The following is a 461,373-nucleotide window of genomic DNA, read 5'->3' as shown; positions in this document are numbered from 1 at the left end:
ATGAAGCCTCAGTCTAAAGGCATGGCGCACGGAGGGGGTCACTAATGGGTCATTATCTTAGTCTTTTTATTACCTCGGTCTTTATCGAGAATATGGCGTTGGCCTATTTCTTAGGCATGTGTACCTTCTTGGCCGTCTCTAAGAAGGTCTCTACCGCTATCGGTCTTGGCGTCGCAGTTATCGTAGTGATGGGCATTACCGTGCCACTAAACAACCTACTCTTTCAGTTCATCCTAAAAGATGGGGCACTAGCTTGGGCCGGATTCCCTGATATCGATTTAAGCTTCTTAGGCTTACTTAGCTACATTGGCCTTATCGCGGCAACCGTCCAAATCCTTGAGATGTTCTTGGATAAATTTGTACCGGCGTTGTACAACGCACTCGGGGTTTTCTTACCACTTATTACCGTAAACTGCGCCATCTTAGGTGGTGTACTATTTATGGTTGAGCGTGATTACAACTTTAGTGAATCGGTTGTCTACGGTGTCGGTGCTGGCTTTGGCTGGGCCTTGGCGATTACCACGCTGGCTGGTATCCGCGAGAAACTTAAGTACTCTGACATCCCTGCCCCACTCCGAGGTTTAGGCATTACCTTTATTACGGTAGGCCTCATGTCACTTGGCTTTATGTCGTTTGGCGGTATGTCCATATAACCCTTAAAAACTGGTTATTTAGCTATTCAACTCATTTATAAAGGTCATAACCCATAAATTTTGCAATAGACAGGTTATGACCATAGATTAAGGATCCTTCTCATGGATTATGCTACGGCAATTGGTGGCGTCGCCATGTTTACCTTGATCATCATGAGCTTGGTCGCCATTATTTTGGCTGCTCGCTCACGACTGGTCAGCTCAGGTGATGTTACCATCCATATCAATGATAATCCCGACAATGATGTGGTCACACCAGCTGGTGGTAAACTACTACAAACGCTTGCCAATGAAGGGATATTCCTCTCCTCTGCCTGCGGTGGGGGTGGTACTTGTGCACAGTGCCGCTGCCGCGTCATTGAAGGTGGCGGCTCTATTTTGCCCACTGAGGAAGGCCATTTTACTCAAGGTGAGATTCGCGATAATATGCGCTTGGCTTGCCAAGTGGCGGTCAAACAGGATATGAAAATCGAGATCGATCCTGAGTTCTTTGATGTGCAAAAGTGGGAGTGTGAAGTTATCTCTAATGATAACGTTGCGACTTTCATTAAAGAGCTGGTACTAAAGATTCCAGAAGGCGAAGAGGTGAACTTCCGCGCTGGGGGTTATGTTCAGCTAGAAGCGCCACCACATGAAGTGCGTTATGAAGACTTTGACATCAGCGATGAATACATCGAGGACTGGAAGAAATTTGGCATGTTCAAGTACGTGTCTAAAGTCGAAGAGCCTGTCATCCGTGCTTACTCGATGGCCAACTATCCTGAAGAAAAAGGTCTTATTAAGTTTAATATTCGTATCGCTAGTCCACCACCTCGTGGCCCTGAAGGTATCCCACCAGGTAAGATGTCCTCTTGGGTGTTTAGCCTAGTGCCTGGTGATAAAGTGACCGTCTCTGGTCCTTATGGTGAGTTCTTCGCCAAAGATACTAAAGCTGAAATGGTGTTTATCGGTGGTGGTGCTGGTATGGCGCCAATGCGTTCACACATCTTTGATCAGCTTAAGCGCCTAAGCTCAGATCGTAAGATTAGCTTTTGGTACGGAGCGCGCTCTGTCCGCGAAATGTTCTATGTCGAAGACTATGACCAACTCGCAGAAGAGTTTGACAACTTTGAATGGCATGTGGCCTTATCTGATCCTCTAGAAGAGGACAACTGGGAAGGTTACACTGGCTTTATCCATAACGTCTTGTACGAAGAGTACCTAAAAGACCATCCAAACCCAGAAGACTGTGAGTACTACATGTGTGGGCCACCGGTGATGAATGCCGCGGTTATCGATATGCTCCACAACCTTGGGGTTGAAGATGAAAATATCCTACTCGATGACTTTGGTGGTTAAACAATATCTCAAGTCAGTTCATTAATAAAAAGGGCATCCTAGTGATGCCCTTTTTTGTGAAGGCTATTTTTTTGGATAGCCTTTAATGGGCATGAATTTTATCAGTCATTTGTAAGTCTTTTAGGACTATGGCTGATTGACCATCCAGCATTAAAAATGAGTCGATTATTCACCGTAAAACCGCTATGCTAAGAAATCTGCCTTTTTATAATCATGTTTGTAGTCATAATTAGACATAGTAGTCACCTCTCAATAAGTAATAAGGAAGGACCCTTATGAAGATAAAGTTTAAAAAACTAACCATTTGGATAACGGGTGCCTCAAGCGGACTTGGTGAAGCACTGGCAGTAGAATTCGCCCGTCGCGGCGCTAGGATTGTCCTTAGTGGTCGTAACCATGAGCAGCTAGAAGCTGTAAAAAAACGCTGCAAAAATAGTAAAAAACACCTCGTTATTCCTTTTGATATTACTAATGAAAAAGAGACCAAAGAAGCATATCGCTTACTCAAAGCACAAACTGGACAAATAGACTGGCTGATTAATAATGCTGGTGTTAGCCAACGCTCATTGATTATGGAGACCTCTGAGGCAGTCGAGCGCAAGATTATGGAGGTCGATTACTTTGCTCAGACTAGGCTCACCCGATTGGTACTGCCAGATATGATTGCTCAAGGTGGGGGGAAGGTGGTGATGGTCTCAAGCGTGGCTGGCTTGATAGGTACTCAGTACCGCGGTGCTTATAGTGCTGCTAAAGCCGCCATTCATCTTTGGGCCAATAGCTTACGTGCCGAGCTGTATGATCAAGGCATTCAAGTAGCGACTATCTTTCCAGGATTTATCCAGACCAATGTATCGATCAATGCCTTGACAGGCGACGGCAAACCACAAGGCACTATGGACACTGCCACCGATCAAGGGATTAGTGCTCGTGATTTCGCCAAACATGTGACCAAGGCCCTTAATAAAGGTCAAGAATATATCGTAGTAGCTGGCCCTAAGGAAAAGCTAGCATTAATGATGAATAATTTATCTCCTACAAGACTATATAAATTGGTCCGGCAATCAACCGTAAAATAATCCCTGTGCTGAGTTACAAACTTCAACTTTTTATTTGGTAAACTAGCTAGAGAGTATCGATTAAGATGCTCTCTTTTTTGTGCTGTCTCTTCTGTTTTACTTGAGTCTATTGTCTCTTATTTATCTAATTGCCATTCAAAGTTTGGATTGAATTATTATGAATGCCCTGTCTAAAATCTGCACTGCGGTGTGTTTTTCTTGTTGTTATATATTCACGCTTAGCGCTTGTCAGCAGTCTCCACAATACGGTTATATTGAAGGCGAAACCATGGGTACTAGTTATCATATCCTCTATATGGAGCCTAGCAAAGCCGATGCAGACGATATCAAAGCAGCCATCGATGAGCGCCTCATCCAGATTAATGACAGCATGTCGACTTATCAAGACAACTCTACCATTTCAACTTTTAATCGCTTATCAGCCGGACAGCCATTGACTGTAGACCCCGACTTTATCAAGGTCTTGAGCGTATCGAAAGAGGTTTACACTCAGTCTGGAGGTGCCTTTGATCCTACCGTCATGCCGTTGGTCAAAGCATGGGGCTTTGGCGGTAAGATGACCGTGGATCACCTACAGAATCCCCCCACTGAGCAAGCTATAGCTGCTGCAAATGCCCTCATCGACTTTGATGGTATCAAGCTCTCTGACAATAAACTGAGTAAAGACAAAGATGGTGTCGCTCTTGACTTCTCTGCTGTTGCTAAAGGCTATGGGGTCGATGCTATTGCAGGCGTATTAGCAAATGACTACAAGATTACCAATTATATGGTCGAGATTGGGGGTGAGGTCGCAACCTCAGGGGTCAATGACCAACAGCGACCGTGGCAGATTGCTATAGATGCGCCGCTAGCTGATAGTACGGTCAGCAATCGAAAAACCATTGCTGTTATCAGGCAGCCTGATCACGCCGAGCAGCAAATGCACATAGCCACCTCCGGCAATTATCGAAACAGAGTCATCTTCAACGGTGTTAGCTATAGCCATACCATCGATCCTATTAGCGGCGCTCCTGTCAGAGGCGGCGCCCCCTCGGTAACGGTCGCTGCGGACTCTGTGGCATTAGCAGACGCATGGGCAACAGCGCTGACGGCCATGCCTTATGAGCAAGCCTTAGACGTCGCTAGCCAGCAGAATCTAGCGGCGTTGTTTGTCGTTCCTCGGGCAGGTCTCAATACTGAGACGGATAATATCGAAGATTGGCAAGTGATAGAGACTCCAGCTATGGAGGCTTTTCGTAGAAGTAATAAAGCCCATTAAAGATAATATGAGCTTTCTGACTATTTAGCCAACGGTTGGTTATGTAAGGATATTTCGAAATAAGGAGAGTTAGTAATAGAGGGGGAGCAAAATTCCTCTATTCGCTACTCTATGAGCGTTTGCATCCAACTGTTGGCTCTATACTACTCTCATACCAGAAGGATAAATTAGTAAAAAGAATAAGACGCAAAGTCACAACTATAAAAATTACGACTAGGTATATAAAACAATTATGCCACAATCGTCATCAAATACCCGATAGAATAGAAGACTAAGAATAAGCCCTAGGGACAGCTCGACTGAAAAATTAAGACCAGTTGACCAGAATAACAATAAAAAAGGACACGACATGATCTATAGTCTAATGGCCGTGGTATTTGTATTGGGTTATCTAGCAATAGCATTGGAGCATAACCTCCATATTGATAAGGCGGCCTCGGCGCTATTTACAGCCGTGGTTATCTGGACACTGCTCGTGATTGGTGCCGATACTTTGCTAGCACCTCATGTCAGTGAGGCCACTAACAGCGCTCATAGCGTCTCTGCCTTGATTAATACCGAGCTGCGCCATCACTTGGCTGAGATTGCGGAGATATTGTTCTTTTTGATGGGGGCTATGGTTATCGTCGAGTTGGTCGATGCTCACGATGGCTTTGACGCTATCACCAGTCGCATTCAGACCACCAATGCCACGACCTTGCTGTGGATCATCGGCATTTTAACCTTCTTTTTCTCCGCACTTCTGGACAATCTAACCACCACCATCGTAATGGTATCACTGCTTCGCAAGCTTATCGGTGATAAGCAGCTGCGTTGGTGGTTCGCCGGAATTGTGGTTATTTGTGCCAATGCGGGCGGTGCTTGGTCACCCATTGGTGATGTGACCACCACCATGCTGTGGATTGGCAATCAGATTACCGCTAATCGCATTATTATCGACCTTATTATACCCAGTCTGATCGCCGCCACTGTGCCGCTGGCTATCTTGACAATGATGTTCAAGGGACAAAAAGTCTACCGTCCTACTCCAGAAAAAGCTGTGCTGCAAGCCTCAAGTAGCAATTACTTAGGTCAAGGGCAACCTGTGATAGCAGCAGCAAATACTAGCTTATCGCCCAACGACTCAATGGCTTCATCGCTACCTACCAGTAATCACGCCAGTGGCAATGAAGCTATTCAAGGCAGCGAAGCCACTAATATTAACGAAAAGCCGAACGACTTGCCTATTAGTAGTCGTCAGCGCAGCGCTGTGTTAGCACTGGGTCTTGGTGCATTAGCCTTTGTGCCTGTGTTTAAGACGTTAACGCATCTACCACCCTATATGGGGATTTTATTTGGTGTGGCCATATTATGGATATTCACCGAGATTACCCACCGTCACCAAGATTGGTATGTCAAGCAGCACGTTACTGTCGTTGGGGTATTACAGCGAGTAGATATCCCCAGTATTTTGTTTTTTTTAGGGATATTACTGGCAGTCTCAGGGCTCGCTACTGCTGGTCATTTGGCCGATATGGCGCACCTACTCGATAGTACATTTGGCAACCTTTATGTCATCAATGTATTAATCGGCTTGCTATCCTCACTAGTAGACAATGTCCCTCTAGTCGCGGGCGCTATGAAGATGTATCCACTATTGGATCAAGGGGCGATGACGGGACTGAGCGGTAGTGAGCTGACACGGCAAAGCCAGTTTCTGCAAGATGGGGCTTTTTGGCACTTCTTGGCCTACTGCGCGGGGACAGGCGGCAGCTGTCTTATCATCGGCTCTGCTGCGGGCGTAGCCGCTATGGGAATGGAGAAAATCTCCTTTATTTGGTATCTTAAGCGTATCAGTGGTCTGGCGCTTGTCGGCTATCTAGCAGGGGCAGCCAGTTACGTTCTCATCCATGTCATTTAGTACGGAGTTTGCTATACTAAAGTCTGTGACTCTACTCATGCGTAGCTTTGGTTAAGTCAAATCTGTTACCAAGCCATTGCTATCCGAGTATTACATTTATTGTCATTAGGTGCTCTTATGCTAACCCAACTGCTTCCCATGCTTGCCATTACCTTTGCTGTATTTGTGCTGTTCTTTTTGTTCATGGGCATTGGCTATATGATCAAAAAAGAACCACTACGTGGCTCTTGCGGACGCGTGGCCAATCTTATGGGTGATGAGACTTGCCAGTTTTGCGGCGATGACCCCAATAAATGCGACAGTATTACTGAAGCGCAAAAAGCACAGATTAATGCTGATAAAGCCAAACAACTGGGTAGATCTGCTGTCTAAAGTAGCTCATAGCTAACAATCTGACTTTATAATCTATTAATACGCGTTCAAAATTAACGCTGCGTAGTCGAAGCGCTTCTCTATTGATGTCTCTACTAATACCGCTACTGACTTTATTGTTTGCCCTACCAGTAACTTGATAACTGTCATTATCCGATTGTCGTCCTGTCACCAAATAGTTAGCTTCACAAGACACTCCCAATCGGCTATTAAACCATCGCTATCAAGGCGATGGTTTTTTGCTGAAACTGATCCGGTCATTAAGGTGCTCTAAGCCACTTGTCCTTCCGCCTTTGCTCCGCCTTAATTGACTTCTAAAATCTTAAAAGTGGTCTGTTATTTATGTCTCAATATTCCCGCTCTGCTCAGTCTGATAAGGCAGCGACTACCGCCAAAGCCACACCGTCACCGCGACTCACCTTCTGGCTAGTACTCGTTGCTATTATGCTACTGTCATCGAATATGCGCTCGCCTATCGTTGCGCTCGGCTCCATCGCTCCTGTGGTACAAGATGCGCTACAGATCTCCGAGATTCAGATTGGATGGCTTGGTGCCATACCGATGCTAATGTTCGCCTTAGGCGCGTTGGTTTCTCCGACTATTGGCAAGCGTTTTGGCTTAGAGAATACGCTGATCGTGATGTTGACTCTACTGACAGCGGGTATTGTACTGCGATCGGTATGGGACACTTGGACAGGATTTTTGATTGGCACTATGATGTTGTCATTAGCGATCGGCTTCGCCAATACCTTAGCCGCGCCGATTATCAAGCAGCGCACCCCCAATAACATTCCTTTAATCACGGGGATATTTAGTCTGACCATGACCTTGGTCGCTGGTCTGATTGCTGGGGTTTTGTATCCACTAACGACGAAGGTCGGCTGGCAGTGGGCGCTTGGCGGCTGGGCAGGGCTAGGTATCTTAGCGATAGGTTTTTGGATACTATTACGCGTCAAGCTTGGCTCCTCACATCGTCTCCCGCAATCAATGGATACCATCGCCAGTGAAGACATTGCTATCTGGCGCTCAAAGCTGGCTTGGCAGATGGCTATGTTTATGGGTTTGCAATCGGTAATGTTTTATATCGTCGCTAGCTTTTTACCTTCAATCTTGGCAGGTAAAGGCCTTGATCAAGTTAAAGCCGGTCATATGGCCTCGGTCTTTCAGTTTATGGCCCCCATTGCTATTATCAGTATGACTTGGGTGATCAGACGCGGGATATCTATCCAAATAGTGGCAGTGGTAGCCTCTCTCTTTAATGTCATTGGTGCATTAGGAATAGCCTATTTGCCTATCTCGCTAGCAGGAGTTTGGTCTGCCTGTATGGGCATCGGCTGTGCGGGAATATTCACCTTATGTATGATGTTGTTTTCGCTGCGCACCTATACCCCCCATCAGGCGAGTAAACTGTCCGGCATGGTCCAGACCATTGGCTACCTAATCGCCTTTTTTGGCCCACTAGGTACTGGTTGGCTTCACGAACAAACGGGCAATTGGGATACGCCGCTCCTGCTCTTACTCATTCTCATGGTCCTCAATGTAGGTATGGCTTGGCTCGCCAGCAGACCCATTATGATTGATGGTAAAGCTACTGAATAAAAACAAGATATCAAGGCCTAAAACCACCGATTGAGTCAGCACTGCTGGCTAAGCCAGTAAAGACTTGTACCGAAGGTTTGTTATACTGAGGGCAATTTTCTTATTACTTAACTATCATGGCAACGCTCTTATGAAGTTTTCAAAATACGGTCAACAATTCACCAAGCCCAGTAGCCTTTCGCAGATTATGGATGACTTGGGCGATGCACTGCGTAGTGAGACGCCTGTTTATCTACTAGGTGGTGGTAATCCTGCGCGCATTGATAAGGTAAACGAAGCCTACTTAAAGGCCTATAATTCTTTAGGGGCTGGCGGAATAGGTAGCTCGGCTATTGAGTCGATTACCAATTATTCAAATCCGCAAGGCGATGCCAAATTTATCGATACCTTGGTCGATTTTTTTCATCGGCATTATGACTGGCAATTGACCCGCGACAATATCGCGCTGACCAATGGCTCGCAAAACGCTTTCTTTTATTTGTTTAACCTATTTGGTGGTCAATTTGCAGCGGACGACGGCGAGACGGTCACTAAGTCTATCTTACTACCGCTTGCCCCCGAATATGTGGGTTACAGCGATGTTCAGATAGACGGCAAGCACTTCATCGCTATTAAACCAGAGATTGAAGAGGTCACTCATGAAGGCGAGTCAGGATTTTATAAATATCGTGTCGATTTTGATGCCCTGCGTGACCTTCCTGCATTAAAAAACGGTGAAATTGGCGCGATTTGCTGCTCTCGTCCAACCAACCCGACAGGTAACGTATTGACGGATGAAGAAATCGCCACCCTAGTCGATATCGCCAAGCAGTACGATGTACCACTTATTATCGATAATGCTTACGGTGAGCCGTTTCCCAATGTCATCTACCCTAATGTAAAACTGCATTGGGATAACAATACCATCCTGTGCTTTAGCCTATCCAAAATTGGCTTGCCTGGCGTACGTACCGGCATCGTTGTCGCTCATCCTGAGGTTATTAAAGCCATCAGTAGCATGAATGCTGTGGTGAACTTAGCACCAACACGCTTTGGCGCTGCTGTTGCCACGCCGCTATTTGAAGATGACACGCTAAAGCAGCTTTGTGATGATACCATCAAGCCTTTTTATGCTAAGAATGCCAAACGAGCCGTCGACCTGATAAAAGCTGAACTTGGCGACTATCCAGTATTTATCCACAAGCCTGAAGGCGCTATATTCCTTTGGGTGTGGTTCAAAGATTTGCCCATCACTACGACTGAGCTTTATGATCGACTGAAAGCCAAAAACACGCTCATCGTACCGAGTGAATATTTCTATCCGGGACTGGATATCGAGGGCTTCCCACATGCTTATGAATGTGTCCGCATGAGTATCGCTGCCGATGAGCAAACGCTAACAGCGGGTATAAAAGTCATCGGCGAAGTGGTGCGTGAGCTGTATGATCATCGTTAGCTCGTTACCGAATACGATATTGAAGATAAAAGAAGATTGTCATGTTTTTAGACGCCTTAAAGCACATCGGCCGCCATCAAAGCAAAGCTCTTTAACGCCTATAACGAAGCGACTGATAGAGCGCTTGATAGTGATGGCGTTGAAGGAAAAGCAGAAGCTTGTAAACTGCTAGACCAGAGTATAGATTAGCGCTTTTATCTTAATTCAGGAATAAAAATGAGCGGTTAATACGCTAATTTCAATAAGCTATTGGCGTTTGCGTATTAACTCAGATCTATCAGACACTTCTAAATCAAAGCCTCACCACTACAAGTCTTCTACGCCTGCCAAAAAACTTTCTATTTTTAAGATCCCTCAGATAGTATCAATCTCAGCCAACGCGAACAGCGCCAGTCTAAGCAAAGCTAACTAACGCTCTGATTGATTGCCAATCTATCCTACTATAGAAGCGCGTTTAATCGTCTGACTTAGTATCCCTTGTTACCTCTCCCCTACTCTTATATGGCTAACTTTAACTCTCTCATGCCATAACCAATTCTAGACAGCGAACAGGCCAATAAAACGCTACTATGTAGTAGGCTTATTTTTAAAGAGTATTAACAGAATATAAGCAAAACTGGGATGAATTTTACGACGCCTATGTCTGTGAAGCTGCAGCAAGCTAATAAAACTTATACTAGTTTCACGCTAGAATTTATTCTTGACACTTTTATTTTAAGTTGACTATAAATAATGACCGTCAGTAGCGCAGTCGTTATGTTGGTATTATCTAAGCAGTTGGGACAGCGTCATGACAAGATTTAAAGGAAAGCACCCTATGCACTCGACCTCAATAAAGCATTTGAGCTTAGCCATATTTAGTAGCCTGTCACTGATGGCCTGCCAGCCTGCACCAGACACAACCACTCAGGACAGCGCGAATCAAGAGGCTATTGCTCAAGATAGCACTGCTCAGAGTACAAATAGCGCGCAAAACAATTCGCAAAGTGCGGAGCAAACGATTACCCAGCCTATTACTATCCTAGCGCTGGGCGACTCGCTTACCGAAGGGCTTGGCGTAGCAGAGCAAGACAGCTATCCTGCGCAGTTAGAGGCCGCGCTTCATGAAGCCGGTTATGTCAATGCGAAAGTCGTCAACTCAGGGCTAAGCGGTGAAACCAGCACTGGCCTGGTCAACCGTCTAGACTGGGTGATGAAGACCAAGCCCGATATTACGATTTTGACCACGGGCGCAAACGATGCTATGCGCGGTATTGAGGTAGCGATGATCGAGAAAAATATCCGCACCGCCATTGAGCGCCTGCAAGCGGGCGGCAGTACGGTCATCTTGGGCGGCATGCAAGTCTATGACAATATGGGCAATGAGTACGTTAAGTCGTTCTCAGATATCTACCCACGTATCGCTGAAGACACTGGCGTGGCCTTTATTCCGTTCTTTTTAGATGGCGTGGCCGCCGATCGTGAGCTGAACCAAGACGATGCTATCCACCCGACCAAGGACGGTTATACAATAATCGTCAATGACAACATCTTGCCTGTGCTTAAGCCCACACTGGCGCAAGTGCTTGACTCAAATCAATCGTCGCCTGACACTCAATTATCGACTGCTACCACTGCTGAGACTTCATAATGACTGCTACGCTCGACGTTAAGACAAACCCTGTCACATCAAACCATAAGCCAGACAGCCAACCATTGCTTCACGCCAACAATCTTAGTAAAAGCGTGTCGGTCGGTGACCAACGTATTGATATCATTAAAGGGATAGATATCAGTATCGCTGCTGGTGAGTTTGCAGTGATTATGGGTAAATCTGGTTCGGGTAAATCCACCCTATTAGGACTGCTCGCTGGGCTAGACTATCCTGACTCAGGAGAAGTGTGGCTGGACAATCAAAACTTAACCCAACTGAGTGAGGAGGCTTTGGCACAAAAGCGCCAGCAAGATATGGGCTTTGTCTTTCAATCTTTTCATTTACTGCCGACACTGACGGTAGCTGAAAACATCGCCTTTCCGCTGGATATTGCTCGGCGTTCTGACGCCAATCGGGTCGAGGAATTACTCGTTGCCGTTGGGCTAACGCATCGCCGTGACAGCCTGCCGCATCAGCTGTCTGGCGGGGAGCAACAACGTACTGCCCTCGCGCGCGCGTTAGTGGCAAAGCCAAAAATTATCTTTGCCGATGAGCCTACCGGAAATTTGGACGAGCAAAACGCGCAGCAAGTGATGAACTTACTGTTAGAGCTGCAACAGCAATCTGGCACGGCACTGGTGGTGGTGACCCATGACCCTGCTTTGACTGAGCATGCCAATCAGGTGATTACTATTGTGGATGGTCGGGTGGCAGGTTAGAGAATCCATCCCCAGCCCTTCCTTTGGAAAAGGAAGGGGGCAATCCTATCAGACTCCCGTCAAACATTGAATAGACCCGCCATTATGAGTAAACCTTCTGCTTCGCCGTCATCGTCCTCCAACCATTTTGCAAATCCAAGCAGCTCATCATTAGGCAGCTCTCCATTAGGCAATAAGGCTGTCCGGCGCAGTTGGCTGCAACATTGGATTTATCCGCTGTTGTTTTTGCTAGCAATGGTACTATCGCTGTCCACCTTCTTGACGCTCGACTCTATCCAGCAGTCGGTGCGCGATTACGTGGCGGACAACCAACGAGCGCTGGTCGGGGGCGATCTTATCTTGACCAGTCAACAAGCATGGCCGAGCGATGTTCTGGTGGCAGTCAAACCCTTTGAGCCGGATAATGTCGTCTACGATTATCAATTTAATGCGATGATTTCAGGGTCGTCTGATTCGTTGGCGACCGCTGATAACGAACAGGCGCTACTTGCTCGTATCAAAGCGGTATCGCCAAACTATCCCCTGTATGGTGAGGTCGAGCTGGCCTCCGGTAAGCCGCTGTGGCAACAGCTCGGGGCAAAGACAGTGGTGGTCGAGGCACAAGTCCTAACGGGGCTAAACGCACGTATCGGCGATAAGGTGAAGATTGGTGAGGCCACCTTTACCATTGCTGACGAGCTGCTCGCTGAGCCAGACCGACCGCTGACCGCCTTTGGCTTTGGTGCGCGCGTGCTAATGGCCAACGATGGCTTGGCCGCCACCCAGCTGCTCGGTCAACGCAGCCGCATTAACTACCGCATTGAGCTGGCAGGGACACCCGAGACCATCACCGCTGAGCAATCACAGCTCCAAGAGTTGCTAAAAGCTCAGGACGACATCACCTTCACGGACGCTGCCAATACGGACACTTCAGTGACTCGCGTGTCCGACAACGTGCTGATGTTCTTAAAGCTGCTGGTCATCGCCGTGTTGTTTTTATCCGCTGTGGCGCTGCTTAGCGTGGTCAAAGCCTTTGTCAGCTTACAGCAAAAGTCTAATGCTATCCGCCGCGCACTGGGCGAGTCGGTCAAATCCATCAAGCGCAGCTATTATCAGGTGTTTATCGCTATGGCATTGCTCGCTTGCTTGGGGTCGGTGCTGGTCAGTATCGTCATGCTCAAATTCGGCGCGCAATACCTCACCGCCGTGTTACCTGCCGATATTGGCTTGTCTATTAACCTGCTCAGCGTGCTTAAAATCAGCGTGGTGGCTCTGGTCATCACCTTACTTATCGTCCAGCACAGTCTCTACGCCGTCACCCATACCAAACCCTCTGCCGTCCTCCAGCAAGCGACCAATAACGCCCGGCAGCACCCGCCTTTATATTGGTATGCGCTGGTGCTGCTTGCCGCTTATGGCCTGCTCGCCTTTGAATTTAGCTCCCTCATAACTGGGCTAAAAATGCTCGGTGGTATGCTGCTATTGGCAGGCAGCTTCTGGTTACTAGCACGCGGTTGGCTCTGGTTACTCAATAAGTTGTCTAGCAAGGGCAAGCTTGGCTGGATGCCAAGAACGGCAATTCATAACTTATCGCGCAAGGGCAATCAATCGGGGCTGTTTTTCGTTACGCTGGCCTTATCCGTTGCTGTACTGACCATGATTACCCTACTCAATCACAGCTTAAACACCCAATTCGTCAATGCTTATCCAGAAAACGCGCCGAATCTATTTTTGCTTGACGTACAAAGCGAGCAGCACGAGCAGTTGAACGCCATGATTGACGCACCCATTACCTATTATCCAGTGATTCGGGCGCGTATTAGCGAAGCAGGTGGCGTCAAAGCTAGCGACATTGACTCTGGTACGGGTGATGACCCCACGCGAATCTTTAATTTAAGCTACTCTGATACGGTCATGGATACAGAATTTATCGTATCGTCGGTCGAAGCTGACCAGCTTTATGCGCCTATCGAGAATGCTACAGCTACTGAAACACCTGAAAATAGTAGCAATACAGTGCAAACGAAGAGCGCTTTAGACTCGGTCGTGCCCCTATCCATTTTAGACACGGCTGCAGAAATGCTCGGTGTCGGTCTTGGCGACCGCGTTCACTTTAATATTCAAGGGATAGAAATCACCGGGCAAATCACCAGTATCCGTCAGCGCTATGAGCGCGGTCCCAGCCCGTACTTTTACTTCCTATTTGAGCCGTCGGTATTGGCGGATGCGCCGCAAATTCAATTTGCCACCACCAAAGTCGCAGAAAGTGATATTCCACAACTCCAAACTGACCTTGCGCGCCAATTCCCCGCTATTACCAGTATTGACGGCGGTGCGATTGCTAAGCAGGTGCAAGGCTTCGTGGCGCAGATGAGCCGCCTTGTGCAAGTGTTTACCCTGCTCGCGTTGATCACCGGCATTATGGTACTCATTACATCGCTGCTCTCTACCTCCCAAGACCGTCTAAGAGACAGCGCTTCGTTCCGCCTGCTCGGTATGCAGACGCGCGACCTGTATAAGATTAATATTCTGGAGATTGGCCTACTGGGACTGAGCGCGGGCGTCATCGCTGTGCTAGGTGCTGGCGTCGCCGCTTGGGTGGTTATTACACAGTGGTTTGACTTGCGCTTTGCGGTGCCGTGGGGTAGCTTTAGTTTGGGAGCATTGATGCTAATGGCGGTGTTGCTGATTATTGCGATTAGCTATGTGCGCTTGGTGATTGGTAAAGGGATTATGGCGAGAGTGAGGGGGATGGTTTAGAAAGCTTCTAAAATTATTTAATATTTTAAAAACTTCTAGTATATTATATAAATTTAATTATACTTTAAAGCCTTATACACGATGAACTTACTAATTAAAGTCCAGAGCCAATACCTTTTATTCCTAATAATATTTTTAATAATAACTGCAGCGTCATTAATAGTGTTATCTAAAAAATACAATAGTGTAGATTTGGAAAAAAAGTTTAATACCTTCTTCAATGTTAAACCCGGTAATTTAAACTTTAGAGTTCTGACTGACCATATAGCCTGGTTAATGTTAATTCTTAGTCTTTTAGATATAGTTCCAACTCTAGCTAAAGGAGCAACTGAAGAAAATACTATTACTACTAGTCTAGGTCTGCTTCTAGTAACTTTTTTTACGTTGTTAATCTTTTTTAGAGCTTACGGTGATTTAGCGCTTAACTCAATGAACTTAAGTTCTTTTAAGTTACTTTGTCTACTGGTGACATCTTTTGCTATATTTTCGTTAGCTTTCTATGGTTATAATTATAGCTTTATCTGATGGAATATCTTACGCTATGTTTAGTTTATCGTTGAATTTAGTATGAAGTAATTAGTCGTAACTCATTGATATATGTGATGAGTAAGCGTAGGGTGAGTTAGCGATACCGTAACCCACCAAATAAAGTGCTTTCCCCTCTCCCAAAAATCCATTTCTGAATACTCATCCTATGCCCAATCTAAAGAATAACGACCGCTTTTTGCCTCATGATGAAATATTGAATAGCGCTAATCAGCAGGGCTGCCATGTGACTATGTTTCAGAATTTATAGCCAGTCTTAAATTTTGATAGACATCAATAATATTGAGATGTGACCGCTAGCCCTGATTGCAGCGGCTATCCTTGTCTACCCATGAGATTGTGGCGACTTAGCGCGTCAGAGTCTCGCGGTAGCAGGAATCTGACCCGTCTTAGTCGCCGCTCTCATGGGTGGGCAAGATAATAGCGGAAAGCAGGATTAGCTCCAACTACTCAGTAAGCTAAAATAAAACACCCTACCTTTTCGTCTGGAACAGCGTCGTCCATCGGCTCAGCGCAAATAGCGTATAGGGTAATAGGCAGGTGTTGATAATGTCGTGGACACTAGCGGCAATCTCCTTTGGGCCAACTCCATGCGCTGTGCCGATATACATGAGGTCTAGCACCTCGGCCAATAAGGCGATTGTGGTGGTAATCAGCAGCGCTAGTACACCCCTATTCACCCTAAAACGTCGAAAAACAAACAAACCCAGCAGATAGATGCCCATACCTGCATAGATGTGTAATGCATCTTTTTCAAGCCCTGTGGCATGGACCAAACCCATCTTTAGAGACTGAAAATTCAAAGCGAACCTCGCATAGTATTAAGCAAAAATTGGACACGATTGCCCTTAAGCGTGTTGACTGCCCCTGTTATTCTTTTAATGAGGCTGTTTTTTAATGAGGCTATCTTTTAGTGAAGCGACTATTTGCTAAATTACAGACTTTTGTTCCCCTACTTTAATCGTCTGGTGACAAAGGCACAAGGGTTAAAAACCCTTTAATTAAGACAGTAGTGGCGCGATAATCGTCTGAGCTTTAGCGGCTTATAGCAACAGGATAAACCTTGTCATAGGCGAGATTGTAGAAAAAGCCGTAGACCACATAAAAGGTGGCCATAGCGATGTCCATCATGAAGGCTTGCCACAGGGTGATGCTCAGATACCAAGCAATAAACGGCATAAACAATATAAGTAGACCGCCCTCGAATAAGAGAGCGTGCAGTACACGGATGGGAAGGTTTTTTTGAACGCTACCACGCAACTTGAGCAGAGCGTGGTCGAAGAGGATATTGTACAGATAGTTCCAGAGTGTGGCGGTAATCGAGCCGCCTATGGCAATGACGCCCATTGAGTGCAGCTCGTAGCCAAACACTAAGGTGGCGAGCGGCGCAAAGATCAGCAGGCCGATGATCTCAAAGCCTAGAGCATGACGGATACGGTCTTTGGGGCTTCGCATATCGCCTGATTGCCTTGTTTTAGCCCAGCTAACTCACACCTTTCTACCTCCTAAACATTCCACTCGACGAAGTTCTTTAGCAAGCGTAGGCCGTCGTCATGGCTTTTTTCGGGATGGAACTGAGTGGCGAACAGGTTGTCTTTGATGACGCTAGCGCAAAACGGCTGACCATAGTCACAAGTGGCGGCGATGACCGACTCATCTTCGGGCGCGCAGTAATAGCTGTGCACGAAGTAAAAATGGGTGTGGTCGTCGATGCCCTGCCAAAGCGGATGACTTAAATCCATGCCAGAGATGGTGTTCCAACCCATATGTGGGATTTTAATCTCGTCGCCCGCTTCGTCCACCCACAATTCATCAAATTTGATAACTTGACCTTTGATAATATCAAGGCAGGGGGTACGTACGTTTTCAAGCGACTCAGTAAAGAGCGCCTGCATACCCACACAGATGGCCATGACGGGCTTGTTAAATACCGCGTCTTTGACCACCTCGTCGATACCTTGCGCGCGCATTTCGGCCATGCAATCGCGCATAGCACCCACGCCTGGGAAGACAATCTTGTCTGCTGCTTGGATTATTTTTGGATCGTTGGTGATAGACACCTCTGCGCCGACAGCAGCTAGGGCTTTACTGGCGGAGTGTAGGTTGCCCATGCCGTAATCTAATAGTGCTATTTTAGTCATCGCTTACAACGCCTCTTTGGTCGATGGCAAGGTGTGCAGGGCGCGCATGTCATACTCGCAGGCCATGCGTAGGGCGCGAGCAAAGGCTTTGAAGGTACTTTCAATCTGATGATGGCTGTTTTTGCCCTTTAGATTGTCCAAGTGCACCGTCATCCACGCATGATTGACGAAACCAAAAAAGAACTCACTGAATAAATCAACATCAAACTTACCAACATAAGCACGGGTGAACGGAATGTCCATGTGCAGGCCTGGACGACCCGAGATATCGACCACGGCGCGCGATAATGCTTCGTCTAGTGGCGCATAAAAGTGACCATAGCGGCGGATGCCTTTTTTATCCCCTAAAGCTTTGGCAAAGGCCTGCCCTAGCGTGATGCCGGTATCTTCGACGCTATGATGGTCATCGATAAAGGTGTCGCCTTTGCAGGTGATGTCTAAATCAAACAAACCGTGACGCTTAATTTGGTCAATCATATGGTCTAAAAATGGCACGCCAGTATCAACTTTACCTTGACCAGTACCGTCTAAATTGACGGTAACGGTAATTTGGGTCTCTGCGGTGATGCGCTCGACGGTAGCGATACGGTCATGGCGACCAGAAGGGTTTGAACTAGACTCAATATTGGGGCTTGGCTGAGAACTCATGGCTGACTCGCTGTTTTAGGCTTATAGCGTTAAAAGTGGAAAAAAGGAAAAGTAAAATGGGAATAATGCTGTGATAATAACAAACGCACCGTTTTTACGCCATGCTGGCAGGTGATGTTTGGTAAAATACTGGCATTGATTCAACCAATTTGGCGCAATTTGGCATCACTAGCCTTCGCGCTGAGCATTTAATGATATTAAGACTGACATTAGGAAAATAAGATGCCTTTAGAAGCCGTTGCGATAAATACCTTTGATGCGCCGCTGATGCGTGAAATGACCCAAGATAATGAGCTACGCTCGCGAATTGCTAAGCTTTATACACAGAATCAAGACTCGTCTGAGGACGCCGTAGAAGGTGAAGCCACTGTGAAGCTGCTTGAGGCAGCGTTTAAGCGTGGGGCGATACTTTATGTGGGTATGTTTAATGATAAGCCTATTGCCGTGGTCGGCTGCTTTGATGACGAGCAGACTGACACACGCAGGCTACAATATTTAGCCGTGCATCCACAAAATGCCAATCGCGGTATCGAGGGCAAGTTTATCAAGCAAGTCTACGATGCTGAAGTCAAAAAAGGCGTTCGCCACTTTGTGCCAGTAGACACCGAAATTCATCGAATTATGACTGAGTACGAGATGCTGACGGCAAACTAATAAAGACATTTGTGGGCTTGTTTTATAGCCAGTATAGGTATAGAGTCAAAAAACTAAGGTAATAGTGCTATTAGCGAAACGCTTTATAATAAAAACCTTAAAAATAACTTGACACTGACTCCGATATCTAGTTTAATAGCGACCTCAAACGAATACGGCTCGATAGCTCAGTCGGTAGAGCAACGGATTGAAAATCCGTGTGTCGGCAGTTCGATCCTGCCTCGAGCCACCATTTGTTTGATCAGATACTAAAAAATTGGATTGGCTTATTTGCTGACCCCACCTTTTCCCCAAACTCCCCCGTTTGGGGTTTTTTTGTGTCTTAAGATTTATACTCTATGTAAGTCTGTTCTTTTATCGGCTAATTTGGCAGCTGTGGTGACTCTTATAGCATTATCAGCCAGCGCCTACTTCTGGAATACTTGCTACGGGATAACAAAGTCGTAGTGGTTGATTTTGCAGCTCAATAAACCCATACGCTTCATAAAATGACTTCGCTGTGTCATCTTTAGCATCCACAACCAGAAATGCAATGCCAAGGGTTTGGGATAACTGCTTAGTAGTGTTAAGGGCATGCAGAAGTAAGTCGCCCCCTAAGCCAAGTCCTTGATAATGCTCATCGACTGCAAGGCGACCTAGTAGGACACAGGGGATAGGCGTATGCTTGGACTGTTTCTTTAGCGTATTGGGGTCATCTGCTTGCTCTATCTGATTAGCAGATAGTGTATAAAATCCTGCGACTGTCTCACCCTCATGAGCAACATAGATGATTACCTCATGACGTTTGAGCATTTGGCTGGCAAGCTGCTTAATAAAGCGGTTGATTGGCTCATTACCACAATCAAAAGCCTTTCTATTATGAGTCTTTTCAAGCTTACTTATCTGCAACCTTATAACCTCGCTCAAACAATGCTGTCATCTTGTCATTAGGTTCTGGCGGCTTATCTAGTAAAGTGACGGCGTTTTGCCACTCCAAGTCAGATAAGAGGATGCGTTGGCTATTCTTAATAGTCTCTAGCGCTTTTTGATAGGCAACCTCCACCATAAAACTACTGACACTGACTCCCGTCAAGCTACTGGCCTTTTCTATGGCTGATTTGGCCTGCGTCGTGGTGCGTATATTAATACGTTCATTGGCTAGCATAACTTTTGTTCCCATTTAATTTGTGGGTCATTTTGACGTACATGATATCATATATCACTCACTTTTAGCTGCGTCTACTTCCTTAACCTTTGACCCCATACTCTCATTCTCCATAATAACGCCCCCGAAGCAGCACTTCACAACGCTCGCGCGCGTCCAAATCATACAGCGTGGCATAATAATCAATGCCGTGCCGACCTTCAAAAAACACTACCCTATCGCCTGTATTTAAATAACAAAATTTACGCGCATCATAGATATAGCCGTCAATTAAAAACGCCACATCACGGTCGGTCGCAGTCACTGTATAGGTCTCGCCAGCGGGTACTAATTTCTCCAGCCATGCAGCTTGGACTTCGGTAGCGCTCAGCATTGGCAATGCGGCTAGCAATACGACTGCCAGTGTAGCCATTAGAACAAGCTTGGTGGCAGCTAGCAGTTGGCTCGCCATTAATGGTAAAGCGTGACGTCTCATAAGAATCCTAGTTAGTGGTTCGGTAAATTATCCATTGCTTACACATCTGATAACTTACCCAGCTAATCTAGCCATTATACTGGGAAACTCATTTTCAATCCTCTCTCCCAATCCTTACCGATACTATAGTTAATTCACAATAATATTGGTACAAGGAATCCGAGCGCAGGCTATACAGTCAATAGTATGGCGAGTGAGGATGACACCGTAACAGTTTTATTGTGGGTCGACTATATGCGTGAATTTGATTACGATTTAGACTATAAAACCCTAAACCTGCGTGAGCACCCTGAGCTGTACCGCGTTGGTCGCGGCGAGCAGGGCGTGCTGCTGGTAGAGCCGTACAAGTCCGAGATACTGCCGCACTGGCGCTTTGCCACTCCTGACGTGGCGACCCAAAGTAGCGATATTATCTATCAGATGTTTCTAGACTATTTGGACAATGAGGACTTCGTGGGCGCTGATATGGCGCGAAAGTTCTTGCAGATGGGCTTTACCCGCGCACGCCGATACGCCAATCATAAAGGCGGCAAAAAGTATGACGGCCCCGTCCCTGACGACAAAAAAGGCCAAAGCGGCGCGCATGGCCGTGACGAATTGCCTCGGCAAGAAGAAGACCCTGTCAAAGCAGAATCCGCGCGCATCTTTAAAGAAAAGTGGGACTTGTGCCGTGAGAACAAAACCTATCTGGCGATGAAAAAGGCCCATCGAGACAAATATAAGGATGTAACTTAGGGAGGCTAAAACAGTCCCGAGTCAACTGCAAATATAATAGATTAAGCGTTATAGAAATCCACCCCTACCCTACCTTTATAAAAGGTATCAAAGGAAGGGGGCAGTTCTGCAAAACCCTAATTTTTAAAAAATAGATAGCATATACTTGGCATTGATGCCACTTTTAAAATAACTTTGAGTAACCCTATGGCTAATGACACCACTAACAAACCAAATCACCGCCAACATAAATCGCTACTGATTTTTGATTTTGATGGCACGTTGATTGATAGCGTTCCTGACTTGGCGGCTGCGATTAATGCGATGATGACCGAGCTTGGCCGTGCCGCTTATCCGATTGCAGATATTCGTAATTGGGTGGGCAATGGCTCGCGTCTGCTGGTAGAGCGCGCACTGGTTGGCGATGTCGAGGTAGGCGATAAGCTGACCACCACAGAAGCGGACGCTGCCGAAGAGCTGTTTTTTGAGTGCTATGCCAAGCAAAGCGGCAAGGAGACCGTCGCTTACGCAAACGTAGACAGTGGCCTTAAGCAGTTGGCGGAGGCTGGCTTTACCTTGGCGCTGGTGACCAACAAACCCATTCGCTTTGTGCCGAAGATACTGGCGTCATTCGGTTGGGACGGACTGTTTGCCGAAGTTTTAGGCGGTGACAGCTTACCGAGCAAAAAGCCCGACCCTGCGCCGCTATTGCACGTCTGCGAGCAGCTAACCATTGCCCCTGAGCAAGCTGTGATGATTGGCGACTCAAAGAACGATATCTTGGCAGGGCAAAACGCAGGAATGGACACTTTGGCGCTGACGTATGGCTACAACTACGGTCAAGACATTCGCGACTTTGCGCCAACCGCCGCTTTTGACAGCTTTCAAAATTTGGTCGATTTTGTCTTAGCAAACTACTCGGTCAATCGCGTCTGATAGCGCTTTTACTTACTTTGCTCCGATTGCTAGCGGGCGGAACAAAGTAAAGAAAATAGCCAAAGACAAAAAAGCAAAAGAATGGCCTTGCTATTGGGGTTCTTTAGAGAGGGATGAGAGCCTTTAAGACAAAGCACTGCACACTGCGGACGTAGCCCTTGTCTTGCGTCGGGCGAAACAGCGTTTCGCTTAATCCTCCTCAAGGTTTGCAAGAGTAAATCCTTTAAAGAGGATTTACTGATATAAGGCTCATAGGTAAGCGCTATTACCAAGCTATGGCCGTGCCTCGTCCCGAGACAACAGCAAAGCCAAAAGCCTAATTCCCGCGATAGCTTAATGCTTCGGTCAAATGGCCAGCTTGAATGACCTCACTGGACGCAAGGTCAGCGATGGTACGGGCGACGCGCAACACTCGGTGGTAACCGCGAGCCGAGAGGTTAAGACGCGACTGAGCCACTTGTAGCAGCTGCTTTTCCGCCTCACCAAGAGCCACTATAGCGTCTAATTCGCTAGGGGCCAGCTCGCTGTTGGGTTTGGATTGCCTTGCCTGCTGGCGCGCGTAAGCTTGGGTGACGCGCTCGCGCACTACCTCTGAGGCCTCGCCGCTGCTGGCATTTTGCAAATCACTAATCGGCAAGGCGGGCACGTTGACATGCAAATCGATTCGGTCGAGCAGTGGTCCTGATATTTTGTCTTGGTAGCGTTGAATCTGCTCTGGACGGCAACGACATCGCCCCGAAGGGTCACCTTGATAGCCGCAAGGGCAAGGATTCATGGCAGCGACCAACTGAAAGTTAGCAGGGAACGTCGCTTGCTGGTTGGCTCGGCTAATGGTAATCTGCTTAGACTCTAGCGGCTGGCGCAATACTTCTAATACTTTGCGGTCAAATTCGGGCATCTCATCCAAAAACAACACGCCTTTATTCGCCAAGGTGATCTCGCCGGGTTTGGGCCGCGAGCCACCGCCCACTAAAGCCACGGCCGAAATCGTATGGTGAATTTCTCGAAAGGGCCGCGTGCCATAGTGGTATTCGGTATCGGCCACAGAATAGGTACTGGCAACTTCAAGCGCCTCTTCGTCACTGAGGTCAGGCAAGATGGTCGGCAGCCGTGAGGCCATCAGCGTCTTACCAGAGCCGGGCGGTCCGGTAAACAGTAACGAGTGCCCACCCGCAGCGGCAATCTCTAACGCGCGCCTAGCATGATGCTGACCCTTGACATCAGCCAAGTCAACTTTGTAGTTGACGGTGATAGGCATAACCTTGGCCACTACCGCCTTGAGTAGATTTTCGGTCGCCTGTGCCGAGCGTGACGAGTCATGCTCGGCCTGTAAGTGCTCGCAGACTGCTTTGAGCGTTGGCGCGGCAAAGACAGTCACGCCAGCAACACGGCTGGCCTCTACCCCATTGGCGGCAGGGACGATAAGTTTTCTCGGTGCACTTTTCTTAGTCCCTTCTTTATTCTTACTTCTCGTACCCTTATCAATCTCACTGCTATCTGCGTCTTGGTTATGTTTAATGCCCTTATTATGTTGCGACTTAATAGCCCGCGCTACCGCCAAGCTACCTGCCACAGGTCGCAGGTCACCATTTAATGCTAACTCACCGACGAATTCATAATCATGCAGCCAGTCCGGCTCAATCTGACCGCTAGCCGCGAGAATACCCATAGCGATAGGTAGATCCAGCCGTGCACCGTCTTTAGGCAGGTCAGCAGGGGCTAAATTAATCGTCAGGCGGCGATTAGGAAACTGAAAGTTAGAATTGATAATTGCCGAGCGCACGCGGTCTTTGCTCTCACGAACGGCGGCTTCAGGCAATCCCACAATGGTTAAAGCAGGTAGGCCTTGCGACAGATGAACCTCGACCATGACTTCTGGTGCATGCAGCCCAACGACGGAGCGGGTATGGACTTGAGCAAATGACATAGCATACCTTAGGTTATTTTTATTTGTTATATTGATTGATTAATTTTTCTTACAAGTTATTGATAATAGAAGATTGCTAGGAGTTTGGCAAAAAAACTTTGTAGCGCTTTAATACCACTACAAAAGTCTGCTATATATCCAGACCATTTGTCATTACTCTACAATCATCGTGACTTATTGATAGAGTCATTAACTTCATCACCAATTTAGGAGATCACACATGCTTAAGAAAATACTAGGTATGAAACCAACGCCCACCGAAGATGGGGCTTATGAGCCTTCACCCACTGCGCTTAAGCTGGCTACCCAAAATAAGACAGACTATGATGACAGTGAGTACCGCCTTCGCTATCAGGGTAATAAAAAGGTATTGATGGTTTGTACCGAAGAGCAGTTTATGACCATGAAAAACGGTAAGAAATTCTCTACTGGCAATCATCCCGTAGAGATGTTTGTACCGCTGCTACATTTACAAAAAGCAGGCTTCGATGTCGATATCGCGACACCAACCGGCCAGCCAGTACAAATTGAGCAATGGGCAATGCCAGAAAAAGATGAGGCGGTTAAATCTATTTATGATGATTATCGTAGCCAGTTAGACCAGCCGCTAAGTTTGCATAATTTTGTCAGTCATAAGATGGCTAAATCGAATGATTATTTGGCAGTGTTTTTTCCCGGTGGTCATGGCGCGATGCTGGGGTTGCCGCAGAACGAAGACGTAGGTCAGCTTATTGAATGGGTAACTAAGAAAGACCTGTTCGTATTTGCCATTTGTCATGGCCCTGCGGCTCTATTAGCAGCGGATAAAACTGGCCGTAAAAAGGACTTTGTTTATAAAGGTTATAAGATGGCGGCCTTCCCTGATTCGGTTGACAGTAAAACACCGACAGTCGGCTATCTACCAGGACCTATGCCTTGGAAATTTGGTAAAAAACTCAAAAAACTAGGCGTTAAAGTGGTCAATAAAAAAGCTGACAACACTTGTCAAAAAGACCGCAAGCTCATTACAGCGGCCAGTCCATTGGCGGCAAATGACTTTGGCAAGCTTATTACCAAGGCGCTACTCAAAAATAGCCTCTAATGTGCGTGGCTTCGTAGTACCAAGATAACTAATTTAACTAAAGCAGTTTTTTCGATGTGGGTGTCTTTGTGGTTTAAGACGCCCTTTTTTATATTATTAAAAGGTCTAAGGTGCGATGACCTATTAGGATTACTTACTCTTAGGACAAGAGAGTCGAATACAACTATTCTACAAACGTCTAGAGATATCGGTAGTAAGTAGCTAGCAGGTCGTCATCGACGCTTTCTTATCAATCTTATACCTATCCATATCTTCTACCTCCAAAGGCGTAACCCCATATGATATTTATGGGATTGTCTGAATTTGCTATAATAGTCACTATTAACTGCTCAATTATCTCCTTTCTACTCTCGCCCTTCGCCATCTAATAAGACAGCTGCCATGACTATATCTTCTACCAATTTTTCTGATCAAGCCAATCTGCCGCCCACTACTGAGCGCCCCAACTTCACACCGACTAGTCCGTACGCAAAGCGTCAGTTTTCGGAGGCATCAGACACCGTGCAGCAATTGATATTTGATGAAGATTTAATCCAAAAATATAATCGCTCTGGCCCCCGTTATACCTCCTATCCCACCGCGCTAGAGTTCCAAGCAATTGAAGCAGGAATCGAAGCAGATATTCTTACCAGCCGCGATCCCAATACGCCTTTATCGCTGTATTTTCATATTCCATTTTGTCGGCATCTTTGCTACTACTGTGCCTGTAATAAAATTATTACTAAAAAGAACAGCGATGCAGGCGACTACCTAGAGTACCTATTTGCCGAGATTAGACAAAAGCGTGCCTTACTGACACCGCCTAAGTCCAAGCAACAGTCTAATCAAGTGTCTGGAAAAAAACCCTTGGTACAGCAAATACATCTAGGTGGTGGGACACCGACATTCTTTACTGATGCTGAGTTGGTGGCGCTGTGGGAGTTTTTGCAGTCACAGTTTGAGTTTGACTTGCCTTCTGAGCAAGGCGGTAGGGGCGACTATTCGATAGAGATTGACCCAAGGGAGATTCGTGAGACCACCCTTGAAACCCTACGCAAGCTTGGCTTTAACCGCGTCAGTTTCGGGGTTCAAGATTTGGACAATAAGGTGCAGATTGCTGTCAATCGTGTGCAGTCTGAACAGCTCATTCAAGGCGTTATGGACGAGGCTCGCCGTCTCAAGTTTAACTCCATCAATATCGATCTTATCTACGGTCTGCCGCATCAAACACCAGCGACATTTGCTCATACCGTCTCCCGTATCATCAAGATGAGCCCGGACCGTCTATCTATATTCAACTACGCGCATCTGCCTAGTCGCTTCAAGGCGCAACGGCAGATCAAAGACGAAGACTTACCTAGCGCCGCTGAAAAGCTCACAATGTTTAGCAATACCATTAAAGCGCTTAGCGATGCAGGTTATCAGTATATTGGTATAGACCACTTCGCCAAGCCTGATGATGAGCTAGCAATAGCCCAGCGTGAAGGCAAGCTGCATCGTAACTTTCAGGGTTACACGATATTGGGCGACTGTGATTTACTCGGCTTTGGCGTCTCAGCCATTAGTCAGATTAATAGCACCCTTTATGCCGGTAAAGGCAACAATGCGAGCCACATCTTGCAAAACGATGTGTCACTGGAGCATTATAAAGCCGCTATTAATGGTGGCCGCTTGCCTGCGGTAAAACATATCAAAACCAGTATTCAAGACCGTCTGCGTGCTTACGTCATTATGAATCTACTCTGTCATGACTATATCGATTTTAAAGATGTGAATCGGCAATTTGGCATCGATGCCATTACCTACTTTATCGATGATATTGCTCAATTGGGCGAGATGCAAAAGGACAAACTTATCGATATGGACGCCGCTGGCATTCGTATCCTACCAAAAGGCCGCTTGCTAGCACGCAACGTAGCCATGGTGTTTGACAGCTATCTTGCCAGTAAGTCCAAGGATAGATTTTCGAAAGTGATTTAAGATAATAATGTGATTTAAACATAAACAATTGTGTAACCCAAAAAAGCGCCTGAGATTAGGCGCTTTTTATTCACATTAAAGACGATTGGACAATCTATTGTCGAGCAAGCTATAAGGTAGCGGCGACCCTTGGACAAATGACATCGCTTGCTGCTGACTTTGCGCCTGAAGGCTGGCAGAGGCTATCGTAAATAAGCTGGCTACTGCGGCAGTGAAGCCCAAGAACATTCTGTTTAGCACTCTGCTCGGCTTCCTTGTACTACTATTATTGTGAATGAATGGACTATAGTGATGCAAAAGTAATGCAAAAAAATAGGCAGTTAACCATCACTAACCACCTACAATTATGTCCGGACTTTGTACGACAGCCTTAAGACAACTCAAGCTATACTGTGAGCAGCTGCCGTTAAATCTTTAACTTATCGCCGACCAGCCCCTTAACTGTACCTAAAATATCAGCAGGTAGTACCACCATTTTAGCGTTATCTGACTCTGACAGCTCACGCATTGCCTTGATATACTGCTCACCGAGTAGATAGACGATAGGCATCTCTTCCTCACCGACCACATTGGTGATAAGGCGGATGGCCTCTTCAGACCCTTTGGCTAAGACCACTTGCGCTTCAGCATCGCGGCGCGAGGCTTCTAGTCGACCATCGGCCTCCAAAATTGCGGCTTGTTTCTGACCATCAGCGCGGGTAACTGTCGCTCGGCGTTGCCGCTCGGCTGCCGCCTGTTCCTCCATCGCCATCTGCATGGTTGCTGACGGGTTGATATCTTGAATCTCTACTGTCTTTAGCGTAATGCCCCAGTCTGAGATGTCCTCTGAGATAGCTTGCTTAAGTAATGCTTTGATCTGATCTCGACTTGAGAGGGCGTTGTCCAGATCCATCTCACCGATGATCGAGCGCAGAGAGGTCTGAACTAGATTACGGATACCATACTCATAGTCCTCAATACCGTAAACTGCTTTATCCGGCCGGACGATATTAATATACGCAACCGCATTGGCAATAATCACGACGTTATCGCGGGTAATAACTTCTTGAGACGGAATATCTAGTACAATATCTTTAGTCGTTACTTTATAGGCAACATTATCCACATAAGGGATAATAATATTCAGCCCTGGCTCTAAGGTCTGGCTGTATTTACCAAGGCGCTGAACGATCCATTTATAGCCTTGCGGAACGATTCTTACCCCTTTAAACACGGTGAATACCACCAGCGCTATTAACACTAACATGACAATACTAAAACTTCCCATAATCTGCCCCTACTGATTTTTATTATTCTGAGTCAAGCTCAGCTCTGCCATAGTTTTGGCACGACTAACGACCAGCTCATTACCGACAATATCGGTCACTATAACCCGATCTCCGATATCGACCTCTTCTCCGCGGGTACGGCAACGCCACTCGTCCGCACCGACAATGGGCACATTAAAGCGTACAGTACCCACCTGATCAGGACGCGGCTTGACGACAATCATGCCAATCTCCCCGACGATCACTGCCCCGCCAAGGCCAGCTTTGGTACGGTCTACCGATAATGGCTTAATATACTTAAACCAAGCAAAAACAAACACCGCAGACAGTATGAGCCAGATAAGAATCTCGGCAAACAAAGAAAGGGGTAGCAGCCAAGCTAAAGCAGCGACAATAATCGCAGCAAGGCCAAACCATAGACTTGCAAATGTTGGAATGAACATCTCTGCGATAACCAACACCATTCCTAGTACCAACCAGTGCCATGGTTCAATGATCATTTGACTCTCCCCATTCGTGCTTTATTAGACTATAAATCAATACTAGTATAGGCAATTCCTTATGCTAATGATTGACTGGCATAATCATTATAAAAGCTAATAACTGCCTAATTAATGTAGCATAATTTGACCACAATTATTTTAACCAAAAAAAACGGCTGCAATTGCAACCGTCTTTTGTTATTCATATATAGTCATTAATAGACAATATTAGAATTTAAGATGAGCACCAAGACTGATTAGATCAGCGTCACTACCTACTTTTGAGTATTCAGCTTCGATACCAACGTTAGCGCTAGGAGCAAATCCGATACCAACGCCACCAGCAATGCCAGTTGAGCTTGAATCTACTGATGCTCTAGATACGTTTCTGTCGCCTACTTTTACTGGAGTAGTTGCTGCTTCAACATCAGTTTTGGCAACACCTAGCTTACCTTTAGCGTATAAGCCACTCATATTAGGAAGGTAATAACGGTAAGTACCATAAGCACCATACGTTTTTACATCACCTTCACCGGTGCTAGTAACACCATTTTTGGTATAAGTGTAATCTGAATCGTCAGATCCTAGATATTCAACTTCAACACCAACATTAGGATCAAAGTTGTAACCACCATAGACACCGTATGCAGTAGACTTATCTAATGAGCCTAGATCAGTATCAGCATCAATCTGACCAACTTTAACACCTACATAAGGCTGACCTGCATAACTTACAGCAGCTTGAGCGCTTACGCTTAGTAATGAACCAGTTGCTAGAGCGATTAGAGTTTTTTGTAAAGTATTCATCGTTATCTCCTTAAGTAAATTATACAAGCAGTCTGATTAAGCGATTTCTAATTAAAGCGTTCTAATAAGAAGTTACTTATAAATAACTGCTTAATTTCGTTGCTTGTTAACGATGAATTCATAGTAACAAAATATTTCGAGCACTCTGTCAGTGTTTGATAGGTTGGGCGTTAAGTTTTGCAATTGTTTATGGTTTGAATAGTTACAAAGACGGGCTTATGAAATTAAGTGTTACATTTACCGCGTTATTGTGCAATTACGCAACAATCATAGGTTAAGTCTTTATCAATCGCTGGTTAAATTGCTATCCATTGGCTAAATATAAAGAGGATCTTTATAAAGGCAGGCATTAGCAATATATAATAAGCTACTTCATTAGTGATTTTAGCTCACGGACGCGCTACTCTCTAATTTTTATTCACTTCCTTTTGATTGAGCCTCGACCATGACTGCTCTAGATGATTATCAAGACCAACTGACCGAGCTAAGCCGAGCCGACCAGCAGCGAGCTATACCGCCACTGCACCATGACGGTCGCTATATAGTCGCCAATCAACAGCGGCTTATTAACGTCTCATCCAATGACTATCTAGGTCTGGCGGCCGATAATCAATTAATAGACGAGTTTTGGCAGACTACTGACGTCAATAGCATAAGATTTAGCGCCTCGTCATCCAGATTATTAACCGGCAATAATGAGCAGACCGACGGCTTAGAGCAAGACCTTGTCCACTGGTTTCATTTAGCCGTATCAGCGAACGGCTCTATTTCTTCTTTATCCTGCCCGCGCGCAGCATTGGTCTTTAATAGTGGTTATCATGCCAATGTTGGCTTACTACCTGCCCTCACAAAGCTACCTTTAAAGACGCTTATCTTGGCGGATAAGCTGGTGCATGCCAGTATTATAGAAGGAATTCAATTAAGCCGCTGCGATTATAAGCGTTATCGCCATAACGACCATCATCATTTGCGCCAATTACTTGCTAAAGCCAATGAGGATTATGAGCGCATTATTATCGTTACCGAAAGTCTGTTTAGTATGGATGGCGACTTTGCAGACTTAAAAGACTTAGTGACTATCAAGCGTAGCGACGAGCGTATTGAGCTGTATGTGGACGAGGCTCATGCTGTCGGCGCTATCGGGCATTTTGGTCTTGGCCTAGCAGAACAAACGGCTACGCTGACAGATATCGATTATCTCATTGGCACTTTTGGTAAGGCCATGGCTTCAATGGGTGCTTATGTGCTCTGCCACCCTACCGTAAGATTGTGGCTCATCAATACCATGCGCCCGCTCATCTATAGTACGGCGCTGCCCCCAATCAACCATGCTTGGAGCCGATTTATATTGTCTAAGATGCCGCTTTACACCTACAAGCGCGCGCGACTAGCCAGACTCTCAGCAGCTCTAAAAGAGGCTATCAACCAAATTAGCTCGAATGACTGCCCATCAGACTCACACATTGTGCCTTATATCTTGGGCAGTAATGCTGCCGCAGTCAATAAAGCGACTGAGCTACGTGAAGCTGGGTTTTATGCCTTACCTATCCGGCCACCTACTGTACCCAAAGGTAGCGCACGGATTCGTCTGGTATTAAATGCAGCTATTGATGATGGCGAGCATCAAGCATTGATAGCCGCACTTTAATAGTAATACTTTACCAACCCACGCAAAAGACCATGGTACAGCGCCATGGTAAGGATACTACTCTGAAACCCGGTCTTAGCCCTCGAAAGCGTCTTATTGCCACCCGCTTTGCCCGTGCCCAGCACTATGATAAACACGCCGCTATTCAAAAAGAGATCTGTCAACGCTTGACAGCGTTAATCATGACGCCCAAGCAGCAGAGTGTCTTGGAGATTGGCGCTGGTAGTGGCCAGCTTACCCGCATGCTCGCACAATCCATCCAGTCAGAGTGCTGGATTATTAATGAGCTGTGTCAAGTTCATAGCGATATTTTGCAGCAGATAATCCCTGCTGCCACGGTCTATATCGGCGATGGTGAAGTCACAGATTATGAGTCCAGCGCCTTAGGGCGCGGCCACAGTCTAATAGTGAGTGCCAACGCTATTCAATGGTTTGATCAGCCATTAGATTTTATCACTCAAGCTGCACATCAACTACGTCGTGGCGGTCAGCTGCTATTTAGTACCTTTACCCCGCAGCACTTTCATGAGGTAAAATCATTGACAGGCCAAGGACTAGATTATCCCTGCGCTGAGCAGTGGCAAGCCGCCTTGCATCAAGCTGGCTTTCAGGTACTTCACTGCCTTCCTCATAGGCGTACGCTCAGCTTTACAGCGCCGTATGAAGTGCTACGCCACCTTAAGAATACCGGTGTTACTGCCTCGGCTGTGTCCCCTACATCCCAACAAAGAGATAAAAACTTTTGGAATAAAAGTCGACTGGCGAGATTCGATCAACAATATCGCCAACGGTTTAGTTACCCTAATGACGATAAAGCTGACAATATAGGTGGTAATACAGATAGCGTGTCTCTGACCTACGAAGCACTCATCATCAGCGCCGTAAAGCCTTAGCTAAATTTATCGTTAACTTTAGACCAAAAAAGCCGCCCCTATCTCTATAGGAGCGGCTTTATTATCACGACTTAACTTTTAACTTAGCCCAAAAGGATTTTAACCTAGGCTAGCAAGTCATTAGTTACTTGTCGTCGTCTTTTACTTCAGTAAACTCAGCATCTACCACATCATCGTCTGCGCCATTGGCAGTAGTGCCTTGATCAGCGCCTTGCTGCTGGAACTGGCTTGGATCAACACCTTCAGCGCCGCCAGCGGCACCTGCTTCAGCGTAGATCTTCTGACTGATTGGCAAGAATGCGTTGTCTAGTGCTTCAAGCTTGGCTTTGATGTCGTCATGGTCATCTTCTTTCGCTGCAGTTTCAAGCTCAGAGATGGCAGACTCTACTGTGCTCTTCTCCTCATCAGTGACCTTATCACCTGCCTCTTTAATGGCTTTTTGAATCGCATGGATTCGGCCATCAGCTTCGTTACGCACTTGCGCTAGGGCTGCGAATTTCTCGTCTTCAGCCGCATTAGCTTCAGCGTCACGGACCATTTGTTCGACTTCTTCATCTGACAAGCCAGAGTCTGCTTTGATTTGGATACTTTGTGCTTTACCAGTACCTTTATCTTTGGCAGAGATGTTCATGATACCATCAGCATTAATATCGAAGGTCACTTCGATCTGTGGTAGACCACGTGGTGCTGGTGGAATGTCCGTCAAGTCAAAACGACCAAGCAATTTGTTTTGGGAAGCAACTTTACGCTCACCTTGATAGACCTGAATGGTTACGGCAGGCTGATTGTCTTCAGCGGTTGAGAACACCTGCGACTTTTTGGTCGGGATCATGGTGTTTTTCTCAATGATCGGTGTCATTACGCCGCCCATAGTCTCAATACCTAGGGTTAGCGGAGTCACATCAAGTAGCAATACGTCAGTTTTGTCACCAGACAATACCGCACCTTGAATCGCCGCACCAACAGCTACCGCTTCATCAGGGTTCACGTCTTTACGTGGCTCTTGACCAAAGAACTCTTCAACTTTTTTCTGAACCAATGGCATACGAGTCTGACCACCGACCAAGATGACATCATCGATATCGTCTTTTTTCAGGCCAGCATCTTCAAGAGCGATTTTGCAAGGCTCCATAGTGCGCTGTACTAGCGCTTCAGTTAATGCTTCTAGCTTAGAGCGGCTGATAGTAACCACCAAATGCTTAGGACCTGAACTGTCTGCAGTGATATAAGGCAGGTTCACTTCAGTACTTTGCGCACTTGATAGCTCAATTTTGGCTTTTTCAGCAGCTTCTTTTAGACGCTGCATCGCTAGCGCGTCACCTTTTAGGTTGAAATCTTGCTCTTTTTTGAACTCGTCAACCAAGAACTCAATCAATGCTGAGTCAAAGTCTTCACCACCAAGGAAAGTATCACCGTTGGTAGACAGTACTTCGAACTGCTGCTCACCATCAACGTCAGCGATTTCGATGATTGACACGTCAAAGGTACCACCACCTAAGTCATAGACAGCAATAGTACGATCGCCTTGCTTTTTGTCCATACCATAGGCAAGGGCAGCAGCGGTTGGCTCATTGATGATACGTTTTACATTTAGACCAGCGATTTTACCTGCATCTTTAGTTGCCTGACGCTGTGAGTCATTAAAGTAAGCAGGTACGGTAACTACCGCATCAGTGACGCTCTCACCCAGATAGTCTTCAGCTGTTTTCTTCATTTTTTGTAGGATTTCAGCTGAAATCTGCGGCGGTGCCATTTTTTTGCCGTTAATTTCTACCCAAGCATCGCCATTGTCTGCTTTGACGATTTTGTACGGTACCATACCAACGTCTTTTTGAACCACTTTGTCATCGAAGCGGCGACCGATTAGACGCTTAATAGCAAATAAAGTGTTGTTAGGGTTAGTGACCGCCTGACGCTTAGCAGACTGACCGACTAGTGTCTCACCGTCTTTATAGGCGATGATAGAAGGAGTAGTGCGCGTACCTTCAGCATTTTCAATAACTTTTACGTTGTCACCTTCCATTACAGCGACACAGGAGTTGGTCGTACCAAGGTCAATACCGATTGTCTTAGCCATATATTATTACTCCAATTTTTGATTACTATTTAAATTATTAAATATTCATGCAAGGCATGAGTTGTTTCGGTAATAAAGGTATCGTCAACTTGCCGTGTTTCACAAGATGTATCCACAACATGGTTAACGCCCTCGTTTGTTATTTATTTATATCGGTTTAAAAGGTGGATTTTTCAAGACATAACCTGAGTAAATCCTGCCTTTTATGTGATTTTTTTGTTATTACCGTGCTTAAAAACTAACTACTGACCCACTCGAACCATGGCTGGGCGCAGTAAGCGGCCATTTAGAGTATAGCCTTTTTGTAAAACTTCACCGACGGTATCGGCAGCAGCGTCAGGATCAATACCTACCGCCTCATGAAAATCAGCATTAAATTTCTCACCTTCTGGATTGACGACTTCAACACCTTGTTTATTCAAGACATTTAAGAAGGTTTTGTGCGTAAGCTTGACGCCTTCCATAATAGCATCGTCCGCGTCGTCATCTTGTTGCACACTGATAATAGCGCGCTCTAGATTATCGACCACTTCTAGCAGCTCTTTGGCGAACTTTTGTAGCGCAAACTTGCGACTTTTTTCAGTCTCCTGCTCCATACGCTTTTGCGCGTTATAAGCATCCGCATTAGCGCGAGCTTGACCTTCTTTGGCTGATTTCACTTCACCTTCAAGCTCAGCAATTCGAGCTTCATAGGCGCTTAAGTCGATCTCATTATCGATCGTGGTTTTTTCGCCGTTATTTTGCGTAGGATCAAACTCTTCGAGGGTCTGCTCAAGCACTGTGCCCTCACGCTCTATATTGCTTTGTGCCGCTTTTGGGTTCTCGGTATCAAACTGATGATTGGGCTGATTTTGTGAAGGTTGTTCGCTCATGATTACTCCTGTTGAATGAATACTAATTATATAAGGCAAACTTTAGCGGTGAAAAACAACCCTACGTAAGGTAGCTACTGCTATTCACCACGTAGATTTTATAGGCGCTGTCATATATGGGTTGTGTCATAGCGTAATACAAAGCGCAACCTGTACTGCTGTACCAAGCAATGTACTGCTATTAACAATAAAAAATCTATCCAAATAATGCTAGCACTGACTTAGCATTGCTAATCTGCGCTTTTGGCTCGCTATGTACGCTTCTATCTCGTTAAATGATTGATAAAGGTCATCAGGCAATATTTCAAGCCTTGATTCAGAGTATTTGTTAGCATTTTGGTAATGTTTTGCCATTTAACATCCTATTGACCAAAGTAATCATCAATATAGATAGCCACACTATATTATTTTATTGACCCACTCCTTTAAGTTATTGATACAACTTTTATTGATATATAGCTATGTTATTCGTGGCTTCGCTAGTTGCTATTTATAATCACACGTATCGTCTTATAATCACACGTATCATCACCTCAGACAGCTTTAGCACTTAAAGCACCACCTGGACTACACTATCAACGGTGCGCCGCATGGATTTTTGCATTTTATGAGCGCTCATAGAGATAGGCAGCAAGAAGTTAGGGACATTATTGATGCCTTTTATCGCTTGGTGCAGCCGCTTCTTATTATCAACCTGTCAACCCCCCTATAAAAAGTAAAATCATTACGGGAGCGTGGTCCGAAACTACCACTGAGTAAACACAGAAAAACTCAAAAAACGATTAAATGGCTAATTTGCTGATAAAGAGACTATCGGTACGCCACTGATTTTGCTATGGTAATAAAGCTACTGCACTATTACGCTTAAAACCTTACTACATCAAGGGTTTAGTCTATATTGATGACTTATTTAAAGCTGATATTTGGGCTTGAAGCTTAGTTTGATTAGCAATTTAAGCGCTCAAATCGTCCCTAAACAAATAAAGATTTATAGCTAATAATCAGTGGTGGTGACTGATATAAATTGATTAGAGCGTTGCTCTTAATATCAATAGACATAACATCGTAAATCACTGGATGTTATTAGAAGTCACTGGATTAAGATAAATTAACTCAAGGCTAAGATATAAGCCTTTTATAACTTTAAGGATAGACCAATATGGCACAAACTAAATACGACCACGCTATTGATAGTAAAGATGCCGCTGACCAGCTGGTAGAAAAGACCAGCAATATTCAGGGGGTAAAGTGGGTAAACGTAAATGTAGGTAGCTCCATTGTCGTGACCCATGACGACAGTTATGATGAAGAGGCCTTTAAAGCAGCAGCAGGCATTTAAAGCATAAATGCACTAAGGGCTACAGAGATTTTAGAGACTGTCATCAGTCTCTAGCTCTCACTTGTACCAAACCTCAAAAAGCCGATACTTAATCGGCTTTTTGAGGTTTGGTGTTTTACTGATGTCTCTTACTGATGTTATGGCTTGACTACCAAGCAGATTAGGAGATGAGAAGGTTTCTTTAGAATAAAGCGATTTAAATCTAGAGTGGGCCACAGTTAGCTTAAAAAACTTAATTAGTCCCCCAATCGCTTCAGCCACGTTATAACGACAGCAAGTAATTATTTACCCGTCAGTGCTATCAAGTACCCGTAGACTATTAGCAACGCTGTTAATCTATCCCTTGCCTAACTGTGCATTGCGGCAGCTATAAGCATCGTGGGAGCATGGGAGCTAGCTGGCGGGTTGTAGAGTAATTAGCCAAATCTCTGAGCGTGTACCCAATCTAAAAGGGACGCTACCGATACCAAAGCCTGACGACACCACAAATTGGGTATCGTTGATTATCTTACTCCCTGAAGCTAGCGGCCGAGTCAAGCGCATAATAGTCGTTAGCGGAAATATCTGACCACCATGGGTATGCCCTGACATGTGCAAATCGATCGGCAACTTACTGATCGCTTCAATTTGTGATGGGCGGTGCTCCAAAAATATTACCGGCTTATCTGCCTCAGCCCCTTCATCCGCTTTAGTTTTGGCCAGTAATGCCTCTGCCGACAGTCTGGTTCGGTCACTATCATCGGGCCTCCCCACCAGCCATACAGCCCCATCTAATAGTAGCGCCTCATCATCTAGCACTTTAACCCCTGCCTTGGTGACTTCTCTAGCAATCTCATCTTGATACCCTAGATAATCATGATTGCCCAGTACGGCATAGACGCCAAGCGGCGCCTCAAGCTTGGAGAAGCGCGCTTGCATATTAGTCTTGTCATAATAGATTGTCGTGTCATCCATGATATCGCCTGCCAGCAGCACGACATCTGGCTGCGACTCATTAATTAGTGCCAGTAAGTTGTCTATCTGCCGATTGCCAAACCATTTGCCTAGATGGGTGTCCGACACCAAGGCTATGGTCATAGGCTTAGCCAACGGCTTATTGGTACTGACGGTAAGCCGCTTCACCACAGGAGAATATGCATTAAATACAGCGAGTCCAGCGATGCTCACGTATATGGCTAAAGCTATTAGCCGAGCAAGCTTAGGCCGTACAGGCTGTCTGAGTAGCTTGCAATAAATAAGCGCAATGATAGCAGTAAGGAGGGCTGCATAGACCATAAAGCCTTGCAAAATGCTAAATATTAGATAAATGCGGAAGCGCTCATGCCCTAAGCCATTAAAGAAATAAAATAAAACGCTATTGCTGATTATAAAAATGCTACCTACTAAGATAACTTTACTGACAGTCTTGTTTGGTTGACAAAACCACCAAAGGATGACGGTAGTGACGAGGGCGAGCAGCTGGGTAAGAAGAAATAATAACCACATGGTTTAAGGATCGTCATTAGGTAGGTAGCACCATCTTAGATCACAATCTCTCTTATTGCTGGATAGCCAAGTGAATTTCACTAATTTTTCATAAGGTTTGCATTCGAAATATTCACGCGTTTCGTATTCTTATCGCCGTTAGGTTGCCGTATCTACACAGGGCGGCCGTATCTATACAGGATACAGGAGAGCTATTGGATGACTATTCGTTGGAGATTTTGGACATTTTGGGTGGGTATAAATGCGATTACTAGCTTTATTTAGACCACTATATTGCTCCCATCGTCGCTAGCAAGTATCGGCGGCATCCTAGTTGGCGTTGCTATTTTTATCCTATTTATGGGTGGCTAGATTTAATCAATATAAAGATGCTCAGACTCCGTGACGCTATGCTCAAAGGCGTCTATATCAAATCAGCGTTACAACTGCTCATAGTGCCAGAGATTTGGGCCGGCATGGCAGCTACCTTTATAACCAAAGAATGGTTAAAGATCAGTGAATACCATGACCCTTTTTTATCTAGCTTCTTTAGCACTCTTTTTACGGGTAGTTTTTTATCTGTGCTAGTAGCACTCATTACGCTAGTTACCGTCTGTTGCTTAAAGAAAAATTCATTGAACAATCTGATGCTCATCTCCCTAAAATCAAGACGCCGCTAATCAACGCTTTGCCGGATTCACATTGCAAACGCCATCCTTACAATGCTTCATCACTGTTTGTCCGTAAATGAGCTGGGTCACCCAGTTCGGAATGCGGTAGCGATTGCGCGCGACAAAGGGATAAGCGACGTCGCCGAGTTGTTTTACCACAGGCAAATAAAGCCACTTAGCCCAAGCTACGCCGCCAGTTGTGTACAACTGCCTGACCGCATCCATATGCGTATACCAGTTGCCGTCGCCACCTCGTACGCAAAGATAAGTCATGGCCTCAGCACGGCTAAAGCCAGCCGCCGTTAGCTCATCAATACCCTCATCCACTGGCATTAAGCGAATACCACTTGGATTGCGTGCTTGCATATTTTGCGCTTCGGTACTGCACACGACGCAGGCAGCGTCAAAGTACATAGTGATAGGTGCGGTAGTACGAATAGTCATTGCTTATCTCCTAAGGTTATCATTTAAAAAGCATGGGGTTGTCGGCTTAATTTGCTGACAGGCGGTACTACAGGCTGCTGCGTCCACTGCGGCGCTTCTGCATCTAAGCGCTTGGCAAGCTCTGGCAGATGATTGGTGGGGACAGCAGGGAACAGGTGGTGTTCGATGTGATACAGCAGATTGAAGGTCAATAAGTTAATCAGTGGGTGGCGCTCACTTCTAGCATACACCACCTCGTCACAACCGTGATGCACACTCCAAACCGCAAAGAATCCGACCAGCATATTCGCCACTATCATCACTAGCACATGATAGAGGAGCACAGGATGTCGAGTACTAAGTGCTGCCAAGATCACTGTTACGATGAGCAGCATATCGACGATTACCAACAAACGACTACGCCGACTGCCATGAGTAAGACCAAACCATTGAATGGCAATAGAGAAAAAGCCACCACCTAGGATAGCTTGATACCAAGGCAAGCGCGCCCAATTGCCCTCGACATCACTATCACCAAGTGGGTCGCGGTGATGGTTGAGATGAGTTTGGCGAATCGCATGGGTACTACACAGCATGGTGACACTCAATGCAAATAGCATGAATTCAGTGACACCTTTACTCACTCCAAGCGTTCGATGATAGCAATCGTGCGCTTGCCTTAACGCCGCAGTAAAAAAGAAAAATGAAGCAATTAAAGCTATTAGCCACCAGCTTTGCAGTGCCGAATACCATGACAATAACAAAAATGGAAAGGACAGCACCACGTTATAAGTGGCTTCAACTGGCGTTAGTGCGCGTAGATCTTGCCACTGGATATTGGTGAGCGAAGGATGCTGCATGATGTGCTCCTTAATAGGTGGTAAACCCTACATAGTTAGCAAGCCGTGAAAAGAGAGCTAGAGCCCTACTTCAATACAATCAATGTTATTTTATTTCTGTCAAAACTGAAGTTTATAAAGCTATTTTTCCTATAAAACATTGCTTCTATAAAACATTGCTCCTGTGAAACTTTATCCCTATAAAATTATGTGGATCATCTATTTATGAAGGATTGATAGCCTAAAGGGGAGCGCCCTAATAACTCAGTAAATTTTTGATTACTGGCTATTGAGCCTTCTGTTAGTAAGGTCAAGCTATCTAGGCTAATCATATTGTCGGTGCAGCAACTGAGTATGGTAACGCCCACTTTAGCGACATTCATCGGCACTGATAATACCGTCAGAGTACGCTGCTGATAGATGTTTTGCCGTAGCATACGGATATATTGCGCGACCGTACATACCTCTGCTCCAGTAAAGGGAATCGTGGTCGCTGCTGCATTAAAGGCCGAGCCGAGAGCTAGATTGGTTAGACCTTGTGCCACATCATCGACATGCACGGGTTGAATGCTATAGCCGCCAGCTTTTGGCATGGCCAATACGGGTAAGCGAGCAAGCTTGATAAATAACTCACAGCTGGCACCGCCGCGACCAAATACAAGGGATGGTCGAACCACACTGACCTGAAAGTTATCATCTGCTAACTGGCCTAATGCCGCATCTCCGCGACCTTTACTGCCGACAAAGGCGACCTTGTGACTGGCCGCCGCACCCAAAGCCGATAGATTGATCCAGTGACTAACGCCAGCCTGCTTAGCGAGTGCGGCAATCTGCCGCGGTGCGTGATGATGAACCTGCTCTAGCAATGTATTATTCTGACTCATAATGCCCACCATATTGATAATCACATCGACACCTTGAAGTAATGAGGCGATACTAGACATATCTAGATTAGTGAAGTCAATTTGCTGGCGCTGTGGCAGGCGCAATAGCCCGCCTGCTGCAGCTAAGCGTAGCCTTACCTGCTGACCTATAAATCCCGAGCTGCCTAGCAATAATATCGTTTTGCTGGTTTTGCTGGTTTTGCTACTAGCAGTCACACCCATTACTCCTTCATAAATATTACATTGGCTTTATGACCATTAAGAAGAAAATCATAATCACGGCGCTAAATGCAGGGTAGCCGAGTAACTCCCAACGCCGCGCCAATTGCCAGTAGCGACTTGGTAGCTCGGAAGCCTCACTATCTAGCGTCTCGGCAGCAATATTTCGCATCTTTATTTGCCAGACCACTACGGGTAACCAACAAAGTCCAGCAAAGACAAACAAAGCAAAGGAGAGCCAAATCCAAGTGGCAGTAAGGGGCATCTGAATATAGTTGGCTAGCCATAACCCTGATAATGGCTGAAATACTACAGCAGGGGTCGTGAACCACCAATCAGCCTTGCACACCCATTTACTCACCACCGACTGGGCGGGAATACTGCCACTACGGTTGGTGACAAATAAATAGAACGCCGTTCCCAATCCCGTTCCCATAATTAAAGTGGCAGATAGAATATGTAAGGTCTTAATAATGAGATAGAGTGTCATAAACTATTGCCTCCTAGTGCTATTCGATCCGATCGAGCTATGACGCATAAACGAGTCACTCGATTTACTATTTAGTTCGCAGTATTTTTATTCATAAATTTCAGTACAAATAGAAATTAATAGTTAAAAATTAATAGTTAAATAAATGCACTTGATACAAATAAAATAGTAATGCCATGATGGGAATGTTCTTAATCAAAGGCGCAAAAGGATGTATCCAGTTCTCTGGTAATGCCACACCAACAATAATGCTATAACCTGCTACCACAAAAAACTGTAATAACCATAGCCAAGCACGGTTGGATTTCCTTGTCAAAATCAGTAGGCCCAACGTGACGTCTAATATAGCTGCTACTATAAATAGTGGCACTCTATAAGGCGTCGCTACTCCTAATCGCATCAACATCTCAAGTGAAGGTACTGGTGCGAACAATACGGGAACAATGCCACTGTATAACCATAGCGTTGCTACACTGAGGTATAAATAGTTGGGAGGTTTTGGTAATAGCATAGCGCTGCCTCGACTGTCTACATTGATAACCTGCCAGTACTGTAATAGCTATCCTAGTTAGTTATAGCCATTGCTCTATAGATTTTATTTATTTCTATCAATAATGAAGTGTTATGGTAAAAAACAAGTCAATACTTAAAAAGTGCTATGAGTCCATTGATAACGCAGCGCTTATACCATCAAGTACTGCGAAGATTATGGTGACCCTACGTGATAAATAAGGGCTACTTGATAGCGTTGTCTCGGTCTTGTGATAACCGTAATCAGTGCTGATTTAGCTGTTTTTTATCAGCCCTTATTGACTACTAACTTTTACAGTTAACCTGTATATCAAACTATACAATTACGGACACTTTATATTGTTTCACGTGGAACAAATGTGTTTATTGACTCTCACTCATAGTTGCCTGATGCTAGTTTAGATTGGTCAATCATAACTTATTAATTAGTGTTTCACATGAAACAAAGCATTCATCGATCAGTAAAATCCCTCTATTCTACTCACTGTTCCTCAAGTGCTTCTTTAATTGTTGGTTGCTCAAAGACAAACCCTGCCTTAAGAAGCGCCTGCGGAAGCACCTTTTGACCATCGATTAGCAATGTCGACATCTCACCGAACATCAGCTTTAGTACAGGACTGGGCATAGTCATAATTGTTGGCCGATGAAGCCAGCTGCCTACCGCCTTGGTAAAAGTGGCATTGGTTATCGGATTGGGTGAGGTGAGGTTATAAACTGTCGTACTCGCAGACTCATTTTCTGCACTTGCAGATGCACTGGAGAGTTGCTGCTGAATGATAAACCATGCAGCGCGAATCCAATCTGTCCGGCTAATCCAGCTCATAATTTGCTCACCGTTACCGAGCTTGCCGCCTGCACCCATTTTAAATGGGGTCAGCAGTTTGGCCAGCATCCCGCCCTCAGGGTGGATAACGACACCAGTGCGAACGATGGCGACAGGTACGCCAAAATCTGTCGCTTTCATAGCCAATTGCTCCCAAGTAGCGCAAAGCTCGTGGGCAAAATCTGTCTTAAAGCCACTGTCTTCATTAAGCGGCATTTGTCCCTGTGCTCCGTACCAGCCAATTGCAGAACCGCTCACCAATAGCTTAGGATTCACCTCTACACGAGCGATATAGTCAAGAATTGCTTGCGTAGGTTTAAGCCGACTGTCTAGTAATAGCTGCTTACGCTCATCTGACCAGCGCGAGTCTGCAATCCCAGCTCCTGCCAAGTTAACAATGACATCGAATTTAAGCGCTGTCGTTTGTAACTCGTCATAGCTCATCATCGCAACATAATCAGGATGATCTTGACTGGCATCACGGGTGAGCCAAGTAATATGAACAGGCATTCCAGTATTTGACTGCAGCCAGTCACTAAAAGCACTGCCTAAAAATCCGCTACCACCACTTATTAAGATGTTCATAAGTCATTCCTTGTTTGATTCTAGCCATTAAAATAATGTATTCCGTTATAAATATCGTGGACTCTTTTCTAGTCGTTGTCAAAGCTCGTTTTAGGCACTAGTGCCCTGCAAATATAGAGGAATCAAGCTTTAAACCCATTGCTGTGAATATTAGATCTAGCACTGACTTAAACACTTGGCGGCTATCCAGCCGAATGAATCAGTGATTTAGGTAAAGAAAATAAACCAGTAAGTAGGGCGCTTAGCGCACCCAATACTACGCTCGCAACTAATATGGCAGCATAATTTGGTCCAACATGACCCCAAATCACAAATAAGGCGGCATAAATAATAGTGATCAATGCTCCTAGAATAGCTACGCAGCCCAAACCTTTATAACTGCGCTTCAGCTTAAAATATGCTGCTCCAATTCCTGTCAGTAGCGCCGGAATCAGACCTAAACCTAGCCCATAAATTCATGGCGATGGGAATGATGATCACAGCGGCAACATTGCCAAAAAAAATCGCTATTAGCAGCCCTATTAACCCGCCGCCGATTGGCCCACCAAAAAATAGATATTTCATAATGACACTAGACGTAGGGTAACCCTTATCATTAGTACTCTGGGGGTCTTGAACCGGCTGAGTAAAGGCTAGTTCGTCCTGAAACAATTGCATACTAGCGGCATCTGTATCGCTCAACGCATTACCTACTAAGTGATGACTATCGCGGTTGATGACCTTCATCTTGTGGCTCCATGGCGGTAGTACTATATAGAGATAAGACTAACTGCCTTGCTCCAACAACTTAAGTTTATCAAAACTTTCAATATTTTTATAAATTTCTGTTAATACTGAAACATATAAGTAAATTTTTTATTTATTTAATAGGTAGTGATTACCGTAAGAACTTTTTAATACTAGCGCCAAGCTTTAAAATACGTTTTAGAGTACTGGTCGGTAGTCTTAGCATCTCTGACGACCAGCTAGTAAGCGTGTTAACAAACTCTTCGGTCTCCCGAATTCGTGATTTTACCTCTTTATTCTCTTGATCAAATTCAGGACTGTCCATCAGCTCTTGTAAGAACCTAACGGTCGGCTCTAATTCACGCTTTTGCCGCTCGACTACAATGATTCGTGCCAACTCCCAAACATCGGTATTGGTGGTAAAGTGATCACGGCGATCGCCCAAAATAGAGACTTTTTGAACCAGTCCCCAGTTCTGAAGCTCTTTGATACTGGTCGAGACATTTGAGCGAGCCACCCCTAGGGTGTCAGTAATTTGTTCAGCATTTAACGGTTTACCAATAATATATAGTAATGCATGAATCTGCGACATAGTTCGGTTCACCCCCCATTGGGTGCCCATCTCACCCCAATGTAGGATAAACTTTTCTGTCGCTGGATTTAATTTCATGACTAAGATCTTCTTATTAATGGGTCGAACTAAAGAGTAAATATTAATAATAAATACAGTTGATACCAACCATCATGCACTATTCTTTTATTTCTGTCAATAATGAAATAACTAAAATCTACTTAATTGAATTATCACAATCATACGTTACCCCTTTATCTAATAGTCTGTCCTGTTAATGCATCACGAATCCGACTGGGCTGCGTGTAGCCTAAAGTCGGTGCATCAAGGTAGCCAATTTGCTTGCCAAAATAACCATACGCCTCATTAATGGTGGTCGCAGGTGGCTGCCCTGATGGGTTGCAGCTGGTCGAAACAATAAAGCCGAAGGGGTTGCTCTCACTAATCAACTGCGCACAAAGCTGGCGGATTAGCGGATGAGTAATAACTCGGACGGCTACTGACGGGTGCTGACCCGTGATCCATTTTGGGACAGATACCGTTAGACTAGAAGGTACGGGTAGCAGCCAAGTCTGGGCTTGCTGCAAGTCCCCCCGATGATTATCTTGCCAGCTACTCACCACTTGTGAACGCTGTGACTTTGACAGTCCGGCCAGCAACGCTGTGATGCGCTCGGCGCTATCAGTGATAACAATCATGCCTTTATCCATAGGCCGCTGCTTAATGGTCAACACCTGCATAACGGCGGCCTCACAATAAGCATCACAGCCAATACCCCAGACGCTCTCAGTAGGATAAGCCAATAAAGCCCCTTGCCTCAACATCTCGGCGGCCTCAGTAGCGGACCGAGTTATCCTACTGGCAGTAGAGTGAGTCGCGTTAATATCATTTGAAGTTGGCATAGCAGGGCTTAATAGTAAAAGCAAAATGAGTAGGATTAAGAAATGCAGTAAGCACAGTACCGGCGATTATACCCGAAAATAGCGGCCACCTTGCTGAGTAACGACGCCCAAAAGCTCTAGCTCCATCAACTGACTAAGTGCACTTGGCGTATCCAGATCCGTGGCGGCAATAAGTGCATCCAAGTCTTGACCTGACCAGTCTAACTGCGCGAAAAGCTGGGTTAAGTGTGCTGGTATATCAACTTGGCTAGTAGGGGCCGACTTAGGCAAATCGTCAAATGCCCTATTTGTTGCTTGGTCAGAAGCCGACTGCGAATTTGAAGTACCCGATACTTTAGCCAGATCTTTGGTTTGCTTTTGACGAGCTACTAAGGTGGCTGCACGGGGTGATCGCCCCTCTTGGATCTGGACATCTTCAATGATTTGATCAGGGTGATAGACTAGCGTCGCTCCCTCCCGGATCAAGTGATGACAACCTTCAGCATTGGAATTATCGATATGACTGGGAATCGCGAAAACTTGCTTGCCTTGCTCTGAGGTCAGCCTAGCTGTGATCAGCGAGCCACTCTTAACAGCGGCTTCGGTGACGACAGTGGCGAGGCTCAACCCCGCTACTAAGCGATTACGCCGAGGAAAGGTATGTTTGTTCGGCGGCGTTCCTGGCAGTAACTCTGAGATTAAGCAGCCGCCTTGGTGGATAATTTGTGCAAATAAATCGTCATGGTGTTTGGGGTAACAGACATCAATCCCCGTACCCATCACCCCAACAGTCCGGCCACAGTAGCTATCGTTGTCTACTGCCAATGCCGAAGTCTCTGCTGACGCCAACGCACCTAAATGGGCTTGTCTGTCAACGCCCATAGCAAGGCCACTAGTAATGACGTAACCTGCCTGTGCTAAATACTGCGCTAAATCAAAGGTTATTTTTAGTGCTTGTGGTGTCGGCTTTCGTGTGCCAACAATAGCAATTTGTGCTTCGTGCAGTCTGAGAAGATTACCACGGTAAAATAGTATCGGCGGCGGGTCATAAAGTTGATTTAGCCTTGCGGGGTATTCAGGCTCGCCTTTGAAGAGGATATGGTACTGACCTTTATTTAATGCCTCTTCAGTCGCGGCGGTGGCTTGTTCAGCTAAGCTGCGCTTATCAAATCGGCTCAGATGTCTATGATGAAGATTTAGCGACTGCCAATCACTGCGTGATGCAGATAACGCGGCAGTCGCTGAGCCAAAAGTATCAATAAGCTTGGCATAGGCCGATAACGAAGCGTTGACTTGATGCCATAAGATCAGAATATCACGTTGAGCCGCTGTCAAAGAAGACGATGAAGAGGGTGCCGATGAAGATATCGGTAAAGACGACGCTGCAGGGGTCAATATTCGCGATATAGGTAGCTTCATTAGCACCACTTTAATAGATTAAATTGATTTGCTCACCCAGTCTCGAGGCTATTGCTAGCCGTCTATTCTTTACAAATAGTTGTACTCTCACTTTTGCGCTATATTGTCATTTGACTCACGAGATTTAACATAAGCTTTGTCGATCAAATTAGACGTTCCAAGACTCTCTTGCAAAGACTATGCACAGATGATTATGCACGGGCTACATAGCATCTAGAAACTCACAAAGTTTGATGAAAAGCTACTTTGACTTCGTTAAAGGGCAATATTGCTAAATGCGAACTTGCCTTTATGTTGTCCAATCATATCTCATAGATTAGGGTCTGTTTCAGGGCTGAACAGACCCTAGTAAAGCCGCTGCAAACTATAAATTAGGTGGGGGTAATAGCTGGTCACCTTTATTTAATGGCAGCTCTGAGCTTAAGACATAGGCATAGCTGATATTGTCAAAGCTCTTAAATACCATAACCATACCTGCAGGCTCGCTAGGTAATCGAACCGCAGCGTCATTGTCTCTGATATCACGAACCATAGGGCCTCGGCGATAGACCGTCAACACATCCCCAGGCTTAGCGCCATTATTGCTGCCAAGATTGATGGCGACCACACTACCTTTGGCAGCTGAGCCAATCGATCCCATAACCCGAACGATAAGACCACCGCGATCGACATTGGCAGGGGCAGGATAGAATACTGGTGGTACGCTATTACCCAGCTCAACGAATACTCTATCACCCTCACGGACTTCCTTACCCAAAGTCTCCGTCAACTGGATACTTGATACGCCATTAGCCGCGACTGAGGTGACTACCCCTGCCGCAACTTGAGTGACCTCTAGACCAATAACCTGCTGCGTCTTAGGATCGACATATGGGTCGCCTTCATGATAGATACCATAGCGCTGACCGACGATAAGAGGCACACCTTTGGCATAGATTTTGTCACCTTTGGCAGTAATTAAGTTACGGTTTTTAGAAGCTAACACATAAGGTGTGGTAGCAAAATCCTCAGGGTTCACAATAAGCGTATTGTCTAACCAATGCCGAATAGCCGATAGGGGAATTGGCGGGATGCTATTTGCTGACTCAGTGATGGTTACGGACTGCGTAGGCGCCGGCGCATTTAGCTGTCTTTCAATACCAGCGCAGCCTTCGCCAGTATCAACACCGACGAGAGTCTTACCTTGGATAATACACATAATAAGCGTATCACCAGGATAGATTAAATGCGGGTTTTTAATCTGTCTATTGGTCGCCCAAATCTCTTTCCAGCGCCATGGGCTATTTAGATAACGTCCAGAAATGTCCCATAACGTATCGCCTTTTTTGACTGTATAGCGATTGGGTGCGTCAGCCTTAATCGTCGGCTCAGGATTGTTAGCACTAGCGGGGACGGCTGTCAAAGCCGTCGTCAGGATAGCACCAGCGATACTGGCGGCCAATAGTCGTCTAAATAATGGCGACTTTACTGTATTGTTGCTTAGGGATTTAGTCATTTTTGATGTTTTATCCATAAAGTAGGCTGTGACCTGCTAGAGTAACCATGATTGATTAATAGACAGCGTATGATTCGATAGCTCACATTGAACAGTAGACCAATTACGCCATCATAATGATGGTCTGATGATAGCTCTACGCTAGCTTTAGCACTTAAAACAGTCCGCTATCAATAACCTTAACTGACCAACAGTTTGATCAAATTTACAATATGTCTAACAATAGCACAATGACAGTCACAATCTCGAATATTTTGGCAAAATTATCTTTAATTTCAGCGACTCTTGTTAAGAATACTCATTCTACAGAATTGACGATAAACTTGCATCGCTCGCAGCAGCACTTCGTTAAAGTTTAGTAGAATAAATGCACCAGCTATTGAAGCTATCAGCCAGTGCAATCTTAGCAGTGCTCAGCTCTAATAACACATTAACTCGTCCATTAAAGTATTGATAAGTTATCTTTGATATTGTCGCTTACAAATGCTAGTCATACTAAACTTAAGCGCTGGGAGCGACTACTTTGCGAATCTCATCGGCTACCAGACTCGGCTTATTGTCAAGCTCGACGACACGCTGCGGCAAGTCTTCAAGACCCTTAGTATGCTCAGGACGCTCAATATCTATCGGACCGACAGCCTCAAAGATAGTTTCGGCGAACTTCACTGGCAATGCAGTTTCGGCGCAAATGATAATTTCATCCTCACGTTGAAGCTCACGCGCGACCTTGACGCCATCAGCTGTATGCGGATCGATAAGGTCATTATAATTGTCATATAAGTCTTTGATCGTCGCAAGCCTATCACTATGCGCCGATTTACCTGCTGCGAAGCCATAGCGCGAACTAACCGTCTGCATCACATCAGATAAATCAAAGCCCTTACCAGACTTTACCCCATCAAATAGGCTATGGACGCGGTCTGTATCTCTCTCAAGAAGCAAATAGATAAAGCGCTCAAAGTTAGAGGCCTTGGAGATATCCATTGACGGGCTAGATGTTACATAGGTCTTATCGGCAGGACGCGGGTTGTAAGCGCCTTGATTAAAAAAGTCATTGAGCACATCGTTTTCATTGGTGGCAACGATGAGACGATCGATAGGTAATCCCATCTCACGAGCAATATGACCGGCGCAGATATTACCAAAATTACCCGAGGGCACGCAGAAGCTTACTTTTTTATCGCTATCCTGCACAGCTGAATCCATTACTGCAAAATACGCTTTAAAGTAATAAACCACCTGCGCTAGAATTCGGCCCCAATTGATTGAGTTGACGGTGCCTAGGCTGTATTTTTCTTTAAAATCAGCGTCTTGCTGTAGAGCTTTGACAATATCTTGGCAGTCATCGAACATACCTTTAATGGCGATGTTGTGAATATTGTCATCAGTTAAGCTATACATTTGCGCGCGCTGAAAGGCACTCATCTTACCTTGCGGCGACAACATAAATACTTCAATATTGTCTTTACCACGTAGCGCATATTCTGCCGCGCTGCCAGTATCACCACTGGTCGCTCCGATAATGGTCAGACGCTCGTCTTTTTTCTTCAGTACATACTCAAAAGCATTACCCAAAAACTGCATCGCCACGTCTTTAAACGCTAACGTTGGACCATTGGATAATCCCAAAATATACAGGTTATCTTCAAGCTTACGAACTGGGGTAATATCACTTGTGCCAAATACCGATTCGGTATAGGTACGCTCAACGATATCTTTTAAGTCAGCCTCGTCAATATCCGTAGCAAACAAGCGCATAATCGCAAATGCCAGCTCAGGGTAGCTCATCTGCCGCCAGTCATTTAACGTTGCGCTATCTACTTGTGGGTAAGACTCAGGCAACATTAAGCCACCGTCAGGGGCCAATCCCATTAAGAGTACGTCGCTAAAGTCCATCGGTGCTGTCTGACCACGGGTACTGATATATTTCATCGAATCATCCTATAAATTACGAATTATTTGGCTATTTTGGCTTCGGATAGGGAGGACAAACGCACTAAGTTACAACTATTCGCTCATCCTTTAGACATACGAAGTGTTACTTACTAATTATTAAATATAATAAAATCAATAACTTATCATTAATATAAAAAAACTAATCTTGCTGTTACTTCTTAAAATCGCTAACCATTTATCAAAAGCAATACCATTTACGGCAAGCATAGAATAGAAGATATCAGGTCGCCGCTTATTTTAGCACTACATAATGGTCAGCTTATTCCCATCTTTACGCACTCTTTTGCAGCAAGGCGTAATAAAAACCATCACCACCTTTATGGTCCTCATCCTGATAGACCGGCAGACATTGACGCCCAATGGCTTGCTCAATTCCCCAATTACAGTCCTCGCCAGCAAAGGGAACAACCATCGCATCGTTATGACGGCTTAAAAATGCCTGCATCTGCTCGACATTTTCGGCCTTCAAAATAGAGCAGGTGATATACAGTAAGTAACCGCCAGTATTGAGCGGCCCCCACAGATTGTCCAAAATTTGTGCTTGCAACGTGACGGTCTGCGCGACATCGGCTTCATTGCGCAGCAAAGTAATATCAGGGTGACGGCGGATGACACCTGTCGCAGTGCAAGGCGCATCTAACACGATAGCATCAAAGCCTGCCTGCTCTGCCTGCTTGACTTGCCACTGCGTCGCATCGGCACAGACAATGTCCAAGTCTAAGTCGCGCTTGGACATTGCTCTTGGTAGCTGCAGCCGTTCTAAATTCTCAAAGATACGTGTAATCCGTGCTGACTCATTGTCGATAGCGGTTAGACTTACTTGATTCACAGGTAGCTTGGCTTGTTTCACGTGAAACTTATCACTATTAATGGTGTTGTCACTAAGCGCCAAATCAAGTAATTCTAACCAGTGGGCAAGCTTGCCACCTGGTGCCGCGCAAGCATCAAGTAGCCTTAATGAGCGTGGTTGGTTATCTTCTTGACTTGTAACCTTATGATTAATCAAGCTGTGGATGATGGGGGCAGCCAGTTGGGCATGGGCATCTTGAACACTGACCATGCCTTCAGCAAAATATGGCAATCGACTTACAGCGACGCTCTCTTGCAGATGAATCACCTCTTGGCGAACAGTTAGCCCCTCAGATTGTGCAGTATCAGAGCAGTTGGCAGTTGGCTTAATGCCGGTGCAAAGCGTGAGAACCTCTGCCTTGATGTCTGCTTCATTAAGCTCTGCTAGATAGGTGGTGGCATCAGATTCGAGCAAATTAACCCGTAAAAACATCGGCGCTGCTTGGCGTAGACCTAGTGTCAAGCTACTGTACTGCTCACGCCAGTCCGTCTTCAGCCGCTGAGCCAGCCAATTGGGTAAGCTATGATTTTTATCGCATTTTTTGCGGAACTTATGGGTATTTTTAGCGACCTTGCGCAATATTGCATTGACTAGACCAGACGCGCGCGCCAGATCAAGCTGTTTTACCGCTTCTACGGTCTCGTGGATGGCCGCATGATCGGCAACCTGTAGATATAGCAGCTGGGTAAAACCGACTTGAATGGTCGTTCGTACTGCCAGCTCTTCAATGGGGTTGTCAGCTAATGAGTCGAGCAGCCTGCTGGTCGCATGCCATTGACGTAATGTAGTGAGTAGCAGCGCGTGCGCGAAGCCCTTATCGTCACCACTTAGACTATTCAGTAGCGGGTCTAATAAGCCGCTCAAAGACTGACCTTGCTGAATGGCGAGCAGTGTCTCAATCACCTTAGCCCTAACATTGACCCCTAGCTTGCTCATATCTCATCACGCCCTATTTTATGATCCGTCGCCTGCGGCATTGATGACTGAAAGCTATCACCGTCGTTTAGCTGGTTGCCATGGCATATTTGCTCAGCAGTGACAGCTTTGCTTCCAGCAAATTGTAGCTCGGTCAATCGCAAGGTAGTTGCCATGTCATCGGCTTGCTGCTGCTTGCCGCAAGCGACCAAAATAGCATTTTTTCCCACACTGATAATGCTACCAGGCTGTGCCACAGTGGTTTGACTCTGATTGACTGGCATAGCTGCCAATATCTTGACCCGCTTGAGCTTATCATCTTCTTTTAAAAAAGTATAAGTACTTGGGTAGGGATACATACCGCGAATTTGCCGCTCAATGGTATCGGCGGGTTGATGCCAGTCAATCTCACCTTCGGCTTTGCTCAGCTTTTCGGCATAGTTGGCACAGCTATCGTCTTGACGCTCAGCATTCGCTTGATAACCATCCAAATCTTTGAGCACAGTAATAATGGCTTGTGCACCAAGTTCTGCCAACTTATCATGTAAGCTTGCGGTAGTATCCTCTACTGAGATAGCACATTCAGCTTTGTAAAGCATGTCTCCAGTATCTAGCCCTTTATCCATCTGCATGATGGTAATGCCCGTCTTATCATCACCCGCTAAGATAGCGCGGTGAATAGGTGCAGCGCCTCGCCAGCGAGGTAATAGTGAGGCATGAATGTTCAAGCAGCCATAGGTCGGTATCGCCAAAACGCCCGTAGGAAGTATCAACCCATAAGCCGCGACCACCATAATATCTGGTCGATAGTTGGCTAAAGTTTCACGTGAAACTTTGCCTTCGTCTGTAGATTTCTTGAAGGTTGAAGGCTGCTCTACTGGGATATCATGGGCCAATGCTAGGGTCTTTACTGGTGAGGCAGTTAGCTTCTGGCCACGGCCTGCTTTACGATCGGGCTGGGTATATACCGCCACAATATCAAGATTCAATTCAGCTTGCTTGTCGATAAGAGCTTGCAAACTACTGGCGGCAAATTCTGGCGTTCCAGCAAATATTACTCGGCGTCTAACCGCTGATGCGTTAGCCGTAGAGGTATTGCTAAGCTTGGTGGCACTATTAGAACGGTTGGGGTGCGTCATGGTCATAGGCTAATTGATGATGATCAAGGTTGTTGAATGAATACTAATGCTTGCATTATAGGGCAGTTTGCCTTATATCGCTACGGCTCAATCTTTGCGATGCCGAGCTTATCTAGACAATGCTATACTAAGTCCATTATTACATTGCCATACACTGCGTTTGACTCACGGGTCCGATACTTTCATGAAAAAAAAACCCTCCTTACAACGCATATTTAGATTCTATATTTTGTCACTCGCGGTTATGTTGGCAATGTATTATTATTTGGCTTATATCACCGTTATAGAACAGCAGCATCAACGTAGCCAGACTCTATTTTTGCGCTTAGTTCATGAGATAAAAGACCATGATGTCAGCAATCAATCCCAGCTGAAAAGCCTATTAAAAAAGCCATTTTTAAAAGATGTTAGCTATCAGCTGATGGCAATGGCCCCTTCAGGCCAGACCTTTATTTATAACTACTACCTTTCTGATGAAGACAATCGTGAACACAGCTCACTGCCACTGCCTACCCCTCTTCATCAGGACAATCAGTACACGATCGATAATGCCAAGTTATCTGGCTGGATAGACTTAGAGAATGGTTATCAAATCCATGTCAACATATATCACCCGCCTGCTACTATCCACTGGACATCCTTACGCTATTGGCTGCCTTTATTAGTAGCTTTTACTTTATTGATGATTTATCTGGTTTTGGTATTGAAGCGGCGCTACGAGTGGGAGCAGTTGATTCAATACACCGAAGGTCTCTCCTTATACTCTAAAGAGATTTATTCGCCGCCGACGTTTACCCAGTCCAATGCCACAAAAGAGTTTTTGCGAATGGGCCATGCGCTAAGTCGAATCAACTACCATCTGCATAAAAATTACCGCCGCTCTCAGCTATTAACCCATCGCTTGGATCGACTGATTGATCACTCACCCTTACCGATGCTGACTATCAAGCGCCATGGTCAGATTAGCTTCTTCAACCAGCGTTTTGAGCAAGTTTTTGCCACTTCTTTTCAGCGCGGTGTCGCTTATACCTTAACCGACTTTATTACTGGAATCGATAAAGCCACGCACCAAACCTTAACCAAGCTCAGCGCTCAGCGAGTGACCCGAACGCTCTTAGTCAAAAGTTTAGAAGACAATCAAACCTATCAGCTGCATATTATGCCTTGGTTTGGAGAGCATGGTCAGATTCATGGATTTACTGCTTTATTGAGCAATATCAATGTGTTTACAGAGCAAATCAATGACGCTTATTCTCAGCTGCAGCGCCAACAGACCCGCTTAACTGACTTCGAGCAGCTGTGGTCAGTCATGGGTCATGAGCTTCGTACCCCACTTGCGGGCATGATAGGCATGATGGAGTTGCTCAGTTCTGACAATTTAGAGGCTGAGCAACAAGAGACTCTTGCGACGCTAAAGCAGAGCAGCCAAGCTATGCTGACCATGCTAAACAGTATGCTAGATATGGCAAAGATGGATGCGGGCAAGCTAAAAATCGAGTCAGAAATGGTCGATATTTTGAGCCTGTGTCAGCAGGTCTGTGAGCTGATGGTAGGCAATGCTCGACGAAAAGGCATTGAGCTACATTATTTCTTTGATCCGCAGTGTCCAAGATACCTAAAGACAGATACCGGAAGACTGCGACAGATACTCATGAACCTAGTGGGCAATGCCATCAAGTTTACCCAATCAGGGTATGTGGCGCTGATTATTGAGCCTATGATGGCAGATGACTCGCGCTATGTGCCGCCTAGTAAAGCCCATAAGCACTATTCTGGTGTCAATAGTGCATCCAGTAACGCTTTGCTAACCTCACAGACCTATCCTTATAACCAGTCCCACAGTCAAACCTACTTAGCTTCCAACAGCAGCGTTATTGCGCATTTGTCGTCTGCTTCTGCTCAGACTTCAGGCCCCCCTAACCCAGCGGCAAACTGTCCATTAACCAACAACGATCAGCAGTGGTTGTGCTTTAGTGTGAAAGATACAGGTATTGGCATCGAAAAAGCAGAACAAAAGAAACTATTCTCCTTTTTTAATCAGGCCAACGACTCTATCAGTCGGCAGTATGGTGGCTCAGGACTGGGATTGGCTATTTCCAATAATTTTGCGCAGTTACTCGGTGGTTATATTCATTTAGACAGCACCGCTAATGTCGGCAGCACTTTTAGCTTATGCTTGCCTAGAGTCACACCCTCTTACCAGCCTGTCTATCTCTTTAATACAGACTTATCATCTACCTTCTTGGTGGCTTTTGTTCAGCAAGAGATTAGCGCTCATTATCTAAGCCAACTCTGTAACTATTTACTCATTCCTGCTATTTTTCGCACTAGCATTGATGATTCAAGCATTCAGAGTGTCTCCCAGCAATTAACCAACGCCGCTAATGCGAACTTAACGACTATTTTACTTATCGATTACGAGCTGTATCAGCAAAGTGACACTAGCAAGCTTGAACCGCTTGCTCATTACGAAGCATTACCTAAGATACTCGTCAGTATGATGCCAGAGCGTGGTATTGCCTCTCAGACTATTGAAAAATTCGATGGCTACTTAGCCAAGCCATTAGATGTGGGCCACTTAATCTCAGAGATAAGCCGCCTCTCTCAAGCGACTTGGCAGCGCCACAGCCAAGCCAGCGCTAACGACGCTCAAGCGTCTTTAAATCAGTTCCTCGCCTCTTTAGAAGGAGAGGCTGATAACCTCAAGGATAATGGCGATATTGATAACAATGGCAATGTTAATGCCAAGCCAACGGTAACTACGCCTTCTTTACCACCTAGTGACACAGATAAATCAGATATAAAGTATGACTCTGATTCTAATGTCGTCAGCGATGACGCGGTCTCTAACGCTCACTCTACTCAGCCTGACTCTCCTTTAATCTTGGTAGCTGAGGACAATCCTATGAATCAAAAAGTCGCCTGCAAAGTACTTGAAAAGCTTGGCTACCGTAGTATCGTCGCAGAAAATGGCGCAGCAGCAATCCAGACTCTCAATCAATACCCTAACGAAGTTGGGTTAATTTTAATGGACTGCCGCATGCCTATTCTCGACGGTCTATCCGCCACCGAACAGATCCGTGCTGATAACAATAACATTCCTATCATTGCGCTAACCGCCAATGACACGGATGAGGACCGCAATGCCTGCCTGCAAGCGGGAATGAATAGCTTCCTCGCTAAGCCACTGAATAAAGACAAGCTCTCCACTGTGCTTAAGCAGTTTTTGCATAACCCTAACCCCACTAATTAGAACATGACAAATTCTAGTTATTAAAAAACCCTAGCAGTTAGCTGACAACGACTAGGGTTTTGCAAATAAGCTAAGGGCAACTAGAGACTGCTTGCCACGATTAGTCGCATTATTGCGCTTTAGTGCTAAAGATAACCTCATACGGCTCTGAGCTAGCACCGTTAACAGAGGCCTGATAGGTGACCCGATAAGTCTGATTGGGCTGTAGCGCAGTGAGTGGCATCAATATGACCTGCGTCGGCTCTAATATATGATTGGGGTCATTTTTTGCAGTGAGCGCCTGAAGGGCAATCTCATTATTCGCCGCATCAGTCATCTTGTAATTGCTCACTCTTAGACTGCCATTGGCTAGGATAAAAATTGGCTGACCAATGGGGTCTTTTGCCAAGTTTCGATTGGTATTGCTAAAGGGATTGGGAGACTCATGTTTAAGCTCATATTGAGTGCCGACTGTGCCTGTACACGGGTAGCTAATGACCTGATTGGGCGGTGTTCTAATATTATCTCTTTGTACCGCTAACACCATCTCAAGCACACTGGCCTGCCCGTCAGTATTACCACCACCCTCCAATTTAAACGGCGACTTCATTGGCGTGCGGCCATACCCTATACCGATATCAGCAAACTCTGGACTCAGTAAGCTCGCCATATGATACGGTGCTGCCAGCAAGCCATTAATACCCTTCAAGGCAAGTTGCTCATCGCCATTTTTGTCAAAGTATGTATCATTGAATCTCAAAAAGGATAGATTTTCTGCAACCGTATAATAAGGATAGTTTACGGCTACCGCTTTGGCACCTTTTCTCGAGGTAGTAGATAAGCGATCAGCCACTGCTCGCCCTGAGTAATAGGGGTTTTTAGTGCCACTAAATTCGTCAACACCCGTCTCATAGTGACCTTGAAAGGGCTGAGCACTAAACTGAGTCATATGCAGCAGGTAGTTGGTATGGTTGTTGGCCGCCATCATCAGCTTTGAGTTCGCATTTAGACCACCAAAGCCGCAAGTCTCTCGCCGCGCATTTAAGCGCTCAAATACCGCTCGCTCGCTTTGAGTCATGGTAATACCATCATAAGATGGCGTAGAAGGCGGAGGTTGATCAGTAGAGGGTTCAGCTGGTTTAGAGGGGTTGGTTGGCTTAGAGGGAGCAACTGGCGTGACAAGCACTTCATCAGGCTTCGCGACTTGACCGCCCTGAGGAGGGTTAGGTTTAGGGGTCGGCGCCGTATCGGAGGGGGCAGAGGGCGTGGTAGGGACAGGGCTTGAATCACCGCCACCGCCACCACACGCGGCTAATGAGGCTGTCAGTACCGCTAAGGGCAGTATTCGAGTGATTAAGGAATGATTAACCGTCGGCGAGAATTTCATAAAGGCGTCGTCCTGAAGGGCTGATATCAAGAAAAAGGTAAACTTATTATAAGGTTAGCTTACAACAAAGGGTATAAATAGTGACCATATAAGTGGACATAATAAGAGGTCATAATGTTAGTAAATATAGTCAAGCCACAATAAAACTAAAAAAGCCTAAATCCAAGAATACACTCAAAAAATAACCTTTATATTAACGGTCAAAGTATCAATCAAAACCTCTAGTAAGCCATAAGCCTTAGCAATAAAGAATATAGTTACGCTATCTCAAGCTAGACTATATAACTTATGCCTTAGCGTTAAATATTAACTCACAACTCTAGCGATAACATTGACATTTAGCGTAGCATAATTATGCCAAGTAAGCGCTCTATCTCAGTGTTGGAGTTAGGATCAGCAGATTGTTCGCATGACATGTGGTCAATCCGGCACCGAAGCTTACTGACAGTGTTATTGCGCCAGTCCATCAATCCACTATTACGCCTCTATCGTGGTTTTATAAAACCATTCTCTGCCAAAAAGGCTTCCGTGAGCCCAGACGACGACTGATCAGCTTTGCTTGATGCTCCGGTCCTCGGTGACTGCTGTTTTAGTAGCAAACGCTCAAGATAACGCGCGACGACATCGACCTCGATATTGACCTTACTACCAACCTGCCAATGCTGCTCGATGTTAGTCACTTTGGCGGTATGCGGAATAATGTTCAGACAGACCACATTATCTTTTACCAAATTAGTGGTTAGGCTGATACCATCTACCGTAATCGAGCCCTTAGTCGCTGTGTAATAAGCTAAAGACTCAGGCAACTCAATCTCAAAATAGATTGAGCGAGCATCTTGGCGACGCTGGCTGATAATACCGACACCATCGACATGACCAGAGACAATGTGTCCGCCAAAACGAGTGGTAGGCAGCATGGCCTTTTCTAGATTCACTTTGTCCCCTGGTTTCCACCACTGCATGGCCGTCTTAGCTAGAGTTTCACGTGAAACATCTACGGAGTAGCTTGTGTCAGATAATGCGACTACTGTCAGACATATCCCATTTGAGGCTATTGAGTCGCCAAGAGATACATCAGTTAAGTCTAAAGCAGCGGCTTCTACGGTCAGACGAATATCACCCCCTAGCGGAGAGAGGGCTTTTATCACGCCTGTACTTTCAATAATACCAGTAAACATATGCTTCCTTTATAAAGGTTTGAAATATTAATTGCTGCCGCCTTAACTGCGTTAAACCAGCATAGATTTAACCTAATTCGCTGAGCTTATAGCCGCTCTTACCCTTTACGCAAATACTGCTGATTAATTTAAGTTTAACGCTACAGCTCATAGCATCACACAATACAGAACATGGCTGTGGATAACTTTTAATTGAGAGCGAATTTTTATAGAAATTTCACGTGAAACCCGAAGTTATCCACAGCTGCACAATAATTAAGGGTTTTACCTCTAATCACAGACCATTATGTCTACACGCCTTTAAAATCAAGCTATTAAATGATAACTAACTTTAATGCTAGCCTTATAAAAGTTCCACATGAAACCCAGTTATCCCCAGTTTCACGTGAAACTAATATTTTTTAAATAAAGCTTGGTATAAGTTAGGCCAACTGTGGATATCTTATTAGCCTATTATATCGTGGCCTCATCCTTAAATCTTAGTCGCGATAAATGCAGTCAAATGTTAAGCGTACTGAGCAGGCTGAATATCAACTTAGTGGGTAGTTTTTTGATCAATCTCTCAGTATCTAGTTGAGTGTCGAAGCAATATATTAAAATACCAGTTAGATTTCACTCATGGTGACCCTATTAGGCATTTACTCTTGAAAGTGGTTCTGCAATGCTCAAATGATATTAGGCTGACCACTGTGCAAACTTACAAAACTAAGCGCAGTATTTCACAGTGGGGTAAATACTAGCTTTAAATCGTTACCAATTAAGGTATGCGAGACACACTGGAATCTCAACTGCTCGGTGAGGCTTGCAAGCTCGAATTGCATCATCGGCCGCGCAGTGCTGCCTAGCAAGCATGGAGCCTGGTAAACGATCAGCTCATCGACCAATCGGGCTTGCAAAAAGCTGCTTGCTAGTTGCGCTCCTGCCTCTACCAACACATCAAAACACTGATACTCAGCTACCAGACTTTGCAGTAGCGCTCGCAAGTCGTCCTGCCGCCAAAAAAGAGTGTCTGAGCGCTGGCAAACCTCATAGTCAGCCGTGTGACTAAGTCGTGACCTTCTATCGATCACCACTACTTTTGGTTGGGGTATTTGTTTCACATCCACCCCTAGCTCGTTTGAGCGCACGTTTAAGCTAGGATTATCCGCTATTACTGTACCACTACCGGTAATAATCGCCGCACTCCTCGCTCTAATCTTTTGTACGTCGTTTCGAGCTGCTGGACCGGTTATCCATTTGGATTCTCCTGAAGCCATGGCTGTCCGACCATCTAAGCTACTGGCTATCTTTAGGCGAACAAAAGGCAGGCCGGTACGCATGGCCTGCAAAAACCCAGGATTGAGCGCCTCAGCCTGTTTTTTCATTACCCCAACGACCACTTCGATACCTGCCGCCTCTAGCATAGCAACACCTCGGCCTGACACACTAGGATTGGGGTCTAATCCAGCAACAACAACTCTAGCAACTTGCGCTTTGATAAGCGCGGCTGCACAAGGTGGCGTTCGACCGGTGTGACTACACGGCTCTAGCGTGACATAAGCACACGCCCCAATACTATTATCCCCCGCCTCCTTTAGCGCGAAGACTTCTGCATGCGGCTGACCCGCTTGAGGATGAAAGCCTTGACCCACAATTTGCTGATTTTTTACGATGACACAGCCGACAGCAGGATTGGGCCGCGTGGTATATAAGCCCTGCTTTGCCACCTCGATAGCGAGGCTCATAAAATAGCTATCTTGCGCTGTGAGGGCAGCGGATGAAGAAAGACTCGGGTTCATAGAAGCTGACATATCGACTCACAGGTTAAAGAAAGAGTAAAAGTGACATTAACATTAGCTAAGCAGCGGTTTGCAACGACAAAGAGTTTGAGGGAGTATGAGCTAAAACCTAAAAACTATAGGCCACTAGGTTAGATCATCTGGGCGAATATTAGCCAGCTCCTTTTTAAAGGCTTCGATATCCTGAAAGTCGCGATAGACACTAGCAAAACGTACGTAGGCGACATCATCTAGATCTTTTAGCTCGCTCATCACAATCTCACCTAAAACTTTACTGCTAATCTCCCGCTCACCCATCTGCCGGACTCGTTTTTCAATGCGGCTAATCATACCTTCTTGACCATCGGTGGTGACAGGGCGCTTTTGCAGCGGCAGCTGAATAGAGCGGCGAAGTTTTTCATTATCATAAGGTTCTATCTTGCCACTAGACTTAATAATTCGCGGCATAACCACCTCTACCATCTCAAACGTGGTAAAGCGCTCTTGGCATAGACTACACTGACGCCGTCTACGCACCTGAGCACCTTCTGCTGCCAATCTTGAGTCAATAACTTTGGTTTCAGAAGCGTTGCAATAGGGACAGTGCATGACAGATCCTAACTGGTAAAGCTCTTACTGAGCATGAGTGAAAATTAATGGGCTTGAAGAAGATCTAAAGTACATAAGTACTTATTACATAGGTACTTATTACATAGGTACTTATATAGACTGTGCAACACCATGGTCATTCCATGCCATGGGTACTTATTACATAGGTACTTATATAGTAAGCTCACTCTAAAAAGTAGCCGGTGTGCCACGAGGATGAATTTTTGTAGCCTCTGACAGAGGCCAGCCTTAGCGCTTTTATTTAGCAACCTGATATTCATCCATCGGCTATTTACCAATACAAAAACTACCGAATATCTTTCCTAGTAAGTCATCTGCACTAAATTGTCCCGTAATCTCTCCTAGGCTAACTTGCGCTTGACGCAAGCTTTCCGCCACCAACTCACCAGCAGCAAACACGGTTAACTGCTCATAAGCCTGCTCTAAATGAGTGGCGGTACGTTTCAGCGCATCGATATGCCGAGTACGCGCTATCATACTATTTTCAGGTGGATGAAAGCCTACCTTAGCACATAAGCCATCAATTAACCGCTCAATTCCTTGCGATGTTTCACATGAAACATTGATTTGTTGATAGCCATTTATCTCGCTTACCGCTGCTAGCGACTGCGCTAATAGATCGCACTTATTACCGATGATTAGCAAGCGCTCAGGGGATGGTAGTTGACCAAATAACTGCTGGGCAAGTGCCAGAGGATCAGCATCTTGAGTAATGTCATAGACCAGCAGCAATAAGTCGGCTTGATCGATAGCACGGCGCGCCCGCTCAATACCCATGCGCTCTACTGTATCTGTCGTCTCTCTAAGACCGGCGGTATCAGTGAGGTGCAGAGTTAAGCCATTGAGTACTACCGTCTCTTGCAAGGTATCGCGCGTCGTACCAGCAATCTCCGTAACAATTGCCCTTTCTTGTCCGGCTAGCCGATTGAGTAAGCTTGATTTGCCCGCATTTGGCCTACCTGCGATCACCACATCAATACCATCGCGGAGCAGCTGGCCTTGCTGAGCCGTTGCTAATACCTGCCGGATTTGAGCTTGAATGTTACTAACCTTCGACTCAATCACCCCATCAGATAAGAAGTCTACGTCCTCTTCTTCTGGAAAGTCAATCGCCGCCTCGACGTGCAGCCTTACGTTGATAAGCTGCTCAAGTAAGTCATTTATCTGTGCAGAGAACTCTCCGCTAAGGGAGCGGATAGCACTACTGGCTGCTGCCACACTGGTCGCATCTATCGCATCAGCAATAGCTTCGGCTTGCAGTAAATCAAGCTTATCATTATCAAAAGCGCGATAAGAGAACTCACCAGCTGCGGCTTGTTTAGCGCCCAAATCAAACACCCGCGCCAGTAGCTGATTTTGCAAGATCATACCACCATGACCTTGCAGCTCAATCACATCTTCGCCAGTAAAGGAGTGCGGTGCTTTAAAATATAACACCAAACCTTCGTCAATTACCTGACCTTGAGCATCATAGAATCGGCAAAAACTGGCCAGCCTTGGGGTGAATTTGCTTTTGTTAGTAAGCTTACATGCGATGTCATAGGCTTTGCTGCCTGACAGACGAATGATACCGACACCGCCGCGACCTATTGGCGTGGCGATAGCAGCAATGGTAGGGGGCTGAGTTAAACTCTGCGAGGAGGCAAAAAGGGCGGCGGTCACAAGTCATCTCAATAGTAATCAAAGCTGTATTATAAACAGCTACTGCAGCCCTGACAAAATAAACTGCGCCGCACCAGCGCATTACTATCCATTAGTGCTACGCAAACAAAGCTCAAAAGTTAACTGGTTGAGTAACCTAGATAACCAGAGAGGATAAAGGGGCGATAAAAGGGGATTAGTAATAATGCAATTAAAAAGCAACGAGCTGGCGATTGATACAAAAAGACCACCGCAGTAGCGATGGTCTTTTTATGAGTAGCACCTTATTAATGTTTGCTTTAATAGCCCTTAATCTAACACCTTAACGGTTTTACGCTTTTGCTCTTCTTCTACCTTTTTATTGACGATATATTGCTGCGTCATACTAAATAGGTTGTTGACAGTCCAGTAAAGCACCAAGCCTGCTGGGAAGAACAACATAAAAGCGGTAAAGATAATAGGTAAGAACTTCATCACTTTGGCTTGCATTGGGTCTGCAGGCTGCGGGTTTAGCTGCTGCTGAATGAACATCGAGGCTCCCATGAGCAGCGGTAAGATAAACCAAGGGTCCATTGCCGATAGATCATGAATCCACAATATCCAAGGCGCGTGACGTAGCTCCACGCTCTCAACCAGCACCCAATATAGAGCTAAGAAAATAGGCATCTGTAGTAAAATCGGTAAGCAGCCCGCCATTGGGTTGACTTGCTCTTCTTTATAGATGGCCATCATCTCTTGCGACATCTTCATGCGGTCATCGCCCGCTTCTTCTTTTAGAGCCTGAAGTCTTGGCGCAATGGCACGCATCTTAGCCATTGAATAGTAGCTCTTATTTGAGAACCACATGAGGGCAATCTTCACCAGTATTGTCAAGACAATGATCGACCAGCCCCAGTTGCCAATTAGCTTATGAATACCATCAAGTAGGGCAAACAAAACCTTGGATATAGGCCATAATAAGCCGTAGTCGACCGTCTTATTCATCCCGACAGCCACGTCTTTTAGCTCTTCTTGTACCTTAGGTCCCGCATACAAGGTGGCGGTTAACGTGGTCTGATTATTCGGAGCGATGACGATAGGCTGACTGTTAAAGCCAATGAAGTAATCATTGCCTGTCTCACGGCTGAAGAAGTTGCCCGTAAAGTTATCTGGTGTCCAAGCAGAGACAAAATAGTGCTGAACAATACCCACCCAGCCTTTATCACTGGCAGTCGTTAACTTACCATCATTGAAGTTGCCAAACTTGAGCTTATTATAAGGATCATCTGGGGTTCCCCAAGCACCACCTAAGTAGGTAGCCATGCTTAGTGCGCCCTTGTCTGCCATGCCAGGGTCTTTACTGTCATCACGCTTTAACTGCGCAAATAACTGCCCCTCCCAAGGATTGCTAGACGCATTCTGGATGGTGTAGCTGACATCAATAGGATACTTGTCATGGGTAAAGGTAAAGGTCTTGGTAATAGTCACGCCATCTTTTGTATAGGTCAACGGTACCGATAGCGTCTGTTGCCCTTCCTTCATGACATAATTGGTCGCACTGTGTTGATAATTGGCACGGCCAGCCGCAGTATCTATACCATTTTTACCAATTAATCCCGACTGAGCGACATACACACGATTGCTATTATTCTCTAACAATACAAAAGGCTCAGAGCTGTCTAAAGTAGCGTTATATTGCTTTAACGCAGCGTAGACAATATCACCGCCTTCGGGGTTGATTTGGATATCATAGCGATCTGTAGTGACGGTGATCAACCCATTATCTTGAGCCGCACTAGCGCTGCTAGCTGCTGCAACATCGGCGCTCACTGCCGTCCCAGTAGGGATAGTGTGCACCGGAATATCACCCGCTGCACCGGTAGTAGAAGGAATATCTGAGCCAACTGTTACCGCCGTCTCGGGAGCCGTTGCCGCTACTGGCGCATTGGCATAATCATCGCGCCAAGCCAAGATTAGCAGATAAGCTGTGATCAACATCGCAATGATGATCATCACTCGAAATATCTTTTGCATAGAGCATTCCTAGAATTAATTAGGGCATGTAATACCAGACGTGGTTCTGACTTTATTGCATCACTACTTAACAAAATCAATCACTGCAGCGCTGTGTGACATCAGCAGCCATAGTCATCAATAAGACCAGATTAAGACAGGACAATTAGTCTAATTACATAAAATGGTGCTCATTTTACTAAAAAAACGCAGTAATTGATACTGATGCCCGTAGCCCTATAGGCAGCGGTACAATTTAGTGCCTGTTGCCGCAGCTACTTTGCAGCTGGTTATCTGTCTATAGTCAATCAACCAAAGTGAATTTTGTAGCCTCTACATCGCTCGGCCAAAGACTACGTAGCATCATAGCTGCCACTGAAAGCTTCATTGAATCAGCCCATATCTAGCAAACCTTAAAAGAGCTTTCGTTGTGAGTACTGGCTTATCAAGCACACAGGCTTAATACCTCTATGTCTTAACAGAGACAAGCGTTAAATATCAGTGCTTAACAAGGCCAGGCGCTATTATTCATAAGTTGGCTTAAGCGCGCCGCGTAACTGCTGGTCGGAAGGTAGACATAATGGCGATAGCTTAACGGCAACTGCAAAGGGGTCTGCAGGTATCGATAATGATATTGATATAAGGGCACAGGCACAAAATCCACACCATGTCCGCCCCAAGGATGACAACGACAAACTCGCTTAAAAGTTAATTTACTGCCGCGCCAAGCCCCATGCCAAGCTAAAGCCTGACGGCCATAAGCTGAGCATGTAGGATAATAACGACATCTTGCTGGGATTAATGGGCTTATAAATAATTGATAAATACCAATAATCTTATCAAATAAATAATAGAAAAATTTATTTATCTTTTCTTTTAAAAAATTCATTTATTTATTTTTATTATTTTTTTAAAAATATTATTTATTTGATTATTTAAATTTTTATCATCTAAATCATCAGTTGATTTTTTGACAATAAAAACAATATCAACGGCTTCTAATTGTGCAGCTTGCTGTCTAAATTTCTCTCTGATATGCCGCTTAATTCTATTTCTAGCTACTGCAGTAGGTACTTTTCGTTTCGTTATTGCCATACCAACTCTAGGGTGAGACAGCTCATTAGAGCGAATGAAAGCCATAAGATGGGCTTGATGCAGCTTACGTTCAGGGGCGTCAAATACGTAGCGAAATGCTGCAGGCGTAAGTAAGCGCTGCGCTTTGGTAAAAGTAAAGGTGGCATCAGGAGCAAGGTTTGTCATAGTGAACAGCTCTGGCATAAAAAGTAACTTTATCTAGAAGAAAAGAAGACAGGGCGGGAGACAATTAAGTTTCCAACCTGCGTCAAGGCACAAATAAGCAAACACACAAACTAGCTTAAACGAAGATAGCATAAATGGCTGGCGACCACTGTCATTTCTCTGCATACATGGCGCTAACCCTAACACAGGCAACAAAGTTTCGAAAAGTTTCGAGCATAAAAAAACGCCCCGAAAGGCGTCATTTTGATCGTAGCAGCTTACTAATTATTGCTACTAACTACTCAAACTTACTAAACCGTTAAACGATGACGGCCTTTTGCACGGCGGCGTGCTAAAACTTGACGGCCTTTTTTGGTGGCCATACGAGCACGGAAGCCATGAGTGCGTTTGCGTTTAAGAACGCTGGGTTGAAAAGTACGTTTCATAACTCACCTATGTAAATACGTAAACAGTTAACTAAAAATGGCAATAACGCAGAATTATATCATTGCTGTGTAACAGGGTCAATGACTGATTAGAGTTATAGCTGCACTCTAGGTTATGATTATTGAGCGCTACTGGGGGTAACAGTTCCAACTTATTATTTATATTATCTAAAAATTTAGATTAGTTACACTATTGAAACTAGCTAGGTTATACACCATAGAAAAGATATCAATAAAGTCGCGTAGGGTACGGGTATAAATTTTTTAGCTGACTGCAAGCAAGCTGATAATCGTTACAACAAATTCACTCTAGAACTGCTATTTTTTATATTGAACTCACTGCATTTAACGGCTTTGCTGATAATAGAAACCACCGCTGTTTCCTAAAATTAAGGATCGCTACTTCCCATGAACAAGACCTATGACTCTAAGAACAATATCAAACAGACAGCTAATATTGCAGTATTAACGCTTACTATCACACTGTTTTATTAGCTGATGATTGCTGTTGAAGTTTAAGTTATCCACAGTGAAGAAACGTCCCTATAATAACTAATTAATAAGTATTTATTGTTGTTGTTAGTGAGTTGTATTCCTGTGGATAACGCAAAAAATATTATATATATCATATATTTAAACTATGGATAACTCTGTGAATAACCTGGGTACAACTTCGGGATAACTCGTGATTTCAAACTATCCCCAGAGTTATCCCCAAACTTATCCACAATAAATAACTATTTTATCCACAGGCAAAATATGCTACATTGCACCCTCCCCGACTCAGAGCACTTATTGGGTCGTTATTGCTGATTGACTTGCTGAGCAGTTAGCGAGCGTTTATTCAGTATAGCGTCTTGTCATTGTGGCCTCGTTGTCATGGCATGGGTGTTAATAAAGGGTTAGTGCTGCTAACTGATTGGTCATGGGCTAAATAGACAAACTCTAAATATATTTGAAGGTGACAGGTAGTATGTTAGAAGCAGCGGTATTGTGGGATAAGTGCCTTGATGATCTTAAATATCAAGTCAAACCTACCGTGTTTACTATGTGGCTTAGGCCCTTATCGGCTCAGATTGAGGGTGAAGTATTCATCGTTCGCGCGCCCAATGATTATTTTGTTGACTATGTCCGCAAAAATCATCTGCAAGATATTGAGCAGCTGGTTACAAAACATAGCAAAGATGCGATCAAGCAAGTTATCGTGCGTGTGGATAAAGCTTCAATACCCGCTGCAGAGTCGGAGTTTGCGTTAGCGCCGCAGCAGACCACTGACGCCAGTACGGCAATGTCACAAAATCCTGTAGCGACTACAGGATTTGATGCACGATTGGGGACGAACTTAGCCTCAGGCGCTGCTGATGTGTTACCCAGCGGTCAGATATCCTCTGCCGATGCCAAGTCACTAAGTTACTTAAACTCTGACTTTACTTTTGACACTTTTGTCACTGGTAAAACCAATAACTTAGCTTATAAAGCCTGCTACGAATTAACCAAGCGTCAATCACAAAACCGTCATAATCCTTTATTTATTTATGCCCCTTCAGGTTTAGGTAAAACGCATTTAATGCATTCAGTGGCACATCGTTATTTAAAACAACAACGTAGTTTTTATTATTTCACTTCTGAAAAATTTATTAATCAATTGGTTTATTCACTTCGAAATAATAAAATTGAAGAATTTAAGAAAAAAATAAAAAAAGTTGATTTATTAATTGTTGATGATATTCATGTGCTCGCCGGAAAAGTAAAAAGCAGTAATGAGTTTTTATCTTTATTTGCAGATTTCACCACAGGCGACAAACAAATTATTTTGGCCTCTGATCGTCATCCCTCTCAACTGACAGAGTTTGATGAGCGTTTTCGTTCACGCTTTTCTTGGGGCTTGTCAGTGCCCATCGAGCCACCAGAGATTGATACCCGGATGCAGATACTCCAGAAAAAAGCGGCACTCACAGGTATCGAGCTGCCCAAAGAGTGCGCGCTATTTATCGCCCAGAATGTGGTGTCTAATGTGCGACGGCTCGAAGGCGCGCTTAATCAGGTGGTTGCCAACGCCAATCTTACCGGTGCGCCGATTACTCTTGAGATGGTGCAGTACGCGCTAAAGGATATCGTAGCGATGCGGGTACAAGCGGTGAATATGGATAATATTCGCAAAGTAGTGGCCGAGTTCTATGATGTTTCGGTCAAGGATTTAATGGGGAAAAAGCGCACGCGTAGTATCGCTCGGCCTCGGCAAATTGCCATGGCTCTAGCGCGTGAGCTGACAGGGGATAGCTTTCCAGATATCGGTCAGTCTTTTGGAGGTCGTGACCATACCACGGTGATGCATGCTTGCGATAAGGTGGCCCAGCTGCGCGCCGAGGACCCAGTATTGGATAAAGATTACAAGTCCCTAGCGATGATGCTACAAGCAGGGTAAGGGGCGTGTCTGGGTGCGTTAAAGATGCGCTAGGCTGTTGGTGATAGGGCTACGCTAGGGCAAATAGAAAAGGGAATAGGCCAAACTGATGCTTGCTGATAATTTCGTAAGTTTAGCACCGTGTTAACTGTTAGGGATTTGGTTTATACTAAGTGCAGCTATTTTTAGGTATTTTCCACAAGCTTAGCCAGTAAGCTCAGTCTGTGTTAGCGGTATCGTTAAGCGAAGATAAAAGAGATACCAATAAGCTCATGCATGGTACTGGTATTAATTTTTTAGATTGAAGCTGCTATGAGCTGCTTGTGCAGTGGCTAGCTAACATTAACATGAATGACCGAATTGAGAGGTTGCGATAACAGGCGCGCCGAATTGAGTGGACTATTGTGATTGCTATTTCAATCCTAGTTGGTGCGAAAAATAACTAAAACGTCACCAGTCAAAGAATCTTAAGATAAGAGTATTTATTATGCAGCTAACGATTAATCGTGAGTTATTACTAAAAGCTATCAACCTAATCGCTAAGGCCGCTGATAAGCGTCATAATATGGTGATACTGGGTAATATCCGTCTTGAGGTCACTCCTGAGACCTTAGTATTAACGGCCTCTGATCTTGAGGTAGAGCTGATGGCGACGCTGAAGTTACCGCAAGGTGCTTGTTTGCAGCCAGGTAGCACTACGCTGCCTGCCATGAAGCTTAAAGATATCTGTAAGCTGCTGCCGGCGCAATCGGTTATTCAATTAGCGGCTCAGGACAATGCACGCTGCCTGTTGACCAGTGGTAAAAGCCGCTTTACATTAGGCACTTTGCCGGCCAAAGATTATCCCACATTAGGCTCTCCTGAACATATCACGCCACTGACCATTAGTCGGCACAAGTTGTCTGATCTTATGCACAAGACCTTGTTTGCTATGGCCATTCAAGATGTGCGTTATTATCTGACAGGGATGCTATTTGAGCTAGATCAGCGCCAGCTGACCACGGTAGCGACAGATGGTCACCGCTTGGCCTTAGCGCGAACCGCAGTCAATGTCGATGATGAGATCAGTATGCAGGCAATCTTGCCGCGAAAAGCTGTCATTGAACTTGAGCGCTTGTCCACCGAGCTTGCCAAGCTACTGGCTGATCAAGACAATATGCTCACGCTAAGCTTTGGACGCGAATTTTTGCAAGTCACCTTACCATTTGGTGATGTTGATAGTACTGGTCAGATTAGCGACAGCCTCATGGTAACCTTCACTGCGCGGCTTATTGATGGCAAATTCCCTGACTACCGCCGTGTTATCCCCAACAGTAGTGACAAGCTGGCCTTAGTCAATCAGGAAAAATTGACTGAAGTACTACGCCGGGTGTCTATTTTAAGCAATGAGAAGTCCCGCAGTGTGGTTTTTAGCTTTGCTGCCGATGGTAATGTCCAAGTCCGCGCCAATAATGCCGAGCAAGATGAAGCGGTTGAGATGCTGCAGGTCAAATTCAATGGTGAGCCGATTGAGCTGTCCTTTAATGCCGCCTATTTACAAGACGTATTGGATGTGGTGCAAGGGGACGTCCAGATGCATATGAGTCAGTCCAATGCCTCGGTACTGGTCAATCAGCTCGGTGATGAGCTACATCAGTATGTCATTATGCCAATGCGTATCTAGTCTTTATTTTGCTTATTCAAGTTAAGCTGTTGAGTGCTTTAGCCTATTTTAAATCGTTTATTGTCTTTAGCTACTCATCAGCTGGCGACCGACTATGATACAGCGTCTGCAAGTGACTGCCTTACGCAATATTGCTCGTGCCGATATTTCATTGGCACGTTGTAATGTGTTTATTGGGGATAATGGTAGCGGCAAAACCTCCTTGCTTGAAGCGGTGTTCCTATTGTCGCGCGGCAAAAGCTTTCGCCATCATCAGCCCAAGCGCTATATTCAGCACCATCAGCCGATGGTCACCGTGCATGCAACCCTTAGTGACTATACCACCCTAGCCATTCAAAAACAGCTCGATGCCACCACTGCACTCAGACTCAATCAAAATATTGTCTACACGCAAAGCCCGCTCACCCAGCAATTGCCCACGCTGCTGATAGATCCCTCGACGATGGATATGCTAGAGCAAGGTAGTGCCAGCCGTCGACAGCTATTAGACTGGCTCGCGTTTCACATGAAACCTGGCTTTCACTCTCAGTGGCTGGCCTATCAGCGCCTACTCAAGCAGCGCAACCGACTGCTCAAGCAAAGCCGGCAGCTGTCAGCTTCGCAGCGCCAAGAGCTAACGGCTTGGGACAAAGGCTTGGCCAATCATGCCGCGCTCATTCATCATTATCGCCAGCAAGTCTTTGCTGCTTGGCAGCCTTATTTTGCGCGCTGTCTACAAGCTTTATTGCCCAGTTATGCCGGCAAGCTGACCCTAAGTTACTCTCCTGGCTATGATGCGGATCACCCTCTTGATGAGCAGCTACAAGCCCGTATGACTCAAGATTTGCAACAAGGCTTTACGCGGATTGGTAGTCACCGCGCCGATATTCAGGTGCATTGGCACTCCCATCATGCGCATGACGACAGTCAGCAGCCTTTATCCACAGCCACGATCAAAGAGCAGGCGGCCAATGTACTCTCGCGCGGTGAGAAAAAGCTGCTGATTACCGCATTGAAGCTGTCACAGTTGCCGCTTTTATTAGCAGATTATGAGCAAACTTCTGCAACTGAGCAGGACTTAACTGCCGAGAGTATCGGTAAGAATCAGCATAATAGCGCCCAAGTGCCCAGCACTACTGATAGTCCTTTTAGGTTTACCCCAATCGTGCTTCTCGATGATATTACCGCAGAGCTTGATGAGCATGCTATTCAGGTCATGTTATCGACACTATCTCAGCTACCATGCCAAGTGTTTGTTACCAGTTTAACTCGCGAGATATTGCCCATCCTAGAGCAATATTGGTCAGACTATAAGTTGTTTCACGTGAAACAAGGCACTATAGCCTGGGCTGAAACATAAGTTAATCGCTTTAGCCACTGTCTTGTCCGTCTTCTTCTCCCTCTTTTTATTTTTCGTATTATTCTTACCTTGATCCGATCGATATCAGTATAAAGTTATAAAAATAAAATTATAAAAGTATCTATAAGGCTATTTCGCTTGATCAGTCGTGGTTAAAATCGCGGCTCAAAGTCATCGCTCAATCCCCCGAAAAACTCGGATAAATATGACGTAGGGGCGAAAAAATGCTATAATCCGATATCAAAAAATTATGTTTTTGTTGGTTGAATTTCCTGATCATTTTTATCAAGCTTACCCCGAGTCTTACCCTATCAGCTATGGGTTCCTCCAGCCGCTGAGCTAACCAAATGCTGGCTTTTGCATAAAAGACTTTTGAGTGAGCAAATGAGCAGACCAGAGCAACCGCTGAATCAAAATATTGATGTCCATTGACATCCTCCTTAATAAAGGAATCCCCATGAGTGAGCAACAGCCCCCTATCGATACCGATATCTTAACCGAAGCAGAGCTTGAGCAGCTGCCAGAAGACTACAGCTCCAAAAACATTCGAGTACTGCGCGGCCTAGAGGCCGTCCGAGTTCGACCTGGCATGTATATCGGTGATACCGATGACGGGACTGGTCTGCATCATATGGTCTTTGAGGTGGTCGATAACTCTATTGACGAAGCTCTAGCCGGACATTGTGATCAGATTGACATCATTATCCATGAGGATGAGTCAGTCAGCGTCATGGATAACGGCCGCGGTATCCCTGTCGATGTGCATCCTGAGGAGGGCGTCTCAGCCGCTCAGGTCATTATGACTGTCCTGCACGCCGGTGGAAAGTTCGATGACAATAGCTACAAGGTCTCAGGTGGCTTGCATGGGGTTGGCGTGTCTGTGGTTAACGCCTTGTCCAAAAAGCTTGAGCTGCATATCTGGCGAGAAGGCTATCACTATCAGCAAACCTATAGCGATGGTGTTCCTGATGGCGATATTGAGCAGCTCGAAGCGACTGATAAGACCGGTACGCAGATTCGCTTCTATCCTAGCCCAGAGGTATTTACTGGGACGATATTCGAGTATGAGATATTAGCCAAGCGTCTGCGTGAGCTGTCGTTTCTAAACTCTGGCGTACGTATTGTACTGACCGATGAGCGTATCGATAAGCGTCATGAATTTGAGCACAAAGGCGGCTTGTCTGAGTTTGTCTCCTACATCAACGCCGGTAAAGAAACCTTAAATGAGGTCTTTCACTTTGTCAGTGAGCAAGACGATGGTATCTCGGTTGAGGCAGCGCTACAATGGTCAGATACCTATAACGAAAAGGTATTGTGCTTTACCAATAACATCCCGCAAAAAGACGGTGGTACGCATTTATCAGGCTTTCGCTCGGCACTAACGCGTTGCCTAAACAGCTATATGGATGCTGAGAAGCTGATGAAAAAGGAGAAGGTCAACACCACCGGTGATGATGCGCGTGAAGGTCTGACCGCTATCGTCTCCGTCAAGGTTCCTGATCCTAAGTTCTCCAGCCAGACTAAAGACAAGCTTGTCTCAAGCGAGGTAAAGTCTGCTGTCGAATCGGCGATGCATGATAAATTTAATGATTATCTGCTTGAGAACCCCAGCTCAGCCAAAGCGATTGCCGGTAAGATTATTGATGCTGCCCGCGCTCGTGATGCGGCGCGAAAAGCCCGTGACTTAACACGGCGTAAGACCACGCTAGATATCGCCGGACTACCGGGTAAGCTGGCAGACTGCCAAGAAAAAGACCCTTCCTTGTCTGAGCTGTACATTGTGGAGGGTGACTCTGCGGGTGGCTCTGCTAAGCAGGGACGCAGCCGTAAGACGCAAGCTATTTTGCCACTAAAAGGTAAGATTCTAAACGTTGAGCGCGCGCGTTTTGACAAGATGCTGTCCTCTGCTGAAGTTGGCACGTTGATTACCGCGCTTGGCTGCGGTATTGGTCCTGACGAGTACAACCCCGATAAAGTGCGCTATCACAAAATCATTATCATGACCGATGCCGACGTCGATGGCTCGCACATTCGCACTTTGCTACTGACGTTCTTCTTCCGGCAAACGCCTGAGCTGATTGAGCGTGGCTATATCTACATTGCTCAGCCGCCCTTATATAAGATTAAAAAAGGCCGTCAAGAGCTGTATCTAAAAGATGATGAAGCGCTTAAAGCCTACCTTTTGTCCTCGACTATTGATGATACCAAGCTGCACATTAATGAAGATGCGCCTGCGATTACAGGCCAAGCATTAGAGCGTCTGCTCAACGACTATAACCAAACCCAGCTGGTCAAGGCCCGATTGCAGATTCGCTATCCGGCTATCTTACTTGATGCCCTTACGCATGTGCCTAAGTTGACCACTGACATGACGTATGACCGCGCTGTGATGGAAGAGTGGACAGCTCAGCTGCAGACTCAGCTTGATCACTTCGGTATCGATCTGCGTCCTGAGATTGAGCTGGATAATATCCATGCAAAAGTAAAAGCTCAAGACCAAGAGGCGGTGGATCTGTTAGAGGACGATACTGAGGCTACTGACCAAAGTGCCTCAGAAGCTGAGGCAATATCGACCAAAGCGCAGTGGCTACCCCGTATCACTATCTATGTGCATCAATTAGCTCAGCATTATCTGCTCGATAGCGGCTTTATCAACTCTGGCGAATATAGTCGTTTGATGCGTTTGTCAGCGCAATGGAACACCTTATTAGAGGAGACTTCTTTTATTCGCCGTGGTGATAAAGAAACCGTCCTTCGTGACTTTGATCATCTCTGGCAGCAAGTGATGTTAGATGCACGACGTGGCCTTGCTATCCAGCGCTATAAAGGTCTGGGTGAGATGAATGCTGATCAGCTTTGGGACACGACGATGGACCCTGAGCATCGCCGTATGCTGCGTGTCACCATTGAAGATGCTATCGCTGCTGATCATCTATTTACTTGTCTCATGGGGGATAATGTCGAGCCGCGCCGCGCCTTTATTGAAGAGAACGCGCTCACGGTATCAAACCTCGATATTTAGCGCTCAGATCAGGCTGACTCACCGGTATAGCCCATAGTGAAAACACCGCTTTGATTATCAAAGCGGTGTTTTTGGTTTCACGTGAAACTTTTAGCGGTTGTCCTTACTGTTCGTCCTGATTTGGCGTCAACACTGAGATAAGTAGCCACCCCCATCCCTTATAACTATAGAGGCGGATAGGCAGCGAGTTATAAAAAATGAGTGATATTATTTGGTTAGCTATTGCTTTAGCAATGAATGCATTTGCGGTAGCGATTGGATTGGCGGCCAAGTCCTCTAGACATACTTTAAGATTGGCCATACTAGCGGCGCTATATTTTGGTATTGCTCAAGGCGTAATGCCGTTAATGGGTTACTTACTTGGGGCAGTGATGCTCGGCTGATTGGCCTCAGCAGCACCATGGATTGGCGCTATTATTCTGCTAGCTTTAGGCATAAAAATGCTCTATGAAGCGCTAAAATCAGAAGATAGCGATGAGCTTATCGACCATGCTAATGAAGAAGAGCGCGTTAATAGCGCAAGAGTCAGTCAGCAGGTCATGCTATCGCTGGCGATTGCCACCAGTATCGATGCGATGGCCGCTGGCTTTACTTTAAACTTGCTGGCTTTAAATGCTTATCTCGCTTGCCTGATTATTGCCCTCGTCACTGCCATATGTAGCTTTATTGGCGTCTATCTTGGTCGTCAGTCGGGTACTTGGTTTGAGGATAAAGCGGAGATACTGGGTGGGTTAGTACTTATTGCTATTGCAATAAAAATGGTGCTATAGAATGCTCTATAACACCAAGGATTTGTCGGTAACTGCTATGGGTATTAGCTACCATTAGCTAGGTTAAGCTTTACTACCCTTGAGTACATTTTACTGCTTTAGCGCAAAGCGCCAAGCCAATATCCGCGTCATCTTTTGGCCGTGCTTCATATTCAGCACCGTCACCTTTCGTGCACCGGTGCGCTCAGCCAACTCTATCAGCGGCTTTAAGTTCTCAGACTTCGACACCAGAGTGGTAAACCAGCCCACTTGTCCAGCAAAATTCTTACTCTCTTTAATCATCTTACTAATAAAAGCAACCTCACCGCCTTTGGTCCAAAGCTCTGATTGCTGACCGCCGAAGTTTAGGTTGTTTTTAGCAGTAGGAACCACACCTTGACCACGGCGCAGACGGTTTTTGGCAAGTTTCGCTTCTTTTGCGGCATTGGCTGCCATCGCCTCGTCAAGTGAAGCATGGAATGGCGGGTTGCAGACCGTGAGATCAAAGTAATCTTTTGGAGCAATGATACCGGCAAAAATGGACTTAGGATCGTCTTGTAGCTTGATTTTAATCAAGTCTTTAAGATTGGGATTGGCCTGACAAATTGTCTTAGCAGTATTGACCGATACGGGATCAATATCGCTGCCGGTAAAGCGCCAGCCATAGCTTTGTGAGCCGATGATCGGATAAATACAGCTGGCTCCCACCCCAATATCTAGCACATGGATACGTTGACCTGATTCGGGCAGTTCACTGACATGATCAGCAGGGTTATTCTTGAGTAAGTCTGCGACTTGGTGAATATAGTCAGCGCGGCCCGGAATAGGTGGGCACAGATAGCCTTCTGGCAGCTCCCAAAGCTTGACGCCGTAATGATGTGCGAGCAGGGCTTTATTCAAGGTCATCACCGCTTTGGCGTCTGAGAAATTCACCGTCGGCTCACCATTTGGATTGGTGATGGTGTACTTGGCTAGCTCAGGGAAAGCTTTGGTTAAGACTTCAAAATCGTAACGGCCTTGGTGCGGGTTGCGCGGGTGCAGCGTAGAGGCAGGTGCTTTGGCAGCCGATTTAGCTTTTGCTTGCGCAGCGCGGCCCTCTGCGGAATAGGCTCTCGACTGCGGCTTTGCCTTGGCTTGATGGCTATATTGGTTGCCAGACGCATTACCTTTTCTGCTTGCTGCGCTATTCGCCGCTGATTTCTGTGGTTTATCAGCATTCTTTGAAGAGCTGTTTTGTGAGTGGCTATTGTTTGAGTGGCTGTTTTTTGAGTGGTTTGGCTTTGTGGTCATGATGGGCAACTTTAATGATTAAAGAGAAATAGAGAATGGCTAGGTGGCAGTGATGGTATAAAAGGTATAAGAGTTAAGAGTGAGACCGGGTAAATAGAGGAATTCGTTACTAGGCAGCTATTATATCGCGATACCTGCTAGGGTGTGGCCTCAATTATCAAAACCGACGTTTAATGGACTTACCAGTATCGCCGCTTTCGTGATCATCAAGCGTAAGCCGCCGCTCTGATATTATGATGAGCACGCTATTTATTCGTTCTATTGGTTCTATTCTTTCATGGAGTAATTTAGCTTTGGTGTTGCTAATGCGCACTGAACCAAATAGTGACTGATAACACCAAAAATACCTAACAGATAAAAATACCAGTGAGGCAATACCAACGCCGATAATACCTCTAGATTGGACCAAGTCGTGCCAAAAGCCACGCTATGATCAAAAGCAGTGCCAATACAGGCTTGTGAATACAGCGCTATATATATCAAGATAACGCTAATTTTATAGCCAAGCTTACAAAAATACGTCGGTGAGAGCCATAAAAATATCACGCTAAGCAAAGTACCAAGCAACGTAAAGCCAAATGCCGAATCCAAATACATGCCCGTTAAGTCTGGGAGCTGTTGGCGGAACAATAAGGCAAACCCGTAGATAGGTAGCGCGTAAGATAGACTACAAATAATGACTTTAGCGCCCTGGGCTGACCAATATGCTGCGTTTTGCTTATTCATTCGTCACCTGGTGACTCCCAAAAAAGAAGAGGTTAGAAGCGTTTATTTGATGCTGCTACCAAGAGTTAGTATAACGGCTTAAAGGGGATTGATGCGATTGTGAAACGGTATAAATGGCGCTAACTTACTGCTTGCGTATCAAATGTCTACCTCTGCCTAGGTTAGTAATACGGTTTGCTTATAGTGTCAGGCAGGTAATGAGCGTGCTGCTTGCGCTAACCCTTAATGCCTACTATATTGGATAAGGACAGTTATCAATAAAATAATGACAAAGGAAGCGCATCATGAGCATCGATAATAATAATCAGCCACAACGTAGCAGCGAATACTCAAGACTGACTTATGAGATTCAAGGTTATGTCTGCCTTATTGGGCTTAACCGCGCCGACAAGCGCAACGCCTTTGACAGTCATATGATTCAGCAGCTGTCCGAGGCGCTGACCCGATACGACAATGATAGCGAGCTACGCTGTGCGCTGATATTTGCGCATGGTGATCATTTTACGGCAGGCTTGGATTTGATGGAGCTACAAGACAAGCTCGATAAAGGGGTATTTGCCTTTGATAAGACGCAGATCGACCCGTGGGGTATCAGTGGCAAGCTGCGAGCCAAGCCCGTTGTCGTCGCGGTGCAGGGTACTTGCTTTACCGCCGGGATTGAGCTGATGCTTAATAGTGATGTGGTCATTGCTAGCGAGGACTGTAACTTCGCGCAGATGGAAGTGCAGCGCGGCATCATGCCGTTTGGCGGCGCGACTGTACGATTTGTGGCGGCAGCTGGTTGGCAGAAGGCCATGCCGTATCTACTCACCGGCAAGCCCTTTGATGCCGCGACTGCGGATAGACTCAATCTGGTCAGTGAAGTAGTGGCAACAGGCGAGCAATTTAATCGAGCGTTAGAGTTGGCGCAAGAGATTAGCCAAGCCGCGCCGCTGGCGGTGCAAGCGCTGTTGTCTTCGGCGCAGGATGCCAGTCGTAATGGGGCAGCGGCGGCACTGGCGAATATTCATGGCTTTTTGCCGCCGTTGTTTCACTCCGAGGATGCCAAAGAGGGGGTTATGGCGATGGTTGAGCGGAGACAGGCTGAGTTTAAGGGGAAATAAACAATATCAATGACATTAACTATATTGAGATAAGCTAGGACTTTTAATAGTATTATCTTCAATATAGTTTTGAGTCTTTTGTACCACATCTAAGATATATTTAATTAAACCAACTTTTTCAAGTGATCGATAGAACTCGTCATTATTACTAGCACAATCAAATAACTTAACCTTGAAACAAATAACTTCTTTATTCTCATTACCTTTAGTGTAAGTATGAGACTCGCAATTAGCTACAATATAATTATATATTTCACTATGAGAGTCATCATTAATATAATCATCATCAGAAGTATATATTTCTAAAAATGGAGTAAAGTCTGGCTCCCAACTATTACCATAAAATAAATAACCTAAGATAGTAAAAACACATTTTTCTGACATTGTACTACCGTAATGAATCAATGCATTTTGTTCTTCCCACTCTAGCTCTATCTCAAATTCTATAAGCTTAATAAAGGAAAGAGCTAAGCTTTTAAGATCGCTATGATCAAGGCTGTCAATTAATCCTTTAAGATTAGGCATAAAAACTAAATTTACTAGTTTGTTAGCATCAGCTTGAAAAAGAATATCGAAGATATTGTCATAATTTTCTTGCTTTTCAATGGCTTTAATGTAATCTTCATTGTTCAGTTTTAAAAATTTATTTACTTTGAGTACAGTTTGAATATTAGGACAACTAAACCGATACCAATGCTTCTCATTAACTATAAGTGGTTCTAACTTCTCCAGATATTTAGATAAATCGATTTGAACATTTAACTTGGTTATAAGGTCGTTTATTTGCGTTCGGGTGAATCCATCGTTTGAATCGCCTAGAAGTGCCAGTTCTATCAATATCTCATGGGTGGTATCATAATCTAAGGTTTGAAGAACACATAAATAATCTAAGAATTCATAGAAAAAAGTATAGTCACTGTTAGAGTCATTCGATTGGGTACTTGACATATAATCAATATAAAGTAAAAATAAATCTTTATTAGTAGCATAGGAATGAACTATAGCCGATGCGCTATTTAACTGAGCCTTTATAGTTCCATAGCTTGGGTGATCTTTTAAGTTATCATCTAAGTAAATTCCAGCATCAAATGGTTCTACTTCATCGTCTGGTAAAAACTCATCAATAAGCACTTGATAGTCAGGTTCAATAACCTTAGTCTCGCTTACGGCATTAGGATTAACTGATGCAAGTGGCGTATGTTTTAATTCTGGAAAACCATGGATTAAATGCCCTGTGGTTTCATAGACATCTTCTACAAATTTCTTAGTTAACCGCATCCCATATTTATGAAATAACTCCTGTACACCACCTTCTACCATCAAACCAATTTCCCAGTCATCGCCATAATCATAGCATTCAAGATCATCAACAACTAAATATCTTATATTTTTTCTAATTTTTTTTATATTATTTCTCAAGTACTTCTGAAATTCTAAGGGGAATATATCGTTAAATTTATAGAAGCTATTATAGAAATCTGAAAAGGTAATACTCTGGTGGTAATAATCAATAAGCTCTATAGGTTTTATATCTAATTTTTTTCTATAAACTTCTATTAGATAAGGGAATTGGTGCATTGAAGGTACAGGAACTACACTGTTGGTTTCTTTGTTCCTAAATTTATCTATATCTTTAGAGATCTCGGTTAGTATAAAAGCTGTGATCTCTTTGTCTTTATTTATTTCATCATTGAATAGTCGATGAATAATAGTTAGCTTCCAGTACTTTTCATCTTCTGAAGTAAGGTTTTTACTAAATGACTGCCATGCTGCACTTTCAGTGTCATTACTGAACCCTAAATCATTAAATTCATTAAGTATCTTTTCTTTTGATAATAACGTTTGGCTAGATGTAAGAACAATTTTCTTACCATAGGTGGCAGATTTTTCATTGCTATCAGAGCTATAATATTCCTCTTTAGTATCAAAAATTAAGATTAATTGATTAAAAAATATAGCGTTTTTGATAATATATTTAACCCAAAAATTACCTTCCCCTCTTAGATATTCAAGTAAATAATCTTTAATGCCCGGACTTTGAAAGTAGACTAAGGTGTAAGGGCTATATGGTTCCTTTTCAGTAATGATATAGAAATCTTCTAATAATTTAAGCTCATCGAAAAAATAACGGGGTTTTGCTTCATATTCTTCTTGAACATTAGCATCTAAAGCAATTTCTCTAAAAGCCTTCTCTAAATCTTGAATTTCTATGGGGTCATCACAGGTTAGTAAAGTAATCAATATTATTTGAGCGGTATCATTTAGGTCATGAAAATTTTTATTCCAGAAGGTAGTGGGTTTGCGTAGATAGTCTAAAAAATCATCAAAGAAATCTATTGGGTGAAATGAGTACTTATTAGTATGTTGCTTAAGAAAAAACTCTATATGTCGGGGTGAGTAGTTCCGATTATGGACAATTGATTCAAGTTTACTGGACTTCCAAGAAAGCATCTGGAAATAAATTTTATTATAATCATAAAACCTTAAATGGTTTAAAAATATCCTAGCCTTATCCTCAGGGCTATAGTCATCAATACTGATAGTAAACAATTCATTATTTAGCACCCATTTAATCTGCTCATCAGCAGAATTAATGATATCTTGAATAATATACTGTCTAGACGTTAATATTAAAAAAATATTTGGACTATTTTTAACGTCTTCGATAATACGAACAAAGTTATTTAATAGTGTGTTTTTTTTATATAAGGGGCTAAAGTTTTGCCCCCAGAAATCATCTATGACTATTAACTGCTTTATATCATCATCTAGTAATGACTCTACTTCATCCATTGATTTATCGGATAGAAAATAAAAGCTTTTAATATTATGGCAATGAATCAGATAGTGACTAATAATCTGTGACACCGTTGTTTTTCCTACACCTGGATTGCCCGTGATTATTAATACTCTGTTTTTTTCGACTAGATCAATACAAGGCTTTATGTGTTTGGTTTGATGAAATAATAACTGCTTTTTTTTAATTTTATTTAAGGATGATTTTGTTTGACGGTGGTACTTTTTATTAATTATTTTTTCAAGTAGTTGGTCATGAATTAATTGATTTGGCGCAAGAAGCTTGGAATAGGTTTTAAGAATATCTTTATACTTTAGACTAGAAAGGTATTGATTAAGTTTTACCCCATCAATGATGTCTTCATCACTGTGTATATAAGCCTTAAATAAAGAACGAACCTTGTCTACCTGCGCTACATTCAGTTTTTTGCTAACACAAATAATGTATCTATCAGGTTTTAATCTTACGCAGTTTTCTAATTCAGTTTTAAGACTGCTAAATAAGCTATTAAAATTACTAGGATCATAATGTTTACATTGCCCAATGATTAAATGTGAAGAATTAGTACATTTAATATCAATGCCACCGTCGCGTCCCTCATTAAAAGTGCGAAAGGTTAAAGGGTTTTCTCTAATTTCTAATACATCTCGACATAAATTCTCGAATTCAGTCGGTGTTAATAGGTTGTAAAAATCAAAAGTCATAGCTATCCATATATATTAACTCTAAGAATATTTTTCAAATTCTAATTCTTATGATTAATATTATCACGAAGGAAAGGTGAGTTTTTAGTAGTCGTAGTAGGTTAGTAAAAGTATATTTTACTGGGTATTTAGAGTCAGATACCAGCCATCCCCATTCTCAACATAATTTTGCTAGCATGATAGCTTAATCCAATTACTTATTCGGTACGCTGTCATGAATTTGACCAACTAAACACTCCTAGATGATCAATTCGAGTCAACCATACAAAAAATCCGTATAGCGACTTCTGGTTATCTAGTGGAAGTACCGTATGTATTTAGGGTAGCGTTGCGTGATGATTTTGATGAAGATAGTGACGTGGATTTACTGATAGAAATGAGCCTAAATACCCACTTGTCCTATTTTGTCTTATTAAAACTCAAAGAAAACTTTAGGCAAATATAGAAAGGACTGGCAAATATGTAAGACAGGCTATCGACAGCACAATCCACCTGATATTTATAACTAGGTTCACTGACAACGGTGGGTTACGTTTTACCTGCACTCTTCACGAGCGCCTGAAAAACTAACGCCACCCTACCAGTCCGCCCAGCACACGCCAAAACCTCCAAACAACCGCAACAACCCCACTGGAAACCGGCGCAATCCTCCTATATTCTAAGCCAGTATTTTGCTTGATGGGTATCCCCTGTCAGGCTCTCTTAAACCCCCGTTGATAATAAGCTAAAAGGACCCACTAAGAGAATGCCTATGCTGTACAACTTTGATGAGACAATCGACCGACGCCATACCGGATCGCTGAAGTGGCACTACACCGATGACACCATTGCGCTTTGGGTGGCGGACATGGACTTTAGAGCAGCGCAGCCCATCGTCAATACCATTGAGCGAGTGCTCCAACACGGCGTACTGGGCTATACCAAGCCCACTACGGCTCTGTATCAAGCCATTATAAATTGGCATGGCAGTCGATATGGTCTGGCATTGGATAAAGCGAATATCCTGTTTTCTCATGGCGTAGTACCAAGCTTAGCACTGATGCTGAGAGTCTTTACTAAGGTAGGAGACGCCGTATTGGTCAATGACCCTATCTATGCGCCTTTTATGAGCAAGGTTCGGGATAATGGTCGGCAGCTTATCCTCTCGCCTTTAAGAGAAGCTGAAGGGCGCTATCAGCTAGATCTGGCCGATATCGAAGCCAAGATAGCCGCGCATGAGGTGAAGCTGTTTTTGCTGTGTAATCCGCACAATCCAGGTGGACGTGTGTGGACAGTGGCTGAGCTTGAGGCGTTGCTTGAAATATGCAAAAAGTATGATGTGGCGATAGTCAGCGATGAGATTCATCAAGATTTGACCTTGAGTGGTCACGAGTTCACACCCTTTTTGCGCCTAGCAAAAGGCTATGAGCACAAGGTGGCGAGCCTCACCTCAATGACCAAAACCTTCAATGTGGCGGGCGTTAAAGGCTCGATGATCTTCGCTAAAGACAAGACGCTGATTGAGCAAATTAGCCAGCAGCAGCGCTTAAGTGATGAGCATGATCTCAATTTATTTGCTTATGAGGTGATACGTAGCGCTTATGAGCAAGGCGAGGAGTGGCTGGCGCAGGCGTTAACTTATATTGAAGCCAATATCGACATGGCCTGTGACTTTTTAGAGCAGCACCTGCCCGACATTAAGATCATGCGCCCAGAGGCCTCATATCTAATATGGCTCGATTGCTCAGCGTATGCCGAGGATGATCAAGCGCTTTATGATAAGCTTCGCGCTGCGAAAGTTGAGCTGAGTGCCGGTAGTCAATACGGCGAGGAGGGACACCTTAAAATGCGCTTGAACGTGGCCTGTCCTAAAGCAGTGCTTATTGAAGGGTTAAATCGTATGTCTAAGGCTTTGCAAGGTTAATGTTGCAAGCTTGATCTTTTACATTTAGCCAGCTTAAGGGCTTTATGTTCTGATAGTTAAGGCTACTGGTGTGGCTGGCGGAGTGCCTAGGTGTGTCAATGCCAATGCTCAGCCTTGATACATTGTCTCCTAGCCACATTATCTGCTAGCTATTGAACCTCCTGAACACTGCATCTCTTAGCTACTGACCGTGTTAGCAATATATTAATTCTAGCCTTTGATGGTTAAGCTTAGCTCCTACAAATAATTGACAAAAAAAGCTGGGTTAGCTCATGCTACCCAGCTCATTGTGTTAAGAGAGACTGTTAATGACGCATAGTCTCATATCACTTCTCTTCAGAGTTAACTTGCTCCGTTTCTTCGCGCATTTGTTCCCACTCCTCATGCTGCTGCAACACAGAGCCTTCAGGTGCTTCTGAAGTCTGCCCCTGCTCCCAAGGAGACGTATCAGGCAGCTCCTCAATATGGATGGTTTTGAGGTTGTAATCTGGCTGATAGAATAAGTCATAGCGCGCGGCTTTGACCACGGACATCATCATCATCGATAGAATAATAATGAGTGGTGCACCGGCAATAATCGAGGCAGTCTGCAAGGTCTGAAGGTCGCCTAAGAACATCAAAATAGCGGGCAACAGACAGAGGGTGAAAGCCCAAAATAGGCGATTCCAGCGGTGCGGCTCATCATCGACTTCGATCTGAACCACCGAGGCCAAGATGTAAGAGATCGAGTCAAAGGTCGTTGCGGTAAAGATAGTGGCTAAGAAAGTAAATACCGCCACGACTGCATAGGACATGGGTAGGTTATTTAAGATAGCAAAGATAGCGGCGGTGGCAGACTCGTTATTTAGGATATTGACCACATCGACCGCACCGGTCAACTGTAAATACAAGCCATAGTTACCTAAGATAATCATAAACATAGCACAGCCGAGGGAGCCGTAGAACATAGAGCCAATGACCATATTACGGATCGTACGACCTCTAGATATCTTGGCAATAAACAAGCCAATAGTCGGTGCAAATACCAGCCACCAAGCCCAATAGAAGACTGTCCAGTCTTGGGGGAAGGTGGTGTGCTCAAAGCCAAAATTGCTAAAGTCTTTGAACGGCTCAATGTAGGTCATCATCCGTGGCATTTCAGTAATGGAGCGACCTAAAGCCTCCAGTCCAGTATTCAAAATAAACACGGTCGGACCGACGACCAAGATGAACAGTAGCAGCAGCATCGCCAAGTAAAAGTTAATGTTTGACAGCTTTTGGATGCCGCCTTTGAGACCTTGGTAGGCACTGTAGGCGAAGATAGCCGTGGTGACCAGTAGTACCACAATCTGCATGATGGCGGTACGGGGTAGGCCAAAGAGGTTGTATAAGCCCTCATTAATCAGCGGCGAGGCCAGACCTAGCGTGGTAGCACCGCCACCGACCATACCGAAGACAAACAACACATCGAGCATCTTAGCCCATCTGCTTTTGGCCAGTTTCTCGCCCAATAATGGCATCAGGGTCTGGCTGACCTTGAGTACCGGAGTCTGGCGCACATAATAAAAATAAGCGATAGCAATAGCAGGAACTAAATAGATGGCCCAAGCCACCGGTCCCCAATGGAATATACCGTAGGTGGTCGCCCAGCGAATAGCGTCTGGCGATTCAGCGGCGATATTGAACGGAGGACCTTGGTAATAATACGCCCACTCAATAAGGCCCCAGTAAAGAATACTGGCGCCAATACCGCCACAAAATAACATGGCTGCCCAAGAGGAGTCGCCAAATTCAGGAGTCTCTTCAGGTCGTCCCAGCTTGATTTTGCCAATGTCAGAGAAGACGATATAAGTGACAAATAAGATGGCGACGACACCAAAGGCTAAGTAGGCAAAGCCAAAGTTGTCCGTGACAAAGGCCCTAGCGAGCTCTACCCAAGCTTTGCCCTGTTCAGGAAAGAGAATCAAAGGCAGACAGATAGCCAGCAATATCGCCAATACCATGCCAAAGGTGAATTTATCAATCCTAGTATCAGGCTCGTGATCAGGCTTGCGCTGCGGTATCTGCATATCTGCATTAAACGTCCCCAAATGTGGGGGGCGGTGGTGGGTAGACTGGGATTGGGTAAAGTCTGAATGGGTCTTTTCAGAGAATATCTTAGCGCCTAGATTAGACTTTCGGTGGTCTTGCTGCTTACCAGAGTCAGCCATGTGCTTCTCCTGTATTAAAGATATAAATACATCATCATAGTAAAAATACTGATGCCAGTCGTCGAGCTTACTGCTTAAGCCGCCAGTCCGTCCGCTTTGATATTATTCTTGTTATTGAGGTGTCTGAGAGACTTGGAGCGCTGTACTCAGAGCGGTCATAGACAAGCTTAAACGTCGCGTCACAACATCAGTGCTCCTTCACAAAGGTAACGCCTTGCCAAAAGGCGTGCCTGATAGGGGGATGGTCAGTCTCATTAGTAAATATTGATGTGGCTGACCCACTCACCCCATAAATAGCAAAGCGAGATCACAAAATAGTCTCTCGCTGCTACTATTGGCAGCTATTATCTGGCTCAATCGACTTTAAATCCTGCTTTAAGCCGACTCTCGTTAGGAATAATTACGTCACCTTTGCGCTTAAGCTTACTACCGGTCTTGGGCATAAGCCCAACCAATGGCAGTAAAACCGTGGCATTATAACACCTCATTGACTCTTGACTGTCGATAACTCGGTAAAGGTAGTCTCGTTACTGTTTTTGAATATCAGAAAATCTATCGACAGTATTATGGAGATAGTGGTGTCTTTGGGCGTTGCTAGCTTGGTTGCATCAGTGTTTTTGGTATTTTTTACCGACGTTGGTACTACTGAGCAGGAAAGCCGTCAAGGGGAGGTGAGTCGGTATGGCTGTAAGCTTGATGGCTATAAAAAATAGCCTTGAGAGGGCGTCCTTAAAGGCTGTCTTCTTTGCGGCTTTATGCAGCAGGATAAGCCACGCCTTAACTAGGCTTTTTAGCCCTGACTGTAGCGGCTATCCTTGTATCAATCGTGGGCATGCTGACTTAGGCTGGCAGGGGTCTCGAGGCAACAGGAACACTGCCAGCCTGTAGGAAGCAGCCCACGGGGGGTGCAAGATAATAGCGGTGGGCAGGATTAGCTCCAGAGATAAAATAGGGAATGTGGGCGATCTTGTTTAATCCATATACTGCTGATAGTCAGGATTGCCCTCTGCGACCTCAAGGCAGTGCTCATAGCTATCACAGGGGAACTTGAACTTATTGTCGTAGAACCAGCCTTTTTCTACAAAGATATCGCCTTGCCAGACACCATTTTTGGCGCGTTTGTCATCATCAAAGGCCGCTTTTGGCACGGTAAGATGACCAAAGCCCCAAGCGTCGTAGCCGCGAAATTGCCCTTCATAGCGGATACCGTTAGCCCGAACGTTGATACCTTGGCCATTGGGCTCGTCATCTTTAAATTCTGCTTCAAGCCAAGCGCCATCAGTGTACGTCAATGTGCCGTGGCCCTCACGTTGACTATATTCAAAGTCGCCCTCATAAGTAATGCCGTTTGGGTAAGTCATCTTGCCACGACCATGTGGCGTACCGTCCATAGTTTCGCCCTCGTAACGTGCGCCATTGGGCCAAGTGCGAATGCCATAATTGGGGCTGAAGTCGTTGTTCCATATACCTTTATAGACGCTGCCATCGGTAAAGCTCACTTTCCCATAGCCGGACTTAACATGATTTTCCCAATTGCCTTCGTAGCTGGTGCCGTCGCTTGAGGTATAGGTGCCATAGCCATGATGTCGGCCTTTTCGATATTCGCCTTCATAGCGGTCACCTGCCCAATAGCTGTGCTCGCCCCAAGTGTAGACACCGTGGCCGTGAAAATTGCCATTTAAAAATTCGCCTTCATAGCGGTCGCTGTAATAGTCACTGCCGGGTCCCCAAGTAAAGATGCCGGTGGTGGTCTCACCTCGGGGGGCAAACCCGCCTTCATACTGATTGCCATCGGTAAAGCGCATAGTTCCTTGGCCGAAAGGTTGGCTGTCTTTAAGCTCGCCCTCGTAATAGTCATACTCGCAGCCGACTTCGATGTGCCAATCAATGCGGCCTTTGCCTTGGAGCTTGCCTCGGGTGTAAGTACCGGTATAAGTGCTGGCAAGGCCGTCTTTGTTGTACCATTTCGCGGTGCCTTGACCGTCTGCATAACCGTTGGGACAAGCGCCGTCCCACTCGACAATATGGCCGAAACTTAACAAGGGCTTGTAGAGATAACAGCCGTCTTTAGTTTTGGCAAAGTTATGTCTGGCCGCGTCTCTCACATCTGCGAAGTCATCGTTGGCATTACTGAGCGCGCCGTGAGCGCTGGTGGTGAGTAAAGCCGTTGGTAATAACAGGCCCAAAAGTAGCGGCAGTGAGGCAGCTTTGGCTAAGCTCTGGTTTGTTAGGGCTTTGAGCATGAAAGCCTTGTTTCTGAAGTCATCATTGATTAGGGAGGTTCGTTTGCTTTCCATAGTCTGCTACCGTTATCCAAAGTTGAGATTGGTAATTTTTAATTATTATAGCGATTCTCATAAACATAAGTTAATGATTTATCTAGGATAATAGCAAAGAATCGTCGTGATGACACTTGCCATTAGCACCTTTATCAAATCTTGCTGCCGCAAAAACGAGATTAAAAATACGATGATAAAGAATATCAAAAGTGACTTGATACTAATTATGCTGCGGTCCTTTATGATTATTACTAAACCTAATTAGTTTGTTTGGAGGCCAATGCTAACAGGCCACACCGATAAGATAGTGGCTAGCATCCGCACTTTGCTTGTCGAGGTCTGGTCGGCGTACTAGAGGTTCGGTACAGCCGCGAGGTTTAATATAGTCAATGGCGACGACTTCGGCGGCATGCTTGATAAAGGGCTTGCCGTCTTGCTTACGCACTAAAATATAGTAAGGCTGCGCGAAGGGAATCACGAAGCTGTCGAGAAGATAGGTATCAGGAGCGACAGTTAAGACGGCATGGTTGTCATCAATATGCATCAGGCCCTTTGTTAATTGAGAGTCGGCAGCGGTTAAGGAGGCTGTCTTTTTAAGCGCTATAGCTGTCGTTGCTGTATCTGTCGGCGCTGTCTGACAACCACTCAGTATCAACAAAGTGGCAAAAAGGGTAGTAGATAAGGTTTTGGTATATTTCATTGAGCGGTCTTCCTGTTGAGCAAGCTATAAAAAGTGAAGCAAGATGAGCAACATTACAAAGGCGGCGCGGTTTAGTCGAACTTTTAGCGCTCTTGTGACACAATCTGCATCATCCAATCACCATCATAGCGCAGAATCTTGTTAAAATAAGCCCCAATCAATTCCACGACTTATTACGATGTCTTGATCATGACTTGGCATCGACGGATTCTTTAATATTTTCCTCATTGATGGACACTGCCTTATGACGACAGCAACGCCTGCTACCCAAGACACCTCAAAAGCCACCCCCGCAATCAAGCAAGACCGCATCCTTATTATCGACTTTGGCTCGCAGTATAGCCAGCTGATCGCGCGCCGTGTGCGTGAGGCGGGTGTGTTCTGTGAGATGTACCCTTACGATATCGACACCGCGCGTATTCAGGACTTCGGTGCGAAGGGTGTGATCCTATCGGGTGGTCCAGAGAGCGTGCATGATGAAAACGGGCCAAAGATCAATCAGGCAATCTTTGATTTAGACGTGCCAATCTTAGGCATTTGCTACGGCATGCAAGCGATGGCGGATCACTTTGGCGGTAAGGTTCACGCCAGTGACGTGCATGAGTTCGGCGCGGCGACCATCGAGGTGACGGGTGACTGTAAGCTGCTCGAGCATATCGAAGACGAGCCAAGCAAACTGCATGTGTGGATGAGTCATGGTGATAAAGTCATTGAAGCGCCTGACGGCTTCGATATCGTCGCCAGTACGCCAAGCTGCCCTATCGCTGTGATGGCCAATGAAGATAAAAAATACTACGGCTTGCAGTTTCACCCAGAAGTGACCCATACCCTACAAGGTCAAGTATTGCTATCGCGCTTTGTACATCACGTTTGCGGCTGCGCGGGCGACTGGACACCGGATAACATCATTGATATGCGTGTCGCCCAGCTCAAAGAGCAAATCGGTGATAAGCAGGTATTGCTTGGACTCTCTGGCGGTGTAGATAGCTCAGTGGTAGCGGCGCTGCTACATAAAGCGATTGGCGATCAGCTCACTTGCGTGTTCGTCGATAATGGCTTGCTGCGCTTGCACGAAGGCGATCAGGTGATGCAAGTATTCGCAGAAAACATGGGCGTCAAAGTCGTGCGAGTCGATGCTGAAGATCGCTTTTTAGAAGCGCTAGCGGGCGAGACTGATCCAGAGAAGAAACGTAAAATCATCGGTAAGACCTTTATCGATGTCTTCGCTGATGCCGCTCGTGATGTGAGTGCGAACAGTGATGGCAAGCCAGTGGAGTTCTTAGCGCAAGGGACTATTTACCCTGACGTCATCGAGTCGGCCAAGTCGCACCAAGGTAAGGCGCATGTGATTAAGAGCCACCACAATGTGGGCGGTCTGCCCGATGATTTGGCCTTTGACTTAGTCGAGCCGCTGCGTGACTTATTTAAAGATGAAGTTCGCAAATTGGGCATTACCCTTGGCTTACCGTCAAAAATGATCAACCGTCATCCGTTCCCAGGACCAGGCCTTGGTGTGCGTATCTTGGGCGAAGTGAAAAAAGAATACGCGGATATCTTGCGTCAAGCCGATGCTATCTTTATGCAGGAGCTAGAGAAGTCGGGCTGGTATGAGAAGACCGCACAAGCCTTTGCCGTTTTCCAGCCGATCAAATCGGTCGGCGTGGTCGGTGATGGCCGTCGTTATGCTTGGGTTATCGCGCTTCGTGCGGTTGAAACTGTGGACTTTATGACCGCGCGCTTTGCCCATCTGCCGTATGAGCTGATTGAAACGGTGAGCAATCGTATCATGAATGAGATTGCCGATGTATCTCGCGTGACTTATGATGTCTCGAGCAAGCCACCTGCGACTATTGAGTGGGAATAATCTTTCTTTAAGTGTTGCCGATAATCGAAAAAGCCTACAATAGCGTAGGCTTTTTTGTGCTCTTTTTCGGGAAGTCTCAAGTGATTCACTAACACGTTTGTTTATCACTATGTGTTAAATAATTACACATGATAATATTCCATATCCGACAGAACTTAGGTCTAGAAAAAAGTGTGTTGACAACTTATCTAGTTTGGTGGAGATAGGATTATATGAGGTATAGAAAAACTCAGTAAGTAGATACAAAGCCGTCATTTATTTTCTATCAATTTTTCGTTAATTCAAATGCATTACTGTAAATCACATGATATACAATATTAGCTAATATCAATTGAGGTAACATTATGTCAGGCTATCTAACTAAAATTAAAACAAAGATTCCTTACTCTAATAAAGAAGTGGATATCGATATCAATGGTAAGACATTAATCTTAACTGGCGGAAATGGATGTGGTAAAACTCAGTTACTGAACTTTATTTACAGCAAATTAGCGGATCGAATAGTTGATAGAAAAAATTCTACTATTCAAAAACTTAAGCAACAAATTAAGGCCTTTGAGCAAGCTATATTGCCTGAGGGTTCGATAGGTAGAAATTATGAGTATTATGCGAATCAAATAGAAGACGCGAAAAGACAAATAGTAGAATTAGAGAACTCTTTAATCGAGATATCTGACCTTGAAAATTTTATTCTAAAGTATAAAGGTTTTCAGGCCGTTCTTCTCCAATTTGAGGCAGGAAGGAAGTCAGATATTCTAAAACCATCTTCTGTCGTCTCAATCAATAGTTTAAAGGATAAAGACCGAGAAACAGTCTCTAATCGACATAAAAAAACTACTACTTCTTCAGTTTTTGAAGAGTTTCTAGTAACAAGTAAAGCTAATCAAGCATTTTCCGAATCGGAAAAAATCAACAATAACCCTCAAGAAGCTTCTCGAATTGATAAATGGTTCAATAAGTTAGAGGTTGACTTACAGAATCTTTTTGAAGACGATAAACTTCAACTAATTTTTAAGTCTGATTCATTCTCTTTTGAGCTACATCAGCCAAACAAAGAACCTTATACATTCCAAACATTGTCATCTGGCTTTTCGTCCATTATGGCAGTCTATGCTGACTTGATTACTAAGGTGTCATTACGTGCTATTGATCCAGAAGAATTAACTGGTATCGTTATGATTGATGAGATAGACGCCCACCTTCATGTATCGCTACAAAAGAAGATATTATCGTTTTTAACAGGGGCATTCCCTAAAGTTCAGTTTATTGTTACTACTCATTCACCATTTGTTGTTTCATCTGTTAAAGACGCCGTTATTTATGATTTATCAAAGCTAGAGCAAGTTGAAGATCTATCTATGTACTCGTACGAAGCTGTACTTGAAGGCTTGTTTGGGGTACTTCCAATTTCTAACTTGCTTCAACAAAATATCGAAGCACTCGCTAAACTTTTGGAAAGGCATCCGATTGATATTCAGGAAGTCCAAGCACTTTTAGATAAGTTACCCCAAGATGAAGATTCTTTAGATTCTGAATCGCTCTACTTTGTTAATTCGGCAAAATTAGTAATAAACAAAGCAAAGGGGTAGTAGTATGTTTAATGTGGTAAGGAATGGAACGACCCCTGTCTCACTAGCCAGTAGACGAAAGTATGATTCTGAAGATGTATGGGAAGCTTTAAACAAAGTATTCCACAAGAAGTGCTATATTTGCGAAACTAGGGAGCCTCATGACATTAATGTTGAACACTTCGTACCACATGAAGGAAATGAAGATTTAAAATTTGATTGGAGCAATTTGAACCTCTCCTGTTCACGCTGCAATAATATAAAGCTTGTTAAGTACAATGATCTTCTAGACTGCTGTGATCCTAATACAGATGTGATTAGAGCTATTAAACGTTTACCTCCATCAACTCCATATGCAAAAAAACTTCAAATTGAAGCTCAACTCGATGACGATAAAACTAAGCTAACAGCTGAATTGTTAGATAAAGTATTTAACAGTAAACACACACCGAACAAAGCGATTACATCTGCATTTTTAAGGAAGAAAGTATTTGATCAATACAATCTGCTTTTAGAGCAGTTAAACAGATACTATGACCCAATGGCTTTACCAGAAGAAAAGACAATTGCTGTTGAGAGAATCAAACTACTTCTCAAACCGTCGTCTCCATATAGTTCATTTATAAGTTGGTGCATTATTGAAGATGAAGAGTTAGGACCTATACTGAAAGATTTTATTGGCGTAGCTGAGTAGCGTTTCTATGTAAGTTAGACAAAGTAAGGCTGATAAATAGTTTACTTCTGCTTTAGTCAAATTGTTTTCGGATAAAAGCAAGTTATGGTTTTAGTAATAAGAGTGAGTACCACTCACTCTGACTCTAAAGAAGAACCAAAAACCTAAACCTTCAACAGCACCGTACCCTGCTTACCAGCCTTCAATTTCCCATCTACCGCTTTTAGGATATCCGACAAATCAAAGACCGCTTCAACGGGTAGCTTTAATTTACTACTTATAGTACTCTCCATTAACCATCATTCCGGCGCAATCACCTCAAAATCATCCCCAGCCAACCCTGTCAATAATGGCTCGCCCTTGTCATTAACACGAAATATCCCAAACTCGGCCTCTTCATAGGCTTCGCCGTGCCCTTCTTGAAAGAAGAAAGCATTGGTGGCGAACTTCACCTGACCATTTCGCACGCGGTAATACAGCGCCAGCTCATTGTCTGCAAGTTTCTCGGCATCCGAATTATTCACTAATCTTGCGAAGTGACCTACGTCATGCCTATCTTTGCTCACGATGACTTTGCCTTCGGTATTTTCAAGGTATAAGTCATCACTTTGCTTGCCCAATGCTTCACGAATATCATCATCAATGGCGAAGCTGAGCGCCATATAATCACCCTGCATAAAGCCGCGTGGATCGACAGGGGCGAGCTCCAATAGGACAGTATCGCCGGTAGCAAGGTGCAGCTCATACTTAGCGATGGTGGTATTCATTAAAGCCAGAATAATAACGAGTCCCAGTAAGGCTATGCCAATGTTTACCGAGCGCCTTTGCCAAAAGGGGTCGGGACGGCGAGGAGGTTTGGGCGGTGCATCGACATGAGCAGCTTGTCGTTCAGTCTTCATGATGAGGTCTCCTCACGGTGGATAGGCGCGGGCGTTCGGACAGTTGTAGCGTCATTATTATTACCAATATTGAAATATTGACTCACCAATAACCAGCGCATTATGAACATGCCTACACCGATGAGCAGCATTGATCCGGCTTTAAGCAGTAGGCTAGTATCGAGCTGATAGTAATACCAAAAGACGTAGCCCACTAAGGCGAGAATACCCAGCGCCATTAGCACTCGTTGACTATTGGCCTTTGCAATAACGATCACCAGGCTCGCGGCAAGTAGCCCAGACACATAGACAGAAATCATACCTAAGACGCTGATGGCGCAGATAATGATAAGCCCTGAAGGGGAGATCAGCTTGGTGTTATAGCGCCGTAATATCAGATGCGTGGCATATAAACTCGCCAAAATAAGCAGCCCCTGCGCCAAAGGGTAATGATAGCTAAAAATAGCGCCATGACCGACAATGTCGTGACCAAATTCGGCAGCGATAAAATAGACTGAGACCATTAAGAGCATAAGCGCGCTGGCATAGCTTATAGCTCGGCTGACCTCTGATATACCGGCGCGCCAATTGACAGGGACACTGCGCAAGATAGCATAGCGATTCAGTCCAACGGCACTGGTTATTAACGCTAGAAGTCCCAAACTTACCTCAGCGGCATTATAAAAGTTAAACAGGTAGATCAAGCAGCCCAAAGTGATAAAGCTGCTTAGTAATCGGTGTAGAAAGTTGGGCATAGCGATGGTCAGCGCGGCTTGCACTAGCAAAAATAGCCAGACGCCCAGCGGCATCTCAAGATCAAAGCTAATCAGGGCCGCAGCTAAAAATCCCTGACCGGCAATACTAATGGCAAAGGCGAGGCTACTCAAAAAAGTATTGCGCCCTCGACTTACCTTAAATAGCCCAAAGCTTGCGCCGATAAGGATGACGCCAATGATAAGCTGCGCGCTAGCATCGTCTAGGATTGAGGACATGAGTAAGACAAAAAAGCCAATCAATAATAGGCCTGAGATAAGCCCGCTAAAACCGAGAAACAGCTGTAAAAACCAAGGGGTATCATCAGCCTTATCTTCAACTGTATGAGCTGATAAGACGGGATCAGATTGGGGCGAGGGCTCAATAAGGCCGACCTGCTGTAGCTTGGCGGTAGTATCATCCATTTGACGCTTATTCACAATGACCTCGCAGCTCAGTAGTGGTCGTGGTGGTCTGAAGCGCAACGCGGCGCAGCCAAATAACCGCGCCTGAGCTAAGAGCGATCAATAGCAGAGCCAATACCAGGAAGCCGCCTGAGTCCCAGCGCCTAAGCAAGGTGTTCGCCAGCCAAACCATGATAACAACGACACCTGAGCCGCAAAGGTAGGTGAGCATGAGTAAATCAATTCGAGCTTTATAAAAGCGCCAAAACATAAAGGCGCTCCAAGCGATCCAAAGGAGGATAGAGGCTATAGTCGTGAGTGAAACGCTGTGATTGACGTCAACAATAGCGAGACGGGTCGCCCAGTACGTGCTCAGCAAGCCGACAACATAGGTGCTCCAGTGGTAGCCAATTTGTACATTGAGAGCGTTGCTTGTTGCGGCACTGTTGTTAGATAAATTGTTGTTAGATAAATTGTTGTTAGATAAATTGTTGTTAGATAAATCGTTGTTAGGTAATTTGCTAGGAACTTTACTAGGAATGTTGATAAGCGCCTTGTCAGTAGTTGGCTTTTTATCCAGCCAAAGCAGCCAAAGATTAAGGGCGATAAAGTTAAGGGCGGTCAAGGTAACAAGGTAGACGAAGGCCTGGTTAAAATAATTGACCCCAAAGAAGGTCGAAACCGCGGTGTAGAGCATCAGGCTGGCATTGATAAGCCCTAGCCACAATAGCCAAAGTGCTGGCATGCGAGCGATCACTACCCACGGCACTATTAATAATGCCCAATTGGCGAACAGCTGCCACGTATCAGCCCCTGTCTGATACACCTGACCAAATAGAGCGAGCAAGCTACCGGTGATAATACTGGCGATAAAGAGTAGTAGCTGCTGGGCCAGCTGAAACTTGCGCCGATAGGCCAAAAATGTAAAAGCAGCAATAGTGAGCACTAAAGCGCCCTCAACTAAGGCAAATTTACCCGACTTGCCCAGATACAGCCAGTTATAAGCGATAAAAAATACCAGTGCTAATGCCAGTGCAACCACGCCGATAATAAGCAATGCCTTGTCAAAAAAGGCTAACCAATCTCGCTTGTTAGGGTATACCTCAAGGTAGGAGGCAGCGGTATTGGCATGCTCTGGTGGAAGGATACCTTGGGCGGTGAGCTTGTCTATAGTTCGCCGTTGCTGCGTCATAGCGGCCTCTATGGTGACGGATACCTATTGATCATTAACAATCGCTAGTTCACGGCCAATAAGTAGGGTCTGGTGGGAGTGATTGTTATTATTGTGAATAAAAAAGTAGCTTTTTATATCGCTTTTTAGCTAGCTTTCTATATGTGTACTATATAGCTACTACTCACATAGTAGCGGGTTTTATTTTTACGAGACAAGTCAATAGTGAAGTTTTGTTCGATTTATTGTTTGGTATGATGCCTATTATTACCACAAATAGGGGCTTAGATACCATATACAATTAATCCTATTTAAGACTGATACGTAAAAGAGTAGCTAATATAAATTTGCTGGCTAGACGTCATGAGATGACTGAGGCAGGCATGAATTTATTCCAGCGACTTTGTGTCAAATCTAAAATGGGTTGACTATATTTTACTAGTGTGGCCCTATAAATTCAGGCATTACAGTGCAAATATTATTATAACGCCTTGATAGACAGGCTGTTAGAAGGTAACCACAGTCTAATAAAGATGTTACTGAGTGCAGTACTGTAGTGGGCTTATTAAGTCTAAGGCAATGACCTCTGCCATATAATCTGTAAATTACGTTGGCTTTAAAACTACGAATAAGTGATTGTTAACGTTATAAAAACGGTGATAGGATACTCAAATTAGTCAAGGATAAGGAAATAGACAATGAAAACTCAAGGTATATCAGCCAGCAAAATGTTAGTTTGTAAGTCAGCTGCCGTTGCTATGATGGTGAGCCTATCAGGCTGCGCTACTAGCTCGTTGTTAGAGGGAAATCAAACTCCGAATAGCAGCGCTGTCAGTAACTCCACTGCAAAACAGGTTTTGGTTGAAGATCAACTGGTTGCTTTTGGTCGTCCTGCGCAGCCGCTGGCGAATATGCCTAGCAATAGCGTGGTTATCGTTGGTGAAAAGCACAGCTACGTACTCACCCAAGGCGGGCCGGAGATGGTCAATATTTTGACCAACCTTACCCCGCAAAATATCCAAGTCGATAACGATATGACTTTTTATTCGCCTAAAAATGATGGCTACTTTCAAGGTCAGATGAAGCTGTCTTATGCCAAGCTAAAGGATGAATTTAAACGTTCAGATTATCAGTTCTTTTTACAAAATGGCGGGACGGAGTGTACCAATAATAGCGACAGCCGTATCGGCGCGCAGCGCTTTTGCTTTACTGTACCTATCAAAGGCGGCGTCTACCCACAAGTCAGTAATCTGAGCCTAATTCAGTCCAAATACAAAGCGCTGACTAAACCTTATCCGGTGACGATTTATACCCAAGCACAAGCGGCGCAAGTGTCACAAAAGGGGCCAAACGGCGCGCAGAAGCTGGTCATGTTACCCTTTGCTTTGGCCTTTGACGTGGTGACTTTTCCCTTCCAGTTATTAGAAGGTGTGTCAAAGTAGGGTTGATTCAAATACTGAATAATTAATTCGACTTATTGATATTTAGACAGGTTTAGACAATAAAAAACCAGCCGACATCTTGGAATGTTGGCTGGTTTTTTTGTGGGTGTTGATAATGAATGGCTATAAAGGTAGCCGCTAAGCAATCATCAAGATGATAATCCCTATAGCAAGCGAGTTAAAAACTAAGCTCTTATTATTAAAATCAGTGTATTAAAATCAGTATCTTAATTTGCTTAAAAAGGCAGGTAAATAATCCACATTGCAAAGTTAGCGACGATTAAATCTTTGAGCTCTACATTAAACCTTAACAATAACGATTTAAGATGATTCACACAATCTAGATAAGGGTAGATAGGATTGCTGTTAGCGAATTGAGTGGCTTCACACAATTAATCATTGAGGATAAGTAATGTCTTGTAATCGTCGTAACTTTTTAAAGCTATCTGCGCTAGCCGGGACAGCCATAGGGTCTACTTCTGTATTTGCGATCAAACCAGATCGCCCGCTGATACCTTATGGCGTGCAATCGGGTGATGTTGTCAATGGTCGGGCAGTGATTTGGAGTCGCACCAATCGACCTGCTCGAATGATAGTCGAGTGGTCCACTACCCCGAGTTTTAAAGCCGTCCAGCGCGTGGTAGGCCCTGCCGCATTTGCGGAAAATGACTTTACCACCACGGTAGATCTACAAGGTCTACCTGCTGGCGAGCATATATTTTATCGAGTGAGTTATAGCGACCTAGCCCGAGCTAAGAATGAGAGCTATCCTGTGAAAGGCCATTTCAAAACTGCGCCAGAGCAAAAACAGGATATTAAGTTTCAGTGGTCAGGTGATACGGTAGGTCAAGGCTGGGGCATCAATGAGTCAATCGGTGGAATGAAAATTTATCACACGATGGCTGAGAGTAGACCTGATTTCTTTATTCACAGTGGTGATAATATCTATGCCGATGGCCCTCTTGAAGCGCGTGTCGAGCTGGCAGATGGTAGTATTTGGCGCAACATTGTCACTGAAGCTAAAAGTAAAGTCGCTGAAACGCTTGATGAGTTCCGTGGTAACTATATCTATAATTTAATGGATAAAAACGTTCGGCATTTTAACTCGCAAGTGCCCATAATCTCGCAGTGGGATGACCATGAAACCACCAATAACTGGTATCCCAATGAGTTCTTGACCAATGATGATCGTTATAAAGTAAAAAGTATGCCGCTGCTATCGGCGCGCTCTAAAAAGGCCTTTATGGAATATATGCCCATGCGCCTGTCAGCGGATGAAAAAGAGCGTATTTACCGCAAAATTCCTTATGGGCCGTCGCTAGATGTGTTCGTTGTTGATATGCGCAGCTATCGAGGGGATAACTCAGACAACCGTCAAGTCAAACCCAGTGAGGACACTGCCTATATGGGGCGCGAGCAAATTACTTGGCTAAAAAAAGGGCTCAAAGACTCCAAAGCGACTTGGAAAGTGATCGCAGCCGATATGCCTATTGGCTTGATGGTCAGAGATGGTGATGTGGCTGAAAACTCATCGAATGGCGATGGTCCGGTACTGGGACGTGAGCATGAAATTGCAGACTTACTAAAATTTATCAAGCATAGCGGTATCAATAATACAGTCTGGCTAACGGCCGATGTTCACTACACGGCTGCTCATTACTACAATCCCGATAAGGCGCAATTCCAAGATTTTAATGGCTTTTGGGAATTTATATCAGGGCCATTAAATGCAGGTACTTTTGGCCCAAATAAGTTCGATAATACCTTTGGTCCTGAGCTTAAATATGTTAAAGCACCCGAAGAAGGTCAATCTAATTTGCCGCCAAGCGCGGGAATGCAGTTCTTTGGTGAAGTGATGATTGATGGCAATAGTGAAGCAATGACCGTAAAGTTAAAGGACTTATACGGGCAGACCTTGTACAGTAAACAGCTTGATCCCATCGTGTAATTCAGTGATGACTTCATTAACAACGATTGCGTTATCGCTTGGGTTCTATAGCGAGTTCGTTTCGTTCTAAAAGTAGTTCAGTGACACTGGGATGGATTTTCGTAGCTTTTGTCTGTGTGCTCACAGTCAGCTAGAAAAAAAGTTACCAGTGTCAGGATTGAACTTATTCAAATCATTTTTGATGGCGACTGACTATCACATAGTCTGACAGTAGTCAGTGAAAAAGTAAGCTGGAGTTTTGTCCAAATAGCATTAAAAAAACGGACAAGCAATGTGTCCGTTTTTTGGCCTAAATAATACTAACTACCAAAGGTATAAAACCATTCATTAAAAGGGTAAATCTTTTTTAGCCACTGACACATTTTCTACTTTAAGTCTATCTAGTACAGCGGTACGATTTAAGTAAGGATCGTGAGTAAATTCTTGCTCTGCGTAACCTTTTTGATAAGCTTTACCCTGTGCAGGAACACCTTCTGAGTTTAACGCTACAGCGTATAAGAACTGGTTCCCACTAGTATTATCTGCCCGATAATTATTAGGAACATTGCTAAGATAGATTACTTTTTTATCTGCTATAGTCTTAACACCTTCAGTTAGCATTACCGGCGTTGTATCATTTTTAATGGTTGTACCACAGCCTGTAGCTAACTTATATCGAGTGGCAGTAGAATGATTTTTGTCAAATACAATACCTGCTGACCAGTCCATAGGATAAAAGCATAGCACTGACTCTTTTGAGATGTGCTTACTGCGATACTCACCTAAGGTCTTATAAACATTCCCGTCATCACTCTTATCCCAGGTACCACGCTTATTTAGACTAAGGTATTCACCTTTGATTAGGTTTATTTGAGGTACATACTTTTTGGCATCTGCTGAATAGGTTACGCCCCTTGAGTGATTATTCGCTAATGATGTGGTGGGTAGTGTCAGTAAGAATTTGGCATCGCCGATAGTATAGGCAAGTGATCCATTGTCAATAACAGCAGGGGTATTTTTCAAATCTAGCTTAGTCGTTAACCACTTTTTCCCATCACTAACCAAGCCATAAGAATCATGAAAAAACGGATTATAAAAGTTGCGGTCATCACGAATTAAGGTGATTTTTCTCCAGCTTTGCTTAGTTGGTTCATATATCCAGTTCACTGAAACGATATTTTTACTGGCTGAATCATATTTATACTGAGTAACGATTTGGCAATATATTGTTTTGCCTAGGGCATCAGTGTTTTTCCCATCACACTCATACTTACCACTGCCAAAGCCTAAAATAGTAGATGATGTGACTTTATAAATGCCCTGGTCTGCGAGTGTTTGAATAGCTGCCTTATTTTTGTTTAATGCCAATGGTTGATCATTACTGGGTAATGTGGGCAAGCTGTTCGTATCCACCAACGTTTCAGTTGGTTTTGGATTAGTTGGCTTTGGATTAGTTGGCTTTGGATTAGTCGGCTTTGGATTAGTCGGCTTTGGATTAGTCGGCTTTGGATTAGTCGGCTTTGGATTAGTCGGCTTTGGATTAGTCGGCTTTGGATTAGTCGGCTTTGGATTAGTCGGCTTTGGATTAGTCGGTTTTGGATTAGTCGGTTTTGGATTGGTTGGTTTTGATGCATCTACACTATTACTAGATGAGCTACCATTATCAGAAGAGTCGCCCCCACAAGCAGTCAATAAAAAAGGGGTAGCTAAAAGGGAAGCAGTAACAATTTTTCTAAGATCAAAAGTTTGCATGACTAAGCTCTTAAAGATTAATGAATTTATACATACTATACATTTAACATTCTTAATATAAAACAACTTACTAACTTTGAGTTCTTAATTTTTCATTTAACCACTTTAAAAACTTATCTGAAGTCATCGATATATCTAAGCGAACATGCGTGCCATGCGTACCCGTTGGGCTAAACAAATGACTGGGCGCAGCCAACCATTTGATGGGCCGCCAGTATCAACTCAGCAGTGTTCATCCCACCTCGATCCATATAAATAAGCCAGGCTGGCACTGTGAGTACGGTGATGGGTTTGGTGGTTGAATAAGTCTTGCATCAGCAGGTAAAACGGCTCAGAAACGGCATTGTTATTAGTACTATTAATGTCTGCACTTTAGCGACAGGTCAATGGCTCATAGTAGTCGGTCTCTCTACCGTCTCTTGAACCAAATTGCAAATGAGCGTATCACAAGACTGCCGAGCCTCTATGAAGTCTGGTAACGACGGAAATAATACCTACCGAATACCCTCTATCGAGGGATGGTCCGCCAATTTCTTTAAGCTATCAAACCCCTCAGGATGGCAAGGATGGGTGTTGAGCCGCGCAAGATCAAGTCAATGACCAAGGTATGGTTCATCGTTCCGAGTAGGGAGGTAAATTCCGCGCCTTTATCCTGCCACAACACTTCCTTAGGCAAGTCTGCGATGGGCCTTACAGGTTTGCTGATTCATTTGCGTGTTGTAAGTGGCTAGGTTGTTAAATAGAGATGGCACCATTGCAGGCGACTCCTGATTAACTCGATAAGGGTAAAATAAAGGTAGGCTTCTAGTGGGTAACTTACCAATAGCGGCTGTCTAATAGGGTAGCCTCCTTGTTTTGATAGTAAAAAATTTACCCAATGGCGTATTTTATAGAATGGTTAGCTTATCTACGACGGGCAGTCGCTGTTTAGAAGGAAACCTTGGAACAGTCGTTGTTCCCACAGTAACTAACATCACCGGCAGTAAGTACTCAGGCAAATCAAAAGCCTCTTGCAGTGCTGTAATATCGAAGCCACTCATTGGCCCTGTCGCAAACCCCTTACTTTCAGCAGTCAGCATCAATACCATACTTGCCAGTGAAGCACTTCGAATAGCCTCATCGCGTCTAAGTTGAGGGTTGTTAGGATGACTGTTATTTATCCCTTCAATAAAGCTGGTCGCTAGGATCTGTGGTAGTGTGCCCATATCAATACTTGGCTGTAAGGCTGCTGGCAGGCGCTTATAGCCATCCATATCCCCGCAAACGATAAAGGTGACAGCGGCAGATAGAATCTGCCTTTGCTCATAGGCAACCTGACATAACTTGTTTTTATGTTCAGGAGTGGTCACTGCAATAAAGTACCAATTTTGCAAGTGATAAGCAGACGGTGCTTTCATCGCTTCGGTTACAAGCTGCTCGATAGTTTGCCTGTCAACTGACTCATTAGCGTCATAATCGTAGTAGGCGGTTCTTTGGTTTAATAGCGCTGCTAAATTCACGGTTTACTCTCCTTGTTGACATTGATGTCAGTTGGGGTGGTTGAATCAGTTGTGTTGATTGAATGCGTTGAGTAGATGGCGTTATCTTGCTTAACAGGCTTCTTATTGGCTTTATTACCATCACGTTGGACGATAAAGACGGCTACCAGTACAATAATAAAACCGAGGCTTTGTAGTAGTGATAACCGCTGATTTAAGACCACCCAACCGATCACGGTCGCCGTAATGGGACTAAACGCACCTAGAATAGACACCGCCACAGAGGGCAGTTTTTCAATACCGCGAAACCATAAGCTGTAAGCAATAAGAGAGCCAAAGATTGCGAGATAGGCATAGCCTAGTAGGTTATCCGTCGTTAGATTGGTGGGAAAGGACTCCTGCCAAAAGGCCAATGGCAATAGCATCAGACCGCCAAATAACAATTGCCAACCGGTAAAGGTTAGATTGCTGACCGGTGGTTTCCAGCGCTTGGTCAAATAAACACCGACGGCCATAGATACGGCGCCTAGAACGGCGGCGAGCAATCCTATTGTGTCCCATTCTGCTTCAGGCGTAATTAACAACATGGCCATGCCGACGATAGCGGCCAGAGTAGCCAATAAGGCGACCGAGCGAGGCGATTGATGCTCAAAGCGCCAGATTAGCGCCATAATAATCAAGGGCTGAACCGCGCCAATAACCGCTGCAATACCGCCAGGCAGTCGATAAGCGGCGACAAATAGCAAAGCTTGAAAGCAGCTAATATTTAAGAATGACAGTATGAGTATTCGCGGCCACTGGTGAGATTTGGGCAGTTTTCGAGCCCATAGTGTCAATAAGATACCAGCGGGCAATACTCGGAATAACGCAGCAAATAACGGTCGGTCGATTGGCAAATATTCTGTAGTGACGATGTAGGTCGTTCCCCAAAATATGGGTGCTAGCATCGTTAATAAAGTGTTTAACCAATATTTTGGTTCAAGGGGATTAGGAGACAAAGTGCTTAGCGGGATGATTGGTTGCGGTAAGGAATTAGAAGACGTCTTGGGGTTTGGCGCTACCTGTGTCATAATTTATCTCTACATTAAGATAAATATATACTAGATGATTTTATCTCTATGTCAAGATAATATTAGACAGGTTTTATATCAGGAGAAAGTCATTATGGCAGTGAAACAAAACGCAGCAGTTAGCGATGATAATATCAAAGCTCCAGATGCGGTAGAGCAAATTATTGCTCAGTGGCAAGCGCAAGGTTATGGCAGTGAGCAATTGCAGGTGATGGAAACCATCGGACGTATCAAACGTCTTGAAGTCATCATAATGCGTCAGTTGGCCACCAACTATAAAGCCAAGTTTGGACTGAACCATTGGGAGTTCGATGTGTTAGCGACGCTGCGACGCTCGGGAGAGCCTTACTGCCTAAGCCCTACCGCATTATTTGACAGTATGATGGTCAGCTCGGGAACGATGACCAATCGCTTACAGCATCTTGAAAAGAAGCAATTGATTGAACGGGTGGATAACCCTGAAGACAAACGTAGCTTATTGGTCAAATTAACAAAAGATGGCAAGCACCTCATTGAAAAAGCCGTATCGTCACATATTGTTTTAGAGAATGAATTATTGAGTGGACTCAGTCAGGAAGAAGTGGTTATTGTGAATATGCTGCTCAAGAAAATGGAAGCGACACTCCCCATTAATAGTTAATTAATTATCTTTATATAGAGATAAATTGCAAATAATTATCAACTTAGCTAGCTAACGTTTAAGCGTAAGCTTGTCTTGCAGCGGGGTGGTTATAACTATGCTTGATCAATCAACACCAACAAATCCGTCTCGCTCACATCGATGTCCATTTGCTTGAGTAAAGTCGTCACTTGACCACGGTGATGGGTTTGGTGGTTGAATAGGTGCAGCAGTAGCTGTGAGAAGGGTTTGCTAAATTGAGCACTTTTGCTATTGGTATAAGTCAGAGATTGGCTCAAATCGACCTCAGCTAACTCTTTGATGAATTGAATAATTATGCTGTCTAATTCAAGACGACTATGAGTGTAATCTTCTTTGCTGTTATAGAGGGTTTGGGTTAATTGGCTCGGTAAGGTAAATTCTGACAATTGACTTAGAGCGTTAAAACCATTGGCATCGTTGGGATGACCGTTAAAGCGGGTCAACCAAATTAAATCGCCGACCATAATATGATTGAGCGTCCCCAAAATCGAAGCAAAGAACGCGCCTTTGTCTTGCCATAACGCATCATCTGATAACTCAGCAATACTGGCGCAGATTTTCTGGTTCATGCTGGCATTATAGTCGGCTAGCAGCTGGAAATGAGGTTTGAGCATTGTCTTTGATGACCCTATACTTTAGTTTTCTATAGCATGAGTTAGCCGTGTCCTACGAGCATACGCACTGTGCTATGAATATCCCAGTCTAAATCTCGCTGCTCAGTTTGTGCCGCTACCATAATCCCTTCCCCAACTATAAATAAGCGATCGGCTATTTGTCGTGGGCTGGATGAAGCCCATTAATCGTGATGATTGGCGGGGCCAGTTGGCAGTTTTTATTAACGCCAACGCTGCTAGGCTCTATAGTGCTGGTCATGGTGGCGCTGATTTACAACAATTTAGGTAGCGATGTAATAAATAGTAATGAGGACGAAAAGAGGCACTATCCGACGTATTGGTGGTGAGATAATCTTCACGCTGAGCCTAACGAGTCATTAAGCCTCCCCTTCGAGACAGGTTTTGATAGTAGGGCTAAGCTCACTCCAGTTGGCTTTATAAGCTCAATAGATTTGTACATCGACATTAACAGGCAAGTCTTCATCAAAGGTTGCAATCGCCATCTCAATCTCATCAAGTGACGCGTCTTTACTTCTAAAGCCGATGCTAGAACCACAGTGCGAGCAAAAAGTGCGGATAGTACCGTTAGGCGCGACGAAATCCTTGAGTTGCTCTAGTCCCGATAGCCAAGTTAATCCTTCCACATTGACCAAAGTGGCAAAGGCCGCACCATGAAACTTGCGGCACATGGTGCAATGGCAGTTACCGACCGTTCCCCTAAATCCGGTAATACTAAAGCGGACTTGTTGGCATAGGCATGAGCCGTGGTAACTTTTTATAGGCGTTTCTGTCATTGTTATTCCTTTATTAAAATTATAAATATAGGGGTTGAGGCAACCAGTTCTTAAACTTTATCACCAGTTTGATAGGCTTGCTGAAGTCAGTTAAATAATTGCTGATTAACATAGTAATTTTCTTTACCAATTTTTGCTTATTTAGAAAAACGTGCACAAATAATCGAAAAATTTGTGCACGTCCGACTCATTGGGCTCTAACGTGCATCGCTTTTAGCGGTTTGCTGTGCACGTTCTTCTAAATACCTCCCCAACCACGCCAAAAACTCACTCGAAGTCGTCCCCACATTCAGCCGCAAATGCGTCGACGCCCGTGCGTCCGGATAAAACAGCTGACCGGGCGCAACCAGCCAACCATCCTGATAAGCATCCAATGCCAACTGACCCGTATCTTGCCCAGTGTCTGCCCAGATAAACATACCGGGCTGCGTATGCTCTGGATACTCAATACCGATATTGGGCAGAGCCTCGCGCAACGTTTGGTGCGCCGAGTACAAATGCTGCTGTACTTTATTGAGCTGCCGTCGATATTCCCCCTGCGTCCATAGCTTATGGATGACGCGCTCGCCAAACTCCGGCGTGGTCATATTGCTGAGCGTCTTCATGCGCAGCACCCCGTCGATAAAGCGCTCTGGACTCACGAGCATACCCACGCGCCAGCCGGATGCCATCGACTTTGAAAACCCCGTCGCATAAAACACTCGCTCGAACTGATCGAGACTGGCATAGCGCAGTGCTTGACCGCCCGGTACAAATGCGGCGTATAAGTCGTCTTCAAAGATATAAGCGTCATGCTCATGGATGAGGTTGAGCACCTGATGGGCGCGGGCAGGGTGCAAGTTACAAGAGGTCGGGTTGTGCAGCACGCTATTGGTCAGATAGAGCTTGGGATGATGGCTGGCAAAGAGCTTTTGCATGTGTTCAATATCAGGACCGAGATGGTCACGCTCGACAGCCACGACGGTAAAGCCTTGCTGCTGCAAGCAACTCGATAACCAAAACCAACCGGGCGCATCCACCATCACCGTGTCGCCAGGTTGCAATAATAATTGTGAAACAACGGTGACGGCTTGCGAGACCCCAGCTGTGGTGATGATGGTCTTGGCACTGGTCTGCATACCGAGAGTGTCCAAATGCTGCGCGAGCTGCTGACGAAGCGGCAGATAGCCCTGAATCACGCCGTAATCATAGATAAAGCTGTCGGCTTGCTGGGTCACTTGGCGGATGGCCCACTCCATCTTGTCATTGCGAACCCAGTCATTAGGGAGCACGCCGACCCCTGACGCCCTATGACGGGGAATGTCGCTAAACACTTGCTGCGTCAGCCAGCGGGTGTCGATAACAGGTTTTTCTACGACAGATTCTATCGGGCTGCTGGTCATGGCTTGCGGCCGCACGTAATAGCCAGAGCTGGGTTTGGCAATGAGCACGTTGGTCGCGACCAGCTGCTCATAAGCTTGGCTAATCGTAAAGCTGGACACGTCTAATAGCTGGGCCAATTTACGCACAGAGGGAACGCGCTGATTGGGCTGATAGATGTGCCAGTCAATACGCTGGCAAATCCACTCTTGCACCGCAGCAGTCTTGGTCAAATTAGGATTTAATTGATAAACATCAGGCATAGTTAGGCCACTATCTCAAAGCAATTGTTAGGGTAAAACTAACTATACACTTTGTTAACTGTTAAGCAAACCGTATAGGGTCTGTTATGGTCGCAGGCGCTATAGTCGTTGTTAGTCCTTATTTAAAGCAATTATAAGAGGCAGTTATGATAAGTGGTTATGGAGACAGTCATGTGGACTAGTGCGATGACAGGATTTAGCGGAAGTTTGGCTGCACTGGCTATCTTTATGTTGGTCAGTTCAATCACGCCGGGGCCAAATAACTTAATGCTATTGCATGGCGACGTTCATCGTCAATCATCCCAGCATCATGCTGACCATTAAAATCCTTGGCACGTTGTATCTATTATGGCTGACCCATCAGATGGCACGAAGTGACTTTAGCACTATCGTCAACGATGCCTTAAACCGTGAAAAATTGGGGAGGGTGCGGCCAAGCAGCGCTTTGGTGAGTTGCCCTTGAGCTTTGGGCAGGCCATGCTATTTCAGTGGCTCAACCCTAAAGCGTGGACGATGACCATGGTCGCGCCCAGCTTGGCCATGATGCATAACGGGCGATTGTGGCTGGACAATTGGCCACTGCTTATGATGTGCGCCCTTATAAATATTGGCTCAATTGGTTGGTGGGCAGCAGGGGGTCATTGGCTGCGAAAGCTGGTGCATTTGCCGCGAGTGATGAAAGTGATTCACGCAGTAATTGTAGTGATGACGGGATATTGTGCGGTGTCGTTGTGGATCTAAATTATTGATAAATAAGTATCTCGTCTGAGTCTTAACCCATTAACAATTATAATAAGGATTAGGTAAAAATGACCCCACTTCACCTTTTACTGGCTGTTATTGTCACCCTTATCTGGGGTATTAATTTTACCTTTATTGCGTGGGGCCTTGAGAGCTTTCCGCCGCTAATGCTCAGTGCCATGCGCTTCTTTTTTACCGCCATTCCGCTGGTACTATTCCTTAGGCCGCCCAAGTTTAACCGCACTTTATTCGTTTATGCGATTGGCACGTTTGTCATGCAATATGCCTTTGTGTTTACCGCCATGCACCTTGGGGCTTCGGCTGGCCTGACCGCCTTACTTTTGCAATTACAGATATTTATCACCGTACTGCTCGCTTATTTTATGCTGGGCGAGCCTGTTAGCCGAATGCAGATAGTCGGCATGGTCATTGGCGTATTGGGACTAGCGGTGATTGCTGCCAACTTAGGGGGAGATATGCCGCTGCTTGGGTTTATTTGTATTCTGATTGCCGCTACAGGTTGGAGCTTTGGCAACATTGCCTCTAAACAAGCCTCCAAACAGGCCTCGCTATTGCGCGCAGAACTCGCGGGTAGCGTAGCAAATGCAGCTTCACTATCAACTTCGAGATCCGCTTCAATATCAGCGCCTTTATCGGCACTGTCATTGGTGGTGTGGGGCGGCTTGATAGCCTGCGTCATTTTGACCATTGCCTCATTGATATTTGAGACCGCTGCTTGGCAAGTCGCCTCCTTTACCGAGGCGTCAATGAAATCATGGCTGTCTCTTGGCTTTATTGTTTATATTTCTACTCTGATTGGCTTTGGATTGTGGGCATTTCTGCTTAGCGAGAATACCGCCTCAAAGGTGATGCCGTTTGCGCTGTTAGTGCCCGTATTTGGTATGGTCACCTCGGTGTTATTAACCGGAGAGGTGGTGACTTGGTGGAAGATGCTGGCGATGGGATTGATTCTATCGGGATTAGTATTGGCGAATTTAAAGCGCAGCCATTTTACGCGCAAGGCGAAGGCTACGTTAAGTTGATTGATTTAGGTAATAGCTAAAATTTAATAGTAATAAGGAAAGATTATGAACAAGGTTGCGCAGCAACAACGCACGATAGGCATCATTGGCGGCATGAGCTGGGAGAGTACGCAAACGTATTATCAATTGATTAATCAAGGAGTAAAACGGGAATTAGGCGGCCTTCATTCAGCGGACTTGCTCATTCACAGCTTAGACTTTGCCCCTATCGAAGCGTTGCAATCACAGAACGATTGGGAAGCGATGGCAGGAATTTTGGTGGAGAGCGGATTGCGCTTAAAGCGAGCAGGGGCGCAAGGGCAGCTCATTGCCACCAATACCATGCACAAGGTCGCCCATGAAGTGCAAGCGGCAACGGACTTACCCTTAATTCATATTGCAGAGGCGACAGCAAAGGCGATTCAAGAGAAGGGACTGACCAAGGTCGCGCTACTGGGGACTAACTTTACCATGACCGAGGACTTCTATAAGCAGCGTTTGGTTGAGGCCGGACTGAGCGTAATAGTACCCGAGGAGCTAGCTCGTAATGAGGTGCATCGCATTATTTATGAAGAGCTGTGCCAAGGTAAGTTTACTGAGACTGCTCGCCAGCGTTATGTCGAAATTATTGAGCAATTAGCGGAGCAGGGGGCGCAAGGGGTCATCCTAGGCTGTACCGAAATTGGACTGTTAATTAAACAATCTGATAGCCCGATACCCGTATTTGATACGACGGCGATTCATGCAAAAGCAGCGGTTGAGTTTTTATTAACAGACGCTAATTTAGGCTAAGTTTTAAGCTTGCAAGCTGCTGAGGTAGTCATCACTCATCACGATGAAACTCAATGCGGCTTAGCACGTGCTCTTGGATGAGATAAGCACAAATATACGCGCACGGCCACGCGACCATGAAGGCCAAACTCCACGAATGCAGCAAGTCGTCAATGAAGTGATCGCTCCAACCAATTTTGATCAACAGCAAGACGGTCGAGATAATAAACGACATCAATATCGCCATCATCCCCGTAAAAATTAAACGATAATATTTAGCATGAATACGCATGACAAGCGGCACCTTTATCCATTAAAACCCTTTATTTATCAAGACCCTTTTAACTCATAAATAGCAGCTAAGCCTTTGCTAAAATCAGTCACGATTAGCAAAAAGCTGAATATAATAAAAATAATATCTAATATTCGCCACAAATTATTGCTTTAGTACTAGGAAATAATGCTATTTTAAGACGCTAACGTTGGTTTTATAACGTTTTGATGATCTCCTATACTCGGTCTCAATTTAGACCATCCCTTTGCAAGGAAGCCCTATGAAAGAAGTCAGCAAGTCCATCAGGATTAATGCCCCACTCGATACTGTCTGGGGCGTCTTGATAGACTATCAAGCATATCCTCAGTGGAACCCGACCATTCGCCACTTGGGTACGAACAATAAAGTGGGCAAAAAGTTTAAACTTAAGATCACTACCCCCAAAGGCAAGACCTTGAGAGTACGTCCTAAGTTACTAGAATTTAGGGAAAAAGACACTTTTCGCTGGAAAGGCAAGTTACTGCTTAAAGCGATCTTCACAGGAGAGCATTACTTCGAAGTCAAAGACAATAAAGATGGCAGCACGACCTTTGTGCAAGGCGAGATTTTCAAGGGCGTTATTGTACCCGTTATGGGCGGGCTAATTAAAGATTTAGAGCAAAGCTATGTGCTTATGAATCAGGCACTGAAGGAGCGCTGCGAGGCATATTAGCAGAGGGAATTGAGCTGGTGGAGAGTGGCCGCTCACTGGTTCATATCCGTTGAAGGTGACCAAGCGTTAGCGTGTAGCAAGCTGCAGATATAAGCTGTAAGTTCAAACTGCAAATCTATCCCCAGCCCTTCTAGCATAGCTCTACATCTTGCGCTTCGGGCAAGTATTCACAGGATACTTGCTTATCCTCGCTCATGCTTTAAAAAGCAAGGAAGTCAGCTCTATTGAAATTTAAATAGAGTTAAAGTCGCCCTTTGCAAAGGCGGATCTAGGGGCGTTTTATATACACCGCTTACAGAAATAATGCTGTTCACTTCGAACTCGGAGTTATTATCTCGTAGGTTTCACTACGTTGTACCCACGCTAAGACTGTCTGACTTCAATGTATTCTACTCAATTGTCCTATTCTAACTTTATTTCCCTGCCAGCAGCTTCTGCAACTTGGCTAATATCACGCCATATAGCGGCAAAAAGATAAACACCCCCATCAGTAGTTTAAATGCGTAATCCATCGTGCCGATTTCGATCCAATTCGCTGCCATAAAAGGGTCGGGGCTTTTGTAGAAGGCAATAGCAAAAAAGCACAGACTGTCCACCAGATTACCAATGATCGTCGATGCCAGAGGTGCAATCCACCAGGTCTTTAGTTGGCGCAATTTGTTAAAGACTTGGATATCTAAAAGCTGCCCGACGACATAAGCGCTGAAGCTCGCTAAGACAATGCGAAAGACAAACAGGTTAAAATCGAGCAGATGCTCGTGACCGATAAACTGACCATTGGCGAATACCACAGAGAAATAATAGGAGATGGCCAGCGCTGGCAACATGGCAAAAAATATTATCCGCCTTGCCAATTGCCGACCGAATATTCGCACAGTCAGATCAGTAATGAGGAATATAAACGGAAAGGTAATCGCGCCCCAAGTGGTAATAAAGCCAAAGATTTCGAGAGGCATCTGCACCAGATAATTACTGACAGCAATGATAAAGATATGCAGACCGATAAGCCAAAATAAAGCTCGGTTATAGCCAATGGTTGGGATTTGGTGGTTTGAGGGGCTAGCAATGATGGTTGGGCGAGTGCTCATATAAGAGTCCTTTTTTTGAATCAGGGTTGAGGGAACCTGAGGGGCGCCAATTATAAAGCAAATTGCGATAGAACGAAATAGGGACGCTGGGTAGGGCTATGTTAATGACAAAGGGCAGGATCACAATGCAAGAAGCTAAAGTCGTGCTAATAGTTATCCTTGTGACAGGTTTAAGCAGCCTACTATGGCTTGGGCTTTTTAATTCTAAGCACCGTACTATTAATCCGTAATCCCGTCAGTCCTCAATACCGACCCAGCCCGCCTTTGGATATCGTGCCCCTGCAATATTGTTTGGGTCAAATAATGCGTCTAACTGTACGATTTGTACGCTAGACAAAACAATATCGGCCGCGCTGCTAGGGTTCGTGCTGTCGCAGATTGGCTGGTCAAGGTATTCAAAAAAGAGATGTGGAGAGATTAGACGAAAAAAAGCAAAAGCCAAAACAATGGCCTTAATATCTCAGATCTTTAGACAGGGAGAAATATGCGTCTCACAGGTAGACGCTCTGTCATGACTATGGCCGCGCCTCGTCCCTCGGCAACAGCAAAAGCTGACTGCGGCAAATTGACGCCAATCTGCGTCTACCAGCACTGATGTTAACTACTAAAATGTCGCCAAGCACATTAATGATCAACCAAAGACTCTTAGCATTAGACTGGTAATAAAAAAGCCAATCGGAAAAGCAATCGCGCCTGAATTAGGCATCAAGAAGTTTTTTAGTAATCAAAGCTCTAATCACGACCACTACGATATAGTAAGCTCGTTATAAAAACGCTACAGCGGTACGGGGATGAATTTTTTACAGCCTCTATCAGCACACTCGTAGCACGCTAGAAACCTTTATAGCAGTTGCGCCTCATATTTCGATGACGTTCTTTTCTTTAGACTCGATTACACCTCTCTAACCAATCGCTCCATTAACTCTGCCGCACTCTCTGAGCGTACCAAACTTACCCCTTGACCGGCCCACATCGATAGCTGCTCGACATCGCCAGCTTGGCTAGCCTCGGCTCTCAAATTTCTCGTCATTGCATTAAGCTGAGGATAGGGCGGTAGGGTCTGAGCAGCATCGTACTGCGCATACGTTGTCAAGTAGTCATTGATGAGGGCGCGCGCAGGTTTACCGGAGAACAGTCTAGTGAGCCGCGTCAATGCAGGGCGCTCGCCTTGCGCCACCTTGAGTAACGTGTCTTTATAAGCGCGGTTAATGCCGGCTTCGTGTGTCGTCAAAAACGCCGTACCCATCTGTACCATCTCCGCCCCTGCCGCTTGTGCAGCTTTAATCGCTGCCCCAGTCATGATGCCACCAGCGGCAATAAGGGGTAGCTTAGTAACTGCTCGGGCTTGGGTGATTAAGGTGAGTAGTCCTAAGGGGTCGGTGTCGCTATCTGCTAGCCAGCCACCGCGGTGGCCGCCTGCTTCTACGCCCTGAACGCAAACCGCATCTGCTCCAATATCGGCCCAAGCTTTGGCTTCCAAAGGATGGTTGGCTGTACCGATGACCTTGCTGCCTACCTTGTGTAACGCTGCGACTTGCTCCAAGTTGATAATGCCAAAGGTAAAGCTAGCGACGGGAACAGGATTGTCGAGTAGAGCTTGGAATTGTTCAGCGAAACTTTGCGCAGGACGACTAGGTAACGCTACCTCAATGTCATTATCGGCATAGTGCTGTGCCAACCATTGCGGCATGGCCGTATCGACGGTTGAAGACTCTGTTTCGCTCAGTACCATTAGATTGACCGCAAAAGCCTGAGAGGTCAGCGACTTAATGGTATTAATCTGCTGGGACAGTGTCTCAGGTGGGGTCATCCCTGCCCCTAGCGAGCCTAACCCACCGAAGTTACTGACCGCTGCGATTAGTTCGGGAGTCGTTGCTCCGCCAGCCATTGGTGCTTGCACGATAGGGCAGCTCATGCCCAATTGTTCTAACAAGCTCATCTTATTTTCTCCTTTCATTGATGCCCTGACTGCCAAACACTCAAGTTACTGTACCGAAAAATTGAGCGAAGAGATATGGTTATTATTGATTAAGGATAATAGTGTTAGGGTCGTGATAAAGGGTGATGGCGCTAACGAGTTCTCACTTCGCGCTTGTCCAGCGACTAAGAATCTGCTTTAATCGAGTCTTAATCACTAAGCAATGAGTAAATTGTGAATAGAAATCCTGTTAATAATCTCGTGCGCCTAGGTCTTACGGCCATACTATATCTATCTATAGTAGGCTGCACTACGCCCAATAGCCTTACCGTCGCCACCACCCAAAAGCTAGTTCAGCTCGAACGCCATAAGTCCGATTTAGAGACCAAAGCCTTTACGCTAGCCTCCGGCGATAAGATAACTTATTTAGAGGGCGGCAATCTAACAGGTGAGCCTTTATTATTGGTTCACGGCTTTGGCGGTAATAAAGACAACTTTACTCGTATTGCAAAGCAGTTAGGCGATTATCATCTCATCATCCCAGACCTACTAGGCTTTGGTGATTCTAGTAAGCCTGCGCAGGCAGATTACCGCAGCGATGCCCAAGCGCAGCGGTTGCATGAGTTATTACAGGCCAAAGGGTTAGATTCGGCCATTCATGTTGGTGGTAATTCGATGGGTGGGGGCATTAGTGTCGCCTATGCAGCGATGTACCCTGATAACGTCAAAAGCCTGTGGTTGCTCGACAGCGGCGGCTTTTGGTCAGTAGGTCTGCGTGAGGAGTTTCAAGACTTAGACCCAGAAGATAATCCACTATTAATTGACAATGCTAAGGATTATTTTGCGCTGTATGACTTGGTGATGTCCAAGCCGCCTTATATTCCTAAGACGGTGCAAGCGGTCTTTGCTCAAGAGAGTATCGCCAATCGCGATCTGCAAGCCAAAATCATCGATCAAGTGCTTGAAGATAATGTAGAGACGCGCGCTCAAGTCGTCGCTGAGCACGATATTCCCACGCTGATCGTTTGGGGCACAGAGGATAAGGTACTAAAACCAGAGACCGCTGAGCTGATGGTGGAGCTGATGCCGAACGCTAAGGTAATAATGATGCCAGAAGTCGGACATGTACCGATGATTGAGGCAGTAAAAGATACAGCGAGTGCGTATATAGAATTTCGCCAACAGCTAAATAATAGTATTAAAGGTCAGTAAAGCGCGCCGATAGACAAGGATGTCAGATACTAATGCAAAAGCAGTTATTTAATAATTAGTGGCGCTATAGTTTACTGCTAGGAATGGTAGTCGGTTGATCGAGTCACAAGAATGTTGGCAAGTTATGGACAGTTATCATTCGATGCATACTAAGTCGTGAGAATAGAGATTCAAAAATAGCTTTAAATCAAGCTATACTAGGTCAATTTCGCTTATAAATTCGTTTTTAGGTAATATCAATGGAACTGTCTTCTCACGCTAATTCAAGCTCAAGCTATGTCACCGTCCTAAAGCATCCGCAGCCTATCCAAGGCAGTATTCGCGTACCAGGGTCTAAGTCGCTGACCAATAGGGCGCTGGTTTTAGCGGCATTATCAAAAGGTAAAAGTACCTTACAGCATGTGCTGCTCAGTGATGATACCAAGGTCATGATTACCGCGCTTGGGTTGATGGGGGTGGAGATATCATTTAGCTCGCCGACGACCATCGAGGTAATCGCAACAGGGTCGCTCAAGGCCCCTGACCAGCCAATATTTCTCGGTAATGCAGGCACGGCGACACGGTTTTTAACCGCAATCAGCTGTCTTGTCGACGGTAGTGTCGCCATTGATGGCGATGACTATATGCGCGCGCGGCCCATTATGCCACTCGTTGACGCGCTCACCAGTCTCGGCGTTGACGTCACCTGCAAGACGGGCTGTCCGCCGCTGACTATTAACGGCCGTGGTGGCTTTGATGGTAAAGAAGTCAGTATCGATGCTAACTTATCTAGCCAATATGTCTCTGCCTTGTTGATGCTCGCCCCAAATGGCACCAATGGCCTCAAAGTCGCAATGCAAGATGACCACATTGGTGGTCGCGGTTATATTGATCTGACCTTAGACTTAATGCAGAAATTCGGCGTAACGACCAAGGCAGAAGACAATGGTTGGTCGATTGAGCCGCAGAGCTATAGCGCTACTGACTATCAGGTCGAGCCTGATGCCTCATCTGCCACTTATATCTGGGCAATGGAAGCGTTAACCGGTGGTCAAATCGATATCGGCTGTGACCCACGCGCCATGACCCAGCCCGATGCCCGAGTGTTCGACCTTATCCAGTCCTTTCCTGATTTCCCCGACGTCATTGATGGCTCGCAGTTCCAAGATGCCGTGCCGACATTGGCAGTGATGGCAGCGTTCTGCGGTAAACCAATTCGCTTTACCGGCATTGAAAATCTACGGGTGAAAGAGTGCGACCGCATTAGCGCCCTTCGAGAAGGGCTGTGCAATATCCATCCGAAACTTGCCGAAGAGCAGGGCGATGACCTTGTGGTGTATGGTGACCTAGACTTGAAGAGCTTGGCTAATGATAACGTGTTAATTGACAGCAAGGACGATCACCGTATCGCCATGTGCTTTTCGCTGGCAGGGCTGTTGCTAGATGGTATCTCAATACGTAACCCTGATTGCGTTGCCAAGACTTATCCCAATTACTGGGAGACGTTGAATGAGCTGGGGGTTGAGTTGGTATACTCGGCGTAGGGTAGCGGCTAGCTCTTAGACGTTTTAGGTGATTATTAAAAAACCACCGTCATGGATTTGGCGGTGGTTTTTTATTTATTTTATTTGGCTAGAGCGTTGTAGCTTTAAAAGGTTACTTTAATAGAGTCTTAAATTGAAAATTCACTTTACCTCTCAAGAGGTATAACTAAAGAGCTTATTTAAACCGATACTTTTAACGGGGAAAGAGTATAGTAAGAACGTAGGTATATCCACTTTAATGAAGTAGGAGGTTAGTAGAACTAACTAATATAGTATTGGATTACATGTCAGTGATGATACAGGGTATGAAAAAAGTAGACAGTTAATAAGAAAGTGGCTAAATTAAATATAGAAGCTTCGTGAGTTGCAAGTAAAAGAAAAAATATAAATTACTCTAGTTGTGTTTTAGTAAAACATTTATTTCTAATGCATAAGGTTAAAATTTATAAATATAAGGATTTATACGAAAAATAATGTTGAACTAGATAATGTGAAAGATAGTTTAATAAAAAATATACAGATAAATTTGACGGTGATGAGCGATACTGTTCTACAGATAAAGTAATAACAAAACTATTTTCCGAATTAGAAAGGAATACTGTTTTAGAAGATATTATTCTAAAAATCTGTGTAGTAAATGAACTATACGGTACAAATATCTATAGTATTCTTAAACTATTTAAACATATACTAAATTCTAATATTGATGAGAAGCTAATAGCAGGTAACCTAGATGTAGTTTCTAAAATAGCTAAAGGATATGAAATACGAACCAAAAAATAATGCTGAAATTATTTTTTATTCATTTGCTACTAAATACTGTAATTTGCATAATAAAAATGCGTATCCTATCTGTGATAGTTTTGTTGAGAAAACTTTAATCGCTCGTAGAAATAAAGATGGTTTTTCGCTATTCAAGAATAAAGGTGTGAAAAAATTTGCAAAGTTCCGGCACATTATCCACGATTTTTCCAAGTACTATAAGCTAACTGAAAGTAGTATTAAAGAAATCGATAAGTTTTTATGAGTTTATGGAGAAGAAAAATTGCTACCTCCGTATGAAAAAAGAACACAAGAAAATGAAGTTCCGATAGCTGTTTGATGTAAAATCTAACCCACCGGCGGCCAAGGTCGATGCGTATCGCTCTCAATCCACTCTTTCACATAACCCGTCGGCGCCATCTCCCAGCCAGATTTGCCTATAGCCTCTAAGATTCGCTTAGTCTCAATCACGCGTCCCTTTTCTGTCACCCCTGTTCGCAATACCGCAGAAGAGCAAGGCTTACCCTTGACCCACATCGACTGTTCAATATAGACCCAGCGCTCATCGATAGCGGCAACACGAGTCTTAATCGTGACCTTGTCGAAGGCGCGAATTCGCTTACGATACTGAATGGTGCTGCCTGCGACCACCAGACTCCAGCGCTTTTTCAGTAGCATTTTGCCAAGGCCAGTGCGAATGGCAAAGTCAGTACGGCCAAAGTCATAAAGCGTCAACGCGCGGCCATTATTCATCTCAAAGAAAGGGTCGATGTCGTTTAGGCGGCAGCGCAGGGTAATCTCAGCAGTATCGGCGATATCGACTGTCTGGCCCTTTTTAGTGGCGACGATGGCTTTAGCAATAGACGTGGTATAGCGTAAATAAGGGTACATAATGTGGCTCTAATAGTGGTAAATACAGGCAAAAGTCTAATTAAAATAGCACAGTATGGCAGCGTTATTGAATAACCTTGAGCGTATTTTATAGCACCTTGGCTGTCACACTTTTTAGTTGCCAATAGCAAAAACGAGCGCTTAATAGCACTCGTTTTTATTTTATATGGGTCTTATTGCTGAATATTAAGTCGTATAAAAGAACTGCATGACGGTCTTGGGATACCAGTCAGTATCGAACTTCTTGTCTGTCCAAGTGACAAAGCCAATATGACCACCATGTTTAGGTTCGCAAAGTACCACTTGGTTGGAGATGTCTCCATTGTCAGGCACCACGCCCAAAAACGGATCGTCTTTGGCAGTAATAATCAGCGTTGGTTTGGTGATCTTATGTAGGTAGGGCAGGGCGGAAGCTTGACGATAATACTCGTTTTTGGAGCGGTAGCCATGCCTTGGGGCGGTAAAGACCTGATCAAACTCACTGATGCGGCGGCTGGCTTTGACCCCAGCGATTTCTTCTTCACTAAGCTGATGGCCTAGTGCTTTGGCGACGATAGGATTAAGCAGGTAGGGCGTATAGACGCGGCGACCTAGCAGGCGTTCCATAGCGATGGACGAGGAGGCAAGATCAAGTGGGGCAGAGACGATAGCCGCCGCTTCACAAAGGGCCTCATCACCGTATTCGCCCATGTATTTGCCGAGTACATTACCACCGAGGGAGGTGCCGACGGCATGGACTGTCTGATAGCGTTTGGCCAAATATTGCAGCGAATGATGGACTTCAAGGCTATCGCCTGCATCATAAAATACTCTACCGCGTACCGGTACGCCGCCGCAACTACGAAAGTGCGCTACTACAAAGTGCCAGCCTTGGGCGTGGACGTAGTAGGCGAGCGTTCGTGCATAGTGACTCAGGCTGCTGCCCTCCATGCCGTGAAACAGTACGACGATTGGTGTCTGATAGCGATCGCCATCTTTAGGTGGCGCTTCGTCGACATCATAAAAATCGTAAGCGACCTCGCTTTCATTCAAGGAGTCCAAGGTCAGCTCACGGCGATAGGGCGGCGCTTCTGGCATGATGAACTTGGGCAAGATAGTCTGTAAGTGAGTGTTGGATAGCCAGAAAGGCGGCTTAAAAGCGGGCGCGGTAAAGGTCTTTTTTTGTGTCATGGATAATGTCTTCAGATAAATAAGGCAAATTTGGCATCTTATTGTGAGCATCTAGCATTTTATGGATAGGTTGGCAGTCATGCCAAACTAAGCTGGATGCAGTTTAGAATTATCATACCCTCTACGTATGACAAAACCAATAAGTTTTAGTGTACAGTTGGTCACTGAAATTACTGTTGCCTATCATGCCTTATTCTGAATCGATTCTCCAGTATTAAAACCAGCTATTTTAAGCGTTATTTTTTCGGCTCAATCACTTGTCCATCCATAGCAAGACGGTCTTTTAGCGTCTCAATTTCGCACTCAGGTAGCGTGACTGTCAAGGTGACCGCCTTATTATAAGTGACGTCGCCAACACTGCCACCTAAGTCCTCGACCACGTAGCGAACTTGCGATTCGTTGGCGAAGTCTGACGCGATTTGCACCTGCGTCATTGGCACGAACGGGGTGAGTCGCATCTCGTCAACGGCAGCTTGCGCGGATCCTGCATAAGCGCGAGTGAGACCTCCTGCACCGAGCTTAATCCCGCCAAAGTAGCGCACCACGATGATGATGATATTGCCGATACTCTTATGTTGAAGCACGTTTAGGATCGGTCTACCAGCAGTACCACCGGGTTCACCATCGTCGTCAAAGCCTGCACTGGTGGTATTATCAGGGTCACCGATGATATAGGCCCAGCAGTGATGGCGAGCGTCAGGATATTTCTCACGCAATTGTTCCACGTGAAACATAGCCTCCTCACGATTATTGACTGGGTAGGCGTAGGCGATAAACTCAGACTTTTTGATCTCAAGGCGAGCAGTTACTGGTCGAGCTAAAGTTTGATAAGTCATAGGCGCAGTAGAGAATAAAAGAGTGGGTGATAAAAGGCGATAACTTCTGAATATGGTAAACTGGCGCAAGATGCCAATACAACGATATTTATTAAGTTAAGATTAGGATAGCACAAATGCGCTTAGACAAATTTATCAGTAAAGCCACCGAGCTGTCTCGGAAAGAGGCCAAAAAGGTACTGCACGCTTCAGAGATTACTGTCAATGATCAGGTGGTCAAAGACGGTAGTCTACACGTCGATGAGTTAAATGATGAGGTCATGTGGGCGGGTGAGACACTATCTGTCGCCACGGGCAACCGCTATATCTTACTTTATAAGCCCGAAGGCTTTGAGTGTACCCTTAAGCCCAAAGAATACCCTATCGTGACCGAGCTTATCGCCGTCCCTGAACTAACCAGCTTACGCATTGCTGGTCGCCTTGATGTCGATACGACAGGCGCGCTTATCTTGAGTGATGATGGTAGTTGGTTACACCGGGTGACTAGCCCTAAGCACCAACACGAAAAGGTCTATGAATTAACGTTGGCCGATCCAATGGACGAGGCGGCGCAGGCGAATGCGGTAGAAAAGATCGCCCAAGGTATCTTGCTAGAGGGCGATCATGAAAAGACCAAGCCTGCGAGCCTAGAGTTTATTGATGAGACTCATGCGCGCCTCATATTGACTGAAGGTAAATACCATCAGGTCAAGCGTATGATGGCTTACTTTGGCAATAAAGTCATTGAGCTGCACCGCGCTAGTATTGGCGGCATTACCTTAGAAGGGTTAGACAAAGGCGACAGTCGCTTTTTGACCGAAGACGAGGTGGCGCAGTTCTAACTTGCTGCCGCTAACCCTGCTGCTAATTTGGCAATATGCTCGGTGCCGATGCCGCAGCAACCGCCGATAATATCTGCTCCTGCATCACGCCACTGCTGCGCCCATGTCAGATAGTTCTCTGGCGTGGTGTCTTGGCGGATACCACGCAGCTCGGCATTGGCCTGTTTATGCACTTGCTTTGGCGCAAAAGCATTGGCATATACCCCAAGCCGTTGTTTGCCACCTTCGCGGTCAATACTGTCTTTGGCCACTTGTAACGCCGATAACATCACTTCTGGTTGACTACAATTAAACAATATGGCGTCGACACCTAAGCCTATCATAGCAGTGACGGCTTCCGAGACTGATTCGCCAGAGCGTAGCGTGACGACTGGCATTGGCTTGGCTATAGGGTCAGTACCAACTTCAGTATTGCTTATAGCTTCCTTCAATTGCACTGTCAATTGTGCATCTAAATCACTGTCATCTAGCGTGAACGCTACCCAAAATGGCTTCTTCTTTTGTGCACCTAGGGCATTTTTATCGTTTTCGCCGTTGTCTTTACAGTTCTCTTTTTTATCCCCTTCAAACTTAGCTACCAGCTCATACCACGTGACCGCCTCTTGAATACTACTAACGGTCTCTGCCAACCAAATATCGGCAAAGGGTGCTTGAGCGTCGATTAATGGCTTTGCAATTTGCGCTGCTGCTTCACGTTTGAATAAATCAGGGCGATAAGAGCCGAATAGGGGCGGTAAGCAAGCAGCAATTTGAGCAGATGTTTGGCTTGCGTCTGGTACTGCGTTGTTACCCGACTGTACTGCTTTATAAGCGAGCTTGGCTGCCGTCGTTGCCAACGCTAGACCTTCGCTATAAAATCGCTCTCCTAGGTGAAATGGCGTGATGGCATAGCTGTTAATCGTAATGACATTGGCGCCAGCGGCAATAAAGGCTAGGTGCGCGGCAAGGACATGTTGCGGTGCTTCTATTAGCGCAAGCGCTGACCATTCAGGCTGACGAAAGGGCGCGCCGCGTCGTTCTAATTCTCGGCCCATACCGCCGTCTAGGATAGTGGTCTGTCGTGTATTGGCATTGTTGGTTGAATGGGTCATGGGTAATTGAGTCATAGCATAATAGCGAAAGTGGTGAAGATATAACGTAGCAATGAAGTCACGATACAAGTTTTTAAACACTAAAATATCGTGTCAAGCAAAGCAGTAAGTCAGTTAAGTCTTATGATTATCCATGGTTATCTTAGGATTTAAAAATACAGTTTGTAATAGATAGTATAGTCAATCCATTTTAGACTTGACACAAAGTCGCTGGAATAAATTTATGACTGCCTTAACCACCTCATGACGTCTAGCCAGCAAATTTATACCAGCTACTCTTTTACGTATCAGTCTTAAATAGGATGAACGATAGCAAAGCCTGTTTAATGAAAAGGTAATAGCAATGAAGACAAAGATCCTTTATTCAAAGAGATTTACTTATGCAAAGCCAGAGTGGGTTGGTTTGATAAAAGCTGGCACGCTAGGGGCAGCGGTTATGTTGAGCTTAGCCAGCACTGCTAGTATGGCAAGCACAGAGGCAGATTCGACCAGTACTGCGGTTACTGGGGCTAAGTCACCAGCTAACATGGCTACTAAGGCGAGAGATATGCCTGCCCAGAGTCATGTAACGTCTACCGATGTTACGGCCATTCAGGCGCATATTCGCCGCACGCTGACAGAGGCAGGGATTAAACCTGCTATTTTATCTATAGTACCCTCTGAGCTACCTTCAATGTATCAAGTTAATCTGCAGGGTATGCCGCCTTTACATATTACTGCCGATGGGCGACATGCCTTACAAGGCACACTGCAACCTAACCCTAGTCCTAAGCTGACGATAGTACCTAGCGAGCCTGCGAGTCAGAGCCAAGTGGGTATGCCGGTCAGTGATGAGCTGCGCCAATCCATGCTTAAAAATATGAGTATGCTAGAGAACATGAGCGCGCAGATACCGTTATACCATACGAGTATTCCTGGGCTGATTTGGGGCATGACGGTGGATGAGACCCCTTTTATCACCACTACCGATGCGAGCGTTTTTACGGATGGCGAGATATTCACTATTGAAGACGGTCAGATTAATGAGCTGGATGAGAACTTCGAGCGGCAAAAGAATCGTCAGATATTTGCACAATTGGATGAGCAAGAGCTGATTATCTACCCTGCAACTACAGCGCAGCGGGCTGTCGTTTATGTGGCGACGGATATTAATTGCCCGTATTGTCGCCGATTTCATAAGCTCATCCCTAAGCTTAATGCTAAGGGTATTACCATCAAGGTTATTGGCTTTCCCGTTTATGAAGAGTCGTTTGAGCCCATGCGCCAGATTTGGTGTAAGACAGAGAGCACTGCTCGTAAGCAAGCCTTAGATGCTGCAATGACAGGTCAAAAAGTAGCCAATACTTGCTCTGCTGTCCAAGGTGAAGAAGATAAAACCAATAACCTACTGGCCAATCAGCTTAAGGCCAAAGGGTTGGTGGTAATAGCCACGCCGATGATATTTCGAGAAGACGGCACTCCCTATCAGGCCAGCTTTGAGAGCGCCGAGTTCTTAGAGTTTTTACATGTTAATTAGCACAAACTGGCTCAATAAGATACTTATAGCAGGTGCTAGGGTAGTACGACATTGACTATCTTCCAGTTGATAAGCCCTTGCCGCTGCATCTCAACGGTCAATGGATAGCCTTTTATTTGACCCGAGACGGTAAAGCAATTAACACCACAGTAGCTAAGCGTGGGCTGGGCACTGTCTGACCCCTGAGCGGCTTTAGATTGTAGCTCAGCCGCCTGCTTGTCCATCATCTGCTCGATCTGACCTTTAACCACTGCATCGACATCGCCGCGGTGGACAATCATATCTTGAATTAGATTCTGTAGATCAATCTTATTACTCGCGATAGCCCATGCTGCGGCCAGCTCCTTGGTCGCTTGATTGGCTTGACCTTGAGTCTGAATCAGTCGTTCAATATTTTGTGCGGTAAGGGCCCCATCGACTGACTTATCAATAAAGGTATTGGCCGCCGTGGTTAATGCCGTGCCACCCAGCTCTGCTACCATGGGATACTGAGTTAACGTGGCGGCAAAGCCATCGGTCAGTTGCGATTTTATCCGTGGTCGAAGCGCTTGATAGTCTATGGCGGCTGCGATGGTCGCCCCATCTCTAGCCTCATAAGCGTTTTTGAGCTGATAGGCTGCGTAGTAGGGCGAACCTGCGTAGATGACTACCGCTGCAACGATCAACAGCACAATGAGGGCAGACAGTTTTTTCATAGCAGGCTATTCCTAATAAAAACAATGATAAAGATAAAGGATAAGAGGGTCACTGTGAAGTCACCTTAAGCGTCAAATATTACCATGCTTATTGTGCCGTTTGATATGGAAAATAAGCCACTTATTTTTATATTTGTTTTTATATTCGTTTTCATAGTCGAGTCTTAATAAAATATTGTCATCGTAATATGATGCACAGCTGCGAAAAATTCATCCCAGCTCCGCTATATCATTTTTATACTGAACTTACTACATGTTCGTTTTAGGCGCTTTTTTATCGTCTAAAATAATGGCATCGATAGGGGATAAGTCGCTAGTCGGCGTAGCCCTGAACGGCGGCCAATAACCTGTTACTTTTGTTCTAATTTTGACTATAAAACGACTTTGATAAAACTTTTTGCTTGATAAATAGTCAGATAGTCACCATTAATAGCGCAAACTTATATTAATTGATCAGTCAGTAACACGGCTTTCAGCAAGTGTGATTTGCACAGGCTAACAGTGGCGTATGAGCGACGTGAAATACCAACTTATTGTAAGCTGCTTATAGTGGTACTTTATAGGATAAGCACTTAATAGAGTTTGGGTTTTACCTTTAATGATTTGACTGCTCGGTACAGATAGTTTCACGTGGAACTATTTGCACCGAGCAGTTAAAGAGCTTGTTAGCGATAACTATAATCCCCGACCCACTTGAGTCAGCTGATGATGTGTTACTGCTTGGATGACAGGAGAGACAATGAGCAAGCGAGATTTTTACGAAGTACTGGGTGTCAGTAAAACGGCAGATGAGCGCGAGATCAAAAAGGCCTACCGTAAGCTGGCGATGAAGTATCACCCAGATCGCAACTCAGATGACCCTGATGCTGAAGAGAAATTCAAAGAAGCCTCCATGGCTTATGAAGTACTGAGCGACAGCGATAAGCGAGCCGCTTATGATCGAATGGGTCATGCTGCTTTTGAGAATGGTATGGGCGGCGGCTTCGGTGGCGCCGGTGCGGGTAACTTCCAAGATATCTTCGGTGATATCTTCGGTAATTTCGGTGATATCTTTGGTCAGGCACGTGGCGGCGGTGGTCGATCGCGTCGCGGCTCAGACCTACGGTATGTCATTGAGCTGACGCTAGAAGAAGCCGTTCGGGGCTGTAAAAAAGAGATCAGCTTTACAGCGCCAGCCCCTTGTAGCACCTGTGATGGTAAAGGGGCAAAAGACGCTTCGGACGTGGTCACTTGTCAGACTTGTCATGGTCAGGGTCAGATCCGTATGCAGCAAGGCTTCTTTGCCGTACAGCAGACCTGCCCCAACTGTGGTGGCTCTGGTCAGCAAATTAAGAACCCTTGTTCAGACTGTCATGGTAGCGGCGTAAAAGATAAATCGCGTACCCTAGAGGTGACTATCCCTGCGGGTGTGGATGACGGTGACCGCGTTCGCTTAGCAGGTGAGGGGGAAGCAGGCGGTGCAGGCGTACAAAATGGTGATCTGTACGTCGAGGTTCGTGTCAAAGAGCACGCCGTATTCCAGCGCCAAGGTGCTGACCTCTATATGGACGTGCCTGTGAGCATCACCGATGCCGCATTGGGTAAAGAAGTCGAAATCCCAACGCTTGATGGCAAGGTTAAAATCAAGGTAGCCGAAGGCACACAAAGCGGTAAGTTGCTTCGCGTTCGAGGTAAAGGTGTGACGCCAGTACGTACCTCTATGAAAGGGGACTTGATCTGCCGGATCATGGTCGAGACACCCGTTAACCTAAACCGTGAGCAAAAAGAGTTACTGCGTCAATTCCAAGAAACGCTCGATCACCTAGATGGTGATAGCAATCAAGGGCATCAATCTCCTAAGAAGAAGTCCTTCTTTGAAAAGCTTGGCGATCTATTTGACTAAGGGTTGCTAATAACGCGTTAAGAAGACTCTATAGTCGGCACACAATAAAACGGTTACGGTGTCATCCTCACTAGCCATACTACGATATAGGCTGCGCTCGGCTTCCTTGTATCAATATTATTGTGGATTGACTATACTGACCCGTAAGTTTCACGTGAAACTTACGGGTTTTTTTATGTTTAATACCTCTAAAATGTTTAAAATGTCTAAACGGTCTATACTGATATCGTTGGCAGATTGAGAATTGTAAAATAGGGCAGTATTTCAAATCATGATATAGTTGCTACATTATTTTATACTGATCAACATTTCACATTAATTGGATTAGATAGTACGATGACTGAAACAACCAAAATAGGCATTATTGGCGCGGGTGGACGCATGGGGCGTATGCTCATTGAAGCGGTTCACGATAATTCAGCCACTACCTTAGCCGCAGCGATTGAGCGCAGCGGCTCCACCTTGATTGGCGTCGATGCAGGAGAGCTAGCAGGTATCGGCGCGCTAGGCGTCAAGCTTACCGATAACCTCGAATCAGTATTGACTGATATTGATGTCTTAATAGACTTCAGCTTGCCAGATGCCACCGAGCAAAATGTCCAGCTGTGTGCCAAGCATAAAGTTGCGATGGTAATAGGTACTACTGGCTTAAGCGAGTCGCAGGAGCAGGCTCTAAACGATGCTTGCTTACATATCCCCGTTGTTTACGCAGGTAACTATTCGACAGGGGTGAACCTGTCGTTAAAGCTGATTGAGATGGCGGCCAAAGCTTTTGGCGAGACTGCTGATATTGAAGTGTTAGAGGCGCACCATAAGCACAAAGTCGACGCCCCATCAGGGACGGCTTATATGATGGCCGATGCCGCTGCCACAGCGCGTGGTCAAAACCTAAAAGAGGTAGCGGTTTATGGCCGTGAAGGTCAGACTGGTGAGCGTACGTCAGGTAGTATTGGTATTCATGCCATTCGTGGCGGTGAGATTATCGGTGATCATACGGTGATGTTTATCGCTGATGGTGAGGTGGTTGAGATTACCCACCGCGCAAGAGTGCGCATGACCTTCGCCGCTGGTGCAGTACGAGCCGCCGCTTGGGTGGTGGGTCAGTCAAATGGCCGCTATGACATGCAAGACGTGCTTGGATTAAAAGACTAGCGGTTTTATAGACAGTTGATGACGCAAGATGTAAGTGTAGATTTTCAGCTATAAATGCGCAGGCCAGCTACAAGGGATTTAAAATCCCTTGCTACTAAAGCCAAGTGGTCTTTTATCAACTAAATCTCGAGCACAAAAAAGCGCTTAATCCGTATAGATTAAGCGCTTTTTTTACCGATTAGCAACGGTTAATCAATATAGACAACTTCTAATGGCGGGAAGCCGTTGAACTCTACAGACGAGTAAGAGTTAGTATAAGCCCCCGTGGTTAGCCAGTAGATTTTATCGCCAATCTCTAGCTCTTGCGGCAGCTGGTAGCCTGCCTCTTCATACATAATATCCGTCGAATCACAGGTAGGGCCTGCCAATACCACCGTACCGGCTTCAGTAGAGGTTTCCATTTTGGGAGTATAGACTGGGTATTTGATGGCTTCACCCAAGGTCTCAATTAGGCCTTGAAATAGTCCAACGTCTGTATAGACCCACCGGGTCAAGTCGGTATGAGCCTTGCGTGAGATAAGAACGACCTCACTGACCAGCACTCCCGAGCCACCGACGAGCGAGCGACCAGGCTCAAGAATAATCTCAGGCATGTCCTGTTCGTCAAAGTCCTCAGACAGATAGCGCTTAATCTCGTCAGCATAGACCTGAAGTGGGTTGACCTCACTGATATAGTTGGTCGGGAAACCGCCACCCAGATTGATCATTTGTAGTTTGGTGTTTTCTTCGTTTTGCATCCAGTCAAACATGTATTTAACTTTAGCAATAGCATCATCCCAAGCCGCGACATCCCTTTGTTGACTGCCAACGTGAAAGGAGATGCCATAAGGCACTAGGCCTAACTTTTTGGCTTGCACCAGCAGGTCAATCGCCATATCAGGGTGGCAGCCAAACTTACGCGATAAGGGCCATTCAGCTGTTTCACTACCTTGCACCAATATCCGCACAAATACCTTTGAGCCAGGGGCATGTTCAGCGATATTTTTCAGATCCGCTTCGGAGTCGGTCGCAAATAGGCGCACGCCTTTGTCATACGCGTATTTGACGTGAGCGGCTTTTTTAATGGTATTACCATAAGAGATGCGCTCGCCATCGACGCCATTGTCTAACACTCTATCCAATTCATAAATTGAGGCGCAGTCAAAGTTAGAACCAAGCGAGGCCAGTAAACCAATCACTTCATTGGCTGGACTGGCCTTCATCGCATAGTGAATTTTAGCGTTTGGAAATAGCGTTACCATCTCCTCATACTTGCTTTTAATCCGGCTTAAATCTACCACCAAAAATGGCGTCTCTCGCTCTTTGGCCACTTGTGTAAATTTCTGCCAGCTGGCTTGGTCAAAATATTGATTAATTTTAATCATGGTCAAAACCTTTTAATGAGAAAACACGAGAGGGCAAAGGGGTGAGAAGTTATAGTCTCGACTAGACAAGATGAGAGTTGCTAGGCTACTTGGCGATAATGGCGCTATTATAATAAAACCTTATGCCAGTTGCTATTAATAAACAGCTGTAGAATTAAATAAAGCCTTACAAAAATAATGTAAGGCTTTTGAGTTTAACGGTACAGTTTTAGAGGTTAATAGCGAGCGTTCGGTCAGAGAGTGAGCAGTCGGGTCAGGTACTAATCAGGTAATAATAAAGAATAAAAGCAAAGCACTCATAAAGGCCACTAGCAACAGTCAATGTGCAACCTTGCTTATAAGTCGCTGAGTGGCTAACTAACCGAGCGACTAGGCTTTCACAGGTTCTAGTTGCTTTTCGCGCTGTTTGATGACTTTACGTACTTTGTCACGTGCGCGAGTTTGCTTAAGCCGCGATAGATAATCGACAAATAGGACACCGTTTAGATGATCCATTTCGTGCTGGATACAGACTGCTAATAACCCTTCAACTTCTTCACAAAAAGCATTGCCTTCGCCGTCTAAAGCTTCGATACGGACCTTGGTGGGACGCTCGACTTCATCATAGACATCCGGGACAGACAGGCAACCTTCTTCGTAAGGTTTTTTGTCCTCGACTAATGGCGTGACTTTTGGGTTAATAAATACCCGAGCGCCACTACGGTCGTCAGATAAGTCCATGACGATAAGCTGAATATGTCTATCTACCTGCGAGGCTGCTAGTCCAATACCTTTAGCATTGTACATGGTCTCAAACATATCTTTGATTAGGGTCTTGATCTCGTCATTGACTTCTTTAACAGGCTGAGCAATAGTGCGAAGCCGTGGGTCAGGATAGTTTAAAATCGGTAATAAGGCCATAAGAGCCCTCACTATTAGCTGAAAAAAAGATTAACTGACTACATGATTAACTAACTAGATATTAACTAGTAGCTTACTGAGAAAAGCTGACGATCGCCAATAAGAAATTCTAATGAAAACGTTTCGTCATGGCAGATTAGCTAGAGTGCTCGTTGAAGCACGCTATCTGAGTGAGTTAGCAGTATAAAATGGCAAGTTAAGCCAATAATGGCTTAAATCTATACTCATAAATAAAAGATGAATGATTATATTTTAGCAAATTTTAGGACTAAGTTAAATTTATTGTCCTTGCCAGTTACCATACCTATTAACAACAGCCGCCCAAAATAAAAAAGCCTTACCGATGGCAAGACCTTTATATGAAGCAAAAAGACGTGAAGCGCCGCTGGTTATATGCGGCGTTTGCCTGTAATAAGCTCATAGACAAATAGCAGAATGATAGCGCCAATAACTGAGAACACTAGCCCCATAAAGCCGCCTTCTGCGCCGATATTGAGCATACTGGCTAAAAAGCCACCCACTACCGCACCGGCGATACCTAGAACTATGGTCATAATCCAGCCCATCGCATCGTTACCCGGTTTAATAGCACGAGCCAGTAAACCAGCTACCAGACCAATAATTACCATCCAGATAATATTAAACATATTAAGACTCCTGATTAATTATTAAATTACTAGCTAAATAGTTATTTGCTAATGGTCAGCTGATAACAACACCTTACAACTGAGTAGGTTAGTGTAGCTTATCGGCTGTGGTGTTAACCATTATCCAATTATAATTGTGACCGAACGCAGTTGTGACTAAATAATATAGTTGTAACCAAAGTTCACACCACTTTCTAGTAAAAATTATAAAGCAGTAATTAACATAAAGGTAAGGCGTCTATGTTACCAGTGTAGGGTAACTGTGAGAAATAATGTCCATTGCAATTTTGCGTCATTTATAGGTTAACCAATGGTAACCATCACCAGAGCAAATCTAAAAATTACTTGAATAAAATTAATGATATAAACCAAAGAGCCGTGGGTAAAAATAACAAACTAGCTGTCTTTTAGTGCTGCTAATAATCGTTGATGGATACCTTCAAAGCCGCCATTAGACATGATAATCACCGCATCGTCTGAGCCAATATGCTTGACGATATAATCGATAATAGCCTCAGTAGAGCTGAAAACTTGCTGTTGGTTGTCAAGCGACTGCTGGGCCGAGCTGATGGCGCTGCGCAGCCCCCACTCAAGACCACTAGGCTCATACCAAAGCACTTCATCAGCCAGCGCTGCTGACTCTGCTAAGATGTCTTTATGGATGCCAAGCTTCATGGTATTGCTTCGCGGTTCAATAATGGCCCAAAGCTTTGTTCCTGGAAGTTTTTTCTTAGCCCCATCTAGGGTGGTTGAGATTGCAGTAGGGTGGTGGGCAAAGTCATCAAATACTAAGGTTTTACGCGTCTCATTCTCTACTGAGCCGATCAGCTCCATACGCCTCTTGATACCAGCAAAGGCAGATAAAGCCTCACAGGCAGTAGCAACACTCACGCCCACGTCAAAAGCTGCCGCCACTGCGACGAGCGCATTATTGACATTGTGAAGGCCACTCATACCCCAGTGAACCTCGCCGTTATGCTGGCGGTCAACTTCAGAAGGATTGAGTTGGGAGGGGTCTGAAGCACTAAAGGTGATTCGGAAGTGACTGCCATCCGCGTGAATAAGCTGAGCTTGCCAGTCGGCATTAGTTTGAGCAGTAGCAGGATGTTGATCTTGCTGCTCGTGTTTAGTGAGCGCTGTGCGCCAGACAGGGGTCCAGCAGCCTTTGGCTAGTGTGTCCTCTAGGCTAGGGGTTTGCGTGGGCATAATGATCTGCCCTGAGCTTGGAATCATCCGAATCATATGATGAAACTGGGTCTGAATGGCATTTAAGTCAGCAAATATATCGGCGTGATCAAACTCAAGATTGTTCAAGATAGCCGTTCGTGGTCGATAATGAACGAACTTAGAGCGCTTATCAAAAAATGCTGAGTCGTACTCATCGGCTTCAATCACAAAATAGCCACGCTGACCATCGATGTCATCGGCTCCAAGATAGCTGCTATGGGCAAATGCCTGCCGTAGTCGCTCATCGTCTGAATCTACTAACGGCACACCGCCAATCAAAAACCCAGTATCGATACCGGCATACTGCAGAATCCAAGCCAGCATAGTGGTGGTGGTGGTCTTACCGTGGGTGCCCGCTACTGCTAGTACGTGACGTGACTGAAGGACGTGTTCAGACAAAAACTGCGGTCCTGATGTATAAGGAAGGCCCTCATCTAGCATATATTCAACGGCTTCGATACCGCGCTTCATGGCATTGCCCACGACCACAAGATCCGGAGCAGGCTTGAGATGACTTGCTAAGTAGCCTTCTTGAATCTGCACGCCAGCGGCTGCAAGCTGGGTAGACATTGGGGGGTAGATGCCGGCATCGGACCCGGTGACAGTATGACCTAAGCTACGAGCAATCAGGGCTAGTGAGCCCATAAAGGTACCACAAATTCCAAGAATATGAATATGCATAAAGAGTCTTCTAAATCGGTGAATAGCGGATAGTATGCGCACACATTGTAATGCATCGCCCAATTGATGACCAATAAAAAACGCCCAATTATACGGCGTGTACTCACATCAGCTGAGTACTAATCTGGCTTTAGAATTATTGTTGGCTTCTCGCATAGGTCTTGCTCTATTGCGCTTAGTCTATTAAAGCTTCGCTATGAAATCTGTGCCATAGGCGCTATGTTATCGGCTTTACGCTATGGTGCTTTTACTACTAATGACGCGATAGAATATAAGGTCGATTGGCGAATGCCGATAGTTGCTCTGCAGGATTAGTGATATCACTGTGCAACAATATCAGCTGGTTATCATGAATCAAATAGCGCTCAGTATTGGCGTTATTAAATTCGATAGTGATGATGTTGTCAGCTTGTTGGTAGGGGCCGGAATGGGTGATGGGCTCTGTTGAATGTAGCGGCAGCTCTTGATGACTGGTCTTATACGCTACACCATCAGCGAATAGATTAAGCTCTACAATCGTCTCACATTCCTTGCCTTTTTGACACGGTAGCACGCCTGAGTAGTCCCCGATTAAGGTAGCACCAAGCTCATTAGTACTAGTAGCGTCAGCAATCATCGGGGAGTGCGGTTGTAATATTGCGCTACCAGATAGGTCATCTTCACTGACAGTGCTGGTATCAGATTGACTGGCTTTGAGTATTGAGCCACTAGGCGCCGAGTCGGCACTTTGACGCTGTGTTGGCAAGTTACTATCAGTAGTCAGTGAAGATGGCTCCTCTTGCTCTGATTGAGTGCAAGCACTTAATATCAAGATCAGTAGTGATGCGCCAACGCATTGACTAACTGTAGACAGGGTTAAAGAAGGTTTAGCAGCTAGATTAGATAAGTGCATCACAAGGTCCTCTATAACCTGATTGTCATCATTGATTGACCTATTTTCTTAATATTCTTAGCAAAATAACACCATGGACCAGTGTTAAGAAGACAAAAACAATCAGTGCTTGCTCAGGGATACTCAACCCCAAAAATCGCCATGCCACTACTGCACATTCGCCAGAGCCTGATAACACTTGATGTACGACCTCTTGCATAGGTAGCGCCTCAAGCCAGTAGTCCAAACCAGGACCACAAGACGGCACCTGATCTGGTGGCAGATGCTGAATCCACACATGACGCGCCGCTACAAAGGTAGACCATAATATACCGAGTAAGCTGCCTAGCCAAAGCAGTAAGCGTATGGCACCACGCTTGGGGTTAATAAGCACTGCCAATAGCGCAAACACGCCCATTACCATTAAGCCTATACGCTGAAATACGCACAACGGACAAGGAGCAAAGCCCATATAGCGCTGCAAAAATAGCAGAGCAAAAGCCATCGCTACAACCGCCATAACCACCAAAAATAAATTTAAACCACGATAAGTCATAAGATTTCGCATGAAGTTTGCCTTTGATAACCTCTGTTGGATCGCACTAGTTATGACGTCTTATAGTCTTATATTGTCTCTCAAATTGAAGTACTTATCATACTTTGATAGCAGATATGAGTATTACTGATTAGCAGCACTTCGATTAGCAGTTCTTCGATTAGCGATACTGCTGTAAAAATTGCTTAAAGTCTTCGCTGTCAGCGGCTTCAAGCTCTGCTTGTTGCATGATGGACTTCTCAGCCAACACCTCATATTTTGCTTGTGTGTTTGGACTTAGGGTTTGTTGCAATAATAGTGCCCGGTGCTGGCGGGCCAGAGTAAAGCCAAGCTGCCAAGTACTGCCAAGCTGCTTAGAGTCTGACTCTACCTGCGCGGATAGCGTTAGGTTTGGATTACGAGCTTTGCCTTGCATCAGTGCCAACGCCGTTCGATAGTCATTACCCCCGTGGTGCGCGTCGAGTAATGTGGCTAAAGGCAGCATTTTATCCAGATGGCTTTGCATCCACTGGTTAAAAGGAGTCTCGCCGCTGCTGGTTAAGATATTAAGATTAGGGTCGCGGCCACGATTGACGACGCGCTCTACATTATTAGACAGTAGCTCCTCCTCCTCCGGCATCAGCTCAGGGGACTCTGATAGCAGACAATACAGCGCCAATATCTCCAAAAAGCAAGCGCTGGACAAGCGAATACCCACATCGCTATAAGGGTCTAAATCAATAGCGCGGAACTCTACATAGGCGATACCGCGCCGCTCTAGTGCTTCGGTTGGTGACTCGCCGCTCTCAGCAATTTGCTTGGGGCGGATAGGGCTGTAGTATTCATTTTCAATCTGTAAGATATGGTTGTTAATTTGGATAGGATTGCCGTCTTCATCATCGACACCAAGCTTAGCAAACTGCTCATGCGGCGTTTGGATCGCAGCACGCAGACCCTTAATATACTCGGGCAATGTGTTGTAGCGGATATCGAGATGTTCTTGCACACTATTGGTATAGCCAAGTTTGCCCATACGCAGACAGGTGGCTTCAGGCTTATAATAAGTCTTATCATTAAGTAGGACTAAATCGTGCTCACGGCCCGTCAAAAAACAAGGGCAGACGCTAGGGCTTGCTCCCAATAGATAGAGTACCAGCCCTGTCATACGTTTGAAGTTACGAATTAGCCCTAGGTATTTGGCGTTCTTAAACGCCTCAAGAGTCGCTGAGTTCGCTGCTGAATCTGCGCCATCTGAGTCTTTAATCTGCGACTGCCAAGCAGAAAACAAATCATCGCCAAAGGATAAATTGTAATGCAGTCCTGCGATGGTCTGCATTCGTCTGCCATAGCGAACGCCAAGACCACTACGATACAGGGTCTTAAGCTTGCCGATATTTGAGCTTCCATAGTCGGCAAGAGGAATGTCTTCATCATTTGAGGCCAGCATACAAGGCATCGATAATGGCCACATCAGCTCATCATTCTCTAGCGCTTGATAGACTAAAATATGCAGCTGTCTTAGCATAGCCAGAGTCTCTTTAGGCGTCGCTTTAGGGTCGGTGATTAGCTCAAGGAGGCTCTCTGAGTAATCCGTAGTAATAAATGGGTGGGTAAGCTTAGAGCCGAGTTTGGCAGGATGGGGAGAGCTCGCCAGAAAGCCGTTAGGCTGCATACGTAGGCCTTCTTTTTCGATACCTCGCTGCATTCCTGTCAAATGATGAGGGCTTAACCAATTTGGAGCTTGGAACTCATTAATATTACTCATGGGACGCCATTACTCTTGTTTATTAAATATCATCAATTGTTCAAAATCTGGTCAGGTAACATGCGCTGTGGCCGATGAAAAATTTAGCAACTACTTATTTCCATGTAGATGAGATAGCTCTCAACTTACCGATTGTCAATAAGCTTTATTCCTATTTAGCAGCTTGCTCACTAATTTAACGCAGCTGCACTAACCTGTCCAAAATTATCGAGTCAGTTTAGCCCAATCATAAAGTAAAAACTATGAGCGATTACAAATTATGTATATTCAAAAGTTCCTTAAATTAGCTCAGCAACAAGCAGTAAGCTAATAATAAATTAAGATACTATTTTAATTTTATTAACTTGTAAGTTAATATTATCTTGTTAGTAGAGGGTGTTTGATAAGGTAAATTAGCTTTATTAAGCGCAAAAAAATACCCACCAAACGGTGGGTATAGTAATTCTAGGCTTATATGGTAATTGGCTTAGTGATCAGCAGTAGCCTAATTAGTAGTAACCTAATGAGGGTAGTCTAATCAGTACCATATCGCTTACCTATAAATTACAAGCTAAGAACTAAGAGAAGTCTAGTTCAGTTTCAAAGCTTTTTAGGTTGTGACGCGCCATAGCAAGGTTTGACTTTTGACGATCAAGTACAAGGTACAAAAATAGGTTTTCGTTACGAACTAGGGGACGTAGTAAGTGATACTGCTTGCCCAATGTGATCAAGATATCTTCAATGCTTTCGTTAAGACCCAAAGCGTCAGCAACTTTGCGCTTAGCACGGATAACTTCGGTATTACCAGCAGAAGCAAGCTCAAGGTCGATACCGGTACCTAGAGTGGCAAGCGCTAGACCTGACTCACTATCGACCAAAGCAGCAGCAATAAAACCATCAATTTCATTTAATGCGTCTAGTGATAACTTAGCCATACTTAAATCCTTAATAAAAATGTTAACTAATACTAAAATAAAAGGTTAGATTTTTTTAAATCTAATCCTGAAGTAGAAATTACTATTAATAATTTCTCATAAAAATAACTTTTAAAACTTTGTAGAAAATAATAATGTATGTAAATAGCTTTATGGTCGTCGTAGATTTTATTATTTATTAAAGCTACAAACATACTAAAACGTATTATATAAATAAAACTTTCTAAAGCGCAGTGTATTACTTACCCTGCAGATAGTATTTAACCACAATTAACTCGATTTTAAAATATCTGAATGATTAGCTGCTATGTTTAGGATATTATTGGTAATTTAATGTAAATTCAGAGTACAAGTGTAAACTGAATTTAGAAATTAAAACCATGACAGTTAATCTTTCAAGGTAATACTTGAGATAATAATGGATTAATGCAGAATTTAGCTAAGGTGTATTCTACAAGCATAAGGACGGCTTGCCAACAATCAATAACACTTTTATCACAAGATAGTTTAATAAATTAAGTTAAACTTAATAATTGATATTACTAATTAAATAGAGAAAGAAGAGCCACAACCACAAGTGGTCGTTGCATTTGGGTTTTGTACGACAAAACGCGCGCCTTCTAAGCCTTCGGTATAGTCTATTGTGGAGCCTTGTAGATACTGATAGCTTAAGGAGTCCACCACTAAGGTGACATCGCCATTTTTGAAATTGGCATCATCTTCGCCCATATCATTAGCGAAATTAAACCCATAAGAAAACCCAGAGCAGCCACCGCCAGTCACATAGACTCGCAGCATTAAACTATCGTCACCCTCTTCTTCGCGTAGACGCCGCACTTTATTAGCAGCACTATCGGTTAAGGTCATGGTTGGGATCATATTTGCCTCACTATACACATTAATTCGACTGTACCACTTTGATTATAAAAGATTTTTCCTAAGACCTCGGTTTAATAACACTTCGTTTATGGGTAACTTGGCGTCAATTATCTACATTCAACAACAAATTTACTTGTCTAAATAGAGTGCCGGGGTAGTATCAAAGGTGTGGATAAGTATATCATAATTGGGCTTTTCAAAAATTTGTCAAGGACACCCATGATTGAGTTTAAAGAGGTCAGTGTACGCCGTGATGGCCGCGTGCTATTCGAGCAAGCGAGCTTTCAGATGCACCCTGGCCAGAAAATTGGTCTTACCGGAAATAACGGCACAGGAAAATCTACCCTATTTGCCGTCCTGCTAAATCAGATGCGACCTGCGGCTAATGATTTAAGTGTCGATGCTGGTCACATTAGTATCCCTGATCGCTGGCAGGTGGCACATATGGCACAAGAAGTTGAAGCCAGTAGTCAATCGGCCATCGATTATGTATTGAGTGGTGATCAAGAGTGGTATCGTCTCAATGATAAGATCATGAATACCGATCAATTGAGTGATGATGAGATTGCGCCTTTATATCAACGATTTGATGAAATCGATGGCTACCGCATCCCCACCAAGGCCGCACAAATCATGGCAGGGCTTGGTTTTACTACTGAGCAGCATGAGCGCTCGGTAGCAGAGTTTTCAGGGGGCTGGCGTATGCGCCTTAATCTGGCCAAGACGCTGATGAGCCGCGCTGAGCTATTATTGCTCGATGAGCCTACCAACCATCTAGATTTGGATGCAATACTATGGCTTGAGAGTTGGATCGTGCAATTTGAGGGCTTGGTCTTGGTCATCTCTCATGATCAGGCTTTCTTGGATGCCACGGTTGATAATATTTTGCACATTGAGCAGCAAAAGATCACCTTATATTCTGGTAACTACAGTCAGTTTGTGCGAACACGCAGTGAGCGCTTAGCACAGCAGCAACAAGCTTTTGAAAAACAACAAGATACCCGAGCTCACCTAGAAGACTTCATTCGCCGATTCCGTGCTAAAGCCAGCAAAGCCAAGCAGGCGCAAAGCCGGATTCGTCAGTTAGAGCGAATGACTGAGCTGTCCCCTATTATGGCTGACAACCCTTTTTCCTTTAAGTTTTACGAGCCTACCCACATGAGCTCACCACTTATAGAGATAGGTACGGCTGATATTGGCTACAGTGAGACGCCGCTATTGCATCGTGTCTCAGTGCAAGTAACCCCAGATACACGGCTTGGTCTCTTGGGCATGAACGGTGCAGGTAAGTCAACGCTTATCAAGGCTTTGGTCGGAGAGTTGCCTCTACTCTCTGGTAGCTATAGGGTCTCTGATACTCTCAAGCTTGGTTATTTCAATCAGCATCAAATGGATAGTTTAGATGCCTCTGCCACGCCTCTAATGATGCTCAGACGTCTGGCAGGCAAGACCTCTGATGCGGATCTGCGCTCTTTTTTAGGGAGTTTTGACTTTCGCGGTGAGCGTATTGATACACCAAGTGAGCTGTTTTCAGGTGGAGAGCGCGCACGCTTAACGCTAGCGTTAATCGTCTGGCAGCGCCCGAATGTATTGGTGCTCGATGAGCCAACCAACCATCTGGACTTACAAATGCGCCAAGCACTGACTTTAGCGCTACAAGGCTTTGCAGGCGCGGTGGTCTTGGTCTCGCATGATAGAGAGCTAATCGCTAATGTCTGCGATGAGCTGTATCTGGTACATGATGGTATTGTTGAGGAGTTTGATGGTGACGTCAGTGACTATGGTAAATGGCTGAGTGAAAAACGCAAACAGAGTCAGTCACAAGCGCTAAAGCAAACGCCCAGTGAGCCACAGCCGGTATCTAAACCAGTCGTTGCTGCGCCCGCCATAGCTTCTGCTAAGAGCAGTGCTCAGTCGCCCAAGTCTGCTTTAGCACAGAGTACGCCGAGCCTAAGTAAAGAGGAACTGCGTAAGCTGGCGGCTCAGCAGAGAAAACTGACCGCACCTATTCGTAAGCGTATCGAAAAAGCCGAGGCCGCTTTAGAGGAAGTCGGAGGCGCGCTTAGCGATCTTGAAGGTCAGCTTGCAGACACCGGCTTGTATGAAGATAAGCGTAAAGCTGAGCTATTGGCCTTGCTTGATAAACAGGCTGAGCTTGAGCAGCAGCAGGCACAGCATGAAGAAGCACTTCTTGAGGCGATGACTGAGCTTGAAGAAGCAGAGCAGGCGCTAAGTAGCATCTAACTGAGGTCGGCAGCCTACTATTGATAGCCGTTATTAGTGCTTGGCTCATAGTTACGGCTTTTTTTATAGTAGCAATCTACCTATTAATAGTAAGCCTTTAGAATACTAAGGCAAGTGCGTATAGAGCACCTAAGATAGGTATATCGTCAATCCATTTTAGATTTGCCACAAAGTCGTTGGGATAAATTTACGCCCGCCTCAGTCATCTTATGACGTCTAGCCAGTAAAGTTATTCCAACTACTGTTTTACGTAGTAGTTTTAAATAGGATTGACTATAGTTTTGTGACTGAGCGTAATAGCAACACCGGACTGATAGTATAGAGAATGAATAGCATAGAGGATTGATAGAGTCCCCTAGAGATAGAGCAGAGCGGACAAGAGATTTTGAAATAATTTCAAGCGTCCTTATTATAATCTTAAACGTCTATACCAAATATGCTAAAGATTAGAGTTATAAATAAATTAGGGAAAAGGTTATGGCAGAAAAGAATTATTACGATATCTTGGGTGTCAAAAAAGACGCCACAGAAGCAGAAATTAAGAAGAAATACCGTAAGCTGGTCCGGAAATATCATCCTGATGTCAGCGACCTTCCGAATGCGGACGAAAAAATCGCCGAGCTAAACAATGCTTATGAGACGCTAAGAGATAAGGATAAACGCGCAGAATATGATGCGATGCAATCCAATCCCTTTGCCAATGCTGGCTCTAATGGCTTTGGCGGTTTTACTGGCGGTCGCAGTCAGTCGCAAGGTGGCGGCTTTGCTTGGGAGGATATCAAAGATCAGTTTGGTGAAGGTGCTGCATTTGGTGAAGGTACGTTCCGCTTTGATGACATCTTTTCAGCCTTTGGTCGTGGCGCTCGAGGCCGCTCAAAAAGTGCTGGGACTACAGGACGTACAGGTTTTGAGCAGTTTGGCGGCGACTTCGGTAGCTTTCAAGACGCCAAAGGTCAAGACCAACATGCAGAAATTGTGGTCGATTTGGCTTCGGTATACAGTGGCGATGAATATAGTATTAAGCTAAATGTGCCTATGCGTCAGGCCAACGGTCAGGTAGTCCAAAAAGAGAAAACACTAAAGATTAGTATTCCTAAAGGTATCGTGGAAGGTAAGCAGATTCGCCTACCCAAACAAGGGGCCGCCAGTATGGGGCAAGGAGAAAACGGCGATTTATTCTTAAAGGTAAAAATTCGCCACGATGATAATATTCGTTTGGATGGCGCTGATGTCTATCAGAGTATTAATATTACCCCTTGGGAAGCCGCTTTAGGTAGCAAAATTAACATAACAACGCCAGCAGGAACGCATGGCGTGACCATCCCTCAAGGCATCAAATCAGGCAGCAATCTGCGCCTTAAAGGCAAAGGTATTCCTGCGAAGCAGCCTGGGGACTTGTATTTAACCATCAATCTCATTAATCCTAAGATTCAGACCAAAGAGCAGCGCGCAGCCTACGAGGCCTTACAATCTGCCTTCGCTGAGGCTGAAATTACTCGATAATCATGGTCTCTAGGATATCGAACTACCAAACATATGAGATAAAGGACAATAACTATGGAACAATCCACTGAATTAAATGACGTCATCATGAGCTTGGATGAGCTGGTGACCGCTTGTGGTCAAGACCGCAGCTGGGTCATTGCCCTTATCGAAGAGAACATCATTACCCCTGATGTAGAACATGAGTCGCAGCTGCAATCTGGTCCGGCGCAAAAGTTTAGCGGACTTCAATTGACGTTAGCCCGCCGAGCATCACGATTAAGTCGTGACTTTGATGCCAGTGTCCCAGCGATTGGCCTAATATTAGAGCTGCTAGAAGAGCTTGAGCAGCTACGTCAGTTCAAACGCCAGTGGGCATCGCAGTCGAGTAGCTATGTGATAGAGATAGATATTGAATAAGCATGGGCATAAGTAGTCGGTATAAGTATCGAAGGTAATAATTGAAAAAGGCCTCACTCTAATTGAAGAGTGAGGCCTTTTATTATTCAATACAATAGATATTTAGAGCGTTATCTTACTACTGCTTTATTGGCTTAAGACTGGCGCGAAAACTTCGGATCGGCCGCTGCCGTAAATAGCACGTCAGTAGAAGAGTTGAGCGCGGTCTCTGCAGAGTCTTGAACGACGCCAATGATAAAGCCAATGGCCACCACTTGCATGGCAAGATCGTTCGGGATGCTAAACAAGCTACAAGCTAGTGGGATTAGTAACAGTGAGCCACCAGCGACCCCTGATGCACCGCAAGCACTGACTGTCGCTACAATACTAAGTAGCAGTGCCGAAGCAAAGGAGACCTCGATTCCGAGCGTATGCGCCGCGGCTAAGGTTAGGACATTGATAGTAATCGCTGCACCTGCCATATTGATGGTAGCACCTAGTGGTAAGGTGACGGAGTAGGTGTCTTCATGTAGACCAAGCCTACTAGCAAGGTTCATATTGACCGGAATATTAGCCGCCGAACTGCGGGTAAAGAAGGCAGTGATACCTGACTCACGAAGGCAGGTGAAAACCAATGGATAGGGATTCTTCCCCGTTTTTACCGCCACGATAATAGGGTTGACCACTAAAGCGATAAAGAGCATACAGCCGACCAGCACCGCTAAAATGCGTGCATAGCCAAATAGAGCCTCAAAGCCAGTCTCAGCCACAGTATTAGCGACCAAGCCTAAGATACCAAGAGGAGCAAAAGCAATCACCCATTTGACGACTTTTGAGATAGCTTCAGCAAAGTCGCTAACGATGAGGCGCGTGCCTTCACTAGCGTGACGTAAGGCGAAGCCAATGACTAAAGCCCAGGCTAAGATACCCATATAGTTGGCATTAGCAATCGCGTTCACTGGGTTGGCTACCAGATTCATAAGTAAAGTGGTCAGTACTTCTTTAAGGTTGGCTGGTGGGATTTGCTCGACAGTACTATTGACCAAGGTGAGCTCAGTGGGGAACAAGAAGCTTGCGGTAACAGCAGTTAGCGCGGCCAAAAATGTACCGAAGATATACATGATAAGTACTGGTCTAACATACACCTCACTGCCTTGACGATGTTGGCTGATAGCGGCCATAACCAGAACAAATACTAAAACCGGCGCTACCGCTTTTAGCGCACCGACAAACAAAGTACCAAGAATACCGATGGCAATACCCAAACTGGGGGCAAGCCAGCCAATTAATATACCAATAATCAGTCCGATGATAATCAAGGACACCAAACCGACTTTTTGGTAAAGAGCAATAATAGATCGCATAAATTCAGCCTATTTAAAATAACGTTGGGTTTTTTTAATAATTATTCCAAGCAGGATAGTAGCACTAATTTACAAAATGCAAAAATATAATTACTGATAGTAATCAGGTTGGCATAAAAAAACGCAGGATAACAGAAATAAGAGAAAATTATATTGGAAAGTTACAAGCAAGGCTGGCTCGCTAAAAATTAAAAAGAATAATATAGCTGTTTTAGGAGTGTTTGATACCGATTTTGGCAAGTGAGAGCATAATGACGTTAGCTATCATAAATTAACGCGTATTGATGCGTAACGTTTAGTTTACGGGGTAGTAGGTAAGCTCAAAGCCCTGATTTTTATAATGTTGATACTTGTCACGCCCTTGTTGCTTGCTTACCTCGTCAGGCGCAATAATCTCAAGCACTCGCTCAGGAGTCGCTGCCTGATGTGGCTCAGTAGTGTGACTCTGATCATCTGGAGTGTTATTAGGAGTAGTTAGTGATAAAGGCTGAGCAGCAAGATTTAATACAGCACCATCAAAGCCGATAGGTAGCTCAGAGGTTAGAATGACGGGAGCAGTCAATTCAACTAGATAATCTTTATTATGCATTAGCGCATTAGTGGAGCTGGTGGCAGCTGCTAATGTATCATGATGAGTGTCTGGGTTAGAGGATAAAGGCTCAGTAGTGAGGCTCTTAGGCTCCAAAAGCAATGCATGCGGAATAAAGCTTTCTGCACTAAAAGACCATAATTGAGCGTCAAGCTTAGCCAGTCGCTCAGCATCATCATCGACGATGACCAAACTCAGCTCACTTTTTTTGAGTACAGTTTGGGTCAGCTTACAAACAAAATCCAGCAGCGCCTCACTCGAGGCACTACTGGCGGTGTTTGTATTGTTCAACACATAAAAGCTAATTTGCATAGGGGATAAACCCAATACGATAGCTTAGTTGCCGCACCTTAACCATTGGCATCTGCCAAATTCTTTAAGTATTGCATAAATAGCGGTACTGGACGGCCTGTCGCGGCTTTATCTTTGCCTGAGTTCCAAGCAGTACCGGCGATGTCTAAATGCGCCCAAGCTTGACCTTCTTCGATGAAGCGCGATAGGAAGCAAGCGGCCGTTACAGAGCCAGCAGCGCGGCCACCAATATTTTGAATGTCGGCAATAGGCGAGTCGAGCTGCGACTGATAAGCGTCATCCATCGGCATATGCCAGATTAGGTCACCAGATTGTTCGCTAGCGTTTTCAAGCGCGAATAATACATCTTCGTCGTTGGCATAGACGGCAGAGCGAACATGGCCAAGCGCCACAACACAAGCGCCGGTTAAGGTCGCCACATCAATGATAGCTTTTGGCGCATAACGCTTAACGTAGCACAGAGTATCTGCAAGTACCAAGCGGCCTTCGGCATCGGTATTTAAGATTTCGACAGACTTGCCATTCATAGCATGAACGATATCGCCTGGACGTGTGGCTTCACCAGAGGGCATGTTTTCAGCACAAGCCAGCGCCCCGACGACGTTAATTGGTAATCGAGCTTCACATAGTGCCTTCATCGTACCAAGAACGGCTGCTGAACCGCCCATGTCGAACTTCATCTCATCCATGGCAGCGCCTGGCTTAATAGAGATACCGCCTGAGTCAAAGGTCACGCCCTTGCCAACTAAAACGATTGGCGCATCAGCATCTACAGTCGCTGAGTTGGATTTTTTCTTAGTACGTTTAGTAGGAAGCTTTTCTGCCATTGCTTTCAAACCATTGCTGACACCGGCAGTAACGACAGAGTCGCTAAAGTTTGACTTACCTTGATACTCCAGAATGACCAACTTGCCTTCTTTGACAGAGCCTTTAGCGACAGATAAAAAGCACTCCATACCTAACTTTTGCATTTGTTTTTCACCGATGACCGTCACTTTCAAGACATCAGGGTGGGCTTTTGCTAGGGCTTCAGCTTGCTCCGCCATATAGGCAGGGAAGCAGATATTGCCCGGCTCATTGGCGACGTCACGAGTGAGGCTTTGGCCTTGAAATACCGCTTGGACATAGTCAATAGTCGCTTGCTTCGATTTGTCAGCGAGTAGAGACAGTGACGCGAGCTTTGGCGTATCGCGTTCAGATTTGTATTTATCAAATCGGTAGCTGGCTGCTAGTAACTCGAGTGCAAACTGACTAAATTGTGACTCGTCTAAGCTGTTGTCTACGACCACAGTGGCGGTCTCACAGCGTTTGCTTAAGTTTTGATAAATAGCTTTAGCGGCTTTTTGTAGGTTACTTTGCGATAACTTATCTTGGCTGCCGATGCCTACCAATAATAGTGGCTGAGCGGGATACTTGGCAGACTTTTTATCGCTACCAATACTATAATCGGTTAGCGTATTACCGACCTTACCATCAAAACTCGCCGCATTAATTAATCGCTCAATACGCTCTTGTTGGTCTGAGAGTGCGTTCGCCCCTAATAACTGCTGCTTGTCATCGACTAGGACGACTAAGTAGCCAGCCTGCTGTGGTCGGGCTTTTTTAAGCAATTTTTTGGGGTGTTCTGTAGTTATGGATTGAGTTAATTGTAACTTCATATAATCATCCTTAGTTAGTATTTAGTGGGTTATAAAATAGGTTGTCAAAGTTGAATGTTAAGCTCAGCACTTGCGCCAGCTAGTACCATGACTAGCAATAAATAGCGATATCCTGGATTAGCTATACCTTTTATTAGCGATGTCAGTCACGATTATTGGTAGCATTTATATAGTAGCTAATAGGTGGTGATTATTAGTTTGCTCACAGAGTATTGGCAGATAATAAAGTAGGCCAATAAAGCAAAGACCAGCCCGCTCGTTACCAAGATTAGGGTCAAATCAGATCTAAAATCTAGCACTATCAGTGCCGATATCTAATCTAATGTCTATTCTGATATCTGATAATTGGGATACTTTTTTCCTAGGGTATGTCCTCAATTAGCTCAAGACGCTTAAAATAAGAGTGATTTTAGTCAATCAAAGGAAGTTTTGCAGAAAATATAGAGGTATTATCTAGAAATTTGCAAAGGTTGGCTCAGTTAATAAAAACTATAGCCATTTTAAGTCCATTAAACATCTGTTTTGGCAAATGCGGACACACCCTAGTATCAATATATTATAGTGTAGCATACCAAAGCTTAATGCAAGGCGCAGCAAGGGTATAGTAATCTTTACAAACACTTTCATGCGCAAGCGATGACAAAAACATGCTAGCATTAGCCCCGCTTCCTCTAGAGCCTAGCCAAGCTTTAACAAACCAATGAAACCATTAGCACCGGATTGCCCCGTTAGCCAAGAGATACTATCGTGATATTACGCCGTTACATGATGCGAGAAGTAGCCACCCATACCGCATTGGTACTTGGGTTTTTGGTCGTGCTGATGCTCGGTGGCAGGCTGATTCGCTATTTTGGTATAGCCGCTGAGGGTGGCCTTGATGTTAGCCTACTGTTTACGATTATCGGCTATAACCTACCTTACTTTTTAGAGCTCATATTACCCTTGGCCTTTTTTATTGCTTTGATGCTGGTCTTCGGTAGGCTCTATGTTGATAACGAGATGGCTGTTATCAATGGCAGCGGTATATCACGCGGTCGTCTTGCACGGCTCATGATTCCGCTTATTTTAGTATTATTCGTCGCTGAGGCCGGTTTGTCAGTATTTGGTAAGCCGTGGGGCGTCCGTGAGTCAGAAAATATCTGGCAGCAGCAAGCGCTAAGCAGCGCTTTTGATCTTATTCGCCCCAATGAGTTTATCAATAGTGGCAATTATCATTTGTATGTCGGTAGTTTGAGCGAGGATAGAAAAGAGCTGCAAGATGTCGTCTTGATTCAGACGCCAGATGTTGAAGATGACGCCAAGAGCCGTAATTCTGATCAGGATGTTACAGCCTCCTCTAGCCCGCGACCCGTCAGTAAAGACACCATTATCCTGGCCAAACGGGCCATGCAAGTTAATACCGATCCTACGAGTGGCATTACCCAGCTGGATCTCTATCAAGGCCGCCGCTATGAGATTGGCGCAGACAGCCTAAAGTACAACCAAGTTGGCTTTGAGCGCTACCGTATCAGCTTGAGTGAATCGCCAAAAGATACGGTGACCAAAGACAATATTGAGACTCAGAAAATCATACCCCTTTGGCGCGCCGCAACTGCGAAGACAAATTCGCCAGCAACGCCCGCTATACAAGCAGCGCGCGCCGAGATTGGCTATCGCTTTACCTTGCCTTGGCTGATGATTATTGCGCCAATGCTTGCCGTACCTTTGGCGCAAGTACGACCTAGACAGGGGCGTTGGCTACGACTATTCCCCGCGATTCTACTGTATGTAAGCTGCGCGTTGGCCGTTATTTCCCTGAAAAACGCGGTCAGTAAAGGCAACGTCAGCGTGTGGGCCAATGCTTGGGTAGTAATAGGTTTTATGGCCTTTGCTTTGTATCTAAACTGGGCAAGCAGGCTGCATCATCGGGTCAAATTTAGAAAAGGCGTGCAAGCTTTACCGCCGTCAGCAGCGGGGGGTGATAGTCATGTTAAGTAATGAAGGGTTAAGTAATAGAGCATCCAGTAGCAAAGCCACAAAAGCCCACCGACCCACCGACATTCCCAAGCTTGCTGCCACCATGCCAGTGCTGGCACGCTACGTCAAAACCAATGCCTTTTTGGCAATTGTTGCTGCCATCTTGGGGCTTTGGGGTCTGCAACTTGTGTTTTCCTACTTGTCTGAGCTAGATGCCTTATCAGATACCTATACGATGGGTGAGGCGCTCAAATACATTCTCTACCGCTCGCCTTATTTTTTAGAGCAGTTTATCCCAACAGGAGCCTTACTTGGCGCAGTAGTGGGATTAGGCTTACTGGCCAATAAGAGCGAGCTTATCGTTATGCGCGCTGCTGGCGTGAGCATCTTGCGCATTGTCGCTTGGGTATTACAGCCAGCTTTATTATTTGTCATTATCGCCCTCGCGATTAATCAATTTGTGTTACCCACGACCAACCAGTTGGCGCGTGAGATAAATAGTGGTGATCAGAGCAGCAGTTTGGTTACCTCAGTGAGGGGCTACTGGACGGTGCAACCCAGATACGTGCCTGCGGCTAACAGTACGGATGATGCACCGAGCTTCAATATCGATGGCAAAGATGTCCTCTATATCGACTACGCTGACACCGATGGCAACCTTGGCGAGGTCAAACGCTGGCACCTTGATAATAATGGCAACCTTGAGTCAGCCATTCGGGCTGAAGGCGGTGTCTATTCCCCGCAACCTGAACGTAAAAGCCAATTCGATCCCGCAGAGGTTTACCAATACCAGTGGTCACTACGAAATATGACCGAGCTGACCATCAATCAAAGCCGTGACGCTAGCCAATCGAAAAAGCCATCAGATATCCTACGGCTGCCTTTTGCCCCAAGTTCTGTCTACCTACTCACGCGTAAGGCCGATGACTTATCCGTAACTCAGCTCTATGAGCACCGCCAGTTTATGCGCGCTCAAGGCGGCCGTTCCCTCGAGCATGAGCTGGCTTTTTGGCAAAAGCTATTGTCGCCATTCGCTATCCTCTCGCTCGTCGTTGTGGCCTGTTCCTTTGTCTTTGGCTCGCTGCGAACGCATAGTTTGGGGCTTCGAATTGTCGTCGCTTTATTATTTGGTCTGTTATTTAGCTATGTGCAAGATTTGGTCGGCTTTGTCTCCTTAGCGACTGGCATCTCACCACTATTTATGGTGCTGCTGCCTATTATCGGCAGCGCTGCCTTTGGCTTTTATTTGATTAAGCGGCAGATGTAATAATCCCTCCCTAACCCTCCCTTTAACAAAGGGAGGGGATGTTCTTACAAGTCTGCCCCCTCCTTTTTGAGCACGCGAGCACAGCTCTTGTCTGACCTCAGGGCAAAGCAGTGCTTCGTTATCACCTGACTCAGGGCAGGGGATGGATTACTCTTTTTCTTAGTAAACGAGACAATTCTACCCAATAAAAAACCCACTCAATAAGTGGGTTTTCCGCATTCTATAACTCAAAATTCTAACTAGCCTATTCTTTTACAGCACGGGTAATCGTATAAGTCTTACCCTGCTTGACCTTATCAGCATTACCAAACACCTCGGTAAACGCCCGCTTCATAAACTGACGCAGCCCATTAATCGTCACCACATAAAAGCGCGCGCCCGGCCGCATCCGCGCATAAGCATCGAGCAAATATAGATAATGCTGCTCTTTACCCACCTTGGCAGGCAAATTCGACATTACCAAGCTAAAATCCTTGTCTTTGGCCACGTGATTGAAGCCGTTTGATAAATGCACATCGACATTACGCAGCTTATTGGCCTCGCAATTGCGCTTGGCATATTCCACCGCCATAAAGTCTTTATCAATCAGCGTGTGCATCCCTTCAGGGCACTCGCGAGCCGCGGTCATACCCAGTACGCCATAGCCACAACCCAAATCTATCGAGTCATCATCGGCCTGAAAATCCACATAATCGAGCAGCATCAAGCTACCATCATCGAGCTGCTGCGGGGAAAAAATCCCCCACGTGGTCGTAAAATCAAATGGCTTGCCCAGCACCTCTTGGCGAAAGGCAATGTCTTCGCGCCAGCGTTCGGCTTTGGCGAGCAGGTCAGCAGGGGGCGTGTGGGTCTTAAAAGTCATAATTGGCCTAAATAGCTTACAAATAGTGCGACTATTGTACCGCCAACCCGACTGCATTGCAGCCACAAGATTATCAAAAGGCGCGTAGGCTGATGCTTTAGCCCAGCGTAAAGGTGAGTATTTTGCAGCCAATCCCGCCGTTCGCTATTATCTGCCAGTCCGAGCGGGGCGGTGTCACGAGTTGAGGCATTGCTGTTGCCTCGACACTACCTCAACCTCTAGTCACCGCATCCCGCTCAGACTAGCAGGATAACCGCTACCGTCGGGGCTAAAGAGCACCACGTAAGTTGAGGGGAGAGAGCTTTTATACAGAGCCGTAGCGTGGGTGACAATCTATGATGAATTTGACTTGGGTTGCCGTGGGTTCCGCTATTGCCGTACCCACACAACCGATTCTAATCTAGCGCTAAAATAATAAACCTATAATACTTTTCAATAACAAAAGCTTATATCATTGCCCTTAGTTCGCAAATAATAAACTGATTGTCATAGTGCTATGTGATGACCTATAAAAGAGCCAAACAATATGCTGACACTTACCCTCGCAATAGCCCAAGCTCAAAGTGGCCCAATATATTTCGCTGGATTTATATTGATAATATTGTTAGCGGTGCTATTACTATATCTTTGGATTGGCGACAAGACACACAGTGGCGCCTTATTACCAAAAAATTGGGATATCAGCAATAGAGCAAAAAAGCTACTTTTACCGTATGAAGAGCGATTCGCCAAAGACATCGAAAACGGTGACGAAGTATTTGTTCAAGGCAAATTAAGCAGGAAAGTTCAGATAGGGTTAAAGACTGTATTTTGGCTGCTATACCTTGCTATCGCAGTAAAATTGATTTCGGAAATATTTAGTTCAGAGGAGCATTGGGAAAGCTCGATGATTTTGGTGTTATTAATAGGGATTCTTCAGTCTGTTAGGACAGCTTACGATTTATATCGAGCCAAACGCAAGATTATTCAATACTATCCGCCCATCCCTAAGCAGCAGCCCTTTTTTGATTATAAGGGCGAGCGTATCACTGCCAAGCAGATTAAAGATTGGCAAAACATAGTTTATACTTGGTTGCCTATAAGTCTACTGGTCTTGGCATTAATGATATTTATTACCTATAAAGACTTGGTTAATTAAGATATACGATGCTCAACCTCTTGGATGATGCGCCGCATGAAGCTGTTGCAAGCGAGCCGTCGCCACATGCGTATAAATCTGCGTGGTGGACAAGTCGCTATGACCAAGTAGTAGCTGAACGCTGCGAAGGTCTGCGCCATGATTGAGTAGATGGGTGGCAAAGGCATGGCGCAAGGTATGCGGTGACAAGTCCTTGTCAATACCAGCAATCTTGGCGTACTTTTTAATCATGTACCAAAAGTTCTGCCGCGTCATGTAGCCGCCTTGGGTAGTGAGAAACACCGCTTGGCAGTTGCCCGATTTTAAGTGCGCCACCAGCTCACCGCGAGCATGGGTAAGATAATCTTCCAGCGCCTCGTTGGCATATTCCCCAAGCGGCACCAAGCGGGTCTTATTGCCTTTACCCGTAATTTGTAGCCAACCTGCATTTAAATTGACCTGTTCAAGTGATAAGTTCATCAGCTCGCTGACCCGCAGTCCGCAGGCATACAGTACCTCTAGCATGGCTTTATCCCGCAGTCCCATTGCCGTACTGGTGTCAGGCGCGGCTAGCAGGTTATCGACATCGGCTTCAGACAAGTCTTTAGGCAGCGCACGACCAATCTTCGGCGTCTTGATGCGCTCGCAGGGATTGTCCTCGCGCAGCTCGTTGCCCACCATCCATAAGTAGAACTGGCGTAGGCTTGAGAGCATCCGCGCTATCGTTCGTGGGGTTTTACCATCGCGGCCGAGCTTGGCAAGGCATTGCATGACATCGCTGTCTTGCCACTGGGTCAATGCCTTCGTGTTCGTCGTCTCACAGTGGCGCAAATCACGAACATAAGCATTGCGCGTGCGCGTCGATAACCCACGCGCTAGCATCGCCTGACGGAACTCCGTCAAATAGACAGGCTCGTCATCGACGGCTAAAGCTTTGGGCTGGCGTGGCTGAACGGCACGGTCTCGGCTCATAGGGGACTCAATAGAAATGAGAAATTGATAAGCTTATTATAAGAATTATTTCTACTACTAGCTTTGTAGAGGGCATTCTACGCACCAGTAAATAGACTTGACCTTACTCGAATACTTTTTTTGCATGCGCTAAGAGTACTTTTTTACACCATACTGGGAGGTGATTAAAAAGTACTAGAACAAAGAAAGGCGTTTATTCGGTGTATGGAGCGCAGTCTACAGCTGAATATTTAGTCAGACATTAACGGTGAGCTATCAAGCTCGTTTCTTCCGAACCAAATAGCGATAAACCTCATCGTAGTGCGTCACTTCCTCGCTCCCTTCGGTAAGATTCCCACTAGCCTCAATCACTGACTTATCCACCGTTTCACTCAGCAGCAATTCATGACCCAAATGGCGGCAGAAATTTGGGATATCGCGGGTACTGGCAGGGTCAGTTGCCAAGATCTCAATCACCTCGCCGCCATCGGCTTTTCGAATGACCTTATGCAGCATCATTACTGGTTCAGGACAGATCAGTCCTTTGGTGTCAAGGTGATGATGGATATCGGTAGCAGAGGTATTAGTGGCATTAGTCATAATTTATTTAATATGGTTAGATAGAGTAAAGGTGGATGAAGTAGCGAGTCTTGCTCAGCGAATATAGTTTAACCTTGCTCATTAATGAACTTAAAGAAGCGCTTAAAGTTCGCACTGAATAAAAACGCTGCCCCCATCCAAGCTGCAATACCCAGCCAGAGCCAGCCGGATAGTGAAAACAGTAGGCTAACTAGCGTAATAATCAGCGCAAGACCAATACTAATGGCCACCATCGAGGGCTGATTAAGCCGATAGCGTAGGATAATAAAGGCGTTATAGAGGGTAATGGGTACGGTTAAACCAACGAGCAAATAAGGCAAATAATAAAACAGCATATAGAGCACATCGCTATCACGATAGGCCTTCATACTGGCAATGGTGCCAAAGATGATAAAGGCCACAATAGCCGCATAAATAGCGTAGATAGCGAAGCGATTTAGCGTTTGTGCGCCGCGAATCCGAGCAAGGGCGGTAGCAGGGAAACCACCTTGTGAGCCATTCTTTGATGGGCTTTGAGACATTGTTGGGTGTGCTTGCTCAGTCATAATAGGGGGCCAAACATTAATTATCGCTAGAATAGTAACGCAATTTTACCGTAATTATTAACAGATAAGTCAGGATTCAATTTCTGACTTAGGCAGATTGTCTGCATTGCCAGCATCTAATTGAAACTCACTACTGTTGCGAAAAATAAGAATCGAGCAAAATACAAGCGGCAATATCATCGATAGGATCACGTTCATGCTTGATCCAGCCATGCTCCCAAGCCATCTGCCGCGCCTCAATCGAGGTCAGTCGCTCATCGACCATGACGACGTCAGCGGCCAGATGCTCCTCTCCAAGTCTGTGAGCAAGTCGCCGAGCGAACTTGTGCGCTCGCTTAGAGAGCATGGAGTCACTACCGTCCATATTCAGCGGTAAACCGACGACGATATGCTGAATTTTCCATTTGTCGATAATACCGAGTAGATTGTCCCAATCAGGTTGACCATTATTCATGGCTAAAATTTCAAACGGGCGTGAATTACGGGTCAAAGTATTACCGAGCGCCATGCCCATTTTTTTGACGCCGTAGTCGAGTGCCAAGACTAGGTTGGTATCTTTGGGCGTAGCGTCATCTATTGATTGAGAAACTTGCGCTAAGCCTGAGGTATTTTTAGTTATAGATTCAAGCATGACCGATATCACTACTCAGGAAGTCTAGATTTACACCAATTTTATCAGCTGCCATGTGCCAACGCTCTTCAAATGGCGTCTCAAATAGTAAGCTTAAATCTGCAGGGCAAACCAACCAGTCTCCTGAATCAAGCTCGCGCTCTAGCTGAGTTTTACCCCAGCTGGCATGACCAAGGCACAGCTGATAATGACCGACGCCTTGACCGGCAGCAATGCGCTGCAAGATATCGCGGCTGGTAGTGATACAGACATTCTCTGAAATGGCAAATGAGGACGCCCAGCTTGGCTGCCCTGTATGTAGAACAAAGCCAACTTCAGGATACATTGGCCCGCCTTCTAGCGCCAGATCTTCCATCACTTGTGGGTTGGTAACTTCAATGTCCAAATCCTCTAATAGCTTACCAACTCGAGCCTCTTCGATAGGTTGATTGACACGCAGACCTAAAGCACCATACTTGTCATGGCGACAGACATAGATAAGCGCGCGCTCGAATCTGGGGTCAGGCATCTGCGGTGCGGCGATTAAGAAGTGATGGGTCAAATTATCTAAAGGCATAGGCAACTATTCTGATAAAAAATATCGGCATTATAGTGAATAAAAAAGTGGCTCACCGACTTAAAAGTACTCGATTGATAACTTGGTTGGCCAATGAACTAAAGCAGCTGATTACTGCAACAGAAGCCAGCATGCATGATGTATAAATTAATCGGAGCAGTACCTTAAAATGGGGGCTGAGACAGAATTATCAACTCTATTTCGGCGCTTTATGAGATGGTAAGTCAAGACTGGGCAAATAGTAGACCATTATCTTATTATCTAAGTTGCTATTTAAATGGTTATCTAACGGCTGCCACGAGGCTACGGGCGTGATCGCGGGTCACTTCAGTGATGGTAATACCACCTGACATACGGGCGAGTTCATCGATTTGCTCGTCGCCCGAGACGATATATAGCTCACTTTGTGACTGCTCATCATGGTGTTTTTGGACTAGAATATGTTGATGGGACTGAGCGGCGACTTGGGCTTGATGGGTAATAGCCAGTAGTTGTTGACTGCGGCCGAGCTCTCGCAGTAACTCACCGACCACTTGCGCTGTACCGCCACTGATACCGACATCCACCTCATCAAAAACAAGCATAGGTTTGGCAAGATTGTTGTCTTGACGCGTGGCGTGCAGTACTTGCATCACCAGCGCCATGCGCGACAGCTCACCACCAGAGGCAATCTTATGCAGCGGCTGCATGGGCATGCCCACATTGGCACTAAACAGTAGCTCGATATCTTCGATACCATTGCCATTATAAGCGCGCTCATTTACCTTGGGGGTAAAGACGAACTCACAGCGGGCATTGGGTAGGGCAAGCGGTTGCAGCTGCGCGACCAACTCACTACCAATATCAGGAGCTGCGCTACGGCGAGACTCACTAAGCTGTTGTGCTAGCGTCAGATATGCTTGCCACGCTTCAGAGATTTGCTCAGCCATAGCTTCACTGCTAGGCTCGTTTTCGAGCGCTGCTAATTGCGACTGCCAAACATTGGCTTCAGTGATAAGGTCGGCCACGGGCAGCCCATGCTTGCGTGAGAGCTGATGTCCTAGGCTAATCAATTTATCAAGTTCAGTAAGTCTCTCTGGGTCGGGGAGTTGCTGCTCGGCATAGGCTGATAATAGACCGACGGCTTCGCTAATTTGCTCTTGAGCAAGATAAAGATGCTCGGAAGCTTGGGAGAAGGTCTGGCTGACGCTAACTTGATGGTCACAAAGCTTGATTGCTCGGCCTAGCATCGTCATGACGTCGGGCTCATCGGTATCATTGTCAAGTAGAGCTAGCGTTTGACTGGCCTCCAACATCAGAGCCTCTATATTACTTAGCTCTTCATGCTCTGCTTCAATCTGTGCATAATTAACGGTCAATAATGGGGCGATATCGGCCAGCTGACTTTCGAGCAGCTGGATGCGATCTTGACGTTGCGACTCTTGATTAGCGATTTCCTCAGCCCGGTGTACTAACTGTTGATGCGCTGAGTAAGCTTGTGCTGTCTGCTGGGCCAATTGTTTAAGCCCTGCCATATCATCTAACCAATCGATGACAAACTGCGGCTTAAGTAGTGCCTGCTGGGCATGTTGACTATGGATATTGACGAGCAGTGAGCCAAGTGATTTTAATTCGGCCAAGCTAACGGGCGTACCATTCAACCACGCTTTTGAGCGGCCGTTACTACTTAATTGGCGGCGAATCAGTAACTCATCTTCATAGCTGCGGGCTTGCTCATCGAACCAATTTTGGACGGCACTGTTCCCTGCCACATCAAACTGGGCATAGATATCGGCATGATCCGCACCGTGGCGCACCATACTGGAGTCAGCACGTTCACCGATACATAGGGATAACGCATCTAATAGTAAGGATTTCCCTGCGCCTGTCTCTCCGGTAATAACATTGAAGCCTTCGGCAAAACTAAGCTCATTTTGGGAGATCAAAGCAAACTGGCGTAAGGTTAAGGATGTGAGCATCGGCGCATCTCATTGACTGCAATAGGATAAGATAAAAGGCAGGCGTACGTTAAACTAGCATAAGCTACTAGTCAAAAATTGTGAATAACTGCTGGTCTTAGACTAACGATAAGGCACAGGAAAAGCAACCAGTCAGTACAGTTATCAGTGTCAACTATGCCAGTATCAACTTTAGATAAATTCTCTTAAGTTTATGCAAGCAGTCATAAACTTTATAGGGATAATATGTTAGCATTAACCTACTTAACGCCAAGTAACTTTTCTAGCTTTTTTGATGGTTATAGGCTTTAACGACTAGCTTTAGTGGCAGCATTCGAAGATAAGCGCTACCAGATAACTGAAGAAATAAGCCAAGCAATTAGAATTAAATAATAGCTGAACAACAGGTAAGCAACTTAACCTACAGTGTCTTTTAATGGCTGCAGTTACCTGAGGCTGAGCTGCACATGACGGTATATGATACTTAACTCAACCAGAGTGTGGGGTTAACAGCCACTTATAGTAAAGTTGGATATTCATGCTTTAGATGTATTTTTTTATGTCTATCTTTTGGTTATTATCGCTACGTAGCTGTTATTAAGTTAATATGTGGTTAATAGCTGTTAATAAGTGGTTAACATCTTAAGCTGTTTTATCTAGTCTAGCGCAAGTTAAATACTTGCAGTACCCTTTTTATTTTATTGATTTTGTGTCTCTATTGGTTTTAGTTATCTAGATGAGCAATCCGCTCCATAGAGCAGTTTGTAGTGAGCTTGCTTTAAAACTGATAGGGTATGGTTGGGAGATAGTTCTTTTATAGCCTTTGGATGGTTTTATTATTCAGCGGCATAGAGAAGTTTCACTCGCTGTAGGATTCAATGATGAATCGATTCTATTTTGTGCTGACCATAATGTAGGGCGCAAAAGCATATCAAATTTGTCAAATTATTTTTGAATAATTTAGTTTATAACGATGAAGGAAGGCTACTATGTCAGCGGAACAATTTAACAATGTGACTGTCGATGCAAAGGCAAATATCTCTTACGACGGGCGCTGTAGTAGCCATACCGTATCATTTGATGATGGCAGTAAAAAGATGCTTGGTATTATCTTGCCGTGTGATGAAGAGGTGATGCAATATCACTTTGAGACGCATACTTCAGAGCGCATTGAGATTATTAGCGGCGAGTGCGAAGTCAAGATCAATGGTGAAGAAGACTTTAGCTATTACCGCGCTGGCCAATCGTTTATGGTAGAGGGCGAAAGTGGCTTTAACCTTCGTACTGAACAGATTGTTCAATATATTTGCCACCTTGAAGGCTAATCTTAAGAGATAGCCTGGCGGCTGCTAGTATTCTCCATGCGCTACCCAAGCCTGACAATACTAGGCAGCACAATATCTTATTCCTTTTTTACGAGCGAGTCTCGCGACGGAACTTAGCAATTATTATGGCAAAACCTACCTATTTTTACGGGATTCACGCCGTAGATGCACTACTCAAAATGCGTCCATTAGATGGTCTCAGTCTTTTTATCCAAAAAGGTCGCGAGTCTGACGACAGTATTCAAGCGCTCATATCTGAGGCTCAGGCCAATGGTATTAGTATTCAACATGCGCAAAAAGACAAATTAACTCAGTTGTGCGCTAGCCCGCAACATCAAGGGGTAGTGTTGCATGCTCGGCCTATGAGTTTTGCTGATGAAACTGAGCTTGATTCGTTAGCGGCGAAAGACGACTGCCTATTATTAGTTTTAGACCAAATTACTGATCCGCATAATTTTGGAGCCTGCTTACGCTCAGCGGTCGCTATGGGCGTAGATGCTGTTATTTGTCCTAAGCACCATGCTGCCAGTCTGACACCGACTGTGGCGAAAGTCGCTGTCGGCGCTGCCGAAATGATCCCAATTATTAGCGTTACTAATTTGGCACGAACGCTGAGTCAGCTCAAGCAAGCCGGTGTGTTTGTCTTTGGTACTGCGTTAGATGATGAAGCTAAGCCTATTCATGAGTGTGATTTGACGGGTAAAGTGGCGTTGGTGATGGGATCTGAAGGGGAGGGCATGCGTAGGCTCACTAGCGAGCACTGTGATGAGCTAGTATTTATTCCAATGCCGGGCAATGCTCAGGGTCAATTACAAAGCCTTAATGTCAGTGTGGCCACAGGTATGGCGCTCTATGAAGTCGTCCGTCAGCGGTTATAATATTATTTTTAGCAGTTAACAGTTTTAGTATGGCCGTTAGTAATGATCGCTAAATAGAGTAAAGACAATGCCCTGTATGATGAAGCAGGGCGTTTTTTTGATACTAGTGCTTTGCTATCTGCTTTAGATTAGTCTTATCAGTACGCTAGCATTAGCTTTTTTAGGCGCAAGGCCCTTTTTAAAAAGCGTTATTTTTATTAAAAGAGGCTGCAAGCTGTTGATAATGGTCATGTAGCGGCGCAAGCTGAGCGTATAGTTCTTCTAAGCTGCCGGCATTACATACCACATCGTCAGCATGATTTAAGCGCTGAGTACGGGGTAGCTGATTTTCCATGACAGCTTTAATCTTCTCCTCACTTTGCTCATCGCGCTTGCTAGCACGCGTTAATTGCAAGTGTTCAGGCAAGTCAATTACTAAGATTCGCTGGCATAAACTGGCCAGCCCTGCCTCAGCCGACTCCAGTAATAGCGGCGCAGATAAGATAACATAATCAGAGGTGGCCGATTGTAGAGCACTTTTGGCTTGTTCGCGGATTGCTGGATGAGTGATGGCTTCTAGCGTCATCAACGCTTCTGGATGAGTAAATACATGTGCCCGAACGGCGGCGCGGTCCATTTCACCTGAAGTAGTCAGTACCCAATCACCAAATTTGTCTCGGATTTTCTCGAGTGCAGGTTGACCTCTACTTACCACCTCACGAGCAATTACATCAGCATCAATAACGGCAATCCCTTGCGCCGCAAACCAATCACTAGCGGCGGTTTTGCCACTACCAATCCCTCCTGTTAATCCTACTACGAGTTTTTGAGTTTCAGATATAGAGTTGGTAAAGGCTTTAGAAGATAGATGTTGAGGCTCAATAAATTGTGTCATGAGAATACGGTCTAATAAACAAAGAATAAAATAAAGGGAGCAAATACGAAAGAGACTGGCTTACTATTAACCACTAAAGCGATCAGACGTATATGTTTAGATACCAGTTTACAATATCTGGACCAGCCAATAGCGCCACAATACCCGCTATTGCGATATAAGGACCAAAGGCAAAAGGACGACTCTCACCATAGCGTCTCATTAGTATAATACCGATAATAGCACCAATAAAAGAGGATAGTAAGATAATCAGGGGCAGCATCATTGGTCCAAGCCAAGCGCCCAAAACTGCTAATAGCTTAAAGTCACCGGCGCCCATGCCCTGCTTTTTGGTAATTAAATAAAAGACTTTAACCACAACCCATAGCGATAAGAAACCCAATAATAAGCCCCAAATCGACTCAGTAGGAGTGACGAACCAGCTTTGTGAGTTAACAGCAAGGCCTAGTCCAGCTAAAGGGAAGGTGAAGCGGTCTGGTAACAGTTGGGTGTCAAAATCAATACCCGTCAAGGCTATTAAAGTCCAGACCAGAATAAGTGCGGATATCCCTTGCAGCGTAACGCCAAATTGGTAAATTACTAGTATCGATAGTAGGGCAGTAACGATCTCTACTAAGGGATAGCGAACACTAATCGCTTGCTGACAGCTTGCACATTTGCCACGCAATAATAACCAACTAATAACTGGGATATTCTCAAACCAACGGATCTGATGACCACAGCTTGGGCACCGAGATCGCGGGACGCTGAGTGATATGGCATTATCTTGGACAACAATTGCTTGAATGGGCGTCGTATACTCAGCAGGGATGTCAGCTTGATCACTGAGCAATTGACTACATTCACGGCGCCATTCAGCAAACATCATGAGTGGCGTTCGGTGAATGACCACATTCAAAAAACTGCCAACACATAGGCCTAATAAGCCAATAATGGTAAAAAGAAGGACTGTATTTTCTGATGAAACAGTTGATAAATAACTATTTAAAGGTACGATCACCATTATCCGACCACCGATCCCATCTGAAAGATAGGCAGATACATGGCTATAACTAAGCCACCAACCAAGACGCCAAGGATTGCCATAATAAGGGGTTCCATTAAGCTGGTCAGGCCGTCAACTGCATTATCCACTTCATTTTCGTAATAGGTAGCGACTTTATCAAGCATCTCTTCTAAGCTACCAGCCTCTTCACCAATGCCTACCATTTGAATGGCCATACTAGGGAAGAGGTTGGTCGATCGCATTGAAAACTGTAGTTGCTGACCGGTGGCGACGTCATCCTTAATCTGTTGTGTGGCATTATAAAATACCACGTTATTGGTGGCTCCGGCTGTAGAGTCTAAGGCCTCAATTAAGGGTACCCCCGCAGCAAAGGTGGTGGATAAAGTACGCGAAAAACGGGCAATTATAGCTTGGTAAGCAATGTTGCCAAAGATAGGCAGCTTTAAGGTGAGCCTGTCTAAAAAATCGCGAAACTCTTTACTGCGTTTTTTAGCCTCTTTAAAGCTAATAATAGCCAGACCAATAGCAATAATTAAAATATACCACCATTTTTGCATCCACTCCGACATACCCACGACCATCTGGGTGAAAGCAGGAAGTTCAGCACCAAACGAGCTGAACAAATCAGCGAATACTGGCACCACTTTAACCAGTAGGATGATAGTGACGATAATAGCCACTACGATAACGGCAATCGGATATTTTAAAGCCTTTTTAATCTTTGCTTTGAGCAGCTCACTTTTTTCTTTATAGGTGGCGACGCGCTCCAGCATGGTTTCTAAGGCCCCGGATTGCTCACCAGATTCCACCAATGAGCAAAATAGCTCGTCAAAGTAGCGCGGATGGCGGCGCAGTGCTGAGGTAAAGGTACTTCCTGATTCGACGTCAGACTTTATACTCAATACCAGAGTTTTCATCGTCGGGTTGTCTAGAGAGTCTGCGACGATCTCAAAGGATTGGGTTAAAGGCACACCAGCTTTCATCATAGTTGCCAACTGGCGAGAAAAGATTGCGATATCGATAGCTTTAATAGGCTTTTTAAATTCGAATAAAGGCTTGGGTTTTTTCTTGATACTTTTAACCTTGATACCTTGTTTTCGCAGGGTTGCCTTCGCCAAGTCCATACTACGACTGGTGGTCTCGCCTTTTATACGCTGGCCACGGCGATTGGTTCCTTCGTAGATGAAGTCCAATAGCATCTCAGTAGTGGCTTTTGCCATTTTACTGTCCTCTTTATGCGCCTTGATGGCATATCATTTTATTGAATAAATTGTGAACTTAAAGAATTTTTAGAAAAAATTACTCTGAGGTTACCCTCAACATCTCTTGTACGCTGGTCAAGCCTTGGAGTACTTTTAAGATACCTGAGCGCCGCAAATCGCGAAAACCATTTTTGAGTGCCGCATCTTTGATATCGATAGCATTGCCATTTTCCATAATAATACGAGAAATATCTGGTGTAATTTTCATCACTTCATAGATACCCACACGCCCCTTATAACCATTTCGGCACTCAGAGCAGCCAACTGGCTCATAGATAACATTATCTGAATTGTCTAAGTCAGCCTCAGTAAAGCCGACCTCTAATAAGCTTTGTCGTGGCGGAGTTGTTGGTTTCTTACAGTTTTTACATAAACGGCGCGCAAGGCGCTGAGCGATAACGAGATTGACAGAAGTAGCAATGTTAAAGGAGGCCACACCCATATTATGAAGTCGCGTCAGTGTCTCTGGTGCCGAGTTGGTGTGCAAAGTAGAGAGAACCATGTGACCGGTTTGTGCGGCCTTGACAGCAATTTCTGCTGTCTCTAAATCACGAATCTCACCCACCATGACAATATCAGGATCTTGACGTAAGAAGGACTTCAAGGCTTGAGCAAAGGTCAACCCCACTTTAGGGTTGACGTTGACTTGATTAATACCTTCTAAGTTGATCTCTACGGGGTCTTCCGCGGTGGAGATATTAGACTCAGTCGTATTTAGGATGTTGAGACCTGTATATAAAGAAACGGTTTTACCCGATCCGGTAGGCCCCGTAATCAGTAGCATACCTTGCGGTTTATGTAGTGCCTCTAAAAACATCTCTTTCTGATCGGGATCATAGCCAAGGGCGTCAATTCCTAGCATTGCAGAAGACGGATCGAGGATACGTAAAACGATTTTCTCACCGAATAGAGTAGGAAGAGAGTTCACACGAAAATCAATGGCTTTGTTTTTAGACAGCTTCAGCTTAATGCGACCATCTTGAGGAATCCTACGCTCTGAGATATCCATTTGCGACATTACTTTGAGTCGTGCAGCAATTTTACTGGCGAGCTGTACTGGGGGGCTGGCCATCTTTTGCATTACCCCATCAATACGAAAACGCACGCGATATGTTTTCTCATAAGGTTCGAAGTGTAAATCTGAAGCCCCCATACGAATGGCATCAACCAGCATTTTATTAACGAATTTCACAACAGGTGCTTCTTCTACTCCGTCGTTTGTGTCAGCATCTAAATCAGGCTGTTCATCGATATCAACGGACAAATCACCTTCAGAAAAATTACTAAAGTTGTCCATAGAATCAGCAAAGACGCTGTCTATGCGTTGTTTTAGTTTATCTTCCTCAACGACGATTGTCTCAACAGATAACCTGGAGTTAAAGGCGATAGCATCAATCGCATCTATCCGTGAAGGATCGCTCATGGCGACAAAAAGTCGTTGCCCCCGTTTATAGATAGGAAGGGCGTTAAACTTACGTACGATCTTTTCATCAACTAAATCCTTAGGGATGCTCTCAGGATTTAGCGTACTGATATCGAATAACGGGTCACTAAATTCCTTTGAGACCGTTATCGCAATACTATTGGCGGCTGCGATTTTGTTTTCGACCAGATAAGGTATTAAGCCAAGCTGCTGCTGCTGCGACTCAGTCAGCGCCGTTTGCATCTGCTCTTGATTAACCAGACCTTCTTGAATCAACCGACGGGCTAGTCCACCAAAATTGCTGGTTGTCGTGGACATAAAAAACTCCCCAGATATAGTAATTATATAAATACCAAAAAAAGTATTGAGCTGCGAGTAGGGATTGATTCAGAAGCGATTAATATTTAGCTAAAAGTGTTATTTGAATCAATCCAACGAAATATTATTTTGCTAGATGCTACCTAGCGTCATCAAGCTAGGGTTGCCGAAGGCTACTTACGAGCATAATGTAGTATCTTACCGCTTTCTAAAGTATATTTTACAGTGAATTTCTATTAGTTGATGATATTGTTAAGCAAATTATAAGCTACCGTAGCATAATTACTTAGCATTTAGTACTTTCTATATCAATACGCGAATGACCCTATAGACGCAGATGAAAATTTGATATAATAACGCGTTTGTTAATCTGTGCTGATTGTGTTTTTATTTACAGTCCTTTAAGTATGGGCTTGTGCAAAGAGATTAGTCTACAAGACTCATTGAAAAACTGACAAAGACAAGCTCTACAAATAGGCATTTTATGAAAGAGAATTTTTTATTAAACAGACCTTTCAAAAAAGAAGTTGATCATTGGCTTAGTTGGAGCTAAAGGCTGCTTTGGATGAGTGGCAGCTGTGATTAAAAGGCGGTTTTGAATAGACTACCTTAAACTGTCCTCTAAGTGAGAAAAGCGTTACTTTATAAAGTGCTATTTTAGTCCAAGTAGGGTACTGAAAACTAGCAGATATTCATTAGCCTTTACTGGCTTACAAATCAAAATAAAGTCAGCACACGAGTCATTGGTAATAGCACACTTAGACTGTAACTGTATTTTAGACCTAAAAAAGGTCTGGCTAGCAAGTTGCTGGCTATGATAAGTCACCATTAGTTATTAAAGCTTTAATTAGGGTATGAATATTATGCAGGCTTGGGTAATTGGAAATTGGAAGCAACAGCCAGCAACATTGCAAGCCGTTGATGAATTGCTAGATAGCGTCATCAAAAGGCTACCAAATGGAGACGTGCCACTGTGCAACACCATGGTCATTCCATGCCATGTCCATTTGCCAGCAGCCAATAGCAAGCTGACGAATACCTCTGTTGCTCTTGGCGCCCAAGATATTTGCGCTTTTAGTGCAGAAACTGGAGCTTTCACTGGAGATTGCTCTGCTGCACAGGTGCGTGATGCGGGTGCGGATTGGGTGCTGGTAGGTCACTCAGAGCGTCGACAGTACTATGGTGAAGACAACGATATACTACTAAAAAAGCTACGCAATGCGCTAAGTCAGCAGCTTGGCGTCATCTTTTGTATCGGCGAAACCAAGGCGCAGTACGATAGTGAGCAAACTTTACAAGTGCTAGAAGATCAACTCAGTGTCATTCAGCGTATTATTAGTGAACATGCTAGCGAGTCAAACAATGAAGCCAATTTGGCTGAGCGATTGATTATCGCTTATGAGCCAGTTTGGGCAATCGGTACGGGTAAAGTGCCGACGGTCGAAGAGGTCACAGCAACGCACAGCCATATTAAGCAAGTGATCAAGCAATACGCTGGCGCTGCTGGTGAGCTAGATAACCTGTGTGTGCTATATGGTGGTAGTGTCAACGCAGATAATGCAGCGATATTTGCCCAGGCCGATAGTGTCGATGGCGCATTGGTTGGCGGTGCCTCATTAAACGCAGAAAGCTTTTTGGCGATTGCGGAAGCATTTTCAGCGGCTAAGGCCAGTAATGTACAGTAGCCTTGTTACTCAGTTAACTTGTTAAGCAGCTTTTTTAGGTATCTTTCGTATCAATAATTTTATATTCACCAACTTAACTTAATATTCAGTTATCTAAAAATTTGCCTAGGCGTCGTTGATCAGTTAATAAGGCGTATTGAAAGAAAATGGGTGTTGAGTGTATTCGCTTCCCTATCCTATCAAGCGTTATTGATTTATCTACGAAACTCATTGATGTTCGAATTGAAAGCACTGCTACTTTTAATTGACTTATTTGATAAGTCTTGATGGTTTATCTCTATTTATATAAATGCTCTAGTTGAGTATATGAGGACGTTATGTTTACCTTTGTATTAGCCTTACATATTATCGTGGCGATTGCTATGATAGGCTTGATTTTGATCCAGCATGGTAAAGGCGCTGACGCTGGAGCTTCTTTCGGTGCTGGAGCCTCTGGGACGGTATTTGGTGCAGCAGGTTCAGCTAACTTTATGACTCGAGCGACCGGCATATTGGCGGTTATCTTTTTTATTACCAGTCTGACCTTAGCCGTTCATGCGCGTCAGCAAGCCAATGATCAGTTTCGCTTAGATGCTCCTGTATCTGCGCCGCAAAGCCCAAGGGCACTTACTGACTCAACAGACTCCACAGAATAGTTTCATTTTATTACTGGTGGACACTTGCGAGAGCTGGTTAATTAGGTCTTGCTATTTTGTACGGTAACCAGTACAATGCCTGCCTGTTTTGACAGTGGTGCTTTTACTAGTATTTATAGCCAATGGCTAGCTAATACTAATAAATAAAAGGTATCTAGGTTGACGTGACATTACTAATATCATATCTCAATAGTTCCTCAATGAGATAGAGTAATGAAGTCAGCTGAAACGCTCATTGGCGTATGATGAGCAAAAATTTTGCGATTGTGGTGGAATTGGTAGACACGCTATCTTGAGGGGGTAGTGGCGCAAGCCGTGAGGGTTCAAGTCCCTCCAATCGCACCAAATTACTCTAAAGTTATCCTAAGTGCTGAGTAAATAGTGCTTACTTAATTAAAAGAAATTAAGTTAAGGGTTGACAAGGGTGAAGTTACCAAGTAGAATACGCAGTCTAAATTGTTGCGGGGTGGAGCAGTCTGGTAGCTCGTCGGGCTCATAACCCGAAGGTCGTTGGTTCAAATCCAGCCCCCGCTACCACTTTTTAAAGACATATAAGACATAGCTGAACTTTATAGCTTGGAATGACTAATCATTTTTTAGCTGGTATTTAAATCAAAAGTCTCAGCAAGATTAAGCCCACCATTATGTCTGTGGGTTTTTTTGTATCTAAATGTTGGTTATATCAGCAAAGCATATTTAAAGCCATAGTGCTGTGCTAAGCTTTCTTTTACGTTGGCATCTTTTTTGGATGCAGCTGTCTATTTTTTATCATTACTAGTGACAATATTTGGTTCAAGTTGGCTTAGGGCATCTTGCTTTTTGAGCATGATGACGAGAAAACATAACGTACCAAGCCGTGTGTGCTAAGTATAAGCTTAATAGTCCAACTTATTACTTATGTGGTTTATTATTAGTAGCTCATCGCGCTCGAAATAAACCGGTAGTTGGGTTAAAAATTAATAGACAAAATAATAAATTAAAGGGTTGTATGAAACTTTCTACCAAAGTCACCGAGTTAATGGATATTATTGCCCCTGCGGTTACTGCCTGTGATGTTCAGTTATGGGGTGTGGAGTTTACTGCTCAGGGCCGTAAGTCATTATTACGAATATTCATTGAGGCGCTACCAGCTGATCAGGCTGACGGTAAGCAAGTTACCATTGAAGACTGTACAGCCGTTACCCATCAAGTGAGTGGGGTGCTAGAGGTTCACGATCCTATCGCCGGTGAATACATCTTAGAGGTATCCTCCCCTGGTCTTGACCGATCTTTTTTTTCAGAAGCGCAAATGCGCCAGTATATCGGTCAGACCGTGAACTTAAGGTTGATTAATGCCATCGGTGCAGGAAAGCAGAAGCGGCGTAAGATATCAGGTCAGCTTACGGCAATGGATGACAAAACCCTAACGTTGGCTACTCCTGAGGATCAGGACGTCAAGATAGAGCTGAGTAATATTGATAAAGCAAATTTAGTTTATCAAGACAGCTAATTTACCAGTACTGTTAGTGTCGGTAGGTTATAGCTTGGATTTAGATAGTAAAAATTTATTAATAGCTTTTTATATAGTAATTTTAATGAAAAACCATTTACGTCAGTATAGGACAGGTATAGCATGAGTCGAGAGATTTTAACGGTAGTAGAAACCGTCAGTAACGAAAAGGGCTTAAATCCTGAAGACATCTTTGAAGCGATTGAGCAAGCCTTGGTCGTCTCGACCAAAAAGAAAGTCTATACTGATCAGCCAGAAGTGGCGATCCGCGTAGAGATTGACCGTGAAACTGGCGATTATGATACTTATCGTTATTGGACTGTCGTCGCTGACGAAGATCATGAAATGCCAGCGTGTCAGCTAGCCATCACTGATCTTGATCAGGACGAGTGGTCGATTGGTGATATCAAAGAAGAGCAGATTGAATCGATCGAGTTTGGCCGAATTGCTGCGACTCAAGCCAAGCAGGTTATTATTCAAAAAATCCGCGAAGCTGAGCGCGCGCTTGTGGCGGATGCGTTTGAGCCGCGCATTGGCGAGATGTTGTTTGGAGAAGTTAAAAAACAGACTCGTGATGGCTATATCATTGATTTAGGAGATAATGCTGAAGGCTATTTGTCTCGTGATCAGATGCTACCACGTGAACAGCTACGGGTTAAATCGCGAATTAATGCTATCTTATATCATGTCAATCGTGAAAATCGCGGTGCTCAGTTATTGTTATCGCGAACTCATCCTGAGATGCTATCGGCATTAATGCAAAAAGAAGTGCCAGAGATCGCTGAGCAAATCATTGAGATTCGCAATGTTGCACGTCTTCCGGGTACCCGTGCTAAAATCTCTGTAAAGACCAATGATCATCGGATAGATCCCGTCGGTGCTTGTATCGGTATGCGTGGTACACGAATCCAAGCAGTACAGCAAGAGTTGGATGGTGAGCGTATTGATGTGGTGGTTTGGTCAGATGATCCTGCGCAGTTTATTATTAGTGCGCTTGAGCCTGCTGACGTGAATAGCATTATTTTGGACGAAGATGCCCAAACTGCTGATATCGTCTTTAGTACCAATGATCAATTGGCCCGTGCCATTGGCTCACAAGGTCAAAACGTTCGTTTGGCCTCTGAGTTGACCGGCTATAAGCTAAACATGATGCTAGAGTCTGAATATCTAGAGCGTCAGCAGAATGAAACCAAAGCCTTTATTGACCTGTTCTATGAGCGTTTAGAAGTTGATGAAGATTTGGCGCAAGCCTTAGTTGATGTTGGCTTTACCAGTATTGAAGAAGTGGCGTATGTACCAGTTGAGACTTTTTACGATATTGAAGGTCTTGACGATGACGCGATTCACATGATTCAAGAGCGTGCTAAAGAAGTCGTTATCGCTGATGAGCTGGTCAAGCAGCAAAACATGAAAGAGCCGAGTGAAGAGTTGTTAGCGCTAGAAGGTATGACCACGACCTTGGCTTATAAATTGGCTCAAAAGGACATCATCACTGTGGATGATCTGGCTGAGCAAGCGGTGTTTGATTTAGAAGACATCGATGATCTTGACGAAAAAACAGCGGGTCAGCTTATTATGAAGGCACGCGAATCTTGGTTTGATGAGTAGCGTCCGTCATTCATAACGCACTCGGTATTTTGAACTAACGATAAGCCGCAGTTTGTAAAATGAACCGAACCATTACGATAAATAGGATAAAGTCTCATTTTACACCGTGTATAATCAGTACTTTGATGCCGCCGAGCTGATCAAGTTCTTTTGATACCGAATAGAAATACAGTGACAATAGTACGCAAACACATCAGCCAAACGCTGAATTAAATATATAGCACACAATAGATAGTAGGTGACAATCAATGGCAGATAAGACCGTCAAAGAACTGGCAGACATGGTAAGAAAAACCGTTAGCGCTGTAAAACAGCAGCTAGTGGACGCCGGGCTGCCTGCTCGTGGGGAGGATGACCTAGTCACCGAACTTGAGCAAGAGCAGTTGGTGGCATACTTGAAACAAAGCCATGGTCAGCAGCAAAAACGCCGCATTAGCCTAAAGTCAAAGACCACTAGTACTGCGCGGGTGACTGGCTCCTCTGGTAAGTCTAAGAGTGTCAATGTCGAAGTCCGTAAGAAAAAAGTATTTGAAAAGCCAGATCCTGCACAAGTGGCTGAAGAAATGGCAGCCCGTGAACAAGCCATGATAGAAGCCAAAGCCAAAGCTCAACAAGAAGCCATTGAGCGTGAAAAAGCCAAAAAGCAGGCTGAAGAGCGGCAAGCGGCTACCTTGGCAGCGATGCGAGCAAGCTTGGGTGGCAGCAAGAATAAAGATAGTAAAGATGAAGTAACGGCTTCTGTTGTGGTTAAAAAAGGCAGTAAAGAAGCGGTTGAAATCAAGTCAAAAGATAAGAAAAAAGCGTCAGCAGTAACGAAACCGACGAAGCCAAAAACTGAAACGGCAGCTGAGCGTAAAGCTCGTGAAGCTCGTGAGGCAGAAGAAGAGCGTCTACGTCAGCTCGAAGCAGAAACGCGTCGTAAACAAGCTGAAGAAGCGCAAAAGCGCACGCTTGAGCAGATGCGTAAAATGGCGGGTAAATACTCTGATAAAGAGCCAGTGGCCGAAGTTCGTAAGGATGAGCCATTAGCAGAAGGCTTGGTCGGTGATGCCTTAGAAGAGTCGTTTGAGAAAGAGCGTCGTGAGATTAAACGTGGCTCTAGCAGTACAGCGGCTCGAGGACGTCGTCGTAAGAACCAAGAAGAGCGCGAGATGAAGAATCGCCGTCATGGTCTACGCTCTTCACAAGCTGGTCAGCATAAGTTCGAAAAACCAGTCGAAAAGATTGTTCATGATGTCGAGATTAGTGAGAAGATTGTCGTTTCTGACTTGGCTCAGCGTATGGCGGTTAAAGCCCGCGAAGTCGTGAAGCTACTTATGAAAATGGGCGAGATGGTTAGTGAGTCTGACGAGATTGATCAAGCTACCGCCAGCTTAATCGTCGAAGAGCTGGGGCATAACCCAGTACTGGTCAGCGATACTAAAGTCGAAGATGACCTGCATGAAGCGGTCGAAGAGCGTAGCAGCAATGTGCAAACGCGACCACCAGTCGTCACTATCATGGGCCATGTTGACCATGGTAAGACTTCTCTACTAGATAAGATTCGTGAGACGAAGGTTGCCTCTGGCGAAGCTGGTGGTATTACCCAGCATATCGGTGCCTACCATGTAGAGACTGATCGCGGCGTTATTACTTTCCTAGACACACCAGGTCACGCGGCCTTTACCGCCATGCGCTCACGTGGTGCTCAAGCCACTGATATTGTTGTGCTAGTAGTAGCTGCTGATGATGGCATGATGCCCCAAACGGTTGAAGCCATCGACCATGCTCGCGCAGCTGGTACACCGCTAATCGTGGCCATTAATAAAATGGACAAAGATGGGGCAGATGTCGACCGTGTTCTTAATGACTTGACCAGTAAAGAAGTCGTCTCAGAAGATTGGGGCGGCGATACACCAATGGCGAAAGTCTCGGCCAAGACTGGCCAAGGTATTGATGAGCTTTTAGAGCTTATCAGTCTGCAAGCTGAGCTTATGGAGCTTGAAGCACCAAATGATGGTGCTGCTCAAGGTGTGGTCATCGAATCGAAACTTGAAAAAGGCCGTGGGGCAGTTGTCAGCCTGCTGGTCAAAAAAGGTACTCTTAAACAAGGCGATTTAGTCCTTGCGGGTGAGCACTACGGTAAAGTACGTGCGATGATCGATGAGCGTGGTCAGCGTATCAAGTCAGCAGGTCCTTCTATTCCTGTTGAGATTTTAGGCTTACCTGAGACACCAGCTGCTGGTAGTGAGTTCTTAGTGGTCTCTGATGAGAAAAAAGCGCGTGAAGTGGCTGAATTCCGTGCCAATCGTGAGCGCGAGCGTGAGCTTGAACGTCAGAATAAGACTCGTCTTGAAAGTATGTTCGAACAGATGGGTCAAGGCGACGTCTCTTTCTTAAATATTATTTTGAAGACAGACGTTCGCGGATCACTTGAAGCCTTACTTGCTGCACTCAATGAGTTGTCAACTGATGAAGTGAAAGTCAAGGTCATCAGCTCAGGTGTTGGGCCTATCTCTGAATCTGATGTGACACTAGCCGAATCAAGCGAAGCGGTACTATTAGGTTTCAACGTTCGTGCCGATGGCGCCGCCCGCCGTAAAGCAGATGAGGCCAATATCGATATTCGCTACTATAGCGTTATCTATGGCTTGATTGATGATGTCAAAGCGGCAATGAGTGGCATGTTGTCTCCTGAGCACCGTGAAAAAATCCTTGGTATTGCTGATGTTCGTGACGTCTTCCGCTCTAGCAAGTTTGGTGCGGCTGCAGGTTGTATGGTCGTTGAAGGGACTATCTACCGCAATAAACCAATCCGTGTACTCCGTGATGACCAAGTTATCTTTACCGGTCAGCTACAGTCATTACGTCGTTATAAAGATGACGTTAATGAAGTGCGGACTGGTATGGAGTGTGGTCTTGCTGTCCGCGGCTATGATGTCGAAGTCGGTGATAAGATTGAAGTCTTTGAAATTCAAGAGTTTGAGCGTACCATCTAGAATTATCAATTGATCTTTTATTAAAGACCTAACAGGTCAATCCTGCTAGGTCTTTTTTTATAACGATTCTCTACTGATTAACCATGAGCTGTTAAACAGTCAAATATTAGAAAACTTTGACTACAACCTCCGGTAGTTTACGAAATTTATCCGTCACTGGCGGTATAATCATTACTAATGATTTATTGCATAAAGCTTATTTGCAAGCGATAGTCACCCATTTGAACCTATAGGAAAGATAATGAATCAGCGTTTACAACGATTGGCTGATCAAGTTCAGCGTGAACTTGCCGTCCTTATTCGTGATGAGATTAATGACCCACGATTGACAGGATTTGTGACCATCTCAAGTGTCAAAGTTAGCCCTGATCTTGGTTATGCCGATATTTATGTCACTATTATGGAGCCTGAGCTTAACGACGCGATGACCAAAAGCAGCCATGAACAGAGCCTTAAAGTATTGGAAAATGCTGCTGGCTTCTTACGCACTGAGCTTAGCCACCGTCTCAAGACTCGGACCACACCGCGATTGCGCTTTCACTATGACGAAGTCACGGCCCGTGGTAACTATATGATGGATCTGATCAATAAAGCGGTCGCAAAAAGCGATGAGGATAACGTACCAAATCCTGCTGATGTTGCAGATCAATCCGCTAACGATTAAGTAGAGATTTAAAGACTAAACTATGGCTAACACGTCTTCTAAAGCAGTAAAACAGCGCGTTTCTGGGGTGATATTAATTGATAAGCCACAAGGGTTGACCTCGCAGCAGGTGGTCTCTAAGGTGAAGTATCTATTTAAGTCACCAGTACATGACAGTAAAAAAGCGGGTCATACTGGTACATTGGATCCTATGGCGACAGGATTATTACCTGTCTGTTTAGGAGAAGCCACCAAGTTTAGCCATTATCAGCTAGATGCTGATAAGTCTTATGAAGCGGTCATTAAATTAGGAGTAGGTACTGATACAGGAGATGCTGAGGGCCAGATAATCGAGACCCAAAGCATTCCTGATATTGATGATAGTGATTGCGCGCGAGTGGCTCAGCAGTTTTTAGGTGAGCAGTTGCAGACTCCGCCCATGTATTCAGCGCTCAAAAAGGGCGGCAAGAAGCTTTATGAGTATGCCCGTGCTGGCATTGAGGTGGAGCGGGAGCCGCGCTCTATTACCTTGCGCCAAGTCCAACTAGAGCGCATCTCAAACGATAAGCTGCGACTGCGAGTGACTTGCACTAAGGGGACGTATGTTCGGGTGCTGGGTGAGGATATTGCTCAGGCGCTAGGAACGGTAGGCCATCTTATCAGCTTACGTCGAACACAAGTTGGCGACTTTAGTGTCGCAGATGCGATGGAGTTAGCATTACTTGAAGCCTTAGACTTAACTCAGCGTTTTGATCACTTACTTAGCGTCGATGCGTGTATCGATGATTTACCAGTACTGGTCTTGACCGATGAGCAAGTTCAGCGTGTTCGTGTTGGTCAGCGGCTAAACATCTATGAGCAGCTGACACCTAGCGTTATTGACTATCTCTCCATTGCGGCTTCAACAAACGATTCAGATGCTGCTACTAGCTCTAATACTGACGCTCCTACAGGCGCTGATAGTACTGGCATTACTACCCAAGTAGAGCTTCCTGTCAAAGATATCCGCCTGATGGATAGTAATAATAGGTTTGTAGGATTGGCCGCGCTTAGTATTAATGGCCGATTGCAGCCAAAGAAAATTATAGCGGATACATAGTGTAAAGTGCACTTGATGCAAGCTTAGTACTTTTTGTATCAAGGCTACCGCGTACTGCCTATTTCCTCCTGACCTGATTGAGACCGATTACCGTTAGATATTTATCAACGCCTACCAACTAGGGCTTTAACGTAACCCATGCGTGGTCGATACTGGCCTCCTATACGAGTAGCAGTTACTTGGCTCTAACATAACTAACAGAGTCAAACAATTCATTTCTATACCTCTCTATACCCATTATCCTTCCCCCCTTTATACTTGTTAGTAAGTTAAGAATTTAACTATTCTCTGGTCTTTTGAGATGTATGAGAAACCGAACAGTTAAAATAAATTAGAGATTGATATGAAAAAAATAGCCTTTTTATTACATACCGACTTTGAGCAAGCAGAGTATGAAGACGTTAATAACCAATTAAAAGACAAAGGTTATGCGACGACGCTGATTACTACTAATGATGAACAACAAGTCCAAGGTATGAATCATTCAGACAAAGCCGATACCTTTACTGCCGATTTGTTCGCTAAAGATGCAGATGCAGATGATTATGACGCTGTGGTACTGCCAGGCGGTACTATTAATGCTGATGCGCTGCGTGGCAACGAGGCGGCGCAAAAGTTAATAAAAGCTTTTAATGACGCGGGTAAACCTATTGCGGCGATTTGCCATGCGCCTTGGGCGTTTATCAATATTGGCATTGCTAAAGGTAAAACTTTAACCGCTTATCAATCGCTGAAAACCGATCTTGAAAATGCCGGTGCTACCTTTGTCGATAAGGCGCTACAAAAGGATGGGAATCTAATTACTTCACGCACACCGGAAGATATTCCAGACTTTGTTAATGCTATTGATGAAGCATTGTCTTAATCAGCTTAGCACTGCACGGTTTAATCCCTTCTCTTGAGGATGAGAGAAGTGTGCTATCACATTATTAAAGGGAATTACTATGAGTCAGTCCAGTACTAACAATGACACGCTTGAGCAGGCCGCCGCTAAGCGAGAAACAGCGCATTTAGAGATCGCTGAGGTCGGTAATGCTACTGAAAACCTTAAAGAAGCTAAAGAACGTCTACAAATCGGCGAAGAGCCGGATGTTGCGTCGAAAGAGTCGGACCACTTGACTGAGACTCGCGATGCCGCAGCGCAAGTAGCCTCCTCACTGACTGAATCAGTGGGCAACGCTGGTGAAAACGCTAAAGAAGCTGCTGTACGTCTCAATGAAGATGAAAAGGGTAATAAATGATCTATGGTCTAAAGTAGCTAATCTTGCCTTCATTGATTATCTTCGCAGATTAAGAAGAATGTCTTCACTCTACCTGATATCCTATTAATAAGTTGAGCATTCATAACCAACTAAGGAGCTTATATGACTAATTCTAGTGATAAAGAGTTTGAACAGCAAAAATCAGAGACGCAAAAGTCATCTCTACAGAATCAAGTAGAAGATAACTATGATGAGAACTCTAAAGCTGCTGCTGAGCGTATTGCTGACAACGCAGAAGATGCCAAAGGTAATAACTAGCTGTCTATTTCCTTGTGATTAATGTCACTAAACAATAAAAACTGCTGTTTGCGCAGCAGTTTTTTGCTATAATCCGTCCCTTAGTTTTATATGCCTCTACCAAGAGGGGTAAGAACACTATCTTCTTATCAATAACTAGGTCGTCTCTAGTAATGCAGGGTCGTCCTGAATTATTGATTATTATCTTTTATTTGCAGTATGGCTACTTAGCCTACTACTAATAGCATTGCCGGAGAAATCTTATGCTAACCAATACTGACCGCCAACAAATCATCGCCCAATATCAGCGCGGCGAAAACGATACTGGCTCCCCAGAAGTGCAAGTTGCTCTATTAACTGCACGCATCAATGACTTGCAAGGTCACTTTAAAGAGCACAAAGGCGATCACCATAGTCGCCGTGGTCTTATTCGCATGGTTAACCAACGTCGTAAGCTACTAGATTACTTAAAAGGTAAAGATCTAGGTCGCTATACTACTTTGATCAGCGAGCTTGGCCTACGTCGTTAATACGCTATTTTTGCTAAATAGTGTAGAGAGTCGAGTATCATTGATATGAAAAAACGGTGCGATAAATATCGCGCCGTTTTTTATTGTTACAGCTTTAACAGTATGATTCTAAAATGATTATTAAGCCTATTAGTTTTTTACTATTTTTTTATTGTTACTTGCTTTAACTCAAATAAAACTACCCACCGCCGAATTAGTGAATAATTGGTCAATTGCTGCAAATCCCTGTAAAATAACTCGCAATTTAGAGTTTTGTTATTCACAGTAACCCACAAGAAATGAGCTTATATCGTCCGCTCTTTTCAATAGGTACTCCTCAAGAGACGCTTGTTAATAGGTACTGCTCAATGCATGCTTATTAATACATAGAATTACTCAGTTTGAAATTGAAGTTAAATAGTAAGCAATTAATGTATAGAGATTAACTTTAAAAACATACAGTATTTAAAAGTATTTAAAAGTTAAAGCGGCTTAAATCGCTTAATTTATCGCTTTAATATAATTTTAGTTTAAAAATCTAAAGGTAAGTCACTCATAAATTAGGAAATATATATGACAGATAAGACAATGTTTAACACTATTACCCGTGAATTTCAGTACGGCAACCAACAGGTCGTGCTAGAAACAGGCCGCATTGCCCGTCAAGCCAGCTCAGTACTCGTTCACATGGGCGGTGTTTCAGTATTAGTAGCCGCCGTGGTAAAGCCTGAAGCTAAAGAAGGTCAGAACTTCTTTCCATTAACGGTAAATTATCAAGAAAAAATGTACGCTGCAGGTAAGATTCCAGGTGCGTATGGGAAGCGTGAAGGTCGACCCACTGAGTTTGAGACCCTAACATCACGTCTCATTGATCGCCCAATCCGCCCCTTGTTCCCAGAAGGCTATGTCAATGAGGTGCAGATCACAGCGACAGTTATCTCATCAGATAAGTCTCAGTATGCAGATATCGCAGCGATGATTGGTGCATCAGCGGCACTTTCTATTTCAGATGCGCCATTTAATGGCCCTATCGGAGGGGCGCGCGTTGGTTTCATCGATGGTGAGTACGTACTTAACCCTACGATAGAGCAGCTAGACAATAGCGATCTTGATTTGGTGGTTGCAGGTACCAAGTCTGCGGTACTTATGGTTGAGTCTGAAGCGCGTGAGCTATCCGAAGATCAAATGCTAGGCGCTGTATTATATGGTCATGAACAGCAGCAGATCGTCATTGATAATATCGCCTCATTGGCAGAAGAGATCGGAACGGCTAAGCAAGAGTTCACACCACCAGAAGTGAATCAAGAGCTTGAAGACAAAATGAAATCGCAGTTTGGTGAGCAAGTTGCTAGCGCTTATACCATTACTGATAAACAAGAGCGCTACACTAAGCTTGATGAGATCAAGCAAGCAGCGATTGAAGCCTTGGCCGGTGATCCAGAGTCCGAAGACTTTGCTGATTTAGAGGGACAAGTTAAAGATATCTTTAATACGCTAAAATATCGTACCGTTCGTGACAGCATCTTGTCAGGTAAGCCGCGTATCGATGGTCGTGACCTTGATACCGTGCGCGCGCTAGACATTCAGGTCGGTGTACTACCTTACACGCATGGCTCAGCACTATTCACTCGTGGCGAGACTCAGGCGCTGGTCACAACGACGCTAGGTAATAGCCGTGATGTCAACTTGATCGACTCATTGGCAGGCACGATTCAAGACCACTTTATGCTGCACTACAATTTCCCACACTACTCAGTGGGTGAGACTGGCCGCGAAGGCGTTCCAAAGCGCCGTGAGATTGGACATGGTCGACTTGCGCGCCGCGGTGTTCAAGCGATGCTTCCAGATTCAGACCGCTTCCCATATGTCATCCGTGTAGTGTCTGAAATTACTGAGTCAAACGGCTCATCATCAATGGCCTCAGTTTGTGGTGCCAGCTTGGCACTTATGGACGCTGGCGTGCCGATGAAAGCACCAGTCGCTGGTATTGCGATGGGTCTGGTTAAAGAAGGCGACCGTTTTGCGGTGCTGTCAGACATCTTAGGTGATGAAGATCATCTTGGTGATATGGACTTTAAAGTAGCCGGATCCAAAGATGGTATCACCGCACTACAGATGGATATCAAGATTGAAGGTATTACCCCAGATATCATGGAGCAAGCGCTCAAACAAGCCCATGCAGGCCGAATTCATATCTTGAATGCTATGAATGAAGTATTGCCAACCAGCCGTACTGAAATTAACGCGCATGCACCAAACTATGCGGTTATGGAAATTAGTGCTGATAAAATCCGCGATGTCATCGGTAAAGGCGGCGCTACTATCCGTCAGCTGACTGAAGACACCGGCGCGGTTATCGATATCGATGACAATGGTACTATTCGCATCTTTGGTGAAAACAAAGCAGCGACTAAAGAAGCAATCCGTCAGATTGAAGCTATCACAGCTGAAGTTGAGGTGGGCAAGACTTACAATGGTAAAGTTGCGCGTATCGTTGACTTTGGAGCTTTTGTTACCGTATTGCCAAATACCGATGGTCTGGTTCATATCTCTCAAATCGCTGATGAGCGCGTTGAGAATGTCACCGATTACCTATCTGAAGGCCAAGAGGTTAAAGTATTGGTCCAAGACGTGGACAATCGTGGTCGCATCAAGTTGACTATGAAAGGTGTTGAGCAAGATCAGAAGTAATCTATCCTGCCCATAGCCACAAAAAAACCGCCCTAACTGGGGCGGTTTTTTTATAGTCAATTTAAATTTTTTGATTAGATAGTCCAGTAGCTAACAGCCATAGATTATTGAACTGAGCAGCTATTTTTGCGCTTCTAACTGGGCGATTTGCTGCTCAAGCAATTCAATCTGTGCTGCCTTTTTTTGGCTAATATCTTGCATCTGCTGTTTGTTTTGAAGGGCCAATTCCTCTAATTCTACTAGACGGCTATGTTCATCATCTAGTCGATCAATCTCTTCTTTAATCAAGCTATTATCTTTTGGCACTTCTCTATTTAATATAGCGCTTGGCTCAGGTAAATTCGCGGTATCTTCAACTAGAGGATTACCAGTAGTAGAATCGCTGTTAGTTGCTGATAGGGGGGTATCAAGCGCAGTTGACGTAGGGTCGTTCGTTGCAGGCGTAGTAGCTCCCTCCTCATTGGCGGTTAGTAGCGTTACGGATTGATCCTCAGGCTCAGTAGGCTTTAAACTGACTTCTTTATGAGGCAAGATAGCCACTATATCAGCTTGAGGAGATAGTACAGACGACGAGGAAAGTGACTGGGAAGGCGTCAGTGACTTAAAGATAAAATAAGCAGCAAGCAACAGGACTAATACGATGAATAAAATCGATAGTGGACTGCTAAATAGTAGTCTTAGTCTTGATTGATCTGTCTTCAACACACTGTCATCAAGCTCCAAAGAATTCTTGGATTTCGATAAATGTTGACTATGCTTGGGTGTCGATTGTTTCATATAATTATCAGTCCTAATGGTGAATAAAACGTTATTCGCACATTAAACTCGTCAATGACGTAAATCATATCCATCTGAGCTTCAAGCGCAGTCGTTAAATCCTTCATAATTAATAAAATAGCTACCGCTATTATAAATTCAACCATTGTTTAGGTAAAGAATAAGATACCTTATTTGAAGTCGTCTCTTAATAATTTACTGAGCGTAAAAATAAAATAGCAAACTAAGAGCTATCTATTGGTTTAAGGAATAAACTTCACAGCACCGCTAGTACCAGTAGCCGATGACTGCACAAGGTCCAACTGAGCATTTTTTTCTATAATTGGCTCAGGATCTGGGCGGCGCTCAATGTACTGACACTGGGTACATTCGATATATTCATCGGCTTCAGGTTCAAAAATTCGAACCTGAACGATGGCATCCATGGTCTCACATTTCGGGCACTTTACGCCGGCCAAAAACTGACGTTTTGGCCGACTAGATTGATAACGCATTAGACCTCCTCATCTATATCGTTAGCCGAATTAATCTCTGAAAAACCACTGTGCCGAAGTAGTGCCTCGATAGTGGCAGGACGACCACGAAAAGCCTCGAAATTGACCTTAGCAGGTTGACTGCCACCAATAGCAAGGATACGCTCTCTAAAAGCTTTGCCAGTATTAGGGTTAAAGATACCTTCCTCTTCGAACTTACTAAAGGCATCAGCAGACAATAGCTCTGCCCATTTGTAGGAATAGTATCCTGCCGCGTAGCCACCTGCGAAGATATGACTAAAGCCATTGGCAAAGCGGTTATAGTCGGGGGTCTGGGTAATGGCAATGTCACGACGCACGTCATCGAGAGTGGCAAGGATGCCTTGATAATCAGGTGCTGGCGTCGCTGAATGAATCAGTAAATCAAATAGCGCAAACTCTATCTGCCGTAGCGTCTGCATGCCACTTTGGAAATTCTTTGCAGCAAGTAGAGCGTCAAGCTTATCTTGTGGCAGCGGCTCGCCTGTGTCCACGTGAGCGCTAATGAGGGCAATACCCTGATTATTCCAAGCCCAGTTTTCCATAAACTGACTGGGCAACTCGACGGCATCCCATTCAACACCATTGACGCCCGCGACGTCGCCAACATTGACGGTAGTCAGTAGGTGATGCAAGCCATGACCGAATTCATGAAATAAAGTCAGCACTTCGTTATGGGTCAATAGGCTTGGCTGGTCACCATTAGGCGGCGTAAAGTTGCCCACCATAAAGCACACTGGCAATTGATTGTAACTAGCGGTGCCAGCAGGCTCATAATCATACCGCGGTTGAAAGCCACTCATCCAAGCGCCGCCGCGTTTGCCTTGTCTTGCATAAAGATCCAGATAAAACCCACCAATGAGACTGTCATCTGCATCGAAAAGCTGGTAAAAACGTACGTCATCATGCCAGCGCGATACCTCATTTGAGTGCTCTTGGGCGCGGATACCATATAGGGTATTAACTATCTTGAACAGTCCTGAGATGACCTTTGGTAGCGGAAAATAGGGACGAATCTCTTCTTGTGATAAGGCAAATTTATCCTGCTTCACTTTTTCAGCGACATAAGCATTATCCCATGCCTGTAATTCATCGATACCTAAAGCTTGTGCGGCCGATTGCAGCTGCTCAAGATCATGCTTGGCCGATGGCGTAGCCTGCTGCGCTAAATCACGCAAAAAAGTTTCGACGACTCCAGCGTTGTCCGCCATTTTGGTAGATAATGACACGTCAGCATAATTATCAAAGCCTAATAGCTTGGCCTTTTGGGTTCGCAGCGATAATATTTGCGCCATGATATCGGCATTGTTTAAAGACTCGCCCTGAGCATTGGTATGCGAGTCAAGCTCAGAGGCTCGCGTTACAAAGGCCTTATAGAGCTGCTCCCGTAAGCCGCGGTCATCGCTATGCGTCATAACTGCCAGATACACAGGAATATCTAGCGTAGCCACATAATATGGTGTCGGCAGCGCTTGGACTTGGATCGCTGATTTAAGGCCCTTTTCTATAAGCTTGGCTTTATATTGCTCACCGGCCTGCGCTAGCATCGCAAGACCACTATCGGTAATTCCCGCTAACTGAGCGTCTTCTAAAGGCAAGGCAAAGGCCTGCGTCGCGTCTAAAATATTGTCCGAAAACTTGGCAGATAAGGTGGATAACTGACTTTGGATATCAGCATACTGCGCTTGCTGCTCCTTTGGCAGGGCGACGCCAGATAGCTCAAAACTACGCAGCGCAAGCTCGGTAGCCCGTTGGCGCGCAGGATTTAAGGACGCAAAAAAATCTCTATCCTCTTTTATGGCTTGATAGCGAGAAAATAGCGGCTGATGCTGTCCTACGCGGGTACTAAAGGCAGATAGCGTTGGCAGTAGCTCGTGATGAACCTTACGAATCTCGTCATTACTGGTCACGCTATTAAGATGAGATAAAATTCCCCAACTGCGATCGATAGCGAGATTGATGTGATCAAATTCTATAATATCTGCTAAAGCTGTATCAGCAGAGATGCTGTCTGCACTGCTGGTTTCCAAGTCATCCAGATAACTATTGGCGTCATTAATGGCCTCAATAATACGTTGATTTAGCTGCGGTGGTGTTACATCAGCAAAATCAACCAGACGTAGGGCATCAGCGAAAGTAGTGGTTAAAGATGAATCAGTTGTGGTAGCCATAGTTTATTTCCAAGGTATAGGGTAGTGTCAAAATAATTTATATAATAAAAGCAATTAATTAGAATATGAGATTTATAGTTGCAGCCCTTCTGAAAGTGAAATTTCACAGTTCAAAATCTATCTATAGCCGCAATCATTATTCTTGTTAACTTGTTATCGGGCAACTATAGGGTGAGCATATTATTTATGATGGGTGTAGATACTTATAAATACAAGCCAAATGCCAATTAAGTCTACTCACATGGAAGTTTAATGAATGGCGATTAGAATCCAATTGCTTATTTTTCCGCTTTTTACTGGTTACTGATTACCATGGGTCAGCTTTGAGTCAATAAGAATGGTTATTAAAAGTCAGCCGTTAAAATAAATAACCTAAATCAGATACTCGCGACAACTAAAATTACTAATTTTTTAACATATATTACAAAGGTTCACGAATTGCTTGTAAAGAGCTTATGGTCTTTAAGGATTAAGCTTGATAAAGTAATATCAATAGGATGTATTACACATTGTAGTAGGTCTCTTTGATGTTAGATGGATATTAGATGACTGTATTAGTCATCACATTCGGAGAGCCATATTTTAGGAAAAGCATTATTTTGCAATAGCTTCTTGTATGTTAAGTATGTGATGTTTAGTCGATTGACTAGTGATTACTTTTCTCTCTAAAAACAAGACATTTGAAATCTTATTAAAATTTAAAAGGATAATTTATGAAAGCCACTCTTAAGAGTCTTCGTGCTACCACTGCCAACCCTGCTGTGAGCATTTTTGTTACCACCCACCGTGAGCATCCAGCCAATCAACAAGACCATATTGCGTTAAAGAACCAATTAAAAATTGCCGAAGAGCGCATTACTAACGAATATGACAAACGCACAGCGGCTACTATCTTAGAGAATATTCATGCTAAGACGGATGAGCTAGATCATAACTATAATCTTGATACCTTAGCAATCTTTGCCAGTGTTGATGATGCGCAAGTGATCCGTATGCCGCTCGATACCGAAGAGCGAGTGATTGTCTCTGATCGTTTCGCCACTCGTGATCTAGTCCGTGATATGGCCAGCGCAGTCCATTATTATGCCGTTGTTATTACCCGTCAGCATGCTCGCTTGATCGAAGCGTCAAATGATAGAGTGGTGATGGAGTTTGATAAGAATGACGATCAGCAAAACCATATGGACAACATCCCATTCCCAATTGAGAACACCACGCTCTATACCACTAGCGGTGCTGACCGTTCAGCAGCTTCAAATGAAGATAACTATCTAAAAGAGTTCTTAAACCGTGTTGATAAGAGTGTTCAAGAGCTATGGGGCGATCATAAGATGCCACTAGTTATCGTTGGTGATGCGCGTAACATTAGCTTCTATAAAGAAGTCTGTGACCGCCCTGAAAATATTATCGCGACTGTTGATAATGTTACAGACCTCGAAGATGGTAGTGCGCAGCATATCATTGATGGTGTACAAGAAGCCGTCGAAAGCTATCGTAAATCATTACATGAAAAAGCTTTGGGTGAGATTGATGTGGCTCGTGGTAGTGACTTGTTACGTACGGACTTACAAGAAGTCTATCAGTCGGCTTTCCAAGGTGCTGGTGAGACACTATATGTGCGTAAAGGCTATATCCAGCCTGCAACAATCGATGAAAAAGCACAAACTCTACAGATCGCCGACGATGCTACCGCTGATGGGGTGACTGACGATGCAGTAGGTGACATCATCGAGCATGTCATGCATAATGGTGGTGATGTGGTCTTCTTACCTGAAGACATTATGGGTGAGGAGCAGCCCATCGCGCTAGTCACTCGCTACTAATATTATCCTGCTAATATTTGATAGTTGATATTAGTGTAAGGAGATAATGAAGAAGCATTGGTTCAGTAGTGACCAATGCTTTTTTTATTTTTGATCAATGGCGTAAGCTGTAAAGCAGATAAGTGGTTAAGTTAAAAGACTTTTTGATTCAACCCTACGGCGATTGGTCTTTCTTTATCTAGCTAGGGTTGTTTTTATCGTCAATCATAAGTAGGTTTTTTGTTGTAGAGCTTTTATTTATCAAGCAAAACTGATGACGTTGTTTCACAGTCTGCGTCTTTATATTATCTTCAATCCTTTCAATAACGTTAATAACAAGGAGTGCTATTAATGAGATTACCAATCAGGAATCTGACACACGCTATCAAGAGTACACAAGCTTTTGCTACTACGCTGCTACGCGGCGGCTTAGGAATCATGGGTACTGCGCATCCCAAGCAACCTGAAAAAGCGCTAATCTTATATGAGCATGAAGCTTGTCCTTATTGTCGCCGTGTCAGAGAGGTCATGACTCATCTGAATCTAGACTATGTGAGCCACCCTAGCCCTCATAAGGGTCAACTTTATCGTCAGCAGTTAAAGCAGCTGACAGGCAAGACCCAAGTACCTTACTTGGTCGATGAGAATACTGGCGAACAAATAATCGAGTCACAGGATATTATTGATTATCTTTTTGCACATTACTCATCAGAGGGTCAGACGCCTGATAAGTTCCGAGTTGATAACGATGATGGCGCCACTGTCTTAGGTAAAGTTGCCAGCGCCACTTCACTGATGCGCGGGGTCAAAGCTAAGCATCCAGCTAAAAACAAGACTCGGGGCCAGCCGGAGCAGTTATTAGAGCTGTATGGCTTTGAGGCCAGTCCATTTTGCCGATTGGTTCGAGAGAAGCTTAGCGCGCTTGAGCTGGGTTATATCAATCATAATGTCGCCCGCGAGCGTCTACAAGATATCGGTATTGGCAGTAAGCATCTTACCCTTGGTGAATATCGACCTCTAAAAGGTGGTAAGCGTGAGAGAATTAAAAATGAGGTAGTTCAGGACAAGATGCAGTTTCCTTATTTTGTCGATCCTAATACGGGTACGCAAATGTACGAGTCAAAGGATATTATCGATTATCTGGATAAGACTTATGGCTAGCCTTATGAGTTAATATAGTGATTAGTCTTTCACTAAGCTAAAAGAGCACTCGATCTACAAGTGCAAGCTGTACTGCGAATAGTTGGGAGTGGCTAAAGCGCAACAGCGAAGAGTTAAATAACAAGAATCACAATATCGCTCAGTAAATAGTAATGAAATGATGCGCTGCTAAACTGAGCTATCGACATCAGGCATACACTCTCTATTTTACGGATATTAAAACGATTATGAGCCACTTGACCATCACCAGCTATAACATTCATAAAGGGATGTCACCGCTTAATCGCTATGTCATCACTCAGCAGATGGGTAGCGCCCTACAAGGCGTCAACTCAGATATATTATGCTTGCAAGAGGTGCAAGGTCAGCATCTAAAACGAGTGGTTAAATACAATGAATATCCCGACCAGTCTCAATACGAGTGGTTCGGTGAGTTTCTCAACTGTGAGCATAGCTACGGCAAAAACTGTGAATATGATAATGGCCACCATGGTAATGCGGTACTAAGCCGACACCCTTTAGACCCAAAGCATAACGTCAATATTACTGTGAATAAGCTTGAGCAGCGCGGAGTACTGCACTGTGAAGTCCACCCTGAAGGTTGGGAGCGTCCTGTCGTCGTACTCTGCGCGCATCTAAATTTGCTAGAAAATGACCGAAAGAAACAGTACAAAGCCATTACAGAGTACGTCAATGATAGTATTGATCAGCATCAACCGCTTATCCTAGCCGGTGACTTTAATGATTGGAAAAAGGTTTCATGTGAGCGGCTAGCCAATCGCCTTAATATGACAGAAGCCTTTATGAGTTGTCATGCTCGGCTGTTACCGACTTTTCCATCTCGGCTTCCTGTCTTGAGTTTGGATCGGATTTACGTGCGTAACCTACGCGTGACAAGAGCGTGGGTACATAAAGGTAAGCCTTGGTCTGAGTTATCCGATCACCTGCCTATCAGCGCCCAAGTTAGCCTAGACTGACCATAGTAGTTTAACAAATAGTAGCTTAGAAAAAGTTAAGGAAATAGTTATGACTCTTCCTCAATCTCAATCTGCCATCACCTTAACCGAATTTGGCGATCCTGATGTGCTTACTTATCAGCAAGGATTGCCAATACCGCAATTGCAAGATGGTGAAGTATTAGTAAACATTGCTTATGCAGGCATTAATCCTGTCGATTATAAGACGCGTCAAGGTCTTGGCTGGGGCGCAGACAATATCAAAAAACACCAATTCGCTCATGGTGAGCCAGCTATTTTAGGCTTTGATATGGCAGGGACCGTCGTCGCTAGTCACTCGCCGCAGTTTAGCGCCGGTGATAAAGTTGCGGCATTGACCTTTGCTGGCAGCTGCTATGCCCAATACAATGTGGTAGATGCTGAGCTGCTGACTCAAGTACCAGAAGGGGTCGATTTAAAAACGGCTGGTGCATTGCCTTGTGTCGGGACGACAGCTAAGCAGCTACTGGACTTCGCTGCTATTAAAGAAGGTGAGCATGTGGTCATGAGTGCCCCTGCGGGCGGCGTAGGTCACATAGCGCTACAACTACTAATGTCACGAGCTGCTAATAATGAGCTAAAACTTACGCTTATTTGCTCTCCTGAAAAGTACCATAAGCTTAGCAAACTGATCGATTTAGAGCCTCTTGCTGGCTGGATTGATTACACTCAAGAGCAAGCATTTCCTAACTTACAAGCTGATGTCTTGCTAGACTTGGTCGGTGGTAAGGCAGGTGAGCGCGCCTTGGCAGTGGTGAAAGAGGGTGGGCGCGTGGTCGTACTACCCTCAATTTGGGCAGATAAGCTCAAACAAGCCGGTGCGGACAAAAACCTTGGGGTAGAAGGCTTTATCGCTAAGCCTAATGCTAACGATCTGCAGGCAATACTAACCAAAGTTGCTAATAACGAGTTGACCTTAAGCATTCAATCAACTTATCCACTGGCGCAAGCGGCAAAAGCGCATCGTGAGCTAGAGCAAGGTCATGCTTTTGGTAAAATTGTACTAGAGATACCGACCGAGGGTTAAGGCTCGATAGCTTTTGCAGACAATACTTAAGATATTTGGGCTAAAGCACCAAGCTGACAAGAGGTTAATGTAAACGAAACCTTAGGATGTATTGAGATTTAATTTACAGTATTATTACCAAATTTACTCAATGCTTCTGCCAATCACACACCATAGGCGCTAGGGTATTAAGTAGGATTAGCCCTAAAATTTTATTTATACCGTCTTGGAGATGATATGAGCCAAATTGATACTGACACCAGTAACGACATTAATAAAGATGGATTCATAGATCATATCGCTTATGAAGCCGAGGTTCGTCAGCAAATCGAGGATTGGAAACATCCTAACCAGTCACTACTATCGAAAGCACTAGCGACTATTAGTCTATCTATTGAGAAAGCTGGAGATACTGTAATGAGTGCGCCGCAGTTCGGTGACACTTTGAAGGAGGCGACTGAGAAGAGCCTTACGACCTTAAGTGAGGCAGCAAGCTGGACCTTAGATGTATCAAGTGTGATTGAGAGTTATCAAAATGACAGCGATATCGCTGCTGAGGCCACGGTTAAAAAGCTAGAAGATATCCAGAACTTGCCTATCGCTATCGTCGATAAGCAGGTTAAACTATTCAAAAGTAAGTATGTGGCAATGACCAGTGCTCAAGGTGTTACGACTGGCATTATTGGCTGGGCAGGTATCCCTGCAGATATTGTTGCTCTTATTAGTACTAATCTGCGAGCTATCGGTGAATATGCGACGTATTTTGGCTTTGATATGAGTGATAAAGGCGAGCGGATGTTCGCCATCTCATTATTGGCTATTGCGACCTCTGCATCAGCTGATGAGCGCCAAGCGGCTCTGAATGACACGCTTAGCATAATTAGAGAGCCAGAAAAAATGGCCTTTAATAAGATTAATGAAGAAATAATGTCACGTGTGCTGCGGCAGACAGCGACCAAAGTGGCGACCAATCTGGTTAAGACTAAAGCGGCACAACTAATCCCTGCGGTTGGTGCGGTAGTCGCTGGTGGGGTAAATGCTAACTATACCGCCAGTGTCTGTGAAGCCGCACATCAGTGCTACCGTGAGCGTTTTTTACATCGTAAAGTGGCTTAAAACCGATAAGAATTAACCCATATTGACTGAGGCTTTAATAGGTTATATTCACTAAAATTAACGGACTAATTAATAGCTGCCGAGCAGATATATTTTTTGCTCGGTTTTTTTATTAGTGATAAAAGTGGTTCAGCATAGTCTACTATCGAGCCATTCAATTAATTTGCAGTTAACTATAGGTTTATGTTTAATAAATTATTTGTTTGTGCTACGATTTTTGTTGGGGAGTAGGGGAATATTTTGTAAATTTAGCTGAATATTTTTCTAAAGCCTCAACACCAATAAATTAATAATAACTATTTAGCATAAGAGTGGTGACTAATGAAGAACCGTAATCTGGTAGCGATAATATCTACATTGTCAGCAGCTATTTTATTATCAGCATGTGGTGGGTCTGAGGATGGAACATCGGTATCGCCGAAGTATTCAGGGACTAAGAATTCAAGCGTACCAAAAGATGTTGTAGGGTACTACGAGACGATAGTCACCGCTGATAATGGCGATGATATTCTTGTCAATCTCATGGTTAAGCCTAATGGTGAGTACATTGGGTTTTATAACAATTCGTTCGTCAATGGCAAGTATACCTATAACCAGGAAGTCTTTAGTCTTATTGCGGGTCAACTAGAATCTAAGTCTGATAAGAAACTGTACTCACAAGTTAGAGAATTTGACTCAACTGCTAAGACCATTCGCAATTATAGAGCCAGTGTCCAGTATGTTCCCTCATCGAGATTAACGCTAGATTTATCAAATAGTGATGCTTCGATAGATAAGAAGGTATACGATCTAAAGTATATTAAGCTGAACCATAAAAGCCTAGCGAACCTCACAGGGAGCTATCGTGGTAGTGTAGGTACACTGACAAAATATAATTTTGGTCAAGCAGATATCTCAAATACTAATAGAGCAGACACTAAGAGACTGACTATAAACATGGGAAAATATTGTCAATTCTCAGGGACGATTAAAGATGAGGGTTATCAGCAAGACTTCTATCCTTTTTCAGGGACTCTTAGTGGTGCTAGCTGTCCTATGACCGGAAAATTTGAAGGTATAGTCCTGCAAAGGAATAATACTGTATTTATTAACGGTGTTAATGCTGGAAGAACGCAAGTCTTCCGCTTTAATAGCTTATCAAAGATATAATGCTTGGTTATTTATAGTTGGCTAATACTGGTACTTTATTATCTAGAGGCGTACTGAGTACTTATTAGCGTTGCTCAGTGTGCGTTTGTCTAAAGGTTAGACTAATTCGCCCCTCTGATACTGCTTTGGTCTTGGTCACTGTATGTTTCCAATACTGCTGGGTATCACCGTGCATGACGATGAGCTGGCCGGAGCCAAGATAAAGTTCAACTTTGTCTTGGCTTTTTTTGTGCTTAAGGACGAACTTTCGCGTAGCGCCAAGCGATAGTGAGGCAATAATTGGCTGTGGCCCTAGCTCTTTTTCATCGTCAGCATGATAGCCCATACCGTCCATACCGGTGGGGTAGTAGTTCAAAAGGCAGGTATTGAACGCCACTACGACCCCAATATCAGCCAGCTGCTTTTCAACCATTTGTTTCACGTGGAACACCGTTTTTGACCAAGGTATTGCTTGCCGAGAGTGGCCAGAGTATTGGTAGATAGTGGCGCTTTCTCCCATCCAGACAATCTGCCGTGTGGTGACATGGGTCTTGCCAAATAGGCTGACCACATCTGAGTGCCATGGCAGGGTCGTCAATAATTCTTGGTAAAGACTATTAGGGTCATCAATGACAATGCCTAAATCATTAACTTGGCCATCGTAGGGCAATAAGTTATCGGTTGGTGCAGGCGGGAAAAGGTCAGTCATAGGGTTATTACTCTACCATCTTAGTATAGCGTGCGCTTATAATTTCGGCACACTGTTCGGGCGCTTCCATCGGTAATAGATGGCCGTAGTCAGGTAAGGTAATAATACGTTCATTCGGCACGAGACGCTGCCAGCTGGCTCGAACCTTATCACTGATAAAAATAGTAGGCTTACCGATAATCAAGGTATAGGGTAAATCAGCTTTGTTCAGTTGTTTTAGGGCGCCATTGATATAAGGCGTACCAAAGTAGCTGGCCAGCTCTTGCTCGGGAGAGAACAGCAACGAATAGTTACCATTGTTATTTTTGACTAAGCTGTTTTGCGCGAATATGAATAAATTCTGATCACTAATGCGCTTAAAAGCTCGGTGGTTGCGTAAGTATTCGTAATACTGCTGGATACTGTCCCAGTCTGTTTGTTTGCTTAGCGTACTTTTGAAGGGTTCTTGGCCCAATTTTAGACGCCGAGGCATTAAGTTATAAATCACAGTTTGTGCTTTAGTAAAAGTCACTGGCTCAATCAAATATAAGCTTGAGAATAGATCTGGACGTTTGGCCGCTGCGATAGCCGTCGCGGTAGCGCCTTGTGAATGACCAATACCGACTATTGGCTGCGAGTACCTCTTTTCCAAATAGACAATAAGCGCGTCAGCATCTTGCTCTCGAGTGAGTGTTTGAGCCGTAGGCTTGTCATACCAATAACCGCGCATGGCAAGACTGGTCAAATCAAAGTATCTGCTAAGCTCATCAAATAGTGGCTGATAGACACCAGCAGCGAAGCCATTACCCCCATAAAAATGGGCGCAGGGTAACTCAGCGCAGTGATTAGCAGCATTACTATTGGCAAAGTCATAGTAGCGAGCATTTTGATCGAAGATAAGCAGTGACTTGCTTAAGGTATTAATATCGGTCATAAAGCTCCTTTTTAAATTATTCATATTTATTGGCCTGTTTTATATTAACCATGTGCCTATTATTGACCATGCACCTATTTAATTAACTGTTTGTTTGGCTCTTTAACCATACGCTTATATCGACCCATATTAGCTAACCAACCGCCTAATAATAGTAGCGAAAGCTATACTCTAAACATCTTAAAATGCTTAAATGTTCCTGATAAGATTAAATTAAGACGGTAGAAAAGGCGAGGTATAATTTATTTAACTCGCTAAAAGTCTTTTATTGATTAACCACCTAAATTTATCATGTAGTTATTGATATATCTCAAGGAGTTATTATGCGTTTTAATTCAAAACTTTTTAATTTGTCAGCGTTGGCGGCGATAACGGCGCTGACGGTAACGGCGCAGGCAGCGCCAACGTCATCCGCTAAAGTTCCTGCCACAGTGACGCAGACGAGCATTAGTAGTGAAGCCGCGCTTCAAGTGGCTAAAAGAGCAGTGGACCAATGCAAAAGTGACGGCTACTCAGTCACCGCGACAGTTGTGGATGCTGCTGGCACGCCCCTTGTGCAGTTTCGCAATGAAAATGCAGGTCCGCATACTTTGAACAGTAGCTACCACAAAGCTTTTACTGCCGTCTCGCTAAAGCAGCCGACCACTAAATACGCGGACATGATTGAGAAAAATCCAAAGCTAGATCCACTTCGTGATATGGACTCACGATTATTGCTCTTGGGCGGCGGTCTACCTATCAAAATCGGTGATACTATTATCGGCGGTGTAGGCGTCGGTGGCGCTCCTGGTGCTCATCTTGATGAAGCGTGTGCCAATGCCGGTCTCAGTATCATTAAATAGACGCAAAAATAATAGATATATGTTTTAGGCTTGCTTGGATAAATTGCTCAAATTATGCCTGTTAAGGAGTGAGTAAGCTGAGTAAGTATGTAAAAAACATAGACTAAGAAAAACTAAGAAAACAGGTCAATCATAGACCTGTTTTCTTAACTTATATCATAAGAAATCAGAAGAGCTTACTAGGGCTTGATTCGCTTATTGCTATTGGCCAAGCGCTTATTCAAGTCCGACTTTCTAGCCGTGTTTATTTTAGGCGTCTTCTCCTAAGAAGCCACCGCTTTGACGATGCCACAAGCGTGCATAGACACCATCGTGAGCCAATAGCTCATCGTGGCTGCCTTGCTCAATAATACGGCCTTTATCCATAACCACCAGACGGTCAAGGGCGGCAATGGTAGAGAGACGATGCGCGATAGCAATAACCGTCTTGCCTGCCATCATGTCATGTAAGCTCTGAGTGATAGCGAACTCCACTTCAGAGTCAAGCGCGCTAGTGGCTTCATCCAATAGTAAGATAGGTGCATTTTTGAGCATGACACGAGCGATGGCGATACGCTGGCGTTGCCCACCCGACAGCTTAACACCGCGCTCGCCGACTTGAGTATCAAGCCCGGTATTGCCATTGGCATCGTACAAGTCCTTAATAAAGTCCCAAGCCTGAGCACGTTTCGTCGCTGCTATGATTTCCTCATCTGTGGCATTAGGCTGACCATAGGCAATATTCTCACGGACCGTGCGGTGCAGTAGTGAGGTATCCTGAGTCACCATACCTATCTGTTGACGAAGACTCTCTTGAGTAATATTGTGAATGGCTTGGCCATCGATATAGATCTGACCTTTATCCACGTCATAAAAGCGTAGCAGTAAGTTCACTAGCGTAGACTTGCCAGCACCTGAACGACCTACCAGACCTATCTTTTCACCAGACTTGATATCAAGGTAGAAGTCATCAAGCAGTTTAACTTGGTTGGTTGTCGGATCAATCGACGTATTAGGTCTCTGACTTTTTTGTGTAGGGGATGGTTTATTGACATTGATCATCGACTTTTGCTCTGAGCTCTCATAGCCAAAGTCGACATGGTCGAAGACGATTCGGCCATCAGTAACGACCAGTTTAGCGGCATCGGGCTTATCGACGATGCTCTGAGGCGCAGATAGGGTTTTGATACCATCTTGCACCGTACCGATACTCTCAAATAGACTAGCTGTCTGCCACATAATCCAGTGGGTGAGGCCATTAAGACGCAAAGCCATAGCAGTGGCAGCGGCAATAGCTCCCACGCCGACAGCCTCTTTATGCCATAAATACAGTCCAATGACTGCCGTACTGCCTATAAGAATGACGCTAATAATATGATTGACGATCTCCAGTGCTGAAACCCAGCGCATCTGGGCATGAACCGTCCCTAAGAACTGGCGCATTGCTGTTTTGGCATAACTAAGCTCACGGTATGAATGGCTAAATAGCTTAACGGTCATAATATTGGCATAGGCATCGGTAATACGGCCCGTCATCAGCGCTCTAGCATCCGCCTGTCTACTTGCCGTATGCTTAAGCTTGGGGATAAAAAATACCATTGTGGCGATAAATAATAGCAACCAAATCACAAACGGTATGAGCAATAAGCTATCAAGGCTAAATAAGATAATCCCGCTGGTAATAAAATACACACTAACGTACATCAGCATGTCCGTTATTGTCATCACGGTATCTCTGACCGCAAGCGCTGTCTGCATGACTTTGGCGGAGACCCGCCCTGAGAACTCATCTTGATAGAACTGCATCGACTGACCGAGCATGCGCTTGTGAAAGCGCCAACGCATCTGCATCGGGAACACACCTTGCAGTACTTGAAAATGTATTAATGAGGCAAGGCCTATCCAGATTGGACTAAGTATTAATACGGCTGCCATAAGCAGTAGGCTGTCCCCTTTATTCGTCCAAAGGGTCTGCGGTGAGTAAGTACCGAGCCAATCTACCAGATCACCAATCCAAGCGAATAGCATGGCTTCATAAACACCGATACCTGCGGTCAATATCATGAATAATAATAACCAACCTCGTAAGCCTGAGGTGCAGGCCCATAAGAAGGAGATTAGTCCATTCCTAGGTAGTGGAATAGACGTATCAGGGAATGGCGAGAGCCGATTTTCAAAGTAATTAAGGATTTTTTTCATAGATAACTAGCATCGCAGTCACAGCACGAGTATTAACCAGCGATAGAGAAAGCCGGCGCTAATACAGTCGATTCTAATAAAATAGAGTCATTGTATGGTGATACGGTGCTGGTATAAATTTTTCTGGCTTGCTGCGGCCACGCTAATAGAGGCTGCGAAAAATTCATCCCAGTACCGCTAACTTGTTTTTATAGTTAATCCTATCTAAAGCTGATACATAAAAGAGTGGCTGATATAAATTTACTGGCTAGAAGTCACGAGATGACTGAGGCGGGTATAAACTGCCTCCAGCGATCTTGTGTCAAATCTAAGATGGATTGACTATATAATGAACTTACTATATAAAAGCTAGGATTAAGATAATTGTGATAAAAGACAAGCTTGTCGCTTTATTAGTATCCGTAGTTTAGCAAAACCTAGTGATTAATCCTGCACTGTGATTGTAATCTCACTGCCCACAGCTGCTATTAGTTAATGTCAGTTGTTTTGGTTTATTTTAGCTTTTGATGATCAGACTTTGTTGCTAATTGAGTTAGCTGCTACCAAAGCGCTGAGCAATACGTTTTACTGCCCCAAGATAGCTGCCACCAAATAGATTCAAATGGTTTAAATAGTGGTAAAGGTTGTAGATATCCTGCCGCTCCTCAAAATCAGGCAGTAGCGGCAGCTGCTCAGTATAGGCCTTATAAAATACCGTATCAAAGCCGCCAAACAGGCGCGTCATCGCGATATCTGCCTCTGGATGGCCGACATAGACGGCTGGGTCAATAAGATAGCCTTGGTTGTTATCATCAATTAGGGCATTACCTGACCATAGGTCGCCATGTAATAAACTTGGCCGCGCAATAGCAGGCAGGTAGTCTGGTAGACGACCTTGTAGCTGCTCGATTTGTCGCAATGTCTGTCTATCAATGCGACCATTATCTAGGGCAAGTTTGGTCTGATAGCCGAGACGCTGCTCTGCGAAAAACTGGTGCCAGTCGGTCTGCCAATTATTACGTTGGGGCAAGCTACCAATAAAGTTATCTTCGAACCAACCGTACTGCCAAACTAAGCTTTTGTCTTTTGCAATGTGCTCAGAGGCATTACCACTAGGCTTACTTATGGCAGGTTGCGGCGGTGCAGCGCGGTGTAAGGTCGCCAGTTGCGCCGCTAAATCCTCCCAACCTGTTGCCTGAGTTATTGATAATCTTGAGCTTCTGATGATGGTTAGCAGTAAGAAGCTACACCCCAGCTCATGATCCAATCCGAAGGCTAAAGGTTGTGCACAGCAGGCGCCAGTACTAGCGATTGCTTGGAGTCCGATAAGTTCACTTTTTAGTAGAGGTAGGGCCGCGATGCGGTTTTGTTTGACGAACACTTGCGTGTTATTAGCAAGGCAAGCAATACTGGCGGCATTGATACTACCGCCGGATAGCGACTGCAAGGTGACTTCGTGCATGGAGCTAACAGGGCAGTGACCGACAGCAGTTAGTGCGGCAGGCAAACTGGTAAAATAGGGGATGGGTGTGTGGCTATAGTAAGCGCTCATAAGTTAGCTTAAGGCATAGATTAATTAGCAAAAATGACCCTAAAGAAGATTCATGTGTTTGAAAGGTTAAAAACTGGCGGGTGCTAGGTGATGATAGAGACATTCTACCCTTTTACCCTTGATCACAAGAGTATTGTAACCCTCTTAGTCATAGTGGTATTTTGTGGCGTTAAAGTCTTCACTTTATCAAAAAATTCATCGCAGCTGCTTTGTGTCAAATCTAAGATAGATTGATTGACTATAGACGCGCTACCAGAACGCTCCGTCTATAAAACGCTATTTCTATAAAGCGTAGGAATATAACAATTATTGTTGATAAGGCTAAGGGTATTTTAGCAAACTCAATACCCAAATTATGCAATGTCTATGGTATGTTTATACTGATAAATATAGCCGAAAACACAAGCACGAAATATAGTCACAAAATATAAAATTATCACCATCGCTGATTGACACATTAATAACATCTAAATAATCTGTTAGCCACTGCAAAATTCTAACTTTTTTAATTTAAAACTGCTCCAAGCAAATTTGTCTACTTAAATTTAACCATTGATTGAATAGGAAGTCTTTATGAGCTATCAAAAACAACTAGAAAGAATCAAAAATGATCCTGGCTTTATTGCAGCGCTTGATCAAAGCGGTGGCAGTACCCCCAAAGCGCTACGTATGTACGGCGTAGAAGATAATGAATACAGCAATGATGAAGAGATGTTTACTCGGGTTCATGAGATGCGTACTCGCATTATGACCTGTGATTGCTTTAAAGGCGACCGCGTTCTTGGTGCTATCTTGTTTGAAGACACCATGGATCGTGAAGTCAATGGCAAGCCAACCGCTAATTATCTTTGGGAAGAAAAGCGTATTGTCCCCTTCTTAAAAGTGGACAAGGGTCTAGCTGAGCAAATGGCTGGCGTGCAAGTTATGAAGCCAATCCCAAATTTAGATGCGCTATTGGATAAAGCTAAAGCCTATCCTATCTTTGGTACCAAGATGCGCTCAGTTGTTCATAAGGCAACAGCAGAGGGTATCGAAAAAGTCGTTCAGCAGCAATTTGATGTGGCCAAGCAAATCTTATCAAAAGGCTTTATGCCCATCGTTGAGCCTGAAGTGAGTATCGAGAGCGAGGACAAGGCTGAGGCTGAAGGACTTCTGAAAGCTGAAATCTTACGTAACCTTGAGCGCCTAAGTGATGACCAGCAGATAATGCTCAAGCTTACACTGCCAGAAGAAGCTGGCTTTTATAAAGAGCTCATCGACCACCCTCGCGTGCTAAAAGTTGTGGCGTTATCAGGTGGTTATAGCCGTGATGAAGCCTGCGATAGATTAGGCCGGAACCCTGGTATGATCGCCAGCTTCTCGCGTGCCTTTACCGAAGGGTTGGCAAAGTCGCAGACCGATAGCGAGTTTGCAGATACCATTAACGCTTCAATCGATAAGATTTATTCGGCTTCGAAGGTATAATCAGGCCAGCTAAAATTACTCAGATGTAATAACGGTCAGCAAAAAGCTTCGATAACTTTATCGGAGCTTTTTTTATGAGAGTAGTTTTTATATTAATAAAGCGTTAATTTAGACAACAGACTATCGGGAAGCAAGTGCCTAAAGAATATCAAATAAAGGGAAGCTTAAGGTGTAACCTTAACTACCTCAAATCTACCCGTGTCTTTATTAAACTGGTAGCTGAGGTTACCTATACCACTAGAGCAGCTTAAAGGTACATCATTTGATGGGTTGTCTACAACCTCTTTAGCAAGCTCACAGACTGTTTCTTCATAGCGATTGATCAACAGGTAAGCAAGTTGTTTCTTAATGGCTTCGTTAGTGGCTTTGATTATGCTAAAACGGGGCTACAAAAAGAGCAGTGGGTTAGAGTTGAGGGTGTAATGGTCAATATTCATGTCAAAAAGAGATGATGACTCATATAAAAGACAATTAAATTAATAGTTTATATAAAAAAGCTTGAACCTAATTACCTAGGTTCAAGCCTTTTATCAGATGATAGGCTAATAATTTAAAGTAGTGTTACACCTCTTTATAAAGCTGCCGACCCTCTTCGTGATACTTCTTCGTCATCTCTTTCATACCTCTTTGCACCTCATCAAAGCTAGCTGCACCAACTTGATTGACTAGGTCAGTATCGACTTCTTTAATCAGGTGCTTGTCATCAGTAAGTTCGCCAGAACGTGGCGTAACTGGCGGTTTGCCTTTATCATTTATTGGCAGTCCCGCAGCATACTCTCGCACATTTTGGGTAATCTTCATTGAGCAAAATTTAGGACCACACATAGAGCAGAAGTGGGCTGACTTATGAGCGTCTTTAGGAAGGGTCTCATCGTGATATTCGCGGGCGGTATCAGGGTCTAATGCAAGGTTGAACTGATCGTCCCAGCGAAACTCAAAGCGCGCTTTGGATAGGGCATTATCACGGGCCTGCGCGCCGGGATGACCTTTGGCAAGGTCAGCGGCATGGGCGGCAATTTTGTAAGTAATAATACCGTCTTTCACATCTTTTTTATTCGGTAGGCCTAAGTGCTCTTTTGGTGTGACATAGCAGAGCATCGCCGTACCAAACCAGCCAATCATCGCCGCACCAATGGCACTGGTAATATGGTCATAACCGGGAGCGATATCGGTAGTCAATGGCCCTAATGTATAAAAAGGTGCTTCGCTGCACATCTCCAGCTGCAAGTCCATATTCTCTTTAATTCGGTTCATCGCCACATGGCCGGGACCTTCAATCATCACCTGAACGTCATGCTGCCATGCCACTTGCGTAAGCTCGCCAAGGGTGCGTAGCTCACCAAACTGCGCCTCGTCATTGGCATCTTGAAGGCAGCCTGGACGCAGACCATCACCTAAGCTAAAAGCAACGTCGTATTGCTTCATAATCTCGCAAATATCTTCAAAGTGGGTGTATAAGAAGCTTTCTTTGTGATGCGCCAAGCACCACTGCGCCATGATGGAGCCACCACGTGAGACGATACCAGTCAAGCGCTTGGCAGTAAGGGGTACATAACGCAGTAGTACTCCAGCATGAATAGTGAAATAGTCCACCCCTTGTTCCGCCTGCTCAATGAGGGTATCGCGGAATATCTCCCACGTCAGGTCTTCAGCGACGCCATCAACTTTTTCTAATGCTTGATAGATCGGCACAGTACCGATTGGCACAGGGGAGTTGCGGATAATCCATTCGCGGGTCTCATGAATGTGCTTACCGGTGGACAGATCCATAATAGTGTCCGCACCCCAACGCGTTGCCCAAGTCATCTTGGCGACTTCCTCATCGATGGAGGAGCCGAGTGCTGAATTGCCGATATTGGCATTAATCTTAACTAAAAAGTTACGACCAATGATCATCGGCTCAGACTCAGGGTGATTAATATTATTAGGGATGATAGCGCGGCCAGCAGCGACCTCAGAGCGGACAAACTCAGGAGTAATAATCTTAGGGGTATTAGCGCCAAAAGTCTCGCCATCGTGTTGACGCATGTCCGTTAGCTCATGCTGCTTTTGCGTCTCCCGAATGGCAATATACTCCATTTCAGGGGTGATGATCCCTTGGCGCGCGTAATGCATTTGCGTGACGTTTTTTCCCTTTAGCGCTCGGCGCGGCTTGTCAATATGACCAAAGCGTAGATTAGCGGTCGTAATGTCACGAGCGCGCTCTTTACCATAGTTACTCGATAATCCTGATAGCTTTTCGGTATCACTCCGCTCTTCAATCCACCCTTCGCGAAGCTTGGGAAGGCCGCGGGTTAAGTCAATCTCAACGTTAGGATCGGTATAAACGCCGGAAGTGTCATAGACATAAAAGGGTGGGTTGAACTCGGCTGTTTCTCGACCAAAACCACCGATAGGGGTGTCGGTCAAGGTAATTTCACGCATTGGTACTTGAATATCTGGGCGCGAGCCTGCGATATAGACCTTCTTTGACGCAGGAAGACTTCGTGTTAAATCGCGAGCTTCTTCTTCAAAGCGCGCATCAGTAGATTTGCGATGAGCGGGAGTTTTTAGGGGATTAGGCGTGGCTGTGGTCACAGAGGAGGGGGCTTGGGTATCAGTGCTGATAGTCATGGCGAGTCCTAATTCATAAAGAATATAAAAATAAAAGACTCGGTAGACGGCTATTTTGTCCTCGCGTTATTCAGCGCTGTAATTTATCGCTAGTGGTAACTTAAGCACTGACGATAGTGAGAGCGGCGGATAACAAAGAAAAAATGGCGACTTCGACTTCCCTACGGTGGTACTAACCACATCAGGTGCAACGGGTGATGTCTCAGCAAGCTTAACTGCGATTAATATCAATTACAAAAATAATCGAACAAACGTGAGTTAGCTTGCACCCCGAGTCTTAATAATCAGAGACCCTATATTAGCAAAGTTAAGTAATTGTTGCTTGGTCTAAGTCAGTTACAAATTAAATGAATGTAACCGGTAGGATTAACTTATCCACTAATCCTACAACCCTTTTAGCACAAGGGATATTTAATAAAATAAAACAGTAGCGCTGGGTATCATATTGTTATTTAAGAACGATTCTTAGTTACAACAATTTAACAGAATTATCTCAATTTCATCAAACTGTCATATTCAGTCGTCAAAATACGCCCAGTAGCAATAAGGGCATTCTGAAAGACATGCCGCTTACGGTATGAATAGCTAAGATAGATTATTAGCGCTTAACTCTACCCACTAGAATTTAGTTCAAAATTAAATATTAATTAGGAGATACGCATGCGTTATTCATTACTAGCTGTGGCTGTGGCAAGCGCCCTTACCCTATCAGCTTGTGACAAAAAAGAACCAGCCGATACTGATGTTGCCGTAGTAGAGACTGAGGAAGGTACGGCCCCTGCTACTACTGCAGAGACATCAACGACTGCCCCAGCAGGTACGTTTAAGTCTGCTGAAAATGTCTCTATGAATATCACTGGTGCTGGCGCATCATTCCCACAACCAATCTATGCTAAATGGTCATCAGATTACAACGCAGCCACTGGCGGTCAAGTCAACTACCAGTCAATTGGTTCATCTGGTGGTATCAAGCAGATCGTCGCAAAAACTGTAGATTTCGGTGCTTCTGACGCGCCGATGACGCCAGAAGAATTAGAAGAAAATGGTCTTATTCAGTTCCCGACTGTGATTGGTGGTGTAGTACCTGTTGTCAATATCGATGGTGTTGAGCCAGGTCAATTAAAGCTTGATGGTGAGACACTAGCAAACATCTATCTCGGCAATATCAGTAACTGGAATGATCCAGCAATTGCTGCTTTAAACCCAGATCTTACCCTTCCTGATGCGCCTATTACGACTGTATTCCGCTCAGACGGCTCTGGTACGACTTTCAACTTTACTGATTATCTAGCTAAAGTTTCTAGCGACTGGAAAGACAATGTTGGCGTTGATAAAACTATCAAATGGCCGACGACTGCTACTGGTGCTGGTGGTAAAGGTAACGAAGGCGTAGCCAGCTATGTAAACCGTATGAAGAACTCAATTGGCTATGTTGAGTATGCTTATGCTAAGCAAAACAATATGTCTCATGTAGCACTAAAAAATGCTGCTGGTAATATTGTTCAGCCTTCAGCTGAAACTTTTGCCGCTGCCGGTGACATCGATTGGTCACAGCAAGAAGGTTTTTATAAAGTTATCACCAACTCTGAGACTGATCAAGCATGGCCGATTGCGGCAGCGACCTTTATCTTAGTTCATAAGCAACCAGAAAATCCTCAGCAAGTTGCTGGTGTATTGAACTTCTTCGATTGGGCTTATACCCAAGGTGACGACGATGCTATGTCACTTGATTACGTTCCATTCTCTGATAAAGCTGTAGCACTATTCAAAGATAAATGGAACGAAGTTAAAGGCAGCGATGGTCAACCTGTGTATACGCCTGCTCAGTAACTCTTGACGATACACTGTCGTTAATTTAAACGCAGTTTATCCAAGCTAGTCCATTTTTGAGCTGTTTTTACTTTATAGCTAAGTTAACAAAATCTTGTTAATTTCCAAACCTCCCAAGCAAGTAGCGAAATCGACTATCTGCTTGGGTTGGTCTTACCCCAATGAATTTGTGAGCCAAGATCAGTAATCTTTAGCTATAGCATTGCTTAGCTACTTAGTTTTAAAGCTCTGCTGTACATTCATAGCGTTTATTGCGGTAAGACGAGTAACAAATATCCCAATCCTATTAAATTGTCAGTTTTCTTGATTTAAAAATCTTCAATGATGAGGCACTTATGGCAAATCTACGCTCGCAACTTGCAAAACAAAAACGCTACGATGCCATATTTGTTAATGCAACTAAAGCTTTTGCCATTCTGGTGCTCTTATCACTAGGTGGTATCTTAGTTTCTTTGATTGTCGGCGCTTGGCCGAGTATCCAGGAGTATGGCCTTGGGTTTTATACCAGTAATAATTGGGATACAGTTGCTGATGAGTATGGGGCTTTAGCGCCTATTTACGGTACTTTAGTGACTTCCATCATTGCTATCTTAATTGCCGTTCCTGTGAGCTTTGGTATTGCTATATTTTTAACAGAGCTTTGCCCAGCTTTTTTAAAGAAGCCATTGGGCATTGCTATTGAGCTACTGGCCGGTATTCCCTCCATTATCTATGGTATGTGGGGCTTGTTCGTATTTGCCCCCTTCTTTGGTGATCATATCCAGCCTTGGTTTATCGAGCATATTGGTCCATTGCCGGTAATTGGTCGTTTGTTCCAAGGTGCCCCCATGGGTCTAGGTATGTTTACCGCCTCGCTTGTACTTGCCATCATGATTATCCCTTTTATTGCTGCCACCATGCGTGATGTATTCTCCGTCGTTCCTGACCTACTTAAAGAGTCCGCTTACGGCATGGGGGCCACCACTTGGGAAGTGATGTTCAAGATTATTCTGCCCTATACCAAAGCGGGGGTCGTCGGTGGGGTAATTTTGGGACTTGGCCGTGCCCTAGGGGAGACGATGGCGGTTACCTTCTTGATTGGTAATGCCTTTAACCTTAGCCCAAGCTTATTCACTTCAGGGGTGACCATCACCTCAGCTCTTGCCAACGAATTTGCCGAAGCGTCAAGTGAATTACACTTAGCATCATTGCTACATTTAGGCTTGATATTGTTTGTTATTACCTTCGTCGTCTTATCAATTTCTAAGCTAATGCTGATGCGGATTGATCAAAAAGCAGGTAACTAGAATAGCCATCGAATTATAGGATAATAAGTTTATGCCTACAGCAAGTACTATGCCTCATTCAGCACCACGCTTTGAAGACCGTTATAACAAAAGTCTTTATAGCAAACGGCGGCTAATTAATAAGCTAGGCCTTGGCTTTGCCATGTCTGCCATGGTCTTTGGTCTATTTTGGCTGTTTTGGATTTTAATTACGCTGTTTGTTGAAGGTTTTCAAGGCATGGTTGAGATGCCTATCTTCCTTGCTGATACACCACCACCGATGAGTGAAGGTGGTCTGCGTAACGCCATCGTTGGTTCAATTATGCTGGCCTTCTCAGGACTGTTTATTGGCGCGCCAATTGGTCTTATGGCTGGTATCTATCTGTCAGAGTTCTCTCACGGTAGTATGCTGGGCAAAGTGACTAGATTTTTGAATGATATTTTGCTTTCGGCACCTTCTATTGTTATCGGTCTATTTATTTATGCGCTGATGGTCAAAGGCAGTAGCTTTTCTGGTTGGGCGGGCGCTCTAGCATTGGCACTAATCGTCATTCCAGTCGTGGTACGTACGACAGAAAACATGCTTAATCTCGTGCCTAATACGCTGCGCGAAGCAGCTTACGCACTAGGAACGCCAAAATGGCAGCTGGTCACTAAGGTGACGATTAAGGCAGCCAAAGCAGGTCTAACGACAGGTGTGCTGTTGGCGTTTGCTCGAATCACTGGTGAGACTGCACCGTTGCTATTTACAGCATTAAACAACCAATACTTTAGTACTGATATGAGTCAGCCAATTGCTAACTTACCGAACACTATCTATCAGTTCGCTATGAGTCCCTATGAGAATTGGCATGCTTTGGCTTGGGCTGCAGCGCTATTAATTACCGTAGCCGTACTGACATTGAATATTATTGCGCGGTTTATCGGTGGTAAAGACCATAGCAAATAACCTAGCGGCTGTTGGTACAGAGCTTGCGAGATGACTGGGTTACTCTGAATTAAGTTAAATTGGATGAAATTATGAATGATGTGATAGAGAAAAACGCTACCAAAACGCCAGTTGACAATACTAGCGTTAAAGATGGCAGCTTGCTTGATAAGCCGATGTCTACAGCCACGCAAAAAGAGCAGCCAGATACCGCTAGCTTTACCAAGCAAACGCTAGATGACATGCCTCAAAACATGCCACCTGCTAAAATGGAAATTCGTGATTTGAATTTCTATTATGGGGATTTTAAAGCGCTTAAAAATATCAATATTGATATCCCTGAAAAGAATGTCACCGCCTTTATTGGTCCATCTGGCTGTGGTAAGTCCACTTTACTTCGAACCTTTAACCGTATGTATGACTTATACCCAGGCATGCGCGCCGAAGGTAAGATCATGATGGACGGTCAAAATGTCCTAGGTAAAGAAGTGGATGTCAACTTACTCCGTGCCCGGGTAGGGATGGTCTTTCAAAAGCCAACTCCGTTTCCAATGTCAATCTACGACAATGTCGCCTTCGGTGTCCGTCTTTATGAAAAGCTAAGTAAATCTGAGCTTGATGAACGTGTAGAATGGGCACTCAAAAAATCAGCGCTATGGCCAGAAGTCAAAGACAAGCTAAAAGCGTCTGGACTGTCGTTGTCTGGTGGTCAGCAGCAGCGCCTTTGTATCGCTCGCGGTGTAGCGACTAAGCCTGAGGTGCTATTATTAGATGAGCCAACCTCTGCATTAGACCCTATCTCTACTGGTTCTATCGAAGATCTTATCGAAGACTTAAAGCACGACTACACTATCGCTATCGTTACCCATAATATGCAGCAGGCCGCTCGTGTATCAGACTATACAGTTTATATGTATCTGGGTGATATGGTTGAGATGGGTGAGACGGATCAGATTTTCACTAATCCATCGCAAAAAGCGACTGAAGACTATATTACTGGTCGTTACGGTTAAGTAAGCTTCGCTGCCACTGCAGTCTGATACTGTGTTTTGATACTGTGGTTAATTAGGCAGAGGGACTGAGGGAAGCTATAGGTCGTATGGCCTGACGCTAGCCCTCTATTATCGATAAGAGTTCAGGCTAAGAAGACGATTGTGAGTAGCAGAGCGTTAGCACAGCTATATCAGCAATTAGGCATAAACCATGCTGAGCACATTTGGTCAAGTAGGCGCGTACTGTCGCCAGCATCTATACACGGAGGGTACGACCTATGACTATCCATGAAAAACATATCTCCAAAAGCTTTGATCAGGACCTTGAAGAGGCTACCAAATTATTTTTGCATATGGGCGACAGCGTTGCTACGCAAGTAGCGAAGGCTATCCATGCATTGACAGATGCCGATGAAGTACTGGCTCAAGAAGTCATCAGTACTGATCATGATATCAATAATATGGAAGTGGAGCTCGATGAACACATCCTACTATTAGTGGCCAAGCGTCAGCCTACGGCCAATGATCTGCGCTTGGTGATGGCCATTAGCAAAGGGGTGGTAGATCTGGAACGTATCGGCGATGAAGCGGTGAAGATTGCGCAGATGGCCAGTCAAATTACCTCGGAGGGCAATGCACCGCGCGGCTATGCAGAAGTCCAACATCTGGGCAATCAAGTGCGTCTGATGGTGCACAATGCCCTTGATGCGTTTACGCATTTGAATGCTGAGCAAGCGTTTGAAGTCATGCGTAACGATGGGGTAATCAACCGCGAATACCAGTCCGCCATTCGCGCATTGATGACCTATATCATGGAAGACTCACGCCATGTCTCTAAAGTCATCAACATCATGTGGGTACTGCGAGCCTTAGAGCGTATCGGTGATCATGCGCGCAATGTTGCAGAGCTTGTTATATATTCGGTTAGTGGTACGGATGTTCGTCACTCAGACTATGCCAATGTAGAAAAGGCTGTGCAAGAAGCGAATGAGCAGCAGGCCGCCCGAGAGGCTCATGCTAATAAGAATGCTGATTATAAACTAGAAAAAAATGATGACAGTGACCTATCGAATTTGGGCACTGAGAAGTAGATTTTATGAGCAGTCAGTTTTCTTAAAGCTACGCCCTAATAAGGGGTATAAAAAACGCGCTATAGTTATAGCGCGTTTTTTGGGTTACAGTAATAATTGACAATCAAACTATTATTTACTTTCAGGCGTCCAACCTTGAGGTCGTTCATAGTCTGCATTGTCTAAGAACTTATTTCGCTGTTCGGTCAAAAACTTCTTGGCTTCAGGGTCCATCATACTAAGATGGTTTTCGTTAATCAGCATGGTCTGATGCTCAAGCCATTCGTCCCAAGCTTTTTTTGAGACCGTATTTTGAATCTCTTCGCCTGCTGGGTTAGGGAATGGTGGGTGTGGCATTTTAGGCAGCTCTTGCTGATACTTGCGGCAAAATACTAAATTCGCTTTTGGGTCAAAGGTCTCAGTCATAAGTCATTTCCATTTCTTAAGTAAAGCTATGAGCTTGGTTCAATATTAAAACACCGTAATCCATAGTTTAAAACAGTTAGCAAGGTGCGGTTAATTTGACGAAGTCGCAAATCTTTTTAGGCGTTCACGACCTGTTGCGACTGCTTTGATTACCTGATTAGGCGCTGTACCACCAAGATGGTCACGGGCAGCAAGTGAGCCTTCTAAAGTTAGATAATCAAACACATCCTCACCAATAGCATCGCTAAATTGCTGCAATTGCGCTAGGCTTAAATCGCTGAGATCGACGCCTTCTTGAATCCCAAGGGCTACAGCATTACCGACCACTTCGTGCGCATCCCGAAAAGCAACGCCGCGGCGAACCAGATAATCAGCTAAGTCAGTGGCCGTGGCATAGCCTTTCATGGTCGCTGCTCGCATATTGTCTTTATTAGGGACAATATTAGGCAGCATATCAGCAAAAGCTAGCAAAGAGCCTGTCAAGGTATCGACACAATCAAATAACGGCTCTTTGTCTTCTTGGTTGTCTTTATTATAGGCCAAGGGTTGATTTTTCATTAGCGTTAATAAAGTGGTTAGCTGTCCGAACACACGAGCAGCTTTACCCCGAACCAGCTCGGGTACATCGGGGTTCTTTTTCTGCGGCATAATAGAGGAACCAGTACAAAAGCGGTCAGGGATCTGTACAAAGCCAAACTGCGCTGACATCCATAAAATAAGCTCTTCACTCATTCGCGATAAGTGCATCATCAATATAGAAGCGGCAGCAGTGAATTCAATAGCGAAGTCACGATCTGAGACAGCATCTAGAGAGTTTTGGCAAATGCCTTCAAAACCTAACAGCTCAGCAGTAATGGTACGGTCGATAGGGAAGGTGGTTCCTGCCAGAGCGGCACTACCAAGGGGCATTTGGTTGATACGGCGACGAGTGTCGATTAGACGCTCGGTATCGCGGTTGAGCATCTCAAACCATGCTAATACATGATGGCCAAAACTGACAGGCTGAGCGGTTTGTAGATGGGTAAAGCCTGGCATGATGGTGTCCGTATGCTGCTCAGCTAAATCAAGAAGGCCAGATTGCAAACGCACAAGTAGCTCAATAATATTGTCCGTCTCTTCTCGTAGCCAAAGTCTGATATCGGTGGCTACTTGATCATTGCGGCTACGGCCAGTGTGCAGTTTTTTGCCCACTGAGCCAATCAAATCGGTCAGTCGCGATTCGACATTCATATGGACATCTTCGAGAGTCACCGACCAGTTAAATTCGCCATTATCGATCTCTTGCTGCACTTGCTTGAGGCCATCGATAATAGTGGTGACATCTTTTTGATCCAAGATGCCACATTGCCCTAGCATCGTTGCATGGGCAATAGAGCCTTCTATATCATGGCGAGCAAAGCGCTGATCAAAGCCTACAGAGGCGGTAAAAGCAGCAACGAAGCTATCGGTGGCCTCGCTAAAGCGGCCGCCCCACATCTGCTGCCCCGGTGCTTTATTCGTAGCAGTGCTATCTTGTTGAGACTGCTTAGCAGACGATGTGGTAGAATCAGCGGCAGTAGTGGGCTTAGAGACGTTAGACGGGTTAGGACTGTTAAGTTGTGAAGAAGTGGTGGCATTCATATTGGTTTAAGTCAGGTCATGAGAATAAGAGCAGTATAGCAAACGATGAGGCTACCTTACTAGCTGAGCGTTTAGAGTTTTTTGTGCCCAATCTTAGACGTTTTTTAACGCCTTGGCAGGTGTTCTTATATGTGGTTGCTTGGTCAATATTTTTGACCATAATGATGCGTTACGAGTTATTCACTTGGTATCTTTTTTTGCAGCGGCTGTTAGCGGTTGCTGTTATTACTGCGGCCACAGTCTTTCCAGGCTTTATCATCGTGGACTATTTTCGCCCTACACTAAAGCGGCTGCATACGATTGATGCGGGCGCTCGAATTGTGGTTATTTTATGCCTGTGTGCGGTCTGTGCCAAAGTGTTGGTCATGTTGATTGAAAATGCGCTAGGCTGGGCTAACTATGGTGGCCGGCGGATACTTATAGACACATTAGTGAATGGGCTATTAACAGGCGGGTTTACCCTTGTCTTTTTGTTGCATTTCTCGTCTCGTTATCAACAGCTTTTGGCTTTAAAAAGAGCCTTTGATCAGCAGCTGGCAGCGCAAAATGATCTTATTAAAGCGCGTATCGCCCCCCACTTTTTTTTTAATACTATCAATACGCTTGTCTCTTTAATAGAGTCTAGCCCGGCTAAGGCAGCTGAGCTATTACAGCATGTGTCAGCGCTGTTCCGCGCCAGTTTCAATGGTCCAAAAGAGATCAGCTTTGAAGAAGAGGTCGCCCTATGTCAGCACTACCTTTCAATCGAAGCATGCCGATTGACGGATAAGCTTGAGGTAGTTTGGCGTCTCCCTGATGATGACATGATGTACGATATGGTCATCACTGCTCTTACCTTACAGAGTGTGCTAGAGCAGATATTATTGAGTGTGGTAGAGATGACTACCGAGACTATTTATATGTCTATTGAGGTAACTTGGCAATACCACCGCGTGGTGATTGAAATAAACGTACAGCTGCCTAGCAAGACTTTATTTATCAAGCGAGACCTCAGTCGACAGATAAACTTCGAGATTCAAACCAAGCGACTTCAGCTCAATTTTGGGAAAAGCGCTTATATTAAAAGTCAGATTAATCAGCAGCAAATGCAGACGACCATTAGTTATCCTTTACATGATGCGGGGCTTTAACAGAGCAACACTTTAGAGCTTAAGCGTTACACGATTAAGTTTAAAAATAAAAAGACTTAATTAAGTCAATAATAATGTGCAATAATTTGGCATAGAATTTAAAGAAACGAAGCGTTTACAATTTCACTGTGTTGACACAGAAATCATGATAATATGTTATAAATGCACAAATGTACTGCCATAAAATAGAAGGAGCTGTGAATGCGAATTGTGGTTTGTGATGACGAGCCATTGGCGCGTGAGCGCTTGGTGAGAATTGTTCAAGATGAAGATCATGAGGTAGTGGCACAGGCTATGACTGGTGTTGAGGCTGTTGTTGCGGTAAAACAGTATCAGCCTGACGTGATTTTGTTAGACATTCGTATGCCAGAGATGGATGGGGTTCGCTGTGCTCAGGCACTTAATGAACTGCAAAACCCGCCAGCGATTATTTTTGTGACTGCTTATGACCACTACGCGATTACTGCATTCAAGGCCAATGCTATCGGCTATCTGTTAAAGCCTGTCAATAAAGATGAATTGCTTGAGGCCTTATCCAAAGCGAAAAGCTTAAATGCAGCGCAGTTGAATGAGCTGCGAAAACTTGAAGACCCTACTGCCAATCCACCACGGCGTCAGCATATCGCGGCGCGGACCCATCGCGGTGTGGAGCTTATTCCTTTATCAGATATCTACTATTTTACCGCGGATCAAAAGTATGTCAAAGTCCGCCACAAAGAAGGTACGGTACTGATTGATGAGACTCTAAAAGAGCTAGAGCAAGAGTTTGCAGATGAGCTGTTCCGCGTTCATCGCAATGCTCTGATTAATTTGGACTATCTTGACCTACTGGAGACAGTAGATTCTGGCCAGTACCAAGTACGCTTTAAAGGTATTGATGAAGCGCTAGCGGTAAGCCGCCGTCATTTACCTGTGTTGCGTGATAAGATTCAGAATATGTAACCGCTCAAAAAGCGCTTATAGTTTGGGCGTGTTAAGACAGTGACTTCACGATATTCTATCTTAATTTTATAGCGCTGACTTTAACAACTGATTTATATCATCTCACCCTTATTTATGATTAAATAGGGGTGTTTTTTTGTCCTGCCATAAGGTTTATTCGTATGTAAAACAGTGTGCAGTGACAGAATTAGAATTGATGAGCTAACACGTTAAATTATCGCTAATGCTTTGGATGTAACTAATTTTTATGACTGAATCTGACTTAACACTCCCCGCAGCCACGTTGAATATCGCAACACGTCAAAGTCCTCTAGCCCTATGGCAAGCTGAGCATATCAAAGATAGGCTGATGGCATTAAACCCAGGATTGACGGTCAATTTGGTCAAGATCGTCACCAAAGGGGATAAGATATTGGACACCCCGCTGGCCAAGATTGGCGGTAAAGGCTTATTTGTTAAAGAGTTAGAACAAGCCATGTTTGATAAGCGTGCTGATATTGCGGTGCACTCTTTAAAAGATGTGCCGATGGTGTTACCAACCGGCTTAACCTTAGGTGCCTATTGTGAGCGCGCCGCGCCAACCGATGCCTTTGTCTCCAATAACTTTGACTCGCTTGAAGCTCTTCCTCAAGGGGCGGTAGTAGGTACTTCTAGTCTACGTCGCCAGTGCCAAATAAAAGCGTACCGCCCTGATTTAATCATCAAGACGCTGCGTGGTAATGTTGGGACGCGATTGGGTAAGCTAGATGCCGGTGAATATGATGCCATTATCTTGGCGACGAGTGGCTTGCAGCGTATTGGTCTTGATGAGCGCATTCGTAGTGAGCTGAACATCGATATTAGTCTACCTGCAGTCGGTCAAGGTGCCCTTGCTATTGAATGCCGTGAAGGTGATGAGCAGGTGCTGTCGTTGCTTGCCCCATTAAATGACGCTAAAGCACGAATTCGCTTGATAGCAGAGCGAGCGTTGAATCGTCATCTTGAAGGTGGCTGTCAAGTCCCTATCGCCGCTTTTGCGGTATTAGAGGATAGTAACGAGCTTTGGCTTCGTGGCCGCGTAGGTGAGCCGGACGGTTCGGTGTTATTAAAAGCTGAGCAGCGTACTAGGCTAAAGCCATTAACAACCCCTGACGCCCAAGCCCATAATGAGCAATTGGCCAATGATTTGGGTATTGCAGTCGCCCAGCAGCTGCTGGATAAAGGGGCTAAGCAGATATTACAAAATATCTATTCCGCATAAGGTGGTACAGACGATGTTAGGCTTAGGAGGTATAGTGTAGATGGCGTATCTTTCATGAGTAAGCATCAGCAAAGGGTCGTCATTAATACTCGGCCTACTGAACGCGCAGCACCCTTATCAGTGGCGCTCAAAGCCAACGGGTACGAAGAGTTGCTACTACCGTTATTGGCATTAAACCCACGTCCACTGACAGCTCATGATAAGTCGCTGATGCAGCGCTGGACAGAAGGTGATTATGCGGTGACAGTCACGGTAAGCCCAAGCGCTGCGGCACTAGGCTTGAAGTATTGGCAGAGCGCTAATGATTCAGCGGCTATTATGAAGCGCCTATCTAGTCAGACTTGGCTGCCCACTACCTTCGTCGCGGTGGGTGGAGCTACGGCTGATATCTTTCGTCGTCAAGGTATTGCTGTGCAGCAGCCTATAGAGCCTAATAACGAAGGAATGCTAGAGATGCCCCTGATCGCGGCGCTTGGCATTGGGGATCGGGTGTTAATGTGGCGTGGTCTGGGGGGGCGCAGGCTGCTGGTTGACACCTTAAGACAGCGCGGGGTACAGGTCGATAGTATTGCTTGGTATGAGCGAGTCTGGCCAAAAAAATCAAGTACGGTATATCGTAATTGGCTAACAGAGTATCTCCAAGGTAGCGCTGATACGCCGTGGGCGATAGTGCCCATAGTCATTATTAGTAGTGGTGCTGCCTTTGCGCATTGGCAGCATTTGCTCAAGCCAAGTACAGAGACCTCATATCCTACATTAGCAGATTTTGTTTATATTGTTTTAGGGCAGCGTTTGGCTGGGTTGTTTGCCGATAGGCAGCTCAGATATCAGCAGGTAGAGTCTCTGGATCCTGATGAGATTATTAAGGCTGCTGCTACGCTTTAGCTTATTTTTATCACTATCTAATTTATTGGAGTGGTAGTGGGCAGGTAGATTGAATGCAGCTTAATTGATATAACGAGCTATCTTTTATCATATTATCAGTTTTATTAACGTGTTAATGAGCAGGGAATGGTTGTATGACTCTAAAACCTCAACCAACTGAAGAGGCCAGCGTATCGACGGAGTCAGCGCCGCCTTTGACCCCAACCCAGCAGCGCCGCAAAGCTGGACAGTTGCTGCTTTGGTTACAATGGCTGCTTATCCTAATGCTAATCGCTATGATGGTCTGGATGTTTATTTTACAGCAGCGTTTTGAGCAAGAAGTGCTTACCCGACTGCAAACCAGCGAACAGGTCGGTAGTCGTCTGAACGAGATGGATGATCGGCTGTACGCTATTAGTCAGCAGACACTACCCGTCCAGAATCAGCCAACAGGTAGTCAAGCTCAGAATCAATTGAATATGCTACGAATCCAGCTTCAGGCGGCGGATAGGCTGATTACAGATAGTGATTACCCAGCTGCCGTGTCGTTGCTGCGTGGACTACTGTGGCAGATGTCTCAAGATAATAATGAGATTGCACCTGCATTGACCATCGTACTTAAGCAAAGCCTTGAGCACGATATTGACAATCTCCTCGCCCAAAGCGCTCAGCCTAGCCCGTGGCAGCTACATAACCTAGCCATCGCTGATATTCAGGGTTATTTGCGCCAGCAGGTCACCTCAGCAGAGAGCGAAAAGCAAACCAGTGATACCCGTAGACTGGCCACTTATGAGGTCATGGTTCATGAAACGATTATGACACTGAATCTGGCTATGCAGGCCAGTAATATGCGAGATAAGTCGTTATTACTTATGTATCTGCAACAAGCCAAAGAGCAGCTACTGTCTCTACAAGGTATGGAGGCTCGACGACTTCAGGGGATAACCGATTCTACAGCGCCATTAGCAAAAACCGCACCTAGGGTCAAAAGCAATAAAGCTGTAGAAGATACCAGAGCACCACACCCTGCAACGAAGGAGTCAACGTCACAGCAGCATCTAGCTGAAATGAACGATAGCCCTACCGCCAACGACTCAGATACACTGCCTGCTCAAGAAACTATTAACTTAGCCAGTATGCAAGACGCCATTAATTGGCTTAGCAAACTGATTGCTGAACCACCGACTAAGGTCACATTGACGACATCTCAAGTGCTAGATCAAGACAAAACTGCCGCCAACTGATTTAGATATTGAGTGAGTCAAAAGACGAATCGTGTAGCGAGGCAGTCATGCACGTGATAGTTAGAGTACTAACTTTTGACTCAAGTAGTGGGCTAAGAGACAGTCCAGTTTATATTATAGTCCAATTCATACCGATACCCTTCAAGTAGCTACCTATATTAATGAGATATTATGAGTGATATGACAATCAATAATGCCCCTAATCAAGTCAACCATGCAGAGCAAATCGCGTCATTACGGTCTGAGTTTGCCTTTGTTCATGAGCAAGTGGTGGCTTGGGGCGATATGGATGCACTAAATCATCTGAACAACGTGGTGTACTACCGTTATGCAGAGTCTGCACGTATTGGTTATTTAGAGGCTTTAGAGCTGTTTAATGATAACGTTCAGGTTGTCTTAGCGCAGTCTAGCTGTCAATATTTACGCCCTGTTGTCTTTCCTGATACCTTGCAAATTGGGGTGCGCTGCAAGCATCTGGGTAACACCAGTATGGTCATGAGTTATGCTTATTTTAGCCAATCACAAAATCAAATTGTCGCCACAGCTGAATCGGTATTGGTGCGCTTAGATCCACAAACGATGCAAAAGGTGGCTTGGCAAGAAGATGAGCGTCAACAGATTGTTAGCTTCGATAGCCAAGTTGGCTCTAAATAGTTATCATTAGTCTAAATAGATTAATGGCAGTATAGTCGCGTAGTTATGACTATGGCAACTATTGCATCCATTGATAGCAACTAGCGATAGGAACGCGTCAGGTAGAGCTAACATCTCTGAATACAAAAAAGCGCGGCCCTTTTAAGGCCGCGCTTTTTATCATCTTAATAACGTCGTTAGCTAGTAGGCGCAGCGACAAATTCAATAACGTTTAAATCAAAACCGGATAGCGCATAAAACTTCATCGGTGAGGACAATAAGCGCATATCACGAACACCAAGATATCTTAAAATCTGTGCACCAACGCCTATACTACGATAAGGCTGCTCGGTAATGGTGGCTACAGACTGATTACTGGCACTTTTATCCAAGACAGCGCCCATATCGATTGGGCTATGATTGCCAATCCAGACCAAGGCCCCACGCTCAGACTCACTAATCTCTTTTAGAGCCGCTTGTACACTCCAACCACTTCGCCCTGTCTCGTCACAATTGGCCGCAAACAAATCTCTTAATGGGTGGAAGCCATGGACGCGGATAGTGCTAACACCAGCACTTAAGTCACCCTTTACCAAGGCCAGATGGGTCTCATCAGCGCCGAATTCACGAAAACGATATAGAGTGAAGGTACCGAACTCAGTGTCAAACTCTCGGGTCTCCACCTCTTCTACCGTCTGCTCATTAGCAATGCGATAAGTGATTAAGTCGGCAATGGTACCCATTTTAAGGTCGTGCTCTTTAGCAAATTTCTCTAAGTCATCACGGCGAGCCATCGTACCATCGGCATTGATAATCTCGACAATAACCGCCGCTGGCTCTAAACCGGCGAGCCTTGCTAAGTCACAGCCGGCTTCTGTATGGCCGGCACGGTGTAATACACCGCCATTTTGCGCCATAATTGGAAAGATATGGCCGGGCTGCACGATATCTTCAGGCTTGGCCGCTGAGGCCACTGCTGCTTGAACCGTTCGAGCGCGATCCGCCGCTGAGATGCCGGTAGTGACACCTTCGGCGGCTTCGATAGATACCGTAAAGTTAGTACTGAATTTTGCCTCATTACGGTCTGACATAAGCGGTAGGGCCAACTGCTGACAGCGCGCTTCTGTTAAAGTCAGACATACCAAGCCACGGGCGTGGGTAATCATGAAGTTAATATCTTCAGCACGAACATGGGTAGCGGCCATGATGAGATCGCCTTCATTCTCTCGGTCTTCATCATCCATTAAGATAACCATCTTACCGGCGCGAATATCATCAATAATTTCAGGGATCGAATTTAATGCCATGGGAAGTCTCTTAGTTGGGGTATACCTTTATTTGCAAGTAATAAAAGTTAGTGTGAGTTGAATTTAGGTCGATTGTAAGGGTTTAATGTCCTGTTGCCCACTAATAATCAGTGACGATAGGGTGAGAAGTTTATTTGCGGACATTTTAATTAGTGAAATTCTACTAAGCTAGTCATTGCTAGCGGCTTGTGATTTGAGCCAATTCATAAATTGCTGACTGTGTTGCTCACGTTTGTTATCGGCATAATTGTAAAACCTAGTACCCTGAAGCTGCTCGGGCAGATACGACTGTGGGTAGTAGTGATTGGGATAATCATGCGGATAGACATAGCCTGCACCGTAGCCTTGTGACTTCATTAGTGACGTCACACCGTTACGAAGATGTAAGGGTACGGCAGAAGCGTCCGATTGAGCCAGCTTCATAGCCGCGTTAATGGCTTTATAGGTGCTGTTACTCTTAGCACTGGTTGCGAGATAGACGACGACTTGACCTAAGATAATTCGTGCCTCAGGCATACCGATGGATTGGACGCTTCTCAATGCCGCGTCAGCAAGTAGTAGGGCATTTGGGTTGGCATTACCAATGTCTTCACTGGCTAAGATGACCAAACGCCTAGCGATAAAGTCGGCTGGCTCACCGCCGACCAGCATTCTTGCCATCCAGTACAGCGCAGCATCAGGATCTGAGCCGCGAACAGATTTTATCATGGCTGAGACCATGTCATAGTGTTGCTCGCCATCCTTATCATAGCGAGCCAGTGCACTTTGGGCGACACTCGCAACCAAGTCTTGATCGATGATAATAGGCGATTGGTTAGGATCGGCGGTCTGAACAGCAAGCTCTAATAGGTTAAGCGCTTTTCGGGCGTCACCATGCGCCAACTGACTGATAAAGTCTTGAGCTACCAGCTCGATATCATACTCTTTAAGGACGATATCATGGTCTATAGCTCGGCGCAGTACGGTCTCGATGTGTGATTCGCTGAGCGGCTCTAAACGATAGACCTGACAACGAGAGAGTAAGGCGTTATTGACACTGAACGAAGGGTTTTCGGTGGTGGCACCGATTAAGGTAACGTCGCCAGACTCTACCGCACCGAGCAAGGCGTCTTGTTGGGCTTTATTAAAGCGATGAATCTCATCAATGAAAACTACGGGGGATTCAAGCGCCAACCCCCCTGAGCCACCACCAGCTTCCAAAACCTCACGCAGCTGCTTGACGCCGGTGTTGAGCGCCGACAAGGCGTGAAATGGTCGACCGACTGCATCAGCAAGTAGCATGGCGATGGTGGTCTTACCGATTCCGGCCTCACCATGAAGGATTAAAGAGGGGAGATGACCTTGTTCAACCAGCCGTCTAAGCGGCGCGCCTGGTGCTAAGAGGTGCGACTGACCGATGACCTCGTCAAGCGACGTGGGGCGCATGCGTCCAGCTAAGGGCATATCAGGGGAAGGGTGAGCCATAGTTCACTCGATGGGGTTCGCAAATTTAATCAGCACCTAGCTTAAGTAACCGCAGCGATATTTGCAATTTAGGTTATGTTACTAGCAAAAACCCAAGGCAAAACCATGAGTTATGAGCGCTAACCGTATCAATTATAATGCACAGCTGCGCTATTGTGAGGGCGCTAGAAGGGTTAGATGATAGATCAGATGTCTTGACGGAGATCTTGGCAGAATGGTGTAGTACTGATATAGACTCTTTTATATATTTATTTATTCGCTTATCAGCTAAAGGGCAGTAAAATTGGCTTAAGATTAACCCAGTACAATGAACTTAATCTCTTAAGAATGCCATTTATTAAACCTGTTGAGCCGACCTGTAAAGTTGGGTGGAGAGATTGTGATGACTAAGATGCCATTTTTAAATTTGACATCAAAGGTTAAGCCAAAAAAAATTATAACTACGGTGATTAATGAGTGTCGGCTGAAGTTTGCACCGCGTAAATCTCGAGCATTAACAGTAGGAGAGGTAGCACTGGCTCGGTCAGTTTTTAGCGACCATATTTGTCTAGATGATGTACGGCTAAAGACGACATGGTGGGTGCTCAAAAACTATGCGGTTAGCCCTAATGGCAATATATACTTTCATCCGGCTGACTGGACAGAAGATTTTAGCCAAGAGGCACTCAGCAAGCAAAGTTGGCTTATTCATGAGCTAACTCACGTCTGGCAGCTGCAACAAGGCTTGAAAGTGGTTCGCGGCGCACTGGTGAATCGGCGCTATAGCTATGTTTTTGAAGCGGGCAAGCCATTTTTTGCTTATGGTATTGAGCAGCAAGCCCGAATGGTTCAAGACTATTTTACTCGCCAACAGCGTGGTCAAGACTGCCGACCTTGGCAGCAGTGTATCCCTTTTTTGCAAGCAAAAGATACGCCTAAAAATACATCCGTGAATACTACTGATATAGCGTAGACTTATGATAATTAATGTTTTTTATTGATTAGCAGTATAGTAGTGCTTTAACTATTGGTGCATTGCTGTCGATGGTGGACATAATAGTTGTAGTAATCATTATATGGATAGGAGCTAGAGTTATTTCTAGCAACTTTACCTAAATTAATATAGGAATAGACCGTGATTAGTCGTGATCTTCCCTCGTCAGTGTCATTATTGCATCCTATTGCCGCCGGGCTGCTAATAGGTGTGCTTGGCTTAGTCAGTTTAAGTGGCTGCCAACCAGCCGCTGAAGAGCGTGAGTCACCATCCCAGATAGCAGGGGCAGACGCACAAGATAGCTCTGGGCACAGTGCTACTGAGCAAATAGCCGTAACCCCCAGTCCGGCTGCACAAGCACAGATTGATCAATTCGAGCCAAAGTTTGTCACGCAAATGCTCAGTCTACAGCAGCGCCTTCAAGCAGAATACGAGTCTCTTAAAGTTGCCGATGCTTCTGACGACCTAACAGCGAGCGACGGCGATGGTAGTGCAACTAACGATAAACATACCGATGAAATTAGTGATAATACGGCGTTAACTGACACCACCAGCCCAAGCTCCGCAGATAATAAACCGGAGCCAGAAGAGAACTTTAGCACTGAGGTTGGGAAGCGTGATTTAACAGTGCTAAAAAAGGTCAGTCTAGAGCCGCAGCCTCCTGAAGTATTGGATGAAGCGCAGATAAAAGCCCGTTATCGTAGCGCTTTTGCCGCCCTATATTCTAATCAAGCCTTGTCCGCGCAAGAGGTCGATACGCTGATCAATATCACCACCTTATTGCCAGAGTTGTTTGAACAGCCCCAATTGGCGCAGCAGCTGAACGATAAAAGCCCGGCACTGGCACGATTGATTGTGCAGCAGCAGATTTGGCGACAGATAGAAGCGCAGCAGGTAATTGATATGCAGCGCATGAAACAAGATCAGCAAGCTGAGTTTGAAAGCTTAATGGCTAAGTTCAATGACACTATCAAAGATTATGATGAACAAATTGCCAAATATGAAAAGATGTTAAAGGAGTTTGAGCGATGAGTGGATTCGCTAGCCAGTACTTGTTGGTTGCTTTTGCACGCTAAAGTGTCAACTCATTAATATTAAATTTTTGGATAAGTTATTGAGTTAATAGCTCACCAATTGATAGAACAAAGCTACAGAGCCATGCTTAGCTAAGTCTTTATTCATTCACACTGCCCATAAAAAATCCCGCTATTGGCTAGCGGGATTTTTTTGATTAAGCTGTCTATAAAGGCTTATTTACGGTCTTCAAGCTTAACGAACTCACGGCGAGCTTGACCAGTGTAAAGCTGACGTGGACGGCCAATCTTGAATGGCGTGCTGTGCATCTCTAACCAGTGGCTGATCCAGCCAGCAGTACGGGCTAGAGCAAAGATAACGGTAAACATAGAAGTTGGGATACCGATAGCTTTTAGGATGATGCCAGAGTAGAAGTCGACGTTAGGATAGAGGTTACGCTCGACAAAGTATGGATCTTCTAAAGCGATCTTTTCAAGCTTCATAGCAAGCTCAAGCTTAGGATCGTTGATACCTAGGGCACCAAGAACTTCATCACAAGTCTCTTTCATGACCTTAGCGCGTGGGTCGAAGTTTTTGTAAACGCGGTGACCAAAGCCCATAAGCTTCACTTCTTTGCGCTTCACTTTTTCCATGAATTCATCGACATTCTCGACGGTGCCAATTTCATCAAGCATCTCAAGTACGGCTTCGTTCGCACCGCCATGTGATGGGCCCCAAAGTGCAGCGATACCAGCAGCGATACACGCATAAGGGTTAGCGCCGGTAGAGCCTGCAAGACGGACGGTAGAGGTTGAAGCGTTTTGCTCATGGTCAGCATGAAGAGTAAAGATTTTGTCCATGGCATTTGACAACACTGGGTTGTCTTTGTAGTCGACATCTGCTGGCGTGGCAAACATCATATACAAGAAGTTTTGCGCGTAGTTAAAGTCATTACGTGGGTACATGAACGGTTCGCCGCGCGAATATTTATAGCTCATGGCAGCAAGCGTTGGCATTTTTGCAATAAGACGGATCGCTGTGATCTCACGATGCTTCTCGTCACTGACATCTAAGCCGTCGTGATAGAAGGCAGATAAAGCACCGACCACACCGACCATAATAGCCATTGGATGCGCGTCACGGCGGAAGCCTTCAAAGAATCTGCGCAATTGATCGTGGACACCTGAGTGCTTACGGATCTTCTCATAGAAGTCAGTCTTTTGCTCTGCATTTGGTAGCTCACCATGCAATAGCGCATAACAAACTTCAAGATATTCAGCGTTATTAGCAAGCTCATCAATAGGGTAGCCGCGATGTAATAATTCGCCCTTGCCACCATCAATAAAGGTAATCTTTGACTCAACAGGAGCCGTCACTTTAAATCCAGGATCGTATGTCCAAAAGCCAGCCTCTTGAAAAGCGGCGACATCAATAACTGGGCGACCGAGTGTTCCCTTAATAATTGGAAGTGGGTAATCCTTACCATCGACGGTTAACGTCGCATTACTGTTAGACATAAATTCCTCTCGTTGTTGTTAAAGAACGTTGGGTTTGCAAAATCGCCAAGCAAATGTAAATCGCCTGTCGTCTGATTCAATATAAATTGAACAATAGATAGAGATAATGTGAACGGCAAAATAGCTAAGCTGACCCGCTATAATCAAGCCAGATAATCCTCTACTATTTATAGGCACTATAAGCACTAAAAAAAGCGTAAATTGATAGCTAGGCTTATCAATCCAGACTGTGAGAGCCTTCTAAAAAGCAATTATCTGATTGAAAAAGATGAGGCTTACAACCGTACTATAACATAGGGTTTAGGAAATTGAGCTTTGATCATCACGTCTGCTTACTTTATCTATAATATTTGCTTTATTCATAAAATATAGGCAAACACATGATTTGGCTATATTACCAGTTATTCTCGACCATTTGAAAGAAATCTTTACTCAGGTGAGTGGCCAAATAGCTTTAAGAGCGCCCTTAGTGGACACCTTTAATTCTACAATAGACCTTAACTAGCCAGTCTTTTATATCACAAACATATTCTAACGATAAAGCAATAACTTTTAAAATAAGCTGTTATATACAGCTAGAGATATAACTTAAGGATAATCAAGCGTCTTAAAGCATATCCTTACAACAAGTAAAGACAATAACATGGATAAGGAACGGTACTATAGTAGTAGATAGTCGTTAGGCTCAGCTAGCCTAATGATAGAGTTTTAGCTCTAAAAGCGGTCAGCAATTATCTGTGAAAACCCTTAATAGAGGCGTTCGATTTGATAACATTTTGATACATTTTTATTAGGCTAGAATTAGTTTTTTTATTAATGTCGTATCTTGAGCCTAGTGTAAAACGCATTTAGAGCTACAAAATAACAGTCTTAGCTTGTCTCAGTGCATGACTAGAGCCGTAAAGCTTCTATAGAGCCTTAGCTGTGTGACGTTAATTCAGGATACTCACTTATAGCTAACCTTACCGAGGTAGAAATCTGCAAGTGCATTGATACTATAGGATTATTAGGAGTTTAGACTTAAGTTGTCATTTAAGGAATAATACAAGCAGTTACAGTAACGCTAATTATATAGAAAGTTTGGGTAATATATTTGTAATTAGGCGTCAGCCCTTTTATAATTGGTAAATTATTAAGTGTTAGTTTGATCATCAAACTGGCTTTATCCTGACGATAGAGTGTCAGCAATAAGGTGACCTAGGCTGTATTGGGTGTACCAGTGACTAGCAATGCGCAAGTTTATTGTTGGTTGTATTGTCTGGCGGGTTACAGGGTCAGGTAGTCGATACAGACCAGCTAGGGAAGGTCGGCCTACCTCCAAAGGGTAGTATTAAAGTCAGCAAGTGATTAGTATCTAGTATGGTGCTAGTGAATGCTAAACAGGTGCTGATAAACTAAGGTATCCCTTGAGTTTAAGCCACTGCGCTTAAACGCCGTTTAGCCAATATTACGCCTTGTTTACTAGGCTATGTTTATGTAGTGTGTTATTCAATTATTTTAAGATAACCCTATCTATGAGTAGTTGATAACTAAAGACTCATATAGTTCAGCTTTGTATCAAGTGTTTGCTTATATAGGCTGTTACTTGAATCATCACAAGTGCTTAGGGCTAGAGATGCCACTGGGCATATACTAGTGCCTGATATAGACTTATGAATTTATGTGCGTCAGTTTGCCCTAGGTTAAATAGGGGATACTGAGTATTGAACGAGCGTTATGTTATGACTTCAAGTCATTCAGTACTGATATTGTAGTATGATGACGCGGCCTAAGATTTTTGTAGTCTAAGGTCTCGTTAATCTGATTGTTCATAAATGTGAGTCTTTATAAATGATTGCCGATATTTATACGCTCTAAGCTGATGTGTCTTCTCTGCTGCTTATTAGTATTGATTAATTGCAGGTTGGGAAAAAGGCTCATTACAGAGTGATGATAACGGTAGAATATGACTGCCTGATTATATACACGTAATATATTATCTTAGCGAAGTCAGCTAGCTCTTCCTTACACTATTCGTCTCTTGTGCGATGATTAAGAAATTATTTGGCCTAAATTTTAGTTGCCAAATTTCTTTTTAGCATAAGCGTCATAACCGCAAAAAGGATGCCCGCTGTGAAAAGCAACCGACCGATTAATCTACCTTTAAGTCAAGTGATTAGCGTCAATGCTAAATCACCTATTGCGATAGCTTCTATTTTACATCGCATCTCTGGAATTTTTCTATTCCTACTTATTCCTGTCATGCTCTGGTTGTTACAGAGATCCTTGGCCTCGCCTGAAAGTTTTGCCGTCGTATTTGACAATATTGCAGTTCGCTTTGTTGCTTGGATATTTGTAGCGTCGATTGCCTATCATTTTGTCATGGGCGTCAAGCATTTATTTGCGGATATGGGATTCAATGAAGAGCTTAAATCAGGCCGAATGGCTTCGTTTGTGAGCTTAGCAATCGCCGCTGTCTTAATTGTCTTATCCTTCGTATGGGTGATGTTCTAATGATAAAAAATGATTCAGGAATCAAAAGCGCCACTGGTCTAACAGGATCAGGCTCACGCGATTGGATCGTTCAACGTCTGAGCGCGATCGTACTTGCTGTCTATAGTCTCGTATTATTAGGCTTCTTTTTGACCCATGGCCATGTGACTTATGTAGAGTGGGTAAACTTCATGATGAGCTTACCAATGCGTATATTTAGCTTGGTAGCAATCCTTGCTCTTGCTGGCCACGCATGGGTTGGGATGTGGACCGTATTTACCGACTATATTACCAAAGGTAAGCTTGGTACCGCAGCGTCAGCATGGCGATTAATACTACAAGCGGCCATGATTATCGCTATCTTGGTCTACCTATTCTGGGGCATCATGATTTTTTGGGGCCTAGGTGTGAATACTGTCATTGTCACTTAATAGTGAGCTAATTAATTAAGCAGTGATTCATCTATTACCTTCAGTCCCACGAGCAGTAAGTATACGTCTATCCAATGCGTCTTAATAAATAGGCCTTTATAAGCCGACTTTAATGCGTCATAAAGCGCTCATAAGACGACAGTAATAGCGACGACTTGGATAGACCTTACAGCCCTTATTTTGTATTCATTAGGAAATCGTCATGGCTACTAGACAAGACAATACTATTAGTAATATCAAGACTTTAAACTTTGATGCGGTCATCGTTGGTGGTGGCGGCTCAGGCATGCGCGCCTCGCTACAGCTTGCCGAAGCGGGCATGAAAGTTGCCGTTATCACCAAAGTATTCCCCACCCGCTCGCATACTGTTGCAGCGCAGGGCGGCATCGGTGCCAGCCTTGGTAACATGAGTAATGACAACTGGCACTTTCACTTTTATGACACAGTAAAAGGCTCAGATTGGCTTGGCGATCAAGACGCCATCGAGTATATGTGCCGTGAAGCACCAAAAGTCGTCTATGAGCTTGAGCACATGGGCATGCCATTTGACCGTAATGAAGACGGTACTATTTACCAACGTCCTTTTGGTGGTCACACTTCAAATTACGGTGAAAAAGCTGTTCAACGTGCTTGCGCCGCTGCTGACCGAACAGGTCATGCTCTACTGCATACGCTCTATCAAAAAAACCTGCAACAAGGTGCACAGTTCTTTATCGAATGGATTGCCCTTGACCTTATCAAGGATGAATCAGGTAACATCAATGGCGTCGTTGCTATCGAACAAGAGACTGGCGCTATTGCGGTATTCCAATCGCCAATTACGGTACTAGCAACGGGCGGTGCAGGTCGTATCTTCACCGCTTCTACCAATGCCTATATCAATACTGGTGACGGTCTGGGTATGGCGGTACGTGCGGGTATTCCACTGCAAGATATGGAATTTTGGCAATTCCACCCAACAGGCGTCGCCGGTGCAGGTGTACTCCTCACCGAAGGTTGCCGCGGTGAGGGTGCTATCTTGCGTAACAAAGATGGTGAAGCATTCATGGAGCGTTATGCGCCAACGGTCAAAGACTTGGCACCACGTGATCTCGTCTCACGTTCTATGGACCAAGAGATCAAAGAAGGCCGCGGCTGTGGTCCTAATGGTGAGTATATCGTCATGGACATGACCCACTTAGGGGTTGAGACGATTATGAAGCGCTTGCCATCTGTATTCGAGATTGGTAAAAACTTCGCCAACGTCGATATCACCAAAGAGCCTATCCCCGTTATCCCGACTATCCACTACATGATGGGCGGTATCCCAACCAATATTCATGGTCAGGTAGTGGTTCCAGATCTTGAAGCGGGTACAGATGAAGAAGGCTTATATGCTGAAGGCAAAGTGATCAAAGGTCTATATGCTATTGGTGAGTGTGCTTGCGTGAGTGTCCACGGTGCAAACCGTCTAGGTACTAACTCACTACTTGACCTTGTGGTCTTTGGCCGCGCTGCCGGTAAGCACATTGTTGATGAGTATCATCAAGCTGATCATACGTATAAGCCACTCGATCCACGAGTACTTGACTATACAATGGGCCGCTTGAACAAGCTTCAGCAGTCTACTAGCGGTCATAACGCTCAAGAAGTGGCGGATGAGATTCGTGCTACGATGCAAAAGCATGCCAGCGTCTTTAGAACGCAAGAGCTTATGGATGAGGGCGTACAAAAAATCTTGGCACTCGGGGAAAAGGTCGAAAACATCCACCTTGACGACAAGTCTCAAGTGTTTAACACTGCTCGAATTGAAGCTTTAGAAGTAGCGAACTTATATGAGGTTGCCAAAGCGACTATGCTATCAGCAGCCAATCGTCATGAGTGCCGCGGCGCGCATACTGTGTTAGATTACGATCGCCCAGAGGACGATGATTATGCTCCAAACGGTCGAAATGATCGTGACTGGATGAAGCATACTCTATGGTATTCAAGCGACAACCGAATTATCTATAAGCCAGTTCGTAAGAGCCCACTAACAGTAGACTATGTCGAGCCTAAAGTTCGCGTATATTAATTTTGCTTGATTAAGCTACTGATAGATTAAGCTAACAGCAGCTAGATAACAATGTTAACGTCATCTGCTCAGGTTATTCACTAATAACTGGGAGCAATGACGAATCCCCTTTTATTATTGGTGGACGCTCGCCCGCAATGAGGCCTTGGTTTATAAGAGAATATAGACTAAGGCTCACCAAAATTGCCAGCCAGTCGACACCGCCGTGTGGAGTTAAGCACTATGAGCCGAGGTACTCGCACCATCGAGATTTATCGCTACGATCCTGATAAGGACGCAGCCCCTTACATGCAGACCTATTCAATCGAGTTATTAGACTCTGATCGAATGCTGCTTGACGTACTATTACGCCTTAAAAAGCAAGATGAGACGCTAACTTTTCGCCGCTCGTGCCGCGAAGGGATTTGTGGCTCAGATGGTATGAATATTAATGGTAAAAACGGTCTGGCATGTCTTATCAACATGAATACTTTGCCGGAGAAGATTACCATTCGTCCACTACCAGGATTGCCGGTTGTTCGTGATCTTGTGGTCGACATGAATCAGTTTTATGAGCAATACGAAAAGATCCATCCTTATCTCATTAATGATCAGCCAGCGCCACCGACTGAGCGTCTACAGACGCCAGAAGAGCGTGAAAGACTTAATGGGTTATATGAGTGTATCTTGTGTGCTTGCTGCTCGACGTCTTGCCCTTCATTCTGGTGGAACCCTGATAAATTCTTAGGACCGTCAGCACTACTTAACGCTTATCGCTTCGTTGCTGATAGCCGCGATAGTGACACTCAAGCCCGATTGGCCCGTCTTGATGATCCGTTCAGCTTATTCCGTTGCCGCGGCATCATGAACTGTGTCAGTGTCTGTCCTAAAGGCTTGAACCCGACCCGCGCTATTGGTCATCTACGTAATCTCTTGATTGATCTCGCGGGCTAGTGGACTTAATGAGCGACGCTATTGTTTAATAATTCACTTATTGTGCCTTTATCAACTGATAAGGGCATTTTTTATAAGAGTTAATCACGGTAGGGGTCAATAAGTATTGCAATTTTAGACCGTATTTAGAGCTTGCTAGTGAGTATGATAAAAAGTCGTCGGCATGATGACGATTATTTACTAGGTAAATACTAACTATTGAGCAAACAAACTATGGTGAGTTTTTTTGACATGTTACTCTATCGAGCAGTATGGAAATAGGACCGATTATTGCAAGGTTATCGCTTGGTTATTGAATAGTTACCACATGGTTGTGATGTCAAGGTGGTTATGTAAATATAGTTGAAATAACAGCCAGTGATTCCCAATAATTAACTATATACCTTATGTAATCTATGTAACTTGTATAACTGATGACAATTACGGCACAATAACGTAGTTATTTATAAAGTAACCATTTATGAAGTGGCTAGTTATAAAATTTACATAGGATAATAGGTAGCTGTAGAGCAATAATTGTCAGTAAAAAGGTAGCGAGATGATAAAGGCTAGAAAAGTCCTCGAGTCTAACGCTCAATCATCGAGCTAATGGAATGACGATAGGTTACGGATAGCCTACATTCAACCGTGACCATAGCCTTTAAAATTAACCTATTCATTTATTTTTAAATATCAAACTGTACACTCTCTTCACTCAATCCAAATAGAAAATACTATGACTACAATCACTAATGACGCTGCAACGTCTGCGCTTACTGAGTTGTCAGCAGATAACGCCAGCTATATTGAAGCCCTCTACGAACAGTATTTAACAGACCCTGAAAGTGTTGATAGCCAGTGGCAAAGTTACTTCAAACAATATGAAAGTGATAATGACGCGCTACACAATGCCATTCAAGATCAGTTTTTATTACTTGCCCGCAATCAATCAGCCAATAAAGGCGCTCCTGCCGCTGCCAGTACTTCCTCACAGGCAGATCCCAAACAGATGGGGGTGCAAAAACTTATCTCTGCTTACCGCCGCCGCGGTCATCGCCGAGCTCAGCTTGACCCATTAGGCCTGCATCCACGCGCAGAGGTTGAAGATTTGACCTTAGCTTTTCACGGATTGTCTGAAGCTGATCTTGACACCGTCTTTCCTACCAGTGACTTAAATATTGGTAAATCTGAAGCGTCACTCAAAGAGATTATCGACATCATGGAGCGGGTATACTGCCGCCATCTTGGTGTTGAATATATGCACGTGACCACGGCTGAAGAAAAAAGCTGGATGGAGAAATACCTAGAAGAAAATCTAGGTTATATCAAATTTGACGATGACAAAAAACGTTCTATCTTAGAGCGTCTTACCGCTGCTGAAGGTCTAGAGAAGTATTTGGCCCGTAAGTATACTGGGGTAAAACGTTTTGGTCTTGAAGGCGGGGAAAGTTTCATCCCAGCAGTCAATGAGCTGATTCAGCGCGCTGGTAGTGGCGGTACTAAAGAGATGGTCATCGGTATGGCCCACCGCGGACGTTTGAACCTTTTGGTGAATATCCTTGGTAAAAACCCTGCGGATCTTTTTGACGAATTTGATGGTAAAGTGCAGCCTGAAAAAGGCTCAGGCGATGTGAAGTATCACAACGGCTATTCATCAAATGTCATGACCCCAGGTGGAGAGGCGCACTTGGCCCTCGCCTTTAACCCGTCGCATTTGGAGATTGTCTCGCCTGTATTAGAAGGGTCAGTGCGCGCGCGTCAAGTGCGTCGCCAAGATACCTCAGGTAACCTTGTGTTGCCGATTGTTGTGCATGGTGATGCCGCGTTTGCAGGTCAAGGTGTGGTGCAAGAGACCTTCCAGATGTCACAAACTCGCGCTTACTCAACAGGCGGCACGCTCCATATCGTCATCAACAACCAAGTTGGCTTCACCACCAGCCGCCAAGAAGATGCACGCTCTACTGAATACTGTACTGATGTCGCAAAAATGGTGCATGCGCCAATCTTGCACGTTAATGGTGATGATCCTGAAGCGGTGGTGTTTGCGGCGCAGTTGGCCTTAGATTACCGTCAGAAGTTCCATAAAGACATCGTGATCGACCTCTTCTGCTATCGCCGTAACGGTCATAACGAAGCAGATGAGCCGTCTGCTACCCAGCCACTGATGTATTCTGTCATCAAAAAGCTACCTTCAACCCGCGCTCTATATGCCAAGAAATTAATTGACGAAGGCATTATCGATAGCGAGCAAGAAAAGAATCTAGAAGACGAATATCGTGAGTCGTTAGACAAAGGCGAGTATGTCGCCAGCGCGCTCGTTCGTGAGCCAAATCCAGACCTTTATGTGGACTGGAGCCCTTATCTAGGTCATGAGCTAGAAGATGACTGGGACACTAGTGTCGATATTGATAAGCTAAAAGCTTATGGTCGCCGCATGGCAGAGCTGCCAGAAGGCTTCAAGCTTCAGCGCCAAGTTCAAAAAGTCGTGGAACAGCGCCTTGCTATGCAGACTGGCGAAGAGCCACTGAACTGGGGCGCGGCTGAGACGTTGGCTTATGCCAGCTTGGTCGACGACAACTATCTGGTACGCATCACCGGTGAGGACGTGGGCCGTGGTACATTCTCGCATCGTCATAGCGAGCTGTACAATATGAATGATGGCAGCATGTACGTGCCATTGTCACATCTAAGTGAGAACCAATCACGCTTTGCTACCTATAATTCATTGCTATCAGAAGAAGCCGTACTGGCCTTTGAGTATGGCTACGCTACTACCGTGCCAAAAGCACTGATTATCTGGGAAGCGCAGTTTGGTGATTTCGTTAACGGCGCCCAAGTGGTTATCGATCAATTTATCTCTAGCGGTGAGACCAAATGGCAGCGCGTCTGCGGTCTAACGATGCTATTGCCGCATGGCTTTGAAGGGCAGGGTCCTGAGCATTCATCTGCTCGCTTGGAGCGCTTCTTGCAGCTTTGCGCAGAAGATAATATGCAGGTGATTACGCCCACGACACCAGCCCAGATATTCCATGCCCTACGTCGTCAGGCAGTCAGACCTATTCGTAAGCCTCTTATTGTGATGTCACCGAAGAGCTTGCTACGTCATAAGCTAGCGACCTCCGCGCTTGAAGAGCTAGCCAATGGTAAGTTTGAGACGGTATTGCCAGAAGTGGATAAAATGGACAATGACAAGGTGACTCGTCTAGTCCTATGCGGCGGTAAGGTCTACTATGACTTACTGGAGCAGCGTCGTGAGCTTGGTCTTGAGCATGTCGCTATCGTCCGTATTGAGCAGCTGTATCCACTGCCAGAAGCTCGCCTAATCCAAGAGTTTGAAAAGTATCCAAACCTCGAACAGATCGTCTGGACACAAGAAGAGCCATTGAATCAGGGCGCTTGGTATTACTTAGCACCGCACATGTTCCGCATTGTCGTGCCGCACCCAACTCGCGCTAAAGTGGTCGATCCTGTTGCTCGTCCAGCCTCAGCTGCACCAGCGACTGGCTCACCGAAGATTCACGCGCAGCAGCAGCGCAATCTTGTTGCAGGCGGCTTAGGCGTCAGTGTCGATCAGCTGGTATAAAGTAAAATGACCTAAAGAAGTAGTCGATGGTGGGTTGATTTTAGCTCACCATCGATGGGTCAAAGATTATGCCTGACGTGGTTGCTCAGAATAGCTTAAGTAAATATGATCTAAGTAAAAAGTGGCCGTATTACGTGGTTGAATTACATAGTGACCCAATTAAATTGCCTTTATTTATCTAAAAATATTGTGCTGCCAAATTTCACCATATATAAAAATTTATATCATAAGGAGTCATTCCATGGCTGAGATTAAAGCCCCAGTCTTTCCAGAGTCAGTAGCAGACGGTACCATCGTAGAATGGCACGTTAGCGAAGGCGAGCAAGTAAGTCGTGATGATGTACTAGCTGAGATTGAAACCGATAAAGTTGTATTAGAGGTTGTTGCCCCTGATGATGGTGTCGTCACCAAAATCGTTAAACAAGTGGATGACACCGTACTATCAGACGAGCTAATCGGTGAGTTTGAAGCTGGTGCTACCGCTGATAGCGCTGGTTCAGAAAGTAACGATGAAGCCAATGCCGACACCACTATTGATCCTAAAGGAGTCGCTGCTCCTGTAGAGAAAAAACAACAGACTGATGGCGGACAGCCAAGCCAAGGTGATCAGGCTGAAGCTGATCATAAAGACCAAAGCCCAGCAGTTCGTAAAGCGGCTAAAGAGTCTGGTGTTGATCCAAAAAATGTTCAAGGCAGTGGTCGTAATGGCCGCGTGACCAAAGCAGATATGGCCAGCCCAACCCTAAAAGCGGACAGCTCTATCAAATCTGATAGTGGCCGACCTGTAGCTGAGTCTGTCGGTGAACGTACTGAAAAACGCGTGCCAATGACGCGTCTTCGTAAGCGCGTCGCTGAGCGTCTATTGTCTGCGACACAAGAAACAGCCATGCTCACCACCTTCAATGAAGTGAACATGAAGCCGCTCATGGACATGCGTAGCAAGTATAAAGATCAGTTTGAGAAGCGTCATGGCACGCGACTAGGCTTTATGTCGCTATTTGTCAAAGCAGCTACCGAAGCCCTTAAGCGCTTCCCAGCAGTGAACGCCTCTATCGATGGTGATGACATTGTTTATCATGGCTACTATGATGTTGGTGTGGCTGTATCTTCAGACCGTGGTTTGGTCGTGCCTGTACTTCGTGACACTGACCGCATGAGCATGGCGGACGTTGAGAGCGGCATCCGTGAATTCGCGGGTAAAGCACGCGATGGTAAGTTGACTCTAGAAGAGATGACTGGTGGTACGTTCACCATTACTAATGGTGGGGTATTCGGCTCACTGATGTCGACGCCAATCTTGAATCCACCGCAGACCGCTATTTTGGGTATGCATGCTATCAACGAGCGCCCAATGGCTGTCAATGGTGAAGTGGTCATCCTACCTATGATGTACTTGGCATTATCTTATGATCACCGAATGGTTGATGGTAAAGATGCTGTGCAGTTCTTGGTGACTATCAAAGAATTGGTCGAAGACCCAACTCTGCTATTACTTGACCTATAAGGTCACAAGGCTTGTATCGGCGATAGTTGATACAAGCTTTTTGCATTAATATGCTTTCGATATTATAAGTTCAATTATTTTTATTACATTTCTCATTCTTATAAACAGTGGGTAGAACTATGAAAGATAATTATGATTTAGTAGTGATTGGCGGTGGCCCTGGTGGTTATGAAGCCGCTATCCGTGCTGGTCAACTTGGTATGAGTGTCGCTTGTATTGACAAGCGCGTTTATAAAGGCGAACCTGCGCTTGGTGGTACATGCTTAAACGTAGGCTGTATCCCGTCAAAGGCCCTTTTAGAGTCGTCGCATCGTTATGAAGCAGCGCAGCATGAACTGGCTGACCACGGTATCTCAACTGGCGAAGTTAGCATTGATGTTGCCAAGATGCTCGAGCGTAAAGAAGCTATCGTCAAGCAGCTTACTGGCGGCGTTGCTATGCTGCTTAAAGGCAATGGCGTAGATTGGCTACAAGGCTGGGGTACGCTAGTAGACGCTAAGGGCAGCGATAAAAAAGTTAAATTTACCGCGCTTGAAGACGAATCTGAGACCACCATTACTGCTAAGTACGTTATCTTGGCTTCAGGCTCAGTACCTATTGAGATTCCAGTAGCGAAAACTGACGGCGAGCATATCGTCGATTCTACTGGTGCCTTAGACTTCACTGAAGTGCCTAAGCGTTTGGGTGTAATCGGTGCTGGGGTCATTGGTCTAGAGCTTGGTTCAGTTTGGCGTCGTCTTGGCGCTGAAGTCGTAGTATATGAAGCTTTACCAGAGTTCCTAGCTGCGGCAGATAAAGATGTGGCTAAAGAAGCAGGCAAGTTATTTAAAAAGCAAGGCTTAGACATCCGCGTCAATACCAAAGTGACCAATGCTGAAGTGAAAGATGGTCAAGTGGTCGTCACTAGTGAAAAAGATGGCGAAACATCTGATGAGAGCTTTGATAAGCTAATCGTTTGTGTTGGTCGCCGCGCCTATTCAGAAAAGCTATTGGCTGATGACTGTGGTATCAAACTCACAGATCGCGGCTTAGTGGACGTCAATGAGCAATGCAAGACCAGCCAAGATGGTGTCTATGCTATCGGTGACTTGGTCCGTGGCCCAATGCTTGCGCACAAAGCGATGGAAGAGGGCATGATGGCGGTCGAGCGCATCCATGGTGAGAAGCCTCAGGTCAATTATGACACGATTATCAATGTCATCTATACTCACCCAGAGATTGCTTGGGTAGGTCTTAACGAGCAAGAAGCTAAAGATCAAGGCTATGACGTTAAGTCAGGCTCATTTAGCCTAGCCGCTAATGGCCGTGCACTAGCGCAAGGTGAAGGTCAAGGCTTTATTAAAGTCGTCGCAGATGCGAAGACTGATCGCTTATTAGGTATGCATGCTATCTCAGCGGGTGCTGGTGATATCGTGCATCAAGGTATGATCGCAATGGAGTTCGTTTCAAGTATTGAAGACCTACAACTCATGACCTTTGCGCATCCTACAATCTCTGAAGCGGTTCATGAAGCTGCCTTGTCAGCAGATGGCCGAGCGATTCATGCTATTCAGCGCAAAAAACGTAAGTAATATAAAGTTTAAAGTGTTAACGCCTTGCCAAGTTTAAGACAGTTTTGAGGTTGTGACTCTGTCTTACTTGGTAGGCGTATTATTACTATTTCTTCTTAACTTACCCTTAGCAGCTTATAAAACCAATTAAGCTGTGAGTGTGAGTACTAACAACAAGGACTTATTCAATGAATTTACATGAATACCAAGCAAAACTATTATTAGAAAGCTATGGCTTACCTATTCAAAAAGGGATTATTGCTCATAATGGCGATGAAGCCGCAGCAGCATTTGACAAAACGCCAACGGACATGGCGGTCATCAAAGCGCAGGTTCATGCCGGCGGCCGTGGTAAAGCAGGCGGCGTAAAAATCGCTAAGACTCGTGAAGAAGCTAAGCAAATCGCAGAAGAATTAATCGGTAAAAACTTAGTGACTTACCAGACTGATGCTGAAGGTCAGCCAGTCAACTTCGTATTAGTCGCAGAAGACATGTATCCTGTACAGAATGAATTGTACCTTGGTGCAGTTGTCGATCGTTCATCTCGCCGCATTACCTTCATGGCCTCTACAGAAGGTGGTGTTGAGATTGAAAAGGTAGCAGAAGAAACACCAGAGAAGATCTTCAATGTTACAGTTGACCCATTGGTCGGTCTTCAGCCTTATCAAGCTCGCGAAATGGGCTTCAAACTTGGTCTAGAAGGCAAACAGATCAATCAATTCGTTAAATTGATGACTGGCGCTTATAAAGCCTTTATCGAAAATGATATCGAAATGATTGAAATCAACCCGCTGGCCATTCGTGAAAACGGTGAGCTTGCTTGTGTTGATGGCAAAATCGGTATCGACTCAAATGCCTTATTCCGTCAAGCTAAAATCGCTGATCTTCGTGACAAATCACAAGAAAACGAGCGTGAGCTAAAAGCCTCTGAATTTGACCTAAACTACGTCGCTCTAGAAGGTAACATCGGCTGTATGGTCAATGGTGCTGGTCTTGCAATGGCCACCATGGACATCATCAAGCTCTATGGCGGTAAACCAGCTAACTTCCTAGATGTAGGCGGCGGAGCAACTAAAGATCGCGTTGTTGAAGCGTTCAAAATCATCCTAGAAGACAGTAGTGTTGAAGGGGTGTTGATCAACATCTTCGGTGGTATCGTTCGCTGCGACATGATCGCTGAAGCTATTATCGCTGCGGTCAAAGAAGTTGACGTTCAAGTTCCTGTGGTCGTCCGTCTAGAAGGTAACAACGCTGAGAAAGGCGCACAACTACTAGAAGAATCAGACGTGAAGATCATCTCGGCTCAAGGCCTATCAGACGCCGCCCAAAAAATCGTTGATGCTGTAAAAGCGTAAACTATAGCGGTTTTAACAGTCTTGCAAAATATTGATTGCAGAATATATAAGCCCTAGCCGCTAGTCAGGCAGGGCAACCAATTAGGAGTTATAAATGAGTGTATTAATTGATAAAGACACCAAAGTATTGGTGCAGGGATTCACTGGTAAAAACGGTACGTTTCACTCTGAGCAAGCGATTGAATACGGCACTAAGATCGTCGGCGGTGTGACCCCAGGTAAAGGCGGTCAAACGCACCTAGGCCTTCCTGTCTTCAATACCATGGCAGAAGCTATGGAAGCCACTCAAGCGGACGCTACTGTTATCTATGTACCAGCACCATTTGTACTAGATTCAATCGTTGAAGCAGTAGACGCGGGCGTTAAGCTTGTCGTGGTCATCACTGAAGGTGTACCAACGCTAGATATGCTAAAAGCCAAACGCTACATTGAGCAAGCGGGCGACGTGAAAATGGTCGGTCCAAACTGCCCAGGCGTCATCACACCAGGTCAGTGCAAAATCGGTATTATGCCAGGCCATATCCATCAGCCAGGTAAAGTCGGTATCATCTCACGCTCTGGTACTTTGACGTATGAAGCCGTCGCGCAGACCACTAAGCTTGGCTTTGGTCAGTCTACTTGTATCGGTATCGGTGGTGATCCAATCCCAGGCATGAACCAAATCGACTGCTTAAAACTGTTCCAAGAAGATCCACAAACTGAAGCTATCGTCTTGATCGGTGAGATCGGTGGTACAGCTGAAGAAGAAGCCGCCGCTTACATTAAAGAGCACGTTACCAAACCTGTGGTTGGTTATATCGCTGGTGTAACAGCGCCTAAAGGTAAGCGTATGGGCCATGCTGGTGCGATCATCTCTGGTGGCCAAGGTACGGCTGAAGAGAAATTTAAAGCCTTTGAAGATGCTGGCATCGCTTATACTCGCGACCCATCAAAAATCGGTGAAAAAGTTAAAGAAGTTACAGGTTGGTAGTCGTTACCTTTCTGTAATACTTAAGCAGCAATATGTCCTTGATAACTTTACAGAGACACCCCTATAATGGGGTGTTTTTTTATAACTTGACTCAAGTATACTTATGAAGAATAAAATTTTAGTCACTGGCGGTGTTGGTTATATTGGCTCTCACACCTGTATCGAACTTATTAACGCTGGTTTCGACATTGTTGTCTATGACAATTTATCCAATAGTAGTATTGAGGCATTACATCGTGTAGAGAGTATTGTGGGTCAAAGTATTGAATTTATTGAAGGGGATATATTAGATTATTCCTTATTGGACCACGTATTTAAGACTTATGAATTCTTTGCCGTTATTCATTTTGCAGGTCTCAAAGCAGTAGGTGAGTCCGTCGCAAAACCGCTACTATATTATAAGAATAATGTGACTGGCACGCTTAACTTGCTAGAAGTCATGCAACGATACAGTGTCAAAAATTTTGTTTTTTCTTCCTCAGCTACTGTCTATGGTGATCCTGAAACCCTTCCTATTGTAGAGACTGCTCCTAGGTCTTGTACTAATCCTTATGGTCAATCAAAGCTAACCGTTGAATATATATTAGAAGACCTAGCACAGTCAGATCCAACTTGGAATATAGTAAGCTTGCGCTACTTTAATCCTGTTGGCGCTCATAAGTCTGGTCTTATCGGTGAAGACCCTAATGATATTCCTAATAATTTGATGCCATATATCAGTCAAGTTGCTGTTGGGAAGCTCAAGCAGTTAAGCATATTCGGCAACGACTATGACACTGTAGATGGGACAGGGGTACGCGACTTTATTCATGTTGTAGATTTAGCTAATGGTCATGTTGCTGCATTAGACTATTTAGTCAATCATCAAGCTATTGGCTTTCTCCCTATCAACCTTGGTACTGGGAAAGGAACATCAGTATTAGAATTAGTTCATGCGTTTATTGAGTCTACAGGCGTAGATGTGCCTTATCAATTTGTAGATAGAAGACCTGGAGATGTCGCAAGTTGTTATGCCAGTGCTGCTTTTGCAAAAGAGCTGCTAAACTGGAGTGCAGATCTTAATATCGTCGATATGTGCCGTGATACTTGGCAATGGCAAAGTAAGAATCCTAAGGGTTATACTAGCGAGTCATTCTCTTAAATTGGTAATATTGTTTTATATAATCTCAGTCTTAAACAAGAGTTATTTATGAGTATTTTTATCCAAGTAGGTCATCGTTCGTCTTATTCAAAAGTGTTGATGGAGAAGATGTACGAAAGAGGGCTTAGCCAGCCAGTCAATAGTTATACACATCAACTCACTTGCGATCAAGTTACTGAGACCTTAGATAAAGTATTGTCTAAGGGGTCAGAATCAGGTGCTAATCATAAGTTAGCAGATAATATCATAGTGGATTTATTGTTGGCTAATTTAGACTTAGAAAACTGGGGGTGGGAGTCAGAAAAGAATTTATCTGCTTTAAGCTATTGGAAGCAAATAGAAGTACAAGCAAATTTTATATTAATATTTGATCACCCTAAATATGTATTGCAAAATATTAAAAGCGCCTCACTATCAGATATTGTTAGTATTATGGAAGAATGGACTCAATATCATCAGGATTTATTGACATTTTATGAGGATAATGAAGATTGCTTACTTGTGGAAGGTATAGGGGCATTTAAATACTTTTCTAAGCTCAAAGATAATTTAATAGAAAGAGAACCTACCTTACTATTAAAAAGTGGCTGGCAAATTCCAACGACGTCTACCTCTTTGGAATTAGATGATATTCTTGATCCATTGTTAAAATTAATTATTGAAGAGTTGTTGAAATATTTTCCGAAGGCTATTCAAGTTTATAATAAGTTATTAGAAAAATCTTTTATCAAATCAAGCAATCCAATTTATAAGTCTAAAAAGCCACTTTTAGAGGATTTAGTCACCTCCTTAATTAGTGTCCATTCCAATAAAAATACAATCGTTGAAGAGCTCAATACTATTAAAGAAGACAACATAAATTTAAATAATAAAATAAATGAATTAAGTAAAAATCTTAATCAACAAATAGACATAAACGAGCAGATTAAAAATGAGCTATTGTCTAAAAAGAGTGAAATTGTAGAGATTGAGAAGGAATTAAGCTCAAAATCTACTCAAAAATCTAACGATGTAATACTAGAACAGGAAAATATAGATTTAAAACATGAAAATGAAATAGTAATTAAACAGATGCATCAATTACAAGAAGAGCTAGAGAGGTATTATATTGGAGATAAGAATTTAGAAGATAAAAAAAATGATGAGTTAAACTCTTTGGACTCTGCACAATCTGAAGTTAGAAAATATTATGGTGCTGCAGAAAGAGTTAAACAAGATCTTCCTTATCGACTAGGTTCAACAATAGTAAAGCACTCAAAATCTCCTGAAAAGTTAGTGAAATTACCTTTTGAGTTAGCTAAAGAATACTATCTATTTTTTAATAATAATAGTAAAAATCTACCTGAATTAGATGAATATACAGATGTTTATGAGGCAGAGAAAATAAAAAATCACTTATCATATAGACTGGGTAAGATATTAGTAGATAGTATGCAATCACCTACTGAGCTTCTCACTATGCCATTCAAACTTAGTAGAGAGTCGATTAATTTTAAAAGAAAGCAATTTAAGATAAGAGCATAGTGTTAAAGATCCTATTAATAAATATTGTCTCTAATATATTTAGGTAATTTAAAAAGGTTGCAGTGATGTTGGGAAGAAATTTATAAGTACTCTGTTTGCGTAGATATAGCAAGCTAGAGAAGTCTACCTCAGTATCACGCTTGACTCATATAGTCAATCCTGTTCAGAATCGGTACATCGCGAGGCACTAATATAGAATTTCTAGTTAGATATTCTGATGCACTTAAGGTGAGCGTCAGCTTATATCCATGACTCTGAGTTAAGTCTTGAGTGGCTTGATGATACGTATCTTTTTTATTTTCATCTGACTATTTAAGAGTGATACGAAAGCTATTGGTTAAATAATAGAGGTAAATTAATTATGGCTATGTTGAAAAAAAAAATAGTCGGAGTGCATTTCGATCAAGAAGTTTCTAAAAATTTATATGAAGTTTCTCCCTTATTACATGAATTAGGCGAGAGTCCACTTTGGAACAATAGTCTTCAAACCCTATTTTGGGTTGATATACTGGCTGATAGACTTTATTCAAAAAATAGCATTAGTAATGAGATTAGCTTTTGGGATATGCCTCACACAGTTACTGCTATTGCTACTGATAAAACATTTAAAAATATTTTATGGCTGATCTCTGAAAGTGCGCTAGTAAGATTTAATGTTTTGACAGGTGAGTATGTGACAATGTTAAAGTTCAAATTAGATAAGGGTTACAGAACTAATGATGGTCACGTAGGACCAGATGGTAAGTTTTGGTTTGGCACAATGAAACGTCAACCAGACTTAGGTAGAGGTCAGGTATATACGATTGATAAATCGGGAGAATTAAATCTAATTATTGACGGTATTTCTATTCCTAATACTTTTTGTTGGTTGAATAATAGTAAATTAGTTATTTCAGATTCTTTAACTCAGAGAAGCATGATTTGGGAAGATTTTAATAAATTAAACCATAGACGAGATTTTATAAATTTATCTAATACATTAGGAACTCCTGATGGAGGAGCTGTTGATGAAACAGGAAATATCTGGATTGCGTTCTGGGGTTTAGGTAAGATTGCTTGTGTCTCGCCCGAAGGTGAGCAACTTCAGGAAATACATTTACCTGTTTCTCAACCTTCGAGCTGTTGTTTCGGCGGCATTAATAACGATGTATTATTTATAACTACTGCAAGAGAGGGGTTAACTTCAATTGAGATAGAGAAGTATCCACATTCTGGTAAAGTTTTTTATGTGAAGCTTTCAGCAAGAGGAATACCTTTGAAGGATTTTAGTTTGGAGTTAGTATGTTAGCAAGTATAGTAATCCGTACTTATAATGAAGAAAAATATCTTGACCAGCTATTGACGCTATTATTTTCACAGAAGTGTGAGCTTATAGATATGGAGGTTGTGATTGTCGACTCTGGATCTACTGACGCTACGCTAACAATTGCAAAAAAATATCCTTGTCGTATAACTTATATCAAAAAATCAGAGTTTACATATGGGAGGTCTTTAAACGTTGGTTGTAAATTTGCTAAAGGTGATTTTTTAGTTTTTATTAGTGGTCATTGTTTGCCTGTTAACAGTAGCTGGTTAGATGAGCTTGTAAAGCCACTTATCGAAAATAAAGCAAGTTATAGCTATGGTAGGCAAGAAGGAAAAGATACTACCAAGTTTTCAGAATATCAGCATTTTGATAAATATTTTCCAACCTACGATAAAATACCACAGAAAGGTTATTTTTGTAATAATGCTAACTCAGCTATAAAAAGAGAAGCATGGGAGGTATTTAAATTTAATGAACAACTTACAGGTCTTGAGGATATGTACTTAGCGAAACAATTAAAGGAAGCAGCTTATGATATAGCTTATGTTTCTCGTGCTTCTGTATATCATATTCATGATGAAAATTGGAAACAAGTACGGAATAGGTATGAGAGAGAGGCTTATGCATTGAGGCATATTATGCCAGAGTTGCATTTTACGAAAAAAGATTTTTTACGATATTTTATGGCAAGTGTTCTTTCTGACTCCTCAATTGCGATTAAAGAGAAAGTTTTTTGGAGTAAGCTTCCTGAAGTTGTAATGTTTAGACTAATGCACTATTTGGGTACTTATAAAGGCAATCATGAGACACGTAAGCTCTCTTCAAAAATGAAACACCATTATTTTTACCCAAAAGACATAGAGAAAGACTATTATGAATAAAAAAATTGTTGCTCTTCTTCCAATGAAAGCTAATAGTACAAGAGTTAGAGGGAAAAATTTTAAAGATTTTTGCGGTAAGCCTTTATTTAGATGGATATTAGATAGTTTATTAGCACTCGATGAAATTGACTTAGTTGTTATCAATACTGATGCGAAGGATATTCTAGTAGAGAACGGATTAGGATATACTGAACGAGTTTTAATCCGAGATCGTAAACCAGAAATTTGTGGGGATGATGTCTCTATGAATCTAGTATTAGCAGACGACGTAGCAAATATTGATGCAGATATTTATTTAATGACTCATACTACTAATCCTCTTTTAAGCTCTCAAACTATCAGAAAAGCTATACATCAGTTCTCAACTGCTCAAGATAATGGGGAAGCTGATTCCCTATTTACTGTAAATAAACTTCAAACTCGCCTTTATAGAGAAGACTGTTCTGCCATTAATCATGACCCTAATAACCTTATTCCTACTCAAAACCTAGAACCATGGTACGAAGAAAACTCTAATCTATATCTATTTGATAGAACTAGTTTTAATCAGACTAATGCCAGAATTGGTAAAAAGCCTAAGATGATGGTTACACCTGCTCTAGAGTCTTCTGATATTGATACACTAGATGATTGGGAAAAAGCAGTAATGGCTGCACAGTACTTAATACATAAAGGCTTAATTAATAACAAGTAAGGAATGGAATATGAAAAAAGTTTTGGTTACATGCCCCCCAATGTTGGGTATGTTAGAGGAGTTTATAGGACCTGCAGAGGAATTGGAATTAGAACTTCATGCCGCTAAAACTGCGCAAGTACTATCGGAAGCAGAGTTAATTAAGTTGCTTCCAGAATATGATGGATGGATTATTGGCGATGACCCTGCTACCTACAGTGTGTTTAGCAAAGCTCAATCTGGTAAATTACGCGCAGCAGTAAAATGGGGTATAGGAATTGATAATGTTGATTTTGAAGCCTGTAAGACGTTAGGTATACCAATTACTAACACTCCTAATATGTTTGGTTCGGAAGTAGCCGATGTGGCAATAGCATTAATGATAGGCTTAGCAAGACAAACATATTATATAGATCGTGAGATCCGTCAAGGCTTTAACTGGCCTAAACCAGCAGGTATGAGTATAAGTGGCAAAAAAATAGGTATTGTTGGTTTCGGCGATATAGGCTTTAATACTGCTAAGCGCTTAATGGGGTTTGATGTTTCAGTCACGGCTTACGATCCTAGTATTGAAGGAAATAAGGGGCTTGAATATGTGACGCGTAAAACTTGGCCAGAAGGAATAGATGAGTTGGATTTTTTAATTTTAACTTGTGCATTGAATAAAAATAACTATCACATGCTAAATAAAGATACGCTTAAATTAATGAAGAAAGGTAGTCAGATAGTCAATGTCGCTCGAGGACCTCTTATTGATGAGGTAGCATTAATTGAAGCGTTACAATCTGACCATATTACAGCAGCAGCTTTGGATGTTTTTGAAGTAGAGCCATTACCAAACGATTCTGCCCTACGCTCTATGCCTCATTGTATTTTTGGCTCTCACAATGGTTCAAATACCGTTGAAGGTGTTAGACGAGCCAGTTACAAGGCATTAGAAGAATTATCTAAGTTTTTTAAAGAGTTGGATAAAAATGATTAAGCCACGTTATGCCCTTATTACGGGTGCCAATGGTGGAATTGGTAAAGCTTTATGTACTGCTTTTAGTGATGAAGGTTACCATGTTATTGCTACTGATAAACAGGATGCAGCTTGCTCAGATTTAGATTTTAAAAAGTATATAGTTTTAAACTTGTCTGATTATGTCAATAATGAACAGTATGCTGCTAATAAGAATTTAGAGATATCCGAAGCACTACCAAGCCATCAATTACATTGTTTACTAAACAATGCAGCCATACAAATACTTGGCAGTGTTAACTCTCTTACTAGATCTGACTGGCATACAACACTCAACGTAAACCTGCAAGCTCCTTTCTTTCTAACACAGTCATTGTTACCACAATTAGAGAATGCTAAAGGCTCGGTAGTTAATATCAGCAGTATTCATGCAAAACTTACTAAACCAAATTTTGTTGCTTATGCAACTAGTAAGGCGGCGTTGTCTGCTTTAACTAGGTCAATGGCGGTTGATTTAGGGCCTCGAGTTAGGGTTAATGCAATTGAACCTGCGGCAGTCGCAACAGATATGCTAAAAGCTGGGTTTAATGGTAAGCCTGAGCTTTTAACACGACTAGAAAACTATCATCCAGTTAAAAGAATTGGTGAACCACATGAAATCTCTCAACTTGCGGTTTTTTTAGCTAGTGATAAATCAAAATTTATCCAAGGTAGTTGTATTGATATTAGTGGAAGTATTAGCAACTCCTTGCATGATCCTATTTTCGAGGCATAGAATGACTCCAAAAGTTACAGTTGTAATACCAATGTATAATTCACAATCTTTTATTCAAAGTACACTTTTATCAATACAAAATCAGACTATGCATAATTTTGAATGTATAGTAGTAAATGACTCTTCTACTGATGATAGTGTTGGTATATTTAAAAAGTATTTTTCTAGTGACAAAAGATTTCATTTAATCTCATTAAGGGCTAATTCAGGAGCTTGTACAGCTCGTAACGTTGGGTTAAGACGCGCTAAAGGTAAATTTATTTGTTTTTTAGATGCAGATGACCTAATGATGAAGGAGTCTTTAGAGTATAGAGTATCTACTTTAGAACAGATTCATGATGACTTGATTATAGGTACTTATTGTGGATCCGAGACTATTTCGGAAGATATTATGGAGCCTCCTAAGAAAAGTGAGTTCAAATCTTCTAAATATAAAGACTTTGTAACATCAGGTGGAGCTTGTCCTTTTAATTCAAATCAACCAATGTTTATAACTGAGCTGTTAAAAAAAACAGGTGGATTTGATGAAAAATTAGAGCAACAAGGTGAAGATTATGAGTACTGGATAAGAATATTACGTTTAGGATATTATTTTATACTCACTCCTTATAAACTTGTATGCTATAGAAATAGGCGTGGAAGTACGGTTAGGCAGAATGTACTGAACCATTTAGATGTTTCATACAGATGGCAGAAGGAAGTCTATGAAGACTATTCAGAGAAAGACTATGCCTTCCTGTATGACAAACCCTTATCCTTTTACAAGTTGCAATTCGATGTAGCAAACAGGGTTTTTGAGTTTATTGGAATGGCTTTGGCATCGGGTAAAAATGAAATTGATTTAGTAGATATTCTAATAGAGAAATTACCTAGTTATAAGCTTTTTTTATATAGATATAGAAACGCTCAAGATATTATTATGAGAGGTGTAAAACGACAAAAAATTGATATAAATGACGTTTCATATTATGAAGAGAAGGTTAAGTCGGTATTACAATTGTATGACAAGAAAATTAAGAATCTTTCTTTACCAATAAATAGCGGCTGTAACGATATGTGGCTTTCTCGTAACTATAAAGTCAGATATAATCCTAAGTTGGTTTTCTTGCCTCATAAGGACTATCATGTTTGGACAATAAGTCTATTAGAAGGTATTTTAATTGATAGTGGTATTGACTATGAAGTAGTTGATTTAAGTTGTCATTATCGAGATGAAAGAGTAAGGGAAAAAGCAAAAGAGCTCGATATTAATCTAATAGGTTATTCTAATTGGATTCTATCCCAGAGCCCCACTGATCTCATAGTAAGTTTCAATGATTGGGATCCAATTGTGAGGTCGATAATTAAATGCGCACAATTTTCTGGAATTTGTACAGCTACTATTGTTGAGGGAATTCAAGACTACCTAGATGCTGATACCGGACAAGAAAGACACGCTTATAGGTGTAGTGATTATGTATTTTTACCTGGCAATTTTGATAAAAAATACTTCGCTGATAGTTCTCAAAATCTTTCTGTAATGGGTTTGCCGAGAGTTCAAAAAATCTATAACGATTATAAAAATAAAGTAGCCAATAAACGTTCAGAAAAAAAAGTTTTAGTTAACTGTAATTTTAGTTATGGAGTTTTAGAAGATAAAAGAGATTTATGGCTCAAAGATGTTATTGAGGCATGTATTAATGTAGGTTTAGAACCAGTAATATCTAGGCATCCAGCTGATAAAGGTCAACTATATCCTGAATATGTTACTAAAGGCTCCTTTTATGAAGAGTTAGATAAATGTAAATTTTATGTCTCTAGGTTTGCATCTGGAGTTTTAGAGGCATTAGCAGCGGGATTAAAAGTAATATATTATAACCCTAATATTGAAAAGGTGGATAAGTTTATGAATCCACGGGGAGCATATAGTTTATGTATAAATAAAAAGGAATTAAAAGAGGCTCTGACTAATAAAAATACGAAATATAATCGTGATCTAATTGAAAGGTTTCTAGTAGATCATTGTGGAGATCTGTCATTAATTGATACTAGTAAATTAGTAGAGTTAGCAAAGTTATCTGAATCAACCTACAATGAATGGAAGAAATTCAAAGAGATACATCAGGTTCTTGATATTAGGACAGGTTGCTTCAATAATATTAAAGTCCTTAGAGAGAACTTGGCGGCTTCATACTCAACGGGAGAAGTACAAAATAATGACTTAGTTAGTTTTTTAAAACTTGAGGATACTAAGTTTGTAGGAAAATTGAGTTCAGAAACTGATTCAATGTTACGAGAAGCAAACAGACTATATAGAATTGGAAAATTTAAGGAAGCCAAAGTGATCTTTGAAGATCTAATTGATAGTTCTGAATTCTACGATTTTTTGAAAATAAATATATACCTATGTGAAAAGCAACTGGAAAAATATACATATAGTCAGTCCACTTAAGAACCGGCACGATCCATCCAAACTATCAGCAGCATATTTAAGATTATGACTTCCCCAAATATTCTTCGTAAAAAGTCTTAGAATCACTTAAGCAGGGAGTGAATATCCGTAAGGCTGCCAAGCTCTACAGTATCAGCCCAACGACAATAGCCAATTGGAAGAAAGATATCAGTATTAAACTAGCTAATAGGTCTTCACGTAAAATAGCTGATGAAGCGCTTAAACAAGATATTATCGGTTATCCTGACGATTACTATTATTAAAGAGCTGCTCTACTTGTTTGTAGTAAATCTGGGGTAGGGCTTGCCATTAAACGGCTTGGCTATACCCGTAAAAAAAGCCTTGAATATCCTAAAGCAAGCTGGCTTAAACGATTAGAATGTCAACTAAAGTTTGAGTATTATAAACGTTAGGGTTACTATATTGTTTATATGGAAGAGAGTGGCTTTGAGAAAGAAGTATTACGAGCTTTTGGCTACACCCCCTCAAGATCTACCCTGTATTGACAAGTACAATTGGCAACAAAAGCGTACAACCAATTTCATTGATTTGCTATTGACTAGTTCAAAACAAACGTCAATTGGAAGACAGTTTACCATTGGTTTAAACACACCTTGATTCTTAAGCTCAATCGAAAATGTGTCATCGTGATGGATAGTCCCAGCTTTCATAAGTCACAGTGAATTAGAAAATTACTGAATCGTCACGGATATTGAGCGCTATGGCTACCATCTTACAGCTCCGATTTAAATCCTATTGAAAAGAAATAGGCAAAGGTAATAAAGTTAAGATAAGACTGGTTAAAACATGATCTAAATCGGTTATTCAATAATCTCTGTTGTTACAGTTTTAAGGTAGATTGACTATAGGAGTTACGCAGATCTAGATACTTGGTGATTATTAATCGTTTATTTTTTTGGCTGAACAGTAACGCATATACTGTGATAATAATCTTCAGTTGCCTATACGAGTTAAAATAACGTTATTCTGGGTAGGTCCTAATGCATTATGACTATCAGTAATATGTCTTTGAGATAGCTGCGTAAGCTCATGCCAAGCTATTTAGGTAATAATGACTCGTTGTACGTTAAGTCAAAGATACATTTTGGGCCGTTTGACTTTTTACTAGGGAGTGTTGGCAATTAACGTAAATGTATAAAGGTAGCTGCTAAATAGGGATTAGAAGTAAACGATTCATCTGTTTTTTAGCACGCATGGCAACTTTCTTAGGGTCTTTAAGCTTACAAAACAAGTTCTCGATTAAATGACGCCACTTGTATATCTCTTTATCAAAATCTTGTTGCTTTAAACGAGATTGTTTAGGGGGTATGACAGCTTTACTACCATGAGCTTCTAAATCAAGTAGTAACCAATCCGCATCAAAGGCTCTGTCGGCAAGTAACATCCCAAATTATTTATATTTACTCAAGAGTTTAATACCAGCAATATCGTGCTGTTGTCTCTTTAATAGAGTAAAATCAACAAGATTACCTAACGCCTAAACCATCGCCATGATTTTTGTCGTCATGCCACCTCTGGATTTGCCGATTGCCTGACGACCCCCCTCCTTTTGCAACCTGTCCATGACGATGGACTTTGGCTATTGTGCCATTAATCATGGCATACTCTAAGTCTGTTTCATTTAGGGCGTTAAATATGTGGCTAAACCTGTCACTTTCTACCCATCTGCGGTAACGTTTATAGATACTGTTCGATTTACCAAATTCAAGAGGCAGGTCTTACCATGGCTACCTGTGCGTATAATCAATAGACCAGTTTTGATATATAGTCTGTTATCTACCGCTGTTCTGCCTCGGTCACTATCTTTACTTGCATGATACGGTGTAATTTTTGCCCATTAGGCATCACTTAATGTAATCTAACCATATGGATACGATTACCAAATATTTCCTACATGTCAACACACCCTAATAGAATGACGTGGTAATTTGATTAAATACGATGTAAGAATAGTCCTGAGTATATCAGTCATGATCTGAAGAACTATGCAGATCAGCAAGGTATAGCCACTGAATACAGTGAACCTGACAATACTTAATAAAATAGACATGTAGAGCGCTTTTACAAAACTGTGTGATACGACTAGCTGAATCAAGAGTTGTTTGAGAGTTGAGATCAAGTAAGAAAACAGGACTATAATACCGAGAAACCCGATATGGGTAATGGTAGCTTTACGTCTATTCAGAAACTTAATATGGGAGCTTAATTCTACTTATTTAATGTTTTGAATTTGGGGGTATTTCCAAACTAGGGTTCAAAAAGGACTGATCATGAAGTCTCTAAAACTGGTGTTATTAGAGTATTATCGTCAGGTTACTTGATTACAATCTCCCAAGTTTAAATCTACGGATTTGACAGCATAGATCATTTAGTGAAGTGATGTTTCTTTGCTAAAGAGGCTAAGGTTAATTATCAAATTCTATTAATAATGAGGCGTCTTAGATTGGTTATTGATATGAATAATTGCAAATATCGAAAATATAAATTTACAGTTGATATTGTTATTCCAGTACGAGATCGTGCTGAATATGATGTTATTGAAAGGTTAAAGCTTAGAAAGAATTATAACTTTCCTGATAACTTTAACATCTTTTTGGTTGATTATGGCTCAATAGTTTCAGTATCAAATCAACTGAAGGAGATTTGTCTAAGTGAGGGATATCATTATTTTTACGTGGATACTCACTCAAAGTTGTTTAATCTTGCACATGCTCGCAATATTGCGATATTAAATTCACAAGCCGATTATCTAATTTTTGAAGACATTGACTTAATATCTCATCATAACTTCTATATATGGATTAACCAACAAATTCAGTCTATGATTATTGAGAGACACTATCCATTACTAGTTGTACCTGTTGTATATCTCTCTCAAATATATTCAAAAATATTATATCAGCCTTTAAGTAGTTCAATATATGATAATATTGTTTCAGAAATATTTGACCCAAGTTCTAAAATGGTTGATTTTTTTGCTGCTGCATCTTCCCACATTATATGTTCAAGAGAAACTTCTAAATTCATTGGAGGGTTTGATGAAATTTTTGAAGGTTGGGGCTTTGAGGATTCTGATTTTGAATTAAGATTTTTAAACCACTCCAATGTGACCAAGCCTAGAGACTTTTTTAAGTATGATAGTAGGCCTTACTCAGAACAGATACAATGGAGTGGGTGGAAGGTATTATTTAGAGTTTTTTCTGATGTATTAGCGTACAAGGGGGTTTATAGCTTTCATATCTGGCACCCAAAGCCAAAACATCGTTCAACAGATATTATATCTAAAAACCGCCAGATATTTAATGATAATAGTAAGAGGTATTCGAAGTTTCCGAATAGAATTTACCCATTACATGATATAAGTAAGCCAACAGATTTGTTTTTAACTGATAACCCACTTTACTTTAATATTAGCTTGTTTCATTATTTTAGTAACCCCTTAATAATTGATGAAAAAAATATAGTAGTTAATGATATATATAGTTTAATAATGAAGTACTCTATTAAAAGTGTGGTTTTTAATGATTTATATGAAAATACTAAAAGTGAGGAATTATACTTTGAGTTTGAAAGAAACGGAGTTAGAACTTACTTGATGGGTAAGGGAGCGTTGCCAAACTCTATGTATGTGACTTCATCTGATTATATTAAAAAAATAAAGTGTTTTACTAGCCAACACTGGGAAAATATTGTTTCTGAGAAGCAAATAAAAGAAACTTATAAATATATTAATAATTATAAATTGAATTGCATTCAAGGTGGGTCTAGTGATAATGAATTGACAGCCAATAAGTTGCGAAATACAGTCTTAGCCCAGTATAATAAAAAGAAAATTTTACTATTAATTATTGATTCAAATAAAAATTATAGTGAAAATTACCCACATGCAAAAGTAATGAAGTATAATAAGTTTCTTAATGAAATTATAAAGTTGGAGGATAAGCTAATCAATTCTGAATGGTTATTGGTTTATAAAGACTTGTCTAAAGCTAATAAGAGTAACAAAAAGCTAGAAAATATAGTATGCGTTAATAGCTATGATCTCAATGGACTTATGGACGCTAGCAATCGTGTAGTTTTACTGGATAACGATGCTGGAATCTACGCAATGATATATTCGAAGCCAACATATTATTTTAGCGATGTTTTTTGCCATTTACCAGGTGTCAATATGAAAGTGCATGACGCAAATCACTTATATACTGACCTAGTGAATAATGATTTTCATTACAATAAAAATCTTGCTATTTGTTTTTTATCCTATCTTATAAATAACTATTATTCATTTTTTGTTAGTGAGAGACTTAGTGATACAGTAAATATTGTGTATAATGTTCTGAGGGTTGATGCTAAGAAAGTACATTCTAACGTAAACCCTATTTCTAATTTGAAAAATAGCTTTTTGTTTGATAGATACAGAATGGATGATTACCTTGTAAGAAATAGTACAGATAATGAAAGAGAATTTGAATATTACAAAAAGATTGACTCGGAATTAATTTCACGTAAAGTTCAAAGCATTGATAGATTAAATTACAATATAATGTCTAATAAACGTTATAATATTAAGACTAAGTTAAAAAAGTTATTAAAAAATCCTAATCAATTTTTCGCAGACTATTTTATAAAGAGGATTAATAAATAGCTTAGAATGAATGTTAGAACTTCGATCTACATACTATCCAGCTAAATTTAAGATAAGTTATTCTTAATAGAAGCGTACACTATTAATTTAGGTATAACTCATGAAAACTTCAGTTAAATACGCCATTATCCCCGTCGCAGGCTTCGGTACCAGAATGCTACCACTCTCAAAATCTGTGCCTAAAGAGCTATTACCACTTGGCAATCGTCCGGCTATTCATTACGTCGTTGAAGAGGCTATTGCTGCTGGTATCAAGCATATTGTTTTGGTTGGCCATGCGCAAAAAAGCGCGATTGAAAACTACTTTGATCTTAATGCTGAGCTTGATACCCAATTGCGCCAAAAGGGTAAAGATGGCTTGGCGGACAGTCTTAATTGGTTACCCGAAGATGTGTCCATTTCGATGATCCGTCAAGGTAAACCTTTAGGGTTAGGTCATGCGGTACTCGCCGCACAGCCAATTATTGGTGATAGCGACTTTGCAGTGTTACTGCCGGATGTAGTATTAAATCCTTTTACCACCGATATGAGTCAAGATAACTTAGCGTTTATGTTGAATGAGTTTACTGCGTCGAATCATTCGCAAATCTTAGTGAATGAGGTCGCAGATAGTGATGTGCATAAATACGGTATTGCTAAGCTAAAATCTTTTGAAGACTTAAATCAGATCCAGCCTAATAGCAAAGCCAGCTTTGGCGTTGCAGGATTTGTAGAAAAGCCTGATTTAGCAGACGCACCATCAAAGCTAGCAGTAGTCGGCCGCTATGTCTTTAGCAATCGGATATTTGATTATCTTGCTGACACCAAGCCTTCAGTCGGTGGTGAGATTCAGCTTACTGATGCTATCGATGCGCTTATCAGCACCGATGGTGTTAATGTAACGACCATGCGTGGCGATAGCTTTGATGCTGGCGATATGAGCAGCTACATGCGCGCGTTTATCTATTTTGCGGAGCAGCAGCTGAACAACGAAACGGCAGCAAGCTAATGAGCTTCTCAGTTCAGTCTCATCAATTGCCATTGCCCGATCAACTCCCTGCTTGGCAGTCTCTAAAGGTATTAGGCCAGCAGAATTGGTCAATCGATGCGCTATTCGCTAATGATCCAGCGCGGGCTCACAGTTTTTGCACTCAATCCCAAGGTATCTATTTTGACTATTCTAAGCAATGTTTAGATAGTGAGGTTATGGAAGCTTTGATTGCACTGGCGAATGAGTGCCAATTGAGCAATAAGATTAAGGCGATGTTCGCTGGGGAGAGGGTAAATAGTAGCGAATATCGTGCCGCCCTGCATACCGCTCTAAGATTACCAAAAGAGATATCGCTTGAGGTAGAGGGCAGGGAGATTGTCACTGAGATTCATGCGAGTCTTGAGCGTGCTGCTTATTTGGTCGAGCGCATTCGTAATGGCGTGTGGCGCGGCTTTTCCGGTAAGGCAATGACTGACGTGGTCAATATCGGAGTCGGTGGCTCTGATTTGGGGCCGCTGATGGCCGCCACAGCTTTGGATGAATGGGCGGATAGTGATATTAGAGTGCATTTTGTTTCGAACATGGATGGTACTCAGCTAGGGAGTTTGCTGGCTCGCCTAGATCCTGAGACCACGCTATTTATTATCTCCTCCAAGTCCTTTGGTACGGTAGATACGCTATCGAATGCTAAGACTGCTTTAGCGTGGCTACTGACGACCATGGCAAGTAAATCAGCCATCTTGCATCGTCACTTTATTGGCATCTCCGCCAATTTAGAGAAGGTCAGTGCTTGGGGTATCCATCCTGAGCATCAGCTGCAGCTTTGGGACTGGGTTGGTGGCCGCTTTTCGATGTGGTCAGCGATTGGCTTGGCAGTGGCCATTAGAATTGGTATGTCACGATTTTATGAGATGCTAGCTGGTGCGCATGCGATGGATGAGCATTTTCGTACTGCTGATTTCGGTAATAATATACCGGTATTATTAGGGCTTATCGGGGTGTGGAATAGTACCTTCTTACGCATTCATGCTCACACGGTACTGCCTTATGATGGTCGATTATGCTATTTACCCAGTTACCTTACCCAACTTGAAATGGAGAGTAACGGTAAATCAGTCACCCGTTCTGGAGAGGTCATAAGCTACCCCACCTCACCGATATTATGGGGAGAGATTGGCTCAAATGCTCAGCACGCATTCTATCAACTTCTGCATCAAGGGACGCAGCGAGTCTCTTGTGACTTCATTGCTTGCGTACGTCATTATAATGATGAGCACAGTGAGGACTTACGGCATCAGCATAATTTATCCTTGGCCAATTGTTTAGCGCAAAGCCGAGTGTTGGCTTTTGGCAATAAGGCGGTGGCCAAACCTGCGTTAGCAATAGAGAGTGAGTTGGATAAGTTTAAGCGCTATCGTGGTAATCAGCCTTCTACTACAGTGCTGCTAGATGAGCTAACACCGACTAGCTTTGGGGCGTTAATAGCCTTGTATGAGCATAAAGTCTATGTCATGGCCAGCATTTGGGATATTAATCCTTTTGATCAATGGGGGGTCGAGATGGGCAAGCAAGTTGCTAATGAAGTCTTTGAGGAATTAAGTGGAGTAAATGAGGACGATGCGTTGATGAGTCAGCGTGTCATATCTGAGCACAATCATAAAAAAGGTGCGCAAGTGGGCGATAAAGTAGGTCGTGCGCAGCTAGATGAGTCCACTCAAGGGCTATTGCAGCACATAAAATCGTATCAAGCTCTGTCATAGGCGCTGTTATCCCTATATAGATGAATAGTCAAAACTGGCGCTACTCACGATAATATCAATTATAATAGTAAGAAGGATTTAATACTTCATGAGCGCATCTGACCTATCTTCTCCAAGTATCTCTATTCAAGAGATCAATAAGGTGGCTAAGCCACCAGCTGTGTCTATGGCAGGGATGTCAAGCTGCGTCATTGTGGGTCATTCTATTGACGCGGTTACGACAGCGACAGTGTTAGCTAGTTTAGAGCAAACTGTCTATTTGTATGTCGACGAGAGTGCGTTGCAGCATACGCTAGCCACATATACTTTTGAGCATCAGCTCCAAGCCCTATGGCAGCTCTATATCAGTCAGACTCAGATTGTACTATGCCCAGTACCGAGCAGCGCTAGTGAGTTGTTTTCTCAGCTTAAGACGAATCCTGATTCTGAGTTCAAACCAAAGCCTTTAGTACGGTCATTAGAGGCAGATCTAGGGTCAATATCTGCAGATTTATCTAACAAGACCGCACTATTTTGGTTGTTTTATTCAGAGTTGCCCAGCAGCTGGACCCAGAAAACTGGCGGCACAGATGATTGGATTATTCAGTTTAATAAGGCTTCTAAAACGCCCGCCCCATTAATCTTAAGTGGTATTGATGTCTTGGGTAAGTTTGCTTCTATAGCGCGAGAATGTAACTATCCTTGGGTCTATTACGTACCTTTTGTATTCTTACAAGACGGTAAAGCTTACGCTTCTATGCTATCGCCTAAGCTATGGTTGATGGGGGAGAAAACACCAAAATCTACCCATAAGATCGCCATATTACAGCCGTTACTTTCTCAGGCGCAGCAGACTTTCATCACTGATATTGCCACTACTGAGTTTGCTCGAAGCGCCATTATGAATATGCTGGCCACCCGAGTTAGCTTCATGAATGAATGGTCAAGACTGGCGGATCATCAGCAGATAGACATTACTGAAGTGGCGATGATCATGGGGCTTGATGAGCGTATTGGTAAGAGCTATCTTAAAGCAGGTTGGGGGTTTGGTGGTCAGACGCTACCGGCGGAGATTAATGCGCTACAACAAACGCTCAGTGAGGCGCGAGTAGAGAACCGATTAATGCATGCGGTTGATCAGATTAATGATGATCAAAAAGAGCTGATATTTCGCAAGTTTTGGCAATACTTTGATGGTTGTATCGAGGGTAAGACGGTCAGTATCTGGGGGGGCAGTTATAAAGAAGGCTCGGGACGCACTTCGGCCTCTGCTATTCATCCTCTGCTTAATTTATTGTGGTCCTATGATATTACGACTCAGGTCTATGCTGGTGAGGCTCAAGGAGAGCTATTAAGCCTCTATTCTGAGCAGCCTTTGCTACAGTTTATTGCTCAACCAGAGACAGGGCTTAGTCAGTCGCAAGCTTTATTTATCCTCACTTGGACACCCTATCAGCAAGTACCAATAAGTACGATTAATGATGGCGCTCTTCCTGTATTCGATGCCCAAAATGCACTGACAAATAGTCAAATAGATATGCTTATCGGTGATTATATTGGCATTGGCCGAGGTAAATAATCACTATAAAACTCATCCCTAACCTTTGATTCATTGAAGGAAGAGACAGTCTCTGCAACAAAAAGCGGGGGCGTGCCCTAGTAAATGGCAACCCCGCGGTCTAACTCTGACTCTGCTTATCAAGCTAAAACAGCTCCTTGACCCTCAAGCCACTCTTGAATCTCATCAATTTTATCTTTTAGTAATGCTTCATCACCTTTGGTTTCAATATTGAGGCGAATTAGCGGCTCGGTATTAGAGGTGCGAAGATTAAAGCGCCAGTCACCAAATTCTAGACTTAACCCATCAAGCATCGTTTTTTCAGGATTGGCATGGGCAAATTGATGTTCAATACGTTTAATAATTTCTGGGGCCTCAATATCAGTTAGACGAAAGTTCATCTCTCCGGAGCTAGGGTAAGCTGCGATACGCTCATTGACCAGTTGAGTTAAAGATTTGCCACTGGTAGATAGCAGCTCAATAGTGAGTAGCCACGGAATCATGCCGCTATCGCAGTAAAAGAAGTCACGGAAGTAATGGTGCGCTGACATCTCACCACCGTAGATAGCACCTGACTCGCGCATTACTTGCTTGATGAAGGAGTGACCAGACTTACTGATTTGTGCCTGACCATTAGAGTCATTAATAATAGCTTCAGTGTTATAAATAACCCGGGGATCATAAACGATGGTCTCATGCGGATGTTTCTGCAAAAACGCTTGGGCTAACATACCGACCACGTAGCTACCCTCGACAAACTCCCCCTCAGCATCAAACAAAAAGCAGCGATCAAAGTCACCGTCAAAAGCGATACCTAGGTCTGCCTGATACTCGATCACCGCTTGCTGAGTAGAGTGGCGGTTCGCAAAGATCATCGGATTAGGAATCCCATTTGGGAAGCTACCATCGGGATCATGATGCAGTTTTATTATTTTTATTGGGGCGTTGGCTTCAATTAGACGTTGCTCTAGTAAGTTAACCACTGGTCCTGCACTGCCGTTGCCAGAGTTAATAACGATTTTTAGCGGCTTTAGCTTGCTAGTGTCGATAAAGCCCATTAAGTGATCGATATAAGCCGTCTTGTCAGTTTTGCTAATTAAAGTCCCTTTGGTTTTCTCGGGGGTAAACTCGCCAGACTCTGCCAGCTTTTGAATATCTGCCAGTCCAGTATCGCTACTGATTGGTCGTGAGCCTTCACGAACAAGTTTTAGGCCGTTGTAATTAATAGGGTTATGACTAGCAGTAACTTCGATACCACCAAGTGCGCTATAGTGACTGGTCGCGAAATATACCTCCTCGGTTCCAGTCATACCGAGGTCGATGACATCCACGCCACCATCCAAAATACCTTGGGCAGTCGCCTCTTTAAGCGACACACTAGAGTCCCTAATATCACAGCCAATAACAATAGCGTTGTTAAGTTGAGCAAATGAGTCACTCTTATAACGCTGCTGCGTTAGTATCTGCGCAAATGCTCGTCCAATTCGGTAGGCAATGTCTTCGTCGAGATTGACACCCAACTCTCCACGAATGTCATAGGCTTTAAAAGATGTGATGGGTCTATTAGGGAAGCAATTCATTAGCGTCTCTTAAAAGGAATGAAGGTTAATTTATGGTTGTTTTGATGTGAGTTTTGCTGCTTATTCATTATTCACGTCTCCACGCAGATACTTACAAAGTACAAAGCGGAGAGTGCTTTATCACGTATAGGATTATTTGCAGAGTTTACTTGAAATTGCTAGGCAAATCGAGGCTATCGGCTTGGATAGCCCCTAAGAAATCACTACTGGGATAAGATGTAAGCACAGTAAGTAAGAGTAAAGCGCAGAATTATAGAAGTATTATCCTTCATTATTGAGGGTTAACTATAGCCAAAGACATCACGGCTATACACTTTATCTTTTACATCTAGCAGTTCATCATGCCAACGGTTCGCTACAATAAGATCGTTTTGCTGTTTAAAGGTGGCTAAGTCGGGGGTAATCTCACAGTCCTCAAAATGCTCTGTTGCCAGTGCTGGCTCATAAACTCGAATAGTCATGCCATGTTGCTTTAATATTTGAATAATATCTAATACCGCAGAGTCGCGGAAGTTATCAGCATCCTTTTTCATACTAAGTCGATAGATACCGATACTATTTGGGTTTTTATCGATTATTTGTCTAGCGATAAAGCGTTTGCGCGTGTTATTGGCATCGACTATTGCATAGATAAGATTGGCAGGAATGCCAATATAGTTAGCCTTTAATTGCTGGGTATCTTTGGGCAGGCAGTAACCACCATAACCGAATGATGGATTGTTATAATGCTCACCAATTCTAGGGTCTAAGCTGACACCAGTAATGATAGATTGACTATCTAGATTATGCTTCTCAGCGAAGCTATCAAGCTCATTAAAAAACGCAATTCGTGTGGCCAGGTAACTATTAGCGAATAGCTTAACAGCTTCAGCCTCGGTCGGTGGCATCAATAGCGTGGTTACAGATATTCCCTCTCGATGGGATTGGCTGGCTTTTTGATAAAGGGCCATTAGCGAGTTGGCAAATTCGGCTTGTCCATTAGTAGCACCGACGATAATTCGTGAAGGATATAAATTATCGTATAGCGCTTGGCCTTCACGAAGAAACTCTGGCATAAATAGAATATTATCATCGAATATCTCTCGCATACTGTCCGTAAAGCCAATAGGAATGGTGGATTTAATGACGATAGGTACGGTAGCGTGTTGCCCTCGCACACTGCGAATACTAGCCTCAACGGATGAGGTGTCAAATTTTCCTGACGCCACATCATAGTTGGTCGGAGTCGCAACAATGACAAGCTCGCAGGATTCATAAATATCATTAGCTTCATCCGTCGCGGTCAGATTTAAGGGCTTGTCTGCCAAATATTCACAAATTTCACGGTCTTGTAGTGGTGAGATGCGCTGCTGTAGTTGTGCTATCTTACGACTGTCAATATCAAATAAAATCACCTTGGTTTGCAGATGCGCTTGCGCAAGTAAAATAGCATTGGATAGCCCAACATAGCCGGCACCGATGACAGCAATAGTGGTTAACGTTTTTTCTTTAGAGGAGTTGGCTTTAGAGGATGTGGTTTCAGAAATTATCGTGTTAGTCATTATAATAATTACCATTGAGCGTTATATTTAATAATACTAAACTGTTGTCAATCCTACTATAACGTCGATCTTATACCATAGACTGCATCAGTCATTTTACGTATAGCCTTTAGGTCTCTATGAGAGCTTTTGCTCATTTTTAATGCCCCATACAGCGATTACTCTATAACTGGCTGACAAAAATAGGTGAGCAAACAAGGCAATGACTGAAATGTTACACTGTTTAAATGACATTGATATAACAAGCCAATAATATAAGCTAATGCTAAAAACCAATGAATTCATTACCGCTTTTGGACTCTATTATGACAGATACTGCTAGCAATGATTTACCCCAGTTGATGACGACTAAGGCTCGTTTAGATCATCCTGTCACTGCACCCGAACCCGTCTCAGGAACGCCTAGTGCCACGTCAGAGATGCAAGATCTACTAGCACTTATGGCTCGTCTACGGGCAGACTGTCCTTGGGATATTAAGCAGACCAATCATAGCTTAATCCCCTTTGCCATTGAAGAGGCTTATGAGCTTGCTGAGGCCATTCAAGCCGATGATGGCGTAGATAATGAAGATATTAAAGGAGAGCTGGGTGACGTGTTACTGCAAGTGGTATTTCACTGCCAGCTCTACGCCGAGCAAGGTCGCTTTGATATGGGCGATGTGATTGCCACATTGCAAGAAAAGCTAATCCGTCGCCATCCGCATGTCTTTGAAAGTGATAACTTAGCAGATGATACGGCAGTAAAGCAGCGCTGGGATGAGATTAAGGCAATAGAGAATCAAGCGCGAGAGGCACGAGGTAAGCCTAAGCGCAAATTGGACGGTGTCAAAGCAGGTAGCGCGCTGATGCAAGCGCAGGCCCTGCAAAAGACAGCGGGTAAGCTTGGATTTGATTGGCCGGGTGTCGAAGGTGCTGTCGAAAAGCTGGAGGAAGAGATCGCTGAGTTAAAAGCGGCGTTGCCAAAAGATAATCAGCCGCTATCAGAGGATCAGCAGCTAGCACTGGAAAAGGAGCTGGGTGACTGTATATTTGGTTTGGTCAATGTTGCTCGCAAAGTAAACCTTGATGCAGAAGCGGCGACACTGACCTGTGTGCATAAGTTTAAGTCACGCTTTGGCTATATTGAAGCCAAGCTTGCTGAGCAAGGAAAGTCGCCGGAAGACAGCAGCTTAGAAGAGATGGACGCTTTATGGGAGGAGTCGAAACAGCATGAAGTCTGAACAATCTAGGGATGCAATTAGTTAAATTAGCGGGGAGTATATTGAATAGCGGCTGGCAAAGTTCATTTTTTATTGCCATAGTGCTGGTCAGCGCTATGGCTTCAATGACTGTGATGGCCAACTCTGAAAACGTCAATAATTTTGTAAATGGGGATCAGTCAACGCAATGCTTTAGTGATGTTAAAGCTGCCTACGCTTTTTTGCTATCTGAGGAGACCAGAAAAGATAATTTTCGACAAAACACCATTGATAACGCTGAAGTGAATATCAATAGTGCCAGCGAAGGCGAGCTTGCCACTCTAAAGGGGGTGGGTAGTAGTAAAGCACAGGAAATTATTCTCTACCGCGAGATGTTTGGCGGTTTTGCACAAGTAGAAGATTTGACCCGAGTAAAGGGTATTGGCGACAAAACTATCGAAAAGAATCGACATCGACTTCGCGTGCGATAAAGTACTATTTTTTGCTTAAAGGTTTGAACTGAGTCTTATAAGCTAGTAAATTAAGCGCTCATCGCTATCTATGCTGCTTAAAGGCGTATTTTTACAGGTAAGCAGCGCCCGTGATGGGCGAAAATTTGCTACACTAGCGTCTGAATATGCCGAGCGTTATCATCAGTCCTCTTGAGCGACTTAGAGTGATACGCGGCTTTTGATTGTCCGTAGGGAGTATGATGCATGGCAGAACGTTCAGCCAAGCAGTTGGGGTTAAGTAAAGCTGACTTACCCAATTCAATTATTGAAGTGATTGCCACACTGAGTAAAAGTGGTTTTGAAGCCTATATAGTGGGCGGCGGGGTGCGAGACAACCTTTTAGGACTCAGTCCGAAAGATTTTGACGCTGTCACTGATGCTAAACCGCATGAAATCAAAGACTTATTCGGCAAGCGTTGCCGGATTATCGGTCGCCGGTTTCAACTCGCGCATGTGTACTCAGGTCGAGATATGATTGAGGTGGCTACCTTTCGCGCGCCGCCTAATGGCGATGCTCATACCACCAGTGATGGCATGATCGTGCGTGACAATGTCTGGGGTGATATCGAGCAGGACTTTGCCCGCCGCGACTTTTCTATTAATGCCCTGTACTATCAACCTATTAAGGGCATCGTTCACGATTTTTGTAACGCATTGGCTGATATTGAGAATAAGACCTTGCGTTTATTAGGTCATGCGCCAGTACGTATTGAAGAAGACCCTGTGCGTTTACTTCGCGCCTTAAGATTTAAAGCTAAGCTTGGCTTTGACTTTGATAAAGAGCTCTCAGAGCAGTTTCATGATGATAACTGGTCACTGCTTGAGCAGGTCTCTCCGCATCGCTTGTACGATGAGTCACAAAAGATGTTTACCGGTGGCTACTTAGTCCCTCTGTTGCCTTTATTATTTGAATTTGGCGCAATTCGTCATCTGATTATTTATCCACCAGAGACGCCAACAGCTTTAGTCAATCAAGTCGCTATCAACACGGATAAACGCATCGCTCAAGGTAAAAGTATCAATCCTGCCTTCTTCTATGCAGCGCTACTTTGGGACAATTATCTCTATCAGTTGGCGAAGTTTAAAAAGAAAAACATGCCATTTCATGATGCCCAGCTGCAAGCGGCGAGTAAAGTCATCGATCGTCAGCGCATCAAAACAGCCATACCGAAGTTCGCTGAGCAGTTCATTCGTGATATCTGGCTCATGCAGCCTAAGCTCGCCAACCCTCGAGTGAATCAAATTAGCCAACTTGCCGATCATCCTCGCTTTCGGGCGGCCTTTGATTTCTTATTGCTACGTGAGCACTGTGATGATGCCGCCAATCCATTATCCGAGTCGACCAACGGCATGGGTGAATGGTGGCAGACCTACCAAACATTATCAGATAAGCAAAAGCAGCAGGCAATTGATGATTTCGCAGGCGATGCGCGCCGTGGTGCCAATAAGCGCAGTCGTGGACGCGGTCGTAATCGCGCTCGAAATACTGATAATGAGAACTTAGCAGCAGCTGAGCAGGGCATTGAGCACAACGCTCAGCCAAGCTCGCAGTCTGAATCGGAAAATAGGTCTGAAACTAACGCTGGCTCTAAATCAAGAACTAAAGATAGCGCAGCAAGTTCCTATAGCAGCTCGGAGCAGTCAAGCAGGTCTGCAAACGGCAGAAAGACCCAGCAAGATAGTGATAATAATCAGCAAGTTAGCTCTGATAGAAGAGTGAATAAAACCAACAGTAAAATGGCATCAAGAAGGTCAGCTGAATCTCAAGAAGGTCGCTCAAAGCCGCAACATATGCACTATGCTCGTGAGCGTGAGCAGCTACAGAAGTTGTCTCTAGGCGAGCTGGTTGGTGATCAGCTGGGAGAGGCCTCACAGCCGAAGCCACTATTCACTATCAATGCGGCAAAGATGGCCAAACAGGTACCACAGCAAGCCGCCATCGCTAAGCAGGTAGCGAAAGCTGAGCCTAAAAGGCAAGCTAAACCTGCAAAACATGAAAAACCTGTGTCAGCTGCCACAAATAGTGTGGTTAACCTTGAAGGCTCTACGCCTAAGCCTGTGAAGGAAAGCACAGCAAAAGCGACTAGCGATAAAGCGATCTCACAAGATATCAGTAAACTTGCAGCTCACGAAGCTGTCCTACTACCAAAAGAAGAGCGCGTCCCTAGTAAGCGCCGCCGCCGGATACCAAGTACTACGGTGACGCAAACCGAACAGACCAAAGGGGTAACTAATTCTAGTCCCGCATCTTCTGATGCAGTAGCTTCTAATAAGGCGGTTTCTGACGCTGTAGCGCAGTCATCAAACAACACTGGAGCTACTGCCAGTAAAGCCCATGTTAAAAACAGTGGTAACAATAACAGCAAAGCCAAGGCTAATAATAAAGCCAAAGCTAACGTTGAACCTTCAATCAATGTTGAAGCTGAATCAGCCTCTAGCAAGTCTACGCGCACTCGTAAAACCGCGACGAAGACCAAGACGAGTACAGCCGCTGAACAGTCTGAAGCTAAGCGGCCGACCGCTAAGCAAAAAGCCAACGGCCGCGCGTCAAATCGTACAGCTGATCAGATGACAGAGCAGAAAGTGGCGCAAAAGAGCGATAAAAAGCCAGCTGTAAAAAAACGAACGGCCAAAAGTCCTGTTACTGCGGAGCCTGACGTACAATCGCCTATAGCCAGTAATAGTATTCAGCAAAGTTCGCTCGTTCCAGCCACGCGTCGCCGTCGTCAGCCCAGCTCAGACAAGACGGTTACGGAGCGGCAAGGTGAGTCTACAGAGTCTTAATGTTAATGCATAACAATCCTACTGTATCGGAGCACCATAGCGGGCAATTAGCCACAAACCCTAGGCAGATAAGCGATGACTCTAGTGCGTTAAATTCGCATAAGGATCAACGCTTTTATCGCTGTTATCTAGGCCTAGGAGGCAACTTGGCTAACGAGCTAGGAGCGCCAACTGATCATATTAACAGTGCCTTTGCGGCTATAAAGGCGCATCCTGATATTGTCCATGCTAGGCGCTCATCACTCTACGCCTCTAAGCCGATGGGACCCCAAGACCAGCCTGACTTTGTCAATGCGGTAGTAGAGATTGATACGACGCTGACACCGCTTGTACTATTGGCGTTTTGCCAGCAGCTTGAGCACCAAGCTGAGCGGGTACGCTTACGTCATTGGGGTGAGCGTAGCCTTGATGTGGATGTATTACTCATTGACGACGAGAAGATTGACTTACCGACATTGACGGTCCCTCATCCAGGGCTATTTGAACGTAACTTTGTCTTGGTACCTTTGGCCGAGCTTAATCCAAGATTAACCATCCAAGGTCAGCCGATTCAGGCGTTCTCTGCCAGCAAAGATTGGTCAGGACTGACTCTATTATCCTAATCTACCATCTTAGCTCTTTGATTTAGGCCTAAATCCAGCTCTATAACCTGATTCCTTTATTATATTAAGCTAACAGTTTTATTAAGCTCAAGCTAACCATATAAGTGAGCCGCTATGATTACCTTATCTACTCTCAATAAATATAAAAAAGACGGCAGAAAATTCAGTTGTCTGACTTGCTATGACGCAATGTTTGCCAAAATGATGGAAAACGCCGAAGTCGATACTATCCTTATTGGTGATAGTCTGGGCATGGTGGTACAAGGTCATGACTCTACGCTGCCTGTCAGTGTGGACGATATTGTCTACCATACCGCCAATGTCGCTCGTAGCAACAAGCACGCTCTGATTTTGGCTGATTTACCCTTTATGAGCTATGCCACCCTTGATGACGCTATTGCCAATAGCCGTAAGGTTATGCAGGCTGGCGCTCATGTTATTAAGATTGAAGGCGGTAGCGAGCTGTGTGACATTGTTACCACTCTTGCGAACGCTGGCACTCCAACTTGTGTACATCTTGGTCTAACTCCGCAGTCGGTTAACGTCTTTGGTGGCTACAAAGTCCAAGGCAAGTCTGATGATAGCGCAGCTCAGCTTATCAATGATGCCAAAGCTGTGGTTAAAGCTGGCGCTGCTATAGTATTACTTGAATGTGTACCAGCAGCACTTGCCAAGGCGGTAACAGAAGCTGTAGACGTGCCAGTGATTGGTATTGGTGCTGGCGCGGATACCGACGGTCAAGTGTTGGTCATGCACGATATGCTCGGCGTTACCCACGGACGTGTTGCCCGCTTTGTTCATGATTTTTTGAGTGATGAGGACAATGAAGCGCGCAGTGTCCAAGGTGCTTTTTCTTTATTTCATCAATCAGTAATTAAGGGCAGTTATCCTAAAGAAGAACATCAATTTAATTAAATATCGTTTTGCTAAGTCTCAAAGGTGCGCTATTGTTAAGTACATTTAGCAGTGGCGTATTTTTTGTAGTAAAAAATAGTTAGTGTCCGTTGAGTGAATACCCAAAAGTCCTAATAGTTATAAGGATTTTAGAGTAATTGTGCTTTTGTGAAAGAGTTGGCTAGATAGTCGTATGCTGGATTTATAACTCTCACTATTAACTGCGTTTGTCGCCTTGATTAAAGTACTGTTTATATACCTCAATACCTTAACATGTCAGTTGCCGCTACAAAGACCAATGTTCAACCGATCCTAACAGTCATACTTTTATCAAATGCTAAATTTAGCGGGAGCCAATGATGACCACTACCTTTACCACTATTGCCTCACTTCGTGACACTCTAAAGCCACTACGTAATGACAAGAGCATCGCCCTAGTACCGACGATGGGTAACCTGCATGCCGGCCATATCGAGCTAGTAAAGCGTGCCAAAGCGAATGCTGATATTGTTGTTGTGAGTATCTTTGTTAATCCCACACAGTTTGGTGTTGGTGAAGATTTAGACAGCTACCCTCGTACCCTAGAGGCAGATACGGCCAAGCTTAGTGATGCAGGAGTCGATTATGTGTTTGCCCCAAGCGTTAGTGAGATGTACCCAGTGATGCCACCACCGACGCAAGTATTGACTGGCACGATTAGCCAGCAGCTGTGCGGCAAGTCTAGACCAATACACTTTGATGGCGTAGGGTTAGTGGTAAGTAAGCTATTTAACATCGTTCAGCCTAATATGGCTATCTTTGGGAAAAAGGATTACCAACAGCTTACTATTATTCGTCAGATGGTACGTGATTTGAGCTATGATATTGAGATCATCGGTGCGCCCATAGTTCGCGCTGATGATGGCCTAGCCTTATCGTCACGCAACCAATACCTTACTGAGTCTGAGCGCCAGATTGCACCAACGCTCCATCAAGAAGTGGTCAGGTTGGCTGACAAGTTAGCCCAAGGCGCACACCTTCACTCTGATCAATTTGCGTCAAGCTCGCTCGATACTATCGATAACAAGACAGCTCTATGTAACTTACAAAGCTTAATCAATGAGACAATCCACCGAATCAATGCGTCTGGATTTAATGTTGACTATCTAGAAGTTAAGACTCAAGATTTATCGGATATCACCGATGCTTATCAGGATAAGAATTTGGTTATCTTAACGGCTGCGTGGCTTGGCAAAGCTCGACTGTTAGACAATCAAGAAGTGCAAGTAAACACTCCTTGATTAATATAATATCTTGCCAGCCCCTAGGGGTAACTAATTATCAACCCTCTACTTATCAATAGGACTCTACCCAATGACGCCGGATAAAAAGGATGTAACAACCTCGAGCGTAGGCTCGATAGGGGATAAGAACTCAGAGGTACGAGTGCTTATTATTTCGGGGCGCTCAGGCTCTGGTAAGACTTCTGTGCTTAATATCTTAGAGGACTTTGGCTACTACGCTATCGATAATATGCCTTTATCTTTAGTGCCTGATGCGGCGGCCAAGCTTGTTGGAGAAGGGGGAATTACCAAGGTCGCATTGGGCGTCGATGTCCGAACGCCCCGCGCCGATTTGTCGAACTTCCCGATTATCCATGAAGACCTCAAAGCGCTCTTTGGTGAAAATGCGGTTAAGGTGATATACGTAAAGGCGCAAGAGCCAGTATTGGTGGCGCGATTTAATGCTACCCGCCGAGTCCACCCTTTAATGGCGACCAAAGACAACCCTGTCTACAATCTACCGACGGCGATTAAAAAAGAGATCGAGCTGTTAGAGCCGATTGCTCAGCGTGCTGATATCAAGATTGATACTAGTCTGTACAATGTCCATCAGTTAAAAGAGCGCATCCGTGAGCATATCGGAGTCGACAACCAAGTGACGATAAACTTGCTATCATTTGGTTTTAAATATGGCCTGCCTGTCGATGCTGACTTTGTATTTGATGTGCGAATCTTACCCAACCCTCATTGGCGGCCAGAGCTACGAGTAAAGACCGGCTGTGATCCTGAGGTGGCTGCATTCTTCAATGAGCATCCAGAGGTGGCAGAGATGAAAGATGACATGCATCAATTCTTAGTGCGCTGGTTGCCTGAGTTCTTGCATAATAACCGCCATACGGTTACGGTAGCTATTGGCTGCACCGGCGGCAAGCATCGCTCCGTCTTTATAACTGAGGCCCTCCATGAGTCGCTATCGCAGAGTCTGCCTAAGAGTCTTAGTGTCTTTGCAAAGCATAAAGAGAAGCCGCGTTGGCCTGTATAGTGCATACTAGTAGTATGCAGTGGGTCAAGTGTTATAAACAGTAGAATACGGCTCATATTCCCGAATAACCTAGTTACCTGAGAATATTATATGATTGATTGGTCAGAACATGACATGCGAGTCTCTCGCACTGAATTAAAAAAAGCCCATGAACGCTTACAGCGCTTGGCTGAACCATTAGCCCAACTGTCTAAAAAACAGATGAAAAAGCTGCCAGCGACTGAGTACTTTTTGGATGAATTGACCACACTTACTGACATTACCAGTGCCAATGCACGTAATCGACAAATTAAGCGTATTGGTAAGCTAATTAGTGAAGAAAACCGCCATGACTTGGTAGCTGCCTTATTTCAAATCCGCTTTAGCCCTGAGCAAGCTGCTAAAGTCGAGTCTTGGATTACTCGCTTAAATATCCATGATGATGGCACCTTAAAGCTATTTTGCAAGCAGTTTAAAGCGGCTGAAAAGAACAGTCTCTATCAGCTGTTATTATGGATTGAATATGCCAAGCATATGAATGATGATGAGCTACTGGCCGAGTCTGAAGCGGATTTGGTTAGCTATATCAAAGAAGTCGCGATTTTATCGCAGCTGGATTAGTTTTGGGTGATGGTTGCTTTAGCCTGATGCTCTTATGGCTACTGATCAACTGACAACGTCTGGTTTAGAATATTTGCTTATCCTTAGAGCAGTCATTGATTCTAGTTCAAGTTCATTTCAGCCAAAAGAAAACCGTCTATTGTTATTATCAATAGACGGTTTTTTTTATGCTAACACTGGCGCACAGACGCTCAGTTTGAATATTTAATATTGGCTTATTGCTTCTCAGCGCGTACTTTATCGACCAAGTAGTCTACTACTTTTACCACTTGTGGACCTTCACCCGTTACCACGTATTTACCTTGGACGACCACCGCAGGAACGCCAGTCAATTGATAGCGTTTCGCCCCTTCTTTTGAGCGCCCAATCTTAGTACCAACGGCAAATGAGTTGTACAGACTATTAAACTTCTTACGGTCCACTCCTTGACTGGCATACCATTTACTTAGCGAGTCTTGGTCAAAGAGCTTTTTGCCACCTTCGTGGATAGTTTTGAATAGGGCATCATGGGTTTTGTCTTCATAGCCGAGGAGCTGCGCCGCATAAAATCCGCGAGCATTAGCTTCCCAAACAGGGTTTAGCGCGGCTGGAGTCTTAAAGAAGGCGACGTCTTTGTCTTTGGTCTTGGCCCATTGTTGTAGATAAGGGTCTAAGTTATAGCAATGCGGGCAACCATACCAAAAAAATTCACGAACAATAATCACATCATCAGTGATTTTTTCTGGGTTACTCAATACTTTGTAGTCTTTGCCAGCTTGGTAGTCAGCAGCATTGACAGACATACTAGCAAGACCAATAGCGGCCGCTAGTCCGGTTAAAGCAGCGAAGCGTTTCATACGTCATCCTTACTGAATTCACGTTGATAGATGGATATTGAGCATCATGGACAGCGATTTAGCCTTAAATAAAGCCAAGGCAAAGTTGGCAATATACCAACCGCTTTTGAAGTCCATTAGCAAAATCTTTAAAAATTGTATAATGCTATGATAACGTATCTCATAAAATTGTGGGCAAGATTTGTTCGTAAAATTCTTAAGCAAACGTAGTATCCCTGTTAGCTTGTTTTATTTCATCACGACTTGAGAGATATCAGAAACAATCCTTTACCCCAATATATAAAGATTGCATTATAATTGAAAAAAGACAGGGAGCGAGCGCCGCATTTGGCGTGTGTTCTGTCGCTTTTTAGTTCATTAATACTATTGATAGTGCCAAAATTAAAAGGGCTTTTTATGACCACTGCCACGCACAATGATGACTCAAATACCAGCAATCCGTCTTTAGATAAGTCGGCGCAACATCTCAATGTCGATCATGATGAAGTTGCGAAATTTACAAAACTTGCTGATGAGTGGTGGGATAAGCAAGGGGCCTTTGCAACGCTTCATGAAATAAACCCGCTGCGACTGAACTGGATCAGTGATAATGTTTTGGCAGGTATGAATACCGATTTAGAAGGTCTGCGCGTCGTCGATATTGGCTGCGGCGGTGGGATATTGACAGAATCAATGGCGCGCCGCGGTGCTGATGCGACGGGTATCGATTTAGGCACTGAGAACCTTAAGGCTGCCACCGTGCATGCGGAGCAAAGCGGTCTTGCTACCCTACGCTATGAGCACATTGCCGCTGAAGATTTTGCAGCTGCTAATAAAGGACAGTTCGATGTCGTGACCTGCATGGAGATGCTTGAGCACGTACCAGACCCTAGTGCGATTGTGCAGGCGTGCTTTGATCTCCTAAAGCCAGGCGGTGTTTGTGTCCTATCTACCATTAACCGTAATCCAAAGTCTTACTTATTTGCGATTATTGGGGCAGAGTATGTGCTGAGATTATTAGATCGCGGCACTCATGATTACGGCAAGTTTATTACCCCAGCTGAGCTTGATAAAATGGCAACGATGGTAGGCTTTAGCCGTCAAGACTTAATTGGGCTGCACTACAATCCTCTAACCAAGCGTTACTGGCTGGCACAAAATGTGGATGTGAACTATATGATGGCGGTTAAAAAGCCTCACGATGCGAGTGAATAGCGAGTGAATAGGACACCTGTCTGCTCTAGACCTTGTCTAGCCTCTACGGTCTTTGTATTAGCCAAAACTAACTATTGAACCATTTAAAAGTTAATAGGCCTCTTGGTGTGTTAATTTATTGATTGAAGAGCTTAACTGATGACCCAATTTGTAAAAGCAGTACTGTTTGACTTAGATGGCACCCTCATAGATACCGCCGCAGATTTTGTACGGATTATAAAACGTATGAGCGAGCAGCATGGCTGGCAAGCCCCTGATGACAGTGCTATTCGTGAGCAAGTATCTGCGGGCGCTTCTGCTATGGTCAAGCTCATCTTATCGCACAATCAACAGCCCATCAGTGATGAGGTGCTCCAAAGCTACCGTCAGCAGTTTTTAGATGAGTATGAAGCGGATATCTGTGTGGACAGCTCCGTGTTTGACCAGCTTGATTCAGTATTGAGCACTTTAGAAGGTCATGGCACACCTTGGGGTATCGTCACTAATAAACCGCGCTATCTGGCTGAAAAGCTGCTAGCCGCCTTGGACTTAACAGAGCGCTGTACGGTACTCGTTTGCCCCGATGATGTCCGTCACACAAAGCCTGATCCAGAGCCTATGTATTTGGCTCTAGAAAAGCTGGGGTTGCCACGTGGCATCGCCAGTACAGTGATTTATGTGGGCGATCACCTTCGTGATATTGAGTCAGGCAATGCCGCGGGAATGATCACCGTATTGGCAAGCTATGGCTATATTCCACCAGAAGACCAAGCCAATCTGTCAGACTGGGGGGCGGACTTTATAGTTGACTCACCAGCAGCACTAGCAGCACTATTAAAGTCAGCACAGTTTGATTATTTATAAGTTGATACTACGTAGCCGTATAGTGGGGTGGCATCTACTAGTATCACCATCCTTATCACTATCATTGTAGTAAATTCGACTGCTTATTTATTACGCATTTTTCAGTATTTTTTAATCCATAAACTTTGAGTTAGAGACGATGAGCCAAGCGACGATCAGCACCACACCTTCTCTCAGCCACGAGCAAATCCGTACCTATCAGCCAAGCCCCAATTGCCTTGAAGGCAAGACTATCTTGGTCACTGGTGCAGGAGATGGTATTGGTAGGGTGGCAGCACTGACTTACGCAAAATATGGGGCCACCGTATTGCTGCTCGGTAAGACCATAAGCAAGCTTGAAAGTGTCTATGACGAAATCGAAGCCCAAGGCGGTAAGCAGCCTGCCATGCTACCGATGGATCTAGAGAGCGCAAGCTATGCGGAGATGCAGCAGCTTGAGAATCTAATCAATAAAGAGATAGGCCAGCTTGATGGTATCTTGCATAACGCTGGCGTGTTAGGTGAGCTGACCCCGCTTGAAATGTATGACGTCGATATCTTTTCACAGGTGATGAGGGTCAACTTTACCTCAGTGTTTATGCTGACCCAAGCCTTATTGCCACTAATTAAAGCGGCGGATAATGGCTCTGTGGTATTTACTTCTAGCAGCGTGGGGACGACCCCGCGTGCCTTTTGGGGTGCATACGCGCTATCTAAACAAGGTGTGGAGGGGATGAGCGATATCTTTACCCAAGAGACCCAAGCCACGACCAATCTACGCTTCAACTGTATCAACCCAGGAGCTACCCGAACCAATATGCGCGCTCATGCTTATCCAGGTGAGAACCCCATGAGTCTTAAGACACCAGAGGCGCTAATGCCAAGCTATGTGTGTTTAATGAGCGATGATAGTATTGGGGTTCGTGGTCAAGTGATTGCACTGCAGCCAAAGTAAATAGCATAACTTTACTATAAAATAAAAGTCATCGTTATCAATCAAAATTAGTCGTCATAATGCTCTTGAGAAGCTCGATGACATTGCTAGGAGCGATCTTAGGATTCGTGCTCCTGCAACAACACTTGCATCATGGTCTCTAGTCCTTTATCAGTGGCTTTTTCATCTTCTAACATTCTTCCTAATGTCTGAGCCACTTCCGTCTCACCAATGGCATTAGCGAATATCTGACAGCTTCTATAACCTGCTATATCATGATGATTGACATGTTGGATGGACACGGCAATAGCCAGATTAAGTATCTTGCTCGGCTTGACATAGGTCAATAGCTCACTGGCTTCGTGGATCAGTCCTTGTGTCCCCTCACAGATTTCCCCTTCAGGAGACTCCTCCATTTGTGCAAAGACTTTTTCAAGGTTTTTCACATGGGCGGTATTGGCTTCAATGTCATCTGCAATTAGCGTAGCAAGAGTGGTATCAGACACCGCTTGATGCAATACAGGGTAGGCCTTGGCTTGTTGTAAGGCTGCGTTATAGCGATCTCTAAGTTGTTCTAAGAATAATCCTTTTAGGTCAGTCACTTTTGTGTCCATTAGTACATCCCTCATGAAGTTAATTTAGAATAATAAAGTATTTTGGTTGTGAATAATTTAATGAATGATATAGTTTTACTAAACAATAGTATATTTTATAACTTGTAAATTTGCAATGATAATTATTATCATTATCTTTTATGTCTGGACTTTGCTCCGACTATCCAGTCTTGTACTGATGGTTACAACCAGCTATTTAATGGAATCTTGACTTGATTTTGTAGCATTTGTCCTCCATCTAATATAGAAATAATGGACATTTGACAGTTGTTAAAATCATGACTAATCGCCAACATTCGACGATATAGTGATACGGTGAAGACAGAGCTAAGGAGTATATATGGCAGGTGGCTGGGCGCGTGATGGCGCTGAACATGAACAAATGGACGCGACGGTAAACGATGCGTTAGCGCGCGCAAGGCGTTTATTACCGCAAGGTGAGAGCGCTGAGTATTGCGATGAGTGCGGGGAGATTATTCCTGAGGCGCGGCGTATTGCCTTGCCTGGGGTGCAGCATTGTGTTCGCTGCCAGAGTGAGCTTGAAGCTACCGCTAAGTCAGCTGAGCTGTTTAATCGCCGCGGCAGTAAAGACAGTCAGTTACGCTAGTGGCGCTGTAGATAGTAGTTAATTGAGTCATTAATTGCACCATTGATAGATATCAGCAATAAACTGATAATAAAAAGCACTCGCTTTATAGTGAGTGCTTTTTGGTTTCTAATGGAGCAATCCGACCGTAAGGCTAGCTGTACTGATCAATACTACTTTGATGCCAGCCGTTCAATTAATTGGCGATCCCAGTCTTGCCACTGCTCATCGCTATACTGTTGCTTATTAATAGTAGCGTCTTGGGCGTCATCCATGTTATCTAACAAAATGACTTCTAGCAAACTATCTGCTTGAGGCTCAGTAGCGATAGTTTTCAGGCTGTCTGGAGTGAAATTTAGCCGCAGCCAACCCTCGGTGGTATTGACAACCCCTTTAATTCGCTGCCAATTTGGCAAAGACAGCAGCCATGTTTGCAGCTCATCAGCCGCAAATTGCCATTGCTGGGGGAGCTTCCAGCCACCTACGCTCATTCCTTGCTGCCGGTCATGATAGCGATAAGGGGCAACAATTTGTGCGCTGTTATGGGTATCAGCATTTTGCGCTATACTGACTGTATTTGCCGGGCTTAGCCCAGACATATTTAACGCTATTCGCGTTTCAGTGCTGCGTTTTTGCTTGAACTTACTAAGGGCTTGACTCGGTGACTGTAGGATCTCATACCATGATGGTGGGTTACAGGTCGGCTTATTATCTAAATCCTTAGCCGCTATGGTTCCCGAGTTTATAGCTTTAGCGGCAACAGTCTTAGGGGCATTCTCAACTTGACCGTTAGCTAACCAGATCAAAGTAGCAGTAGGGTTTAAGTCGATAATCCAGTCGCTGAGCTGCTCTTTTTCGGTCTCATTTAGCATCTCATAACGATTGATTACCACATAGTCTGCATGAAGCACATGGGCTTGATAGCCATCATGATGGCGATATTTGGGCTGCTGCCATTGCCGCGCACTCACCACTCCAATGATGGCATGCAGCGATAGACTGGTTTGCCAGTGTGGTTCGCTCAGCTGCTGTAGTAAGCTTTTGGGATGCGCAAGTCCTGTCGGCTCAATGATAAGACGCTGCGGCTGCTGCTCAGCCAGCAACCGAGTTAGCGCAATCTGTAGCGGTAACTGGCTGGTACAGCAAATACAGCCGCCACTGACTTCGCGGATAGCAAGCTGCTCATCAGCACGATCGATTAACTGAGCATCAATACCTATCTGCCCAAACTCATTGATTAACAAAGCCCAACGCTCATCAGCCATCACTTCGTTAGCCGTCTTGAAGGCCAGAAGCTGGTTTATAAGTGTTGTCTTTCCAGAGCCTAAAAACCCCGTCAGCAGTGTGCACGGGGTATTTTTAATAATGTGTTTGGCAAACATGTTGCTGATCAGCTTTCTGCTTCATCAGGAACAAACACATAGCCGACACCCCAGACGGTCTGGATATAGCGCGCTTGTGAGGGGTTGTCCTCGATTAAGCGGCGTAGTCTGGAGACTTGGACATCAATTGAGCGCTCCATGGCTCCCCATTCACGGCCACGAGCCAGGTTCATCAATTTATCTCTAGTTAATGGCTCACGAGGATGCTGAACCAAGGCTTTTAAAACCGAAAATTCGCCAGTGGTTAGGGTCACCACATTGCCTTCACGCTTAAGCGTTCGCGTAGATAAATCAAGTGTCCATGGGCCAAATTCGACGACTTCGATTTGCTGACTTGGTGCGCCTGGTAGCTCGCGGCTTTGACGTCTAAGTACGGCTTTAATTCGCGCCAATAGCTCTTTTGGGTTAAAAGGTTTGGGTAGGTAGTCGTCCGCACCCGCCTCAAGCCCCGCAATGCGATCAGCGTCACCGCCTTTCGCCGTTAGCATGATAATCGGAATATCGGTATTGTCTTCACGAAGACGCTTACAAATACTAATGCCATCTTCGCCTGGCAGCATCAAATCTAATACGATTAATGAAAATAGCTCTCGCTGCATGAGCTTATCCATTTGACTGCCGTCATGCGCGGTACGCACCACAAAGCCGTCATCTTCCAAAAAGCGTTGTAACAATGAGCGCAACCGAGCATCATCATCGACAACTAATATGCGCTGGGTAAGTGTATCTTGTGGGTTCTCTGACATTGGGACATCCTTTTATCAATTATAATGCTACTAAATAATAGTGTATAAGATTATGCCAGTAAATTCACGGATAGTGCATAGGAATGCTGTATGGCTTTGTTTAATATAATGAACTAACCTGTATAACTGAGCCAATTTATGGCAAGTGCAATAAGCTGTAGAGAGCAGGAAAGGGCAATCAATAGAATAATTGTGGTGGAAGTTGTTACGTTACTTAATTCTGATCGGCTTATTGATGAGTATTTCGGTGAAATGACAGCGTCACTATTAACTTATTTACCTCGTTGAGCTTATCATTACTAGGCGGTAAAGCAATCTTAGTTTACTCAGATTATATTGGCTTGTCTTAAGCGTAATAATTAAGAAGTCCTTAGCTAGATTGGCTATTTTATTTGATCAATCTTCAAAGTAGAGGTGAACTCAGTGTTAAATTGTACTGTCCATTATAAAGTTGACGCGCTACAAAATTATTGGCGTATATGATTAATGCCTCTAGGATAAAGTACCGAAATCAAAGGGCTTGCTTGACCCTTTGCGAGGGCTTTTTAGATAAAGTATAGAGATAATCTGCTTTCGTTATAGACTGGCAACTGAACAAGCGTGTAAAAAGGATTTTTATTCTTGATACTTTTGTTATAATGCAGACCACATTTCAAGCAACATTGATACGGATATGAGCCTGACTGACACTGCTTCTACTCAAGATACTGCCAACAACACTGCGAATAATTCAGCCGCTAGTGCGTTAGACGCCAAGACGACTGCGATTATTCACGATAAGCTGGCAAAAGATATCGGTATAAAGACCTCGCAAGTTAATGCCTTCGTCAAGTTATTTGATGAAGGAGCGACGGTGCCATTTATTGCTCGCTATCGTAAGGAAAAAACCCAAGGGCTTGATGACACGCAACTGCGTGCTCTAGAAAAGGCTCTAATCTACGAGCGCGACATGGCCACACGTCGCTTTAAGATTATTCAATTGCTCAGCTCGCAAGGCAACTTAACAGACGAGCTACAATCGCGTATTGATAAAGCGACCTCTAAGCTTGAATTGGAAGATATTTATCTACCGTACCGTCCACGTCGTCGTTCACTGGCTGCCAAAGCGCGTGCTGCAGGCTTAGACGCGGCAGCTCAGAAGCTAAAGTCAGAAGAAATCACTCCAGCAGAGGCACTGGTAGGCTATCAGCTACCAGAGACCATTACTGATGATACTGGCAATGAGATCGAAGTCGATTTTAGCGATATCGAGAAGCAGCTAGCCGGTGTTCAAGCCATTATTATTGATGAGTGGACGCAAGAGCTGGATCTGTTGGATACGCTGCGTACTGGCTTTGCCAAAACAGCAACCATGAATGCGGCGTTGGCCAATGAAGAAAAGCGCGAGGTCGGTGAGAAGTTCTCTGACTACTTCGAGCACAGTGAGCCGTTATCTCGATTGCCTAACCACCGTTTATTGGCGATGTTACGTGGCCGTCAAGAGAATGTCTTGGTACTCAAAGTAGATGGCGAAGATGCGCCATTTATTGAAAAGATTATTAGCCAGTTTGAGATTGATGCTGCCCAGCCTGCTGAGCGCCGTGAGTTCTTACAAGAAGCTGCCAATAGCTTATGGCAGGATAAATGGCGACCACACATCGAGCATCGCTTGCTGACTGAACGCCGTCTGGCAGCCGAAGCAGATGCTATTGATGTCTTTGCCAATAACCTTCAGCACCTATTAATGGCTGCACCGGCAGGACGTAAAGTTATCCTAGGTGTGGACCCTGGTATTCGCCATGGTGTCAAAATGGCGGTCATCGATAGCCAAGGCCATGTCGCGAGTGATGCTGAGGGTAACCTAGCCACGGCGACAGTCTATCCATTTGCTCCGGACAATAAGCTTGAAGAAGCCAAAGCTGTCATTGGCGAGCTACTAAAGAGCTATCAAGTCGAGCTTGTCGCTATCGGTAATGGTACTGCTAGCCGCGAAACTGACGCGATGATTAAGACTGTAATCGATGCTGATGACGCCATTACCGCTAAAGCGGTGGTGGTTAATGAGTCCGGTGCTTCTGTTTACTCTGCTAGCGAGCTGGCCAGCGACGAGTTAGCGGGGCTAGACGTCTCGCTACGCGGGGCAGTCTCTATTGCCCGTCGCCTACAAGATCCGTTATCGGAGCTGGTGAAGGTAGACCCTAAAGCCATCGGTGTGGGGCAGTACCAGCACGATGTGAACCAAAATCAATTGGCTGATAGCCTTGATAAAGTCACGCAAGACTGTGTCAACGCCGTTGGTGTCGATGTTAATACTGCTAGCCCTGCTATTCTGACCCACATTGCTGGTCTTAATCGTAATGTCGCACAGCAAATCGTTAACTATCGTCAAGAGCACGGGGCCTTTACGAGTCGCGAGCAGCTAAAAAGCGTGCCACGACTTGGTGTTAAGACCTTTGAGCAAGCTGCAGGCTTCTTGCGTATTCGTGATGGTGAGAACCCACTCGATGCGACAGGCGTGCATCCAGAGAGCTATGGTCTGGTTCAGGAGCTATTAGATAAGACAGGTAAGACATTAGAAGAGCTGCTGGGTAATGATAGCGTCATTAATACGCTAGATACTACCAATCTAGAAGCAGCAAATGATGACAATGTCAGTGTGTCAGCGGTACTGCAAGAGCTGGCCAAACCCGCTCACGACCCGAGACCAGAGTTTAAAACTGCCAACTTTAGAGAAGATGTCAATAGTATTGGCGATCTTGAAGAAGGTATGCAGCTTGAGGGTGTCGTTACCAATGTCACAGGCTTCGGCTGCTTTGTCGATGTGGGTGTCCATCAAGATGGTCTCGTGCATATCTCGCAGATGGCCAATGACTTCGTAGAAGATCCGATGAACCGTGTTAAACCAGGTGATATCGTCAGTGTTCGCGTCTTGTCAGTCGATGAAGCGCGTGGGCGAATTGGCTTTACTATGAAACCTGAGAAGCCAGCAAAGTCTGATAATGCAGCAGCGACTAGCAATAGAGCGAACGCCAAAGCAGAGCATGGTGGAGCTGACACCGCTCAAGGCGGTAAACGTCGCCACGGCGCTAATAAGCCAGCCGCAAATGGCGCGCAAAATCGTGGTTCTGCTCGTCGAGATAATCGTGATGGCGCTCGCAGCAATCGCGGTGCAGCAAAAGGCAGTCATGCTAAGGGTAAGTCTGATAAACCAGATAACAAGATCGGCACTTTGGGCGCTCTGCTAAAAGAAGCTGGATTGAAATAATCGAAGATCAGCAATATGGACAAGTCGCTGCTTTGCGGCTTCTCCTGCTCACCTTATGGCAGCTAACTGTAATATTCTGTGAGGGAAAATAAAAAAGGCAATCCATTAAATGGATTGCCTTTTTTATGAGTAACTGCCAACATGCTATATAGTAAATTCAATCTAAAACAAGACAGAGATACTGAGATAGACTTTTTGTAGCTTCTGTCAGCGTACTTAATCAAGTTAGGAAAACTTATACCAGTTAATCGCCTAATAGCTCGGTTTTCGTATTAAGCAGCTATATTAGTGCTGGCTCTACTCAATCATGAGACCTTTGGTCGATAATGAAACTAATGATGATTAACGCACATTAAACCGACGATTTTCTTGCAATTGTACTTCTCCTGGTTGGGTCGCTAATAGCTCACCATGAGGGCCCTTTTTCTTCTCTTGAAGAGTAATAGGCGCAGACTGGTTGCGTAGGTCCGCTGGCGTCACACTACCACGGTTGACCTCGCCTTGGATAAGAGGGTCATAGTCAGGAGTGCTATGCTGTTGATTAAGCTGTGTTGGGGCATTAGCCGCTACAGTAGGGGCAGCTATTTGCTCATTACCACTTTCGCTATCACTGTCTATCTCACTGACGCCGGTATTATCCACCTCAGCATTATTTACATCAGCGCTATCTACCTCTGCATCATCACTATCTATATCAGTGCTATCGTCATCAATATCAGCATTGTCTTGCGCGTCTATTTCTCCTGGTTGGGTGGCTAATAGTTCACCATTCGGACCTTGAATCTTTTGCTGGAGTGTATTGGGAGCAGCCATAGTCGCAGCGCTAGCAGGAGTAATATTACCTTGATTAACTGCTGGCTGATAATCAGCTGCAAACGCAATACCTGGTAAGGCAATTAAAGCTGCGAATAACGTAGTAGGCATAAAAGAGTGACTTTTCATAATAGATTTCCTTAAAAGTGAATATGGTATAACCAATAACCTCTTGGAATAACAGTGTTGTCATCATAAAGAATGATGCAATTACCAGTCATCGGCTACTAACTAACAATTAATATTACGCACAGTTAGCGCATGATTAACATAAAGCTGATGTAAAGCTAGCGTTAGGTTATTACCCAGTAGCTATTACTCTATAGGAAACAGACAATTAAAAATCATCTACCGCACAATAGTATCGCCTTGTTTCATAGATAGTATATAGCGATTATATTTTCGCTTTATAAAGGGTTTGTAAGTATTACCGCTATTAATATAGCAAAAATCTCTATTTATTTAACCTAATCAGGCCAGCTTCACTTGTAAATAAGTGACCTTGATTTATCTATCTGCAAAGTGCTTTTATGATTTTTTGGTGTCACACAGCTTTAAATAGTATTGAAGGCTCGCGCTAATGTTGTTGTTCGCTATTAATAAAAGACCACATTAGTATGTGTTGAATATTCATCACCTACTTATAAATAGGCTAGCCTTGGATTTGACGACTGTTTTTTATTTTTGTGTAAAAATTGGCTAAAGGGGAGGTTGGCTATAGATAAGTATTGCAGCGTTCAAAAAAAGACGCCAGTTGAATGGCGTCTTTTTAGTTAGTAAATAAAACTTTAACGAAATCGAAGTATTGTAAGGTCGCTAAACTAGTAGCCGACGCTCAAGGTCTGTTAGCGCCTAACATACGATACTTGACTTCACTAGCAGTTATTACTCAGAGTCGTCTGGTACGGTAATCACAGGAACAGGCTGATTCACTTCTACTTCATTTAAGATAGCAGGATTGACCTGATTACCAAGGTAGACAGTTTGTGCTTCACCTTCAACTGTCACTGCGGTTCCAGCCTCTGTACTCACACGATTGACTTGATCTTCAGGTGCGACGATGACTTCTTTAATTTGATATTTGGTAGGACGGATGACGCGCTTAACCTCAGTAATGACTGGCTCAACACTACGCTCTTCTTGGATAGCGACTTGTGGTTTAGGCGCTTTAATCTCACTAATTACAGGTGTTGGAAACTTACCACCAAAATGGTTGTCACACTGCTGCATAGTAACGCGGACGACTTCTTTATTACGATTCATATAAACGTTGATTGGCATGTCAGGGGCAAATGGTACATATTTACCCACTAGAACGCCAGAGACACCATAGCGACCATTGGACTGACCGACACCTTTATCACAAGCACCAGCAGAGTAGTCACTAGTGTTGATCGGCATTTGCGCCGCTATATTGCTTGGGATAGTAAGGTCAGATAAAACCATTTTTTTAACTGAAGTCTCACCAGCCATGCGTTTTGGCTGTTGATGGGTATAGGGAGTATAGAATTTGGCAGAGCCATCTTTGACAGCTGCTACGCACTCATCATACGAGTCGTAACCAACATTACCATGATGGTCTGTCGTAACACCAGCATTTGCTGAACCCGCAAATAAAGCAAATCCAGAGCCAACCACAGCCGCAGCTAATACAGTAAGTTTCATTGTTTTTCCTCTCAGTAAAGTTAACATTGTTCGTTTGAATTTAGTATTTTTATTCGTTCAATTTTTATGATGGAATTCCCTTGAAATCCTTTAGGCTTAGTGCTGTTAAAGATCAACCAATAACGGCAGCCTAAAGTGTAATTAACAATCATTATTTATAGTTAATTCACACGGATTCTAATAGAAAACTACCATCAAAAAGAGCACTGATAAAAATAGATAGTATCAACTAATTACAGCAATAATAAGTGTAGCAATATATCGAATTTAGCAATGGCTAAAACACAAGGACAACTTAAAAGCAGCTTGCTAGTAGCTTGCTATAAGTTACCTTATTTCAATAAAGTGCTTTAAGTTATACAGTAAGTAATCACTTTTAAAGCTTTGCTTTTATAGTTGTAATATTACTTGAGATAACAAAAATAAATTGTGTCATTACGCTAAGGAAATGTATTTTTATGTATCAGCTACCTTGTCGTTATCTTTTTCTAAGCGAGAAAATTAACAAAGTGATGACAATACCCAATAATAAAACTTACTACTTCCTGTGGTAATAGATATTGGATTTAACCATGTTTCACTATAATCGAGCCTAAATAAAATAGCGTCATCGTAATATAGTGCAGAGCTGGTATAAATTTTTTGGCTGGCGGCAAACACGCCAATAGAGGCTACGAAAAATTTATCCCCCGTATCTCTGTATCGTTTTTTTAATGAACTTACTATTTAACTTACTGGGCGCTCTTATAAAGGCCATAAAACCTCTCCCAACTGTACTGCAATACAGCTCATCTTATTGGAATCGGGTTTGCTTGGTCACTAATATAAACTGCTCTAGCTAGCAGTCATCTATCAACGAAAAGTTAAGTACCCCATATCGGCATAGACGGTCTGTGAGAGCGTCGCCCATCGCCGCTGCTGGCGTCCAAAAGCCGCCTTTGATGTCACGCTTATTGGTATCCTGACCTAAGCACAAAGCTGCTTGGGCCAACATTCTTGAGGTACTGCCATAGCCTGGGTCTTTATTGCCAGTAACTTTGCTGTTAATACGTTGACCTTTTGTCGTGGTGGCAAAAAATCTTAAATCAAAGTGGCCTTCATTTTGCTCTTTTTTGCTCGGGCCGTCTCCAGATTTAGGTAAGATATGCTCTGAGATTAACTCGCGACTCTTAGTAAAGCTCATGGCTAGCGCAAAGCTGCCGATGCCCGCTGTTAAGGCGTAACTCATGGCGCGGCCTTTAAGTCCCGATGGCATCCACATGGCCTCGTCATATTTAAAATCTCGTCCGTAAGCGTAGTGCAATAGCTGATTACTCCGATGCACAATACGGGTATTAATACTGTCCATAATAAAAGGGGCTAACCAGCACTCGTGCGTTTCATCATAGCTGGGGACGGAGTGAGTCACTTGGCTAACTTGTGGCGCTTGGGGATCGTCATTAAGCAAATAAGGATCGGCCAGCTGCTGACGCCGAGCTTTGTCTTGACTGGCCTCAGCAAAGATGGTCGCCATAGAGGCAATTGTGCCACCTGATAAGCCGCCCTTGGCACTCTTAACACGCATTTCGATCCTAGAGCAAGGGGCGTCATAGCGCTGCTTGGCTTGCTGCTGGGTGAAGTAAACGCCCAAATCAGAGGGGATGGAATCAAAGCCACAAGAGTTGACAATGCGCGCGCCGCTACGTTGGGCTTCCGCTTGATAGTTATCCATCATGTCTTTGATAAATATGGTCTCACCTGTCAGATCGACATAGTCAGTACCCGTCTGCACACAGGCCTTAATAAGTGGCTCACCATATTCAAGATAGGGTCCGACGGTAGAGATGATAACCTGACCTTGCTGACACATTGCTACTAAGCTCTCATCATCCTCGCTATTGGCGATGATAATATTCGGTAGGTTGGGCGTCGTCATATCACCCTTATGAGCACTGGCGTCAGCACAATTGTTAATCGCGTTATCATTACCCTTTGCAGATTTACCCATTAAAGCCTGCTTTAGCTTCTCAAGCTTATTTTTATGACGGCCAGCGATAGCCCAGTCGATAGGCTGAGCTTGCAGAAACTCAGATAAGTAGCGAGCGGTAATCTGCCCCACGAAGCTTGTGGCCCCGTATAAAATGAGCGTGTAATCACGAGTGTTAGGCGCTGCTGAGCTAGAGGGATTGGTAGTCAAATCCTCAGAAGCAGTGAGGGGTAACGTCATAAATCAGTCCTTTGCATTAAGTTCGGAAGGTGAAAATCAACTATTGAAGACAACAGTGCTAAACAACAGCTACTAAAATTAAGGCTTAGTACAATTGAAGTTCAGTACAGTTGAGGTTTGGACGTTTATTACAGCAAGAGGGCGGGCGAAGAGAAATAAGGTTGAGTTAAACTGGTAGTATTAGGACTAACGCCGTAATCCAAGGGAGCAAACTTTTATTAAAATCGTCTATTCAAATTGCTTATCTAAATTCCAAGGCATAACAATACCTAAGGGGGAGACACTTATGTATTGTGATTTGGCCATTAAGTCAGCGCTTAATGGCCAAATCTACTTAGCCTTCACTCTTTAAGTGTCCTCTTTAAGTTCTACTCTTGTTAAATGAAGGTAGCGTTTGTTAAAAGCGCTTGGGCTGTAATATCTGCTCCATACGCTTGGCCAGTCGAATATCATGGCTGGTAATACCGTTGACATCGTGAGTGGTCAACTTAACCTGTACTATATTATAGAGATTCGACCATTCTGGGTGATGTTCAAGTTTTTCGGCATGAAATGCTACTTGATTCATAAAGCTCATGGCTTCAACAAAATCATGAAACTTGTAAGTTTTGACGATAGCATTGCCTTCTTGCTGCCAGCCATTAAGGTCTTGTAATTGTAAAGCGACTTGGTCGTCGGTGAGATGGCTCATAAAATCCCTCCTGATGATTTTAAAATAAAATGAGTGAGTCTGATTTTGGTTATGTGTGGGTTGACGGTTAACTTAATAGGGTGTGGCTATAATAAAGGTTAGGCTGATAAACCGGTTGAGCTTCGATGTAAGCTTAGCTTTAGAGTTATCACTAAACGCTGTATTAAATATAGCTCAGCGATTTAAGCTAGATTAGCAAATGCTGATAGTCGGGATGCTTATCGATATATGCCGCGACAAACGAGCACTGCGGTACGACTTTTTTATTCTCGGCCTCAGCGTAATCTAAAGCATGTTTGACCAGTGCAGAGCCGACACCCTGACCACCAAGTTCGCTTGGAACAATGGTATGGTCGTAAACCAAGCGATCACCCTCATCTTGATAGCTGATGTAGCCGGTTTTGCCATTAATGGTGGTCTCAAAGCGGTTGGCGTGCTGATTATGGGTTATATCGATTTTCATTTTCTACCTCGTATATAGAGCCAGATATTTCAGGCCCTCAAAATTATATAGGTTAAGCGTGACTAGCGTTGAATAGTGGCTCAAAGATACCTTATTTGGACTTGGTGAGCGGGAAAACTCAGCTTAGCAGAGCTTATTTATAGTGTACCCAAAAGTTTGTTTTTTATCTGCTTAACAACTGTATTGATTCATTTGCTAAGTCCCTTATTTTAGGTATGAGGGCTGAGATGGCCTAGATCTAAACCGCTTGGCTACTCTATTGTGAAACTTATTTTGAACAGTAGCGAGCAAGGTGACTGCCAACTTGGCAGGTCGATGGTTTTTTTGCGGAGTTGCCCTGCCTGCCAAGGAGGTAGTCGTCAGGTAACTTAAGTAGCAGGTGTGCAAAGTCACCTTGTTTACCTTAAGTCACAATGCGATAATGCGTGCAGCTTATTCTCATTGTTATACGTATAATTGACGTAGATTTGAGTCATTCATTTAATGGAGTTTTAATGGCACAATATATTTACACCATGAACAACGTGTCCAAACTTGTTCCCCCCAAGCGTGAAATCTTAAAAAACATCAATTTATCGTTTTTCCCAGGTGCCAAGATCGGTGTCCTCGGTATCAATGGTGCGGGCAAGTCGACCCTGCTACGGATTATGGCTGGCGTAGACACAGATTTTAGTGGTGAAGCGCGAGCTCAGCCAGGTACCAAGGTTGGCTACCTGCCTCAGGAGCCGCAGCTTGATGACAATAAAGACGTTCGCGGCAATGTCGAAGATGGCATGCGTGAAGCGCTAGATGCTTTGGCGCGCCTTGACGAAATCTATAGCGAATACGCTGCGCCAGATGCTGACTTTGATAAGTTGGCTGAAGAGCAGGGTAAGATGGAAGACATCATCCAAGCTTGGGATGCGCACAATTTAAACACCCAACTAGAAAAAGCAGCCGATGCACTGCGTCTACCACCTTGGGATGCGGATGTCAGTAAGCTATCTGGTGGTGAGAAGCGCCGTGTGGCCCTATGTCGTTTGCTGTTATCGCGTCCAGACATGCTGCTCTTAGATGAGCCGACCAACCACTTGGACGCGGAATCTGTCGCTTGGCTTGAGCAGTTCTTACAGAACTATAGCGGTACTATCGTCGCCATTACCCATGATCGCTACTTCTTGGACAATGTCGCTGAGTGGATCTTGGAGCTGGACCGTGGTCATGGCTATCCTTATGAAGGTAACTATACTGAATGGCTTGAGCAGAAAAATAAGCGTCTAGAAGAGCAGCAAAAGCAAGAAGAGTCATTTGCTAAAGCGCTAAAAAAAGAGCTTGAGTGGGTGCGTAAAAATCAAAAAGGTCAGCAAGCGAAATCTAAATCTCGGGTTCAACGCTTTGAAGAGCTTAACTCTAAAGAGTTCCAGCAGCGTAATGAGACCGCTGAGATCTATATTCCACCTGGTCCACGCCTAGGTAATAAGGTCATCGAAGTCAACAATATATCCAAGTCTTTTGGGGATCGTTTGTTGTATGAGAACCTAAGCTTCAATGTACCGCCTGCGGCTATTGTCGGTATCATTGGACCAAACGGTGCGGGTAAAACCACACTATTTAACATGATGACGGGTAAAGATACCCCCGATACCGGTACTGTGGATTTAGGCGAGAGCGTTAAAGTCGCTTATGTTGGTCAGGTTCGTGATAACCTAGATGACAGCAAGACGGTCTGGGAAGAAGTGTCTGACGGTTTGGATATGATTACTGTCGGTGAGTACGAGACCCCAAGCCGCGCGTATATCGGCCGCTTTAACTTCAAAGGTCAAGATCAGCAAAAACGCGTCGGCAGCCTATCTGGTGGTGAGCGTAATCGCCTCCAACTGGCCAAGACTCTAAAACAAGGCGCGAATGTCATCTTACTCGATGAGCCATCGAATGATTTGGACGTTGAGACCTTACGTGCGCTTGAGGATGCCATCCAAGTATTCCCAGGTACTGTACTGGTCGTCTCGCATGATCGTTGGTTCTTAGATCGTATCGCTACCCATATCTTAGCTTTTGAGCCAGAGGGTCCAGTATGGTATGACGGTAACTACTCTGAATATGAAGCCTACCGCAAAAAGACCATGGGCGCAGATGCTGGTCCAAAACGCATGAAGTATAAGAAAATCACTAAATAATCTAGCCTTTTTTAAGCACGTGGCGAATGGTCAACACGCTGCTAGATAAGGCTGATTATATTGTCTTTTTACAGATAAGATTGGCAAAGGGATACCATAATCGGTATCCCTTTTGTTGTTTATTAAAGAGTGAATAAAGGGGTTAACTATTCAAGCGCTATCACCTCACATGCCATATTCTCAACTTTGCATAGCTTGTGTCGTAGGTTTTGCTGCAATAGCTCAACGACATCGTCTGAAAGATTGCCCTCGATAGTGACGTGAACGCACTCATGGTCACTTTTGTAGCCCACTTTAACCCCGTCAATGAATAGTGTCTTATCGTAGTCTACTACCTCATTGCCTATATTCCAGTCGCTAGCTGTCTCATGAGTGATGGGTGGTACGAATAGTTGACGATAGCTGTTCAAGTCCGGCAGGCAGCCTATACAAGCTTCAATCTCTAGGGCATGAAGGACTGCTCGGTTACTATTATGAGTGTTTTGACAATCATTAAGTTGACTGTATTTACCTAGGTTTAAGCAGCCACCATCCATTCTAGCAACATAAAAGCGCCGCCATTTACGATGCCTTTGGGTAATATTCTTCCAGATGAGCGTGTTTAGATTCAATGCCCAAGTGTCAATATTATCCAATAGTGGACTACTGTCATCCGCCAGTATCTGTCCACCTGAGACAATAATTCTGTTGTCTTTTAACAGTGCGTGATGTCCATGGATCCAGCCCATGCTATTACGCGTGGCAACTTCTTCAATTTTAAAAGTCTGCGTGTTTAATCGATAAACTGGCGTATGGCTATAGCGTCGATCCTTTGGATAGCCTAACGCGCCGATGATATAAATATACTCACCGACTAAGGTCGCGGTATGGAAGTCTGTAGGCGGAAAAACCGCTTTAGGATAGCCGTAAATCTCAATGTCAGCCTTATTTTCTGTTCTGTTTAAAGTGTGGTTCAGACTATGATTGGGAGGTATGACAATCACATCATTGTAGATATAAAAGTCAGGATCATACCAATCTTCATATTCGCCGCCTATTAGGACGGTTTGACCGTCAGGAAGCAATGTTTGGCTTTGCCCCAAACGCTGGTGACACCATAACGGGTTAGGCTGAGTACGAGAGGTCGTCTCTAGTACCTCAAAAGGTTTATCAATAATAAGCTTCCTGATATCCCAAGCGCTTAGATCAAATCTGACGAGCCACTGCCAGTAAGGGTTGGTCTGCAGGGTAGGATTTTTGGGTGCAGAGATAGGACAGCGATAGTCGCGATAAGCCATCAACAAACGCTGCTTTTTAGCATAAGGCAGCTGCCAAAGGTAGTAAAAAGCCGCTTGTTGCGTGTGGGTAAGACGTTTAGGAGCAGGATTAATATACGGACAAAGATAAAAAGTAGCAGCACTGAGCTGTGCTAGGACAATCTTGATAGGGGCGCTAGGCGCGGTAAATAAAGAGGGAAGGCAAAAAGTTGAATAACTAAAAGGTAGTGCACTTACTTCATAAAAGCTATAAGTCATATAAAGCTGTCGTAACATGACGACAGGCAGAGGGTCAGATTAAAGAAAGAACTGAATAAAAAAAGCAAAGCTAAAAGGCAGCCTTGCTTTTTTATAATAGCAAGTTTTTTTAGTAGGGTACAAATACTTCGTTGTGTTGTCTTTTATCTAATCATGACTCGCTATCGCCACTCATGACTCTAAGCGGTAGTTGGTGTAAAAGTCTGGTCAGCTGCGTTGCTGCGCTGTAGGCTTCGCGGTGCAAGCGTGCTTGATTGAGTATTCCCCAGTGTCTTAGGTGAAGTCGGCTTATCTTCCAAGCTTGCCATCAACTCTTCATCATCATAGTCGATGTCATCTTCGTCAAAATGATTCATTCCACAGGCTTGGCACATAATAGTCTCTCGTAAGTTATTTAACGATAAGCGGTATTTTACTATAAATACAATCAGCGGCGTTAAGGTGCTAAAAACGGTCATAACATAGCCAAGCTGCCATAAAGTTTAATCGTTTTTAGCAGTAATCCTAATTGGATAGCATCAAGATTAACGCTTGCGACCAAATTTACGCTGCTTTTTGTTGTTAATCTCAGTGATGGCATGGGCTATTTCTTCGTCTTTAAGATTGGCAACGTTTTGCAAGACTTGCATCACATCAGGGCTTAAGACGTAGCGAGCATGATGAGCGATGTCTTGGATACGCTGATCAAAGCGTAGTACTCCGGTCTCCTCATCTTTTTGTAGATAGTCTAGGCGCATGAGCGCATTGACAAAGCTGGTGAAGAGCGCTGGGTCAAAGAAGTCGGGGATGTCATCAGAGTAGAGCACAGACAGACGCTGACCGAGGAGATGACACAGGTCTACCACTTGCTCAGCAGTAAGATTGCCCGAGCCTTGTTGGGCGAGTAAGGCCAAGGCCATAAAGTAGCGCTCAAGGCTTTGTTCAATCGGTGTGGCAAGTACCAATAGCTGCTGATAGTGAGCACTATTGATGGCAGGGACACTGAGCATATCATTGCCCAAGTCTACGACCAGACCTTGCTCGATTAGGTTGTCGACTTTTTTGTTCACAGTCTCTGTCAGCGAGCGAGCCGAATAATACAAGAACAGCTCGCTTTGTAAAAATGGATACAGCTGCGAGACGATGGTGTCTAAGCGGCTACGCTCGATGCGGCCATTGCGCGCGACCAAGGCGGCCAAAAAGGACAGCAAGATGAATACGTGCAAGATATTGTTGCGGAAATAGCTGAGCAGCGGTGCTTGCTTATCAGCGACTTGAATAATATCGCCTAGGATATGCGGCGTACGCTCGATGAGCTTGAGCTGGATACCATAGTCAATAATAGCTTGCGGGCTAAGCTTAGTCACTATGGTATCGGCATCGTAGGGTAGCTGAGTAGCAATGCGCTGATACAGGGCGATTTGCTCGCGGCAGATGTCTTCATCAAGCGCCGCTTTTGGCGCAGATAGTAGCACCAAGGATAACAGCGATACTGGATTGACCACAGCCGCTTTATTGATATGCTGCATGATCTTGACACCGATGTTGTCAATCATGGCCGAGGCCTCAGGGCCTAGTGGCGAGTCGGTACGATCAGCAGGCAGGCTCTCAGCAGCAACGTCAAACTTATCCATAAAGTCTGTCAAGTGAAGCGGCGCTCCAAAGCTTAGATGCACATGACCGAAGATACGCTCGATCTTGCGTGAGACCTTGAGTAGACCTATTAGCGATTCAGACTCTTTGGGCTTGCCCTTAAGCTCGCCGATATAAGTACCGCCTTCCATAATGCGCTCATAGCCAATATAGGTGGGGATAAATACTACTGGCTTATTGGTACGGCGTAGCTGACTGTGCACAGTCATCGCTAGCATACCCATCTTCGGTGGCAGCAGTCGACCTGTGCGTGAGCGGCCTCCCTCGATAAAGTACTCAATCGGAGTATTACGAGTAATCAGGGTATGTAGATATTCACGCAATACCGCAGTATATAGCGCATTGCCTTTGAAGCTACGACGAATATAGAAGGCCACTGCACCGCGTAGCATAGGGCCGAGGACGGGTACATCTAAGTTATTGCCGGCAGCGACATAAGGGATACTCAGGCCACGCTTATAGATCACATAAGAGAGCAATAAATAGTCAACGTGACTACGGTGGCAAGGCACGTAGATAATCTCGTGATCGGTAGCTAGGGCGCGCACTCGCTCAAAATGGTGAACCTCAACGCCGTCATACAACTGGGTCCAAAGCCACGTCAAAAAGCGATCAAAAAAGCGAATAATAGGGTAGGAGTAGTCATTGACCATCTCATAAGCATAGCCACGGGCGGCCTGTCGAGCCTCGCGCATAGTGATGCCTTTTTCTTTAGCTTCAATCTCACAGGCATGTTTAAGAGCGGGCGAGTAGATGAGCTTATCGACCAGATTACGCTTGTCTGATAGGTCGGGGCCGAGCATACTGGCGCGCTGCTTATCTAGGTAGGTATTGAGCTGCTGCTGCACACGTAAGGTCAGCTCTCTATTGGCGTCGCTAAGCGGTATCAGTGCGGTGTTTTCCGCCTTAGAGGTTAGCGCAGCTGCGTTTTTCTCTATATCTGGATTAAGGTCAGTATCGACCGCTCCGTGATCGTTAAGCGTACGGTCATGCAGCTGGCTATCACTGATCACGTCATCAGTTGGAGCGTCTGTTAAGGTAGCCGTTAGGCTCTCAGTAACTTGCTCACCCAAGTCGGCTTGACGGATGATGCTTTGCAGAGATTTAGGAGGGTGAAATTGCACAAAAGTATCACGGCCCATCACCCCGATGTTAAACAGCTGCTTGATGATGGTTGGGTCTTCCCAGTTGTCCGCCATCAATAGCTTAAATAGTGAGTCCTCTTTTTCAGGGGCGCGTCCCCACAAGATGGTGACGGGAACCAAACGAATCTTTAACGCTGGGTTCTGGGTGCAAGCATCCACCAATCGCGATAGCCTTGGCGACAGTTGGCTGTCTTTGGCCTTAGGATGGTGCAAGAAGATAATCGCTGCATTTTCATGAATATCATAGACACTATCTTCGACACTTTTGAGGGCGTGGGGCAGCTTATGCTCACGAGTCTGTAAGTCGATTAAGATACTGTTCGAGCGTGAATATTCCTGCAATATGTAAAAGGTCAGGGTGTCGCCATCGTCTCGAATATCAGGCATTTCACCAAACACTGTGGCTTTAACCGCAACGTCTAGTGCCTGACCAGATAGCTTTCGATACAGCTGGTTGATCGGATTTGTTGAGCTCGCTAATCCTGCCGCTGGCTTATTACTTTTTGCTACTTTTGAGCTGGGTTTCAAAATCCGTTTTTGCAAAAATTTTGTTATCATAAGAAGCTGTCAAATTCGGTTAAAATAATGCGCCTATGATGCCATAAATTGGCCCAAAGCGATACGCTAAAGTGTTACGACTGTTCGCTCAAATCAAGAGAAAGCTTGGTGTTAATCGGGATAATTAAGGCGAGTTGTCTTAATTTAAATCACTGTCGTAAGCACTGTAAAGTGAATTTTTATAATAGAAATATAACCATAAAGAGGCGGATATGACCCCAGCTGTAAACTTAGCAAAAAAGCTAAAATTGACTTATCAAATTCACGAGTACGAGCACGATCCTAACGCGCAGTCATATGGTGAAGAGGCCGCTGATAAGCTAGGTGTTAAACCGCAACAAGTATTTAAGACTTTAGTAGTGAGTGATGATAATGGCAAGTTGGCCGTCGCCGTCGTACCGGTCTGTGGCAAGCTTAATCTCAAAAAAACGGCCAAGGCCATTGGCAGTAAAAAAGTACAAATGGCCGATCCCAAGTTAGTCGAGCGTAGTACAGGATATGTGCTGGGCGGGGTCAGTCCATTAGGTCAGAAAAAACGCTTAGTGACAGTGATTGATGAGACAGCTAAAGCGCACAGTACGATATATGTCAGCGCTGGTAAACGAGGGCTAGAGATTGAGCTGCCAGCTGAGCAGTTGGCGACGGCACTAGCTGCTAAATTTGCTGATATTATGGACACTGACTAAGAGCGATTATAAAAAAGCTTTGAGATGCAGGGGTCAAAAAACAGTAGATGGCAGCACATAGCAATGAAAGTTAATAAGTTAGTCAGCTGAGCCAGTTTTAGATAAGGATTAGGTGATGCCCCACGTTATTGTGCAAGCAAGTCGCAATGTCACTATCAAACATCCCCAGCGCTTATTAAAATCGTTGAACAATAGTCTCTGGCAGTCCGGTCATTTTGAGCAGCCAGAGGATATCAAAGCGCGGATTGTGGATATAGAGACATTTTTGCTCGGAGTCGATGATGATGAGCAGGCACACGGCTTTGTCTTTGTCCAGCTCACGCTTATGCCGGGACGCAGTGAGACTATCAAGCATGAATTGGCGGCCAACTTACTTGACACCTTAAATAATGAGCTGGCGGCTAATATCTCTAGTCGCGTCAGTGTGCAGCTCTGCGCCGAGGTCGTGGAGTTAAGTCCGAGTTATCACAAACGGCTGCTTGGCACAGCTTAAGCCGCTACTCCTGTTAGTCATATCGGGCATGTCGCTCATGTTGTGCTCAAGATGGATCTAATGATGCACGTTCTAGTCACACAGCTCACGACTGGCATAGCGAGGCAGAATAATAATCTCAGCGCGGTAGCCGGCCTTGCCGCCATGGGTCGCCATTAGATTGCGCGCGATGCGTAGCTGATATTTGCCTGATTCCGGCAGACAGCCTTGATAGATAATGCCGCCTTTCGTGCCCTCTTGCGCCCCAGAAGGAAATTTTAGGATACCGACGTTAGCGACTTCATTAATCCTTGATTTATTACTAATATTTATTACGGCATATTGGCCTTCATTGGCATTAAATTGATACCAATTATCAGTCTGCTTTGCCGAGATGACACCCTCAACACTGGTAGTGATCTGGCCTTTTTTAAATTGAATGGCCTTTGCATTTGCTTCGTTGTCACTGAGATTGGCCAAACTACTCTGCAAAGTTAGGAGCATTAGCGCCAATAAGACTAAGGGCTTTTGGGTTATCACAGCGATATATCCTTTTGGTCATATCAGGTATTGTTTGGAGCTTAAGTCTTGATTCGGTTAGCGTAGGCTAGCGAGATGACCATTAATCCGTATTTGAGATAGGTACTGCTTCTGTCTCAAAAGCAAAACCTTTGTTGCTATAGTTGCCGATCATTATTGCTTCTATGACAGGTTTTGTTTTAGTGCTTTCCCCTTCAATATTGACCACGAAATTGGCCCCGTCACCGCCCGTATCATCAAGCTTTTCGACGATATAGTTCAGCGTTCCCATGGGAGGCAGCTCTATAGATTTGCTCAAATAAGATCGCACAAAATCACCGCCAGTATTGTAATAATCAATCTTTGTGACATATAGGCTGTGTTCCAAGCTGGTGTTGCGGATACTTAAAGTCGCTGACAAAAGGACTTTAGGATTGTCCTCGTCCACATAGATATTTGAATATATGGGCACGTAGAAGGTCTGCTGGTAGGGCAGGCTTTGCTTGTCAATATCGACGTCGGTCTCAAGACGCTTGATCGGGTCTTGGTGATCGTCAGAATACATCACATTGGGATCATCGATGGGTGGTTTGCAGCCGCTTAGAGCAGTGGCTGTCATTAACGCAGCGGTGAGTATATATGCAGCTCGCATGATCACTCCTTGTTAGGTATGAGAAAAGGCCTGTTGTTGGCGACCACCTACTAATAATTGGCTGATAATCGGCTGCCATTCTTAATTATCAGCTGCCTGCTAGGTGCTAGATTTAATTAACCTGCACTATCTAAGCTATATTTTAACCGTCATTCCCTCATTAAACTGTGATTTTTGACGAAAGGCAATAACAAAAAAAGCGCACCCAGTTTGGGTACGCTTATTTAAATCACTATTCAATGACAAGAGTCATGATCTGGCTTTGTAGCAATATCACAACACGGCTACAAGGTTTGCTTAATCTAAGAAGGCAAAGCTATCAATGTCCATCGAGGTCATAGATTCGCTTGGCGCCATCATGCTCTCAGCAAGTCCAGACGTACGCGGTAGGATCTTGTCAAAATAGAACTCTGCTGTTTGAATTTTAGCTTTATAGAACTCTGGCGCTTCAGTGCCGCCATTTTCAAGCTTATCATACGCCACCGCTGCCATGCGCGCCCAGTGATAGCCCATCATCACATAGCCTGAATACATTAAGAAGTCATCAGACGCTGCTGAGATGATCTCACGGTCTTTACGTGCCATTAGCATCAGGCGTACGGTTAAGGTATTCCACTCTGCACAAAGCTTGGTCAAAGCCCAGACAAAGCTACGCATGTTTCTATCCAGCGCGAACTCACCACACCATTTCATGATACTAGAGGTATAGTCACGGATAATCTTACCTTTAGACTGTAGGATCACTTTACGACCAAGAAGGTCAAGGGCTTGAACGCCAGTAGTACCTTCGTATAAGGTGGCGATTCGAGCATCACGAGCGATCAGCTCCATCCCCCATTCTTTGATATAGCCGTGACCACCATAGATCTGCTGACCATGCTTAGCCGCTTCGATACCCAGCTCAGTTAAGAAGCCTTTGAGAATTGGCGTGTAAAAGCCTAGCTTGTCATCCCACTTCTCAAACTCTGCCTCATCGCCATGAGTGATGCCTTGAGCCATTTTATCTGCGTAGCGGGCAGCATGGTAAATCATCGAGCGGCCGCCTTCGGCAAAGGCTTTCATAGTGAGTAGCATACGGCGCACATCGGCGTGATGGATAATAGCATCAGCGACTTTTTCTGGTTCTTTAGTGCCAGATAGGGTGCGCATAGAGCGGCGCTCTTTAGCGTACGGTAAAGCATTTTGGAAAGCCAGCTCAGTATGGGCAAGACCTTCAATACCAGTACCAATACGAGCGGTATTCATGAAGGTGAACATGGCTTTGAGGCCTTTATTCGGCTCCCCAATCATGTAGCCAGTCGCACCATCAAAGTTTAGTACACAAGTGGCAGACGAGCTGATACCCATTTTGTGCTCAATAGAGCCGCAGCTAACGCCATTACGCTCGCCGACTTCACCCTCAGTGTTGGGAATGAATTTTGGTACGATAAATAATGAAATACCGCGAGTACCTTCAGGAGCATCGGGAAGTCGGGCCAAGACGATATGGATAATATTATCTGTTAGGTCGTGCTCGCCACTTGAGATGAAGATCTTGGTACCATTCAGCTTATAAGTACCGTCATCTTGCGGAAGGGCTTTGGTCTTCACTTGACCTAAGTCAGTACCACACTGCGGCTCAGTCAGACACATAGTACCAGACCAAGTCCCTTCAACCAGCTTAGGTAGGTACAGCGCTTTTTGTTCGTCAGTACCATACTGTAGTAGGGTATTGATACATCCTGTGGTCAGACCAGGATACATCGCCCAAGGCCAGTTGGCCGTACCCATCATCTCCGATTTAACGAGGTTGATAGACATAGGCAAGTTCATGCCGCCGTACTCTTCAGGGTATGAGATACCTTGCCAGCCGCCCTCTACAAACTGATCGTAAGCCTCCTTGAAGCCTTTAGGGGTGGTGACTTTACCATCTTCAAAGTGACAGCCTTCAGCGTCAGCATCTTGATAAATAGGCGCTAAGACGTTTTCAGCAAAGTCTGCAAACCCTTGTAGAATCATATCAATCGTTTCTGGATCAGCATTGGCGCCGTTATCTAGACTTTTATAATGTGTCTGGTAGTCAAACACATCATTAAGCAAAAACTTCATATCGCGTAAAGGGGCTTTGTAACTTAACATAGTTGGCTCTCTTGTCTAAATTTAATGAATCGGTTGAATAAATCAGTTAAGTGGAACGGTTGGACAAATCAGCTAAATTAAATAGTTGAGTAAAACAGTGGGCTAGAATATGGGGTAAAACGGGCAAAAGTACATTTTCCATTATGCGCACCTCTATAGCTTAGCGTTGTGCGCGCATGGTACGGCAAAATATTGAATAAAAGGTATTAGAGAGTCGTCATAACTCAAAGAATCAAACTAGAGCTTACTAAGCAGAGATGACAGTTGCATTATCATCGTTGTTAATGATTCATCAGTGTGTCTATATCGGTAACCCAATATGCAAATACAGATGATAATAATCATTTAGCAAAATCATAAAAATAGTATAAAGGGTATTATGCTTTTTGCCCATTATGTATAAATATTATTCATAAATAATAGTCTGAATAGAAACATTATTTTATATGAATAAGAGAGCGTCAAACGTCGTTGCTGAAGACGACGTTATGGAGTCAGTACATCTAGCTTACAATAGAGCGTGAGGTAAAATGGGTAAAGCTGATTGCCTAGGCTGCCTGTAGTGACTGCCTTTAAAATGACAGACAGCAATAGGTAAACTGCTGAGATAAATGGCTGAAACAAGGAGCTGAAATGTGTGGCTAACCCCCCGTACATTGAGAATATGTCAACACAACAAAGCTGCCAAAGCCGTATCTCTAAAATGATATCATTGAAGTAATACGGTCAAAACACCACCACTGCAACAAAGTCATTTTATGTCACGACCCTCAGTCAAACAGCTTCTTATTAATGAAATATCGTTATTATTCACTGTCAAATCCAGCACTAGGCCGTGGTATCTTCCTTTACTGGCAGCGATTACCATAAGTGCGCCAATATTTTTTGGTGCTTTCTACGATCAGTTGGCAGTAGGGCTTCAGGCTTCGCTTGGCGCGATGGTTATCCTTAATTTACCCAATACAGGCAGCTTGCGCTATCGGCAGCTTATCTTATTTTATTGCGCCATTGCGATGAGCGTCTGTTTTGGCTTGGGGCTGCTGGCTCAAAATGTGCCTGTCTTAAGGTTGCCAATCTTCGCTATGATTACTTTTACGCTAGTCATATCAGGACGCTACTGGCGACTGCCGCCGCCAGCAGGCATGTTCATGATGATGGCGGCGGCCATTGCTTTATTCATTCCGATACCACTAGCGCAGATAGCCCACAATGTCGGTATTATTGCGGCAGGAAGCGGCTTTGCATGGCTAATGGCACTACTTTATAACCGAGTCTTGATTAAACTAAAGCGTCGTTCGGCTGCGCAAGAGGCTGAGATTAACTCCAGCTCTGACTATGGTTACGAGCCTGCACTGTGGACAGAAAGTATTATTGTTACCAGCGTCGTAACCGCTGCTTTAGCCATCGCCCTATACCTTGGGTTATCGTACCCTTACTGGGTCCCGGTAAGCTGCTTTATTATTATGCAAGGTATGCATCTACGTACGATCTGGATCAAGCAGCTGCACCGCTTATTAGGCACAGCGTTTGGGGTCTTTATCGCTTGGTTTTTGTTATCGTTGTCACTGTCGCCAATCGGGGTGGCGGCGGCTATATTTCTAATGATGTTTTGGATAGAGACGATGGTTGTTCGCCACTACGGTTTAGCAGTGCTCATTATCACGCCGCTGACGATATTTATCGCTGAGTTCGGTCGTGATCATGCTACAGCTGAGCTAAGTCAAGGATGGTGGGTGTATCAAGAGCTTATTCAAGCCCGCTTCTTTGATACCGCATTGGGCTGCTTGATAGCGCTAGCAGGTGGGCTGATAATGCATTCGCGAACCATCAGGCGGCCATTGGACGTCCTAGAGTCTAAGATGCTAGAGATCAACAAGCGGCGCTAGAATAGCAAGCTAATCGTAATGCAGTGCTTGCAGGGCTGCCTCAACATCGACGGCTTTATTTGTCCAACGCTCAAAGCTTAACGCTGCTTGACCGACCAGCATGCCAAAGCCCTCAGAGGTGACGCTACCAAGATCCGCGAAGTGCTGCAAGAATGGTAGCGATCGGCCATACATCATATCGTAAGCATAGTCGCAGCTTAGAGATGCTGGCAAAGGTAGCGTGGCGCCCGACAGCCCGATAGAGGTAGCATTAATGATGATATCAAAGTGACCGTCAAGCTCGTCAATGCCACTACTGTGTAGCTCAGCTTTGGCGAGAGTAGGGTCGGCACTTTGTAAGGCATCGATTAGGCTCTCAGCTTTATGAACGGTTCGATTGGCGATAGTGATGGTATTAACACCCGCCTCAATAATCGGTAAAATAACCCCTCGCGCTGCACCGCCTGCACCGATGAGAGCGACCTTGGCCGCCGCTAACGGCCAGTCAAGCGCTTGTAAGTGATTGACCAGACCCTGACCGTCCGTATTGTCCCCATATAGCTCACCGTCCTTGAGCAGCAGCGTATTCACCGCGCCGGCAACAGCGGCATGGGACGACAGTCTACCTCTATTGAGGCACAGCTGATAAGCAAGCTGCTTAAAAGGTACGGTGACGTTCGCACCGACACCGCCGCCATTAAAAAAGGCCTCGACCACCGCAGTGAAGCTATCACTATTGTCAGGACAAAGCTGCCTTGAATAGCGAATATCGATCCCCAACTGAGCGGCAAACTGTTGGTGAATTTCTGGAGATTTACTATGGGCAATGGGGTTGCCAATGACAATAAAATGTTGGGTCACAAGTTTATCCAAATCAGCTGCGCGCTAACACGGCAGTAAATAATTAAAAAGTTAAAATAACACGAATAAAAGAATAAATTAAGTCGCTACATTAAGCGCTAAGTGCGGCATTGAGATTCGGTAACACAATTTACTAAGCACCGTTGCTAAATGGCAACCTTAACACTGGTCAAGAACCAAGCAACTGGGTAAACTGTAGCTAATTTTCAACATTATAATAGCAAATATAACATCTCTTATTTTAACTGGTTACGACATGGGTCAATACTGTGGTAGCTGCTTTGCTATACAAGGCTCGCTGAGCTACCCAGCAGCATCATATTCTATTTTAAATCGGCGTCTCAAGTCAGAGCCACAAGATAGTCGAGAACCTTGATTAAATTGCTTACACTTGTCTATCAAATTGAAGGAAAATCATGAATAGTGAATCCAATGACAGTGCTATTGTTCGTCGAAACGGCCGTCATCAGTCTCGCCCAATTTTGCTAAAGTCAATAGTTAGCGCTTGCCTGATGATAGGTGCGGTGACATTGACGGCATGTAATAACAATGCCCAAGACCAAGCTGCTGCTAGCGATAAGGTAGCGAAAACAGAAGACGGTACGTCCTCTGACGCTAGTGACTCAACGGCACCAGATGAACAGGCCAATGCTAAGACTAGTGCTGGGACTGTCTCAGCTTCCAATGCGTCCATAACCAATGCCTCAAATGCTCCAGTTCGCTATAACGTTGCGGCGTGGAATAATGGCAGTGTCGATACTATCAATATCGATGATTTGGATAAGATTCAAGCGACCTTTGGTAAAGTGGTCAGCACTGATAAGAACAGTCTGGACTATGCCAGCAATCCTGCGACTAAGTATCGCTTTATGGCGGATGATGCCGCTTATTTAGATATCATCGACTCACAAAAGTATCTTGAGCTGGGCTGGTATTATGCCAATCCGGCAGACTCAGCGGGTGAAAAAGCCTCCAGTACGGCCCATGCCAAAAAAGCCTATAAGTTCGCTAGGCAAATAATGGGCGATGAAGGAGCGACCATCGTCGCAGATATGTTAGGCGGTCAAACCACCAGAAACAAAGTGGTAGGCGGACAAAAAGTGGAGCTGGCCAAGTGCGAGTTTTATAGCTGTATGTTGGTACTGGCGAAACCTTCTGCATAGCTCAAAAAGCAACAGGACTCTTTTTATGTGTCACGATAAGGTCGATGCCAGCTCGACTCTTTTTGGCAGCACTAATGCCTTATTACAGTCTGCTGCTGATGCTGGTTCTAGCAGTGCTGATGGTGCAAGCTCTGAAGCTAGCCTTAGGGTCGATGAAGGGGGCGTAGCGGCTGAGTCTGCAGCGGCAGATATGGCAAAGCTGCAAAGTCGGAACTATCGTCTGACAGTGACTAGCAACTCAACTGAGTCCTTTGTTGAGCCTTTAGCTAGCCCTTCAGCTAATAGGCAGGCTAGCGTCTCGACCGGCCTATCGCAATTACCGACTTTATCAAATCGCGGTCTCGCCTATGGTGATGGCTTCTTTACCACGATGCGCGTCGATAAAGGTCAAATTTGCTGGCAAGCCAAGCACCTTCAGCGTATCCGCACCCACGCTCAGGCTTTATCCTTAGCGCTCGATCATGCGCTACTGACTCAGTTGCAAGCTGTCTTAAGCGAGCACGCGCGTCAGCTGGGATTGGGGGTGATGAAATTAATCGTCACGCGAGTGCCGCAATCAATTCGTGGTTATGGCTTTACTGACTTAGAGACCGGCAGCGATTGTGAGTATTGGCTACAAGTCAGTCCTGATGCGCCTAACGTCTCTTCAAGTGTAATGACAGAGTCCGCCAGTTTGACCCTGCCCGATGCTACTGAGGTGCAGATGCAGATGCCTATTAAAGCCAGCTGCCTGACCTCAAAAATTGCTTGCCTGCCATCACTACTGGCAGGACTGAAAACCTTGAATCGCTTAGATAGCGTGATGGCCAGTGCAGAGCTTCAGCGCTGCAAGTCAGCATCGCCCCTTAACCCACCCACTGAAGGTCTAGTTAAGGATATGGGCGGCGACTGGGTTGAGGGGACGATGAGTAATGTGTTTTATCGGTTAAAAGATAGCCAACATGCTCATAAAGGCCATTGGTACACACCACCTATCACCCGCTCTGGAGTCGCTGGCGTCATGCGTAGTGTCATTATTGAGGGCTTTGCCGATTCAGAAAAGCCGGTCATTGAGCGTTACCTGACAGATAAGGACTTGCCGCATATCACCCAGATGTTCTTTTGCAATGCAGTCCGCGGGGTGATGCCAGTAGCGCAACTGGCATTAGATGAGAATATGCTATTAGGGCTGCTGCCTATCGACTCTGAGAGCTTAACCGCGGTTATTACATAGTTGTTGCAGCTAATTATTCTCAACGAGCTTTATTTAAAAGACGATTTAAATGCTGCTTAAAAAACTCCTTTCGATCTTTTTGTTGTAAGTCTTCATATCTACATCGACTAAGCTCTAAGAACGGCACCTCTTTATCAATTCCTATGAATCTTCTTTGTAAGATATTTGCAGCAATACCAGTAGTTGAAGACCCAGCAAAAGGGTCAAGTATTAAATCTCCCTTACGAGTCGAGGCTAGAATAATCTGCGCTAATAGAGCCAAAGGCTTTTGCGTCGGATGTTTGCCACAGCTTTTCTCCCACTGTGCAATCGCGGGTAGACGCCAAACATCTTTCATCTGTTTGTTACCATTAAGCTGTTTCATTAAATCGTAATCAAAATAATGAGGTACCTTAGGATATTTTCTTGCCCATATGATGAACTCAGTTGAATGAGTAAAAAAACGACAGGAAAAATTGGGCGGTGGGTTAGTTTTTTCCCAAGTGATGACATTTAGGATTTTGAAGCCCAGTTGAGGCAATATTCTACCTAAAGTAAATATATTATGATGCGTGCCACTTACCCATATTGTTGCGTTATCGGCCATTGTACTGCGTGCCCTTGCTAACCATTCGTAAGTAAAATTATAGGTTGCATCGTCGGTAGTAAACTTATCCCAACTGCCTTTATTGACTGATTGTACAATTCCATTTTTTACAGTCAAACCGTTATTCGATAGAAAATACGGTGGGTCAGCAAATATCATATTTATAGGTTCTTGAAGCTCATTCAATTTAGATAAGCAGTCACCTTGTTGCAAAATAAAATCGTTATTATTGCTCTCATAAAAATTACAAGGCATTTGTTATTCCAACATATCTGCTAAAAAATGTAGCAACGTCGGCAAGTCAAACGTCCCTTCGGAAAATCCATACTTCTCGCAATTATCTGGAATCAATACAGCTTGTCCTAATATTCTAGGATCTTCACTGATAATTCGTAGTGTGCTAACTAACTCATCCCTTACCATAGTTTGGCTCTGTGACTTAAAAGGTTCATCAGAATCGTGGAGGACAAGATCTATATTTATCGTAAAATTATTAATTTTTATCATATTAGTTGTTTTGTTATGACACTTATTGTATGTAGACTTATTGTATTCAAAATATAGTATATGTCAAATGGAAAATGAAATTTTACACGCTTTCGGAACACGCATAAGAAAGCTCAGAAAGCTTAGGAATTTAAGCCAAGAGCAATTAGCGGAATTGACAGGTTTTCACCGTACTTACATCAGTATGATAGAACGTGGTGAAAGAAATCCTGCCTTAGTAAATATTAAAATATTTGCAGATAAGTTTGAAATAAGCTTGTCGCAGTTATTTGATGAAAATTTATTTGAAACAGAGGTTAAAAGTGGCAAAGAAGAGAAATAAATTAGTGATGCCTTTTCTAAAATGGGTCGGTGGAAAGCGGCAACTAATAAATGAGATTGAGCCATTAATACCTACAAAAATATCTACCTACTATGAACCTTTTGTAGGTGGAGGTGCTGTATTTCTTAATAGACAGCCTAAAAAAGCTATTATTAATGATTATAATGCTGAGCTTATTAATGTATATGAGACTATCAGAGACAATGTGGAATTGCTAATTGAAGAGTTAAGTAAACATAAAAATGAAGCAGAGTACTTTTATAGTATAAGAGCGCTTGATAGACAAGAAGGGTTCGACGCTTTGTCTTCAGTAAAGCGTGCGTCTCGAGTAATTTATCTTAATAAAACCTGCTTTAATGGATTGTATAGAGTTAACAGTTCAGGAGAATTTAATACTCCATTTGGTCGTTATAAAAATCCTAATATAATTAATGAGACAGTTTTAAGAGCTGTGAGTAACTACTTAAATGAAAGTAATATAACTTTTATGAGTGGGGATTTTGAAGAGGCTTTGAAAGGTGCGCGTAAAGGCTCATTTGTTTATTTAGATCCACCGTATGATCCAGTTTCAAAAAGTTCAAATTATACTGGTTATACTGAAGGTGGGTTTGATAGAGAAGAGCAATTGAGGCTTAGAGAAGTTTGCAGAAGGTTAGATAGTAAAGGTATAAAATTCCTTTTATCGAACTCAGCTACCCCTTTTATTAAGGACTTATATCAAGATTACGAGATTATAGAGGTTGGAGCGAGCAGAAGTATAAATTCGGTTGCCAGCAAGCGTGGTGAGGTGTCTGAAGTTTTGGTTAGAAACTATGAGTAATAATAAAAATGATGTGGCTTGGAGAAAATTATTTGAAGAAGATAATCTCTTGGAGAAGCTAGAAATAGAAGATGAATTTATTATTTCGTCCGAAAGAATAAATCAACTTAGACAATCAAGGCTGATGACTAAGTTTGACTCTAGGAAAGACTTGCCTGAAATTTTTAGAGAGCTAGGATTATCTATTTTACCAGTTAGTAGAGGTACTTATAAGGTTGGTAGATTTAGTATGTTTCATAATTTTGAAGATTATGACACCCCTAAAAGAATAGATAAAATTGAAGAAGTAGAGTTTCCTCCCTATATAGAGACTATCGACCCCAATCTCATTACTAGTGAGTCTTCATCTGTGCTATGTGCAGATTTGTGCTCTATACTTAATAACTTCACTAAAGAAGAAGATCTTTTCAGTACTATAAGTGGTAGGATGGGTTCTGGTGAGTTCGACTTTCATATTAAGGGGAAGTCGAGAGTTTACGACTTCAATGTTAAAAATTCGCAAATAGAAATTGATGCAGGATATGAAGGCCTAAATAATATATATTTAATTGAAGCTAAAAATACTTTATCAAAAGATTTTATTATTAGGCAGATTTACTATCCATATAGAACATGGCTGAATAAGAGTTTAAATAAAGAGATAAAAAATTTATATCTAACATATTCAAATGGTATTTTTTATCTAAGAGAGTATGTGTTTGAAGATGAATATGATCCTTTATCTTTAAAGTTAATTAAATCTAAAAGATATTCTATTATTAACAAAGAGTTAACTTTAGATTATTTAAAGGAGATTTTACAATCAAATTTATCTCCTTTAAATAGCCAAGGTGCACCTTTCCCCCAAGCTGATGACTTTAATAAAGTTATCAATTTGTGTGAAGAGTTATTGAAGAAGCAATCAATCGATTATGACGATGAAGATTTATCCTACAGCATACCAGGGTTATATAAGAGTGAGATATCTGAAATTTATGACTTTACCTCACGACAAGCAGATTACTATGCAAATGCCGCAAGATACTTAGGTTTAGTATCCATAAATAAAAAATTTGTTACTTTAACAGAGCTCGGGCTGAAGGTAATGCAGCTTCCACTTACAGAGAAACAAATTGAGTTCGCTAAGCTTATACTTTCAAGTTCCCCCTTTGCCAAGACTTTTAAAGCCTATCTTGAAAATAACGGTAGTTTGTCATTAGTAACAGCTAAAGAAGTTGTAGCATCCTGTGAAATTGATAACTTAAACACAGATTCTAATACCTTTCCAAGAAGGTGTTTAACTGTAAAAAGTTGGATTGAGTGGATTATTACTCAAATAAAAGTAAGCTAGTTAGATACTGCTCTAAATAACTAAACCCCATTGAAAATCAGACGATTCAATGCTAGATTCTAGCAAACTTTTGCGCCGTGAGTTGCCATGACTGATTCAAATTCGAACAAACCCTCCTCTAACAATGACAGTGTCGATATCAGCAGCAACACGGATGCTAATATCGCTAAAGTAGAGACTGGCAAAGCCTCTATGACTGGCAGCAATGACACGGCTCGTTCAAACTCAAGTTCTCATTCCAATCCTAGTACTAGTCAAGGCGAGACAGTAACGCCGAGAAAAAAAGCAAAACCAGCGACAGACATCTCCCTTATTAGTGAGGGTAGGAGCACCAAAAAAACCAAAAAACGGTCATCCTCATTTTTTATGATGCGTGGCTATCAGATTCTGCTCGTATTGGCACTGATTGCAGCATTTTTGTTGGCTATGGTTTATCAGACCTTATTTGGACGTATAAATCAGCCTGAGCAGATGGTGACCATCGAAAAAGGGCAGACTTACTATGGCCTACTGCCAGACTGGCAACGGCAGATTCCGCTATTTTCATCGACCGTGGCCAAGGCTTATATTAAGTCACAAGGCTTAGACTCATTACATGCTGGCACCTACAAGCTACCGGCGAATCCGACCATTACCGAGACACTACATATCTTGCAGCAAGGGGCAAAGGTCGCGATGGTCAAAGTACAGATCATCGAAGGTAAGCGCGCATCTGATCTGTATCAGACGCTAAAAAGCACGCCAGGACTCAAGCTTGAGGTATTGGATCAGGTCACGACTGATACAGGGCAGGTGGATAATAGTGCCATTACCGAAGGATTAGAGCTTAGCGATATCCTACCAGAGGCGGTGCGTACCAGTGACAACCCTATCGTACAACAAAACCTTGAAGGTTGGTTTGCCCCTGAGACTTACTATTATGGCGAGGGTACGACAGATAAGCAGATATTGCTCGATCTGTATGAGCTTCAGCAAAAAGCGCTAGATGAGGCGTGGTCAAACCGCAGTCCAAACCTTCCTTACCAAAGCCCTTATGAAGCGCTCATCATGGCCTCCATTATTGAAAAAGAGACGAGCGTTGCAGACGAGCGCCCATTAGTGGCTGCTGTATTCGTCAATCGTCTGAATAAAGGTATGCGCCTACAGACGGACCCGACCATTATTTATGGTATGGGCAGCCGCTATGATGGTAATATTCGCCGTAGCGACATCAATGAAAAAACCGCCTATAATACCTATCAGATTAACGGTCTACCGCCGACACCGATTGCGCTACCTTCAGCGGCCTCTATAGAAGCCGCCTTGCACCCTGCGGATAGTGATGCGCTCTACTTCGTAGCAACAGGTAATGGTGGTCATAAATTCACCAAAACTTTGGCAGAGCACAACCGTGCAGTGCAAGAGTATCTGAAAGTCAGACGGCAGAATATGGCAGCGCAATAGGCGGTTTAACCAGCCATCACGCCTCATCGTCACGTCGGTAGGCGAGTGATGGTGATGGTTGGTAGTGCTAGCAGTGCGGCATTGACAGCGTCTGGTCTTGTGTCGTTATTTAGCCACTATTCAACTGATTTTAGACATTATTAATAGTTCGTAGTTAACCCGTATTCAGTCATTCATAGATAAGGTCGTACATGTCACAGCCAAGCCCAGTGCAATCAGGACGTTTTATTAGCTTTGAGGGCACTGAGGGCGTGGGGAAAACCACGGCTATTGAGCATCTTTGCGCCAACCTATCGGCAGCTGGTATTGACTACATTCGTACTCGGGAACCAGGTGGCAGTGACTTTGCAGAGCAGCTGCGAGCTTTGCTCTTAGATCCAGCAACTGTGATCGATGACGATACCGAGTTGCTACTGATGTTTGCAGCGCGCTGTGATCACTGGCATCAGCGGATACGGCCAGCCCTACAAGCAGGTAAGTGGGTCATCTGTGATCGCTTCGTCGACTCTACCATCGCTTATCAAGGCTTCGGCCGTGCTCAGGGAGATTCGGCTGTACTGGCTAAGATCGAAGGTTTGATTGCTGCTTTTATTCCTCAGCTACCTGAGCAGACTTTGTGGCTGGATTTACCGGTTGCTGAAGGCATGGCGCGCGCAGGAAAGCGCAGTTCGGCTGATAGGTTTGAGCAGGAGGCCATCGATTTCTTTACTCGAGTGCACGAGGGCTTTGCTTATTGCGCCGCAAAAGATTCTAAGCGTATTACTCGTATTGATGCCTCAGGCAGTCCTGAAGCGGTGGCCACCCGTATCTGGCAGACCTTAGCTTCTCAAACCTAGCTCGCCTCTCATACCTAGTTATCCTAATAGAGCTAGAAAACTATGGTTGGTGACAATAATAAACCCCAACCGCAAGGCTGGGGTCTATTTGTATGAGGGAGAGGAGACGACTAGGCTAATGGCTTATCAGTTATCATCTTTGCTGTCGACTTTATCTTGCTGAGCATCTGGTAGCCGTTTTGGATCCAGAGCGCCGGTGGCCGTTTTGGGCGGCTTTCCTGTGCCATTGCCAGTCGCCTTAGCTTTGGCTTTACCAGTTGCCTTACGATTTGCCGCTGCCTTTGAATTGGCATCAGTAGTACTGGTAGGGTCTGCCAGTTTTGACGAGTTTGCTTCTTTTACATTAGGCTCTACTTTTGCCGTGCTAGCAGAGTCATTGCCTGAGTTTTGCTTGGCTTTAGCTGCGACATTTAATGCATCGGCACTGTCGTTATTGCTACTCGTCCCTAGATTCTCTGCATTGGTGTAAGTCGAGCCGACGACGGCTTCGCTAACTAACTCTTTTTCTTTGCGTCTCTCTGGCGCTTTGCTCGCTGCATCAAAGTTAGCATTTGCTAAGGCACGGGCTTGCTCTTGCTTGGCTGTGACATCGACCTCTTTTGGTTGCACTCCATCATCCACTACCAAAGCGACTAAGCGGCGATCCCGTGGAATATCACCTTCAAATTTATCTGTGATGACGTTGAGTTTACCGTCTTTGTCTAGTGTATATAATGGGACGAATTGCTTGTTGTCCGCCTTATATTGCGCAAAGCTGTAGCTGTCCGTAATATTGGTAATCTTAATACGGGCTTTTTTGGAGAGCATGCTCGCAAGTTTGGTATAGGTGACGTCTTTACCGAATAGCCACTGAGAGTGGAAGTTTGACTGCTTATCTTCGCGCTCGCTTTTGACCTTTTCATCGCTGAATTTTAATCGGAAGATTTTTTGTTCACTGAATTCATGACGATAATGAATCTCAGAGAGGGTATTTAGCTCTTTGTCCATACTCATGGCGAATAAATGGCCGATACCGATAAGATCAAGGTGATGATCGGCGTGGTCTGAGACAGGGTTACCAAAGTAAGTACGCAGACCACTCATACGTGCCTTGGCAATGTTGGTGTAGTTATTATGAGCGACGACGACATCAAAGCCTTGCTCTTTGAGTGAGCCGGCGATGAGTAGAGCGACAGGATTGGAGCCGACGATCAAGATACCATTGGTAGCTGGCTCGCGCACACCGAGTAAGTTACCTACCAGCTTAGCGCCAAGACCTTGGATTAGTACTGTACCAATGATGACCATGAATACCAGCGGCACTAACAGCTCGACGCCTTGGATATCATACTCTTGCAGACGAATGGCAAATAGCGAGGAGATGGCAGCAGCCACAATACCGCGCGGACCAATCCAGCTGATCATTAGTTTTTCGCTGGTTTTGAGATTGGAGTTGATAGAAGAGGCCCACACCGCTAAAGGTCTGGCTATGAACATGACGATAGCGAGTAGTAGTAAGCCTGCGAACCCGACATTCATAAGGCTCAGCAGCTCAACTCGGGCAGCTAGGACAATAAACAAGACGGAGATTAATAAGACGGTCAGCGACTCATTAAACTCCAAGATTTGATCACGGGGGAAGCCTTTCCAGTTGGCTAATGCCACACCCATAACGGTAACTGCCAGTAGTCCCGATTCATGCTCTAGATGGTTAGATATAGAGAAAAGCAGCAGCACAAACGCTAGGGTAAAGACATTGTGCAGAAACTCTGGAATCATATGCCGCTTGATTAGATTGGCAAGCACAAATGCGCCAAACATCCCGATAATACTAGCGATAATGACAATCTCACCGAATAGTAGCAGGCCATTGGCCTTACCACCTGAGATGATATACTCATAGACCAAAACCACCGCGATAGCGCCGATAGGATCAATAATAATACCTTCCCACTTTAGGATATTAGAGATGGTTTTATTAGGTCGTACACTGCGCAGCAGCGGTACGATGACCGTTGGTCCCGTTACACAGACCAAGGAGCCAAAGAGTAGGGCAATGAGAGGGTCGACATCAAAGAGTAGGTAAGTCGATAGGGCCACGATAGCGATGGTAATCACCACGCCGATCGAGACGAGCATCTGCACCACCTGACCATGCTGCTTGATTTCATCGAATTCGAGCGTCAACGAGCCTTCAAATAAGATGATGGCCACGCCTAAGGAGATAAACGGGAACATCAGCTCACCGAGTACCAAATCTGGATCAAAGTAATTCAGGACAGGCCCGACAAGAATCCCGATAAGTAATAAAAATAAAATGGACGGTTGCTTTAAATACCAAGCCAACCACTGCGCTCCAATTCCCAGCGCTACTACGCCGGACAATAATAGGGCGGTATCCATAAAGTGATCCTTTTATAAACCGAATGAATCAAACTGTCTGAACCGTCACTCACCAACGATAGGATAAAGCGTGATGAAGGTACAAATATCAGCTTATTATTAAACGTTCGTTATATAGTCGATTCTAAATAAAATAGAGTCGTTGTATTATGCTGTGCAGCGGGTATAAATTTTTTAGCTTGCTGCGGTTACGCTGACAAAGGCTGCAAAATTCATCCCAATACCGCTGCATCGTTTTTATAATGAACTTACTTACTGTAACTGTATAGTTAAATTACCTTAAGCTGGGTGCAGAGTAACTGTAAAAGTGAGTCGCTTACAGCATAAGTAACTGAAAGCCTTTAGATCTTGATGTCGCATATTCATGCCCTATAGCACCAAAGGGTAAGTAAATTTGGGGCACAGTCGTCTCTAGCTGCATGGTTTAAGATAATCATGCACCGATTATTTCATGGCAGATTACTGGAGGAAGATGTGCAGATGGCTGAAAAAAAGCTATCACAAAAAAAGCTGTCGGTATCCTGTTGCAATAGAGCAAGATAATAGCGCAGCAAAAGGGCAACTCAATCGTAATTTTTATAAGTTTAAGATTACATGGGTTACGTGGGTATAAAATAACAATCAGCGATTTCTAAACCGCGCTAGAAGCATTGCAGCCATAAAATACTAGTATCTAAAAATCGCTTATGACCCAAGAGACCTAAAGTAACCTCACAAAAACATAGTCTTTTAAATCATATCGCTATGATTTTTAAAGTAAAAATCAAACCTATAGTGACATTAAGCAGCTACTATCATAGCATGAATTGCCAGTGGATGAGACGACCGCTAGCAGGACCGCTATTGTTGTAAATGACAAAAGCCTTAGGAGTTAACAAAAATACAAGGCTTATTTATAATGATTGAATAAAGTCATGGCATACTGATTGAGTCTGATGACTTATAAAAATAAAGAAATATCGTCTAGGGTATAACAGATTCATTTTTAATAAATTAAGCCAAACGATATTTAGCTTCTTATGGTAATAACAACCTTGCCTATTCATTTTTATAGTCGATTGCCTACGATTTTATCATTAGCCGCTCAAGCCCGATAGCGCAAGTTGGCACTATAGTGCGGGCAACACTGAAAAAGGGCGATAAAAGTCAGACTGTAGCAGGCTTATTCTAATTTTGCGTTAACAGTATCTAAAAAGGGGAAACTATGAGCGTTCATCCACGGGTTACTTTGATAGGTGCACGAAAGCTGCTTCGCGCCAGCTTATTAGTCGCTGTCACCAGCGCGGCCACTATAGTGCCGATGACCATTACCAGTACTGCACAGGCGGCAATCAGCACAGCCGATTTTTCGGATTTGGTGCAGCAAGTAACGCCAGGTGTGGCACGTGTCAATGTCACCAAGACGGTAAGCGAAGCTGAGCTGGCCAAGGCCCAAACGGCTGAGCTACTAAGGCAGTTTTTTGGTAATCGCCTCCGAATTCCCGAGCAGCAAGCAACGCCGGCAATTGAACACGCTTATGGCACCGCATTTTTTGTGACCTCTGATGGCTATATGCTGACCAATCATCATGTGGTGGCTGGAGCGGATAAGATTACGGTCACCTTAAATGATCGCCGTGAGCTTGATGCGACTCTAGTGGGAAGTGACGAGCGCTCTGATGTCGCCGTTCTCAAAGTTGCGGGCGCTGCATTTCCAGAGCTGCCCATTGGTGACTCAAAGGCCATCAAGGTAGGAGAGCCAGTGTTGGCTATAGGCTCTCCATTTGGTTTTGATTATTCAGCGTCTGCTGGCATTGTGAGTGCAAAATCGCGCAATTTTTCCCGCGACACGAGCGTACCCTTTATCCAAACGGACGTGGCCCTAAACCCAGGTAACTCTGGTGGCCCGTTGTTCAATCAACGTGGTGAAGTCATCGGTATCAACTCACGGATCTTTAGTGGCACGGGTGGCTATATGGGACTATCGTTCTCTATCCCTATTGATGCGGCCATGGATATCTACAATCAACTTAAGAGTACAGGTGAGGTGACACGGGCTTATTTGGGTGTCTACCCACAAGATATCGATCGTAATTTGGCCGAAGCCTATCAGCTTGATCGGCCACAAGGTGCGCTATTGACCCGCGTCTCCCCCGAGTCGCCAGCACAAAGAGCGGGGCTAAAGTCTGGTGATATTATCCTGCAATACAATGACAGCACGATAAAGCAAGCTGCCGACCTACTAAATATAATCAACCGCGCTAAACCAGGTGATTCATTTGAAGTTATAGTTCAGCGCGCTGGTGAGCGATTACAGGTATCCGGTAGCTTGAGCACAGCACCCAATGACGTGCAGGCACAAGGTCAAGATAAGACAGACAATGCGGTGCGCTTGGGTATTCGCCTGCGCGACTTAACGGCCAACGAGCAGTCAGAGCTGGCAGCCGTCGGCAAAACAGGCGTACTGATAACGGCCGTCGATCCTACAGGACTCGCTGCTCGCTCTGGACTGCAAGCCGGTGATTTAATTACCAACTTGCACAGAATGCCCATAGCCGATGTCGATGATTTTTCTAAAGCGTTATCCTCATTACCGAAACAAGGGGTAGTGACCATAGAGATCATTCGCCAAGGTATTCCGGCAATCATTGGTCTACGCATTGAGTAATGAGCGTTGACGATAGGGTAGGTCTTTAAGCTACTCTAAGTGATGTTCAGTCTACAAAAGGGGTATGGCAATTGTGGTTAAGCCCCTTTTTAGCTCCTTTAGACTTTTTGTGATTGTCGTGACTAGCATATTACCTTGTAGTTATGACCCTTCGCGCCCTATAATGACGTGTTTTTATACTAGTGATTCGCACCAAGGCCATCGTTGCCTTAAGGATGACTATTGCTAGGTTATTATTTTTGCTGTCAATAGGGTAAGTATGGTCCACCCCGTTCTTTACAACCTCTGCAGCATTGTCAGCGTGCTGATGATGACTTATGTGGTGCTGTGGTCACTATTACAGACATTCAATGCCAATCCTTTGCAGCGTTTTATGTGGGTTTGGGCGCAGCTTATCTTGTATTATGCGGCGTTTACCATGCCGTGGTGGGCACTCATGGCGCTTGCCACTGCTATAGGTGGAATGCTAGCGTGGTGGCTTGCACTGCTGCTGTGTTTGTGCGCCTTGGCGTATTTTTATTGCGGCGTAGTATTGCCAAGCCAACTGCAATGTCAAGAGCAAAGCATCGATCTGGGGCTTGAGCGCCCTATGCGTGTTGCCGTGCTGGCAAATTTAAAGGTCGGCATCTATAGTGGTAAGTCTCGGCATATCCAAAAGTGGGTGTCGACTTTAAATCGCTTGGAAGTCGATGCGGTCGTGATTACCGGTGATTGGCTATATCACCCCGGCGCTGACCTAGTTGGTCAGTTGATGCTATTTAAGAGCCTCAATAAGCCAGTGTATACGGTCATGAGTCGCACGGATCTGGTCTATCAGTCCTTGAATTTATCGATGCAGGGCAAGCCGCTACTTGAAGATACTTTAAGCACAGCTTTTGCAGCTTTGGACATTATTGATATCAGCCAGATATGCTTGCAGACGCCTACCGCTGTATTATGCGGCTGGCAAGACGATGAGGCCATCGCCTTAACCGCTACTCGTGACGCCGCCCCCGACTCCTTCAGTCGCTACCAGGATCAGTATTCAGAGAAGTCTAAAACAGCGACTTCTACTTTAAGTATCGACTCTGAGGCGCGAAATGCCAAGAGCCTTCAACAGCAGATAGTCCATGCAGACAAGCCGGTGATTATACTCGCTGCGCACTACAATCGCGTCTATGAGCTGCCAAAGACGCAGCCGAGGCCGTTAGTAATTGCCGGTGATGGACGCAGTGAGATTACTGGTAGTCACGTTAGCGTCAAGCCGCTCGCCAGTCGTCACCCTCTTTACTTGAGCCATCAAGGACTGCATCAGCATGAGTTGGCTCAGGTCTATGTCGCGCATGGAGTGGGCATGAGCCGTTGGCCGTTTCGTGTGACCAAGCCTACCATTGATATCTTAACGATTCGCTAGGGGCTTAATCGACGCTTATGATAAATCAATAAAGAGTGAACGATATCATCGAGATGTCGCAAGCTTGGGGTGCGGTACTTACAGCAGCAATATCTGCCGAAATCACCCGATATTTGCAAATTATGATACACTATTACTCCAAAAATCACGGTGATAAATGTTAATCTAGTCACCTTAATAATCGCATTATAAAAGATACTATTTACCAGTAAGGCCAAGGTTATGAGCACAGTATTCAACGACATCAAATCTCGACTTCAAGGCTCAATGGTGGCATTGGTTACTCCAATGCATCCTAATGGTGATGTCGATTATAAACGCTTGGCTGATCTCATCGATTGGCAGATTGAGCAAGGTACGCATTGCTTAGTCGCAGTTGGCACGACAGGCGAGTCAGCGACCTTGTCGATGCAAGAACACAGCGATTTGATCCGTTATTATGTCGATTATGTCGCTGGCCGTGTTCCGGTCATCGCTGGCACGGGCGCTAACAATACCGCAGAAGCTATTAAGCTGACGCGGGACGCCAAAGAGGCAGGTGCTGACTGTGCCTTATTAGTAGCCCCTTACTATAACAAGCCTCCGCAAGAGGGCTTGTATCAGCATTATCGAGCGATCGCTGAAGCTGTCGATATGCCGCAAATGCTCTATAACGTGCCTGGTCGGACGGTCGTAGATATCGCACAAGAGACGGTAGAGCGGTTGGCTGATATTGATAATATCGTCGCTATTAAGGATGCTACAGGGTCTACTGAGCGCGGCAAGGCACTTATTGCTGCCCTTGGCGATCGTATGGTGGTATTGTCAGGTGACGATGGCACTTCACTTGAGTTGATGAGCTTCGGCGGTAAAGGCAATATCTCTGTCACTGCCAATGTCGCGCCTAAAGCGATGAGTGAGACTTTTTCAGCAGCGCTAAAAGGGGATATGCAAGCGGCCAAATTGGCCCATGACCCTATCGCGCATTTGCACAAAGATTTGTTTGTCCAATCCAGCCCTATCCCTGTCAAATATGCGCTTAATAAGATGGGTAAAATAGACACAGGTATCCGTCTGCCTCTAGTGTGGCTTGAAGAGCAGTACCATAGCCAGATTGATGACGCATTAACAAAAGCTAGGCTGTTATAGACTAAAATTGACTGTAAGCTAGGTTAAGAATAATGCTTGTAGTGTTGTAAAGTGTTTTAGTCTTAAAAAGTCACTCGGCCCTTATCGGCAAGCGGTAGGTATTGGTCAAGCTATCTAAGATGTCTTAGCTAGACTGGCATAGCTTTAGTAGAGTGACTGATTTAAAATATTTTTGACATAAACTATGACGGATTATCCGACTGAATCCTTATCACTAGCATGATTGAGAGAAGATGCAATGAAGGCTACATTTACAATAGCAAGACCGCTGGCGACTATCCTAACGATTGCGCTGAGTAGCACTCTGGTGCTAACGGGCTGTCAGGCGACTAAGGGTTGGCTTGGCAAGCGCGATAATGGTAGCCTGACTTATCAAAAGAGCCAAAAGCTCGCCCCCTTAACGCTACCGGCTGATCAAAAGAGCGCTCCATTCGTGCCTTTATATCCAACGCCAAAGGTCGGGGCGAATACTTTGACACTGAGCAATGAGTCTGGCAAGCAGTATAAACTACCAGCTCCTGAGCGTGCCGTCGCTGTTCCTACAGCGACCGACGAGCAGTAAGCGGTTAGTAATATCGAACCTCTAGGAGGCTCATGTTGTGATGATAGTCACCATGACTAGGCAAATATCCTAAGCGGACGATATAGTAAGGGCTAAATAGCGGATAAAGAGACGCTGGTCAGACCACATCGTAACGCTATTAACCATTTAATTAACAACTATTTTAATTATTCACTGTCTCAGTTAGGAACAGTCTTAATTAATTAGTAACTAGTCTATCGACTATCCACTTTCGACGTGACACAAATAGGACCTGGGTGATGCAAAAACAACAACTGCTGTATAAAGGTAAAGCAAAGTCTGTCTATGAGACTGATGACAATGACTTTCTAATTTTACACTTTCGCGATGATACTTCAGCCTTTAATGGCGAACGGGTGGAGCAACTCGCGCGAAAGGGTCAAGTGAATAACCGCTTTAACGCCTTTATTATGCAAAAGCTGGCCGACGCTGGTGTTGAGACGCATTTTGAAAAGCAATTGTCTGAAAATGAGGTCTTGGTCAAGCGCCTAGAAATGATCCCCGTAGAGTGCGTCGTACGCAACTATGCGGCTGGCAGCCTAGTGCGCCGCCTTGGATTAGAAGAGGGGCAAGCCCTATCGCCATCTACTTTTGAGCTATTCTATAAAGATGATGCATTGGGCGATCCTATGGTTAATGAGTCGCTCAGTATCTCTCTTGGTTGGGCGACTAAAGAGCAGCTAGAGGAGATGCAGCGACTGACCTATAAAGTCAATGATGTCCTGACAGCCGTATTTGATCAAGGCGGTCTTATGCTGGTCGACTTCAAGCTAGAGTTTGGCGTTTATCATGGCCGCATTGTCTTAGGTGATGAGTTTTCACCAGACGGTTGCCGCATTTGGGATAAAGAGACCAAGAAGAAGCTGGACAAAGATCGCTTCCGCCAGTCTTTAGGTGACGTCATCGAGGCCTATGAAGAGGTCGCTCAGCGTATCGGCGTGCCACTAGACTAGCTGTAAAGCAGGCAAAAATAACGCCTGGTAAAGACCAAGGCTGCTATTAGCGGCTATCCCTATCTTTACGGCATCCCTAAAAACTGAGCTTAGTGCTCAGTTTTTTTGTATTTGGATTAAGGAAGAGACATAATCTTGGCTGACAAGTCGCTACAGATAATGAGTGAATAAGATGAGTAATGTCCTTGACGCGTCATGGTTTGCAAGACCGACATGTGTGGTAGCCGCTGACTTAGTGGGCAAGATACTGTGCCGACGTATACAAGATAGTGACGGCAGCATCAAAGAGCTGCGTATGCGCATTACTGAGACCGAGGCCTATATCGGCGCTCATGATCCGGCGTGTCATACCCATGCTGGCTCACGAACCAAGCGTACCGAGGTGATGTATAGTGAGGGCGGTGTCTTTTATATTTACCTCACTTATGGCATTCATCATATGCTTAATATGGTCACAGCGCAGGCAGAATCCGCTGAGGCAGTACTGATTCGAGCTGGGTTTCTACTTGAAGACAGTGATAACCTTGCTGAAGAGGAGAGCTTGCCACAGCATAAGCGACTGCGTCATATTCAGTCACTTGCGGGTCCTGGCAAGCTGACCCAGCAATTACAAATATCCCGTGCGCTTGATGCCGAGCCTATAACGCCCGAGTCTGGGCTATGGGTGGAGGAAGATGGCTGCACACCGCCCGTTCTGCTCAGACCGCGGATCGGTATTGACTATGCGGGCGATGCTAAGGATTGGCTACTACGCTATGTCTGGTCCGAACATCCAAGCTTATCCAAAAAATGATAGCTGGTTAAAATAAAGGCTAATAATATTAGTGATTACTATAGTTAGGAGATGATGATGTACAAGCTCACCGTATTTATCCCCAATGAGGCTATTGAGGCAGTTAAAGAGGCTCTATTTACCGCTGGCGCAGGTCAGATTGGTAATTACTCACACTGTTGTTGGCAGGTTCAGGGTAGTGGCCAATTTAAGCCCTTAGCCGGTAGTCAGCCGCATATTGGCAGCCAAGATGCTATTAGTCAGGTTAGCGAGTGGCGAGTAGAGATGGTCGTAGCAGCTGAGAGGATTCATAAGGTTATAGCAGCGCTAAAGCAGGCGCACCCTTATGAGACGCCTGCTTATGATGTTATCGCCGTAGAAGACTTTTAATACTGCGAAAACAGTTTATTAGGGTTAGTCTTCTTCAATGGTCAAGATATCTAGGCTTGGGTAGGCCAGTCTAATCTCATATTCTCTGTCACCGCGCTCGGTCTCAACCTCGAAGATAGGCTTTTGCTGATAGTCATCAGTATCGATGTCATCGACCTTATAGCCCATGGCTTCTAGCTTTTGTATCGCTCTGGCTTTTATGGTCTCAAAGTTTGGGTCAGAGAGCATCGACTTTTTAATTTTGTCTTCTTGATCGGGCTGGTTATCGTCTTGCCACAGCTGCGACCATGCTTTTTGTTTGGACTCTAGTAATTTAAGCTGGGGAAAGCTGTATTTAAATTCGTAGGCTTGACTGCCCTTTTTGGCGTAGACTTCAAGTGCTGGTTTATTATTATAGTCATCGGCTTTAATATTCATTACATGGTAGCCTTGGCGACGTAAGTCGGTACGAATGTGCTGTGCAATTCGGCCAAAGTCTTGGCTGCGATAGACTTGCTGCTCGATACTATCAGCTGCGGTAGCAGGCAGAGTCATGGCAGTACCCAGTAAGCCACTGATCAACGCTGCCGATAGCATAGACTTAGTAATAGGTTTCATAAAAGCTCCTAAAAATACAAAAAGAACGCCAAAATATAGGCGCTTTAAAACAATAATAAAGCTGAAGATTACCAAAAATAATCAATAACAAAGTATCAAGATAATGTACTAATTCAGCATCTTCTTAATAATAAGCTCTATTTATAAAGTGATGATTAACTGGGTAATATCATAGCCCTTGAAGGCCGTTAGGGCTGTTTACGATTGGTTCAATACCTGTAAAAAAATGCAAAACTGTTTGGTTTTATTGGCTCATTATCTAAGCAATGAGTAGAGTTTGTAGCACTATAGATAAGGTCTGTTACAGATAATATTACCTTATAACGTTATACACTACCGTAAGACTAAAAACGGCTGAAGCTTTTCTGACCCGTAAAAAACGAAACTACCTAAGGACTACGCAGCGCTTATTCCAGTCATTCGATATGAGTGTTAAGGTACTGCCTCTAATAGGGCGGCACTTACCAATGGAGATAATATGCCAATCAAGCTAATTATGTTTTCGGGGTTTGCCGGTGCGACCGTCTTTATTGGTGGTCTGCTTGCCAATAGCTTTGACCATCATGTCGAGGATAGCCCCCTAAAAAGACAAATTATCCATACTTTAATGTCGTTCGGCGCAGGTATTATCTTATCGGCAGTAGCGTTAGTACTTATTCCTAAGGGCTTAGAAGAGTTATCGCTATTTGCGGTGGCTTCCTCCTTTTTCTTAGGGGCACTGATCTTCATGCTCATTGATCAGCGTCTGGCAAAATCAGGCGGTCAGCAGGCGACCTTACTGGCGATGATGATGGACTTTATTCCGGAGTCGCTTGCGCTCGGTGCGGTATTTGCCATTGAGCCGGACATGGCCACGCTACTAGCGATATTTATCGGTCTACAAAACTTACCAGAAGCCTTTAATTCTTTTCGCGATTTAGTTAGGAGTGGCATTAGTGTCAGTAAGACGCTAGTAGTATTCTTCTTTTTTAGTTTTTTTGGAGTTATTGCTGCCTTAATAGGGCATTACTTTTTACGGGAGCATACCGACTTAACCGCGCATTTGATGACGTTTGCTAGTGGAGGTATCTTATATTTGCTAATCCAAGACATCATCCCTGAAAGTAAGATGCAAAATAACTATATTATATCGCTCGGTGCTTCATTGGGGTTCTTAGTAGGTATCATTGGCGAAAAAATGATTTAGCTATCCGTAGAGTTTATTTGTGGCCGCTAAAGCCGCTAAATGAACCTTACTAAAAGAGGTCACATGCTATGTGACCTCTTGGTGGTAGTGAGTTAAGTCAATCGCTGATTTCAGCTTGAACTCTTATGACTAAACGTCGTGCTTATTGCGCCACTCATTAACTTCACGCTCTACGGCTTCTTTGGCCTGACCATAACGCTCTTGAACTTTACCCACTAATTTATCAAAGCTACCTTCGATATGGGTCATGTCATCATCGGTCAAGTCGGCCCATTTTTGTTTTACAGAGCCTTTTAATTGGTTCCAGTCACCTTTAAATGTCTCTTTATTCATAATAAGGGTTCCTTATCTATTAAATATATCTGCTAGTCAGTAGTAACTGACCGTTCTAGGTCTAGCTAGGTATAAGTATGCCGCCACGTTAGAGCGCTGTCTGTATATTGAATGTTTAAGTAGATTAGTTGTTATTTGTCTAGGTCAACAGTTTCTATCTTGCGGCGTGCATCTATTGACATAATTGAGCCATTAAAAGTAACGGTTAATAATATTTTATGCAATTTTATTAGCGAAACTCAGCGATAGGCTATACAGAATATAAGATATAATCGCGATTGAGCCGCCCTTAATCGTTGTTTGTAAGCATATGCTTACACGAAGTGACGCTTTGACCACTTACTAAAGCTCGCTCGATTTGCGATGATAGCTTTACGGCATCAAGGATGATGACTCAAGGATGAGTGGTCAAACTTTAAAGAATGTATTTTTAAATATGTATTTTAAAGTATGGCTTCCAGATTAAGGATGAGGGCTGATTAGAGTTGAAAGGCTTTAACAAGTAGCCAGTCATGAATGTTATGTCTAGACGGATATAAGATCATGAAGTAAGGATACCAAGCAGTAAGCTGTCCCCCAACAGCATGGGATGATGATAGTCATAGGGCAAGATGCCTAACTACTACGCTACGCTCTAGGATGGAGCAACGGTTGTAATAGGATATAAGGAAATAACAGCGAAAACCGTATAGCTTAAGGCTATGCGGTTTTGTTGTATCTAGCAGTTGTAAACTTACTAACCTTTGAGCGTGTGCTGATTAGTGGCGATAGTTGTTGGTGACAGGTGTCTGTGACAGACGTTTGAGCAGAAACGTGCGGTAGGAGTTGTTGGAGCTTTGTCTCTAATAATATGTGTCAAACGAGTCTAAGACAGACGGTCAAAACATTCTATAGTGGATTGATGTAAGCATATGCTTACACGAAGTGACGCTTTGACGACTTACTAAAGCTCGCTCGATTTGCGATGATAGCTTTACGGCATCAAGGATGATGACTCAAGGATGAGTGGCTAAGCCCTGAAGTAGCTAGAGCTAGCATGGGTAAAGCTTCTGAATGAAGGACAATAGGTAAAGCTTATATGAAGTAAGCCTACTTTGAAATAAGTAAGATTACTTTGTGTAGAGTACCATTCATAATCATCTTATCTAGTTTGCTAAGAGGATATGAAGCAAGGATGCAAGCACTATACTGAATATAACTAAAATCTCAGCTTGTTTCATTATATTCAGTAGTATTAACCAAAGCAGGATGCTTGAGAGTCGCTAGATGCTCTAGGATGGAACTTCTAAGCGATGACTAATAGGGACATTAACAGCAAAAACCGTGTGGCTTATGGCTATACGGTTTTGTTGTTTGGGGTGCTTACCTCCTTCCTAGCCTCTAGATTGCTTCAGTTCTATATCCTTTATTACTCTACACCTACGAAGTCAAAATCAACTTTAGGGCGCTGTCCTTGCATCAGTAGGCTCAGGGCCTTTGCTGAGCCGCAAGAGTGTGTCCAGCCCAGAGTACCGTGACCTGAATTGAGCCATAAGTTATCAAAGCTGGCTTGCGGATTAGTAGAGCCATGCTTGATATAGCCGCGATGTGCACGGCCAATAAGTGGTACGTTAGAAGGTGTCATCGGTCTTAACCCTGTCCAGTAGTCGACGGAATCAGCAATAATTCCGCGAGGAAAAAGCTGCTTTATACGGTGGGTAATAGCCTCGCAGCGCACTGGGTTTAACGCCAGATTAAAGCCATTGAATTCGGCTGTTCCGGCGACGCGAAGCTTGTCTCCAAGTCTAGACATGACCAGCTTAAATTCATCATCAATCATACTGACAAAGGGAGCAAGATGCGGCGCTTTTGGGTTGACCTGATAAGTAGCGGAGTAGCCTTTAGCGGGGAAGATAGGCAGATTAATACCAAGTGGCTTGGCCAGAGCTACGCTATAGCTGCCTAAAGCAAGCACGTAGCTGTCTGCACTAAAAGTCTGGCTATCTTCACCGTTAGGGCGAATAGTCAGGCTATGAATGTGCGACTGGCATGAGCCGGAGGTTGGCGCAGCTTGATCAAGATTTAAGGCCACTATCTCGGTATCGAATAAAAATCGCACACCAGCTTGCTGACACTGCTTAGCGAGGCGCTGAGTAAAGAGATGAGCATTGCCTGATTCATCTTTACTGGTATAAGTAGCACCGACGAGCTGGTGAGCGATAGGATAGAGAGCAGGCTCAAGATCGACTGCGGTATTGATATCAATGACGTACCTCTCACAGCCTAGCTCCTGCATGCGCTCAGTAGGAGCAATAGCAGCATTAAACTCGGCTTGAGAGGTATAAAAGTGCATGATACCGCGCGTCTGCTGCTCGTAGTCAATGCCAATCTCAGCACGCAAGCTCTGAAGAGCCGCGCGTGAATACAGCCCTAAGTGCACCATCTGTACCAAATTGGCATCAGCACGCTGAGCGGTACATTCTTGCAAAAACTGCATCGTCCATCTTAGCTGTGCCTTGTCTGAGCGTAGGCGAAAGAGCAGGGGGGCATCTTCTTTAAACAGCCACTTTAGCGCCTTAAGTGGTGTGGCAGGATTGGCCCAAGGGGTAGCATGTGAGACCGAAATCTGCCCGCCATTAGCAAATGAGGTCTGCATCGCTGCTTGCGATTCACGCTCTATGACCGTGACCTCAAACCCTGCTTGACGTAGATACCAAGCAGTCGTCACGCCAACTACGCCGGCGCCTAGCACAGCAACATGGGTCATCTTAATCTCAACAAATTAATCTCAATAACATAGGATTTAGTAGCATCAAGGGGCATTTAATACAGTCTCGTGCGTAGCCATAACCTTGATGATCATACTTCTAGATATAGCTTTTAGCGTTCACGAGCCACGCTGGCTTGCAGCGCTGTGGGCAACTGAAGCAGAGTAAGATCGCTATCAGCAATTTGCTCTGGACGGGCAACGACTAGAGCCTCAAAGCGAGTACTGTCATCAGGACTGGTAATCGCATTGACCACTTGGATTTTATCAAGGCTTTCACCTGCTAAGGGCGTGCTACCTGTGCCTGAGACACGGTGTAAAAAGGCTTTGGGGGCGGCTTTAAAGTAGACGCGGGCGATGACTTCTTGGCCCAGATAGCAGCCCTTGTCATAATCCACACCACCGCGCTGATGCAGGCGCAGCTCTTGTGGCTGAAATAACCCTGTGGTTGCCGCGGTGATCCAATAGTTGCCGGTGGCGATACTGCGTGCCATCCATGCTTGCGGATCGCAATGCTCATCGCTATGGCTAAAGGTCGGCTCACTACTTGAGTCGTCATCGAGCACACAAGGATATACCTCGGTAGCTGCGCTGGTCGTAAATTTGGAAAATGCGCCAAATTTATTTAGATGCGCCAGTAAGTCTGCCATACAGTCGCTGCTAGCCACAATGTCAAATTGCTTCTCATCCTGTTTTTTGACCCAGATGCCGAATTGGATACGCCCTTTTAGATTAGCAATAGCAGTGGGCTGATAGCTTAACCCCAGCTTGCTGACATCACAGGTAAGCTGACCTTGCAAAAAGGTATCAGCGTCTTGGCCTTCGAGAGTAATTTGCTGAAAAGTCGGCATAGTCATGATGGTCTTAAATCCTTAAGGTCTCGGTCTTATAGCGTTAGTAGCCGTTAGGGTAAATATTGGCTAGCGAGGCAAAGCCACAGTTTTATAGAGTCATATTTCTAGAAAGTCACACTTCTAGAAAGTCGCGATGTTTGGATAGTCGCAATTACAGCAAGTCACAAGACTTAAAAGTGACCGTGCTTAAAAAGTATAACGCTATTTATTCACTATAAAAGCAGTAAATAGTAAAAGTGATTGATTTTTAAGTAGGGGCGATTGGATAAGTTTTCAATATCTTAGGGTCGTCAAAAGCGTGTCAATTACGGTACAATAGCGCAAAATTCAATACTGACACTGATACTGAGGATAAGATGAGCTTACCTAACTGCCCAAACTGTGATTCTGACTTAACTTATGAAGATGGCACGCTACTGGTGTGCCCGATGTGCGCTCACGAATGGAACCCAGCCGAAGCTGCTGCCGATGGCAATGGCGCGTCAGAAGAACAAGCCGTCATCCGTGACGCTGTCGGCAATGAGCTTCAAGATGGCGATGCGGTAACAGTCATCAAAGATCTGAAGGTCAAAGGCTCATCGACACCGATTAAAGTAGGTACCAAAGTTAAAAGTATTCGCCTGCTGCATGATGCGCCAGATGATCATGATATTGACTGCAAGGTCGATGGCTTCGGTGCTATGAAGCTTAAATCATCAGTGGTCAAAAAGGCATAGAGCGTTTAGTACGCCTAGGATGGTTGAGTGCGCCTAGAATGGTGGATATGCACATCTAAGTGCCGAGGCTTGACTGAGTATGATTAGCGGCTGGCGCTTGTTGCAAGCTATCTTATGCTCTTAGCACCATTGAGTGACTGCTTAAACAATATAAATATAAAAAGGTGTCCATCTAGGGCACCTTTTATTATTGGCTAACGGCTTATCTATTATCATTGATTTACATGGGATTGAAATCCTTAGTATGAATGTACGCCAAACTAAGCCAGATTATGGCCAGAGCCTAACCAGACTGACCAAACCTTAGTTATAGCAAGTATCCGATTAACCAGTGGTCACGCACTCGTATTAAAAGAGCGCAGGATTGCTATGCTTAACTACTGGAAAAGCTGCGCTGCGTATGGAATTTTACCCTCAAACACACATAAGCCGACGCCAGTTGGCCCTGTATTGCCCATAGAGATGTTCGATACGGGCAACACGGGTATCTTTTGTAGACCAGTACGGCGTTTGATTAGGTCCAGCAGATAGTTATCAATATCTGAACGACCCATTGTGAGGACATACGAGAAGGTATCAGCTCTTTGTAAGCTCTCAGCAAAATCTTCAACGATATAATCAAGCGCTCTTTCTAGCTTACGAATTTTGTTAATAGCGATTAGCTCGCCCGCCTCAGTCATCTTGAGCACAGGCTTAATATTGAAGATATTAGCAAAGAAACCAGCGGTAGCTGACAATTTCTTATTTTTAATAAGCGTGGACAAGGTGTCGATAGCAAAGAGCATTTTATGACTTGCGCGCAGATCATCTAAGCGCATGGCAATATCTGACATACTCTCGCCTTGCTCTAGCAAATGCTCAGCTTCTAACGCTAGCATTGCCTCGCATATATTAAGCTCTTTACAATCATAAACATAGATATGCATACGATCTTGAAAGCGTTGCGCCACTTTTTTAGTGATGGCGTAGCTCTCACTTAATTTAGAAGAAGTAGTACAAACAAAGACTTCTTTATAACCCTGCTCATAAAGTCGGGTGAATAGGGCATCGACTTCTTCTTCGGGCGCTGGCGACGTATGGACGGCTGAACAAGCAGCGTCTGACATGATCTTTATCAAACGATCCTGAGTAATGTTTTTATTATCAATAAATTCGACATTATTGACAAAAAGTCGCATAGGTATCAGCTGAATATTGGTTTTAACGTCAATATTACCGAGGCCAGAAGAGGAAGTACAAATTACAATACGGCTCATGTCGACTTTATTCCCTAGAATGTATAACGAATGATTATATGATTGATTATATTTTATAACCTATTTTTAACCGATTTCTAATGTAACTTGATGACTCATGAGTAGAAGTTTAATACCTTGACACCACGATATCCCTAAGGCCGTGCAACTTCTCTTAGCGACGCTGCAATAAATCTAGGTTAAATTAGCCATACCAAAGAGCACTATGTTAAGTTTTTATTTTTAATTATATTAAAATAATTAAAATATACTATATTTATCATTCTAAGTTGTGGCAATCAATGTCATTGCTTTTAGTGGCCGGCGCTATATGCAGAGCTTCTACCCTCTCCCAAAGCGTCTAGAAGCTTGAGCCACTTTTTTGGATTACTGTGTTGCTTATCGGTTGGTGCAGTACGGTGCAGCGTGTACAAGGTTACTAGTTGATTGATTCAAATTAGGTATAGCTGACCGTTACACTTGCTTGCACTGTTGAGCGGCATACGGCACTTTTGCCGAAAAGACACATAAACCCGCCCCTGTTAGCCCATGATTGGCTAACGACAGCACGGTGATAAAAACTTCTTTATAGCCTTGCTCACATAAACTTACGCCCACCTCAGTCATCTCGTGACTGCTAGCCAATAAATTTATACCCGCTACTCTGTCCAAAAGATGAGGGACTAATAACAATACCAGCCATAATGCTAACCACTGTTACTAGAGTTAAGGAAAGGTTCTATTACAGCTGCGCTAAAAGATGATTTAGTGATGTTTACTAAATCATGAGGTCAGTCGGTTATAGGTATAAGGTTGTACTGAGACGACAAAATGTAATCAGTAAAGATATTTTGCTGAGAGGATAACTAGGGCAAGTCAAGCTGAGGCAATAAAAGAAGGGGGCTAGGGACTATTGAGTGTTAACTGAAAGTTAATAGCATAATGATAGGACAAATTCAGTATCAAGTGAAAAGTTACAGGAGAGAAGCATAAAAAATCACTGATTAAAAGCTAAAAAATAGCAGCAGCTGCCTAAACTATCCCCAAGCACGCGAAAGCAAATTTAGGCCGTTTAATACCCTTATTAAATGCCATTATGATAGGTTAAGCAAGTACGATTTTTGAACGCTAATACTACAGTTAATCCTGATAACCACAGGATTTAGGTTGTTATCGGTGCATTGATTGGCTATAGTTGAGTTAAAGAAACCCTTATAGATGGTAAGGGCTTAGTAAGCACAGACTGTTAAGGAGTACTAGATGGCAAAGAAGGCAAGTAAGACTGAGCATGTAGCTGATGAATATGTCCAAGATGAAAAGGGCATCGAAAAATACGAGACAAAAAAGAAGAAAGCAGGCTCTCGGGTCAAGACCAAAGAAGTCATTGATGAGGTGCTGTTAAAGGATCTGTCTGAGGGCAATATTGATGGCATCTCCGAGCATCTACAGGCTCTTATTCATGATGCTTCACCAGATGACTTGGTTAAGCTCAAAGATCTATTTGCCAAACATGCGCTTGCCAATCAAGTCAAAACGGGCAGTAAAAAAGACGATGAGTTATCAGATAACTGGCGCGAGGGCGGCTATCCGTATAAAAACCGCTTGTCTCGCAAAAACTATGAAAAGCAAAAGTATCATTTGCAAGTTGAGTTATTAAAGCTTCAGCGCTGGGTTCGTAATACGGGACAAAAAGTAGTCATCGTCTTTGAAGGGCGTGATGCTGCGGGTAAAGGCGGTACTATTAAGCGCTTTATGGAGCACTTAAACCCTCGTGGCGCGAAAGTTATCGCACTTGAAAAGCCCACTGAGCAAGAGCTAGGACAATGGTATTTCCAGCGCTATATCCAGCACTTGCCGACGCGAGGCGAGATGGTGATGTTTGATCGCTCTTGGTACAACCGTGCAGGCGTTGAGCGGGTTATGGGCTTCTGTACCGACACCGAATATGAGATTTTTATGAAGCAAGTGCCGGAGTTTGAGAAGCACTTGATAGATTCGGGTATTCATTTGATTAAGTTCTGGTTTTCAGTCAGCCGTGATGAGCAGCGTCGCCGCTTTGCTCAGCGTGAAGCTCACCCATTAAAGCAGTGGAAACTGTCGCCTATTGATATGGCGTCACTGGATAAGTGGGATGACTATACGCTAGCGAAAGAGGCGATGTTTTATAACACAGATACCGCCGAATCGCCTTGGATTGTGATTAAGTCGGACTGTAAAAAACGCGCGCGCTTAAATGCCATGCGCTATGTGCTTAACAAGCTTCCGTATGAGAACAAAGATCAAAAACAAGTGGGCAATGTCGATCCGCTTATCGTTGGACGCGCAGGCGCATTATATGAGCTAGGCGAAAAAGAAGAGTTGGCGGTTGTATAATTATTAATCAAATTATTAATATTGTTATAGCGGTTTAATACTTTTCGCTTAGATACAATGTTTTAATCACTTAAAGTTTTAACCACTCAAACCATGTTTGAGTGGTTTTTTTATTACACAATAATAAAAAAAATTGGATTAGTTCATTGGTCCATATTTCATAGAACTGACATGCTTTGGTCATATCCGTGTAGCTTTAAAACTGTTTAATCTAACTAAATAATACCTCAAAAACTATTCTTCAGTTGAATTAGCGTCTCGTCAATAATTACTCATCAATGAACAATAAATTATTTAAGGATTAAACCATGAAGCGTATGATCGCAACGTTAGCTGTCGGTATCTTGTGTAGTGTCTCTGCCAGTGCAGCGACAGTGACTGGGGCAGGTGCCTCTTTTCCTAAGCCTGTCTACTCACAGTGGGCCAGCGACTACAATAAAGCAACGGGCAATAGAATTAATTATCAATCTATCGGCTCATCAGGCGGTATCAAGCAGATTCTGGCTAAGACCGTAGATTTTGGTGCTTCAGATGCGCCTATGAGCGCCAGCGATCTTCGTAAGCACGGTTTGGTTCAGTTTCCTATGGTCATCGGTGGCGTCGTGCCAATCGTTAATATAAATGGCGTAGGTCCGGGTAAAATGCGCTTGACGGGTGATGTGCTGGCCGATATCTATCTGGGTAAAATCAAGCGTTGGAATGATCCTGCGATTGCCCGTCTTAACCCTACGCTGCGACTGCCCAACGAGAAAATCACCACTATCTTTCGCTCAGACGGCTCTGGGACGACTTATGTCTTTACCAACTATCTGAGCCAAGTCTCACCAACGTGGAAAGGTAAAGTTGGGGTGAATAAGTCGATTAAGTGGCCAACAATGGCGACTGGCATGGGCGGTAAAGGCAATGAAGGCGTGACCAACTATGTCAGCCGCGTCAACAACTCTATCGGCTACGTCGAGTATGCTTATGCCAAGCAAAACAACCTAGCTTACACGCAGCTTAAAAACCGCGCCGGTAACTATGTTAAGCCATCTGACGACACCTTTGCCGCTGCAGCGAAAGTCGACTGGACTCGTGTGCCTGGCTTCTCACTTATGATTACCAATCAGCCAGACGCAAAAGCTTGGCCGATCTCAGCCGCGACTTTTATCTTAATGCATAAAGATGCCAAAGACGCTACCGCCAGCCAAGAGGCGCTTAAATTCTTTGATTGGGCATTCAATAATGGTGATGCCGCCGCGAAGAAGCTAGACTTTGTACCGCTGCCGAATCAGACCAAAGCCGCCATTCGTCAAGAGTGGAAAAACATTCACTAAGTCGCTCACGGCTTAATTAAAACAATAAATAATTAACTAAGAATATTAATTAAAGTAGATTTGCTGACAGTCACCAAAAAGGTGGCTGTTTTTTTATGGCGAATATTTTGTGACTGTTTATTATTAAAACTCTAAGACCACAATTCGAACTCGGCTGACCAAGGCTTATATTTTTCCTAATTTCTCTAGGCGCGATTGACTTGTATCTCTAATTCTCTAATCCTCTGATGCACTACAGCCATCTCTCTTAGCGCTCTAAACTAATGTTTCTTTATCAACTAGTCCGCATTGAAAAACAACAATTTGCAGGTGGGAGGAGGGCACTTGTGTATAAGTATTTAACAGAAGTCGTAGCATTTAGTGATTGAAATTTATGTGACTGCGAATAAGCGCTATAATATTTAATATCTTGATTGTCTCTGAGCCAAATGTGATGATTTGGTAATACTAATACTTCGCCAGCTTAGTAATGAGCCGTATATGGTGCTCTAGCGTCAGTCTAAATTAGGAATTTTGATGGCTTTAGATGACCCAATAATAAGAGAGTCTCAAGTTGCCGACCTCGATGCGTTACTAGCCTTGGAGCAAAAGGCTATTGAGGCAGAGCGACCATTTAATCCGGCGATAAAATCGCCAAGGTGCCTATTACTGCGACTTAAAAACTGACGTTTGAAGAGGATAGCAGATTGCTGGTAGGGCAGATATTAGACAGTATTATTGTTGCTACAAGTTATGCGTAGAGTCGTCGCTCAAAGCCTTCCCTAAAGCATGAACGACGTGGCTATCTTGATGTTTATGCTGATAATAGCCCTGCTGTTCGAGCCTGTGAGAGATTTGGATTCGCAGCATCCAAGCTAGAAATGAAGTTAAGCCTTGAGAAAATTTGACTAAAAGCACAATTAATCGCTGCTATTACCCCTCAAAGTCGGTAGGTGGCTAATTACTATTCAATCAATTATTGTTTATCGTTATTAGAAAATAAGTTCAAAATTCACTATTATTAATAAACTCAGGAAACTATATGAGCAGCAAAAACCAACAACTCTTTGCCCAAGCCAAAAAACACATCCCCGGCGGCGTTAACTCGCCCGTTCGCGCCTTTGCAGGGGTTGGTGGTACGCCAGTATTTATTCAAAGGGCGGCAGGCAGCAAGATTTATGACACTGAAGACAATGCCTATATCGACTATGTTGGCTCGTGGGGGCCGATGATTTTGGGTCACGCGCATCCCAAAGTAATTGATGCGGTCAAAAAGGCAGCTGACGATGGTCTAAGCTTTGGCGCACCGACATCGTTTGAGACGACGGTCGCTGATATCATCTGTGATATCGTGCCTAGTGTCGATATGATTCGCATGACCAGCTCAGGTACTGAAGCGACGATGAGTGCGATTCGCTTAGCGCGTGGCTATACAGGCCGTGATAAAATCGTCAAATTCGAGGGCTGCTATCATGGGCACTCTGACAGCCTGCTGGTCAAAGCAGGGTCGGGCATGCTCGATATCGGTGAGCCGACCTCCAAAGGCGTGCCAGCCGACTTTGCCAAGCACACCATTACTTTGCCATACAACGACCCACAAGCCATTAAAGACTGCTTTGAGAAGTGGGGCGAGCAGATTGCTTGTGTCATCGTTGAGCCTATTGCGGGCAACATGAATATGGTCATTCCGACGCAAGACTTTCACGACACCTTACGTGCCGAGTGCACTAAAGGCGGTGCGGTTCTAATATTTGATGAGGTCATGACCGGCTTCCGTGTTGGTCTTGGCGGTGCGCAAGCACACTTTGGTATCGAACCGGACTTGACTTGCTTTGGTAAGATTATCGGTGCGGGCCTACCTGTCGGTGCCTTCGGTGGCAAGCGCGACATTATGGAGTGTATCGCTCCAATGGGCGGCGTCTATCAAGCAGGAACACTGTCAGGTAACCCGCTGGCCATGCGCGCTGGTATCGCCATGTTTGAAGACTTAACCGTCGATGGCTTTTACGATAAGCTAGCAAGCAAGGTGGATTATTTAATCGATGGTATCCAAGCTGCTGCAGACAAACATGGTATCCATCTGCGCACTAATAAGCTTGGCGGTATGCTAGGTATGTTCTTTGTGAAAGATGCTGGCACTGCCACACCGCAAAACTTCGATGACGTGACGCACTGCGATATGGATGCCTTTAATACCTTCTTCCATGGCATGCTTGAGCGCGGCGTTTATCTTGCGCCATCTGCTTATGAAGCTGGCTTTATGTCGTCTAAGCATACGACTGAAGACTTAGATGCGACCATCAAAGCGGCAGATGAAATATTTGAAGAGATGGCAGCTAACCAAAAGTAGCGGCTAAGTGTCAAATGTCTTAATAAGTTATGGTTTATGAAGGCTTATGTATTACAGTCAAGTCCAAATAAAGTCATCGTAATGTGAGGCGGAGCTGCTACAAGTTTTTCTGGCTTGCTGCGGACCCGTCGATAGAGGCTGTGAAAAATTCATCCCAGTACCGCTGTATCATTTTTATAATGAACTTACGATAGCTTGTTAGAGCCATAATTACTGATGTGCGTAGCCGACGACTTTAGGGTTGTCGGCTTTCTACTATCAGTCTAAAGTCTCAAAGTCTAACGTCTCAATCAACGACGAGGCTAATGGGTTAAGAGATAGGGTATGATAAATAAGCTCAACAGCGAGTCCGCTAGCAAGTACAGCCATACCCCATTGACCCATCTGTGACGTTTTCAATGATTAAACCACAACATCGACCAATCATACGTTTTAATCGATAGCACCACTGCTCAGTAGCGCTAATGAGTTTGATCATAATAAGTTCTTTGTTAGGCGAATCTACCTTGATAACCTTGCCACTTTTTGGCATAAGTGCTTTAATGAGCCAAGTTTATAGACGCTATATCTATAGCCTTTCGATTAAGTTTCACTTCATTTAACCTTGGGTAATAAACAACTATTATGCCGACCAACTTTTTAGCCAATAACGAACTCATGGCGGCCATTGATATTGGCTCAAATAGCTTTCATTTAGCCATTGCTCGTCTTGACCATAGCGAAGTTCGAAAAGTCGCCTCAATGTCCGAAAAGGTCCAATTGGCCGCGGGATTAGATGACAACAACATCTTAAGTGAAGAGGCGCAGCAGCGCGGTCTAGACTGTTTAAGCCGATTCGTGGGAAGGCTTGAGTCTGTATCGGCAGACCGTCTGCGTATCGTCGCTACTAATGCCCTGCGGCAAGCCAAAAATGCGGATGAGTTTATCAAGCGTGCCAATGACATTTTGCCCAAGCCCATTGAAATTATTGCCGGCCGAGAAGAAGCTCGGCTTATTTATTTGGGCGTTTCACACACCAATGCCAGTAGTGACAAGCGTTTGGTCATCGATATCGGCGGTGGTTCTACCGAGTTTATTATCGGTCAGGAGTTTGAGCCGATATTGACCGAAAGTCTACAAATGGGCTGCGTGGCCTTTACCAAAAGCTACTTTGAGGATGGCGACATTAGCGAAAAGGCTTTTGACAAAGCCATCGCTGCCGCACGAAAAGAGATATTAGCGATTAGCGGTCAGTACCAAAAGACGGGTTGGAGCAGTGTCATTGGCTCTAGTGGCACTATTAAGGCGGTGCGCAACGTCCTCGTTGCTCAAGGCTGGGCAGATGAACAAGAGCGCATTACTTATCAAGGCGTTAAGTCTCTTGAGAAGCTGCTTGTTAAGATAGGCAGCGTCGAAGATATCGAGCTTGAAGGTGTCAAAGAGCACCGTAAGGCTGTGTTTCCAGCTGGAGTAGCGGTGCTACTGGCCATTATGAAAGTCCTTGGTATCGATACTATTACTTATTCAGACGGGGCGCTACGTGAAGGGGTGATGTATGACATGCTAGGCCGCTTTGCTAGCGAAGATGTCCGCGATCGCAGTGTTCACGCCCTTATCCAGCGTTATTCAGTCGACAAGCGTCAAGCTGATCGTGTGGTTAAGTCTAGCCATAGTTTGTTTGAGCAGGTTCAGCACCGGTTAGGGCTCAATGGTGAAGACGATGATTTACTGCGCCGTGCTGCTTTTTTGCACGAGATCGGTTTGGCGATTAGTCATAGTGGCTATCATCGGCACAGTGCCTATTTACTTGAGCATTCAGACGTTCCTGGGTTCTCTCAGGTCGACCAGCTCCGCATGTCGCAGTTGGTACTGAACCATCGCCGCAAGCTAAAATCTGACGGCTTCGTTCAAGCCAAGATGATTGGTGGCCTTAGTCTGGTTTATCTCTGTTTACTACTGCGTCTGGCAGTACTTGCTCATCATAGCCGCAGCGACTCTGAGCGGCCAGTCATCAATTTAGAGCTTGCCGATGAGCAGCACTGGCGAATTACTATTGACGCCGATAGCGAAGACTATCCATTACTGTTGTCCGACCTAAATGACGAGGTTGAGCAATTTGCCAAATGGCATATTCAGCTTGAAGTAGTCACTGACTCTGACGGGCAATAATCTTAAGCTCGGTGGTCAGTCATTAAATTGAGCTATTGCAAGTTACTAGCGATTATGCGACGATAGCAAGATTAAGTTTACATCTGTATACTTAGTTTGAATTACTGGTCAATAATGATTGGCCGTTATTATTTTAATGCCTTTGATAGTTAGATAGACAGTCAGGATTACCTATGAGCTCAGTCTGGGAAAGCGTCCAATTAGCACGACATGCCAAGCGTCCTTTATTTATGGACTATGCCAATCAGCTGTTTAGCGAGTTTGATATCTTGCATGGCGACCGCGCCTATGCTGATGATAAGGCCATTATTGGTGGGCTTGCACGACTGGATAATCGCCCAGTCATGCTGATCGGTCAGCATCGAGGTCACAGTACTCGTGAGCGTATCGCGCATAATTTTGGTATGGCGAACCCAGAAGGCTATCGCAAAGTGATCCGTTTGGTGAGGATGGCCGAGCGCTTTAATATTCCGGTGCTGACTTTTATTGACACCCAAGGTGCTTACCCCGGTGTTGGCGCAGAGGAGCGTGGTCAGGCACAGGCTATTGCTGATAGTATCGCTGTATTCTCTAGTCTTAAGACGCCTATTATTGCTACTGTCATCGGCGAGGGTGGCTCAGGTGGAGCGTTAGCGATAGGGGTCGGTGATCGTGTTAATATGCTGCAAAATAGTATCTATTCAGTCATCTCACCCGAGGGCTGCGCATCCATTCTTTGGAAGACCGCCGAAAAAGCCTCTGACGCTAGTGACGCCCTTAAACTCAATGCCGATAATCTCTATCAGATGGGATTAGTGAATGCGGTGATTGATGAAGGTAAAGGCGCGCACATCGACCCTAAGCCAGTTATGACTCGTCTAAAGACCCTTCTTACTCAGCAGCTAGATGAGCTGAATCAACTTGACACCGAGACCTTACTAGAGCAGCGCTACGCGCGTCTAAAAAGCTTTGACTCCAAAGTAGCACTCGTGGGTTAAGTTGACGTTATCTTGAGGCTGGGACTGGCTTGAATAGTCAGTCCTACTTGCCGTAAGTGCTTATATTAATGCTTCTCTTCCTACCTACTAATCTCTCTACCTACTAACTCCCACCTAACTTTTTTCACCTCATTGTTAATTTCTTTCTTTCTAACTGACTCTTTAATCTTCTGCTAATTGCCTTGCGCTGCAATAAAATCAGGCGGTAGATGATAAAAATCTATAGCTATTCTGTGGCTAATAAAGGCGATTGACCGCTCATGAAGCCAGTTAAGTCACTAAAACCTGTTTATTACTCCCATAAAGTTATAAGATGAGATTAAATCTTAATAACTTAACCATGATTTGTTATTAATTAAGCAATCAGAGTGATATCTATTAGCCACTAGGTGTTGGCTAATATTAAAAGCTACTTAGAACTAAAATTACTAAATACTATAATAAGGAACGTCAGTGAATCAGATATTAATTAGAGTAGGAGGCGCAGCAGGTATGTCTTTATTAACGATGATGGCAACGACTGCGATGGCTCACTCAGGTAGCCTGGCTACCGGTAGCTTTGCTGGATTTGAAGCTGGGATAATGCATCCTTATGGCGGTCTTGACCATATGCTACTGGCCTTTGGCTTAGGATTATTATTCTCTCGCGATATTAAATTTGGGGGGCTGTGGGGCGCGGTCGTACTGATCGCTATGCTTATAGTGGGCTTCATCGCTGGGATTAGTTTTGAATTTACCTCAGTATTTATCGAGATAGGTATCATGGCTTCAGTCGTTATTACCGCTGCATTATTATTTCAGAGTAAGCGGTTTATGCTACTGACCATCGCTGGTGGTCTGGCTGTTTTTCATGGTATTGCTCATGGTATGGAGATTCCCACTAATGCGTCAGCAATTGGCTTTATGGCGGGTATGGTTACAGCGATGACTATCCTCTATATCGTGGGTTACGGCTTTGGTCAGATTATCCTTCAGAACCTGCCAGCTGCTTTGCAGCGTCATCACTGGATTGAGAAGGCTCTAGCGGTAATCGGGGTCAGTGCTTTGCTACTAAGCTAGTAGAGTTCTCACTCCTATTTAAGCCAAGATATGCTCAATGCATGTTAGCTCATTGGCTTGGATAAGGGGTTATTGATAAAACTGACCTAATGTTAGATTTGGTAATTTAGGCTGTCGTTAATAAGCTGAAGTTTTTATAATATAGTTCTTCTGATGCCAGTAGTCTTATCTGTGCATCACTATTCTAAGAAGGGATAAATAATAAAGGTGGATTTAGACCACTAATTCGTGACTGTCCCGCCAAGCTGAGGTCTGCTATGCGCAAAATTCCTGTTTATAATCATCCTGCTGCTGGTTGGCCTGCCCTTGCTTCATCAGCACGAAAACTTATGTCGTTCAATGCCGTTGCTCGCGGTAGCCGAAGTGTCCTACGGGGCAATCAGCCTGAGGGTGGCTTTGATTGCCCTGGCTGTGCTTGGCCGGATCACAAAAGTCCAAAGACGATTGATATGTGTGAAAATGGTATCAAGGTCGTCGCTAGTGAGACTATGGCGACTAGAGCTGACGCCGATTTTTTTGCCCAACATTCGCTCAAAGAACTTCAAAAGTGGTCGGGGTATCAGTTAGAGCATGCTGGACGTCTGTCTGAGCCGCTTCGCTATGATAGCGCACAAGACCGCTATGTGCCCATCACGTGGGAAGAAGCCTATCAGTGTATCGCTCAGAACTTACAGCAGTTAGATAATCCTAATGAGGCGATGTTTTATACCTCAGGGCGTATCACTAATGAGCCTGCTTTTTTATTTCAACTTATGGTGCGCAGCTTTGGTACCAATAACATGCCCGATTGCTCTAATATGTGCCATGAGCCGACTTCGGTGATGCTAGCTAAGCAGCTGGGTATAGGTAAAGCTACCGTAACCTTAGAGGACTTTTCGCGCGCTAAGCTCATCTTATTGTTCGGTCAAAACCCTGCAACCAATCATCCACGAATGCTAGAGATGCTGGCCCACTCTCATCATCAAGGCTGCCGGATCATCTCTATTAACCCCATGCGTGAACAAGCCTTGTTCAAATTTAGAAATCCGCAAAAGCCCCTGCATATGGTGGCTTCGCAAAGCGACAAAATGGTCGATGAGGTCGTGCAAATTCGCATTGGGGGTGACGCGGCTCTACTCACGGGTGTGGCTAAATGGCTGGTCGCCAATGATCATATCAATACAGACTTCATTAGCACTCATACCGCCCATTTTACAGCGCTAGAGGCTTGGCTTGAGCAGCAGTCATGGGCAGACATCGAGCAAGGCAGTGGTATCGATAAAGCGCAAATTATTACCTTAGCAACGCTCGTCGCTGCTAGTCCTGCGACCATTTGTACTTGGGGTATGGGCATCACCCAACACGTTCAAGGTGAAGACAATGTCGCTATGATTACCAACTTGCTGCTATTGATGGGCATGATTGGCGTCGAAGGGGCAGGAGCGTCGCCAGTTCGTGGTCACTCCAATGTCCAAGGCGACCGTACTATGGGTATTCATGAGCGGCCTAGTCAAAGCTTTTTGGATAATTTAGAGAAGGTATTTAAGCAGCCGATGCCAAGAGAGCATGGCTTTGATGTCGTGCAAGGTGCTAAGGCGCTCATTGATGGCAAAATCAAAGTATTTATGGGCTTGGGCGGTAACTACTCTATGGCCGCGCCAGATTGCAAATCAATTCAGCAGGCGCTAACGCAGACTAAGCTCAATGTATTTGTAGGAACCAAGCTGAATGAGACGATGCTCCACCCAGGTGCAAACAATATTATATTACCGAGTCTGAGCCGTACCGAAAAGCTGACGACGGCCAAAGGTGTTCAGTTTGCTACTATAGAAGACTCTATGTGTCAGATCGTACCGACACAAGGCAGACTGGCGCCTATTAGTGATGCCCTCAAGTCAGACGCACAAATTATCGCTGATATAGCCACTCATCTATTCACTGAGGATAGGTCACTTGATGGTCATATTCCTTGGCAAGCCATGGCCGAGGATTTTAATCTTACCCGTGATTATATAGCCAAAGCTATCAGCGGCTTTGAAGATTTTAATCAACGCTTGCAAGCGGCGCCGCGAGGGTTTCATTTGTTCCATCCTGCTCGCGTACGTCAGTGGCACACGAAGAGCGGCAAGGCAGAGTTTGTGGTGCCGCAATATCCCATTACTTATGGACAGGCGCAGCTATCAGACAGCGCTAATTATGCTGGCGGCACGAGTAGTGAGAGTCACTGGCAATTGACTACCGTACGCAGCCATGATCAGTTCAATACCACTATCTTTGGCTATGAAGATCGTTACCGCCATACCAGTCGGCGTGACGTTTTGTTTATGCATCCTGATGAGATCAAACGTATGGGCTGGCAAGTTGGCGATCAGATTATGGTGACGCGTCAAGACAGTAAGCAGCAGCAACGCGTGCTCGGACCATTAATCCTATCAGAGATGGATATCGCGGCCAATGCGGTCGCTGCTTATTACCCCGAATGTAACGACTTAATCGATCTTGATACCCATGCTCCGGATTCAAGAACGCCTGCATACAAGTCCTTAAATGTGGTGCTAGAGAAAGTAGGTTCAGCTGCTGCTTAACCTCGCTCATGGCACTGCTATCTGCAAAAATTATGATCAATCTTAAGAGAACGGCCCCTTTACAGGAAGTAGAGGGGGCATTATCGACGTCCATCACAAGGCAACATAATGCGCAGCAGCACAAGCAAATATCGACACAGCAGTCTGGCTTAGTGCAGCAGTCGGCGACTTTAGCGACGGAGGCTGCAATTGCTATTGTTATTAATGGCATACACTATGCGGTGCTGATGGCGACACCTGATCAGCTAGAATACTTGGCCATAGGCTTCTTATTTAGTGAAGGGCTAATCCGTCAAGGTAGTGATCTATTAGACTGGGAGGTGATAGCTTTAACCAATCGACCAAGGCTAGTAGATAGTCTAGTAAGCGCTAATATGACCTCCAAAGAGGCACTGGCGCTGTCAGATCAGCTGCTAGATTACGATGTATATTTGGTAAATCTGGTACTCAATCAGCGCTGTCACCAGCGTATTCAAGCCCAGAAGCGCCAGCTTGCCGGGCGTACTGGCTGCGGTATGTGCGGTATTACTGGATTGGCGCAAGCTTTGCCAAACTTAAGCGCTTATCAGCAAACCCCCAAACCTGCACCCACTCTCAATGAGCTATTATTTTTGCGTCAGCAAATCAGTACGGCGCAGCAGGGCCATCTTCTGACAGGTGCTATTCATGCTGCTGCGGCTGACTTTAATGGCGAGCTACTGCTATTTGAAGATGTGGGTCGGCACAATGCCTTGGATAAGCTTATCGGCTGGCAGGTTCGCCAAAAAGCTGAGCTAAATTATGTGGTTATGACCTCACGCTTGTCTATTGAGCTGGTACAAAAGGTCATTCGAGCGCAGATTCCGTGGCTCGTTGGTATGTCTGCACCGACCAGTACCGCGGTACGCACAGCGGAGCGTTATGGGCTTGGTTTAGCAGGATTTTTACGAGATAACCGGGTGACTTACTATTCAGGTTACTCGCAGCCGTCTACTGGTGATTTAGATAATAATTAATGGCATAGTGAGCACAATAACGCGCTTTTCGCTCCCTACTGTTGTTTTTTTAATGTTCTAAAACGGTATTGATGATTAGTGTTAGAATTTGACTGGTCTTGTTGTAGATTCTCTAGCTAAAACCGCTGCTGGTTTCTATTTTGCGCTCAATCAGGCATTATAACCCTGCATTCTTTATAGCCCTCTACTATTATGGTCTCTGAATCTTCTCATGATGTTGCTCAACCCTTAATTGCTACTCTCCTGTCAAGCTTTGCTCAACATGCGGCAGTGTTAAATGGTCGTCGAGTCTGGCTAGCCTGTAGTGGTGGTCGAGACTCTTTAAGTCTTGCTGCTATATGTCTGCAACTTTATCATCAAGGCAAATTGCCATTTTTACCGCAGCTGTTACACGTTAACCACGGTCTGCAGGCCGCTAATGATGCGTGGGCCAAGCAGGTGCAAGCTTGGGCAGAGGAGCATGGTATGTCATGCCAGATCCTACCAGCCCGAGTGCAGGGAAGTGATGAGCAAGCAGCACGGCAGGCGCGATACGATGCGCTGATGCAGGTGATGAATATTGGCGACGTGCTAATACTGGCGCATCATCGTAATGATCAGGTAGAGACTGTCCTGATGCGGCTGTTTAACGGGGCAGGCGTCAATGGTCTTTCGGGTATGCAAGAGTGGTCAGATAAGACTTGTCGTAACAAAGCGCAAAAGGCAAAAACTATCCATCTTTGGCGGCCATGGTTGCCGGTTAGCCGAGCTCAAATTACCGACTATGCTCAGGGCGTTTGTCTCGATTATATCGATGACCCTACTAACGAGATGCCAGCGTCACCTAGTAAACATGATGATCTTGCGTTTAAGTCGCCGCTGGGCTTGGAGGCGCTCAATGATAGAGCGTGGCTGCGTAGCGTCATTATGCCGCAGATTCAGGCGCGATTTCCCCAAGTAAGCTCGGCTATTGCTCGAAGTAGCCAACTTCTAAGCGACGCCAATAGCATTGTAATGGCGCAAGCCCAGGATGATTTAACAACCTGTCTTTACCAAGATAGTGACCGCAGTCGGCAATGGCAATTGACCGCGGAGCTTGCCCACCTCCAGTCCATTTTAGATATTAATCTGGTACTCGACTTACCCGCTGCTCGGCAGTCTGCTCTAATTCACTATTGGTTAAGCCCTAAGGCGACGGATTTGCCGCCGCCCAAGCGTCTGGTTGATGATGTGCTAGAGCTTTGCTTGAGACAAGATAATGATCACCAGACTTGCCTGCACTGGCAAAGCGCCCCTGATAATAGTCAGCATGGCTATGAGATTCGCCGTTATCGGCAGCGCTTGTTTCGACTGCGCTCAGACTGGTCTGCTTGGTTAGCGTCGCCGCCGCGGAGCCAAGAGCTTTTGCTCAGAGATATGTTATTTAATAAAAAGCTACTCAAGCAGTGGCTACTTGATGGTGGGTCGTCCAAGTATTGTGAGTTAAAGCACAGTCATCATGCTTTCAGCTGGCAGCTACAGCACTTATCAGAGCTAACTGCGAATTTGTTAGTAAGTTTGGCGGATACTAACTCTGATAATTTGGCTTTACAGTTTGAACCTTTGCCACGTGATCTGCCACTGAGACTAGCCGGTCGTATCGGGAGTAAGTCTGGTAAGAAGCTACTACAAGCCTTGCAACTGCCGCAGTTTATGCGCGGATCAGTCATACTATGTTCTCTTATTTACAAGCAAGCAGATGACCAAGCAGCTACTAGCAGGGTACTGCCGCATAGAACACCGCTGTTTATTCTAAGTATGACAGGGGTTACGGTCCTCCAAAGCTCGCAGACTGCGGTTATTCAATCGTGGCTATCACATCATCATCCTGTCATGCGCCTTAGGCATAATCTGCACTAACCTGCATAATCTTTATGAATCACAACTCTATAAACCTTAGTACTAGCGATTGGTCATTGGCTTTGAGCCGTGGTAGTGCCGTGCGAAAGACTGACCGTAGTAAAGTTGATGTGATACACTAAGCGTCATTTTATAATTACGATTTAGCGCCATAGCTTTGTATTTATAGCTACCGCTGATCACGCTAACCGATCAAAAGAGTTGACTGGTTTACGAAGATTGACGGTTTTGGCTGAGAAGGTTTTTGTGAGTGGATTTGCAGCTTTGCTTTGAAGTCTTATCCTCCTGTCACTTATTTATATCACTATGGTTAGACGATGTCTTAGCGGAGTAATGAAGTAATATATCGCGATAAGATAGTGGGCAAATGAGACGCCATCGGCAAGCTAAAAAGTTAGGCTATTAGGCCGATCAGTTATTAAGGAGTATTCACTTATGAGTCTATTGGATAATAAAAAAATTATTTTCATTGGTGGTGGCAATATGGCCCAAGCTTTGATCAGTGGATTGCTTGGTCGCAGTGTTGAAGCCGGTAATATTACCGTCTCTGATCCTAGTGCGGAGATTAGAGCGCAGCTGGCCAAAAAAGATATTACTAGCATCGATCCTACACAGGACATGGCAGCAGCCAAGCAAGCCGTTCAGTCGGCAGATGTGGTAATGCTAGCCGTGAAGCCACAAGTCATGAGTAAGGTGATTCCAGACTTCGCTGAGGTATTGGAGCAGCAGCTGGTGATGTCGGTAGCGGCAGGACTATCGACTGACAGTCTGTCGCAGATGCTACAAGGCTATCGCACTATCGTTCGGGCTATGCCTAATACACCAGCGATGATTCAGATGGGGGCTACCGGCTTATTTGCTAGTGAAGCTATTACTGAGGAGCAGCGCCAGCTTGCTTATGAGGTGATGGCCGCCTCTGGTCTGGTTATGTGGGTTGAGGAAGAGGCGCAGCTACACGCGGTAACTGCGGTCTCTGGATCAGCACCTGCTTACTTCTTTTACTTTATCGAATCGATAATTGATGGCGGCGTTGCGCTAGGTCTTGAGCGTAAGCAGGCAGCAGCATTAGCCATGCAAACCGCTCTAGGTGCAGCACAGATGAGCATTGCTAGTGATGAGCCACCTGCAGAGCTACGCCGCAAAGTCACCTCGCCCAATGGCACGACGCAAGCGGCTATTGAATCAATGCAGAGCAGCGAGATCGGCGAGCATATTAAGCAGGCTATGCAGGCGTGCTATGAGCGCAGTCAAGCCATCAGTAGTGAGATGAACCAGTAGCTTATTGGCTCTCTATTAGTTCGAGATAAGCGTTTAGCCGTCTTTTAACACCGCTAAACGCCTTGGTCATCCCGACCTCAATATGATGTTTGATTCCCTATATTAAGTTGAGTAGCGTTTCCATGAATGACGTGTTATTGCCATTATTTGACTTGGTCACCACCATTGCGATGTTGTTGATCTTTATCCGTTTTATGCTGCAATTTGCGGGTATAGATGCCCGAGATCCTATAGCGATGCCAGCCTATAAAGCCACTGGGGTCGTTGATGTATTTAGCCGAATCTTTCCTACCGTTGCCCAAGGCCGCATTAGTATTGCTGCTATCGTCTTAATGTTCTTGATCCGCTTGATTGACATCTCTGGTAAGTCTGCTCTAGCGCATCATGGTATGGCTCCGATTCAGCTATTCTTCATGGGCTCGCTCAGCCTTATCCTCGATTTTTTGCGCATGTGTCGCTATTTAGTGATAGGCTCCATCATTGTGAGCTGGATTGTGGTATTAACCAACTCAATGCACCCTATACTCGGTCTGATTATGCGCCTAGCTGAGCCGATTCTTGCGCCATTTCGCCGTATTACGCCGAATTTAGGTATGCTTGATCTATCACCCATGGTGGCGTTCTTTGCCTTTTATCTGATTGAGCTATTTGTCAGCAAATTGGCGGTCAATATCATGCCGATGCTAGGCTAGTTAATAAGGTCTTGATAATAAGTTTATTATTAACAATGTACTAATAAAAAAGACAGCTTTTGGGGCTGTCTTTTTTTTGCTCTATTTACCACTGGAGTCTAAGGCTTGTGAAACCATTGTAGATTTTACTGGTCACCCGTCTACAGTATGGTCTCCAGAGCTGCTAGAGCGTATAAATTAAGGCTGGCGATCAGCGAAGCGATTAGGAATAAGCTGAGAATTAGCCTCTTGGGAATGCGGCTGGTCAGCAGCAGCTAAAATGGTCTGCATCCAGTTATCCGCCGCTTTAATCGCATCGATTAGAGCATCGCCTTGCGCCAGTCGTCCAGCGATATAGCTGGCTAGAGAGCAGCCTGAACCATGGAACTCACCCTCTAGTCTTGGGAGGATACTATGATGAACCATCTCACCCTCGACGTATAGGTATTGATCGATGTCACCGCTATCAAAGTCATGAGAGGTCTTAACTAATACTGCCTTTGCCCCTTGCGCGCATAGTTTTTTTGCCCCTTCATGCAGATCTTGTTGTCCCGACAACGCCCTTAGTTCATGCGTATTCGGAGTTAGTAGGGTGGCGTAAGGGATTAAATCAGCGAATGCAGTCACCAAAGTGGCCTCATCACCTAAGCTGCCACCGCTATTGGCGACCAATACTGGATCTAGCACAAATGGGGTATTGGCAGCGATAGCGCCATCTTTAAATAAAGAGGCTAGCATCGCAATGTTATCGGTAGTACCTAGCATACCAGATTTGATAGCGGCTACTGGCAAATCGTTTAGCACTGCTAACGCTTGATCTCGAACTAACGACGCTGAGCTTGCTTCAAAGCCAAAGACCTGCTGCGAGCTTTGGATGGTAATCGCGCTGCAAGCTACTGCTGCATGAGCACCGCTACTGCCGATAGCTTCAATATCGGCCTGCAATCCTGCGCCACCAGAAGGATCTAATCCAGAAAAACATAACACCACAGCTCGCATAGCCACACCTCACTTTGTTAGCGTTTAATCATTGATGATATATAGTCAACCTACTCAAGATTCGGTATTGAGTCACAGGCATAAGTCAGCACCTGCATTAAGTCTATCATACCTGCTGATCTAAAATTATCGCAGTGGTCCGGAGCTTACTAGCGTGGATTAGGATTGACTATAATTTTCTTATTATAAGTAACTCAATTAGAAATCTGAAACATTAACCCCAAGCTTTGTTTAATACCATCTGTCGTAGATTAATCACCATAATTAAGCCATAAATCCTCTAAATTAGCGGTTTATGATAGGGTGGGTTAAATAAAAGCGCAGTCAGTGCTTGCAATTTAACTTTGCTTTGCTATAATACACGCCCACAGCATAGGATGAACCATAAACAATGCTGTGAGTGACCTGTTATATTGGTGAAGTGGGTGAGTGGCTGAAACCGCACCCCTGCTAAGGGTGTATACGTTAACGCGTATCGAGGGTTCGAATCCCTCCTTCACCGCCATTTATTAGCGTAATATATGATAGTTTAATAGCTGCCAGTATTGCTGCAAATAAATATTAAATAATTTGTCATTAAATGGTTGACTTAGTGAATATATTCACTATAATAACCACCTCGTTAAGACGCAGTGCGTCATAATGATAAGCTCAATAAGTAAGATGTTAAATGCGCCTGTAGCTCAGCTGGATAGAGCACTTGGCTACGAACTAAGGGGTCGGGAGTTCGAATCTCTCCAGGCGCACCATTTAACACATTCTATTTGTTAGCTTGCAGTTTTTATTAGCTAAATGCTATAAAAAATATAGATGATAAAAGTAATCGCCAGTCAAATGACTTAAGGCGATTTTTTTGTGTCTGTGTTTTTCTAAAGTCGTCAAATACCCCTGTGACGCTATTCATTGCGGTACAATAGCATCATCTTTTTTATCTTGCCCTAATCATGTCAAAAATTTCTTCAAAGTCTTCAATTAAAGCCATGTCTAAGAAGGCAGCGGCCTCAAGCAGCTCGGAGCAGCCCATTATCGCCAAGCCAGGGGTACGTGTCGTCGCGATTGTCTATGATGGTATGCTGATATTAGCGTTACTATTTCTAGTTGGTACTGTACTGACTGTGCTAGGTACTATGCTCACGATGGAGACGGGCACTACGTCTGATCAAGCGCGTTCATTACCCAGTTGGTATCAAAATTTGGTATTAACGCCTGCCTTTATTCTAACTTTGATTGGCTTTTACGGTATATTCTGGCGCCGCGGTGGTCAGACCCTAGGTATGCAGACATGGCGACTCAAGACGGTCAGTGCTACGGGTCATTATCTGACATGGATTCAGGCGATTAAGCGTATCTTGGCGGCGTGTATTGTGCCCGTGTTATGCGGAGTGATTGGCTGGTTGATCCACGGAACGAGAGCAGCGATCTTAGCCAGTGCAATTTTTGGCTTAATATTTAATTATGTATTTTGCCTATTTAATCGCCGTGGTCTGGCCGTTCATGACATGCTTTCAGATACCTTTACCCTAAAAGTGCCTAAAGTGCAGCATGAAGGGCTATGGCAGTCCTTTAAAAACCGTAAATCTAAGTCATAACGCTAGGACAACTTTTCAACTAGTTCGAGCAGCTCACAACCTGTCAGTGTCTTTAGCGCCGATGGGGAGTGGGCTACCATATGTGCTGTGAAATTCACTGAAGATTATAGTGTTTTTAATTTAGAGTCAGTGGCCAATTAAAAGCAGCCGGTAATCAATCAATAAGGGCTATTGAATTTCTTTAAATAAGAATAACTTGCAACACTCACACTCTCATACAAATTCGCTAGTAAACGTCGACACTGATGAGGCTACAACTCGGTATAGTAGGGCTTTACAAGATAAGATTAAACTTGAATTATTTGGAGCAGTAGCTTATGAGCGATCAAATTAGCGTTGATTTAGACAAAGACATTTTTGCCGCCTTAATAGAGCAGCATGAAGTTCAGCGTAAGTGGTGTGACCAGCTAGAGAGTGAAAGTGACTTTAGTAAGCGTAAAGCTATATTTAAACGCTTAAAGCTTGAGCTAAGTGCTCATGAGACTGCAGAAGAGCGTCATCTGTACATTCCAGTAATGCAGCACGATGAGGGGTTAGATTTATCTCGTCATGCCATTACTGAGCATCACGAGATTGACGAGATGATTGAGACTATGGAAGATGGGCGTATCAGCCAAGAGACATGGGAGACGACCTGTGCGGATCTGATTGAGAAGGTTCGTCACCATCTGCGCGAAGAAGAGAATGAATTTTTTAAGCAAGCGCGAAAGATATTAGATGATGATCTACAGCAGCGCTTAGGCGCTCTTTATCAGGTCGAGCATGACGAGTATGAAAAAAGACATGCAGCAGACTAGATAACGGCTAATACTCAGTCGTGTATCGCACACTAGGGCTATTGCTGAGCTTCTCTACGACTTTTGATGCGTGGATAGCCCTTTACTCATAAAGAAGCCGCTTATTAATAGTAAGCGGCTTCTTTATGGTGATTGCTTAATTTAGCGTTTTAATTAACGTTAGCCGACGCTCATACAACCCGCCATGATAGCTAACAGCGCAGCGTACTAAATTTACATTCTAGGCAAAGTAACGTGACCAGCAAAATCTTAATTACATCTGATATCCGCCAGCCAACTCGGCAAGCGACATTTAAACCCAGATGAAAGCTAAGCTTTAAGCGACTTGAACAGGAATGATATTCGCCGTGTCTTTAACCGCATTATTCTCATCGCAATAGACAAGTTTCGGTAAATGCTGGTCGGCCTCGGCCTCATCCATCTGCGCATAAGCACAGATGATCACGATGTCGCCTAGGTCGGCCATATGGGCAGCAGCGCCATTTAAGGAGATAATACCAGAGCCGGCTTCTGCGCGGATAACGTAAGTACGAAAGCGCTTACCATTGGTGACATTATAGATATCGATAGATTCGTTTTCACGAAGGCCAGCCAAATCGAGCAAATCACTATCGATGCCACATGAGCCTTCGTAGTGGAGGTCAGCATGGGTCACACGAGCGCGGTGTAATTTGCATTTAAGCAGAGTGAGTAACATAAGCGATTCCTCGATGGTGAACGCAATAATAAAGTAAAATTTAAGCTGTCATAAAAGATATGACAGATTGCTGCTAGACCGACCTTCAGCTACGATGAAACAATAGGTCTAAACATGTAAAGATGTCATGGTATATAGGGGTAGAGAATATACTTTTAAAGGGAGTAGGGTATCGCGTTCAGATTAACGGATTAAAATCCTCTACGCAAAGCCAGTAAACCTTATATCTGTAGCGAAGCTGAGCACTAATCGGATAGTTTAAAGCTATTGATGTGCTGCCTTGCCTTCTCAATATCGCCGCTGACTAACAGCTGCGCCGCATCGACGGCGGCGTCTAACGCTGCCTCGATAGCAATTTGCTCATCCATGCTAGGCTTGGATAACACATGAGCACTGACTTTAGACTTGTGACCGGGATGACCAATGCCAATTCGCAAGCGATGGAAGTCACTGCCAAGGTGTGGGGTAATGTCGCGAAGGCCATTATGACCGCCATGACCACCTGCTGTCTTTAGTTTAATACTGCCAGCAGGAATGTCTAGCTCGTCGTGTGCAATCAGAATCTCAGCATTATCTATGCCATAAAAATTGACCATCGGCACCACAGACTGCCCTGATTTATTCATAAAGGTGGTAGGCAGTAACAAACGGACATCCTGACCATAAATTTGGCCACGGCCCGTAACGCCATGGAACTTTTTTTCAGCTGCTAAGGTGATGCCAAAATCTTCTGCCAGACGAGCCACAAACCAAAACCCTGCATTGTGCCGAGTCTGGACATATTGCTGACCTGGGTTGCCCAGTCCGACGATAAGCTTAAGAGGGGTCATATGATTCTCACTGTAGCGGAGGTTTTAGATGACGGCATATACCAGCGGTTATCGTCATCCCTATTAAGGTGAGACGCACTGAAGATAACCTTGGGACTGTTTCAGTGATAGTTAGGCTCTGATTAGAATTGTTCTAGAGTATTCAATACCATACAAAAAATACTAATCAGAGCCAAATTATAGATAAAAATAAAGGCATATAAAATGCCTTTATTTTTGAAATTATCGGGATGTAATGTTCGTTAATTATTAAATAAGCTCCGGCTTATTCTTCGCTATCGTCGCCATCATTGTCGTCAGCGCCTTCGCCACCTTGCTCAGTAGCTGGTACTTCATCAGCATCAACGTTGTCTTCGGTGTCTTCGTCCACTTCTTCAACAGTTGGTGGCTGCATGTTGACGATGGTACGGTCAGTACCGTCTTCAAGCTCAAGCTCATAGATAACCACGCCTTCAGGCAGGTTAAGATCTGATAAGTGGTAAGAGTCACCGATTGACATGCCAGACACATCGATTTCGAGGTATTCTGGAAGCTGTGCTGGTAAGCAGATGATCTCGATATCTGATACCAAGGTAGAAAGAACACCACCTTCTTTAGTACCTGGAGCATCTTCACGACCTGTGAAATGTACAGGAACGTTCATATGAATCTTCTGACCTTTAACAATGCGTTGGAAGTCAGCATGCATTGGGAAGCCTTTAGCTGGATGACGCTGAAGGTCTTTGATAACGGCTTGATGCTCTTCACCATCGACATTAATCGTCAAGATGTTTGAGAAGAACGCTTCGTTTTCAAGCAGTTTTACGATTTCATTCATACGAATAGAAAACGCGGTTGGCTCTTCATTACCGCCATAGATGATGGCTGGTACTAGGTTTTGCTTACGCAGGCGGCGGCTCGCACCTTTGCCCTGCTGTTCTTCTGAACGGGCGATACCCTGAACAGTGTATAGAATGTTACTCATAAGAGTATCCTTAATAATTGATGAGTGATGCTGCAATAGCACGCTTGCGACCAACGTGGCTATATAGACATCGATAATCCTGATATTTTTGGCATAAAAGGAGAGGGCGTATTATACGCCTATCAAGCCGTAAAATCCAGTCTGACGTTACAACTAAAAAACCGCCAATCTTAAAGAGGCGGTTTTGTATAGTCGAGATATCTGATTAGGGCTTACTGACTGATATATTCAAACATCGCACTGATAGACTCTTCATTGTTGATTCGGCGCAAGCTCTCTGCGAGCATCGGCGCTATGGTCACCTGACGAATCTTGCCACAAGCTTTGGCAGCAGGGGTCAATGGAATGGTATCGGTGACGACAATCTCATCAATGGCAGAATCAGTAATATTTTTAAGCGCATTGCCAGATAATACAGGGTGAGTGATGTAACCTAAGACGCGGCGTGCGCCATTGTCTTTTAGGGCTTGAGCAGCTTTACAAAGTGTACCTGCAGTATCGACCATATCGTCAACGATGACGCAGTCACGATCACGGACATCACCGATGATGTGCATAACTTGCGATTCATTAGCACGGGCGCGGCGCTTGTCGATAATTGCCAAATCGGTATCGCCAAGCTGTTTTGCCATCGCACGGGCACGGACGACACCGCCAACATCAGGCGAGACCACCATAAGGTTGTCATAACCTTGCTGCTGCAAGTCCTTTAATAAGACCGGCGTGCCATAAATGTTATCAACTGGAATATCAAAGAAGCCTTGGATCTGGTCTGAGTGCAAGTCTACGGTCATAACGCGGTCAATGCTGACAATATTTAGCATATCGGCGACGACTTTGGCAGAGATGGGAACACGAGCTGAACGCGGGCGGCGATCTTGACGGGCATAACCAAAGTAAGGCATTACCGCAGTGATACGACCAGCGCTCGATCGACGTAGAGCATCGGCCATAACCATGATTTCCATCAGGTTATCATTGGTCGGAGCACAGGTAGGCTGCAAGATAAAGACATCTTTACCACGGACGTGTTCTTTGATTTCGACGGCAATCTCGCCATCTGAGAAGCGAGTGACGTCAGCTTTACCAAGGGGGATGTGCAGGTGATCGGCTACGGTTTTTGCTAATTCGGGATGGGCGTTTCCCGTAAAAATTGCCAAATAAGGCATGACTGAAGTCCTATCAATTGACTCAAGCAGCGACCACTAAGCAGTGACAAACTGCTCAAAATAAGAAAAGAGTAATGTATAAGGTGAGGTTAATAAATTAGGCTGTGCCATAAAAATGGCAGGGGTAGCTGGACTCGAACCAACGGATGTCAGGATCAAAACCTGATGCCTTACCAACTTGGCTATACCCCTGTAACTAGAGAACCTATTTTTCTACCGTCATCTATTAACTTTTAGAATCAGGTGGAATCTTCCACAGTATTATCAGCTTATATTGTCTATAAGGATGGACAATGCGGCGTTCGTTGCGAACTATACCGAAATACTGACTGTGTTGTCAATTGACGATGGGTAAGTACGGCTTAAAATATTATAATACTAAGCTTTTAAGCCCTAATAATGTCAATACTTGACACTTTACCGCATCAACGCCTTGAGGGCGTAAAATATGGCAGGGGTAGCTGGACTCGAACCAACGGATGTCAGGATCAAAACCTGATGCCTTACCAACTTGGCTATACCCCTTTATGGGCGACCTATTATAAGCTAAAAAATAGTATTTGCAAGCGTTTTATGCAGATTAACATCAATTAAGGAGATTTTTAGCCAATTCGTTGAATAAGTCTAAGATAATAGTCGGCTAAGAGTACTGTCAGTTTTTGACTGAGGTATGGATTATTCTGTCTAGTGCTAATTACTTGACTACTTGATGAGCATGATTTGACGACCATGACTTAGTCACTATGATAAGACTGCTATCTTTGGCTATGAGCTGGCATATAAATTATTTACGATACAAGCTATCTACGATGATAGCGGGGCAAGGGGCGTTTACAATCCACTGTTGAAATGGCTGATGCTGTGGATAATCTGCCTTCTTTACATGGTCATCAAGGTCTAGATTGGAGGCGTGGCAAGCTGGGGTGCTAGCAAGACTGCTGTCAAATAAGTCATTTGGAAGAGGCAATAAAACTGTGCTGCCAGAGCCGGTCATTCTGGCGCGGATACTTTGTGATGGCAGATTGGCTAAGGTAGTTAGCTCAGTGGCCAGCTGCTCTAGGTAGATAAGCGCCTCATCTACCGCACGTGATAGCTCACGAACGACAGGCTCGAAGACATTATGATAAGGTGGCAGGAGCTGATAAAGGTAAGCGCACTGCTCTTGAATAATGTTAGCTGCTGTTAAAGGTGGACAGTTACGCTGTAATTTTGGATGAGCGAATAGCTCAGCAGTGCTGATATGCGCCTTGGGCATTAATAGCAGATAGCGCTGCGCGGGTAAGTCGACTGGTGTTAAGCGCTCGCCAATGCCTTCACCAATAGCGTCTTGATGCAAAATAAATATTGGCACGTCTGCGCCAATACTAGCGCCAATCTCCAGCAGTTGCTGTTGAGACAGACCAAGCTGCCATAAGCTATTTAGAGCGATAAGAGTCGCTGCTGCATTGGAGGAGCCGCCGCCCAGTCCAGCCCCCATAGGGATAACTTTCTCCACGGCAATCTCAATCTTAGCGAGGGTCTCAGATCTTTGCTCTATATCTCCGAAGCGGCTCACATAACTGAGTAACGCCGCAGCAGCTCTTACGATGAGGTTATCCGCAGGATTGTGCGTGATACTATCAGCACCAATCAGCTGAACAAGACCGCTAGCTGTGATGTGCTGAGCCAACTTACTTTGCAAGCTGTCGCCTTGAGAGCCGCCATTTCGAGAAGTGCTGTCTTGAGCGCGGCTAGAGACGCTGTAGCTGCTTAGGTCTATAGCCAATAATTCACGGCACCAAAAGCGCAGCGTATCTCCCCAGTTCAATAGCCTAAATACGGTCTGAAGCTCGTGATAGCCATCTGCTCTTTTTTCCGTAATATGGAGAAACAGATTAATTTTAGCCGGTGAAAACTGAGTAAGGGTCGGCGGCTCGGACGGATATATAGGCAATGAAGCAGTCATAATTAACCTGTTTTTACTGCAAAAGATGACATCTTTATTGTGGTTGCGGCGTTTGGTGAATAATAGTCATCACGACTTTGTGACCTTGATCATGACGAGCCAAGATTTTACTTGGCAAGGTTTTATCGCCGTCGTAACTAAAGCTTGCAGTCCAGTCGCCATTGATAGCGGCAACCAAACGTCCTGAGTTGTCCACTTGATGCCCAGTGTCTGTCGGAGTTGGATGCCCCGATATCCAATAAGGCAGCTGGGAGATGGGCACTTGCCAGCCTGTGGCTTTTTGTAGCAGCTCGTCAGGGCTATTGGCGCTGAGAGTACCTGTCTTCTCACTCACCAAAGTGGCGGTCTGACCATCATAACTAATATTGGTCTTACCCAGACCCAGCGCGCCCATAAGCTCTATAACAAAGCGCTCGTTCTCTTGCCCCCAAGCATAGAAGGCACTACCTGCTTGCGCCGCTTGCTGCTCAGTCGCAGCGGTGGTAATACCGATTTTGCCACTAATCATAAAGCTATCGAGCTTAGCTGGGGTTAATACGTTGGCACTAGGGGCAGGGGCTGTGGTAGAGGGTAGCGGCTGAGTCTTTGTGTGCATAGACTGGCAACCTGAGGCAGTGACTAGTGCAGCGCTCAACGCTACGAATGCTAAAGTCCTTAAAGCCTGAGCATAACGATTGTTAGCGGTGTCGATAAAAGTAGGCTGTAAAAGAGAAGATTGGCGCATATTAGATCCTTAATAAAAGGGTGAAACGATTTAAATATTGTTGTGTTACTACCGGCTAGTACAGCTGGATGCTATCGTCAATATTTTGCTGACCAAAAGCAAACCGATGCTGTAAGTCCTCAAGCAGTATTGCGACCTCTTGTTCGTTACCTAGACCCTGATAGGCACGCAGTAGTAACACCCCCGAGCGTAGGGTGGGTAGCACTTGATAAGGCGTGCGTAGGTAGTCAATAACTTTAGCGTATTGCTTATTAGTAAGGGCGCTACTGGCCAAAAGATTTAAGGCGTCAAGATGGTGCTCTCGGTTATATCTTGGGTCGTCATAAGGTATGTCGATGATAGCGCCAGTCAGTGCTAAGCCCTGTTCGGAGTTGGGGTCATTGGTCAATAGCAGCTCGGCATAGCTAAGCTGGTAAGTCAGGTCTTCGGGATCTAGAGACAATAAGTGCTTTAATAAAGTTCGCTTCACAATAAAGTCATCTTGATTGTCTAATAACTGCGCCCGAGCAAATAATAGTGCTTCATTATCTGGATAGCGTTGACTGGCTCTCGTTAATAGCTCAAGGGCTTTTTCCACAGAACCCTGCTGACGCAAGATATCTGCTTGCATGATATAGCTATCGGGGGCAAATACTTCAAACTGCTTACGTAGCTTGCGCAAGGTAGCAATAGCGGCATCGACATTATTATCAATTAGCTCAAATGCCACAACTTTTTTGCGCGCAGACAGTACCAGATCTTCTTGCATGACCGCATTAAAGTAATCTTTGGCAGTGTTAAACCGGTGCTGACGCTCGGCGCTAATGCCTAGATAGTAGTAGGCTTGATCCAGATATTGTGGATTACTGGCAAGGGTGTTAAGCAATTGGTTGGCTTGCTGGTACTCCTCGATATCTAAGCTCACTAGGGCAGCCAAAAGGGCAATCTCGGCATCGTATTTAAAGCGTTTATGCGCCTCTAAGAGCAACTGCCATGCCGATCTGCTTTGCTCATTCTCTAGCCGATAGCGAATCTCGTATAGATACAAGCCTTTACGATTAGGCAGGCGCAAGCGCGCTTGCTCAATATAAGCCAATACCTCATCTGGGCTAACCAGCTTGCGCAGAATATCGGCTTTTAAGGTAATCACCGGTACATTGTTGGCTTGTAGCTTTAGCGCTTGATCGACGTGCAAAAGGGCGGCCTTAGGCTCGTTGAACTTTAGCAGCAGCCCTGCTTTTAGCACAGATAACGAGGCATTATGGGCGCTGTCTAGAGGCTGAAGGGTCGCTAATAGATCGCGTTGGTCTTGCTCTTTTATGGGGTAAATGCCGATAAGTATTTCACTTAAATCTGCCCGAGGGTCATAGCGTAAGATTCGGTTAAGTGTCTCACCTGCTAACTCGTAATCGTGGGCTTTTAAAGCCAAATGCGCCACATAGAACCAAGCAGGCACATGATCGGGGTGCAGCTGTTGCCAATCAGTGGCAAACTGAAGCGAGCTTTGCGTATCATCAAAGCTTAGAGACAGTGCCAACGCCCGCTCAAAGACAGGTGTGGCATCCTGTCTAAACGCTTGCTGCTTATATATCTGAATGCCACGCTCTATCTCACCGCGATCAATGGCAAATTCAGCGTCGAGGAGGGCGTATAAGCTTGGCTCCTTGGCAGTGTTGACTGGTGTGACAAAAGAGGAGGCATGGCGTTGATGGTTAATAGGTTGTTTTTTTTTGGTGTTATATTCCAGCCCTTGACTGGATATCGGCTGACGATCATAGATGAGGCTATCAGTTTCAGTTTCAGTTTCAGTTTCAGTTTCGGTAGCAGGCGCTAAGCTTTCAGCGTCCGTCGTAGTTACCTGCTCAGTACCGGCATTAGTATCGGTACTTTTAGTATTAATTTGCTTGTTATCACTGTTTTCTATGCTGTCAGCGTCTGTACCATCTTCTTCTATAGTATCTCCATCTGTACCGTCGTCATCACTATTATCAGTAGCTTGGTTGCTACTGTTATCACTTTGATATGAAGGGATTAATACCCGAAGCAGTGGATCGAAAATATTGGCCTGAGCGGGCAAGCTGGAGCACAAAAATGCCGCCAACAACAAGGCACGCTTACTTTGTCGCCAGATAGGCAGAAAAAGATTAATGTAGGCAGACAGTGTGGAGTAAGTCACAAGCGTACAGCCGCGATTACGATATAGACACTTAAATCTTAAAAAAAGCATAGGCGCGGTAGGTTCCAAAAAATGTAGCGAAAATCAAAACTCACTGTCCATATCCTTATAGTAGGAAGAGATAACAGGATTGGCAATGCTCATATAAATAGGCTCTAGAATGGCTGTAATAGCCAGTAGTTATCTAAAATGGGGTTGCCAATTTGTTGTTATCTTGAGCTATATAGATATAAGTTGTATAGCCTTGTGTTTTTTGTAGAATACCTATAAGCGTCTCTATAAACGGTGACGGTGTCTAATGCCCTTATCATAATGGGCTGCAATAATAGTGGGCTTAACGGCTTTTGACGGTGCATGACGATATTGATAGCTTCGCTACCACGAACGCTTGCTTGATTGAGAAGAACAGCTTATCGACTCGACTTCTCGCTATTTATTTCATTGCATTATAAAAGTTGTGGTTCAGCCGATACAATAGTACTCATGTTACCAAGCTTACTGCTGGGATTAAAGATAGCAAATCCATCAGAACGGCTCAGTAACCATACGATATTATTAGCGAGTTAAATAAACGCAGTAACAGTGATATAATGAGCCGTTTTAAATACTGATTAAACCTAGCTTTCAGTTTCGCAATTGTAGTACTGCGCTGCCCTTGTCAGGGTAATAAATGGCTGCGTTTGCGCTTATACGTTTGTCGCTAGCACTATGTAAAGCGATTAAGTTTGGGTTATCACCTATTTAAAAATTATCACTTTGCCTATCCGTGTTATTTTTATGGTTAATTCGTAATGAGATTAGTGGTCATCGGGGTCAATCACAAAACCGCGCCTGTCGCTATGCGTGAGCGCTTGGCGTTTGTGGGGGATGACCTAACGACCGCCATTGGTGAGTTAACGTCTTTTACGGAAGGTGGGGTTATCGTCTCCACCTGCAATAGAACTGAGATTTACGCTTTATTGCCCAAACAGGCCGTTACCCGTCAATCTTCAGCGACTAGTGTCTCAAGTAGCTTATCTGTAAGTCCAGATATTGACGCCAGACCTCTTATTCAATCGCCCAGTACTGCCCTAGATGAGGGCGATACCATTAGTGATCAGTGCTATATTGAGCGCATTGTTAATTGGCTAGCAAGCTATAAGCGTATCGCTTCGGCGCAAATTCAGCCCTACCTTTATAGCCATCTAGATGCTCACGCTCTGACGCATTGGCTACGTGTGGCGTCAGGCTTGGATTCTATGATTTTAGGGGAGCCGCAGATACTTGGGCAGATCAAGCAGGCTGTGAGTCTGGCTCAAGAGCAAGGCCATATGAGCACACGGTTTAGCTGGATTATTGATCAGGTCTTTGCTGCGGCCAAGCGCGTTCGTAATGAGACGCAAGTCGGCTCTCAGGCAGTGTCATTAGGGTTTGCCGCTGCCAAGCTCGTTACCCAAATCTTTGATGATCCTGCTGAGCGTACGCTATTGCTGGTGGCTGCAGGTGAGATGAATCGTCTGGTGGCGACGCATATTGCTGGGCTAGGTATTGGTCGAATTATTATCTGTAATCGTAGCGCACCGCGGGCAGAGGCATTAGCTGAGGAGCTGCGCCAACCTGGACGCGAGGTACTCGTCTATAGCTTGCAAGATCTGCCGGCGCTGCTACCACAAGCTGATATTGTGAGTAGCTGTAGCGGGAGTATGGATACCTTAATCGATAGAGAGATGATCAGAGCGGCATTAAAGAAACGCCGCTATCAGCCGATGCTGATGGTCGATCTGGCCGTACCTCGCGATATTGACGCCACCATTAGCCGCCTAGATGATGTCTATCTGTATTCAATAGATGATCTACAACATGTCATTGCGGGTAATATCGAGCAGCGACGTCAGGCTGCTGTTGATGCTGAGCTGCTGGTCAGTCACTTGGTGGTCGAGATTGAACGGCGTTTCCAAGTTCGTCAAGTGGGTAATGACATTCAGCAATATCGTAATCAGGCCAGCAATCATGCTGAGCAAATTTTAGCGGAGTCCCTTAGAGCGCTTAAGCAAGGCCAACAGCCTGCCGAGGTGATTATGACGGAGCTGACTCGCAAGTTGACGCAGACGCTCACTCATCCGCCCTCTAAGCTGATGCGTAAGGCTGCTCGTGAAGGTGATGCCGATCTATTAAACTTCGTCGTAGCTAGCTTGGACGATGCCTATCGTCGTCAATCCTAGCCTTCGCGCGCATATTAGCACTGGTATCGTGGGTTGCGGCTATGTCGCCAGCTGTAGTCTATATAGCTTCTAATAAGTAATTGCTAATAAAATCGCTATATGCCTATTCTGTGCCGTTGGTATTTATTATTGCCACTTGCTTGATATTTGTATTTCTCTGTTATTATAGCCAATATTGTTTTTTATCTTCATGCAGTAATCTATTTATTAAAGTGAAAAGGAGCTTCTTATGACCGCTTTGCTAACCGATATTGACCCTGACGGCTTATTAGAATATTCAGTGGTTTATACCGACCGTGCCTTAAACCATATGTCTAAGGTATTTCAGCAGGTTATGAACGATCTATCGAGCAATCTAAAGTCCGTTTACAACGCTGAAGCCGTCGTTATTGTTCCTGGTTCAGGGACGTCAGCAATGGAAGCGGTTGCCCGTCAATTGGCGCAAGGTGAAGAGTGTCTTATTATTCGTAATGGTTGGTTTAGCTACCGCTGGACGCAGATCTTAGAAAAAGGCAATATCGCTAAGAGCGCTACTGTCTTAACTGCCGACCGCGTTCATGAGGACAGTAGTGTGGAGGGTGATGCCCAGCCTGAGCCATTCGCTCCGGTTGAGATTGACAAGGCCGTCGCTGAAATCAAAGCGCAAAAGCCTGCCGTGGTCTTTGCGCCGCACGTTGAGACCGCTTCTGGTATGATTCTACCGGATGAATACATCAAGGCTTTAGCGGAAGCTACGCATAGTGTTGGTGGTCTATTGGTCATCGACTGTATCGCCTCTGGCTGCATTTGGTTAGATATGAAAGACTTGGGTATTGATGTCATTATTAGCGCTCCGCAAAAAGGCTGGAGCAGCACCCCGTGTGCCGGTCTTGCGATGTTGAGCGAAGCTGCCGTAGCCAAAGTTGAGGCAACAGAGTCTGATAGCTTTAGCCTAGACTTGAAGCAGTGGCTCACCATCATGCGTGCCTTTGAAAATGGCGGTCATGCTTATCATGCGACTATGCCAACCGACGGTCTGCGTCAGTTCCGTGATGTGCTGCTTGAGGCCAAAGAGTTTGGCTTTGAGAATCTAAAAGGCGCTCAGTGGGAGCTTGGCAATCGTATCCGTGATTTATTAGAAGACAATGGCATTCAAAGTGTCGCGGCTGAAGGCTATCAGGCCCCGGGTGTCGTCGTGGTCTATACCGACCGTGATGATATGCATAAAGGTAGCGCCTTTGCCGAAGCGGGCATGCAAATTGCTGCTGGCGTACCACTAAAATGCGGTGAGCCTGATAGCTTTAAGACTTTCCGACTAGGGCTATTTGGTATCGATAAGCTAAAAGATATCGATGGTGCGGTTAGCCGCTTTGAAGAGATATTTACTAAGGTAAATGCTCAGTAGGCTAAGTAGGCTGCACCTGTTTTGATTGGTAGCGCTATGTAGGCTAAGGTTTTAGTGCAACTAGCAAACAGGCAAACAGACCCATAAAAACGCTCACTTGATTAAGTGGGCGTTTTTTGTTGTAAGAGAATCCATCCCCAGCCCTTCCTTTGGGAAAAAAAGGGGCGATTTCGCAGGAATACTAGCGGTAGCTAAAACATTATAAGATGGGACTTAGCCCATGCTGTTGCCGAGGGATGAGGCACGGCCATAGCCATTAAAGAACGCCTACTGTTGAGCCGCATATCAGTAAATCCTCTTTAAAGGATTTACTCTTGCAAACCTAACAAAGCAGTGCTTTGTTTTAACGGTTCTCATCACTGTCTAAAAAGCCCCGATATTAAGGCTATCAGGGCTTTTATTTTTGTTTTAACGCTTAGGTTGGCTCAAGTATTGAGACAGAAAAATCCACTGCGATCTCAGACCTCTTTGCCAATGAATTACCCTTAATGCGTTACTTTTGGTTCTTCGTGCGCCATCGATTTGGCCGCTTGGCGCAGCTCAAACTTTTGTACCTTACCGGTACTGGTCTTTGGTATCTCGGCAAAGATGATGTGTTTAGGGACTTTGAATCCGGCCAAGTGCTGACGGCAGTGCTCAATCACTGTGCTACGCTCAAGGGTATGACCTTCGCTGATTTCGATAAAGGCGATGGGTACTTCACCCCATTTATCGTGCGGGGCAGCGACCACAGCACAGCTAACGATTTCTGGCAATTTGTACAAGGCATTTTCTACCTCGATACTTGAGATATTCTCGCCACCTGAGATGATGATGTCTTTGAGACGGTCCATAATCTTGATATAGCCATCAGGATATTTGACCCCTAAGTCTCCGGTACGGAACCAACCGTCTTTAAAGGCGGCATCGGTGGCCTTACGGCTCTTAAGATAGCCTTTCATCACCATATTACCCTTGAGTGCCAGCTCGCCCACTTCTTTACCATCGGCTGCTACAGGCTCAGAGCTACCCTCCTTAAACACCTCAAAACCTGCCATGAGATGCGAGGGTAGGCCTTGACGAGACTTTTTGCTGGCGCGCTCGGAGACCTCTAAGTCGTCCCACTCCTCATGCTCGACACAAAGCGTCACCGGACCATAGACTTCGGTTAGTCCGTACACATGGGTAATGTGAAAGCCCATGGCCTCCATATTCTCAAGCATGGTCTCAGACGGCGGCGCGCCTGCGACCCAGCCTTTGACCTCATGATGGATAATGTCTTTTAGCGACTGATCGCCACTGGCGATGAGGCTGTGCACCACAGGAGCCGCGCAGTAATGGGTGACATGATAGATGCCAATTAATTTTAGTATCAGCTCAGCATTGATCTGGCGCAAGCAGACATTGACGCCGGCACGCTCAGCGATGGTCCAAGGGAAGCACCAACCGTTGCAGTGGAATAGCGGCAGCGTCCATAGGTATACAGGGTGCTTAGGTATATCCCAATCAAGGATATTGGACACGGCGTTGAGCGCTGCGCCGCGGTGGTGATAGACCACGCCTTTGGGTGCGCCTGTCGTGCCAGAAGTGTAATTAAGAGCGATGGCGTCCCACTCATCTTCTGGTTTTTCCCAATTGTCTAAATCGTCACTGCTGGCGATCACTTCCTCGTAGCTCAGCTGTCCAAACGGCGCTGTACTCACAGCGGCATCGGTGGCATGAATCAAGATAAGGTCAGGAAAGGTCTCTTCGATAATCTCAACGTGATGGGCGAATTCGCTGTCGAGGATCAGGGCTTTGGCTTCAGAATGCTGCAAGCAGAAGGTCAATGCATTAATATCGAGTCGGGTGTTGAGGGTACAGAGTACCCCTCCGGACATAGAAATACCAAAGGCTGACTCTACCATAGGCGGCGTATTGGGTAGCATGACAGCGACGGTGTCGTTCTTATTGATCCCGAGCTTTTTGAGACCGTCGGCAAGCTTACGGCAGCGAGTGAAGGTCTCGCCCCACGTCTGCGTCAGCTCATTGTGCTGAAGGTCGTCATAGATAATGGCAACTTTATCAGGGTAAGCCAGCGCTGAGCGCTCGATGAAGTCGATAGGGGTGAGAGGCTGATGGTTGGCAGCATTTTTGCCAAGACCTGTATGAAAGTCGGTCATATTGATATTCCTTTATCACAGTTGGTGTCCGTCCATTAGTAGCAGAATGACACTTTTTCTAAACTATTTCAGTAAAAATTGCTATTTCCATAGCGAAAATACTAGGCCGCCTGCCTATTATTATCACGACACTTTGAAGGTGGGATAGCCATTAGCACTGGTATTTCCTAAAGCTATATTATTGATTATTAGAATAAAAATCTATATTTATATAAAAATTACTCTAGATAATGAATACAAGCGCTCGTCATTAACGATATTAGTTCTGCATAAAGTCGTCAAGTCTCAACTCGTTTCACTGATGCAATCCTTGTGATGGATAATCCTATTAAAAAGAGATAGGAAAGGTGGCCTTGTATCAGTATGGAATGTAGTCACTATAATGAGTCAACACGCCGCACAGCTCTAGTGATGCCTCGCATTCACTGTGTCACTCAGTAGTCTAGTAGACATCTATAAATATAAATAAGGCAGGATTATGCGTCATCAAAAAAGGCGGTCTTGTTAGACACTGGCGTTGAACAATATTCAGTCCAATTCGTCGCTGATTTAAGCGATAGTACATATGATGGATAGCTGGTTAAAAACAGGGCCAGTCAAAGAGTGGGATCAATTATCCAATGAGTCGATAATGTGCCCACCCATCAGTCGCGAGCTTGTATGGCAGGCCCTAAATTTAATGTGGTACGATGACGGCTGTTTATTACTTATTGTAATCTAGATAGTTATTGTTTATAAGGACATACCATGGAAGCTGCCGCTACCAACCAATCAGTTCCTACCACTTCTGAGAGCCAGCAACAAAACGCCTCATACCCACATATCTTTAAGCCACTAGACCTTGGTCATACCACCCTTAAAAACCGCATTGTGATGGGCTCCATGCACACCGGTTTAGAGGATCGCTTTTATAATTACGGTAAGCTGGCAGCTTACTTCGCTGAGCGCGCCAAAGGCGGCGTCGCTATGATGATAACGGGTGGTATTTCACCCAATCGCGAAGGCTGGCTCCTGCCTGCAGGCGGTACCATGAACCGTAAGACGGATGTCATCAATCACCAACGCGTCACCCGTGCTGTGCACAAGCACGACAGTAAAATCGTCATGCAAATCTTACACAGTGGCCGCTATGGTTATCATCCGTTTGTGGTCTCAGCTAGCGCTATCAAGTCGCCCATTGCACCGTTTAAACCACGGCAGATGAGCATCAAAAACATCCAAAGCACGGTAGAGGATTATGCCCGCTGCGCCAAATTAGCCCGTCAAGCAGGCTACGATGGGGTAGAGATTATGGGCTCTGAGGGCTACCTGCTCAATCAGTTTTTATCCAAGCGCGTTAACAAGCGTACCGACGAATATGGCGGCGATATTCACGGTCGCATGAAGTTCCCTCTTGAAACCGTCCGCGCCGTCCGCGCGGCCGTGGGTGACGACTTTATCATTATCTTTCGCTTGTCCATGGCCGACTTAGTACCAGAGGGTAATGTGATGGATGAAGTCATCACTGTCGCCCGTGCGCTAGAAGAGGCGGGGGTGAGCATCATTAATACGGGTATCGGCTGGCATGAAGCCCGCGTCCCAACCATCGTGACCAGCGTGCCACGCGCGGCCTTTACCGACTTTACTGCTGAGATTAAGCGGCACGTAAGCATCCCTGTCATGGCGGCGAACCGCATCAATATGCCTGAGACCGCTGAGCAAGTGCTGGCAGAAGATCAGGCCGACTTAATTCAGATGGCGCGCCCATTTCTCGCTGATGCAGACTGGGTGAATAAAGCCAGAAATGGCAAAACAGATCGTATCAATACTTGCATCGCCTGTAATCAAGCCTGCCTCGACCATACCTTCGAGCACAAGCGCTCAACTTGTCTAGTCAATCCACGTGCCTGTTATGAGACGGAGCTGGTCTACAATAAGGCAAAAAAACCCAAAAAAGTCGCAGTCGTCGGTGGCGGCGTAGCAGGCATGTCTGCTGCGACAGTGGCGGCCACACGCGGTCACAACGTCACGTTATTTGAAGCCAAGGACATCTTGGGTGGTCAGTTTAACTACGCCAAGGTCATCCCGGGTAAAGAAGAGTTCTTTGAGACCATTCGCTACTATATCAATGAGATGCAGCATCAAGGCGTTACCGTCAAGCTCAATACTAAAGTGACTAAAGAGATGCTGGATAAGGGTAAGTTCGACCATGTGATTATCGCCACTGGCGTCGTACCGCGTAGCTTAGAGGGCAAATTAGAAGGGGCGGAGCTGCCTCATGTCATCAGCTATGCTGACTTATTGAACGGGACTGCTACCGTGGGCGACAAGGTCGCGGTGATTGGGGCGGGCGGTATTGGCTTTGACGTCAGCGAGTATCTCACCTCAAAACATGGTCAGCCACTACACGAGCTTGGCGAGCAGACGCTAAAAGACCCCAGCTACCGTCCAAAAGCGCAGTCCATCAAAGCGTGGCGTGAAGAGTGGGGTGTGACCTTAGATACCGACTATCAAAGCGATGGCGGCTTACAGAAGCCTGAGCCGATCACTCCTGTGCGGCAGGTATACCTTATGCAGCGCACTAAAGGCCGCTTGGGCGCAGGGCTAAACAAAACCACCGGTTGGGTGCATCGCGCTCACGTCAAGTCACACGGCGTCATGCAAATGGCAGGCGTGCAGTACGAAAAAGTCACGGCCGAGGGTATTTGGGTGACTAACCCACAAGGTCAAAGCCAGCTGCTGCGTGTCGATACTGTCGTGGTCTGCGCGGGTCAAGAGTCAGTCAATGACCTCATGCCCAATGTCGGCGATGCCCCCGATGCAGAATACCATTTGATTGGTGGCGCCAAGCTCGCGGCTGAGCTGGATGCCAAACGCGCGATTCGTGATGGAGCTGAGGTCGCGGCGCAGATTTAAGCTACTGGTATCGTGAACACAATTGAATACCGCTGCCTTTTAGGGTGGCGGTATTTTTTTAGAAAATAGCTATAGAGTTAGAGATTAATACCAGACAATAAAGAGTCGATTTTAGAGCTAATCCTGCCGTCCGCTATTATCTTGCCTGCCCCTAGGGCGTCGGCTAAAGGCGGGTCAGATTCCTGCTACCGCGAGACTCTGACCCGCCAAGCCGTCGCAACCTAGCGATGCGTCAAGGATAACCGCTCCCGTCAGGGCTAGCGGTAACCTCTGCTATCTTTTGGTTATTTATCGTGGTTTTGGTTAGCCATGCTCGCCATGAATCTCGCTATGCTGCATCCACGCTACGCTTGCTCGTGTGCAATCGCGCTTGCAGCCCTCAAGAATTTAGAATACTCTAAAACTACAATCGATTTTTTTAAAACTTCATGTGGTAATCATCACATTTATTAGAATAATGACTTGAGGTCATAATATGAGTCAACCAGATAAGGATGAGGTGATAGCCTTCGTACAGAATACCTATGGGGACAACGTTAAGAAAAAGCTTGAGAATATACATAGAGGCGGCGACAACAATTATAAAGGTCGTGAATATGAGAATCAGTTTTTACTTTATAGAGTATTTGAGGTAGCCGCTAAATATTCGCACAATTGTGAAAATCAAATTATTGAGACTCAGGCGGTTAGCTTCGTAGATGATATATGTCATATAGACTATGAAGAAGATACAAAGTACAACTATCAGGCTAAAAACTCATCTTTAGTATCGGCAGATTGGACTCGAGAAACAACAGAACGCTTCAAGCTACAAAGAGAAATAGATAGAGCCCTTTATGGAATAAGTCGCACACACAACATTCTTCTAGTATCAGACTCGCAAAAAGCTATCTCTAATAAAGCTAAGATTCCTTTGGAATTACAAGCTCAAGACACATGCCAATATTTTAAATGCCATAAAAATATCTATGATCTCGTAACGAATACTGATTTAAAGCAGCATATCTCAAAGCTTATAGATGATACATTTTCATCACGTTATGATTACGCAGTAGTACTCATACATGGTATTTTACAATCGGGCAACTATACGACTGTTAATGATATATTCTGTCAAGCTGAATTTGAGGGACGTCCAAGTCCTTTTATAAAGTTTCGTAAAAGTGAGGTGCAAATTCCTGAATGGGTAATGCAAATTTTGATAAAAAATTCACATTACTTATCCTATGGTTTAAACTATGATGTATTAACAGTGACTGTTAACCAATCTTTTACAGCAACCTGTAATATAAGTTCTCTTAACAAAGTATCAAGCGAAGTTAGAGAAAAAGTCCAAAGTATTCAAGAGTTAATAGCTCTTTTTCTGTCTATTACAGGCTCTGATATTGAGCAATCTCTTAAGCCCTCTACTAAGGGAGAGGTAAAATGAATAGGGTCTACACACCTATCGCCACAGCTGAAGCGAAAAGGCAGTTGAACAACCTTTTTGCTTATCTAAATGCGCCTGAACGTTATCAAATGACCATGGTAGCATTAGGAAAGTTGTTAGCTGAGGAGATTTCTCCCCTATTAAAATCCAAGAGCCACGCTGGTACTTTGATAGTATCGACAGCTGAAGATGCTGATTTTCTTCAATATGGGGTATCATCGATCTTACGAAAGTATGATATTGACACCAAGCTGGCGGTATTTTGGAATCATCATTATCAGCTACCTAACCATGCTAGCGTGGCCCCTATATTACATAGGTTTATTGAACCAAATTTTGAGCAGATGCATAATATCGTTATCGTCAAGTCTATTATGTCAGGTAGTTGCGTGGTTCGGACCAACCTCATTGAAATGATAGATAAGATGGAAGATATTGAAGATATCTTTATTTTATCACCTGTAGCTCACAAAGATTCAGAGTCAAAATTAAAAGCTGAGTTTCCTGATGAGATTGCCAGTAAGTTCAAGTTCTATTGCTTTGCTTTAGACGATAAAAAAACTGAGCAGGGCGAGGTTCAGCCAGGAATTGGCGGTCAGATATATGAGCTACTAGGATTAGACAAGCAACCAGCACTTAGCGGCTACATTCCTGAAGTAGTTAGCAAAATGAGCTTTCAAAACCTTGCTTAGGGTAAGTAGCATATTTCCGATATATAAAAGGCAGTTGTTATAAAATAGCAACTGCCTTTTTTAGCATAAACATCAATAAATAATTGGCCTTAACTCTTAATCTCACCCACCAACCAAGCTGAAAAATCATCAACTTGCGAAACCATTTCTGGTTGCGCCGCACTTAAAGCATCAAGCTTGGTTTTAATGTCTTCTTTATTGTATTTAACTCCAGTCAGTGCTTCTTTTAACGCCTCAATCAACTCTACGTTCAACGCATCGGAGAAAATGACAACCTCTTCAATTACCGCTTGCTTTACATCTAAGTGCAAATCAATGAGTCCCCAATCAAAGCGGGTCTCAAGATGGTGGCTAAACTCAGGGGTCTTGCCAAAGCGCCAATTCCAGTCGGCCATTTGCTGATAGTATTTATTGAGATGCGGCTCCTTAGCGAGGGTGGCTTCGTCCAATTCTTCGACTGGCGTGTCGCTCACCTCTTGATCATAGTATTCACAGAACGCTTCGATAATCGCTTGTGATAGGATCTCGTGATTGATAGCGTCGTTGAACTCGACCAAGTTGGCGACACGCGAGCGCACCGACTTGATACCTTTGGCTTTGAGCTTGAGCGGGTGCGGGTTGAGATAATCGCCGAGCTTTTGCATGTCAGCGTTGACCAGTAGCGTACCATGATGAAAGCTGCGGTCGACGCTATGCTTAAAAGCGCTGCCGGAGATCTTACGGTCGCCCACTTGCATGTCGTTTCGGCCTGATAGATTGGCTTCAACACCAAGCTTCTTTAGTGCATTGATGATGATGGTAAAGTTGGCGTCTTGATCGTAATCGTCTTTGGGGGATAAGAAGGTGAAGTTGGTATTGCCCAAATCGTGAAATACTGCGCCGCCACCGCTTTGCCGCCGCGCGAGATAGACATCATCCTCAGCCATTTTGTCGGTTTTGCACTCTACCCATGGGTTTTGTGAGCGGCCAATCACTACGGTCTCGGCATTGCGCCATAAGAATAAGGTATGGCTGTTTGGGTCAAGCTCTTGGAATATCCAGTCCTCAGTGGCAAGGTTAAACCAAGGGTTGGTCACTTCAGACTTTAAGATACGTAGTTTCATTTTTGCTTCCTTTTATTCAATATTTTGTATGGCGCATTTTTATAGGTTGGCTTTTATAGATGCACTGTCTAAAGTGCTCTAAAAGCTTGGCTATAGCTATTCTTACTGATGCACACTTAAAACTCAATGCGACTTTAAGTCAACTTTTTGAGACCTATACTGCTTACCCCACCTTTGGTAAAGGGCTGGCGTCTAGAATATTGAACTTCCTCAGAATCATACTGTAAATTTACTCTCTAACTTGACGATAAGCAAAAGCTGGCTTAAAATTGTATCAATGTACTAGAACATTGATACGGTTAACTTATTATATCGTCACTTAAATAATTGCGCAGCACTTAAGGGTTTAATATGACAACTGCAACTCAGATAGATAATGCAAGCACGCTGAATCATTATGGCTTACACCAATCGATTCTACCCAGTAATGACGGCCTATATGGTGAGTTCGGTGGCAAGATTGCGCACCCAGAGCTTGCCCGTGCTATGAATGAGATAGAAAAGGGCTTTCGAGAGGTTATTAAGAGTACCGACTTCATCAATGAGATGAAGCGGTTACGTGAGACTTATGTGGGCAGACCAAGTCCGATATATCATGCCAAACGCTTGAGTGAACACTGCGGCGGGGCACAGATTTACCTGAAGCGTGAAGACCTAAACCACACTGGCGCGCATAAAATTAATCACTGCTTGGGTGAGGTATTGCTGGCCAAAAAGCTCGGCAAGACCAAGGTTATCGCTGAGACTGGGGCCGGACAGCATGGGGTAGCACTAGCCACTGCCGCAGCGCTGATGGGCGTGGAGTGTGAGATTCATATGGGGGTTGTAGATATTGCAAAAGAGCATCCGAATGTGAGCCGAATGAAGATCCTAGGGGCGAAGATTGTTCCTGTATCAGAGGGAGCAGGAACGCTAAAAGAAGCGGTAGACAGTGCCTTTGCGACTTATCTTGGTGAGCTTGATAGCAGTATGTTTGCCATTGGCTCGGTCGTTGGACCGGCCCCTTACCCTGAAATGGTCAGCTATTTCCAATCGGTCGTTGGTCATGAGGCTCGAGAGCAGTTTTTAGCTACGACGGGTAAGCTGCCCAGTAAAGTGGTGGCTTGTGTCGGCGGCGGCTCCAATGCCATTGGACTATTTAGTGGCTTTTTGGCAGATGATGATGTTGAGAAAGTAGGTGTCGAACCTGCTGGTAAAGGCCTAGATACCCCTGACCATGCCGCCACCATGACCTTAGGAGTAAAAGGAGAGATTCATGGTTTTAAGTGTTATGTGCTCCTTGATGACAAAGGTGAGCCTGCGCCAGTGCATTCGATTGCCTCCGGACTTGATTATCCTGGAATAGGGCCACAGCACTCACATTTGCGCGACTCTAATCTGGCAACTTATGAGTCAGCAACTGACAGCGAGTGTTTGGAAGCTTTCATGGCATTGTCACGACTTGAGGGTATCATTCCTGCATTAGAATCTGCTCATGCGATTGCCCATGCCATGAAAATTGCCAAGGATATGTCAGCTGAGGAGACGATCTTGGTCAACTTATCCGGCCGTGGTGACAAGGATATTGATTTTGTTTTGGATAAGGTAGATTTGTAGCGTCAGATCAGCCTTACTGTATCTCATAATCCACACATAATAGCCTATTAAGGCCCTATTAAGGCGGTCTCGAATACTATCTGACCCCTAAGGTGTAGAGACTGGTAAAGCCTCTTTGAGTTGATACCGAGGTCTTTGCCAGTCCTCTATGACATAGCCATCCTTATCCTTATCTTTGTGTGGTAGGGATATCGCTGGCGACGCTGGCGGTCAGATAGACTCATAATTAGGTAACTTTGGCATCCTGCGTTAAGTCACTGTAAGGGCGCTCGCTCAATTGCTTCACATCGTTACGGTAACTTAGGCTGGTGTCAGCTGATTGAGACTTTAAGTGAGGTGTAGCACTTTGCTAGCTTGTTGGGCATTACTATGGATGGATCAAAATAATACACTATCAAGTCTCACATTTACTATCTGGTGTTTTCGTTTGTAACGGCGATAAAAAGTGACTTGGAAAGCGTGTAATTTGCCTCATAAAAAGTTTATCTCAATCATTTGATAGATTTAATCTAGAGGAGTTACAGCAATGGCAAATGATATTCTATTTGAACCTGTCACCATGGGTGCGCACACCTTAAAAAATCGAATTATTATGGCGCCCCTTACACGGCTACGAGCTGTTGAGCCAGGCGATGTACCAACCATCTTGGCTGCTGAGTACTATTCGCAGCGCGCCGGTGCTGGCCTTGTCATCACTGAGGCCACGCAAGTCTCTTTTGATGCCAAAGGCTATGCCGGTGCGCCAGGGCTACATACCGATGATCAAGTAACCGCTTGGAAGGTAGTGACCGACGCAGTACATGCCAAAGGGGGCAAGATTGTTGTACAGCTTTGGCATACTGGTCTGGTCTCACATAAAAGCGTAAGACCGAATAGCGAAACTCCAATCTCCGCCTCTGATGTTGAGGTGGGGGTGCGAACTACCTTACGTGACAGCGATGGCGGCGCTATTCGAGTAGACGCCACGCCGCCACGTCCTGCTACCATCCAAGAGATACACCAAGTGGTTGCTGACTTTGCTCATGCTACTAAATGTGCTCGTGAGGCAGGCTTTGATGGGGTAGAGATTCATGGCGCTCATGGCTACTTATTGCACCAGTTCTGGACGCCGCACACCAACAATCGTGATGATAAGTATGGCGGCAGTAAAGAGAATCGGGCGCGCTTTATGCTAGAAGTCATTGATGCCTGCGTGGATGCTTGGGATGCTGATCATGTGGGTATTCGCATCTCACCACTTGGCACTTTTAATGAAGTCGAGGATCGCAACAGTGAAGCTGAAAGCGTGTGGTTGATTGAGCAAATTAACAAGCACGGGCTGATGTATCTGCATCTTTCAGAGCCAGACTGGGCTGGTGGCGAGCCTTACAGCGATGAGTTTCGCCAGCAGATTCGAGATGCCTTTGATAATTTGATTATCGCAGCGGGTGGTTATACGGCAGAGAAAGCTGTCAAGAATGTCGAAGCGGGCTATATTGATGCCGCTGCTTTTGGTCGTGACTACATTGCTAATCCTGACTTGGCTGAGCGGCTTCGTGAAGACGCACCGCTTAATGAGCCGCGATCTGAGTTATTTTATGGCGGCGGCGTAGAAGGCTATACGGATTATCCAACACTAAAAAAAGTAGCGTCATAAGTCCACATCTAGTTATAGCTGTTAGTCACTGAGCGAAAGCCCCAATAGCGTCATGCTGTCGGGGCTTTTTTAATGAACTTAAAACTAAGCTACCGAGATTAACTTTATTTCGCTAATTGCTAATTTAAACCACTTCACCGCAGACAAAGCCACTGGCCCACGCCCATTGAAAATTGTAGCCGCCAAGCCAACCGGTGACATCTAACACCTCACCGATAAAGTATAGATTGGGCTGGCGCTTACTCTCCATCGTTTTAGAAGATACCTCAGCGGTATCAATACCACCGCGCGTGACCTCAGCGGTACGGTAACCTTCTGTACCGGAGGGTTTGAGCGCCCAATCATTTAAAGTAGTGCCCAACTGCATAAGCCGCTCGTCTTTAATATTGGCAAGCTCGGTCTCCTTAATATCCTCCCAGAGATGCGACTGTAGTGCCGCCAACAGCTTTTTGGGGAAGTGGTCGATAAATACCGTGCGAACGCGCTGCTTAGGATGCGCGGCTTTGTGAGCAATAAGCAGCGCGCTAGCGTCAAGATCGGGCAGCAGATTGATGTGAATCTGCTCCCCCGAGTACCAGTAATTAGACAATTGCAGCATTGCTGGACCTGACAGACCGCGGTGGGTAAATAGCAGCGGCAGCTTAAATGAGATACGCTCATTAAAAGCGATGACAGGTAAGCTAATACCGGCTAACGACTTGATTAAATCGCCAGTCTTATCAGTAAAAGTGAACGGCACAAGGCTAGCGTCAGTCATGTGCACTTGATGACCGAACTGAGTGGCCACCTCATAGCCAAAGCCACTAGCACCGAGTGTCGGAATAGACAAACCGCCGGTAGCAATCACTAGCGACTCACAAGCATAGTCGCCCTCAGAAGTCTGCAATAAAAAGTGAGCGTTGTCACTAGCTTTGGCAGCTTGCTCTAACCGTTGAACCGTTAAGATATCTGTCTTAAGCTGCACCTTCACACCGGCGTCGGCACACTCTTGTAGTAGCATTGCTAAGATGTCTTTGGAGGAGTCGTCGCAAAATAGCTGCCCATGGTCGCGTTCGTGATAAGCAATACCGTGCTTACTCACCAAGCTGATAAATTCCCAATTAGAGTATCTGCTTAATGCCGATTTACAAAAATGTGGATTGTCGCCAATGAAGTGCTCAGGCTCGACCACGTAATTGGTAAAGTTGCAGCGACCGCCCCCTGACATGAGTATCTTTTTGCCCGCTTTATTGGCATGATCTAACACCAGAACCTTGCGGCCACGTTGACCTGCTGTCATCGCGCAATATAAGCCAGAAGCACCGGCACCGATGATAATCACGTCAAAGTAATGGTAAGTAGTGGCTCGCGAAGTGCTTAAGGTGGGGGCAGTCATAAAGGGCCTGTGGCAAAAAATAGAATTAGCTCAATACTGAGAATTATAAAGTATCTGTCATAAAAAAACGGCAAACAATCAAAGTTTGCCGTTTTTTTTTCGTCTTGATTTAAGCTAGCGTAAGCTTATTGAGCAGTGAACTTCACTGTGAATGGGTGCTCATTACCAGTACGCGCTTCGTTACGAGTCAGTAAGACGCGAACAGGAAGGACTTCATCTTGGCTAGCAGTATAGCCATCTTCAGTCAAGGCAGTGGGAGCTAGGTCGGTGCGATCAAAGACAATAACATTGGCACCGATAGCGGGCGAGTTAAAGTCCACATTCAAATGCTGACCGGCTTTTAGCGCGATCTGATATTCGCAGTAGTTATAGCCCTTTAAGCTACCCTTTTGTACGATGCCGCCCGTTGATAGATTTACATTCACGCTTTGGTTGTTACAAGTAACGTTGTTTAGCGTGCGAACAGTGTTGCTAGCAGATGTTGCAGGAGCAGTTGCCGTGCTATTGCTTGTTGTAGGGGTGGTCGATGTGGTAGGCGTTGATGTTGCTGGCGACTGGCAGCCGAATAAAGTGAAAGTAGAGGCGGCTAAGAGTAATGCCTTAGATAAATGTTTCATTAGTACTCCTAAAGTGGTTGTTTTAAAAATTGATTTATAAACCCTTCTGATAGTAGGCAGTCTTGCAAGAAGCAAGAAGAAAGCGCCTTATAAATCAATATGATAGCAAATCTTATTAAGGTGCTAAAAGTCGATAAAGGTTTCTTATAGTAAGGATATGTATAGAAATTGACACTGTAGAAGGCTATTTTTTAGTGTTTTAATTTACCAGTCTTGCATTGTCTTAATAATATTAAAATTGAAATCACTGTGATTAACGTCGTTGTCCGTACTAAGTGACGTTATTAACAACCCCATTACCAACGCTATCACCAAAGCCATCATAAAAGACGTGGTGGCTAAGATGACCCCTGCTTCAATTGGTAATAATGGACACACAATCTTAGTCCTACTAGCTGTTATCGAAGGTTGATTGCGACAGTTGTCTATATTTATAGCGCTTCTTAGAGTAAAGAGGTAGGCTGAGTAGCGTGAGGAAGCCGGCTTAGATGAATACTCACAACAAGATATTTTACTAAGCTTGGCGATAAGCCATTGAAAAACCAATATTAATATTTTTTATAGCTATAGCTTACTCATCACTATTAAAAATGTCGTTACTATGATGAGTGTCTTGCATATAGGCCACTTATTTGTCACACTATTGGTTCGGGCATTTACATTATGGAAGATGACATTGCCGTGCGCTAATAGTGCTATTGATTGTGAATAAGCTGTAAAGCTTCCGTTATTTTATCCAGTTTATATTACTGGTTTTGATAGCGATAATTAGTAGCAGTGCTGGCAGGCAGTGATTATAATTACAGGAGTTTTAAAATGACACTGAAGACTTATCCCCACAGCGCAGAGTTCGCTGCCAAAGCCAATACCAATCCAGAAAAATACGCCAAGACTTATCAGCAATCTACCGCAGACGAAGCCGGTAACGAGGCATTTTGGGCGGAGCGCGCCCAGCTCATTGATTGGATCAAAAAACCCACCAAGATTAAAAATGTCAGTTACGACCTTGATGACTTTCGCATCAAATGGTTTGAAGACGGCGAGCTGAATGTCTCAGTCAACTGTATCGATCGACATCTCAAAGACAATCCTTTTAAGCCTGCTATCATCTGGGAGGGTGACCACCCTTCACTGCACAAGATTATCTCGTATAAAGAGCTGTATAGTGAGGTCTGTCGACTCGGGAATGCCATGCGCAAAATGGGCGTCAAAAAAGGCGATCGCGTCACTCTTTATATGCCGATGATTCCAGAAGCAGCGATAGCCATGCTGGCCTGCGCACGCATTGGCGCGGTGCATTCTGTCGTCTTTGGAGGCTTCTCTGCCGAGAGCCTTGGTAGCCGTATCGTCGACAGCCAATCTAAGTTGGTTATTACTGCGGATGAAGGGGTGCGTGGTGGCAGATATACGCCATTAAAGACCAATGTGGATCGCGCGCTGGATATAGATGGCACAGAATGTGTCGAAAAAGTCATTGTCGTCCATAGAACGGGTAATTCCATACCGATGAGTGGTCGCCGCGATGTCTGGTATCACACCGTCATTGACAATGCCACCGAGGACTGTACCCCTGAACCGATGAATGCGGAAGATCCGCTGTTCTTGCTCTACACCTCAGGGTCGACAGGTAAGCCAAAAGGTGTGGTACATACTACAGGCGGTTATCTCACTTATGTCTTATCTACCTTCCGTGATGTCTTTGATGTCAAAGATGACGACGTGTTTTGGTGTACCGCTGATGTCGGCTGGATTACTGGTCACAGCTATGTCACCTACGCACCGTTAGCCAACGGCACTACTACCGTCATGTTCGAAGGCATACCGCAGTACCCAACGTGGGCGCGTATTGGTCAGATTATTGATAAGCATGACGTCAGTATCTTATATACTGCCCCGACCGCTATTCGTGCCATGATGAAAGAGGGTGACGCCTATGTTCGTGAGTCAAATCGCTCAAGCCTACGCTTGCTAGGTTCTGTCGGTGAGCCGATTAACCCGGAAGCATGGGACTGGTACTATAATGTGGTCGGCGAAGGTCGCTGCCCTATTGTAGATACTTGGTGGCAGACTGAGACGGGAGGTGTGCTGATGACACCGCTACCTAATGCGGTCGATCTCAAGCCGGGCGCAGCCATGACCCCTATGTATGGTGTGATTCCAGCGATTGTAGACGCTGATGGCAATGAGATGGAAGGTCCTTGTGAGGGTAACCTCATTATCAAAGACAGCTGGCCAGGACAGATGCGTACTATCTATAACGATCAAAAGCGCTTCTTGGAGACTTATTTTAGTACCTATCCGGGCAGCTACTTCACCGGTGATGGCTCGATGCGTGACGAAGACGGTCATTACTGGATTACCGGCCGCGTCGATGACGTCTTAAACGTCTCAGGTCACCGTCTTGGTACTGCTGAAATTGAGAGCGCCTTGGTCGCCCACCCTGCGACCGCAGAAGCCGCTATCGTCGGAATGCCACACGAAGTCAAAGGTCAAGGTGTGTGCGCTTATGTCATCCTCAAAGCGGGTGAAGAGGCTACTGATATGCTCAAAGGTGAGCTAAACCGCCACGTTCGCGCGGAGATTGGCCCGATTGCCAACCTTGATGCTATCTATATTGTCAGTGCGCTACCCAAGACCCGCTCTGGCAAAATCATGCGCCGCATCCTACGTAAGCTAGCCGCTGGCGAGTACGACGGTCTTGGCGATACCTCGACCTTAGCAGATGCTGAAGTCTTGGACGAGCTTATCGACATCGTCAAATCTGAAAAAGAAAGCTGCTAACTTCTAGCGCTCAACGTCAAAAGCCCCACTGTCTTTAAGGTAGTGGGGCTTTTAATTTATTACTGGCTAAAACTTGGTGCCGCTTATCTCACAAGGTAAAAAAAGTCTGTAGCTAATCCTGCTTTTCGCTCCTATCTTGCCTACCCACGAGAGCGTCGACTAATGGCTGGTCAGGTTCCTGCTACCGCGAGACCCTGACCAGCCAAGTCGCCACAATCTCGTAATCAGGCAAGGATAGCCGCTGCAATCAGGGCTAGCGGTCATACCGTGTTCTTATCGAGAGCTTTCGTGGTTTAAACTTTTAATTTTACGCTATGGGCTGTCTATTTTGCCTATTTCACCTATTTTATGTGGTCATGTGGCTTATTTTGCAGCTTTGGTTTATGACCTTTAGACTGTCTTAAAGAGCGATATCCATTAAGCCCTTTAATAGTCGCATAAGGTAGCTTTGCTAGACTATCGAGGGGTAGTGGGTAGAACAACCCAGCGTCATTAAATGACTCATAGCAGGATTATCAGTGGACATTAACCATTAACTATTAAAATTTATCGCACCTTACACTATCGCTAACCAAACCTACGCGGCTCAGATGTCTAAGTCGTAAAATTTCATAATTTGGAGAGGTTAACCATGTGGAAAAGAAGTCTAATTAATACAGCCATCTTTTTTATCATTATGCTATTGGGCAGTTATTTTTTAAGTCGATCGCTCGAGCAAGCCTTAATCGCAACGGCAGTGGCAAGTGTCATATACTTTATTATCAATATAGTAATCGCTATAAAAAAGTAGCTTTTTACTTAAAACAGGTTTTACTAACTCGGATACCTTAATGAGAAAAGTTAGTAGAGGACTGCTGGTGAAAGGTTATAATATAGTTGACGCTATACCAGTCCTATTGGTTTAACTCGGAACAGTCTTTATAAAGCGCTTGAAACCGTTAGGCGTACGGTGATTAATACTCTCAAACTTATCTACTAATACAGACGCTCCCATATTTTGCTCCTAGATTTTATACAGGTCTATTAACGGCGACTCTACTTGAGCGCAAGTGTGCTGAGCTAGCATTGGCGTTAACGATCGACATCTGTGAGAAGTCCGCTAGCATTGCTCGTGAAGCGACGCGCTATAAACTACTTGGTTTAGAGCTTCAACAATAAGATAGGGTCAAGTCTCAGAAACGTGTTTATCGAGCGTCACAAACTGCAGCGTGAGGCGGTGTTGCTCAGCGTCAAATTTATTATCGATGCTAGTAAGCAGTGGCTTGTCAGTTATAGCGAGGGGGTATAGAAAGCTGCTTTGAGATGGCGGCGTTAAGTGCGGCTGCTATTGCCGATGCCTAATTACAGATGCCTATAGGCTATACGGTTCGCTATGGATTTATCAAATACCGAGACAAAAAAAACCCACAGAGGAGGAACTGTGGGCTGAGGAAAAGCGATTAATTTTTAGTTAGTGTCGCCATACTGGTTCACGAATTAATCCATTCAATAAGGCTTTCAAGAAAGTCGAAAATGACTAGCTTGCTACACTTGATAGGGTGACATCAGCTTAATTCAAGAATATTTTACATCTGCTTACAATCTACACTTAATTATATTTAAGCCACTGATAGTAAAGGCTAAAATTATAAATGAGACAGCATAGTCTTAGTCATTAGCGAGCATTAATAAGTCGTTCATGATTGAATCATTTATCGACGATTTAATTATTATAGCCAAACTAGAGCCAAACGTCGGCATTTCATTTACACGACGTTACGTTCGACTTAGTTTTACTACATTGACATATTTTGAAAACTATTACCTGACTGGATATAGATGACATTTTTTTAGTAAATCTGTGAAAAACGACTGAAAGCCATATTGGTAACTGACGCTGTCATATAAAAATGCTAAGCTAGCCACCATACATCGTTATTGTTGGCTGCTTTTGCTATCTTTTAGGTTAAGGCAGTAAGTACTCTTGTCTGATGTTGATTGTAGGTATACGCAACAAGTCATTTACAGCCACAGCCATAAAGAGCATGTCGCCAGCAGCAGCGCTTCATAGCCGATAAATTTCCTTGCTATCTTTGAAGTCTTATCCCAAAATTTCGCATTGACCTTGAGTCATTTGACAAATTGACAGCTTACCATGACCGAACAGACAAGTAATATGCCGTCTCACAGTATCTTTAATCTTCCCAATAATCTGACTATCGCGCGGATTTTGATGATTCCGCTATTCATCGCCATTGCCTACTGGCCTCCGGCTCTTGGCATTGGTGTCCCTATGATATCGGACAATGCTATTGCCAATATCGGTATGAATATGGCCGCCTTTAGTGACAGTATACTTCGGCACTTACTGCTGACCTTTTTGTTTATTTTGGCCGCGATTACTGACTGGCTAGACGGCTTTTTGGCACGTAAGATGAATATTACCTCTGCCTTTGGCCGATTTTTGGACCCTGTCGCTGACAAGTTAATGGTGGCTGCCGCACTAATTATTTTGGTGCAGTGGCATCCCAATATTATTATGTCGATTGCCGCTATCGTTATTATCTCGCGCGAGATCGCGGTCTCTGCGCTGCGTGAGTGGATGGCTGAGCTTGGTAATCGCACTAGCGTGGCGGTCTCCTATGTGGGCAAGCTAAAGACCACGTTTCAGATGATTGCTATCATCGTGTTATTACTTAATGTAGAGTCATTACAGATTATCGGCTATCTATTAATGTTAGCGGCAGTGATACTCACACTTTGGTCAATGATGATCTATATGCGCGCCGCTTGGCCTTACTTAAAGCAAGGCTAATTTAGGTTAACTTGCCTGACCGGGTCATCAAAGTATTTAGACCATAAAAAAACGCCAGAATTATTCTGGCGTTTTTTGTGTTTGCTTATTTAGCTAATATTAGAATTCGATGGTATGGTTTTCACCCATATCTTCTGCGGTTTTGCCATCTTGGAGCGCCGCAGCGGTCATTTTTAGCATATTCAGTACTGAGCTGCCACTCATCCAATATTCAGCACCACGAGGCACTACTTTGATCAATTGGATATCAGGGTCTTCTTTACCGTGCTCAAAGAAGGCGTTATAGACGGGCGACCACAGCTCTTCAAGCTTTTGTTTGTCGTCTGGAAGCTCGGCATGACCAGTAATAGAGACATAGTTCTTCTCATCTTGCGTGGCATAAGACAAGTTGACTTGAGCATTGTTTTGCAGATCTTTAACCACGTCTGATTTTTTATCACCAATAAACCAAATCTCTTTAGCCGCAAGACTGATCTCGCTATTGGTCATCGGCCAAGCATGTATATGACCTTCACTATTGACCGTGGTCATCATCGTATATTTGATGTCTTTGATAAGATTTTGAATCTTGTCGATATGTTCCTGTTTACTCATAAGATTTCCCTATTATTTTCATTGAGTGATGAGACGTCGTTTGTGCTAAAAACGGTACACTAGACTTAACTTGATAGCTAGTTTAGTAAACCACACTAATCTGAAGTGACCAGTCTAATGTATTAGTATTTATATATACCTTGTCATAGTAGATAGAACTAGAGGGAGTAATCTATAGTGCTCCGGTAAGACGTTGTTAGAGTTTGTAAGGAGTGGCTGGGTTTGGTAAAGCTAGACCTCGGCAATCTTAATTAACAATAGTCTTGATAATAATAATGATAACTTACGAGAGTTTAGGTGAGGTGTATGGGAAGTCAGACTAGTTAAGTGTTTACGTATGCCAGTCAAGTTAGCTAATAAATTGGCTCTATAGCTTAAATAGGACTATTGAAACCTCGACTTAGTACCTGTTTATTGATGGTCTTCTTGTTATAATGCTCATGCCTATTTTTTCTAACCAGTCACTATTTTATTTTTACCTTTTAGCCATCGACTTTGTGGACCTTCTCTTATGATGACCATTGCCGGCCAGCCCTATCTTACCGATTTTCAGACCCAGCAGCTTATCCGTGATCTGAATAATAAGAGCGATATATCAGTATCAGATATCAGTACTCAGCAAGTTTATATTCTCTCCAAGACGCTCACGGGCGATACTTTAGCCAAAGCGCAAGACCTGCTTAATCATGGTGGCAGCTTTGATCTGACGACGGCCAAAGACGGTCAGTTGCAAGTCATCGTCACCCCAAGGTTTGGTACGATATCGCCGTGGTCGAGCAAAGCAACGGATATCTTTAACAACTGTGAGATTGATATTGAGCGTGTTGAGCGGGTGGTGGTTTATACCCTCACTAGTGGTTCATCACAGCCGCTGCCTGCCAAGTTGTCAAAAGCTGCCGAGCAAGTGCTGCACGATCAGATGACGCAAAGCTTGGTTTATAAAATGGACGCCGTCAGTCAGCTGTTTGATGACCATGCTCCAGCAGCGCTAGCGCATATCGATATTTTAGGCAAAGGCCGCAGTGCGCTTGAGCAGGCCAATACTGAGTTTGGCTTTGCGCTATCGACTGAAGATATTGACTATCTGATGGCCGCCTACACGGGTGAGCTAAAGCGCAACCCGACTGATAGCGAGCTGATGATGTTCGCGCAGGCCAACTCTGAGCATTGTCGCCATAAAATATTTAATGCAGAGTGGACGATTGATGGTGAACGTCAAGCTAAATCATTATTTCAAATGATTAAGAATACTTATCAGCACAGTCCACAAGGTATCTTGTCCGCGTATAAAGATAATGCCGCGGTGATGGAAGGCGCTAGTGCTCAGCGCTACTATCCTATCCCCGTGAAAGATGCCGATAGCGAGCGCCATGTCTATGATTTCCATCAAGAGCCGATCGATATCTTGATGAAGGTCGAGACGCACAACCATCCGACAGCCATTGCCCCCTATTCGGGCGCAGCCACAGGCTCCGGTGGTGAGATTCGTGATGAAGGAGCGACGGGCCGCGGCGGTAAGCCCAAAGCTGGCTTGACTGGCTTTCATGTGTCGCATCTGCATATTCCTGAGCTGCCTGAGAAGTGGGAGCAGTCAGGACAAGTTAGCAGCAAGGACTATGGTACGCCTTCACGTATGGCGACCAGTCTGGAGATTATGACTGAAGCGCCGCTAGGTAGTGCCAATTTTTCTAACGAGTTTGGTCGTCCCAATCTGTGCGGTTATTTCCGCTCTTTTCAGCTCGATACCTCAGCAGCCAAAGATGGTAGCGAGATGCGCGGCTATCATAAGCCCATCATGATTGCAGGTGGCTACGGCAATATCAAACGTAACTTGGTCGAAAAAAACACTATTAATGAAGGTGATTTACTGATCGTCCTTGGTGGTCCTGCAATGCAGATCGGCCTTGGCGGCGGGGCAGCATCATCAGTCGATAGTGGTGAGCTGGATGAAGGTCTAGACTTTGCTTCTGTTCAGCGCGAAAACGCTGAGATGGAGCGCCGCTGCCAAGAAGTCATTGATCGCTGCTGGGCACTCGCTGGTAATACCGCTAATGAGGACGGGGCAGACGGCAATCCTATCGTCTCTATCCATGACGTTGGGGCAGGCGGGCTATCAAACGCTATGCCTGAGCTGGTCAACGATCATGAGCGCGGTGCGGTGCTTGATCTGCGTAAGATTCCGTCGCTTGAGAAGGGCATGTCGCCAATGGCTATCTGGTCGAATGAAGCCCAAGAGCGCTACGTCTTGGCGATTCGCCCCGAAAGCCGTGAGCAGTTCGACGCTATCTGTGCCCGTGAGCGCTGCCCATATGCCATTCTAGGCGAGGCCACCGAAGTGCGGCATCTGGCGGTGAAAGATGAGCTACTTGGCGATCAGCCTGTTGATATGCCAATGCAAGTATTGCTTGGCGGTACGCCCAAAATGTCACGGTCATTTAACCGCATCCAGCCCTCCCTTACTCCACTAGCACTAGATGATGTAGATTTGACCGAAGCCGTTACCGATGTTCTTCGGCATCCGACGGTTGCCAGTAAGTCTTTTCTTATCAGTATCGGCGATCGTTCCATCACCGGTATGGTAGTACGTGACCAATACGTTGGCCGCTATCAAGTACCTGTCGCCGACTGCGCGATTACTGCTTCAGGGCTAATCGCTTTAGAGGACCGGCCGATGACAGGTGAGGCAATGAGTGTCGGTGAGCGTACCCCAGTGGCGCTAATCAATCCAAAAGCCTCAGCACGATTGGCAGTTGGCGAAGCCATTACCAATATCGCAGGCGCTCGTATCGCGCAAATCTCTGACATTACCTTGTCAGCCAACTGGATGGCCGCTTGTGGTGAAGATAAAGAGGACGCCGCTTTATTCGATGCTGTTCATGCTATCGGTGAAGAGCTGTGCCCTGCATTAGGCATTGCTATTCCGGTCGGTAAAGATTCACTATCTATGCGTGCAAATTGGTCAGATGAGGGTCAAGACAAGTCAGTCGTCTCACCCATGAGCTTGATAATTACAGCGTTTGCTCCGGTTACTGATGTGGCGCAAACGCTGACACCAGAGCTAATAAAAGGTGATAGTGCGTTATACCGCATTGACTTGTCACGTGGTAAGCTGCGCCTTGGCGGCTCTATCCTTGCACAGACTAACAGCCAACTAGGTGATGATTGCCCCGATCTTGATGCGCCTGCTGACTTGATTAATTTCTTTAACTTTATCCAAGCAGGTAACGCGCAAGGCATCATCAGTGCCTATCACGACATAGGTGATGGTGGCTTACTTGCGACCGTCGCTGAGATGCAGTTCACCAGCCGTCAAGGTATTAAGCTGTCATTGGATGATGACAATCTACTGGGTCAGCTGTTCAGCGAAGAGCTGGGAGCAGTCATCCAAGTCATGCCAGAAGATGTGGCAGAGTTGATTGCCCTCGCTGAGACGCATGGTATCTCTGACATGATTAGCCTTGTAGGCCAGAGCTGTTCAGAAGACTGTTTACTCATTCAGACGCCAAGCCATTTGGGTGACGACAGCATCTGCTTTAGCCGCAGCGAGCTACAGCAAGCGTGGTCACAGGTCAGTTATCAGATTGCCCGTCGCCGTGACAATCCTGAGTGTGCTGATGAAGAGTTCGCGCTTATTAGTGATAGCAGCCATCAAGGCCTCATCGCTAGCCCGAACTTCGATCTCAATCAGCCTATCGAATCACCGTATCTTAACAGCCGTCTGAGTAAGCCTAAAGTCGCTATCCTACGTGAGCAGGGTGTCAACGGCCAGCTAGAGATGGCAGCAGGGTTTAGCATAGCTGGCTTCGAAGCGGTTGACGTGCACATGAGCGACCTGCTCAAAGGCCGCATCAATTTGCGCGACTTTGAGGGTTTAGTGACTTGTGGCGGCTTTAGCTATGGTGATGTATTAGGTGCAGGCTCAGGTTGGGCCAATTCCGTCCTGTTCCACGATGAGCTGCGCATGCAGTTTGTACGCTTCTTTGCTCGACCTGAGACTTTTAGTCTTGGCGTCTGTAATGGCTGTCAGATGATGGCGCAGCTCAAAGACCTCATTCCTGGTGCTGAGAATTTTCCGCGCTTTATCGCCAATAAGTCTGCCCGCTTTGAGGCGCGCACCGTCAATGTCAAAGTTGAGCGTACCAAGTCTATCCTCTTTAAAGGTATGCAAGACAGTATCCTACCGATCGCTGTCGCCCATGGTGAGGGTCTTGCCACGCTGACGACTACCGATGTGGCTGGTATGGCCAGTCATGGTCAGATTGCCATGCGCTATGTCGATAGTCAGGGCCGCCCGACTGAGACATATCCGCTTAATCCGAATGGCTCTATCGGCGGTGTCACCGGTCTTTGTAGTACCGATGGCCGCGTTACTATCATGATGCCGCACCCTGAGCGCAACCTGCGCGCTTACAACCATAGCTACAAACCTGCGACTTGGGTTGGTGATGGCGCATGGCTACGGATGTTCCGCAACGCGCGTGCTTGGCTGCGCTAGAGTGCGATTTAGATATTGTTGATAATCAAAAGGTGGGTCAATTGGCTCACCTTTTTTTATAGCTTATTGTTAAGCGTCTTTTTATTCCTCAAGCTCTAAATCACAGACTGGTAAGCCTAAAGTCAGCATAAATTGCTGATAACTGACTCTAGCGTCATCATCTTACAAATGTTATATCTTTAATTAATATAAAGTTAATGACTCTAGGATTTAAACATAAGTCCCAACAAGTACCGGTGGGAACAGTGAGTATATCTGCAAGGTAGCAACAGGCAGGAGGCTTACGGTTTTATCTTACAGACGATACTGTGCACAGCATGGTTTAGAGTTAGACATTTGATAAGGATATCAACAGCAGGCGTACTTATATTAAATCAGGTTCAATCAGCAACAAATAGATACGAACATACGTACAGCCCGCTGGCAACAATGGAGTGTTACCATGGACTTTGATTATATTGTAGTAGGTGGCGGCTCTGCCGGAGCGGTTATGGCAAGCCGGCTCTCAGAAGACCCGCTAGTGAGTGTCTGTCTTTTAGAGGCGGGTGGCGATGGCAAGGATTTACTGGTGCGCATGCCTGCAGGAGTGGCGGTCCTGGTGCCCGGCAAGCCCTTTAAGATTAATAATTGGTGTTTTAACACCGTGCCGCAAAAGCAGCTCGGCGGCCGTGTCGGCTATCAGCCACGTGGTAAATGTCTCGGCGGCGGCTCTGCCATCAATGCCATGGTCTATACCCGTGGTAGCCGTCATGATTATGACGCTTGGAAAGCAGCGGGCTGTGCTGGTTGGGGCTATGATGACCTGCTGGCTTACTTTAAAAAAGCCGAAAATAACGTGCGCGGCGGTGATGAGTTTCACGGGAGCGAGGGCCCCCTAAACGTCACCGATCTGCTTAGCCCGCGCCCTATCAGTCAAGCCTTCGTCGAAGCAGGCGTCGCCAATGGGCTACATCGTACGGATGACTTTAATGGTGCACGTCAAGACGGCGTTGGCCTCTATCAAGTCACCCACTTTCATGGGGAAAAGCAAGGGCAGCGCTGCTCATCTGCTGCTGCCTACTTGCATCCTATCGAAGATAGGCCCAACCTGACCATTATCACTCAAGCCCATGCCAAACGAATCATTATTGAAGCGCAGCAAGCCCGCGGCGTGGTCTATCAAAAGCACGGCGTAGAGCAAAAAATCTACGCCAAAGGTGAAGTCATTTTAAGCTCAGGTGCATTCGGCTCGCCGCAGCTACTCATGCTCTCTGGTATCGGCCCTGCCGAGCACCTGCGCGAGCACGGTATTAAGGTCGTAAAGGACAGTCCAGAAGTGGGTGAAAATCTGCAAGATCATATCGACTTAATCTTACAGTACAAGGTCAACACCAGTGACATATTCGCTATCAGCATGGTTGGTGGCAAAAACCTCATCCAAGCTGGCATGCAGTGGCGCAAAGATGGTTCAGGGCGCCTCTCAACCAACTTCGCTGAAGGCGGCGCTTTTTTTACCGTCGGTGAAGACGTGCCAAAGGACTGGCCTGACATTCAGCTGCACTTTGTTATCGCTCCGGTACAGAATCATGGCCGCAATCTCAAATGGGGCTACGGCGTCTCTTGCCATGTCTACTACTTACGGCCCAAGAGCCGAGGCACTGTGCGGCTAAACTCTAACGACCCTTTTGATAAGCCCGCCATTGACCCCAACTACCTATCACATCCAGACGACCTAAAGTGCCTAATCGCTGGCGTTCGCCGCACCCAGCAGATATTCAAAGAAGCACCTCTTGCCAAGTACGTTATCAAAGACACCCTAACTGCTGATGCCGAAAGCGATGAGGCACTTACCGAAGTCATCCGAAAGCACGCCGATACCGACTACCATCCTGTGGGCACTTGCCGCATGGGCTCAGACGCAGGCTCCGTGGTCGATACCGAGCTGCGGGTGCGCGGTATTGCCAACCTGCGTGTGGTCGACGCCTCTATCATGCCGACCTTGAACAGCTCCAATACCAATGCCCCGACCATCATGATTGCGGAAAAGGCCGCCGATATGATTAAAGCCAGTCGGCAAATCCCTAACATGGCTATCAATAAGCAACCGGAGATGGCACACTAATAAATAGCTAAATAGTCGCTGTGAGGGTTAATTTGCACAATAAAAAAGGTGGGCCATTGGGCGCACCTTTTTGCTGATTCCCCCCTTTTTTAAAGGGAGGCTAGGGAAGATTTCTAGCTACCAAGTTTTTATAAGACAAAAAGCTAAAAGATTGGCCTTAATATCGGAGTTCTTTAGACATTGAGAAATATGCGGGTCAAGGGTAGGCGACCTTTTATGACTATGGCCGCGCCTCGTCCCTCGGCGAGAGGCAACCCTGAATTCAGAGCCTATCAGTAGGTTAGGCGGAGCATGCGATACCCAACAATTTAGCATACCCTAAAAGTCTTACTTCCTCTTAAAACCATAAGGGTAATATAGAAGGCCTTACCAATAAGTGACCAATTATTGGTAAGCAACAATCTAGCCGAGCAGTTTATTGATTCCAAAATCCCACTACGTTCAGGTAAGCGTTTAAAACCGTCAAACAAAAATCTCCCTTTGGTATTAACACTATCGTTATTCCTCCCAAGAAGTTATACATGGTCTATACAGCACCACAAGGTGATGCCGTTTTCTCCAAACGTATCAAGTTAATTAAATATTACTCTTCTACCGTCTTACTAAAACAGAGGTCATTTCAAAAAGTCGGTAGTAGCTCATGAGTTGAATAGATTTAAAGGTAGCCAGTACTAGTAAGATTTCCGGTAGCTTACGCTAACCCCACGCTACACCTTGCTTCATAACCTAACACTCAATCCCCATACTTCTTATTCAAAGCCCGTAAAATAGCATAAGTCTCTAAGTCCATCTCAGCGCTCAGATTGTCAGGCCGGAAGTGCAACTGAAATGCATAAATCACATTACGGCTAGGCTTGTCCCATTCGTCAGTATCATTGATGGCATAGCCATAGTCTCGAAACGCTTGCTTAATATCGGCAATAGATTGGCGCGCAAACGCCTGCTGATTCATAAAGTGTTGCTTGTCCGCCTCGTCGTACCAAGCGCCAATGCCAAACTCTTTATACAGCCGCTCCCAAGGGAATTTCGCTCCGGGGTCGATTTTACGCGACGGCGCCATGTCTGAGTGACCGATGATATTCTTCGGCTCAATCTCATACTTCTCGGCTAAGTCTTGTACTAGCTGGGCGATTTTACGAACCTGAATGTCTTGAAAGGCCACATAATGTTCAGTTGGGTGATAGCTAAGATTGTCCCTCTTAAGTGCGCCTCTATACTGCTGGGCGATTCCCTCATTGACGATTTCTATACCGATTGAGGTGTCGTTTAACACGCTGCGGCCCGCAAAGCCGCCTTTGCCTGCGTGCCAAGCGCGTTCATGGTCCGGCACTAATTGATAGATTTTATTATCGTCAGTAGAGGGGATGAGATAGTGGGCGCTGACGTTTTTGGTCGTGAGCATCTCAAGCGAGGTCGCATCATCTTCAGCGGTGTAGTGCAGGATGATGAAGTGAATCCGCTGATTTTTGCCTTGAGCTTGGTAGCTTCTATCAATCTCGAAGGGTGGCTCAGTGAGGGCGACGCAGCTGATGAGAGGTAGCGCTAGACTTAAGGTCAATGCTAGAGACAGGGTGCATTTGGTCATGGAACGCTCGTCATCGTAAATCAGAAGAATCAGTATTTTATATGTTTGCTACCAAGCTAAATAAGCTGAATGAAGGATGCTTTAGTTAGCCTTATTTAACCTTCTTCTTCAAAACTTGCTTCCAGCTTTCCTCTAAACACTCAATCGCAAGCCACGGCTCGATAACGTCCGCGTCAATACTGCCCTTTTGATTGGCCAGTTGCCACAGTGTCTTGAGATTGGCAAAGGGGTAGGGGCGTTCGATAAGATACACGGGTAATCCGGCATCAATTTTGCCACCGCGAATCACTTCAAAATACCAACCTGCTAAGCCTTGCTTGGAAATCCACGAAGCGATATTGGGTACTTTAGTAAACTGACCGATTTGGTCATTGATTTTGTAGCAGGGTCTACGCGGCTGCACGATTCGCAGTTGCACAATGTCAGCCTCATCAACTTTATCCTTGTCTTCCAAGCCGCCGTATTGCTGCCCGTATTGGTAGAGATCACCAATACAAACCGTAGTTTCGTCCAAGTCCGGCATGCCCTCGACAGGTTCGGTTGTCAGGTTTTCCCCTAGCGTTCCGACGCGAACTTTTAGACCAAACTCGGCGTTGATTTTAGCATAGGTCGCTGTGGACAGTTGATGCACCGCTTTTAGCGGACCACCGTGATGACGACGATCGGCTTGCTCGTCAGTCGCCAGGCCCATAAAGTTGACGCTAACAGGTGCTTTAATCGGCGCTTTATCAATGGCACTCATCTGCTCCCGGGCAAAGGGCATGGCTTTGCCAGCTCGCACGCAGGTTAGGGTAGCGACATGCAGGGGCAGGACAGCGCTATCAAAATCGGTACTGAGTGGCTTAGTAGAGGCGGACAAAGTGATGGAGTCATCGTTCATGGCAGCATCCTTAACAGTTGCTAATTAGTAAGTTACCAGAGTATAGAATGCAGTGTAGCATGGCAATTCGCCTATAAACATGACAAACATACGAGTATAAAAAAGACCAGACATGTCTGGTCTTCTTGTTAATAGGTGCTTCGTTAACAGGTGCTTAGGCGGTGTGTTAGAGTCTTGCAATATTCACCACGCCATATCAAGCCCTCAATATTAGCCCCCCATACTAACAATGTTTGCTCAAGTATTGCTGGGGTTGATTAATAAGGTGGTTTATTTACCACGGCCTGCTCTTTTGGTCTCACGAGGGGTGGCGACCAGCTCAGCAAGACTCTCTGGTGATGACCAAAGGCCTTCAAGATCATAGAACTCACGGGCAGCAGGCATCATCATATGTACGACGACAGCGCCAAGATCGATAAGGGTCCAATCTGAATCGTTGCCACCTTCACGGCCAAGCGGCATAAAGCCTGCTTTTTTGGCCTCTGCTCCTAAGCTATCAGCCATCGCCCGAACGTGACGTTTAGAAGTACCGTCAGCGATGACAATGCGCTCCATGACGTCAGTTAGGTGCTCGACATTAAGAACGGTGATGTTCTTGGCTTTTAAATCCTCTAAAGTAGTTTGGATGAGCGCTAGGCACTCAGCTAAGCGCTCGTCAGTCATGGTGCTGGTCATAGCAGTATCAGTCATAAAATAAAGTCTCTTAATTATTAAATCGGGTTAAATAAGTTAAAGGTAACAAGTTTGCTTAGGCGTCTGAGAATGATATATCGAGTACTAGGATAAGATACTCGGCGGCCATAAAAAAAGTCACTAATCAGTTGCTTTTTTAATGTCGTCATAAAAAGTAGCGTACTAGCGTACTGATCTAAGCCAATTGGTCAATTAGCCGTTAGCGTGACAATATAGGCGCTGCTCGGCAATATAGTCATAAACAATAGGCGGTAATGCTGATTGTAAGGCAGCGCTATCACTGCTGGCTAGGGCTGCACGGACTTCAGAGCTGGATACGGCTACAATCTCAGTATTATCTCTATAAATGCGTCCACCTGCCCACGCTTTCAAGTCATTATCATTGATCGTCAGTAAATCTAGCACATTATCCGTTACTTTGGCCTGCAAAGACTCTGGTAAAGCACTCACTAAGTGAGCCGTATCATTAGCTTGATGTCCTGGGCGGTCAGCCTGACGCGCAAATATCCATAAATGCACAAAATCGGTAAGCTCAAGGCCTTGCTTCCAGCGTGGTAAGCTTGCAGCGCTATCGCTACCCATAATAAAGATAAGGGTATCATTGGGATACTGCGCTCTTAAGGCTTTTACCGTATTGATAGTATAGACGGGCGGCTCTTGCCACAGCTCATCCGTGCAGATATCGATAGGGGTGAGATGAGTGGCAAGAGTAAGCATAGCAAGGCGCTGACGGGCATCGGTGCTACGGTCTTTAAACGGTGAGCGCGCTGTGGGCATTAAGGCAACTTGAATAGGACGCCCAAGCTGAGCGGCCAGCGGTGCAAGGCGCTCGTAGACGGTCATTGCCATCTGCAAATGGCCCTTGTGCACAGGGTCAAAAGAGCCGCCAAGATAAGCGCGAATGGCAGGGGGCTGAGCGGTAGCGTTACTCGATGACATAGGGATAGGCTAGGGTCCTTTGCAAGAAGTTGAGGCGATAGTTGTCATTGTAGTGGCTCAGCGGTAGCGGGTCAAAGGATGATTAACCACGATAAATTGAAGGTATAAAAAAGCAGGATAGCGAGCTTGACTCACTATCCTGTCATGATGATTACAATTATTTTACTGCGTTTATTAACAGCGTCTTTAACAAAAGACTATTAAATATCTGGGCTATGTGCCTGAATAGCCGTTAGGGCGATGGTATAGACAATGTCATCGACCAACGCACCGCGAGAGAGGTCATTAACGGGTTTATTCAAGCCTTGTAGCATAGGCCCAACACTCACGACGTTGGCACTACGCTGTACGGCTTTGTACGTGGTGTTACCTGTGTTCAAGTCTGGGAAGATAAACACGTTTGCTTGACCGGCGACAGGTGAGTCAGGGGCTTTTTGTTTGCCCACACTCATGACGAAGGCAGCGTCGTACTGTAGCGGGCCATCGACGGCGAGATCAGGAGCACGCTCACGGACGATTTCAGTGGCGCGCTTAACCTTTTCGACGTCAGCGCCAGTACCAGATGTGCCCGTCGAGTAGCTGATCATCGCGACTTTTGGATCAATACCAAAGGCCTTAGCAGAGGCGGCCGATTGAATAGCAATCTCGGCCAGCTCTTCGGCATTAGGGTCTGGGTTAATGGCGCAGTCCCCATAGACCAAGACTTGCTCTGGCATGAGCATAAAGAAGATAGACGAGACTAGCGAATAATCCGGAGCGGTCTTAATAAACTGGAAGGCCGGGCGAACGGTATTGGCAGTCGTATGAACTGCCCCAGAGACTAAGCCGTCGACCTCATCAAGATAGAGCATGAGTGTGCCAAGGACAACGGTGTCAGAGAGCTGCTCAGCAGCAAGCGGTTCCGTCAGTTTACCTTTACGGCGCTCAATCATGGTCTTGATATACTTGTCATGATTGATTTGAGCAGGATCGATAATCTCTAAGCCTTCTGGTAATTCAACGCCACGATTTTTGGCGACTTCTTCGACTTCGGCGCGGCTAGCAATGAGCACACAGTTAGCGATACCACGGCTTTGACAGATACAGGCGGCTTCAACGGTACGCGGTTCAGCACCTTCAGGCAGGACGATGCGTTTTTTGGCAAGCTCGGCTTTTTTGACCACTTGATGGCGAAAGGCTGAGGGTGAAAGTCTAGTGACATGCCCACGGCTAAAGTAATCTTTGAGCCAGTCTAAATCAAGATGTGCTGCCACAAAGCGAGCGACTTCCTCAGCACGCTCAACATCATCTGTTGGGATCTCACTGCTCATATTGGTGAGGTTCTGAACCGTGGCATAGCTGTTGGTATCGACACTCATGACCGGCATGCCAGTCTTTAGTGCAGGGCGGCACAGCTCAATGACAGTGTCATTTGGGGTGATACCACCGGTCAAGACGATACCCGCCATAGGAATACCATTCATACAGGCCAGTGCAGTGGCTAACAATAAGTCATCTCGATCACCTGGGGTGACGATAAGAGTACCACGGTTAAAGACTTCACCCACCCGCGAGACTGCCCGAGCCGTTAGGCTAGTGCTAGTGATACGTCGCTCTTTGGCTTCTCCAACATGCAACCAAGTCGCGCCAAGCTCGCTCGCCACATCCCAAGTCCGGGGTACTGATAAGGTATCACTAAAGGGGACAACGCCGATAAGGTGGAACTTATCAGTGTCAAACGCTGGCGACTGCTGCTTGACCGCTTGCATAAAGCTCTCATCGAGGGTGACAGTCGCCTCCCCTGGTGCCACAGGCTGCGTCGCAAAAGTATTAGGTACATTTTGTACGCGCATCAAGATACAGCCAAGTGTTCTAGAGCTTGAAAGACCACCAAAGTCTTGAGCATGGACATCTAGTCTGTCTGCCAACTGCTTAGGATCGTTGATATCGGCAGTACTGACTAAGATAATCTTGGCATCTAAAGCATTGGCTAAAGAGCGATTGACCTGGGCGGCATAGGACGCTTCGGTAGTAGGTACTAGGCCTTCACAAATGACGATATCATGACCGTCGCTCATGCTGTGATGCATGGCGACCACTTCTTCCATCAAATCATCAAGATTACCGTCACCGAGCATACGCTCGACACGCTGACGACTGATAGAAGTAGGGGGTTCAAGACCGAAAGCTTGCTGGGCAAGCGCGCTAGTGCTGTCTAAGCGGTGCTGCTTGTCTTGGGTATCATCTTGCAAGAATGGCTTCATAAAGCCGGCTTTAGTACCAGAATAATCTAGAGCGCGGATGAGGCCGAGCGCTGCTGAGGTTAGGCCAATACCGCGATTGGTAGGCACTAATAAAATAGTCTGCATAGCAATTCCTATTTAGGTTTTATTTATTTGTAGCTAATGGCAATAAGATAAATTCAAAACACACAGTCAACCCTATTGTGTTAAGCCTAGAGCTTCACGGGTTTCATGAGCGATGCGGTATTCTTCGTCAGTAGGGATTACCCACAGCTCAGCTTGGCTATCGTCGCCATGGAAGCTGCCTTCTGCGCCGCCGTAAAGTGAGGCGTTTTTGTCTTCTTTGATGCTAATCTTGAAGTGGCGCAATACCTCTAGTATTTTACTGCGGATCATGGCTGAGTTTTCACCGACACCGCCAGTGAATACGATACCAGTAAAGACCGGTAGGGCGCAGCTAAGCGAAGCCAGATATTTACCGGCGCGGTAGCAGAACATCTCAATAGCAAGCTTGGCATCTTCGTTGCCTTCTTCGGCCGCTTGACCCACGGTGCGCATGTCATTTGATAGTCCAGAGATGCCCAGTAGTCCACTTTGCTTATTCAGTACCACGTCGATCTCATCTAGCGTCATGCCCAGAGTACGCTTGAGATGCAGATGTAGTCCCGGATCGACATCGCCACTACGCGTGCCCATCATCAGCCCCTCAAGTGGCGTCAGTCCCATACTGGTATCTAAGCTTCTGCCGTCATAGATCGCTGCGGCAGAGCAGCCATTGCCTAGGTGGGCAGTCAGCCAGCCGTGCGGGCCTGTTGCGTCTGATAATTGGCTGGCGCGATCAGAGACGTAAGCATGTGAGGTACCATGGAAGCCATAACGGCGAATTTTCTCTTCATCGTACAAGGCTTTCGGTAGGGCATAGCGGAAGGCTACTGGTGGCATAGTCTGGTGAAAGGCGGTATCAAATACGACAGCTTGAGGAAGCTCAGGGTAAATGGCATTGACGGCTTCGATACCTAGAGCGTTGGCAGGATTGTGGAGGGGAGCAAGGATTTTTAGACGTTTTACTTCTGCCAATACGTGCGGTGTGACTTTCGCAGCTTTGGTAAATTCTCGTCCGCCGTGCACCACGCGGTGACCAACGGCGATAGGCTTATATTGCTCCAATAGCTCAAGGATCTTTTGTAAAGCCAGTTTGTGACTACCCCCTGCGATCTGGATTTGTTGTTTTTTACCATCTAGGCCAGTATGTTTGATTTGTGCCGTATCGAGTCCTAAGTTCTCCGCAAGCCCAGTAATTCGGGTCTGATCGTCTTCACTGATTAAGGCATATTTGATTGAGGAGGAGCCGCAATTGAGGACTAAGGTAGGGTTGGTAATCGTCAATGTCATAGTTGAGTCTCAGTTTAATAAGTCATTAATTGGTATATTTATCATGATAGGTTGAATCTAATGGTCAAAACAAAGCATAAAATAGAAACCACAAATCATTAAACTTAAGCTATCAAGAGAGATAAGTTAGCAAAACAGCTGAGCTGTTAGAAAACCTAAAGCCGAGATAAGGCGATAATAATCAGTAGCCTATTGTTTCCACTTTAATTGATATCTCCACAAAAGTGTTTATTCCTTTTTGGATTTAGCCGTTCCATGATAATTCTAATAAAATAGGGCGCGGCATGAGCCACTATCGCTAGTTATGAACTACGATTAAAATGCCTTTACACAGTACAGTGGTGTGCAAAAACTCAGTGTCCCTGTTAAGACATGCGCCCTACTGCCCTCTGGTCCATGAGTATGACTTTGTGACTACATAAAAGCTGCCGAATGGCATTGTCAATAATGTATCATATTTCACGAATGAAGCCATTTTTTTGCTAAATTAAACAGCATATTATTTTGTTTTTTATGGCTGTCTTGCCTAGCATAGATAATGCACCATGAGTGCAAATGATTAGAGATACAAGGAGCGCCCTGTTAATGAGTCAACCTATCCCAAGCTTTATAGCGACCCAGACTCAGAGCTTTAAGGTCAACTTTATTAGGGGCCGTCTAGTTATGGCTATGGTAGCTGCGGTACTGGCGAGCACCGGCTGTGGTCAAAAGGGGGCCTTATATCTTCCGGACAGTCAGTCTGTGGTGGGTAGCAATAGTGATTCGAGCGCTGAACAAAATGTGGCCGAGATGACCCCAGAAGAGCGTGAGAGAATTGAACAAATCATCAGCGACCCTAATGACTATTAAAGTTGGTAAAATTTGTGAGATTTGCTAGAGCGCATAAGACCAGCGGTATTACCAAAATCTTATCACTCTATCACCCTGTGAGCTTATGATATAGCCGTAAGTAGGCGTCATAACTCTTATAAAATGGAAGTTTATGGCGTTTTGCTAACTTTTTATTATCTACCCCCTTTATGCGTATAATAGGGCACCGATTTAACCCCACCCAAAATACAAGCGTTTAATTAGAGTAATAACTATGAGTAATTCCACCACTGCTAATGAGCATTCGGTATCACCACAAGATCAATCTCAAGGACAGGCACAAGAGCAAAATCATAATCAAGGCCTTGAGGTAGATGCTCAGGCACTTGTAGCACAGCTGCCTGCTCTGGATTATGATAACGGTGCGTTGAAGATAGAAGGGGTTAGTGTCGCTACCTTAGCAAAGCAATATGGCACGCCAAGCTACATTTATTCTAAGCAGGCGATCTTGGACGCTTATCATGCCTATAGTGATAGCTTCGCTGAGATACCGCATAAGATTTGCTATGCGGTAAAGGCCAACTCTAACCTGGCCGTTTTGGGTATCCTTGCGCGCGAGGGGGCTGGGTTTGATATTGTCTCTGCTGGTGAGCTGGCGCGAGTGATTGCCGCCGGTGGTGATCCTAAGCGGGTGGTGTTCTCAGGTGTTGGAAAGCGCGCCGATGACATTCGCTTTGCTTTAGAGACAGGTATTGGCTGCTTTAATGTCGAGTCAGACAGTGAGCTTGAGCTTATTCAGAGCGTCGCGGCGCAGCTGGATAAGATCGCGTCAATCTCCTTGCGTGTCAATCCCAATGTAGATGCTAAGACTCATCCTTATATCTCTACGGGTCTTAAAGATAATAAGTTTGGTATCTCGCATGAGCGCGCATTAGAGGTCTATCAGCAAGCAGCTCAGATGCCTAATATTAATATTCAAGGTATCGATTGCCATATTGGCTCGCAGCTTACTGAAGTTGCGCCATTTATTGATGCCCTTGATAAGCTGATTGAGCTGATTGATGATCTGAGAGCTAATGGCATCGAGCTGAGCCATATTGATCTAGGCGGTGGTCTTGGGGTGCAGTATATTGATGAGTCGCCGATTAGTATTGCAGACTTTGCAGCCACCTTGCTACCTAAATTAAAGGCGCTAGGTCTCAAGGTATACTTTGAGCCAGGTCGCAGTATCGTCGCCAATGCCGGTGTTCTACTGACCCGAGTTGACGTCCTTAAGCCTACACAGCACAAAAACTTCGCCATCGTCGATGCAGCAATGAATGATATGATTCGACCAGCGCTCTATCAGGCTGAGATGGGTATTATTCCGGCACAGCTGACGACAGATAGCGCTGATGGGGCAAAAACATGGGATATCGTCGGGGCTATTTGTGAGACTGGCGACTTTTTGGCCAAAAATCGTAAGCTGACCTTAGCAGTCGGCGATGTCTTGACGATAACTGGTGCTGGTGCTTATGGTTTTGTTATGAGTAGCAATTACAACACTCGACCTCGTAGTGCTGAAGTTATGGTTTCCAAAGACCAGCATCAGCTAATCCGCCAGCGCGAGCTTGTTGAGGATCTATTTGCTACTGAGCAATTATGGCAAGCTGATTAATAGCCTTGAGCGGCTTAACCAGCGGCTCTACTGTTTCATATCCTTATTCATGTTATCTGACCCATTACTATTCATAGTAGTGGGCTTTTTAGTTTAATAAGCTGAGATACTTAGGATTTATTGCTGACTGTGTTAAGTTCGGCGGCCTAAATTGAACAAGAGGATCGGACTGCTTTAAATAATGGCGTAGAGCGCTTGGTAGAATTGACTTAATTAGCGTTCTACTTCGACTGCTAATGAATAAAATTGTGCCAAACTACTGACAACGTATCAAAATGGTCGATAAGCAAATAAAGATTTAGTATTATTAACTATATATAGTAGAATAATTAAATTTTGTGGCCATCTGATTGGCTTATTTAAAATAACGGCGTTACCTATATCCAAAGATAATGATAGAGAATGGGTAATCACTACGTTCTCATTAGGACATAATAATGATAGCGGTATCGGTAGATTTAACCGTCTCTTGATTATCATTGTCATAGATGCCGTGGTAAGATAAGTTACACACAAGAATACGACAGGATACATGGACATGTTACTAGAATTTACCAAAATGCATGGGCTGGGCAATGATTTCATGGTCATCGATTTGGTTACTCAGCGCTTAGATTTAACCACAGATTTAGTGAAGTTAATGGGTGACCGGCATTTGGGCATCGGCTTTGATCAGCTTTTGGTAGTCGAGCCACCTCTACATCCTGATGTCGACTTTAGTTATCGAATATTTAATGCTGATGGATCAGAAGTTGAGCAGTGCGGTAATGGCGCTCGCTGTTTTGCTCGCTTCGTTCAGGCGCGAAAGCTGTCTTTTAAACAGCGTCTTCGAGTAGAGACCGCAAGCGGTATTATTACCTTGACCACCGATCGTTATGGTTGGGTACAGGTCGATATGGGTAAGCCAAGCTTTGAGCCGGATGATATTCCTTTTACCCCCAAAGCCATCACCAAAATTCAAAACGCCTATCATTTGGATGTTGAGGGCACACCGGTTCAACTGTTTGTGGCCAATATGGGTAACCCACATGCAGTTATCAAAGTCGATGACATATTGGAAGCAGAGGTCGAAAAGCTAGGCCGAGCTATCGAATCGCACCCAGCCTTTCCAGCACGGGTCAACGTCGGTTTTATGCAGGTCATGAATCAGCGTCATATCCGCTTACGCGTATATGAGCGAGGCGTTGGCGAGACGCAAGCCTGCGGAACGGGTGCCTGCGCTGCGGTAGCCGTAGGGATTCGCGAAGGCTGGCTGGATGAAGGCGAAGAGATTCGCGCTCAGCTGTATGGTGGTAGTTTGCTAATCCACTGGCAGCCCGGCTATTCAGTGATGATGACTGGGCCGACCGCCTTTGTTTATGAAGGGGTATTTAGTCCTGATGGTCTGATGGCGCAAGCTGGTATCAAGCCAGTATCTACAGATAAGGTCTAGTGAGTCAGCGATGACTGATGTCGTAGAGACTGGTAGTCTTCGCCGTGTAGGCGCTCAGCGATTAAAGGAGACAACGGCTGAATCTGTAGCAGAAGCAGCGTCAATGTCAGAGCACCTTCAAACGCTACTCATACCAGTGGATGCTTGGCTGCACACCTTATCTATTCAGAATCACTCAGCGCATACCTTAGCGGCGTACTTTGCAGCACTAAAGCAGCTTGCCTATTATTTGGACAAAAAGAAGCTGACTTGGACGCGCTGTGACAAGCGCCAATTGGCACGCCATATCAGTCATCGTTTAGACCAAGATAAGCTCAAACTCTCTAGTGTTCAACAAGAGCTGTCGGCCATTCGCCACTTTTATGGTTGGCTTATCGAGCAAGGTCAGGCGCGAATCAATCCAACGACTGGGTATCAGCTCAAGAGAAGCCCACGGCCGCTACCTGCCATCGCTGATGCCGATATGATGTCACAGCTACTGGACCAGCCTATGCCCGAAGCGCCAGAGCAAGCTAGACTTTGGGTCCGTGACAGTGCTATGTTTGAGCTGCTCTATAGTAGTGGTCTTCGAGTAGGGGAGCTGGTGGCACTTGATGTGACTTCCGTGGATTTGAGTTCAAAGCAAGTTCGAGTCACTGGTAAGGGCAATAAGACCAGAATAGTACCGTTAGGCAGCAAGGCGGCCGAAGCTATCCAGCGCTATCTACCCCATCGGTATTTATGGGTAGAGCAGCAGGACCCTGCGCTGTTTATTAGCGAAAAGCTCGGGACACGGCTGAGCACTAGAGCCGTGCAGCAGCGACTCAAAGTTGCTGCCAGTCGTGCAGGCATCGCTCAAAATTTATATCCGCATCTATTGCGGCACTGCTTTGCCTCGCACGTCTTATCTGGCAGTGGTGATCTGCGAGCTGTGCAAGAGATGCTCGGCCATAGTGACATCAGTACCACACAGATTTACACCCATGTGGACTTTGCTAAGCTAACCCAAGTCTATGATCAAGCGCATCCGAGAGCTACGCACAGTCAGCCAGTAGCCAATGACTGGGACGACTGAGTTAAGCCAGACGATGACACTGGAAGATGGGCAACTGCTGACGAGCAAGGCGTTGGGCCTCTGGGTCAAAGGTTGCCATAACTGTGGCAAAAGCCATGTCCTTATCAGCGTTTGTTTCTACATTAAGGTCGCTATGCGTGTACTCATCGACACAGACGCCATCGTGACGGCTAATAGCGGCATGGCCCCAAGTCTGGCGGACTGAGCTATCTTGGTAGTGATGATGACCACCTTGCGGTGCGCCAATGACCATACACTGACTGTCAAGAGCGCGTGCCCGCAAGAGCAGCTGCCAATGGGCCTGACCTGTCATGTAAGTGAATGCCGAAGGGGCTGTCAATAGCTCAGCGCCTACTTGCCTTAGCTGCTGAGCCAGCGCAGGAAAGCGTAAATCAAAGCACACCATCATCCCTAGCTGATAGGTGCTATTGTCGATAGTAATGGGAGCGACGACAGTTTGCGTTCCTGGTTCAAAGGTTGCGGCCTCATTATAGCTGCCTGTATCGTCGCTGACGGTCGCTGTGAACAGATGAATTTTGTCATAGCGGGCGATTTGTTGACCATCAGGACCGAATAGTTGGCTGACTTGGCGCAGTCGGCCGTCGCTAATTGTCGTGCCGTCAGGTCGATACAAGCAGGGCAGAGTACCCGCGACCAGATGGGTCTGATGCTTGGCTGCAAGGTCTGCTATTTGCGCGCTCAAATCATCAAAGCGCTCAGCGGTCTCATGTTGACGGCCCATACTGCACATATTCTCTGGTAGTACGACCAGATCAGCGCCTTTATCACTTGCTGCGGCTACGCCTGCCGCTATTGTCGTGAGGTTTTGCTCGATGTCCTGTTGGCTATTGAGCTGAATAGCTGCAACTTTCAGCTCTGGTCGCGTAGAGCGCTTAGAACGAGTAGAGGTTGTAAAAGAATTAGACTGGGTCATAGGGCATATCTCACTAATAAGGCAATAAAAGTAGAATAACGAAGCGGTATATCAGTAGACCCTAATCTAAGCGAGCAATAGCGACCCTGAATCTGAATATGGCGAGGTAATAACAGCCGTAATTCTCTTTAAGGTATCGCTTATTAAAAGGGCTACTGTTACGCTGCGGCCATCGGTTAAAGTTTTGATTTATATCTAAAAATAAAAAATTCTGTCGCCACTTTCAATCGTGTGTTAATACGACTTCACCACAGATAGGTGTGATATAACGTCGGCTAGACACTGTGATTGACGACAACTAATTTAGAATAATCATATCAAAATTGAGGCAAAAGGTGCTATCGTCAAGCCCCACACTGTAAAGCGCTTCATAATGGGCATTCAAGTTTTAGTGAAGACTTAGTAGGCTTTACTTAAGGCGCAATTTTTGTTCCACTGTATTGATAAATTTATAGTTGTATTTTTAACCTTAATGTATTCATCCTTCAATACTTGACCTTTAACCCTTGACCTTTAAATACTTGGAGTCACGTAAGCATCCATGAGTATATCATTCGGATTAGGCGCTAAGCTTTCGACTTCCCAAAAGCTCACGCCGCAAATGCAGCAAGCTATCAAGCTGCTTCAGATGTCAAGTCTAGAGCTGGCCCAAGAGGTCCAAGTTAAGCTCGATAACAATCCTTTACTTGAGCGTGTTGAGACCTCCGAAGATGCCTTGGATCTTAGTGATAGCCTTGATGATACTGCTCAAGAGCCCAGTGCTACAGCTTCTGTGCTAGAGGCGCAGCAGAATATCGACCTGTGGAATAATACGGCCTCTAAGAGCAGTCGCCAACTTGAGACATCATCCTTTGACAGCTCAGAGATAGTAGATAGTGCTGATAAGTTAAAGCAGGCGACGATAGATGACAGTGTGGTAGATAGCTCTGTACATACGGCTTGGGAGGATTCCTACAGCTATGAGCCTACAGGCCTGTCACGGCCCAGTTACGATGACTTAGATGACTATCAAGGCAGTACCAGTGCTAGCATTCAAGATCATGTACGCTGGCAGCTAAACTTTAAGCATTTATCGCAGATGGATATACTGATAGCTGAGTATTTAGTCGATGCGATGGATGAGATGGGCTTTGTGCAGCTGGATTTAGAGGAGCTACAACGAAGTCTGGCGACTATGGCCAGCTTTTATCAGTGGGAGGCTGAGGTCCAGCTAGAAGAGATTGAGGCGGTACTACGTATCATCCAGTCTTGTGATCCTTTAGGAGTAGGAGCGCGTAGCCTTACTGAATGTTTGCAGCTTCAGCTAAATAAGCTGCCTGCGCACACGCCTGACTTGTCTTATGCCAAAGCTTTATTGTCCGCGCCGCACTATCTGGTCAGCAATAATATCAAAGCTCTTATGGAAGAGACGGGACTAAAACAAAATCAAATCCAACCCGCCTTAGCGCTAATTCGTACACTGAATCCCTCTCCAGGACTCGCTTTTGTTAATAGTCAGCCGGATTTCACTAGTGATAATAAAAGCTACGATATTCCTGATGTGCTAGTCACTGCTGATAGCATCAATGAGCAAACAGTGCAGTGGCAAGTGCAGCTTAATCCTGAAACCTTGCCTAAGCTGCGAGTCAATAAAGAGTATGCTAGTCTGGTAAAGCGTGGTGATGACAGCCCAGATAATCTCTACCTGCGCGAGCATCTTACTGATGCACGGCTCTTTATCCGCAGTATTGAGGAGCGCAATCAAAACCTTTTAAAGGTCTCGACCTGTATTGTCAGTCGCCAGCAAGCATTTTTGCTAAATGGGGCGACTGAGATGCAGCCTCTCATCCTTAAGGACGTCGCCGATGAAGTCGGTCTCCATGAGTCTACCGTCTCACGATTGACTACCAGTAAGAGCATCTTAACGCCGCAAGGGCTTTATTCGTTAAAGTATTTTTTCTCTTCGCATGTGAGCAGTAGTAGTGGTGAAGTGTCGTCTACCGCCATCAGTGCGATGATTGCACAGATGATTGAGGCTGAAGATGCCAAAAAACCGCTCTCAGATAGTGCCATAAAGCAGCGACTGGCGGAGGATGGTATAGAGATTGCCAGACGGACGGTCGCTAAATATCGTGAAGCGATGAATATTGGCTCATCAACACAGCGCAAACAAAAGTATTGAAATAGTAAGTCTTAACCTAGCCTAATAGGCAGTAGCGCCCTTAACAAAGCGTCATTTTCATTTATACAGCGTTACTGATTCAAAGTCATTATATGACTGAAGCAGCCAAACTATCGGTCAATAATCCTGTGGTATATCTAGCGTATTTGATGATAAAAAAGAGAGGCGTTTTAAATAGAAAGAGACGGGTTAGGAAACAAAATAAAATTTTTCGATTATATAAAAATACAGTTAAAACAAAAGCGTTATTTACAAATAGTTACACTATAAGACCTTGTCAGTACTTCGATTTCATGACAAATTAAATGAACCTCAATAGCCAATATAATCTTTAAAATAAAAGCACCTATATCGCTAAGCTCCTCGTATAGCAAGGGGTTGATAGGATAGAAAAGTCTTTTAGAACAAGTAGGTTATCTGCAACCCATTGAGGAGGTAATTATAGTCATAGCCGCTTAGGCGACATAATTACACTTTATGACATGATCATCACAAGGAACAGGCATATGAATATTTCCATCAGTGGCCACCATATCAGTGTAACAGACGCCATGAAATCAGCAGTTATGGATAAGCTTGAAAAAGTGGAGCGTCATTTTGATCAGATTCAAAGTATCAAAGTCATCCTATCTCTTGATAATCATCGCACAGAAACCAGCCATAGCGGCAAAAATAATCACAAAGCTGAAGCCATTATGCGCGTAGCTGGTCAAGAGATGTTCGTACAAGCTTACGATGATGATATGTATCTGGCCATCAATGCCATGGCGGACAAACTTGATCGCCAAGTTCGAAAGTACAAAACCAGAATAGAGCGAAAATCACGCAGCCCTAAACGTGACCTGCCACCAATAGAGATTGATGATAACCTTGGTGTGGGCGTGGCATAATATATTACAGTCTAGTTTTAGATAACTTTAAATAGGTTGGCGATGTTAAATAGGTTAGATAAGATTATTATCAAATTAGACTATGATTTAGCATAGCTAACTCTAGCGATAAAAGACTAAAAAGCCCGCTTAATATACTGATTAAGCGGGCTTTTTTATACCATCATAAGCCGTGATAAGTATTGATTTATAACGTCATCATTTGCGAATCGATATCTATCAACCGCCGCCGACCGCTTGCACCACTTCGATGACCATGCCTTCTCTAATGCGCGTCTGAGCCAGTTGGCTTTTAGGAATAAGCTCACCATCGACCTCTACCGCGTATCGACCTTCACTTAAGCCCAGCTCATTGACCAACAGTTGAACAGTCTGATGAGTAGTTTGCAGTGTTTTACCATTAACTGTGACGATACTCATGGGTAGGGCCTCCTCGTTGCACGATAGTAATCTATATTAGTTAGTATTATAGGGGGTAGCGGTTATTGGCAGTCAATATCGAAAAACGATCTTTGAGTTAACCCTGATAGCGAAACGCAGTCACGGCAAGCCATAGCCAGCCTACAATCATTAACACTCCGCCAATAGGGGTGATGGCACCGAACCAACGCGGCGCGCCTAACGCCATCGCGTATAATGTTCCTGCGAATATCAGCACGCCAATCTGTAGTAGCCAAGCGGGCATCGGTGTCGTTATCTGTAAGCGAATAAGGATACCGACCGCCAACAGCCCCGTAGCATGTATCAAAAGATAAAGGGTCGCTGTATGCCACCAGTCGAGTTGCTGACTGGTAGCGATACTCTTGAGACCATGTGCGCCAAAGGCACCAAGACCGACAGCAAGCGCCAAATTAACTGCTGCAATTCCAACCCAATTTAACATGAGTAAAGTCCGTTACTGTTTTTGATTTTATTATAAGGTATATCAATAAAGTTGGTGATAGAAGCATCCCAAGCTATCTAGCAATTAGGCTAGATATCATCGGGCATAATGACGCTCTCTATGGTCATCGCCTCACGGATTTTGTCCATAGCATTTTTTTCAATCTGGCGCACGCGCTCAGCAGAGATGTCATAAACAGCGGCCAGCTCATGCAAGGTCGATTTTTGCTCAGATAGCCAGCGCTGCTCGACGATGTCGCGGGAGCGCTCATCTAAAGTATCCATAGCCGCAATAAGCGCAGAAGAGTTATTCTCCTCCCAGTCAGCTTCCTCAACCATCTCAGCAGGGTCTATACCATCTTCCAAAAACAGTTGCGGCGCATAGCGGCCCTCATCATCGTCGCTAGACTGCGCTTCAAAAGAGGCGTCATAAGAGGTCAAGCGTGACTCCATCTCAAGCACTTGTTTTCGTGTCACATTCAGATCATTAGCGATAGCATCCGCTTCTTCTAAGGTGAGCTGATTGTTGGTCTTTTTTAGACTACGTAAGTTAAAGAATAGCTTACGATGGGCTTTGGTGGTCGCCACCTTGACGATACGCCAGTTACGAATGACGAACTCGTGGATTTCTGCTTTGATCCAATGCACGGCAAAGGAGACTAGGCGCACTCCCTTATTAGGGTCAAAGCGCTTTACCGCTTTCATTAGGCCAAGATTGCCCTCTTGAATCAAGTCAGCTTGGGGTAAGCCATAACCTGAGTAGCTACGAGCAATGTGGATGACGAAGCGCAGGTGAGACATGACCAGCAGCCTTGCTGCCTCAACATCACCTTCATCATAATAGCGGTGAGCCAGCTCTTGCTCCTGCTCGGTGGTGAGAATAGGAATCTGGTGTACGGTATTAATATAAGCCCCAAGATTGACGCCGGGTGCTGATAGATGGGTGGGCATGGCGGGGACCAAATCGCGGGTACTGGTGGTCGCCAATGCGCTAGCATCATAAGGAGGCTTTGCTGCCGCATTCGTTGCTCCACCGGCAGGCGCAGTGGATTTCTTTACGCTAGTCTGTGATTTTGCAGACTTATTAGCGGCAGTGGACGCGGTGCCTGTTGTGGTGGAGTTTGCCATGAGCTAACCTTAATGTTTGATCTTTAATGAGATAAATAATTGCTTGTAAAGTCGTAATTTGGATATGTAAATAAGACATTATAAGATATTTAGGACTGTGCATAAGATCATAAAATAATGGGCATCGTAGAGCGGTTACCTATCAAAATATATCCATTAGACTCAGTGTACGAAAGCTGATGGGCACTTTAAATTATATAATGCTGATATCTACTTTCTATTTTAGTCATAAGAGATCTATTTTAATCATAAGCGAGTCATACTAAAAGTCGTTTAGCAAAACTTTAAGGTGCCTTACTTTAAAAGTCCTTTATTATTTAAGCTATTAATCTTGTCACTTAAGCCATCATGGTTGACCAATTAGTTTGGCAACTCACTTTTATGCTGGCTTGTTAGCTTATCTATGACTGTAAATTATGCGAATGCTAGTTTTGATTGTAAAGGATAGAGTTGTTTAGTTGCTATCCATTTTAGTAATGATGAAGTGAAAGAATGTATCAGTAACCGCTGAGAGAGAGTTATTTTCTGAGTCATCACTATCTGCATTAGCTTGGCTTTGATATTGTAGCAATAACCGTAATGCTGATGAGGATGCTGTGGTTTGGTGACGATTGGCTTGCTGCTGGCAAAAAGCCGCAATGTCTGCTCTTGAGTTTGGGTCGGTAGCGATGACATATAGCGCTTCACCAACATTGACCTCTCTTAATGCTACTTTGGTCTTTAGTAGCGGCATGGGGCAGGCCAGTCCCCGACCATCAACGACAGCCACAATAGGGATGCCTTGGGTGCTCTTTGCTTTATCGTCTGATGCTTGAGCTAAGCACAGCGGTGCCTGCGTTAAAAATGACTGGATGACTTCTCGCTCATGGTCTGAGAGGGTTTCTGCCAACTCAAAAACAGGAAGGGTAGACGTGTCATCTGTCTTAGATAGTGAATTGAAAGTGGACATATAATGAACCTAGTATTACAGAACGTCGCAAAAGAATCGTTGGTAAAAAGAGTAAGAAATTTTGTACATTAAAGTGAATGAGCAGATAAAGTCGAGTCGTCTAATAATCTACAAAAAGTGTAAATAGTGACGGGTCAATAATAAGGTAAAAAGACAATAATGCAAAAAGACTATCAGCCGACCAATAGTACTTCTTAATAGACACTATCATATAATAATTCTAAAGAAAGACAATGTAAGATGGACTGACACAGCGCTTGATAATAAACTTCTAGTTGGTATGCAAAAAGCGTAAGCGCTTGTCATAATTTTTAGCACAACTATCTCTAGCAAAGTTCTTTACAGGGTATTTCATAGGGGCATTATTACTCTAACGTCACCCATTGGCATCATTATGGTCAGTCGTATTGACCCCTTCTAGACAACCTCGTATAGTCATTATGTCCTCGTCGACACAATCTTTAGTTAAGTAAAAGCCTTTGAAATAAAGGTAGCTACAGATGGCATAAAGGCCAATTTTGTCTCAACAGTCCGCATAAACCAATATAGCCTATTAGATGATAGCCCGTGGCAATAGACCAATATGATAAAAACAACCAGTGACCTTCGTAGATTTAGTAGCCATGTTAATATCGGGCTTAAAACCGACTTTACTGACTGTGCTATCGATTTGGGCTATCAGATTAGCTGTGCTCCGCTACGTTGTGTCGCGTTAGGCGTCAGTATAGCGCTCAGTGCCACTACAGTATCAGCGGCTGTCACAGCAGAGCCCTCTATTTCAGCAGATAGCTATCTGACGACAACCCCATCGGCACTAGGCAGTACCCGCTATAACCCCAATACTTCGGGTAATTCTGCATTTCGGGTACCAGATCTCAGTCGGCAGGGAGTCAGCTTTGCTGACCAGTATCAAAACCGCTTGATAGGCGAATGGTCATTACAGCGCTTAAATGGTCAGGTGGCGACCCTCGAAGACCCATGGGTGCAATCAGTGATTCAAGATATGACGTGGCGATTAAACGCTCAAGTACGTCAGCAAGCGCCTTTAGCGCTAGTACTTATCAATGATCCGGCTATTAATGCTTTTGCTATTCCTGGCGGCGTGATTGGTCTTAATTCAGGCACCATTACTGCTGCTAAAAGTATGGATGAGATCGCCAGTGTGCTGGCCCATGAAGTCGCTCACTTAAGCCAGCGCCACTATGAGCACAGTGATGAAGCACGGCGAAAAGCACTACTGCTACAGCTAGGAGGGCTGCTTGCAGCGATAGCGGCTTCTGGAGCAGACGGAGATGCGGCTACCGCCATTATGATGGGCAGTCAAACCGCAGCGTTAGACAGTCAGATGGCCTTTAGCCGCGACAACGAGCGTGAAGCAGACCGCGTCGGTATGCAGATTATGACCCAAGCTGGGTTTGACCCTAAGGCCATGCCAAGGTTCTTTGCCACTTTAAATGCCCACAGTCAGCTCAATCAAACGGCTAACGGCTTCCTACCAAGCTTTGTACGCTCTCACCCGTTGAGCGCTGAGCGTCTTAGTGAAGCACAAAGTAGAGCGCAGCAGTATCCCACTACGGGGCTGACGGCGCAATCACAAAAGCAAGCACAATTTGACTTGCTATATTGGCGCGTTCAGTTTTTGACTAATCAGGCCAACGAGCAAGCACTCAAAACGGCAGCGACGAAAAGCTCTGGCGCTGCTTTGGCACTCATTAGCTGGTACGCCAAGCAGCAACGCTTTGATGAAGCGAAGTCTGAACTTGCAGCTTTGCAGCAGCAACCTGCAAGCCAACAGGCTGCCCTTGAGCCACTATTATCGATTACTCGGAGTGAGCTTGTTCGAGCACAAGGTGACTGGCAAGAGGCGGCGAATATTCTTCAGGCTCAGCAGTATCTGTACCCTGAACGCCGCGATCTACGTTTATATTTAGCACAGGTGTTGACGGTATTGGGACAAGCGCAGCGAGCACAAACGCTACTTAAGCCACTAACGCAGTCACAGCCAAGCGATATTCAGGCCTGGCGAGGACTACAGCAGGCCAATGATTATCTGGCTAAGCACACCAGTGATACGTCCTTATCACAGATCGCTACAATCAACGCCCTTCGCTATCGTGGTCAGGTGGAGCTGTGGCAAGGCAGATATGACGACGCGCTTGTATCATTGACTCAAGCCTCGCGCTTAGCGAAACAAGCGTCAAATAAATCTCTGTCAGCGACTGTTAAAAGCGAAATTGATGCTATCAAAGTGGCCAGAGACTTTAAGCCTTAAAGCCAGTTCGATGTATTTAAACTGTGTATTTACATTTTACGTGATGTTTAAACGCGAGCGAGCTTTTGCTAGGTTCTTGTTGCAACCATAACAAAGCTCGCTTTTAGTGCCGCTTTTTGGCTCTCATCTAGTTTTATTACTTTATTAAGGGTAATGAGCCTAACCGACTAGCCTTGCAGCGCTAGCTTCACAAGTTTGGATACCGTAGCAGGATCAGCTTGACCAGTGGTCTTTGCTTTGAGTGCGGCCATGACTTTGCCCATATCTTTCATAGACGTAGCGCCTTGGCTCGCGATTTCTTCATTGACCAATTCGGCCAGTGCTTCGTCACTCATCTGTTGTGGCATAAACTCGTTGATGATGTCGATCTCAAACTGCTCTTTTTGTGCCAGATCATCACGACCATTGTCTGTGAATACCGCTAGTGATTCTTGACGCTGCTTTAGCTGCTTTTGCAGGATTTCTAATACGCCCGTGTCATCAAGCTCAATTTGACGATCTATCTCAATCTGTTTGATAACTGATTGCACATTGCGTAGCACTTTAACTTTCTCAAGCTCACGAGCTTTCATGGCGGTTTTTACGCTTTCCGTTATCGTATTTTTTAATGCGCTCATTACATTTCCTTACCATCATAGAATTAGATTCAATAAAATCGACAAAAATTGTAGCATAAAAAACGCCACTGAAATCATTAGATAACAGTGGCGTTTATATAAGCATTTTGCTAACCACATTAGGTAGCAGATACTTATTGTATAAGAGCCTTAAGACTATCAAGCGTCAATTAAGTCTTGTGTTTATCAAATACAGTAGAGGAAAGGTTTAATCAACAAATTAGAGCTTTAACAATAGCTCCAATAGTGTGGCAAACCGTCGCTCTCTACTATCACATATTTGATAATGTTAAAGCTTATTTAATAAGCTTCAGCCATGATAGGGACTATCAGTCTCTTATTCTAAGAGTATTCAGTATTTCAGCTACTACTAGCTACTAGCGCAAAGACCTAAGGTCAATTGCTTAGTACATACGCGTAGTACGGATTGATTCACGCTGAAGTTTTTTCTTATAACGCTTAACTGCAGCGGCTTTTTTACGCTTGCGCTCTTGCGTTGGTTTTTCGTAAAACTCACGTTTACGAACGTCAGATAAGACGCCTGCTTTTTCACAAGCACGCTTAAAACGGCGGATAGCGATATCAACGGGTTCGTTTTCTTTAACCTTAACTGCAGGCATGAAGACTCCTTATATGGATTGAGACAATATAATGGCATTAGCTTGGCTGTGTGATTAGTATTAGCCGCATGGTCTCAATATTAGCGGCATCAGCTCAAACTAGGAAAATATATAAATCATTGCCCGTCTATAAGATAAACGGCAATCAATAACTTATAGGTAAATGCTAAATATCTATTACTATAGCATAAGGGCGGATATTCTATAATACTAAGCCATTAATGTCAATATTTATGGAAATAATTAATCCACCTATTGATACCAATGAAATGGTTGGTTTTTTAAGCAATTATCTTATTAAGGCATCAATAACGCAGTTAACAAGTAATTAACATAGCGCGATATATTGCCTGAATATAATCAACCAATCGTATTTAAAGCTGTGAGCGCCAATTGAACTGGTAAGTATGTATATCCTTACTAAAATTAAGTCTTTTTAACATTGAATTTTGGGGATATATGCTATGATAACCTTAATATTGATTAAGTATTTTACTGACAAATTTTATTGATTTCATGAGGATAACTGTATGAATAAATCGATTAAAGGTACTCTGCCAAAAGCTATCTTAATGGCTACTGTGTCATTTGGTGCAGTGTTGCTTAGTGCGTGTGGTGGTGAAGGCCATGAAGAAGTTAAAGCGCCAGATAGAGTGGAAGAAGCCGCTGAGTTGGCGCGTGCTAATGCCCCTGAAGCAGAAGTCATTGAATTTGAAACCACGCCTGCGCCGCAAGTTGATACGGCTGATGGAGAAGGAGATGCAGCCGATACAGCTGCGCCAGCTACTGATGCTGAAGCCAACCCTGAAGCGGAAGCAGATGCAGCGGCGGCAGTAAGCCCAACCGACGCTACGACCGATACTGCTGAAGCCGCGACTGCTGATACAGCTAACGCCGCAGATGCCAGTACCACCAACTAGACATTTTCGTTTCGAGGTGCTAGAGACACCCTACTAAGACCATTTAAAGAAACCAATATTGATCGAAAGAAGACTGACAAAGCTTGCTGATTTTGTAGCATCATTATGGCGTTGGCACTTTAATATTACTGCTTTGATATCAGTTTAATATTGGCACTTTAATATGGATGTTTTGATAGGTAGGAGTGGTATGTCGCTAGTCTCGGAACCTTACCAGCAAGGAGCCAACTTATGACCCCCAGCCAATATTATTCCCTAAATCGTCGTAACCGTATTGCCAAGTCCTTATCAGCACTGTTGATTTTGACGGCCGCTACTGGACTTAGTGCTTGTAGCAAAAGCGATGATAGCGCTAGTGTCGAGCCAGCAGCTGAAGCGCCCGCGGCTGAAACGACTATTGTTGAAGAAGCAATACAAGAAGCGCCAGCAGAGGAAACTAGCGCCGAGTCAGTACCTGTGACAGAGCCTGCTGTAGCTGAAGAGGCAATAGCTCAAGACGCTGATGCTGATGGTGTGGCGGTAGAAGAAACGGCTGCCGCTGCTGGTTCTGACACTGAGTTGTCTGCTGATGCGGGTAAAGCGTTATATGAGCGCCAGTGCCAAGCTTGTCATGCCACTGGTCTGCTAGAGGCTCCTAAATTCGGCAATAAAGAAGCTTGGGCGCCGCATATTGCTAAAGGTAAAGAGACGCTATACGAGCACTCAGCGCAAGGTTTTAACAAGATGCCACCTCAAGCTGTCAATGGCGTGAGCGAAGCTGAAGTGCACGCTGCGGTAGACTATATGATTGCTGAGGCAAGCTAAGTCTATACCCTGAATACCTTGTAAATTTGCTACACTACCGTCATTGTCCTCGGCAATGGCGGTTTTTTATAGTCAATCACTCATAGTCCAGCTGTCGTAGCTGCATTTATGGTCATGGGTGGTAACGAGCAGTAACGAGTGATTGAAGGTTGAGCATCACCGACTGGTGATCAATAACTGGCGATTAATGATAAAGAGTTAAGTAGGCAAGATTATGAAAGTATTAGGACTTGAGACCTCATGCGACGAGACAGGACTGGCCATATTTGACAGTGAGCAGATAGACAGCCCAAATCAAGGTTTAGTCGGTCAAGTATTGTATTCACAGATTGAGCTACACGCTACTTATGGTGGTGTCGTCCCTGAGCTGGCCAGTCGTGATCACATTCGCAAATTAGTGCCCTTATTTCATGAGTTACTTGAGCAATGCCAACTCAGTAAGACTGATATTGATGCGATAGCTTATACCAAAGGTCCAGGACTAATCGGCGCACTGATGACAGGCGCGCTATTTGGCCGCAGCTTAGCCTTTGGCCTTGGCATTCCTGCTATCGGCGTGCATCATATGGAAGGTCATTTATTAGCGCCATTGATGGGGGCCAATCCTCCAGACTTTCCCTTCGTGTCGTTACTGGTATCTGGTGGGCATACCATGCTTGTCGCAGCGCGTGGCGTGGGTCAGTATGAGATATTGGGAGAGTCGATAGATGATGCGGCTGGAGAGTGCTTTGATAAAGCCGCTAAGATGCTTGGGCTGCCTTATCCGGGTGGACCAAACATCGCTAAACTGGCTGAGACAGGGGACCCAAACGCTTATGAGCTACCGCGGCCGATGCTCCACAAAGGCCTTGATTTCTCATTTAGTGGGATGAAAACAGCGGTGCACAATCTCATCAAAGATACTGATGGCTCTGACCTAGCAGGAGATAATAGTAATGATCAAGTCCGAGCTGATATTGCTGCTAGCTTTCAACATGCCGTCGTCGATACTTTGGTCAAGAAGTGCGTCAAAGCCCTAAAGCAGACCAACATGCGCCGATTGGTCATCGCTGGCGGCGTTAGCGCTAACACGCACTTGCGTGAGATGTTAACTCGTGAACTGGGCAAAATTCAGGCGACGGTCCATTATGCTCCACCCGCTCTATGTACGGATAATGGGGCAATGATCGCTTATGCCGGTTTTGAGCGGCTTGTCGCTGGGCAAGCAGATGACTTGTCTGTCAGCTGCGTACCAAGGTGGAATATTGATGAGCTACCTGCAGTCAGCGGCAGTGTTGCAATAGCAGAGCAGCGAGGTAATGGATGCAGTGGTTAGCGATTGGTTTAGGAGCGGCTATAGGAGCATGCTTACGAGCTTGGTTATCGCGCTTCAATGCGATCGAGCATTGGATTCCCTTTGGTACTCTTGGGGCGAATGTGCTTGGTGGGCTATTAATCGGCATCGCTATCGTTGTTTTCGAGCGATTTGGTACAAGTTTGTCGCCGCACGTTAGACTGTTTGTCGTTACTGGCTTCTTAGGCGGTCTGACTACGTTTAGCAGCTTCAGTGCTGAGGTATTTGGTATCTTAAATAGCGGTAAACTACTAGCTGGCCTCGTTCTTATTGCTTTGCATGTCTGTTTCACCTTATTTGCTACTGCCGTAGGTTACTATCTGACCAAAGGGTTTTGGTAAGCTACTCCAAGCGCTGCTATTAGAGCAGCACTAAACTTGACCATTGATGCCCTAGAGTCTGGATTTACAAATTAGCCGGTTTTACCAGCCCTTCTAGTAGATTGGCGAAACCCTGCATATACGCCGTATCTTTGCTCGATACTCGCGTGGCGGCATATAGCTGACAATAGATACCATGTCCAAGGGGCCGTGACACTACCCAGCCCTTTTTCTCATATTCTGCCACTACCCAGTCAGGGAGTGCAGCCACACCGCGCTCGCTAGCGACCAGTTGAATCAGCATCGCGGTTAAGTCAGTCGTGCGAATTTGCTTAAAGCTGACCTCAGCGGGGGTCATAAATTTAGCAATAATATCCAGACGTTTAGCTTCGACAGGATAGGCAATCAAAGTCTGATCTGCTAATTGGCTGGGTTGAATCGCGGTGGTTTCTTCAGCAAGTGGATGGGTAGGGGATAGTACCAAGCGGCTTTCGTATTCGAATAGTGGCTGATAGGCGACGCCCTCAAGCTCTAGATTGCTCGCGGTAATCAGCAGATCAATATCACCTTCTAATAGTAGATGATGCGGCTCAGGCTCAAAGCCTGTGGCGAAGTCTAGCTCGACATCTGACCACTCGCGCCGGTATTTATTCAAGATAGGCATTAGCCAATCAAAGCAGCTATGACACTCAGAAGCTAGGCGCAGTCTACCCGCCTGCCCGTGGGCCAGTCGTTTTAGGTTGGCTTTGGTTCGTGTGACTTGCGGTAGGATACTATCTGCAAGCTTCAATACCGCCTTGCCAGCTGGGGTAAACGTTAATGGCCGCGTTCGCCGATTGACGAGACTGACATCATAGTAGTTTTCCAGCTCTTTTAGCTGGTGCGATACCGCGGATGCTGTGACATGAAGCTCATCGGCAGCAGCGGCTAGAGAGCCATGTGCCCTAAGGGCGGTCAAGGTCTTTAAATGGCGAAGTTCTAACATAAAAAAAGCGATCCACCGTCAGGTCGTGAGACTAAAATATAAAATTGAAATAAATTCATTATAATTTAAAAAACGGTGAATGACATTTGAAATTCACCGTTTTTATCGTCTGTTGTTAATAAAATTACAATGCAGCGTTAGACATTGAGATGAGGCTGCTACCAGCTGCTGAGCTTAGTTAGCGTTTACGTAGTAATAATTGTGAAATGACCACCAAAATTAGTGAAGCACCGAGCAGCAGCGTACCGACAGCATTGACTTCAGGCTTGAGTCCGACTCGTACCATCGAGTAGATTCGCAGGGGGAGAATCTCATAACTGGGACCAGTAACAAAGGTCGATACCACGACATCGTCAAGAGACAAAGTGAAGGCCAGTAGCCAACCTGCCATGACAGCGGGGAAGATAACTGGAATCAATACTGTGCGCACCATAGTGGATTCGTTTGCGCCTAAGTCTCGCGCTGCCTCCATCAAGCGCTCATCGAGACTGCTTAGCCGTGCGAAGACCGTAATGACCACGAACGGTAAGCAAAAGGTAATATGGGCGATGAGTAATGAGACAAAGCCAAGCTGCATGCCAACGAGGAGAAACAGCGCCAGTAGGGAGATGGCCAGTACAATCTCAGGTGACATCATCAGTACGAATAATAAGCCATTGAGCAGTCCTTTACCGCGAAAGTCGTAGCGATGTAGCGCTAAGGCAGTCAGGGTACCAATCAGTGTGGATACCGTGGCCGCGGCAAGCCCTAGCCAGATCGAATGCAAAAAGGCATCGACCATAGCCTGATTGTTAAATAATGACTCATACCACTTCAGACTAAAGCCGCCCCAGTTATAGCCAATCTTGGATTTATTGAATGACATCACCACCAAAACGATAATCGGCAGATACAGTAGGGCATAAATCAGGCCAAGATAGCTGCGGCCTAACCAAGCAAAAGAGCGACCAGAGGAGTGACGGGAACTCGTTTTCATTACGCCACCTCATTAAAGTCAGTTTTGCCAATGCGGCGACTACTGGCATGATACGCCCATAATAGCAAAGCCATGGCTAGGGTCAGAAGTACACTAGCAGCTGCGCCAAAAGGCCAGTCTCTAGCATCCAAAAATTGGTTTTTGATGATGTTTCCAACCAGTAGATTGCGCGCACCGCCCAAAATATCGGCCACATAGAACATACCCATGGCGGGTAGCAGTACTAGCAATACGCCCGATATTACCCCAGGTGTGGTCAAGGGCAGTACTACATGCCAGAAGGTCTGTAGCTTAGAGGCTCCTAAGTCTTTGGAAGCAAGCAGCATATCATCACGAAGGTCAGTAAAGACGGCGTAGAGCGGCAATACCATAAAAGGAAACAACAGATAGGTTAAACCAGCGATAACGGCACCTTGGGTGTATAGGATATCGATCGGTTTATCGATGAGTCCTATACTCAATAGTAGCTTGTTAATTAAGCCATTATTGGCGAATAATAGCTTAAGGGCATAAGTGCGTACCAAAGAGTTGGTCCAAAAGGGTAGGATCAGCAGCATCATTAGCAGTGGCTGCCAGCGGGCTTTGGCCTTGGACACTAACCAAGCAAAAGGATAGCCAAATAGCAAGCACAGTATAGTGGTAATCCCTGCCATCCATAGCGAATGTAAAAATACCTCAAGATATAGCGGGTCCACCATTCGCTGATAGCTATCTATCGTAACGGGTAAGCTGATGAAGTCGCTGCTATCGCGGGTCAAAAAGCTGGTGGCGATAACCAGTAGATTGGGCAGTAAGGCGAAGATAATGAGCCAACCCCAGATTAGCCACAGGGTCGCGGTGCGAAAGGGGCTTTTTGCTTGTAATTTACTGCTCATGAGCCGGCACCTTTATAGGTATCAGCCGGCTTAGCAGAGACGTTTAGCGTCTCATGTTCTTCTGGTAGTACCCATTCCCAACCATTTACCCAAGAGACTTTTACAGGCTCGCCCATCTTATAATCAAAGCTTGGGTCATCTTCATCAAAGAATTCAGAAGCCTTGATCATATGGCCGTTATGTAGCTGAATGATTGAGTCAAGAGTACTGCCTTTATAGTTGCTCTCCACCACTTGCCCGAGTAAACCCTGCTGCGACTCATCATCGACGGCATAGATGCGCAAATCTTCGGGACGTAGCAGTAGGTTAACGGTATCGCCTACGGCTATATCATTGGCAAAGGTTGGTCGGCGCAGATTGCGTAACCACCGCTCATTCGCTGAAGTCTCACAGACTTCGACATCAATTCGGCCATTAGTAACCTCACCATTTAGGTCAGGCTTGGTGGGATAGACACCTTTTACTACTGCCTGAAACAGGTTGGTCTCACCGATGAACTTGGCAGTAAATAGATTGGCCGGGGTTTCATAAATCTCAATAGGCGTACCAATTTGCTGAAAGCGGCCGTCTTTCATCACTGCGATACGATCAGACATTGATAGCGCTTCTTCTTGATCATGGGTGACGAAGACGAAGGTAATACCCAGCTCTCGCTGCAGCCGCTTTAGCTCAGACTGCATCTGTAGGCGCAGCTTATAGTCAAGGGCGGATAAAGGCTCGTCTAATAGCAGTATCTTGGGTCGATTAATGACCGCTCGAGCGATGGCGACACGTTGCTGCTGGCCGCCGGATAAGTCTTGGGGCTTCCGATTAGCAAGATGCTCAAGCTGCACCATCTTAAGCGCTTCGCTCACGCGTGAATTAATCTCAGCTTTGGCGACTTTTTTGAGTTTTAAGCCATAAGCGACGTTTTGCGCGACACTCATATGCGGAAATAGCGCATACTGCTGAAACACAGTATTGACGGGACGTTTTTCTGCTGGCAGTCCGGCCATCTGTACACCATCTAAGTGGATTGTACCTTGGGTTGGCTGCTCAAACCCAGCAATCAACCGTAGCAAAGTGGTCTTGCCACAGCCTGAGGGACCAAGCAAAGTCAAAAACTCTCCATGCTTGATATCTAGATTGATATCGCTAAGCACCTCGGTGCTGCCAAAGGCTTTTTTGATACCAGACAGCCGAAGTAAAACGTCCGAATCAGTAGTACTGGCATCAGGGTGCGCGGGACGGGCTGATGGCGGAGTAGATAGAGGAGCAGGGTGCGGGTCAGGCATGAGAGGCAATCCTAATAACGTAGCAGTGCAATAGTAAATAAATGGATAGTAAATCAGCAAAGTATTTGTTGGCGTATTATAACAAAACCGTCCTCACGTTCACGGTACAATTTGTAGAGGCCCTATAGAGAATGCCTATTATTTTGGGTACAATCAGTGCCTAGTAGCCCCGCCACCTAGGTCAATTTAGGGATTTATAGAGGCCTAGCAGAGCGCTTTTTAGCTTACTATTAATATTTTTATCATGACTATTTTTATCAATAATAAGGACACCCCATGCCTCAGTCATCACGCCCTAAGACCGGAGAAGAAGCGCTAGCGATGCTCAAAGAAGGCAATCGCCGCTATGTCGAGAGCTTGACTGACTCTGACCCCTGCATGCAAAAAAGACCTGAGCTTACTCACGATCAAGACCCAGTAGCAATTATTCTGGGCTGCTCAGATGCTCGAGTGCCGGTAGAAATCGTCTTTGATCAAGGGCTTGGAGATTTGTTCGTGATTCGGGTGGCAGGTAATGTCGTTGCCCCCTCACAGATTGGCTCAGTAGAATTTGCCGCCGAGAAATTTGGTACGCAGCTGGTTGTAGTGCTTGGTCACTCGCATTGCGGCGCGGTGACCGCCTGTGTCGAGGCGCTTATCAACCCAGAGCAGTATTATTCACCCAACCTGCAATCTATTGTCGATCGCATTCGCCCTAGTGTGTATAACCTGCATGAGCTTGCTACTGCCTCAGGGCATGATGTGGATGCTGATGAGCTTATCGATCGCTCTATTCGTGCTAATGTCCGCATGTCGGTAAGTCAGCTAAAGCATGGCTCGCGGATTTTAGAAGATATGGTGAGTAGTGGCAAGCTGCTGATCGTTGGCGCAGAATATGATTTGCAGACGGGTAAAGTAAAATTCTTAAACTGCTAATACTATATAGTGGGCTTAAGCCAAGAGCTGATTTAAAGCCAACATTGACTAACAACGGCTAATATTTTTTAATATGGGCCAATTGATCTTGTTCATTCGCAAGGCAATAAGCCTACTTAAGCCACAATTTAAGCGACTGTGCTTGGCTCATAATGGACTTATTGCGGACTAACTAAACTCTTATAACTTATTCATTAAAATAGAAGGTATCTAATGACTCAGCAAGCCAATAATGACATTACTATCGATCAGCCAGCTTCAAGCGTTCAGACGGCTGGTGTTGCCCCCATTGCTAATCAGACTGAGGGCTTTACCTTTAATCATACTATGCTACGAGTAAAAGATCCCAAGCGCTCGCTCGAATTTTATACGGGTATTCTCGGCATGACATTATTGGCCGTCAAGCAGTTTGAAGAGATGGGTTTTGATCTGTATTTCTTAGCCAAACTAACCGATGAAGAGCGTCAGAACCTCCCTGAAGGTGACGACTTAACGATCTATACGTTCCGTCAGCGCGGTATTTTGGAGTTGACTCATAACTATGGTACAGAAGACAAAGAGGGCTTTAGCTACCATGATGGCAATTCAGAGCCACAAGGTTTTGGTCACATTTGCTTTAATGTGCCAGATATGGCAGCGGCTATCGCTTGGTTTGACGCCAATCAGGTCACTTATCAAAAACGTCCTGAAGACGGCAAGATGAAAAACGTCGCCTTCATCAAAGACCCTGATGGCTACTGGATCGAGATTGTCCAAGCAGATCTAATGGCCTAAGCTCTTTATCCGATATTTTTCGACCAATAGGCAGTCTGTCATTGGTCTGCCTATTGCCTGTAGTAGCCATACAGTAACTATAAGATACCTATATAAATTCGTCCTTATTAGTCAGGAGTAATGGCAATATGCCAGCAGAAAGTTTGAAAACTACGGCGGTGCAAAAAGTCTCTGAGTACCAGAGTATGGCATCGGCGGGCAATCAGATTATCGAAGATCTTGTGGCTAGAGTGCCCTATTTTATAGTGGCGCTCGTGGTATTCATGTTCTTTTGGGGCATCTCTGCTATCTTCAAAAAGACGGTATTGAAGTTACTGGGTAACCGCAGTCGCCATGCCAATCTGGTGAAGGTATTTCAGCGTGTCGGCGGTGCACTCATATTGTTTATTGGTTTCATGATAGCCATGGTTATCGCTATTCCTGGCTTTACTCCCGCGAAGCTTATTGGCGCTTTAGGGATAGGGTCCGTTGCCATTGGTTTTGCCTTCAAAGACATCTTCCAAAATCTATTGTCTGGCATCTTACTGCTATTGTCTGAGCCTTTTCGCATTGGCGATCAGATCATATCAGGGGATTTTGAGGGCACGGTAGAGGACATTAAAATTCGTGCCACGACGATCCGTACCTATGATGGCACGCAAGTGGTCATTCCCAACTCGGATCTATATACCTCAGCACTGACGGTTAATACAGCGTATAAGCAGCGTCGCCTACATATTGATGTGGGTATCGGCTATGAGGATGATATTGAGGAGGCCAAAGCGGTTATCTTAACGGCATTAAAAAATACAGAAACGGTGTCGAAACTGGCTGAGCCATCAGTAATTGCTACAGGCTTTGGTGGTTCTAGTATTGACTTGACGGTGCGCTGGTTTATTGATGATGGCAATCAAGCCAACAAGGTGGCCTCGATTCATGAGGTAATAGTAGCGATTAAAGCAGCATTGGACGGCGCTAATATCAATATTCCATTCCCTATTCGAACGCTTGATTTCGGTGATGACTCTGTCGATGCGCTGGTAGATAAAGTTGCAAAAAGAGCCACGCTCAATCTACCAGCTCAGTCTTGAGCCAATCAAATAAGCCAGAAATAATATCCTACACCAATAAAAAGACGCCTATGATTAGGCGTCTTTTTATTTATGATTAAGGGGTTGGTACTGGGAGGTCAGTTTTGAAGGAAAAGTATTTAAAGATAAGTATGGAGAGCCTTAGTCGTCTTTGACCTTGTAGTCAGTATGGCAAGACTTACAAGAGCCACCGACCGCTTTAAACTCAGCTTCAACGTCTGCCACACTGGTTGCATTTTGCGCCGCGGCGTTTAGCTCACTCGCCACCTTTTGCAGATTTTCTGATTCACTGCGAAAGCCATCAGCATCACTCCAAACTGCCTTGGTCGCATGACCGACTGCGCTCTCATCTTCAAAATGTGGCCAAGGATTTTTGGCATCATTGGCCAAGAAGGCCGCTTGTTCTTTAAACACTTCAGGATCAAAGGTATCAGGTGCTTTTACCATATCACCCATGACGCCCATAGCATCACCCCAGTTTTTCATCATATCTTGTCGGGCCTTGACATCAGGGTTGCTTGGTGCGCCGTTACACGCACTTAGTAGTGCTGCGGATATTACCAACGGCAGGGCAAGGCTTTTTTTAGAGGTATTGTTAGAAAGTAGGTCAGTAAAAAATGACATAGGATCTCCTTGTTCTGGGGCTAATAGAGGTTAGACAGTTACCAGTTGAAGGGTAGCTATCTATGCATCTTTGGCTGCATAAACCGGACATTACCAGTAATACATGCGATGTTAAATTGAATCATTGTAAAAAAACAGCTGTCTATTTAGGACTATCTTTCTAAAGGTCAGTATTAAGCTAAGATTATGAAAGCTAATGAGAAGTTAAGTTAATCTCATAAAAATAGCTTAACACTAGACGTATTAAGCTATGGCTGGATAAAAACGCTGGAATAAAACGATTAAAACCAGATAGACTCTGAGTGACCAAGACGGTTAAAAGGCTATGAAAACAGTACCTTGGCGGACAATAACTATTGAACACCCTAGAGCGCTTTAGAGACTGCGCCAATACTCTTGCTAAGTCTTAAGGTGCTAAGCTTAGCCAATCTTGAGGCTTTAAATAAAAGTCGGTCAGCTCAAATTCGGGACTGCCTGGCTCAGGTTCATATCGGTATTGCCAACCGGTCAAAGGGGGTAGGCTAACTAAAATAGACTCGATACGCCCGTTACTTTGTAAGCCAAATAGCGTACCGCGGTCATAGACTAAATTGTACTCAACATAGCGGCCCCGTCGGTACAGTTGGAATTCGCGCTGCGCTTCGGAGTATGGGGTATCACGGCGACGCTCAAAAATAGGAATAATGCCTTTAAGATAGCCATTACCTACGGCTTGCATAAACTCAAAGCAAGTGGCAAAGTCCCAGCCACGGCTGTCGGTATTGACATCATCATAAAACAAACCGCCTACTCCGCGCTGTTCATGACGATGGTGTAGGTGGAAGTACTCATCGCACCACTGTTTAAAATCATCATAGATGGTGTCGCCAAAGGGGGCGCACAGATCATGACAGACCTGATGCCAATGAATACAGTCGGAAAGTACCGGATAAAATGGCGTCAAGTCAAAGCCGCCACCGAACCACCAGATGGGGGTCTCACCTTCCGCCTCAGCGATAAATAATCGGACATTGGCATGGCTGGTGGGAACGTGAGGATTTTTGGGATGGACGACGAGAGATACCCCGAGTGCCTGAGCTTTACGCCCTGCTATGTTGGGATGTCTTGCGGTCGCGGAAGCGGGCAGGTTTTTGACATGGATATGGCTAAACATCACCCCAGCTTTTTCGATAACGTCGCCACCTGCCATGACACAAGAGCGTCCGCCGCCGCCCTCTGGGCGTTGCCAATCGTCAGCAACAAACTTAGTCTGACCACCAGCCGCTGCTTCTTGCGCCTCGAGAGCTTGGCAAATTCGCGATTGTAGATCTAATAAGAAGGCGCGAACTTGGGCAATATGATTGGCAGTCGGCGCTGCATTAGCAGCTATATCTTTAGTTGAAGAGGGTGAGGCACACATAAGTACATCCATACTGAGTGAAAAGGTTTGGTAGCTGGAGTCTGCTAGATACTTATCCTGTTAGCCTGAAAACAATCAGGATTTTGAGAGTAAGTTTATTGCTGTCTATCCGTATAACGTTGTGACGCTCAATAATCGTCTTGACTCGCTAAGGTAACAAATGAAGCTAGTGTGACCAATTAGCGCTTTTTATGAATTAAAGCTCTTCGTTAAATAAATGGCCCATCCGGTCACGCTTGGTCGCAAGATAGCCACTGTTATGATCATTTAAACCAACGAAGAGGGGCACTCGTTCGCTTACTTTGATGCCATGCTTGGTCAAATAAGAGACTTTGTTGGGGTTATTCGTCAGGAGCCGAAGAGTATCGATACCGACATGAGCCAACATAGGGGCGCACATATCATAGACCCTAGCATCCCCAGGCAGTCCGAGCAGCAAATTGGCATCTAAAGTGTCGTGCCCTTGATCTTGTAGCGCATAAGCACGGATTTTATTGGTCAAGCCAATACCGCGGCCTTCTTGACGCAGGTACAATATCGCGCCGCAGCCTGCCTGCTGTATAGCTTTCATAGCTGCATTAAGCTGTGGTCCGCAGTCGCACTTTAGCGAGCCAAAGGCATCTCCGGTTAAGCATTCTGAATGGATCCGAACCAGTGGCGCTTTGCAGGCACTCGCTTGTAGCGGCGCCGCTGATGGCTCAGTCTGCTGTAACGTATCAGCAGCAAGCTTGGTTACAGCTTGTGTCGTAGTATTAGCTTCTGAGGAGTTAGGCGACGTGACAGGCAATCCGACTGTGAGCATTACATGCTCATCACCGGCGTCATTCTCAAAGATATGAATATCGAAGTCGCCATGTTTGGTCGGTAGTTTTGCACTGGTGATAAATTGGTATGACATTCAAGTCCTGACTACAACGATAGAAAAGAAAATTTTTAAGTCCCTAATTATAGTCGACCCACGGTAGATTTGTTATCGAGTCGCTAAAGCGCATTGACGTAACTTTAAGTTAGCATGACTGCTAGCCAATAAATGGACAATAGTGACTCACAAGGTATCAGTTAAATAGGGTTAACTATAGCTCAATTTGCTGATGGTATTTATTGACTGTATTTCATGACTATACATCTATAGTAGCGTGTCAATAATAAGCCATGATTATAAGCCGATAATCCTTATATGGGGACAATCTAGCCAAATCACACAAATTTCACAGTCTTGCCGCGATGAATAAAGCGGCTGATAAAAAAAAATGCTATTATGCCATACTATTTTAATGGACACAGTGACAAGTCATTACCCATTTCTTGAGTTCTATTAATCAAAACTGGGTAATTTATGCAAAGGTCATAGATAATATCTTATAATATTATCTAGGCAGCTTGTCAGTAGATTGGTAGGTAAAGTACGGTTTATGCAGCAGACACCCCGCTCCTTACAGTCTAGGTCATCATTATCATCAACGTATCAAGATGCTGCCATTAACCCGCTTACAACCCAGCATATGCAGCAGGTTTACTCAGAGATACCACGGTCACGGCCAGCAACGCCGTTATTAGATCGTATTGATGCACCTGATGATCTTAAAAGCTTAACTCAGGATCAATTGATTGATCTTGCTGATGAGCTGCGCCTTTTTTTATTGTATTCAGCGGGACAAAGTGGCGGTCATTTTGGGGCCAATTTGGGTGTCGTTGAGCTGACTATCGCCTTGCATTATCTCCTGAACGCACCAAAAGATCAGCTGGTCTGGGATGTGGGTCATCAAGCCTATGCCCATAAAGTATTGACCGGTCGCCGAGATAAATTGGCCACTATTCGAGCCAAAGATGGCTTGACGGCTTTTCCTGAGCGCGCAGAGTCTGATTTTGATACTTTTGGCGTTGGCCACTCCTCCACCGCTATCTCAGCCGGCCTTGGCATTAGTTTGGCGCTGCGACATCTGGGTAAGTCTGAGAAAGTAGCTTGTGTGGTCGGTGATGGGGCGATGACCGGTGGTATGGCATTTGAGGCTATGAATGATGCAGTCCAGCAAAATGCTGATCTGCTCGTCATCCTTAATGATAATGATATGTCGATATCCTGCGCCATCGGCGGCTTCTCACGGCATTTGGCTATGCTTTGGGAGTCAGGCTATCAGGTCGATATTACCGAATCTGGCAAGCCTAAGCTGTGTCTGCGCCCGAACATGCATGACCATGAACGGCGCATGCGCCATCACCAAGAGCGTGATGTGCCGCAAGTCGCGGACAATGTCTTTAAGGCCATTGGCTTTACCTACTTTGGTCCATTTGATGGCCACAACTTACCTGAGTTGCTACGGGTACTCAGCCGAGCCAAAAAAGTCGCTGGACCTGTGCTAGTGCATATTTATACCACTAAGGGCAAAGGCTTTGCCCCTGCGGAGGCCGATCCTGTTGGCTATCACGCTATTGGCAAACTGCCGACCGAGCTGAGTGGCTCTCCCTCTGATAACAAACAAGCAGAAAATACGGAATCGAACCAGACACCGGATAAAACTCCTGCGAAAAAGAAGAAATACTCTCAAGTTTTTGGTGAGTTTTTGTGCGATAAAGCCAATGACGATCCCAATTTATTAGCGATTACTCCAGCGATGGAAGAGGGATCGGGTATGACTGACTTTGCCCGCAGTTTCCCTGAGCGCTTCTTTGATGTGGCAATTGCTGAGCAGCATGCGGTGACATTGGCAGCTGGTATGGCGACCCAAGGCGTGAAGCCAATCGTTGCTATCTACTCTACTTTTTTGCAGCGCGGCTATGATCAGTTAATCCATGATGTGGCTTTGCAAAATCTCGATGTCATGTTCGCTATTGATAGAGCGGGTCTGGTTGGAGAAGATGGCGCGACACATGCTGGGGTCTTTGATTTCGCTTATTTGCGCTGTATACCCAATATGGTAATCGCTGCGCCAAAAGACGAAAATGAATGCTATCAGCTGCTCAATACTTGCTATGAGTATACAGGCTGTACGGCAGTGCGCTATCCACGTGGTACTGGGAGTGGCGCTGCTATTATCAAACCGGCTACTGAGTATTCGGTTGGCCGCGGTGTGATTGAATCAGTTCAGGGTAAGGCACAGGCTGCTATCAAGCTTGCATTACTGGCCTTTGGTGCTATGACAGAGACGGCAAAGCAGGCGGCCAACACCTTGATGACGGAGCGCTCAGACTGCCAAATTACCGTGGTCAATATGCGCTGGGTGAAGCCCCTTGATGCTCAGTTGATCGATGAGTTAATCGCGCAAGGTGTGACTCATATTGCCACATTAGAAGAGCATGCTGTCATGGGCGGCGCTGGCAGTGCTGTCAATGAGTATTTACTCTCACCCTCTGCCACGTATTGGCAAAACAGCTCGGCAAAAAGCACTGCAGCGTGTCGCCGACCAGCAATATTGAATATCGGCATTCCGGATAGATTTATCGCTCATGGTACGCACGAAGAGCAGTTGGCTGACTGTGGTCTAGATGAAGCGGGAATTCTCGCTCAGCTAAAGACCTTTATTCAATAAGATGATCAAAGACGGTTAGCAAGGGTAATTCCACTTGTGTGCCAGCCTTTGGTCATTATTTATGGCTATTATTTTATAGCGGTTTATCTATTAATAGTCATCCCTTATCATTTGATTAACATTTAGCACCAATTACCCAATAATCATTTTCCCAATATCATTCACCCATACTGTTAAATAGGTTATATATGGAACCCATGGTCGTTATGGCAGCACGAGCTGCCGAAAAAGTCGGAACAGAGATCTTAAACGCACATTTGAACCGACATAAGATTGAGCTTGATATCGAGTCAAAGGGCTTGGATGGTCTGGTGACCCGAATTGATCGCTTCAGTGAAGAGCTGACCATTGCTACCCTGAAAAACAGTTATCCCAATCATTCATTTTTGGGTGAAGAATTTGGTATGCAAGAAGGAGTTGGTGAAGATGCAGATTGGTGCTGGGTTATTGACCCTCTAGATGGTACGCAAAATTTCGTTCATGGTGTGCCGCACTTTTGTGTGTCTATCGCCGTTCAGCATAAAGGCGTAACCCAACACGGCGTCGTCTATGATCCAGTTCGTGATGAGATGTTTTCTGCCAGCCGCGGCAAAGGGGCACGGTTAAACCAGCGCCGTATCAGCGTAAGTGAGCGTAAGACCATCGAGGGTGGTTTATTTACGACAGGTCACCCTTTAGAGCGTCAGCGCAGTGGTGAAGTGGTCTCCTATGCTAAGCAGCATTTTGAGACGCTGCAAAAGATCAGTGAGGCGGGTGGACAAGTGCGCCGGCTGGGTTCAGCAGCTCTAGATCTATGCTACGTGGCAGCAGGCCGCTTTGATGGCTATTTTGAGATGGCACTAAAGCCTTGGGACATCGCTGCTGGTGAGCTGATCGTAACAGAAGCTCGCGGTGTGGTCGTCGATCACAAAGGCGCGCATGACGCCATGCAAACGGGTTCAATCTTCGCCTGCAATGTGAAATTACTCAAGCCACTTATGAAGATGGTGGTTCCTGTTTGGGGCGACGCGGTTTAACCGATTCATGCTAACTGAACGGTAGTACTTTTTGAAACTATTATCAAAAAAAAACGGTCTAACAAGACCGTTTTTTTGTGCTAGCTATTGCTGCTTAGCTGTTGAGTTAGCTTGGCTTTAGGTCTACCACTTCTCTCGAAGACCGATGCGCTGCTCTTCACAGATAGTTTCAAAGGCTACCAGCTCATCTTCAATGTGTTGAAGTATGTCTTGAACACTCGGTAGCACCTTGCTACAAGCGGTAATACCGAATTCGATTTTATCTAGATAGCTGGCTAGGGTAATATTGAGTGCTTGACCGTCGAATAAGATTGAGGCAGGGTAGAGGGCCTGTAGCTTTGCGCCATTCCAGTACAGAGGCTTTCTAGTCCCAGGAACGTTAGAGATAACTAGGTTAAAAGCCTGCTTTTTCGGTAATAGCCCGGTGATAAGGTTCAGGCCTTCCCAAGCATAAGCAATGCCACTGTAATTGATAATCTCAGTTTGGTTCATGCGCTTGAAGCGGCGCTTACCATTATTAATACTACGATGGATAATCGCTAGCCTGCGTACAGGGTCATGTAGGTGCGTACCAAGATTAGACAGTAAGAATGAAATCTGATTGCCTGTGGCGCTATTGTCTTCGCGTAATGATACCGGCACAAAAGCAATCAATGGCTTCTCAGGTAGGGCATCGATAGTTAATAGATAGCGACGAAGTCCGCCGCCACAGACGGCAAGTATGACGTCATTTAAGCTGACATTGAGCTGTTTTGCTATACCATCAAAGCGGCTAAAGTCATAAGACTGCGCAGCAATTCGTCTAGATGCTGATATGCGCTGGTTTAAGATACTACTGGGTGCATCAAAAGTACCGATATAATCAGCATCATTACGCTGTAAAAAGCTGTTTTTAAGCTCGCGACTGACGGACTTTAATGAGCCAACTTGGCGTTTTAGAGTATCAAACAAAGAGTCCTTAGGCGGCAATAGGGCGTCCACTTGGTAGCGGTGACGAGTCATCAATGCCCAAATAGGCAAGCTTAAGGTCTCATCGGGAGATTGCGATAATGAGGTTTTGACCAGCCGCATAGCAGCGACACCATCGACCAGCGAGTGATGAATCTTAAAATATAAGGCAAATCGCTCTGGCGCTTCTGGTGACTGTGGCAAAATACCTTCAATGATATGACATTCCCATAGTGGCTTGGCGCGGTCCAGCAAGCGGCCATGCTCTTTGGAGATGTACATGAGCAGCTCGCGGATTCGTGCAGGTTTAGGAAGGGCGATATGACGAAAGTGATGATCAACATCAAAGTCTTCATCCGTCTGCCAAAAAGCTAGCTTTTCAAGGACTTGATTAAATGGAAAGGCTGGCGGTATCGATGAGGTTTGCATCTGACGCACCAGTTGATAGACAAATTCTTTATCGACGTCTTTTGGGAGCTCAAACAAAAACAGCCCTCCCACATGCATGGGCTGTTTTCGTGACTCTAATAATAAAAAGAGCTGGTCGACTGCGGTTAACAATCGCATGAACATTCCTTAAAAATGACCCAAAATGGGTATAAATCTTTCAAATGCTGTTTCTTCTCGTCCTGAGATTGCCTTAATACTTAAGTAAGTGGCAGCATTCCCCTATAACATCCTTGTCTTAGATCAGCCAAACGAGGCTTTTTCTCCATCAATAACCACCAGTATGGATCTAATATAATATGGCTTGTTAAATACAAACACTCATCTATAGCCACTGGCTTTCAAGCTGATACTTTAAGCGAGAGACAGGTATAAAGTCACTAATCAACAAGTCATAAAAGACTCAAGGTGACAACAATGTCCTCAGTAATTCTGGAGCAAGCCTTGAGTCTGTCATTTATAGGTCGTTTATGGATAAGTTATCTTGTTACTGAAAAAAGTAACCTGTTTGCGGCGAGCTGGCTCGAGCCATTTGGCGCATAGGCATCCGGCCTGCAAAATGAGCGGCTCGCCCTGCCAAAATGGCATGTCTCATAGCTTGCGCCATCATAACGGGGTCCTTAGCATAAGCGATAGCTGAGTTCATCAACACCCCATCACAGCCCAGTTCCATAGCAATTGCCGCATCAGAGGCAGTGCCAACACCAGCATCGACCAGTACAGGCACAGAGGCATTATCGATGATCAAGCTAAGCGTATGCCGGTTCAGCAGTCCCAGTCCTGAGCCAATTAAGCTGCCTAAGGGCATGATAGCGACGCAGCCCATACTCTCAAGCTCCTTGGCAACTATGGGGTCGTCAGAGGTATAAACCATGACATCAAAGCCATCGTCAATAAGCGTCCGTGCTGCGCTGAGTGTCTCAGTAATGTTGGGGTATAAGTTATCTTTATCGCCAAGCACCTCAAGCTTGACTAAGTTGTGACCATCCAACAACTCTCTAGCCAATTGACAAGTTCGTACTGCAGTATCGGCATCAAAACAGCCAGCAGTATTGGGCAAGATAGTGTATTTATCGGGTGAAATAACATCAAGTAAGTTTGGCTGATCGGTGTGCTGCCCGATATTGGTGCGCCGAATAGCGACAGTCACGATCTCAGCGCCAGAGGCCTCAATAGCGGCGCCAGTTTCTGTCAGGTCTTTATACTTGCCAGTACCTACGAGTAATCGTGAAGAGAAACTTCGCTGGCCTATCTTTAATACATCGTTAGTCAATGCTGAATCTGCAGATTGAGAGGAGGTGGTTGTATCAGTCATAAATTATTACCATTAAAATGAGTAAAAATAGATAAAGGTAAGCCAATAAACTCTTACAGAACAATAGCTTTATAAAAATGATGAGTAAACCTAAACGACATTCAAGCTGGTATTCTAGCGCTATTTTTCCCTAATAAATCATCTTATTGGTGCTCGGTTACCTTATTAATAAAAATTATTGATAAAGCAGACTATCAGCATAGGTAGTATTACGGCAAAGCATCACGCTATAATCAGCTAATCACTATTTAATTAGGTGCCTGTCAAAGATTGTAGGCTTAAAATTCATTATAACAAATCCTATCCTCTTACTTAGACCGATTACTCATATTAACGAAATCAGCTAATATATGTCGGCTATTAAGATTCTTTTGCTTAAACTGAGCCTTTATTATGTTGTTACTACCCTATAGCTTTTCAAAAAGACACAAACTATTGTCTATTCCTAATGTTGATCCTCAGCAGCCATCAACGTTGGTAATAACCAATGGCACACCACTGCCTGCTATCAATGAGGCGATGCGTTTTTTGAGTGAGCAGGGGATTAGCGAGCAGCCACAATTTGAGAGTGTGAGCGAAGATGAGTTCGAAAAGCGGCTAGCAGCGGCTTATGCGGGCAATACAGGAGAGTCGCAGCACATTGCCGCTGGACTTGAAGACCATCCAGATTTGGTCAGCTTGGCCGATAGTGTGCCCGAAACTGAAGATCTAATGGATCAGCAAGATGACGCGCCGATTATTCGCTTAATTAATGCGCTGTTATCCGAGGCTATACGCTTAAATGCTTCAGATATTCATATTGAGACTTTTGAGAAGCGGCTTGTGGTTCGCTTTCGCGTGGATGGTGAGCTCAAAGAGATTGTCAGCCCTAAGCGCCAGCTAGCACCGCTACTGGTCTCTAGAATCAAGGTTATGGCTAGACTAGATATCGCCGAAAAGCGAGTACCGCAAGATGGCCGAATCAGTCTGCGCCTTGCAGGTCGTGAGGTGGATGTTCGAGTCTCAACCCTGCCCTCAAGCTTTGGTGAGCGAGTGGTGATGCGCCTCCTTGATAAACAGGCGGGCCGGCTGAACATGACTTATCTTGGTTTATCAGACAAAGATTATACTGAGCTTAAGCAGCTCATTCACCGTCCGCATGGCATTATTTTGGTGACAGGGCCGACGGGATCGGGTAAGACTACTACCCTGTATGCGGCGCTTACTGACCTCAATGATCAGACCCGCAATATCTTAACCGCTGAAGACCCTATTGAATTTCAGCTTGATGGGATAGGTCAGACTCAGGTCAATAATAAGGTGGATATGACCTTTGCTAAGAGTCTTCGCGCCATGCTACGCCAAGATCCTGATGTGGTAATGGTCGGTGAGATTCGTGATCTTGAGACTGCCGAAATTGCGGTGCAAGCCTCATTGACTGGGCATCTGGTACTATCCACATTGCACACCAATACTGCCATTGGTGCAGTGACTCGGCTACAGGATATGGGGGTAGAGCCGTTTTTACTCTCATCCTCCCTTATTGGGGTAGTGGCGCAGCGACTGGTACGTACCTTGTGCCCGCACTGTCACTCATGGCAGCCCGCTGATCCTGAGCAGGCCAAGCTATTTAGTGAGATTAACATAAGCACACCGCCGGCAATTCAATTGCCTAAAGCTAAAGGCTGTGAGAAGTGTAATCAGTCAGGATTTAAAGGTCGAACAGCGATTTATGAAGTTGTTCCTGTGGATGATACCTTGCGGCAAATGATCCATAGCAATACCGCTGAGTTTGACTTGGAAGCTTATGCGCGGCAAAAGACCCCGTCAATTCGTGCCGATGGGCTACGAAAAGTACTCGCGGGCAAGACCACACTTGAAGAGGTATTGCGCGTGACCAAAGAGAGCAGCCAAGGTTATGTGGAAAGTCACGAAAGAGTAAGCTGAGATTGTATCATTCAGCTTTTTAATCTTACTTTAGGCAACTTAGGCGCAGCTCTTACAATCTCTGTAGTGATGTATCGAGGGTACGCCCTATAAGCTAGAAAGGCGCTTATCAGTCGCATACCCATGTATAATGCTGCTTAGTGATAATGTCTGGGAGCGACATAGCATCGCACCCACTAAATTAGTGGGTTGGTGGATTATTAATTGGTAATGACGTAGCGGCTATGATGCAGTAGTAGCTGACTGACCTGTCTGGCGTGCCTCAAGCTCTGACTTGGGAATCCACGCCCATATCATCTCGACGCTGATCGGTTCACGATCGCTATCAGACTCTCGATCATCAATGACACAAGGGATGACCATCTCGCCCTTTGGCGTGTCCAAAATATGTTGGCGCTGCTCGTCACTGAGAGTGGCGATAGCCGCTACTTGGCCTTTTTTAAGAGGGCGATAAAAATTCACTTGGTAAGATTTGACCAATAGTACCCGATCGGTAGGTAGGTTTAAGCCTAGGATAAAGCCAGTGGCCGTTTCAGCCAATAAGGTAATAGCGACAGCATGGATAGTGCCAATATGATTCTGTACTGATTTGTCATTATTTAGGCTAACGACTACTTGATTTGGGGTAACGGTCTCGTAATACACGCCTGCCGTTCCTACAAAGGGCACTACTTTGCCAAAGGCCTTAGACAGTACGGAGGATCTGACGCTGGCTGGTAAGTATTTTGTCACGCTTAAAAACTTGGTAAATTGATTGTTTATTGGCTTTAAGTTGCTGGTTGGTGCTGAGTAGGAGGGCGTTTTGGTCTCCGTAAGAGTACTAACAAGTTTCTTGGGTAAATTATTGATGGGCCCTAGCATATGGTCTCCTTTTCGATGCTTTTTATCTACTCATCTACTACAACTATAAGGATCGCTCGTACATTGAGACCTAGTCAAGGGTCGTTAGCAGCTAGGTTCTTATAGAATGATCGGTGAGGTGTACAGTAAAATGATAATCTATAGGTATTATCGTAGAATATACGGGTAAAGTCTAATTTGTCATTTGCAACAAAAAAGCGATTAAGAGGTATTATTATTAACACGCAGTCAACGGCAAGCGTCGCTCAAGGTGAGTTGTCACTCGGAATGCCGACCGCTCCTACCAATATCATATTTACAGGTGTCGCCGGTACGGGCAAGACACACCAACTTTTGCAACTGCAAAAACAGTATGATGAGACGCTAGTAGTGACCCCTGATAAGCTTACCATTCAAGAGCTTCAACACTACAGTTGGCGTGATATCATCTGTGCAGTACTGCTAATAGAGGATCGCACGATGACGGTCCCTGAGATGATGCGCCATCCTTTGATTCAAGCCAAAATAACGGCCAATGAGCGAACGGATAATGTCAGTCAAACGCTATGGGTGCAGCTTAATACGCATGCGCATCCCGACTCTAAGACGGTGCGATATTCTCAGCGCTCTGCCAATTATTATTTTGATAAAAATGCCGATGGTACTTGGTATCTTTTAGCAGAAGTCAAAGACGTGCTAACCGATACCCTAGCACCAATTTTGATACTCTATGAGACATTGATGGAGACTGGCGCGACAGCCTCACCCTCGGTTATTGCTCGCAGCAGTTTGGTGAGCTTTCATCAAGCTTATGGTTACGAAGAGTTCGTTGAAGGTATTCGGCCTGTGATAGGCGCGCATGGTCAGATCAGCTACCAGATTCAACCTGGGGCCTTCTTGAAGCTGTGCCAAAAGGCGGCAAAAGACCCAAATCATCGTTACGCCATGCTGATTGATGAGATCAATCGTGCCAATGTGGCAAGGGTATTTGGTGAGCTTATGAGTCTTATTGAGACGGATAAGCGGGCTGGTCAGACCAACGCGATGCAAGTCAATCTGGCTTACTCTGGCCGACCTTTTACCGTGCCTAGCAATGTCGATATCTATGCCACTATGAACAGTCAAGATCAGTCGCTGGCGTCACTAGATCTCGCATTTCGTCGGCGTTTTCGTTTTATAGACTGTGCGCCAAATCCGCAGCTATTACCCATTATCTGTGTCACTAAAGATGCCTCAGCGGACTCTGAAGCCTGTCTCGATACCGCGAATAGTCAAGACGACAGCCATATAGATCTCGGGCGGGTGCTGGCTGGTATCAATGCGCGAATCTGTCAGATACTGGGTCAAGATAGCCAACTTGGACACGCATTTTTGCTGTCAGTGACAAGTTTAGCTGAATTGCAGTCCGTGTTAGTTCAGCAGATAATACCGCAGTTGGCGCAGATAGCGGGCGGCCAAGTAGCGGTGTTGCATTACTTACTCAACGACAGTGACTGTCCTTGCGAGCGTCAATTTATTCATGATCAACCTATGGCACTACCCAATCAAGACGACGGTTACGAAAGCCATCACCATCAGGGGAGCAATAGCTTAGCAGACGCTGGCTCTTTTTATCAGGGAGAAGGAAGGCATGAGCCTATTGGCATGACAGCGTCAGTGGCTCAAGGCAGCTTAAGTCAGTCAGCTCTTGGCGCGAGTTCTGGTTTTTGGCTCAATCCTCATTTGCTGCATCTAACGGGTGCTTTTCGATATGCGAGTAGCTATCATCAGCTTTATTAATCACTCTACTATCCGTTCTTCTATCCACTATCAGGGGCGCAGCTTTGTTGAGCCTAACGACTTTGCTTGGACTTATGGCGTTACGCTTAGTCGAATGTCACCAACAGCTGTGCTGTTAATACAGCTTTTAACACGGCTATGTTCAACGCTGCGGTTACTTGCAATATGAGTCCCATCATTAGTGTCTTTGAGCACCAGCAGCTTACGGCACGAGACTTCAGCGTCGCTAGTGACTTTGACTGGCTTATTGAGCAAGATTTCGAGGTGTTTGGTCTGCGTCGTCAGCAAGGCCAATGGTGTTTGACGGTACGGCAGTACTTAGGGGTAGTGCGGTTACCAAGCGGTATTTTACTAGAGATACTGCCTAAGATTGCCAAGCCAACCAATAAAACGCTCAATAAGCCCTTGGACAAGCAAGAAGGGGAGGCAGCGCAGCTTCAGCGAACCAGAGTCTGGGTTCAACAGATGCTACGGGATATTAATGAGCATGATAGTGCTAAGTTAAAGACCAAACATTTCGAGCAGCTCAGCGAGCAGTTGGGATCATCTTTTACGGCAGCACCCTCATTATCTGAATGGCTGCTCAATGAGTTTATTACCCTTATGATAGGCTATTTGCCACTAAGGCAATACGAGCAGGAGACGCAAAATAACGCCTGTCTACAAGGCAAATTACTGATTAAAAAACAGCTTCAGCATAATGCTCATCAGCCGCATCGCTTTTTTAGTGAAAGCAGCCAGTTCACCCAAAGCTTAATAAGCAATCGGTTCATAAAGCAGGCTTGGCAGCAGCTGCTAGCGCTTGTGTTGGGTCAAGATCACAGCTATCGCCTGCCAGACTCTTCTCAATCGCCAAGCTCTCAATATAGTTCACTAGCGCTGGCTAAAGGCGATACACCTCACCGGTACGGGTACTCAAGTCCAAATCTGCATCTGGTATCAGAGCAGTGGCGAGCTATCGATATACTGTCTAACATTGAGTGGCAACGGTTGGATACCAGCTACACCCAAGCTCAGGCCGAGGTCAGGGCCGCTCCAGTGAGCTTTAGGCAAAAGCAAAAGGGCATCAGGCTGTTGGCTTTTGCACATTGGCTACTTAGCGTCAGCACGGTCACACAGTCGGCTGGGGTAGGGATTGAAGAGCGACAGCCATTCCGAGGTCATACTAGAGCAGCCTCATTACAGTTGTCGCTGTTTATTAACATGAATCATGCTTTTGAGAGGTGGGTGGAGACGACACTAAGACGTGAAATTGCTGAGCAAGCGCCTAGTTATCAAGTCGCTGCTCAACTGCCGCGTGTTTGGTTGGTTGACGATACGGGTCAGCCATGTGTAACGACCATTACCGACTTGCTGCTAAGTTACAATAACCAGCCTAGACTAGTTATCGATGTTAAATGGAAAAGTATTCATAGCAGCCGCGATATCAGCGCTGGTGATGCCTATCAGCTTGCTGCCTATGCGCAAGCTTATGGCGTGCGCAAAGTATGGTTAGTATATCCCTATGTAGGAAGTAATGAGTCAGCAGCAGCGCACGCTCATCAGGCGACAGCTTCTCAGCGCGCGCCAGTTAGGCTTAAGCCTAACCTTAATAATACTGTCCACAACAGTGCTGATAATGGCGCTTGTGCTGATTTTGAGATTTGGCTTATCCCTTTTGATGTCACCCTAGGTAGGATTGCCACGCCAGATCAGAAAAAAGATGATAAAATTTTTTAAAAAGGTGTTGACAGCACACTTAATTCGCCCTAAAATGTGCACCTCGATAGCGATGATGACCTTGATTAATAAGCAGGCAACTTGCTTAGTAAGAAGAGATTAATCATCTATAACGAATATCGGAGTGTGGCGCAGTTTGGTAGCGCATCTGGTTTGGGACCAGAGGGTCGTAGGTTCGAATCCTATCACTCCGACCATTTTTAAGAGCCTTACAGGCTTTTTTTTATGTATAATAGTTTTTCTTTAGTGCAAATTTTATAAGCAAAACTATCTGCATAAAGAGTCCTTAAGAGCGCCTGTAGCTCAGTTGGATAGAGCATCTGCCTTCTAAGCAGGTGGTCGCAGGTTCGAATCCTGCCAGGCGCACCATTTAGCCTGCAAGTCATGCCTACTCTTGGGCAGCTTATAGTTATATCAGTTATATCAGTTATGGCGGCTGTAGCTCAGTTGGTAGAGCCCCGGGTTGTGATCTCGGTTGTCGTGGGTTCAAGTCCCATCAGTCGCCCCAATTTTTATACCTCAAATTCTCTTTAATCTTAATTGATTTCCTGTACCATCCTTTGCTACTAGTTAATATTGTTTTTTTTTACATATTTACTACAAGTCATGATAGTTAACTTTTTAACTCTCCTTTTTTAGATTCAATCCTAAGATTATTCTATACTTAGCCGCTCGGTTAATACCCTGAAGTTTATAAGTTTTTGCCTATTTTTTCGTTACGCCATCTATAGTTTCGGTCTCTTTAAACCTAATGAGACTTATCTTTTATTTCATCGAAATATCCAAAGTAGGCTAGTGTTATGTGTAATTAGTCGTTATTATATTTGTAGCTTGCTTATTATAGTTTTGCCTTTGAATGACTTAGCAAAAAAATTATTTGTCTCATCGTTTTGATTTTTATTTTAAATAATGGATTGTATTTAGTTTAACTTATTGTTTTTATTGGTCTTTAGTCTGGTCTAGATTAAGAGTGGGTCAGAGATTAAAGTTTCAAAATTTGAGTTTATCTTTTCAGAGTTTTCAAATTGCCTAAGGGCAAATCAGACGGTCGTATACCCAATCTACTTATTATATAAATAGGGCTTTTTTATATTTATGGGTAATAGGCGTGAGCATCAAATTTTTCTAACATTTATTTAAGCAATTAACTGCGTAATCAAGCGGCTGATGTTGTTAGCGTATGAAAGTTTTTATGTTTTGTCCATGATTGAACATTTAACTTGTGCGCTTGCGGCAGGGTAGTTTAATTTGCAGACTTGAGTTATTTCGCTAGTTGTAAAGGATATCATTGATGGACACGCTGAGTACTCTATTAGAGAATATACATCTATATGAGACAAAATATTATCGTTTGAAAACTTGTGGTCAGTGGTCCTATTCGATAACCAAAAAAGATGTTATATTTTTTTATTTAGTAGAGTCTGGAGAGTTTTGTATAGAAGTAGAAGGGAAGTCTAGACTTGCTCGGCAGGGCGATATGATTATGCTCTCGAACTCCTACTCCCATATCTGTCACGAGCCATCAGCCAGCAGCAAAACCCCAATATCCCTCGATCAAATCCTAACTCAGAGTACCGAAGAGCCTATCGTTATCAACGCCAGCAGTGCTGAGAATGCTGCTATCATTTTGATTGAATGCAAATACGATAAAGAAGTAACCCGTCCCTTATTATCAGCTCTGCCCACCATCTTACCTGATAGCGAGACTCAAATACAAAGTCGATTTGTGGTGATGGAGTCTGGCTGTAATTTTCTGTCTTTAGAGTCTTCGCAGCAGCGTATCGGTAAGACGGCGATGATCAACAATCTGGCCGGTATTCTAATGATTGAATGTCTACGGACTTACATTGAGCAATTGCCAGAGGCGACGGACAACTGGTTGATGGCTATCAAAGATCCTTACCTTGCCAAGGCATTGGCGGTCATGCATGACGCGCCCAATGAGAACTGGACCATTCATAAGCTTGCTGAAGTCGCAGGCATGTCAAGATCAAGCTTTGCTGAGCGCTTCAAAGAAATCGTGGGTGTGCCGCCGCTGACTTATTTAATCGACTATCGACTGCGCTTAGCAGCACGTTACTTACGCTTGCAGCAGTATAGTATTAGCCGTATTAGTGAGCTGGTTGGCTATGCTTCTGACTCTACCTTTAGTCAAGCATTTAAACGAGTTTATGGCGTATCGCCTAGAGCCTATCGTCAAGAGCATCAAAAAGTCGGCTCGGTGAAGTAATTAGGGTCTTAAGGGTTGCCTGCCAATTATTCTTTGGATGCCCCTCTATGTTGCCTAATATTGCGATAAATTAGTCCGTAGTAAAGATAGTTAACCTGCACTCGATATGACCTCAACGTATCGGCCTTTAATAGATTTTATTAAAAATAGCCCTTGTTGAAGCAGCCTTATAGTAAAAAACGCGATTGTGGAGAATTCTGCTTTCGCGTTTTTTATGGCAATTTTTTGAAGGTTTATATCAGTACCTCGCAACCTATCCGCTATAAACAGCACTGGCTATATCAATTCCTGATTAAAGAGCGACTATACAATTAACAACGAGCATCGCTTTTAGAAGCTGATAACGTTAATGGTATAAAAGGTGTATCATGATACTATCCGTGTCAAAGGCCAAGATAAGCCGCGCTAAAATAGTATTGAATGCAATATTTAGCTGTCATTAGGGATTCACATTAAAGTCATTATGGCCTGACTAGGGATAAGCTATACCGGCCCGATTTAAGCTTCGCTTACATCATTTCATGACTTCTAGGTAATAAACTCTACCAGTTACTGGTGAAAGCGCAATAGGCTGACTTTTTGCTTCATGCAAAATTGGGCAACTAATGGGATAACTATATTTAGTCGGTCCTAAATACAGTCGATTCCAAATAAAGTGCAGTCGTTGTATTATGCAGTGGAGCTGGTATAAATCTTTCTGGCTTGCTGCGGGCATGCTGATGGATGCTGCAACAATTCATGCCAGTACTGTTGTATGGTTTTGTAAGTAATAACTATAGTTGGGTATCTATGGTGAAGTGACATTGGATTCTAACTTTATTTCTTTTTTGGTTTAGCTTTTTTTTCTAAATAGCATAATCATGCTATTTTCTATGATTTCGCTACTACTTAATATGCCAATTAGCGTCACGGGTATACGCAATATACCTGGATATCCATTAAGGGGGTTTTATGAGCAGGCCATCTATAATAGCGCAGCAAAATAGCGCAGCAGGCAATAAAAAGATGAACGGCGACGATGGTAGTGCTGAAACCAATAATGCTAGTACTGATACCTTAACAGATAGTACTTTAATGACTCTAAATACTACAGATCCTGAGCTGAGTAAGTCTGAGCTATTAGCGGCATTTACTGTCTCAGCGTTACCCGTTCAGAAGCTTAATGACAGCACGCATAACCAAACAACTACTGAACAAAGATTGGCGCTATATCAACGTCAGCTAGTGCGAACACGTCAATTATACTCAGCATCAGTGCAGTCACGCCCGACCTATTTGGTACAACGGCTAAAGTCACAATTTGATGAGTATCAGCATTTTTTGATGTCAATATCTCTAGACAAGCGAGGCGTTGTGGATACTGAGATGCTGCAAAGATTATGGCAGCAGCTGCATATTGTCGATGATATTATTGAAGATATCATCCGGCATATGCCCGCTCAGCAGCCAGCAGGTTGGCAGATTACCACTCAAGGTCGTAATTATCTAAGGTTGCCGACAGTAGGGCGTTTGCGTCAAGATGAGCCAGTTGCCGATCAAGGCAGCTTGGTGAGTTATGTGTTGGCCCATTTTGGCGTGATGAGTTACACCTATGATCGCAGTTATTATATCGGCCATGTCTTGGGTTATCTATTTTGCTGCTACTTCTGTGCCCATCTATCTATTACCTATGGTGTGACACCGCTGGCTCCTAACGTGGTTCAGGACTTTGATTATGCCAGTCTTGAGACGCCCAAGATGGTGAGACTGCTGCAAGCTTTAGACGGCTATTGTAAAAAACGTATTTATCAGTTGGCCGTCATTTGTGCGCGATTAAGCTACTATGCTACCGACAGGCGTATCGAAAAAATGCTAATCGCCGAGGTCAATGACTTTGATAAAAAGCTGCAACAAAGCCATCTTGATACCCTGCTTAGCCAAGGCATGATGCCAGAAGCACGAGAAAGTGGCCATCCTTCGATATAAAGTTTTAGGGCATGACATAACCGCTAAAACAAGATAGCAAGGTTAAAATAATAGTCCACTCTACCTTAGGCGAAGGGGCATAACTTGTGTTAGTCGCCACAACATTGTTGCCAAGCTGACAAAGATACATTAGGCTTATCGTGCTAAGACAAGTCGATCTTAATCATTACTGTTCTATTTATACTTACTAGGGTGTGTTGTCAATTGACTCATGAAGTTTGCAATGAGAGTTTTGAATGAGGACACGCTTTTATTGTTCATAGGAATCGCGGCTGATGCCTGCTTATCACTTTAAGGCTTTAGATCAAAAGGGCAGCGTACAAAAGGGGCTGTTAGAGGGCGATTCTGCGCGGCAGATTCGTCAGCAGCTCCGAGATAAAGCATGGTTGCCTGTTGAGGTCATGGCCGTTCAGGACAGTTCAGGCAGCCGTAGTAAAAACCGCTACAAAAAACCTTCCGCCTATGAGCTTGCCCTACTGACGCGGCAGTTATCGGTACTGCTCGCTGCCGCGATTCCTCTAGAGGAAGCACTGGCTGCAGTGGCTAGGCAATCACCAAAGACACACATCAAGTCGCTGATGCTGGCGGTGCGCTCCTATGTCTTAGAAGGCTTTAGTTTGGCCAATGCTCTTAAGCAAGCCGCTAGCTTCCCCCCTTTATATATTGCTACTATTGCCGCTGGTGAGAAGTCTGGTCATCTAGACCTTATCTTAAATCAGCTGGCGGACTATACCGAAAACCGCTTTGCCCTACAAAAGAAAATCCAAGGGGCAATGATCTATCCAATCGTACTGATGGTCATGGCAGTCGCCATTGTCATGGGTTTGATGAGTTATGTCGTGCCCAAGATTGTCAAGGTCTTTGAGCAGTCAGAGCAAGCGCTGCCTTGGATTACCCAAGTGGTACTCGGTATCTCCAATTTAATCACTCAGTGGTGGTGGCTGATGCTACTGGTATTGGCGCTGCTAGTGGTGTTGTTTTACCGATTTGCTAAGACGCCCGCCGGTACTTTAGCGATCGATAGCCTTGTACTAAGGCTACCTATTTTAGCCAGACTATCGCGCAGCCTTAATTCAGCACGCTTTGCCAGTACCATGTCTATATTAGTCCGATCTGGGGTACCGCTTATTGAAGCTTTACGAATCGGTGCTGCGGTCACCACCAATAGTCATATTAAAAAGACCATTATGCAGGCGGCCGATAGGGTTACCGAAGGGGCGAGCTTATCGAGTCAATTAGAGCGCTCTAGCTACTTTCCACCGATGATGGTGCAGATGATAAAAAGTGGCGAGAACTCTGGTGAGCTAGAAGATATGCTCAGCCGCGCGGCCAATATGCAGGAAGCAGAAGCGACCAACTTTATCAGTACTTTACTATCATTGTTAGAGCCATTAATGCTGGTACTAATGGGGGTTATCGTTATGATTATTGTTATGGCTGTTATGCTGCCTATCGTCAATATGAACGATCTGGCGGGTTAGAGCAGTGAAGATGTGGGCTACGATTATAAATGAGCTTTACAATTAGAGTTGCCTTTAATGATATTGGCTGATTATTTGCTCGCTTTTTGCTCAATTTATTACCCTTTATTATGCTCTCAGCTTGCTTGATTTTATCTCATTGTTTGAACAATGTTGATAGCATTCCAATATGATAATCTATACTGTCATTACTCACTGTGCTTCGTTATGATAGCCATAGATTGGGTTTACTTTTAAGCTCAGGTTCTATACTGAATTTAGCAGTATTGCCCTAACCATTGTTATCTCCATTACCTTTAGGATTCACTATAATAATTTTAAGAGTACCCCTATGCAATATAAGTCAATGCAAGATAAGACCAATAGTGTAAGCGCCTCTCGCCATTTTTCAGCGACTCCTGCCAATCAGCGCCATCGTAAAATGGCTCCACTAAGCCAAGCTGGCTTTACCCTAATTGAGATTATGGTGGTTATCGTTATCTTGGCGATTTTGGCAGGGTTGGTAGTACCCAAGGTCGTGGGGCAGAGTGATAAAGCTCGAATTAAGACCACGGAAACTGCCTTGGCTACCGTGTCAAATGCCTTAGACATGTATAAGGTTGATAATTCGCGCTATCCCACTACTTCGCAAGGTTTGGCGGCATTAAGCACGCCACCAGCTGAAGCCAAAAACTACCCAGAAGGCGGCTATATCAAAGGTACGCCGACTGATGGCTGGGAGAATGAGCTTCAGTATGTCTCGCCAGGGTCAGAGGGTCGTCCTTATGACTTATTCTCACTAGGCGCGGATGGGAAGCAAGGCGGCGAAGGCCAAGATGCAGACATTTATGCTAGATTATAACCTTGATTGCTATACCCCTCCCTTCTTTTTTTAGACCATTTAAGTTTACACTGCTACCGGCTTTACGGCTTATCCTTAACGGCACCAGCTCAAAGGATAAATGGGTAAAGCCGGGTTATTAGTTAGTCTATTAGATTAAGCATTTAAGCCTAGAGACTAATAGATGAAGACTGAATAAAGGCTATTTTTTATAGGGAGTCTAGCGCTTGATATGAGTGTCCGCCCAAGTAGCTTGTCGTGACGGCAGTGTTGAGCTGAAATTTTGATAATATTAAGAGTTATTGTTTAGGGTCTATTGCCCTATTAATAGTGTCAACGCTAATGATATTAATCTGTAATCGGTAGTAAGAACCATGGTTAGATTTTTTCACGTAGTTTCGCTATTTGTGCTTGCCACATTCTATTTACCAATCGCTGCACAAGCAGAAGGGTTAAGCGACCTTTTTAGCACCGCAAGCGATAGTCAAAAAAGTAAGTTTTTACCCGTCGAGCAAGCCTTTAAGGTAACGGCTGATACGGCAGGTACCAAGACCAATGCTACTTTAACAATCAATTTTGATATTACGCCTGGTCATTACGTCTATAAGGATAAGGTTAAGCTTAGCTTACCTGACGGTGTCACTGCTGAATCACTTAGTTTTAATCAGTCTGCTCAGTTTGTAGATGATCCACAATTTGGCCGAGTGCCTGTCTTTGATCAGCGCTCTGTTATCGCCACTACCACTCTCACGAATGCAGGTGCCGCGGCTATAGATAACGCGCCTGTCACGATTACTTGGCAGGGATGCGCTAAAGCAGGGCTGTGCTACCCACCAGAAAAAATCAAAACTACAGTAACTCTTGCTACGCCTGCAAAATCCGCTGCTAACGCAGCAGTAAATGATACGGCTAAAGCAGCTGCGGTTAATGCTAATGGCTCTAATAGTCCTAAGCTAGCTGCCCAAAGAGCCAGTGAGGTGTCTGCAACATCCACTGCAGCTACAGAAAAACAGTCAGCACAGGCGACAGCAGCGCAGCAGCCAGATACCGATCAAGATAGCTCTAACCCATTGCTAAATAATACTGAGTCGAGCCTAGATAGCGACATCGAAGCTGATGAGAACCGTACAAATGGTCCTGATGAGCAAGAGGGCATAAACGACTTAGACTCTCAAGATGACTCAGCGCTTATAGCGACTGCTATAGAAGAGAGTTCCTCGTTGGATAATGATGGGCAAGTAAGTCAGTCACAAGCTCAATATAACAGTGCCACTACGCAGAGTGATAGCACGTTGGTTAACCAAGATCCCTTTGGTCTCGGAACCCACCCTTGGCTGGCCCTAGGCCTGTTATTTTTGGCGGGTCTGGGTTTGGCGTTCACCCCTTGTGTGTTACCCATGCTACCTATTGTTGCCAATATCGTGGGCAATCAATCCAATCCGACACCCAAAAAAGCTGCAATATTGACCAGCAGCTACGCACTCGGTGTGGCGACTGCTTATGGTTTTCTCGGTGCTATTATCGCTGTTTTCGGGCAGTCTTTGGGTATTATTGGCTGGCTACAAAACCCCGTAATTTTGCTTAGCTTTGCGGCGGTCTTTATCCTATTAGCCTTATACATGTTGGAGCTGGTACCTCTACGATTACCGCTATCGATTCGCAACAAGCTGACGGCCTTTAGCGATGCAGGGAATAATAAGCTTGGTAGCGCAGGCGGCAGTCTCATTGCTGGGTTTTTGTCTGCTCTAGTGGTCTCGCCATGTGTTTCTGCGCCGTTATTTGGTGCGTTACTGGCCGTCTCTACGATAGGTAATCCGCTCTTAGGTTTCGGGGCGTTATTTATGCTTGGTTTTGGCCTATCTGCCCCTCTAATTGTATTGGGTACTACCCAAGGCAGTATAATGCCTAAAGCAGGCGAGTGGATGAACTGGGTCAAGCAAGGGTTTGCATTGTTACTATTTGCTGTGGCTTTACTGCTGATTGAGCGGGTGTTTATCTCGTCATTTATGCTACTTATTTGGGCCGTATGGTTTATGGTAGTAGCAGTTTGGGCTTGGCAGTGGCGTCGTAGTGGGCAAATCTTGACGCGAGCACTGGGGCTTATTGCCGCAGTATGGGCTACGGTATTGGTGGTTGGTGCTGCCTTGGGTAATACTGATAGTCTACATCCCTTAGCCTCACTAAAGACACCTTCAGCGAATGTGCAACCGGCTACCGAGTCTGTAGCTACGCCATCTTCTGATACTCTATTAGCAGTCGATCAAGCTATTCACATTACCACCCTTGATGAATTAGATGCGATAACCGCTAAAACCGCTAAAGTAGTGGTCGATGTCACGGCCGACTGGTGTATTGAGTGCCGGATTATGGATAAGGCGTTATTTGCCTCGCCTCCTGCGCAGTTGACTGGTTGGCAGGTGGTCAAGCTCGATATTACTGATACTACTGCTGAGTCCAAGGCAATACTGGCACGTTATCAACTCTTTGGGCCGCCAGCGCTGCTATATTATATGGACGGTAAGCTGGTGGGTCAGCAGGTCGGTGAAACAGATCGTGATGCTTTTATTAACATACTAAGTCAGTTGCAGTCCTAGCGTTTAGAAAGTAGCTTTTTCTAGAGTAACTGCTTTTAAAGTAAGCGGTTAGAGAGTCGTTGGTTAGCCAACCATTGTCTAAAAGCTAACCAACGCGGGTGATTGAGCTTACCGCTGCGCATCTTACTGAATCGTGATTAATCTATAAAATTGACTTATACAAAGGTAACTGATGATAGTAATTCGAAGTATCGTAACTCAGGATGCGCCTATAGAGATGTTCTCAATAAAGTCACTTATGGTAGGGCTATTATTAGGGTCTGCATTACTACTAAGTAGCTGCTCATCACCTTCCTCTGATAGTCTGACTGCGCCTAATACGCCTAAGACGGGCAGCGAAGATACTGTAACAAGCCATGATAAAGCCGTCTCGGGTGCTCAATCAGAAGCAAGTCGCTGTCAAAACTCACTTATCGTTGAAGCGTTTCAAGCTCAGCGCTCTGGCGTGCAAGTCAAAGGCTGTGGCCGAGTTATCAAGCTGTTAGCTGATGATATAGAAGGCAGCCGCCACCAAAAGTTCTTGGTGGCATTGACTGGCGAGCAAGCCGCAAAGCCGCAAACTGTGTTGATTGCCCATAATATCGATCTGGCTCCACGAGTCGAGAGGCTAAAGCAGGGCAGTGAGATAGTCTTTTATGGCGAGTATGAATATAATGCCAAAGGCGGTGTGGTGCATTGGACCCACCGTGATCCGGCGGCGCGACATCAAGATGGCTGGCTAGAGTTTGAAGGTCAGCGCTATGAGTAAGCTTTCGCTGTTAAGACTGCTATATTGACTGGTTCTAACAGGGCGCAAGGTTGACTGGTGCAAATGACAATTAAACAATGGCAATCAAAAAATAACAATTAAACTTAGCGTCGAGGGTTAAGCCTAGACGACTATTGCTCGATGATATTCGCTAATGTTATGTTACTGACATAATAATCAATTATTCTATAATTTAGCACACCAACAATTTAGCTTATCAATGTTACCGCTAACATTTTAAAAATAAACAATTTTTCACCTTTGAACAATCATTATCTGTAGTGAAGACTTAGCAAAACTGCTAAAGTGGTACTTTACAGTCATGGTAAATGACTTCAATTAGCTGTCAGTAGTGGTTATGGTATAGGTACTAAGTAAAGTACTAAGCCCAAACAATTATATTGCTCTCATTAAACATAAATCAGCTAGCCAGTGGTTAGGGTAGAGGGCAATAGTCTGTTGCAGCTAATGACGCCACCACTAATAGTATTATAAAATAGTGATTATCGACTGAGTGTCTAACACGAAGGCCTTTCGCTGAGGGCGTCGTTTTCAGTGAAATTTAAGGAAACATATGAGCGATTCAAGCATTTTCGATAGCGTGATTGTGAATAGGTCTCTATCGAAGGTTACTCCGCAGCAAGTATCAGCGAGTCTAGTAGGCATTGCAGTAGTGCTAGGGGTCTCCTCACAGACTTTTGCGGCCGATAATATCGATGCGACGCAGTTGGCTTATCAGGATCAGCAGCCAGTCATGACCACAGACAGTAGTGGTCAAAGTCAGAATAGTCAGGTGGGACAGAGCCTACAAAATGAGCTGTTTTTCGAGTGCCGAAAAGTCAATGCTGAAGCCGCTCGTCTCGCCTGTTATGACAAGGTCGCTGAGCAAGGGCAGACGCCTACCTTCGTTGTGACTAAAAAGCCACTAGACATTGCTAGGACATTTCAGACCACTATTTCGGGTAATCCTCAAGTGGTATTAGCAGAAAATATAACGCCAATAAATGCTAACAGTCTAGACACTACGGAGGATAGCCTAACTATCGATGCGCCAGACGTGAGTGGTCATGCCTCTGAGTCAGTAAAAGATACTGATGAAAATGACCGGCGGATTTTAGCTAAGGTTGGCGTAACGCAAAATGAAATTGAAAAATATACGCCGTTAAGTCTGGCTTATGATCTTGATAAAAATAACGAGCGCGGTACATGGACGGCTCGACCTCATCGACCAATGTATCTATTACCGATTTATCTAAATGTAAAGCCAAACCGCGCACCTGAGACGCCGAATCAAAAAGCAGAAAATTTTAGCCCTAATGAGATGCGGGTTCCTGAGCTTAAGCTTCAAGTCTCGGTCAAAACAAAAGTCGCGGAAGATCTGTTCGATACCAATGCTGATATGTGGTTCGGTTACACCCAGCAGTCGCATTGGCAGGTGTTTAACGAAGACAATTCTAGGCCATTTCGAGCGACTGACTATGAACCAGAAATATTCTTGACACAGCCAGTAACCGCCACTCTACCTTTCGGTGGACGCTTAAGAATGCTTGGCGTTGGTGCAGTCCATCACTCGAATGGTCAGTCGGACCCTTTATCCCGCTCATGGAACCGCCTATATCTTATGGGCGGTGCTGAATGGGGTCGCTTTTCGGTTGTACCTAGGTTGTGGACGCGCGTTACTACTGACAACAGCAGTAAGCCTGATGACAATCCAGATATCACTGACTTTATGGGTTACGGGGATCTGACCTTCCTTTATGATTTTGAGAATAAAAAGACCCTAGGCGGCACACTACGCTATAACCCTAATACGCATAAAGGGGCGCTACAACTCGACTATATTCATCCTTTGTCTAACAATACCCATGCTTATGTTCAGCTGTTTCAAGGTTATGGAGAGTCGATTATTGATTACAATCATGAAAATACAGGTATTGGGGTAGGCGTGGTGCTCAGTGACTGGAAAGGACTATAGCTAGAAAGAATTGAGCAATATGAAAACCAGCGCCGACAGTATAAGATGATTGACAATATAAGGCGACAGTAACAATAGTCATGATAACACTACAACGCGAAGGACTACAGTGAGCCGCTGGCCTCCCTACCGACTAGGAATATGGCTGGCTGATCATTTGCGGTCGTGTTATCTATGCCATCTACATACTACTGATTATCCTCATCTAACTGACCAGATAAATTCCGCTAGTCAGTTGGATGGCTCTGTAGCCAGTAGGTTACTTTGTCATCAATGTCACCAAGCGATCACTTGGTTACCGCCTGCCTTTACAATTGATATTGCTCCTGCGCATACTCTTGTTATTCAGTCCGCTGCTTACTATATCTATCCAATCCAACAGGCAATCACTGCCTTTAAACATCGAGAGGATATGACCAAATTGCCTTTTTTGGTCCACGCCTTACGGCAAATCCCTCGGCCGAAAGGTTGTCATGGGCGCAATAGTGTCATTGTGCCCATGCCGACGACAGTACAGCGGCTGCGACGTCGCGGCTTCGATCCGGTGACTATCCTCACGCATTATCTCTCCCGGCACTGGCAGATACCTATTTGGCAAGGGGCGGTAAGGGTCGATAATACCGTCAGTCAGCAAGGACTTAGCCGAGCTGAACGCCTTGCCAATCTTGATACCGCCTTTGATGTTATTCAATCACCACCGAACGCTCATCTTCTATTATTTGACGACGTAGCGACAACGGGCGCGAGTCTGAAATCCTTAGCTCAGACTCTACTGAGTACTGGACACCACCATCAACTCTCCGCTTATGCACTTGCCCATGGTAATCCAGTGAAATAATGTTAATATTGTGTATACTAAACATCTGGCTAAGTGGTTGATAGCGAAATCTTTAATCACAAAGTAAGGTGACACTTATTAACGTTAAGTTTAATTTTGAGACTGAGTCCTTCTATAATTGGCCTCCTAAAGCTACCCCTGAAGGTATTTTGGAATAGATATTGCTGTTTATAGTGATAAATCAGCCTTTTAAAGTATCTATTGCTTCTAAGATAACTAAAATAGTGGATGATAGTCTTCAAAGTTAATCTGTTAATTCAATACAGGCTGTGATTCACTAGACTTAATGAAATGAACTAATTAAAGATTAATAATTAGTAGTCATTAATTTTGAGTCGTTAGCAAAAAGTCACATCAGCAAGGTTGATATCACTAGGCTTGCCTGACTTGATAATTCTATTATTAATGCGTGAGATATTTATTGTGGTTACTTGTCACCGACCGAAACCTGCGAGCGCCCAGCAACGTGGCTTCACGTTAGTTGAACTGATGGTCACGATAGCGGTACTGGGTGTTATTGTTAGTATGGCGGCGCCTAATATCAGTCAACAGATTGCCTCACAGCGGGTTAATAATAGCACTTCGATATTAGCGACTGCACTTAAGCAGGCTAAGTCAGAGAGTGCTATTCGTCGCCGCAATATAATTATGGAAATTGATTCGTCTGACAAGACTATTACGGTGAAAGACGGTAGTAATGAAATCGTTGAGTACCAGCTTAACAGTGCTAGTAGTGTCAAAATTGCTCCAGTAGCTCAGACTGAGATAACGTTTACCCCCAATCAACGGGTGGATTTTAAGAGCACTAATGCTGCTAATACCGCAAATACAGTGACTTATACTCTTTGTGATACTAATACTAATGTTACCCCCAAGCAAATTACTGTTAATGCTATTGCAAACATTAGTACCCAGACCGCAGGAAGCTGTCCATGAATCAGGCTAATAACCAAGTTGGCGTAGGGCTAGTAGAAGTGATGGTGGCGGTATTACTTCTTGCAGTCGCAGTCTTAGGCTTTAGTGCTTTACAATTGCGTGCTGTTAAGGCTACAGATGAGAGTCTAGTACGTACACAAGCGATGAGTATTGTAAGAGGGCTGTCTGAGAGCATGCGGGATAATACAGAGCAATTAGCAACTTATCAGACTGTAATCAATGGTAGTAGTACGACAGCTAGTAAAACTTGTAGCAACTTTGAAGATGCTAATAAATGTACTCCAGCGGAGATAGCAACAAAAGAAGCAATAATAGCTAAAAATGCTGCTATGGCTTCTGGGGTAAAGTTGGGTATAGCTGATTGTCCAAACACTGATGGCTTTGCCGAAGTGAAATGTGTGATTGCAGCGTGGAATGATACTAATGCTGCTTTCGGTAGCGAGGATAATGACTGTGCCACAACTTCTGGAATGTACAATACTAAAGCTTCTTGCGTAATAGTAGAGGCTTATTAAAATGAGTAAAATATACCCAAGAGCACAGTCCAAACTAAGTGATAAAGCATTTAGTGAGAAAAAGAATTTGGTTGTTAATTCAGAGCCACTACAATTAATATCTCCAAGCTATCGTCTAAGACAGCAAGGTTTTACCTTAGTAGAGCTTATGGTGTCGCTAGTGTTAGGACTATTGATATCTGCTGCTGTTATTCAAGTGTTTATCACCAGTCAGCGTGTCGATCGTATCCAAGCAGGTGGCTCCGATATTCAAGATAAAGCTATATTCGGAGTACAAGCAATAACCCGAAAGCTACGCTTGGCAAACCTTGGTAATGAAGGTCGCGAGATTAATGATACGACCCCTCAAGGTGGTATAGTACTAACAGCAGGGGATGCAACTGCTACTAATGTCAATGTGGCTATCACTAACGGTTTAAAAAATGGTTATTTAACCCGTAGTAATGATATGGCTACTGAAGGCAGAAACCGTTGGAATGGTACTCTAACTAACACTTCTGTGCCCAGCGATCAGTTGACCATTCAATATGTCAATGCAACTAATGAGCGTTTGTTTGATTGTGAGGGTACTGAGGTGGCAGTCGATGATCGAGTCATTGAGCGTTATTATCTTAAAGAAGGTACAGCTACTAATGCTGCAAGAAAAAACTTAAATTTAGTCTGTGACGCTGGTCGAATTGAGGCAGGGACACTCACGAATTTCGGCGAAACATCGCGTAACAGGTCTGCTGTTCTTATCGAAAACGTCGATCAGTTTAATATCCGTCTAGGTGTGCAAAGACTAGTACCTAGTACAGGAACACCGACGTATGAGCACGCTGAAATGACTGTAAAGGATTATATGGGTTTGTCAGGGCAGAAGCCGTACATTACCAGTGTTCGCTTTGCCATACTGGCACGAAGTACTGCCAATAGTCCTGAAGATAGTAGTAATACTTTCAAAATACTGGGTAGCGACCAGTCCCTAAAGGCTCAGGCTAATGCACCAAAATATCTACGACGGGTCTATGAGTCCACTGTCTTGCTACGCAATGCAAGGGTGGTACGTGTGATAGACAGTGCTACTAGCAGCGGTAGCAGTGCCGCAAGTAGCAGTAGCAGCGCCGCAAGTAGCGGTAACACTGGAAGTGGTGGTAGTGTTGGCGATGATGCTGGAAGTAGTCAGTAGTGTTTAATAGTTAGCGATTGAGAGTGTCTCATACTTAATGCCTTATAAGGATCAGCCGATCATGAAATCGATCCCTCAGTCATTCACATCTTCATTGCCCTCGGCTCAACGCGGCGCAGTATTGATTGTGGTTCTACTATTTTTGATCCTAATCACGGTCATAGGGGTCGTTGCGGTACGTAACAGTAGCACCGATCTAAAGCTTGCTACTAGTGATCAAATCGATACAGTATTAATCCAAGCAGCAGACAGAGCTAACAGCAAAATTGAACGAGCAATTAATGGCCCACCTGACTCAGAGACTTATCTACAGATTATGAGTCGTACGGGTATCATAGGGCGCTACGTTTTGGATGAGGATAATAGAGGCGATATTATTGACTTTTGTTATCGACCGCGCAGTAGATTTTTTAACATAGATAATGCAGTAGTAAGGCGTGGTACTGGGAAGCTTGTCAACAATACGACAGGGTATTGTGACCCACAAAATGCTGATGACTATACCAGTGCTCGCCAGACTACCATGACTCAAGTAATGATCAAGAATATTCCTGATATTGATGGACGACGGTTTTCTCAATATGCTTTAGGTAATGACAGTGCGCAGAATAACGCTACTAAGCTTAAGTTCGAGGTTTATTCAACGGCAGTACTTCCTGCATATGGTAATAGCAGCACCTCACAAGTTAGAGCTTGTTTTCAAAAAGATGCCTCCTCTAGTACAGATAGTGTCAGTCAGTGTATGGCAAATAATGGCATCCCTAGTAAGACATTGGTAGAAACTATCGTTGTCGAAAACCTCCAACGCTCTGAATACTGTCGTCTATTTGGTGGTAAGACAGTTGGCTCTACAAACAATTTATGCTCGAGCTCTTAATAGGCAAGCTATTAATTGCATATTCAGTGTTTAGTTAAGTAGCCTAGATGACGAATGGGTTTGAATCTTAAAGATAAGGCAAACTAATGAAAAATAATCTTAAATCAGTCTCACAGGTGGATAAGGTCGCTGTGCATAAGTCTGCGCCGAAATTGACTGTCTTAAGCACTGCTGTAATTTCTATCCTTTCTTTAGGAGTACAAACAGCAAGTAGTAAGGAAAATATTGGAGACTTGTCTATTTATCAGCCTGCGGCTACTGCCAAAACTAATCTGATGATGATGATTGATACGTCAGGATCGATGGGTATTAGCTCATTAGTGTTACCTAAAGATAATCAGTACGGTAGTCCAGGAGATGTTGATACCCCTCTGTGCGCTCGGAAAGCCAATCGTGAGATATCGGGGAATGGTAGAAATCCAAATGATGCTATTGATGAGTGGTACTATGACGCTCCAGCCGAATTAAAGAGCGTCACTATTAATGGCAGCTCTGTAAATTACTATTTAAGGGGCTGTTATAACAAGAATAGTGCTGGTGAATATCTTAATAGCAGTGGTGCAGTCGTCAGAGATAGGGCCTCAGCTGAGGTTATTTATGATCGACTGTCGCGATTAAAAGATGCCATGATTCCTTTGTTAGCTGATAGTAGCTTGAGTAACGATATCGTTATGGGGTTGGGGCATTTTTCCGCTAGAACACCATACAAAATAGGAGCTTCAGACAACTATTTAGTAGACAGTCATTCAGGAAGCATATTGGTTGAAGCAGCTGCACTACAACCTGCTCATAGGTATAAGCTAGCGCAGGCGTTGAATAGCTTTAAGTCCGTAGATGCATTTACTAATGAAGATGGCACACCCAACTCACTTCGTTATGTCTCTAGTTGGAATCAGCCTAATGAGTACAAGGCTTCAGGGGGTACTCCAACTACTCAGGCCTATGCAGAGGCTGGCGCTGCCATGTTGGGCACTACCACAGGGAGTATTTTTGCCGATTTCGGTCGTTCAAACACAGTGGATCTAGTCTATGATGGTTATGCTATTCTGCGTGACCCTCAAGGGCGCCAAACCTATTGGGTTTGTGTAGAGTCCGATAATAGTAGCAGGACTAATGCACTAGGTAGATCGGGCAATGTGGTTCAATGTGATAATTCTTGGCCAGTAATTACTAACTCTACAGGCTATGTTTCAGGGTCAAATACTAGCGGTAGTGATGGTCCCACTCGAGTCTATAATGAGAAAGGGGAATTGGTAACATATCCTAATGCCCCAATCTATCGTAATATTGAAAATGTTTGGGCTGCATTTAACAACCTTCCTGCTGGTTGGCGATTTGGAGGTTGGAAGAAGCTTCCTTATGAGCCATTAGACATTGAGCCTGTGACGGGTAAAGTTTGGTCGCACCCACGTACCGCAAGAAATGTGTCAAGAGGTAATGGTAAGGGTCTGTTTGTCTATCGTAGTAGTCCCTTTTCCATGAAGACTAACAATCAAGATAATCTTAAAGGGGGGTTCGACTATTCTGTAGAGGCGGCTAAAAATGGCAACCGTTACCGACAAGTCGCTACTGATGGGCAGTGTGATGGTAATGGGATATTTTTCTTAACAGATGGCGCTCCTAACTCGACTAAGCCTAATATTGCTAGTACTATCATGAATCTATCTTTAGGACCCACTAAAGGTAACTTTGGCAGGACACCTCCTAGTGGTGGCTTAACTTCCCCAGAGCTTCAGGCAAATATCTTTGATGGTGAGACAGGTGGTTGGGAATATATTGGTGAGTATGCCAAGAAGCTATATAACGCAAATGACAATCCAGCCGGTATTAGTATAAAAACGGCAGTATCAGGGTTTGGTTCTTCTTTTGCTGGTATACCTCAAGATGCTGATGGCAACTATAATTGTGATTTAGCTCCCAATCTAGATGCGAAAAATGCTTGTAAATGGGGCGGGAAGGACTATGGTAATGGGGGATTCTTTTATACGCAGACTTCAGAGGATATTAGTAATAGTCTCACAACCTTTATTCAGTCGTTAAACGAGAACATTAATACCTTACCTGCTGGTACCATTAGTGTTCCAGAAGACCCTTATCAGAGTAGTACCACTCTACCATATGCTTATTTACCAATGCTTGAGCCTAAGGTGGCAGATAATTTGGTTGTCTGGCCTGGGAACTTAAAAAAGTACAATACTAAGAATGGTACGCTTTATGGCAAAAATAACAACCAATTATTTTTAAATGCTAACGGTAATCTTAACGGCCGTGCTGCTGATCTATGGTCTCCAGCTCCTGTGGCTGCCAGTGGCAATGCCTCGGTACAAAGCGGTGGTTTCTATGCGCGGTTACGAGCGCCAAACAGTAGCTCACCAGCGAGTAATCGAAAGGTATTGGTAGAGAATTATACTGGTTCAGATAGTGATAGTGGCTTTGTAGCGATCGGTGTCAATAGCAGTGGCTATCCAAATGAGGGCTTCCCAAAGCTGCGAGATGATCTCTACCAGAATAACCCCAGTTATGGACAGTTTAAAACTCGGCGCATTTTGCTTAATTTCTTAGGGTATAACATTCCTTACAAAACCTCAGATACTACTGAGATTGTTGGACTAGATATGAAGGATTTTGTGCCAGTCAATGAGACACGGGTCTTGGGAGGGGTAGTACATTCTAAACCGTCGCTAGTCTCTTATAGTGCCAATGTCGATGAAAATGGTAAAGTTCTGCCCAATGGTCGCGATGACTATTTATTGTTTGGTTCAATGGATGGCGCCTTACATCTGGCCAACGCTGAGACCGGAGAAGAAGTTTGGTCATTAGTATTGCAAGAGATGTTTCGCACACAGCCTGAAGCTTTCGTAGCAGAAAGTGTAGGTGACCTGAAATTTGGTATAGACGCTCCTTGGCTAGTAGATGCAAAATACAACTATAGCGCTACTACCACAGGGTCTGGTCCTTCAGCTACCAAAACACGTAAAGTGTCATTGTTTAAGCCAACAGCAGCTGATGCAAGCTTGGTGAATACTAGTAACTATGTGGCGATGGCGGCTTATGGCGGCTTCCGAATGGGCGGAAATGGTCTCTATGCCTTAGATTTGTCTGTTAAAGATACGCCGAAGGTACTCTTTAGTATTACACCTGACCTTAACCATAGTAATCCAGTGCTACATAGAAACGCCAGTGGCACCCTTCAGACAATTACCGCTGGTAATGACTATAGTAATGTTGGTCAAATCTGGACTACAGTGACATTAGGACGTATCAATGCAACGTCATCAGCGACAAAAAAATTAGATGTTATTGCTTTTGGTGGCGGCTATGATATGCAATATGAAAACCCTGAGTTTGTCCCACCTAGTGCAGCAGCGAAGAGAACCAAGGGAAGCTCTGTCTATATTGCTGATGCTAAAACGGGGCAGTTAAAATGGCACTGGGACAATCCAGAAAACCATAGTATTGTAGGCGGAGTCACAGCCCTCGATGGTGATAATGACGGCTTGTTTGATCATTTATATTTTGCCGATCTAGGTGGTAACTTATTCCGAGCTGATTTTATTAATAAGGAAAACGAAGACTTTGAGCAGGTTCGGGTAGTTCGCCTACTTAACTCAGCTGCACAGCTACCTCTGGACAAAAAGCATTTAGCTTATCGATTCTATAATAGACCGGTAGTTAGCTTTTATGAGGACAATAATAATCAGCTATTTGCTCTGGTAAATATTGCTTCAGGAGATCGTAGCTCACCCTTAGCGGAGCAGCGTGACAACAACAGCTATGCCAATAGAGTCTATGGCATTATGGATACTGACATCACCAAATCGACTATCTTTGATAAGAAGTCGGGGTCTACTGCTTATATAGATATGACAATAGAAGACAAGACAGAAACTGACTTGGTTAAGCTAAGTCCACAGTCTTTAAATTCTGCAGTAGCAAGCACGAATAGTACGCTTTTTGGTAAGTATTGCTCACCTATGAAGAACTCTTCGGGTGCTGCAATTGTCGCTGCAGATGGGAGCTTTACTTATTCTGATCTCTGTAAGAAAAAAGTCACTATGATCTCTAATCTAATAGACGGTAGTAAGAATGGTTGGTATTACCCCTTGACCCGTTTTGCAGGCTTTGAAGGTGTCAAAAATGTTAAGGCTATTGGAGACTATAGAGTTATTGATAGCAATCTATTTATGAGTGTCTATGACCCAAATGCTAATACAGGATCGACCAACGCTTGTGATGCTCAAGTCTTAGGCTCGTCGGAGCAGCAGTTATACTGCCTACCTTATGGCGTATGTATGGATGACACGGCAACTACAGGTACAGGCGGATTTCTTAAGGCTGGAAAGGGTATTCAAGAGTTATCTCTAGGGGCGATTAATAGCACCAATACCACAGCTAAGGTACTTTTAGGGACTCAGTCCTTCAGTCAAAGAGTAGATAGCAGTGTGGATTATGGTACTGACACTAATAAAGGCGCTAATCCAAGTAGTGCTACTGGTACTAATCCTGCCTATCCAAGGAATACTATCACGCAGATTGGCGGTGATGGGACTATGGCCTCTATTATATTTAACGAGCGCTTCATGCTGAAGCCTACCAAATGGTATGAAACCAACTAATATGAAAAGTAAATTTGGTCGATACCTAGCAGTACATCTGGACTTCAAACAAGTTTGGATGCGCCAAGCTTGCCGGGTTGATAACTCCACACAGCGAGGCTTCACTCTTCTTGAGCTTATGATAGTGGTGATAATTATAGCGATATTGGCTGCTATTGCGATACCTTCCTATCGGCGCTATGTCATTCTCAATGCTGAAAAAGAAGCTCAGGTGCAGATGAAGCAGCTACAATTACAGCTTGAGCGTTGGCGCGCATCTAGACTGACTTACAAAGGCTTTATCCCTGAGCGTGGTGATGATGTATGCGCTACTGGCAATTACTGCTATGACTCAGGTACTACTATCATTAATGTGCCTACGCCAAAGCGTGGGGCGAGCAGTACAGCTAAGTATCATATAACTCTAGTAGATGGTACAGATACTAGCAAGAGTCTAGTGACTACAGCTACAGATGTAGATACGGCTACGGGTAGAAGCTGGAAGATGTTAGCTGTACCTAATAGTGGCGGCTCAGTGAGTAGTGCCAGACGAATTATGCTAACGAGTACTGGTGTCCAGTGCATGACCTCAGATAGTAGCGTAACGATAGCATCTGCTAACTGCGGCAGTGGATCAAGCTCAGAGGATTGGTAATGATAAGTTATAGACAGCGTACGCTAGTAAAGCAACAAGGCTTCACCTTGATAGAGCTTATGATAGTCGTGGCGATAATTGGCGTACTGGCAGCGATAGCCATGCCCAGTTATCAGCGATATGCGATCAAATCAAAACGTACTGATATGATGACAGAGCTACAAAATATTGGTAACCAAATAGAGAGCAAAAAGCTAGCAGCTGGTAGCTATGCGAGCGTGAGCACGACAGGATTGACAGGCAGCTATCCACGATCAGGCTCGGCGCTTTATACCGTTACTATTACCCCCAATCCATTGACGTCGGCATGGACAGTGACGGCGACTCCTGTCGCTGGTCAGCAGATGGCTGGAGATGGCGTATTAAGCTTAGAGGCTAGCGGTAAGAAATGCCGTAATGTGAATAATGTCTCTACCTGCGGTAGGGGTGACGAATGGAACTAATCTGTTAAATACAGCATCAATTACAATTAAGCCAGTCAATCGACTGGCTTTTTCGTAATAGCCACCCAAAAGATGTTGATAATAATGACAAAAATAGTCAACTTATTGGGTCAAACAGTCCATTAGCTGACAAATTATGTCAGTAGCTGACAAAAATTGTCAGCTAATGGATCTTGCAAAAAAAAGAGAAGAGGGCTTTGGTCGCTACAAGCGGCTTAACTCCAAACAGTCGTTTATTTAATAGCACCACTTATCCGATTATTTATCATCTTATTCGATTATCTATAGGAATTGAGTAATGAGAGTCGTATAATCCGCATCAATATGGCATGGTAAGTGCAACATATGTGATCAACAAGGGCTAAAAGCCCCTTATATTTTAATAACTTAACTATCTAGTAATCAGATATCTAATAGCTCGATAAAGCAGTCTTAATGTAAATAACATACTTAAGACCCAATCAAACTTTATCAAGTTTACTCAAGTAAAGGAGTTCGTATGAACGCTCAAAAAGGTTTTACCCTTATCGAATTGATGATCGTTATCGCCATTATCGGTATTCTAGCAGCGATCGCTATTCCACAATATCAAACTTATATTGCTAAATCACAAGTTAGTCGTGTAATGGGCGAGACAGGTAATTTAAAAACAGCTGTAGAAGATTGTTACAATAGTGGACGCACAGGCTCGATTATCTTCACTGGTGATCCTACAACAAACACCGAGTGTTCTCTAGGTGCTACGGCTTCTAACATGTTAGGTGCAGCTGTAACGACTACCGCGCAAACAGGCTTCCCTCAGGTTACAATGAATTCTGACGATAATACTGCCTCTATTGTAGGTACATTTGGTCAAAATGCTTCTGGTGCAATTGCTGGGCAAACCTTAACGTGGTCACGTAACGCTTCAGGTAGTTGGTCATGTTCAACTACTGTAGAAGCAAAGTTTGCTCCTAATGGTTGTCCTGCTACTACTACAACGACAACTCCAGCAGAACCTGCAGCAGGAGCTCAAGAATAATAACTTTTTCAATATAGTTAGGATGAAAAGAGACGCTATGACGTCTCTTTTTTTATAGTAGATCATAGGCAAGCCACAAAATATTTGGTGTATATTAAATAATATTGTTAATTTTATGACTCTGACGTTTAATACTGCTTATATAGTGCTACTACTAATTAAAGTAAACAGATGAATAAGACTGGCCCATGTTTAAGCAACTAAAATTAAGAGATATAGGGATAGTGGTCATCCTTATATTAGCTACTATAGTGGGCGGATATTATTATGTTAATAACCAGGCCCGAACTAGGCTGTGGCAAAGTACTTATCCTATAAGAGCAGATTTAGCGCTACGACATGTGACTTGCAGTCAAGATACGCCTGATTGGTTAAGAACAATATTAATCGAAAAAACCAAGTATCAAAATGCTCCTGCCAATCAAATTGCCTATATTGACAGATTAGGGAATTTATACCACTGTGAAAGTGGATATATTGACAACTACCCTGTGGTATCGAAGCCTATTAGTGAGAATACAAGATTTCGCTATGCTAGTGTGACTAAACTATGGACTGCTGATGCTATCTTAGATCTGATTAAGCAAGGTAAGTTCACACTAGATACCCCTATCGCTAAGTTACTGCCCGACATACGACACCCCAAAGACCCTAGAGTCAATGACATTACGATACGTCAGTTGTTAAAGCATCAAGGCGGCTTTAATCGCTTGGATATACGGGGGTATGATATGTTTGGCATTGGAGAGCCAATCTGTCCTAACAGTCTGAGTAAATTAAATACTATAACCTTAAACTTTACCCCAGGAGCACAGACAAGCTATTCAAACCTGGGCTACTGCTTACTAGGAGCAGTCATTGAGCAGGTTTCTGGATTGAGCTATCAGGATTACATACAAGAAAATTATAATATACAAAAGGCAGGAATACAGTTTATTTCTAATCAGCGATTACCAGACGAGATTAGTTATAACTATATTGAATCAGGATTGACAGGGGTCGCTGACATCTATACTGCATTTGAGTATGATGACTTGTACGCTGTAGCAGGGCTATCAGGGAGCGCCGTAGCAGCGACACAGCAGGTACAAATAATGAGTAACAAGGCTCAGCCTAATATTTTATCTTTAGACAGTACTGAAAACTGTAATATTGAAGACATTAAAGATTGTTATGGCTATGCTATGGTAGCGTATCGGCAGTCGGCAGAGCAGCCTATGTTCCACTATCGAACTGGTACATTATTAGGTTTATCATCTCTGGTTGTAGTGGATGATCATGGGAGTGTTGTTACATTATTGAGCAATGGTACACCGACAGCAGCAGAGCATAGTAATAATCAAGTATTAGAAATTATCTATAACAATCTTAAAGAAGAACAATAGCACATACTCAAATTAGAAGCATCTTGTTCGATATAGTAGATTCAATGTGAAGAAGTTACATCAGTATCGACCTAAGAGATATCTAACACTTTTGATTTGAGTTTATATAAATAAGATTAATAAAATTATATGAAGTTAAAAAATTATGACACGAAGTAAACAACATGGTTTTACCCTCATTGAGGTCATGATTGTTATTGCGATTATTGGTATTTTAGCTGCCATTGCTGTACCTCAATATCAGCTATATGTTGGCAAAGCGCAAACGAGTCGTCTCTCATTAGAGCTAGCAGCATTAAGGGTGGCAGTAGAGGATTGTATCAATCACGGTAGATCGCAAATAGGTATAGATGAAGGAGAGTGTGACCCTAGAGCACCAGGTTCTAGTCTAATTACTGGAAGTTCCCAAGTAGGAATGGTACTACCTAGTAACTACGGGGTTGCTCAAATTAGCAACCCTGTGACTGTGAATACTCGTATTACCGCTATTATTAACAATCATGTACTTTCTGATTTGAAAGGTAAAAAGGTAGCATGGATTCGAGGTAATCAGGGAAGGTGGCATTGTGAGACGAATATAGATAGCAAATATATTATTTCAGGATGTCTTCATAATGCCAGTTTATAATAATTCTTTTAGATCTCAGATTTTTGTTCTTGAAAAGTATATTTTAAACTTATCATTTACCTATAACGAACTAAGCCTAACTACATTATTATATTAGATAGGCTTAGTGATGGTACGGATAGTTTAGAAAGGGATAGTTACTATAGTCACTTACAAATTATTGTTTCTTTAAAGATACTACTTCTCCAAATACTGCAATTTTCCTTCAACGCCATCCCATTTCTCAGCATCAGGTAGCTTGTCGTGCATCTCAGTGATGTTCGGCCATTCCTCTGCCAGCTCAGCATTTAGCTCAATGAATGCCTCTTGACCACTGGGCACTTCATCTTCTGAGAAGATCGCATTCGCTGGACACTCAGGCTCACACAGCGCACAGTCGATGCACTCATCAGGGTGAATGACCAAGAAATTCGGTCCTTCGTAGAAGCAATCTACAGGACAAACTTCGACACAGTCAGTGTATTTACAGCGGATGCAATTATCAGTAACGACAAAGGTCATAGCGATGGCTACCTTAGGTTTCGAGTCAGCAGGATTAAGTAGGGCGCGTTATCCAGCAATAATGAGTTAATCAATAATATCCATTCTGAATAATGAGTTAACTTCGTAAGACCAGCTGAATTTATCTATTAGAGCAGTTAATTAAGCCAGTCTATCGCCTTAACGTTATCTCCAGCGATGGTTCAGTATTCAGCAGGCTTTAAAGGGTTAGCCTTACCTTTTAACGGCTCATAAAGCTGTGGGTCAACCAGTATTAAGCCAGTACTCAATGAATAACACGCCTTCAAACAATGGCGTATTTTACTCTTTTAGCCATCATTTCACAAATGCGCCGAGTTACTGACAAGTTGCTTTAATTGATAAAGTAAATCATGTGCATCTTTAGGAGTCAGCTCATCAGGGTTGACTTGAGATAGTAAGGAATTTATCTCAAAGTATTGATTTTGCTGATGTTGATATGTAGCTTGCTCACTTCGAATCTCACTTTTTGATAAGCTATTCTCTCTGTGATCTTCACCTGCTAGCGCCAACTCAGACTGGCTATTGGCGGGCTGAGACTTAGCTAAGTCATTTTTATCATGAAGGTTTTGCGCGCTCTGTAGTGTGCTTTGATTTTGCTGTAGTTGACTGCCTAGGTACTGCTCGGCAGCGTCGAGTACAGCTTGCGGTATTCCCGCCATTTTGGCCACATGTAGACCAAAGCTTGAGCTGGCAGCACCGTCTTTGATTTGATGTAGCAGCAGCAGCTGGCCTTCTATCTCGCTAGCTGCCACATGGACGTTACGGATGCGCTGCGCTAAATTATCTTGCTGGGCAAGCTGAGTTAGCTCAAAGTAATGAGTGGCAAATAAAGTCAGACAATCCATTTGCGCGAGTTTTTGTACACAGGCATGGGCAATAGCCATTCCATCTGTCGTACTGGTACCCCGGCCAACTTCATCCATGAGTACTAGTGACTTTTCAGTTGCCAGATTCAGAATATGAGCGGTCTCAATCATCTCTACCATAAAGGTGGATTTACCACCAGCAAGGTCATCAGCTGAGCCAATACGGGTAAAGATACGGTCAATATCACCAATAGTGGCGGATTCTGCGGGGACAAAGCTACCGCAGCAGGCCAGTAAGACGATAAGCGCGGTCTGACGCATATAGGTAGACTTCCCACCCATATTTGGTCCAGTAATCAGTAATAGCCGCTCTGGGTGCTCGGCGCTACCAAGCGAGCAGTCATTAGCGACGAAGTGCTGCGGAGTGTTGGGTAGTTTCTGCTGACTGTCTGGCTGATGCATCGCTATCTCGACGACCACATGCCGACCTTGGCGGATATCCAAACTCGGGACACGCTCGTCGTCTGTCATGGTAGGACGTTGCCAATTGTATTGCTGCGCTAGTGTCGTCCAGTTGACTAAGACATCAAGTTGGGCGATGGCCTGTGACAGCTGCTGCAAACTCGGTAGGGCGCTACCCAGCTGACTGAGTAGCTCAGCGTATAGCTGCTTTTCCTTAGCTAAGGCTTGAGTTTGTGCGCCTAGATACTCGCTTTCGATAGTTTTTAGCTCATCGGTGATGAAGCGTTCGCTATTTTTTAAGGTTTGCCGACGGATGAAGTGTTCAGGAGCTGAGCTGGCTTGACCTTTTGGCAGCTCAAAATAGAAGCCGCTGACTTTATTGAAGCCAACTTTTAGGCTTGGTAGTTGGTACTGCTCACGGGCCGTCGCTGCCATCTCATCTAGAGTCTGCTCAATGTTATCATGCAGATGGGTCAGCCTGTCAAAGTCGGCATCATAGCCTATCGCTATCATGCCACCATCACGGATATGGGCTGGTGGCTCATCGACTATAGCGCGGTTAATAAGCTCAGCGACTTCAAGGGTTTGGGTTAGGTGAGGCGCTGATGAGTCATCGTTTGATGAGCACCCTTCTGACTGGTGCTGGGTAGGCAGCTGTAGCATTAGTAAGGGCAGTAAGCCGGACTGCTGTGGAGATAGTCCTAAAGCAGTCAGCTTTGACTTTAGCGCAACTGCTTGCATGATGCTGTCAGCCAGACGTCTTAAGTCGCGAGGCTTGGCAGTGGTTAGACCGATTCGGCTACTAATGCGCTCGATATCGGCTATGCCACTGAGTATTTCTTGCAAAGGTGCCAGCGAGTCAGCTGCGTTTGATAAAAGAGCCGAGATCGCTTCTAGACGCTGGTTAATCGTCGCACGATTGCGTAGCGGTCTTTTTAGTTGCTGCTGAAGTAGCCGCTTACCCATTGCTGTCTGGCAATGATTCAGGACTGAGATCAGTGGCGTCCCTTGCGCACTGGCAGGAGCAAACAGCTCAAGATTGCGCTGACTGCTTGCATCGATGATGAGATAGTCTGCCGACTGCTCCCTAATAAGCTGATTAACATGGGGAATCTGCCGCTGCTGAGTCTGCCGTGCATAGTGAATGAGCGCCGCACAGCTGCTCTGAATAAGGGGCTGGTCAGCGATACCCAGCCCCTCTAACTGGCGTACCTCAAACTGCTGACACAAGGTAGCCGCAGCATGGTCAGTGCTAAAGTCAGCTGCCGCGACGCTAAGCTGCGGACAGTCGAGCTGCGAACCAAGCCAGAGCTGCCAAGCTTCATCTAGACCTTCACTAAAGATGCATTCACTAGGGGCGAAGCGGGCCAGTACCGCTAGCATCTGTGATTTCAATTCATCAATATTGGTTGCCGATAGCGCTTGGGTAATTAGCTGTCCCGCGGCTAGATCTAGCTGACTAATGGCTGCTTGATAGACTGTATCTTTAGACCGGCGTAGATTAGGGCAAGAGATATCTATCGCCACGACGGAGGGGGTCTTATCGGCAGCAATTAGCGCGTCGTCGGTCAGTGTGCCTGCGGTCAGCGTCCTCACTACCTCGCGGTGCATAATGCCTTTTTTATTATCGGTATTGGTAGTATTAGTAGTTTTGCTATTACTGTTGCGATTATCGTTGGTTTCGGTATTGTTAGCGGCTTCTTCGACTTGCTCACAGACGACGACAGTTTGACCAGCAGCAATCAGCCGAGCCATATAGCTGTCTGCCGCGTGGAAAGGAACACCGGCCATCGCAATGGTATTGCCGTTTTTATCAGTGCCGCGGCGGGTTAAGGTAATGTCGAGTAGCTGAGCGGCCAGCTTAGCATCCTCAAAAAACAACTCGTAAAAGTCGCCCATACGGTATAGCAGCAATGCATGCGGGTATTGTGCCTTCATCGTTAGATATTGCACCATCATGGGGGTATGGTGGTCTAAATTATACTGATGGCCGGCAATATTAAGAATATTACGGGGCTGCCCTTGGGCGCTTGTTTTATTTTGGCCGTTAGCCTGGCTGTTGGACATAGTTTGGCTATTGGACGGTAAAGCTTGAGAGAATAAAGATCGTTGGTCTGAACGCATTAAATACTCTTAGTGATAAATGAAATAGGATAAAGTAAGTCAAGGTATAAAGCTGAGAGGTAGATATATAATAAGATCTAGTCGCAGATGCGGGGGCAGGCAACTGCCTGATTGGGATTGTCAACAAGCAGTGCTTTCGTCACTGGCGCGCCAATAAATCATAAAAGTTAGCGTACTAGTTTATCATGACCATTGGCTGGGACTAAACGTCAATACCGAGTAAATTTGCCCTTGTATCCTTAAACTTCATAACCATATATAATAACGACACAATAAATTGGGCGATAGCGTAAAACCATTTTAGGGCGACGTTATCAAAGATCTCCATAGGTTAAAATAATTATGTTATCAAAGATTGTAGGCAGTGTGGTTGGTACTAAAAACGACCGTGAACTCAAGCGAATGCGCAAGATAGTCAGCAAGATTAATGCTCATGAGTCTAGTATCCAAGCATTGTCTGATGAAGAGCTGAAGCAAAAGACTGCTGACTTTAAAGCCCGTCATCAAAATGGAGAGAGTTTGGATGCGATTCTCCCCGAAGCCTTCGCAGTTTGCCGTGAGGCTTCGCTTCGGGTTACCGGTATGCGTCACTATGACGTGCAGATGATCGGTGGTATTACCCTTCATGAAGGTAAAATCGCTGAGATGAAGACCGGTGAAGGTAAGACGCTGATGGCGACATTAGCGATTTACCTTAATGCCATTAGTGGTAAAGGCGTGCATGTCGTGACGGTCAATGACTACCTAGCCGCCCGTGATGCTGAGCTCAATCGTCCGTTATTTGACTTTTTAGGATTGACGGTAGGCGTCATCTATTCGCAGCAGCCACCACAAGAAAAAGTCGATGCTTATCAGTCGGATATCACTTATGGTACTAATAATGAGTACGGCTTTGACTACTTACGTGACAATATGGTCTTTAGCCTGCAGGAGAAAAAACAGCGGCCGCTCAATTACTGCATTATTGATGAAATTGACTCTATCTTGATTGACGAAGCGCGAACACCGCTTATCATTTCGGGTCAGGCTGAAGACTCCTCACGAACTTACGCGCTTATTAATACCATCATTCCGCGCTTGCAACGCTCCAAAGACGAAGAAGCCAATAAAAATAATGAAGAAGGCGACTTTTGGATCGATGAGAAGAATCGGCAAATCGAGATCAGTGAAAAGGGCTATGAAAAAATCGAGCGCTTCTTAATCGAAGTGGGCGAGCTTGGCGAGAATGAAAGCTTATACAGCCCTGTTCGATTGCCGTTATTAGCTCACGTTCAGGCTGCTATTCGAGCGCATCATATCTTCGTCAAAAACATCCATTACATCGTCGATGAGGGTGAAGTGATCATCGTTGATGAAAATACTGGTCGAACCATGCCAGGTCGTCGTTGGTCAGAAGGCCTGCACCAAGCGGTTGAGGCCAAAGAAAACGTCGAGATTCAAGCCGAGAACCAAACACTCGCTACCACCACCTTTCAGAACTACTTCCGACTTTACGATAAGCTATCTGGTATGACGGGTACTGCCGATACAGAAGCTGCTGAATTTAAGTCGACTTATGATCTTGACGTCGTCGTTATTCCTACCCATAAGCCAATCGCTCGTGTTGATCTAGACGATCAGATATTCTTGACCAAGTTGGGTAAATACAAAGGTATCATCCGCGAGATTAAAGAAATTCAAGCCAAAGGCGCACCAACGTTAGTAGGTACAGCGACCATTGAGGCCAGTGAAGAGCTGTCATATCTGCTGGATCAAGAAGGCATTAAGCATAACGTCCTTAATGCAAAACAACACGAGCGTGAGGCTGAAATTATCGCTCAGGCAGGTAGCCCAAAAGCGGTGACAATCGCGACTAACATGGCAGGCCGTGGTACCGATATTATTCTGGGTGGTAACTGGCAGGCCTATATTGAGAATCCAGAGGAAGTCAATCCTGAGGACATGAAGCAGCTCAAAGCAGCTTGGCAGAAAAAGCATGACCAAGTCGTCGAAGCAGGCGGGTTACATATCATCGGCTCTGAGCGTCACGAATCACGCCGTATCGATAACCAGCTGCGTGGTCGTGCGGGTCGTCAAGGCGACCCTGGTATGTCACGCTTCTTCTTATCACTAGAAGATGACTTGATGCGCATCTTCGCCGGTGATCGCGTGGTGAACATGATGCGCGCTATGGGCCTCAAAGAAGACGAGGCCATTGAGCATAAGATGGTCTCAAAGTCGATTGAGAATGCCCAAGGTAAGGTTGAAAGCCGAGATTTTGATGCACGTAAGAATCTTTTGAAATACGATGACGTGGCAAACGATCAGCGTAAGGTTATTTATGGTCAGCGTGATGACTTATTGGCTGAGACTGACCTTAAAGAGGCTATCGAAGTCATGCATCATGACGTCTATAATGCGCTCATCAGTCAATTCGTGCCACCTGGCTCTATTGATGATCAGTGGAATATTGATGGCTTGGAGGACGAGCTTGAAGACGAGTTTAAAGTATATATGCCTATCAATGACTGGCTCGATGAGGACCGAAGACTCGATGAAGAAGGACTTC

The 461,373-nt window shown here is 44.7% G+C and carries 367 protein-coding genes, 10 tRNA genes, 3 pseudogenes and 1 riboswitch (2 of these 381 cut by a window edge); of the genes and pseudogenes, 214 read left to right on the top strand and 166 right to left on the bottom strand.

The window, feature by feature from the left end; translation table 11 throughout:
* From EGV92_RS08335 to EGV92_RS08280, 12 genes are all read left to right on the top strand, one after another.
* A protein-coding gene (locus EGV92_RS08335; protein WP_131668737.1) for an NADH:ubiquinone reductase (Na(+)-transporting) subunit D crosses the window boundary here: on the top strand, positions 1–45 show its final stretch. The gene continues 627 nt to the left of window position 1, outside the view; only the last 45 of its 672 coding nucleotides appear in the window; its start codon lies off the left edge, out of view; the stop codon is at positions 43–45.
* The gene (nqrE, locus tag EGV92_RS08330) at positions 45–653 is read left to right on the top strand and encodes an NADH:ubiquinone reductase (Na(+)-transporting) subunit E (protein ID WP_131668736.1); all 609 of its coding nucleotides are present in this window, start codon (positions 45–47) and stop codon (positions 651–653) included. Before EGV92_RS08335 ends, nqrE begins: the two co-directional genes overlap by 1 nt.
* A 102-nt stretch (positions 654–755) precedes the next feature.
* The gene (gene nqrF, locus EGV92_RS08325) at positions 756–1,991 is read left to right on the top strand and encodes an NADH:ubiquinone reductase (Na(+)-transporting) subunit F (protein ID WP_131668735.1); all 1,236 of its coding nucleotides are present in this window, start codon (positions 756–758) and stop codon (positions 1,989–1,991) included.
* 275 nt (positions 1,992–2,266) lie between these two features.
* A complete protein-coding gene (locus EGV92_RS08320; protein WP_131668734.1) occupies positions 2,267–3,067 on the top strand; it encodes an SDR family NAD(P)-dependent oxidoreductase in 801 nt (266 codons plus the stop codon).
* Positions 3,068–3,224: 157 nt separating this feature from the next.
* Complete coding sequence (locus tag EGV92_RS08315; protein ID WP_131668733.1) at positions 3,225–4,325, top strand: FAD:protein FMN transferase; 1,101 nt, start codon at positions 3,225–3,227, stop codon at positions 4,323–4,325.
* A 349-nt stretch (positions 4,326–4,674) separates the two neighbouring features.
* The gene (gene nhaD, locus EGV92_RS08310) at positions 4,675–6,225 is read left to right on the top strand and encodes a sodium:proton antiporter NhaD (RefSeq protein ID WP_131668732.1); all 1,551 of its coding nucleotides are present in this window, start codon (positions 4,675–4,677) and stop codon (positions 6,223–6,225) included.
* Between the two features lie 117 nt (positions 6,226–6,342).
* On the top strand, positions 6,343–6,597 hold the full coding sequence (gene nqrM / locus EGV92_RS08305) for a (Na+)-NQR maturation NqrM (protein ID WP_131668731.1): 255 nt from the start codon (positions 6,343–6,345) through the stop codon (positions 6,595–6,597).
* 342 nt (positions 6,598–6,939) lie between these two features.
* Positions 6,940–8,196 (top strand): MFS transporter, encoded by a 1,257-nt coding sequence (locus EGV92_RS08300; protein ID WP_131668730.1) that lies wholly within the window; start codon positions 6,940–6,942, stop codon positions 8,194–8,196.
* Between the two features lie 130 nt (positions 8,197–8,326).
* On the top strand, positions 8,327–9,631 hold the full coding sequence (locus EGV92_RS08295) for a valine--pyruvate transaminase (RefSeq protein WP_131668729.1): 1,305 nt from the start codon (positions 8,327–8,329) through the stop codon (positions 9,629–9,631).
* Between the two features lie 790 nt (positions 9,632–10,421).
* Positions 10,422–11,261 carry an arylesterase gene (locus tag EGV92_RS08290; RefSeq protein WP_242678655.1) on the top strand — a complete coding sequence of 280 codons (840 nt, stop codon included), beginning with the start codon at positions 10,422–10,424 and terminating at the stop codon, positions 11,259–11,261.
* On the top strand, positions 11,261–11,983 hold the full coding sequence (locus EGV92_RS08285) for an ABC transporter ATP-binding protein (protein ID WP_131668728.1): 723 nt from the start codon (positions 11,261–11,263) through the stop codon (positions 11,981–11,983). The genes EGV92_RS08290 and EGV92_RS08285 overlap by 1 nt, the downstream gene beginning before the upstream one ends.
* Before the next feature lie 84 nt (positions 11,984–12,067).
* Complete coding sequence (locus EGV92_RS08280; RefSeq protein ID WP_131668727.1) at positions 12,068–14,722, top strand: ABC transporter permease; 2,655 nt, start codon at positions 12,068–12,070, stop codon at positions 14,720–14,722.
* Between the two features lie 1,019 nt (positions 14,723–15,741).
* Here the strand turns inward: EGV92_RS08280 and EGV92_RS08275 are convergent.
* The 4 genes from EGV92_RS08275 to hisB form a co-directional block, all read right to left on the bottom strand.
* Positions 15,742–16,071, bottom strand: coding sequence for a hypothetical protein (locus tag EGV92_RS08275; RefSeq protein ID WP_131668726.1), 330 nt, complete (start codon positions 16,069–16,071; stop codon positions 15,742–15,744).
* A gap of 232 nt (positions 16,072–16,303) precedes the next feature.
* The gene (locus tag EGV92_RS08270; protein WP_131668725.1) at positions 16,304–16,723 is read right to left on the bottom strand and encodes a PACE efflux transporter; all 420 of its coding nucleotides are present in this window, start codon (positions 16,721–16,723) and stop codon (positions 16,304–16,306) included.
* Between the two features lie 50 nt (positions 16,724–16,773).
* On the bottom strand, positions 16,774–17,409 hold the full coding sequence (hisH, locus tag EGV92_RS08265; RefSeq protein WP_131668724.1) for an imidazole glycerol phosphate synthase subunit HisH: 636 nt from the start codon (positions 17,407–17,409) through the stop codon (positions 16,774–16,776).
* A gap of 3 nt (positions 17,410–17,412) precedes the next feature.
* Positions 17,413–18,057, bottom strand: a complete 645-nt coding sequence (gene hisB, locus EGV92_RS08260; protein WP_131668723.1) for an imidazoleglycerol-phosphate dehydratase HisB — start codon at positions 18,055–18,057, stop codon at positions 17,413–17,415.
* A 222-nt stretch (positions 18,058–18,279) separates the two neighbouring features.
* Here hisB and EGV92_RS08255 point away from each other — a divergent pair, with 222 nt between their 5' ends.
* Together EGV92_RS08255 and EGV92_RS08250 are read left to right on the top strand one after the other, a co-directional pair.
* Positions 18,280–18,711 (top strand): GNAT family N-acetyltransferase, encoded by a 432-nt coding sequence (locus EGV92_RS08255; protein ID WP_131668722.1) that lies wholly within the window; start codon positions 18,280–18,282, stop codon positions 18,709–18,711.
* A 156-nt stretch (positions 18,712–18,867) separates the two neighbouring features.
* Positions 18,868–18,943, top strand: a tRNA-Phe gene (locus EGV92_RS08250).
* A 164-nt stretch (positions 18,944–19,107) separates the two neighbouring features.
* Here EGV92_RS08250 and EGV92_RS08245 read toward each other — a convergent pair.
* The 3 genes from EGV92_RS08245 to EGV92_RS08235 form a co-directional block, all read right to left on the bottom strand.
* Positions 19,108–19,599 carry a GNAT family N-acetyltransferase gene (locus EGV92_RS08245; protein ID WP_131668721.1) on the bottom strand — a complete coding sequence of 164 codons (492 nt, stop codon included), beginning with the start codon at positions 19,597–19,599 and terminating at the stop codon, positions 19,108–19,110.
* Positions 19,586–19,855: a type II toxin-antitoxin system TacA family antitoxin gene (locus EGV92_RS08240; RefSeq protein WP_131668720.1), complete on the bottom strand. Its 270-nt coding sequence runs from the start codon at positions 19,853–19,855 to the stop codon at positions 19,586–19,588. The genes EGV92_RS08245 and EGV92_RS08240 overlap by 14 nt, the downstream gene beginning before the upstream one ends.
* Before the next feature lie 103 nt (positions 19,856–19,958).
* Entirely contained in the window at positions 19,959–20,330 is a 372-nt protein-coding gene (locus EGV92_RS08235; RefSeq protein ID WP_131668719.1) for a hypothetical protein, read from the bottom strand.
* A gap of 234 nt (positions 20,331–20,564) precedes the next feature.
* On the opposite strand from EGV92_RS08235, the gene EGV92_RS08230 reads away from it, so the two are divergent.
* Positions 20,565–21,065 carry a DUF4385 domain-containing protein gene (locus EGV92_RS08230; protein WP_131668718.1) on the top strand — a complete coding sequence of 167 codons (501 nt, stop codon included), beginning with the start codon at positions 20,565–20,567 and terminating at the stop codon, positions 21,063–21,065.
* 186 nt (positions 21,066–21,251) lie between these two features.
* A complete protein-coding gene (locus EGV92_RS08225) occupies positions 21,252–21,980 on the top strand; it encodes a phosphoglycolate phosphatase (RefSeq protein ID WP_131668717.1) in 729 nt (242 codons plus the stop codon).
* 316 nt (positions 21,981–22,296) lie between these two features.
* Here EGV92_RS08225 and EGV92_RS08220 read toward each other — a convergent pair whose 3' ends face one another.
* Positions 22,297–23,907 carry a YifB family Mg chelatase-like AAA ATPase gene (locus EGV92_RS08220; RefSeq protein ID WP_131668716.1) on the bottom strand — a complete coding sequence of 537 codons (1,611 nt, stop codon included), beginning with the start codon at positions 23,905–23,907 and terminating at the stop codon, positions 22,297–22,299.
* Between the two features lie 220 nt (positions 23,908–24,127).
* On the opposite strand from EGV92_RS08220, the gene hchA reads away from it, so the two are divergent.
* Both hchA and hemN read left to right on the top strand, forming a co-directional pair.
* On the top strand, positions 24,128–24,988 hold the full coding sequence (gene hchA, locus EGV92_RS08215) for a glyoxalase III HchA (RefSeq protein WP_131668715.1): 861 nt from the start codon (positions 24,128–24,130) through the stop codon (positions 24,986–24,988).
* A gap of 381 nt (positions 24,989–25,369) precedes the next feature.
* Positions 25,370–26,947 carry an oxygen-independent coproporphyrinogen III oxidase gene (hemN, locus tag EGV92_RS08210; protein WP_131668714.1) on the top strand — a complete coding sequence of 526 codons (1,578 nt, stop codon included), beginning with the start codon at positions 25,370–25,372 and terminating at the stop codon, positions 26,945–26,947.
* Between the two features lie 75 nt (positions 26,948–27,022).
* On the opposite strand, the gene EGV92_RS13915 is transcribed toward hemN, so the two are convergent.
* The 4 genes from EGV92_RS13915 to EGV92_RS08195 all read right to left on the bottom strand — a co-directional run bounded on the left by EGV92_RS13915 (position 27,023) and on the right by EGV92_RS08195 (position 29,504).
* Entirely contained in the window at positions 27,023–27,187 is a 165-nt protein-coding gene (locus EGV92_RS13915) for a hypothetical protein (RefSeq protein WP_165525584.1), read from the bottom strand.
* A gap of 166 nt (positions 27,188–27,353) precedes the next feature.
* Entirely contained in the window at positions 27,354–28,214 is an 861-nt protein-coding gene (locus EGV92_RS08205) for an SPFH domain-containing protein (protein WP_131668713.1), read from the bottom strand.
* Positions 28,215–28,223: 9 nt separating this feature from the next.
* On the bottom strand, positions 28,224–28,715 hold the full coding sequence (locus EGV92_RS08200) for an NfeD family protein (protein ID WP_131668712.1): 492 nt from the start codon (positions 28,713–28,715) through the stop codon (positions 28,224–28,226).
* Between the two features lie 210 nt (positions 28,716–28,925).
* Positions 28,926–29,504 carry a porin family protein gene (locus EGV92_RS08195; protein ID WP_131668711.1) on the bottom strand — a complete coding sequence of 193 codons (579 nt, stop codon included), beginning with the start codon at positions 29,502–29,504 and terminating at the stop codon, positions 28,926–28,928.
* 445 nt (positions 29,505–29,949) lie between these two features.
* On the opposite strand from EGV92_RS08195, the gene EGV92_RS08190 reads away from it, so the two are divergent.
* The gene (locus EGV92_RS08190; RefSeq protein ID WP_131668710.1) at positions 29,950–31,152 is read left to right on the top strand and encodes an 8-amino-7-oxononanoate synthase; all 1,203 of its coding nucleotides are present in this window, start codon (positions 29,950–29,952) and stop codon (positions 31,150–31,152) included.
* A gap of 32 nt (positions 31,153–31,184) precedes the next feature.
* Entirely contained in the window at positions 31,185–32,045 is an 861-nt protein-coding gene (locus tag EGV92_RS08185; protein WP_131668709.1) for a methyltransferase domain-containing protein, read from the top strand.
* A gap of 124 nt (positions 32,046–32,169) precedes the next feature.
* Here EGV92_RS08185 and dnaK read toward each other — a convergent pair whose 3' ends face one another.
* Both dnaK and grpE read right to left on the bottom strand, forming a co-directional pair.
* Complete coding sequence (gene dnaK, locus EGV92_RS08180; RefSeq protein ID WP_131668708.1) at positions 32,170–34,122, bottom strand: molecular chaperone DnaK; 1,953 nt, start codon at positions 34,120–34,122, stop codon at positions 32,170–32,172.
* Positions 34,123–34,364: 242 nt separating this feature from the next.
* Positions 34,365–34,994, bottom strand: a complete 630-nt coding sequence (gene grpE / locus EGV92_RS08175; protein WP_131668707.1) for a nucleotide exchange factor GrpE — start codon at positions 34,992–34,994, stop codon at positions 34,365–34,367.
* A gap of 1,159 nt (positions 34,995–36,153) precedes the next feature.
* Between grpE and EGV92_RS08170 the strand changes: the two genes are divergently transcribed.
* The gene (locus EGV92_RS08170) at positions 36,154–36,333 is read left to right on the top strand and encodes a hypothetical protein (RefSeq protein WP_131668706.1); all 180 of its coding nucleotides are present in this window, start codon (positions 36,154–36,156) and stop codon (positions 36,331–36,333) included.
* A 393-nt stretch (positions 36,334–36,726) separates the two neighbouring features.
* On the opposite strand, the gene EGV92_RS08165 is transcribed toward EGV92_RS08170, so the two are convergent.
* The 15 genes from EGV92_RS08165 to fmt all read right to left on the bottom strand — a co-directional run bounded on the left by EGV92_RS08165 (position 36,727) and on the right by fmt (position 53,214).
* Positions 36,727–37,818, bottom strand: a complete 1,092-nt coding sequence (locus tag EGV92_RS08165; RefSeq protein ID WP_131668705.1) for a metallophosphoesterase — start codon at positions 37,816–37,818, stop codon at positions 36,727–36,729.
* 659 nt (positions 37,819–38,477) lie between these two features.
* The gene (locus tag EGV92_RS08160; protein WP_131668704.1) at positions 38,478–38,912 is read right to left on the bottom strand and encodes a thiol-disulfide oxidoreductase DCC family protein; all 435 of its coding nucleotides are present in this window, start codon (positions 38,910–38,912) and stop codon (positions 38,478–38,480) included.
* A gap of 23 nt (positions 38,913–38,935) precedes the next feature.
* Positions 38,936–39,751, bottom strand: coding sequence for a fatty acid desaturase family protein (locus EGV92_RS08155; protein WP_131668703.1), 816 nt, complete (start codon positions 39,749–39,751; stop codon positions 38,936–38,938).
* A gap of 194 nt (positions 39,752–39,945) precedes the next feature.
* Entirely contained in the window at positions 39,946–40,830 is an 885-nt protein-coding gene (locus tag EGV92_RS08150; RefSeq protein ID WP_131668702.1) for a Rossmann-fold NAD(P)-binding domain-containing protein, read from the bottom strand.
* A gap of 22 nt (positions 40,831–40,852) precedes the next feature.
* On the bottom strand, positions 40,853–41,323 hold the full coding sequence (locus tag EGV92_RS08145; RefSeq protein WP_131668701.1) for a DUF2269 family protein: 471 nt from the start codon (positions 41,321–41,323) through the stop codon (positions 40,853–40,855).
* Between the two features lie 130 nt (positions 41,324–41,453).
* Complete coding sequence (locus tag EGV92_RS08140; protein WP_131668700.1) at positions 41,454–41,834, bottom strand: DoxX-like family protein; 381 nt, start codon at positions 41,832–41,834, stop codon at positions 41,454–41,456.
* 501 nt (positions 41,835–42,335) lie between these two features.
* Positions 42,336–43,262: a TIGR01777 family oxidoreductase gene (locus EGV92_RS08135; protein ID WP_131668699.1), complete on the bottom strand. Its 927-nt coding sequence runs from the start codon at positions 43,260–43,262 to the stop codon at positions 42,336–42,338.
* 390 nt (positions 43,263–43,652) lie between these two features.
* On the bottom strand, positions 43,653–43,988 hold the full coding sequence (locus EGV92_RS08130) for a hypothetical protein (RefSeq protein ID WP_131668698.1): 336 nt from the start codon (positions 43,986–43,988) through the stop codon (positions 43,653–43,655).
* A 151-nt stretch (positions 43,989–44,139) separates the two neighbouring features.
* Complete coding sequence (locus tag EGV92_RS08125; protein WP_131668697.1) at positions 44,140–44,658, bottom strand: GbsR/MarR family transcriptional regulator; 519 nt, start codon at positions 44,656–44,658, stop codon at positions 44,140–44,142.
* Between the two features lie 155 nt (positions 44,659–44,813).
* Positions 44,814–45,461, bottom strand: a complete 648-nt coding sequence (locus EGV92_RS08120; protein WP_131668696.1) for an L-threonylcarbamoyladenylate synthase — start codon at positions 45,459–45,461, stop codon at positions 44,814–44,816.
* A 66-nt stretch (positions 45,462–45,527) separates the two neighbouring features.
* Complete coding sequence (dprA, locus tag EGV92_RS08115) at positions 45,528–46,859, bottom strand: DNA-processing protein DprA (protein ID WP_131668695.1); 1,332 nt, start codon at positions 46,857–46,859, stop codon at positions 45,528–45,530.
* Positions 46,860–47,223: 364 nt separating this feature from the next.
* On the bottom strand, positions 47,224–48,354 hold the full coding sequence (locus EGV92_RS08110) for a LysM peptidoglycan-binding domain-containing protein (protein ID WP_131668694.1): 1,131 nt from the start codon (positions 48,352–48,354) through the stop codon (positions 47,224–47,226).
* Positions 48,355–48,855: 501 nt separating this feature from the next.
* Entirely contained in the window at positions 48,856–50,286 is a 1,431-nt protein-coding gene (gene thrC / locus EGV92_RS08105) for a threonine synthase (RefSeq protein WP_131668693.1), read from the bottom strand.
* Positions 50,287–50,581: 295 nt separating this feature from the next.
* Entirely contained in the window at positions 50,582–52,096 is a 1,515-nt protein-coding gene (locus EGV92_RS08100; protein ID WP_131668692.1) for a transcription antitermination factor NusB, read from the bottom strand.
* Positions 52,093–53,214 (bottom strand): methionyl-tRNA formyltransferase, encoded by a 1,122-nt coding sequence (fmt, locus tag EGV92_RS08095; protein ID WP_131668691.1) that lies wholly within the window; start codon positions 53,212–53,214, stop codon positions 52,093–52,095. Before fmt ends, EGV92_RS08100 begins: the two co-directional genes overlap by 4 nt.
* Positions 53,215–53,398: 184 nt before the next feature.
* Here fmt and EGV92_RS08090 point away from each other — a divergent pair, with 184 nt between their 5' ends.
* Positions 53,399–56,467, top strand: coding sequence for a response regulator (locus EGV92_RS08090; RefSeq protein WP_131668690.1), 3,069 nt, complete (start codon positions 53,399–53,401; stop codon positions 56,465–56,467).
* 109 nt (positions 56,468–56,576) lie between these two features.
* Here the strand turns inward: EGV92_RS08090 and EGV92_RS08085 are convergent, their stop codons facing one another.
* From EGV92_RS08085 to rpmH, 9 genes are all read right to left on the bottom strand, one after another.
* Positions 56,577–57,833 carry a CAP domain-containing protein gene (locus tag EGV92_RS08085; RefSeq protein WP_131668689.1) on the bottom strand — a complete coding sequence of 419 codons (1,257 nt, stop codon included), beginning with the start codon at positions 57,831–57,833 and terminating at the stop codon, positions 56,577–56,579.
* 485 nt (positions 57,834–58,318) lie between these two features.
* Positions 58,319–59,011 carry a riboflavin synthase gene (locus EGV92_RS08080; protein WP_131668688.1) on the bottom strand — a complete coding sequence of 231 codons (693 nt, stop codon included), beginning with the start codon at positions 59,009–59,011 and terminating at the stop codon, positions 58,319–58,321.
* 719 nt (positions 59,012–59,730) lie between these two features.
* Positions 59,731–60,801, bottom strand: coding sequence for a bifunctional diaminohydroxyphosphoribosylaminopyrimidine deaminase/5-amino-6-(5-phosphoribosylamino)uracil reductase RibD (gene ribD, locus EGV92_RS08075; RefSeq protein WP_242678654.1), 1,071 nt, complete (start codon positions 60,799–60,801; stop codon positions 59,731–59,733).
* A gap of 114 nt (positions 60,802–60,915) precedes the next feature.
* Entirely contained in the window at positions 60,916–61,377 is a 462-nt protein-coding gene (gene nrdR, locus EGV92_RS08070; protein WP_131668687.1) for a transcriptional regulator NrdR, read from the bottom strand.
* A 288-nt stretch (positions 61,378–61,665) separates the two neighbouring features.
* The gene (gene mnmE / locus EGV92_RS08065; RefSeq protein WP_131668686.1) at positions 61,666–63,060 is read right to left on the bottom strand and encodes a tRNA uridine-5-carboxymethylaminomethyl(34) synthesis GTPase MnmE; all 1,395 of its coding nucleotides are present in this window, start codon (positions 63,058–63,060) and stop codon (positions 61,666–61,668) included.
* Positions 63,061–63,348: 288 nt separating this feature from the next.
* Positions 63,349–65,052, bottom strand: a complete 1,704-nt coding sequence (gene yidC, locus EGV92_RS08060) for a membrane protein insertase YidC (RefSeq protein ID WP_131668685.1) — start codon at positions 65,050–65,052, stop codon at positions 63,349–63,351.
* Positions 65,053–65,536: 484 nt separating this feature from the next.
* Positions 65,537–65,920 (bottom strand): membrane protein insertion efficiency factor YidD, encoded by a 384-nt coding sequence (gene yidD, locus EGV92_RS08055; protein WP_131668684.1) that lies wholly within the window; start codon positions 65,918–65,920, stop codon positions 65,537–65,539.
* Positions 65,917–66,309 (bottom strand): ribonuclease P protein component, encoded by a 393-nt coding sequence (gene rnpA, locus EGV92_RS08050; protein WP_242678653.1) that lies wholly within the window; start codon positions 66,307–66,309, stop codon positions 65,917–65,919. The genes yidD and rnpA overlap by 4 nt, the downstream gene beginning before the upstream one ends.
* A gap of 272 nt (positions 66,310–66,581) precedes the next feature.
* A complete protein-coding gene (gene rpmH, locus EGV92_RS08045; RefSeq protein ID WP_003662232.1) occupies positions 66,582–66,716 on the bottom strand; it encodes a 50S ribosomal protein L34 in 135 nt (44 codons plus the stop codon).
* A 973-nt stretch (positions 66,717–67,689) separates the two neighbouring features.
* Here rpmH and dnaA point away from each other — a divergent pair.
* From dnaA to EGV92_RS08020, 5 genes and pseudogenes are all read left to right on the top strand, one after another.
* The gene (gene dnaA, locus EGV92_RS08040) at positions 67,690–69,141 is read left to right on the top strand and encodes a chromosomal replication initiator protein DnaA (RefSeq protein WP_131668683.1); all 1,452 of its coding nucleotides are present in this window, start codon (positions 67,690–67,692) and stop codon (positions 69,139–69,141) included.
* Positions 69,142–69,607: 466 nt separating this feature from the next.
* Positions 69,608–70,783 carry a DNA polymerase III subunit beta gene (dnaN, locus tag EGV92_RS08035; protein ID WP_131668682.1) on the top strand — a complete coding sequence of 392 codons (1,176 nt, stop codon included), beginning with the start codon at positions 69,608–69,610 and terminating at the stop codon, positions 70,781–70,783.
* 94 nt (positions 70,784–70,877) lie between these two features.
* The gene (recF, locus tag EGV92_RS08030) at positions 70,878–72,122 is read left to right on the top strand and encodes a DNA replication/repair protein RecF (RefSeq protein ID WP_131668681.1); all 1,245 of its coding nucleotides are present in this window, start codon (positions 70,878–70,880) and stop codon (positions 72,120–72,122) included.
* 457 nt (positions 72,123–72,579) lie between these two features.
* Positions 72,580–75,144: a DNA topoisomerase (ATP-hydrolyzing) subunit B gene (gene gyrB, locus EGV92_RS08025; RefSeq protein ID WP_131668680.1), complete on the top strand. Its 2,565-nt coding sequence runs from the start codon at positions 72,580–72,582 to the stop codon at positions 75,142–75,144.
* A 197-nt stretch (positions 75,145–75,341) separates the two neighbouring features.
* A pseudogene (locus EGV92_RS08020) lies at positions 75,342–75,914 on the top strand (manganese efflux pump MntP).
* A gap of 90 nt (positions 75,915–76,004) precedes the next feature.
* Here EGV92_RS08020 and rlmF read toward each other — a convergent pair.
* Positions 76,005–77,183, bottom strand: coding sequence for a 23S rRNA (adenine(1618)-N(6))-methyltransferase RlmF (gene rlmF, locus EGV92_RS08015; protein ID WP_131668679.1), 1,179 nt, complete (start codon positions 77,181–77,183; stop codon positions 76,005–76,007).
* 267 nt (positions 77,184–77,450) lie between these two features.
* Positions 77,451–77,909, bottom strand: a complete 459-nt coding sequence (locus EGV92_RS08010; protein ID WP_131668678.1) for a hypothetical protein — start codon at positions 77,907–77,909, stop codon at positions 77,451–77,453.
* 284 nt (positions 77,910–78,193) lie between these two features.
* Here EGV92_RS08010 and EGV92_RS08005 point away from each other — a divergent pair, with 284 nt between their 5' ends.
* Positions 78,194–79,012: a crotonase/enoyl-CoA hydratase family protein gene (locus EGV92_RS08005; protein WP_131668677.1), complete on the top strand. Its 819-nt coding sequence runs from the start codon at positions 78,194–78,196 to the stop codon at positions 79,010–79,012.
* A 15-nt stretch (positions 79,013–79,027) separates the two neighbouring features.
* On the opposite strand, the gene EGV92_RS08000 is transcribed toward EGV92_RS08005, so the two are convergent.
* Positions 79,028–82,513, bottom strand: a complete 3,486-nt coding sequence (locus EGV92_RS08000; protein ID WP_131668676.1) for an nSTAND3 domain-containing NTPase — start codon at positions 82,511–82,513, stop codon at positions 79,028–79,030.
* A gap of 745 nt (positions 82,514–83,258) precedes the next feature.
* Between EGV92_RS08000 and EGV92_RS07995 the strand changes: the two genes are divergently transcribed.
* Positions 83,259–84,416: a MalY/PatB family protein gene (locus tag EGV92_RS07995; protein WP_131668675.1), complete on the top strand. Its 1,158-nt coding sequence runs from the start codon at positions 83,259–83,261 to the stop codon at positions 84,414–84,416.
* A gap of 326 nt (positions 84,417–84,742) precedes the next feature.
* On the opposite strand, the gene EGV92_RS07990 is transcribed toward EGV92_RS07995, so the two are convergent.
* Positions 84,743–86,605: a BCCT family transporter gene (locus EGV92_RS07990; protein WP_131668674.1), complete on the bottom strand. Its 1,863-nt coding sequence runs from the start codon at positions 86,603–86,605 to the stop codon at positions 84,743–84,745.
* Positions 86,606–87,099: 494 nt separating this feature from the next.
* On the opposite strand from EGV92_RS07990, the gene EGV92_RS13910 reads away from it, so the two are divergent.
* Positions 87,100–87,318 (top strand): hypothetical protein, encoded by a 219-nt coding sequence (locus EGV92_RS13910; RefSeq protein ID WP_165525583.1) that lies wholly within the window; start codon positions 87,100–87,102, stop codon positions 87,316–87,318.
* 258 nt (positions 87,319–87,576) lie between these two features.
* On the opposite strand, the gene EGV92_RS07985 is transcribed toward EGV92_RS13910, so the two are convergent.
* Together EGV92_RS07985 and EGV92_RS07980 are read right to left on the bottom strand one after the other, a co-directional pair.
* Positions 87,577–88,902: an MORN repeat-containing protein gene (locus tag EGV92_RS07985; protein WP_131668673.1), complete on the bottom strand. Its 1,326-nt coding sequence runs from the start codon at positions 88,900–88,902 to the stop codon at positions 87,577–87,579.
* Positions 88,903–89,167: 265 nt separating this feature from the next.
* On the bottom strand, positions 89,168–89,584 hold the full coding sequence (locus EGV92_RS07980; RefSeq protein WP_131668672.1) for a hypothetical protein: 417 nt from the start codon (positions 89,582–89,584) through the stop codon (positions 89,168–89,170).
* A 244-nt stretch (positions 89,585–89,828) separates the two neighbouring features.
* Here EGV92_RS07980 and guaA point away from each other — a divergent pair, with 244 nt between their 5' ends.
* From guaA to EGV92_RS07965, 3 genes are all read left to right on the top strand, one after another.
* On the top strand, positions 89,829–91,448 hold the full coding sequence (gene guaA, locus EGV92_RS07975; protein ID WP_131668671.1) for a glutamine-hydrolyzing GMP synthase: 1,620 nt from the start codon (positions 89,829–89,831) through the stop codon (positions 91,446–91,448).
* Between the two features lie 344 nt (positions 91,449–91,792).
* A complete protein-coding gene (locus EGV92_RS07970) occupies positions 91,793–93,037 on the top strand; it encodes an AAA family ATPase (protein ID WP_131668670.1) in 1,245 nt (414 codons plus the stop codon).
* Between the two features lie 4 nt (positions 93,038–93,041).
* Positions 93,042–93,710, top strand: coding sequence for an HNH endonuclease (locus EGV92_RS07965; RefSeq protein WP_131668669.1), 669 nt, complete (start codon positions 93,042–93,044; stop codon positions 93,708–93,710).
* Positions 93,711–93,988: 278 nt separating this feature from the next.
* Here EGV92_RS07965 and EGV92_RS07955 read toward each other — a convergent pair whose 3' ends face one another.
* Genes EGV92_RS07955 through EGV92_RS07945 form a run of 3 tightly spaced genes read right to left on the bottom strand, consistent with a single transcriptional unit; the run spans position 93,989 to position 96,916 of the window.
* Positions 93,989–94,588, bottom strand: a complete 600-nt coding sequence (locus EGV92_RS07955) for a GDYXXLXY domain-containing protein (protein ID WP_131668668.1) — start codon at positions 94,586–94,588, stop codon at positions 93,989–93,991.
* Entirely contained in the window at positions 94,585–95,760 is a 1,176-nt protein-coding gene (locus tag EGV92_RS07950; protein WP_131668667.1) for a DUF4401 domain-containing protein, read from the bottom strand. Before EGV92_RS07950 ends, EGV92_RS07955 begins: the two co-directional genes overlap by 4 nt.
* A complete protein-coding gene (locus EGV92_RS07945) occupies positions 95,753–96,916 on the bottom strand; it encodes a DUF2157 domain-containing protein (protein ID WP_131668666.1) in 1,164 nt (387 codons plus the stop codon). The genes EGV92_RS07950 and EGV92_RS07945 overlap by 8 nt, the downstream gene beginning before the upstream one ends.
* A gap of 707 nt (positions 96,917–97,623) precedes the next feature.
* On the opposite strand from EGV92_RS07945, the gene EGV92_RS07940 reads away from it, so the two are divergent.
* Both EGV92_RS07940 and EGV92_RS07935 read left to right on the top strand, forming a co-directional pair.
* Complete coding sequence (locus EGV92_RS07940) at positions 97,624–98,337, top strand: YidX family protein (RefSeq protein WP_165525591.1); 714 nt, start codon at positions 97,624–97,626, stop codon at positions 98,335–98,337.
* A 412-nt stretch (positions 98,338–98,749) separates the two neighbouring features.
* On the top strand, positions 98,750–100,285 hold the full coding sequence (locus EGV92_RS07935) for an alkaline phosphatase D family protein (RefSeq protein ID WP_131668664.1): 1,536 nt from the start codon (positions 98,750–98,752) through the stop codon (positions 100,283–100,285).
* A 327-nt stretch (positions 100,286–100,612) separates the two neighbouring features.
* On the opposite strand, the gene EGV92_RS14095 is transcribed toward EGV92_RS07935, so the two are convergent.
* From EGV92_RS14095 to EGV92_RS07920, 3 genes are all read right to left on the bottom strand, one after another.
* The gene (locus tag EGV92_RS14095; RefSeq protein WP_207401757.1) at positions 100,613–102,016 is read right to left on the bottom strand and encodes a hypothetical protein; all 1,404 of its coding nucleotides are present in this window, start codon (positions 102,014–102,016) and stop codon (positions 100,613–100,615) included.
* A gap of 887 nt (positions 102,017–102,903) precedes the next feature.
* Positions 102,904–103,515, bottom strand: a complete 612-nt coding sequence (locus EGV92_RS07925; protein WP_131668663.1) for a nitroreductase family protein — start codon at positions 103,513–103,515, stop codon at positions 102,904–102,906.
* On the bottom strand, positions 103,512–104,564 hold the full coding sequence (locus EGV92_RS07920; protein WP_131668662.1) for a DMT family transporter: 1,053 nt from the start codon (positions 104,562–104,564) through the stop codon (positions 103,512–103,514). The genes EGV92_RS07925 and EGV92_RS07920 overlap by 4 nt, the downstream gene beginning before the upstream one ends.
* Positions 104,565–104,658: 94 nt before the next feature.
* On the opposite strand from EGV92_RS07920, the gene EGV92_RS07915 reads away from it, so the two are divergent.
* A complete protein-coding gene (locus tag EGV92_RS07915) occupies positions 104,659–105,204 on the top strand; it encodes a MarR family winged helix-turn-helix transcriptional regulator (RefSeq protein ID WP_131668661.1) in 546 nt (181 codons plus the stop codon).
* Between the two features lie 95 nt (positions 105,205–105,299).
* Here EGV92_RS07915 and EGV92_RS07910 read toward each other — a convergent pair whose 3' ends face one another.
* The gene (locus EGV92_RS07910; RefSeq protein ID WP_131668660.1) at positions 105,300–105,839 is read right to left on the bottom strand and encodes a DinB family protein; all 540 of its coding nucleotides are present in this window, start codon (positions 105,837–105,839) and stop codon (positions 105,300–105,302) included.
* A gap of 191 nt (positions 105,840–106,030) precedes the next feature.
* Between EGV92_RS07910 and EGV92_RS14205 the strand changes: the two genes are divergently transcribed.
* Positions 106,031–106,186: an HPP family protein gene (locus EGV92_RS14205; RefSeq protein WP_242678669.1), complete on the top strand. Its 156-nt coding sequence runs from the start codon at positions 106,031–106,033 to the stop codon at positions 106,184–106,186.
* 96 nt (positions 106,187–106,282) lie between these two features.
* Here the strand turns inward: EGV92_RS14205 and EGV92_RS07900 are convergent, their stop codons facing one another.
* The gene (locus EGV92_RS07900; protein ID WP_207401756.1) at positions 106,283–106,633 is read right to left on the bottom strand and encodes a GFA family protein; all 351 of its coding nucleotides are present in this window, start codon (positions 106,631–106,633) and stop codon (positions 106,283–106,285) included.
* A 197-nt stretch (positions 106,634–106,830) separates the two neighbouring features.
* Positions 106,831–108,255 (bottom strand): aminotransferase-like domain-containing protein, encoded by a 1,425-nt coding sequence (locus EGV92_RS07895; protein WP_131668659.1) that lies wholly within the window; start codon positions 108,253–108,255, stop codon positions 106,831–106,833.
* A gap of 277 nt (positions 108,256–108,532) precedes the next feature.
* Between EGV92_RS07895 and EGV92_RS07890 the strand changes: the two genes are divergently transcribed.
* From EGV92_RS07890 to EGV92_RS07875, 4 genes are all read left to right on the top strand, one after another.
* On the top strand, positions 108,533–108,718 hold the full coding sequence (locus EGV92_RS07890; protein WP_131668658.1) for a LysE family transporter: 186 nt from the start codon (positions 108,533–108,535) through the stop codon (positions 108,716–108,718).
* A 14-nt stretch (positions 108,719–108,732) separates the two neighbouring features.
* Complete coding sequence (locus tag EGV92_RS07885; protein ID WP_131668657.1) at positions 108,733–108,996, top strand: hypothetical protein; 264 nt, start codon at positions 108,733–108,735, stop codon at positions 108,994–108,996.
* Between the two features lie 68 nt (positions 108,997–109,064).
* Positions 109,065–110,039: an EamA family transporter gene (locus EGV92_RS07880; RefSeq protein ID WP_131668656.1), complete on the top strand. Its 975-nt coding sequence runs from the start codon at positions 109,065–109,067 to the stop codon at positions 110,037–110,039.
* 45 nt (positions 110,040–110,084) lie between these two features.
* Entirely contained in the window at positions 110,085–110,810 is a 726-nt protein-coding gene (locus tag EGV92_RS07875; protein ID WP_131668655.1) for an aspartate/glutamate racemase family protein, read from the top strand.
* Positions 110,811–110,841: 31 nt separating this feature from the next.
* Here EGV92_RS07875 and EGV92_RS07870 read toward each other — a convergent pair whose 3' ends face one another.
* Positions 110,842–111,081 carry a DUF2798 domain-containing protein gene (locus EGV92_RS07870; RefSeq protein ID WP_131668654.1) on the bottom strand — a complete coding sequence of 80 codons (240 nt, stop codon included), beginning with the start codon at positions 111,079–111,081 and terminating at the stop codon, positions 110,842–110,844.
* 262 nt (positions 111,082–111,343) lie between these two features.
* Here EGV92_RS07870 and EGV92_RS07865 point away from each other — a divergent pair, with 262 nt between their 5' ends.
* On the top strand, positions 111,344–111,775 hold the full coding sequence (locus EGV92_RS07865) for an SRPBCC domain-containing protein (protein ID WP_131668653.1): 432 nt from the start codon (positions 111,344–111,346) through the stop codon (positions 111,773–111,775).
* A gap of 413 nt (positions 111,776–112,188) precedes the next feature.
* On the opposite strand, the gene EGV92_RS07860 is transcribed toward EGV92_RS07865, so the two are convergent.
* The 3 genes from EGV92_RS07860 to EGV92_RS07850 form a co-directional block, all read right to left on the bottom strand.
* Positions 112,189–112,863, bottom strand: coding sequence for a 7-cyano-7-deazaguanine/7-aminomethyl-7-deazaguanine transporter (locus EGV92_RS07860; RefSeq protein ID WP_131668652.1), 675 nt, complete (start codon positions 112,861–112,863; stop codon positions 112,189–112,191).
* A gap of 235 nt (positions 112,864–113,098) precedes the next feature.
* A complete protein-coding gene (locus tag EGV92_RS07855; protein ID WP_131668651.1) occupies positions 113,099–113,305 on the bottom strand; it encodes a hypothetical protein in 207 nt (68 codons plus the stop codon).
* A gap of 450 nt (positions 113,306–113,755) precedes the next feature.
* Positions 113,756–114,802, bottom strand: coding sequence for an NAD(P)H-dependent flavin oxidoreductase (locus EGV92_RS07850; protein ID WP_131668650.1), 1,047 nt, complete (start codon positions 114,800–114,802; stop codon positions 113,756–113,758).
* Positions 114,803–115,015: 213 nt separating this feature from the next.
* Here EGV92_RS07850 and EGV92_RS07845 point away from each other — a divergent pair, with 213 nt between their 5' ends.
* From EGV92_RS07845 to EGV92_RS07835, 3 genes are all read left to right on the top strand, one after another.
* On the top strand, positions 115,016–115,993 hold the full coding sequence (locus EGV92_RS07845) for an alpha/beta fold hydrolase (RefSeq protein WP_131668649.1): 978 nt from the start codon (positions 115,016–115,018) through the stop codon (positions 115,991–115,993).
* Between the two features lie 239 nt (positions 115,994–116,232).
* Entirely contained in the window at positions 116,233–117,516 is a 1,284-nt protein-coding gene (locus EGV92_RS07840; protein WP_131668648.1) for a 3-phosphoshikimate 1-carboxyvinyltransferase, read from the top strand.
* A gap of 760 nt (positions 117,517–118,276) precedes the next feature.
* A complete protein-coding gene (locus tag EGV92_RS07835) occupies positions 118,277–118,543 on the top strand; it encodes a hypothetical protein (RefSeq protein WP_131668647.1) in 267 nt (88 codons plus the stop codon).
* Positions 118,544–118,626: 83 nt separating this feature from the next.
* On the opposite strand, the gene EGV92_RS07830 is transcribed toward EGV92_RS07835, so the two are convergent.
* The 3 genes from EGV92_RS07830 to EGV92_RS07820 all read right to left on the bottom strand — a co-directional run bounded on the left by EGV92_RS07830 (position 118,627) and on the right by EGV92_RS07820 (position 121,175).
* Positions 118,627–119,169, bottom strand: coding sequence for an acyl-CoA thioesterase (locus tag EGV92_RS07830; RefSeq protein ID WP_131668646.1), 543 nt, complete (start codon positions 119,167–119,169; stop codon positions 118,627–118,629).
* A 186-nt stretch (positions 119,170–119,355) separates the two neighbouring features.
* Positions 119,356–120,339: a YheT family hydrolase gene (locus EGV92_RS07825; RefSeq protein WP_131668645.1), complete on the bottom strand. Its 984-nt coding sequence runs from the start codon at positions 120,337–120,339 to the stop codon at positions 119,356–119,358.
* A gap of 236 nt (positions 120,340–120,575) precedes the next feature.
* Positions 120,576–121,175 (bottom strand): YigZ family protein, encoded by a 600-nt coding sequence (locus EGV92_RS07820; protein ID WP_131668644.1) that lies wholly within the window; start codon positions 121,173–121,175, stop codon positions 120,576–120,578.
* A gap of 116 nt (positions 121,176–121,291) precedes the next feature.
* On the opposite strand from EGV92_RS07820, the gene EGV92_RS07815 reads away from it, so the two are divergent.
* Positions 121,292–121,996, top strand: coding sequence for a pseudouridine synthase (locus tag EGV92_RS07815; protein ID WP_131668643.1), 705 nt, complete (start codon positions 121,292–121,294; stop codon positions 121,994–121,996).
* Here EGV92_RS07815 and EGV92_RS07810 read toward each other — a convergent pair.
* Entirely contained in the window at positions 121,993–123,087 is a 1,095-nt protein-coding gene (locus EGV92_RS07810) for a homocysteine S-methyltransferase family protein (protein ID WP_207401755.1), read from the bottom strand. The two genes, EGV92_RS07815 and EGV92_RS07810, sit on opposite strands and share 4 nt — an antisense overlap.
* 343 nt (positions 123,088–123,430) lie before the next feature.
* Here EGV92_RS07810 and EGV92_RS07805 point away from each other — a divergent pair, with 343 nt between their 5' ends.
* On the top strand, positions 123,431–124,603 hold the full coding sequence (locus EGV92_RS07805) for a thioredoxin fold domain-containing protein (RefSeq protein ID WP_131668642.1): 1,173 nt from the start codon (positions 123,431–123,433) through the stop codon (positions 124,601–124,603).
* Between the two features lie 35 nt (positions 124,604–124,638).
* Here EGV92_RS07805 and EGV92_RS07800 read toward each other — a convergent pair whose 3' ends face one another.
* The gene (locus EGV92_RS07800) at positions 124,639–125,298 is read right to left on the bottom strand and encodes a DUF2939 domain-containing protein (protein WP_131668641.1); all 660 of its coding nucleotides are present in this window, start codon (positions 125,296–125,298) and stop codon (positions 124,639–124,641) included.
* 739 nt (positions 125,299–126,037) lie between these two features.
* Between EGV92_RS07800 and dnaJ the strand changes: the two genes are divergently transcribed.
* Both dnaJ and dapB read left to right on the top strand, forming a co-directional pair.
* Positions 126,038–127,180 (top strand): molecular chaperone DnaJ, encoded by a 1,143-nt coding sequence (gene dnaJ, locus EGV92_RS07795; RefSeq protein ID WP_131668640.1) that lies wholly within the window; start codon positions 126,038–126,040, stop codon positions 127,178–127,180.
* 336 nt (positions 127,181–127,516) lie between these two features.
* Positions 127,517–128,332, top strand: a complete 816-nt coding sequence (dapB, locus tag EGV92_RS07790; protein ID WP_131668639.1) for a 4-hydroxy-tetrahydrodipicolinate reductase — start codon at positions 127,517–127,519, stop codon at positions 128,330–128,332.
* A 188-nt stretch (positions 128,333–128,520) separates the two neighbouring features.
* Here the strand turns inward: dapB and EGV92_RS07785 are convergent, their stop codons facing one another.
* From EGV92_RS07785 to erpA, 9 genes are all read right to left on the bottom strand, one after another.
* The gene (locus tag EGV92_RS07785) at positions 128,521–129,696 is read right to left on the bottom strand and encodes a type III PLP-dependent enzyme (protein WP_131668638.1); all 1,176 of its coding nucleotides are present in this window, start codon (positions 129,694–129,696) and stop codon (positions 128,521–128,523) included.
* A 369-nt stretch (positions 129,697–130,065) separates the two neighbouring features.
* On the bottom strand, positions 130,066–130,596 hold the full coding sequence (gene def / locus EGV92_RS07780) for a peptide deformylase (protein ID WP_131668637.1): 531 nt from the start codon (positions 130,594–130,596) through the stop codon (positions 130,066–130,068).
* 389 nt (positions 130,597–130,985) lie between these two features.
* The gene (locus tag EGV92_RS07775; protein ID WP_131668636.1) at positions 130,986–131,243 is read right to left on the bottom strand and encodes a GlsB/YeaQ/YmgE family stress response membrane protein; all 258 of its coding nucleotides are present in this window, start codon (positions 131,241–131,243) and stop codon (positions 130,986–130,988) included.
* Positions 131,244–131,639: 396 nt separating this feature from the next.
* Complete coding sequence (mpl, locus tag EGV92_RS07770; RefSeq protein ID WP_131668635.1) at positions 131,640–133,151, bottom strand: UDP-N-acetylmuramate:L-alanyl-gamma-D-glutamyl-meso-diaminopimelate ligase; 1,512 nt, start codon at positions 133,149–133,151, stop codon at positions 131,640–131,642.
* A gap of 253 nt (positions 133,152–133,404) precedes the next feature.
* Positions 133,405–134,043 carry a copper resistance protein NlpE N-terminal domain-containing protein gene (locus EGV92_RS07765; RefSeq protein ID WP_131668634.1) on the bottom strand — a complete coding sequence of 213 codons (639 nt, stop codon included), beginning with the start codon at positions 134,041–134,043 and terminating at the stop codon, positions 133,405–133,407.
* 40 nt (positions 134,044–134,083) lie between these two features.
* Positions 134,084–134,590, bottom strand: a complete 507-nt coding sequence (locus tag EGV92_RS07760; protein ID WP_131668633.1) for a disulfide bond formation protein B — start codon at positions 134,588–134,590, stop codon at positions 134,084–134,086.
* A gap of 148 nt (positions 134,591–134,738) precedes the next feature.
* A complete protein-coding gene (gshA, locus tag EGV92_RS07755) occupies positions 134,739–136,322 on the bottom strand; it encodes a glutamate--cysteine ligase (protein WP_131668632.1) in 1,584 nt (527 codons plus the stop codon).
* A gap of 557 nt (positions 136,323–136,879) precedes the next feature.
* Positions 136,880–137,236, bottom strand: a complete 357-nt coding sequence (locus EGV92_RS07750; protein ID WP_131668631.1) for a roadblock/LC7 domain-containing protein — start codon at positions 137,234–137,236, stop codon at positions 136,880–136,882.
* Positions 137,237–137,782: 546 nt separating this feature from the next.
* Positions 137,783–138,115, bottom strand: a complete 333-nt coding sequence (erpA, locus tag EGV92_RS07745; protein ID WP_131668630.1) for an iron-sulfur cluster insertion protein ErpA — start codon at positions 138,113–138,115, stop codon at positions 137,783–137,785.
* 219 nt (positions 138,116–138,334) lie between these two features.
* Here erpA and EGV92_RS07740 point away from each other — a divergent pair, with 219 nt between their 5' ends.
* The 3 genes from EGV92_RS07740 (at position 138,335) to EGV92_RS07730 (ending at position 142,261) form a co-directional block, all read left to right on the top strand.
* Positions 138,335–140,359 (top strand): ATP-binding cassette domain-containing protein, encoded by a 2,025-nt coding sequence (locus EGV92_RS07740; RefSeq protein WP_131668629.1) that lies wholly within the window; start codon positions 138,335–138,337, stop codon positions 140,357–140,359.
* Positions 140,360–140,836: 477 nt separating this feature from the next.
* Positions 140,837–141,862, top strand: a complete 1,026-nt coding sequence (locus tag EGV92_RS07735) for a DnaJ C-terminal domain-containing protein (protein WP_131668628.1) — start codon at positions 140,837–140,839, stop codon at positions 141,860–141,862.
* 54 nt (positions 141,863–141,916) lie between these two features.
* Positions 141,917–142,261, top strand: coding sequence for a chaperone modulator CbpM (locus EGV92_RS07730; RefSeq protein ID WP_131668627.1), 345 nt, complete (start codon positions 141,917–141,919; stop codon positions 142,259–142,261).
* A gap of 134 nt (positions 142,262–142,395) precedes the next feature.
* On the opposite strand, the gene sstT is transcribed toward EGV92_RS07730, so the two are convergent.
* The 3 genes from sstT to EGV92_RS07715 all read right to left on the bottom strand — a co-directional run bounded on the left by sstT (position 142,396) and on the right by EGV92_RS07715 (position 146,163).
* Positions 142,396–143,604, bottom strand: a complete 1,209-nt coding sequence (gene sstT, locus EGV92_RS07725) for a serine/threonine transporter SstT (RefSeq protein ID WP_131668626.1) — start codon at positions 143,602–143,604, stop codon at positions 142,396–142,398.
* A gap of 295 nt (positions 143,605–143,899) precedes the next feature.
* Positions 143,900–144,505, bottom strand: coding sequence for a DNA polymerase III subunit chi (locus EGV92_RS07720; RefSeq protein ID WP_131668625.1), 606 nt, complete (start codon positions 144,503–144,505; stop codon positions 143,900–143,902).
* 38 nt (positions 144,506–144,543) lie between these two features.
* Positions 144,544–146,163, bottom strand: coding sequence for a leucyl aminopeptidase (locus EGV92_RS07715; RefSeq protein WP_131668624.1), 1,620 nt, complete (start codon positions 146,161–146,163; stop codon positions 144,544–144,546).
* 747 nt (positions 146,164–146,910) lie between these two features.
* Between EGV92_RS07715 and lptF the strand changes: the two genes are divergently transcribed.
* Positions 146,911–148,140, top strand: a complete 1,230-nt coding sequence (gene lptF / locus EGV92_RS07710) for an LPS export ABC transporter permease LptF (RefSeq protein WP_278248253.1) — start codon at positions 146,911–146,913, stop codon at positions 148,138–148,140.
* 82 nt (positions 148,141–148,222) lie between these two features.
* A complete protein-coding gene (gene lptG, locus EGV92_RS07705) occupies positions 148,223–149,386 on the top strand; it encodes an LPS export ABC transporter permease LptG (RefSeq protein WP_131668809.1) in 1,164 nt (387 codons plus the stop codon).
* Positions 149,387–149,630: 244 nt separating this feature from the next.
* Here lptG and EGV92_RS07700 read toward each other — a convergent pair whose 3' ends face one another.
* Complete coding sequence (locus tag EGV92_RS07700) at positions 149,631–150,248, bottom strand: class I SAM-dependent methyltransferase (RefSeq protein WP_131668622.1); 618 nt, start codon at positions 150,246–150,248, stop codon at positions 149,631–149,633.
* A gap of 526 nt (positions 150,249–150,774) precedes the next feature.
* Between EGV92_RS07700 and EGV92_RS07695 the strand changes: the two genes are divergently transcribed.
* Positions 150,775–151,386, top strand: coding sequence for a hypothetical protein (locus EGV92_RS07695; protein WP_131668621.1), 612 nt, complete (start codon positions 150,775–150,777; stop codon positions 151,384–151,386).
* A 12-nt stretch (positions 151,387–151,398) separates the two neighbouring features.
* On the opposite strand, the gene xerD is transcribed toward EGV92_RS07695, so the two are convergent.
* The 6 genes and pseudogenes from xerD to recN form a co-directional block, all read right to left on the bottom strand.
* The gene (gene xerD, locus EGV92_RS07690; RefSeq protein ID WP_131668620.1) at positions 151,399–152,337 is read right to left on the bottom strand and encodes a site-specific tyrosine recombinase XerD; all 939 of its coding nucleotides are present in this window, start codon (positions 152,335–152,337) and stop codon (positions 151,399–151,401) included.
* A gap of 255 nt (positions 152,338–152,592) precedes the next feature.
* Positions 152,593–152,916, bottom strand: coding sequence for a sulfurtransferase TusA (gene tusA, locus EGV92_RS07685; RefSeq protein ID WP_131668619.1), 324 nt, complete (start codon positions 152,914–152,916; stop codon positions 152,593–152,595).
* 68 nt (positions 152,917–152,984) lie between these two features.
* Positions 152,985–153,461, bottom strand: a complete 477-nt coding sequence (locus tag EGV92_RS07680) for a hypothetical protein (protein ID WP_131668618.1) — start codon at positions 153,459–153,461, stop codon at positions 152,985–152,987.
* 69 nt (positions 153,462–153,530) lie between these two features.
* Positions 153,531–153,975 (bottom strand): annotated as a pseudogene (ruvX, locus tag EGV92_RS07675) (Holliday junction resolvase RuvX).
* 109 nt (positions 153,976–154,084) lie between these two features.
* A complete protein-coding gene (locus EGV92_RS07670; RefSeq protein ID WP_131668616.1) occupies positions 154,085–154,648 on the bottom strand; it encodes a YqgE/AlgH family protein in 564 nt (187 codons plus the stop codon).
* Positions 154,649–154,929: 281 nt separating this feature from the next.
* Positions 154,930–156,606, bottom strand: a complete 1,677-nt coding sequence (gene recN, locus EGV92_RS07665; protein WP_131668615.1) for a DNA repair protein RecN — start codon at positions 156,604–156,606, stop codon at positions 154,930–154,932.
* 968 nt (positions 156,607–157,574) lie between these two features.
* Here recN and ppnP point away from each other — a divergent pair.
* Both ppnP and rlmB read left to right on the top strand, forming a co-directional pair.
* A complete protein-coding gene (ppnP, locus tag EGV92_RS07660; RefSeq protein ID WP_131668614.1) occupies positions 157,575–157,910 on the top strand; it encodes a pyrimidine/purine nucleoside phosphorylase in 336 nt (111 codons plus the stop codon).
* Positions 157,911–158,035: 125 nt separating this feature from the next.
* Positions 158,036–158,788 (top strand): 23S rRNA (guanosine(2251)-2'-O)-methyltransferase RlmB, encoded by a 753-nt coding sequence (gene rlmB / locus EGV92_RS07655; protein WP_131668613.1) that lies wholly within the window; start codon positions 158,036–158,038, stop codon positions 158,786–158,788.
* A gap of 178 nt (positions 158,789–158,966) precedes the next feature.
* Here the strand turns inward: rlmB and coaE are convergent, their stop codons facing one another.
* From coaE to pilB, 4 genes are all read right to left on the bottom strand, one after another.
* The gene (coaE, locus tag EGV92_RS07650; RefSeq protein ID WP_131668612.1) at positions 158,967–159,662 is read right to left on the bottom strand and encodes a dephospho-CoA kinase; all 696 of its coding nucleotides are present in this window, start codon (positions 159,660–159,662) and stop codon (positions 158,967–158,969) included.
* Between the two features lie 82 nt (positions 159,663–159,744).
* Entirely contained in the window at positions 159,745–160,665 is a 921-nt protein-coding gene (locus EGV92_RS07645) for a prepilin peptidase (protein WP_131668611.1), read from the bottom strand.
* A complete protein-coding gene (locus tag EGV92_RS07640) occupies positions 160,665–161,888 on the bottom strand; it encodes a type II secretion system F family protein (RefSeq protein WP_131668610.1) in 1,224 nt (407 codons plus the stop codon). Before EGV92_RS07640 ends, EGV92_RS07645 begins: the two co-directional genes overlap by 1 nt.
* A gap of 79 nt (positions 161,889–161,967) precedes the next feature.
* Complete coding sequence (gene pilB / locus EGV92_RS07635) at positions 161,968–163,671, bottom strand: type IV-A pilus assembly ATPase PilB (protein WP_131668609.1); 1,704 nt, start codon at positions 163,669–163,671, stop codon at positions 161,968–161,970.
* An 854-nt stretch (positions 163,672–164,525) separates the two neighbouring features.
* Here pilB and tpiA point away from each other — a divergent pair.
* The 14 genes from tpiA to pnp all read left to right on the top strand — a co-directional run bounded on the left by tpiA (position 164,526) and on the right by pnp (position 178,507).
* Positions 164,526–165,356: a triose-phosphate isomerase gene (gene tpiA, locus EGV92_RS07630; RefSeq protein ID WP_131668608.1), complete on the top strand. Its 831-nt coding sequence runs from the start codon at positions 164,526–164,528 to the stop codon at positions 165,354–165,356.
* Between the two features lie 317 nt (positions 165,357–165,673).
* The gene (gene secG, locus EGV92_RS07625; RefSeq protein WP_131668607.1) at positions 165,674–165,991 is read left to right on the top strand and encodes a preprotein translocase subunit SecG; all 318 of its coding nucleotides are present in this window, start codon (positions 165,674–165,676) and stop codon (positions 165,989–165,991) included.
* A 260-nt stretch (positions 165,992–166,251) separates the two neighbouring features.
* A tRNA-Leu gene (locus EGV92_RS07620) sits at positions 166,252–166,336 on the top strand.
* Between the two features lie 115 nt (positions 166,337–166,451).
* Positions 166,452–166,528 (top strand) — tRNA-Met (locus EGV92_RS07615).
* A gap of 451 nt (positions 166,529–166,979) precedes the next feature.
* Positions 166,980–167,480, top strand: coding sequence for a ribosome maturation factor RimP (gene rimP, locus EGV92_RS07610; RefSeq protein WP_131668606.1), 501 nt, complete (start codon positions 166,980–166,982; stop codon positions 167,478–167,480).
* A 123-nt stretch (positions 167,481–167,603) separates the two neighbouring features.
* Positions 167,604–169,088, top strand: coding sequence for a transcription termination factor NusA (gene nusA / locus EGV92_RS07605; protein WP_131668605.1), 1,485 nt, complete (start codon positions 167,604–167,606; stop codon positions 169,086–169,088).
* A gap of 248 nt (positions 169,089–169,336) precedes the next feature.
* Complete coding sequence (gene infB / locus EGV92_RS07600; RefSeq protein WP_131668604.1) at positions 169,337–172,066, top strand: translation initiation factor IF-2; 2,730 nt, start codon at positions 169,337–169,339, stop codon at positions 172,064–172,066.
* 241 nt (positions 172,067–172,307) lie between these two features.
* Positions 172,308–172,730: a ribosome-binding factor A gene (locus tag EGV92_RS07595; RefSeq protein ID WP_131668603.1), complete on the top strand. Its 423-nt coding sequence runs from the start codon at positions 172,308–172,310 to the stop codon at positions 172,728–172,730.
* Between the two features lie 22 nt (positions 172,731–172,752).
* Positions 172,753–173,808: a tRNA pseudouridine(55) synthase TruB gene (truB, locus tag EGV92_RS07590; protein WP_131668602.1), complete on the top strand. Its 1,056-nt coding sequence runs from the start codon at positions 172,753–172,755 to the stop codon at positions 173,806–173,808.
* Between the two features lie 343 nt (positions 173,809–174,151).
* A complete protein-coding gene (locus tag EGV92_RS07585) occupies positions 174,152–174,673 on the top strand; it encodes a type 1 glutamine amidotransferase domain-containing protein (protein WP_131668601.1) in 522 nt (173 codons plus the stop codon).
* 79 nt (positions 174,674–174,752) lie between these two features.
* Complete coding sequence (locus tag EGV92_RS07580; RefSeq protein ID WP_131668600.1) at positions 174,753–175,049, top strand: hypothetical protein; 297 nt, start codon at positions 174,753–174,755, stop codon at positions 175,047–175,049.
* Between the two features lie 123 nt (positions 175,050–175,172).
* The gene (locus tag EGV92_RS13905) at positions 175,173–175,328 is read left to right on the top strand and encodes a hypothetical protein (protein ID WP_165525582.1); all 156 of its coding nucleotides are present in this window, start codon (positions 175,173–175,175) and stop codon (positions 175,326–175,328) included.
* A 242-nt stretch (positions 175,329–175,570) separates the two neighbouring features.
* Positions 175,571–175,837, top strand: coding sequence for a 30S ribosomal protein S15 (rpsO, locus tag EGV92_RS07575; protein WP_131668599.1), 267 nt, complete (start codon positions 175,571–175,573; stop codon positions 175,835–175,837).
* 567 nt (positions 175,838–176,404) lie between these two features.
* Positions 176,405–178,507, top strand: a complete 2,103-nt coding sequence (pnp, locus tag EGV92_RS07570) for a polyribonucleotide nucleotidyltransferase (RefSeq protein WP_131668808.1) — start codon at positions 176,405–176,407, stop codon at positions 178,505–178,507.
* Between the two features lie 120 nt (positions 178,508–178,627).
* Here pnp and EGV92_RS07565 read toward each other — a convergent pair whose 3' ends face one another.
* The 3 genes from EGV92_RS07565 to EGV92_RS07555 all read right to left on the bottom strand — a co-directional run bounded on the left by EGV92_RS07565 (position 178,628) and on the right by EGV92_RS07555 (position 181,967).
* Positions 178,628–179,284 (bottom strand): hypothetical protein, encoded by a 657-nt coding sequence (locus EGV92_RS07565; protein WP_131668598.1) that lies wholly within the window; start codon positions 179,282–179,284, stop codon positions 178,628–178,630.
* Positions 179,285–179,526: 242 nt separating this feature from the next.
* Positions 179,527–179,778, bottom strand: coding sequence for a YheV family putative metal-binding protein (locus tag EGV92_RS07560; protein WP_131668597.1), 252 nt, complete (start codon positions 179,776–179,778; stop codon positions 179,527–179,529).
* Positions 179,778–181,967: a M3 family metallopeptidase gene (locus tag EGV92_RS07555; RefSeq protein WP_131668596.1), complete on the bottom strand. Its 2,190-nt coding sequence runs from the start codon at positions 181,965–181,967 to the stop codon at positions 179,778–179,780. The genes EGV92_RS07560 and EGV92_RS07555 overlap by 1 nt, the downstream gene beginning before the upstream one ends.
* A 713-nt stretch (positions 181,968–182,680) precedes the next feature.
* Here EGV92_RS07555 and EGV92_RS07550 point away from each other — a divergent pair.
* The 6 genes from EGV92_RS07550 to EGV92_RS07525 all read left to right on the top strand — a co-directional run bounded on the left by EGV92_RS07550 (position 182,681) and on the right by EGV92_RS07525 (position 189,196).
* Positions 182,681–183,790, top strand: a complete 1,110-nt coding sequence (locus EGV92_RS07550; protein WP_131668595.1) for an AOC03_06830 family ribosome hibernation factor — start codon at positions 182,681–182,683, stop codon at positions 183,788–183,790.
* Positions 183,791–184,120: 330 nt separating this feature from the next.
* A complete protein-coding gene (locus EGV92_RS07545; RefSeq protein WP_131668594.1) occupies positions 184,121–184,930 on the top strand; it encodes a glutathione S-transferase N-terminal domain-containing protein in 810 nt (269 codons plus the stop codon).
* A gap of 227 nt (positions 184,931–185,157) precedes the next feature.
* On the top strand, positions 185,158–185,907 hold the full coding sequence (locus tag EGV92_RS07540; protein WP_131668593.1) for an endonuclease/exonuclease/phosphatase family protein: 750 nt from the start codon (positions 185,158–185,160) through the stop codon (positions 185,905–185,907).
* A gap of 49 nt (positions 185,908–185,956) precedes the next feature.
* Positions 185,957–186,952, top strand: a complete 996-nt coding sequence (locus EGV92_RS07535; protein WP_131668592.1) for an NADP-dependent oxidoreductase — start codon at positions 185,957–185,959, stop codon at positions 186,950–186,952.
* A 216-nt stretch (positions 186,953–187,168) separates the two neighbouring features.
* Positions 187,169–188,047, top strand: a complete 879-nt coding sequence (locus tag EGV92_RS07530; RefSeq protein ID WP_131668591.1) for an EcsC family protein — start codon at positions 187,169–187,171, stop codon at positions 188,045–188,047.
* A 321-nt stretch (positions 188,048–188,368) separates the two neighbouring features.
* Complete coding sequence (locus EGV92_RS07525) at positions 188,369–189,196, top strand: hypothetical protein (RefSeq protein ID WP_131668590.1); 828 nt, start codon at positions 188,369–188,371, stop codon at positions 189,194–189,196.
* 64 nt (positions 189,197–189,260) lie between these two features.
* On the opposite strand, the gene EGV92_RS07520 is transcribed toward EGV92_RS07525, so the two are convergent.
* Both EGV92_RS07520 and EGV92_RS07515 read right to left on the bottom strand, forming a co-directional pair.
* The gene (locus EGV92_RS07520; RefSeq protein ID WP_131668589.1) at positions 189,261–189,884 is read right to left on the bottom strand and encodes an alpha-ketoglutarate-dependent dioxygenase AlkB family protein; all 624 of its coding nucleotides are present in this window, start codon (positions 189,882–189,884) and stop codon (positions 189,261–189,263) included.
* A gap of 7 nt (positions 189,885–189,891) precedes the next feature.
* The gene (locus EGV92_RS07515) at positions 189,892–190,797 is read right to left on the bottom strand and encodes an alpha/beta fold hydrolase (protein WP_131668588.1); all 906 of its coding nucleotides are present in this window, start codon (positions 190,795–190,797) and stop codon (positions 189,892–189,894) included.
* Positions 190,798–191,120: 323 nt separating this feature from the next.
* Here EGV92_RS07515 and EGV92_RS07510 point away from each other — a divergent pair, with 323 nt between their 5' ends.
* Positions 191,121–191,639 (top strand): GlcG/HbpS family heme-binding protein, encoded by a 519-nt coding sequence (locus EGV92_RS07510; protein ID WP_131668587.1) that lies wholly within the window; start codon positions 191,121–191,123, stop codon positions 191,637–191,639.
* Positions 191,640–191,888: 249 nt separating this feature from the next.
* Here the strand turns inward: EGV92_RS07510 and EGV92_RS07505 are convergent, their stop codons facing one another.
* Both EGV92_RS07505 and EGV92_RS07500 read right to left on the bottom strand, forming a co-directional pair.
* On the bottom strand, positions 191,889–193,817 hold the full coding sequence (locus tag EGV92_RS07505) for an ABC transporter ATP-binding protein (protein ID WP_131668586.1): 1,929 nt from the start codon (positions 193,815–193,817) through the stop codon (positions 191,889–191,891).
* Positions 193,818–194,349: 532 nt separating this feature from the next.
* A complete protein-coding gene (locus tag EGV92_RS07500) occupies positions 194,350–195,348 on the bottom strand; it encodes a fructosamine kinase family protein (RefSeq protein ID WP_131668585.1) in 999 nt (332 codons plus the stop codon).
* A 573-nt stretch (positions 195,349–195,921) separates the two neighbouring features.
* Here EGV92_RS07500 and EGV92_RS07495 point away from each other — a divergent pair.
* Positions 195,922–196,812 (top strand): fructose bisphosphate aldolase, encoded by an 891-nt coding sequence (locus EGV92_RS07495; RefSeq protein WP_131668584.1) that lies wholly within the window; start codon positions 195,922–195,924, stop codon positions 196,810–196,812.
* Between the two features lie 561 nt (positions 196,813–197,373).
* On the opposite strand, the gene thiC is transcribed toward EGV92_RS07495, so the two are convergent.
* The gene (thiC, locus tag EGV92_RS07490; RefSeq protein ID WP_242678652.1) at positions 197,374–199,425 is read right to left on the bottom strand and encodes a phosphomethylpyrimidine synthase ThiC; all 2,052 of its coding nucleotides are present in this window, start codon (positions 199,423–199,425) and stop codon (positions 197,374–197,376) included.
* Positions 199,426–199,566: 141 nt separating this feature from the next.
* Positions 199,567–199,708: riboswitch (TPP riboswitch) on the bottom strand.
* Between the two features lie 371 nt (positions 199,709–200,079).
* Here thiC and pstS (EGV92_RS07485) point away from each other — a divergent pair.
* The 5 genes from pstS (EGV92_RS07485) to phoU all read left to right on the top strand — a co-directional run bounded on the left by pstS (EGV92_RS07485) (position 200,080) and on the right by phoU (position 205,531).
* Positions 200,080–201,255 (top strand): phosphate ABC transporter substrate-binding protein PstS, encoded by a 1,176-nt coding sequence (gene pstS, locus EGV92_RS07485; RefSeq protein ID WP_423227907.1) that lies wholly within the window; start codon positions 200,080–200,082, stop codon positions 201,253–201,255.
* Between the two features lie 335 nt (positions 201,256–201,590).
* The gene (pstC, locus tag EGV92_RS07480) at positions 201,591–202,541 is read left to right on the top strand and encodes a phosphate ABC transporter permease subunit PstC (RefSeq protein ID WP_131668582.1); all 951 of its coding nucleotides are present in this window, start codon (positions 201,591–201,593) and stop codon (positions 202,539–202,541) included.
* 31 nt (positions 202,542–202,572) lie between these two features.
* Positions 202,573–203,469, top strand: a complete 897-nt coding sequence (gene pstA, locus EGV92_RS07475; protein ID WP_423227897.1) for a phosphate ABC transporter permease PstA — start codon at positions 202,573–202,575, stop codon at positions 203,467–203,469.
* A 155-nt stretch (positions 203,470–203,624) separates the two neighbouring features.
* A complete protein-coding gene (pstB, locus tag EGV92_RS07470) occupies positions 203,625–204,461 on the top strand; it encodes a phosphate ABC transporter ATP-binding protein PstB (RefSeq protein WP_423227906.1) in 837 nt (278 codons plus the stop codon).
* 257 nt (positions 204,462–204,718) lie between these two features.
* The gene (phoU, locus tag EGV92_RS07465) at positions 204,719–205,531 is read left to right on the top strand and encodes a phosphate signaling complex protein PhoU (RefSeq protein WP_131668580.1); all 813 of its coding nucleotides are present in this window, start codon (positions 204,719–204,721) and stop codon (positions 205,529–205,531) included.
* A gap of 111 nt (positions 205,532–205,642) precedes the next feature.
* Here the strand turns inward: phoU and EGV92_RS07460 are convergent, their stop codons facing one another.
* Positions 205,643–205,936, bottom strand: coding sequence for an oxidative damage protection protein (locus EGV92_RS07460; RefSeq protein ID WP_131668579.1), 294 nt, complete (start codon positions 205,934–205,936; stop codon positions 205,643–205,645).
* A gap of 90 nt (positions 205,937–206,026) precedes the next feature.
* Entirely contained in the window at positions 206,027–207,412 is a 1,386-nt protein-coding gene (gene argH / locus EGV92_RS07455) for an argininosuccinate lyase (protein ID WP_131668805.1), read from the bottom strand.
* A gap of 122 nt (positions 207,413–207,534) precedes the next feature.
* Here argH and EGV92_RS07450 point away from each other — a divergent pair, with 122 nt between their 5' ends.
* From EGV92_RS07450 to EGV92_RS07425, 6 genes are all read left to right on the top strand, one after another.
* The gene (locus tag EGV92_RS07450) at positions 207,535–208,686 is read left to right on the top strand and encodes a histidine kinase (RefSeq protein ID WP_131668578.1); all 1,152 of its coding nucleotides are present in this window, start codon (positions 207,535–207,537) and stop codon (positions 208,684–208,686) included.
* 201 nt (positions 208,687–208,887) lie between these two features.
* On the top strand, positions 208,888–209,628 hold the full coding sequence (locus EGV92_RS07445; protein ID WP_131668577.1) for a LytR/AlgR family response regulator transcription factor: 741 nt from the start codon (positions 208,888–208,890) through the stop codon (positions 209,626–209,628).
* Positions 209,629–209,875: 247 nt separating this feature from the next.
* Entirely contained in the window at positions 209,876–210,868 is a 993-nt protein-coding gene (gene hemC / locus EGV92_RS07440; protein WP_131668576.1) for a hydroxymethylbilane synthase, read from the top strand.
* Positions 210,869–210,922: 54 nt separating this feature from the next.
* Positions 210,923–211,753, top strand: coding sequence for a uroporphyrinogen-III synthase (locus tag EGV92_RS07435; protein WP_131668575.1), 831 nt, complete (start codon positions 210,923–210,925; stop codon positions 211,751–211,753).
* Between the two features lie 134 nt (positions 211,754–211,887).
* The gene (locus EGV92_RS07430; protein WP_131668574.1) at positions 211,888–212,976 is read left to right on the top strand and encodes a hypothetical protein; all 1,089 of its coding nucleotides are present in this window, start codon (positions 211,888–211,890) and stop codon (positions 212,974–212,976) included.
* A 171-nt stretch (positions 212,977–213,147) separates the two neighbouring features.
* On the top strand, positions 213,148–213,630 hold the full coding sequence (locus EGV92_RS07425) for an acyl-CoA thioesterase (RefSeq protein ID WP_242678651.1): 483 nt from the start codon (positions 213,148–213,150) through the stop codon (positions 213,628–213,630).
* 176 nt (positions 213,631–213,806) lie between these two features.
* Here EGV92_RS07425 and ribBA read toward each other — a convergent pair whose 3' ends face one another.
* The gene (ribBA, locus tag EGV92_RS07420) at positions 213,807–214,916 is read right to left on the bottom strand and encodes a bifunctional 3,4-dihydroxy-2-butanone-4-phosphate synthase/GTP cyclohydrolase II (RefSeq protein WP_131668573.1); all 1,110 of its coding nucleotides are present in this window, start codon (positions 214,914–214,916) and stop codon (positions 213,807–213,809) included.
* 168 nt (positions 214,917–215,084) lie between these two features.
* On the bottom strand, positions 215,085–216,380 hold the full coding sequence (locus tag EGV92_RS07415) for a replication-associated recombination protein A (RefSeq protein ID WP_131668572.1): 1,296 nt from the start codon (positions 216,378–216,380) through the stop codon (positions 215,085–215,087).
* Between the two features lie 382 nt (positions 216,381–216,762).
* Here EGV92_RS07415 and EGV92_RS07410 point away from each other — a divergent pair, with 382 nt between their 5' ends.
* Both EGV92_RS07410 and EGV92_RS07405 read left to right on the top strand, forming a co-directional pair.
* Positions 216,763–217,332, top strand: coding sequence for a type IV secretion protein Rhs (locus tag EGV92_RS07410; RefSeq protein WP_242678650.1), 570 nt, complete (start codon positions 216,763–216,765; stop codon positions 217,330–217,332).
* 162 nt (positions 217,333–217,494) lie between these two features.
* Positions 217,495–218,385, top strand: coding sequence for a hypothetical protein (locus tag EGV92_RS07405; RefSeq protein WP_131668571.1), 891 nt, complete (start codon positions 217,495–217,497; stop codon positions 218,383–218,385).
* Between the two features lie 218 nt (positions 218,386–218,603).
* On the opposite strand, the gene gltA is transcribed toward EGV92_RS07405, so the two are convergent.
* Positions 218,604–219,884, bottom strand: coding sequence for a citrate synthase (gene gltA, locus EGV92_RS07400; protein ID WP_131668570.1), 1,281 nt, complete (start codon positions 219,882–219,884; stop codon positions 218,604–218,606).
* A gap of 2,103 nt (positions 219,885–221,987) precedes the next feature.
* Between gltA and sdhC the strand changes: the two genes are divergently transcribed.
* The 18 genes and pseudogenes from sdhC to EGV92_RS14200 all read left to right on the top strand — a co-directional run.
* A complete protein-coding gene (sdhC, locus tag EGV92_RS07395; protein WP_131668569.1) occupies positions 221,988–222,377 on the top strand; it encodes a succinate dehydrogenase, cytochrome b556 subunit in 390 nt (129 codons plus the stop codon).
* 20 nt (positions 222,378–222,397) lie between these two features.
* Positions 222,398–222,787: a succinate dehydrogenase, hydrophobic membrane anchor protein gene (gene sdhD / locus EGV92_RS07390; protein WP_131668802.1), complete on the top strand. Its 390-nt coding sequence runs from the start codon at positions 222,398–222,400 to the stop codon at positions 222,785–222,787.
* Positions 222,788–222,989: 202 nt separating this feature from the next.
* Positions 222,990–224,840, top strand: a complete 1,851-nt coding sequence (gene sdhA / locus EGV92_RS07385; RefSeq protein WP_131668568.1) for a succinate dehydrogenase flavoprotein subunit — start codon at positions 222,990–222,992, stop codon at positions 224,838–224,840.
* A gap of 222 nt (positions 224,841–225,062) precedes the next feature.
* Complete coding sequence (locus EGV92_RS07380; protein WP_131668801.1) at positions 225,063–225,773, top strand: succinate dehydrogenase iron-sulfur subunit; 711 nt, start codon at positions 225,063–225,065, stop codon at positions 225,771–225,773.
* Between the two features lie 715 nt (positions 225,774–226,488).
* Positions 226,489–229,335 (top strand): 2-oxoglutarate dehydrogenase E1 component, encoded by a 2,847-nt coding sequence (locus EGV92_RS07375; protein WP_131668567.1) that lies wholly within the window; start codon positions 226,489–226,491, stop codon positions 229,333–229,335.
* 241 nt (positions 229,336–229,576) lie between these two features.
* A complete protein-coding gene (gene odhB / locus EGV92_RS07370) occupies positions 229,577–230,839 on the top strand; it encodes a 2-oxoglutarate dehydrogenase complex dihydrolipoyllysine-residue succinyltransferase (RefSeq protein ID WP_131668566.1) in 1,263 nt (420 codons plus the stop codon).
* A gap of 119 nt (positions 230,840–230,958) precedes the next feature.
* Positions 230,959–232,410 (top strand): dihydrolipoyl dehydrogenase, encoded by a 1,452-nt coding sequence (gene lpdA / locus EGV92_RS07365; RefSeq protein ID WP_131668565.1) that lies wholly within the window; start codon positions 230,959–230,961, stop codon positions 232,408–232,410.
* A 167-nt stretch (positions 232,411–232,577) separates the two neighbouring features.
* Positions 232,578–233,744: an ADP-forming succinate--CoA ligase subunit beta gene (sucC, locus tag EGV92_RS07360; RefSeq protein ID WP_131668564.1), complete on the top strand. Its 1,167-nt coding sequence runs from the start codon at positions 232,578–232,580 to the stop codon at positions 233,742–233,744.
* Between the two features lie 94 nt (positions 233,745–233,838).
* On the top strand, positions 233,839–234,714 hold the full coding sequence (gene sucD / locus EGV92_RS07355) for a succinate--CoA ligase subunit alpha (RefSeq protein WP_131668563.1): 876 nt from the start codon (positions 233,839–233,841) through the stop codon (positions 234,712–234,714).
* Positions 234,715–234,817: 103 nt separating this feature from the next.
* Positions 234,818–235,855 (top strand): UDP-glucose 4-epimerase GalE, encoded by a 1,038-nt coding sequence (gene galE / locus EGV92_RS07350; RefSeq protein WP_131668562.1) that lies wholly within the window; start codon positions 234,818–234,820, stop codon positions 235,853–235,855.
* Positions 235,856–235,903: 48 nt separating this feature from the next.
* Entirely contained in the window at positions 235,904–237,379 is a 1,476-nt protein-coding gene (locus EGV92_RS07345) for a hypothetical protein (protein WP_131668561.1), read from the top strand.
* Between the two features lie 361 nt (positions 237,380–237,740).
* On the top strand, positions 237,741–238,667 hold the full coding sequence (locus EGV92_RS07340) for an SMP-30/gluconolactonase/LRE family protein (RefSeq protein ID WP_131668560.1): 927 nt from the start codon (positions 237,741–237,743) through the stop codon (positions 238,665–238,667).
* A complete protein-coding gene (locus EGV92_RS07335) occupies positions 238,661–239,566 on the top strand; it encodes a glycosyltransferase family 2 protein (RefSeq protein ID WP_131668559.1) in 906 nt (301 codons plus the stop codon). Before EGV92_RS07340 ends, EGV92_RS07335 begins: the two co-directional genes overlap by 7 nt.
* Entirely contained in the window at positions 239,559–240,260 is a 702-nt protein-coding gene (locus EGV92_RS07330) for an acylneuraminate cytidylyltransferase family protein (RefSeq protein ID WP_131668558.1), read from the top strand. The genes EGV92_RS07335 and EGV92_RS07330 overlap by 8 nt, the downstream gene beginning before the upstream one ends.
* A gap of 10 nt (positions 240,261–240,270) precedes the next feature.
* Positions 240,271–241,221: a phosphoglycerate dehydrogenase gene (locus tag EGV92_RS07325; protein ID WP_207401753.1), complete on the top strand. Its 951-nt coding sequence runs from the start codon at positions 240,271–240,273 to the stop codon at positions 241,219–241,221.
* Positions 241,214–241,975, top strand: a complete 762-nt coding sequence (locus EGV92_RS07320; RefSeq protein ID WP_131668557.1) for an SDR family NAD(P)-dependent oxidoreductase — start codon at positions 241,214–241,216, stop codon at positions 241,973–241,975. Before EGV92_RS07325 ends, EGV92_RS07320 begins: the two co-directional genes overlap by 8 nt.
* 1 nt (position 241,976) lies before the next feature.
* Positions 241,977–244,406, top strand: coding sequence for a glycosyltransferase family 2 protein (locus EGV92_RS07315; protein WP_165525581.1), 2,430 nt, complete (start codon positions 241,977–241,979; stop codon positions 244,404–244,406).
* Between the two features lie 83 nt (positions 244,407–244,489).
* Positions 244,490–244,669: pseudogene (locus EGV92_RS14200) on the top strand (IS630 transposase-related protein); the annotation flags it as partial.
* A gap of 905 nt (positions 244,670–245,574) precedes the next feature.
* On the opposite strand, the gene EGV92_RS14090 reads toward EGV92_RS14200, so the two are convergent.
* On the bottom strand, positions 245,575–245,811 hold the full coding sequence (locus EGV92_RS14090) for a transposase (RefSeq protein WP_207401752.1): 237 nt from the start codon (positions 245,809–245,811) through the stop codon (positions 245,575–245,577).
* A gap of 1,071 nt (positions 245,812–246,882) precedes the next feature.
* Between EGV92_RS14090 and EGV92_RS07300 the strand changes: the two genes are divergently transcribed.
* From EGV92_RS07300 to EGV92_RS07285, 4 genes are all read left to right on the top strand, one after another.
* A complete protein-coding gene (locus EGV92_RS07300) occupies positions 246,883–249,072 on the top strand; it encodes a galactosyltransferase-related protein (protein ID WP_165525580.1) in 2,190 nt (729 codons plus the stop codon).
* A 100-nt stretch (positions 249,073–249,172) separates the two neighbouring features.
* Positions 249,173–250,060, top strand: a complete 888-nt coding sequence (locus EGV92_RS07295) for a UTP--glucose-1-phosphate uridylyltransferase (protein ID WP_131668554.1) — start codon at positions 249,173–249,175, stop codon at positions 250,058–250,060.
* Positions 250,060–251,802 carry a glucose-6-phosphate isomerase gene (gene pgi, locus EGV92_RS07290; RefSeq protein WP_131668553.1) on the top strand — a complete coding sequence of 581 codons (1,743 nt, stop codon included), beginning with the start codon at positions 250,060–250,062 and terminating at the stop codon, positions 251,800–251,802. Before EGV92_RS07295 ends, pgi begins: the two co-directional genes overlap by 1 nt.
* A gap of 88 nt (positions 251,803–251,890) precedes the next feature.
* On the top strand, positions 251,891–253,360 hold the full coding sequence (locus EGV92_RS07285; RefSeq protein WP_242678648.1) for a UDP-glucose/GDP-mannose dehydrogenase family protein: 1,470 nt from the start codon (positions 251,891–251,893) through the stop codon (positions 253,358–253,360).
* Positions 253,361–253,479: 119 nt separating this feature from the next.
* Here EGV92_RS07285 and EGV92_RS07280 read toward each other — a convergent pair whose 3' ends face one another.
* Together EGV92_RS07280 and EGV92_RS07275 are read right to left on the bottom strand one after the other, a co-directional pair.
* Positions 253,480–254,919, bottom strand: a complete 1,440-nt coding sequence (locus EGV92_RS07280; RefSeq protein WP_131668552.1) for a phosphohexomutase domain-containing protein — start codon at positions 254,917–254,919, stop codon at positions 253,480–253,482.
* A gap of 281 nt (positions 254,920–255,200) precedes the next feature.
* On the bottom strand, positions 255,201–256,460 hold the full coding sequence (locus EGV92_RS07275) for a nucleotide sugar dehydrogenase (protein ID WP_131668551.1): 1,260 nt from the start codon (positions 256,458–256,460) through the stop codon (positions 255,201–255,203).
* Between the two features lie 419 nt (positions 256,461–256,879).
* Here EGV92_RS07275 and mazG point away from each other — a divergent pair, with 419 nt between their 5' ends.
* The 8 genes from mazG (at position 256,880) to yjgA (ending at position 265,334) form a co-directional block, all read left to right on the top strand.
* Positions 256,880–257,680, top strand: coding sequence for a nucleoside triphosphate pyrophosphohydrolase (gene mazG / locus EGV92_RS07270; protein ID WP_242678665.1), 801 nt, complete (start codon positions 256,880–256,882; stop codon positions 257,678–257,680).
* A gap of 95 nt (positions 257,681–257,775) precedes the next feature.
* Positions 257,776–258,129 carry a ComEA family DNA-binding protein gene (locus tag EGV92_RS07265; protein ID WP_131668550.1) on the top strand — a complete coding sequence of 118 codons (354 nt, stop codon included), beginning with the start codon at positions 257,776–257,778 and terminating at the stop codon, positions 258,127–258,129.
* 225 nt (positions 258,130–258,354) lie between these two features.
* Positions 258,355–260,934: a polynucleotide adenylyltransferase PcnB gene (gene pcnB / locus EGV92_RS07260; protein ID WP_131668549.1), complete on the top strand. Its 2,580-nt coding sequence runs from the start codon at positions 258,355–258,357 to the stop codon at positions 260,932–260,934.
* Positions 260,934–261,536: a 2-amino-4-hydroxy-6-hydroxymethyldihydropteridine diphosphokinase gene (gene folK / locus EGV92_RS07255; RefSeq protein ID WP_242678647.1), complete on the top strand. Its 603-nt coding sequence runs from the start codon at positions 260,934–260,936 to the stop codon at positions 261,534–261,536. The genes pcnB and folK overlap by 1 nt, the downstream gene beginning before the upstream one ends.
* A 114-nt stretch (positions 261,537–261,650) precedes the next feature.
* Positions 261,651–262,451, top strand: a complete 801-nt coding sequence (panB, locus tag EGV92_RS07250; RefSeq protein ID WP_131668548.1) for a 3-methyl-2-oxobutanoate hydroxymethyltransferase — start codon at positions 261,651–261,653, stop codon at positions 262,449–262,451.
* A gap of 338 nt (positions 262,452–262,789) precedes the next feature.
* Positions 262,790–263,710: a pantoate--beta-alanine ligase gene (gene panC, locus EGV92_RS07245; RefSeq protein WP_131668547.1), complete on the top strand. Its 921-nt coding sequence runs from the start codon at positions 262,790–262,792 to the stop codon at positions 263,708–263,710.
* Between the two features lie 73 nt (positions 263,711–263,783).
* Positions 263,784–264,734, top strand: coding sequence for an RNase adapter RapZ (gene rapZ, locus EGV92_RS07240; RefSeq protein WP_131668546.1), 951 nt, complete (start codon positions 263,784–263,786; stop codon positions 264,732–264,734).
* 90 nt (positions 264,735–264,824) lie between these two features.
* The gene (gene yjgA / locus EGV92_RS07235; protein ID WP_131668545.1) at positions 264,825–265,334 is read left to right on the top strand and encodes a ribosome biogenesis factor YjgA; all 510 of its coding nucleotides are present in this window, start codon (positions 264,825–264,827) and stop codon (positions 265,332–265,334) included.
* 215 nt (positions 265,335–265,549) lie between these two features.
* Here the strand turns inward: yjgA and EGV92_RS07230 are convergent, their stop codons facing one another.
* A complete protein-coding gene (locus EGV92_RS07230; RefSeq protein WP_131668544.1) occupies positions 265,550–266,170 on the bottom strand; it encodes a thiol:disulfide interchange protein DsbA/DsbL in 621 nt (206 codons plus the stop codon).
* 396 nt (positions 266,171–266,566) lie between these two features.
* Between EGV92_RS07230 and ubiG the strand changes: the two genes are divergently transcribed.
* The 3 genes from ubiG (at position 266,567) to EGV92_RS07215 (ending at position 269,141) form a co-directional block, all read left to right on the top strand.
* The gene (ubiG, locus tag EGV92_RS07225) at positions 266,567–267,364 is read left to right on the top strand and encodes a bifunctional 2-polyprenyl-6-hydroxyphenol methylase/3-demethylubiquinol 3-O-methyltransferase UbiG (protein ID WP_131668543.1); all 798 of its coding nucleotides are present in this window, start codon (positions 266,567–266,569) and stop codon (positions 267,362–267,364) included.
* Positions 267,365–267,502: 138 nt separating this feature from the next.
* Positions 267,503–268,207, top strand: coding sequence for an HAD family hydrolase (locus EGV92_RS07220; RefSeq protein WP_165525579.1), 705 nt, complete (start codon positions 267,503–267,505; stop codon positions 268,205–268,207).
* Positions 268,208–268,346: 139 nt separating this feature from the next.
* Positions 268,347–269,141 (top strand): YciK family oxidoreductase, encoded by a 795-nt coding sequence (locus tag EGV92_RS07215; protein WP_131668541.1) that lies wholly within the window; start codon positions 268,347–268,349, stop codon positions 269,139–269,141.
* Between the two features lie 98 nt (positions 269,142–269,239).
* Here EGV92_RS07215 and EGV92_RS07210 read toward each other — a convergent pair whose 3' ends face one another.
* Positions 269,240–269,734 carry a DUF892 family protein gene (locus EGV92_RS07210; protein ID WP_165525578.1) on the bottom strand — a complete coding sequence of 165 codons (495 nt, stop codon included), beginning with the start codon at positions 269,732–269,734 and terminating at the stop codon, positions 269,240–269,242.
* Between the two features lie 340 nt (positions 269,735–270,074).
* Between EGV92_RS07210 and EGV92_RS07205 the strand changes: the two genes are divergently transcribed.
* Positions 270,075–270,341: a DksA/TraR family C4-type zinc finger protein gene (locus tag EGV92_RS07205; RefSeq protein WP_131668539.1), complete on the top strand. Its 267-nt coding sequence runs from the start codon at positions 270,075–270,077 to the stop codon at positions 270,339–270,341.
* Between the two features lie 152 nt (positions 270,342–270,493).
* Here EGV92_RS07205 and EGV92_RS07200 read toward each other — a convergent pair whose 3' ends face one another.
* Positions 270,494–271,702 carry a CobW family GTP-binding protein gene (locus EGV92_RS07200; protein WP_131668538.1) on the bottom strand — a complete coding sequence of 403 codons (1,209 nt, stop codon included), beginning with the start codon at positions 271,700–271,702 and terminating at the stop codon, positions 270,494–270,496.
* Positions 271,703–271,710: 8 nt separating this feature from the next.
* The gene (ompR, locus tag EGV92_RS07195) at positions 271,711–272,448 is read right to left on the bottom strand and encodes an osmolarity response regulator transcription factor OmpR (RefSeq protein ID WP_131668537.1); all 738 of its coding nucleotides are present in this window, start codon (positions 272,446–272,448) and stop codon (positions 271,711–271,713) included.
* A 673-nt stretch (positions 272,449–273,121) separates the two neighbouring features.
* Here ompR and EGV92_RS07190 point away from each other — a divergent pair.
* Positions 273,122–275,692: a Tex family protein gene (locus EGV92_RS07190; protein WP_131668536.1), complete on the top strand. Its 2,571-nt coding sequence runs from the start codon at positions 273,122–273,124 to the stop codon at positions 275,690–275,692.
* Between the two features lie 342 nt (positions 275,693–276,034).
* Here the strand turns inward: EGV92_RS07190 and EGV92_RS07185 are convergent, their stop codons facing one another.
* The 5 genes from EGV92_RS07185 to EGV92_RS07165 all read right to left on the bottom strand — a co-directional run bounded on the left by EGV92_RS07185 (position 276,035) and on the right by EGV92_RS07165 (position 281,530).
* Entirely contained in the window at positions 276,035–276,634 is a 600-nt protein-coding gene (locus EGV92_RS07185; protein ID WP_131668535.1) for a hypothetical protein, read from the bottom strand.
* A gap of 756 nt (positions 276,635–277,390) precedes the next feature.
* A complete protein-coding gene (locus tag EGV92_RS07180; protein ID WP_131668534.1) occupies positions 277,391–278,170 on the bottom strand; it encodes a hypothetical protein in 780 nt (259 codons plus the stop codon).
* An 838-nt stretch (positions 278,171–279,008) separates the two neighbouring features.
* Positions 279,009–280,376 carry a saccharopine dehydrogenase family protein gene (locus tag EGV92_RS07175; RefSeq protein WP_131668533.1) on the bottom strand — a complete coding sequence of 456 codons (1,368 nt, stop codon included), beginning with the start codon at positions 280,374–280,376 and terminating at the stop codon, positions 279,009–279,011.
* Positions 280,377–280,773: 397 nt separating this feature from the next.
* Positions 280,774–281,067, bottom strand: coding sequence for a 4a-hydroxytetrahydrobiopterin dehydratase (locus EGV92_RS07170; protein WP_131668532.1), 294 nt, complete (start codon positions 281,065–281,067; stop codon positions 280,774–280,776).
* 187 nt (positions 281,068–281,254) lie between these two features.
* The gene (locus EGV92_RS07165; protein ID WP_131668531.1) at positions 281,255–281,530 is read right to left on the bottom strand and encodes a GNAT family N-acetyltransferase; all 276 of its coding nucleotides are present in this window, start codon (positions 281,528–281,530) and stop codon (positions 281,255–281,257) included.
* 494 nt (positions 281,531–282,024) lie between these two features.
* On the opposite strand from EGV92_RS07165, the gene ettA reads away from it, so the two are divergent.
* Positions 282,025–283,686, top strand: a complete 1,662-nt coding sequence (gene ettA / locus EGV92_RS07160) for an energy-dependent translational throttle protein EttA (protein ID WP_131668530.1) — start codon at positions 282,025–282,027, stop codon at positions 283,684–283,686.
* Between the two features lie 146 nt (positions 283,687–283,832).
* Here ettA and EGV92_RS07155 read toward each other — a convergent pair whose 3' ends face one another.
* From EGV92_RS07155 to plsB, 3 genes are all read right to left on the bottom strand, one after another.
* Positions 283,833–285,200 carry a Kelch repeat-containing protein gene (locus tag EGV92_RS07155; RefSeq protein ID WP_131668529.1) on the bottom strand — a complete coding sequence of 456 codons (1,368 nt, stop codon included), beginning with the start codon at positions 285,198–285,200 and terminating at the stop codon, positions 283,833–283,835.
* A 179-nt stretch (positions 285,201–285,379) separates the two neighbouring features.
* The gene (locus EGV92_RS07150; protein ID WP_131668528.1) at positions 285,380–285,658 is read right to left on the bottom strand and encodes a hypothetical protein; all 279 of its coding nucleotides are present in this window, start codon (positions 285,656–285,658) and stop codon (positions 285,380–285,382) included.
* A gap of 66 nt (positions 285,659–285,724) precedes the next feature.
* Complete coding sequence (gene plsB, locus EGV92_RS07145) at positions 285,725–288,535, bottom strand: glycerol-3-phosphate 1-O-acyltransferase PlsB (protein WP_131668527.1); 2,811 nt, start codon at positions 288,533–288,535, stop codon at positions 285,725–285,727.
* 212 nt (positions 288,536–288,747) lie between these two features.
* On the opposite strand from plsB, the gene ybaK reads away from it, so the two are divergent.
* Complete coding sequence (ybaK, locus tag EGV92_RS07140) at positions 288,748–289,221, top strand: Cys-tRNA(Pro) deacylase (RefSeq protein WP_131668526.1); 474 nt, start codon at positions 288,748–288,750, stop codon at positions 289,219–289,221.
* A 115-nt stretch (positions 289,222–289,336) separates the two neighbouring features.
* Entirely contained in the window at positions 289,337–289,714 is a 378-nt protein-coding gene (locus EGV92_RS07135) for a 5-carboxymethyl-2-hydroxymuconate Delta-isomerase (protein WP_131668525.1), read from the top strand.
* A gap of 72 nt (positions 289,715–289,786) precedes the next feature.
* On the opposite strand, the gene EGV92_RS07130 is transcribed toward EGV92_RS07135, so the two are convergent.
* From EGV92_RS07130 to EGV92_RS07120, 3 genes are all read right to left on the bottom strand, one after another.
* Complete coding sequence (locus tag EGV92_RS07130; RefSeq protein WP_242678646.1) at positions 289,787–290,233, bottom strand: hypothetical protein; 447 nt, start codon at positions 290,231–290,233, stop codon at positions 289,787–289,789.
* An 82-nt stretch (positions 290,234–290,315) separates the two neighbouring features.
* On the bottom strand, positions 290,316–290,864 hold the full coding sequence (locus EGV92_RS07125; RefSeq protein ID WP_131668524.1) for a DUF3124 domain-containing protein: 549 nt from the start codon (positions 290,862–290,864) through the stop codon (positions 290,316–290,318).
* Positions 290,865–291,161: 297 nt separating this feature from the next.
* A complete protein-coding gene (locus tag EGV92_RS07120; RefSeq protein ID WP_131668523.1) occupies positions 291,162–292,982 on the bottom strand; it encodes an acyl-CoA dehydrogenase C-terminal domain-containing protein in 1,821 nt (606 codons plus the stop codon).
* Between the two features lie 758 nt (positions 292,983–293,740).
* Between EGV92_RS07120 and EGV92_RS07115 the strand changes: the two genes are divergently transcribed.
* Positions 293,741–294,868: an FUSC family protein gene (locus EGV92_RS07115; RefSeq protein WP_131668522.1), complete on the top strand. Its 1,128-nt coding sequence runs from the start codon at positions 293,741–293,743 to the stop codon at positions 294,866–294,868.
* Between the two features lie 9 nt (positions 294,869–294,877).
* On the opposite strand, the gene aroE is transcribed toward EGV92_RS07115, so the two are convergent.
* A complete protein-coding gene (gene aroE / locus EGV92_RS07110; protein ID WP_131668521.1) occupies positions 294,878–295,708 on the bottom strand; it encodes a shikimate dehydrogenase in 831 nt (276 codons plus the stop codon).
* A 416-nt stretch (positions 295,709–296,124) separates the two neighbouring features.
* Here aroE and EGV92_RS07105 point away from each other — a divergent pair, with 416 nt between their 5' ends.
* Positions 296,125–296,871, top strand: a complete 747-nt coding sequence (locus EGV92_RS07105; RefSeq protein WP_242678645.1) for a hypothetical protein — start codon at positions 296,125–296,127, stop codon at positions 296,869–296,871.
* A 25-nt stretch (positions 296,872–296,896) separates the two neighbouring features.
* Entirely contained in the window at positions 296,897–298,084 is a 1,188-nt protein-coding gene (locus EGV92_RS07100; protein WP_242678644.1) for an aminotransferase class IV, read from the top strand.
* Between the two features lie 19 nt (positions 298,085–298,103).
* Here EGV92_RS07100 and EGV92_RS07095 read toward each other — a convergent pair whose 3' ends face one another.
* Complete coding sequence (locus tag EGV92_RS07095; RefSeq protein ID WP_131668520.1) at positions 298,104–298,925, bottom strand: DNA-methyltransferase; 822 nt, start codon at positions 298,923–298,925, stop codon at positions 298,104–298,106.
* 319 nt (positions 298,926–299,244) lie between these two features.
* On the opposite strand from EGV92_RS07095, the gene EGV92_RS07090 reads away from it, so the two are divergent.
* The 5 genes from EGV92_RS07090 to tmk all read left to right on the top strand — a co-directional run bounded on the left by EGV92_RS07090 (position 299,245) and on the right by tmk (position 303,928).
* A complete protein-coding gene (locus EGV92_RS07090; protein ID WP_131668519.1) occupies positions 299,245–299,499 on the top strand; it encodes a helix-turn-helix domain-containing protein in 255 nt (84 codons plus the stop codon).
* Complete coding sequence (locus EGV92_RS07085; protein ID WP_207401751.1) at positions 299,480–300,319, top strand: DNA adenine methylase; 840 nt, start codon at positions 299,480–299,482, stop codon at positions 300,317–300,319. The genes EGV92_RS07090 and EGV92_RS07085 overlap by 20 nt, the downstream gene beginning before the upstream one ends.
* Positions 300,312–301,649 (top strand): type II restriction enzyme, encoded by a 1,338-nt coding sequence (locus tag EGV92_RS07080; RefSeq protein WP_131668517.1) that lies wholly within the window; start codon positions 300,312–300,314, stop codon positions 301,647–301,649. Before EGV92_RS07085 ends, EGV92_RS07080 begins: the two co-directional genes overlap by 8 nt.
* 87 nt (positions 301,650–301,736) lie before the next feature.
* Complete coding sequence (mltG, locus tag EGV92_RS07075; RefSeq protein WP_242678643.1) at positions 301,737–303,092, top strand: endolytic transglycosylase MltG; 1,356 nt, start codon at positions 301,737–301,739, stop codon at positions 303,090–303,092.
* A 191-nt stretch (positions 303,093–303,283) separates the two neighbouring features.
* Positions 303,284–303,928 carry a dTMP kinase gene (gene tmk, locus EGV92_RS07070; RefSeq protein ID WP_131668516.1) on the top strand — a complete coding sequence of 215 codons (645 nt, stop codon included), beginning with the start codon at positions 303,284–303,286 and terminating at the stop codon, positions 303,926–303,928.
* 126 nt (positions 303,929–304,054) lie between these two features.
* On the opposite strand, the gene EGV92_RS07065 is transcribed toward tmk, so the two are convergent.
* Positions 304,055–306,310 carry a cation:proton antiporter gene (locus tag EGV92_RS07065; RefSeq protein ID WP_131668515.1) on the bottom strand — a complete coding sequence of 752 codons (2,256 nt, stop codon included), beginning with the start codon at positions 306,308–306,310 and terminating at the stop codon, positions 304,055–304,057.
* A 1,204-nt stretch (positions 306,311–307,514) separates the two neighbouring features.
* Between EGV92_RS07065 and EGV92_RS07060 the strand changes: the two genes are divergently transcribed.
* From EGV92_RS07060 to EGV92_RS07030, 7 genes are all read left to right on the top strand, one after another.
* Complete coding sequence (locus EGV92_RS07060; protein ID WP_131668514.1) at positions 307,515–308,957, top strand: Do family serine endopeptidase; 1,443 nt, start codon at positions 307,515–307,517, stop codon at positions 308,955–308,957.
* Between the two features lie 259 nt (positions 308,958–309,216).
* On the top strand, positions 309,217–310,350 hold the full coding sequence (locus EGV92_RS07055; protein ID WP_131668513.1) for a metallophosphoesterase family protein: 1,134 nt from the start codon (positions 309,217–309,219) through the stop codon (positions 310,348–310,350).
* A gap of 222 nt (positions 310,351–310,572) precedes the next feature.
* Positions 310,573–311,478 carry a 4-hydroxy-tetrahydrodipicolinate synthase gene (dapA, locus tag EGV92_RS07050; protein WP_131668512.1) on the top strand — a complete coding sequence of 302 codons (906 nt, stop codon included), beginning with the start codon at positions 310,573–310,575 and terminating at the stop codon, positions 311,476–311,478.
* Between the two features lie 238 nt (positions 311,479–311,716).
* Positions 311,717–312,040 (top strand): hypothetical protein, encoded by a 324-nt coding sequence (locus EGV92_RS07045; protein ID WP_131668511.1) that lies wholly within the window; start codon positions 311,717–311,719, stop codon positions 312,038–312,040.
* 260 nt (positions 312,041–312,300) lie between these two features.
* Positions 312,301–313,014, top strand: coding sequence for a phosphoribosylaminoimidazolesuccinocarboxamide synthase (purC, locus tag EGV92_RS07040; protein WP_131668510.1), 714 nt, complete (start codon positions 312,301–312,303; stop codon positions 313,012–313,014).
* Between the two features lie 172 nt (positions 313,015–313,186).
* Entirely contained in the window at positions 313,187–313,807 is a 621-nt protein-coding gene (locus EGV92_RS07035; protein ID WP_131668509.1) for a DNA-3-methyladenine glycosylase, read from the top strand.
* A gap of 57 nt (positions 313,808–313,864) precedes the next feature.
* Positions 313,865–314,176 (top strand): YqfO family protein, encoded by a 312-nt coding sequence (locus tag EGV92_RS07030; protein WP_131668508.1) that lies wholly within the window; start codon positions 313,865–313,867, stop codon positions 314,174–314,176.
* Between the two features lie 24 nt (positions 314,177–314,200).
* On the opposite strand, the gene EGV92_RS07025 is transcribed toward EGV92_RS07030, so the two are convergent.
* The gene (locus EGV92_RS07025; RefSeq protein WP_131668507.1) at positions 314,201–314,773 is read right to left on the bottom strand and encodes a PepSY domain-containing protein; all 573 of its coding nucleotides are present in this window, start codon (positions 314,771–314,773) and stop codon (positions 314,201–314,203) included.
* A 478-nt stretch (positions 314,774–315,251) separates the two neighbouring features.
* Between EGV92_RS07025 and EGV92_RS07020 the strand changes: the two genes are divergently transcribed.
* Positions 315,252–315,959: a ZIP family metal transporter gene (locus tag EGV92_RS07020; protein WP_131668506.1), complete on the top strand. Its 708-nt coding sequence runs from the start codon at positions 315,252–315,254 to the stop codon at positions 315,957–315,959.
* A 129-nt stretch (positions 315,960–316,088) separates the two neighbouring features.
* Here EGV92_RS07020 and EGV92_RS07015 read toward each other — a convergent pair whose 3' ends face one another.
* The 3 genes from EGV92_RS07015 to ygfZ form a co-directional block, all read right to left on the bottom strand.
* Positions 316,089–316,292 carry a CsbD family protein gene (locus EGV92_RS07015; protein WP_131668505.1) on the bottom strand — a complete coding sequence of 68 codons (204 nt, stop codon included), beginning with the start codon at positions 316,290–316,292 and terminating at the stop codon, positions 316,089–316,091.
* Between the two features lie 1,408 nt (positions 316,293–317,700).
* A complete protein-coding gene (locus tag EGV92_RS07010) occupies positions 317,701–319,038 on the bottom strand; it encodes a D-amino acid dehydrogenase (RefSeq protein WP_131668504.1) in 1,338 nt (445 codons plus the stop codon).
* Positions 319,039–319,151: 113 nt separating this feature from the next.
* On the bottom strand, positions 319,152–319,889 hold the full coding sequence (ygfZ, locus tag EGV92_RS07005; RefSeq protein ID WP_423227905.1) for a CAF17-like 4Fe-4S cluster assembly/insertion protein YgfZ: 738 nt from the start codon (positions 319,887–319,889) through the stop codon (positions 319,152–319,154).
* Positions 319,890–320,248: 359 nt separating this feature from the next.
* Between ygfZ and EGV92_RS07000 the strand changes: the two genes are divergently transcribed.
* Positions 320,249–320,608, top strand: a complete 360-nt coding sequence (locus EGV92_RS07000) for a zinc ribbon domain-containing protein YjdM (protein WP_131668502.1) — start codon at positions 320,249–320,251, stop codon at positions 320,606–320,608.
* 377 nt (positions 320,609–320,985) lie between these two features.
* On the opposite strand, the gene EGV92_RS06995 is transcribed toward EGV92_RS07000, so the two are convergent.
* Together EGV92_RS06995 and EGV92_RS06990 are read right to left on the bottom strand one after the other, a co-directional pair.
* Positions 320,986–321,864, bottom strand: coding sequence for a DegV family protein (locus EGV92_RS06995; RefSeq protein ID WP_131668501.1), 879 nt, complete (start codon positions 321,862–321,864; stop codon positions 320,986–320,988).
* A 453-nt stretch (positions 321,865–322,317) separates the two neighbouring features.
* Positions 322,318–322,470, bottom strand: a complete 153-nt coding sequence (locus EGV92_RS06990; RefSeq protein WP_165525577.1) for a hypothetical protein — start codon at positions 322,468–322,470, stop codon at positions 322,318–322,320.
* A 633-nt stretch (positions 322,471–323,103) separates the two neighbouring features.
* On the opposite strand from EGV92_RS06990, the gene ppk2 reads away from it, so the two are divergent.
* From ppk2 to EGV92_RS06935, 11 genes are all read left to right on the top strand, one after another.
* Positions 323,104–324,216, top strand: a complete 1,113-nt coding sequence (gene ppk2 / locus EGV92_RS06985) for a polyphosphate kinase 2 (RefSeq protein ID WP_131668499.1) — start codon at positions 323,104–323,106, stop codon at positions 324,214–324,216.
* A 308-nt stretch (positions 324,217–324,524) separates the two neighbouring features.
* Positions 324,525–325,532 (top strand): phosphate ABC transporter substrate-binding protein PstS, encoded by a 1,008-nt coding sequence (gene pstS / locus EGV92_RS06980; RefSeq protein WP_131668498.1) that lies wholly within the window; start codon positions 324,525–324,527, stop codon positions 325,530–325,532.
* A 1,021-nt stretch (positions 325,533–326,553) separates the two neighbouring features.
* A complete protein-coding gene (gene hemL / locus EGV92_RS06975; protein ID WP_131668497.1) occupies positions 326,554–327,861 on the top strand; it encodes a glutamate-1-semialdehyde 2,1-aminomutase in 1,308 nt (435 codons plus the stop codon).
* 624 nt (positions 327,862–328,485) lie between these two features.
* Complete coding sequence (gene ppx, locus EGV92_RS06970) at positions 328,486–330,009, top strand: exopolyphosphatase (RefSeq protein WP_131668496.1); 1,524 nt, start codon at positions 328,486–328,488, stop codon at positions 330,007–330,009.
* Positions 330,010–330,182: 173 nt separating this feature from the next.
* Entirely contained in the window at positions 330,183–330,986 is an 804-nt protein-coding gene (locus tag EGV92_RS06965) for an acetyl-CoA carboxylase carboxyltransferase subunit alpha (RefSeq protein ID WP_131668495.1), read from the top strand.
* Between the two features lie 453 nt (positions 330,987–331,439).
* Positions 331,440–332,045, top strand: coding sequence for a HupE/UreJ family protein (locus EGV92_RS06960; protein ID WP_131668494.1), 606 nt, complete (start codon positions 331,440–331,442; stop codon positions 332,043–332,045).
* Positions 332,046–332,302: 257 nt separating this feature from the next.
* On the top strand, positions 332,303–334,609 hold the full coding sequence (locus tag EGV92_RS06955) for an FdhF/YdeP family oxidoreductase (protein ID WP_131668493.1): 2,307 nt from the start codon (positions 332,303–332,305) through the stop codon (positions 334,607–334,609).
* Positions 334,610–334,617: 8 nt separating this feature from the next.
* Positions 334,618–335,604 carry a formate dehydrogenase accessory sulfurtransferase FdhD gene (fdhD, locus tag EGV92_RS06950; RefSeq protein WP_242678642.1) on the top strand — a complete coding sequence of 329 codons (987 nt, stop codon included), beginning with the start codon at positions 334,618–334,620 and terminating at the stop codon, positions 335,602–335,604.
* Between the two features lie 192 nt (positions 335,605–335,796).
* A complete protein-coding gene (gene tilS, locus EGV92_RS06945; RefSeq protein ID WP_131668492.1) occupies positions 335,797–337,482 on the top strand; it encodes a tRNA lysidine(34) synthetase TilS in 1,686 nt (561 codons plus the stop codon).
* Between the two features lie 435 nt (positions 337,483–337,917).
* Positions 337,918–338,760, top strand: a complete 843-nt coding sequence (gene proC / locus EGV92_RS06940; protein WP_131668491.1) for a pyrroline-5-carboxylate reductase — start codon at positions 337,918–337,920, stop codon at positions 338,758–338,760.
* Positions 338,761–338,882: 122 nt separating this feature from the next.
* Positions 338,883–339,452 (top strand): YggT family protein, encoded by a 570-nt coding sequence (locus EGV92_RS06935; RefSeq protein WP_131668490.1) that lies wholly within the window; start codon positions 338,883–338,885, stop codon positions 339,450–339,452.
* A 177-nt stretch (positions 339,453–339,629) separates the two neighbouring features.
* On the opposite strand, the gene EGV92_RS06930 is transcribed toward EGV92_RS06935, so the two are convergent.
* The gene (locus EGV92_RS06930; protein WP_131668489.1) at positions 339,630–340,430 is read right to left on the bottom strand and encodes a hydroxymethylpyrimidine/phosphomethylpyrimidine kinase; all 801 of its coding nucleotides are present in this window, start codon (positions 340,428–340,430) and stop codon (positions 339,630–339,632) included.
* 415 nt (positions 340,431–340,845) lie between these two features.
* On the opposite strand from EGV92_RS06930, the gene EGV92_RS06925 reads away from it, so the two are divergent.
* From EGV92_RS06925 to EGV92_RS06910, 4 genes are all read left to right on the top strand, one after another.
* Positions 340,846–340,935, top strand: a tRNA-Ser gene (locus EGV92_RS06925).
* A gap of 167 nt (positions 340,936–341,102) precedes the next feature.
* A tRNA-Arg gene (locus EGV92_RS06920) sits at positions 341,103–341,179 on the top strand.
* A gap of 195 nt (positions 341,180–341,374) precedes the next feature.
* On the top strand, positions 341,375–342,019 hold the full coding sequence (locus tag EGV92_RS06915) for an RDD family protein (protein WP_131668488.1): 645 nt from the start codon (positions 341,375–341,377) through the stop codon (positions 342,017–342,019).
* Positions 342,020–342,336: 317 nt separating this feature from the next.
* Positions 342,337–342,816 carry a hemerythrin domain-containing protein gene (locus EGV92_RS06910; RefSeq protein ID WP_207401750.1) on the top strand — a complete coding sequence of 160 codons (480 nt, stop codon included), beginning with the start codon at positions 342,337–342,339 and terminating at the stop codon, positions 342,814–342,816.
* A gap of 316 nt (positions 342,817–343,132) precedes the next feature.
* On the opposite strand, the gene panD is transcribed toward EGV92_RS06910, so the two are convergent.
* The 9 genes from panD to EGV92_RS06865 all read right to left on the bottom strand — a co-directional run bounded on the left by panD (position 343,133) and on the right by EGV92_RS06865 (position 351,300).
* Positions 343,133–343,513 (bottom strand): aspartate 1-decarboxylase, encoded by a 381-nt coding sequence (gene panD / locus EGV92_RS06905; RefSeq protein WP_131668487.1) that lies wholly within the window; start codon positions 343,511–343,513, stop codon positions 343,133–343,135.
* Between the two features lie 245 nt (positions 343,514–343,758).
* Positions 343,759–344,343 (bottom strand): aminoacyl-tRNA hydrolase, encoded by a 585-nt coding sequence (gene pth, locus EGV92_RS06900; protein ID WP_131668486.1) that lies wholly within the window; start codon positions 344,341–344,343, stop codon positions 343,759–343,761.
* 265 nt (positions 344,344–344,608) lie between these two features.
* A complete protein-coding gene (locus EGV92_RS06895; RefSeq protein WP_131668485.1) occupies positions 344,609–345,307 on the bottom strand; it encodes a 50S ribosomal protein L25/general stress protein Ctc in 699 nt (232 codons plus the stop codon).
* Between the two features lie 212 nt (positions 345,308–345,519).
* A complete protein-coding gene (locus EGV92_RS06890; protein WP_131668484.1) occupies positions 345,520–346,476 on the bottom strand; it encodes a ribose-phosphate pyrophosphokinase in 957 nt (318 codons plus the stop codon).
* A 116-nt stretch (positions 346,477–346,592) separates the two neighbouring features.
* Positions 346,593–346,668, bottom strand: a tRNA-Gln gene (locus EGV92_RS06885).
* 257 nt (positions 346,669–346,925) lie between these two features.
* Positions 346,926–347,001 (bottom strand) — tRNA-Gln (locus EGV92_RS06880).
* 259 nt (positions 347,002–347,260) lie between these two features.
* Positions 347,261–348,421 carry a 4-(cytidine 5'-diphospho)-2-C-methyl-D-erythritol kinase gene (gene ispE / locus EGV92_RS06875; protein ID WP_131668483.1) on the bottom strand — a complete coding sequence of 387 codons (1,161 nt, stop codon included), beginning with the start codon at positions 348,419–348,421 and terminating at the stop codon, positions 347,261–347,263.
* Positions 348,422–348,455: 34 nt separating this feature from the next.
* Entirely contained in the window at positions 348,456–349,145 is a 690-nt protein-coding gene (gene lolB / locus EGV92_RS06870; RefSeq protein WP_131668482.1) for a lipoprotein insertase outer membrane protein LolB, read from the bottom strand.
* 55 nt (positions 349,146–349,200) lie between these two features.
* Positions 349,201–351,300 carry a tetratricopeptide repeat protein gene (locus EGV92_RS06865; protein ID WP_131668481.1) on the bottom strand — a complete coding sequence of 700 codons (2,100 nt, stop codon included), beginning with the start codon at positions 351,298–351,300 and terminating at the stop codon, positions 349,201–349,203.
* 791 nt (positions 351,301–352,091) lie between these two features.
* Here EGV92_RS06865 and hemA point away from each other — a divergent pair.
* Positions 352,092–353,501, top strand: coding sequence for a glutamyl-tRNA reductase (gene hemA, locus EGV92_RS06860; protein ID WP_131668480.1), 1,410 nt, complete (start codon positions 352,092–352,094; stop codon positions 353,499–353,501).
* 229 nt (positions 353,502–353,730) lie between these two features.
* Positions 353,731–354,885: an aminotransferase class V-fold PLP-dependent enzyme gene (locus EGV92_RS06855; protein ID WP_131668479.1), complete on the top strand. Its 1,155-nt coding sequence runs from the start codon at positions 353,731–353,733 to the stop codon at positions 354,883–354,885.
* Positions 354,886–355,370: 485 nt separating this feature from the next.
* Here EGV92_RS06855 and EGV92_RS06850 read toward each other — a convergent pair whose 3' ends face one another.
* Positions 355,371–357,026, bottom strand: coding sequence for an AMP-binding protein (locus tag EGV92_RS06850; protein ID WP_131668478.1), 1,656 nt, complete (start codon positions 357,024–357,026; stop codon positions 355,371–355,373).
* 747 nt (positions 357,027–357,773) lie between these two features.
* On the opposite strand from EGV92_RS06850, the gene EGV92_RS06845 reads away from it, so the two are divergent.
* From EGV92_RS06845 to EGV92_RS06835, 3 genes are all read left to right on the top strand, one after another.
* Positions 357,774–359,921, top strand: a complete 2,148-nt coding sequence (locus EGV92_RS06845; RefSeq protein ID WP_131668477.1) for an NADPH-dependent 2,4-dienoyl-CoA reductase — start codon at positions 357,774–357,776, stop codon at positions 359,919–359,921.
* A gap of 475 nt (positions 359,922–360,396) precedes the next feature.
* Positions 360,397–361,350 (top strand): hypothetical protein, encoded by a 954-nt coding sequence (locus tag EGV92_RS06840; protein ID WP_131668476.1) that lies wholly within the window; start codon positions 360,397–360,399, stop codon positions 361,348–361,350.
* A complete protein-coding gene (locus EGV92_RS06835; RefSeq protein ID WP_131668475.1) occupies positions 361,347–362,042 on the top strand; it encodes a hypothetical protein in 696 nt (231 codons plus the stop codon). The genes EGV92_RS06840 and EGV92_RS06835 overlap by 4 nt, the downstream gene beginning before the upstream one ends.
* A gap of 89 nt (positions 362,043–362,131) precedes the next feature.
* Here the strand turns inward: EGV92_RS06835 and lplA are convergent, their stop codons facing one another.
* On the bottom strand, positions 362,132–363,145 hold the full coding sequence (gene lplA / locus EGV92_RS06830; RefSeq protein ID WP_131668474.1) for a lipoate--protein ligase: 1,014 nt from the start codon (positions 363,143–363,145) through the stop codon (positions 362,132–362,134).
* A 351-nt stretch (positions 363,146–363,496) separates the two neighbouring features.
* Here lplA and trpB point away from each other — a divergent pair, with 351 nt between their 5' ends.
* Both trpB and nemA read left to right on the top strand, forming a co-directional pair.
* Positions 363,497–364,741, top strand: coding sequence for a tryptophan synthase subunit beta (gene trpB, locus EGV92_RS06825; RefSeq protein ID WP_131668473.1), 1,245 nt, complete (start codon positions 363,497–363,499; stop codon positions 364,739–364,741).
* Positions 364,742–365,267: 526 nt separating this feature from the next.
* Positions 365,268–366,377, top strand: a complete 1,110-nt coding sequence (gene nemA / locus EGV92_RS06820; RefSeq protein ID WP_131668472.1) for an alkene reductase — start codon at positions 365,268–365,270, stop codon at positions 366,375–366,377.
* Between the two features lie 124 nt (positions 366,378–366,501).
* Here nemA and EGV92_RS06815 read toward each other — a convergent pair whose 3' ends face one another.
* The 3 genes from EGV92_RS06815 to EGV92_RS13900 form a co-directional block, all read right to left on the bottom strand.
* Positions 366,502–367,752 carry a BaiN/RdsA family NAD(P)/FAD-dependent oxidoreductase gene (locus tag EGV92_RS06815; protein WP_131668471.1) on the bottom strand — a complete coding sequence of 417 codons (1,251 nt, stop codon included), beginning with the start codon at positions 367,750–367,752 and terminating at the stop codon, positions 366,502–366,504.
* 125 nt (positions 367,753–367,877) lie between these two features.
* The gene (locus tag EGV92_RS06810) at positions 367,878–368,369 is read right to left on the bottom strand and encodes a hypothetical protein (RefSeq protein ID WP_131668470.1); all 492 of its coding nucleotides are present in this window, start codon (positions 368,367–368,369) and stop codon (positions 367,878–367,880) included.
* A gap of 204 nt (positions 368,370–368,573) precedes the next feature.
* Complete coding sequence (locus EGV92_RS13900; protein ID WP_165525576.1) at positions 368,574–368,747, bottom strand: hypothetical protein; 174 nt, start codon at positions 368,745–368,747, stop codon at positions 368,574–368,576.
* Positions 368,748–369,185: 438 nt separating this feature from the next.
* Here EGV92_RS13900 and acs point away from each other — a divergent pair, with 438 nt between their 5' ends.
* Positions 369,186–371,150 (top strand): acetate--CoA ligase, encoded by a 1,965-nt coding sequence (gene acs / locus EGV92_RS06805; protein ID WP_131668469.1) that lies wholly within the window; start codon positions 369,186–369,188, stop codon positions 371,148–371,150.
* Positions 371,151–373,284: 2,134 nt separating this feature from the next.
* On the top strand, positions 373,285–373,944 hold the full coding sequence (pgsA, locus tag EGV92_RS06800; RefSeq protein ID WP_131668468.1) for a CDP-diacylglycerol--glycerol-3-phosphate 3-phosphatidyltransferase: 660 nt from the start codon (positions 373,285–373,287) through the stop codon (positions 373,942–373,944).
* 99 nt (positions 373,945–374,043) lie between these two features.
* Here pgsA and EGV92_RS06795 read toward each other — a convergent pair whose 3' ends face one another.
* Entirely contained in the window at positions 374,044–374,538 is a 495-nt protein-coding gene (locus EGV92_RS06795; RefSeq protein ID WP_131668467.1) for a pyridoxamine 5'-phosphate oxidase family protein, read from the bottom strand.
* A 511-nt stretch (positions 374,539–375,049) separates the two neighbouring features.
* On the opposite strand from EGV92_RS06795, the gene purL reads away from it, so the two are divergent.
* Positions 375,050–379,033 (top strand): phosphoribosylformylglycinamidine synthase, encoded by a 3,984-nt coding sequence (purL, locus tag EGV92_RS06790; RefSeq protein WP_131668466.1) that lies wholly within the window; start codon positions 375,050–375,052, stop codon positions 379,031–379,033.
* 442 nt (positions 379,034–379,475) lie between these two features.
* Positions 379,476–381,134 (top strand): GMC family oxidoreductase, encoded by a 1,659-nt coding sequence (locus EGV92_RS06785; protein ID WP_131668465.1) that lies wholly within the window; start codon positions 379,476–379,478, stop codon positions 381,132–381,134.
* 733 nt (positions 381,135–381,867) lie between these two features.
* Here EGV92_RS06785 and EGV92_RS06780 read toward each other — a convergent pair.
* From EGV92_RS06780 to EGV92_RS06755, 6 genes are all read right to left on the bottom strand, one after another.
* Positions 381,868–382,719: an N-acetylmuramoyl-L-alanine amidase gene (locus tag EGV92_RS06780; RefSeq protein WP_131668464.1), complete on the bottom strand. Its 852-nt coding sequence runs from the start codon at positions 382,717–382,719 to the stop codon at positions 381,868–381,870.
* Between the two features lie 91 nt (positions 382,720–382,810).
* A complete protein-coding gene (locus EGV92_RS06775; RefSeq protein ID WP_423227904.1) occupies positions 382,811–383,482 on the bottom strand; it encodes an MOSC domain-containing protein in 672 nt (223 codons plus the stop codon).
* 387 nt (positions 383,483–383,869) lie between these two features.
* Entirely contained in the window at positions 383,870–384,274 is a 405-nt protein-coding gene (gene rsfS / locus EGV92_RS06770; RefSeq protein WP_131668790.1) for a ribosome silencing factor, read from the bottom strand.
* 210 nt (positions 384,275–384,484) lie between these two features.
* Positions 384,485–385,231: a nicotinate (nicotinamide) nucleotide adenylyltransferase gene (nadD, locus tag EGV92_RS06765; RefSeq protein WP_131668462.1), complete on the bottom strand. Its 747-nt coding sequence runs from the start codon at positions 385,229–385,231 to the stop codon at positions 384,485–384,487.
* A 200-nt stretch (positions 385,232–385,431) separates the two neighbouring features.
* A complete protein-coding gene (pta, locus tag EGV92_RS06760; protein WP_131668461.1) occupies positions 385,432–387,579 on the bottom strand; it encodes a phosphate acetyltransferase in 2,148 nt (715 codons plus the stop codon).
* Between the two features lie 72 nt (positions 387,580–387,651).
* Positions 387,652–388,845, bottom strand: a complete 1,194-nt coding sequence (locus tag EGV92_RS06755) for an acetate/propionate family kinase (protein ID WP_131668460.1) — start codon at positions 388,843–388,845, stop codon at positions 387,652–387,654.
* A 585-nt stretch (positions 388,846–389,430) separates the two neighbouring features.
* On the opposite strand from EGV92_RS06755, the gene lptM reads away from it, so the two are divergent.
* The 4 genes from lptM to EGV92_RS06735 all read left to right on the top strand — a co-directional run bounded on the left by lptM (position 389,431) and on the right by EGV92_RS06735 (position 393,798).
* A complete protein-coding gene (lptM, locus tag EGV92_RS14195; protein ID WP_131668459.1) occupies positions 389,431–389,694 on the top strand; it encodes an LPS translocon maturation chaperone LptM in 264 nt (87 codons plus the stop codon).
* A gap of 235 nt (positions 389,695–389,929) precedes the next feature.
* Positions 389,930–391,312, top strand: coding sequence for a diaminopimelate decarboxylase (gene lysA, locus EGV92_RS06745; RefSeq protein ID WP_131668458.1), 1,383 nt, complete (start codon positions 389,930–389,932; stop codon positions 391,310–391,312).
* Between the two features lie 538 nt (positions 391,313–391,850).
* On the top strand, positions 391,851–392,744 hold the full coding sequence (gene dapF, locus EGV92_RS06740; RefSeq protein WP_131668789.1) for a diaminopimelate epimerase: 894 nt from the start codon (positions 391,851–391,853) through the stop codon (positions 392,742–392,744).
* Positions 392,745–392,754: 10 nt separating this feature from the next.
* Entirely contained in the window at positions 392,755–393,798 is a 1,044-nt protein-coding gene (locus tag EGV92_RS06735) for a tyrosine recombinase XerC (RefSeq protein ID WP_131668457.1), read from the top strand.
* A 1-nt stretch (position 393,799) separates the two neighbouring features.
* On the opposite strand, the gene EGV92_RS06730 is transcribed toward EGV92_RS06735, so the two are convergent.
* Positions 393,800–394,732 (bottom strand): nitrilase-related carbon-nitrogen hydrolase, encoded by a 933-nt coding sequence (locus EGV92_RS06730; protein ID WP_131668456.1) that lies wholly within the window; start codon positions 394,730–394,732, stop codon positions 393,800–393,802.
* 541 nt (positions 394,733–395,273) lie between these two features.
* On the opposite strand from EGV92_RS06730, the gene EGV92_RS06725 reads away from it, so the two are divergent.
* Both EGV92_RS06725 and hpf read left to right on the top strand, forming a co-directional pair.
* The gene (locus EGV92_RS06725; RefSeq protein WP_131668455.1) at positions 395,274–396,893 is read left to right on the top strand and encodes an RNA polymerase factor sigma-54; all 1,620 of its coding nucleotides are present in this window, start codon (positions 395,274–395,276) and stop codon (positions 396,891–396,893) included.
* 506 nt (positions 396,894–397,399) lie between these two features.
* The gene (gene hpf / locus EGV92_RS06720; RefSeq protein ID WP_131668454.1) at positions 397,400–397,783 is read left to right on the top strand and encodes a ribosome hibernation-promoting factor, HPF/YfiA family; all 384 of its coding nucleotides are present in this window, start codon (positions 397,400–397,402) and stop codon (positions 397,781–397,783) included.
* Positions 397,784–398,002: 219 nt separating this feature from the next.
* On the opposite strand, the gene thiS is transcribed toward hpf, so the two are convergent.
* The 4 genes from thiS to EGV92_RS06700 all read right to left on the bottom strand — a co-directional run bounded on the left by thiS (position 398,003) and on the right by EGV92_RS06700 (position 400,742).
* Positions 398,003–398,203, bottom strand: a complete 201-nt coding sequence (thiS, locus tag EGV92_RS06715) for a sulfur carrier protein ThiS (RefSeq protein WP_131668453.1) — start codon at positions 398,201–398,203, stop codon at positions 398,003–398,005.
* Between the two features lie 97 nt (positions 398,204–398,300).
* A complete protein-coding gene (locus EGV92_RS06710) occupies positions 398,301–398,666 on the bottom strand; it encodes a DUF423 domain-containing protein (RefSeq protein WP_131668452.1) in 366 nt (121 codons plus the stop codon).
* Positions 398,667–398,755: 89 nt separating this feature from the next.
* Positions 398,756–399,616, bottom strand: coding sequence for an RNA polymerase sigma factor RpoH (rpoH, locus tag EGV92_RS06705; protein ID WP_131668788.1), 861 nt, complete (start codon positions 399,614–399,616; stop codon positions 398,756–398,758).
* Positions 399,617–400,247: 631 nt separating this feature from the next.
* Positions 400,248–400,742, bottom strand: coding sequence for a sulfurtransferase TusA family protein (locus EGV92_RS06700; protein WP_131668451.1), 495 nt, complete (start codon positions 400,740–400,742; stop codon positions 400,248–400,250).
* A gap of 583 nt (positions 400,743–401,325) precedes the next feature.
* Between EGV92_RS06700 and EGV92_RS06695 the strand changes: the two genes are divergently transcribed.
* On the top strand, positions 401,326–403,014 hold the full coding sequence (locus tag EGV92_RS06695; RefSeq protein WP_131668450.1) for a M48 family metalloprotease: 1,689 nt from the start codon (positions 401,326–401,328) through the stop codon (positions 403,012–403,014).
* A 167-nt stretch (positions 403,015–403,181) separates the two neighbouring features.
* Here EGV92_RS06695 and EGV92_RS06690 read toward each other — a convergent pair whose 3' ends face one another.
* Both EGV92_RS06690 and rpsU read right to left on the bottom strand, forming a co-directional pair.
* The gene (locus EGV92_RS06690; RefSeq protein WP_131668449.1) at positions 403,182–403,631 is read right to left on the bottom strand and encodes a GatB/YqeY domain-containing protein; all 450 of its coding nucleotides are present in this window, start codon (positions 403,629–403,631) and stop codon (positions 403,182–403,184) included.
* A 404-nt stretch (positions 403,632–404,035) separates the two neighbouring features.
* Positions 404,036–404,251: a 30S ribosomal protein S21 gene (gene rpsU, locus EGV92_RS06685; protein ID WP_131668448.1), complete on the bottom strand. Its 216-nt coding sequence runs from the start codon at positions 404,249–404,251 to the stop codon at positions 404,036–404,038.
* A gap of 530 nt (positions 404,252–404,781) precedes the next feature.
* Here rpsU and EGV92_RS06680 point away from each other — a divergent pair.
* The 4 genes from EGV92_RS06680 (at position 404,782) to crcB (ending at position 407,649) form a co-directional block, all read left to right on the top strand.
* A complete protein-coding gene (locus tag EGV92_RS06680) occupies positions 404,782–405,171 on the top strand; it encodes a hypothetical protein (protein WP_131668447.1) in 390 nt (129 codons plus the stop codon).
* Positions 405,172–405,402: 231 nt separating this feature from the next.
* Positions 405,403–405,975 (top strand): c-type cytochrome, encoded by a 573-nt coding sequence (locus EGV92_RS06675; protein ID WP_131668446.1) that lies wholly within the window; start codon positions 405,403–405,405, stop codon positions 405,973–405,975.
* A gap of 214 nt (positions 405,976–406,189) precedes the next feature.
* The gene (gene tsaD / locus EGV92_RS06670; protein WP_131668445.1) at positions 406,190–407,290 is read left to right on the top strand and encodes a tRNA (adenosine(37)-N6)-threonylcarbamoyltransferase complex transferase subunit TsaD; all 1,101 of its coding nucleotides are present in this window, start codon (positions 406,190–406,192) and stop codon (positions 407,288–407,290) included.
* A complete protein-coding gene (gene crcB / locus EGV92_RS06665) occupies positions 407,278–407,649 on the top strand; it encodes a fluoride efflux transporter CrcB (RefSeq protein ID WP_131668444.1) in 372 nt (123 codons plus the stop codon). Before tsaD ends, crcB begins: the two co-directional genes overlap by 13 nt.
* 64 nt (positions 407,650–407,713) lie before the next feature.
* Here the strand turns inward: crcB and EGV92_RS06660 are convergent, their stop codons facing one another.
* The 4 genes from EGV92_RS06660 to potA all read right to left on the bottom strand — a co-directional run bounded on the left by EGV92_RS06660 (position 407,714) and on the right by potA (position 411,738).
* Positions 407,714–408,613, bottom strand: a complete 900-nt coding sequence (locus EGV92_RS06660; RefSeq protein WP_131668443.1) for a LysR family transcriptional regulator — start codon at positions 408,611–408,613, stop codon at positions 407,714–407,716.
* A gap of 178 nt (positions 408,614–408,791) precedes the next feature.
* Complete coding sequence (potC, locus tag EGV92_RS06655) at positions 408,792–409,589, bottom strand: spermidine/putrescine ABC transporter permease PotC (protein WP_131668442.1); 798 nt, start codon at positions 409,587–409,589, stop codon at positions 408,792–408,794.
* Positions 409,589–410,464 carry a spermidine/putrescine ABC transporter permease PotB gene (gene potB, locus EGV92_RS06650; protein WP_131668441.1) on the bottom strand — a complete coding sequence of 292 codons (876 nt, stop codon included), beginning with the start codon at positions 410,462–410,464 and terminating at the stop codon, positions 409,589–409,591. The genes potC and potB overlap by 1 nt, the downstream gene beginning before the upstream one ends.
* Positions 410,461–411,738, bottom strand: coding sequence for a spermidine/putrescine ABC transporter ATP-binding protein PotA (gene potA, locus EGV92_RS06645; RefSeq protein ID WP_131668440.1), 1,278 nt, complete (start codon positions 411,736–411,738; stop codon positions 410,461–410,463). Before potA ends, potB begins: the two co-directional genes overlap by 4 nt.
* Before the next feature lie 276 nt (positions 411,739–412,014).
* On the opposite strand from potA, the gene EGV92_RS06640 reads away from it, so the two are divergent.
* The 3 genes from EGV92_RS06640 to EGV92_RS06630 all read left to right on the top strand — a co-directional run bounded on the left by EGV92_RS06640 (position 412,015) and on the right by EGV92_RS06630 (position 414,497).
* A complete protein-coding gene (locus EGV92_RS06640) occupies positions 412,015–412,653 on the top strand; it encodes a carbonic anhydrase (RefSeq protein ID WP_131668439.1) in 639 nt (212 codons plus the stop codon).
* Positions 412,654–412,866: 213 nt separating this feature from the next.
* On the top strand, positions 412,867–413,427 hold the full coding sequence (gene gloA, locus EGV92_RS06635; protein ID WP_131668438.1) for a lactoylglutathione lyase: 561 nt from the start codon (positions 412,867–412,869) through the stop codon (positions 413,425–413,427).
* A gap of 128 nt (positions 413,428–413,555) precedes the next feature.
* Positions 413,556–414,497, top strand: a complete 942-nt coding sequence (locus EGV92_RS06630) for a mechanosensitive ion channel family protein (protein ID WP_131668437.1) — start codon at positions 413,556–413,558, stop codon at positions 414,495–414,497.
* Positions 414,498–414,638: 141 nt separating this feature from the next.
* Here EGV92_RS06630 and EGV92_RS06625 read toward each other — a convergent pair whose 3' ends face one another.
* From EGV92_RS06625 to ribA, 3 genes are all read right to left on the bottom strand, one after another.
* Positions 414,639–415,121, bottom strand: a complete 483-nt coding sequence (locus EGV92_RS06625; protein ID WP_131668436.1) for a c-type cytochrome — start codon at positions 415,119–415,121, stop codon at positions 414,639–414,641.
* Between the two features lie 406 nt (positions 415,122–415,527).
* The gene (gene hemF, locus EGV92_RS06620; protein ID WP_207401749.1) at positions 415,528–416,520 is read right to left on the bottom strand and encodes an oxygen-dependent coproporphyrinogen oxidase; all 993 of its coding nucleotides are present in this window, start codon (positions 416,518–416,520) and stop codon (positions 415,528–415,530) included.
* 196 nt (positions 416,521–416,716) lie between these two features.
* Positions 416,717–417,418 carry a GTP cyclohydrolase II gene (gene ribA / locus EGV92_RS06615; protein WP_131668434.1) on the bottom strand — a complete coding sequence of 234 codons (702 nt, stop codon included), beginning with the start codon at positions 417,416–417,418 and terminating at the stop codon, positions 416,717–416,719.
* Positions 417,419–417,932: 514 nt separating this feature from the next.
* On the opposite strand from ribA, the gene dxs reads away from it, so the two are divergent.
* Together dxs and EGV92_RS06605 are read left to right on the top strand one after the other, a co-directional pair.
* Positions 417,933–420,047 (top strand): 1-deoxy-D-xylulose-5-phosphate synthase, encoded by a 2,115-nt coding sequence (gene dxs / locus EGV92_RS06610; protein ID WP_131668433.1) that lies wholly within the window; start codon positions 417,933–417,935, stop codon positions 420,045–420,047.
* 188 nt (positions 420,048–420,235) lie between these two features.
* The gene (locus EGV92_RS06605) at positions 420,236–421,063 is read left to right on the top strand and encodes an inositol monophosphatase family protein (protein WP_131668432.1); all 828 of its coding nucleotides are present in this window, start codon (positions 420,236–420,238) and stop codon (positions 421,061–421,063) included.
* Between the two features lie 123 nt (positions 421,064–421,186).
* On the opposite strand, the gene EGV92_RS06600 is transcribed toward EGV92_RS06605, so the two are convergent.
* Both EGV92_RS06600 and EGV92_RS06595 read right to left on the bottom strand, forming a co-directional pair.
* Positions 421,187–422,578: a WS/DGAT/MGAT family O-acyltransferase gene (locus tag EGV92_RS06600; protein WP_131668431.1), complete on the bottom strand. Its 1,392-nt coding sequence runs from the start codon at positions 422,576–422,578 to the stop codon at positions 421,187–421,189.
* Between the two features lie 367 nt (positions 422,579–422,945).
* Positions 422,946–423,773 carry a thiazole synthase gene (locus tag EGV92_RS06595; RefSeq protein WP_131668430.1) on the bottom strand — a complete coding sequence of 276 codons (828 nt, stop codon included), beginning with the start codon at positions 423,771–423,773 and terminating at the stop codon, positions 422,946–422,948.
* A 393-nt stretch (positions 423,774–424,166) separates the two neighbouring features.
* Between EGV92_RS06595 and gspE the strand changes: the two genes are divergently transcribed.
* Positions 424,167–425,699, top strand: coding sequence for a type II secretion system ATPase GspE (gene gspE, locus EGV92_RS06590; RefSeq protein WP_131668429.1), 1,533 nt, complete (start codon positions 424,167–424,169; stop codon positions 425,697–425,699).
* A 222-nt stretch (positions 425,700–425,921) separates the two neighbouring features.
* Here gspE and EGV92_RS06585 read toward each other — a convergent pair whose 3' ends face one another.
* Positions 425,922–426,560: a DUF4442 domain-containing protein gene (locus tag EGV92_RS06585; protein WP_131668428.1), complete on the bottom strand. Its 639-nt coding sequence runs from the start codon at positions 426,558–426,560 to the stop codon at positions 425,922–425,924.
* Positions 426,561–426,737: 177 nt separating this feature from the next.
* Here EGV92_RS06585 and EGV92_RS06580 point away from each other — a divergent pair, with 177 nt between their 5' ends.
* The 23 genes from EGV92_RS06580 (at position 426,738) to EGV92_RS06470 (ending at position 454,911) form a co-directional block, all read left to right on the top strand.
* Positions 426,738–428,318 carry an McrB family protein gene (locus EGV92_RS06580; RefSeq protein WP_131668427.1) on the top strand — a complete coding sequence of 527 codons (1,581 nt, stop codon included), beginning with the start codon at positions 426,738–426,740 and terminating at the stop codon, positions 428,316–428,318.
* Positions 428,319–428,483: 165 nt separating this feature from the next.
* The gene (locus EGV92_RS06575; protein WP_165525575.1) at positions 428,484–430,037 is read left to right on the top strand and encodes a 5-methylcytosine restriction system specificity protein McrC; all 1,554 of its coding nucleotides are present in this window, start codon (positions 428,484–428,486) and stop codon (positions 430,035–430,037) included.
* 120 nt (positions 430,038–430,157) lie between these two features.
* Positions 430,158–430,234: transfer RNA gene (locus EGV92_RS06570), tRNA-Pro, on the top strand.
* 95 nt (positions 430,235–430,329) lie between these two features.
* Positions 430,330–430,406, top strand: a tRNA-Arg gene (locus EGV92_RS06565).
* 63 nt (positions 430,407–430,469) lie between these two features.
* Positions 430,470–430,545 (top strand) — tRNA-His (locus EGV92_RS06560).
* Between the two features lie 783 nt (positions 430,546–431,328).
* Positions 431,329–432,267 (top strand): AraC family transcriptional regulator, encoded by a 939-nt coding sequence (locus EGV92_RS06555; RefSeq protein WP_131668425.1) that lies wholly within the window; start codon positions 431,329–431,331, stop codon positions 432,265–432,267.
* A gap of 951 nt (positions 432,268–433,218) precedes the next feature.
* Positions 433,219–434,232 (top strand): hypothetical protein, encoded by a 1,014-nt coding sequence (locus EGV92_RS06550; RefSeq protein WP_242678641.1) that lies wholly within the window; start codon positions 433,219–433,221, stop codon positions 434,230–434,232.
* 275 nt (positions 434,233–434,507) lie between these two features.
* A complete protein-coding gene (gene gspF / locus EGV92_RS06545) occupies positions 434,508–435,713 on the top strand; it encodes a type II secretion system inner membrane protein GspF (protein ID WP_131668424.1) in 1,206 nt (401 codons plus the stop codon).
* A 421-nt stretch (positions 435,714–436,134) separates the two neighbouring features.
* Entirely contained in the window at positions 436,135–436,554 is a 420-nt protein-coding gene (gene gspG / locus EGV92_RS06540) for a type II secretion system major pseudopilin GspG (RefSeq protein WP_131668787.1), read from the top strand.
* Between the two features lie 353 nt (positions 436,555–436,907).
* Positions 436,908–439,127, top strand: coding sequence for a cytochrome c biogenesis protein CcdA (locus tag EGV92_RS06535; RefSeq protein WP_131668423.1), 2,220 nt, complete (start codon positions 436,908–436,910; stop codon positions 439,125–439,127).
* A 172-nt stretch (positions 439,128–439,299) separates the two neighbouring features.
* Positions 439,300–439,875 (top strand): DUF3465 domain-containing protein, encoded by a 576-nt coding sequence (locus EGV92_RS06530; protein WP_242678640.1) that lies wholly within the window; start codon positions 439,300–439,302, stop codon positions 439,873–439,875.
* Between the two features lie 574 nt (positions 439,876–440,449).
* The gene (locus EGV92_RS06525; RefSeq protein ID WP_131668422.1) at positions 440,450–441,850 is read left to right on the top strand and encodes a phospholipase A; all 1,401 of its coding nucleotides are present in this window, start codon (positions 440,450–440,452) and stop codon (positions 441,848–441,850) included.
* A 412-nt stretch (positions 441,851–442,262) separates the two neighbouring features.
* Entirely contained in the window at positions 442,263–442,688 is a 426-nt protein-coding gene (locus tag EGV92_RS06520; RefSeq protein ID WP_242678639.1) for a ComF family protein, read from the top strand.
* Positions 442,689–443,075: 387 nt separating this feature from the next.
* Entirely contained in the window at positions 443,076–443,624 is a 549-nt protein-coding gene (locus EGV92_RS06515) for a pilus assembly FimT family protein (protein ID WP_242678638.1), read from the top strand.
* A complete protein-coding gene (gene pilV / locus EGV92_RS06510) occupies positions 443,621–444,139 on the top strand; it encodes a type IV pilus modification protein PilV (RefSeq protein ID WP_131668421.1) in 519 nt (172 codons plus the stop codon). Before EGV92_RS06515 ends, pilV begins: the two co-directional genes overlap by 4 nt.
* 1 nt (position 444,140) lies before the next feature.
* Positions 444,141–445,307, top strand: coding sequence for a PilW family protein (locus EGV92_RS06505; protein ID WP_131668420.1), 1,167 nt, complete (start codon positions 444,141–444,143; stop codon positions 445,305–445,307).
* A gap of 61 nt (positions 445,308–445,368) precedes the next feature.
* Positions 445,369–446,184: a PilX N-terminal domain-containing pilus assembly protein gene (locus EGV92_RS06500; protein ID WP_165525574.1), complete on the top strand. Its 816-nt coding sequence runs from the start codon at positions 445,369–445,371 to the stop codon at positions 446,182–446,184.
* A gap of 86 nt (positions 446,185–446,270) precedes the next feature.
* Positions 446,271–450,800: a pilus assembly protein gene (locus EGV92_RS06495; RefSeq protein WP_131668418.1), complete on the top strand. Its 4,530-nt coding sequence runs from the start codon at positions 446,271–446,273 to the stop codon at positions 450,798–450,800.
* A gap of 1 nt (position 450,801) precedes the next feature.
* Complete coding sequence (locus tag EGV92_RS14270; RefSeq protein WP_278248252.1) at positions 450,802–451,434, top strand: type IV pilin protein; 633 nt, start codon at positions 450,802–450,804, stop codon at positions 451,432–451,434.
* The gene (locus tag EGV92_RS06485; protein ID WP_131668417.1) at positions 451,434–451,877 is read left to right on the top strand and encodes a type IV pilin protein; all 444 of its coding nucleotides are present in this window, start codon (positions 451,434–451,436) and stop codon (positions 451,875–451,877) included. Before EGV92_RS14270 ends, EGV92_RS06485 begins: the two co-directional genes overlap by 1 nt.
* Positions 451,878–452,376: 499 nt before the next feature.
* Positions 452,377–452,898 (top strand): pilin, encoded by a 522-nt coding sequence (locus EGV92_RS06480; RefSeq protein ID WP_131668416.1) that lies wholly within the window; start codon positions 452,377–452,379, stop codon positions 452,896–452,898.
* Between the two features lie 188 nt (positions 452,899–453,086).
* Positions 453,087–454,283, top strand: a complete 1,197-nt coding sequence (locus EGV92_RS06475) for a serine hydrolase domain-containing protein (protein ID WP_131668415.1) — start codon at positions 453,087–453,089, stop codon at positions 454,281–454,283.
* Positions 454,284–454,428: 145 nt separating this feature from the next.
* Complete coding sequence (locus EGV92_RS06470) at positions 454,429–454,911, top strand: pilin (RefSeq protein WP_131668414.1); 483 nt, start codon at positions 454,429–454,431, stop codon at positions 454,909–454,911.
* 177 nt (positions 454,912–455,088) lie between these two features.
* On the opposite strand, the gene fdxA is transcribed toward EGV92_RS06470, so the two are convergent.
* Together fdxA and mutS are read right to left on the bottom strand one after the other, a co-directional pair.
* Entirely contained in the window at positions 455,089–455,412 is a 324-nt protein-coding gene (gene fdxA, locus EGV92_RS06465) for a ferredoxin FdxA (RefSeq protein ID WP_131668413.1), read from the bottom strand.
* A 320-nt stretch (positions 455,413–455,732) separates the two neighbouring features.
* Positions 455,733–458,768 carry a DNA mismatch repair protein MutS gene (gene mutS / locus EGV92_RS06460; RefSeq protein WP_423227896.1) on the bottom strand — a complete coding sequence of 1,012 codons (3,036 nt, stop codon included), beginning with the start codon at positions 458,766–458,768 and terminating at the stop codon, positions 455,733–455,735.
* Between the two features lie 399 nt (positions 458,769–459,167).
* Here mutS and secA point away from each other — a divergent pair, with 399 nt between their 5' ends.
* Positions 459,168–461,373 carry the 5' portion of a preprotein translocase subunit SecA gene (gene secA, locus EGV92_RS06455; RefSeq protein WP_131668412.1) on the top strand. The gene runs 632 nt beyond the window's last position, so only the first 2,206 of its 2,838 coding nucleotides appear in the window; it begins with the start codon at positions 459,168–459,170; its stop codon lies off the right edge, out of view.

The organism is Psychrobacter pygoscelis, from assembly GCF_004335015.1.
In the GTDB taxonomy this organism is placed as follows: domain Bacteria; phylum Pseudomonadota; class Gammaproteobacteria; order Pseudomonadales; family Moraxellaceae; genus Psychrobacter; species Psychrobacter pygoscelis.
This window is presented reverse-complemented; position numbering and strand designations above follow the sequence as displayed.

Coding starts and splice junctions, on each gene's coding strand:
- gloA (WP_131668438.1), top strand. CDS start 412,867: ATGACTCAGCAAGCCAATAATGACATTACTATCGATCAGCCAGCTTCA.
- truB (WP_131668602.1), top strand. CDS start 172,753: ATGGCTAACACGTCTTCTAAAGCAGTAAAACAGCGCGTTTCTGGGGTG.
- yjgA (WP_131668545.1), top strand. CDS start 264,825: ATGATTGATTGGTCAGAACATGACATGCGAGTCTCTCGCACTGAATTA.
- EGV92_RS07065 (WP_131668515.1), bottom strand. CDS start 306,310: ATGGATACCGCCCTATTATTGTCCGGCGTAGTAGCGCTGGGAATTGGA.
- yidD (WP_131668684.1), bottom strand. CDS start 65,920: ATGAATTTTTTAAAAGAAAAGATAAATAAATTTTTCTATTATTTATTT.
- secG (WP_131668607.1), top strand. CDS start 165,674: ATGTTTACCTTTGTATTAGCCTTACATATTATCGTGGCGATTGCTATG.
- EGV92_RS06965 (WP_131668495.1), top strand. CDS start 330,183: ATGAGCTCAGTCTGGGAAAGCGTCCAATTAGCACGACATGCCAAGCGT.
- infB (WP_131668604.1), top strand. CDS start 169,337: ATGGCAGATAAGACCGTCAAAGAACTGGCAGACATGGTAAGAAAAACC.
- ompR (WP_131668537.1), bottom strand. CDS start 272,448: ATGTCAGAGAACCCACAAGATACACTTACCCAGCGCATATTAGTTGTC.
- EGV92_RS07375 (WP_131668567.1), top strand. CDS start 226,489: ATGACTACAATCACTAATGACGCTGCAACGTCTGCGCTTACTGAGTTG.
- EGV92_RS07560 (WP_131668597.1), bottom strand. CDS start 179,778: ATGCGTTATCAATCTAGTCGGCCAAAACGTCAGTTTTTGGCCGGCGTA.
- nhaD (WP_131668732.1), top strand. CDS start 4,675: ATGATCTATAGTCTAATGGCCGTGGTATTTGTATTGGGTTATCTAGCA.
- dnaN (WP_131668682.1), top strand. CDS start 69,608: ATGCAGCTAACGATTAATCGTGAGTTATTACTAAAAGCTATCAACCTA.
- pstB (WP_423227906.1), top strand. CDS start 203,625: ATGTCTACAGCCACGCAAAAAGAGCAGCCAGATACCGCTAGCTTTACC.
- EGV92_RS07515 (WP_131668588.1), bottom strand. CDS start 190,797: ATGACCGATATTAATACCTTAAGCAAGTCACTGCTTATCTTCGATCAA.
- EGV92_RS07230 (WP_131668544.1), bottom strand. CDS start 266,170: ATGAAACGCTTCGCTGCTTTAACCGGACTAGCGGCCGCTATTGGTCTT.
- EGV92_RS07805 (WP_131668642.1), top strand. CDS start 123,431: ATGAAGACAAAGATCCTTTATTCAAAGAGATTTACTTATGCAAAGCCA.
- EGV92_RS08270 (WP_131668725.1), bottom strand. CDS start 16,723: ATGCGAAGCCCCAAAGACCGTATCCGTCATGCTCTAGGCTTTGAGATC.
- recN (WP_131668615.1), bottom strand. CDS start 156,606: ATGCTCACATCCTTAACCTTACGCCAGTTTGCTTTGATCTCCCAAAAT.
- hchA (WP_131668715.1), top strand. CDS start 24,128: ATGCTTAAGAAAATACTAGGTATGAAACCAACGCCCACCGAAGATGGG.
- EGV92_RS06555 (WP_131668425.1), top strand. CDS start 431,329: ATGGACACGCTGAGTACTCTATTAGAGAATATACATCTATATGAGACA.
- EGV92_RS07840 (WP_131668648.1), top strand. CDS start 116,233: ATGGAACTGTCTTCTCACGCTAATTCAAGCTCAAGCTATGTCACCGTC.
- EGV92_RS07275 (WP_131668551.1), bottom strand. CDS start 256,460: ATGACTAACACGATAATTTCTGAAACCACATCCTCTAAAGCCAACTCC.
- rnpA (WP_242678653.1), bottom strand. CDS start 66,309: ATGCCAGAGCTGTTCACTATGACAAACCTTGCTCCTGATGCCACCTTT.
- EGV92_RS06595 (WP_131668430.1), bottom strand. CDS start 423,773: ATGACTGATACAACCACCTCCTCTCAATCTGCAGATTCAGCATTGACT.
- EGV92_RS06475 (WP_131668415.1), top strand. CDS start 453,087: ATGTTTAAGCAACTAAAATTAAGAGATATAGGGATAGTGGTCATCCTT.
- sstT (WP_131668626.1), bottom strand. CDS start 143,604: ATGCGATCTATTATTGCTCTTTACCAAAAAGTCGGTTTGGTGTCCTTG.
- EGV92_RS07045 (WP_131668511.1), top strand. CDS start 311,717: ATGAAGGCTACATTTACAATAGCAAGACCGCTGGCGACTATCCTAACG.
- EGV92_RS07330 (WP_131668558.1), top strand. CDS start 239,559: ATGAATAAAAAAATTGTTGCTCTTCTTCCAATGAAAGCTAATAGTACA.
- EGV92_RS07585 (WP_131668601.1), top strand. CDS start 174,152: ATGAAAAAAATAGCCTTTTTATTACATACCGACTTTGAGCAAGCAGAG.
- EGV92_RS06495 (WP_131668418.1), top strand. CDS start 446,271: ATGAAAAATAATCTTAAATCAGTCTCACAGGTGGATAAGGTCGCTGTG.
- pth (WP_131668486.1), bottom strand. CDS start 344,343: ATGACCCCTCTTAAGCTTATCGTCGGACTGGGCAACCCAGGTCAGCAA.
- phoU (WP_131668580.1), top strand. CDS start 204,719: ATGACTATCCATGAAAAACATATCTCCAAAAGCTTTGATCAGGACCTT.
- EGV92_RS08185 (WP_131668709.1), top strand. CDS start 31,185: ATGGTACAGCGCCATGGTAAGGATACTACTCTGAAACCCGGTCTTAGC.
- dnaK (WP_131668708.1), bottom strand. CDS start 34,122: ATGGCTAAGACAATCGGTATTGACCTTGGTACGACCAACTCCTGTGTC.
- tpiA (WP_131668608.1), top strand. CDS start 164,526: ATGAATATTATGCAGGCTTGGGTAATTGGAAATTGGAAGCAACAGCCA.
- EGV92_RS06935 (WP_131668490.1), top strand. CDS start 338,883: ATGAATGACGTGTTATTGCCATTATTTGACTTGGTCACCACCATTGCG.
- EGV92_RS07565 (WP_131668598.1), bottom strand. CDS start 179,284: ATGAAACAATCGACACCCAAGCATAGTCAACATTTATCGAAATCCAAG.
- EGV92_RS07280 (WP_131668552.1), bottom strand. CDS start 254,919: ATGAATTGCTTCCCTAATAGACCCATCACATCTTTTAAAGCCTATGAC.
- trpB (WP_131668473.1), top strand. CDS start 363,497: ATGACAACTGCAACTCAGATAGATAATGCAAGCACGCTGAATCATTAT.
- EGV92_RS08285 (WP_131668728.1), top strand. CDS start 11,261: ATGACTGCTACGCTCGACGTTAAGACAAACCCTGTCACATCAAACCAT.
- EGV92_RS08005 (WP_131668677.1), top strand. CDS start 78,194: ATGAGCATCGATAATAATAATCAGCCACAACGTAGCAGCGAATACTCA.
- lolB (WP_131668482.1), bottom strand. CDS start 349,145: ATGCGCCAATCTTCTCTTTTACAGCCTACTTTTATCGACACCGCTAAC.
- EGV92_RS08100 (WP_131668692.1), bottom strand. CDS start 52,096: ATGAGCAAGCTAGGGGTCAATGTTAGGGCTAAGGTGATTGAGACACTG.
- EGV92_RS07215 (WP_131668541.1), top strand. CDS start 268,347: ATGAGCCAAGCGACGATCAGCACCACACCTTCTCTCAGCCACGAGCAA.
- potC (WP_131668442.1), bottom strand. CDS start 409,589: ATGAAAACGAGTTCCCGTCACTCCTCTGGTCGCTCTTTTGCTTGGTTA.
- EGV92_RS07200 (WP_131668538.1), bottom strand. CDS start 271,702: ATGTTTGCCAAACACATTATTAAAAATACCCCGTGCACACTGCTGACG.
- EGV92_RS07165 (WP_131668531.1), bottom strand. CDS start 281,530: ATGAAAATCGATATAACCCATAATCAGCACGCCAACCGCTTTGAGACC.
- EGV92_RS07220 (WP_165525579.1), top strand. CDS start 267,503: ATGACCCAATTTGTAAAAGCAGTACTGTTTGACTTAGATGGCACCCTC.
- EGV92_RS07265 (WP_131668550.1), top strand. CDS start 257,776: ATGGCTTCAATGACTGTGATGGCCAACTCTGAAAACGTCAATAATTTT.
- yidC (WP_131668685.1), bottom strand. CDS start 65,052: ATGCAAAAGATATTTCGAGTGATGATCATCATTGCGATGTTGATCACA.
- EGV92_RS07825 (WP_131668645.1), bottom strand. CDS start 120,339: ATGACACAAAAAAAGACCTTTACCGCGCCCGCTTTTAAGCCGCCTTTC.
- EGV92_RS06640 (WP_131668439.1), top strand. CDS start 412,015: ATGCCTCAGTCATCACGCCCTAAGACCGGAGAAGAAGCGCTAGCGATG.
- EGV92_RS06725 (WP_131668455.1), top strand. CDS start 395,274: ATGAGTATATCATTCGGATTAGGCGCTAAGCTTTCGACTTCCCAAAAG.
- EGV92_RS07340 (WP_131668560.1), top strand. CDS start 237,741: ATGGCTATGTTGAAAAAAAAAATAGTCGGAGTGCATTTCGATCAAGAA.
- EGV92_RS06910 (WP_207401750.1), top strand. CDS start 342,337: ATGAGCGATCAAATTAGCGTTGATTTAGACAAAGACATTTTTGCCGCC.
- EGV92_RS07425 (WP_242678651.1), top strand. CDS start 213,148: ATGAGTGATATGACAATCAATAATGCCCCTAATCAAGTCAACCATGCA.
- panB (WP_131668548.1), top strand. CDS start 261,651: ATGATTACCTTATCTACTCTCAATAAATATAAAAAAGACGGCAGAAAA.
- EGV92_RS08140 (WP_131668700.1), bottom strand. CDS start 41,834: ATGCTATTACCAAAACCTCCCAACTATTTATACCTCAGTGTAGCAACG.
- EGV92_RS07295 (WP_131668554.1), top strand. CDS start 249,173: ATGAAAACTTCAGTTAAATACGCCATTATCCCCGTCGCAGGCTTCGGT.
- rpoH (WP_131668788.1), bottom strand. CDS start 399,616: ATGCCCACCCATCTATCAGCACCCGGCGTCAATCTTGGGGCTTATATT.
- guaA (WP_131668671.1), top strand. CDS start 89,829: ATGACGACAGCAACGCCTGCTACCCAAGACACCTCAAAAGCCACCCCC.
- EGV92_RS06485 (WP_131668417.1), top strand. CDS start 451,434: ATGATAAGTTATAGACAGCGTACGCTAGTAAAGCAACAAGGCTTCACC.
- EGV92_RS14205 (WP_242678669.1), top strand. CDS start 106,031: ATGATTGGCGGGGCCAGTTGGCAGTTTTTATTAACGCCAACGCTGCTA.
- ybaK (WP_131668526.1), top strand. CDS start 288,748: ATGACCCCAGCTGTAAACTTAGCAAAAAAGCTAAAATTGACTTATCAA.
- EGV92_RS06470 (WP_131668414.1), top strand. CDS start 454,429: ATGACACGAAGTAAACAACATGGTTTTACCCTCATTGAGGTCATGATT.
- argH (WP_131668805.1), bottom strand. CDS start 207,412: ATGTGGGGCGGCCGCTTTAGCGAGGCCACCGATAGCTTCGTTGCTGCT.
- hisH (WP_131668724.1), bottom strand. CDS start 17,409: ATGACTAAAATAGCACTATTAGATTACGGCATGGGCAACCTACACTCC.
- EGV92_RS06605 (WP_131668432.1), top strand. CDS start 420,236: ATGGAACCCATGGTCGTTATGGCAGCACGAGCTGCCGAAAAAGTCGGA.
- EGV92_RS07010 (WP_131668504.1), bottom strand. CDS start 319,038: ATGACCCATGTTGCTGTGCTAGGCGCCGGCGTAGTTGGCGTGACGACT.
- EGV92_RS06625 (WP_131668436.1), bottom strand. CDS start 415,121: ATGTCATTTTTTACTGACCTACTTTCTAACAATACCTCTAAAAAAAGC.
- EGV92_RS06845 (WP_131668477.1), top strand. CDS start 357,774: ATGGAAGCTGCCGCTACCAACCAATCAGTTCCTACCACTTCTGAGAGC.
- EGV92_RS07125 (WP_131668524.1), bottom strand. CDS start 290,864: ATGCGAGCTGCATATATACTCACCGCTGCGTTAATGACAGCCACTGCT.
- pstC (WP_131668582.1), top strand. CDS start 201,591: ATGGCAAATCTACGCTCGCAACTTGCAAAACAAAAACGCTACGATGCC.
- gyrB (WP_131668680.1), top strand. CDS start 72,580: ATGAGTGAGCAACAGCCCCCTATCGATACCGATATCTTAACCGAAGCA.
- EGV92_RS07545 (WP_131668594.1), top strand. CDS start 184,121: ATGAGATTACCAATCAGGAATCTGACACACGCTATCAAGAGTACACAA.
- EGV92_RS07980 (WP_131668672.1), bottom strand. CDS start 89,584: ATGAAATATACCAAAACCTTATCTACTACCCTTTTTGCCACTTTGTTG.
- gspG (WP_131668787.1), top strand. CDS start 436,135: ATGGCTCCACTAAGCCAAGCTGGCTTTACCCTAATTGAGATTATGGTG.
- EGV92_RS07120 (WP_131668523.1), bottom strand. CDS start 292,982: ATGTTAAGTTACAAAGCCCCTTTACGCGATATGAAGTTTTTGCTTAAT.
- erpA (WP_131668630.1), bottom strand. CDS start 138,115: ATGATCCCAACCATGACCTTAACCGATAGTGCTGCTAATAAAGTGCGG.
- xerD (WP_131668620.1), bottom strand. CDS start 152,337: ATGAGCCGAGACCGTGCCGTTCAGCCACGCCAGCCCAAAGCTTTAGCC.
- EGV92_RS07205 (WP_131668539.1), top strand. CDS start 270,075: ATGGCAGGTGGCTGGGCGCGTGATGGCGCTGAACATGAACAAATGGAC.
- EGV92_RS08235 (WP_131668719.1), bottom strand. CDS start 20,330: ATGAGACGTCACGCTTTACCATTAATGGCGAGCCAACTGCTAGCTGCC.
- crcB (WP_131668444.1), top strand. CDS start 407,278: ATGCAGTGGTTAGCGATTGGTTTAGGAGCGGCTATAGGAGCATGCTTA.
- dxs (WP_131668433.1), top strand. CDS start 417,933: ATGCAGCAGACACCCCGCTCCTTACAGTCTAGGTCATCATTATCATCA.
- rpmH (WP_003662232.1), bottom strand. CDS start 66,716: ATGAAACGTACTTTTCAACCCAGCGTTCTTAAACGCAAACGCACTCAT.
- EGV92_RS14270 (WP_278248252.1), top strand. CDS start 450,802: ATGAAAAGTAAATTTGGTCGATACCTAGCAGTACATCTGGACTTCAAA.
- EGV92_RS07060 (WP_131668514.1), top strand. CDS start 307,515: ATGAGCGTTCATCCACGGGTTACTTTGATAGGTGCACGAAAGCTGCTT.
- pta (WP_131668461.1), bottom strand. CDS start 387,579: ATGCAGACTATTTTATTAGTGCCTACCAATCGCGGTATTGGCCTAACC.
- EGV92_RS06930 (WP_131668489.1), bottom strand. CDS start 340,430: ATGCGAGCTGTGGTGTTATGTTTTTCTGGATTAGATCCTTCTGGTGGC.
- hpf (WP_131668454.1), top strand. CDS start 397,400: ATGAATATTTCCATCAGTGGCCACCATATCAGTGTAACAGACGCCATG.
- EGV92_RS07380 (WP_131668801.1), top strand. CDS start 225,063: ATGAGCCGAGGTACTCGCACCATCGAGATTTATCGCTACGATCCTGAT.
- EGV92_RS14090 (WP_207401752.1), bottom strand. CDS start 245,811: ATGTTACTTGCCGACAGAGCCTTTGATGCGGATTGGTTACTACTTGAT.
- EGV92_RS07115 (WP_131668522.1), top strand. CDS start 293,741: ATGTCACGACCCTCAGTCAAACAGCTTCTTATTAATGAAATATCGTTA.
- EGV92_RS08090 (WP_131668690.1), top strand. CDS start 53,399: ATGAAAAAAAAACCCTCCTTACAACGCATATTTAGATTCTATATTTTG.
- EGV92_RS06995 (WP_131668501.1), bottom strand. CDS start 321,864: ATGAGCCGTATTGTAATTTGTACTTCCTCTTCTGGCCTCGGTAATATT.
- dapF (WP_131668789.1), top strand. CDS start 391,851: ATGTTACTAGAATTTACCAAAATGCATGGGCTGGGCAATGATTTCATG.
- EGV92_RS08195 (WP_131668711.1), bottom strand. CDS start 29,504: ATGAATACTTTACAAAAAACTCTAATCGCTCTAGCAACTGGTTCATTA.
- EGV92_RS06680 (WP_131668447.1), top strand. CDS start 404,782: ATGAATAAATCGATTAAAGGTACTCTGCCAAAAGCTATCTTAATGGCT.
- lptG (WP_131668809.1), top strand. CDS start 148,223: ATGCCAGTGCTGGCACGCTACGTCAAAACCAATGCCTTTTTGGCAATT.
- EGV92_RS07895 (WP_131668659.1), bottom strand. CDS start 108,255: ATGCCTGATGTTTATCAATTAAATCCTAATTTGACCAAGACTGCTGCG.
- EGV92_RS08010 (WP_131668678.1), bottom strand. CDS start 77,909: ATGAATAAGCAAAACGCAGCATATTGGTCAGCCCAGGGCGCTAAAGTC.
- EGV92_RS07525 (WP_131668590.1), top strand. CDS start 188,369: ATGAAGAACCGTAATCTGGTAGCGATAATATCTACATTGTCAGCAGCT.
- EGV92_RS07955 (WP_131668668.1), bottom strand. CDS start 94,588: ATGAAGACTGAACGACAAGCTGCTCATGTCGATGCACCGCCCAAACCT.
- EGV92_RS07335 (WP_131668559.1), top strand. CDS start 238,661: ATGTTAGCAAGTATAGTAATCCGTACTTATAATGAAGAAAAATATCTT.
- EGV92_RS07540 (WP_131668593.1), top strand. CDS start 185,158: ATGAGCCACTTGACCATCACCAGCTATAACATTCATAAAGGGATGTCA.
- EGV92_RS07180 (WP_131668534.1), bottom strand. CDS start 278,170: ATGAAACTTACTGTATTAGCTGCGGCTGTGGTTGGCTCTGGATTTGCT.
- EGV92_RS07020 (WP_131668506.1), top strand. CDS start 315,252: ATGCCAATCAAGCTAATTATGTTTTCGGGGTTTGCCGGTGCGACCGTC.
- acs (WP_131668469.1), top strand. CDS start 369,186: ATGACACTGAAGACTTATCCCCACAGCGCAGAGTTCGCTGCCAAAGCC.
- EGV92_RS08295 (WP_131668729.1), top strand. CDS start 8,327: ATGAAGTTTTCAAAATACGGTCAACAATTCACCAAGCCCAGTAGCCTT.
- proC (WP_131668491.1), top strand. CDS start 337,918: ATGAGTCTATTGGATAATAAAAAAATTATTTTCATTGGTGGTGGCAAT.
- nrdR (WP_131668687.1), bottom strand. CDS start 61,377: ATGCACTGTCCCTATTGCAACGCTTCTGAAACCAAAGTTATTGACTCA.
- EGV92_RS07670 (WP_131668616.1), bottom strand. CDS start 154,648: ATGCCTTTAGATAATTTGACCCATCACTTCTTAATCGCCGCACCGCAG.
- EGV92_RS08080 (WP_131668688.1), bottom strand. CDS start 59,011: ATGTTTACTGGTATTATTGAAAGTACAGGCGTGATAAAAGCCCTCTCT.
- EGV92_RS07030 (WP_131668508.1), top strand. CDS start 313,865: ATGTACAAGCTCACCGTATTTATCCCCAATGAGGCTATTGAGGCAGTT.
- EGV92_RS07900 (WP_207401756.1), bottom strand. CDS start 106,633: ATGACAGAAACGCCTATAAAAAGTTACCACGGCTCATGCCTATGCCAA.
- odhB (WP_131668566.1), top strand. CDS start 229,577: ATGGCTGAGATTAAAGCCCCAGTCTTTCCAGAGTCAGTAGCAGACGGT.
- EGV92_RS06955 (WP_131668493.1), top strand. CDS start 332,303: ATGCGCAAAATTCCTGTTTATAATCATCCTGCTGCTGGTTGGCCTGCC.
- potA (WP_131668440.1), bottom strand. CDS start 411,738: ATGCCTGACCCGCACCCTGCTCCTCTATCTACTCCGCCATCAGCCCGT.
- EGV92_RS06775 (WP_423227904.1), bottom strand. CDS start 383,482: ATGCCCTTTGCCCGGGAGCAGATGAGTGCCATTGATAAAGCGCCGATT.
- EGV92_RS08320 (WP_131668734.1), top strand. CDS start 2,267: ATGAAGATAAAGTTTAAAAAACTAACCATTTGGATAACGGGTGCCTCA.
- EGV92_RS06855 (WP_131668479.1), top strand. CDS start 353,731: ATGACCGCTTTGCTAACCGATATTGACCCTGACGGCTTATTAGAATAT.
- EGV92_RS07715 (WP_131668624.1), bottom strand. CDS start 146,163: ATGAAGTTACAATTAACTCAATCCATAACTACAGAACACCCCAAAAAA.
- EGV92_RS06890 (WP_131668484.1), bottom strand. CDS start 346,476: ATGCCTTATTTGGCAATTTTTACGGGAAACGCCCATCCCGAATTAGCA.
- ribD (WP_242678654.1), bottom strand. CDS start 60,801: ATGTCAGCTTCTATGAACCCGAGTCTTTCTTCATCCGCTGCCCTCACA.
- EGV92_RS07920 (WP_131668662.1), bottom strand. CDS start 104,564: ATGACACAGGTAGCGCCAAACCCCAAGACGTCTTCTAATTCCTTACCG.
- EGV92_RS07990 (WP_131668674.1), bottom strand. CDS start 86,605: ATGGCTGACTCTGGTAAGCAGCAAGACCACCGAAAGTCTAATCTAGGC.
- EGV92_RS08230 (WP_131668718.1), top strand. CDS start 20,565: ATGCGTGAATTTGATTACGATTTAGACTATAAAACCCTAAACCTGCGT.
- EGV92_RS06990 (WP_165525577.1), bottom strand. CDS start 322,470: ATGACTGAGGTGGGCGTAAGTTTATGTGAGCAAGGCTATAAAGAAGTT.
- sucD (WP_131668563.1), top strand. CDS start 233,839: ATGAGTGTATTAATTGATAAAGACACCAAAGTATTGGTGCAGGGATTC.
- rlmF (WP_131668679.1), bottom strand. CDS start 77,183: ATGACCACAAAGCCAAACCACTCAAAAAACAGCCACTCAAACAATAGC.
- rpsU (WP_131668448.1), bottom strand. CDS start 404,251: ATGCCTGCAGTTAAGGTTAAAGAAAACGAACCCGTTGATATCGCTATC.
- EGV92_RS07875 (WP_131668655.1), top strand. CDS start 110,085: ATGAACAAGGTTGCGCAGCAACAACGCACGATAGGCATCATTGGCGGC.
- gltA (WP_131668570.1), bottom strand. CDS start 219,884: ATGTCTAACAGTAATGCGACGTTAACCGTCGATGGTAAGGATTACCCA.
- plsB (WP_131668527.1), bottom strand. CDS start 288,535: ATGATAACAAAATTTTTGCAAAAACGGATTTTGAAACCCAGCTCAAAA.
- EGV92_RS07025 (WP_131668507.1), bottom strand. CDS start 314,773: ATGAAACCTATTACTAAGTCTATGCTATCGGCAGCGTTGATCAGTGGC.
- EGV92_RS06850 (WP_131668478.1), bottom strand. CDS start 357,026: ATGACCGACTTTCATACAGGTCTTGGCAAAAATGCTGCCAACCATCAG.
- tusA (WP_131668619.1), bottom strand. CDS start 152,916: ATGACTAATGCCACTAATACCTCTGCTACCGATATCCATCATCACCTT.
- EGV92_RS06810 (WP_131668470.1), bottom strand. CDS start 368,369: ATGAAACATTTATCTAAGGCATTACTCTTAGCCGCCTCTACTTTCACT.
- folK (WP_242678647.1), top strand. CDS start 260,934: ATGTTAATGCATAACAATCCTACTGTATCGGAGCACCATAGCGGGCAA.
- EGV92_RS06550 (WP_242678641.1), top strand. CDS start 433,219: ATGAGCAGGCCATCTATAATAGCGCAGCAAAATAGCGCAGCAGGCAAT.
- EGV92_RS08110 (WP_131668694.1), bottom strand. CDS start 48,354: ATGACTAAATCCCTAAGCAACAATACAGTAAAGTCGCCATTATTTAGA.
- EGV92_RS06505 (WP_131668420.1), top strand. CDS start 444,141: ATGAGTAAAATATACCCAAGAGCACAGTCCAAACTAAGTGATAAAGCA.
- EGV92_RS07640 (WP_131668610.1), bottom strand. CDS start 161,888: ATGGCAAAAGCCACTACTGAGATGCTATTGGACTTCATCTACGAAGGA.
- purL (WP_131668466.1), top strand. CDS start 375,050: ATGATGACCATTGCCGGCCAGCCCTATCTTACCGATTTTCAGACCCAG.
- dapB (WP_131668639.1), top strand. CDS start 127,517: ATGACTGAAACAACCAAAATAGGCATTATTGGCGCGGGTGGACGCATG.
- lpdA (WP_131668565.1), top strand. CDS start 230,959: ATGAAAGATAATTATGATTTAGTAGTGATTGGCGGTGGCCCTGGTGGT.
- dapA (WP_131668512.1), top strand. CDS start 310,573: ATGAGCACAGTATTCAACGACATCAAATCTCGACTTCAAGGCTCAATG.
- EGV92_RS07970 (WP_131668670.1), top strand. CDS start 91,793: ATGTCAGGCTATCTAACTAAAATTAAAACAAAGATTCCTTACTCTAAT.
- EGV92_RS07135 (WP_131668525.1), top strand. CDS start 289,337: ATGCCCCACGTTATTGTGCAAGCAAGTCGCAATGTCACTATCAAACAT.
- lptM (WP_131668459.1), top strand. CDS start 389,431: ATGAGTCAACCTATCCCAAGCTTTATAGCGACCCAGACTCAGAGCTTT.
- EGV92_RS07810 (WP_207401755.1), bottom strand. CDS start 123,087: ATGACCCATTCAACCAACAATGCCAATACACGACAGACCACTATCCTA.
- ppk2 (WP_131668499.1), top strand. CDS start 323,104: ATGGCAAAGAAGGCAAGTAAGACTGAGCATGTAGCTGATGAATATGTC.
- EGV92_RS07550 (WP_131668595.1), top strand. CDS start 182,681: ATGAAAGCCACTCTTAAGAGTCTTCGTGCTACCACTGCCAACCCTGCT.
- EGV92_RS07210 (WP_165525578.1), bottom strand. CDS start 269,734: ATGGACACAAAAGTGACTGACCTAAAAGGATTATTCTTAGAACAACTT.
- EGV92_RS07945 (WP_131668666.1), bottom strand. CDS start 96,916: ATGACGCAGCAACGGCGAACTATAGACAAGCTCACCGCCCAAGGTATC.
- EGV92_RS08120 (WP_131668696.1), bottom strand. CDS start 45,461: ATGCCAACTTCAAATGATATTAACGCGACTCACTCTACTGCCAGTAGG.
- EGV92_RS07695 (WP_131668621.1), top strand. CDS start 150,775: ATGCTGACACTTACCCTCGCAATAGCCCAAGCTCAAAGTGGCCCAATA.
- EGV92_RS07055 (WP_131668513.1), top strand. CDS start 309,217: ATGGTCCACCCCGTTCTTTACAACCTCTGCAGCATTGTCAGCGTGCTG.
- hemL (WP_131668497.1), top strand. CDS start 326,554: ATGAGCAGCAAAAACCAACAACTCTTTGCCCAAGCCAAAAAACACATC.
- EGV92_RS08145 (WP_131668701.1), bottom strand. CDS start 41,323: ATGACACTCTATCTCATTATTAAGACCTTACATATTCTATCTGCCACT.
- EGV92_RS08205 (WP_131668713.1), bottom strand. CDS start 28,214: ATGGGAAGTTTTAGTATTGTCATGTTAGTGTTAATAGCGCTGGTGGTA.
- EGV92_RS07700 (WP_131668622.1), bottom strand. CDS start 150,248: ATGACTTTTAAGACCCACACGCCCCCTGCTGACCTGCTCGCCAAAGCC.
- EGV92_RS07300 (WP_165525580.1), top strand. CDS start 246,883: ATGAATAATTGCAAATATCGAAAATATAAATTTACAGTTGATATTGTT.
- EGV92_RS07815 (WP_131668643.1), top strand. CDS start 121,292: ATGCGCTTAGACAAATTTATCAGTAAAGCCACCGAGCTGTCTCGGAAA.
- rlmB (WP_131668613.1), top strand. CDS start 158,036: ATGGCAAAACCTACCTATTTTTACGGGATTCACGCCGTAGATGCACTA.
- tmk (WP_131668516.1), top strand. CDS start 303,284: ATGTCACAGCCAAGCCCAGTGCAATCAGGACGTTTTATTAGCTTTGAG.
- EGV92_RS08130 (WP_131668698.1), bottom strand. CDS start 43,988: ATGAAGGTCATCAACCGCGATAGTCATCACTTAGTAGGTAATGCGTTG.
- EGV92_RS08000 (WP_131668676.1), bottom strand. CDS start 82,513: ATGACTTTTGATTTTTACAACCTATTAACACCGACTGAATTCGAGAAT.
- coaE (WP_131668612.1), bottom strand. CDS start 159,662: ATGACACAATTTATTGAGCCTCAACATCTATCTTCTAAAGCCTTTACC.
- fmt (WP_131668691.1), bottom strand. CDS start 53,214: ATGACGCACCCCAACCGTTCTAATAGTGCCACCAAGCTTAGCAATACC.
- EGV92_RS08300 (WP_131668730.1), top strand. CDS start 6,940: ATGTCTCAATATTCCCGCTCTGCTCAGTCTGATAAGGCAGCGACTACC.
- mltG (WP_242678643.1), top strand. CDS start 301,737: ATGACTGATTCAAATTCGAACAAACCCTCCTCTAACAATGACAGTGTC.
- tsaD (WP_131668445.1), top strand. CDS start 406,190: ATGAAAGTATTAGGACTTGAGACCTCATGCGACGAGACAGGACTGGCC.
- EGV92_RS08190 (WP_131668710.1), top strand. CDS start 29,950: ATGACTGCTCTAGATGATTATCAAGACCAACTGACCGAGCTAAGCCGA.
- fdxA (WP_131668413.1), bottom strand. CDS start 455,412: ATGACCTTTGTCGTTACTGATAATTGCATCCGCTGTAAATACACTGAC.
- hisB (WP_131668723.1), bottom strand. CDS start 18,057: ATGAGTTCTCAGCCAAGCCCCAATATTGAGTCTAGTTCAAACCCTTCT.
- EGV92_RS06675 (WP_131668446.1), top strand. CDS start 405,403: ATGACCCCCAGCCAATATTATTCCCTAAATCGTCGTAACCGTATTGCC.
- EGV92_RS07740 (WP_131668629.1), top strand. CDS start 138,335: ATGATTGAGTTTAAAGAGGTCAGTGTACGCCGTGATGGCCGCGTGCTA.
- EGV92_RS13905 (WP_165525582.1), top strand. CDS start 175,173: ATGACTAATTCTAGTGATAAAGAGTTTGAACAGCAAAAATCAGAGACG.
- EGV92_RS07775 (WP_131668636.1), bottom strand. CDS start 131,243: ATGTTTAATATTATCTGGATGGTAATTATTGGTCTGGTAGCTGGTTTA.
- EGV92_RS07890 (WP_131668658.1), top strand. CDS start 108,533: ATGGCGACGTTCATCGTCAATCATCCCAGCATCATGCTGACCATTAAA.
- nqrE (WP_131668736.1), top strand. CDS start 45: ATGGGTCATTATCTTAGTCTTTTTATTACCTCGGTCTTTATCGAGAAT.
- EGV92_RS08315 (WP_131668733.1), top strand. CDS start 3,225: ATGAATGCCCTGTCTAAAATCTGCACTGCGGTGTGTTTTTCTTGTTGT.
- EGV92_RS07410 (WP_242678650.1), top strand. CDS start 216,763: ATGACTAAGATGCCATTTTTAAATTTGACATCAAAGGTTAAGCCAAAA.
- ubiG (WP_131668543.1), top strand. CDS start 266,567: ATGACCACTGCCACGCACAATGATGACTCAAATACCAGCAATCCGTCT.
- EGV92_RS07495 (WP_131668584.1), top strand. CDS start 195,922: ATGAGCTATCAAAAACAACTAGAAAGAATCAAAAATGATCCTGGCTTT.
- pilB (WP_131668609.1), bottom strand. CDS start 163,671: ATGTCCACGACAACCAGCAATTTTGGTGGACTAGCCCGTCGGTTGATT.
- EGV92_RS06815 (WP_131668471.1), bottom strand. CDS start 367,752: ATGACTGCCCCCACCTTAAGCACTTCGCGAGCCACTACTTACCATTAC.
- EGV92_RS07765 (WP_131668634.1), bottom strand. CDS start 134,043: ATGCACTTATCTAATCTAGCTGCTAAACCTTCTTTAACCCTGTCTACA.
- EGV92_RS07850 (WP_131668650.1), bottom strand. CDS start 114,802: ATGAGCTTGTTAGAACAATTGGGCATGAGCTGCCCTATCGTGCAAGCA.
- pilV (WP_131668421.1), top strand. CDS start 443,621: ATGAATCAGGCTAATAACCAAGTTGGCGTAGGGCTAGTAGAAGTGATG.
- EGV92_RS07095 (WP_131668520.1), bottom strand. CDS start 298,925: ATGCCTTGTAATTTTTATGAGAGCAATAATAACGATTTTATTTTGCAA.
- EGV92_RS06585 (WP_131668428.1), bottom strand. CDS start 426,560: ATGCTAGGGCCCATCAATAATTTACCCAAGAAACTTGTTAGTACTCTT.
- gspE (WP_131668429.1), top strand. CDS start 424,167: ATGTTGTTACTACCCTATAGCTTTTCAAAAAGACACAAACTATTGTCT.
- thrC (WP_131668693.1), bottom strand. CDS start 50,286: ATGAAATATATCAGTACCCGTGGTCAGACAGCACCGATGGACTTTAGC.
- EGV92_RS08170 (WP_131668706.1), top strand. CDS start 36,154: ATGGCACAAACTAAATACGACCACGCTATTGATAGTAAAGATGCCGCT.
- EGV92_RS07800 (WP_131668641.1), bottom strand. CDS start 125,298: ATGAAAAAACTGTCTGCCCTCATTGTGCTGTTGATCGTTGCAGCGGTA.
- EGV92_RS07285 (WP_242678648.1), top strand. CDS start 251,891: ATGAGCGCATCTGACCTATCTTCTCCAAGTATCTCTATTCAAGAGATC.
- hemC (WP_131668576.1), top strand. CDS start 209,876: ATGACTGAATCTGACTTAACACTCCCCGCAGCCACGTTGAATATCGCA.
- EGV92_RS07750 (WP_131668631.1), bottom strand. CDS start 137,236: ATGGCTAAGTTATCACTAGACGCATTAAATGAAATTGATGGTTTTATT.
- EGV92_RS07835 (WP_131668647.1), top strand. CDS start 118,277: ATGAAATACGAACCAAAAAATAATGCTGAAATTATTTTTTATTCATTT.
- nadD (WP_131668462.1), bottom strand. CDS start 385,231: ATGTCATCGAGTAACGCTACCGCTCAGCCCCCTGCCATTCGCGCTTAT.
- EGV92_RS07090 (WP_131668519.1), top strand. CDS start 299,245: ATGGAAAATGAAATTTTACACGCTTTCGGAACACGCATAAGAAAGCTC.
- EGV92_RS06795 (WP_131668467.1), bottom strand. CDS start 374,538: ATGAGTAAACAGGAACATATCGACAAGATTCAAAATCTTATCAAAGAC.
- hemN (WP_131668714.1), top strand. CDS start 25,370: ATGACTATATCTTCTACCAATTTTTCTGATCAAGCCAATCTGCCGCCC.
- EGV92_RS06690 (WP_131668449.1), bottom strand. CDS start 403,631: ATGAGCGCATTAAAAAATACGATAACGGAAAGCGTAAAAACCGCCATG.
- pcnB (WP_131668549.1), top strand. CDS start 258,355: ATGGCAGAACGTTCAGCCAAGCAGTTGGGGTTAAGTAAAGCTGACTTA.
- EGV92_RS07435 (WP_131668575.1), top strand. CDS start 210,923: ATGAGTAAGCATCAGCAAAGGGTCGTCATTAATACTCGGCCTACTGAA.
- EGV92_RS07520 (WP_131668589.1), bottom strand. CDS start 189,884: ATGACTGACCTTTTCCCGCCTGCACCAACCGATAACTTATTGCCCTAC.
- EGV92_RS07100 (WP_242678644.1), top strand. CDS start 296,897: ATGTGTCACGATAAGGTCGATGCCAGCTCGACTCTTTTTGGCAGCACT.
- tilS (WP_131668492.1), top strand. CDS start 335,797: ATGGTCTCTGAATCTTCTCATGATGTTGCTCAACCCTTAATTGCTACT.
- hemF (WP_207401749.1), bottom strand. CDS start 416,520: ATGTGTGCCTCACCCTCTTCAACTAAAGATATAGCTGCTAATGCAGCG.
- EGV92_RS06755 (WP_131668460.1), bottom strand. CDS start 388,845: ATGACATTGACGATTACCAACCCTACCTTAGTCCTCAATTGCGGCTCC.
- EGV92_RS07595 (WP_131668603.1), top strand. CDS start 172,308: ATGAATCAGCGTTTACAACGATTGGCTGATCAAGTTCAGCGTGAACTT.
- EGV92_RS06660 (WP_131668443.1), bottom strand. CDS start 408,613: ATGTTAGAACTTCGCCATTTAAAGACCTTGACCGCCCTTAGGGCACAT.
- grpE (WP_131668707.1), bottom strand. CDS start 34,994: ATGAGCGAACAACCTTCACAAAATCAGCCCAATCATCAGTTTGATACC.
- EGV92_RS06785 (WP_131668465.1), top strand. CDS start 379,476: ATGGACTTTGATTATATTGTAGTAGGTGGCGGCTCTGCCGGAGCGGTT.
- rapZ (WP_131668546.1), top strand. CDS start 263,784: ATGACGCCGGATAAAAAGGATGTAACAACCTCGAGCGTAGGCTCGATA.
- EGV92_RS07170 (WP_131668532.1), bottom strand. CDS start 281,067: ATGAGCCATCTCACCGACGACCAAGTCGCTTTACAATTACAAGACCTT.
- EGV92_RS06895 (WP_131668485.1), bottom strand. CDS start 345,307: ATGAGTAACATTCTATACACTGTTCAGGGTATCGCCCGTTCAGAAGAA.
- EGV92_RS06710 (WP_131668452.1), bottom strand. CDS start 398,666: ATGTTAAATTGGGTTGGAATTGCAGCAGTTAATTTGGCGCTTGCTGTC.
- EGV92_RS06840 (WP_131668476.1), top strand. CDS start 360,397: ATGAGTCAACCAGATAAGGATGAGGTGATAGCCTTCGTACAGAATACC.
- EGV92_RS07500 (WP_131668585.1), bottom strand. CDS start 195,348: ATGAGCGCTTACTATAGCCACACACCCATCCCCTATTTTACCAGTTTG.
- EGV92_RS08290 (WP_242678655.1), top strand. CDS start 10,422: ATGACAAGATTTAAAGGAAAGCACCCTATGCACTCGACCTCAATAAAG.
- nusA (WP_131668605.1), top strand. CDS start 167,604: ATGAGTCGAGAGATTTTAACGGTAGTAGAAACCGTCAGTAACGAAAAG.
- lplA (WP_131668474.1), bottom strand. CDS start 363,145: ATGAAACTACGTATCTTAAAGTCTGAAGTGACCAACCCTTGGTTTAAC.
- ygfZ (WP_423227905.1), bottom strand. CDS start 319,889: ATGCCGACTTTTCAGCAAATTACTCTCGAAGGCCAAGACGCTGATACC.
- EGV92_RS07190 (WP_131668536.1), top strand. CDS start 273,122: ATGAGCCTGACTGACACTGCTTCTACTCAAGATACTGCCAACAACACT.
- ribBA (WP_131668573.1), bottom strand. CDS start 214,916: ATGGCATTAAATTCGATCCCTGAAATTATTGATGATATTCGCGCCGGT.
- EGV92_RS07910 (WP_131668660.1), bottom strand. CDS start 105,839: ATGCTCAAACCTCATTTCCAGCTGCTAGCCGACTATAATGCCAGCATG.
- gshA (WP_131668632.1), bottom strand. CDS start 136,322: ATGAGTAATATTAATGAGTTCCAAGCTCCAAATTGGTTAAGCCCTCAT.
- EGV92_RS08220 (WP_131668716.1), bottom strand. CDS start 23,907: ATGTCATTTGCTCAAGTCCATACCCGCTCCGTCGTTGGGCTGCATGCA.
- EGV92_RS07035 (WP_131668509.1), top strand. CDS start 313,187: ATGAGTAATGTCCTTGACGCGTCATGGTTTGCAAGACCGACATGTGTG.
- EGV92_RS07325 (WP_207401753.1), top strand. CDS start 240,271: ATGAAAAAAGTTTTGGTTACATGCCCCCCAATGTTGGGTATGTTAGAG.
- mpl (WP_131668635.1), bottom strand. CDS start 133,151: ATGCATATTCATATTCTTGGAATTTGTGGTACCTTTATGGGCTCACTA.
- pnp (WP_131668808.1), top strand. CDS start 176,405: ATGTTTAACACTATTACCCGTGAATTTCAGTACGGCAACCAACAGGTC.
- ribA (WP_131668434.1), bottom strand. CDS start 417,418: ATGTCATACCAATTTATCACCAGTGCAAAACTACCGACCAAACATGGC.
- EGV92_RS08200 (WP_131668712.1), bottom strand. CDS start 28,715: ATGATCATTGAACCATGGCACTGGTTGGTACTAGGAATGGTGTTGGTT.
- panC (WP_131668547.1), top strand. CDS start 262,790: ATGACCACTACCTTTACCACTATTGCCTCACTTCGTGACACTCTAAAG.
- EGV92_RS07510 (WP_131668587.1), top strand. CDS start 191,121: ATGCGTTTTAATTCAAAACTTTTTAATTTGTCAGCGTTGGCGGCGATA.
- EGV92_RS06780 (WP_131668464.1), bottom strand. CDS start 382,719: ATGACCAAATGCACCCTGTCTCTAGCATTGACCTTAAGTCTAGCGCTA.
- EGV92_RS07150 (WP_131668528.1), bottom strand. CDS start 285,658: ATGACCGTTTTTAGCACCTTAACGCCGCTGATTGTATTTATAGTAAAA.
- rimP (WP_131668606.1), top strand. CDS start 166,980: ATGAAACTTTCTACCAAAGTCACCGAGTTAATGGATATTATTGCCCCT.
- EGV92_RS07915 (WP_131668661.1), top strand. CDS start 104,659: ATGGCAGTGAAACAAAACGCAGCAGTTAGCGATGATAATATCAAAGCT.
- EGV92_RS07820 (WP_131668644.1), bottom strand. CDS start 121,175: ATGACTTATCAAACTTTAGCTCGACCAGTAACTGCTCGCCTTGAGATC.
- EGV92_RS07860 (WP_131668652.1), bottom strand. CDS start 112,863: ATGAGCACTCGCCCAACCATCATTGCTAGCCCCTCAAACCACCAAATC.
- EGV92_RS07870 (WP_131668654.1), bottom strand. CDS start 111,081: ATGCGTATTCATGCTAAATATTATCGTTTAATTTTTACGGGGATGATG.
- EGV92_RS07940 (WP_165525591.1), top strand. CDS start 97,624: ATGTTAGTTTGTAAGTCAGCTGCCGTTGCTATGATGGTGAGCCTATCA.
- EGV92_RS06835 (WP_131668475.1), top strand. CDS start 361,347: ATGAATAGGGTCTACACACCTATCGCCACAGCTGAAGCGAAAAGGCAG.
- nemA (WP_131668472.1), top strand. CDS start 365,268: ATGGCAAATGATATTCTATTTGAACCTGTCACCATGGGTGCGCACACC.
- gspF (WP_131668424.1), top strand. CDS start 434,508: ATGCCTGCTTATCACTTTAAGGCTTTAGATCAAAAGGGCAGCGTACAA.
- purC (WP_131668510.1), top strand. CDS start 312,301: ATGCAAAAACAACAACTGCTGTATAAAGGTAAAGCAAAGTCTGTCTAT.
- potB (WP_131668441.1), bottom strand. CDS start 410,464: ATGAGCAGTAAATTACAAGCAAAAAGCCCCTTTCGCACCGCGACCCTG.
- ispE (WP_131668483.1), bottom strand. CDS start 348,421: ATGACTGCTTCATTGCCTATATATCCGTCCGAGCCGCCGACCCTTACT.
- EGV92_RS07320 (WP_131668557.1), top strand. CDS start 241,214: ATGATTAAGCCACGTTATGCCCTTATTACGGGTGCCAATGGTGGAATT.
- sucC (WP_131668564.1), top strand. CDS start 232,578: ATGAATTTACATGAATACCAAGCAAAACTATTATTAGAAAGCTATGGC.
- pgi (WP_131668553.1), top strand. CDS start 250,060: ATGAGCTTCTCAGTTCAGTCTCATCAATTGCCATTGCCCGATCAACTC.
- def (WP_131668637.1), bottom strand. CDS start 130,596: ATGGCCTTATTACCGATTTTAAACTATCCTGACCCACGGCTTCGCACT.
- EGV92_RS06530 (WP_242678640.1), top strand. CDS start 439,300: ATGATAGTAATTCGAAGTATCGTAACTCAGGATGCGCCTATAGAGATG.
- EGV92_RS07505 (WP_131668586.1), bottom strand. CDS start 193,817: ATGAAAAAAATCCTTAATTACTTTGAAAATCGGCTCTCGCCATTCCCT.
- mutS (WP_423227896.1), bottom strand. CDS start 458,768: ATGTCCAACAGCCAGGCTAACGGCCAAAATAAAACAAGCGCCCAAGGG.
- mazG (WP_242678665.1), top strand. CDS start 256,880: ATGCAAGATCTACTAGCACTTATGGCTCGTCTACGGGCAGACTGTCCT.
- dnaJ (WP_131668640.1), top strand. CDS start 126,038: ATGAGCAAGCGAGATTTTTACGAAGTACTGGGTGTCAGTAAAACGGCA.
- EGV92_RS07865 (WP_131668653.1), top strand. CDS start 111,344: ATGAAAGAAGTCAGCAAGTCCATCAGGATTAATGCCCCACTCGATACT.
- thiC (WP_242678652.1), bottom strand. CDS start 199,425: ATGACTATCAGCACTGATACCCAAGCCCCCTCCTCTGTGACCACAGCC.
- EGV92_RS06700 (WP_131668451.1), bottom strand. CDS start 400,742: ATGTCCACTTTCAATTCACTATCTAAGACAGATGACACGTCTACCCTT.
- rsfS (WP_131668790.1), bottom strand. CDS start 384,274: ATGACCAGCACCATGACTGACGAGCGCTTAGCTGAGTGCCTAGCGCTC.
- lysA (WP_131668458.1), top strand. CDS start 389,930: ATGAGTAATTCCACCACTGCTAATGAGCATTCGGTATCACCACAAGAT.
- EGV92_RS07000 (WP_131668502.1), top strand. CDS start 320,249: ATGAGCTTACCTAACTGCCCAAACTGTGATTCTGACTTAACTTATGAA.
- EGV92_RS06630 (WP_131668437.1), top strand. CDS start 413,556: ATGCCAGCAGAAAGTTTGAAAACTACGGCGGTGCAAAAAGTCTCTGAG.
- EGV92_RS07680 (WP_131668618.1), bottom strand. CDS start 153,461: ATGACTGAGCAAGCACACCCAACAATGTCTCAAAGCCCATCAAAGAAT.
- EGV92_RS07935 (WP_131668664.1), top strand. CDS start 98,750: ATGTCTTGTAATCGTCGTAACTTTTTAAAGCTATCTGCGCTAGCCGGG.
- pgsA (WP_131668468.1), top strand. CDS start 373,285: ATGACCGAACAGACAAGTAATATGCCGTCTCACAGTATCTTTAATCTT.
- EGV92_RS07445 (WP_131668577.1), top strand. CDS start 208,888: ATGCGAATTGTGGTTTGTGATGACGAGCCATTGGCGCGTGAGCGCTTG.
- EGV92_RS07645 (WP_131668611.1), bottom strand. CDS start 160,665: ATGGTGATCGTACCTTTAAATAGTTATTTATCAACTGTTTCATCAGAA.
- EGV92_RS06730 (WP_131668456.1), bottom strand. CDS start 394,732: ATGACCCAGTCTAATTCTTTTACAACCTCTACTCGTTCTAAGCGCTCT.
- EGV92_RS08160 (WP_131668704.1), bottom strand. CDS start 38,912: ATGACTATTCGTACTACCGCACCTATCACTATGTACTTTGACGCTGCC.
- rpsO (WP_131668599.1), top strand. CDS start 175,571: ATGCTAACCAATACTGACCGCCAACAAATCATCGCCCAATATCAGCGC.
- sdhA (WP_131668568.1), top strand. CDS start 222,990: ATGGCTACTAGACAAGACAATACTATTAGTAATATCAAGACTTTAAAC.
- EGV92_RS07555 (WP_131668596.1), bottom strand. CDS start 181,967: ATGGCTACCACAACTGATTCATCTTTAACCACTACTTTCGCTGATGCC.
- EGV92_RS06695 (WP_131668450.1), top strand. CDS start 401,326: ATGATAAAAACAACCAGTGACCTTCGTAGATTTAGTAGCCATGTTAAT.
- EGV92_RS07530 (WP_131668591.1), top strand. CDS start 187,169: ATGAGCCAAATTGATACTGACACCAGTAACGACATTAATAAAGATGGA.
- EGV92_RS08135 (WP_131668699.1), bottom strand. CDS start 43,262: ATGAACATCTTAATAAGTGGTGGTAGCGGATTTTTAGGCAGTGCTTTT.
- EGV92_RS07785 (WP_131668638.1), bottom strand. CDS start 129,696: ATGATTAAAATTAATCAATATTTTGACCAAGCCAGCTGGCAGAAATTT.
- EGV92_RS07580 (WP_131668600.1), top strand. CDS start 174,753: ATGAGTCAGTCCAGTACTAACAATGACACGCTTGAGCAGGCCGCCGCT.
- EGV92_RS08280 (WP_131668727.1), top strand. CDS start 12,068: ATGAGTAAACCTTCTGCTTCGCCGTCATCGTCCTCCAACCATTTTGCA.
- EGV92_RS06600 (WP_131668431.1), bottom strand. CDS start 422,578: ATGCGATTGTTAACCGCAGTCGACCAGCTCTTTTTATTATTAGAGTCA.
- EGV92_RS07460 (WP_131668579.1), bottom strand. CDS start 205,936: ATGACTGAGACCTTTGACCCAAAAGCGAATTTAGTATTTTGCCGCAAG.
- EGV92_RS07080 (WP_131668517.1), top strand. CDS start 300,312: ATGAGTAATAATAAAAATGATGTGGCTTGGAGAAAATTATTTGAAGAA.
- EGV92_RS07315 (WP_165525581.1), top strand. CDS start 241,977: ATGACTCCAAAAGTTACAGTTGTAATACCAATGTATAATTCACAATCT.
- EGV92_RS08225 (WP_131668717.1), top strand. CDS start 21,252: ATGGCTAATGACACCACTAACAAACCAAATCACCGCCAACATAAATCG.
- EGV92_RS07185 (WP_131668535.1), bottom strand. CDS start 276,634: ATGAAAAGTCACTCTTTTATGCCTACTACGTTATTCGCAGCTTTAATT.
- EGV92_RS06535 (WP_131668423.1), top strand. CDS start 436,908: ATGGTTAGATTTTTTCACGTAGTTTCGCTATTTGTGCTTGCCACATTC.
- EGV92_RS07415 (WP_131668572.1), bottom strand. CDS start 216,380: ATGGCTCACCCTTCCCCTGATATGCCCTTAGCTGGACGCATGCGCCCC.
- recF (WP_131668681.1), top strand. CDS start 70,878: ATGATACAGCGTCTGCAAGTGACTGCCTTACGCAATATTGCTCGTGCC.
- nqrM (WP_131668731.1), top strand. CDS start 6,343: ATGCTAACCCAACTGCTTCCCATGCTTGCCATTACCTTTGCTGTATTT.
- fdhD (WP_242678642.1), top strand. CDS start 334,618: ATGGCACTGCTATCTGCAAAAATTATGATCAATCTTAAGAGAACGGCC.
- EGV92_RS07345 (WP_131668561.1), top strand. CDS start 235,904: ATGAGTATTTTTATCCAAGTAGGTCATCGTTCGTCTTATTCAAAAGTG.
- EGV92_RS07830 (WP_131668646.1), bottom strand. CDS start 119,169: ATGTACCCTTATTTACGCTATACCACGTCTATTGCTAAAGCCATCGTC.
- EGV92_RS08085 (WP_131668689.1), bottom strand. CDS start 57,833: ATGAAATTCTCGCCGACGGTTAATCATTCCTTAATCACTCGAATACTG.
- EGV92_RS07155 (WP_131668529.1), bottom strand. CDS start 285,200: ATGACTTATAGCTTTTATGAAGTAAGTGCACTACCTTTTAGTTATTCA.
- thiS (WP_131668453.1), bottom strand. CDS start 398,203: ATGAGTATCGTCACAGTTAATGGTAAAACACTGCAAACTACTCATCAG.
- pstA (WP_423227897.1), top strand. CDS start 202,573: ATGCCTACAGCAAGTACTATGCCTCATTCAGCACCACGCTTTGAAGAC.
- ppx (WP_131668496.1), top strand. CDS start 328,486: ATGCCGACCAACTTTTTAGCCAATAACGAACTCATGGCGGCCATTGAT.
- EGV92_RS07880 (WP_131668656.1), top strand. CDS start 109,065: ATGACCCCACTTCACCTTTTACTGGCTGTTATTGTCACCCTTATCTGG.
- EGV92_RS07995 (WP_131668675.1), top strand. CDS start 83,259: ATGCCTATGCTGTACAACTTTGATGAGACAATCGACCGACGCCATACC.
- EGV92_RS07730 (WP_131668627.1), top strand. CDS start 141,917: ATGGAACAATCCACTGAATTAAATGACGTCATCATGAGCTTGGATGAG.
- EGV92_RS07175 (WP_131668533.1), bottom strand. CDS start 280,376: ATGACGTTACCCCTCACTGCTTCTGAGGATTTGACTACCAATCCCTCT.
- EGV92_RS06525 (WP_131668422.1), top strand. CDS start 440,450: ATGAGCGATTCAAGCATTTTCGATAGCGTGATTGTGAATAGGTCTCTA.
- EGV92_RS07760 (WP_131668633.1), bottom strand. CDS start 134,590: ATGCGAAATCTTATGACTTATCGTGGTTTAAATTTATTTTTGGTGGTT.
- EGV92_RS07965 (WP_131668669.1), top strand. CDS start 93,042: ATGTTTAATGTGGTAAGGAATGGAACGACCCCTGTCTCACTAGCCAGT.
- EGV92_RS14095 (WP_207401757.1), bottom strand. CDS start 102,016: ATGCAAACTTTTGATCTTAGAAAAATTGTTACTGCTTCCCTTTTAGCT.
- EGV92_RS07720 (WP_131668625.1), bottom strand. CDS start 144,505: ATGCAAATTAGCTTTTATGTGTTGAACAATACAAACACCGCCAGTAGT.
- EGV92_RS07885 (WP_131668657.1), top strand. CDS start 108,733: ATGCTATTTCAGTGGCTCAACCCTAAAGCGTGGACGATGACCATGGTC.
- dprA (WP_131668695.1), bottom strand. CDS start 46,859: ATGAAGCTACCTATATCGCGAATATTGACCCCTGCAGCGTCGTCTTTA.
- EGV92_RS06575 (WP_165525575.1), top strand. CDS start 428,484: ATGAGTCCCATCATTAGTGTCTTTGAGCACCAGCAGCTTACGGCACGA.
- EGV92_RS07735 (WP_131668628.1), top strand. CDS start 140,837: ATGGCAGAAAAGAATTATTACGATATCTTGGGTGTCAAAAAAGACGCC.
- EGV92_RS06915 (WP_131668488.1), top strand. CDS start 341,375: ATGTCAAAAATTTCTTCAAAGTCTTCAATTAAAGCCATGTCTAAGAAG.
- hemA (WP_131668480.1), top strand. CDS start 352,092: ATGAGATTAGTGGTCATCGGGGTCAATCACAAAACCGCGCCTGTCGCT.
- EGV92_RS08155 (WP_131668703.1), bottom strand. CDS start 39,751: ATGCAGCATCCTTCGCTCACCAATATCCAGTGGCAAGATCTACGCGCA.
- galE (WP_131668562.1), top strand. CDS start 234,818: ATGAAGAATAAAATTTTAGTCACTGGCGGTGTTGGTTATATTGGCTCT.
- EGV92_RS08255 (WP_131668722.1), top strand. CDS start 18,280: ATGCCTTTAGAAGCCGTTGCGATAAATACCTTTGATGCGCCGCTGATG.
- EGV92_RS07105 (WP_242678645.1), top strand. CDS start 296,125: ATGAATAGTGAATCCAATGACAGTGCTATTGTTCGTCGAAACGGCCGT.
- EGV92_RS06500 (WP_165525574.1), top strand. CDS start 445,369: ATGAAATCGATCCCTCAGTCATTCACATCTTCATTGCCCTCGGCTCAA.
- dnaA (WP_131668683.1), top strand. CDS start 67,690: ATGTTAGAAGCAGCGGTATTGTGGGATAAGTGCCTTGATGATCTTAAA.
- EGV92_RS07985 (WP_131668673.1), bottom strand. CDS start 88,902: ATGGAAAGCAAACGAACCTCCCTAATCAATGATGACTTCAGAAACAAG.
- EGV92_RS06520 (WP_242678639.1), top strand. CDS start 442,263: ATGACCAAATTGCCTTTTTTGGTCCACGCCTTACGGCAAATCCCTCGG.
- panD (WP_131668487.1), bottom strand. CDS start 343,513: ATGTTACTCACTCTGCTTAAATGCAAATTACACCGCGCTCGTGTGACC.
- EGV92_RS08125 (WP_131668697.1), bottom strand. CDS start 44,658: ATGAAATTAAATCCAGCGACAGAAAAGTTTATCCTACATTGGGGTGAG.
- pstS (WP_131668498.1), top strand. CDS start 324,525: ATGAAGCGTATGATCGCAACGTTAGCTGTCGGTATCTTGTGTAGTGTC.
- EGV92_RS06735 (WP_131668457.1), top strand. CDS start 392,755: ATGACTGATGTCGTAGAGACTGGTAGTCTTCGCCGTGTAGGCGCTCAG.
- EGV92_RS07015 (WP_131668505.1), bottom strand. CDS start 316,292: ATGAATAAAGAGACATTTAAAGGTGACTGGAACCAATTAAAAGGCTCT.
- EGV92_RS08240 (WP_131668720.1), bottom strand. CDS start 19,855: ATGCTAGCCAATGAACGTATTAATATACGCACCACGACGCAGGCCAAA.
- ppnP (WP_131668614.1), top strand. CDS start 157,575: ATGTCAGCGGAACAATTTAACAATGTGACTGTCGATGCAAAGGCAAAT.
- sdhC (WP_131668569.1), top strand. CDS start 221,988: ATGCCCGCTGTGAAAAGCAACCGACCGATTAATCTACCTTTAAGTCAA.
- EGV92_RS06480 (WP_131668416.1), top strand. CDS start 452,377: ATGAACGCTCAAAAAGGTTTTACCCTTATCGAATTGATGATCGTTATC.
- EGV92_RS07430 (WP_131668574.1), top strand. CDS start 211,888: ATGACTCTAAAACCTCAACCAACTGAAGAGGCCAGCGTATCGACGGAG.
- ettA (WP_131668530.1), top strand. CDS start 282,025: ATGGCACAATATATTTACACCATGAACAACGTGTCCAAACTTGTTCCC.
- nqrF (WP_131668735.1), top strand. CDS start 756: ATGGATTATGCTACGGCAATTGGTGGCGTCGCCATGTTTACCTTGATC.
- EGV92_RS08165 (WP_131668705.1), bottom strand. CDS start 37,818: ATGTGGTTATTATTTCTTCTTACCCAGCTGCTCGCCCTCGTCACTACC.
- EGV92_RS07535 (WP_131668592.1), top strand. CDS start 185,957: ATGACTCTTCCTCAATCTCAATCTGCCATCACCTTAACCGAATTTGGC.